Below are 461,373 nucleotides of genomic sequence, written 5' to 3' on the forward strand. Positions count from 1 at the left end.
TAAGGCCCATGTTGAATAAAGTCATAGCCTCAGTAGAGGAGGCCGTCGCGGATATCCCGGACGGTTCCTCCATCGCGGTGGGCGGATTCGGCCTTGTGGGTATTCCAGCGCAACTCATTGCCGCGCTGCGCTCCCAGGGTGCGAGCGAGCTCACCATCATTTCCAATAACCTTGGTACGGACGATTTTGGTCTGGGCCTGCTGCTCAAGGATCACCGCATCGCCCGCTCCATTGGTTCCTACCTGGGAACCAATAAGGAATACGCGCGCCAGTACCTCGAGGGCGAGCTTACCGTCGAATTTACCCCGCAGGGCACCCTGGCAGAGCGCATGCGCGCCGGTGGCGCGGGCATTCCAGCCTTCTACACCAAGGCTGGCGTGGGCACGCCGCTTGCCGATGGCGATATCCCCACCCGCTACAACCCCGACGGCACCATCGCGGAGACCTCCGCACCGAAGGAAACCCGCGAGTTCAACGGCGAGCTCTACGTCATGGAAGAAGCTCTTACCCCGGACTTCGCCTTCGTCCATGCCGCCCGCGCGGATCGCTTTGGCAACCTTGCCTTTAATAAAACCGCCCAGAACTTCAACCCCGATGCAGCCAAATCCGCCGATATCACCATCGTGCAAGCAGAACAGTTGGTAGAAGCCGTTCCGCCGGCAGAGGTGGATGTGCCCGGAATCTACGTGGACCGCGTAGTGGAAGTGGGCAAACAAGAAACCGGAATCGAATTCAGGACGGTGAGCAAGTAATGACCTGGTCACGCGAAGAAATGGCGGCACGCGCCGCACAAGAACTGGACAATGGTGACTACGTCAACCTGGGCATCGGCATGCCGACGCTCATCCCGGGCTACCTGCCAGAGGGCCGTGAGGTGGTCCTGCACTCTGAGAACGGAATCCTAGGCGTTGGTGCCTACCCTGAAGAAGACAAGGTGGATCCGGAGCTCATCAACGCCGGTAAAGAAACCATTACCGAAGCCCCCGGTGCATCCTTCTTCTCCTCGTCCGAGTCCTTTGCCATGATCCGCTCCCGCGCCATCGACGTCGCGGTGCTCGGTGCCATGGAGGTATCCCAATTCGGCGACCTAGCCAACTGGATGATCCCCGGCAAGATGGTCAAGGGCATGGGCGGTGCGATGGACCTAGTGCACGGCGCCAAGCGCATCGTGGTGATGATGCAGCACGTATCCAAGCACGGCGATTCCAAGATTCTGGCGGAGTGCCAGCTGCCGCTGACCGGCGCTCGCTGTGTGGATCTCATTATTACTGACCGCGCCGTATTCACCGTGGACGAGCTGGAGGGCCTGACGCTTATCGAGGTCGCCGAGGGCGAAACCGAGGAGTCCATCCGCGAGGTCACGGACGCACCCTTTAAGGTTGCGCTCGACTAATTAGTTGTGGACGTGAAAAATCGCCGCTTCCCGGGAAAGCCTGGGAAGCGGCGATTTAGTGTTTGGCGGGTGGATTAGACATCGCGCAGGTCCACGCCCTTGGTTTCAGGCAGGATGTACATGCTGACAAGCGTGAGTATGCACAGTGCGACGACGTAGAAGCCAGAAGCCCAAGTAAGGCCGTGGGCTACGAACCACTGGTAAATATACGGTGCGGTACCGCCAAAGACGGCGACGGACAGCGAGTAGGCCAGGCCGATGCTGCGGGTGCGCTGAGCGGTGGGGAAGACCTCGGACATGATGGAGGACAACAGGGCGCCGCCGGCGGCGACGATGACCACGCCGACGGTGGAGGCCACCAGCAGGGTCCAGGGGCGATCATCGATGAAGTTCATCAGTGGAATCTGCAGAACGGCTAGACCAATGGCGCAGATATAAATGACGGGCTTGCGGCCGATTTTATCGGACAGGCTGCCCCATAGCGGTAGGGCAATGAGACCGGCGGTCTGTGCGGCCACGGTGACCCAATATGCGCCCTGGGTGGACATGCCTTCGTGGCTAATGGCGTAGGTGGAAACATAGGAGGTCCATGTGTAGTGCGCGGCCGTAACACCGGAGACCATACCCACGACGAGCAAGATATTCTGCCATGCCGGGCGAACAACCGAGGCAGGCTTTTGCGAATTCACGGACTTCTTGGGGCGCTTCGGGGCCTCAACGGTGGGCTCGGCGCTATCGATTTCCTGGAAGTGATCGGATTCCTTCATGTGGCGGCGCAGGTACAACGCGATCAGCGCAGCTACGGCACCCAAGAGGAACGGAATGCGCCAGCCCCAAGCACCAATCTGCTCGTCCGTCAGGACCAGCGAAATGCCGCCGCCCAAGACGTAGGCGATGACCGAGCCGCCGAAGATGGAGACATAGACCATAGAACCCCAGCGGCCGCGGTGGGCGTTCGGGGCGATCTCGGGGATGTAGCTATTGGCGGCTGCGGATTCACCGCCGTGTGCAAAGCCTTGCAGCACGCGGATGAAGAGCAGGCCGACAGAAGCCCAGATGCCAATGGATTCGTAGGTGGGCAGCAAACCGATGAGGACCGAGGCGCTAGCCATCATGATGATGGTGGTCATCAAGACGGTTTTGCGGCCGCGCTGGTCGGCGATGCGGCCAAAGATGATGCCGCCCAGCGGGCGGACCAAGAAGCCGACGGCGAAGACACCGAAGGTGGCAAGCAGTGCGGAGGCGGTATCGCCCTTGTCGAACATCGCCGCGGCGATGAACGGGGCGAAGACCGCATAGGAGCTCCACTCGTACCATTCCAGGACCTGGCCGGTCAGGCTGGCTGCGAGGGATTTGCGGTCCGTTTTTGTCGCGCCCGATGACTTAGTGGGCGTGGGGCTCGGCGGGGCGGTAGAAGTCATTGTTCCTCCTAGGTATGGGTCCGAAATATTGAGGAAGATATTACGCACATCACACTTCACTTAGGCCGCGATGTAAGCCACGAGAAGCGCAGCGCGGCTGGGGCAGATTTAGTTACTGGCTAGAAACTGCATGTCGTCCACCACTTTTCGGGGGAAAGGTCCATAAAAATTCGCTGTTCGCTAGGTGAACTATAGTGCGCACTGTGACCCCGTATAGGGGTATTTGTATAAATTCTTTGCCGTAACGAGCTTGGAATTCGCAGGAAAAGGTCATTTTTGGCCAGAATTCCGGCGCTGAAAATTTAGGTGTGGTGTAGCGTGTGAGCCACGACACGGAAGGTTTTCGAAGAGTCTTGAACCACCAAAGTGACCCGTCACTGTGAACCAACCGAGTCTTTCCGGAGCCACACCCTAAGGAGGGATTTATGACTGCTCTTAGTCCCGAGGAACTAAGCACAGAAGGCCTCGCCGAAATCATGGCCGCGGGCGGACGCCCGGCCGATAGCGAGCGCAAGATCAACATCATCGATACCACCCTGCGTGATGCGCACCAGAGTATCTGGGCCACCCGCATGACCACGAGCCACATCCTGTCGCTGTTGGATGACATCACCAACGCTGGCTTCGAGCACGTGGACTTGGTCGCGCCCATCCAGTTCGACGTATCCGTGCGCTACCTCAAGGAAGACCCGTGGGAGCGCGTTCGCCTCGTCCACGAGAACGCCGCGCCGGGCACCAAGTTCCGCGCCCTGATTCGCTCCAAGAACCTGGCTTCCTTCGACTTCCTGCCGGATGATGCCATCTTGAACTGGACCGAGCGACTCTACGCCAATGGCTTCCGTGTGATCGGCTCCTTCGATGGCTTGAATGACATCGACAACATCGACCAGGGCCTCAAGCTGGCCAAGGAACTCGGAGCTGAAACCTTCGGCGCATTGTCCTACTGCTTGAGCCCGGTGCACACCGATGACTTGTACAAGCGGAAGGCCACGGAGCTGCTCGAGCGCACCGATGTGGACCGCATCATGCTAAAAGACGCCGGCGGCCTGCTTACTCCGGACCGTTTGAAGACCCTCATCCCGGCGATCCGCAGCTCCATCGGTGACGTACCGCTCGAGGTACACACCCACTCGCTGACCGGACTGTCCCCGCTGACCTACCTCTACGCAGCGGAATTGGGCGTGGATTCTATCCACACCTCCATCGCCCCGCTGGCCAATGGCCCGGGACAACCAGCCACCCAGGCCGTGGTGCGCGACCTTCGCGCACTGGGCTACACGGTGGACGTTGACGATGAGCGCATCGATTCCGCCAGCGAGCGCATTCAGGAAATCGCCGATACGGAAGATAAGCCGGTAGGCGTTCCGCGCGCATTCGATGGCCTGCACTACATGCACCAGCTGCCAGGCGGCATGCTTACCAACTTCGAATCCCAGCTGGAAACCGCTGGGTTGGGTGACCGCTTCGAAGAGCTGCTGTACGAGGTCGCACGCGTGCGCGAAGAGCTCGCATACCCCATCATGATTACGCCGTTCGCCCAGTTCGTGGGCACCCAGGCCGTCATGAACGTGATGACCGGTGACCGTTACTCCGTGGTCCCGAACGAGATTAAGAAGTACGCCTTGGGCTACTACGGCGAGCCACTCGCCCCGCTGGACCCAGACGTGCTGGAGAAGATCATGGCCAACGGTTCCTCTGAAATCACGGAGGAAATCCCAGAGCTCAAGCCGGTTCTGCCGGACCTGAAGAAGGCTCACCCGGACGAGGATATCGACACCCTGTTGCTGCGCGTGATGTTCGCCGGCAGCCAGGTCGATGAAATGAAGCGCTTCGTGGCTGAAGGCCGCGGCGGCGAGGGCGAAGGCGTCAAGGGTGGCGTCCTGACCTCCCTGGTACAGCAAATCTACGACTCTTCCGATACCACCGACTTCCACCTCAAGACTTCCGATTTGGAAATCAACCTCACCAAAGGAGAAAAGTAACCATGACTGATTCCACCAACTTGCACGACCTGAAGTCCCTGCTGAAGTGGGCTAACCTTTCTGATGACATCCAAGAGCTGCAGATTAAGTACGGCGACGTCGAGCTCGCGATGTCCCGCACCCCAGGCGGCTTGAACCGCCCGGCCCCGGCACCGGCCCAGGAAGCCGCTCCGGCCGCAGCACCAGCACAGGAGGCAGCCCCGGAGGCCGCACCCGCCCCGGCAGCTGAGCCAGAGTCCAAACCTGCTCCTGCCCAGGAGGAAGCTCCAAAGGAAGAGCCACAGACCTCCGGCGAGCCGTCTGCAGAGGGCGAGACCGTTAAGGCTCCCATGGTCGGTACCTTCTACGCTGCTCCGAAGCCGGGCGCAGATCCCTTCGTCAAGGTTGGTGACGAGGTTGAGGTTGGCCAGGTGCTGTGCATCGTTGAGGTTATGAAGCTGATGAACAACATCGAGTCCAAGGTTGCCGGCACCGTGAAGGAAATCCTCGTTGATAATGAGGACGCCGTGGAGCACGGCCAGCCCATCATGGTCATCCAGCCGAAGTAATCGATCTGGAGGAAAATATGTCAGATCTATTAGGTAGCGTGCTCATTGCTAACCGCGGTGAGATTGCGCTTCGCATCATTCGCGCCTGCAAGGAATTGGGTATCAAGTCCATCCTTACTTATTCCGAAGGCGATAAGGACTCCTTGCCAGTAAAGCTCGCCGATCAAGCAGTATGCATCGGCCCGGCGAATGTTTCCAAGAGCTACAACAGCCCCGAGCTGGTCATCTCCGCAGCCATGGCGTACAAGGCGGATGCCATTCACCCGGGCTACGGCTTCTTGTCCGAAAAGCCGGACTTTGTCCGCATGGTGGAAGAAGAAGAGATCGGCTTTGTTGGCCCTTCGGCCGAGCACATCGGCTTGATGGGTGACAAGATCGCGGCTAAGCGCATTGCCAAGTCCGCCGGTGTTCCCACCGTGCCGGGCTCCGACGGCGTGGTCACCGAGTTCGATGAGGCCCTCGAGGTTGCCCATAACACCGGCTTCCCGCTGCTGATTAAGGCTGCCGCCGGCGGTGGTGGTCGCGGTATGCGCGTCGTGGAATCCGAGGACACGCTGGAAAAGGATCTCAACGAGATCATGAACGAGGCAGAGTCCGCGTTCAATGACCCGTCGGTCTACATCGAGCGCTTTTTGACGGATATCCGCCACATTGAGATCCAGGTGCTGGCCGATGGCGAAAATGCCGTTGCCCTGGGAGAGCGCGACTGCACCTCGCAGCGCCGCAACCAGAAGCTCATTGAGGAAGGCCCTTCGCCGGTGCTGACTGATGAGCTGCGCCAGGAAATGCAGGAAGCCGCGATTAACCTGTGTAAAGAGGTGAAGTACAAGAACGCCGGAACCATCGAGTTCGTCTTCGATAACACCGAAGATAAGTTCTACTTCATCGAGATGAACACCCGCATCCAGGTGGAGCACCCGGTTACGGAGATGATCACCGGTGTGGACCTCATCAAGGAGCAGCTGCGCATTGCCTCCGGGCAGAAGCTATCTATTACCCAGGATGATGTGGAGATTCGTGGCCACGCCATCGAGTGCCGCATCAACGCCGAGGATCCGAACCAGAACTTCGCGCCGCGGCCGGGCAAGATCGAGCACTACCGCGTGCCAGGTGGCTTCGGGGTGCGCATGGATACCCACATCGAAACGGGCTACACCATCCCGCCGTTCTATGACTCCATGGTGGGCAAGCTCATCGTATGGGCAGAGGACCGTGACGAGGCCATTACTCGCATGCTGCGCGCCATCGACGAGCTGCAGGTAGAAGGCGTTGTCACCACGGCGCCATTCCAGGCCATGCTGCTTGATAGCGAAAAGTTCCGCAGCGGCGAGTTCAATACTGGTTATGTTGCCAAGCTGCTGGAAGGTGCCGATTCCATCCCTACGGATGACTAAACTCGGCTCCTTCTAGCGAGAGAGTGCAGGTTCCGCTTTTGCCGGCCTGCACTCTTTTGCATTTTAACGCTCTACAATTACATCTCTATGTCACGCCTGGTTCCAGGCTTTGCTTAGTCCCATACGTGTGGGGAAGGAAAAACAATGTTGGTTATTGCCGCCATGCTGGTCGGCGCCATCGTGCCGGCGCAAACGGCCATTAATACTCGTCTGCGCGAGTCCGTGGGCTCGCCCATCGCCGCCGGGTTCTTCTCCTTCATTATCGGCTTTGCTGTCTCCGCCATCCTCGCGCTGATAGTCACCGGTGACGCGATACCGGACCTGGCGCTGGCGGCCGCGCAACCGTGGTGGGTGTGGCTCGGCGGCTTTATGGGCGTGGCCTTCATCGTGGGAAATATCCTGCTCTTCCCGCGCATCGGCAGCGTAGAAACCGTCATCCTGCCCATCCTGGGACAGGTGACGATGGGCCTTATTTATGACCTGACCGGCCTCTTTGAATCCCCTTTGGTTCCCGTCGGCCCCCTGCGCATCCTCGGCGCCCTCATCGTGGTGGGCGGCATCGCCTTGGTGCTAGAAATTGGCCGGGGCGCTGCCACCACGCGCGCGCAAGCCACCGGGCTTTCGCTGTGGCTGTGGCGGGTTTTCGGCGTGCTCATCGGCATGGGCTCTGCCACCCAAACCGCCGTCAACGGCTACCTGGGAGGCGCGTTGCACAGCCCCATGCCCGCCAGCGTCATTTCCCTGGGCGTGGGCGTGATCCTGTTGGCCCTGCTCACCGTAGGCTGGAAGGCTCCCCGTCGTGCCCTTTTGAGCGGCATCGCCCCAGGTCCCTGGTGGATGTGGCTCGGCGGTGTGCTCGGCGCGCTCTTTGTGGTGGGCGGCGCGACGCTGTCGCCCATGATCGGCACTGGCACGACGGTCATCGGCTCGCTGGTGGGCTCAATCATTTGCGGCCAGGTCATTGAATCGCTGGGCTGGGGCAATGCCAAGCGCGGCCTGCCGCCGGTCCACCGTATCATCGGCCTGGTCTTGGTCATTATCGGCGTGATTATGGTGCGCGCCCTTTAGGGCTGTGCCGCGCTTGCCGATGCCCCTTTATTCCTCCTTCGCTCCCACTCCCGGCCAGGGTGGGAGGGAGCGGAGGGCTATTGCCGCCAGCGCTCCAAGGTGAGCTTGGGGCTTAGTGCGCGGGAGACGCACGGCGCGAAGGCGCCATCGGCATACATTTGCGCGTCATAGACGGAATCGCGGTGGTCTGGTTCGCCCTCGACCACGCGCATCAGGCAGGTGCTGCACGTGCCTTCCAAGCAGCGCGATTTTACGGGCAGATCGAGATCCTCGAGGACCTCTAGGACCGTTTTATTTTCTGGGATTTCTACCGTCTCGCCGCAAAATTCTACTTCGAACGGGCCGTCGCCGGCGCCAGCGTTTTTCTCACCAGATAGCGCTTGGAGATCGGGGTGGAAGTTCTCCCAGTGGAAGGCGTGCTCGGGCAAGTAGTCGAGCGCAATTTTTTTCGCAGAATCCATAAAGCCTTGTGGGCCGCAGACATAAAAGGCTGTCTCCTTTGGCGCCTGCCCCAGCAGGTGCCGGTAGATATCTGCCTGTTTGTCGCGCGGGCGGCCAAAGACCTCGATGAGCTTATCGCCGCAGGTCTCGCGCAATTGCTCGAGCAGCACCGCGTGGTGGCTATCGCGCGCAAAAAAGAGCACGATATACGGCTTGTTCTCGCGCTCGAGGGATTGGGCCATAGAGAGCATGGGGGTAATGCCCACGCCGGCACCAACTAGGACGTAGTAGCCGGCGTGTGCCACGAGCTCGAAGTTATTGAATGCCTGCGAAATCTTAAAGCTATCCCCGCGGCGCAGTTTGAGCATCGCAATCGAGCCACCCGTGGAGTTTTTCTCCCGCTTTACCGCGACTCCATACGTTGGCCGTTCCTGTTGGCCAGCAGCAGGGGAAGAGGCACCGGTCATCTCAAAAACCGAGTACTGGCGGGTAAGCATCTCACCGTTAGCTCCCGGGAGGGTGATATCGACGTGGCAGCCGGGGGAGTAATCCGTGAGCTGCGCATCACCGTCCAGTGAAAACTCGATGACCGCAAGGTCTTCCGCTACAGCGGTGATATTGTGCACCGTGGCGGTGGTGGAGGGGGCATCGGCAAGCTGGGGCGCGGGTTGAGAAGGAGAACTAGGCATAGGGGTGAATAGACCTCACTTTCGTGACTGTAGTTCAGTGCCAATCCACTGCATGTAATGCACGTCATGGTATAGCCTGAAGCGAGATATAGGTTACAAACGCGTTCGCATAGCGGACATATGTGCGCCCAGTACACCTATATGGGGTGAGCTGGTAGAAGGCTTGCAAAATCTGCCAAGATGGTCATTTTTGCTATTTGCGCAGGAGGGGATAGGTGCTGTGAAGGTGGGCGTAGTGGCGGCGTTGGGGGCCAGAAATTTTCCAGAAAATTGGATTCAAAATTCATTGCAGTTGCGAGCAAGGTCTCTATAGGCTTACGGGCACAGCTAAATGGTGAACTGCACCACATAAACAGGAAATGCGTGTGGTGCGGCACCAAGATTGGAAAGGTTGTTTACTCCCCATGACTGCTCCTACTGATACTCGGACGGAACCAAAGGTTCTGCCCATGTCCGATAATCCCTATGAGGATTTCCGTTACTTCTATCGCGATGGCATGGACCTGCGCCCGGCGCCGAAGCGCCGCGTGGACAAACCCGGCTGGTCCACCCTGCGCCACAATATTTTTGACCACTGGCACACCGTTCATGATGAGTGGGAAGGCTACGATACCCAGCAGACTCGTTTGCTCGATGATCACATGTGGCAAACCGATGAACTGGGTGCCGCGTTGGCAGAATCCTTCCGCCGCGATGGCGCGAAGGAATCGCGCGCAAAGTTCGAGCAGGCGCTGAATGAAGGAATCGAGACCGTCGAGGATCCTTCGCCTGAATTGGTTGCCTTCTTCGAGCAGGTCGATAACATCCCAGACTGGATCGACCTTGAAGCTGCCGAGCGTGGGCGTGTTGCCTACTACAACGCCACCCCGAGCGCGGACCTTCTTACCTTCAACTTTGGTTACTGGGCCACCACCATGGAAGACCGCACCTCTGCGGCCACCGGTGAGACGGGCATGTTTGAGTTCAAGGCCATGCAGCGCGCGCTGGAGACATCCAAGTTCTTTGTGGACCTGGGCAAGCAAGACGTCTTCGACCGCTTCGGAGAAGGCCGCAAGGCCGCAGTCCACGTCCGCTTGCTGCACGCCCAGGCCAACCGCGGGCTGGAAAAGCTTTGGGGCAAGGAGCACTACAACGAATTCGGTCGGCCGATTGGCTCCAGCTTCTTGGTCTCCGGTGAGGGTTGGTTCGCGCTCATGCCACTGGCCATCGACGAGCTTTTCGGGCGCCCGCATTCTGGCCAGGACTGGGACGATGTCGCCCAATACTGGGCATATGTGCTGTACATGATGGGCGGCGAAGAACGCATCATCCCCAAGACCGGCGATGAAATGCGCAAGATGACCGATTTCATTTACGCAAACGGCGGGCGTTCTTCCTCGTACCACCAGCGGGTGGCCACGGCACTGATGTCCATCGTGGAGCAGATGAACCCGGACCTTCCGCTGGAAATGTTGGGTTCGCTGGCCACGCTGGTGGGAGAAGAAGACACCAAGTTCATGGTGGAAGGAACCCGCTGGGCCGATATGGACTTTTCCCAAGCGGCCAAAGACTTCGAAGCCAAGGCGCGCGCGGAGGCAAAGGAAGCCCGCGAAGCCGATGAAAAACCTGGCGCGGAGGAGTACAAGAAGCACAACGCAGCGCAAGGTCGCCCCCTTTGGATCAATGCCTTAGAGGAAGTGCAAGAGCACATCAACAACCATGAGCCAGACGTCAAGGCCGAGTGGACCCTGCACGATGACTCCAAGGAAGCCCGCCGGAACTAGCCGCTGCGCCCACAGCTAGTTATCAAGGCCTAATAATAAGGAAGGGAATGAAATAATGACTGCTCCCACAGATACGTCTGAGGCTGCCAACACGTCGCAGGTGGAACCGCAGGTCCTGCCCATGTCCGATAATCCCTATGAGGATTTCCGCTACTTCTACCGCGATGGCATGGACCTGCGCCCGGCGCCGAAGCGCCGCACTGCGGCCCCAGGCTGGTCCGAGCTGCGACACAATATCTTCGATTCCTGGCACACCGTCGAAGATGAGTGGGCAGGCTACGATAGCCTGCAAACCAAGCTTCTTGATGACCACATGTGGCAGACCGATGAGACCGGTGAAAAGCTGGCGCAGGCCTTCCGCCGCGATGGTGCCAAGGAATCGCGCGCCAAGTTTGAGCAGGCGCTCAACCACGGCATCGAGACGGTAGAAGACCCCGCGCCGGAGCTGGTGGACTTCTTCAAAGAGGTAGACCGCATTCCGGAGTGGCTGGATCTTGAGGCCGCAGAGCGCGGCCGCGTGGCCTACTACAACGTCACGCGCACCTCAGAGGTTCTGGCCATCGCCTTTGCATACTGGGCCACCACGATGGAGGACCGCACATCGGCGGCCACGGGCGAGACCGGCATGTTCGAGTTCAAGGCCATGCAGCGCTCCATTGAAACGGCGCAATTCTTCACGGATTTGGGCAAGAAGGACGTCTTCGACCGCTTCGGTGAAGGCCGCAAGGCCGCCGTGCGCGTGCGCCTGTTGCATTCCCAAGCTAATCGCGGCTTGGAGAAGATGTGGGGCAAGGAGCACTACAACGAATTCGGCCGGCCAATTGGCTCCAGCTTCCTGGTCTCCGGTGAGGGCTGGTTCGGGATGATGCCACTGGCCATCGACGAGCGCTTTGGCCGCCCCCACTCCGGCCAGGACTGGGACGATGTGGCCCAGTACTGGGGATACATCCTTTATATGATGGGGGCCGAAGAGCGCCTCATCCCCAAGACTGGCGATGAAATGCGCAAGATGACGGATTTCATCTACGCCAATGGCGGGTATTCCTCCACCTATCACGAGCGCGTGGCCACTGCCTTGATGAGCATTCTAGAAACCATCCACCCGCTGGTTCCCAAGATGGCGCTTGGTGCGCTGACCACCATTTGCGGCGTGGAAGATACGAAATTCATGGTTAAGGGTACGCGCTGGGAAAAGGTGAACTATAAGCCGTGGGCCGTCCTGTATCGGGGTGCCGCGCGGGCAGAAGCCAAGGTTGCCCGCCTGCGGGACAAGCTGCCGGGTGCGCAAAAGGCAAAGATAAAGCGTGCCAATAAGAATAAGCCGCCATGGTCCGATGTCACCGCGGTGATCAAGGCACACATCGCGAAAAACGAGCCCGAGACCAAGTCCGATTACACGCTGCACGATGACTCTAAAGAAGCCCGCAGCTAACCCATCCCCCATAACATTCTCAGAGGAGAACACCATGACTAACACTATGTCCCTAGGCACCGTCGGCGAGTGGCCTGCCGGCCGCGGCGATAAGGATGAATTCATCGCCACCTTTGGCCAAGAGCGCGCCGACCGCTACCACGAAGCTTTTTGGAAGATGGACCCGGTGGCCGATGCGCTTTTTACCAGCGGCCACACGGTCAAGGAAATCATGCCTAACCTGCGCGATGCCCTTGCCCGCGGCACCGCCAACGAGGACACCTTCCCCGAGGTTGCCGCCCTTATTGAGGACATGACCAAGGCACTTGACGGCATCGACGCCGAAAAGCTGGAGCGCGGCCGCCGCGTCTACCTGTCCATCCCGCCGCTCAGCCACGGCCTGGCGTTGGGCCCGGGCTCGCTGGTCCACACCTATTCCACCCCGGCGATTGCGGACCTGCTGGTCAACACCGGTGAGCTTACCGATGGCGCCGTCAAGCGCCTTGCCTACACCACCAACTGGACCTATTCGCTCTACCTGCCGGATGCGCTGCAGCCCGGCGGCGAGGGCTTCATTCACACCGGCATGGTGCGCGCCATCCACGCCCACGTGCGGCGCGTGCACACCCGCAAGGAGCTGGACTACTCCCACTACGGCGCGCCGATCAGCGAGTTCGACATGCTGCGTACCTGGTTCGATTTCACCTACATTCCGTACGCTGGCCTGCGCAAAATGGGCTGGAAGCTCACCGCGGAAGAAGAAAAAGACGCGTTCTACCTGTGGAAGATTGCCGGGCGCATGCTGGGCATTTCCGCGGACCTTTTCGAAGGCGAAGATGGGGTAGAGGCCTCCCAGGAGACCATGGATGCTATCCACACCGTCGACGGCGAGATCAACGAATCGGCCCGCAAGCTTGTCGATGCCCTCATGGACGGCTTCGTCGTCAACGCCAAGGAACTCACGGGCATGCCCGATGACACCCTAGCGGACTGGACCGCCGCGCACGTGCGCATCATTCACGGCGATGAGATCGCCGATGCCTGCGGCGTGGCCGATTCCGTCATGCGCCCCATCCTGCAAATGGAGGCACCGCTGGTGCAGGAGCGCTTTGACCTCCTCCGCCAAGACTCGGAGGCGCTCGAGGCGGAAATCCAGAAGAACGAGGAGGCGGTGCGCCAGATGCTCACTCGCGATGCCACCTATATGAAGCAGGATGAGGGCATCAAGATGAAGGATGGCTCGGTCGTCGCGGCTTCCTAAACGAATTACCCACATTCGTGGGTGACGCAGTTAATAGAACTTAAGTACTCTTGTGGCAGGCGAACACAGAGTGTGCTCGCCGCCACATTAGTTCCAAGAATCCAATTAGAAAGGGAACAATAATGTCCAAGGATTATGCAGTAACTAACCCCGCTACCAATGAAGTAGTAGAGAAGTTCGACACCTTTAGCGATGAGCAGATTCAAGAGGTACTGGCTAAGTCCAACGAGGCTTTTCAGACCTGGCGCGAGACCTCCATTGAGGAGCGCGCAAAGATCGTTTCCCGCGCAGCCGAGCTGCTCAAGGAGCGCAAGGGCGAGCTGGCCAAGATTGCCGCAGAGGAGATGGGTAAGTCCACCCCAGAAGGCGAGTGGGAAATTAACTTCTCCGGCGATATCCTGCAGTTCTACGCAGACAACGCCCCAGAGCACAACAAGGATCAACCGGTTGACGTGCCAGGCGGTAAGGCCACCCTCCGCCGTCTGCCCATTGGTACCCTGCTGGGCATCATGCCGTGGAACTACCCCTTCTACCAGGTCGCCCGCTTCGCCGGACCGAACCTGATGAACGGCAACTGCATCATCTTGAAGCACGCCGAAATTACCCCGAAGTCCGCTGCAGTCATCGAGGAGATCTTCCGCGAGGCTGGCCTGCCAGAGGGCGTGTACATCAACGTATACGCCGACCACAAGCAGATTGAAGAGATCATCGGGGACAAGCGCGTCCAGGGCGTATCCCTGACCGGTTCCGAGCGCGCCGGTGCCGCTGTGGCTGAGATCGCCGGCCGCAACCTGAAGAAGGTTGTGCTGGAGCTTGGCAGCACCGACCCCTACATCATTCTGGACGCAGCCGATGTCACCAAGGCTGCCGAGGAAGCTTGGGTCAAGCGCATCGAGAACGTTGGCCAGGCTTGCACCTCCAACAAGCGCATCATCGTCATGGAAGACATCTACGATGAGTTCGTAGATGAAATGGTCCGCATTGCTGAGGGCATGAAGCAGGCTGACCCAACCCAGCCGGGTGAGAACCAGTACTACCCAATGTCCTCCCGCGAAGCAGCAGAGAACTTGGACAAGCAGGTCAAGAACGCTGTGGACAACGGCGCTAAGGTCCGCACCGGCGGCAATCTGCACGAGACCGCCGCATACTACGAGCCGACCGTGCTTACCGATGTCCCCGTTGGTTCCGACTCCTACTACGAAGAGTTCTTCGGCCCAGTAGCAGAGATCTACAAGGTTTCCTCCGAGAAGGAAGCCGTAGAGCTGGCCAACAACTCCAACTACGGCCTGGGCGGTGCCGTCTTCTCCGATGACACCGAGCGCGCCACCAAGGTTGCTGACCAGATCGAGACCGGCATGATTCACGTCAACCTGGGCCAGTACTTCTCCCCAGTATTGCCATTCGGTGGCGTTAAGAACTCCGGCTTCGGCCGCGAGCTCTCCGTCTTCGCACTGGACGAGTTCGTGAACAAGCAGTACCTCTACATCAACGACTAATTACTCGTTGACGCTCACTCAGCGCTCCCTGCGCCTGCAGCGAGCGCATAGAGTGCAGTAGGGAAGGGGCCTAGCCTAATTAAGGCTAGGCCCCTTTTGCTTGCTCACATCGCTGCTCAACCCGATATAGGCCCATATGCAAAGAGCGTCATGGTGCTACTTTCCAGGCTGCGCCTGCCACCAAAGCATGACAACATTTCGACGATGCGCTGGAAGGAAACCGCCTTAACCGATTGTCGTTGCAACGACCCCTAGAATCTAAGTAATAGGCGAAAACCAAAAACCCTCTCACCAGCATCATTGCTAGTGAGAGGGGTGTAATAAGCTCCTCCAACTGGGCTCGAACCAGTGACCTAAACCCCATTTAACCAGCGTAAACACCCTTTTTAAGCCCCTTCCCACGATAATTCCACTGCATTCGAAATCTTTTCCTCCACAGCACTACCCACCGCTTCCAAGTCCTCATCAAACAATTCAGCGTAAATATCAAGGGTCATCGCAGCCGAAGAATGCCCGAGTTGCCTTTGCACAACCTTCACATTCGCCTCGGCGGAAATCATCAACCCCGCCGCCACATGCCTAAGCCCATGCGGAAAATCCGGGCCTTTGCCCTCCATCACTGGCACCAGCATCCGCATCACGGACACGGGTACGGATACTTCTCGCACCTCATGGGTTTTAGGCGTTCCAATAATCACCTCACTGCCCACGGTGACCGCGTGACGCTCAATGCTGATGCGATTCCGCAGTACATTCACGTCTCGTACCCTGAGTGCTGCCGCTTCCCCCCACCGAAGCCCAACGGTGCCAAGTAACCACACAAGCTCCTGGTAGCGGGTATATTCACCCACAAGCAAGCCCAATTGCTCCGCTGTGAGATACACTTTCCGTGCTGCGCCCTTACGTGGTAGCTTCACGCCCCGCGCCGGGTTCTCACTCACAGCCTTATCCATCACCGCCAGGTCAAGAATCTGCGCCAACACCGCATGAGCCTGCCGCACCAACGACTCAGACCTATCCAGACTAGACACTCACGCCTGCACTTCCGAGGGCTTAATCCCAGCCACCTGCCGCCTTCCCCACTTCGGATCTACGTGGTTACGCCACACCGCAAATATGTCATGCCGCGTCTTAAGCTTCAGGTGAGTCAGATTCGCCTCCCTTGGCACGGCAACCTCACCAATAGTCACTTTGCCGGCGTTGGGGTTTATCCAGTCCTGCTCGTTCATGTGGACGGCGTTTTTATTCGCCCAAGCTTGAGCCTCTTTCTTCGTGCGAAAACCCTGCTTCGTACGATTCCGCCCATCAGGGCTGCGGTACTGAACACGCCAAGCTTTACCCTTGGCTGTCTTGTATTGCTTGATTGATGTCATAAGATAGGCCTGTCCTGTTTGTAGAGGATTGGATAATAGCCGCCTTAGTGCTCAAAATTTTGCGGTGGAGAACGCCAAGGCGGTTTCGTGGCTTATTGATATGGATCGTTTGCGCGGCAGTATTCTGCGGCGTTTTCCGCGATACATTCGCCCCACCATCCTTGAATTTCGGCGTTGCTCGGCCTCGGTTTTCCGTTTTCGTCGTGTCCGTACCCGCATAGGTACGCGGGGCAGGTTCCGCCTTCGGTGTAAGGGGGTGCGGTGTGATTTCGCCTGGGGCCTAGCTGGGACGCTTGGTCTTGTGGTAAGGCGCAGTCTGGCCATTCGACAACGCTCATGTCAGAAAGCTGGGCGTAGCCGTTTTCCCAACAAGACACAAAGGTAGGCTGTGTGGAACCTGAATTGTTCTCTTGTTTTGGTGCCCTTTCTTGCCTCCAAGCTGTATCTGGTGTCTCTGGGTCTTGTACTGAGGTTTCGCCTTCAGGCGACGGGTCAGCCGGGGCAGAGGTGTTACTAGATGTGGAGGTTACTGACGTTGAGGAAGCCGGGGTAGAAGACGCAGGGCTTGATGACGGCGCCGACGTAGTATCTTGGTTAGCTCCACAGGCAGTAAGGGCTAGGGGGAATGCTATGAGAATGGATGTCGCGCGTTTCATGGTGCTTGCCTTTCGTAGAGGGTTTGCCTAGTTTTAAGGACTTTGACCGTGACCCCCAGCTCGTTGGCGACTGTCGCTGGGTGTGGTCCGTAGATTGCTTCTGCGGTTGCGTATTCGGCAGGTGAGATGAGTAGTTGGGCGGCGAAGCGGTCGGCGCGTATTTCGTGGGCACCGTGGTGGCCGGGCGGGTCACCGTAGTGCGCGTGGCCTAGCTCGTGAGCTAGAGAACATAGGGTGGTGACGTCATCCATGCCTATCTGCACAGTGATTGCGTTCTGGCTTGGTACCCACGCCGCTTTTGGCCCGCCGCGGTGCCACCTGATGCGGTAGCCGCAGGACTCAGCTGCCTGAATAAGAGCTTCAATCATCAACGATTGCCTCTGATTTGTTCCAGTTTCTTCTGAAGCTCCGGAGAACTAGCGGCAAGCATATTCTGCATCATTTGATTGTTTATTTGCTTTTGCCGGTTTTTCTTAGCTTCGGTTCTAGCTTCGGACTGCCAAAATTTGGTGGTTTTCACTAGCTGGTTTGGGAAGCATCGAGAGTCTTTGTTTGGTGAGTTAGACCAGATAACTGAATTGTTTGTCGTTTGGCATAGTCGTGCGAGGCTTTGCCCCATGTCTACGGCCCAACCAAAGGCGGAAGTTTCTGCAAAATGATAGTCTGTTAGTCGGCCAAGTATCGCGCATATCCAGTCTGCCAATTGGATGGTTCCGTATAGTCTGCTATCGGCCTGAACAGGTATCTCAATGATGCTTCTGTTTTCCTTGTTCTGACGAGAATATATCGCTTTCCCTAAAGTGGCGACGGCCCGTTCACGGTTGTCTGTGTCGGTGGCATCCATGATTACCATGAGTGTTTGATTTGCTTTAGAGGCGAAGGTTCCGAGTCGGTTTATTGATTGAATGAGGCAATGCTCTTCGCGGGCTTGGGAAGTCTCGTTAGTCTCTTTGACTGTTCCGATGGGTTTTTGTTGACCGTAGAAGAAAATCCTTCCGTCTAGTTCTCCTAGTTTTCGGAATATGCGGTTCATGGCGGGGTTTATTTCCTCGCCATATTTTTCGATGTTTGATGTGGTGAGAAGTTTTGAGCCTTTCTTCTCCCATCGTTTTGGGTGAACCTGTGAGCGTTTGATTTCCCAGTCAAGTAGGTGCTCTTTTACATATTCGAAGTAGCCACCCATCTGGCGTACATTTTCGGCAGGGAGTATGTATCCGGCGTAACCGAATACCGGGTGTGTGTTGTATTTAGGGTGGTCGTGTCTGATGTAGGGGCCTTGGTGGCCGAATTCATCCAAGTAAGCAATAAGCATAAGGTCCTTGAAATGACTCAGCGGCTAGAACATTAAATGCTCTAGCCGCCGGAATTAGCGCGGTACATGTATTTCAATGCCGCCACTGTGTGTAATGATTCTATCTGGTTCCGGCGAATTTCGCTAGCTATATGTTAATCAATCAAATCTTCACCTCGTTTCAAGGTCTTTACCCTGGTTTGAACTGGTATTTTCAAAAGTTTTTTGAAAGTAGCTTCTTCTAACTCGCCGGAACGTGTGATGGCCTGAATGTGGTGTAGATGGCTACTTGGTCTGGGCTAGTCAATGGGGTCTTCTCCGCGTTTTTCGCGTTCTTCTTGTTCGTTGGGTGACGAGTCGGCGGCGTATTCGTCGGGGGAGTAGTTGAACTCACGGACGATTCCGTCATCGTCATCATGCAGTGAACCATGCGCATCGGACACAGGGGTGAGGTGCGGGGCTAAGCCGATGGCGTTGTCGTCGCCATCGTTCCCGAATAGGTATCGGGCCTGGGGGTCGGAGCGGCGCATAATCTCGTCTAGAAGCTGCTCGTTAGTAGCTTCGTGTAGGGCTATTTCTACGTCTGGGCCGTGAATTTCGTAGTCGTTGATGTAGCCAATCTCTATGAGACCCGCGACAGGGGAGTGGTCATAAGCGCGGCATAGGGCTATGACCATCTCAGGGCGTAAGTAGCCGCGAGATAGCTGACGGGAAATCGTCGTCTGGGCATATTTGCTTTTCTGGGCCGCTGTCCGCATGGAGTCGCTACCGATTAGCTCTAAGAGCCATTGTTCGTGGCTGTTTTCGTTCATGACGTTAACTATATTGCAATGTGCCGTCATGTGTAATATGTGCAGGCCAAATAGGGTGGAGGGGGAAGCTGTCGGGGGTATGTTCGCATCGCTAGCATCGCAAGAAATCGCCGTTTGCTGCAAACTGTAATCACCGGCGCAGAGAATGCCGTCCATAAGTAAAAGGACTATATGGAGGTAATTCATGGCAGTCGTGGCACCGCCCCGGTAGACCTTCCGCCCAGGCGCCCTGGACGCAATCATGCGCTCACGGAACCTGCAAACCGAAGAGCGGCTAGTACTTCTTATCGGGGTATATCCCGCTGATATTCCCAAGCTGCGTGCCGGGGCAAAAGTGACCACAGAGCTCGCACTACGCGTCTCCGCACTACAAGGCGACAAGAACTACATTGCAGGCTATTTCGACCGCGTAGACGACCCTCTGAACTCAAGCTTAAAGCAAAAGCAAGAAACCCCCTCCCACCAGTGTTTTACTGGTAGAAGGGGGTAAATTATTTGCTCCTCCAACTGGGCTCGAACCAGTGACCCTTCGATTAACAGTCGAATGCTCTGCCAACTGAGCTATGGAGGAATATCCATGTTGTACTTCGAACGTTCCGTTCTCTGTGCAACGAGAATTAACTATATAGGCTAACGCCGTTTTTGCACAAATTGGCTGGTTAGCCGGAAAAATTAGGGGCCCAACGCGGGGTGAGGCGGGAGGCATCGGAATGCGCATGGCCTGTGTATTCCGGTTTGGGAAGCGCCGCCTGGAGTCTGGTTGAGACTGGTCTATTTTTCTCTTTTCCTGAACACCGTTCAATACGTCCGGTACCCTCAGCCGGGTTTATAAGCAAAACGCTCGGTGAGTGCGTTCAAGAACGGGGTTCTCCTCGCTTAGACTGGCAGGCATTATGAGCAGCTTCATCATTGACTATTCTTGGATCCACGAGCTGGTGTTGTACGGGCGTGACGCCGAGCTATCCGCAGCAATTACTGGCAACTGGGACATTATTGAAGCCGTGTGGGACTTGGAGGAAAAGCACGCTATAGAAGATGGCTCCAGTTTCTTTGGCGGCGATAATTGGACCGCGCGCTTTGTGGCTGGCCTCGATGACGGCGGCCCGCTCGATGTGGGGCTACTGGACGAAGAAGATACCTCAGTGATACTCGAGCTCTCCGTTACCGGTGACGATGAAGAGACAATGGAGCAAGCCCTAGTTGATGCCACCGAGACCATCACCTGGCATTTCTCTGACTGGGGCTTCGAGGACATCGAGTGGACCGCGATGCAGTGAGAGATGGAGACGCCGCCGCAAGGTTTTACTAGTTGAGGGGCTCAACAGGCAATTTTACTCGCGTTCGTCTTGCTGCTGCGGAGAAAGAAGAATACGGTAACAACTATCAGAGGTGATAGTCCGATTCGGAGAAGACGGGTTGTTGCTACTAGAAAAGGCGTGGTCACACGCGGTTTGAGGGTTCCTGCCTGGTTGGCGGGGACCCTTAAATAATGTAGGTCGAGGATCTAGTTTGAGAGCGAGATCTCTAGAGATTCTAGGCTTGGCCGATGGGAGCGAGACCACAGGAACTGGGTTTGCAATAGGTTGCGTCCTCTGATGAGATTTCCCCAACGCTAGAACCTAGCGTTGAAACGTAGATTGAATCGCGTCGTTGGCATGCGCGAACGGAATCCGTTCTTGTTCAATTCGCAGCTTACCCTCGGTGAAGAGGAGGCGGTAGGCACGCTGTTCTTCGGTGGTGAGGTGGCTAAGTATGGCGGAGCCGTCACCGGGATCGGGGACCGCGAGGTGGCGGAACGCGGTGACGGTGGCGGTATCCATGAGGAGAGATTCCGTGTGGGGAAAGTGGGCGCGCACGCCGTTGAGGATGCTGAAGCCGGCGGCGTCGAGATCGCCCCAGTAGGTGATTTCGGTGTGGTGGAGCCAGGCGATGGCGTGAAGTTGGCGGGCGGCATTGCCGGAACCGAGGATGGCGATGGTAGGTGGGGCGGCATCGGAAAGCAGGGGTAGGGCTAGGAAGGTCTGTTTGTTTTCTACGATGAGAACGCGCGGAGGCGCGGTGGGAAAGAGCTGTGCCGCCTGGGAGAGGGGAACCTCGATATCGGACAACGCGGGGGCGTGATTGAGGTAGCGCAGGCGCAGGCGGGCGTCGGTGCGGCGCAGCCCCAAATCCGTGATGCCAAAAGGCGAAAGCAGGGCGAGCAGCAGGCGGCGGTGGGTGCCTATCCATTTGCCGTCTACTCCTTCGACCGGAACGGCGCGCTCCCACTCGCCGGAGTCCGGATGGGCGCGCAGCCAGATCAAGCATGGCTTTAAGCAGCGCAGATCGTATGCGCATAGGTCCTTCCACTGGGCATAGGTGCGGTACACGGCGTCGGCGAATGCAGGGGAGTCGGGGAAGATCGCGGCGATGTCGTGCGCGCGCTTGTGCGCGCGGGAGTATTCGGCGCTGAGGCCTGCAGCCGCGGCGATGCGGGGCGCACCGGTAAGGGCTGCGCGGGTAGGCACGGAATTGGTGCCGAGTCCCGTGCGGGACCAATTGCGCGGTTCGTAGTGGATCTCTTCTTGGTGCGGCCAGCGCTGCCAGGCGCGGATAAACTCCTGGGTGGCGGCGACATTGCGCGCAGCAGCGGCGGCCGTAGGCGGATGCAGCGGCCAGTCGATGCTCAGCGAATCCGGGGCGGCTAGTGCCTCAGCAAAGTGGTTGTGCAGGTATTTTGCCGCATGGGTGTGCAAGTCACTAGGCATCCGCATCGGTGGACTCCGGGGACTTGTGGGGGTAGGTGGTGGCATCGATAAGCGAATAGCCCGTACGCGCCTGCGGGCGTCCCTGGATAATGGGCTCGTCGTAGTTGACCACGATGGTGCCATCCACGTACGGCGATAGCGTCTGGATGAGCTTGAACGGCGTTGCCAAAATCATGTGGAAACCAAAGGACGCAAACACGGACATGGCGGTGCGCGTGAAGGCAGGGTCGGCGCGATCGAAGGCCTCATCCAAAATGATGGAACCGTAGGTGGGAACGTCCTGATCCGGCTCCGCCAGGCGGAAGCGCAGCGCCGCAGCCAAGCAGAAGAACACCAGCTTTTGGGCCTGGCCGCCGGAGAGGGATGCGGAATCTTGATAAGTATTGGCGGTCGTGCCATCGGGGTAGCACTCGCGGCCGATGAAGCTGACATGCTTGCGGGTATCCAGAACCAGGTTGCGCCACCGAATGTCCTCCGGCTCAGACGAGCCCAAGCGGCTGAGAATCTTGTTCAGGGCGTGGTAGCGCGCTACCGCAGCTTCGGGCTCATCGGCTCTAATCTCCGCCAAACTATGGGATGTTGCGGCATCGAGATCCCGCTGGAAATCTTGCACGACCTGGCCCCTGGCATCCTTCACATCAATGCGCAGGGTGCGGTCGCCATTGAAGGGCGTGCGCTCCAGGGATTTATTAATAAATTCCATGCGCTGTTCGATATCGCTACGGGCATGGCGAAGTGAGGAGGCGAGGTGCGATAGGTTTTGCACCGTCGTGCCATTGAGCAGCTCCAAGAACTGAGCGCGAAAATCCGCCAAGCGGTCCGCGCGCAGGAATTTCAACTTCTCCATGCCCTCGCCGGCGAAGCTCGCCTGTGGCTCCAAATCCGCCGCTTCCGCCGGCCACTGCGATAGGTACTTGTGCAGGACGGAGACGATCTTGGTATTCGTCTCCTCGATGCGGCGCGCGGCCGTGCGCGCGGTTTCTTGCAGGTTAGCCTGCACCTCATCGCGCCGGGCATCGATGTCATCGATGGTGAGTTTTCTTCTGCTCTTGTGCAGGGCCTCTTCGACCGCCTTGGCGATGCCCTGATCCGCCACCGTGGGCACCGTTCCGATGCTTTGGCGCCGCTGGGTGGAGCGGTTCAGTTCGCCCTCCACGTTGCCGAGGTGTTTTTGTGCTTCGTTCAGTTGAGCGCGGGCGGCGGTGAGCTTTTCCTTTGCCTGCTCGTGTGCCGTGGCTAAGGCCTGCGCCTCTGGGGAGGAAGCCAAAGAATCGTACTGTTCTTGCAAATCGCGTTTGCGCGCCTCAGCGGAAGCGGTATCAATATCCTGGAACTTAGTCCCCAGTACGCGCTGCGCTTTATCGCGCTGCGTGCGCAGGATATCCATCTTCCGGTTGAGTTCATGGACCTGTTTGGCCATGGCACGAGCAGTGGCTTTTGCTTCATTCAATTGGGAACGCAGGAGCTCAATCTTGGCGGTATTGGTAGAACCTACTCGGTACCACCGCGTGCCTTTAAAACGCGTGCGATCATCCTTGATAAAGCGCGTCGATCCATCCTTGTCCTTAGGCCGGCTTTCCAAGCCATCGCGCGTGACGGCTGGGGTCTTGGTTACCTGTTCGAGCGCGGCCACCGAGTTGACGCATTCGTAGTTAAAACGGCTCGAAATATGGTGGCGCACCCACTGCGCCATGGGGTGATCCTGGAACTCCAATTTGTGAATGAGCTGTTGCGGGCTGCGCGCGGGCGCGGGCGCCGGTGCAAACTCCGGGATAGTGCGGTACTCGAGCCGGGTACCCACGTTGCGAGAATTGACCCACTGGTTAATAGCTTCCCGCGCGGTTTCCGGAACGAGCAGGGTGGCGGCGAATCCGTGCAGCAATTTTTGGATCACCGGTTCCCACTCCGCCTGTTGCGGGGCAATATCTAGTAGCTCGCCAGCGAATGGAAGCTCCGATTCGGCATAGCCAGTATCCCGCGCGAGTTGGGTGCGCAGCTCTACGAGGGCCTTATCGATATTGGTGCGCCGCGAGCTAAATGAGTGCAGCTCACTTTCTAAGGACGCGGATGCTGTCGCGGCATCGCGGGCGGCTACGCCGGCTTCTTGCTGCTGCTCAGTAAGCTGGGCCGAGTCAGCCTCGAAGTCCGCTAGGCGCAGGCGGGCATTTGCTTGCAGCTCGGCGAAGCCGTGCGGACTGAGCTCAAAGTGATCGGTCCACTGGTCGGCGGCAGCGGCAAGGTGGTGGAACTCCTTGGAGCGGTGCTCAATTTCCTTCTCCGCGGTTTCAATTTTGGCTTCTAGGGCAGCGAGTTCGCCGGCACTGAGTTGGGAGACGGCTACAGCGGCGCGTCGCTCGGCATCGTCAAGGTGCGTGACCTCCGCTTCGAGCGCCTCGGCCGCAGAATGCGCCTCTGCCTGCTTGGCGGTCAGCGCGCGAATGCGATAGTCCAGTTCTTCTGCCACCAAGCGGGCGCGCACCGCCGGCAGCGCCTCATTCATCGCCTCGGCTTTGTGCTTATCCGCTTCTGCGGTGGTGCGTTGGGAGTGCAATTGGGGCAGGGGTGCCAGCGTCTCAATCTGGGCCTTGACGTCCTCTACCCGCAGGTATGCCTGGCGCAGATCCTCAAATTGCTCCACCGACTCCTCCGCCCGCTCGAAGGTAGACGGCGTATCCAGCATATAGTCCCGGAAGAGCTGGTCCAGGCTGGATAAAGACTTAGCGGACTGCGTGCGGTGAAGCAAGATCTGCCCCTGTTCGCTCTTGATGCCCAGGCGTTTGCGAAAGCGATCCGCAAACGTGGTGTACGTCGGCGTAAATGACGCACCAGGCCCCTTGTACATGGCTTTAATCTTGCGGGTATCCAGGCTTCGGGTGAGCAAGGGGCTGAGCTTATCGATGTCCTCATCTCCCTGCACCACCCCATAGAGCCGTTTAATTTGGCTCACCGAATTTTCACCGCCGTTGAGACGGAAGATGGCGATGAGGGTGTGCTGCGTGCCAGTGCCATTATCGTAGGTCAACGCCACCACCGAGTTAGTCGCGCCCTCACGCAAATACTCCGGGGCGATTTCACCCGTGTGCGCATTTTCTTGTTGCCGCCACGCCCCGCGAATATAGGAGACGAGGTTGCGCCCATTATGGCGCCCGAGGTCCTGCTGCGATGCCGCGTTAAACTTGAGGTCCTTCTGCGGCACCAATACCGCTGACATCGCATCAAGCAGCGTGGACTTGCCCGAACCGGATCCGCCGGTGATGAGGAAGCCCTTGCGGGCTACCGGGATGGAAAAGTAGCCGTGAAAAGTACCCCAGTTAATGAGCTGGATACGGCTGATGCGGAATTGGCCTGGATACAGGTTAGTCATCGGAAGCATCCTCCTGGTCGCTTTCGGCTTCTGCGAGGCGGGCGTATTCATCCCGGATGGCGGTGACCGTGGCGGCATCGAAAAGCTGGCGCAAGACGGGTGAAACCTCGTAGCGCCCCTCTGTCTCGGTGGCGCTGAGCAGCGAGTATTCATTGCGGATGCGTTTAATCGCCGCATTGAAGCGGTTATTGAACCCGGCTTCATCGCGGTTATCAACCGCGCGGACGTATCCAATGCCTTCCCGGAGATCTTCTACATCCACAATCACGCGTTCACCGGGCAACGCCAAACCAAGTTCCTGGCGCAGGTTCAACAGGATGGCGGTATCGATGTGCTTAAGCTTATCCGTGCGCAGCACCTGCGGGATAGGCAGCGTTTCCTCTTCTACCATCCGGGTAAACGCAAACCCTTCCGCTTCATCGACGACCAGCTCGAGGAATACCTCATGCAGGCGGGCGCGCAGGTTGTCTTCGTCCGAGATGATGGCGGACCATAAGACAGGTTCCTTGTACGCTCGCACGAGCGGCCCCTTCAACAGCTGCACCAAGGCGCGGCGCGAGTTATAGGTCAGCGATCCTTTATCGCTTTCCCACAGCGGGGGCTCATGCGCCGAATCGACGCGGTGATTATCAGTAGCGCTCACTATAACTCCTCAACGGTGGTGCTATCGAAATACATAGTAGGGATATACGCCGCGCGAATGGTCCCATCTTCTTCGGTCCAGGTGACCTTTTCATGATCATCGTGCAAAGCTGGAAGCGGGTGTTGGTCCGCAATGTGCACCAATCCCACGACGCTGGCCAGGCCCTGCGTGGGCGGGTACGCCTGCAATACCTGGCCAATCGTGCACGGACCCGCTTTGCCGACGGCCCCGCGAATCGCCCCATGCAATTCCTCAAAATCAATCTCTGATTCGCGTACCAGCTCATACAACGCCTCGGCGTTCTCCTGGCCTGGCTGGAAGGCTTCCGGTGCTTCTTCCACGACCTCGCGTCCTGGGTTGGCTAGTTGGATGCGCGAGACGGAGTGAATGGACATGCCGATGCGCTGTAGGGGAGTTTCCATGCGGTGAAAGGCTTTTAGCTCCGATGCCTGCGCTGCATCAATGGCCATGCCCCGCGCCTCGCGCAGTAGCTCAATCATGCGCCGGTCTTCTGCGAATTGTTCTGAGGAGACATAGTTGCGCAAGCTGCGTGCCAAGCCAGTCATAGTTTGATTGACCTCGAAGCTCGTTTCTTCCATATCGCGGAAGAGATTCCGCAGCTGCCGCCGGTTTTCTGGCGCTAGCTCTTGGCCAACGTCGCTTTCTAGAACCTGCTTAATCCACTGGTCCAGCCACGCGCTGCGTTCTCTATCCATGAGGTAGGAATAGAATCCGCGGAAGCTGCGCCCCGCGTCCGATTCCGCGATGTGGTCTACACCGCTAAAGATTTCCTCGAGCACTTCGCCGCGGTAACCTTCTGGATCCAAAAGCTGTCGGCGCAATCGGTGGTTGAGGGCTTCAAGTTCGTGGCGAACCCTGGCGAAATCGCTTGGCACTGCCATAGCCATGTTCAGCACGTCTTGGACGCGTTCCTGTGTCTCTGCCGCAGTCAGCCTTTCAAACTGCCCTAAATGTGCCTTTTCAATTTCGCGGTCAATGCGGTCTCGCTCCGCCTCTAAGCTGGCGACGCGGCTCGAAATATCCTCATTTGTATCTCGCGCCAAGCGTTGTAGCGCCGAGCCGATAGATTCCACGCGCGATGCGGTGACCGTAGTAACCGGCGTTTCCCAACGTTCAACAGCCTCGAGCGCGGACAGTGCTTCCTCGCTCGGTTCCAACGTTTCCCCGCGCGAGCTCTTGCCAGATTTACGGACTAGCCAACCAGCTTTTACCCAGTCATTGCAATAACTTTGCGGTGTGCGCGGCATTGAGAATTCACTGGCAAGCACCTCGAAATCGGTGACCATCAGCTCATATACTTCTGCCGCCGGCCGCGCCCGAGTGCCGCGGGGAAAATACTCAGCAATCAGCGCCAAAATCACCGGGGCATTATCGGCCGCCAGCAGCCGCACTGCCGCGGAATCATGTAATAACCGCCGCAGTGAAAGGGCGCGAGCTTCAACAGACATGATTCGATTTTGCCATCTACGCCGGACACGTGCAGCGTAGTTTGACTCACTTATTCGAATCGGTGGATTCGCCCGCGCATGGTGACCCTTGCGAGTCGAGGAATAAAAACTGTATTAGTCCTGCTTAGTCCTGCGCAACGGTGACGTTGACGTCGATATTGCCGCGGGTGGCATTGGAGTAGGGGCAGACCTGGTGGGCGGCATCGGCAAGAGCTTGTGCTTTGTCGTGCTCCTGGGCGGGGATAATGACCTCAAGCTCAACGGCGAGCTTGAAGCCTTCGCCCTCCTTGCCAATGGACACGCGGGCACCCACGGAGGAGTCGCCCACCTCGGCCTTCTCGCTGCGGGCTACTACCTGCAGGGCGGAGTGGAAGCAAGCGGCATAACCAGCGGCGAAGAGCTGCTCCGGGTTAGCGCCATTGCCATCGCCGCCCATTTCCTTTGGGGTGGCCATCTTGAAGTCAAGGTCCGAATTTTGGACCACGGCGCGGCCGTCGCGGCCTGCCCCGGTAGCGAGTGCTTCAGTGGTGTAGAGGGGATCCATGATTACTCCTTTTCTAAAGTGATTTTCGTACTAGCGGTGAGTACAGCCGCCGATTGTACTCAGAATTGCTAACGGCGTTTTTCGAGGTCAGCGACCTAAGAAGTGAAAGGACGCGCTAGGAAAAGGTGGTACGGCTCAAGTGAGCGTCGCGGGCCTACTCAACCCGCGCCGGGGGAGTGGGTGCTCCTTCTGGTGGAAGTACCTTTGGGTAGCGCTTGGATTGGCTGGATTTCCCAGCACTCTCGGCGGTACCGCCAGTGGTGGGCGCGGTGGCGCCGACTACTTCGGCTGTCTTTGCCGGAGAAGGTCGATGGGGTGCCGGATCCCAATGGGTATCGACAAGCTTGCGCTGGCATACCCAACCCACCGCGAGGATGACCAAGCCAATCACTGCGATGAAGATACCGCTCCATGCACCGCCGGCCTGGATGGACCAGCCGAGCAGCAGGCCAAGCCAGCCAAAATCGGCATCGCCAAAAGTGGTGTGGGCGTCGCCGAAAGATCCCAACACGCTAAGCAGGAAGGCGGGTAGGAAAGTAATGAGCAGGCCATTGGCAAAGGAACCCAAAGCCGCTCCACGGCGACCGCCGGTGGCATTGCCGTACACGCCGGCCGCGCCACCAGTGAAAAAGTGTGGCACGAGGCCCGGCAAAATGAGGGCGACGCCAAAAGCCGGGTTGAGCCATAGCGATAGCACAGCCAAGCCGACGAGCCCGCCGGTGAAGGAGAAAATGAACCCAATGAGCACGGCATTTTGAGCGTAAGGGAAGACAATCGGGGCATCGAGCGCTGGGATTGCGCCGGGAACTATCTTTGCCGCGATACCTTGGAAGGCGGGGACAAGCTCACCCAAAATGGTGCGGACACCGAAAAGAATGACAGCAACGGCCACGCCAAACTGTAGGCCCTGCGTAATGGATTGCATGAGGTAATTGCCTACATCGGTAGCGCCATCCGGGAAGGCCGTGAAAGCCTCATCGGAGCCTGCACGTGCAATAAATAATACGGCGAGCACGAGGTACATCAGCGCCATAGAAAGGGCCGTCGCCACCATCGAATCGCGCAGGAAGCGCAAGCCCTCCGGGAGTTTGAGATCCTCAGACGAAGGCGACATTTTCTCGCCTTTACCGCCTACAAGCTTGCCGACGCCGCCTGAAACCAGATACCCCACCGTGCCAAAGTGCCCAATGGCCACGGAATCGTCGCCGGTAATGCGGCGGGTAAAGGGGTGGGCTATAGCGGGCAAAGACACCATCAAAATGCCAAGCAGTCCCGCGCCAAAGGCAACGATGACCCACGAAGGATACCCCGTTGCGACGAGCACCATTGTGAGCAAGGTGGCCATGAAAAGAACATGGTGGCCGGTAAGAAAGACGTAGCTAAGCGGGGTGAAGCGGGCAAGAACAAGGGAAACCACGAAGCCTAAGATCATAATCCACGCGACTTGGCTGCCGAACTGGTCTTGCGCGATACCGACAATGGCTTCATTAGTCGGCACCACTCCCTGTGCACCCGTCGCGCCGGTGATCATGGCACCCAGTGGTTCTAGCGAATCGGATACTAGGCCAGCACCGGCGCCGATAAGGAGGAAACCCAGCGTGGCTTTAATCGCGCCGCCGATGGTCTTGCCGACGCCGCGCCCCATGGCACCTAGGCCGACAGCGGTAATAATGCCGATGAGGAAGGCGGGAACGGACAGGATCTCATTGACGAGAAAGTTTGCTAGGGCGAGAAGAAAATCCATCAGGCTATTCCTTAAATGTCATAGAGCTCGCGCAGAGCACCGTCGATTTCTGATGTGGAGGTGAAATCCTGGATGACGTAAACGGGAACGCCGACATCGCCCAGCGTGGCCGCAATTTCACCTGAGGTGAGCAAAAAGTCTGCTTCGTTCGCGCGACCTTTGGCAGAGATGGTGTCTGTGGCTTCCACCGTGAGATAGGGACCCCAGCCCCATTCATCCAAGACCTGTTCCAACGTATTCTTGAGGAAAAGGGAGGTGCCCAGGCCATTTCCACAAACCGTGAGTATCTTTCCTTTGGACGCTACGGAATCTTTAGCCGGTTCTGTTGGCTTCTGCGATGCTGGGCGCACCGGGGACGTGGCCGCTGTGGTTTTCTTCTCCGTGGTGCCGGTGATTACCTGCCGTAGTTGCTCTTCGGTCTCAGCGCGGTCGAGTTCTTCCCGCTTGGTAGCCAAAAGCCGTGCCAAGTGCTTCATCGCTTCTATGTGCTCGGATTTGTCTTTGGCCGCACACGCTACGACTAGGTCCACCGGATCGTTAGACTCATGGTGGAACTTCACCGGGGTTGAAAGCTTAACCCACGACAGGGAGGTTTCTTTCACTGCCTGAGACGGGCGTGCATGGGCGAATGCGAACCCCGGCGCGACCACAATATATGGTCCGTTGTCTTCTACAGAGCGGATCATGGCGTCCGTATAGTCCGCGGACACCGTGCCGGCGTGTTCCAAAAGCGCGCCAGCCTGCCGTATTGCCTCGCGCCAGTCGCTCGCGGTGCAGTGCAGATCCACTGCACCCGGCACCAGCAAGGAATCCACTGTGGCCATGTGTTTCTCCCGTCACACACTTAGCTCTTATGAAATAAAGTCACTCCAAAGCTTAGAGAGCGGGGATGAAAGGCACAAGGGTGTTACTACTTCTAGTCAGAGGAACCGTCCAGTGTGAACGTCTGGCGGCCAATTTCGTTCTGCCCAAAGTTGTACTTAGCTACCAACCCCACTGGAGTAGATTCATCGTCTAGCTCATAGGCAGCTACGCCGGAAATGGTGCCGCCCTTTTTGATCTGCTCGAGTTGTGAATCGGAGAGCTCTGGGTCGTACAACGGGGCCACCTCAAGTTCATTTACGGTGTCGGCGCTGTTGTCTTGGACAGCGGTGAAATACATAAAGAAGTCGATTGTTGTTAGCTTTTCATCGGTTTTATTGGTGATGTCGTAATAAAACGCAATGAGCGGTTTAGCGCCATCTTCATTGCCTGGATCGCCAACGGGGATTACCCGGTGATCCGTAATCTTAATGGTTGCGGCCGGTACCTCAAGGACGTTGTCCTTGAAACTGCGCTCAGAATCGGTGCTCTTTAAAGAATTGACCGTGGTGGGTTCGTCACTAATCTTTTTCAACTTCGCGGTGTGAGTGACATCTTGAATAGCTACGTCGAAAGTCAAAGTATCACCGTCCACCGTGAAGTCTTTTTCATCGTCGGAGGAGGCCATCAGCATCGCATCAGTAGGAACAATATCCCGCTTCGAGGTGACTGTTTCACCACCAGCGGCGGCCGCTGCGTCGAAGGAGCCGATCCAATAAATCGAGCGGTTTTCGCCATTGTCGAATGTCCACTCGACGGTAATGACGTCATCGGTGATGCTGGCTTCCATCCAACCATCTTCGGAGGCGCTGTCCTCCTGCTTCTAGGTGCCGACCACGGATTGCGAATTTTTTCCGGCGGATTCGGTCTGCTGCTCTGATTTGGGGGATTCAGAGTTGTCGCTGGAATCGGAACAGGCGGTGGCTACTAGGGCGGACGTTAGGTCGATAGAAGAAAGTAATCTGCGCATAAATTAAATATAAGCTAAGGGAATGAGGAGGGGTGGAGACGGGGGAGAGGGCGAGAAAATTGGTCTTTTCCGCGCCATTGGCTACTCTTTTGGGAGCGGATCGTTGTCTTTTGGGACACGGAATCCGCGTGGGGCTATAGCTCAGTCGGTTAGAGCTACGGACTCATAATCCGTTGGTCGCGGGTTCGAGCCCCGCTGGCCCCACGGTGATAGGGAGGCGTCGGCAAGCAGTGCCGGCGCCTTTTCTGTGCTTAGCTGCGCATATGGGTGTGTTAATTGCGCAGGCACGAGCGGGTGAAGTCTAATAACCATATGGTTGAAGTAGATCCGCTCATTGAATCCCTCTATCGCTGGTCCGATGTCAGCGGTGTATTGCTGATGGGAATTATCGGCGGCACCATTGCGCGCAAACGCGGGTATGACATCATTGGGTTTTTCTTTATCGCGATGTTTTCTTCCCTAGGCGGGGGCATGGTGCGCGATGTGCTTATTAATCGCGGCACCGTGGCGGCGATGAGCGAGCCGGAGTACCTGTACCTGGCGTTTACGGGTGCGTTGATTGCGCGCTTTGTCTACTTTAAGGGCAAGACCTGGGATTATATCCAGGCGCATGGCGATGCCGTCGTTTCCGGCCTATGGGCCGGTACCGGCGCCGTGAAGGCCATTACCTATGGGCTGCCGCCGATCCCGTGCATCATGATGGGTGTGTTTACCGCTACCGGCGGTTCCATGATTCGCGATATCGCCATGGGGCGCGAGCCCGCCGTCTTTGGCGATAATCAGCCCACGGTGATCCCGGCCATCGCCTGCGCCGTGATCGTGCTGGTGGGAAACCACTTCGATATGTTGGCCGTCGGCATGATTGTGGGGCCGTTGGTCTCCATTTTCTTGGCGCTGCTGGGCATTTGGGCCGGGTGGCGCGTGCCCGCGAATCAGGAGTGGGCACCGATTAATGATACGGCCGCGCAGGTCAAGGTGCTGGCGAAGAAGGCAGAAAACAAGAGCCGGGCGGTCGGGCGCAAGCTGGAGCCACACCGCGTGCGCTCCTGGCGCCACCGGCAGATGGAAGAGGCGCTGCAGCGGCGCATCGAAAAGGAAGTGCGTTCCGGCAAGCGCCGCCAGGATGCGGCGGAAGAAGCCAGCGAGTTTTTGCAGTCCTTCGAATCAGATGTCGATCAGTTCAGCACGGCGCCAGCGGAGTCTGAGGATATGGACTTTGGCATGGACTTTAGCGGCGATTCCTATGAGGAAGAGGAGCAGACCTCCAGCGAGGAATCCCAGCGGCTGCTCGATACGATTTTGGAAGATGACAAGCTTACTGATGAGCTAATTGATCGCCTGATGGACCGCTACCAATCGCGCGACTAGGCCCCGGGGCATCTGCTTGTCGATGTCCCCATCTTCCCACTCCTGCCTTCTTAATTCTGGCAGAAAACTGGCATCAATTTCTCAGCTAGGTGCCATATCCTTGAACCATGAACTTGAGGTATTTCTTTTTTGAGCTGTGGGGCCTCATCGTTGACCACGGCTTGCCGCTCATCGCATTCGTGATTATCGGCATTCTTTTGCCCCGCATGGGGCGCCTAGCCATCCGGATTATTGAACATAATTTGGATGAGCAAGAAGAATCTACGAAGGCGCGGCTGGCGCTGACCGGTGCATTGGTCTACATCGTCCAAGCGGTGGCGTACTTCCTATTGGTCGCGGCCGCGCTGACTAATCTCGGTGTTCCGGCGCTGGGCGCCGCGGTGCCTGCGACGATAGTGTCTGCCGCGGTTGGTTTTGGCGCCCAGTCCGTGATTTCGGATTTCCTCTCCGGATTTTTCATCCTTACGGAAAAGCAGTTCGGCGTGGGAGACTACGTCTCCTTTGCCGGCATCCCAGGGGTAGAAGGCGATGTGGTGACGCTGACCCTGCGCACCACGAAGGTGCGCACCCCAAGCGGCGAGTTGGTGACCATCCCCAATAGCTCCGCCGGCGTGGTGACCAACTATTCCAAGGAATGGTCCCGCGCGGTGGTCAATATCAACGTCCCAGTGCATGAAGGCGAAAGCCTGCCGGAGATTACGAGTCGCGTCAAAGAGATTTCGGGGCACGCTATTGAAGCCCCTGAGATCTCCGTCGACGTCGCCGGCGAGCTCACAGTCCTTCCCGCTACGCAATTGGTCAGCCCGCAGGTAGCCGGCCAGCCGTGGCAGGTGGGCTACCGCATCATGGTGACGGTGAATCCTGCCCGCCAGTGGTCCGTGGAGCGCGCCATCCGCTCGTCGCTGCTCTCGGAATTCTGGGATCACTACGGTTCCGCCATCGACTTTGATGAACTGCAGGAACAAAAAAAGAAGAAGCCGACGGACCCAAAGCATGCCGCGGCGCAGTCAGCCAAAGACGCCTTGGACGCCGGGGAAGGTTCTCGTCCCAATACGCCAGTGGATGACCCCACGGTGGAAGAGGAACTGGTCCCAGAGGAAGTCGAGCTTGCTGAGACTAAGCTCGATGAACAAGCGGTCACGGATGAAGCCAGCGAAGAGGCTGCGGAAGACGATGAGAAATCGCGCCGGAAGATCTGGCGCACCATCCAGACCAGTACCCAATTCCAAAAGGTCTCCACCATCGGCGGACGCGTACGCGCCTCCACCACCGGCCTCGTGGCGGCCCTGCTTGTCGTTGGCCTGCTCATCCTCGCGGCAAGCAACCCAGAGGAAGGGGAAGCCGGTTGGCTGTCGCCGGATTATTGGAAGGAGCGCGATACGCAATCCTCTTCTGAGGCACCAACGGAATCTGGGGAGAATGTGCCTTCGGAAGACCCTCTTACTACCGGTACCCCAACTGAACCGACGGATGCTGAGTCAACACCGACGACCACCAATACGCCGACCGTTCCTAGTTACCCCAGCCAGGACCCCAATTCGACTCCTAATTCCGGGGACGGGCACGGCAGCGGTCAGGATGGGCCCGCTGGCTCAAACGGCGATGCTGGCGATGGCCAGGGGAATGGAGATGGAGACTCCGGCGCAGACGGAAATAGCGGGGCGGCAAATAGCCAGCAGACCGCGATTCCTTCGGAACCCCACTAAACACTCTCTCTAGGAGTTCATGGGCGCCGCCTCATATTTCGAGGCGGCGTCTTTTTCTTTGGCTTTCTTTAACGGGGGTGACCTCAAGTTTCTCTACGGTTTTGGCTGCAGGTGGAGAAGCAACAGAATAAAAGGTGGATAAAAGGTGGAACAAATTTAAACCGCGGGCTGTTTCAGTAGACATGACATCATTATTTACACCTTTGGAACTTGGCCGTTATACGTTGAATAACCGCGTGACCATGGCGCCGCTGACGCGGCAGCGTGCAGGTCACAGCGGTGTGCCCAGCGAGTTGCACAAAAAGTATTATTCCCAGCGCGCTAGCGCTGGTCTCGTGGTGACGGAGGGAACCTTCCCCGCATGGACCAACCGCGCGTTCCCGGGTCAGGCGGGAATCGTCGATGATGAGCAGGCGGCCGGTTGGCGCGAGGTAGCCAACGAAGTGCATGACAAGGGCGGCGTCTTGTTCATGCAAATCATGCATGGCGGCCGCACCAGCCACCCGGATCTCATTGATGGTGCCCAAGCAGAGGCCCCCAGCGCACTCGATTGGGACGGCCAGGTTCGCGGCTTTGCCGGCAAGATGGATGCACCGGTACCGCGCGCACTAGAAGCCGATGAGCTCCCGCGCATCGTTGAGGAATTCCGGGCCGCCGCACGCCGAGCCGTCGACGCGGGCGTTGATGGTGTTGAGATCCACAATGCGAATGGCTATCTGCTGCACGAATTCATGGCACCGTCTGCTAACCAGCGCGACGATGAATTTGGTGGCAGCCCCGAAAACCGGTGGCGCCTGCCAGAGATGGTGATCCGTGCTGTCGTCGAGGAAATCGGTGCGGACCGCGTAGGTGTTCGTTTTTCTCCGGCCCACGTCGTACAGGGCATTGTCGAAGACGATGAGACAGACATGTTGGCCACCTACGGCGGCCTGCTGGACGCCATCGCCCCGCTGAACCTGGCTTATGTCTCCTTCTTGCACGCAGAGCCGGAAGGCGAGCTCATCTCGGCCTTGGCACAGAAGGCCCGCGCCAATGGCGAAACCAAGGTTTTGATGAATGACGGTTTTGGCACCGTGACCACTAAGGAAGATGCACAGCGCGAGCTGGACCTCGACTATGTGGATGCCATCGTGGTGGGCCGCCAGCTCATTGCTAACCCGGACTTGGTGCGCCGGTGGGAAGAGAACCTGGAGCTCAATGAGCCTGACCAGGCAACGTTCTACGTCGGCGGCGAGCGCGGCTACATTGATTACAAGACTGCCGCGGACCAGTAAATAGTCCGCGGCAGTTGTAGGGAGAGAGAAGGGGGAAGTAGAGAACGCGAGTGATAGGTAAGGTGCGAAATATCCTTGAAAAAGGACCTTTCACTTTTTATATCGATCGTGCAGGCATGGATCGTTAACAGTCACCCGCTAATTTTTTAAAAACTACTTCCTTCTTCTCCCACCGCAGCCATGCCCATGCTTGGTCCCAGTAGGCTAGTGGGCATGAGCGAGTTAGAACTTTTATGCCAGTGGCCCGTAGACAATGTCGCCGCCGCGTTATTGAAACGCGGCGATGTTCTCGATGAAATAGGAGATGTTTCCCGGGAGTTTCCGGTGGCATCAGTAACCAAGCTCGTCTCCGCCTACGCCATTATGTTGGCGGTTGAAGAAGGCGCGGTAGAACTAGAGCAACCTGCTGGTCCCGAAGGCGCGACGCTAGAGCACTTGCTCGCGCACGCTTCAGGTGTGAAATTCGATTCGCGCGAGCAACAAAAGCCGGTAGGCGAGCGGCGCATCTATTCCTCTGCCGGTTATGAATGGGCCGCAGAGATTGTTGAAAAGGCCACCGGCATCGAGTTTGCGGAGTACCTGCGCGAAGGCGTGTGCGAGCCGCTTGGCATGTCCTCCACGCGCTTAGAGGGTTCGGCAGGGCACGGGCTGGTTTCTACCGTGCAGGATCTCGCGGCATTTTCGGCCGAGGTCCAGGACCCGCAGCTCCTGCACCCCAACACCGTGGCCGATATGCGCCGCGTTCATTTCGGTGGCTTGCGCGGCATCGTGCCAGGCTACGGAAGCTTTAAGGATTGCACCTGGGGCCTTGGCTTTGAGATCCGCGGCGAGAAAGACCACTGGATGGGTGCCCTGCCTGCCGATGCCATCGGGCACTTCGGCATGTCCGGTACCTACCTCTGGCTGGCCGGCGACTACGCCATGGTCGCATTGACGGACCGAGAGTTTGGCGATTGGGCTAAACCGCTGTGGAATGAAACCAATTCGAAGATCTGGCAGGCGCTATAAGGCCTCCATCGCAAAATCCCTTTAACGGGAAAACGAGAAAAGCTCCCCATTCCAATGGAGTGGGGAGCTTAAGCTGTTCTATTTAGAACAGGGTCTGACCGGAGAGGCCCTCGAAGAACATCAGGAACTGGGAGAAGATGCCGTCAACGAGGGACAGGAGGTTGAAACCGAGGTTGGACAAAGAAGACAGACCAGACATGGTTGTACCTTTCTTTTTGGGGATGGGTTCAAACCGGATTGTTTGAATTTATTTCAGTATAGGCATGGCTCTGGGATCGTGTCAAACTATTCCTTACCCTAAATTAAATTTATATAAACCATCTGTCCACGGATGCTGATCTTCTCCTAGAGGGAGGGGTGTGTGGGGAGTATGGCGACCGATTACCCCCGCAGGGGTCTTTTCGAGCAGGATTTTTCGGAGCTCTTTGCCTCTAGGGGGCGAGACGCGGTTTTCTTTTGCGGGTGTGGAGTGTGAGCACTGTAGGTTACTGTTCCTACTGGTAGCTGCCCTGCGTCTGACTCTTGTCAAGAAGTTACTTCAGGGAAACAGTTCAAGCGCGAAAACCTCACAAATTTCACTGTTGTAACTCCAATTTCTTCGGACACTTTAATCACAGTCTGGACTTTGGGTTGAGGTTTAGAACTTGGGGGTTGAAGTGAAAGTTGAGGGTTGTAGAGGGTGGTGTGGCGCAGGAAAATTGGGTGCAGACGCAAAAGACAGTTCGTTGGGGAAGACGAAGCTCGTCTTGCACTGCGCCGCACGCCACGCGTGTGCATCGCAGTGGTGATTTGTCGAGGGAGATATCGGCTATGAATACTTGCGTCAATACAGTGCCGGTTGATCAACCGGCCTCCAACTACACGTGGCCCAGCCGCAATGGTGCGGCCATCGTGGTCACTGGTGTGCTGAAAATTTCTGGGATGCCGCGTGCGTTGCGCCCAGAAGTAGAGCATGCCATGGATCGGTGCATTCGCACCGAATCGGAGTTCATCGTCCCAGGCGATGACCCGCTGACCGCCCAGTGGTGCACTCGGTGGTACCGCGATGAGATCTCTATGGAGGCGCTCGTGCGCGGTGAGGCTACGGGCCCGGGAATGGATTCTGGCGTCGGTATCGGCTGCCACCAGGTGCTCACCGGAACCGAAGCGGAGCTTGCCGCGCTCGAAAGCGCGGTGTGCTACCTTGCGCAGCGCTATGGTTTTAGCGCCACGGTGCGCTTTAGCTAAGGCGCTCGAGCGAATCGGCTCGAGCACGGCCAAGTAAGCCGTGCCGCACGAGCTAGGTCGCGCGGCGGGGAACCGTTTAGGATACCTCCTCGGCGAAGGGATCCATGATCTTATCGGGAATATCTGCAACCGACTTAAACACGGCGGTCGGGCGGTAAGGGTAGCGGGAGATTTCGCGGTCATCGGAAATGCCGGAGCGCACCAAAATGGAGCGCATGCCGGCCTCGAGGCCCGCCTTGACATCGGTATCCATGCGGTCACCGATCATGACGGTGTTTTCAGAGTGTGCGCCGATGTGGTTAAGCGCCGAACGCATCATGACCGGGTTGGGCTTTCCCACGTAGTAGGGCTCGCGGTGGGTAGCGGCGGTGATCAATGCGGCCACCGCGCCGGTTGCAGGAAGCACGCCCTCGGGAGCGGGACCCGTAACATCAGGGTTGGTGGCGATGAAGCGGGCGCCATTGCGGATGAGGTTGATGGCGGTGGTAATCGCCTCAAAGGAGTAGGTGCGGGTTTCACCGAGGACCACGAAGTCTGCGTCATCATTTGTGAGGATCCAACCGGCCTCGTGCAGGGCGGTGGTGAGGCCGGACTCTCCCACAACGTAGGCCTTGCTGGAGCTGGCCTGGGTAGCCAGGAAGTTTGCCGTCGCCGTAGCGGAGGTCCAGATGCGCTCGGCCGGAATATCCAGACCGGTATTGCGCAGCCGCGCCGCCAAGTCGCGCGGGGTGGACATGGAGTTATTAGTGAGCACCATGTACTCAATGTCATTATCTTTTAGCGCCTGAATGAATTTATCGGCGCCGGGGATCATTTCCCCTTCCTTGATGAGCACGCCGTCCATATCGGATAGGTAAGAAATCATTGGTGGTCCTCCAAATAGTCAGCGATATCGCCGATGGTCTCGCAATTAAGCATTGTTTCCTCAGTAAGCCGCACCTTAAAGAGCTCTTCTGCACGCACGGTGAGCTCTATAAGCTCGAGGGATTCCACGCCGACATCGGAAAGCGCGGTGTCTCCGCCAAGTTCGGCCTCGGTTCCGGTGACTTTGATAATGAGGGCGATGAGCTCGCCCAGCGTATCCCGATCCGGGTCGTGGTCCTTATCTGGGTCAGAACCCTGAAACTTTGCCTGCAATTGGGCACTGAGGTCATTTGCCATAGTGCCCAGTGTAGTAGCGATTGGAGCGTGGCATTGGAGAAATAGGCGCACGCGGTACCGGGTAGGGGGGGGGAATAGGGCAAAAATAATAAAGGCGCTCCCAGCACAAAGCCGGAAGCGCCTGAATTAAATGCCCGTTGCGAAGGCAGGGGCGAAATTATTCGCCGCTATTAGGAGCAATTGGGTCATCCAACTTCAAATCGGCGGCTGCCTTTTCTACGACGGAGCGCTCAATCTTGCCGTCGCGGGCAAGGCCATCGAGCACTGCGACGACGATGGATTCCGCGTCGTTATTGAAGAAGCGGCGGGCACCCTCGCGCGTATCGGAGAAGCCGAAGCCGTCTGCGCCCAAGGTGATGTAGGTACCTGGGACGTAGGGGCGGATCTGCTCCTGCAGCTCGGTGGTGAAGTCCGAGACACCAACGAATGGGCCTTCGAAGTCCTTGAGCTGGGAGGTAGCGAATGCCTCGGAAGGCTCCTCGCCCTTGCGCAGCGCTTCCTTATTGCGGCGAGCACCATCGCGGGCCAGCTCGTTCCAGGAGGTCACGGAGAACAGCGATGCCTTGACATCGTAGTCCTCAGCCAGCATCTCCTGTGCGCGAAGAGCCTCGTGCACGCCAACACCCGAGGCCAGGATATTGGCCGGGGTGGAACCCTTCTCGGCGGTATTGAAGTGGTAGATGCCCTTGTGCAGGCCTTCCACATCCAAGTTCTCCGGCTCGGCCGGCTGGTGGACCGGCTCGTTGTACACGGTGAGGTAGTACATGACCGGCTCGTTGTCCTCGCCGTACATGCGCTCGATACCGCGGGCTACCAGGTGTGCAACCTCGAAGCCGAAGGCCGGGTCATAAGAAATGACCGCAGGGTTGGTGGCTGCCAAGACAGGGGAGTGGCCATCCATGTGCTGCAGGCCCTCACCGGTCAGGGTGGTGCGGCCTGCGGTAGCGCCGATGATGAAGCCGCGGCCCATCTGGTCGCCGGCGGCCCAGAAGGCATCGCCAGTGCGCTGGAAGCCGAACATCGAGTAGAAGATGTACAGCGGGATCATGGCCTCGCCCTGGGTGGCATACGAGGTAGCGGCGGCGGTAAAGGATGCTGCCGCACCGGCCTCAGAAATGCCCTCGTGCATGATTTGGCCATCGGTGGCCTCGCGGTAGGACAACATCAGGTCGTGGTCCACCGGCACGTAGTTCTGGCCGCGCGGGTTCCAGATCTTCATGGTGGGGAACCAGGAGTCCATGCCGAAGGTACGAGCCTCATCCGGGATGATGGGCACGATGCGCTTGCCCAGTTCCTTATTGCGCATGACCTCCTTGAAGGTGCGCACCAAGGCCATGGTGGTAGCCACTTCCTGCTTGCCAGAGCCCTTGCGCACGGAGCGCAGCTTGTCCAAGGAAGGTGCTTCCAATGGGGTGAAGTCCGTGCGACGCTCAGGCAGGAAGCCGCCGAGTTCTTTACGGCGCTCCAGCATGTACTTGATCTCCGGGGAGTCCTTGCCCGGGTGGTAGTACGGCGGCAGGTAGGGATCCTTTTCCAGCTCTTCATCGGAGAAGGGGATTTCCTGCTTATCGCGGAAGTTCTTGAGATCCTCCAGCGTCAGCTTCTTCATCTGGTGGGTAGCGTTGCGGCCCTCGAAGTTGTGGCCCAAGCCGTAGCCCTTAATGGTGTGGGCCAAGATGACGGTCGGCTTGCCGGAGCCCTTGTTCTCTAGGGCGCGGGCGTACGCTGCGTAGACCTTGCGGTAGTCGTGGCCGCCGCGGCGCAGTGCCCAGATTTCGTCATCGGAGAGGTCTTCTACCAGCTTTGCGGTGCGCTCATCGCGGCCGAAGAAGTGCTCGCGCACATAAGCGCCGTCATTGGCCTTGAAGGTTTGGTAGTCACCGTCAGAGGTGGTGTTCATGACGTTGACGAGGGCACCTTCGGTGTCCTTGTCCAGCAGCTTGTCCCAGCCGCGGCCCCAAATGACCTTGATGACGTCCCAGCCGGCACCGCGGAAGAAGGACTCCAGCTCCTGGATGATCTGGGTATTACCGCGCACTGGGCCGTCGAGGCGCTGCAGGTTGCAGTTAATCACGAAGGTGAGGTTATCCAGCTCGTACAGCGCAGCGGTTTGCAGCAGGCCGCGGGATTCTGGCTCGTCCATCTCGCCATCGCCCAAGAAGGCCCAGACGTGCTGCTTGGAGGTGTCCTTGATGCCGCGGGTTTCCAGGTACTTATTAAAGCGTGCCTGGTAAATGGCGTTCATCGGACCGATGCCCATGGACACGGTGGGGAACTCCCAGAACCATGGCATCAGGCGCGGGTGCGGGTAGGAGGGCAGACCCTTGCCTTCACCGAGGGAGACTTCCTGGCGGAAGCCGTCGAGGTCCTCCTCAGAGAGGCGACCTTCCATGTAGGCGCGGGCGTACATGCCCGGGGAGGCGTGACCTTGGAAGAAGACCTGGTCGCCGCCTGAAGGATCGTCCTTGCCCTTGAAGAAGTGGTTGAGTCCAACCTCGTACAGCGGGGCGGCACCCGCGTAGGTGGAGATGTGGCCGCCGACGCCGATGCCGGGGCGCTGCGCGCGGTGCACCATGATGGCAGCGTTCCAGCGGATCCAGCGGCGGTAGCGCTTTTCTAGTTCTTCATCGCCAGGAAATTCCGGCTCCATGTTGGTGGGGATGGTGTTGACGAAGTCCGTCGACGTCAACGAGGGAAGCTCCACGCGCTTGGCGGTGGCGCGCTCCAGAAGGCGCAGCATCAGGTAACGCGCGCGCTCTTGGTCAGAATGGTCCAGCAGACCATCGAGGGAATCCATCCACTCGCGAGTTTCTTCTGGGTCGCTGTCGTGAAGGTACGATGCAACACCATCGCGGATAAGCGGGAAGTTGGAATCGCCCTTGGCGGGGTCCTTCTCGGCCATGTAAACCTCCTAATTAAGGGTCTGCAGAGTTTATCTCCTACGATACGCGTTCCCAGATCGCGAGTGGGAGTCTATCCCGGATAAAACGCCGCGCTTGCCGATGCACCCCCTACCACCTGCGGTTTGCTTCCCTCACCCGGTGTGCAAACGTGGGTAGTAGGCCCCTAAACGGCGCTAGTTCTCCCACAAAACAGGCGCCGGTGTGAGCAGAAAAGGGCCTGCAAATTGGGGGAAAGGGGTGCTATAGCAAGTAAAAGGCGGCCTGGGACGTTAAACTACATGTAATAACACACGCCCTCTGTGCCAATCATGGGCCGGGCGTGAGTAAGAATTCACCGGATAAGGAAGGAAATGCATAGTGGCTGACGCTGCAGTCAAGCTCGGAATCAAGGAAGGGCAAATCGCTCTAGAGCTTGGTTGGGACGAGGATTGTGACAACACAATCTCTGAATCGATCGAAGCCGTACTCGGTGAGGATTTCCTCGAAGAGGAAAATGATGAGCTGTGCGATGTAGTCCTTCTCTGGTGGCGCGAGGAAGACGGCGACCTCGTGGACGGCCTGGTGGATGCCAGCCGCCCCCTCGCGGACAATGGCTCCGTCTGGTTGCTGACTCCGGGTGCCGGCAAGCCGGGCACCGTCGAGCCTGGTCTCATCTCCGAATCGGCGCAGCTAGCCGGTTTGGTGCAGACCAAAGCTGAGCGCTTTGGCGAGTGGCAGGGTTCCTGCCTGGTACAGCGGGGCTACACCAAAAAATAGCCTTCACCAGCTGATTTGTGTAGCTTCACAATCCTGCGCTACTGTACATAACAGCGCAAGGGCGCATGCGGCTTTAGCTCAGCTGGAAGAGCAATTGGTTTACACCCAATAGGTCGGGGGTTCGATCCCCTCAGGCCGCACCATTTTTCAAGTCTCGAGGCATCGTTTTTAAAACGGTGGCTCGAGATTTTTTGCATGCGTGGCCGAAAGCAGGCCCGAGACGGGCCCATAATCAGCCAACGAAGACGGCTAGTAGCGCTCGCGGCGGCGCTTTTTCAGCTTGGCGTAGTGGTCTGGCTTGGAATCGCCGTAGCGAGAGCGGTTGCGCAGCTCGGTGGCGAGAGGTGCGGGATCGGTGTTGGCATCGGTAGCGCCAGTGGCATCGGCATCGGCATCGGCAGCCGTGCCAGGTTCGCCGTTGGAGGCGGGGGCATCGGCAAGCGATTCTGCGTCCGCATTGAGGGCCTGCATGGCGGCTTCTTCTTCGCGCAGGCGGCGGCGCTCGCGAATCTCGGACCAAATAAAGTAGCCCAATCCCAGCGGGGCCATGATGCCAAAGGCAATCCACTGGTAGCCGTAAGAAAGGTGGTTGCCGCGGTCGAGCTGCGGGATGGGCATGGCGTTGAGGACGCCCGGCTGGTCCTCGGAGAGCTGGATATAGTCTTGGCCTAAGTCAGCACCGATAAGCGAGCCCACCTGCTCGGTGTGGATGGAATAGACCTGCTGGTAGCCCTCCTGCGTGATGGGGGCGGTTTTGTGCTCGGCCTCATTCGAGCGCACCATGCCAGTAATCGTTACCTCCTCGGAGGGGGCGGGCGGAATATCCGGCACCGCATTGCCCTCCTCGGCGCTGACCCAACCGCGGTTAATCAGCATGGTCAGGCCCGCATCGGTGCGGAAAGGAACCAAGGATTGATAGGACGGGCCGGAACCGGCGGGGCGCAGGCGAAGCAGCACCTCATCCTCGGGCAGGTAGTGGCCCTTCAGAGTGGTGCGGGACCATTCATCGCCAGAGATGGCCCCATCATCGTCTACGACCTGGTCAATCGGCTGCGGATCGGCCTCGTAGGCGTGGGTGATGTTTTCATTGCGCTCCACAATGTCATCGTCCTTTCCCAATTGCCACGGGGCAAGGACACTAAAGGCCAGGTAGGAAAATGCCACCACGAAAAGCAGCATGAGTACCCAGCCAGGCTTGAGGAACGTCTTTAGCATGCCCCCAAGTCTAGTCGTGGTTTTCGCGAATCCAATCCAGCAGGCCGGGGACGGCGGCTTCGATATTCTTGCGCGCGGTTTCGAAGTCTTCTTCGGTGCCGTAGTAGGGGTCTGCGACCTCGGCGCCCTCCGGGGAATTGGGATCGAAGCTGCGCATCAGGCGGACCTTGTCAGAGTCGATGCCCAGATCGATGAGCGAATCATAGTGCCCGGAATCCATCGCGATGAAGAGATCGGCGTCCATGTGCTCTTCGCCCAATTTGGATGCGCGGTGGGAGGCGCCATCGTGTCCGGCGCGGCGCAGCTCCGCCACGGCCCGCTCATCCGCGCCTTGCCCCACGTGCCAGCCGCCGAGCCCGCAGGAATCCACGGTGGCGAGGAGATCGAGCATGTCATCTTCCATTTCATCGCGAACGATGATTTCGGCCATGGGCGAGCGGCAAATATTGCCGGTACACACAAAGACGAGGTAGAGACCCGAGTGAGAAGAAGATTCAGTCATGCGAAAACCCTTTGCGCAGATAGTACTGTAGTGCGGGAGACAGGATATAGCACTAGCGTAATTTACAAGAATCGAGCATAAAGGAGTATCCCCATGTCTGCTGTGCGAGTGGGCGATGTGCGCCGTGTTTTGGACCAGGCCTATCCGCCCCATTTGGCCGAAAAGTGGGATGCCGTAGGCCTTATTTGCGGCGATCCCGCAGACGAGGTGCGCACCGTCGCCTTTGCTTTGGACTGCACCCAAGAGGTTGCGGACCGCGCGGTTGAGCTCGGCGCGGATATGTTGGTAGTCCACCACCCGCTGCTCCTGCGCGGCGTGGAATCAGTGGCGGCCGATACGCCCAAGGGCAAGGTCGTACACACCCTAATTAAAAATGGCGTGGCGCTTTTTGCCGCCCACACCAACGCCGATAAGGCCCGGCCAGGGGTTAACGATAAGCTCGCGGAGCTCGTGGGCATTACTCCGGGTCGGCCCATCGTGCCGGAAGCCCCAGAGACCATCGATAAGTGGGGAGTGCATATTCCTGTAGGCAGTGCTGAGCAGGTAAAGCAGGCGCTTTTCGATGCCGGCGCGGGCCACATCGGCGCCTATTCCCACTGCTCCTTCGATATCGCGGGCGCAGGCCAATTCCAGCCGGAAGAGGGGGCGGACCCGGTAGAAGGGGACATCGGCAAGCTGCACCGCGGCGACGAGGTACGGGTGGAGTTTGTGGCTCCCTCCTCGCTGCGGTCCACGCTGATTGCGGCGCTGCACGAGGCGCACCCGTATGAGGTGCCCGCCTATGACATCGTGGAAACGGCCGGAAACGGCGACCTTGATACCGCGCTGGGCCTGGGGCGTGTGGGCGAGCTGCCCCGCGAGATGACCCTGCGGGAGTTTACGCAGCAGGTGGCCAATGCCCTGCCGGAGACCGCATGGGGCATCCGGGCCGCCGGGGACCCAGAACAGACCGTGCGCACCGTGGCGGTATCGTCCGGCGCCGGGGATTCCTTCCTTGCGGCTGCGGCAAAGCTGGGAGTCGATGTCTATGTTACCTCTGATCTGCGCCATCACCCGGTGGACGAGCATTTGCGCGCTGGGGGACCAGCCGTCATCGATACAGCCCACTGGGCCAGCGAATTTCCCTGGACGGCGCAAGCAAGCGATATCGTAGAAGCAGCATTAGAACTAGATACGGAAATTATTAGCCTGCGTACTGATCCGTGGACTATCTCCGCGCACCCAAAGGAGTCATAAGTGAAACTATCGCAAGAACTACAGCCGGTACTGCTGGAATTGGCCAACCTGGAACGCTCGCAAGGCATTGGCGGGGAAAAAGAGCTGCCAGAAAAGGTTGAGTACGACAAGGCACAGCAGGAACACAAGCGCTTGCTCGATGCCTCCGGTTCCGCGCAGATGGCAGTCGATGACATGGAAAATGAAATCCTGCGCATCCAGGCCGATGAGCGCAAGCTGCGCCGGCGCGAGCGCGATGACAAGGGTCAGCTCGGGGCCGAATTGGATACCGAAAAGCGCAAGGACATCGAGCATGATCTCTACGCCACCAAGTCCCGCATCGCGGATCTAATGAGTGAGCTACAAGAAGCCCACAACGAGATCCACGCGCTGCGCTCCAACTTGGACGTCCACGGCGCGCGCGTCTCGGATTCCGAGCGCAAGCTAGAAATGCTGCGCCGTGCCGCCGACGCCGCCCAAGAGGCCGCGGATAACCAGACCGATCCCGCCGTGCGCATCGCGGATTTGCGCGAACAGCTGCCTTCCGATGTCCTCGAGGAATACGACGCGCAGCGGCAAGAAAACGGCGTCGGCGCCGCACAATTTAAGGCCAACCGGGCCTGCGGTGGCTGCTTTATCGTCTTACCACCCGCCGATAAAAACGCCGTGCGCAATGCGCCTGCCGATGAGCTGCCGCAATGCAGCGACTGTGGTTCCTACCTGGTGCGCCTGGCATCATGAAGGTCATCATCTACGCCGATGGCGGCTCGCGCGGAAATCCCGGAATCGCAGGTTCTGGCACCGTCGTCTACGCCGCCGATGGTGAGACGGTGTTGCGCGAAATCGTCTATGTCGTCGGCAAGAAAGCCAGCAACAACGTCGCCGAATATCACGGGCTGTTGCGCGGGCTGGAAGCTGCAGTCGAGCTGGGCGCGGATGACGTCGACTTTTATATGGACTCCCGGCTGGTCGTCGAGCAGATGAACGGCCGCTGGAAGATCAAACACCCAGACATGAAGCAGCTGGGTGTACAGGCGCAGAAGCTCATGCAGCAGCTCGGAAGGGTGAACCTGAGCTGGGTGCGGCGAAACGACAACAAAGTAGCCGATGCACTGTCGAATGAGGCTATGGATGCTGCTGCCGCCGGCCACGCGCCGGGTGTGGTGGACTGCGGCGATGATTCTGGCGATGATTCTGACACTGGTGATACTGCCGCTGGCGCTGATGAACAGGCCGTGTCCGATACTTTTTCGGATGCTGGCGCTGCGAAAATTAGCACCGGCTCGCATGCCTCGTGGACGGGCGCGACCTGCCAGCCGACCACGTTGATTCTGGTGCGGCACGGGCAAACGACCTACTCCGCTGAGCACCGGTACTGCGGGCACAGCGATATTGAGCTGACCGAGACCGGCATGCAGCAAGCAGAAGCTTCGGCTGCCGCCGTGGCCGAACGCGGCGAGATTGATCTGGTGGTGTCCTCGCCACTGCAGCGCTGCCAGGTGACGGCGAAAAAGATCGCGGAAAAAACCGGTGCCCAGGTAGAAACGCACGACGCGTTGATCGAGGCAGATTTTGGCGACTGGGAGGGGCTGACCTTCCAACAGGCCCAGGATGACGATGCCGCGCTGCACGATGCCTGGATTACCGATGCGTCGCTAGCACCGCCAGCTGGGGAATCACTCGCACAGGTGCACCGCCGCGTACGGGAATTCCGAAAAGAACTCGTCGCCAAGCACCCCGGTAAAACGATCGCTGTGGTCAGTCACGTTAATCCGATTAAATCGTTGACCCGCCAGGCGTTGAATGCTGGGCCAGCGACGTTTAGTCACCTGTTTTTGGATCTTGCCAGCATTGGCGTCGTCAAGTTTTATGACGAGAACTCGCCGGTGGCATCGGCGGTACTCAGCGTGAACGAAACCGCGCACCTGCGCTGACGGTGATGTGAGCTTAGTTTTTACGCAGCTAGTACCGGGAACTCGATAAGCAGCGGCTACAGTTTTTGCCGCTGCCTTTCTTTCGCTTACTGCCTCCACCGTGCGCACCGTGTTCGGCTTGTACTAACCCCTCGTTGGTGAGCCTTATAAGCCGCCGAGGGCGTTAGGTGCAGCCACTCTTGATGGCAGGACAGGTGCGCAGCGAAATGAAAACAATACCCAATAAGTGATTTGCTTCACATTTTATTATTTTGTTTCTATACTGAAATTCGGCAGTTTGCTCATTAACCAGAGCTCATTGCTTGAGCTCACCAACCAGAGGAGGAGAAGCAATGACTACACCAACCAGAACCGCACAGTCCACACAACCACCGAAGGAATTCACGGCAGCAGTCGTGGAAGAATTCGGCCCTAATGTCACCGTCCGTGCAGAAAAACTCCCAGAACCCGGCGAGCACCAAGCACTCGTGAAACTCGAGGCATCCGGGATTTGTCACACCGACCTGCACGCTGCAGAAGGTGACTGGCCCGTAAAACCAGAACCACCGTTTATCCCCGGACACGAGGGAGTAGGGCGCGTCGTCAAGCTTGGGCCGGGTGAACAGTTCGTGAACGAAGGCGACCTTGTCGGCAACGCCTGGCTCTGGTCGACGTGCGGCGAATGTGAATCCTGCTTAACTGGCTGGGAAACCCGCTGCGTGAAAGCAGAGTACGGCGGCTATACCGTCGACGGAAGCTTCGGCGAATATATGCTCGTTGACACACGCTACTGCGCACGCATCCCGGAAGGTAGCGACCCGGTAGAAGTCGCACCGATCCTATGTGCAGGCGTGACCGTATACAAAGGTCTGAAAATGACCGAGACCAAGCCCGGTCAATATGTCGTCATCTCCGGTATCGGCGGCCTGGGGCACCTGGCGGTGCAATACGCCGACGCGATGGGCATGCGGGTTATCGCCGTTGATATTTCCGATTCCAAGCTGGAGCTGGCCAAGCGCCACGGCGCAGAATTTACCGTGAACGCCAGCGAAGTTGACCCGGTACAGGCGGTGCAGGACTTTACTGACGGTGGCAGCCACGGAGTGCTGGTGACTGCGGTGCACCCGGATGCTTTCGGGCAAGCCATCGAGATGGCTAAACGCGGCGGAACCATCGTGTTCAATGGCCTGCCATCAGGGGAATTCCCGGCGTCCATCTTCGACATCGTGCTGAAGGGGCTGACAATTCGTGGCTCGCTCGTCGGCACGCGTCAAGACCTGGCCGAGGCCATTGATTTTTATGCGCGCGGCAAGGTGAAACCAGATGTCACCGAATGCAGCATTCACGATGTCAACGACGTGTTCAAACAGCTGCACGACGGCAGCATCGATGGACGAAAAGTCATCCGTTACGACTAAGCGCCTTGCAGAGTGTTCCAGCAGATTTGCACAGGTGCGCGGCTATCGACGAAGATGGAGCGGGTGAATGAGCCGGCCGGGCGATCGCGGCTGACAAACTGTGCTGACAGCTGGTGGGCGCAAGTGAAAGTCGAGGAAAGTCCGGACTCCACAGAGCACGGTGGTTGCTAACGGCAACCCGGGGTGACCCGCGGGCAAGTGCAACAGAAAGTAGACCGCCTTGTGCCTCCACTTGCGCTTCGGCCCAAGTTGGGGACACAAGGTAAGGGTGAAACGGTGCGTTAAGAGCGCACCAGCACCGTCAGCGATGGCGGTGGCTGGGTAAACCCCACCGGGAGCAAGGCATCACGGCCCTGCCACGTTGCAGGGCCCGATCAGGCGTTTTAAGGCTGCTCGCCCGAGCCTGAAGGTAGCTGCTGGAACCAACTGGCAACGGTTGGTCTAGATGGATGTTCGCCGCGCGGCGTTCCGCTTAATGGGGCGCTGCGGTTAGACAGAATCCGGCTTATAGGCCGGCTCATTCGCCCTTAATCTTCTACCTTGGCGGGCTCGCCAGCGGCCAGCTTCACCAGCAGGAAGCCATCATCTGCCAGATCTGCCGCGAAGTTTTCCGCGCGGTTGCTGGGGACATAGGCAATAACGGCGCTAGATAGCCCCGCGTGCGCCGAGCGCGCGGCCACCGCGCCGCGGACCGTGACCAGCTCCGCGAGCTTTTCTGCGGAATCGAAGCCATAGATATTGGTTAACGAGGCCTGCGACTGCAAGACAATGGGGAAAAGCTCGTTGCGGCGGTGCGAGCGCAGGTAGCGCACGAAGTGCTCCACGCGGGAGGTCTCTTCCTCATAAAATGCCATCCACTCAGTAGCCGCATTGATGCTGGGGCGGCCCTCCTCGCCGTAGACCTTGTGCACCGCCTTGAGCCACTCCACCACGCGCTGTTGAGCATCGGGCAATAAGCGCAGCGACTCTGTTCCGAAGGAATGGCAAGCATCATCGATAAACTGCTGGCGCTGGCGGATGGCGTCAATTGCCTGTGACTGTTCTTCCGCAGTGTTCCCGGGCACCGCCACGGTGAAGGCCACCACGTCGTGGTCCACGACGTGGGGCGCGTGGGTGACCGAGCCATCGGCATAGTCGATGATGCAGACACCGTCGCCACTGCTGCGCACCGCGGCGGTGTGGCGCGCGCGAAGGGCGGGCTTATGGGCAAAGGTGGTCACCGCCTGGGTGCAGACATCCGCAACGCGCACGCGCAAGGGCGCGTCGAGGTTATCTGTTGGGCCCATTAAAGCAAGCGCTGCGGCAACATCCGCCGCCGATGCGGCGCCTAAGCCGATATCGTTGGGGATATCGCTCACGATGGTGATATCCGCCCCAGCCGTCTCCCTGGACAGTAACTGGCGGTTGACCATGGTGTGCACGATGCCGCCGATGCGCGCGGCCAGCCCACCTTCTGGTGCGGGCGGGATGACCGGCTGCCCCTCTGAGTCCGTCGTGGGTTGTTGCGCCGCAGCGAGCGCAGCCACCTCCTGGAGGCCAATGGAATCGTGTGCAGAATCCCCAATTGCCGGCGCGTAGTGGACGGAAACGATGCCATCCTTGCGCGAACTGACGGCCGCCGCCGCGCGGAGATCCGACAAGCTTGCGGCGACGATGCCCCCATAATGATCGATATGCTCACCAATAAGTGGCCAGGTCGCGGGCGCGCTGGCGACATGGGTGGGCTCCGTTCCCACGATAGAGGCGTGTTGTTGTGCAACGCGCTCAGCGATAGGGGACTTAGGCGTCGACCACAGTGGCATGAAGGCAAAAGCTCCTTTTCCAATTCGGCGGATAAAAATCACGCGGCTACGTGGCGCGGGCTAGCGCCATGGACAAAGTAGCCGATAAAGCGGCTCCCTTGCTCTGCTTGACGGTGCAAGGGAGGCATGAAAAGAAATACTGCCCTCATATTCTAGCGGGCGCGTGTTTTCATGCATGGGTAGTGTGGGCACCAACCACAGGCGGGCGGCGCACACGTGCTGTCCAAAGTATATAGACGAAAGGGACTACCGTGGCGACTACAGCAGATGAGAAGTGGTATTACGACCCTTCCACCAAGGAAGTCAGCAAAGGTAAAGTATCCGGCTGGGAAAACCGCATGGGCCCCTATGACACCCGCGAGGAGGCCGAGCACGCCATAGAAATCGCGCGCGCTCGCACCAAAGCCGCCGATGCCGCAGATAAAGAAGACGATGGCTGGGACTAGTTTAATTCCCAACCATCACCTGACAGCGATTAATGCAGCCTAACGCGCCACAACTGGTGCCACGGCCCGCTACTTCTTCAGCTTTTGCGTAGCGGCTTAAATGCGGCCTTGATGTCCTTGAAAGACTCGTTGTAATCATCCAAGGCGGCCAGGCCGATGGCGCGTTCGCGCTGGTACAGCAGGCCGTAACCAAAGGTATCTTCCCCGCGGCGGTGCGCGTTCTGGGATAGCTCGAGCAATTTATCCCGGGAGGTAACCGAGTCTTGGAAATCCCCTAAGACCGATTGCATCTTTTTGCAGGCCTTGTACAGACGCTTGGTCTTTAACTTCGTTGCGGAACCGGCTGCCTCTGCTGCGTAACGCAGTTTCTTGGCCGCCTTGCGCATATCGTGGAAATAATCCTCGCGTTCGTGCAGTGAAAGCTCCGCGTTATCCCAGTTGTCTACTGCCTTCTTATGGCGCTTGACCAACTTTTTGTAGGCCTTTTCCAAGTGGCGTGCCATCACGGCATCGACGTCCTCGGCCTCCGCATCGCCAGCGTTGGGCGACTTTTCCGTCTTCTTTTCAGTGGTCGGTTCTTCCTCTGCGGGGTGCGTTTCCGCGGATTCTTCGGCAGAATTTTCGGCTGCATCCTCAGACGTATCCCCGTCAGCGTCCACGGTAGCGGAATCGTCTTCGCTGTCGGCATCTTCTGCAGACTGGGCACCGGCCGTCGGGGGATCCGCCAATAGGCGGTCAAGGGACTCGAGCAATTCGAGGTATTCCTCAGAATTTAGCGCGGCGATAACCCTGCGGTGCGCCCGCCGGTAGGCCGTTCCCATATCGCGGGAGATGTGTTCGCGGGTGGCGGCATCCAAGGTATCGGAGTCCTCGGACTCCAAGAGCTCTTGCCAGCGCTCTTCCACAACCTCTGCATCGCGGGCTACGCCCAAAATGCCGGCGAGTTCTTTGAGATCGGCTTCGATCTTCTCAATCTGTGGGCCGACGACAATGCCGTGAAAAGTCTGCAGGTGGCTGCGCAGCTCGCGGGTGGCCATGCGCATCTGGTGCACCGAGTCCCACTCATCGCGGCGAACGCGCGGATCGTAATCAATGAGCTTGTCCCGGTTGGCTTGCAGCGCTGTAATCACTGCGGCTGCTGGGGAATCCTCATCAACGTCTGGGGTAATGAGCGCGGGCGGTAGGGGAGCATTGTTGTAGGAATCTCCCAGGGCTGACTTCAACTTAGACGGGGACGAAGAAACGCGCGCCCCAGCGCCGATGAGAAGGGAAGTGGCGCGGCGAATGAAGTGGCTTCCCGCTTCGGTGCCTGGAAGCTCACCGGCAAGCTCTACCTCCCATTCGCGCCAGGATTGCTGCTGCCCGCCGGGCAGGAAGGAAAAGGCGGTGACGTGGTCATCGCAGAATTCCGCGACAGGATTATTGTGCTCATCCGCAAGCAGCATCTCGGTGCGGTTATTATCCACCTGCGCGATGGGGTTTAACTCGTTGTGGCGAACGATGGAACGCACCTGCCGTACCAGCTCTTGGGGTACCTCGTACTTGCCGTCTACCGGTTCTCCCAGCTCGGCATGGATCTCGGTCCGGCCGCCCTCGCTGGGGATCTTGATGTGCCAGCCATCGTCATTGCCGCCGGTGCGGCGGCGCAAGGTGATTTTGGCGTGCGTTAGGCGCAAATCCTCCGTGTCGTAATAAATGGCGGATAGAGCGTGGCGGCGCGTTTCTGCTATATGGTCAACGGATTCGAGTCGAGTGAGTTCAGGTAGTTGAGTCGATTCTGCTACGGCGAATTTCGCTTCTACTTCCAGGAAAGTCTGTGTTGACATTCGCATACCCTTAAGCTTTTACAACAATTAATTTCACCTGTGATTCTACCCGTGACGCGCAGCGACCGCCTGAAAAATTAAGCAGCGTTTGCTGTGCGCACAGGTAGAAATGCGCAGCCGACACCTTGGGCTGAAAGCGGGTAGAAGAAGCCGCGGGGTGAGGGGGCCGTCGGTATTAAGAATCGATGCCAGCGGCAGGCCCACCCAAGTGGGATTTATCCGCGGCCGTGATGCCATCGGTGATGCCATGCAGGCTATTCATGGATAGCGAGGATGTGGTCAGGTTGGGAAATAGGCGGTCTCGGGTTTCCTCAGCATGATCGGTGCGGGCTTGGAGTGCAGGTAGCGTCTGGGTGGCGATGAGCTCAGCGTGGTGGCTGCAATAGGGGGATTCATCGAGTTTCTCTTCGATCCCGTCTTCATTGGCTAGCTCCAGCAGTTCCCCGATCCGGGCGGCATAGGAAAGCCGGAAGCTCCGGCGATAGGACGCGGTGGTCTGTGTCGCGCGTGCAAACTCGGCCCCTTCGCTATTGCGCATGTACCAATCGCATTGGCGGTTCAGCGAGGAGAATAGATCGGCGCAGTGGGCGGCGTCTTCGGGAGCGCCGATGATGCAGGCAAGGCCCTTTTCATGGATGAGAAGGGTGGTACACCCATTGGCATTGGCGATGGTGCCTAACAAGGTGACCTGGTGCTTGATATATGGCGGGTGAACGTGCACGCGGTGGGAAATGAGGCGGGGCTGGTCCACAGTTAAGAGATCCTCGATGCGGTATTTCTGCTGCAGCGACTGGGCCTTAGAAATAAGCACCTCTGCCTCTTCTGCAAAGGATGTGGACTCGGCCTTGCGCAATAGTCCCAAGACCTTGTGGCGGATTTTATCCTGCTTGTCGCTAGAGCCATCGGCCTGGCTGAGCTCGCCGCCGGCCAAAAGCTCAGTATCGCGCAAACGCGGCAGGTGCACCAGCTCTTTCATGATGGCGCGCATCTTATCGCGGGGAATGAAATTTTCTTGCGGTGCTTCTAATTGCAGCCACGCTTTGCGCAGCGCGGGTGAGGTGATGCGGGCAGGTACGTGCGGACTAGCGCGGTAGATGAGGGGATAGGAATAAGCGCCCAGGACGTGGCACAAATCGTCCGGGGACCACCCGTATTGGGCGGCAGTAACTACGGCATCGATAGCGCTGGCAGAAAGTTCATCAACGTGGGAGGTCATACTAGTTTCTTCCTTTAGAAAGGTTGTACAGGTGTTCGCTTGCCCCACTAGCAAAGCACGTCCACGAAGCCGTACCTGCTGCATTAACCCCCGATCGTTACCCCCTGAATACTCTGCCGACCTGCGAATCTGACCATGTGGAAATTGACTAATGAACTGCACACTGGCTAGCGGTGAGCCGGTAAGGTTTAGGGCATGAATAGCCAACACGAATTCGTCTTACGCACCGTTGAGGAACGCGATATCCGCTTTATCCGATTGTGGTTTACGGATATCATGGGCGCCCTCAAATCCGTAGTGATGAGCCCCTCCGAACTCGAATCCGCCTTTGAGGAGGGGATTGGCTTTGATGGCTCGTCGGTAGAGGGGTTTTCCCGCATCTCGGAATCAGACACCATTGCGCTGCCGGATCCCTCCACCTTCCAAATCCTGCCCTTTGATGACAACGAGCCGGACCTGCAAACGGCGCGCATGTTCTGCGATATTGCGCAGCCAGACGGCCAGCCCTCTGTGGTGGATCCGCGCCATATCCTGCGCCGCCAGGTCACCGAGGCCGCCAATGATGGATTTACCTGCATGGCCTCACCAGAAATCGAGTTCTACCTGCTGGAACACAGCAAGGAACTGACAGACCTGGTCCCCACCGATAATGGCGGGTATTTCGACCAAGCGACACACGATACCGCGCCGCTATTTCGCCGCCGCGCCATGCTGGCGCTGGAATCACTCGGCATCGCCACCGAATTTAGCCACCACGAAACCGCGCCGGGCCAGCAGGAAATCGATCTTCGCCACGCCGATGTGCTGACCATGGCGGATAATATTATGACCTTCCGGCGCGTTATTAAGCAGGTGGCCACGGATTCCAATGTACGGGCAACGTTTATGCCCAAGCCCTTTGAGGATCTCCCGGGCTCCGGAATGCACACGCACTTTAGCCTGTTCGAAGGCCAGTCCAATGCTTTCCACGATCCGGACGATGAATTTTCGCTCTCGCGCACCGCTAAGCAATTCATCGCCGGGATTTTGGAGCACTCTACGGAGATGAGCCCCATTATCAACCAGTGGCCCAACTCCTATAAGCGGTTGATGTTTGGCAATGAGGCGCCGGGTTCGGCCACATGGGGCGTGCAGAACCGTTCGGCGCTGGTGCGCGTGCCAACGTACCGCCTGACCAAGGAGGAATCGCGCCGGGTGGAAATCCGCTCCATCGATGCTTCCATGAACCCATACTTGGGTTATGCGGTCATCCTCGCCGCCGGGCTGCGCGGCATCCGGGAAGGCTACGAATTAGACGAGCCCGCAGAAGACGATGTCCACCAGCTCACCCACCGGGAACGCCGCGCCATGGGGTATAAGGATCTTCCCTCCAGCATGGATCAGGCCCTGCGCGAGTTCGAAAAGTCCGAATTTATGGCAGAGGTCTTGGGCGAGCACGTCTTCGAGTTCTTCTTGCGCGCCAAATGGGAAGAATGGCGCGATTACCAGCGCCAAATTACGACAGTCGAGCTGCGCAACAACCTGAACTTCTAGGAGAATAATGCGTCCTGCCACGGTGCCGTCGCCGGCGTCGCTGGGCCTTAGCCGGTCCCATGCCGCACAAGACTTAGAACAACTGGGATGGAATAACCCGGAGTCCGTTGACCTTCTCTGGACGCTGGCTGCGGTCGGTGATCCAGATTTAGCGCTTAATAACCTCGTGCGCATTTACGAGCAGGCCCCGGAGCTCGATGCGGAAATCCGCAGCAATGAGCAGGTGCGGGTGCGCCTTCTTGCGCTCTTGGGTGCGTCGACGGCGTTTGGGGATCACCTCGCTGCCCACCCGGAGCTGTGGGAAGAGCTGAAAAAGCCCCTGCCGGAGCCAGAAGAGATGCTCACCAGCCTGCTTGAAACGGTCGGCGCGCAGCCGGCAACGTTTGCGGCAGAGCTCGATGCTCCCGATCCAGCGAGGGAGGATCTCAGCGCGCCGGGTACGTACCGCGCGAGCGAAGGTGAGCATAAAAAGGAGATGCGGACCCAGTACCGCACGCTGATGATGCGGCTTGCCGCGCACGATGTGGCGGGTACCTTCCACTCCCGCAAGGGGCAATCCCGCCCGCAGCCGGAGGTAAGCTTCCGGCAGGTTACCACGCTGACGACTGCGCTTGCCGATGCCGCCCTTACCGCCTCCCTTGCCGTTGCGGTGCGCAAGATCTACGGCGACGATCCGCTCGATGCGCAGCTTGCCGTCATGGCGATGGGTAAGTGCGGTGCCGGCGAGCTCAATTACATTTCCGATGTGGACGTTATCTTCGTCGGCAGCGAGGCAACGCCCAAAGCTACCCGGCTCGCCGCGGAGTTTAACCGGATTGGGTCGACGACATTTTTTGATGTCGATGCGAACCTGCGGCCAGAGGGTAAGTCTGGGGCGTTGGTGCGCACGCTGGATTCGCACGTGACCTACTACCGCCGGTGGGCAGAGACCTGGGAATTCCAGGCGCTGCTCAAGGCGCGGGCGATGACCGGCTACCTGCCGCTGGGGCAGGACTATCTGGAACAGATTCGGCCGATGGTGTGGACGGCCTCGCAACGCGATTCTTTCGTGGAAGACGTTCAAGCCATGCGCCGGCGCGTATTGGATAATGTGCCGGATGAGCTCAAACACCGCGAGCTCAAGTTGGGCGTCGGCGGGCTGCGCGATATCGAATTCGCGGTGCAATTACTGCAATTGGTGCACGGTCGCTCCGATGAATCCCTGCGCGCGTTGTCGACGGTGGATGCCCTCGACGCGCTTATCTCCGCCGGTTACGTGGGCCGCGAAGACGGCACGCAGCTCATTGAGGCCTATGAATTCTTGCGCCTTTTAGAACACCGCCTGCAATTGGAGCGCTTCCGCCGCACGCACACGCTGCCGGCAGACGATGATGAAGCGGGCCTGAACTGGCTCGCGGTGATTTCGGGATTCTCCCCGCAGGGCACTAAGTCTGCGGTGCAGGGCATGCTCGCGCATTTGCGACGCATCAGGATGCGCATTTCTGAGTTGCACTCGCGCCTGTTTTATCGCCCACTGCTCAATTCCGTGGTGACCATGTCCGCCGATGAGCTCAAACTCTCCCCAGAGGCGGCAAAGCTACAGCTTGCGGCGTTGGGCTATAGCTCGCCGGATCGCGCCTTCGAGCACCTGACCTCATTGGCATCCGGTACGTCCCGCAAGGCACGCATTCAAGCCATCTTACTGCCCACTTTGATGGAGTGGTTGGCAGACACCGCGGACCCGGATATGGGGTTGCTCAATTACCGCAAGCTATCTGAGGCCGCCCGGGATAAGTCGTGGTTCCTGCGCATCTTGCGGGATGAGGGGATCGTCGGCCAGCGCTTGATGCATATTTTGGGAACCTCGCCATTTACTGCGGACCTTATTATCAGCGCCCCGGATTCGGTAAAACAGCTTTCCGATGGTGCGACCGGCCCCAAGCTGCTTGAAACCAAGCCTGAGCAGGTATCGAAGGCGCTGGTCAATTCTAGCAAGCGCCATGCGCACCCGGATAAGGCGGTGGCGGTCGCGCGCTCGCTGCGCAGGGTAGAACTGGCGCGCATCGCCAGCGGCGATCTCTTAGGGATCATCCCCGTTGAGCAGGTATGCCAAGAACTATCGACTATCTGGAACGCGGTTCTGGAAGCCGCCCTGCGCGCAGAAGTGCGGGCATGGCGAAACGACCACGAGGATGCGGAACCGCCGGCGCGCATTGCGGTCATCGGCATGGGCCGGCTCGGCGGCCGTGAACTTGGATTCGGCTCCGATGCGGATGTCCTTTTCGTGGCAGAGCCTGACGCTGCGGACGATGAGGGTGAGGCCATGCGGTGGGCCATTGGGGTCGTCGATAAGCTGCGCCGCCGCCTTGCCAAGCCCTCCGGGGACCCGCCCTTGGACGTTGACCTGGGCCTGCGCCCAGAGGGGCGTTCGGGTGCTGTGGTGCGCAGCATTGCCTCCTACAAGCGCTATTACCGCGAGTGGGGCGAGGCCTGGGAAATGCAGGCGCTGCTGCGCGCGGCCTTCATCGCCGGAGACGAGGAAGTGGGCCAGCGCTTTATGGAGATGATCGATGAATACCGCTACCCGGATAGCGGTGCAAGCCAGTCCACCATTCGCGCCATCCGGCGCATGAAGGCTCGCGTGGATAATGAGCGCCTGCCGCGTGGGGCCGACCGCACCACCCACACGAAGCTGGGGCGCGGGGCGCTGACCGATATTGAGTGGACGGTGCAGCTGCTGATTATGATGCACGGGCACGAACACCCCGCGCTGCGGCAGCCGGGGACCTTGCCGGTACTGGATGCGCTGGAAGAAAGCGGTGTCTTAAGCTCTGCTCAAACCAGTGACCTGCGAAAAGCATGGTTGATGGCAACCGATGCACGCAATGCGTTAGTGCTGGTGCGCGGCAAGCGCGTGGACCAATTGCCTGGGCCGGGCCCACAACTGGCACAGGTGGCCGGTGCGGCAGGCTGGACGCCGGAGAATAACCAGGATTTCTTGGATACGTACCTGAAATTGACCCGGCACGCGCGCAAGGTGGTCGATGAAGTCTTCTGGGGAGAGGAGGAATCCTTCGAGCATTCTTAAAGTTGCCGCATAACTTGGTCTATACAGCGCTCATTCCCTTAAATTTTGAAGTATCGGACTCTAAAGTAGGAACAAGTTAGAGAAAGGATCTTTGGTATGTCATTTCAGCTGCAGCTCGATGTGGACTCCGCCACCGTGGGAGAATTGGCCGCCTTGCTTTCCGCCGCTCGCGCGGCAGGGGTCCGCGATGATGACGTTCTAAAATTAGATGGCTCCACCTTGACCATCGCGGTATCGGCCCCGCAGACGGGTGCGTCCCGCGCCGGGCAGAACCTCGATGCATCGCATCGCCAAGACGACCTTGATCGTGAGGGCGGTGCGGACTCCCGCTCGCGCGGGCGCGGCGACGGCATTGGGGAGGCCACGATTCGCTCGCTCATTGATATTTTGAATGAACGCGGCACTGGCAATTCCTCGCGCGGTAATGGTTATGGCTTCTTCGGAGGAAATTCGGATTAACATGGCTAAATCTTCGGGAGCCCACCGCAGGAAGCTTATCTACCTCTGGGGCTGTATCGCCGTGGCGACCATTATCGCCGTCGTCGTTGGCACGTGGGCAACCAGCCGCCATCACCCGCCTAAAGGGACGATGACCGTGGGTGATGCCGTAGCCGGGGGAGTGGTACAGGAAGAAGCGCCCGCTCAGGTTAATGGTGCAGTAGGAGGCGATGCGTCTTCGGAAGCCAATCGCGTGATGTCGCTGGCGAAGGCGTTGGGCATTCCCCTGGAATCGGTGCCGCGCGATATTACCCAGAATAAATCCGGAAAGTCTGATGTCCGGCAGTATCTCGAGCGTGAGTTAAAGAGCGCCGTGGCCTCTGGTGAGTTGGATGAAGACGATGAAAAGGCCATCATCGGTGCCTTCGAAAAGGGGATTGTCATCCCTGCCAGCGATGGCATCGTGGCCGAAAGCGCCCCAGCGAATTAGGCCAGTGCCATGGGCACTGGAATGCCTGCGAATGGTCCCTAAGAAGTTTCAGGAAACCGGCAGACTGACGGCATGGCCTTAACAGCTCGTCTCCCTAGAGTTATCCCATAACGAAACGGTAACGAATAAAGGTGTGCGTTACCGAGGGACTGGAGGAGACGATGACAATAAGCAATAGATTATCTACAACCTTGGCGGTGGCTGCAGCCATAGTATTTCCTATTAGCGGGGGATTGGCGATTGCCTTTGCGGTAAATACGGTTCCAGCAGAGACCATTGCCCAAGCCGCAACCGGGGATCCATTAATCCTGCACCTCAAGTCCGCACTCGAGGTAGCAACAGCACTAGCGAAGAGATAGCGTGCATACCCCAACTGTGCACCGCCGCTGCTGCTAAAGTTCCAGGCATGTTGGTTGATGCCATTCGCCTGAAATCCATGCCGCGGGATTATCGCCGCAGCCTGCCTGCCTTCGATTACCTAGCGGATTTAAGGCGCTTTTCCTTTACCCGCCCGGTGACGATTTTCGTCGGCGATAACGGCATAGGAAAATCCAGCCTCTTGGCCGCCATGGCAACGGATCTTGGGTGCTCTCCCAAGGGCGGCCGGATGGGGGATCCGGAAGCAATTTTGCCAGTAAGCCCGGTGGTCTGCGAGTGCACGGAGCTTATCCAGCGCGCCTATTTCCTGCGCGCGGAAACCCATGAATACCTGCTCTCGCGCGAGCAATCCCCCGAGGAAACCGGCGGGCGTTCCACCCTGCCCATCCAGGTGGATGTGCAGGCCCGCTCGCACGGCGAGTCCGTCTTCGACGTGCTCTATGAACGAGTTGACGGCGCTGGGGTCTATATTTTGGATGAACCAGAATCGGGCTTGTCCGTCGTCCGGCAATTGGCATTGATTGCGGAAATCGCCCAGGCCGTTGACCGCGGCGCGCAGGTATTTATCGCCACGCATTCACCCATCCTATTAGGCTGCCCCAATGCCGATATCGTGGAATTAAATGACACCGGCTTCCAGCGCATTTCCTTTGATGAGGCCGAAGCCGTGGCCGCCACTAGGGAGTTCCTCGAGGACCCTGAGGGAACCATCAGCTTTATCTTGGACCCAGACGCAGAAGATGCAGAGGCGGAGGATGCAGAGGCGGCCGACACCACGGTGGACGAGGCCGAAAGACCCGAATAGACCGCTAGGTTACTTCCACGATCCGCACGGATGGCCCCGCGTAGCCGCCGCGCCGGCGCAGGATGTGGGTGATGACGACACCAGCCATGCCGCACAGCCATACGGCGAGGACGGCGAGTGAGGCGGAGGTGAAATCGGGCATAGAGTAATTGGGGGCATCGGCAGAGTGGTCCAAGACCATGCCGAATAATTGCGCACCCAACATGCCGGAGGTAAACCCGCCCATATTACCCAAGCCGGTGGCGGTGGCGACGACGGAGCGGTCCATGTTCTCGCGGATGATGTCGAAGCCATAATTCGACGTCGGCGTGCACAGCGCCAAGATAAAGGAGACCACGGTGATGGCCGCCAGACCCCCGCCGGTGCCGAAGGCGAAGAATAGTACCCAGGTCAGCACGTGCAGGCACACAAACCCAAGCGCGACCCAGGGACGGATATTCTGCGCGCGGGAGGAAATCCGGCCGTGCAGTGGACCGACAAGAACCAAAAATACGGCCAAGAGGGTGAGCACAAGGCTGGCCTTGCCCTTGGACAGCTCCATGCCTTGGGTCATCATGGGCATGCCCCACAGCATGACAAAGACAATCAGCGGCAACATGCCGCTGTAGTGAATAAAGTATGCCTGCCAGGCGATGGGCGAGGTAAAGACCGCCTTTAAGCGGGCACCGATGCTGCTGCCCTGGGAATTGGGCGGTTCTTTTTCTAAAGGGATAACCCCGAGCTTTTCTGGGGAGTCAGCGACCGCGACGGCGGCGGCAATCGCGACGAGGATGCCCACCGCACCCAAGGTCACAAATGCCGCGGTCCATCCCGCAGTTCCTAGCAACCAGAGGAAGGGGACGGCGGAAATGAATTGGCCCATCTGGCCAATGGAGGAGGTCACCTGGGTAAACATCGGTGTGCGGTGCAGCGGGAACCAGTAGGGCAGGATGCGCATCACCGATAAGAAGCCCGTGGCATCGCCGGCGCCGATGAGCACGCGTGCGAAGATAGCTACCCCGTAATTGCTGGTAAAGCCGAGTATGACCTGGCCAACGCCCATAATGACCGCGCCCACCACGAGCAGGATGCGGGGGCCAAATTTATCGATCAGCATGCCGGTGGGGATCTGCGCGATGGCATAAACGCCCAATTGCACGGAGGTAAATACCGCGATGCGCCCGGCATCGACGTCGAAGCGCTCGATGGCATCAAGGCCGGCGACGCCGAAGGAAGACCGCCCGGTAATGGCTACGAGGTAGACCGCCATTGCCGCGATCCAAATCATTAACGCCTGGGTTGTGATAACTTCTCTGGGATTTGGCTGCGACATGGCTGATACCTTACGCGTTAACTACTAGGATTCATCTTGTGAAGTATATTTCGACCCGTGATACCACCGGCCAGCCCGCATCCTTTACGGATATCCTTTTAGGAGGGCTCGCGCCCGATGGTGGCCTTTACCTGCCTGAAACCTACCCGCAACTAGATTCCGCCACGTTGGATGCGTGGCGCGATGTGGTGAAAACCAACGGCTATGCCGCCCTTGCGGCCGAGGTCATCAAGCTGTTTATCGATGATATTCCAGACGGGGATCTGGATAAAATCGCAGCCCGGGCATATACCAGCCCGAAGTTTGCCTCCCCAGAGATCGTGCCGGTCACTGAGCTTGGCGATGCCCTCTTTATCGGCCACCTGTCCGAGGGCCCCACCGCTGCATTTAAAGATATGGCCATGCAGCTTTTGGGCGAGCTTTTTGAATACGAGCTTGCCCGCCGCGGGGAGACGCTGAATATTTTGGGCGCTACCTCCGGCGATACCGGCTCTTCCGCCGAGTACGCCATGCGCGGGCGCGACGGCATCCGCGTTTTCATGCTGACCCCGGCCGGGCGCATGACCGCCTTCCAACAGGCGCAGATGTTCGGCTTGGATGATCCGAATATCTTCAATATCGCCCTCGACGGTGTCTTTGATGATTGCCAGGACGTGGTAAAGGCCGTCTCCAGCGATGCGGAGTTTAAAGCCAACTACCGCATCGGCGCGGTCAACTCCATTAACTGGGCGCGCCTGCTAGCCCAGGTGGTTTACTATATTTCCTGCTGGATCAAGGTCACCGATACTAACGAGCAGAAGGTATCCTTTAGCGTTCCTACCGGTAACTTCGGCGATATTTGCGCCGGGCATATCACGCGCAGCATGGGTCTTCCCATCGATCGCCTCATCGTGGCGACGAATGAGAATGACGTATTGGATGAGTTCTTCCGCACGGGCAACTACCGCCCGCGTCCGGCCGCGGAAACCATGGCCACTTCATCGCCGTCTATGGATATTTCCCGGGCCTCCAACTTCGAGCGCTTCGCCTTCGATCTTTTAGGCCGCGATGCCGCCCGCGTTGCAGACCTTTTTGGAACCAAGGTCAAAGAAGGCGGGTTTAACCTTGAAGAAGAGCTCATCACGGCCGCGCGCGAAGACTACGGTTTCTTATCCGGTTCCTCCACCCACGATGACCGCCTCGCCACCATCAAGCACGTGCACGAGCGCTATGGTTACCTGGCGGATCCACACACGGCCGATGGCATCAAAGTGGCGCGTGTGGCCCAAAAAGAGGGCGTGACGACGCCCATTATCTGCCTGGAAACGGCACTGCCGGTAAAATTCAGCGAAACCATTACCGAGGCCATCGGGAGCGCGCCGCAGCCACCGGAGCGTTTCGCTGACATCCTGGACGCGGAGCGTCACGTGGCGGATCTGCCCAACGATGCCGCAGCGGTCAAGGACTTTATTACCTCGAGCATCAAGAACACGGAGGTGTAGAAACCACATGGCATTAGAAAACTTCGCCGGACCGGAGCACTATACCGAATTCGATCCGGAAAAATTCATCCGCGACTTAAAAGCACAAGCAGAGGCGGATAAGGAAGACCAGGACAAGGACTCTGCAGGTGACGCGGGTACGGATAGCCAGTAGCCTGCTGGCAGCGGCAGGGCTCTTCACGGTGGCATCGTGTAGCACCGATGCCACCCAGCAGCAGGATAGGGTGGTTGCGCAATCCACCGACACGCCACCGCCGGCGCCGCCGAATGAATTTTATGAGCCCGCGGTGGTGCCGGTACCCCCAGGCGCCGCGCTGAATTTAACCACGAGTGACCCGCAGCCGGGCGAGTACTTTAACTTCCAGTCCTGCACCGCAGCGTGGTCTTTCGCGCTTGCCGATGGCCGCACCATCGCCGTGACAGCCTCCCATTGCGGCAAACCTGGCGATAAGGTCTGGGCCGGAACCCAAGAGGGCGATTTCGCCTACCCAGCCGATCCAGTAGGCGAGGTGATCTATTCGGACTTCTTTGCCGAGGAGACCAATCACTTAGACGTTGCCTTCATCGAGCTGTACCGCGATGCGCAGTACTTCACCCCAGGCGAGGTAGCCACCACCGTAGCCACGCAGCTGAACAAGTTGCCGGATGCGGTATGCAAGCTGGGCAGTTCTACCATCGTGACCTGCGGGAACGTGAAAAACGCGGTGGATTCCACACAACTGAATTACCAGGGCCTAGAACACGATTCCAACGCCGCCCTGGCGGAGATGTGCAGCGCGGTCGGGGATTCCGGCGGGCCCGTTTACGGCGATGTGGATGGCCGGCAGACCATCGTGGGGCTGGTCTCTGGAATCACCGAGCCTTTGGACGAGGGGCATAGCTGCGAAGACACGCAACAAAACATCGACGTGGCCTTTACCACCGCACCGGATATCCAGGAATTGGCGCTGAAGGTCCTCGGCCCCGTGGCATAGGATCAGGCACAATTGGCTACGCTAGGTGGTATGCCAACGCCTGATTATATTGTGAAGCTGCGCGAATCCATCGGCCACGATCAGATCTTCGTCCCCGCGTGCAGCGCCATCATTCTCCGCGATGTACCAACCGGTGCGGCCCTGTGGGAGGTGCCGTCCGTACTGCTAGTCAAGCGTGCCGATAATGCCGTGTGGACCCCGGTCGAAGGTATCTGTGAGCCGGGCGAGGAGATCACGACCACCGCCTTGCGTGAGGTCAAGGAAGAGGTAGGCCTCGATGCCAAGGTGGAAGCACTCCTCGGTGTTGGCCAATCCGGTCCGGTGACCTATCCCAATGGCGATGAATGCATGTTCATGAGCACCGCGCTGCGCCTATCTGTCGCCGACGGCGCCGAGCCCGTCATCAGCGATGAAGAAAATACCGAAGTGCAGTGGTTCTCGGTGGCCCACCTCCCGGATAGCGTGTCGCGGCGCCATCGCCTGATGATCGCGGATGCCGTGGCGCACCTCAAGCACCCGCAAGGCTTTTCTCCCCGCATGGGCTGGATGAAGCGCAGCGAGCAGCCCGGGCTCTAGCGCGTTTCCTCCGCGCCTATGAGCAGTCGCTTTAACTCCTGCGCGCTGTTCGCTACGACCAGCTCTTGGGCGATGCACTCCCTGGCCTCTTCCACGTCTTCGTCGTAACCGCAGCAAATGACCGTGGCATCGATAGTCATCAGCAGCTTGCTGCGGCGCGCCAGCTCAAAAAATAGCTCGCTATCGTCTGGCCCCCATTCCCAGGCGGTGCCATAGAAATCCTGGGCGCCATCGCCAAGCCAGGAGGTTTCAAGCGCTAGGCTTGCTCGGAATAAAAAGACCCCGTCGCGCCGCAAGCCGGCGAGCACCTCCCGCACCCCGGCAAGGTCCGCAGCATCCCAGGCGATGAAGGTAATAGGCGAAGAGCTCATGGCCCGATGATAGACGAGGGAAGACATCACCTAGTGAGTCAGTTCTTTGCGTGTGCGGCCCTCCCAGAGCCAGCCTAAGAAGCGCGCTGAGCACAGGCACCAGTGAGCGATAAGCAGCAGGGGAATGCTCAGCGCGACAACATCAAGCCATTCTGAACCATTGACCAATGCGGTCTGGTGCCCGCCCATGCTCACGGTGCCAGGCGGGAAGGTACACGCCCACCACGCAGGGGAATAGGGAACCCAGCGGGCTGCTTGCGGATAAAAGGTCACCATCGCATACAGCGATAACGGGATGGCGATGGCGAGCGCGATAAGCCCGTAGTACACGGAGACACTGCCGGGGTAGAGGATCTGCATTGCGGTAGTAGATTGCCCAACCACGCCTAGCGGCACCCACGCGGTGGCGGATTTTCCACCGCTAAAATCCACCGTGCCGTGCCACGCCGCCCAGTAGACGTAGACAAATACCGGGACTGCCGTCAGCAAAGACATGACGAAGAGTGCGGTTCCCATGATGTGGTAAATCTGCCCGTAATCGCGGGCGAGCCACCCGGCTACCGATGCCGAAATCATTGGCCCAACCAAGGGGAGACCCCAGGTAAAGCGCGGCTGTCCATCGAAGCGGGTGAGCTGAATGCCCCACGTGATAACGGTGACGGGGCCGCCGATCCAAAAGCCTATGAGGCGGAATACTCCAATGTCCGTCAACCCGGATAGTGCCGCACCAAGCGCGAGGACGCCGATGAAAAACATGGACCATTCCGCCATGGTGGTCCGCTCAAATCGAGGACTGCGGTAGCGGGCGTAACCGGCAGTCAGCACGACGAAGATGGCGCACGCAAGTGCTGCAAATACTCCAGCGGCAACGAGCATGTCTTCTTCGACCAACATGCGCGAGACGATGGAGGTGCCCATGAGGCTGCCGGCCCATGCAGGCCCAGGAGGGGGAAGTTGGCGGATTTTATCAGTCACTACCCAGATTCTAATTTCATCCGAAGCCGCATACTAAGACCGAGCCGCTTTTTGCCTGGTGAAAACCCTCATGCGTGCAGCAGAGAGCGTCCATCCTCAAAGTGGGCAGCGATTATGGTGAAGCTCTCGGATATACCTAGCAGTGCCACCGCAAACACAAGAAAGCAGCCACCTAAGCATTGGTTAGGTGGCTGATTGTAACGGAAGCTAGCTGAGAACTAGCAGTGACGGCTTAGCAGTCGAAGTAGAGCTCGAACTCCTGCGGGGTGGGACGCAGGCGCGCGGGGTTGATCTCGTTTTCGTACTTGTAGTTGATGTAGGTCTCGAGGAGGTCCTCGGTAAAGACATCGCCCTCGGTCAGGAAGTCCATGTCTTCCTTCAGAGCCTCTAGGGAGGCCTCCAGGGAGGTCGGTGCCTGTGGGATGGACTCGGCCTCTGCTGGCGGCAGCTCGTAGAGGTCCTTATCCACTGGGGCGTGCGGCTCGATGCGGTTCTTCACGCCATCCACACCGGCCATCATCATGGCGGCAAAGGCCAGGTATGGGTTGCTGGATGGGTCCGGAGCGCGGAACTCGATGCGCTTAGCCTTCGGGTTGGAACCGGTGATCGGGATGCGGATCGCAGCCGAACGGTTGCGCTGGGAGTACACCAGGTTGATCGGTGCCTCGAAGCCAGGAACCAAGCGGTGGTAGGAGTTCAGCGTTGGGTTGGTAAAGGCGAGCACGGCGCCTGCGTGGTGGAGGATGCCGCCGATGAAGTAGCGGGCGATATCGGAAAGCCCGGCGTAGCCAGCCTCATCGTGGAAGAGGGGCTCGCCGTCCTTCCACAGGGACATGTGGGCGTGCATGCCGGAACCATTATCGCCGGCCAGCGGCTTAGGCATGAAGGTCGCGGTCTTGCCCCACTCCTGGGCGGTGCGTTTGACCACGTACTTGAAGGTCTGGATGTCATCGCCGGCGTGCAGCAGCGAGTTGAAGCGGTAGTTGATCTCGTTTTGGGCCGCGCCCACCTCGTGGTGGAAACGCTCGATCTCAAATCCGACCTCTTGCAGGTTGGCCACGATGTCATCGCGGACCTCGCTGTGCTTGTCGTACGGCGGGGTGGGGAAGTAGCCGCCCTTTACACGGGTCTTGTAACCGGTATTGGGGGTGCCGTCCAGGTTGGTCTCGTTATCGCGGTTCCACCAGCCTTCATCGGAGTCCACCTCATAGAAACCGTGCTGCATATCGGTGCCATAGCGCACGGAATCGAAGAGGTAGAACTCGGCCTCGGCGCCGAAGTTACAGGTATCGGCGATGCCCGTGGACTGCAAGTATTCCTCGGCCTTGCGGGCGATATTGCGCGAGTCACGGGTAAAGGGCTCAAAGGTAAAGGGATCGTGGACGAAGAACTTGATATTCAGGGTCTTCGCCGAACGGAAAGGATCGATATGCGCGGTGGCCGGATCCGGCAGCAGCGTCATATCGGATTCCTCAATGGTGGTAAACCCACGAATGGAAGAACCATCAAAGGCCAAGCCATTTTCGGCATCTTCTTCAGTAAATTCGCTGGCAGGGATGGAAAAGTGGTGCTCGGTGCCGGGGACGTCCGTAAAGCGGACATCCACGAACTTTACGTCCTCATCCTGAATATATTGGACGATGTCCTGCACTGTCTCGAAAGACAAGATTGCCTCCTGATTGTTGGCCGATGAATTATCTGCCTATAGCCTACTAGTTTTATCCACCCGGCATGGCCATTAGCCTCGTTTCACTTCTGGGTGAGGGGCAACTAAATTGGTGAGCATGGCAGACAAGCGCACGTGGCTCGATGGGCCCAATATTCCGGGCGAATATGACGATGCAGGAACCCCCGGACGGTGGCCCGGTGAAAACCTGGGCCTGCCGGAATCCGGGCCCGGCTCCATGGCGTCCGTCGGCCGCCGCGCAGGCGCCGTGGCCATTGACTGGATCATTTGCATGCTCTTGGCCAACGTCATCCACATGGTCACCACGCAGCTTGGCGGCGTGTCCTTTTTGGGCTATGCGCTCTGGGCATTAATGGGCATCGTATGTGGCTGGCTATTTGCACGCACCCCAGGCATGCTCATCCTCGGTATGGGCGTGGCTCGCCTGGACGTGCCGGGCGCGCAGGTGGGGCTCTGGCGCGCGGCAGTGCGCACGCTGTTGACCGGCGTCATCTTCCCAGCCGCCATGGTGGATGCGGACGGGCGCGGCATGCACGACCGGGCGACGGGCACCATCGTTATCAACTCTTAGCGGCGCGCGGGGATAAGTCCCGCGCACCGTATAGCCACGAAAACCACGACAGTCCCTGCAACCTTTCCCAATCGAGTGGTTGCAGGGACTGTTTGTGTTGTGAAACAAGGCGAGAGCTGAAAGCCCGGCCAAGGCGTGTGGCTAAAGCAGTGTTTAGCCCTTGCCCTTGCGCTGTTGCGCGCGGCGCATGCGGCGGTTCATGCCGGACATGTTCTGCGCCTGCTGCGGCATTGGGCCCTTGGGCATGCCCGGCATCGTCCCAGGCATGGAGTCCATGGCCTCAATGCGGCGGATATTGTCGTAGGTGGCGTTCTTATTGTAGTTGCGCGGCAGCTTCATGAGGTGGTTGCGCAGCTTGGATACCGGCACCTCGTCCTCGCCGGTGCCGACGTAGACTTCATAGACCGGCACGCCGCCGGCAATCTTGTCCACGCGCTTTTTCAGCTGGTTAAGGGTGGGGCGAAGGCGGTTCTTATTGCCCTCGCACACGAAGATGACGCCCGCATTGCCGATGACCCGGTGGATAAGGTCCTGCTGGCGGGTGGCGGCGATGCCAGACTTTACGGACCACACGATGCCGACGGTATTGCGCAGCTGCTGCTCCAAGGCCCAACCGGCGGCGCCGGGCTGGTCTTCGACGCGCTTGTACATATCGCGTTCCAAGCGGCGGGTAAACAGGAACATCGCCAAAAGCGCGCCCAAACCCAAGCCGATAATCAGCATGAACCACTGGCCATTAAAGAGCGTGCCAATGAGGAAGAATAATAGGCCGACGCCGAGGAAGGCGGCCAGCATGATAGGGATGAGCGCCTTATCCTGCTTGCGCTGCAAATTGAATGCCTGCCACAACTGTGACCAGGTTTGCTTACGCTTTTGGCGCTTGGCCGCGCGTTCTTGCTTCTTGGCAGCTTTCAGGGCTGCTTTGTCATCTTTCGCCATGGTTCCTACTTTAAAGGTCAGGTGGCATAAATGTTAAACGGCCCCCGCAGATGGCGAGGGCCGAGTAAGAATATTCCGGGCTTTAGCGCACGGTTGCCGCGACCGAATTGGCATTGGCCGGAGTCTTGGCCATGCGGGTGGTCACCGGGGTTTCCTTGGAAGGACCGTACTTATCCAGCAGGGTGGATGCCTCTTGGGCGGTAGCGCCCTGGGACGTTTCCTTCAGGTGCTGGAGGTTTTCCGGCAATTCCAGGCCGCGCTTTTCCATGGCCTGCACGTACAGGCGGCCGGCGCGGTAGGAGGAGCGAACCAGCGGACCGGACATGACGCCGCCGAAGCCCAGCTCCTTGGCCAGCTTGGAGTGGGCCACGAATTCCTCCGGGCGCACCCAGCGCTCGATGGGGTGGAAGCGCGGGCCGGGGCGCAAGTACTGGGTGATGGTGATGATGTCACAGCCAGCCTCGCGCAGGTCGCGCAATGCTTCCTCAACTTCGTCCTCGGTCTCGCCCATGCCCAAAATCAGGTTGGACTTGGTAATAAGGCCGTAGTCGTGGGCCTGGCGGATGACATCGAGGGAGCGCTCGTAGCGGAAGGCCGGGCGGATGCGCTTGAAGATGCGCGGCACGGTCTCCAGGTTGTGCGCGAAGACCTCCGGTTGTGCTTCAAAGACCTCTTCGAGCAGGTCCGGCTTGCCAGAGAAATCCGGGGTGAGGTTCTCCACGCCGGTGTGTGGGTTGAGCTCGTGGATCTTGCGCACGATCTCCGCATACAGCCACGCGCCCTCATCCGGGAGGTCATCGCGGGTCACACCGGTAATGGTGGTGTAGTTGAGGTCCATTTCCTGGATGTTTTCGGCCACGCGGCGCGGCTCGTCGCGGTCGAGCGGCTCCGGCTTGCCGGTAGCGATATCGCAGAAGTCGCAGCGGCGGGTGCACTTATCGCCGCCGATGAGGAAGGTTGCCTCGCGGGATTCCCAGCATTCGTGGATATTCGGACAACCGGCTTCTTGGCAGACGGTGTGCAGGGAAGCGCCGGCCACGCGGGACTTCATGTCCTCATAGCCCGGTCCGGTGCGTACCTGGTTGCGGATCCACCGCGGCTTTTGTTCGATGGGCGACTCCGCATTTTTCTTCTCAATGCGGAGCATCTTGCGTCCTTCAGGCTTTACAGTCACAAATACTCACTTTATCGATCAAAGATGGTGATGGCTAATAGCTCTTCTAGCTTCAAGGCGCGCGGGCGTACAACTATTCCACGCTAGCCCCAAACTAGGGCCACGGGGCTTAAGCCTGCGCTTGCCGACGTCGCTCCCGCGCCTTCTCATTCGCAATCTTCGTGGGATCGGGCGCGGAACCGAAACTGTGATCGGCGACGATGAGGCGGCCCGAGAGGGCATCATCAAGCGCCCGCAAAAGCGGCTTAGCGGCTTCCTCCATCGTGACCTCGCGGCCGAGTTCTAGCGACAGCGTGGTGATATCTGCATCATCGATGCCACAGGCCACGATGTGATCGTAGTACTCCAGCGTATTGCTGCAGTTGAGCGCTAGGCCGTGCATGGTCACCCCGCGGGTAATGCGGATCCCCAGCGCCGCAATCTTGCGATCGCGTTGCGAGGCGGAAGGATCCTTGGCCTGGGCGGTAGAGGGAACCCACACCCCAGAGCGGCCGTCGATGCGGCCTGCGGTAGTCACGCCCAGCTCGCGCACCGCCTGGATGGTGGCCTCCTCGAGGCGGCGGACATAATCGACAACATCGACAGGCTCCGCCAGCTTGATGATTGGGTAGAGCACCAACTGCCCTTCCCCGTGCCAGGTGATGCGCCCGCCGCGGTCCACGGTGATAACCGGCAAACCGTTATCCGGCATATCCTCAGGCTGCGTGCGCTTGCCCGCGGTGTAGATATTGGGGTGTTCGACCACTAAGACCACATCGTCCTGCGTGCCCTGCGCGCGCGCAGCCGCCACCTCCGCCTGGTAATCCCATGCCTCTTGGTAATCCATGCGGCCCAAGTGGCGTATTTCAAGAGGATTGTCCGAGGCGCGAATGGAGCGTTCAGCGGGAAAGAAAGGATCGCGTGGTGCAGTCATAATCTCTAGTGTCGTCTTCTTTGGCAGGGAAAAGCAAAGCGAGGAAAAGCAAAGCGGGAGAATGCCATGGCATCCTCCCGCCTATTGTTCTGTTCGAGTGGGTCGAACGAACCGCCTTTTAGTCCAGGCCGTTCGCGGAGGCGTACTCGTCAGCCTCCATGAGCTCGCCTGCTTCATCTACCTCGACCTCAAAGAGCCAGCCTTCACCGAAGGGATCGTTGTTGATGACGGCGTAGTCATCGTGCACGGCATCGTTGACGGCCTTCACGGTGCCGGTGACCGGGGAGAACAGGTCAGATACGGACTTGGTGGATTCGACCTCGCCACAGGAATCACCGGCGGTGACGGTATCGCCAACCTCTGGCAGTTCTGCGAAGACGACCTCGCCCAGGCGGTCTGCGGCCACGGAGGTGATACCGATGCGAACGGTCTTGCCTTCTACGGCGTCCTTGGTGGCGTTAACCCATTCGTGGTCTTCGGAGTAGGAAAAGTCTTGGGGCAGGTTAGACATGATATGGAGTCCTTTCGGGCTGAATATTTAGGGTGTGCGGGTGGCTTACTTATCGCGCTTGTAGAACGGCAACGCGGTTACCTCAAAAGGATAACGCTTGCCGCGGATTTCTACCTCGACTGCGGTGCCCGGTTCGAGCTCCGCGCTGGTATCGAGCAGCGCAATGGCCACCGGGTGGCCGAGCGTGGGGGAGGGCTGACCAGAGGTGACGGTGCCGACCTTGGTGTCATTGAGGAAGACCTCGGCGCCGGCGCGCGCGGCGCGGCGCTGATCCGAGGTGAGCCCGGAGATAACGACCTGCGGGCCTTCCTCGGCGCGCTTGCGGATGACCTCAGCGCCGACGAAGTCCGCTTCCTTTTTGGCAAAGGCGCGCGACATGCCAGCCTCTACCGGGGTGATATCGCGGGAGAGCTCGTTGCCGTAGAGCGGCATGCCGGCCTCCAAGCGCAGGGAATCGCGCGCGGCCAGGCCGCACGGCTTGATGTCATATTCCGCGCCCGCCTTGAGCAATTCTTCCCACAGCTGCGGGGCATCGGAGTTGTAGACGATGAGCTCGAAGCCATCCTCACCGGTATAACCGGTGCGCGCGATGATGGCGAAGGTGCGCGCCACCTTGCCCATCGTGGCGGCGTAGTAGCCCAGCTCGTAGACGGCCTCTTGCTTATTGTCCTCTACCAGCGGGACGAGGATCTCTGCGGCCTTGGGGCCCTGCACGGCGATCATGGCAACATCGCGGGACTCGTTCTTGAGCTCAACGTCAAAACCCTCGGCGCGCTTATTGAGCTCGTCCCAGACGATATCGGCATTGCCGGCATTGGGCACAACGAGGAACTTTTCTTCCTCGAAGCGATAGGAAATCAGGTCATCGATGATGCCGCCGTCTTCAGCGGTGATCATGGAGTACTTGGCCTTGCCCACCTTCAGCGAATCCAGGTTCGAGATGAAGGAGTAGGACAAGAACTTGCCGGCATCGGGCCCATTGACCCAGATTTCTCCCATGTGGGAGAGATCAAACAGGCCGGCGCTGGTGCGAACGGCGCGGTGTTCTTCCAGTTCGCTGTTGTACTTCAGCGGCATATTCCACGGCCCAAACGCCGTGAAGGTAGCGCCGAGTTCCTCGTGCTTGGCATTGAGCGGGGAGGTTAGAAGTTCGGACATTGTTACTCCTCGGAATTGTCGATCTCGAATGCTTCTGGCGGCGGGCAGCTGCACACCAGGTTACGGTCGCCGTAGGCCTCATCGAGGCGGCGAACCGGTGGGAAATACTTGTAGCTATGCAGTAGGGATTTGACCGGCCACGCGGCCTTGTCGCGGCCGAAGGAGTACTCCCAGTTATCGGTAGCCACCGACTCAGCCGTAAACGGTGCGTGGTGGATAACGGAGTCCTCGTAGGCCACCTCACCGTCGATGATCTCCTGGATTTCGGTGCGGATGGTGCGCATGGCTTCGATGAAGCGATCCAGCTCGCCCTTGTCTTCAGACTCGGTGGGCTCAATCATCAAGGTGCCGGCCACAGGGAAGGCCAGGGTGGGGGCGTGGAAGCCGAAGTCGATGAGGCGCTTGGCCACATCGGCGGCGGTGACCCCGGAGGCATCGGTAAGCTCGCGCAAATCGATGATGCACTCGTGCGCCACCAAGCCCTCGTTGCCGGTGTAGAGGACGGGGAAGTACTCGTTGAGCGAGGCTGCCAGGTAGTTAGCGCCCAATACGGCGTGGCCGGATGCGGCGGCAAGGCCCTCGGCGCCAGTCATGGCCAGGTAGGCCCACGAGATGGGCAGGACGCCGGCGGAGCCGTACTTGCTACCGGTAATGGGAACGCCCTGGCCCACCGGGGTTTCCGCGGTGGCGTCAAGCTCAGGGGACGCAGCATCGCTGGGCAGGAATGGAATGAGGTGTTCTGCCACCGCCACCGGGCCCACGCCCGGGCCGCCGCCACCGTGGGGAATGGTGAAAGTCTTGTGCAGGTTGAGGTGGGAGACATCGCCGCCGAAATCGCCCGGGCGAGCCCAGCCGGTCAGCGCGTTCATGTTGGCGCCATCGATGTAGACCTGGCCGCCGACCGCGTGCACCTTATCGCAGACATCGCGCACCTCGGGGTCGAAGACGCCGTGGGTGGAGGGGTAGGTGACCATGATGCCGGCGATGTGGTTGCCGTGCTTTTCGATCTTTTCTTCCAGGTCCGCGACGTCAATGGAGCCGTCCTCGGCGGTCTTGACTACGGCGACGCGCAGGTTTGCGAGGGTCGCAGAGGCAGCGTTGGTGCCGTGCGCGGAGGCCGGGATGAGCACGACATCGCGCTCATTATCGCCATTGGCCACGTGGTAGCGGCGGATGGCCAGCAAGCCCGCCAACTCGCCCTGGGAGCCGGCATTGGGCTGGATGGAGACCTTGGCATAGCCGGTAAGCTCGGCGAGCCAGCCTTCGATCTCTTCTACCAGCGCGCGCCAGCCTGTGGTGGTTTCTTCCGGGGCATATGGGTGGATGCCGGCGAATTCTGGCCAGGAGATGGGCTCCATGGCCGCGGTGGGGTTGAGCTTCATGGTGCACGAACCCAGCGGAATCATGGAGCGGTCCAGCGCCAAGTCCTTATCCGCGAGCTTGCGCAGGTAGCGCAGCATCTGGGTCTCGGAGTGGATGGAGTGGAAAATCTCGTGCTCCAGCGGCTCCTCGGCGCGCTGCAGATTCTCCGGTAGGTCAAAGTTCGCTTCCGCCGGGCTGGCACCGAAGGCCTCTGCCAAGTGCGCGACATCGCGCTCAGTAGCGGATTCACCGAAGGATACGGATACCTTGTCCGTGCCAATCGCGCGCACCAAGTAGCCCGCATCCTGCAGGTCGGCCTTGATCTTCTGCGCATCGACACCGGCGACGGTGACGGTATCGAAGAAGTCCCGTGCCGTAATCTCCAGTCCGGCATCCACGATGGACTGAGCGAAGGAGGAGGCCAAGCCGTGCACGCGCTCGGCGATGTCCTTTAGGCCCTTCGGCCCGTGGTAGACGGCGTACATCGAGGCCACATTGGCCAAAAGGGCCTGAGCGGTACAGATATTGGAGGTCGCGCGCTCGCGGCGGATGTGCTGCTCGCGGGTCTGCAGCGCCAAGCGGTAGGCCGGGCGGCCATCTGCATCCTTGGAGACGCCGACGATGCGGCCCGGCATCTGGCGCTTGAGCTTATCCGTTACCGCCATGTAGGCAGCGTGCGGGCCGCCGAAGAAGAGGGGAACGCCAAAGCGCTGGGACGAGCCCAAGACGATATCGGCACCCAAGTTTCCGGGGCCTTCCAGAAGCAGCAGGGACAGTGGGTCAGTGACCACGGAGGCCAACGCGCCGCGGGTGTGCAGCTCTTCAATCAGGGCAGAAGGATCGAAAATTTCGCCTTCGGTGCCGGTGTAGGCGATGACGGCACCGATGAGGTCTTCACCCACCAAGCCCTCGCGCACGTCCACGATCTCTACCTCGAGGTCAATGGCGCGGGCGCGCTCAGCGGCGACGGTGAGCACCTGCGGGTGGAGGCGGGAGTCCAGCACGACGCGGCGGCCCTTCTTTACCGCGCGCGACATCAGACCGACGGCCTCGGCGGTGGCGGAAGCCTCATCCAACAGGGAAGCATTCGCGATGGGCAGCCCTGTCAAAGACTCGATCATGGTCTGGAAGTTGAGCAAGGCCTCCAGGCGGCCCTGGGAAATCTCGGGCTGGTACGGGGTGTACGCGGTATACCAGCCGGCATCCTCAAGCAGGCCGCGACGGATGACGGCCGGGGTCAGGGTGTCTGAGTAGCCCTGGCCGTAGAAGGGCTTCAGCACCGTGTTTTGATTGGCGAACTCCCGCAAAGCGGCCTGTGCCCCGTCTTCAGAGAGCGCTTCTGGCAGGTGGGGAAGTTCCTTAGCGCGGATCTTGGGTGGAATGGCGGCATCGACAAGCGCTTGCACGCTGTCGTAGCCCACCGTCCCGAGCATGGCGGACTGCTCGGCAGAATCCGGCCCTAGGTGGCGGGAGATGTAATCCATCTGTGAGGTCTCCTTCATCGGGTGCAATGGTCTTAACCGCCCCTAAGTATATGTTTAATAACCGGTAAAAACAGCGCCCTTGACAAACTTTTATGCAGTAACTCACCGATGAAAATGTGTTGTAGCCCGCTTACCTCCCACTTAGTGAAATATGTCCTGTAGTGCCGGGATAAAACTCCTCTGATATTTGTGCCGGAAGTTCTCCCGCTACACCCCCGCGGAGTACCCCAGGCATGACAAAACCTCCCGTCCCCTTCGCGTTGAAGGAGCGGGAGGTATGCCAGTTAGCTAGCTGATTTTAGATATCGAGGTCAGCCTCGAAGTCTGCAGTCTCCAGGCGGTCCTTGATGGTGGTGATGAAGCGACCAGCGTCTGCACCATCGATGACCTGGTGGTCGTAGGTGAATGGCAGGAAGCACATCTGGCGGATGGCGATGGCGTCCTGGCCGTTCTCGTTGACCACGACGGCGCGCTTCTGGATAGCCGCGGTACCCAGGATTCCGGCCTGTGGCGGAACCAGGATCGGGGTATCGAGCAGGGCGCCCTCGGAACCGATATTGGTCACGGTGAAGGTCGCACCGGTCAGGTCATTCGGCTTCAGCTTGTTATTGCGGGCCTTATCAGCCAGCTCTGCAATCTGCTGCGCGATTTCCGGCAAGGACAGGTCCTGTGCCTTGTGGATGACCGGGGTGAGCAGACCCTTCGGGGTGTCTACGGCAATGGCGACGTTGACATCCTCGTGGTAGGTCATCTCCTTGGTCTCTGGGTCATAGGAGGCGTTCACGTTCGGGTGGGAAACCAGAGCCTCCGTGGTGGCCTTCACAATGAACGGCAGGAAGGACAGGTTGGCGCCGTACTTATCAATGAACGCCTGCTTGCTCTTCTTGCGCATATCCCAGATAGGAGTCATGTCGACTTCCTGCACGTGGGTAAGCTGTGCGGAAATCTGCAGCGCTTCCACCATCTTGGTAGCAGTGATTTCGCGGATACGGTTGACCTTCTTGGTGGTGCCGATAAGCTCCTGCTTTTCCGGATCCACAGACTTGGTGGACCAGCGAGCGCGTGGGGAGTCAGCAGACTTCTTATCGTCGCCTGCCGATGCCTTCGCATCGCCCTCACCAGCTGCGGCCAGGACGTCCTGCTTGCGGATGCGTCCGCCTACACCGGTGCCCTCAATGGAGTTGAGGTCCACGCCGTGCTTATCAGCCAGCTTGCGCACCAACGGGGTGACGTATGGAACGTTATCGCCGTTGTTGACCTTGGCGGAGGTGTTCAGGGAAGAATCCTGCTTCGGCTCTTCCTTCTTCTCCTCCTTGGCAGGCTCGGACTTGTCTTCCTTCTTGTCCTCGGACTTGGTTTCTTCCTTGTCTTCGGACTTGTCGTCGTCGGAGTCGGAGTCGTCAGAGTCGTCGGAGGATGGTGCGGCGTTTTCGTCGCCGACGCGGGCGATTGCTTCGCCGACCTCGATGGTTTCGTCTTCTTCTGCGAGGATTTCTACCAGGGTGCCGGCAACGGGGGAAGGAATTTCGGTGTCTACCTTGTCGGTGGAGACCTCGAGTAGTGGTTCGTCTACCTCGACGGTGTCGCCGACGGACTTGAGCCACTGGGTAATGGTGCCCTCGGTGACGGATTCGCCGAGTTCTGGCATTTCCACATCGGTGGTCTCGCCGGAGGACTTGGCGGAGGAATCAGACTTGGACTCTTCCTTCTTGTCCTCGGACTTGGTTTCTTCCTTGTCTTCGGACTTGTCGTCGTCGGAGTCGGAGTCGTCAGAGTCGTCGGAGGATGGTGCGGCGTTTTCGTCGCCGACGCGGGCGATTGCTTCGCCGACCTCGATGGTTTCGTCTTCTTCTGCGAGGATTTCTACCAGGGTGCCGGCAACGGGGGAAGGAATTTCGGTGTCGACCTTGTCGGTGGAGACCTCGAGTAGTGGTTCGTCTACCTCGACGGTGTCGCCGACGGACTTGAGCCACTGGGTAATGGTGCCCTCGGTGACGGATTCGCCGAGTTCTGGCATTTCCACATCGGTGGTCTCGCCGGAGGACTTGGCGGAGGAATCAGACTTGGACTCTTCCTTCTTGTCCTCGGACTTGGTTTCTTCCTTGTCTTCGGACTTGTCGTCGTCGGAGTCGGAGTCGTCAGAGTCGTCGGAGGATGGTGCGGCGTTTTCGTCGCCGACGCGGGCGATTGCTTCGCCGACCTCGATGGTTTCGTCTTCTTCTGCGAGGATTTCTACCAGGGTGCCGGCAACCGGGGAAGGAATTTCGGTGTCGACCTTGTCGGTGGAGACCTCGAGTAGTGGTTCGTCTACCTCGACGGTGTCGCCGACGGACTTGAGCCACTGGGTAATGGTGCCCTCGGTGACGGATTCGCCGAGTTCTGGCATTTCGACATCGGTGGTCTCACCGGAAGCCTTGGAGCTGGAGCCGGACTTCTTCTCGTCCTTGTCTTCCTTTTCCTCGGACGTGGATTCTTCCTTGTCCTCAGACTTGTCACCGTCGGAGTCATCAGAGTCATCGGACGAGGAGCCAGCCTCGTCTTCATCACCGATGAGCGCGATGACCTCGCCGACCTCGATGGTGTCGTCTTCTTCGGCCTTGATTTCTAGGATGGTGCCTGCAACGGGGGAGGGGATTTCGGTGTCGACCTTGTCGGTGGAGACCTCGAGCAAAGGTTCGTCCACCTCGACGGTGTCGCCGACGGACTTAAGCCACTGGGTAATGGTGCCTTCGGTTACGGACTCGCCCAGCTCGGGCATCTCAACGGAGTTCGCCATGAGTTTTAAGACTCCTCGAAAAGTTGGAAGTATTCTATCGCTACCGCACAATCTTACAGCGTGATGCCCGTCATCGTGCAGTAGTGGGGTTAGTAATACCCTCCATGCGGGTAAACTAGTGGGTTATGTTCAACCTCTTCCGCCGCAATAAGTCCCGATCGCCACTGCGACCGCCCCGCGGTCCGGGAGAAACTATCCGCCCAGAAGATGAACAAGAGCTCAAAATGTGGGCCGCCGATAAGGCATTTATTGAGGCATTTATCGAGCCAGAGACCGTGGTCAATGAAATGTCCGTGGTCGTTGTGGATGAAAAGGGTGAGTTTATTCGCCGGCGCATCGGCGGGCCGAAGGGGATTGACGCGGTAGGAAAACTGTTGCAATGCGACGTTTTTGATGTCGAAGAAACCGGGTACCCCCAACGCATGCGCGAGCGCATGGAACGCCAACGCATCTTGCGTAAAAGGGAAGAACAGCGCCTTCGCCGCGCCCGCTTTGAGCGCGGCGAAAACCCTGATTCGGGGCAGGACTTAAGTTAATCGGCCTAGACGATGGTGGCGCCGGACTTTTCTAACTTCGCCAAGGCTGCATCCCCGCGGTCCGGATCAACGGGAGAGCAATACTCGCTTAAGACGCGGACGGAAAAACCTTCCTTTAAAGCATCCGCAGCGGTTGCCTGCACGCAGTGATCCGTGGCGATGCCTACGATATCTACTGCGTCGATATCGTGCTCGCGCAGCCACTCCGCCAGCAATACGCCGTGTGCTGCGCCCTCAAAGCCGGAGTACGCGGCGGTGTATTCGCCCTTACGAAAATATGCTTGCGCAGGCCCGATGGCCTCGTGCATCTGAGCCCCATAGGAATCGGCGACGCAGTGCACCGGCCAGGAATCGACAAAATCCGGGTCCTCCGCAAAGTGGGAACCCGGATCGATGTGCCAGTCCTGCGTGGCAACGACGGTGTCGTACTCGGTCTGCAAAGAAGAGATCTTCTCTGCAACCTCGTTGCCGCGATCGGTGCCAAGCGCGCCGCCTGGGCAAAAATCGTGTTGGACATCAACGATGATTAAAGCAGTGTTCATAACTCCGCTATTTTATGCCCAGTCGGCGGCGAGGGGTATTACTTTGATTCAGCAATCTCGCGTAGGGCAGCGATGACGGTGCGGGTGGGAACGCCCGTACCCATCTTTGGCGTATAGCCATAAGCGCCGGTGGTATTGAAGGAAGGCCCGGCAACATCGATATGTGCCCATTCGATGCCCTCGCCCACGAACTGCTTCAAGTAAGTGCCGGCGTATTCCATGCCGCCCTCGCGCTTGGCGTTGATATTGCGGATATCGGCGCTGGCGGATTTCACGGATTCATCGTGCTCTTCCAATAGCGGCATGGCCCAGGCATTTTCGCCGACCTCGCGGCCGATGCCCGCCATGCGGTCGCGGAAGTCTTCCGAACCCATGACGCCGGCGGTGCGCTCGCCTAGGGCGACCATCTGGGCGCCGGTCAGCGTGGCGGTTTCGATGAGGAAGTCGGGGTTATCCTCGCTGGCGCGTGCGATGGCATCGGCAAGCACCAACCGGCCTTCTGCATCGGTATTGAGAACCTCAGAGGTAATGCCGCCGTAGTGGGTGATGACATCGCCCGGGCGGGTGGCGTTATCGCCCGGCATGTTTTCTGCCAGCGGCAGGGTAGCGGTGATCTTCACCGGCAGGTTGAGCTTGGCCGCAGCGATGATGGAGGCGGCCATGGCGGCGGAACCGCCCATATCGGAAATCATGTCCCACATGCCAGAACCCGGCTTCAAGGAAATGCCGCCGGTATCGAATGTGATGCCTTTGCCCACGAGCGCCACGTGCTTCTTCGCCTTCTTTGGGTTCCAGCTCAGGCGGACTAAGCGCGGCGGGCGAGCGGAACCGCGGCCAACGGCGGTAATGCCGCCAAAGCCCTGCTTTTGCAGCGCCTTTTCATCCAGGATTTCTACCTCGAGGCCAACTTCTTTAGCCTGGGCGGAGAGGAAGTCTGCATAAGACTCCGGGTACAGCAGGTTGGACGGGGTATTGACCAGGTCGCGGGCAATCACGACGGACTCCGCGGTGATCTTGGCCGCCTCGAATTCCTCGCGCGCGGACTTTTCTGCCACCACGGTAAAGGCAGCTGGCTGCTCGGAATCCTTGCCAGACTTAGAGCGCAGCCCCTTGAACTTGTAACCGCCTAAGGTAAGGCCCTCTACTGTGGGTGCGATGCCAAAATCGCCCAAGGAGGTGGCCACCTCTTCCACCTTGGAAATAGAGCGTGCGGCGCTGCCGGCGGCGCGGCGCAAGGTTTCTGCATCGAGGTCTTCGGCATCGCCAAGACCGACGGCGATGATGGAATCGACCTCGGCCTTCTTAGGCGCTGGGATGCGGGTGACCTCGTTGGCCTTGCCGGTTGCTCCCACGGCGATAAGGGACTCGTATGCTTCGCGCAGCGCGGCCGGCTTGAGTAGCGAGGTGCCCGGAAGTTCAATGCCCTCCTCGCCCTTAAATGCGGCGATGAGTAGGGCCTGCGCGTTCTTCGGGGCCTTCTTTTCTAGCTTAAGTTCCGGAAATTCCCCACGTGCGGGTCCAGTGTGCTGAGACATAAAGTCCTCCTTTTTAATTGGTGCTAATGAAACTTCTGCCCATGATACCGCGCTAGAGTGAACATATTCCTACCCGGCTATAGATAAAAGGAGTAGATTGTGGGCATGCTTGATTACACGATCACCCGTACGAATCAACCAACGGCGACAGCAGATTTAGATAAGATCCTGGCCAATCCCGGCTTTGGCCAGCACTTTACGGACCACATGGTCACTATTGATTGGTCCACGGACAAGGGCTGGCACGACGCGCAGGTCCGCCCCTACGGCCCGCTGACGATGGATCCAGCGAGCAACGTCTTCCACTACGGCCAGGCCGTCTTCGAGGGCATTAAGGCCTACCGCCAGCCCGATGACTCCATCGTTACCTTCCGTCCTGATCAAAACGCGCAACGCTTTATTAATTCGGCGCAGCGCTTGGCGATGCCCGAGCTACCGCAAGAAGAGTTCATCGAGGCGCTGCGCCAGCTGGTGGACATCGATAAGAGCTGGGTTCCAGAGGCAGGCGGGGAAGCATCGCTCTACCTGCGCCCCTTTATGATTTCGACCGAGGTATCGCTGGGCGTGCACCCGGCCAATGCGTATCGCTTCATCCTCTTGGCCTCGCCCGCCGGTGCGTATTTCAGCGGCGGCATTAAGCCGGTTTCGGTGTGGCTGTCTACGGATTATGTCCGCTCCGCGCCGGGCGGAACCGGTGCCGCGAAATTCGCCGGCAATTACGCCGGTTCCTTGTTAGCGCAAGCACAAGCCGAAGAAAAGGGCTGCGATCAAGTGGTCTGGCTGGATGCCATCGAACGCCGGTATATCGAGGAAATGGGTGGGATGAACCTCATGTTCGTCTACGGCACCGGCGACGACGCCGAGATCGTCACCCCGGCGCTGTCCGGCTCCCTTTTGCCCGGCATTACCCGCCAGTCCCTGCTGCAGGTCGCCGAAGACATGGGGTACAAGGTAACCGAGCGGCGCATCACTGCCGAAGAATGGCAGCGCGATGTGGAATCGGGTGAGATGACCGAGGCCTTTGCCTGCGGTACCGCCGCCGTCATCACGCCGGTGGGACGCGTGCTTGGTGAGGACACCGATTTCAGCGTCAATAATAATGAGGCCGGCGAAGTTTCCATGGCCTTGCGCGAGCGCCTAACCGGCATCCAGCGCGGCGCCGTGGAGGATGCCCACGGCTGGTTGCACACTTTGGTCTAGCGCACCGAAGTGTAACGCGGTGCGAGGCGGACCTGCGCCGCGCAGTTAGGCCTCTGGCTGCGTCGCGTCCGCGGTGATTTCCACGCCGAGCAAGACTAGGGGTAGGGCGGCCAGGGCGCCGAGCGCCGGCACCGGTTCCATCTGCAGATCCAGCAGGGGATCCAGCCGCAGCTTCTTTAAGGCCAGCCGGTGAGCCGGCTGCGGCGAGATATTGGTAGCTAGAAGCCAGTCATGGATCCGCGTGTCTGCAGCGGCGCATGCGGCGGCGGTGGCGGTCAAGGGGGCATCGACAAGCAGGGGCGTGCGACGCCTAGCCGCCTGGGACATAAATCCCACCAGCGCGGCCAATACGGGGGAGTCGCAGGCGTTGATGAGCTCCCGCCCAGTCAGGCCGCGCATTCGAAACATGGCATCGCGAATGGCCGCAACCTCGGCCTTCCAGTCCTCGACGCTCGGCTGCTTGCCGACGACCACCACCGGCTCCTCCTGCGCCATCACCCCCATGGCGGCCGCGGCAACCTGCGTGGTGTCGATGCCGCCCGGAATGAGCAGATCCGCACCGCCATCGATTTCCGCATCCGCCGCCTGCACGCCTAAGTCATAGGCCGTGGAGCAATCCGTCACCGTGACAAAAATAATGCTGGCCCCAACCCGCCGCGCCGCGGTCTCCGTGGCCTGGGGGATCCCTTCACCGTCCTCGGCGAAAATTACGGCCCGCACCCGCTTTGGCTCGGAAGCGGGGGATCGATCTTGGCAGGCGGCGAGCCACTGTGCGGCATCGCTTAGCCGGCCATAGGGATAAAGCTGCGGGGAATCAGCCATGAGCGTGCTTCCTTAAACGTCGGCACCGCGCTCGACGCGCGGGCGAGGAATACGCCACTTGCGGGGCTGGCTGGCGCGGGAAAATGCGTAGAAGCCCAGGCCGAAGCCGGTGGCGGTGGTGCCGGGGAACTTCTTGCGAACCGCATTATTAGCACGGCGGCCCAGCCAGATGCCGTCGATGGCGAAGATGAGGATGACCACCATGGCAATCGCATTGATGAGGCCGGCGATGCTGGGGGCGGCATAGGTCACAAAGACCACGACGATAAGGGCAAGCGCCATCGGCATGACCCATTCCGAAAGCGTGCGGCGGGCATCGATCCAATCGCGCACGTAGGCGCGCTCTTCGCCCTGATCGCGGGCAGGGAGGAAACGTGGATCGCCTTCGGCCATGCGCTCCTGGCTTTCGCGATTGCGCTGGTTGCGCTCCTTGCGCTCCTGCTTTTTATATTCTTTCCACTCGTCCTTGCTCATGGACTTTTTGAGTTCCTTGCGGCGCTTATAGCGCTGCGCATCGGATACCCCATGTGGATCGCGCTTCACGCCGCGCGCGATTTCTTGTTCCTGGCGCTTTGGCGTGGGACGACCCTTCGGCGGGGTATACCCCTTGCGGTGGGTTTCTTCCTGAACTTCTTCCTGCACGGGAGCGGGTTCAGGGGAGGTCTTGTCATCTTTTTGCCACGGAAGTTTCACGCTGATCAGACTACAAGGTTTCGACCCCAAGAGGGGAATAGGCCCGCCCACGGCGTTGTTATTACTATGGGCTACCTTTTCCCTCCTTGTAGATGCGGGTAGGGTAGTGGCTACGCAACCAAGACACATTTGAGGAGAAGTGATGACCGCTCCAGTTTCCGAAACCGGCGTCATTCTGACCGAGGCCGCAGCCGCAAAGGCAAAGGGCCTGCTTGATCAGGAAGGCCGCGACGATCTCTCCCTGCGCATCGCAGTACAGCCCGGCGGCTGCGCTGGCCTGCGCTACCAGCTCTACTTCGATGACCGCAGCCTTGATGGCGACAAGGTCGACGAGGTGGGTGGCATCAAGCTCGTCGTGGACAAGATGTCCGTGCCGTACCTTACCGGCGCCAAGATCGACTTTGCTGACACCATCGAGTCCCAGGGATTTACCATCGATAACCCGAATGCCACCGGCTCCTGCGCGTGTGGCGATTCCTTCAACTAAACAGAAGGAAAAAGAAAGAGGGTGAGTGCTTCTGGGCACTCACCCTCTTTTTATATCTTTAAAGCTCGGCGTGGAGCTTTACCCAGTGCGGCTTAAAGCTTGACCGGGTACTCGCGCTGCTCGATCTGCGGGTCGATGCGCTTTTCCACAAAGATGCCGTGCCAGATCATAAAGGACAGCACGGTCCACAGGCGGCGGGAGTGATCGGAGACGCCATCGCGGTGCTCCTTGAGCATCTCCAGAACTTCCTTCTTGTTGAAGATGTCCTCCGTCTGGGAATCGTTGATGGTGTCCTGTGCCCAGCCGTAGAGCTCGTCGCCGGCCAGCCAGTGGCGCATGGGAACCGGAAAGCCCAGCTTCTTGCGGTTGAGGACGTGGGCGGGAACGATCTGTTCCATGGCCTTGCGCAGGGCATACTTGGTGGTGCCGTGGGAAATCTTTAAATCGTGCGGGATGGATTCTGCGACCTTAAATACTTCCTTATCCAGGAATGGCACGCGCAGCTCCAAGGAGTTGGCCATGTTGATCTTATCGGCCTTGACCAAAATGTCACCGCGCATCCAGGTAAACAGATCAAGGTGCTGCATGCGGGCTACCGGGTCAAAGTCTTCCGACTGCGCATAGATGGGCGCGGTGACCTCGCGGTGATCCCATTCGCGCTTGGCCCATGGGATAACGCGCTGCATCTGCTCAAAGTTAAAGGACCGCGCATTGCCGTAGTAGCGCTCCTCCATAGTCATGGAGCCGCGGTTAAGTAGGGACTTGCCCTTCATGCCATCCGGCAGTACGCGGGAGAGCTTGCCCAGTCCCTGGCGCAGGGGAGAAGGGATCTTCTCAAATGGCGCGAGGGACAGCGGTTCCTTATAGATGGTGTAGCCGCCGAAGAGCTCGTCGGCGCCCTCACCGGACAAGACCACCTTGACGTGCTTGCGGGCCTCTTGGGCCACGAAGTACAGCGGCACGAGGGAAGGATCAGCCACCGGGTTATCCAGGTACCACATGATCTTAGGAATCGACTCGGCGTATTCTTCCGGCGAGACGATCTTGACGATGTGCTCCACGCCGATGGCTGCCGCCGATTCCGCGGCCACGTCCACCTCGGAATAACCTTCGCGCTCGAACCCAGTGGTAAACGTCAGCAGATCCGGGTTATGGCGCTTGGCCAGGGTAGCGATGGCGGTGGAGTCGATGCCGCCAGACAGGAAGGAACCCACGGTGACATCGGCACGCATGTGCTTAGCGACGGAATCCTCCAGCGCTTCTGCAATGCGGTCAAAGAGCTGTTGTTCTTCGCCTTCTGGAACCTGCTGGACTGGGAAACGTGGCTTGAAGTATCGCTCGGATACGACCTCCTCACCCGGCTTCAAGGTCACCGTGCAGCCGGATTCCACGCGGCGAATATTGGCGTGCAAAGATTCCGGTTCCGGCACGTATTGCAAATCCACGTAGTGTTCGATGGCGCGGCGGTCAAGGTTGAGTTCTAGACCAATGTCCTCGGCCATGTCCAGGATGCACTTCATCTCGGAGGCAAAGACCGTGCCGGCGTCCGTAGTGGCATAGTAAAGCGGCTTGATGCCAAACTGGTCGCGCGCGGCAAACATGGTCTTGGTCTTGGTATCCCAAATGACGATGCCAAACATGCCGCGGAGGTGCTCGACGACATCCTTGCCCCAGTGGTGGTAGCCCACCGCAATGGGTTCGCCATCGCCTTCCGTATAGAAGGTATAGCCCAAGGCCTTGAGTTCTTCGCGGAGCTCAACGTAGTTGTAGATCTCGCCGTTAAAGGTAAGGGCATACCGCTCTGGTTCATCCTCAGGACCCCAGCGCAGGGGCTGGTGAGAATGTTCCAGGTCGATAATGGACAGGCGGTTAAAGCCGAAGGCGGCGTCGCCATCATGCCAAGTACCGGCTGCGTCCGGTCCGCGGTGGTGCATGCAAGGAAGCGACCGCTCCAGCGCGTCGACATATTTGTCCACGTCACCGGTGGCCGCGAGCATGCCAAGAAGTCCGCACATGTAAAGATAGCTCCTTTTAATTAAGCGACTAGTGCTCGTTGTTCTACTTTACGGTGCGTGGGGGAGAAACCAGAAAGCGCCACGGCTTGGAAGAAGCTGCAGAAAAGCTTAAATTCAGCTTCCCCGTAAGGGTGCGAACTTTCGGATGATGGCCGGAATTGTTCCCTGTGAGTTAAGGCACATGGTGAAGGCGGCGACTGGGGGTACGGTTGGAACATTGTGCAGGTGGGGCGGTAACCTACTGGAACGTGGATATAAATTGAGCGCCCTGGGTCTCCTTTTAAGCTTCAAAAAGGCTGGGAACCAAGCATTTATCCATTATTCTGATTGGGTAAGGGTGCTCTGTGAGTATTCGAGAAGTTTGTGTGGACAGAAAGGCAGAACACACGTGGGACAGCGTAATAAGCGCACCTTCGCCCGTAAGGCGGGCGTAGCTGGCGCACTTGCCCTAGGCGGTCTCGCCCTGGCTGGTTGTGACGTTCAGGCGCCAACTGCTGTAGAGAACCTCCTGGGATTCGGTTGGCCAAAGGGTGTGACCCCTGAGGCTGAGGCAATGTACAACTTCTGGATCTGGGTCTGGGTAGCAGCTTGGATTGTCGGCTTCGTCATGTGGGGCCTCTTCCTTACTGCAATCTTCCGCTGGAGCGCGAAGAAGGCCAAGCGCGATGGCAAGGGTGAATTCCCGCGCCAAACGCAGTACAACGTGCCATTGGAGATGGTGCTGACCATCGTTCCGATCTTGATCATTATGACCTTGTTCTTCTTCACGGTGCAGACCCAGCAGAAGGTCACCGCATTGGATAAGGATCCAAAGGTCACCGTTGACGTCACGGCATTCCAGTGGAACTGGAAGTTCGGCTACGCCGAAAACCGCGTCAACGGTGAGAACTACAACGGTGCGGACGAAGCGCGTCAGGCTGAAGCGGAAAAGACCGCCCATGACCCTGAGGGTGTGGATAACCCCAACCCAATTCACGGTAAGTCCAAGGGCGACCTTTCCTACCTCAACTACAACAAGATTGAGACCGTAGGCTCCACCGAAGAGGTTCCGGTTCTGGTGCTTCCTTCCGATACCGCCATCGAGTTCCGTCTGGCTTCCGCTGACGTTTCTCACGCGTTCTGGGTACCGGAGTTCTTGTTCAAGCGCGACGTGTACGCACACCCTGAGGCCAACGCTCAGGAGCGCAGCTTCCAGATCGAGTCGATTGATAAGCAAGGCGCCTTTGTTGGCCGCTGTGCTGAGATGTGCGGTACCTACCACTCCATGATGAACTTCGAGATTCGCGTTGTGTCCCCAGAGGACTTCAATGCCTACATGGACTTCCGCGAGAAGAACCCGAACGCCACCAACGCCGAGGCGCTGAAGGAAATCGGCCAGGATCCGTACGCAGTTACCACCCACCCGTTCTCCGGCGAGCGTGACACCGCCGATGGTGACAACTACGTTAAGACCGCGGCATAAGAGATAAGGACATTACACAATGCGTGCTACATCGAAAGTCTTTTACTCAATCGCGACCTACCTTTTCGTCTCGCTGATTGTTTATATCTTTGGCGTCACCCTCGTGAAGGATGATGGTTACCTCTACGGTGCCGAGTGGGTTGGCATCGTGGGCATGTTCCTCTCCGTCGTGCTCTGCCTCATGCTGGGCGGCTACCTGCACTTCACCGATAACCGCAGCGACGTTCTGCCGGAAGACTGGGAAGAAGCAGAGACCGAAGACTCCGCTGGTATCTTGGGCTTCTTCTCCCCAAGCTCCATCTGGCCGCTGGCCATGGCCGGTGCCATCGGCTTCTTGGGCCTGGGCGTCATCTTCCTGTACTACTGGCTCATCGCCTTGGGTGCCGTGTGCTTGATTGCTGCCTGCACCGGCCTGTCCTTGCAATACGGTCTGCCTAAGGAAAAGCACTAGAAATTATCTAGTCGCAGCCACTGCCTAAACTTCTCAGCCCTCCTCACCATTCCTCGGTGGGGAGGGCTTTGGCGATCCGCGTCGGAAATCGACGGGTAAAGTTCCCGCGGTTTCTAAATTTTTTTGAGGAGGGGGAGAGGGGTTGCGCCCAGGTTTTAAGTGGGCAGCAAAAGTGCATCCCAGCACGTAAACGGCTATTTCTGCGGGGGTCAACCGAAAGTTGCAAATGGGCCATTTTCCCCGCAAACCACCGTGTGATTTATCTCTCTAAGAAACTTGCCGAAACCGGTTGCGGGCGAAGGGTAGATCATCGTGCATCGGCTAGGTCGAGTCGTAGGAATTGCGGCTATAGCCGGAGTTTAAGTGTGTCACCTGCGTTGATGTCTCGTCGGATAAGAATACAAAAAGTTCCCAGGTATTTATTGTTGACGGATCTCGTTCGTTTCCTTATTGGTAGCTGGCAATTTGGTGAAATCCGAATAGAGAAAGCGGGGGGAATTGAAGTGACTTTAGGATCCAGAACGGCCATAATTACCACTGTGACGAGCGTAGTTTCTAACCAAGGTATGACAGCACCACGTGTTGCCTCGCTGAACCGACCCAATATGGTCAGCGTGGGCACCATCGTGTTCCTGTCTCAGGAATTGATGTTCTTTGCCGGACTGTTCGCGATGTGGTTCACCTCGCGAGCGAACGGCCAGGAAGGCGATTGGGCAGAGCACACTGCCCATATCAACCTGCCAATGGGCTTTCTCATTACTGCAGTGTTGATTTCTTCCTCCGTGACCTCGCAGTTCGGCGTGTTTGCCGCAGAAAGGGGTGACGTTTACAAGCTTCGACTCTGGTACACCATCACGCTGGTATTGGGTGTTGTCTTCCTGGGCATCATGGCGTTTGAGTGGGCTGAGTTGATTCACGCAGGCGTGACGGTACAGTCCAGCGTCTTTGGTTCGGTGTTCTACATCATCACCGGCTTCCACGCTGCGCACGTAACCGCCGGTTTGATTTCCTTTGCAATCATCCTGGCGCGTATCGCTAAGTCTAAATTCACGCCGGCACAGGCTACCGCCGCGATGGCAGTGTCCTACTACTGGCACTTCGTTGACGTTGTGTGGATCGGTGTGTTCACCGTTATCTACTTGATTCAGTAGTGTCGGCGACCCTCTCCCCAAAACAGTCCTCCCGTGTTCGAGTTATCTAAAGGAAAATGATGGATAACAATTCGCAGTCCGCGGCAGTGGAGCAGACCACTGCCTCGGCTAAGAAGACCCGCCGTCGCCGCAAGGCGAAGCGCACCCTTGCAGGTGGCTTTGCTTTGGCCATCGGTTTGACCGGCGCTGGCGTCTTGGCCTCTGCCTTGACGCCTGACGCTCAGGTCGCTACGGCGGAAAAAGATGATCAAGCCCTCGTGCAAGAGGGTAAGGACATCTACGACACCGCTTGTATCACTTGCCACGGTGCCAATCTGCAAGGCATCGAAGGCCGTGGCCCCTCTCTCGTAGGTATCGGCGCCGGCTCTGTGTACTTCCAGGTTCACTCCGGCCGTATGCCGATGATGTCCAACGACGCACAGGCAGAGCGCAAGGCTCCTCGTTACACCGAACAGCAGACCTTGGCGCTGGCCGCTTATGTTGCTGCTAACGGCGGCGGCGCAGACATTGTCTACAACGACGATGGAAGCATCGCCCAAGAATCCCTTCGCGGCGCCAACTACAACGGCCAGATTCAGGCCGAAGACGTTGCCAAGGGCTCTGAGCTTTTCCGCATGAACTGCGCATCCTGCCACAACTTCACCGGTCAGGGTGGCGCGCTGTCCTCCGGTAAGTACGCCCCGGAGCTGGCACCTGCTAACGAGCAGGAAATCTACCAGGCAATGTTGACTGGTCCGCAGAACATGCCAAAGTTCTCTGACCGTCAGCTGACTGCAGATGAAAAGAAGGACATCATCGCCTACTTGAAGTCTGCAGAAGAGACTCCGTCTCCTGCCGGTTGGGACCTTGGCGGTCTCGGCCCAGTGGCTGAAGGCCTGGCAATGTGGATTATTGGTATCAGCGCACTGTGCGCCGCTGCTATGTGGATTGGATCGCGCTCATGAGCAATGTGAAAAAGAATTACACTGACGCAGAGCTCGATAAGATGAGCAATGATGAACTTGCTGCACTTGGTACCGAGCTCGATGATGTCACCGTAGCGTTCCGCAAGGAGCGTTTCCCAGTTGAAGGTGACCCCGCGGAAAAGCGTGCGGGTCGCAATGTCGCCATTTGGCTGGCACTCTCCGTTATCGGCGGATTGGCTTTCTTGGGCGTCTACCTCTTCTGGCCTTGGCAGTACAAGCAGCTAGGGGAGGACGGCCTCGTCTGGCACACTCTCTACACCCCGCTGCTTGGTATTACCGCTGCATTGTCCATCTTCGGACTCGGCTTTGCCATCGTTCAGTACGTGAAGAAGATCCTGCCGGAAGAAATCTCTGTGCAGCGTCGCCACGATGGTCCTTCCGAAGAAGTTGACCGCCGTACTCTTACCGCTCTCTTGAACGATTCTTGGAAGACCTCCACTCTCGGCCGCCGCAAGACCATCCAAGGTCTGCTCGGTGGTGCAGGCGTTCTCTTCGGCTTGACTGTTATCGCCCCGCTCAGCGGCGCAATCCGCAACCCATGGAAGGTTCGCCACGAGGTGAACTACGCCGGTGACGGCACGCTGTGGACCTCCGGCTGGACGATGCACGAGAAGGGCGTAAAGCTTTACCTCGCTCGTGACACCGGCACCATCGCTGAGAAGCACTCCGGCGAGTCCGGCGAACACTACACCACCGAAGGCGTTACCCGCCTAGTGCGCGTTCGCCCCGAGGACTTGGCTGCCGGCGGCATGGAGACCGTCTTCCCGCTTGCGGAAGAAGACGTCAACGACGGTGACCAGTACGACGCTAAGCGCGACGTATACGAGCACCACATGCACTCCATCCACGGCAACCGCAACGCGGTGATGTTGATTCGTCTGCGCCACTCCGATGCGCAGAAGGCGATCGAGCGTGAGGGTCAGGAAGACTTCCACCACGGCGATTACTACGCCTACTCCAAGATTTGTACTCACATTGGTTGCCCAACGTCGTTGTACGAGGCACAGACCAACCGAATCCTGTGCCCCTGCCACCAGTCGCAGTTCGACGCATTGCACTACGGTAAGCCGGTCTTCGGCCCAGCCGCCCGTGCTCTGCCACAGCTGCCCATCACGGTGGACGATGAGGGCTACCTTGTTGCAGAGGGCAACTTCATTGAGCCTGTCGGTCCGGCATTCTGGGAGCGTAAGTCATAATGAGCAATAAACTCGCCCAAATGGGCAACAACATGGACGAGCGCTACAGCGCCGCCGGCGTGCTAAGGACGCAGCTGAACAAGGTCTTTCCGACCCACTGGTCCTTCATGCTCGGTGAGATGGCGCTGTACAGCTTCATCATTCTTCTACTAACCGGTACATACCTGGCGCTATTCTTTGACCCTTCCATTACGAAGGTCATCTACGACGGCACCTACGCACCGCTGAACGGCGTTGAGATGTCGCGCGCCTATGCAACCGCACTCGATATTTCCTTTGAGGTCCGTGGCGGCCTCTTCGTTCGCCAGATGCACCACTGGGCAGCACTGCTGTTCATGATGTCGATGGTTGCGCACATGCTGCGCATCTTCTTCACCGGTGCATTCCGTCGTCCCCGCGAAGCTAACTGGATTATTGGTTGCACCCTTATCCTGTTGGGCATGATCGAGGGCTTCCTCGGTTACTCTCTGCCGGACGACCTGCTTTCTGGCGTCGGTCTGCGCATTATGTCCGCCATCATCCTGGGCCTGCCGATCATTGGTACCTGGCTGCACTGGGCCATCTTCAACGGCGACTTCCCGTCCGACTTGATGCTGGACCGCTTCTACATCCTGCACGTGCTGGTCATCCCTGGCATTATCCTGGGCCTCATTGCGGCCCACCTGATCATGGTGTGGTTCCAGAAGCACACCCAGTTCCCTGGACCGGGTCGCGCAGAGAACAACGTGGTTGGCGTCCGCATTATGCCGGTCTTCGCCACCAAGGCAATTGGTATGGGCATGATGGTCGCTGGCGTGCTGGCTTTGATGTCCGGTGTGCTGACCATCAACGCCATCTGGTTGCTTGGTCCGTACAACCCGTCACAGGTTTCTGCAGGTTCCCAGCCCGATATCTACATGCTCTGGACAGACGGTGTGGCTCGTGTCATGCCTGCTTGGGAGCTATACCTGGGTAACTACACGATTCCTTCCGCGTTCTGGGTTGCCCTGTTGTGTGGTCTGATGGTCGTGCTGCTTATCACCTACCCGTTCCTGGAGAAGAAGTTCACGGGCGACGACGCGCACCACAACCTTCTGCAGCGTCCGCGTGACGTTCCTACCCGTTCCGCAATCGGTGCAGCAGCAATCGTGTTCTTCCTGCTGGTCACCTTGTCCGGTGGTAACGACCACGTTGCGCACTTCTTCCAGATTTCGTTGAATGCGATGACCTGGGTCGGACGTATCGGCCTGATTGTCCTGCCACCGATTGCTTACTTCATGACCTACCGCATTTGCGTTGGTCTCCAGCGCTCTGACCGCGAGGTGCTCGAGCACGGTATTGCTACCGGTGTTATCAAGCAGCTGCCTAACGGTGCCTTCATTGAAGTTCACCAGCCGCTCGGCCCGGTTGATGAGCACGGCCACGCAGTACCGCTTGAGTACGCAGGCGCTCAGGTGCCGAAGCAACTTAACCACCTCGGTTACGCTGACTCCGAGATTCAGGGCACCTTCAGCCCGGACGATCCGGAACTCATGCGCCGCGTTCACGAGATTCACGAGGAGAATCACGAAGAGGAAGCGGAGATGTTCCGTCGCCTCAACGAAGCCAACCGCCGTGATGACGAGGAAAACGGTCGCATCTAACCTTTCCTTGGGTTAGCTCGATACACGCTCACTAAACGAGCCCGCTAAGCCACCAATACCTGGTGGTAGGCGGGCTCGTTTCAGTTTTGGGACCGTTGCTTTCTTAAGGAGTCCCGGGTTACTTTTGCTGGGCTATTGAGTGAGGAGTCGGCACATAATACAGGCAACCTGGGACCGTCTCTTTTAGGCGAAAATCGAATAATTGCCTAAGTCTTAGCAGAGCGCCTCGCACACGCCAGCGGTCTACCGAGGCAGTAAGAAGCTCGTCGCCCTCCGTATACAGGAATGGAAGTACCGACAAACGCCGGCTCACGCGGAAACGCCTTGTCTAGCGGTGGGGAAAAGTGCTAGCCCTGTTAGTTAGCAGTAGGGTAGCCGTCCTAGGAGCATGCATTTGCCACTGAACCTGGGATGAATGATTTCCGCGTATGGGCCTTTGAGCGAGCCCCATAGTCGGTATTTGTCTTTAAGCGTGGTTTACAGGGCTTCGGAATAGCTATTGCACACCCTCCAGCCCTAATATGTTCTTTTCCCTTTGCTTCACTTTCTTGGACACAGTTAGCACAGTTCTTAATTGCAGCTTTTCTGCTGTAGTCATCACCACTAGAAGCGTGAGCCTCATCTGGGGCCGTCGTCGCAGCTTTCCACTAATGCTAGAACTCTTCGAGTGTATCGTCTGCAAGAGCAGTCGCAGGATCCACGTTTGTATCGGCTTCGCCATTTCGCCTGGGTTAAATTCAGGGCGCTGTGCTTTGTACAGATATTTGGATTGGGAATCACCCAATCCAACAACGAGAGCGCTCCTCGAGGCGCGAGATATAGGCGTTATTCTCCGCCCTTAGATACTGCAGTGAGGTTTTCGTTCGGGCTAGGCCTTTAAGCAAGCATTGTCGGCCGCTGCAGAGACTAGGCGGACCAAGGCCTTTTTATGGGGACTGACGCCGTACAAGCGGGGGACTGGGCTGGACCAATCCTTACTCGCTCGGTGGGTAGTGGAAGCGGCATCACCTAACAGGGCTCGGAGCTATGTAACAAGCCGCGGGATGGGCCCCTGGGTTTCACGCGCAATAGGGTCACACGCTCAGCAAAACCCGGAGCGATAACGCTGGATAAGGCGGCCGGTTTTACGCGATCCGAAGGCGCTCAAGGACGAGGCTGATGGTACGAAAGTGATTGTCACACATAGTATGTGGTGAAAGTCACAAATAATAATTTTTGAACTTGTTGAAGCCCTTGTTTGTGGAAGAGCGAACTGCTGGAGGTGGGGTAAGCCTAGGCTATTGTCCCAGTGTAGACGCCTTAAAAATCAGTAATAGCTTTATTGAATCTTCGATATCCCCGGTTTGTCTCGGCTTGGTCAAAATAAGATAACGAACGTGTAACAAAGCTAGATCCGGGGTAGTGAATGGACATTGATTGTGATGATTTCGTAACCTATTCGAGACATTGAGTTACCGCCCGAAAAGGTGCTCAATACGAAATGAAAATTTATAGCGTCGCATCTGGCTCCTCCTAGTGAGGGGCCGAGTGGAGGAAGGCCTAAAGGAACGGCCCTCCAATGAACACTAGGCCCCAGGGTCAGAGCTTTTCTACAAGGGAAAGTAGACGCGTAGGAAGATTTGGAGTTTTTCTCGTGGCAAAGCACCGTCGTCAGGGCACTGTAAATACCCGTCGTATCGCATCTACTGCAGCTATCGCTGCAACCGCAGCTGTCGCCGCCCCAGGCGTCGCTCAGGCTGCTGAGGTCGTTGTTCCTAATACCGACTACCGTTTCGAGGTTGCCGGTCTGGAAAACGTTCCGAACATTGACCAGGTTCCGAACATCGACAAGTACGTCCCGTCCTTGGGTCAGGTTTCCAACCAGGGTGGCGACAATTTCGTTGCCGCTGCTGAGCAGCAGGCTGCTCCGGCACCGTCCACCGTTGGCCAGAAGGCTCTGGAAGCTGCACGCTCCGTACTCGGCTCGCCGTACGTTTACGGCGCTGCTGGCCCGAGCGCATTCGACTGCTCCGGCCTGACCAGCTGGGCATACTCCCAGGCTGGCGTTCAGATTCCGCGTACCTCCCAGGCTCAGGCCGCTGGCGGTACCCCGGTTTCCCTGGACCAGCTGCAGCCTGGTGACATCATTTCCTACTACGGTGGCGCTTCCCACGTCGGTATCTACACCGGCAACGGCACCATCATTGACGCGCTCAACTCCGGCACCCCTGTGCAGGAGCGCGACTTGAACTACATGCCGATCCACAACGCTGTGCGTTTCTAATTGGCAGTGAAATGACATGCCCTTCCCTTTGTAAAAAAGGGAAGGGTTTTGTTGTGCAACAGCGGCCAAAACCCGCTATAGTAAATTCGATTTTTGAAAATTTTGAGTTGAAGGTCTTCTCGTGTCTAAACGTGTGCTCCCAGCCGCTGCACTAACTGCAGTCCTCGCTGTCACTACTCTTTCTGGTCTCCCGCAAGTTATCGCGCAAGAGGCGGAACCGAACCAAGAATCTGCCACTGAAAATGTTGACGATCTGGTGGATCGCGTCGGCGAGGTCGCCCGCAAGGTCTCTGCTAAGAACGAGGAAGTCAAAGAGCTAGAAGATAAGCTCGCGGCCAAGGAAGAAGAGGTCGCTCAAGCAGAAGAGGACGCCGCTCAGGCACAAGAGCGCGTACGCGACGCGCAGGGCGATGTCTTCACGCAGCAGGGCCGGGTGGACGATCTGGCACAGTCTCGCTACCGGGGAGACTCCCGTTCCGCCGTCTCGGGCGCTTTGGCGGCAGAAGACCCCGCAGACGCCGTAGAGCGCATGGGCTACTTGGGTGCGCTCTCGCGTAAGGCGCAGCGCACCCTCGATGCCAAGGCTGATGCCGCCTCAACGGCCGAAGCGGTTCAGCAGGAAGCCGCTGAGGCTGCGAAAAAGGTCCGAAAGGAAAAGAAGGATCTCGAAAAGCAGCGCGATGAGCTGGTAAAGCAAAAGGAGGCGTTGGAAGAGCAGCAGGCCGATATCGAGGCGCAGGTGGATGCGCTCAGCGATGAGCAGCGTGAAGCCTGGGAGGGACAATTCGGCGGCACGGATAAGCTGGACATCGACTTGGGCGAGATCGCCGATGGTGCTAGCTCTGCGGCTCTGTCCAAGCTGGGCTCGCCCTATGGTTGGGGCTCTGCCGGCCCGAACCAGTTCGACTGCTCCGGCCTGATGTACTGGGCCTACCAGCAGATTGGAAAGACCATTCCGCGCACCTCGCAGGCGCAAATCGCTGGTGGCACGTCCGTGCCGGTTGACCAGCTGCAGCCTGGCGATATCGTGGGCTACTACCCAGGAGTTACCCACGTCGGAATGTACATTGGCAACGGCCAGGTAGTACACGCCTCGACCTATGGTGTGCCGGTTCAGGTCGTGCCGCTTAACTCGATGCCGATTTCGGGGACTGCACGGTTCTAAGTGGCCCGCATACTGCTGGTAACGAATGACTTTCCTCCCAAAGTCGGAGGAATCCAGTCCTACCTGCGGGACTATCTAGACGCGATCGACCCAGACGATGTCGTAGTATTCGCTTCGACCCAAGAGCCGCCGGAGGACTATGACGCCTCCGTCGCCTACAAAGTCATTCGGTGGCCACATCGCGTGATGCTGCCCACCCCGGCAACCACGCGCCGCATGCAGGAGATCATCCGGCAAGAAGCCATTGATGTCGTGTGGTTCGGCGCGGCCGCACCGCTGGCGCTAATGGGCAAGGCCGCGCGACAGGCGGGGGCGCGCCGCGTGGTGGCAACAACGCATGGCCACGAGGTGGGCTGGTCCATGGTTCCGCTGGCCCGGCAGTGCCTGCGGCTGATTGGCAATAACGCCGACGTCATTACATATATCTCGGACTATACGCTGCGGCGCCTGCGCGGGGCATTTGGCCCGCACCCGGAGTGGGCCCACCTGCCTTCTGGTGTCAGCCTGGATTCGCTTTCTCCCGCAACACCTGCACAGCACGCGGCAGCGAAGGCTGAATTCGGTGTGAGCGGGCCTACCATCGTGTGTATTTCCCGCTTAGTCCCACGCAAGGGGCAAGACCAATTATTGCGGGCGATGCCGCAGGTCAGGGAAGAATTTCCCGATGCGCAGTTGATGTTGATTGGGCGCGGGCGCTATCACGACGTACTGCAAGAACTGGCGGAGATGTATTGCCCCGATGCGGTGATTCAACCGGCCCCCAGCATCGAAACCGCGCTTCACGCTGCGGATATGTTTGCCATGCCGGCCCGCACCCGGGGCGGCGGCTTGGACGTGGAAGGCCTGGGCATCGTCTATCTGGAAGCACAAGCCTGCGGGCTGCCGGTCGTTGCCGGTGATTCTGGGGGAGCACCGGAGACCATTACGGGGGAGACGGGGATCGTCGTCAAGGGCGCGTCCGTCGATGAGCTCGTGGAGGCCTTGAAGGCGCTCTTGCGCTCGCCAGAAATGCGTGATCGTATGGGGCAGGCGGGGCGCAGGCATGTTGAACAGCACTGGAGCTGGGAGATCATGGGGCAGCGGCTGAGAAAGCTTATGGCTTGATGTGACCCTGGCCCGGTTGTCGGTATATTCTGATATCCATGCTTGAAAACAACTCCGCCGATCATACTATCGGCTTCGATGTCGGTGGCACCAATGTGCGCGGTGGAGTAATTACTCGAGACGGGGAAATCCTCGCGAGTCGCACCATGCCAACCTCGAGCGACCCGCGGCAACTTGATGATGACCTGGTAGCAATCGTCGAGGAGCTGCGCGCAGAGTATCCCGTGGGTGCGGTGGGCCTTGCCGTCGCAGGATTTTTGGATCCAGAGTGTGAGACCGTCCGCTTCGCCCCGCACCTGCCGTGGCGGAATGCGCCCGTCCGGAGAAACCTCTCGGAACGCTTGGGGCTGCATGTCCGGCTGGAGCACGATGCCAACTCCGCTGCCTGGGGTGAATGGCGCTTTGGCGCAGGGCGCGGCGCGAAGGATTGGGTATTTTTTGCCGTCGGCACCGGCATCGGCGCGACCTTGATGACCCATGACACCATCTACCGCGGCGCGTTTGGAACGGCCCCGGAATTCGGCCATATCGTGGTGGTGCCGAATGGCAGGCAGTGCTCGTGCGGCAAGCGAGGATGCCTAGAGCGCTACGCCTCTGGCACGGCGCTGCCGGACACCGCGCGAGAGCTGCGGCCAGACTATGAGACCACCTTGCCGCCTTACCCCACCGGCGAGCAGGTCGCACGCGCGGCCCGTGGGGGAGACCCACTCGGCATTGCGGTAATGGAGAACTTCGGTCAGTGGTTGGGCCAAGGCCTATCCATCGTCGCCGATGTGCTCGATCCGGAGCTCATCGTGATCGGCGGCGGGGTGTCCCAAGACGCGGATATGTACTTGGAGGAAGCCACCGCTGCCATGGGCCGGGACATCGTCGGCGCTGGGCATCGCCCCCTTGCTCGCGTTGCAACCGCGGAATTGGGCTCGGCAGCAGGTATGATTGGCGTAGCTGACTTGGCCCGCCGCGGCCACTAGAACGAGCGAAGGACGAGCTGGAGATGAAAAACAAGTGGTACTGGGCGTTTAAGCATATCTTTTTCGGTCCCGCCCTGCGTGTATGGAACCGCCCTTGGTCAGAAGGAATGGAAAAAATCCCTGCTGAGGGCCCCGCGATTTTGGCATCCAACCACCAAGCGGTGATGGATTCCTTCTTCTTCCCCTTGCTGTGCCCGCGCCAAATTACGTTCTTGGCCAAGGCCGAGTACTTCACCACCCCTGGGCTCGTGGGCGGCATGCAGAAGTGGTTCTTTAGCTCCGTCGGGCAGGTCCCCATTGAGCGCGATCATGAATCAGCCAGCCAAGCCATGCTCGAAACCGCGCGGAAGATTTTGGGGCGCGATGATCTCTTTGGCATCTATCCAGAGGGCACACGTTCCCCAGATGGGCGTGTGTATAAGGGTCGTACCGGAATGGGGCGCATCGCGATGGAGACCAATCAGCCGGTCTATCCCATCGCCATGATCAATTCCCGCAAGGCCAACCCGATCGGATCGTGGATTGTCCGCCCCGCCAAGGTGGGCGTGCGCGTGGGAGACCCCATTTACCCACACGATTGGGCGCGCGAACACGGCATGGATCCACAGGAGCACGAGACCATCCGTGCTTTTACGGATATGGTCATGAAGACCTTAGCCGAGCTCTCCGGCAATCCCTATGTGGATGTCTATGCGGCTGATGTGAAGGAATCATTAAAGGCCGGCCACGGGTACCCCGCCGGTGCGGAGATTAAAGGGAGGTAATTACAATTCCTCAGGCCCGCTTAGCGTGGCCGGATACCGCAAAAGGAATTTCTATCATCGGCGTGGTGCTCCTACACATCACGCTGAAGGTGCCAGGAGCCGAACAAACGTGGCTTGCAACTCTCAATACCTTTCTCGATCCCCTGCGCCTTCCCCTGTTCTTTCTGGTCTCCGGCTACTTCTCTTATAAAGTCTTTCGTTACAATTTCGCGGAGTTATTCACCCGCCGCCTCTGGTTCTTCCTCATCCCTTATCTGGTGTGGATGTCCGTAGAGCACTTGACCAAACAGCTGGAGTACCAGTGGGTTTTCGGTGACTCTTCCTGGGGCATGACCGACATGGTGTATAACCTCTTGCTCGGCCATACCATGGCGTGGTTTATCCATGCGCTCATTTTGTTCAACCTATTTCTGTGGTGCGTGCGCAAATTGCCTGCGTGGGCGGGCATCGGGCTGAGCTTTACCCCCGTTATTTTTATTGCATGGCAGGAACAGTTTCAGTTTATTAGCAAGGCCATCATGTTCCTGCCCATCTTCGTCGGTGCAGCCTACCTGCGGGAACCGATTACCCGTTTTGCCGCCGCGGCAGAAGAGGTATTCCACGGCTCGTGGACGGCGCGCAGCGTTGGGGCATATGCCGCGGCCATCGGCACGTACTGTGTTGGCCTGGCATTGCGCCACGCGTGGGACGGCAACGAAGAAGACATTGCTTTTAACTGGCCCCTATTGGGCGCGGACTTTTTGGAATGGGGAGATATCAACCTGTTAGTGCGCTTCGCGGAACAGGTGCTAGAGGTACCCGCGGGAATCGTTGGGGCCGTGCTCATTAGCCACATTCCGTGGATTGCAGAAGGCGTGAAGTTCGTCGGCCGGCACACGCTGCCGATTTATCTCTCGCACCCCATCGGCCTGACCGTGGGCTATGGGTACTACATGGCGCATCATGACTATGTCGTCTCTTTGGCCGGGTCGTGGCCGCTGGAAAACACGTGGTTCTGGATCGCTATTTGTTTTATCTTTACGGCCATTTCCTCCCTGGCGCTGTGGGCGCTAGGAAAGGTTCCTATCCTTGGCTGGACGCTGGTTCCGCCGCGGATCGATCGACGCCGCCCCGCCGTAGAGCCAATGGTAGCGAACAAACAACCAACAACACGGTGATGATGACGTAGTCATTGCCAACGATGTGCTGCCACCACGTCCAATCCAACTCCTGGTCCTCGGTGTGCGGAACCTGCCAGTGGCCGCGGGCGAAAAGCGCCAGCCAGGTGAGAGCGGCGAGGACCCAGCGGCGGCTGGCGACCAAATAGATGCCTGCTAATACCAGCCAGGTAAAGTGGTGCGACCACGATACGGGGGAGCACAGCAGCGATACGGAGGCTGCCAGCAGCATGAGCACAACCTGGTTACCGCGGGACAGGCGCTCCATGGCAAACCACACGATCGCGATGACGACGATGACGCCAACGAGCCACAAGGTTTCTGCGTTATTGGGGCTTAAGCGGGTAAATAGCCCGCGCAAGGATTGGTTGGCGCTATAGGCTAGGCCGCCGATGCGCTCGGAATCGCGCAGGGTAGAGGTCCAATACTCAATCGAGCTGTGCGGATTGGCGGCAAAGGCGATAAGGCCGGCAGCCACGAAGGAGCCTAGCGTGGTAAAGAAGGCCTTCCACTCGCGGCGGACGAAGAAGACAGCCAAAAAGACCGCCGGGGTGAGCTTGATGGCAATGGCGATGCCGGTCAGGATGCCGCGGGCCTTTTTCACCCACAGCAAATCAATGACCACGAGTGCGGTGAGCAGGATATTGATCTGGCCAAAGCTAAAGGTCTGCGTAATTGGCTCGGCCAGCATGGCGGCAAAAAGCCCCCAGGCCGCCCATTGTTGGCAATTGAGGGTGCGCAATACCAGCGCAATGCAGACCCACAAGGCGAGCACGGAGAGTACCGTGATTACCACGGCGGCGGCGGTGAGGGGGATCCACTGGAGTGGGGCGAAGAGCAGGGCCGCAAACGGTGGGTAGGTAAAAGGGAGAGACACGTTGCGGTCGGTGCCTACGAAATAGTCGCGGTTATAAAGGTCGCTGCCGAATCCGGCCCCGCCTTCGCGGTATACATCGAGGTCAATGTGGTAAAAGGCGCGGAAATCGCCGGCGAATAAGGCAGGAATATCGATAATCCACCACAGGGCGGCAAGCGCTGACAGGATTAGGGGGAGGGCGGTGGTCCATACGGGCTTATTCACGGTTCTGCTCACCCGCAGAATTTTACAGTGGCGCGATCGTGGGGCCAATTTCCCGCGCCCATTGCCGCAGCGCTAGGCTGGGAAAACGTGCGTTACTTCTATGACACCGAATTTATCGAGGATGGCAAGACCATTGAACTGGTCTCCATCGGCATCGTCGGTGAGAACGGAAGTGAATATTATGCCGTATCCACGGATTTTGATCCGTCCAGGGCCAATTCCTGGGTCAAGGAAAACGTCTTGGCCAAGCTGCCCAGCCCCCACGATTCCGCATGGAAGCCGGCGCGTACCATCCGCACGGAAGTGCTGGAGTTTCTCACGCGTAGTTCTACGCCCATTGAGCTGTGGGCCTGGGTTGGCGCGTATGACCACGTGGTATTGGCGCAGCTGTGGGGCGATATGGCGAGCTTGCCCAAGCGCCTGCCGCGCTATACCCGCGAGCTGAAGCAGTTGTGGGAGTTCGCTGGCCGCCCTAGCTTGCCGGCCGTGCCTAAGGGCAATCACGATGCGCTTGTCGATGCCCGCCATAACCTCGCCAAATTCCGCGCCTGCACCGAGGTCTTGCCCTTGTCCAAGGGTAATAGAATCAATTTCTAGCAGTTAACTACCAAGCGACAGGCATTAAATGGTTAAATGGAAGAGTGAGTTGGACAGTAGATATTCCCCAAAGTGTTCTGCCTGATCTTCCGCCCTTGCCTGAGGGCATCGAGGAGGTCTTCCAGGACGTCATCAAGCGCGATGCGAAGCAACAGCCCAGTTGGGATCCCACCCAAGCCGATAACGTGCGCAAGATTCTCGAGTCGGTGCCGCCTATTGTGGTTGCCCCAGAGATTGAGAAGCTCAAGCGGCAGCTTGCCGATGTCGCACTAGGCAACGCCTTCCTGCTGCAAGGCGGCGATTGCGCCGAGACCTTTGAATCGAATACCGAGCCGCATATTCGCGGCAACGTGAAGACCCTGCTGCAGATGGCCGTCGTTTTGACCTATGGCGCGTCTGTTCCAGTGGTGAAGCTGGGGCGCATTGCTGGGCAGTATGCCAAGCCGCGTTCCTCGGATACGGATGCGAATGGCCTATTAAATTACCGCGGGGACATCGTCAATGGCGTGGACCCCACCGATGAGGATCGCCGCCACGATCCTGCCCGCATGATCCGTGCTTACGCTAACTCTTCTGCCGCCATGAACTTGGTGCGCTCGCTGACCTCCTCCGGCACCGCGGATCTCTACCGCCTGCATGAATGGAACCGCGAGTTCGTCCGCAAATCGCGCGCGGGTGCCCGCTACCAGGACTTGGCCCGCGAAATTGAAAATGGCTTGAAGTTCATGAATGCGTGCGGCGTGCAGGATTCCACCCTGCACTCGGCGGATATTTACTGCTCGCACGAGGCGCTGCTCAAGGATTATGAGCGTTCCATGCTGCGCTTGGGCCAAGACGATAATGGCGATACCAAGCTCTATGACCTCTCCGCACACCAGGTGTGGATTGGTGAGCGCACCCGTGGTCTGGATGACTTCCACGTTAATTTCGCTGCCATGATCGGCAACCCGGTGGGCATCAAGCTCGGGCCTGGCGCTACTCCAGAGCAGGCCGTGGAATACGCCGAAAAGCTAGATCCCAACCGCGAGCCAGGCCGCCTGACCATCATCTCCCGCATGGGCCACGACAAGGTTCGCAGCGTCTTGCCGCCCATCATCAAGGCCGTCGAAGATTCTGGGCACACCGTGGTATGGCAGTCCGACCCCATGCACGGCAATACCTTTACCTCGTCCAACGGGTACAAGACCCGCCACTTCGACAAGATCGTCGACGAGGTGCAAGGCTTCTTCGAGGTACACCGCGATTTGGGCACCCACCCGGGCGGCGTGCACCTCGAGTTCACTGGGGAAGACGTGACGGAATGCTTGGGTGGAGCCGAGGACATCACCGATCTGGACCTGCCGGGCCGCTATGAATCCGCCGTGGATCCGCGCCTGAATACGCAGCAGTCCCTCGAGCTCTCGTTCCTCATCGCGGAGATGCTGCGGAACTAGGGCGCCACCTAGACCCAGAGGGACGGGGTTCCTTCGTAATAGGAGGAACCAAACCACCACCCGCTGATAGCGACCGCGCCGGTTGCCACCGCCACTGCGAGGAGAAAAACCAGCAGTGAGGCGGGATGGCGATTGGTCAGGGGCCGCTCGGCGGGTTCTTCTTCTGCCGCCTGTGCCGGCGGCTGCGCAGCAGACTGCGCTGCTGCTCCCACGCCCGCAGCGGGTGCTGGGTCGGGGACAGGAGCCGGGGCCGGGGACGGTGCTGGAGCAGGTGCCAGCGGCGGCTCGGGGGAATCGTCGACGGGCGCTTGGGGGACATCGAGGCGCGTTTCAAAGTCTGGCTGCGGCGGATCCGGCTCGGGCTCAGGGGGAATGACCTCGGTGGGCCCGCCGTCTAAATGCTCGGTAGCGCCTTGCGGGATGGTCCGCGTGGGCTCAAATACATCCGTAGCGCCGATGCCGGAATAATCCGTCGGCGTTTGTGCGGTGCGCGCGGCGGCCGCATTGCGGGGAACCGGGATGGTCACCGTGGGCAGATCCAATTCCCGGCAAATATCCTCGATGGCATCCAAAAACTCCCCGGCATCGGCAAAGCGCTCGCGGGGATCGCGGGCGGTGGCGGTGGCCACGAGGGCATCGACAAGCTTGGGCACGCCCTCAGCGCGCGTGGATGGGGCGGGAACATCATCGTAGAGGCGCGCGGTGGCGTGCGCGATCGGAGTATCCCCGGAAAATGGCACGGTTCCGGTCAGGAGCTCAAAGAGCACGATGCCGGCCGAATACACGTCGGTAGCGGGGGTTATATCCTCGCCGGTGACCTGTTCCGGTGCCAAGTACGAGACGGTGCCGACGATCATATTTGAGGTGGCTTGCGCATTCGTCGCACGTACCAAGCCGAAATCGCCCAATTTCACCCGGTGATGAGAGGTAATGAGCACGTTATCGGGCTTAATATCGCGGTGGATAAGCCCCGTGGAGTGCACCTCGGTCAAGCCCTGGAGCACGCTGCGCAGCGTCGATAAAGCGGCAGGGACGGTAAGGGGGCCGCCTTCGGCAAGCAGCTCGCGCAAGGTGCCGCCATCGATGAGCTCCATGATGAGGTAAATGGGCTCGCCGTCAGCGGAAAAATCATGAATGGCCACGAGGTTGGGGTGCTGCAACCGCGCCATCGCGCGGGCCTCGCGGGAAAAGCGCTTGATAAAAATCGGGTCATCGTCATAGCGCTCATCCATGACCTTTGCGGCCACTTGGCGGCCCAAGCGCATATCCACGCAGCGATAGACGGTAGACATACCGCCGCGGGCGATGGGGCGATCGATGCGGTAACGGTCTTCCAACACGTCACCAATTTCCAACCTAGTCATACCTCCCAGTATGGCCGATCCCCTAGGTCGCGTTAAAGTAGGTGGCGTGACTAACGCAGAAAACTCCCTGAATTCCTTATTGGCCGGCGAAGAGCTGCTCAGCATGCAGCAGGTGGCAGACAAGCTGGGCCTTCCCATCACCCGCGCCTATGACTTGCTCCAGGACCGCAAATTCATTGTCTGGGACTCGCCCGAAGGCAAGCGCGTGCCGCTGGCATTCTTCAATGACAAGGGGAGCATTGCCAAGCACGTCACGGGCGTTATCACCGTGCTTACCGATGGCGGCTATGACGACGAAGAGATCCTGCGCCACCTATTTACCGCAGATGACTCCCTGCCTGGCCGGCCCATCGACGCCCTGCACGGGCACCTGGCGCGCGAGGTTATTCGGCGGGCGCAGGCGTCTGCTTTTTAACCCAGCGCTTGGGGAGTTGAGGGCCTTTTTGGCTCACGCCATCGAACATCCATTGCGTTGCGGACCAGGACACAACGATGAGGCCAATGACCCAGAACCAGTTATAGAGCTGGTGGTTGCCGTCGCCGGAAAAGCTCAAGCTGATAAATAGCGCTACGCCGGAGGTAAACTTCAGCAGCCACAACGGCGGGCGGAAGGTGCCCATGAGCGTGAAGATGGAGGCGTAGTACCACGGCAGGGTCACCGAGTTGAAGACGAAGGCAACCTGGTAGGCCGCCGCGGTGCCCATAATGGCATCGCGGGCCGTGTGCCGGCTTAGCCACCACACGATGACCAACCCGATGAGCATGCACACCATCGCGATTGTGCGCAGGACGCCCAGGATGGCGTTATAGGATGCCTCCGGGTCAAAAATGTGGACCGCCGGGACGATGATGTCCGCGGCCAATGTCGGGCCCGCCAAGGGGTTAATCACCTTAGAATTGCCGCTGACCTGGGATAGCCAGCCCCATGAGGTGCCGGAGGCCCAGGTGATAAGCGCCACGGACGCGATGATTTCCACGGCAGCGATGAGCCCTGAGCAGACGAAAACCACCGCGGTGCGCGCCGCGGTAGAACCCTTGGGCGCGTAGCGGTGCAGCATCAGCCAGACGATGAAGGGGGCGGCAAAAATCGCGGTAGCCTTCATCGCCACCGCCGTGCCGACTAGCAGCAGCGCGGCGTGGAAGCGCTGGTGCAGCGCGGCCAAAAGCCCCAACGACACCAGGCCGACCATGAGGGATTCATTGTGCATGCCACCGATAAGGTGCAAGATGATGACTGGGTTGGCAACGCCGATCCACAGCGCGACCGCCGGATCCGCGCCGAGCTTTCGGGCGATCCGCGGGACCGTCCACGCAATAAGGACAAAGCCTGATAGCGAAAGCAGCTTATAGATGATGATGCCGACGGTGACATTATCGCCCACGACGGTGGTGACGATTTTGCCAATCCACAGGTGCAGCGGTCCATACGGGGTGGTGGTATTGCGCCAGTCTTGTGAGACCTCGAGCAGGAAGGGCCCGGGGTTGACGGCGGCGCCCTCGGTATAGGGGTCGAATCCATCGCGGACCATGGCGCCCTGCATGAGGTAGGAATACACGTCCCTGGAAGCCATAGGGCCGGCGAATAGCAGTGGGGTGACCCATGCGATAAGGATGCGTTGTAACTCGCGTACCCCTCCCTCCGGGCGCGGGTGTTTAAGCTGCTTGCGAATAATCATGCGCCCGGCAAGCACCCAGGCGGCGGCGAGGAGGAAAATGCCCACCCAATACAGCACCAACCCGAGGTTGCGCCCGTGACCATACGATAAGAATCCGATATTGAGCGCTTCGAGCACGCCGCCGCGGTTGCGGGTTGAGCCGCCAGAAAAAGACGAGAAAAGGAGCACGCACGAGGCCACGAGGCCCAGCGGGAGTGCGCGGGGGACTGGCAAGGAGTAGGTTTTGGCCACGGTGATACCTACTTTTGGCGCGTCGTCGCCTGAATGGCTAGGTGTTCTAGCGTTTCGGTGATCTGCGGATCCACATTCGCCGCACGCAGATGGGCCAACCCGGATTCCGTCAACGCGGTAATGCGGCGCTCAATCTCATCAGGGGCGCCGGAATCCGCAATGATTTGGGACAGGCGCAGCAAGTCCTGCGTATCGGAGGTGCGGCCGATGAATTTCCGCAGAGTAGCGGCGGCGCTGGGGTCGCGTTCATCGGCGCGCTGTAGCGCTAAGGCAAGAAGCTCCGTGCGCTTGCCCTCTCGCAGATCGTCGCCGGCGGGCTTGCCCGTAATTTCGGGATCCCCAAAGACCCCCAGTTGGTCATCGCGGAGCTGATACGCGATGCCGATATCGTGCCCATAGCCGCGGAAAGCCGAGATTAGTTCATCGCTTGCCCCCGCGATGGCAGCGCCCAAATGCAGGGGCCGTTCGATGGTATAGGCGGCGGTTTTATAGCGGTTGACGGAATTGCTCAGCGCCACCGATTCCGAACCGGCTGCCTCGAGGGAAATATCGAGCAATTGGCCGCCCAAGACCTCGGTGCGCATTCCCCGCCAGGGATCGCGCGCACGCTGCAAAGCCTCCGAGCTGAGCCCAGAATCCTGAAACATATCCTCGGCGTAGACCAGCGCAAAATCGCCCACCAAGATGGCCACGGACGTGCCAAAGAATTCCGGATCCCCTAAGAAATCGGATTCCCGGTGAAGGCGCTCTGCTTCCCGATGCACCGTCGGTTTCCCACGCCTCGTATTCGACGCGTCAATGATGTCATCGTGGATAAGCGCGCAGGCTTGGATGAACTCCAGCGAGGATGCCGCGCGCAGCATCGCCTCTGGGGATTCCGAACCACGGCCGGCGGCGAGGTAGCCCGCCCACGCATACATGGGGCGCACCCTTTTCCCGCCATCGAGGACGAATGATTCCAAAAAGCTCATAGCGGTACTGACCGGGGCGCCGATTTCTGCCACGTGATCCCGGCGCTGGTCCAAGAAGATGGCCAGTTTTTCGCGCACCGCGCCGGGGATATCCGCAAGCTCAGGAATATTCGTCATAGTCACACCTCCACACGATACCGCCTTGGGCCGAGAAGAAATAACACAGGTTTATAGCGGCAGGACCACTCCCAAAATGGCAAAGGGTCGGGGATCCGCGGGGTAGCGATGGTGGCGCACGACATCAAAGAAGCCCACAGACCGGTAGAGGCGAAAAGCCCCGTTGGCTTCCTGTGGTGCTTCCGGCGTTGACAATAAGGCAAATCGGGCAGGGATATTCCATAAGAGCCCTTCGAGTAGCTGCTTACCTAAACCGTGGCCTTGAAAAGACGGCAGCACGTGCACTTCAGCCACCTCAAAATAGCTGCGCAGCATGCCCCATTCGGACTCAGTTGGCCCGCCGTTGCGGCGCAGGGCGCGGCGCAGCTCGGAATCCCACCAAGTATCTGGTGAGCCCAAAAATCCATAGGCCACTCCCACGACGCCGTTGTCATGCGCAGCAATAAGCGCTGTAAACCCGGGCCGCATGGAATCCGCCCGCCAATTGTCCACGCTGCGCGAAAACGTGACCGGGTCATATCCCATGGCCTCGATGTAGATCTCCACGAGTTGGGGAGCCAGCATAGAGAACTCTTGCGGGGTTAAGCGGCGGATTTCGAAACTCACGGTATCTATCACACCAGATACGCATGTCCACCGGCGGACAAGGGTGGGGGCGGGGTTATTCCATCGAGCCCTAAGGGATTTCGAACTGTGTTCGATTTGTAGGCAGTTATGACTGGTAAAACTCTTGAGTAATTCGAACAGGTGAACTAGACTAGGGGGTGGATGTCCGGTTGGCTGCTTAAAGTGAGCGGCAATCGAACACGGTTAGTTATTAGCGCAGTACAGGAGAAAAACAATGGCACAGATTATTTCGGCAACGCAGTCCCGCTCTACCGGTCGCTTTGCTGGCAAGCAGGGCGCGAAGCGGGCCCACTTTCTTTTCCAGGCTCGCGAGCTTCTGGATCGGGCGAGGGGATATGCGGCGGATGGTCGCTTTGACCAGGCGCTGGAGGTGGCTTATCAGTCCGCATTGCGTACGGCGGGTGCGCGAGTAGCTGTATCGGTGGTCTCTCGCCGCCGGCGTCTGCCAACGAGCGCGTGGGACCGCTTGGCTTTGGTGGGGGCCGAGGAAAAGCAGTGGGCCGAGGCTTTTAAGTCCTACTCTCGTACCCGTGCCCGGGTGGCGTCTGGCTTGGATGCAACGCCGGATGAGGAATATGTCTACGGGTTAATGCAGCAGGCGGCGCAATTTTTAGATGAGAGTGAAGCCGAGACGATTCTGGGATCCTTTGCGGCATAGCAGCAGCATAGCGGCGCCATAATCACTGTTGAGGGGAATAACTACCTTTTGGGGAACATACTGGTTACTCTGGACGTTAGTATTGGTAGAAGATATATCGGCCGAAGCCCAGTCCCTAGTTGGAGGAATAGTGTCTCTTTCTGAGCAGGAGCAACGCACGCTCCGTGAAATAGAGGAATCGTTATTAGCGGACGATCCTAAATTTGGCGCTTCTGTGTCTGAATCTACCTCGATCGGCGGTTCCGGCGGCGCAGTTACGCTGCGTGGGATTGCGCTCATCGTGGTTGGTCTGTGCATGCTTGTTGGCGGCGTGGCCTTGGCGCAGCAAAGCTTGTGGTTTATTGCGTTGTCCATCGCCGGGTTCTTAGTCATGTTCGCTTCCGGCGTGTGGATGCTCCGGGGCGATCGGCCTGCTGGTGGCGGAAAGAAAAAGTCCACCAATGGGCGGTCAAAGAAGGCAGCCTCGTCTCGTAATAGTGGGGTAGGCAGCAAGCTGGAAGAAAACTTCCGTCGGCGCTTTGAAGAAAGCTAGCCGCGAACTTTCCATTTCCCCAGTCACCAGGAAGGGTGGCTGGGGATTTTTTACGCCTTACCAAAATTCCCCACTTTGCCCCACCTTCTGACCAAAACCGCGGCGCGGTGGGGGATTGTGGGTGGTAGAGGACAGTAGCAGGTCCAATATGCAGGCATTGCGCTGTAAGTGATGTATGAGGTGGGGCGATCTTGATGTTGTAAGTGGGGCTAAAGGGGTGGATTTTCGGGGTTGTCAAGGTGGGGCGCGGGATTTCTTCCCACCGGAAAAACACCCTTTTAACTGCGCATACTTTTTGTGTTGCTGAGAATATGGCGATTTAAGTGGGGCATGTGGGGGAAAGTGGGGTAGAGTGGGGCGCAGCGGAGGAATGGGGTTGAAAAACTCTCTTCTGACGTGAGGGAATCCGGAGTTGTCGAGTGAGGAAGGTGGACGCCGGGATGTTTCTCGGAACCTACACTCCGAAACTTGATGACAAAGGGCGCTTAACGCTTCCTGCAAAATTTCGCGACGAGCTCGCCGGTGGCCTGATGGTTACCAAGGGGCAGGACCATTCTTTGGCCGTGTACCCGCGCGAAGAGTTCGCCGAACGCGCACGGAAGGCTGCGGCGGTTTCTCGAACCAATCCGGAAGCGCGCGCTTTCATTCGTAACTTGGCTGCAAGTGCGGACGAACAGCGGCCCGACGGGCATGGTCGCATCACCTTGTCCGCAGGCCACCGTGAGTACGCGGGTTTGTCCAAAGAGTGCGTGGTGGTTGGCTCGGTAGATTTCCTCGAAATTTGGGATGCAGCCGCGTGGGCTGAGTATCAATCGCAAACTGAAGATGCTTATTCGGCAGCAGATGCCGATGACGTACTTGCGGGCTTGCTGTAAGCGCCCGCATCTCGAGTGCGTGTAAGGACTCTGTCCGAGGCGGATGATTCTGGTGTACTTCCCCGATATCAGAAACCTGCCTCGGACAGGGCCCTATATGCACTCGTCGTGCTTTCCACGATAGGAAGTCCTGCACAGCGGAAATCAGAAAGGGGGACGCGGGGAGACATGGCTACAACTAACCTTAATTACGATGTGGCGGATAACCACGGCCATGTGCCGGTCATGCGCGAGCGCATGGCGGAGCTCCTGCGCCCCGGGGTAGAGGCTGCGGGCTCGCAGGCTGTGCTTGTCGATGCCACCTTAGGTGCCGGCGGCCACAGCGAGTACTTCCTCCAGACCTTTCCGCAGGCACGCGTTATCGGTGTGGACCGCGATGAGCAGGCATTGCAGAATGCTTCGGCGAGGCTAGAGCCCTTCAGCCCGCGTTTTTGCGCGGTCAATGCACGCTTCGATGAGCTGGGTACCGCGATTGCCCAGGGCGAGGGCGATATCTTTGATGCTGCCCGCGCCCACGGTATTGCGGGAGCCCTCTTCGATTTGGGCGTTTCTTCCATGCAGCTGGATCAGGCAGAGCGCGGCTTTGCCTATAAGACGGACGCACCGCTGGATATGCGGATGGATCCGAGCCATGGACTTACCGCCGCTGATGTGCTCAATACGTATTCGCACGGGGACTTGGCGCGGATTCTCAAGACCTATGGTGACGAGCGTTTCGCGGGAAAGATTGCCTCCGCCGTGCTCAAGGAGCGCGAGAAGGAACCGTTTAGCACCTCGGGCCGCTTGGTTGAGCTTTTATACTCGACCATCCCGGCGGCAACGCGCCGCACGGGTGGGCACCCGGCAAAGCGTACGTTCCAGGCGCTGCGGGTAGAGGTCAACCGCGAGTTGGAGGCCATTGAAAATGTGCTTCCCGTCATCACCAGTGCGCTATCTATTGGGGCGCGCGCGGTCTTTATGAGCTACCAGTCCTTGGAAGACCGCCTCGTAAAGGCAGCATTCAAGGAGTTATCTACGTCCACCACGCCTGCCGGTCTACCGATGGATTTGCCGGGCACCGCACCGGAATTCGCCACGGTAACCCGTGGGGCCGAAAAGGCATCCGCGGCGGAGGTAGAAGAAAATTCCCGCGCCGCGTCGGTGCGCGTGCGCGCCCTTGAACGGCTTGAAGGCACGCCAGAATTTTTACCACCGGGAGGCAAGAAATGAGCACCATCCCACGCCGAAACCAGCACTTGACGGACAGCCGCGACAGAGAGGCCACTCGCAGCATGGGCGCCAGCCGAGACTTCACCACCGGAATCGACACCGGAGCGCCTACCGCTGTGCGCGAGCGCACCGCCACTAGGGCTACCGGGAAAACGGTGCGCCGGACGGCTCCTAGCCGTACCCGGGTTCCGCACCGCGGTGCGAAGCGGCTTGGTTCGAAGCAGGTCGTCAGCTTCCGCGGCCGGCGAGTGCAACAGCAGACGAAGCAGAATAATGCTTTTACCCGCGTTGCTGTCTTGGCCGTTACCTTGGTCATCGGCGGGGTAGCGCTGGCCATGTGGCTATCTGGTTTGTCCACCTCGCAGACGTTTAAAATCCAGCAGCTGACGGTGCAGGAATCGCAGTTGGATAACCAGATTGAGTCGCTGAACCGGGACGCAGAAAACTTAAGCTCCTCGGCGGATATTGCCCGCCGCGCGGATGAATTGGGCATGGCCGTGCCCAAGCAACCCGGCGTGACTGAGATCGGCGGGGATGGCGAGATCATCGCCAAGCGCGAAGGCACCCCGGATACGGAAAAGCTTATCGATGTCAACGGTGAACCCATCCGCCCGGGCCAAGCCTCGAGCGACCCGAAAGATACGGAGGGGATGTCTGATTCCCTGAACGCCGTGCCGCGCGGGCAGCAGCAACATGCCCGCGGCAACGATGCGGACGAAAACCGGGATGAGCACCGCGGAGGCGATGACGCCGACAATCGCGATAGCGCAGACGATAATCGCCCCAACCTTCCCGCCCGCGCGCCGTACACCAGCCAGGCTGATTAAACGGACAGAATAAGTGGTGAAATTCTCTGTGCTCGCGCGTGGTAGCGCGGGCATTGCCCATCTTGTAGGGCACAATCGATACACGCAAGAACCTGTGGCGGCGAAGGGAAGGTGACTGAGCACCGTGACTGCACCGAATAATGGTGGCAACCGTGGGTACCGTCCGCGGCCGCGCCGCGCTGCTAGCTCTGTTGTGCCCCAAAAAGCGATCATGCGCCAGCGCCTGCGCATCATTTTGACCTGTGTTGTCGTCGCCACCGTCGCCTTGGGCGGGCGCCTTGCGTGGGTCCAATTAGTCTGGGGCCCGGACCTTGCGGCGAAGGCCGTCACCCAGCGCGAACGCGTCTATATTGACCCGGCCCGCAGGGGAGAGATCCTGGACCGGGATGGCCAGCGTTTGGCCTATACAATGAAGTCTCGTTCCTTGACTGTCTCTCCCACGCGCCTGCGCGATGAGCTCAAAGAGCAGGCCAAGATGGAAGCCACCTCCGAGGGAAAACTCGAGGGCATGGATGAGGGCAAGAAGGATGAGTACCTCACCAAACAAATGGAGGACAAGCTCAAGGAGATGGCTGAGGGCATCCCGAAGATGATTGAGGATTCGGGTGCCTCTGCCTCCAAGGTCGATGCGGACGACATTAAAAACAAGCTCAAGGCCGATACGCAGTACGAGGTCCTGGTCCGCAATGTGGACCCGGATGTCGCCGTAGAGATTTCCAATAAGTACCACGGTGTGGCGGCTGACCGGCAAGACATCCGCCAGTACCCGAACGGGGCGATTGCAGAAAACGTCGTGGGCAAGGTCTCTATGGATGGCCACGGCCAATTCGGCTTTGAGGCGGCCCGCGATACCGAATTGACCGGCATCGATGGGCAGTCCACGGAGGATGTGTCCACCGATGGGCAGGTCATTCCCGGCACCCTGCGCGATGTCGTGGATGCCGTCGATGGCCGCGATGTCACCCTCACCCTGGATTTGGATCTGCAGACCTACGTCCAGCAAAAGCTGGAAAAGGCCAAGGCCAATTCCCAGGCGGAGGGTGCCGAGGCCGTGGTGCTTGATGCCGCGACCGGCCAGGTGCTCGCCATGGCTAATACCGATACGGTGGATCCGAATAAGAATATCGAAGACCAGCTCAAGGAGGGCAAGGACTTCGAGAACCGCAGCATCTCCCACCCCTATGAGCCGGGTTCCGTTGCCAAGATAGTGACGGCGGCGGCAGCTCTGCAGGAGGGTATTACCACTCCGGATGAGGTGCACCAGGTTCCAGGCTCCATCGACATGGCCGGCGTGACCGTGAACGATGCCTGGCCTCACGGCACCGAGCCGTATACCACCACCGGCATCTTTGGTAAGTCCTCCAACGTGGGCACCTTGATGATCGCGGATAAGCTTGGGCCCGAGAAGTATGCGGAGTACTTGAAGAAGTTCGGCTTGGGCGCGACCACGGGCGTTGAGTTGCCCAATGAATCCGCCGGCACGGTGCCAGATCAAGAGCAGTGGTCGGGTGGTACCTTTGCCAACCTGCCCATCGGCCAGGGCCAGGCGTGGACGACGCTACAGATGGCGAGTGTGTACCAAGCATTGGCCAACGGCGGCGAGCGCATCGAACCGCGCATCATTGACGAGATCAAAGACCCTGACGGCGAGACGGAAAAGCTACCCGAGCCAAAAAAGACCCAGGTAGTGGACAAGGAAACCGCCAAGACTGCGGTGGATATGTTCCGCGCCGTCTTCCAAGATGACGATGCTGGCGTGCAAAACGGTACGGCTGCGAATGCCCAATTGGACGGCTACCAGCTCTCCGGCAAGACCGGCACCGCCCAAAAGGTGGATCCCAATTCCGGGGCGTATTCTAATTCCGCCTACTGGATCACCTTTGCGGGCATTGCGCCTGCCGATGACCCACGATTCGTCGTCGCAGTCATGCTCGATGAGCCCAAGTCCGGCGTGGAAGACAATGGCGGCGGCGGCCAGTCCGCGGCGCCTATCTTCCGGGATATCTCTTCCTGGCTGCTCAATCGCGATAATATTCCCACCTCGAAACCAGCGCCGCGGATGACCCTGCGGGAACAATAGGAGCTTGAAATGTCTGTTTCCTTAGAAAAACTTGCGCAGCTTTCGCACGGACGCGTCATCGGTGATGGCACCGTAGAGGTCAGCGCGTGCGGCTTAGATTCCGCGAGCCTTCCCGAAGGCGCGTTATTTGCGGCCCTTCCCGGCACGCGGGTGCACGGCGCGCAGTTCGCCGGGGATACCAAGGCGGGCGCGGTGCTTACCGATGCCCCCGGTCTCGACCACCTCCGCCAAGCTAACGAAACCCGCCCGATCATCGTGGTAGACGATATCCGCGTCGTCCTAGGCCCGATTGCGGCAGAAATTTATGGACACCCCACCCGCGATCTCACGGTCTTGGGGATTACCGGAACCTCCGGCAAGACCACGACTAGCTACCTCCTCGAAGCCGGTCTATTGCAGGCCGGCCACTCCGTGGGCCTAATCGGCACCACCGGTACCCGCATCAATCGCACGCCGGTGCCCACCTCTTTGACCACGCCGGAAGCGCCACGGCTGCAAGAGCTTTTCGCTCGCATGAGGGATGAGGGCGTGACCCACGTGGTCATGGAGGTCTCCTCCCACGCTTTGGAGCTCGGCCGCGTGCGCGGAACCAACTTTGCCGTGGCTGGCTTCAGCAACCTTAGCCAGGACCACTTGGATTTCCATCCCACGATGGAGGAGTACTTTTCGGCCAAGTCCCGGCTATTTCTGGGAGAGCAGGCCGCCGAGCGCGCGGTCATCTGCGTTGATGATGAGTGGGGCGAGCGCCTCCGCGGAATGATAGAAGACGCCGGTTCCCCGGTAACGACGGTGGCAACGCGTACAGGCGATGCCACGATCTCCGCCCGGCAGACGGCTACCGAGGCGACCGGTGCGCAGGAGGTTGACCTCAACCTAGACGGCACCGACTATTCCTTCCGGCTGCCGCTGCCCGGCGAATTCAATATCGCCAATGCCGCGCTCGCCCTAGGGATGTCTACTGCGGTGGGCGAAGACCCACAGGTCTTTTTGACCGGCGTGGAAAACGTCGCCGTTCCGGGGCGTATGGAAAGGATCGACCGCGGGCAGGACTTTGTGGCCGTGGTGGATTATGCCCACAAGCCCGCGGCCATCGCTGCGGTGCTCGATACCCTACGCTTGCAATTGGAGGGCACTTCCGGTCGCGTCGGCGTCGTCGTGGGCGCCGGCGGTGACCGCGATAGCACCAAGCGCCCGATTATGGGAGAGGCTGCGGCCACCCGGGCGGATCTTACGGTGGTGACCGATGATAATCCGCGCACCGAGGACCCAGCCGCAATCCGCGCGGCGGTCATTGAAGGCGCTCGCCGGGCTGCGCCGGATGCCGATATTCGGGAGCAGGGCTCGCGCGCACGCGCCATCGATGAAGTGGTGGATTGGGCGCAGCCGGGCGATGCCATCATCGTCGTCGGCAAGGGCCATGAGGTAGGCCAGCTCGTGGGCGAGCGCACCCTGCACTTTGATGACCGAGAGGAAATGGCGCGCGCCATTGAGGAAAAGCTGGCGGGAACGGCGCATCGCGATACTCTTAGGGATACGAAGGAGTAGTAATGATTCCACTTTCTATTGGAGATATCGCCGCGATAACCGGCGGTAGCCTGGATAGCGTTGATGATCCCGATGAGCGCGTGACCGGCTTCGTGGAGTTTGATTCGCGCAAGGTCACCAGCGGCAGCTTGTTCGTAGCCCTACCCGGTGCCCGCGTCGATGGCCATGATTTTGCCGAAAAAGCCATAGAGCAGGGCGCCGTAGCCGTGCTGGCCGCTCGGCCGGTGGGGGTACCGGCGATCATCGTCAAGCCCCAAGGCCGCGTGACCGGTAACGCCGCCAATGCCGATATTTATGCCAACGATGAGGATGGCTCCGCCGCCGCTGTGATTGGGGCATTATCCGATCTCGCGCGCGAGGTGACCTCCCGCCTCGCCGCGGAACAGGGCCTGGATATCGTCGGCGTTACCGGCTCCGCGGGCAAGACCTCTACCAAGGATTTGCTGGCTACCATCTTCCGCGCCGAGGGCGAAACCGTCGCCCCGCCCGGCTCTTTTAACAACGAGGTGGGCCTTCCCTATACCGCCCTGCGCTGCGATGAGCATACGCGTTTCCTCGTGGCGGAGATGTCCGCGCGCGGCATCGGCCATATTCGCCACCTGACCGAGATCACGGCCCCGACGGTGGGCGTGGTGCTCAACGTGGGCACCGCCCACCTGGGTGAGTTTGGTTCGCGTGAAAATATCGCCCAGGCCAAGGGCGAGCTCATTGAGGCCCTGCCAGCCGCGGCAGACGGCGGGGTAGCGGTCCTGAATGCGGACGATCCCTTCGTCGCCTCGATGGCACCGCGCACGCAGGCCAAGGTGGTCTATTATTCCGCCAATCGCCCGCAGGCCGCGGATGCGCAGTACTATGCCACAGACATTGAGCTTGACGATGTCGCCCGCCCGTCCTTTACCTTCCACGCCCCCGGCGTCGAGCCGATGAGCATTAAGCTGCAGGTCTTTGGCAAGCACCAGGTCTCTAATGCCCTGGCCGCGGCCGCGGCAGCCATCGAATCGGGCGTGGAACCCGCCGTTGCCGCGCGTGCGCTCAGCGGACATCAGACGAGCTCGGCGCACCGCATGGACGTGCGCACCCGCCGCGATGGCGTCACCGTCATCGATGACTCCTATAATGCCAACCCGGATTCGATGCACGCGGCGATTGCCGCTTTGGCCTATACCTCCGCGGCCCGCCCGGATGCCCGCTCCATCGCGGTGCTGGGGGAGATGGGCGAGCTCGGCGGCGAGGCCGTCGAAGCCCACCGCATCCTAGGATCGGTGCTCTCTAAGTACCACGTGGATCACCTCGTTGCGGTAGGAGAGGGAGCGCATACCGTAGCCATGGTGGAGGCCGCGCACGGGCACGGCATCCAGACCGAACTCTGCCCCGATATTGAGGCCGCGACGGCGGCCGTAGAAAATATCCTGCGGGTAGCCCCTGCCGGGGTGGAGGACTGGTCCGCGCGCGCGGCCAAGGACGTCGTCCTCGTGAAATCTTCGAATGCCCAGCGCCTGTGGCGCGTGGCAGAACAGCTCAATCGCCGTTAGTCCCTATCTCAAGGAGAAAGATCTCTAGCAATGACTCAGATCATTATCGCGGGCGTCGTTAGTTTCCTCGTCGCGATTTTTACCACCCCAGTTTTGGTTCGGTATTTTTCTGGCGTCGGAAAAGGCCAAGAAATCCGCGAAGACGGCCCGCAGCTCCACCTGCGCAAGCGGGGCACCCCGACGATGGGCGGTCTGGCGATCTTGCTGGCCATCACGGTGGCCTACCTCATCGTGGGAATCTATGCCCGCGCAACCGGCAACGGTGGATTTAGTCCCTCGGGGTTATTGGTCTACTTCTTGACCATGGGACTCGGCGGCCTGGGTTTTGCCGATGACTTCATCAAGCTATTTAAAAAACGCAACCTCGGCCTCAATAAAACCGCGAAGCTCGTAGGCCAGCTGGCCATCGCGCTCATCTTCGGCATCCTCGCCCTACAATTCCCGGATGCCAATGGGCTAACCCCTGCCTCGACCAACCTGTCCTTCGTCCGCGACTTCGATACCTTCGATATCGCCGTCGGCGGCGCCGTTATTGGCACCATCATTTTCTTGGTCTTTTTGTACCTGCTCATCGCCGCGTGGTCGAATGCGGTCAACCTGACCGATGGGCTGGACGGCCTCGCCGCCGGTACCACTGCCATGGTGATGGGTGCCTATACGCTGATTAGCTTCTGGCAGTTCCGCAACTCGTGCTCGATTTCCCCGGCCGCCGGCTGCTACGAGGTCCGCGATCCTCTTGACCTCGCGGTTCTCGCGGCCGCGGGCCTAGGCGGTTGCCTCGGCTTCCTGTGGTGGAATGCCGCACCGGCGAAAATCTTCATGGGCGATACCGGTTCGCTCGCGCTCGGCGGCCTCGTCGCCGGCCTTTCTGTGACCACCCGCACCGAGCTGCTGATGATCATCATCGGCGCCATCTTCGTCATCGAGACGGTCTCCGTGGTCATCCAGATCGTGGTCTTCCGTACGACAGGCAAGCGCTTTTTCCGCATGGCGCCCATCCACCATCACTTTGAAAATGGTGGCTGGGCAGAGACTGCGGTTGTCACGCGTTTCTGGCTATTAAGCGCGATGGCCGCGATGGCGGGCATCTGCATCTTCTACGGCGATTGGCTCTCTGCAGTCAGCTTCGGAAACCTGCAATAAAGTTTTGGCACTAGATACTTAAGGATTGAGGCACTCATCATGGCTGAGCTACCACCTTTTCTGCGCGGGCGTGTCCTCGTCGCAGGAGCCGGCGTCTCTGGCCGCGGGTGCGTGGCGATGCTCGCGCGCCTCGGCGTGGATACCACCGTCGCCGATTCCAATGCCGCTGCCCTAGCGGCCCTGGCGGAAGAGTTCGGCGTAGCGACGGTATCAACCGACGTCCCGGCACCGGGCGACTATGACCTGGTGGTGACCTCGCCGGGATGGCGGCCCGATTCCACCCTCTTAGATTCCTTCCAGGCCACCGGCGTGGAGGTCATCGGCGATGTCGAGCTGGCCTACCGACTCGACCGCGCCGAGGTCTTCGGACCGCAGCGAACCTGGCTCGTTGTCACCGGCACGAACGGCAAGACCACCACCACGGGAATGCTGACCAAAATCATGCAGGCCGATACCGCTCGCACCGGGCTGCGCGCGCAAGCCGTGGGCAATATTGGCGTCTCGCTTTTTGATGCCCTGACCGCCTCCCCGCGGGTCGACATCCTGTGCGCCGAGCTTTCGTCCTTCCAATTGCACTGGTCCAGCGAGCTTCGCCCCGATGTCGGCGTGCTGCTCAACGTGGCCGAAGACCACCTAGATTGGCACGGTTCCTTTGATGCCTATGCGAGCGCCAAAGCCAAGGCCCTGCACGGCACCCGCGCCGTGGTGGGCAAAGACGATGCTGCGGCGGGCCGCTATGCCGCTGGAATCGACGGCGTATACGGCTTTACCGCCGGCGAACCGGCCACTGGTGAGGTAGGGGTGAGCGCCGGGCGCTTGGTCTCCAGGCTGGAAGGCGAGGACGCCTTAGATCTTGCCTCCGCCGAGGGCATCGAGCCGGCGGGCCTTGCGGGTGTCCTCGACGCGGCGGCGGCCGCGAGCGTGGCCCGCTTGGCAGGCGCTAGCCCCGCCGCCATCCAGGAGGGCCTGGCCGCCTATGCGGTGGTCGGCCACCGCGGCGCCGTGGTCCACGAGCACGGCGGGGTGGCCTATATCGATAACTCCAAGGCCACCAACCCGCACGCGGCCGATGCCGCCCTAGAAGGCTTCGATTCGGTGGTCTGGGTCGCCGGCGGCCAGCTCAAGGGCGCGGACGTGGATGAGCTCATCGCCACCCACGCCGCGCGGTTGAAGGCGGCGGTGCTGGTGGGCATCGACAAGAGCATCATCGCCGAAACCCTGGCCCGCCGCGCCCCGCAAACCCCGGTTGAGCTCATCGAGGATACCGACCCGCAGGCGGCAATGAATGCTGCCGTGGGCGCCGCCGCGCAACACGCCGAGCCGGGCGATACCGTCCTCTTGGCGCCGGCTGCGGCATCGTTGGATATGTACACCGGAATGGCCCAACGCGGCGACCTTTTTGCCGCGGCGGCGCGGGATATTGCCCGCGCGCATTAGACCTTTTTCAAAATTAGGAGACTTCATGACGGCCACCTCCCCGCAGCGCCCCCGCGCAAAGAGCACGCGCGAGCGGATTAATGAAGTGCGCGAACAAGCCCGCCAGCATCCCGGCCTGGATTATCTGCTTTTGCGCCTGATTATCTTCTCGCTCATTGGCATCGGCGTGGTCATGGTCTTTTCCTCGTCCATGGCCACGTCGCTGACAGAAGATGGCGGCGTGTGGAACCAGGCGCTGCGCCAAACCGCCATGGTCATCATCGGCTTGGGCGCGTTCTGGCTCGGCCTGAAGGTTTCCCCGCATACGCTGCGTAAATTTATCCCGTGGCTATTGGCCCTTTCCATTCTGCTGCTCATCGCGGTGCTCATCCCCGGCATCGGTACCGGCCGTGAGGAGGTGGGCTCCCAGTCGTGGATCTACATTGGCCCGATTTCCCTGCAGCCTTCCGAGTTGGCGCGCATCACGGTGGGCATGTTTGGCGCCTCGGTGCTCGCGGATAAGGAACACCATTCCCTCAAGCTCTCGGACCCGTTCATGATGTACTCGCTCATCGCGGGCCTCATGTTCCTGCTCATCGTGGGGCAGGGCGACTTGGGCATGGCCTTGTCCTTCGCCCTCGTTGTGGTCTTCACGCTCTTTTTCGCCGGCGTCAACAGGCGGGTGCCCATCATCATCGGCATCCTCTGTGTGCTGGGCCTGGTCGCCGTCTTCCTCATCGGCGGCTTCCGCTCCCACCGTTTCCACACCTATTTCGATGCCCTCTTTGGCAATATCTCCGATACCCAGGGCACGGGTTTCCAGTCTTACCAGGGCTTTCTCTCGCTTGCCGATGGCGGCTTCTGGGGCGTTGGCCTCGGCCAATCCCGCGCCAAGTGGTTCTACCTGCCAGAAGCCAAGAATGACTTCATCTTCGCCATCGTGGGCGAGGAGCTCGGCCTGTGGGGCGGCGCGCTGGTGATCCTCCTCTTCGCCGCTTTGGGATACGTGGGGCTGCGCACCGCCACCCGCGCGCAGAACCAATACCAATCCCTGCTGGCTGCGACGCTGACCATCGGCGTGGTGACCCAGGCGTTTATCAATATCGCCTATGTCGTCGGCTTGCTGCCGGTGACCGGTATTCAGCTGCCGATGATTTCCGCGGGTGGTACGGCCGCGATTATTACGATCGGCTCGATGGGCATCTTGTGCAACGTGGCCCGCCATGAGCCGATGCAGATTTCTGCCATGCAGAACTTCGGGCGCCCGCTATTTGATCGCCTCTTTTTCATCGGCGAGCCGGAGCCGCCGGCGGCGAAGAAGAAATCGCGGGGCCGTCACTCCCAGCCGCAGGGTCCCCGTCCGCGGGTGCGCGACGAGCGCTACGGCCGGCCGGTGACCGGAAGCGGGCGGAGGTATCCGCGCGCCGAGCACCGCCCGAGGCGGTAGGCGCTGGTAGCCTTTAGGCTATGAATTCCACGCCAATTTCCGTCGTCCTTGCAGGTGGCGGCACTGCAGGACATATTGAGCCCGCCCTTGCCGTCGGTGAAGCTTTGCGCGAGCGCTACGGCGCCCGGATTACGGCATTAGGGACCGAAAAGGGGCTGGAAAGCGATATTATTCCCGCCCGCGGCGTGGACCTGCGCCTGATTACCCCCGTGCCGATTCCCCGCAAGGTGAGCACCAACCTGGCCAAGCTCCCCGTCAAGCTTGCGCGGTCCGTCCGCCAGGCGCGCAAGGTCTTAAAGGACGTCGAGGCCGATGTCGTCTTTGGTACCGGTGGTTATGTCTCCGGGCCGGCCTATATCGCTGCAAAGACCTTAGGCATTCCCTTCTATGTCCTCGAGACCAACGCCCTGGCAGGCATGGCCAATAAGCTGGGCGTCAAGCTCGGCGGCATTGGCCTTAATGCCCACGCCAATTCGGGCATGGAGGGCGAGGTCATCGGCATCCCGGTGCGCCCCAGCCTGGCCGCGTCTGCCGCGGATAAGGACGGGAATACCGCCGCGGATGCCCGCACGAAGTGGGACTTGGCGCAGTTGCCCACCATCCTCATTACCGGCGGTTCCCAGGGTGCGGCCAGCATCAATGGCGCCGTGGCGGGCGCAGCAGAGGACCTCACCAAGGACTTCCAGCTGCTGCACGCCTATGGCAAGAAAAACGATCCGCCTAAGCCGCACCCGAACTACGCCGCATTGCCGTACATCGATGACATGGCCGGTGCGCTCGCTGCGGCGGACCTTGTGGTGTGCCGTTCGGGCGCGATGACGGTGGCAGAGGTCTCTGCCGCGGGCCTTCCCGCCATCTACGTCCCGCTGCCACACGGCAATGGCGAGCAAGCGCTGAACTCGCGCGAATTGGTAGAAGCCGGCGCTGCGGTGCAGATTGCCGATGCCGAATTGGGCGCCGATCGCCTCATCGAAGAGGTCCGCGCCATCCTCGATGATCCAGAGCGCCTGAAATCCATGACGCAGGCCGCCGCCCAGTCTAAGGCGGGGGATGCGGCGAATATCATCGCTGACCGCATCGCCACCCGCGTGCAGGACGCAGAACTGCAGGCAGGAAAGAAGGATAAGTAAATGACCGATCCCGCACAGTACGATCTCAGCCGCGTCCACCTCATCGGCATTGGTGGTTCCGGCATGTCGGGTCTTGCCCGCATCCTCGCCGCCCGCGGCGCCGTCGTGACCGGCTCCGATGTGAAGGACTCCACCCCGGTGGAGGTATTGCGCTCGATGGGCGCCAAGGTAGCCATCGGCCACGCTGCGGACAACCTCAAGCTTTCTGGCGAGCTGCCCACCACCGTCGTTACCTCCTTCGCGGCGATTCCGCAGGATAACCCGGAGCTCGTCGCAGCGCGGGGTAATAATATCCCGCTCATTCGCCGCTCGGATCTGCTCGCCGCACTGATGGAGGGCCACACCCAGGTGCTATTGGCCGGCACGCACGGCAAGACCTCGACAACCTCGATGGCCGTCAGCGCCATGCAGCACGCGGGCCTGGATCCCTCATTTGCCATCGGCGGCCAGCTCAACCGCGCCGGCACCAACGCGCACGGCGGCACCGGCGAGGCCTTCGTTGCCGAGGCCGATGAGTCCGATGCCTCGCTCTTGCGCTATAGCCCCGATATCGCCGTCATCACCAACGCGGAGCCGGACCACCTCGATTACTTCCACTCCGCGGACGCCTACTTCAAGGTCTTTGCGGACTTCGCGGACCTGGTCACCCCGGATACCGGTTACCTCGTCGTCTGCGCGGAGGACGAGCATGCCGCCGAGATAGGTGAGCAGGCACTTAGCCGCGGCATCAACGTCATCGGCTATGGCGGCGCGGAAAAGGCCCGCACCACCTCCGTTCCGCTTGCCGCGACGCTGACCGCGGAGGAGACCACCGCCGCCGGCATGGCGTGCACCGTGCAGCTTTCCCTGCCCGGCGTGGAGCAATCCGTGAGCTACCAGCTGCAGATCCCCGGCCACCACATGGTGCTCAACTCCATGGCGGCGCTGATCGCCGGCGTGCTATCCGGTGGCGAGCCCAGCACCATCGCGGAGGGGCTTGCGGATTTCAGCGGCGTGCGCCGCCGCTTTGAATACCGGGGCAGCGTGGATTGGCAGGGCGGCAGCGTCCGCGTCTTTGACGATTATGCCCACCATCCCACCGAGGTCGCCGCGGTGCTGCGGGCCGCGCGCGCCAAGGTCGCGGCCGAGGGCAATGGCGGGCGCGTCATCGCCTGCTTCCAGCCTCACCTGTACTCGCGCACCATGGAATTCGACGCTGAGTTTGCCCAGGCGCTTGCGCTTGCCGATGCCGCCGTTGTACTCGACATCTACGGCGCCCGCGAGCAACCCGTGGAAGGCATTACCTCGCGCATTATCACCAATAAGATGCCAGAAGAGATGGAGGTTATCTTCGAGCCAGACTTTTCCGCCGCAGCCAAGGACGTGGTCTCCATCGCGCAGCCGGGCGATATCATCTTGACTATTGGCGCCGGTTCCATCACCCTCGTGGCCGCGGAAATCCTCGATGAATTGCGAGCCCACTAGTGCGGGTGTCGAAGAAACTCATTTTCGGCATCATCGGCGGCCTGCTCGCCCTCGTGCTGGTGGTGGGCGCCGCGGTATGGGCACTGCCCATCTTCAAGGTGAAAAACTTTGAGGTGGAGGGCGTGCACCAGCTCGATGCCGCCCAGGTACAGGAGGCCGCGGGCGTGCCCGAGGGCGAAAACCTCTTGCGGGTGGACGCGCACGAGGCCGCCAGTGGCGTTGCGAGCCTGGACTGGGCGGATTCGGTGACGGTCTCGCGCGATCTGCCCTCGACCTTGACCATTTCCGTGCAGGAACATAAACCCGTCGCCTTCGTGAAGCGAGACGACACCACCTACCTCATCGATGACAAGGGCGAGGAATTTACTTCCGCAGAGCCGCCTGAAGGTGCGGTAGAACTTACCGGGGACATCGACAGTGGCTCCTCCGAGGCCCAAGACGCGGTGGCTGCCATTGCCGCACTGTCTGATGACGTGCGCCACCAAGTCGCCACCCTCGAGGTCACCGATTCCTACTCCTTGCAGTTCACTACCAAGGATGATCGCCGCATTTTCTGGGGTGCGAGCGATAAAAATAACGATGATAAGGCCCGCGCCTTCGCCACCGTGCTGAAGATGGAGGGCCGAGAATGGAATATTTCTAACCCCGAATTGGTCACTACCCGCGGATAGGGTAGATACCTCGGTGGAGGCCTCGATAGACCCGAAAGTTTCCCTGCCGCGCCGCGCCCGAAGCGTATGCGCTGCAGGGTCTTTTATTTTCTCTTTTAGGTGGTGTCAATGGTGCGGAAGTGGCGGACAAAACCGCAGGCCAGCAACCCTAAAGTGGTACTTGAGAGTCCCGACACGCGTAAAATGAGCATGAAAATTACAGGTGTGTCGTTAAAGATGGAGGGGAACGCGATTCACGCTCGTGAAGCGCATACAATCCTCGTTTAATGCACGTGCAGACTTAAAGTAGCGAAAGGTGAGACCTGCTCACATGATCTCTTCCAACAACAATCTCGCGGATATCAAGGTCGTCGGCGTCGGCGGCGGCGGCGTCAACGCCGTGAACCGCATGATCGAAGAAGGCTTAAAGGGCGTCCAATTCGTCGCCATCAACACCGACTCCCAGGCGCTGATTTTCTCTGATGCCGATACCAAGCTCGACATCGGCCGCGAGGCCACCCGCGGGTTGGGCGCAGGCGCTAACCCTGAGGTGGGCAAGACCTCCGCGGAAGACCACAAGTCCGAAATCGAGGACGCCCTGCAGGGCTCCGATATGGTCTTCGTTACCGCCGGCGAGGGCGGCGGCACCGGTACGGGTGCCGCACCTGTAGTCGCTTCCATCGCGAAGAAGATGGGTGCGCTGACCGTGGGCGTTGTCACCCGCCCCTTCAAGTTCGAGGGTGCGCGGCGTACCCGCCAGGCCATGGCCGGCATCGAGGAGCTGCGCGAGGTCTGCGATACCCTCATCGTTATTCCGAATGACCGCCTGATGCAGCTCGGTGGGGAAGAGCTTTCCATCGTGGAAGCCTTCCGCGCGGCCGATGAGGTTCTGCACAATGGTGTCCAGGGTATTACCAACCTGATCACCATCCCGGGCATGATCAACGTCGACTTTGCTGACGTTCGCTCCGTCATGTCTGATGCCGGCTCCGCGCTGATGGGCATCGGCTCCGCACGGGGCGATAACCGCGCCATGACCGCCGCCGAGCAGGCCATCAACTCGCCGCTATTGGAATCCACGATGGAAGGCGCCAAGGGCGTGCTCCTGTCCATCGCCGGCGGCTCCGACCTGGGCCTGCACGAGGTTAACTCCGCGGCCTCCATGGTCGAAGAGCGCGCCGATGAAGACGTCAACCTCATCTTCGGCACCATCATCGATGACACCTTGGGCGATGAAATCCGCATCACTATCATCGCTACCGGTTTCGACGCCGAGGCCAATGCCGCCCAGGCCGCATCCGCCCAGCGCGCCCCCGAGCAGCGCAAGCCCGGCTCGCTCTTTGATAACCGCGACCGCGAGTCCGGCAACTCCGCCACCCCGGCACCTGCCCAGCCCGCTGCCGATGCCTACGCACCGCGCCACTCCTATGAGCCGCGCGCCGGCCAGGGTGGCGTGGAGGACCGCCGCGCTGATGAGCGCCGCGTAGACGATCGCCGGTACGACGACCGCCGCGTGGAAGAACGCCGCCCCGAGGAGCGCCGCAGCGAGTCCACCGGCCTGTTTACCAACTCCGATCGCTTCCGCGAGGAGCGCCGCGAAGACTACCGCCTGTCCCGGCCAAGCCAGCGCCGCGATGATGATGGCGATGATGATCTCGATGTGCCGTCCTTCATGCGTTAAGCGCAAACCGCTACGCTGGTGTGCATGCCAGTAAACGAGGAACATCGCACCAGCCGCCCCGTCCGCATGGTTTTTACTAGCCGTGCAGGCGGGGCGTCTGCATATCCCTATGAGTCTTTCAATCTTGGCGGCCACGTCGGCGACGAGCCAGCCAACGTCGCGGCCAACCGCGAGCGCCTCTTGCGCGTTACCGGGCTCGAGAACATCGTATGGATGGAACAGCTCCACACCAATACGGTCACCGTCATCGACGGCCCGCACGAGTCACCGGTTCCAGCCACGGATGCGGTGGTGACCATGCAACGCCGGCTTGGCCTTGGCGTCCTCGTCGCCGATTGCACTCCCGTGCTGCTTGTCGATGTCCCCGCCGGCGTCATCGCCGCCGCCCACGCCGGCCGGCTCGGTGCCCGCAACGGCATCGTGGTCAATACCGTGCGCGAGATGCAGAAACTTGGCGCTCAGCCGGAGCGAATCCAGGTGGTCATGGGACCCGCCGCATCCGGGAAAAACTACGAGGTGCCAGAAGAAATGGCCAACGATGTCGAACGGCGCCTTCCCGGCTCGAAGTGTAGGACCGCGAAAGGGACGTGGGGCATCGACGTGCGCGCTGGGCTTATCCGCCAATTGATGGGCCTGGGCATTACCAATATCGATTCGGATCCGCGCTGCACCATTGAGGACACGGATTTCTTTTCTTATCGCCGCGAAGGAACCACCGGCCGCCAGGCCGGTGTGATTTGGTTGGAGGCTAATCATGAGTAACCGGAAACAAGAACTGGCAGATAATCTTGCCGCAACGAAGGAACACATCAGCGCCATTGCCGCCGAGCACGACCGCCCATTACCGCAGCTATTGGTCGTGACCAAGTTCCACCCCGCAGAGGATATCGCCCTTCTAGCGGAGCTCGGGGTGGAAGATGTAGCGGAAAACCGCGAGCAAGAAGCCCGGGCAAAGGCGCAGGAGCTAGACCAGCTGCGTTTTCACATGATTGGCCAGATTCAAACCAAGAAGGCCAACCACGTCGCGCGGTGGGCTACTAGTGTGCATTCGGTGGATTCGGTGAAGCTGGCCAACGCGCTGGACCGCGGCGTGAGCCTGGCAAAAGAACGCGGCCAGCGAGAGAACAACCTCCCAATATTCATTCAGGTTTCTGCCGATGGCGATACCTCCCGCGGTGGAGTAGTCCGCGAGGAACTGGATGAGGTCATCGAGGCCGTCGAGGCGGCGGAGCACCTAGAATTCGCCGGGCTCATGGTGGTTCCTCCCCTCGATGCCGATGCGCAGGAGGTATTTTCTACGGTGCGCGCAGACGTGGATCGCTTGTCCGAGCGCCTTGGCCGGCAGCTCAAACTATCGGCTGGGATGAGCGCGGATATGGATGCGGCGATTGCCGCGGGGACGGATATTGTGCGTGTCGGAACCAGCATCATGGGAAAGCGCCCAGTAGGTTAAAAATATCGCAAAAGCGCATTTCACAGCGTAAATCACATGAGTCACATCATTCACATTTGCGCGCTTGAACTTGAACAAATTTAGGTCAGAGGGAGACCCAAAAATGTCATTCATTGATAGGACGAAGAATTTCTTCGGGCTTGGTCCGATGGATTTCGAAGAAGACGACGCCTACTACAACGACGAGCCGCGCTACGCGGGCAACGGAGCTGCCACTTCTGCGGCCTACGCCCCGCGCCGCGCCCTGCAGGCTTACGAGCCGGCCCCAGCGCCAGCGCCCGTCGAGGAGAAGTTCGTTCCGACTATCGTGGCAATCTCCCTGACCTCGTTCAACGATGCCGCCAAGGTGGGCGAGCCCTTCCGCGATGGCGATGCAGTGGTCTTTGAGCTTACCGATGCCGAGCGCGGCACCGCCAAGCGCTTCATCGACTTCGCCGCAGGCCTCTGCTTCGGCCTGGAAGGCCGCATGCTCAACCTGTCGAAGGGCATGGACACCCAGCGCAAGGTATTCGCCGTCGTGCCTAAGTCCGCTGATATTGCCAAGCCTGAACTAGAGCGCGCCGCCGGTCTGCGCTAGGTTCGCGGGCTAGGTAAAACGACGCACATCCCATTAACCCCCGTACGGTGCGCAATGCGCACGTGCGGGGGACTATTCGATAGGCTGAGTAATCGTGACTGAAATTGGAATTATTCTCATCTTCTTGGTGAGGGTTTATACATGGGTATTGATCGCCCGGATTATTATTGAGATGATTCAATCTTTCTCGCGGCAATTCAACCCGCCGCGCTGGTTTATGATCATCGCTGAGCCCCTTTTCGCCATCACGGATCCGCCGGTCAAGGCGCTGCGCCGGGTCATTCCTCCGCTGCAGATGGGTGGAATCGCGCTAGATGTTTCCGTCTTAGTGCTGTTTTTCATCCTGTCGTTCCTGACGCTTTTCCTGCAGGTAATTTTCTTGTAGGACGACCCCGCATCACCCCGTAACCTGTGGTAGACATTGAGAGTCAGCGTTACGTCCATTATTGTGGACTTTCGGTTACAATAAAATGCGATAATCCGTATCATGAACCACATATAACTTTGTGGGGAAGGTTTAGATAAACTGGAACCGCAGCTCCTAAGGCCCTGGAACCTCCGGGGTTCTATCAACTCGAAGGGGAAGACAAGTCATGCCACTGTCACCAGCTGATGTACACAACGTCGCGTTCAGCAAGCCGCCGATTGGCAAGCGTGGCTACAACGAGGATGAGGTAGATCAGTTCCTCGACCTCGTTGAGGACGCCCTTGCCCAACTGCAGGATGAGAACGAAGACCTGCAGGCGCAGGTGAGCGATCTTAGCTCAGGCGCCAAGGCCGGCGGAGCAGGGGCTGGTGCCGCAGCCGCCGCAACCTCTGGTGCAGATGAAGAAGCTCTGCGCAAGGAGATTGAGGCCAAGCTGCGTGCTGAGTATGAAACCAAGTTGGCAGATTCCAAGTCCGAGGTCTCTCGCGCTAAGGAAGAAACCAAGAAGGCCCAGGAGCAGGTAAAGGCCGCCCAGGCCGAGGCCGCAAAGGTCAAGGAAAGCGGTGCCGATGCCACCGCAGCGGGTGCTACCGCCGCCGCTAATACTGCCGAGCTTAAGGCTGCTCGCGACGAGGCAGCAAAGGCCAAGAAGGAAGCCGAGGAGGCTCGCGCAGAGGCCAAGCAGGCCAAGGAGAAGCTGGAGTCTTCCCAGCGCGAGAACGAGAACCTGAAGAAGTCCGCTTCCGCCGCTGGTTCCTCCAACTCGGCCGCCTCCAGCGCCGCAGCGGCCGCCGCAGGTGCTGGTGTAGCACAGGGCGCAGATGGCTTGGCTACCCCGGATACGCACATGCAGGCAGCCCGCGTGCTGGGCTTGGCCCAGGAGATGGCGGACCGCCTGACCTCTGAGGCACGCGCAGAGTCTGAATCCATGCTGACCGAGGCCCGCACCGCCGCCGAGAAGCAGCTTTCCGATGCCGACTCTCGTTCCAAGGCACAGCTTGCCGAGGCGCAGAAGAAGTACGACGCTCAGGTGCAGGATGCAGAAGCCCGCTCCAAGAAGCTGGTTTCTGAGGCAGAGTCCAAGGCTCAGCAGACCGAGTCCGATGCTTCCTCTCGCGCCGAGGCCCAGATTCGTCAGGCAGAGGAGAAGGCCGCATCGCTGCAGGCCGATGCCGAGAAGAAGCACACCGAGGTCATGAATACGGTCAAGCAGCAGCAGACCGCCCTGGAGGCGCGCATCTCCGAGCTGCGCACTTTCGAGCGCGAGTACCGCACCCGCTTGAAGACCCTCCTCGAGTCCCAGCTGGAAGAGCTCGAGACCCGCGGAACCGCCGCACCAAACGGCGATGCCGGCAAGAACTAAGTAGCCGGTTGGCAGTAACTAAGCCAAAATAGTTACCCGTAGCGCCCACGCCTCTAGGGAGTGGGCGCTATTGTGGTTTTATCCACCTCGCTATGATTGTTCCCATAGCTACTTTTACCCCCTCTGAGAGGAACTGACATGCTCGTTGCTGCCCTCGTCCTTGCCCTTGTGGCTTTCGTGGCTTTGGTGATGTATGTCTTAAACACCGCCGATTGGGCGTTGTACCTCGTCTTTATCGCAGCGGGCTCCGGCATCGTGTTGTTTATTATCGATTGGGCGCGCAAGTACCGTGCGGATAATAACGCCCTTGAAGAAGACCTGTCCCAAGGCTGGAAACAGAACTAGGCCCAGAGCCGTCCAGGATCGCTCAGCCTTGATCCGGCTGGGTCAGGCTGGGGTAGATTCGGCCATGTTCCGTCAGAAGTATTAGCTCCCGCCATTGCGGCATGCCAAAGTAGGCGCACGGCGGCGCCTCGTCTAGCCGGTGGGGTCCAACGCCAGTGCCAGCCGCACTAACCGCACCACCCCAACTGCCCGCACCGCCCGCAATCATTCGCACCATCTGCGGTTTACCGGATCGCGGTTTCCTAGGATCCCTCGGAACCCGCGTCCGGTTCCTGAATCCCGTTCCTGCGGCGGTCCCCTCCGAGGACCCGCCACGAACCCCCGTATAAGATCTAACTAATCTGGGGGCTCCCACCTGATCGTCCCATTCCGGCGAACGAGGTGCCCGCGCAGTGGCGGGGCATTGGGGTCATCGTCGTTGACCCCGTTGTGGTAGGCGCAGGCTGTGGATAAGTTACCTATGTTGGTCAACCCACCGTGCAACCACGGCTCCAAATGATGAATCTGACATTCGTCTGCGGGCTTGTTGCACCGCGGCCATGGGCAGATTGGGTTTTCTGCAGTGGCCATCAGGCGTTGTTTCGCATTGGCAAAGCGCTCCGTGCGGTACAGGTTGACCGCTCCCTCATAGGGACTAATAAGCGTAATCAGCCCGCGTTCCTTAAGCGCGCGCTCGAGGTACTCGGCGCCGGTAAGCGTAGCGCCATTGGTCATTTGGAGCTGGATTTCCTCGCCATCGCCGTTGATGATGCGCACGTAGTCATCCAGGTTGACCAGGACATTGGTCATCACCGTGGTCTTTTCGGCGGAGCCGCCGCCGAAAAAGGTCTGTTCCACTGCCTCGAGCGGCTCCTTGCCGCTCTCTTTTAGCGCGGCATGAAGATCCGCAATAAGCGAGGAACGCGCATCGATGGCCAGGGTCCACGGCGCATTCTTGCGGCGAATGATGCGCACCCCAGGCTTAACCTTCTTCTTTTTCGCAGGTAGCTTGGATTTTGCCAGTTTTTCTAGATCCGCCGTGCCGGCGTTGGTGGTGCAGAGCTGCTCGCGGAGGAGCCAGGCATCGAAAAGCGTGGGCATCTTGCGGGCATACTTTTCGATGATGGACAACGCCACGATGGAATGACCATTGCGCCGGGCACCGTCCATGGCTCGCCGGCGTCGGCCGGTGAATTTGGTGTTTCCGCAATAAGCCTCTTTGAGCAGGATAAGCTCCCGCGCCGTGTGCTCCGGCGCACCATGCGCCCGCAGATCGTCCTCAGACAGGCCAGCGCACCCGGCGACGATATCCATCCCCGGGGCCATAGCTGCTAAGTAATTCTCGAGCGCGGTCATGCTTCATAATCTATGGCCGCGTGCAACCACGTACAACAGGAAAATTTCTACCTGTGGATAACTTTTGTGCACAGCGTTCTTGTGGCGCTATACTGGCGGGCACATGCGATGATCCGGCCATCACCGGGGGAGCAATTCAGAAGAACGGCCATAAGGCTCAGTAGAACTGAACGGGTGGGACCGTTATCTCCTTCACCGAAACGAAGCGGAGCTTTTAGCTCAAGCAGGGTGGTACCGCGAGCCATTGGCCCGTCCCTGCATCAAGTTACAGCGTGAAGGAAGATAATGGTGAAAAAGATTTACCCCAAGGTCGATATGACCGGCGGCTCGAGCCGTTTCCCGGATATGGAAGAAGAAGTCCAGAAGTACTGGAAGCAGGACGATACGTTCCAGGCTTCTTTGGAAAAGACCAAGGACTGCCCCGAATACATCTTTTATGATGGCCCTCCCTTTGCCAACGGCCTACCGCACTACGGCCACCTGCTGACCGGTTACGTCAAGGACATCGTGCCGCGCTACCGCACGATGGCCGGAAATTACGTCCCCCGCGTCTTCGGCTGGGACACCCACGGCCTGCCGGCGGAGTTGGAAGCGGAAAAGCAGCTGGGAATCACCGATAAAGCCCAGATCGAGGACATGGGCCTGGACAAGTTCAACGAGTACTGCGCTAAGTCGGTGCTGGAATACACCGATGAGTGGGAAGATTACGTCAACCGCCAGGCGCGTTGGGTGGACTTTGATAATGGCTACAAGACCATGGATATCAACTTCATGGAATCGGTCATGTGGGCCTTCAAGGAGCTCTATGACAAGGGCCTAATCTACAAGGGCTTCCGCGTGCTGCCGTATTCCTGGGCGGAGCATACCTCCTTGTCCAACCAGGAAACGCGCTTGGATGATTCCTATAAGATGCGCCAGGATCCCACCTTGACGGTGACCTTCCCGGTCGCGGGCGCTCGCGAGGGCACCGCGGCGGAGAAGACGCTGGCGGATTACCCCGCGCTTGCCGATGCCTCCTTCCTCGCCTGGACCACTACCCCCTGGACCTTGCCGTCCAATGAGGCACTGGCGGTGCACCCGGAGGTCTCCTATGCACTGTTTAAGGCCACCGACGGCGAATTCGCCGGCCGCACGTTCATCATGGCCGAAAACCTCCTGGGCACCCTGGAAAAGGAGCTGGGTGAGGCGGAGGTGCTGGGCACCTTCACCGGCGCGCAGCTCGAGGGCTTTAAGTACGAACCGATCTTCGGCTTCTTCCCAGACCTGCGCAACGCATACCAGGTGCTCCTCGCGGACTACGTGACCACTGAAGACGGTACGGGTGTTGTCCACCAGGCGCCGGCCTTTGGTGAAGACGATATGAATACCACCAACGAGTACGACATCGAGCTGGTGGTCCCGGTGAATGAGGACGGCAAGTTCACCTCCCAGGTCCCGCCATACGAGGGCCAGCTGGTCTTCGACGCAAACAAGTCCATCATCAAGGACCTCAAGGCCGCTGGGCGAGTGGTGCGCCACGTCACCATCGAGCACTCCTACCCGCACTCTTGGCGCTCGGGCGAGCCGCTTATCTACATGGCGCTGCCCGCATGGTTTGTGAAGGTCACCGAATTCCGCGACCGCATGGTGGAGCTTAATCACAACGAGATCGAGTGGCTGCCGGAGCACATCCGCGATGGCCAATTTGGCAAGTGGCTGGAAGGCGCGCGCGACTGGAATATCTCCCGCACCCGCTACTGGGGCGCGCCCATCCCGGTGTGGATGTCCGATAATGACGAGTACCCGCGCATGGATGTCTACGGCTCATTGGACGAGTTGGAGCGCGATTTCGGCACTCGCCCGGAATCGCTGCACCGCCCGCACATCGATGAGCTGATCCGCCCCAACCCAGACGATCCTACGGGTAAGTCCACGATGCGCCGCGTACCGGACGTGCTGGATTGCTGGTTCGAGTCGGGCTCCATGCCGTTTGCGCAAAAGCACTACCCGTTTGAGAATAAAGAGTGGTTTGAAACCCACTCGCCGGCGGACTTCATCGTGGAGTACTCCGGGCAAACCCGCGGCTGGTTCTACCTGCTGCACGTGCTGTCCACCGCGCTCTTTGACCGCCCGGCGTTCAAGAAAGTCGTGGCCCACGGCATTGTCTTGGGCAATGACGGGCTCAAGATGTCCAAGTCCAAGGGCAACTACCCGGACGTCAACGAGGTCTTTGACCGCGATGGTTCCGATGCCATGCGTTGGTTCCTGATGTCCTCGCCCATCCTGCGCGGCGGCAACCTTATCGTTACCGAGCAGGGCATCCGCGAGGGCGTGCGCCAGGCGCTGCTTCCCATCTGGAATGCGTATACCTTCCTGCAGCTCTACGCCGAGCAGGAAGCGAAGTTCGATACGAGCTCCACACACGTGCTCGACCGCTACATCCTGGCCAAGACCCACGACCTTGTGGCCAACGTCGATGCCGCGCTGGCGGGGACCGATATCGCCACCGCCACCGAAGAGGTCCGCCTTTTCGCCGACGTGCTGACCAACTGGTACGTCCGCCGCTCCCGCGATCGCTTCTGGGGTGGCGAGGATGCCAACCCGGAGGCCTTCAATACCCTCTACACCGTGCTGGAGACCACCACGCGCGTGGTTGCCCCGCTGCTGCCGCACGTCGCCGAGGTCATCTACCGCGGCCTGACCGGTGAGCGCTCCGTCCACCTGGCGGATTTTCCCAAGGCCGAGGACTACCCCGCGGATGCGGACCTGGTTTCTGCCATGGACGCTACCCGCGCGGTGGCATCGGCTGCGTCTTCGGTGCGCAAGGCTAATAAGCTGCGCAACCGCCTGCCGCTGCCGAAGCTCACCGTTGCTTTCGCGGGCTCGCAGAGCCTGGCGGACTTCGCGGACATCATCCGCGATGAGGTCAATGTCAAAGAGGTTGAGCTTACTGATGATGTCGATTCCGTCGGCACCTTCCAGGTGGTTTGCAACGCCAAGGTTGCTGGCCCGCGCTTGGGCAAAGATGTCCAGCGCGCCATCAAGAACCTCAAGGCGGGCAACTACGAGCGCCGCGGCGATGAGGTCGTGGTTGACGGGGACATCGTCTTGAGCCCCGAGGAATACACCGAGCGTTTGCAGGCTGCGAACCCGGATTCCACGGCCCGCATCGAGGGCTTGGATGGCCTCGTCGTTCTGGATACCGAGGTCACCGAAGAACTCGAGGCCGAAGGCTGGGCCGCCGACGTCATCCGTGGCCTGCAGGATGCCCGCAAGAACTCCGGCTTCGACGTATCTGACCGCATCTCCGTGGTCCTTTCCGTTGCCGAAGATAAGAAGGAGTGGGCGCAGCGTCACGCTGACACCATCGCAGGCGAGGTGCTGGCTACGGAGTTCTCCGTGGTCACCGAACCGCTTGCGGGTGCCCACGATATCCTCACCGGAGTCACCGCTACCGTAGCGAAGAACTAAGAGCGCACAGCGCGTGCTCTAAACGGCCCGGCCGGATGCTTTCTACAGCGTTCGGCCGGGCCGCTTTGTGCACTTGCGAATCAGTGCGTCCAATAGGCGGGGAACGAATACAAAACACGGGAGATGGAAATGCGGACTGTGATGTGGAGCGTGCCATCGAAGCCGACGCAATCGTTGGAACATGTTTAACTAGGACACCATTGGCAACCGTTACATTGTCCACTAGACCCGCGTCTTTTTAGTGATCGCACACACTTTTTCAGTATGGTTCTTTTAGATGGGAAAACAATATGGTTTACTAATCTTGCGTTCAAAAACGTAAATGGCACGACGCGGGTCGTGTTATCCCACTTTCTGCGGTGTACGCTCATGTTTTCCCTTCCTTGAAGGTAAACCGTGACGTATGGAATCCGTAGCTTGTAGTTCCCCTTGGAAGGTTCGTATGAAACTCAATAAGCGCGTTCTCGCTTCTGCAGCATTGTCTGTATCCCTCGCTACTACCGCTGTTGCTCCCGGCGCATGGGCTGATGATGATGCGCCGCATCTACGGTGCAAACAGAACTTCCGCGTGGGAAGTGATTTTGACGCCGATGCAAACGGCAATGTGGCGGAACACTTGATGCGGAACTGCAAAATGACCGCCGAGCAGATTTCCAAGCTCAATATTGAAGACTTGAAGTCGGTGGCTAAAGAGTTGAAGAAAGCGGACGGTTCTTTCGCTATCAGTCCCGAGGAGATTGACCAGTTAACGACCGCGGAGGTCAACTATGAGGCAGAAATTAATGAAGCTGCCGATAAGGCAGAAGAACCGGGCGACAATCCGGGTGCCGGTGACAAAATGCCAAAGCCGCCGGTGCCGGGCAATGAATCTGGAGAGGGCAGCTCTAACTTCGGCAATATTTTTGGCGTAATTTCTGGTCTTGCTGGTTTGGCCACTGTGGTGGCAGGCATTGCTAAAATCTTCAACCAGAACGCAGGCCTGGCCCGTATCTTGCAGCCACTGCGTGACTTCTTGGCACAGTTCAACATCAAGTTCTAATTCCATCTGAGACTGTGCTTCAGATGGGAACTTAACCGGAGCCCTCCTTGCGGAGGTGCTCCGGTTCTTTTTGGTTAAAGGAGGGCAGGGAAGCGGCCTCTGATTGTTTAGCTTTAGGCTCGCGCTACTTGATGTACCGAGTGGACATCCCCATTTAACGGGGTCCACTATCGATAAGCGTTATGCTGCGCTACAGGCATGGCTATTGAGTGATGTCGCACACTTTTTAGCGGGGGAACTATTGAACGGGAAACCAATATGATTTACTAATTCTGCGTTTAAAAACGTCAATGGCACGACATGGGTCGTGTTATCCCACTTTCTGCGGTGTCCGCTCATGCTTTTACATTGAGGCGTTTAGGGCCCGTAGCTTGTAGTACCCCTTGGAAGGTTCGTATGAAACTTAATAAGCGTGTTCTCGCTTCTGTGGCGCTCTCTGTGTCCCTCGTAACTACCGCTGTTACTCCAGTCGCTTGGGCTGCTGATGAGCACCTTACCTGTGCGCAGAACTTCCAGGCAGGTATCGATATTGATGCTGCAATCAATGTCAACATTGCGAAATATCTGCAGCGTAACTGCAATTGGAGTGGGGGCCAGATCTCTCTGCTAAATGTTGAGGAATTGAGAGAAGTGGCTAAGCAGCTCTTGAGTGCAGACGGTACTCGTCTCCATTCTGAAGAAGCGCTGAATCATGTGCTACCTTCTTGGGTCGCCGGGGTGGTGGACTATAACAACAAATTTTCCGGCGATGGTCGCAAGGGACCTGTGGGTGATGAACAGCAGCCTGGACCTCCCCTAATGGTAAACGATGTCAAAGCGGGGGATAAGGAAGTCACTGGCTCCCTTTTTGTGCTTCCGGGTCAAATTAAAAAAATTTGGATTGCTTTCCCACACTTCAAAATTTTAGAGCTCCAACTTCAGGGAAATTCCTCTAAAGGTGAAGTTATCCCCTTTAAATTCGACGTTCCACAAGGGGTTGAGCTAAAGACCAACGATGAAATATCCGTTTTCCCAATTTACTACGATTATGGCGTAGATGAACCCGTTAAGGTTACTGTGAAGTCTGCTGGTAACGGTAATGATGAGGCTCCGGGCGATGGTGAGAATCCGCCGATACCTCCAGGCGATGGTGGGAATCCGCCGATGCCTCCAGGCGATGGTGGGAATTCGCCAAAGCCGCCAGCTGATGATGAGAATCCGCCAAAGCCGCCATTCCCAGGTGGTGGCGCTGGAGAGAGTGGCTCTGACTTGGGTAGTATCTTTGGTGTAATTGCTGGTCTTGCTGGTTTGGCTGCTGTGGTGGCAAGCATTGCGAAAATTTTCAACCATGGCTTAGGCATACTTCGTATTTTGCAGCCCCTGCGTGACTTCTTGGCGCAGTTCAACATCAAGTTCTAAGTTCATCCGTATTGGTGGACTAGTGCGGGGTCGATGTTCTGACTACGCTTCAATCAGCAGTTAAACCGGAGCCCTCCGTATGGAGGTGCTCCGGTTTCTTTTTTGATGGATGGGCTGGGAAATCGAACCTTGGTCATTTAGTTTTAGCCTCGCGTTGGCTGAGATACTTGGTGATCTGTGATGGTTGTGTCGACCTAACTGCGTGTTGGTCCGGTGGATGCTGTACGGGGTTGAAGTAATCGCTGCATGTGCCTGTTTGATGGAACCGACTACCGAAAATGGTTACTCCATGCCACAGGTGCGGCATTTAGGTGATCTCGGGCACTTTTCCGGTTTGGAACTTTTAGGCGGGAAACCAATATGGTTTACTAATCCTGCGTTTAAAAACGTAAATGGCACGATAAGGTTCGTGTTATCCCACTTTCCGCGGTGTTTGCTCATGCTTTCCGTTCCTTGAAAGCATTTCCTGGCATATAGAACCCGTGGTTCGTAGTACCCCTTGGAAGGTTCGTATGAAACTCAATAAGCGTGTTCTCGCTTCTGCAGCCCTCTCTGTATCTCTCGTAGGTACCGCTGTTGCCCCAGTTGCTTGGGCCTCTGATGAGCATGTCAACGGCACACAGGAATTCGGGAATAGTAGCGATGCTGATTCTGGATTAAATATCAACGATGCGGATAATCTGCAGCCAAACTACGAATTGAGTGAGGAGCAGACTTCTCAGCTAGGCTCGGAAGAATTGACGCCGGTTGCTATGGAGCTCCCAGAGAAGGACAATAATCCCGTTCCTGCTGAAGGAGAGTCGCAGCAGTTATTGCCTTCCGCGGCTGTCAGTGATGTAAGAGCCGACGACATTTCTTCCGGCGGTGATAGCAAGGTTGTTGCTAATGACGAACAGCAATCTGGTTCGCCCCTAAGAGTGGGCGAGGTTAAAGCGGGGGCTAGGAAAATCACGGGCTCTGTCTTTTTACTCCCAGGCCAAAAGAAGACAATTCAGGTTACTTTCCCAAACGGAAGAGTTTTAACTGAAGACCTAGAGCTCGAGCAAAGCTCTGTTGAAGAGGGTAAAACCTCTAATGGTAAAGTTTTCACCTTTGAATTCGATGTTCCTGAAGGACTTGAATTAAAGGTTGGCCAACAAATACCCGTTATTCCAATTTACGATTCCTTAGGTCCGGGTGCAAAGAAGGATGCTCCCGTTTTAGTCACTGTTAAGCCAGCTGATAAGAGTAGTGAGTCGCAACCTGAGCAGAGCCCTGACAGCGGTAGTGGTCAGGCTCCGGGCAAGGGTGCCGAAGGGGATTCGGTAATGCCGCCGGCTTCGGGCAATGATGGTGGTGAAAGCCAGGAGAAGCCGCAGGGTCCGAGCGATGGTGCTGGTAAAGAGCCGGAGAATCCAAAGGCTCCGGGCAAGGGTACTGACGAGGATTCGGTAATGCCGCCGGCTTCGGGCAATGATGGTGGTGAAAACCAGGAGCAGCCACAGGCGCCGGGCAATGGTGCTGGTAAAGAGTCGGAGAAGCCAAAGGGCCCGGGCAAGGGTACTGGTGAGGATTCGGTGAAGCCGCCGGCTTCGGATAAAGATGGTGGTGAAAACCAGAAGAAGCCGCAGGGCCCAGGCAATGGTGCTGGTAAAGAGTCGGAGAAGCCAAAGGCTCCGGGCAACGGTGCCGGTGAAAAGCCGGGCAAGCCGCAGATTCCAGGCAATGGCGGTGAAAAGGGCGGCTCTAACTTCGGCGCTGCCTTTGGTGTAGTTGCTGGGGTGGTTGCTTTTGTGGCGGGCGTTGTTAAATTCTTCAACCAGTTCTCTGGCATCGCGCGCTTCTTGCAGCCACTGCGCAACTTCTTCTCACTGTTCAAGTTCTAATCCCGCCTGAATTAGCGGATTAACGCGGTCTCGATGTCACCGCTGCGCTTTAGGTAGTAACTAAACCGGGGCCCTCCATGAGGAGGTGCTCCGGTTTCTGCGTTTTCTGGCTAACTTTTGTGGCGCTTGGCCTAGCCCTAGCGCACGGGGCCGGGCAGGTGGGCGCGCCAGCCGTGGATCACGTTGATAAGGCAGCATGCGGCGAGCAGGGAACCGATGAGGAATAGCGCCGTGAAGCCGATGTAGGGCGCAAGGGCACTAAAGGCCATGGGGATAAAGAAGCCGGTGTAGGACACGGAATAGAACACGGCGGTAAGGCCGGCGAGGTCATCTTTTCCGGCGATGCGCTGGACCTCGGAAAGGCCGGCGACAAGTGCTAGGCCGTAGCCGGCGCCCATGACGGCGGCGCTGGTGATGCCGAGCGGGAGCGATAGCGTGCGCGCGGCGATGGCACCGAAGATGGTGCCGACGGTAATAACGGCCATGGCAACGGCGGAAGCGCGGGCGGAGCGGTGGGTGTCAATGACCTTGCCAAACATTTGGATGCCGACGCCGCAGCCCAGCGTAATGACGGTCATGAGGCCGGAAAAGGCGATGGGGGCATCGCCGGCGGAATCAGAAAGCAGCTGCGGCAAGAGGGCATAGGCCGCGCCCGCGCAGCCGAATACCCAGGGGGCTACGGGCAGGACGATGCGGGAAAAGCGGCGGTGGGCGGCTGATGGGATGTGCAGCATGTGCAGCATATTGCGGATGCTTAGATCTAAAAACGTGTCTTTGACGGTTTCGCCGCGGGGCGGGCGGGTCTCAGGGGTCTTCAGCAGCCACACTGCGGTAATAACAGTGAGCAGGATGTGCAGGACATAGGCCAGGTGGGTGGGCCACGGGCCCCATTGCGCCAGCACCGAGGCTAGGGCGGCGCCGATGAGGAAGCCCACGGTAAGGCACATCGATGCCTTTCGGGGGCCTGCGGCGGGGTCGCCGCCGGAGCGGGTGATGAGCTCGGAAATCCAGGTGGAGCCGACCGCCATGACGATGCCCAGCGCCAGGCCGCACAGCACGCGGCCGGCGGCGATGATGAGGGGTTCTTCGGGAGCGATGGACAGCAGGAAGGACCCGGCCAGGGAGAGCGGTGCCGCGGGCAGCATCGTGGGGCGCCGGCCGATATAGTCCGACAGCGGCCCGGAGATGAGCAGCGCGGGCACGATGCCAATGACGTAGGCCGCCAGGAGGCCGTTGACGGTGACCTGTGAGAAATGGGATTGCTCGCGGTACATCACGAGTAGGGGAGTAAATTCATTGCCGCCCCAGGCAACGGCCACCATGCTGCCTGCGACGGGTAACCAGTCGCGATTGGCGGGGTCCTGACTCATAGTTGATCCTTCGAATTTTTCAGGTGTGAACGGAGTGCGGCAAGGTAGGCGGGCAGGTTGGCGGTGAGGAGGGCATCGGCAAGCACGCGGTGCTGATCGACGAACGCGCGGGCCCGCGCCACATTGCGCCCAATGGCGGTGGCGGTAAAACGTTGCTGACGCTCGCGCAGCTGGTGGCCCACGTTGGCCAGCAGGCTATTGCCGGCGCTATCCATGATGATTTGGTGGAATTGGGCATCCAGGCGCGTGTATTCGCGGAGATCCCCGGCATCCAGGGCGGCGTCTTGGGCCGCAATGTTTTCTTGCAGGCGCTTGGCGATGCCCCCACGTTCCGCCTCACCCAGCTCGCAGATCTTTTCGGCACTGTGGGCATCGACAAGCAGGCGCGCCTCGTAGACCTCGCGGATTTCTTGGGGGCTAATCGGCACGACCAGCGCGCCGCGCTTGGGATAAAGCTGCAAAAAGCCCTCGAGCTCCAGGCGCAGGAAAGCCTCGTGGGCCGGGGTCCGGCTGACCCCTACCTCGGCCGCGAGTGCGGCTTCTGACAGCATCTGCGAGGAATCGATGGTGCCGTCGATGATCCTTTCTTTGACCAATTCATAAACCCGCTCCGCGGCAGGCTGCATGCTTGTATCGCTCATGCATACATCTTGCATACAAGTTAGTTTAAGCGTCAACCTATTCCCAATTCCGGGGTTGGCGTGACTTAGACTGGAGGGTATGCAACGTTGGGTCTTACACATCGATATGGATGCGTTTTTCGCCTCCGTCGAGCAATTGACCCGACCGACTTTGCAAGGCCGGCCGGTGCTCGTCGGTGGAGTTGGCGGCCGCGGGGTTGTTGCCGGTGCGTCCTATGAGGCGCGCGAATACGGCGCGCACTCGGCGATGCCGATGTATCGCGCCCAGCAATTGGTCGGCCTGCGCGCGGTGGTGGTCAGCCCGCGCCGGGCGGTCTATTCGGCGGCCTCGCGCCGGGTATTTGAGATCATTTCTCAGCACGTCGAGGTCATCGAGCAGCTATCTATCGATGAGGCCTTTATGGAGCCAGAGGCGCTGGTGGGTGCGACGGCGGACGAGGTGCACCAGTGGGCGGATGGCCTGCGCGCGCTCATCCGGGAGGAAACGGGCCTGCCGTGTTCCATCGGCGCGGGCTCCGGCAAGCAATTTGCCAAGATCGGCTCCGGCGAAGCCAAGCCCGATGGCACCTATGTCATCCCAGCGGATAAGCAGCTGGAGATGCTGCATCCGCTCCCGGTGGGAAAGCTGTGGGGCGTCGGTCCGGTTACGGAGGCCAAGCTCAAGGGCATCGGGGTGGAGACCATTGGCGCGCTGGCCGCCATGACCCAAAAGGAGGTGGAAATCTCCATCGGCAGCGTCGTTGGGCTGCAGTTGTGGCAGCTGGCGCAGGGCATCGACGATAGGGAAGTTGCCCCGCGCGCGATTTCCAAGCAGATTTCCACGGAGCATACCTATCCCAAGGACCTGCTGACGGTACCGGATGTGGACGCGGCGATTACCCGCGCGGCCGAGGGCGCGCACCGCCGCCTGCTTAAAGATGGCCGCGGCGCGCGCACCGTGACGGTCAAGCTGCGGATGGCGGATTTTCACATCGAATCGCGCTCGACCACCCTTGCTTATGCCACCGATGACCTAGAGATATTGACCGCCGCCGCCTTCAAGCTGGCGCGCTACCCGGATGAACTGGGCCCCATCCGCTTGGTGGGGGTGAGCTATTCCGGGCTGGAAGCCGCGCGCCAAGACGTGTTATTTCCTGAGCTCGACCGCGAAATCGTGCGGCCTGTGCTGCCGGATACCGATTATGAAACGGGCGTGAGCGATGACTCCCAGCCACCGGCGCCGACCACCGTGGTCGTCGAAGACGATGTGGAGGATCAGTGGCACGCCACCCAAGACGTCTATCACCCGGAGTTCGGCCACGGATGGATCCAGGGCACCGGGCACGGGGTGGTCAGCGTGCGTTTTGAAACCCGCGCCACCGGACCCGGCCGCACGAAATCCTTTGCCGCCAGCGACCCAGATTTGGTGCCGGCGGATCCGCTCGAGTCCTTAGACTGGCAGGACTGGTTGGAAACCCAAGACTAGGCTTCGCGGTAGCGCTTGGGGTCAGGGCTTTGCCGGAATACCTCGGCAGGATCCGTGCCGGTGGCCAGCGCCGCGGCCAAAAGAATACGCGCCTGGCTGGGGCGGAAGGCACCTGCGTTGATCGCGCCCAGGCTGCGCAGGCTCGCCCCGCCGCCATCGCCGCCATAGGACAACGCGGTCGCGCCGTACGGGGTGCGGGTGGAAATGACGACGGGGAGGCCGTCGCGCAGGGCATCGGCAAGCGCGCGGCCCATATCCCCACTCATATTGCCCGCGCCCATGGCCTCGATGACGAGGCCGGCGGCGGAAGTGCGGGCGGCATCGACAAGCACGCGCCCCGCGCCGGGGTAGGCAGGGATGATTTCTACCGGGTGCGGTGCCAAGGGCTGCGGGTGCAGCCGCGGGGTGGCATCCGGGACCCGCAGGGACTCAAAAGCGCGCAGGTCAGAGGTGTGCTGCTTGCGGGCCCCGCGCGCAGGGATGGTCATGCCGCCAAAGCGGATGAAGACGCCGGGCTGCCCGCTAAGAGCGAGCTCGCGCGCATCGCGGAGATTGCGCGGGCCGTCCGGGTGCGGGTGATCGTAGGAGCGCTGCGCGCCGGTGAGCACAATGGGCGTATCGCCGGCGCAAAAAATCTCCAGCGCCATCGCCGTCTCTTCCATCGAATCGGTGCCATGGGTGATGATGACGCCGTCGATGTCCGCGCGGGCGGTTTGCTCATTGACCACCCCAATGAGCTCGTCGAGGTCCGCGAGCGTAATAGAAGAGGAATCGAGCTGGCGAAATTCCACCACTTCGGCGTCGATATCGGCCGCGAGCTGCGCGCCGGTGACGGTAGGGACGAGGGAACCATCCCGTACAGTGGTGCAGGCAATCGTGCCGCCGGTGGCGATGAGGGCGAGGTTAGTCATGCCTTCCAGAATAAAAGAAGACGCGCCGAGGCGGCAGGCGCGGACCAGAAAAGCTGGTGCAAATGTAAACTGATGGGAGTTTATAACCCAGACGTGAGGAGTGAGAAGTGAAATTCCGCAAATTTGGTGCCGCGTGCCTCGCATTGAGCGCGGCGGCCGCCCTGTCCGCCTGCTCTTCTGATGACGAGCAAGAAGACACCACCAAGAACAGCGAATCCAGCGAATCCGCGTCCGCCGACGGCGACTCCGCGGCCCCCGCACTGCCAACCGCCGCCGATTTGAACGCCATCCTGGCAAAGGCCACGGATCCGGAGGCATCGCAGGAAGAAAAGACCGCCACCGTGGAAGGCGGCGAATCCGCCCCAGAGATCTTTGACACCATGGCGCGCTCCAAGGAAGAATCCGGTGCGGAGTTCGCGGTCGTGGATCCGGTTTTGCCTGGCTATGATCCGCAATCCGTGCTGACCACGGTCAATTTCTCCACGGCCGATGGCCAAGAGCAGACCGCGGACCAGGTGGAGTTTATTTATGAGGACGGCACCTGGAAACTATCGAAGACTTGGGCCTGCACGCTGATTCAAAACACTGTGCCGCCTGAGCAGGTACCGGAGATGTGTGCCGATACCGGTGCGGGTGCGCTGCCGGCCGATGAGGGCAACGGAGCACCTGCGCAGGGCGATGCCCCCGCAGAAGGCGCAGAGCAGGCGCCTGCCGAGGCCCCCGTAGAAGCCCCCGCTGAGTAACTCGCCTCCCCGCTACTCGGAAAACGCTAGCTCCGTCAGGCTTGATTGCACGACGCGCAGATCTGAATCGGCGGTGCCGTAGGTTACCTTCGTATCGAAGGACACGTCACCGTCCACGGGGAGCGGTTTCGTCAGGTCTACCGTGATGCTTCCCGAGGAGTTGGTGGAAGAATCCAGCACGTCGAGTTCCTTATCCTTTAACTCCGTGCCCTCGGCTTGGCCCTCGAAGGATAAAGCACCCAGGGTGGGGCGTTGTTCCACCTCGACGGATAGCGTGACGCGGTCACCATCGATGGACTCGACCTTATAGCGGGTCGTCTGCAAGAGCGTGGATTCGCCGGTCACGCGCGAATCTACCGTCCACGTCGCGCCGGTGCCGACCTCTTCTTCCGGGAAGACGATGGGCAGCGCGGTCAGCTTCATGATCGCCTGTTCGACGGTGCCGCGCGCCTCATCGCTCGCATCCTGCGGGGCGGCCAAGCGCAGGGAATTCATCTGGCCGTTGTCTTGGCCGCGCCAGCCAAATTGGAACCCGGACGCAGAAGAGACATCGGTATCGCCGGAGTATTCCGGATCCCCTGCGGTGACAAACGCGTTGCGCGAGGCCGGCAATTGATCCTCGACGTCCTCGGTGGCCTTATCCACCGATGCCGAAAGCGGCAGGGTAGTGGTCACCTTATCTACGTCCGCGGCTTGGAAGTCGGCGGCGGCGGATTTATTCAGCAGGTCCTGCGAAAATCCCTCCGTGGCGCGGTAGGTTACCTCCTGCGAGGAGTCGATGTCGTGATATTCCAGCAGTTTCTTCTCCCCGGTTCCGGCCTCTTCGACGGTCAGGCGCGGGGCATCGATAGTCAGGCCGACTGGCTGCTCCACGGCGGGGCCGGGGGTCTCATAAGAACAGGCGCTTAGCGCTACGGCGACGGCGGAAAGGGCTGTAAAAACTTTGACTCGAAACACGCTTACCAAAATACCGGACGCTCCTGATTAGAATGGTGTGGGTGAGCCAAAAACGAAGGAGTCAGACAGGTCTTATCGCCGCGGTGGTCATCGCCGTGGCGGTTGTGGATCAAGCCGTAAAACAACTCATGCTTACCGTCCTGACGGAGGGTGTGCCGCACTATGTCATCGGGGACTGGTTCAGGTTTACCCTGCTCTTTAACCCGGGCGCGGCGTTTTCCATCGGTGGCGAGGGATCGACCTGGCTGTTTACCACCATTCAATTGGCGTTCGTCTTAGGCGTTGCCATCGCCGCCCCGCGCATCCACAACACCGGCCAGGCGCTGGGGCTGGCGCTCATTGCCGGTGGGGCATTGGGCAATTTTGCAGATCGCATCTTCCGCGACCCGGGCTTCTGGTTCGGGCACGTCGTGGACTATATCTCGGTCGGCTCGTTCGCGGTCTTTAATATCGCAGATGCGACCATTACCTGCGGCGTTGTCATCTTTATCGGCGCCATGCTGCTCGCGGAACGGAGGGCGGAAAATGAATAGGCAATTGCGCAGTTTTCCCATTCCAGAAGGCTTGGAGGGCATGCGTGCCGATGCCGCGCTTGCCAAGCTCCTCGGCCTCTCCCGCTCGGCCACTGCCCAGCTGTGCGCAGAAGGCGGGGTCACCGTGGATTCGCAGGAACTCGGTAAATCCGAGCGCCTGGCGTCCGGCCAGGTGGTCTCGGTGCTGCTCCCAGAGCCGGAAAAGCCCCTGCTGCCGCGCGAAGAGCTGGTAGAGGGCATGGACGTTTTATATAGCGACGCCGATATCATCTGCGTGCACAAACCCGTGGGCGTCGCCGCGCACCCGAGCGTGGGCTGGGATGGGCCGACGGTCATCGGCGGGCTGCGCGCGGCGGGGTATAACGTGGCCTCGCTTGGCCCCACCGAGCGCCAGGGCATCGTCCACCGCCTGGACGTGGGCACCTCCGGGGTCATGGTCGTGGCCTCCTCCGGGCGCGCCTATTCCGCACTCAAGCATGCGTTTAAGCACCGGACCGTGAAAAAGACCTATCACGCGGTGGTCCAGGGCCTGCCCGATCCGATTGAAGGCACCATCGATGCGCCCATCGGCAGGCACCCGAAGTCGGGCTGGAAATTCGCCGTGCTTGACGATGGCAAGGCCGCTGTCACCCATTACCGCCTCATCGAGGCCTTTCGCGAGGCCAGCCTCATCGAGGTGCACCTGGAAACCGGCCGCACCCACCAAATCCGCGTCCACATGTCCGCCACCGGGCATCCCTGCGTCGGCGATCCCATGTACGGCTCGAACCCGCAGCTTTCCGCCCGCCTAGGACTCGAGCGCCAGTGGCTGCATGCGGTGCAGCTGGGCTTTACCCACCCCGGCACCGGGAAGTGGTTCGAGGCCCGCGCGCCGTACCCCGATGACCTGCAACAGGCCCTGGAGCGCCTGCAGGGATGAGGAAGTTTTATTGGCGGCGTCGGCTAGCGGCACTGGCCCTGGTGCTGGTGGCGGTCGTGGTGGTCCTGGTGCTTTTTGGCACGCTGGGCACGCAAGCATCCACGCGCGTGCAAGGCGATCAGCTAGGCCCGGATGGGGAGTCCCGCGCGGAGTATATTGAGCGCGTTAATTCCATGGACATCGACCCGGATGCCGCCACGTATGCGCTGGTTACCTTCGATACCGAGCTGCCGCCCGTCGCCGTCGCCGCCGCGCTGACTGATATTCCGCGCATGGACGCCATCCTCATGGGCTCGACCGCGCCTATCGCGGTGCCGGAGCCCGTCGCCGGCGAGGATCGCGCCGCGGTGATTAACCGCACCTTCGATCGCATCGGCGCCTCCTACGGCCAGCGCCCCAGCGAGGTGAGCGCCGCCGTGGTGTGGGGCACGGGCACCCAGCTTGCCGATGTCGCCTCCCTCCCCGCCGTCGCCGCCGTCGAGCCCGCGCCTGCCGATGCCGCCTGGGGCAGCTTCGCCGTGCGCCCACCCAGCTAAAATTGCCATCCTGAACGCTTCGCCGCGCGGGGTGTGGGGGTGGCGGCTTAGCATCGGGGACATGGAACACATTCGGGCATATATTGCGGCTTTAAACTCGGCGATGGATATCCTCGCCGAGGCCGCCGATATGCCCGCCTCCGAGCTGACCGCCGCCGGAATGCCGGATGCCGCCGCCGCGTCGATAGCCCACCTTTCCCAGATCTATTTCGGGCCGACCAGCTTTACGCGCCGCCAGCGCCGGGCGGTCGAGGGGGCGCGCCGCAATGGGCATTCGCTGCCGACGCTGGAGGTCATCGAAAAGCACGCCCGCCGCGCGCCCACCCAAGCCCGGGCCTGGGCCCTGCGCGCGGAGCTTGCCCAGGTATCGGCCGATACCCAGGCGATGGACAAGCTCGCCCGCAAGAAAGTGCGCGCGCTGCGCCCGCCGCGCGAGCCCAAACCCGGGGTGCGGCTGCGCCGCCGAGCCGCCGGCAAACCATGGACGCTGACGATTACGGGCAGCTCCAGCCTCGTCGCGGAGCTGCATAACCAGGCAGGCACGCTTGCCGATGTCGCCGCCCTCTTCCACTCCGGCGCCTCCACCTCCACCGTGCGCACCAACGTGGTAATCCCGCTGGATAAGCTAAGCGCCGTTGTGCAGGGTGATAAAGATGTGACGGTCACCATGACCAACGGCGCGCAGATAAGCGGCGCTGAGCTGGCCCAGCGCGCGATGGCGGAGGAAGGCTTTATCACCCTTATCCACCCCGTGGAGGGGCCGGTGAACCTGTACCGCATGCGGCGCGGGGCAACGTGGAAGCAATTTATGATGGCCGCCGCCGAAAACCCCATCTGCCCGGCGCGCGGGTGCCACCGCCCAGCCGATGAGTGCCAGGTGCACCACATCTATAGCTGGGCCGGCGGCGGCTGGACCAATGCCAAGAACCTCACCGTAGCGTTCCCGCATCACAACGGCCGCAATGACGACGACCGCGCCGCCCGCCCCCGCAATGGCCGCTTCGAGCGCGTACACGGCGGCGTGCGGTGGATTAAACCCTGGCAGCCGCCACCGCCGGACCTCGTTGATACCGGGCCCAGATAGCCACAGCTTTGAGCCCAAGGCCCGCCCCTCAGCGGCGACCATTACGCGCCGTTTTCCCGTGCCGCGCACTCCTGTGGGCCGCCTACCCGCGCCGCGCACTCTTGCGCGGCGCGCTTTGGCGAACGCGTATGAGATCCGCAATGTAGATGCTGACCGCCACGCCGATGATGGCGAAGCCAATCCACCGGTGCGTGGAGAAGTGCTCTTGGGTGACAAAGAGCGCCCACAGCATCTGCATGATGGGGGTGAGGTATTGGAGCATGCCGATCGTCGACAAGCGCAGCGTCCGCGCGCCTTGGGCGAAGCACAATAGTGGCAACGCGGTAATTAGGCCGGCGCTGATTAATAGCAGCATGTGTGGCGTGCCATCCGAACTGAACGTGCCGCGGCCGGCCTGCTCGATCCACACGATATAGGCAATGGCAATGGGGGAGACCACCAAAGACTCCGCCGCGACCGAGACCGCTGCCGATACCCGCACCTGCTTCTTGATGAGCCCGTAGATGCCAAACGATGCCGCCAACAGCAGCGAGATATACGGCGCTTGGCCGGTAAAGAAGGTCAGATACAGCACCGCGATCGCCGCCACGGCGACGGCGGTCGCCTGCCATGGGCGCAGCTGCTCCTTTAAGAAGATCATGCCGAGCGCCACCGATACCAGGGGATTGATGAAATAGCCTAAAGCGGCATCGGCCACGTGATCGGTATTAATCGCCAGCACATAGGTGCCCCAGTTGACCGTGATAAATAAGCCCCCGGCGGCAAGCCAGCCCCACGTGCGCTTGTCCATGCGCACCAATTCGCGCCAGCCGCCGCTGAATATTAAAAACGCCGTGACGATAACCGCGGTCCACAACACGCGGTGGGCGAGGATTTCCAGCGGCGTGGCCGGCAGCAGGAGCGGGAAGAACGCGGGGAAGAACCCCCACATGATGTATGCGGCGAGCGTGTAGATCATCACCGCATAATATCGTCATCTTGACCGCCCCGCTAAGATGACCGCATGGCCAAAAACTCCTCCTTCGTCCACCTGCATAACCATACCGAGTTCTCCATGCTGGACGGCATGGCCAAGGTCGATATGTTGGCTGATGAGGTGGTCAAGCAAAACATGCCCGCCGTGGGCATGACAGACCACGGCAATATGTATGGATCCGACGCCTTTTACAAGCGCATGACCAGCGCCGGGGTCAAACCCATCATCGGCATCGAGGCCTACATGGCCCCGGAATCGCGCTTTAATAAAAAGCGTGTGTTGTGGGGCACCCCGGACCAAAAGCGCGACGATGTCTCCGCCTCGGGCGCGTATTTGCACCAGACGATGATCGCGGAAAACGCGACCGGGCTGCGCAACCTGTTCACCTTGTCTTCGCTCGCCTCCTACGAAGGCCAGCTGGGCAAGTGGCCGCGCATGGATGCAGAGCTCATCGCCGAGCATGCCGATGGCATCATCGCCACGACCGGCTGCCCATCCGGCGATGTGCAGACCCGCCTGCGCCTCGGCCAATTCAACGAGGCCCTCGAGGCTGCGGCGATGTGGCAAGACATCTATGGCAAGGACAACTTCTTCTTGGAGTTGATGGACCATGGGCTGGACATCGAAAAGCGCACGCGCGATGGGCTGCTCGAAATCGGCCGGAAGCTGGACCTGCCGCCGCTGGTGACCAATGACTGCCACTACGTGCTGGAATCCCAGGCGCCGGCGCACGAGGCCATGCTGTGCGTGCAGACCGGCAAGACGTTCATGGACCCGGACCGCTTCAAGTTCGGCGGTACCGGCTACTACATCAAGTCCGCCGCGCAGATGCGCGATACCTGGGATGACCTGATTCCGGATGGCTGCGATAACACCCTGTGGATTGCCGAGCGCGTGCAAGACTACAGCGAGGTGTGGGAGGAACACCCCCACGACCGCATGCCCATTGCCGATGTCCCCGAGGGCCACACCCCCACCTCCTGGCTGACCCACGAGGTGATGGAGGGGCTGCAGCAGCGGTTCCCCGGGCGCGATGTGCCGGAGGAGTATATCGAGCGCGCCAAGTACGAGATTTCCGTGATTGAGATGAAGGGCTACCCGTCCTACTTCCTCATCGTGGCGGAGCTTATTAAGTATGCGCGTTCGGTGGGCATCCGCGTGGGGCCCGGCCGTGGTTCTGCGGCGGGTGCGCTCGTGGCCTACGCGCTGACCATTACCAATATTGATCCGCTGGAACACGACCTGCTCTTCGAGCGCTTTTTGAACCCCGAGCGCCCGTCCGCGCCCGATATCGATATCGACTTCGACGATCGCCGCCGCGGCGAGATGATTACCTATGCCGCCGAGCGCTGGGGCGAGGATAAGGTTGCCCAGGTCATTACCTTCGGCACGGTGAAAACCAAGCAGGCCATTAAGGACTCCGCCAAGGTGCACTTTGGCCAGCCCGGCTTCCAGATGGCCGACCGCATCAACGGCGCGCTGCCCCCGGCGATTATGGCGAAGGATATTCCGCTGCGGGGCATTACCGACCCCGACCACGAGCGCTATTCCGAGGCCGCCGAGGTCCGCCAGATGGTGGAATCTGACCCGGATGTGAAAAAGATTTATGACACCGCGCGCGGCTTGGAGGGTGTTGTTCGCCAGGCTGGTGTGCACGCCTGTGCGGTGATTATGGCCTCCGTACGGTTGATGGACCACATCCCGATGTGGAAGCGGCCTGCCGATGGCGCCTATATCACCGGCTGGGATTACCCCGCCTGCGAGGCCATTGGCCTGTTGAAGATGGACTTTCTGGGCCTGCGCAACCTCACCGTTATTGGCGATGCCATCGAAAACATCAAGCGCAACCGCGGCGAAGAGGTGCAGCTCGAGCAGCTGCATGCCGATGACCCCAAGGTCTCCAAGGTCTATGACCTGCTCTCGCGCGGGGATACCTTGGGCGTGTTCCAGCTGGACTCCGGCGGAATGCAGGAGTTGCTCAAGCGCATGAAGCCTACCGGTTTCAAAGACATCGTGGCCTCCTTGGCGCTGTACCGCCCTGGCCCGATGGGCGTTAACGCCCACTGGGATTATGCCGATCGCAAGAATGGGCGCAAGGAAATCACCCCGATCCACCCTGAGCTCGAGGAGCCGCTGAAGGAAATCCTGGATGAGACGTATGGCCTTATCGTCTACCAGGAGCAGATCATGCGTATCTCGCAGAAGGTGGCGAACTACACCGCCGGCGAGGCAGATGGCTTCCGTAAGGCGATGGGTAAGAAAAAGCCCGAGGTCCTGGCCCAGCAATACGATAAATTCTGGGGCGGCATGCAAGAAAATGGCTACTCAAAATCCGCCATGGATGCCCTGTGGGGGACCATCGAGCCCTTCGCGTCGTACGCGTTTAACAAGTCCCACGCCGCAGGCTACGGGTTGGTCTCGTTCTGGACGGCCTACCTCAAGGCCTACTACGCGCCGGAATACATGGCAGCGCTGTTGACCTCTGTGGGCGATAAGAAGGATAAGTCCGCCATCTACTTGTCGGACTGCCGCCACTTGGGCATTAACGTCTTGCCGCCTTCGGTCAATGAGTCCGAGGAGGACTTCCAAGCTGTGGGCGAGGATATTCGCTTCGGCATGGGCGCTATCCGCAACGTGGGCTCTGAAGTGGTCGAATCCATCATTGCCTCGCGCAAGGCAAAGGGGGCGTTTACGTCCTTTAGCGATTACCTCGACAAGATCGACCTTGCGGCGTGTTCCAAGCGCGTGACCGAGGCGCTGATTAAGGCCGGCGCTTTTGATGATTTCCAGCAGCCGCGCAAGGGGCTGATGCTTATTCACGAGGACGCCGTCGATGCCGTGCAGACCACCAAGAAGGCGGCGGATAAGGGGCAATTCGACCTCTTTGCCGGCTTCGGCGGTGGTGACGATGCCTCTTCGGAGGGCGCCTTTGCCATTGATGTTCCGGACGACTCGTGGGATCGCAAGCACGAGTTGGCACTTGAGCGAGAGATGCTGGGCCTCTACGTTTCTGGCCACCCACTCGATGGTTTCGAAGAGGCCCTAGCTGCGCAGACCAATACTCCGCTGACCAAGATCCTCAACGATGAGGTACACAATGGCCAAGAACTCATCATCGGCGGCATCATTTCCGGCGTGGACCGGCGCTTTTCTAAGCGCGATGGTTCCCCGTGGGCGATTGTCACGGTAGAAGATCACAACGGCGCGCAGGTAGAGATCTTGGTGTTCAATAAGGTCTACTCGCTGGCAGCGCCGCATATTGTGGAGGACAACATTATCTTGGCGCGCGTCAACGTCAAGGTGCGCGATGAGCGCCGGTCGCTGTTTTGTTCCGATATTCGCGTTCCCGAGCTGGGACCCGGCGGTGGCGCGAGCCTGCCGCTGCGCCTGACCATGCGCACGGACCAGTGCACGATGGAAAATATCGCCCGGCTCAAGCAAGTCTTGGTCAAAAACCACGGTGATTCCGATGTCTATCTCGAGCTTGTCGAAGGCGATCAAACCACCACGATGGTCCTAGGCGAGCACCTCCGCGTGCAACGATCCGGCAACCTCATGGGGGATCTGAAGGCCACCATGGGCGCTGGCATTTTGGGGTAGTAGAATTTGCCCGCCTCGTCCCTGCGCTCCCTCTTTCTGAGGCGAACAGGGATTGAGGTGGCGACGGGCCTGGGGTGAAGCCGCTAGGACACCTCCGCGAAAGGCTGGGCATAAAGAAATGGCCGCCGTGCACATGCAACGGCGGCCATTTTTTAAGAAATCGGGGATTAGTACTTAATTCCCAAGCGGTCAAGCGCAGCCTTCAGCGGTTCGAGGACTGCCGGGTTGAACTTGGCGATGGCGGCGTAGGTCTGCAGAATCGCAGCGACGGCGCCGGCGATGACGGCGGTCCACTGCGAGACCTTCAGGAACTTTTCTGCAGTTTCCTCGGAGGAGCCAAGCTTGGTCAAGCTATCGAGCTGCTGTTGCTGTGCCTCTTTAGTCACGCAATCTGGCTGCTTCGGCATGCCGGCGGTGCCGTAGCCATTGAGCAAGCCCTCGAGGAACTTATTTGGGTTGGACAGGTTGACTCCGCCCTTGCCCTCTTCGATGTTCTTGAGGTGCTCTTGCTTGGCAGCTTCTACTTGGGCCAGGCATTCAGCGCTGAGCCCCTTGCCGGGCTCATCTGCGGAAGCAACAGCCGGGGTGACAAGGCCCGCCGCCACAGCGGTGGCAGCGACGAGAGAGGTGCTGAGTCGTTTACGCATAGGGAAAGGCTCCTTAAAGTTCAGATTTTAGCTTGTTAAAACGTAGCAGCTTTAAGGCTAAAAATCTATGGAAGTAATTGCCGGATGGGTTCAGGAAGCATCTTATAAAATTGATCCGCCACCTGCGGCATGAAGTGCAACACCCCGCTCAACATGGCACCGAGGGCAATGACACCGGCGATAATCCCGATACCTTTCCCGATGAAGCTGCTGCCGGAACCGTCATCAGGCAGCGACGCCCCGGGAGTATCGTCGCCATTTTCATCGGAGTCGGCGTCGTCGCCTTCAGCCTGGGCGCCGCCCACGAGATCGGCGACGGAGAAGACCGTGGTAGTGCCGGATACCTCGTTGCCGGCGATAAGGAGGGCATCGGCAGTAGGCGAGTCTTCCTTGCTAATGAACGCCAATCCCTCTGGGCCCAAGTCGCCGGCCAAGCTGGTGGCGGCGACATTGTCTTCGTCGTAGTCCACGGTGAAATCGCGGTTATTGGTGTAGGTGACGAACTCGGCTTGAGCGGGGTCGGTGACGTCATAGACAAAGATGCCGCCCACGCGCTCCATTCCGATGAAGGCATAGGTGCGATCGCCAACCGTTCCAATCGTCAGGGCTTCCGGTTCGGGGCCTTTATTATTGGAGCGATCGTCGAAGTCGGGGTCTTCGTTATCGGCGTTGAAGTTGAGGCCTTCGATGTCCTTGGTGATTTCCTCAAAGTCGGAACCGGAATCGAAGACGACGTTGCCCTCGGCATCGTAAATGCTAAAGGAACGGGACCCGAAGGAATACAGGCCATCGAAGCAGCCTTTTTCCTCATTCCACCCAGAGGCATTGCTTAACTTGAGGTTACCGGCGTATTTCTTGTCCTCGATGCCTTCTGGAAGGTCGACGGAATCACAAACCTGGCCCTCTTCAACGAGCTCTTTCAGTTTGACCTCATCGGTGTAGCCGCCCCAGTCGCGGGCATCGCCCTCATTGGCGGTGGCGAAGTAGGTCTGGCCGTTGGTCTGGAAGGCGCCGATCGAATCCGGCATGGATAGCCCGTGCACAGGGATCGTGCGCAGTTTTGCCTCGCCGTCCTTATTGGAGGGATCGAGGGGGATAACCGAGTGATCCGCGATGTGGGCGGGCAGCACCTTTTCTACGGTGGCGGAGGCGATATCGACCACGGCGATGGCGTTGTTTTCTTGCAAGGTGACATACGCCTTGCCATCAGCGGAGGAAATATACTCCGGCTCGAAGTCGAGCGAAGGTTTGTTGTGGTGGTTTTCTGGGCCGAAGACGCGAATGGACGGGTCAAGTTCTGCATCAGGCCCGTCGAAAGCGCGGAAATCGGCGGTGCGAACATCCGCAGCGGAGGGGGCCTGGACGCCGTCTGGCAGGGAGATGACGGATACGGTGCCTTCTGGATCTTTTGCGTATTCGGTGCCATCGGCGGTGAGCTCATCGGAGGGCTCGCCCTCGTTAGCGGTCAAGGCATAGGCGCCGTCTTTAGTGATGTGCACGTTATCTGGCAATGCGCCGAGCGGCACGCGGCCGAGCTCGTTGCCGGAGGCGGCATCGAAAATCAAGGCTTCGCCGTTTTCGGTCTTGTCTGCCTGCTGCACGGCGGCCACAGCGAGGCCATCGGGGCGCACGGCCACGGAGTTGATTTCCTTATCGCCGTCGGCGGAGACCTCGGCAACCTTGGTGGGGTTGGTGGGATCGGAGGCATCCAGGATATCCACCTTGCCCGATTGCGCGTTCACCGTGAGAATGCGCTGGGAGGCGGCGTGGTAGGCCACGATTTCCGCTGCTGATTTGCCCATGACCCCGGCTTCATACGAGCCAATGGGGCTGAGCTTTACCGCAGCATCGTCGGCGGAGCGTTCCAAAACATTATCGACGATATGCGCGTTGGCGGCCGGGGCGCAGCTGAGCGCAAGGCAGGCAGCCACGCCGATGGAGGTGCGCTTAAACATAGAGAGAGTCCTTTCTTGTGGAGCACTCCATTGTTTCCAAACCACGTAACAGTCACGCTAAACCGGAATGAAATCTAGGTGAATCGGTCGAGCACTAGGTAGGGCGAGTAGACTCTGCAATCATGACTGAATCGACCATCCACGCATCCGATATCCAGCAGGCACAGGCACGCATCAGCTCCGAGATCGCGCCGACGCCGCTGCAGTATTGCCCCCGGCTTTCTGCGGAAACGGGCTGTGAGGTCTATTTAAAGCGCGAGGATCTCCAGGACGTGCGCTCGTATAAGATACGCGGCGCGCTCAATAGCATCTCCAGCCTGTCGCAGGAGGAGCGGGAGCGGGGCATCGTGACGGCATCGGCAGGCAACCATGCCCAGGGCGTGGCCTATGCGTGCCGCACCATGGGGATTCCGGGCAAGATATTCGTCCCGGAGCCCACGCCCATGCAAAAGCGCGACCGCATTCACGTGCACGGCGGCGACCAGGTGGAACTCGTAATAGTGGGTGCCAACTTTGACGAGGCCGCGGCCGCCGCGCATGCCGATGCCGCCGAGCGCCACGCCACCTTCATCGAGCCCTTCGATGCCCGCGATACGATCATTGGCCAGGGCACCGTGGCGGCGGAGGTCTTGGCGCAGCTTTCGGCAAAGGGCGCCTCGGCCGATACCATCGTCGTTCCCGTCGGCGGCGGCGGGCTGATTTCTGGCATCACTTCCTATATGGCGGATATGGCACCGCACGCGAAGGTGATGGGGGTGGAGCCGGAAGGGGCGGCATCGCTAAGAGCCGCCTTCCGCAACGGCGGGCCGGTGGCACTTGAGAGCGTGGATCCGTTCGTCGATGGCGCGGCGGTCAAGCGCCTGGGTGCGCTGCCGTATGAGATTTTGGAGGCCAACCAACAGCGCCTGCACTGGGACACGGTCTCTGAGGGGGCGGTGTGCACGGACCTGCTCAACCTGTACCAGAATGAGGGCATTATCGCCGAGCCCGCCGGTGCGCTGTCCGTGGCTGGGCTGCAGCGGGTGCCGCTGGAGCCGGGTTCGACGGTGGTCTGCGTGATTTCTGGGGGAAATAATGACGTGTTGCGCTACGCCGAAATCATGGAGCGCTCGCTGGTGCACCGCGGCCTGAAGCACTACTTCTTGGTCAATTTCCCGCAGGAACCAGGCCAGCTGCGCCACTTCCTGTCTGAAATCCTGGGGCCTAGCGATGACATCACTCTATTCGAGTACCTCAAGCGCAATAACCGCGAAACCGGTGCCGCGCTGGTGGGCATCCAGCTAAGCCGCGCCGAGGACCTGGCGGGGCTGAAAGAGCGGATGGCCGAGTCCAAGATCTTGGTGCAGCACCTGCAGCCGAATACCCCCGAGTACGATTTCCTGGTGGCCTAATGCGCGATATGTATCGGCGCCCCACCGGCCAGGTAGAACACGAAATTGAGATCAAGCGCTCGCGGTTTATCACCCTGATCGGCCGGGTGACGAATGAGGAAGAAGCACGGGCGTTTATCGATGCCGCCCGCCAGCGCTTTCCCGATGCCCGCCACCATTGCTCCGCCTATGTCTACCACGTCGACGACGCGAACCCAGTGGAGCGTTCCTCCGATGATGGCGAGCCTTCCGGGACCGCTGGAAAGCCCATGTTGGATGTGGTAAAGGGCTCTGGAATGCTTGATATTTGCGCGGTGGTCGTGCGCTACTTCGGTGGCATCAAGCTGGGTGCGGGCGGGCTTGTGCATGCCTATGGCGGGGCGGTCAGCGAGGCCATGGAAAAGGTCGAGGCGGTCACCCGGGCGCGCCGGGAGCTTTATACCGTGGAATGCCCGCACGCCACGGCCGGGCGCCTCGAGGCGGATTTGCGCGGGCGCGGCATCGATATTACCGACACCGAATACGGCGCAGCCGTGACTTTTACGGTCGCCGTGCGCCCGGGTGGGCTCGATGAGCTCCAGGCGATGCTCGCCGCGCTTTCCCAAGGCGAAATCAGCGCGCGCGAAGCAGGCTCTGCCTGGGTTGAGGTAGGATCTGGGTCATGACTATGCAGCAGCGACCGAATAACCCCATTGCGCAGCGCAAGCAGCAGGTGCGCAAGCACTCCCGCAACGCCGTTATTTCCGTTGCCGGTGGCCTCGGCGCAGGAGTTGTTTTAGGTGTGCTTTCTGCTAATTTGGCCGCTTGGATGGTTTTGGGCCTTATCATCGCCGTGGTGGGCGGCGGATATAACTGGTTGAAGATTCGCAAAATCGTCAACGAGAACCACAATAATTATTAATGCCTACCCCGCAGCCAAGCGGCCGCCCCGTCCGCATTGATGCTTGGGTATGGGCGGTGCGCATGTTCAAAACCCGATCCGCCGCGGCCACCGCGGTGCGCGCTGGACACGTGAAAATCAACGGTGAAGCGGTCAAACCCGCGCAACAAGTCGTGCCAGGCGATAGGGTGCGCGTGTGGCGCAACCACCACGAGCACGATTTGGAAGTGCTGGCTACCGTCGCCAAGCGCGTGGGCGCGCCGGTGGCGCGCACCTGCTATACCGATCACGCGCCCCCGCCGCCGCCCAAGGAGTTCATGCCATCCGTACCGGTGCGCCCCCGCGGCGCGGGCCGGCCGACGAAGAAGGAGCGCCGTGATATGGAAAAATTCCGCGGCGGGTTCCGCTAGGAGTTGGCGCGCAGCGCCTTAAGGCGCGCGTTCAGGCGGCGCCGGCGGCCGGCGCGGTCGCCGGATTCAGCGGTTGCCTCGATGTGCTGCTTGCCAAACTTATTGAGCAGCAGATCATCGATAAGGCGCACTTGGCCGGGCCGAAAGCGGTAGCGCATGGTGTCGTGGACGTGGGCAATGGCGTCATCGTCAAGCAGCTGCTCGAGCTGGTCCAAGGACCGGATATCGTTTTCCTCCAAGATTTCCGCGAGGAAGCGGTAGTGCTCCGAACGCGAAAGTGGGAAGCGGTTGCCCAAAATGATGGCTAGGACGCCAGGCAGGGTTTCCGGAGTAAGCTCCACATCCGTGTCCGCCTCCGTGCGCGGGGCCTTGAGCGCGGCGATTTCATCGAATTGCTGATCGGCAAGTTCGATGAGGCCGGCGGCCAGCGTAAACAGGCGGTCGACCTCGGGCGAGGGCGGGGTAGGGCCCTGCTTATAGCGGATATCGTGCTCGAATTCCGCCCACGCGTGCTGCAGCACGGTGCGGATTTGCACCTCAAAGGTCCAACCCACAAAATCGGCGAGCTCCTCCATGGCCGCCGCGCTATCATCCGTCACGGTGAGCACCAGGTGGTGGGAACCGTAGCCAAAGCCACCGGAAATGCGGGTCTCGGCCGCCTTATCCACAGAGCGCACGACCTTGAAAGATTCGCCCAGCACGTCTAGCGCATTGGGAATGGTGGTGGAGTGGTACAAGGTGACGCGTACGCCCATGACATCGTGGATATCGTCCCACGGGGTGGGGTAGATGAAATCGCCGCCCTCGCCCCGCTTCTTGGCCTTGCGCTTGAGTGAAGACCAGGCCTTGACGCGCGTCGATACCCGGTCAAAGATGATGCCGGCGTCATTGAGCAGATCCTCGATGGCGGTGCGAAAATCCTCCGCCGCCGTGGGGTGGCTGCGGGTCCAGGCGTGGTACTGATTGCTCAGCCGCGACATCCTGCTTTCCGCCATGGTGCTCCTCTCATAATTCGCGGGGAAATCCGTTAGACCATACTAGCGGTCGCGAATGTAAAACGGTGCGATGGCTTGGAAGTTGTTCGGCGGCGGCGCGGGCGAGGCCGCGAGCATATTCATCGGGTAAGTGGGCGAAGACAAAAACCGTCGCGGAATCCGGCACCAGGTAGGTCAAAGAATGCGAACGCATGAGGCGGCGCATGTGCTTATCCAGCACGGTAAAGGTTTCCGGGTGAGCCAACCAAGAGGAAATCGGGGCACCGTGGGAGCGGACCTGTAGGCCGCCATAAGGCGCTGCGGCAGGCAGGGCGCAGCGAGCTGGGCGCGTCCAAAAGCGCAGGCCCTGCGAGTCGAGCGCGGCGCGCTGCAGGTTCAGCGAGGCACAATTCCACGCCTGACGGGTCGAGACATCCAGGTCCGCGAGGCCGCGGTGGCTGAGCCGGCGAAAGGTGCGCTGCCCGGGAAAGACTAGCGCCATCGACAGGTTGGGGGAGAGCTGGATGGTGGCGGGGGAGTCGCAAAAGCCGTCATCGGAAAGCCGCTGGTGCTTAATCCACGACCGCGCGAATAGCGCCGGCAGCAAATTAGTGGTGGTGGGGCGGGGTGCATCGAGCGTCAAGGTCATGGCGATTTCTCCAGGGTCGTGAGTATCCGCCCTTATTGGACTGGAGAAATAGCCGGGTGGTTCCCTGCGGGTTTAAAAAGGCGGCTCGGCGTCGAGCTCGAGTTCAGAAAAGAGCTGGGCACCGGACCACATGGTGATGTCCTGGCCCTTTTCCTGCAGCTCTTCGGCGCGCTTTTCCTTGGAGGTCTTCTTTGCCCATTCGCCGACGACAAGCAGCGTGGTCTTTTTGGTGACGTTTTTGCCCACTTGCCCGCCGCGCTTGGCGATGCCCTGCCACAGCAGCCCCTTATCGTACGGCTCGAAATCACCGGTCAGGGTAACGTGCTGGCCGTAGAGCGCGCCCTTTGGATCGGCATTGGGATTGGGATCTGGGATGGTATCCGGGGTGGCCACGGCCTGCCACGGCGCCCGGCCGGAAGACGCGGGCTTTTTGCTGGTTCCCGCGGAACGGGTGGAATCGCGGAAATCGGTGCCGGCGCCCAGATCGTCGCCGGAGGTGGGCGCGGTATGCGCGCGCAGAACCGGCAGGATGGCCGAGGATTCGAGCCGGCCGAGGCTAAACTCGCGGGTGGTAAAGAGATCGGTGATGCTTCCGGTATGCCCGAAGCGCTGGGCCAGCCCCGTGATGATGGTGCCGGCGGCGCGGGCGTCCTCGGTGGCATCGTGGTGGGTAAAAGAGGCACCGCCGAGGTGCTTCACGACGGTAGGAAGCTTGTGGTTGGCCACCGAGATAACACCTTGCTTGGAAGCGTCCCGGGACAAAGCGAGCGAGCAGGCCAGCGGGACGGTGGGGACATCGGCGCCGGCGGCCAGCAATCCGGAGCGCAGCGCGGAAGAATCGAACTGGACATTGTGCGCGACGACGACATCGCTGCCGATGAAATCAAAGAGCTCTGCGGCCGCTGTGGCAAAGGGCATGGCACCTTCGACATCGGCTGCGGTAATCCCGTGGATGGAGATATTGATTTCGGCAAAGTGCTCCAAGCCTGGGGGAGGGGTGCACAGCCACGACTGGGACGCGGTTTCCCCGCCATCGCGGTAACGCACGGCACCGATCTGGCAGATGGAACCCCAATTATCATTGGCGGTTTCCACATCAACCGCGACGAAATCAAGCCCCGGGTTGCCCACGGAGGATTCTTCGCTAGAGGATGGGGCTGCGGCTTCCGCGGGTGCATCGCCCTGTTGCGCCGCCTCGATGGCGCGCGCCACGCTGTGGGGGTCTTGGTGCGGGGCGAAGGCAATGCTGCCGGCGCTGCCTAAGGACAGCGAACCAAAACCGGTGGCGGTGGGTTCGTGGGCGCGCAGGTCATCGATGGCATCAAGGGCGATTTCTGCGGTGGCAGGCGCGCCCAAGCTGCGCGAGAGCAAGCTGCGGTGAAGCACGACTTTTTCCGCAGTGACATCGATGAATACGCCATGCGCGGGATACGACACGAAAATGGCCTTTCTTCTGGGGTGAGAATCTAAGGGGAGGTGCTGCACAGAGATCGTACTCGCTTGTGCTTGGCGAAAATCCGCCGCGGGGGTGAAGCGTTTTAATCCGCCTCGCTGTGCTGCAGTCCGGCATTGATAATCCGCACGCCACGCACCAAATCGGCGCGGTAGTCCGCCGGGGTAGCACCGCCGGTGGTTTCTAAAAGCTGGCGCTGGGATTGCTCGAGCAGCGTGGCGCCCAAGACGAGGTGCACGGCGGAAAGGGCAGCGGCCTTGCGTGCGGCGGCATCGAAATCGGGGCAGGTGGCGGAGCTAAACTGCGCGACGAGGTGATCCCAGGCCTGGGAATCCGGCTGCGAGAGTCCGGCAATGGCGACCTCCGCGCCATCGCGCCGGGCTAGGAGCAATTCGCGCAGGTGCAGGCTAATCTCTTCCAGCGTGGAACCGGCGACGGGGGCGATAATATCTTCGGCAAGAGCAGCGATGAGCGCCTGCTTATTGGCGATGTGCCAATACAGCGCCCCCGGGGCAACGCCGAGGGAGGAGGCGACGCGGCGCATGGTGACATCGGCAAGCCCATACGTATTCAATAGGGTCGTTGCGGCGTCGATGATGGCCTCGCGATGTAGTTGCACAGTGGAAATTGTACGTGTTTCGCCGCGCTAAGGAATAGCTCACAGGTACTTTTCAGACTGTAATAATGTCCCTTGCAAACTTGCATTGTTAGGATTGCGAGGACATAAGAACCCGTCGTGAGGCGGCTTCGCATTCGAAAGATTGATTCAGGAGCTCTCCCTTGTCCTTTTTGACCCCTGCTAAGAAGTCCCTTTTTGCGGTCGCTATGGTTGCCCCGCTTGCCTTAGCTGCATGCAGCTCAGATGACGAGGACGATTCGACGAAGACCGCGTCGTCTTCGTCTGCCTCCTCGTCTACTGAGACCTCCGCAAAGGAATCGGCGAAGAAGTCTGAGGACAAAGACGCCGACAAGGATAAGAAGGAAAAGGAAGAAAAGGATAAGAAGAAGGCCGCCGAGGACCCTAAGGACAAGGGCGAAGAAGGCGGCAATGAGGGCGCTAATACGAACCCCATGCACAACGGGGACGATCCCTTCGCCAACGCCCAGGACATTAAGCCCATTGAAGGCGGACAAGAAGCCAACGATGGCGATAAGCAGGCCATTGAGCAGTTGGTGCGCGGGCAGCATGAGATTGACAACGTCAAGGAATACTTTGGCTACATGCCAGCACATGCCTGCAAGGCCGTGCGTGAAGGCGAGTCTGGGGATTTCCAGCAGTACCTCAACTACGTCGATAGCCTGCCCAACCAGTCCTTTTCCGAATACGCAAACTCCATGCGCCAGCAAGGCCAGGGCAATCCCCAGATCAACGAATTTGCCAACCAGCTAGAGGCCATTCCTACCTCCACCAAGCTGGAATCGGTCAATGACGTTGTGGTCAACGGTGATGACGCCTCTGCCACCGTGAGCGTATCGAACTCGGAAGGTACCGATACCTCCACCGTTCGTTTCCGCCGCGAGGACGGCAACTGGACCTTCTGTAACTAAAGTGTCTTCCCGCCAAGCTCGCTTGCCCCGCACTCTCGGTTTTGGTGCGGGGCTCCTCGCGTGTTCCCTGCTCGTTTTCGGCATCTGCGGCGCGCTCTGGGGTTTTATGCGCCCCACGATGACCGGCCGCGCTGTCGACGGTGGCGGCTATGCCATTGAAGCGGTGGGCAACGCGCAATTCGTCGCTTTTATGACCTTTGCGCTCGCTACGGGTTTCCTGGGGCTGTGCCTGGGGCTAGCCGCATTTGTCCAGCGCCGCGGGCGCGGTCTCGCGATGTTGCTGTGGGTGGGGGCATGCGCCTTCGCCGGTGCCGTGTCCTTCTACGTCTTTGGCGGCATCACCGCGACGCACCCGCCGGAGAACCCAGGCGATGTCGTGGAGTTTGCGCCGAACTTTTCTCCCGCCGTGGCCTGGGCGGTAGCGCCATTTTTGGCCATGTTTTCCTACTGGTGTACCGCGTTTATTAGCTCCGACGCGGACTGGGAAGTTGTGGGGCGAGAGGCTGCGGATGAGCCGCAACGGGAAGTTACGCCCACTTAACCGGGGAGCTGCCGCAAAATTCCCGCGCGATTTCATCGATAGCGTGCAGGATCGCATCGAGGCTCTGGCTTAAAACCCGCTGCAACTGGTCTTGGCTTAGACCCGCCCCAATAAGCGTCGGCACATCGACGTGGACGTGGAGGCCGTCGTCGGTGGAGCGGCAGTAGGCCGTGGCGCTGTGGCTCGCTAGGTTCCAGTCATTGCAGATTAAAAACAGGCGGGTGAACTCGTTCTCATTCGCATTCAGGTCCCACCGGCCAGTGATGATGAGGCTTGGTCCAGAATCGAGGGTAAAGGTGCAGGCGATGGAATTGACTAGGGCGAACAGCCAGATGTCACCATCGCTATGGAAGCGGTCGATGCCTATCTGTGGCAGAGCAGCGGCGAGGAAATCCAACGTGAACGCGGGTGGCGCGCTGGCGTCGTCTGGCGCCAGCAGAAGCTCTGGTTCTTGGGCTAGGGCCGGAAATTCGCGCGTCGCCACGCTAATGAGCACCTCTGCGCCGCGGAGCGCGGCGGGCACAAACGCGGCTAGTTGATCGTGCGTTGGTGCAGCCCCAGTGGTGAAATGGCTCTGCCCACACAGCACCAGCGAGCCCGCCTCGTCATAGTCCAGCAGGGCGGTGGGGTAGAGGCAATCGGCATTCCACGTGGTGATGAAGCGGGACAGCTCGGCGGCATCGCCCAGCGCAACCGCACCCCGCGGAGTGGTGTGCAGGTGGATTACCACACCGTCGGCCTGCGACACAGACACCAAGGTGGAGCCCTCCTGCCCATGGGAGATGACGAGTTCTCCAGTGGGCAAGGCCCAATAGGAAAAGTCATTCTCGCGGACGATGGCGCGCAGGTGCCGCTCAAGACTGGTGGATTCAAATTCGATCATCATGCACCGCACACTCGCCTTCGCTGGAATTTGCTTTGAGTCTATCGCCCAAGAGGGTGTTCCCGCGGCGCTTTGGGCGATAGTATATTGGTTTGTCTACAGATATAGCCCACGGTGATCAACCAGAAAGTGAGCCAGGAATGCTTCGAACCATCGATCTCCGCGGTCAACAGCTCCGCCCCGCTACGCTGCGCCGCGTCCTTCCGCGCGGCGGCACCGATGTGAATTCCGTCATGGGGACCGTCGTGCCGATGGTCAATAAGGTGCGCGATGAGGGCGCCCAGGCGGCGCTGGATTATGGGGAGCAATTCGATGGAGTGCGCCCGCCGTCCCTGCGCGTGCCTGAGGCGGAACTGCAGCGGGCCGCCGACGAGCTTGATCCCCTGGTGCGCGCGGCCATCGAGGCCTCCATCGAGCGGGTGCGCCGCGTGCATGCGGACCAAAAGCCGGAGTCGCACACCACGCAGCTGGCCCCCGGCGCCACCGTGACCGAGGTATTCCGCCCCATCGAGCGCGTTGGCCTCTATGTTCCCGGCGGCAAGGCGGTCTACCCGTCCTCTGTCATCATGAATACCGTGCCCGCGCAAGAGGCTGGTGCCTCCAGCCTGGTGGTTGCCTCCCCGCCACAAAAGGAGCACGGCGGCCTGCCGCACCCCACGGTCTTGGCCACGTGCCACATGCTGGGCGTGGAGGAAGTATGGGCCGTCGGCGGGGGCCAGGCGGTAGCTCTTTTGGCCTACGGCGATGCGGACGAAGACGTAGAGCCCGTGGACATGATTACCGGGCCGGGCAATATCTTTGTCGCCGCGGCCAAAAGGGCGGTGCGCGGGGTGGTAGGCACCGACGCGGAGGCCGGCCCGACCGAAATCGCCATCTTGGCGGATGAGACCGCGAACCCCGTCTACGTGGCCTACGATCTCATCTCCCAGGCAGAGCATGATCCGATGGCGGCAAGCGTGCTGATTACGGCATCGGAAAGCGTGGCCCAGCAAGTAAAACAGGAGGTAGAGCGCCGCTATACGGCAACGGAGAACTCCGGCCGCGCCGCCGAGGCCTTAACCGGCGAGCAATCCGGCATCGTGCTGGTGGATTCCATGGACGCGGGCATCGCTGTGGCGAATGCGTATGCCGCCGAGCACCTAGAAATCCACACTGAGCAGCCGCACGCGGTGGCAGAGCGCATCAACCACGCTGGCGCCGTCTTCATCGGCGCGTATTCCCCGGTGCCCTTGGGGGATTATTCGGCCGGTTCCAACCACGTGCTGCCCACCTCCGGCACGGCGCGGTTTTCCGCCGGGCTTTCCACTCACACCTTCCTCCGGCCGGTCAACCTCATCGATTATGACCGCGGTGCTCTGGAAGAAATCGCCCCCAACGTCATCGCCTTTGCCAATGCCGAGCGCCTTCCCGCTCATGGGGAGGCCATTCGCGCCCGATTCGAGGAGAAATAAATGGCCCAGCTACATGACCTACCGCTGCGCGAGGAATTGCGCGGCGAGACCGCCTATGGCGCCCCGCAGCTGCGGGTGGTCTACCAGCTCAATACCAACGAAAATCCTTTCCCGCCTTCGCCCGCGCTTGTCGATGCCCTCGTGGACGAGGTCCGCCGCTGCGCCAGCTCGCTCAACCGCTACCCAGAGCGCGATGCGGTCGAACTGCGCACCGAGCTAGCCCGCTACGTTTCGCAGCAAACCGGCGTGGATGTCACCTACGAGCAGGTCTGGGCCGCCAACGGCTCCAATGAGATCCTGCAGCAGCTGTTGCAGGCCTTCGGCGGGCCGGGGCGCAGCGTGCTGGGATTTACGCCGTCGTATTCCATGCACCCGATCCTGTCTGCCGGTACCTACACGCGTTTTATCGAGTGCCCGCGCGATGAGAACTTCGCCATCGATATGGACCGCGCCCTGGCGGCGGTGGCCGAGCACCAGCCTGACGTCATTTTTGTCACCACTCCGAATAACCCCACCGGTGGGATAACCAGCCTGGAGGATATTGCCGCGCTTATCGATGCCGCCCCCGGCATCGTCATCGTCGACGAAGCCTACGCCGAGTTTTCTGACTCGCCGTCCGCGACGAGCTTGTTGGAAAAATACCCCACCAAGCTCGTGGTGTCGCGCACGATGTCGAAGGCCTTCGACTTTGCTGGCGGGCGCCTGGGTTACTTCGTGGCGGATCCGGCCTTCGTGGAGGCCATCATGCTGGTGCGCCTGCCATATCACCTCTCCGTCTTATCCCAGGCCGCGGCCACTGTGGCCCTGCGCCACAGCGCAGACACCCTCGCCACCGTGGAAACCATCGCCGCCGAACGCGACATGGTGGCCGGGCGCCTGCGCGAGATGGGCTATACCATCATGTCGAGCGAATCGAATTTCCTTTTCTTTGGCAATTTTGCGGATCAACACCGCGTGTGGGAGCAGTTCTTGGATGAAGAGGTACTCATCCGCGATGTAGGGATCGACGGGTACTTGCGCGTGACCATCGGCCTGCCAGAAGAAAATGCGGCCTTTCTGGCTGCGGCGGAAAAACTAGCGACTACAGTAGGAGCGGATACTTCAAAGGAGTGATTTATGACAAACCGTGTGGGGCGTGCCCAAAGAGCAACATCGGAATCGGACATCACCGTTTCCATCGACCTTGACGGCACTGGGAAAAGCGACATTTCCACTGGGCTGCCGTTCTTTGACCATATGCTTACCGCATTTGCCACACACGGGCTCTTTGACCTGCAGGTTAAGGCCACCGGTGACGTGGAGGTAGACGCCCACCACACCGTGGAAGATACCGCCATCGTATTAGGCCAGGCCCTGCGCGAAGCAGTGGGGGATAAGGCCGGGATCCGCCGCTTCGGCTCCCAATTACTACCCATGGATGAGGCGCTGGTAGAGGCGGTCGTGGATTTTTCGGGCCGCGCCTACTTCGTGATGAATGGCGAGCCGGACCACCTGCAGTGGCAGGTCATCGGCGGGCACTATGCCACGGTGATTAACCGCCACTTCTTCGAATCCTTGGCCACCCACGCAGCTATTACCCTGCACGTCAACGTGCGCTACGGCCGCGATCCGCACCACGTGACCGAGGCGGAATACAAGGCGGTAGCCCGCGCGCTGCGCGCTGCCGTGGGCCACGATCCGCGCCAGACCGGCATCCCTTCGACGAAGGGAGCCCTGTAGCCCGTGCAGTTTATGATCCTCATCCTGTTTCTGGTGGCAGGCCTCTTGGTAGGAGGGGCCTGGTCCGCGTATCAGCAGGGCTCGAAGTTTTTTACGGTTGTCGCCGCGCTTTTAGCCGTTATCACCGCGGCCGCGGCCATTGCCTGGATGGTTGGAGGCTTTAGTAAATGAGCGAATCTCAAGAGACCAATATTTGGAAGGTGCCCGGCTATACGCCGACGATGGTAGCCATCGCCGCCGCCTTTGGCGCTTGGTCCATCCTGCTTCCCGTGGTGCCGTTGGCCGTCATTGACTCCGGCGGTTCCGCGACCCTGGCGGGCGGATCTACAGGTATCTTCATGGCCTTTACGGTTGCCACGCAGATCATATCGCCGTGGCTGTTGCGCCGCTGGGGCTACAGGCGCGTGATGGCGCTGTCCGCCTTTACCTTGGGCGTGCCGGCCTTCGGCCACCTGTTGGGTACCGACGCCTGGATCGTCTTGCTATTTTCCGCCATGCGCGGGGTGGGCTTCGGCGCCCTCACCGTGTCCGAATCCGCGCTGATTGCAGAGCTCTCCCCGGTGCGTCTGCTGGGCAAGGCCACCGGCATGATTGGTGTATTTACAGGCTTGGGGCAGATGATCTTCTTGCCGCTCGGCCTGTTCATGGCGGATTCCCTAGGCTATGCGTCCACCTATATCACCGCCGGCCTCATTGGCTTCTTGGGCTTTGCCATGTGCCTGCGCATCCCCAAGATCAAGGTCACCTTGGCCGAGGATAATGATGAAGAAGTCAATATCATCCGGGTTCCTACCTGGAAGCTGGTTGCGGTTCCGGCCTTGGCCTTGACCACCTTCTCCATGAGCTACGGTGCCATTTCCTCGTTCTTGTCCCCCGCGATGCAGGAGCTCGATGCCGCAAGGGGCGCCAGCCTCGCCGGTATCATGCTGTCCATCGTGGGCGGCGCGGCGATGATCTTCCGGTACTTCGCCGGCGTGGTGGCAGACCGCACAGGGGCCCCAGGCAGCCTGTACATCCCAAGCCAGATCATGGCGATCATCGGCGTCGGGACGATTTCGCTGACCCTATTTATGGAAAGCTCCATCTGGTGGCTAGTGCTCGGCGCCGTTCTATTCGGTGGCGCCTTCGGTATCGCGCAAAACGAGGCCTTGCTATCCATGTTTGACCGGCTGCCCCGCGAGCGGGTCTCGGAGGCCTCGGCGATTTGGAATATTTTCTACGATAGCGGCACCGGTCTAGGCTCGACCTTGCTCGGTGCCATGGTGGCGGGCTACGGCTACGACGGCGCCTTCGGAGCGGGAGTTGCGATCCTTATCGCCGGTTTGCTGCTCACCACGGCGGACTTCATCCTGGGCCGGACTCGCGTGAGCGAGACCAACGATATCCGCACCCGTTTGCGTCGAATGCGTAAGGTATAGCCCATGACAAAATCGGTGGTGTTATTGGACTACGGCGCGGGCAATATTCGCTCCGCCCAGCGTGCCCTCGAGCGCGTCGGAGCGGAGGTCACCGTCACGGCGGATCCTTATCAGGCCCTCGAGGCAGACGGGCTGCTGGTTCCCGGCGTGGGCGCGTTCGATGCCTGCATGACAGGGCTTAAGGCGGTGAATGGGCCGAGGGTCATCGGCCAGCGCCTGGCAGGAGAGCGGCCGGTCATGGGCATTTGTGTGGGAATGCAGGTGCTTTTCGATGCCGGCGTCGAGCACGGCATCCACTCCACAGGCTGCGGCGAATGGCCGGGGACGGTCGAGCGCCTGCAATCCGACGTGTTGCCGCATATGGGCTGGAATACCATCGAGATGCCAGATGGCAGCGCCATGTTTGCCGGGCTTAATGCCGATGAGCGATTTTATTTCGTGCATTCCTACGGCGTTCGCCGCTGGGAATTGGAAACCGTCATTACCCGCCCGCCGCTGGTGAGCTGGTCCACGCACGCTGGCGATTCTTTCGTGGCGGCGGTGGAAAATGGCGCGCTCTGGGCCACGCAATTCCACCCCGAAAAATCCGGGGATGCGGGCGCGCAGCTATTGGAAAACTGGATGCACACGCTCTAGGTAGGATGAAACCATGACTTTTACGCTTTTGCCCGCAGTCGATGTCGCCGGCGGCAAGGCCGTGCGCTTGGATCAGGGAGAGGCCGGCACCGAAAAGGTCTACGGCGCCCCGCGGGATGCCGCCCTTGAATGGCAGCGCCAAGGCGCCCAGTGGCTGCACTTTGTTGACCTCGATGCCGCCTTTAATCGCGGTTCCAACCACGAGCAGATGGCGGGGATTACCCAAGAACTCGGCATTAATGTCGAGCTTACCGGTGGCATCCGCGATGATGCCGGGGTAGAGCGCGCGCTGGCTACCGGCGCGAACCGCATCAATATTGGCACCGCCGCCTTAGAAAACCCAGAGTGGATAGAAAAAATCCTTGGGCGCTACGGCGAGAAAGTCGCCGTGGATTTGGCGGTGCGCTTAGAAGATGGCGAATGGCGCACGAAGGGCAATGGCTGGGTCTCCGATGGCGGGGATCTCTGGGAGGTGCTCGAGCGCCTCGATGCCGCAGGATGCCAACGCTTCGTGGTCACGGATGTGTCCAAGGACGGGACGCTTTCTGGGCCCAATGTGGAATTATTGCGCGAGGTAGCAATGGCAACCGATGCCAAGGTCACCGCCTCCGGTGGCATTTCCTCCCTGGCGGATGTTAGCGAGCTGGCCCGGTATGAAAATGAGGGCATCGATTCGGCGATCATCGGCAAGGCGCTGTATGAGGGAAACTTCAGCCTGGAGGAGGCGCTAGCGGCGGTGGCAGAGGTAGAGCCGCTGCCCGCAGAGGTGCCCATCGATCCTTATGACCCCGAGGAAGGGTAATCAATGATGGATCCGCGCGAGTTGGTGGCCTTCGCGGAGGCGGCCGTTGACCAGGTTGAGCCCATCTTTCGATCCGGCATCGGGGCGCCACCGGCCCACTTTAAAAGCCGGGGCGATTTCGCCACAGAGGTGGACTTGGCCATCGAAAAGCAGCTGCGCGACATACTGCAGCAGATGACCGGCATCCCGGTGTACGGGGAGGAATCCGGCGGTAGCATCCACGACACCGTGTGGGTTGTCGATCCGATTGATGGGACCGCAAATTATTCCGCGGGCAATCCCATGGCCGGTATCTTGGTGGCTTTGGTTCACGAGGGCCAGCCTGTCGCGGCCATCTCGGATTTTCCCCTCTTGGGCAGGCGCTTGGTTGCCAGCGACGGCTCGCCGCTGCGTTCTGCCGGTGGGCCGTCCGGCGGTTTCGGTGGCGGGGAAGAGTCCCCAGAATTCGATGATGCCCGTGGGCACGTGGGATGTTTTTCCAACCTTCCCACTGCGGCATTCCACGAGCTGCGCGAATCCGGCTTGCGGCCGCGCATTACGGGCTCGGTGGGACTAGATAATGCCTTCGTGGCCCAGGGCGTATTTGACGGTGCCGTGAATTTCTCGCCGCACCCGTGGGATAACGCGGCGGGAGCGCTCCTTATCAAGGCCGCTGGGGGCATCATCACGGATCCGGAGGGCAATCCGTGGACCGTGCAGTCGCGGGGTATGGTCTCCGGTACGCCGCAGGTGCACGAGACAATCCTAGAAATCCTATCTCATCACTTAGATTAAACCTGTGAAGGAGTAAGCCCCGCATGGCTGTAGCCGTACGCATTATCCCGTGCCTTGATGTGGATCAAGGCCGCGTAGTCAAGGGCGTAAATTTTGCCCACCTGCGCGATGCAGGAGACCCCGTGGAATTAGCCGCGCGCTATGAGGAATTGGGCGCGGACGAACTGACATTTCTCGATGTCTCCGCGTCCAAGCACGGCCGGTCCACCATGCTCGATGTGGTACGCCGCACCGCCGATCAGGTCTTTATCCCTCTCACCGTGGGCGGGGGAGTGCGCAGCGTTGACAATGTCCGCGAGCTCCTGCGCACCGGTGCGGATAAGGTATCGGTCAATACCGCGGCGATTGGCAATCCAGACCTGCTGCGCGAATTGGCAGAGGTCTTTGGCTCGCAGTGCATCGTCTTATCCGTGGACGCGCGGCGCACCGATGCGGCGCACGCACCGTCGGGGTTTGAAGTCACGACTCACGGCGGGACGACATCGGCTGGCATCGATGCAGTGGAATGGGCCCGCACCGGCGCCGAGCTAGGTGTGGGGGAGATCCTTTTAAACTCCATGGACGCAGATGGCACGAAGGCCGGATTCGACCTCGAGCTTCTGCACGCGGTGCGGGAAACGGTAAACATTCCCGTCATCGCCTCCGGCGGAGCGGGCGCGGCAGCGGATTTTCCACCCGCTGTCGAAGCAGGTGCCGATGCCGTCCTGGCAGCGAGCATTTTCCACTTTGGAGAGGTAGAAATTGGCGAGGTCAAAAAGGCCCTCGCAGACTCCGGATACGAGGTGCGCCGGTGAACACTCCCGCAGATTATGAGCTAGACCCGCAGATAGCTGCGCTGCTCAAGCGCAATGAGCAAGGGCTCGTGCCGGCGGTTGCCCAATCCGATTCCGGCGAAGTGCTTATGCTTGCCTGGATGGATGACCACGCGCTGGCCCACACGCTGGCAACGCGAAAGGGCACCTACTTCTCGCGCTCGCGCGGCGAGTATTGGATTAAGGGCGAGACCTCCGGACATACGCAGGACGTGCTCGGTGTGCGCCTTGATTGCGATGGCGATACCATCTTGCTGACCGTGCGGCAGCGCGGCGCGGCGTGCCACACTGGAGACCGGACCTGCTTCGATGCGAGAGTTCTTTTAGGGGATGATTCCTGATGACGAGGCGACTTGGCCCGCTCCTTATCGCGGTGGGCACGGCGGTGCTGTGGTTTTCTTCCCGCAGCACCTGGGTAAAAGCGGTAAGCGAGGACGATAAATCGGGCTCGGCAACCAATGAGATCGTGGGCTCGTCGTGGTCCTTAGAGCTTATGGCATTGACACTGGTTCTCCTCGCCGGGGTGCTCGCGGGCCTCGCGCTGCGCCGAACGGGACGACGTATCGTGGCCATTGTGTGCGCCCTCGCCGCCGCAGCCGCTGCGTGGAGCCCCATTAACCTGCTGACCAGCGGTGCTGACGCCCAGCGCGCGCAAAAAATATTGCAGGGCGCGTCCGCGAATGAGAACGCGGTGGATTCTGCCGCAATCTCCGAGTGGGCCACCGTCATCTCGGTGGAGGTCACCAAACTTGGCCCCATCGTGGCCATTATTGGTGCAGCCCTAGCGTTCTTTGGCGCCGTCCTGCTCGCCCAGAACCCAGGCAAGGACAAGGCCAAGGCGTCGAGCAAGTACGAAACCCCCGCCGCCCGCCAAGAAAAGCTGGCGGAAGATTTGGAGACCTCATCCGATTCCGGCCGCGTAATGTGGGACGCGCTCGATAGCGATATCGACCCGACCGATGTGGGCCGCAAATAGCCCCGTTCGCGCAGCGCAATTTCCGGAAACACTTCCCATAGCGTTAATCTAAGTGTGATCTTAATCGCGCTTGGAGGGAGGTGCTCATGCCCACACCCATAGCCGTCGATCACCTGGTCGCTGGGGTGCTTGAGGATGTCGCCGCGCGCGAAGCACGCGTTTCCTTCCAAGACATCAAGGCGCGCTCGCGGGACATGGAGCCTCCCCGCGATGCCCGCGCGGCCCTCTTAAAGCCCGGTTGCTCAGTCATTACTGAGCTTAAGCGCGCCGTTCCTTATACCGGGGAAATTGCCCACGTGGGCTCGGCCGAGCAGATGGCCGAATGGGCGCGCACCTTTGAAAACTGCGGCGTGCATCTGATGGCCTGCCAAACGGATACGCGGCGCTTTAACGGTTCGCTTGAGGATATGGCGGCCGCGCGCGCTGCTATCGATATCCCGATGATGGCGCGCGACCTCATCGTGGATCCGTACCAGATTCATGAGGCTCGCTGTTTTGGCGCCGATGCGATCCCGCTGCAGGTCGAGCTTTTAGAACAAGCCCGATTGGAAGCCCTCTTGGATCGGGCGGAATCGTTAGGGATGACCGCCATCGTGGAGGTGCGAACCTGCGGGGAGGTCAACCGCGCGATTAAGGCCGGCAGCAGTGTCATCGCGATCAATGCGTGGTCGCTTGCCTCCGATGAGATCAACCGGGAGGCCTTCAATGATATTGCCCCGGGTCTGCCGGAATCTCTCCTGCGCATCGCCGTGGGTGGGGTGAATAATGCCCGCAACCTCTTCCACTATGCCTCCCGCGGGGCGGATGCGGTATTGGTCGGTGAATCCGTGATGGCGGCCCAGGATCCCACCGCCTTGGCACGCTCTCTGGTGGCCGCGGGCCAGCACCCGGCGTGCCCCTCTCGTAAAAGTTCCTAGGAAAGTGACCCCAAACTAGCTCAAGGGCACGCCGATAAGGCACACTATCTACGTGCATACTCAGAATCTTGCAAATATCCCCTCCCCGCCGCAAGGCGTGGTGTGGCATCTTGGCTCCATTCCAATCCATGCGTATGCGCTGTGTATCATCGCCGGCATCCTCGTGGGCATGTGGATGACGCTGCGGCGATACACGGCTCGGGGCGGCAATCCCGATACCGTGTGGGATGCGACCATCGTCGTCATCCCCGCTGGCATCGTGGGCGGGCGGCTCTACCACGTCATCACGGATAATCAGAAGTACTTCTGTGAGACCTGCAACCCAGTCGACGCCCTCAAGGTCACCAATGGCGGCCTTGGCATCTGGGGCGCGGTGGCCTTAAGCGCCGTAGCACTGTGGGTGATGTTTCGAATCAAAAAGATCCCGCTTGCACCATTCGCGGACGCGGTAGCGCCTGGCCTCATCCTTGCCCAGGGCATAGGCCGGTTGGGCAACTGGTTCAATCAGGAGCTCTACGGCCGGCCGACCGACGTTCCGTGGGCGCTGGATATTTACTACCGCGTCGATGAAGCGGGGGAATACGCCCCAGTTTCCGGGCATTCTACCGGCGAGGTCATCGCTTCGGTGCACCCGACGTTTTTGTATGAGCTCATTTGGAACGTGCTGGTGTGCCTGTTCCTTCTGTGGGCGCACAAGGCATGGAAGCTGGGCCGCGGACGAGTATTCGCCCTCTACGTCGTGGGCTACACTCTGGGCCGCTTCTTTATCGAAGGCATGCGCTCTGATGAGGCCACCGAAATCTTCGGCGTCCGCGTAAACCTCATCGTCTCCGCCGTTGTCTTTATCGCAGGTCTCATCGTCTTTTTCTTGCTGGACAGGCAGCGCAAGGGCCCCGAAACGCCAGAGGAAGTTGACCCGCGGTACTACCGCGAGCAGGCGGAAAACGGCGGCGAGGGCGACGAGAAACGCGTGGCAGCCACGCATGCTAACGGCACCTCGGGCACTGCTACCGGCCGGAAATGACCGGTTATGTGTGATCGTGTCCGATTGCCGTAGTTAAGGCGCCAAAAAATTGTGGCCTAGCCGCGCGCGAGGGAGTAGGTTGGGGGTTGTTCAATTTCCCCGATGGAATAGGCCAATAATGCTGGATAGAAGAACCAAAATTGTCTGTACTCTCGGCCCCGCGGTAGCTAGTGGGGACGGAATTTTGCGCCTTGTAGAAGACGGCATGAACGTCGCGCGCCTCAATATGTCGCACGGCGAGCATGCGGACCACGAGGCCAATTACAAGTGGGTCCGCGAAGCCACCGAAAAGACCGGCCGGAACGTAGGTATCTTGGCCGATCTTCAGGGCCCCAAGATCCGCCTTGGCCGGTTTAAGAACGGCGAAGAGCAGTGGGATAACGGCGAGATCGTCCGCATCACCGTGGACGATGTTGAAGGCACCCACGACCGCGTATCCACCACCTACAAGGGCTTGGCCCAAGACGCGAAGCCGGGCGATCGCTTGCTTATCGATGACGGCAAGGTCGCCGTCGTCTGCAAGGAAGTAGACGGCAATGACGTGGTGTGCGAGGTTACCGAGGGCGGCCCCGTATCCAATAACAAGGGCGTGTCCCTGCCCGGCATGAGCATTTCAGTGCCGGCCCTGTCTGAAAAGGACATCGAGGACCTGCGCTTTGCCCTGCAGCTCGGCGTGGACTACATCGCGCTGTCCTTCGTGCGTTCGCCTGCCGATGTCGACAAGGTCCACGAGATCATGGACGAGGAAGGCCGCCGCGTGCCGGTCATCGCCAAGCTGGAAAAGCCCGAGGCTGTCGATGCCCTCGAGTCCATCATCTTGGCCTTCGACGCCGTGATGATTGCCCGCGGTGACTTGGGCGTTGAGGTTCCGCTGGAAGAGGTGCCACTCTTCCAGAAGCGCGCTATCCAGATTTCCCGCGAGAACGCCAAGCCGGTCATCGTGGCCACCCAGATGCTGGATTCCATGATCGAGAACTCCCGCCCCACCCGCGCGGAGGCTTCCGACGTGGCCAACGCCGTGCTCGACGGCGCCGATGCGGTGATGCTCTCTGGCGAGACCTCCGTGGGCGCGGATCCGCACAACGTGGTGCGGACCATGTCGCGCATCGTCAAGCGCTCCGAGACTGATGGCCAGGTCCCGCCGCTGGCGCACGTCCCGCGCACCAAGCGCGGCGTGATGTCCTATTCCGCCCGCGATATTGCAGAGCGCCTGAACGCGAAGGCTATCGTTGCCTTCACCTCCTCTGGTGATACCGCAAAGCGCGTCGCCCGCCTGCACTCTGACCTGCCGCTTTTGGTATTTACCCCGGACCAGGACGTGCGCGCCCAGCTGGCGCTGACCTGGGGTGCAGAGACCTTCTTGAGCCCCGACGTCAAGTCCACGGATGAGATGATGGAGGCCATCGATAAGTACCTGCTGGACTTGGACGAGTACGACGAGAATGACTTGGTCGTCGTTGTTGCAGGTACCCCTCCGGGAATCTCCGGCAATACCAACATGATTCAGTGCCACATTTTGGGAGAGACCATCAAGGACTAGCGCACTGAAAAATCCGCCGCGCCCCACACTCCATTGAGAGAGTGGACGCGGCGGATTTTTTATGGTGAGTTAAGCGCCCAGGTACGCCAGCACCGCCGCATGGGTGGCTTGGGTGGAGGCCTTGACCGTCGGCTCATAATCCGGCAGGAAGTTGGCCTGGTGGTTGACCGGGGGATCGGCTAGCTCAGATTCCGGGGTGCACCCTACGTGCCAAAAGACGTACGGTACGCCCCACGCCTGCGGCAGATAGCAAAAGTCTTCGGAAGCGGTCGAGGGGGAGGCGGTAACGGATGCTTCACCGAAGGTGGCCGTAAAGACCTCGTCGATGGGCGAATACGCGGCGGCATCATTATCGGTGACCTCGCCGTGCGCGTAGTACTCAAAGGTGGGGTCTTTTTCGCAGCCGGAGGCCACGCATTCTGCCTTCACCATGCGCTCTAAGGAGGCATAGACCTTCTCCGCCAGGGCTGGATCATAAAAGCGCGTATTGAGCACGAGCTCGGCGGAATCCGGGATGATGTTGTTTTTATCGCCGGAGTGCAGCTCGCCCACGGAGATGACGAAGAACTCGTGCGGGGCTACCTCGCGGCCGACGATGGCCTGGAGCCGGGTGACGATCATCGCCGCGGTATAGGTCGGGTCGATTGAATTATGCGGCATGGAGGCGTGGGCGGATTTACCAAAGATGCGGATGCGCAGGGAATCGCAGCCGGCCATGATGGGGCCGGCGGTGTGGCGGACGGTGCCGGCGCGGCCGGGCATGATGTGCTGGCCTAAGCAAATATCGGGGCGTGGCACGCGCTCGGTGAGGTTATCGGCGATCATGTATTTCGCGCCCATGGATGATTCCTCCGCCGGCTGGAACAGGGCGAGAAAAGTGCCGGACCAGGTATCGCGGGAGGCATCGAGAAGCGCACAGGCACCGAGTAGGGCCGTGGTGTGCATGTCGTGCCCGCAGGCGTGCATGTAGTCATTGGTCGAGGAATACTCCACGCCGGTGGCCTCCTTGACCGGCAGGGCATCGAAATCGGCGCGCATGAGGGCGGTGGGGCCATCGCCATTGCGGAAAATGGCGACCATGCCGTGCCCGCCAATGTTTTCTTCTACTTCGCAGTCGAATTCGGCCAACTTGGCGCGGATGCGCGCCGCGGTGCGTTCCTCCTCGTGGGAAAGCTCGGGGTGGCGGTGCAGATCTTCGTAAAAATCCCGCTGCCACGTCAGGTCAGTATCCGCAGAGTGGACCACGGAAGCGATGTTTGTGGAATAAGACATAGTTTTCATCCCTTTGGTTAGGGTAGGGTCAGCTATATGCCGACTATTCAATTCGATGTATTGGTTCCAGATGAGCAAGCGGACCGCGTGGAGGAGATTTTTACCACTGCCACCGATAAGCTGGTAGCGGGCGGATCGCTTACCTCCGCCGAGGTTACTCGCCCGGCAGATCCCCAGTTCCCTGAGGGCTTGGAGGAACAACTGCAGCAAAATTACCGCGATGAACACGAAGAGCGCGATTTAGAAGGCGCGCACGCCCACCGCTATAACATCGCGGTGGCGGGAGCGACCGGCTCCGTGAACCAGCTGGCCATGGTGCTGTCGCGTTTGCTCACGCCGCATGCCGTATTGCCCAAGGATCACGTGCTGCTGGAAGATGAATTGGCACATGAGCGCCCGGCCATCTTTCCGTGGACGGTCGAGATTCGCCCTTAGCCCAGCTGCTTGACGATGTCCCTGGCAGCCCTAGCCAGCTGCTCCGGCATCCCACCTTCTTGATCTAGCTCCGCGGTGACGTGCTTGGTGTCCTGGTTGATGGCCCCGGCAACGATGCCGACGGGGGTAGAGGACTCCGCCGCAAGGTCCGCGACGGTGCCGACGACCTTGCCGGTCAAGGATTGCTCATCAAAGGCGCCTTCGCCGGTGATGACGAGGTCCGCCTGAGAAATGGCTTCCGCGAGGCCGAGGGCCTTGGCCACATGTGCCCCGCCAGAGACGACGCGGGCGTGCTCATCGGTGCCCCACAGGGTGCGCGAAAGCCAGGTAAGGCCGATGGGAATGCCACCGGCGGCACCGGTAAATTCCGTTTCCGGATCCGTGCCGGTGACCTTGCACAATTGGAGCAGTGCCCCGGCAAGCAGGGCTATTTGTTCGCCCTCTGCGCCTTTTTGTGGCCCGTACATGGTGGCAGCCTGCATGGCCTTAGCCCGGGTATCGGCCAGGAGTGTGAAATCAACCATGCCCGCTTTGATGTTTAATTGCGCGGTATCGATGGAATCGAGCTGCACTAGCGGGGCGCCGCCCTTGGGCAGGGCATAGCCGCGTGCATCGTGGGCGGCAGCGCCGAGGGCAGCAAGGATTCCCATGCCACCGTCGATGCTGGCCGTGCCACCGAGGCCGAGTACGATGGAGGTGGCGCCGCGGGATTGGGCATCGGCAAGCAGCACGCCCGTGCCATAAGAATCCGCGTGAAGGGGATTGAGTGCGTCGCGGACCGCGGGCAGCCCCGTGGCGGCGGCGACGTCGATGAAGGCCGTGCGTCCAGCGAGGAAATACTGGGCCTCGGTCAAACGCCCCACCGCATCAGTTGTGGGAAGGGTAATGGTCTGGGTTTCTTGCCCGCCCGCTGCGGCGGCCTGGGCCAGCACCTGGGCGGTGCCTTCCCCGCCATCGGCCATCGGCAAGGTGGTGACGGTGGCGTTGGGGTAGTGCTGGCGGATTCCGTTGGCGATTCCGGCTGCGGCTTCCGTGGCAGAAGCGGTACCTTTAAAAGAGTCAGGCGCGACAACAATATGCATGTCCGCGATTATAAAGCCCGCGACCCGTTCGGCGGCTTTTTGCTAGGAATCCGAACGTTCTACAGAAAATATTTAACTTTATTGTCCCAGGTAAAAGCTGGTAAGCGGGGGAGTGAGAAATAACTGTACTTGCATTATCGGTAGATTGATAGGAAACTGGTTTCTGCTAGTCAAACTCCACGAGAATGGGATTTATACACTATGTCTGTTGATAGCCAGATTTCTGAGTACTACGACAAGCTACTCAAGCGCAACGCCGGTGAACCGGAATTCCACCAGGCAGTGTCCGAGGTGCTGGATTCGCTCAAGATCGTCCTGGATAAGGACCCACACTACGCAGACTACGGTCTGGTTGAGCGCCTGTGTGAGCCGGAGCGCCAGCTCATCTTCCGTGTCCCATGGGTTGATGACAACGGCGAGGTGCAGGTCAACCGCGGTTTCCGTGTGCAGTTCAACTCCGCACTCGGCCCATATAAGGGCGGCCTGCGTTTCCACCCCTCGGTGAACTTGGGCATTATTAAGTTCTTGGGCTTCGAGCAGATCTTCAAAAACTCCCTGACCGGCCTGCCCATCGGTGGCGGTAAGGGTGGTTCCGACTTTGACCCGAAGGGCAAGTCCGAACAGGAAGTTATGCGCTTCTGCCAGTCCTTTATGACTGAGCTGCACCGCCACATTGGCGAGTACCGCGACGTTCCTGCCGGCGATATCGGCGTCGGCGGCCGCGAAATCGGCTTCCTCTTCGGCCAATTCCGCCGCCTGACCACCCAGCACGAGTCCGGCGTCCTGACCGGTAAGGGCTTGACCTGGGGCGGTTCCTTGGTGCGTACCGAGGCCACCGGTTTCGGTGCCGTCTACATCACCGAAGAAATGATGAAGACCCACGGCGAGTCCTTCGATGGCGCCAAGGTCATCGTCTCCGGCTCCGGTAACGTGGCCATCTACGCCGCCGCAAAGGCACAGGAACTGGGTGCTACCGTCGTCGCAATGTCTGACTCCTCCGGCTACATCACCACCCCGAATGGCGTGGACGTTGACCTGCTTCGCGATGTCAAGGAAGTCCGCCGTGAGCGCATCTCCACCTACGCCAAGGAAGCTGGCAACGGCGTGGAGTTCCACGAGGGTGGCAATATCTGGGATGTCCAGGCTGATGTTGCACTGCCGTGTGCAACCCAGAACGAGCTCGACGGTGAGTCCGCTAAGAAGCTCGTCGAGGGCGGCGTGCGCTACGTTGCAGAGGGCGCTAACATGCCGTCTACCCCGGATGCGGTGCACGTATTCCAGGACTCCAAGATCAACTTCGCACCCGGCAAGGCTGCCAACGCCGGTGGCGTGGCAACCTCCGCACTGGAGATGCAGCAGAACGCATCCCGCGACTCCTGGTCCTTCGAATACACCGATGACCGCCTGCGCGGCATCATGAGCAACATCTTCAAGAACATCGACAACACGGCCAAGGAATACGACCGTGAAGGCGACTACGTGGCTGGCTCCAATATCGCCGGCTTCAAGAAGGTGGCTGACGCCATGCTGGCACAGGGCGTTATCTAAACTCCCATAACCAACGGCTCCCCATTTCTCCGCACCCGCGGGGAGGTGGGGAGTTTCTGCATTGCTGCGAAAGCACCGCGGCCGCATGCACCTGTGCCGCGGGTATCTGGAGGAAAAATGGGTTAATCGCACACGGGGTGCGAATCGAACTCGGAGAGCATTAGCCCTCGTTGCACCGGCCTGAGGATTCAAGGCGCGCCCTCCACACAATGCGGGGTGCTGCGTTGTAGAATTCCCAGCATGTACCGTGTCTTTGAATCCCTTGATGAATTAGTTCAGCATTTGGAGCAGGCTTCTGGCTTTCCCATGACCTCCAATTGCTTGGTCCCCCGCCATGAGATGCTGGCGCTTCTCGATGACCTGCGCAATGCGCTGCCCGTAGAAATCGACGATGCGCAGGACGTTTTAGACAAGCAAGACGAGATTATCCGCGGCGCCGAAGAGCGTGCGGATAACACCATTAATGAGGCGAATGCGCAGGCCACCGATATGGTGAACCAGGCGCGTCAAGAGGCCGATACCACGGTCGCGCAGGCAGAAGAACATGCCCAGCGGCTGATGGCTGATGCCGAGGCGCGCGCCCAGTCCACCGTTGAGCAAGCCCGCGCAGATGCAGACCGCACCATTGCTCAGGCCAACGAGGAATACGAGCGCTCGGTGGCTGAGGGCCGCCAGGAACAAGAGCGTTTGGTTTCCGAATCTGAAGTTGTCCGCCGCGCCAACGAAGAAGCCAACCGGATCGTGGAGACCGCATACACCGAATCCAACCGGCTGCGCACGGAGTGCGACGACTTTGTAGATAGCAAGCTCAGCGAATTTGAAAGCTCCCTCAGCGGCCTGCTGCGCACCGTAAACTCCGATCGTTCCGCCCTGCGCGGTGGGGCCGGCGTGCGCTCTCGCGGCGGCGACTACCTGCCGTCCACCAACGCTGGTTCCTCTCGCGGTGGTGCTAGCGCCCCGCGCTATGGCGACGATGACGGTTACGAGCGCCGTTATACCGAGCGCTAAACGCTTAAACTACAAGGCACGACGCTTAAAAAGTCCTGCTGCACGGGGTACATCGCGAAAATCGCGGCACCGTGTAGCAGGACTTATTGTGCCTGTGGGAGTCTAGACCGAGCTGCGCGAGTTGGAGTGGTGCGGCGTGGGGGAGGAGGGGGCATCGGCAAGCGTGGCCTCAACAGCATGTGCAGTGGGGTGAGGGCGCTGGCTCTGGACCGCCACGAAGGCCACGATTCCCGCGCTGACTAGGCCGGGGAAGAGGAAGGTGACCAAGGCCGTGGTGAAGTAGGACGAGAGCGAGGTCATCGAGCCGCTCATAAAGTCTTGAGGGAAGAACATCGCGCTGAGGCTAATGACCGCGCCTGCGGTAAGGAACATGGTGCCGACGCTAAGCAGCGCGCAGGCAAGGGCTTCGCGCGAAAGCCACGTGATGGCGGCGGCGCTGGCGGAAAACACTAGGGCGCCGGTAAGTACTGTGAGGTCGAGTCCGGAAGGGATGACCAAAATCGCGCCGGCGATAAGCCCCGCGCACAAGCTGAGGATGAGGGCGGAGGAAAGGCGCAGGCCCCTGTCGCCGTAGATGCCAGAGTGGTCGGCCTTGGGTAGGCGATGGAGGACTGTCCCAGAGATGACCAAGAAGGTGGCGGGAAGGCAGCACAACACTCCGAATCTAGGAGCGATAGCGCTCAAATCTCCTGAGGTCGCGGCCAAGTGGTAAGTCATGCCTTTAGGCTAAGGCGGCTGCGGCCTGCAGGAAAGGGAAAACCGGCAAGCCATAGCGCTTTATGCCCAAACCTTCAGTTTCTTGCCAGAAAAAGCGGCCGTGTCAGCAACTACGCGGAGTTTGCGAGGCAGGGTAGACTACCAACTGTTATGACATCTCCATTGAAGTTCGATGTGGGCGAATTATTAAACGCCCAAGGCGCTGACGCAATGCCGGAACAACGCACCCAGACGGGGCCTGCACCGGAAAGGATTGGCGTGGAAATGATCGCCATCCCTAAGGGTGAAGATCTCACCGTTGCCGCGACCCTGACCCCGCTGGGGTCAGGCGTTCTGGTTGATGCGGATATCTCGGGCGTTCTCACGGGCGAGTGTGCGCGCTGCTTAAAAGAGCTCCACCCACAGCTGGATTTGCACGTGACCCAGGTCTTTGCCGCCGATGAATCTTTTGTCAGCGGCGATGACGCCGATTCTGATGATGCCGGTTCGGGCGATGAAATCCCGGAAATCGAAGACGATGAGCTGGATCTGCTCCAGGCGGTCATCGATGAAGCAGGCCTGAACCTCCCGTTCGCCCCCGTCTGCGAAGACGGTTGCGATATTCAGACCCCAGAGGGTGTGACCACCGGAATTTCTGGGGAAGAAGAGGAAGAGGAGAAGGTAGACCCGCGCTGGGCAGGTCTGGAGAAGTTCCTATGAGCCGCAAGAAGAAGCTAACCGGGCACGAGGCATGGGAGGCCGCCTTTGCGGCGGTGGACCACAGCCCGCTCTTGGAATCGCTCGGCGTTGCCTTGGAGCCGGAAAACCTGCGCTTGGCGCTTACGCACCGTTCCTTTGCCAATGAAAACGGGCACCTGCCCAATAATGAGCGCCTCGAGTTCTTGGGCGATGCCGTCTTGGGGCTCTCGGTGGCCGCGAAGCTATACGTGACGTATCCATCGCGCCCGGAATCCGATATCTCTAAGATGCGCGCGTCCATTGTCTCGCGCTATGGGCTTTCCGATATCGCGCGTGAGATTAACCTGGGCCCGCATATCTTATTGGGCAAGGGCGAGCAGTCCACCGGTGGGCGCGATAAGGATTCCATCCTTGCGGATACCACCGAGGCGATTTTCGGCGCCATTTACCGCGAGCACGGCTTTGAAACCGCCCGCGATGTCATCCTGCGCCTCTTCGCGGAAAAGATCGATAATGCCTCTGTCAGCGGGCGCCACTTGGACTGGAAGACCACCTTGCAAGAGCTGTGCGCTGAGCTAAAGGCACCGATGCCGGTCTATTCGGCTACCGCCACCGGCCCAGAACACGATCAAACCTTCAGCGCGGTTGCCACCGTCGCTGGGCTGAGCGTGGGAAATGGGCAGGGGCACAATAAGAAATTAGCGGAGCAGCAGGCCGCGCAAGAAGCATGCCAAACCCTGCGCGAAACCCCGTTGCTGGTGCAAGGGACCGCTCATAAAGAAGGCTAAATAATGCCAGAACTGCCCGAAGTGGAATCGGTGCGCCGCGGGGTGGAAACCTACGTCGTGGGTAAAGAAATTACATCGGTAGACATTGCGCACCCGCGGGCGAACCGCGGCCAAGATGAACCGCTGGCGGGCCTTGTCGTGGGCAAGGAAATCGCCGCGGTGGCCCGCCGCGGCAAATTCATGTGGCTGGAATTCGTGGGGGAGGACCCGATGGATAGCCACCGCGACGTGCTTTTTATTCACTTAGGCATGTCGGGGCAGCTGCGCATCGGCCACACTGATTCCCCGCACCGCCGCATCACGGTAGTACTTAGCGATGCCACCGAGCTGCACTTCGTGGATCAGCGCACCTTTGGATACTGGCTATATGCGCCGTGGTCCACGATCTCGCATATCGGTTTAGATCCCCTGGAACCCGATTTTGATATCGCCAGCGCTGCGCGCCGCCTGCGGCAGAAGAAAACCGCGGTAAAGACGGCGCTGTTGGATCAAACGCTGGTATCTGGCATTGGCAATATCTACGCCGATGAAGCGCTGTGGGCGGCGTGCATTTCGCCGCGCAAGAAGGCTTCAGCCCTGCGGCAAAAAGACGCCGTGGCGCTATTGGCCGCGGCGCAGACCGTGATGTCTGCCGCCCTCAAAGCGGGGGGAACGAGCTTTGATTCTTTGTACGTCAACGTCAATGGTGAATCGGGCTATTTTGCGCGCTCGCTTGCGGCCTATGGCCGCGCTGGCCAGCCATGTTCCCGCTGCGGCACGCCCATTGCGCGCTCCATCATCGGGGGCCGCTCGAGCCATTATTGCCCCCATTGCCAATAGTGCTTTACCTGTGAGGTTCACGTTGTAGACCTTCAGGCAGTAAATTAATCCGCATGGAATTTCTCGAAAATGTCGTCACGACATTTAACGATGGCGTGTGGACATACATCCTGCCCTGGCTACTCATTGGAGCGGGCCTTCTATTCGGTGCGCGCACCGCAGTGGTGCAGATTCGCAAGGTGCCCGATATGCTGCGCGCCGTGGTCGAGCGCCCCAAAACCGACGATGAGGATGAGGGCGCAGGAAGCGGGGGAATCTCCGCATTTAAGGCATTTACCATCTCTGCTGCCTCGCGCGTGGGCACCGGCAACGTGGCCGGCGTCGCGGTGGCCATTTCGCTGGGTGGTCCTGGCGCCGTCTTCTGGATGTGGATCATCGCCCTCCTCGGCGGCGCTACCGCCTTTGTGGAATCCACCCTGGCGCAGCTGTGGAAGGTCCGCAATGGCGATACGTACCGCGGCGGGCCGGCCTACTACATGAAGCGCGGGCTGGGCTGGGGCCCGCTCGGCGTTCTTTTCTCTATCGCCATCGTCTTTACCTTCGGCTTGGTCTATAACTCCTTCCAGACCAACGCCATCGCAGAGGCCGTGGCCTTTTCCTTCGGCCGCGAAGACGATGCCACCTTTGGCTCCATCATTGGCATCATCATCGCGATTGCCGCGGGCCTCATCATTTTTGGCGGCGTAAAGCGCATTGCCAATATCACCCAGGTGGTCGTTCCGTTTATGGCCCTGGCGTACCTGCTCATCGGCGGCTTCGTGGTCATTACGAACTTTGACAAGGTCCCGGGCATGCTGGGCGATATCATCGGCCACGCGCTCGGCTTTAAGGAAATCGCCGGCGCGGGCATCGGCGCCGCGATGATGAAGGGCATCCAGCGCGGCCTGTTTTCCAATGAGGCCGGCGAGGGTTCTGCTCCTAACGCGGCGGCGACGGCCACCGTTTCCCACCCGGTCAAGCAGGGTCTGGTGCAGACCTTGGGCGTGTACTTCGACACCATCGTGGTCTGTACCATTACCGCCTTCCTGATCTTGCTCGGCCCGGAGGTGGCCTACGGCGAAGAGGCCGAGGGCGTTTCCCTTACCCAGGCGGCCTTGTCCGCCGAGGTTGGCCACTGGGGCATTCACTTCGTCAGCTTCATCTTGTTCTTCCTGGCCTTTTCTTCCATCTTGGGCAATTACTACTTGGCAGAGGCCAACCTGGAATACCTCACCACCAATAAAACGGTGCTCAATACCTTCCGCCTTGTGGTGCTGTTCTTCGTCTGGTTCGGCGCAGTAGGCTCCCTGCCATTGGTCTTCGCCCTGGCGGATACCGGTGCGGCGACGATGGTGATCCTGAATATCATCGCCATTGTTCCGCTATCCGGCGTGGCCATTCAATTGTTAAAGAACTTCAACGAGCAGCGCAGTAAGGGCATCGATCCGGTCTTCCACCGCGATATGCTTCCCGATGTCCCCGGTGTGGAGTGCTGGGACGGTTCTGACCCCGTGACCCGCCGCAGCGATGCGGACCGCAAAATCTTGCGCGATCGCGGCGAGGCCGATCGCTACTAATAAGGAAGGTGCAGTGACATGGAAAGAATGACGGCTTTTGTGCACGGTACCGTGCAGGGTGTGGGCTTTCGCTGGTGGACGCGGTCGCGCGCACTGGAATTAGGCCTTTCTGGGCATGCGACCAACCTGGCAGACGGCCGCGTGCAAGTTGTTGCAGAGGGTCCACGCACGCAGTGCGAGAAGCTCTTGGAATTGTTGAAAGAGGAACCGAGTACCACCCGCCGTCCTGGCAGCGTCGAAGTTGTGGTCGAGCAGTGGGCGGACGCAAAGGGCGAAAGCGGCTTTGTTGAGCGCTAATAGCCAACCCAATGCTTGCTGCAGCTCGTGTCTTAAAGGCTTGCTACACTATCCCAAATGCACCTGAAATCGCTGACGCTCAAAGGCTTTAAGTCATTCGCGTCGGCGACGTCTCTCAAATTTGAGCCTGGGATTTGCGCTGTTGTCGGCCCGAACGGTTCCGGCAAATCCAACGTTGTCGATGCCCTTGCCTGGGTCATGGGAGAGGCCAGCGCGAAGACCCTGCGCGGCGGCAAGATGCAAGACGTCATCTTCGCCGGGGCAGGCGACCGCAAGCAATTGGGCAGGGCCGAGGTCACGCTCACCATCGATAATGCCGATGGTGCGCTGCCCATCGAGTACTCCGAGGTATCCGTTACCCGCCGTATGTTCCGCGATGGCGCGAGCGAATACGAAATCAACGGGGCAAAGGCCCGGTTGATGGATATCCAGGAGCTGCTTTCTGATTCCGGCATTGGCCGGGAAATGCACATCATCGTGGGGCAGGGCAAGCTTTCTGAAATCCTGGAATCGCGCCCCGAGGATCGCCGCTCCTATATCGAGGAGGCTGCAGGCGTCCTCAAACACCGCCGCCGCAAAGAAAAGGCCCAGCGCAAGCTGACGGGCATGCAGGCCAATTTGGACCGCCTGCAGGATTTGACCGATGAGCTGGGAAAACAGCTCAAGCCCTTGGCGCGGCAGGCAGAAGCCGCCCAGCGCGCGGCAACAGTGCAGGCGGATGTGCGCGATGCGCGCCTGCGCCTGGCCGGAGATCGCATCGTCGGCCTGCGGCAAAAGCTTTCCGCTGCCGGGCAGACCGCGACGGCCCTATCCACCCAGGTGGAAGAGACCACGGCGCAGCTCGAAGAGGCGACCGAGCACCAAATGGAGCTGGAAACCCAGCTAGAGGAGGTCAATCCGCAGGCAGAATCCGCCCAGAAGTTGTGGTTTGATCTCTCCACCTTGTCCGAGCGCATTGCGGCGACCCAGCGCATCGCAGAGGAGCGGGCGGATAACGCCGGGTCCCAGGTCGCCTATGCCGGCCAGGATCCGGATGATTTAGAGGCCAAGGCGGCGCGCGCGGACGAGGAGCACGAGGAGCTCGTGGTAGCGGCGGAAGAAGCCGCGGAGCGGTTAGAAAGCATCCGGGAGGAAGTGGCGGAGCGTCGGCAAGCATTCGAGGCCGCCGAGCACGAACATATGGCACAGGTGCGTGCCATTGCGGATCGCCGCGAGGGCGTGGTGCGCCTTTTTGCCGCCGAGGAAAAGGCGGCGGGGCAGGTAGCCAGCGCGGAAGAGGAGTTGGCGCGGCAGGAAGAGGCCGTGGCTTCGCTGCAGCGGCGCACCCAGAATGCGCAGGCAGAAGCTGCTGAGGTAGCGCAGAAGCTGGATAATTATGCCGCGGAGCGCCAGCCTTTGGAGGAGGCGCATACGCGGGCTGCCAGCGAGTCCGGTGCTGCCGATAAGCGCTTGGATCAGCTCCGCGATGCCCAGCGCGAGCGCGAGCGCAGTGTCTATACGCTGCGGTCCCGCATCGATACGCTATCCCAGACCATCCCCGAGTCGGTCGAGGTGGGCGAAGAATTCCAGCCATTGGCCGCGTATATTTCCACCACCTATGAATCGGCGGTTGCGGCCGCGTTGGGCACCTTTGCGGAGGCGCAGGCGGGGCAGTTGACCGAGGGCTTGATTGCGGATTTGGAGAAGGGCCCGCGCTCAGCGCTGCTGGATGCGGCGGCGGCAGCGCCTGCAAGCTCGTGGCGCGTCGATGCCGATCTGCCGCCGCAGACCTCCTGGTTGCTGGATCACGTCACGGTACAGCCTGAGGTTTCGGCGGCATTGCACAGGCTGCTTGCCGATGTCGTCCTCGTCCCCGATATTGCCCACGGCCGGCGCCTCGTATCCGACGATCCGCGCCTGCGCGCCGTGACCGTGTCCGGCGTAGTCATCGGCGAAGGCTGGGTCGAGGTCGGCACCGGCTCCTCGTCCACGGTGGAGGTCACCGCCCGCATCGCGGAGGCTGAAGAAGAACTAGAGCAGGCAAATCAAGCCCTGCATGAGCTTTCCGGCACCCTGGAGGGGGCAAAGATTGCCGCCGAGGATGCCCGCGTGACGGCCGCGTCCGCCAAGGCCGCGTTGCGGGAGCACGATACCGAAGCCGATGCCTGGAAGCGCGATCACCGCCGCTTGGAAAAGCAGTACGAGGCAAATAAGGCGGAGCTGGAAAAGTCCGCGCAGCGCGCCACCGAGATCGAGATCCGGCTGCAGAAAGCCAACCAGGAGCTTGCCGATGCCCGCGATAGGCTCGCCCGCGTCGACGCCGACGATCAACCAGACGAGCCCTCGTCCGCCGATAGGGACGCCGCCTCGGCCGCGCTGGAAGAGGTAAAGTCCATGGAAATGGAGGCCCAAGTCGCGGCCCGATCGGCGCAAGAGCGCGTGGGCCAAGTTGCCGGCAAGGCCGATAGCTTGCGGCGCCAGGCCCAACACGAGCGCCAAGCAAAGGCCCGCCATGAACAGGCGATGGCCCGCCGCAAGGCGCAGGGGCAATTGGCATCGGCAGTGGCACGGCATGCACAGGATTTGGCCGCGCGGGCGAACCAGCTTTTAAGTCGCGCCACCTCCGAGCGCGATGAGTTTTTGCAGGAGCGCAACTCCTTAAATTCCCAATTGCAGCAAGCCAAGCAGGCGGTATCGGCCGCACGCCAAAATAGCGACCGGCTAACCGCGCGGGCGCATGAAGCAGAACTGGCGCGCTCGCAGGCGCAGGTGCGCCTGGATGAAGCGGAGAAAAAGATTGCCGAACAGCTGGGCATCGCCATCGCTGACCTGCTGCGCGATTTCACCCCGGGCGAAGACTTTGACCGCAGCGCGGAAAAGTCGCGGCTGCAGCAGGCTGAAAAGGATCTGAACTCGCTGGGCAAGGTCAACCCCTTGGCCTTGGAGGAATATAAGGCGCTGGAAGAGCGATACAGCTACCTGTCCACGCAGCTCGATGACGTCATCCAAGCCCGTCAGGACCTCGCCGGGGTAATTTCGGATGTGGATAAGCAAATCCTGCAGCTATTTACCGATGCCTGGCGGGATGTGGAAGCGGAATTTCCCAAGGTATTCAACACCCTCTTCCCGGGTGGGGAGGGCCGGTTAATCCTTACCGAGCCCGAAGACATGCTCACCACCGGCATCGAGGTCGAAGCCCGGCCGCCAGGCAAGAAGGTCAAGCGCCTATCGCTGCTTTCCGGCGGCGAAAAATCCCTTACCGCACTGGCCATGCTCGTGGCGATCTTCCGCGCGCGCCCCAGCCCGTTCTACGTCATGGATGAGGTCGAGGCAGCGCTTGATGATGTCAACCTGCGCCGGCTCATCGCCCTATTTGAGGAATTGCGGAAGGATTCCCAGCTCATCGTCATCACGCACCAAAAGCCCACCATGGATGTGGCCAATGTCCTCTATGGCGTGACCATGCGCGGCGATGGCATCACCCGGGTCATCTCCCAGCGCATGAATCCAGCCGGGCTCGCGCCGGGAGCCGAGCAAGCAAGCCGGGATGCGACGCGGCTTGGGGTTGATGCGCCGCACTCAGGTGGTACGCCGCAGTCAACGGAATAGAAGTTTTCGCCTCCCTTTTGTGCCGCAAGCCCGAAAGGCTGGCACTATAGAGGCATGAATTCTTTATGGTTATGGATCGGCATAGCAATCGTTGTCATTGTGCTGATTGTCGTCTTTATTGCAATTGGCAAAAAGCGCGGTGAATCCAAGAAGGTTTCTTTCGAGAAACCCAAGGAAGAAGAGCCTAAGCAGCTAACGCAGGAGCAAAAGTCCGGCAATTACCAGGCCAAGTCTGGCTTCAACTTTGCCCCAGCGGGCTCAAAAGAACCCGAAAAGGTAGCGCAGGAGAAGCCGCAGCAGGCCCAGCCACAGCAGGCTAAGCAGGAGCAGCAGCCGGAGTCCTCGGAGAAATCGGAGCAATCGGAGCCGAGCGCCACCGATATCGCCAATGCGCAGCTCAACGGCGAAGAGCCACCGGCGGCCAAGCGACCTGAACCGGCTAAGGATAAGGACGCTGCCTCCACAAAGGAGGCCAAGCAGGAAGAACCGCAGCGCCAAGAACCTGCAGCTGACGAGCAGCCGAAGAAGTCCGCAGAGCCCGCGGAATCCAAGAAACCTGCAGAAGACGGCGACGTACCCAAGCAGGATAAGGACACAGGAAAAGCCGACGTCGCTGGCGATGAGGCTAAGTCCGAGTCCAAATCCGAGTCTGCTTCCACTTCGGAAGCGGAGTCCAAGCCTGCCGCGGATAAGCCTGCGGCGGATAAGACTGAAGGTAAGGGCACTGCCGGTACGGCCGCTGCCGCTGCGGCCGCAGCTGGGGGAGTCGGCTCCGCCGCTTCTGCAGCCTCTGGTGACCGCCAGGAATCCGCCGCAGATGAGGCAAAGGATCATTCTGACAAGCCGGATTCCGCGCAAGCTTCCGCACCTGCTTCCGGAAAGGCGGAAGTAGAGGATAAAGAAGTAAAGGACAGCGAGCAATCCGCCCCAGCTGCGGCTGAGAAGCCCGCGGCAGAAAGTACGGACGACCACCACCGCGGCGAGCCGGACCATGAAGAAAAAGACCCAGAAGACGTTGTATCCGTCGAGGCCGCCGAGGTAGAGGATGAATCCCCGGTCTTTGACGAGGTGGTGGATGATAAAGACGCTGACCACATCGAAGAACGCGTCGATAACCACGAGGAAGCCGAAGAGGCTGCGGCTGCAGCCGATGCACAAACGGATGCTGCAGAAGCCGCCAAGGAACAAACCCCTGTGCCTGATGGCGAACCTGCTGCGGCGGGCCAGCCCACCGAAGACATCGCTCCGGCAGGAGGCCGTCTCGGCCGGCTGCGCGGTCGCCTCTCTCGTTCCCAGAACGCCATCGGCCAAGGCCTGATGGGAATCCTCTCCGCCGGCGATCTGGACGAAGACGCTTGGGAAGAAATCGAAGATACCCTCATCATGGCGGATCTGGGCACCAAGTCCACGATGAAGGTCACCGATTCTTTGCGTGACAAGATCGCTGAGCGTGGCGTGTCGAGCGAGGAAGAGGCGCGTGCGATGCTGCGTGAATGCCTCATCGAGGCCTGCCACCCAGAAATGGATCGCTCGATTCGCGCGATGCCCAATGACGGAAAGCCCGCCATTGTCATGGTCGTAGGCGTCAACGGCACCGGTAAGACCACCACCACCGGTAAGCTTGCCCGCGTCCTCGTATCGATGGATCACAGCGTCCTGTTGGGTGCGGCAGATACGTTCCGTGCTGCGGCCGCAGACCAGCTAGAAACGTGGGGACGCCGCGTGGGCGCCGAAACCGTGCGCGGCAAGGAAGGCGCAGACCCAGCCTCCGTGGCCTTTGATGCCGTGGCCACCGGCGTGGAACAGCAGGTCGATGTCGTCTTGGTCGATACGGCCGGCCGCCTGCACACCTCGACGGACCTGATGGATCAGCTGGGCAAGGTCAAGCGCGTCGTAGAAAAGAAGACCGAGGTTGATGAGGTCCTCTTGGTTCTCGATGCCACGGTGGGCCAAAACGGCCTGGCACAGGCTCGCATTTTCCGCGAGGTCGTGGATATTTCCGGCGTGGTGCTCACCAAGCTGGATGGCACGGCGAAGGGTGGCATCGTCTTCCAAGTGCAAGAGGAATTGGGCGTTCCAGTCAAGCTTGTGGGCTTGGGTGAGGGCGCCGATGACCTTGCGCCATTCGAAGTTGAAGGATTCGTCGATGCCTTGTTAGGTGAGAAATAGGGTCTTCTCCCTCAACCGTTTTAGATAACTCCCCAGTACCTGGCTGCTCATAAAATGAAGTAGTCGCGGGTGCTGGGGAGTTTTCGCGCCTATGTGCCTTGCAGGTATGTCCTGCGAGCATGGGGAGCCGTGGATTGCTGTGATCTGCATTGAGCTGGTGAGCAATGGTAATCTGGTAGGGCTGTATTTAGTGATTCGGTGCGAAATTCGCACCATTCCAAGACCAAGGTTCGTGAGGCAAGTATTTCGTGACGCTACTTTTTGCTGTCCTCCTCGCAGCATTGGCAGTGATCTTGGCACCGGTGACCGTAAAGGTCATGGACCGACAGGCGGGCTATCCATTAGCCGTCCTCTTTCTCATCGCAGCGGTGCTCATTGCTAAGGATTTTTCTGCCATTGCAGCGGGGGAGGAACTCAGTTTCCAAGCCACCTGGGCACGCGATTTTATTGCACCGGGGGTTGATGTAAGTTTCGCTCTGCGTGGAGATGCATTGAGCATCTTCTTCGCCATGTTGGCTCTTGTCATTGGCGCTGTCGTGCTGACGTACTCGGCAGCGTATCTCCCGAAAAATGAGGGAAATACGAGCTTTTATACATTGATGACGGCGTTCACGCTGTCCATCTTGTTGCTGGTTCTGGCCAATGACGTTGTTGTCCTATTCCTCGCCTGGGAGCTTGTCTCCTTGGCTTCCTTCATGCTCATTGCGCGTTCTGGCTCCGGGGGAGAGGCAGGTTCGCAGCGCACCTTAATCCTGACCTTTATCGGTGGCCTTACGCTATTGACGGCATTGGGCATCGCCGCAGTGACCACCGGTTCGACCACCATTTCTGAGATTCTCGCATCCTCGGTATGGGATGAACGCCCTGGTGTGACCGCGAGCGTTGCCGTGCTCATCGCGGCTTCTGCTTTTACCAAGTCCGCTCAATTCCCATTCCACTTCTGGCTGCCAGAAGCCATGGCCGCCGCTACGCCTGTCTCGGCGTTCCTGCACGCCGCGGCCGTGGTCAAGGCGGGTATTTACCTGCTCATTCGCTTCTCCACGGTCTTCTACGATGTCGCGGTGTGGAACTGGGTGCTCATCGTCGTCGGTATGGGCACGGCGGTTATGTCCGCGGTATTCGCGGTGCAAAAGACGGACCTGAAGAAGCTGACCGCATATTCCACCGTGTCTCACCTGGGTTGGATTGTGGCCACCATCGGTGTCGGTACCCCGTTCGCTATTGGGGCAGCACTGGTGCACACCTTGGCCCACGCGCTCTTTAAGTCCTCGCTGTTCATGCTCATCGGCGTCATTGACCATGAAGCGGGTTCGCGCGATATCCGTCGCCTTGGCCCGCTGTGGAATAAGATGCCGTGGACGTTTGGCTCTGTCGTCATCGGCGCCGCCTCCATGGCTGCGGTTCCTCCGCTGTTGGGCTTCGTGTCCAAGGAAGGAATGCTCACCGCCTTTGAGGACGCCCCCATTGGCGGCGCAGGCCAAGCAATCCTGCTTGCCGTGGCAGGTATCGGTGCCTTCTTTACCTTCACCTACTCGGCAAAGATCGTCTTCGGTGCATTCTTCGATGGGCCGCGCTCTATGGACGATGTCCACGAAGCCCCAGTTGCCCTGTGGCTTCCCGCGGCGCTGCCGGGCTTTATGTCCCTGCCGCTCGTCTTCGTCCTGGGTATTTTCGATGAGCCTTTGGAACATGCCGTTGGCGCCGTGGGCATGGAAACGCATTCTCACCTTGCGGTATGGCATGGAATCAACGTTCCATTCATCATTTCGATTCTCGTGCTGGTGGCCGGTATTGCCGGTCTCTTTGCCCGCAAGAAGATGTGGCCGGCCTTCGAGGGACGCAACTTCATGCCGCGCAGCGGCAACGAGCTCCTGCAAAGCCTGCAAGATGGCTGCGCCAAGCTCGGCCAGGTATTGGGCAAGATGTCCGATTCCCACAACCCGTCCCGTCACATCCTGCCGATCGTCATCGTGATTATCGTCCTGGCGGGGACTACCTTGTTTGGTGAGGGAGTCGACGGCGTACCGCTACAACCGCGCGTCGATGGCCTCGATAACCCATGGGACCTGCTGCCGTTGGGCATCATTGCCTTGTCCGTATTCGGGCTGGTACGCACCAAGAACCGCCTCACCGGTGCCGTCATGATCGGCATCGCAGGTACGGGCGTTACCTTGCAGATGTTCCTCTTGGGCGCACCGGACGTTGCGCTGACCCAGTTCATGGTGGAAGCCCTGTCCGTGGTCGTCATGATGATGGTGCTGCGTTACCTGCCGGAGACCTTCCAGCCGGTTACTGATAAATCCCGCAGGGTAGGCTCCATCGTTATCGCCGTATTGGCCGGTATCGCTGCCTTCCTCGGCGTGTGGGGCCTGATGGGCCGCCACGAACGCTCGGACTTGGCGCTGTGGTACCTAGACGAGGCACCGGATATCACGGGTGGCGATAACGTCGTGGCCACCATCATCGTGGAATTCCGTGCACTCGATACCTTGGGCGAGCTGTCCGTGCTGGGCATGGCCGCCGTCGTTATTGCAGCCATTACTACGACGCTGCCGCGCTTCCCGTTCAGCTCGGGTACGCGCCCGGCGCCATTCGGTCAATCGCAGCTGAACTCCGTGCCGCTGCGCAAGGGGATCAATATTGTCATTCCTTTGCTCATCATCATGTCCGTCATCGTCTTCTTCCGCGGACACAATGCCTCCGGCGGCGGATTCCCCGCGGCGCTGATTATGGGTGCGGCCATTGGCCTGACTTATCTGTCCCGCGGTTCCGATGAAATCGTCTTTGGCCGGATGACCCCAGTGCATCTGACCGGCATTGGCATCATTACGGCGCTATTGGCAGGCTTTATTGGTTACTGGCACGACGGCTTTGGCAATGGTGGTTTCCTCACCGCCCTGCACGGCGAAGCCTTTGGCCAGCACTGGACGACGTCCCTCATCTTCGACCTCGGTATTTACCTGGCCGTGTTGGGCATGCTCACGATGGCCATCAACGCCTTGGGCGGCTACCTCAGGCCGGGTACTGAGCGGGACTTCCTGCCGTGGATTCATGACGATGACTCGGCCCTGCCGGCCACGCCGCGCATTGCCGTTGAGGATGCGGACGATCCGTATCCTGACCCAATCAACCCGTCGACGGATCCGCTCGCTTTGCTCAGCCCCAAAGAGGCAAAGACAAAGACAAAGCAACGTCGCCGTTCTAACGCCAACCGAGGAGGGGAGAAGTAATGATTCTCGCGTTAACTATCGCCATCCTCATCGGTGGCGCCGTCTACCTCATTCAGCAACGTGGCCTGGTCCGCATTGTGTTGGGCATGATGGCATTCGGCCACGGTGCCAACCTGACCTTGTTGGCCACTGGCGTGTACTCCTACCGAGGCGAAGCATTTCCCTCAGAGGTGCCCCACGATCAGATGGCCGACCCGCTACCGCAGGCATTCGTGCTGACGGCCGTTGTTATCTCCATGGCAACCTCGACCATCCTGTTGACCATGGCTGCGATGGGCAAAAACGATGACACCGATGTTGTAGAACCCGTCGATGACAACACCATTGACCACGCATTTTCTACCTTGGGCCGCGATGCCCAGAACCGTGCGATCTTGGAAGAATCCGCGAATGAGCTCGATCGCATTGGCCGGGTAGACCACGACACCCCCGTGGCTGAGCGCGGGGTAAATAGGAAGAAGGAGGATGAAAAATAATGGCTGATGTTGTAGCCCAACTTCTTCCGCTTTTCCCGGGCATTCCGCTCATTGCCGCGGCTCTTGCCTTGCTGGCGCCGTGGCGCGCCGTCCGCGATGCGATCATGCTCATCATCCCCGGAGTCGGTGTCTTCGCCGGCCTGGGACTGTTGATCTACACCATGAACAATGGGGTAGTGGCGCATACCGTGGGCCTCTACGTAGGCAATGTGGGTATTCCGCTCGTTGCGGATGCCTTCTCCGCGCTGATGATCATCACCACGATGATCGTGGCCTTTGGTGCTAACTGGTTCGCCATCGTGGGCGGGGAGACGAAATCCCGTTATTACCCTTCGCTCACGCTGATTCTTATCACCGGTGTATGCGGTGCGCTGCTGACCGCTGACCTCTTTAACTTCTTCGTGTTCATTGAGGTCATGCTGTTGCCGTCCTACGGCCTTATCACCATGTCGGGCACGTGGTCGCGCCTGGCGGCAGGACGCGCGTTCGTCCTCGTTAACCTTTTTGCCTCCACGCTGCTGGTGGTTGGTGTCGGCTATATCTATTCTGTCACCGGCTCGGTCAACCTGGCTGCCTTGCAGGGAGCCGCCGCCGGCAACGGCCCGGTGACCGTCGCCGCGGGCATTATCCTTATTGCGATTACCGCCAAGGCCGGTGTCTTCCCGGTGCAGTCTTGGCTGCCGCGCACCTATCCAGGCACGTCGGCCGCGGTGATGGGCCTTTTCTCCGGCCTGCACACGAAGGTCGCCGTCTACATGCTCTACCGGCTGTACGTGCAGCTTTTCGATCTCGAGCAGCGGTGGAACGTACTCATCATCGTCCTCATGCTGATCTCGATGATGATCGGCGCCTTTGGTGGTCTGACCGAAAAGACCATTCGCCGCGTGCTGGGTTACCAGATGCTCAACGGTATGCCGTTCATCTTGGTGATGCTGGCCTTTACCTCGGAAGACCCAAGCCGCGCTCTGGCCGCCGGTATCATGTACACGATTCACCACATGGTGACCGTTGGCTCGTTGATCCTGGCGTCCGGTGCTATCGAGGAAACCTACGGTACGGGTGATTTGACCAAGCTATCCGGCCTCGCGCGCCGCGATACCATTATCGCCTGGATTTTTGCCGCCGGTGCCTTCTCTGTGGTGGGCTTCCCGCCATTCTCCGGCATGTGGGGCAAGCTCATGATCGTCTTCGAGGTTGCCCGCAATGGCGGCGCTTGGGCCTGGATTGCGATTGCCGCCATCATCATCGCCTCCTTCGCGGCATTCTTGGCGATGTTGCGCGTCTGGCGCGAAGCCTTCTGGGGACACGATCTGCCCTCGGACAAGGTTCCCGATGAGCTCATCATCCGCAAGAAGCTGATGGCGCCTTCCGCAGCGCTCATCTTGGTCTCGCTGGGCATGTTCATTTTCTCCGGCGTGGTTATTGATGCGGTGGAAACCGCAGCCGAACAACTGCTGGACACGACGGCTTATACTGACACCATCTTGGGCGATGACTCAGCCGCACTACCTAATATCAATGACATTCAGGAGGGCCGATAAATGCATGCCGTAGCTTATGCACTCTGGCTCATCAAGGAGATTTTCGTTGCTGGGTTCACCCTGGCGATGTCAGCATTTAAGCCCGATAACGAATACCACCCGGTGATCATCCGGTACCCACTGCGCGTTACCAGCGCCTGGGAGATTTTCTGGTTCACCTCTTCCATTACCGCTACCCCAGGCACGCTGTCTTTGGGACTGCGCGAACCACCGCGCAAGGGCTTGCCCCGCATCGTGCTAGTACAAGCGGTACAGGGTTCCGATCCTGCGGCGATCGTGGCTGACTTGGCCGATATGGAAGAGCACTTGGCACCGCGCGTTAAGAGCATCGACTATGGCGTTCCTGGGCAAGGGGATACGACGGAGCTCGATGAGGCTTTCTACGAATTCCCCTTGGATACCCTGGGCCGCTATATGCGCTCGCCGGATCTCGCGCGGGCGGAGGACACTCCGCTTTCGGAGAGCCAGGCGGACGTCGAAAAGCCCAAGCACCTCGCCCGGAAAATTCAACGCAGGAAGGAGACCGACCGATGATTGATTTTGCAACATTGTCCCCATTCGGTTGGGTTGTACTGGTGTGCGTGTTCATCATGGGCGGGGCCGCCTGGTGCGGGGTGCTATTGGCGCTGCGCACTCGCGATGAGCTCACCCGCGCGGTGATGTCAGACATCGTCTTTTACGGCATGATCTGCATGTACCTCGGTTGGTCAATGATCAACAATGCCCCACTGGCCTATGACATTGCCCTGATTGGCGCCATCGCGGCCGGTATTTTGCCGACCTTGTCTATGGCCCGCATTATTTCGAAAGGTCGGCGATAAGTCATGGCTGTTTACGAGAGTATTGCTTCGATCTTGCTCATTGTGGCCACCATCCTGGTGGTGGCAACCGTGGTCTCTTTGTGGCGCGCGCCGGATGCCTTGACCCGTGCCAACCTGATGGGCCCGACCGTGGGTTTGGCGGTACCGCTTATTATCGTCGCCAAGCTCGTGGTGGATTTTGGCCAAGATGGCTTTTCTTTGGGCCTTCTTATCAAGGGCCTCATCGCTTGCTTTGGCGTGTGGATTATTGGCTCGGTGGGCTCGTTCTACCTGGGCCGTTCCATCTATGGCGTTGCGGTTACTGACGTCAAGCACGCCAAACACAATAATGAGAAAATCCAGACCGTCTATGCAGATGAAGACGAAATCTAGGGTTATTCTTTCCTCATGAGTAGCGCGGGTGCGTACCTTCTTCAAGGAGGGGGTGCAGCCCGCGCTTCTTTTGCGCTGCCGCGGTGCTTAACGCAGCGGGGAGCCAGCCGTAATTTGCCGATTGCCACCGTAATTCGGGCACATTCGGAAGTTGGGCGGGGTTAGACTAGAACGCAGCATATCCGCGCCAGGTTTGGCCGCTGAACTCTACTTTTCTTCAGGAGGATTAAATGAAACTTATTACCGCCATTGTGAAGCCGTTTACTCTGCCGGATATCCGGGAGGCATTAAAACAGCAGGATGTGCACGGCCTGACCGTGACCGAAAGCCAGGGCTTTGGGCAGCAGAGCGGGCATAGCGAGGTCTACCGCGGCGCCGAATACGCCACGGACTTCGTACCCAAGGTGAAGTTGGAGGTTTTGACCGCTGATGATCAGGTGGAAGACCTCATTGACACCATCGTGGATGCCGCTTATACCGGCAAGATTGGCGATGGCAAGATTTGGATTACCCCGGTAGAAGACGTCATCCGCATCCGCACCGGGGAGCGCGGCGAGACCGCTCTGTAATTACAGATGGTGGCAGCATCCGCTCTTCGCAGCGAGGCTTATGCAGCGGCGGTGCGCATACTCCAGGGTTTGGACCTGCCGCCGCACACGGCGCTAGCAGCAACCGGCTCTGTGGCCCGGCAGGAGATGACTCCCTATTCCGATATTGATGTCATCCTGATTTTCCCGGAGGACCACGAGCCAGACCCCAGCCAGGTAGAAAAATTGTGGTACCCGGTGTGGGATGCCAAGTATCGGTTGGACTTTGCCCTGCGTACCCCGCAGGAGTGCGCGGAGATTGCCCTGCAGGATGCCTCGGCTGGCTTCGCTCAATTGGATCTGACGTATATCGCAGGCGATAAGCCGCTTGTCGATGACGCCCGTCAGCGCCTCCTGCACGCGTGGCGGCGGCAGCTGCAGCGGGGCTTTGATAGCTTCGTCGATATCGCCATTGCCCGGTGGAACCGCTCCGGCGCCGTCGCCACCATGACCAACCCAGACTTAAAAAACGGGCGTGGGGGATTGCGCGATATTCAGCTCCTGCGCGCTTTAGCCCTGGGCAACCTATGTGATCTGCCCGCGCTGGAGGAAGAGCGGCGGCTGCTACTCGATGCCCGGACCTTGCTGCACGTGAAGGCTCGCCGCCACCGCGATATTTTGGATCCGGACTTTGCCGCAGATGTTGCTGATGAATTGGGCTTTAGCAGCCGCTATGAGCTCACCGCGGCGTTGGTTACTGCGGCCTCTGCGGTCGACGAGGCGGTAGAGCGTAGCTTGGCCACAGCCCGCGGCGTTTTGGGTAGCCGCAGCGCTGGTCCGGCGCAGGGGCGAGACCGCGTGCGACGTCCCCTCGATGTGGACGTCGTGGCCGATGGCGCCGTTATCTCCCTGGCTCGCACGCCCAATTGTGAAGATCCATGGTTATTGACCCGCGTTGCGGCGGCCGCGGCGCGCACGGGCTATTCCGTATCGCTAGCGACGTGGCGAGCGCTGCAGGAATTACCGCCCCCACCGCAGCGGTGGCCGCGGGCGGCCGTGGATGACTTTTTCGCCATTTTGTCTTCACCGTCTCATACCCCACGGGTAATTGCGGAGCTGGATCGCTATGGGCTGTGGGAGCGTTTAGTCCCAGAATGGGGTCATGTGCGTGGATTGCTGCCAAGAGAGCGCAGTCACATGCATTCTGTTGACTACCACCTCGTTGCCACCGTCACGCGCTGCGCTGAGGTGCGCACATCGGTGGCGCGCCCGGATCTTCTCCTCTTGGCCGCGTTGTACCACGATTTAGGCAAGGGGCATGATCGCCCGCACGAGCAAGTAGGAACAGAGATGGTGGCGCGGCAGGCCGCGCGCATGCGGTTTAACCTTGCAGATATTTCCCGCGTGCAAACCGTGGTGGCAGAGCATACGAGCCTGGCGCGATTGGCGGCCACGATGGATCCGCGCTCGGATGCCGCGCGCGATGCCCTATTAAACGCCTGCCATTATGACCAATTGACCATTTCGCTGCTTGCGACCTTGTCCAAGGCGGATGCCTTATCGACGGGCCCTGGGGTCTGGTCCGCCCGCACCGCGCAGGCGCAGGGCCTTATCGTGGCCCGCGCTTTGGAAGCGAATAAGCCTCGCATAGTCACCCGCCCTTTAGTTCGCGTTCCCCAGGACGATTACGGGGTAGGCCTGGCGGTCGATTGGCAAGAGGAAGTGGTCACCGTAACTTGGTCCGGCGCAAATAAGGCAGAGTTTAAGCGCATTTTTGCGCTGATTTCCGCCTTGGGGTGGACGATTGTGCGGGCCAATTTCGTACAAGGTGATGCTGGTAGCTATCAGGCGGAGTTTGTCATCCGTACCGTGCAAAAGACGCTCACAGAGGCCGCGGAACCGGATAGGTTTATCCAGTCCTATAATTCGCGTACGTACACAGAGCTTCCCGATATCGTAGGTGAGCCCACGACGGCGGCGTTTAACGTGGGCGGAATCTTAGAGATTCGCACCGTGGAGAGAATAGGTGCATTGGGTTATTTGGTGGAGTCATTGCCGGAGTTTATGTGGCTGCGCCATGAGATCCTGGGTGCCACGATGATTGTGCACGTTTTCTTTGGCGCTTCGGTTTCTCGCGCCCAGGTGGTGGGGAATGTGACCAGGGCCCTGGCTAGGGACTAAGATTGAATAATTGAACTTTAGATCGATCTAATTTAAGGGAGCGCATCCGTAGTGTTTGACTCACTATCAGACCGCCTACAGTCAGCCCTGGCGGGCCTGCGCGGCAAGGGCAAATTAACTGAGGCGGATATCAACGCCACGACTCGTGAGATTCGTTTGGCATTGCTGGAAGCTGACGTTTCTCTGACGGTGGTGCGCGGGTTTATCAAGCGCATCAAGGAACGCGCCCGCGGCGCGGAAGTCTCTGAGGCGCTCAACCCCGCCCAACAGGTGGTCAAGATCGTCAATGAGGAACTCATTGAGATCCTTGGCGGCGAAACCCGCCGGTTGAACTTGGCCAAGAATCCTCCGACCGTCATCATGCTGGCCGGTCTGCAGGGTGCTGGTAAAACCACCCTGGCCGGTAAATTGGCCAAGCACCTCACGAAGCAGGGGCACACCCCCATGCTCGTGGCCTGTGACTTGCAGCGCCCAGGCGCTGTGCAGCAGCTGCAGATCGTCGGCGAGCGCGCGGAGGTACCAACCTTCGCCCCGGACCCAGGTACCTCCCTGGATTCCAATGACCACGAGATGGGTACCTCGCACGGGGACCCGGTGGACGTCGCCAAGCGCGGTATTGCTGAGGCAAAGCAGAAGCAGCACGATGTGGTCATCATCGATACCGCCGGCCGCTTGGGTATTGATGAAACCTTGATGACGCAGGCGCGCAATATCCGCGATGCCGTCAACCCAGATGAAGTTCTCTTCGTCATCGATTCCATGATTGGTCAAGACGCCGTGCAAACGGCGGAGGCCTTCCGCGATGGCGTGGACTTTACCGGCGTGGTTCTCACGAAGCTGGATGGTGACGCCCGCGGTGGTGCAGCGCTGTCCATTCGTGAGGTGACCGGCAAACCAATTTTGTATGCCTCTACCGGCGAGAAGCTCGATGATTTCGATGTCTTCCACCCAGAGCGCATGTCCAGCCGCATCCTGGGCATGGGTGACCTGCTCTCCCTGATTGAGCAGGCGGAAGCCACCTTGGACCACCAGAAGGCCGAGGAAGCAGCCTCCAAGCTGGGCTCCGGCGAGCTCACGCTGAATGACTTCCTTGATCAGATGCTGATGATCCGCAAGATGGGTCCGATTGGCAACCTGCTGAAGATGATGCCTGGCGGCAAGCAGATGAATGAGATGGCCGCCATGGTGGATGAAAAGCAGCTGGATCGCATCCAGGCGATCATCCGCGGTATGACCCCAGAAGAACGCGAGAACCCAAAGATTCTGAACGCGTCGCGCCGCAAGCGCATCGCCAATGGTTCCGGTGTGAGCGTGTCCGAGGTCAACCAGCTCATCGAGCGCTTCAACCAGGCCAAGAAGATGATGTCCAAGATGGCCGGGCAATTTGGCATGGGCGGTGGCGGTCGCTCTGCCACCAAGAAGAAGCCCAAGGGCCGCAAGGGCAAAAACGGCAAGCGCAAGAAGGGCAAGGGCGGCGGTGGCAACCGCGGCCCCAAGATGCCGGGCGGTATGCCGGGCATGGGCGGCGGTATGCCGTCGATGGAAGAGCTACAGCAGCTGCAGCAGCAAATGGGCGGCGCCGGCGGTGCCGGTGGCCTTGGCGGTGGAAAGATCCCCGGCATGCCCAAGATGCCCAAAGGCATGGAGAATATCGACCTCGATAACCTCAACTTTGGTAAGGGCAAGAAGTAGCCGCGCAGAGTCATAAATAAAAGGTGGCCCATTACTTCGCAGGTAATGGGCCACCTTTGTGCGTGCCATCGCGGGGGAGCGTTTACACCGGATCGTTTTCCGGGGTATTGGGATACGGCACTGGGTTGGCGCGCCGCGTGCCACCGGTGGTGGGGGCAGCTGGCGATTCCTCCAGTGCTGCCTCCGCCTCTTCGGGGGAGATTTCCGGTGCCTCTTGCTGGACCTTTTCGCCGTTCAAGAAGGGCGTGAGGGCTTCTCGGATCATCGGTATCGCGGAATCCGCGAAGGCATTGGTGATGTGGTGCATATCGCGGTAGACCATGGTGTTGCCAATGACCACCGGGCAATCGCCGTTAGCATCGCAGAACCACGGCGCGGTATCGAGGGACAGCATGTTCTCGTACTGCGATAGGACTACAGCGCCTGGATCATAAGGTTGATAGACCTGCTCGAATCGCATGCCACAGCCCACAGCATCCTCGTTGGCAACGTAGCACTCATCGAATTCGCGCGGTTCCCCGTCTTCGTCGAATCCCCACGGATTATCGCGGAAGCCCAGGAAGGGGATATCGCGCTTGGATAGTTCTTCCCAGAAGGCTTGGTAGCCGGCGGGGACCGCATCGGGGCCATGCCCATATTCGTTTTGCGGGCGGGTGGTATTGGAGATAACCAGCGCTGGGTGGGCCTCGGCAATGCGGTCCATGACCAGCTCGCCCCACTCGGCGCACTCGGGGCTGACCGTGACGTCATCGCCAAGCTCGATGGGGCAGCCTTGGCGCAGGAGGGGGACCAGCTTGAAGCCCATCTCGCGGCCCAAGTGGTCGAGGGCAGAGGAGTATTGCTCCGCGTGGGAACCTCCCACCAAATAGACTTCTTTTTCGGAATTGGTATCGCCGAAAATGCACGGCGTCTTGCCGTCCCTGCGCGTTTCAAAGAAGAAATCGGCGGGCTGGCTATCGGGAACAAAGCACCAGTTTGCGGCGACCGGCGGCTGGATGCCCCCGGCCACGATGGGATCAGGTTTGATCTCTACGCCATCTGGTGGGGTGATGTCATTAATGAACGTGGTGGCGCCCGGATATTGCTTGGGGTTGAGAATCTCCGCATCGGCGATATTCAGCGTGCGCAGCCACAGCGGCTGAATGAGAAGCAGTGCGGTGACACAGCTGGCGACCACGACACCGCCGATGGCCCGACCGGCCCCGGCACGGGTGGACAGGCCGGAGATTGCCTTGTGGGCTGGAAGGTCCTCTGCCAAGGGGCGCTTGCGGTGCTGGCGCAAGGGGCGCTCGATGAAGCGGTGCGTGGCATCGGCAAGCAGCAGGGAGATGGCAATGATAATGATGCCCAGCCACCACGGCGGGGTTTGCTGACCCAAGTACGAGGTGGACAAAATGAGCAGCGGCCAGTGCCAGAGGTATAGCGGATAGGCGACATCGCCTAGCCAACGCGCCTTTCCAGAAGCCATGGCCTTGGAGATCTTGCCGCCACCGCCCAAGATGATGAGCACGGCGCCGCCCAGAGGCAACAGCGATAGCGGACCTGGATAGGCGGTGGTCTCTGCGATGATGGCGCCGGTAAAGACCAACATGAAAAGGCCGAGGCCGGTAAATAGGTCATAAAAACGGGCCGGAATCTTCCAGGCGGAGCCGTAAATAGCAAGTACCGCGCCGAGGGTCAGCTCCCAGGCGCGCGACCACGTGGAGTAGTAGTTTTCCGGCGTTCCGTGCAGCCCATGGCGCGAGGCATAGGCAAAGGAAGCGATGGTCACCACGATGAGAATGGGACCGGCAATCTGGTTGACCGTGGGGAAGCGGCTGGTACGCAGCGAGGACTCCTGCGGGCGCAGCTTCATTATCGCGGCCAGAATGAGGGCGAAGGCGATGCCCATCAGGTAGAACTGGCCCTGCACGGACATCGACCACATATGCTGCAGCGGGGAAGTATCGGCGGCGGCCGCCGTGTAGTCGGCGTTTTGGCGCGCCAACTCCCAGTTCTGGTAGTACAGCATGGTTGCCGTAATTTGCTGGGTAAATTCGGTGCGCATGAGCTGCGGCGTGAAAAGGCGTACCAAGATGTACGTCACACCGATGACCAAAACGAGGCTTGGCACCAAGCGGCGCAACGTGCGCCAGATTGGCCACCACGGGTTCAAAGATGCGTTGGGCTTGCCGGCATAGCGCAGCTGCGAGCCTAAGAAGAAGTAACCGGAAAGCAGTAAGAAGACATCCACGCCGCCAGAGACACGACCGACAAAGACGTGGTAGATAACTACGAGGCCAATTGCGATACCGCGCAGACCGTCGAGGTCATAGCGATATCGAAAGTTGCGTGGGGAATCTGTTGTCATAAAACGTCATTTCGTGCGCTTGTCCGTGGGAGGCACAAACGCGGCGTACTTTTAAGCCTTCAGGGTCAAAGGATTGCATTCGGCTCATAAGGGTACTCTTTAAAGGTCTCGGAAGCATAACGAGCCCAGGCTAAGCGTAGGGAAGCGGAGATTTTAAAATACTGCCTGCACACGCTAAAATGGTTCAGGTTATCGCAGCGGTGCGAATTGCTGCTGATAATGAGACGTTTCATTCTGCGTAACACCGTTCCCGTCTACGGTCGGCCGGTACGTCACGCGCAGATAAAATCCAAGGGTTGAACCGGCGCGCTAAAAGGCGCGTGTCTGAACTGCCCAGTGACTAGAAAAGGAGCCATCATGGCTGTCAAAATTAAACTGCAGCGCGTAGGTAAGATCCGCGCCGCTGAATACCGCGTAGTTATCGCTGATGCTCGTACCCGCCGCAGCGGCAAGGTCATCGAGAACATCGGCATCTACCACCCGAAGGAAGAGCCTTCCCTCATCAAGATCGACTCCGAGCGCGCACAGCACTGGTTGTCCGTTGGTGCACAGCCCACCGAGCCGGTCTTGGCACTGCTGAAGGTCACCGGTGACTGGCAGAAGCACAAGGGCCTGCCGGGCGCAGAGGGCACCCTGAAGGTTGCTGAGGAGAAGAAGTCCAAGCTGGACCTCTTCAACGAGGCATTGGCTGAGGCTAATAACGGCCCAACCATCGAGGCCATCACCGAAAAGAAGAAGGCCAAGGAAGAAGCAAAGAAGAAGAAGGAAGCTGAAGAGGCTGCTGCAGCTGAGGCTGCCGCTGCTGCTGCCGGCGAAGCAGACGCTGAAGCAGAAGCTTCTGAGGAGTCCGCAGAGTAATCTGCTCGGGTTTCTAGCGCCCTCTACCAATAAGAGGGCGCTTGCATAAACTTCATCCCCCACCTGCCATCGTTGCATTGACATACGGTGGCGAGTGGGGGATTTTGCGCGCTTGGCCGGCGCGCGGCCGCCACAGGCTAGTGCCTAATGCTCCCCATCGTGTGGGCGCAGTTCGGGGTAATTGCCATATACATCGTTCGGATCTTCAAAATCCATCCCGCGCAGGCTACCTGCGACGACGGGCTTGAAAAGTTTATAGATTTCTTCCCGCGGCAGCTTGGACAGGGGGCCGTCAATGGCAAGCACGGTAAAACCGTGGACGGCGGACCAGGACAGCAAGCTATTGTGCAGGAAATATTCTTTCTCGGGCGTTTGGCCTAGGGCCTGCGCATGGCGCGCCAAGAGATCGAAGTAGCGCTGAATCAGGTTCAGGTGTTCGCTTTTTGGATCATCGGGGGTTGACGGATCCACGCCGAGCATAAAGCGCAGCGCCTTCCACTCCAGCATGCAGCGGAAGAAATTCGTTTCATCCAGGGCGAAGTCGAGGTAGGCAAAACCTATCTGCACGAGGTGATCGGGGAAGGCAAGGTCACCAGCTTCATTGGTGGTGCGGTGCAGGCGGCGCACAAGCTCATCGGTGGCGAGTTCGGCCACCTTATCGTGTAGCTCTTCCTGGTCCTTAAAATGCCGGTAAGCGGACGTAGGGGACACTCCTGCCGCGCGGGTGACGGCGCGGATGGTAATAGCCTCAGGACCTTTTTCTTTGCCTAATTGCACGGCGATGCGCAGCAGCTCGTCGTGGAGGTTTCCGTGGTGATAAGGCTTGTTACGAGACTGCGTTGTATCCAAAATCTGTCCTAACCGTGTGTGTATTTCAATTAGCCCGTAAGCATCGTTAAAAGCATCAGTGCAGGCTGCGCGTCCGCCTGTTGTGCGGGCGAATCCGAATCCATCTCCGGCAGGGGCGCGGCAACGCTATGTACTGTATAAGCCGGCAAGTGCACCATATTACCCGGGGATAGGGTGACCGTTTTCTCCCCGCAGGTGAACTTCACCTCGCCGCGTATGGCCTGCACGGTAATCGGGTGGGCGGCTTTGTGGTCCGGCAAGGTTTGCCCCGGTGCGAAGCTAAAAAGGATGAGGTTGGCGCGCTCACCGTTCAAGACCCGCTTGACCCCAGGGCGCTTGCGCTCAGGATCGGTGGCAGGCGCCAAGGCTACGAGGTCAAGGTCAATCAAGGGCGAGTGCGGTGCCTCCTGATGTGCACCGCGTGGCTCGGAAGCAGGGTTGGGTGAGTCGTTCATGCCACAAGCCTAATCCTTGGCGGCGGGATTGTGGGGAACGCGGCAGGAGATAAACGCAACGGGGTGCATGCGGTAAACTTTGCGCCATGGAATTGATGATTGGGCGCGTCATTAAGTCGCACGGTATCAAGGGAGAAGTGGTGGTAGAACCCACCACCGATGAGCCTGAGGTGCGCTTTGCAGTGGGAGAAAAACTGCAGGGAAGGCAGGGCCGCAAGGAACACGAGTTGACCATCTCTGCGGTGCGCAGCCACAAGGGCAGGCTTTTGGTGACGTGCAAGGAAATTGCCGATCGCACCCAAGCGGATAGCCTGCGCGGCACCCAATTTTTCGCCGCCCCATTAGAAGATGATGACGAGGGCTTTTATGATCACGAGCTCGAAGGCCTGCGCGTTATCCGCGACGGGGAAGACATCGGCGCTGTGGTTTCCGTCGTGCACGGGCCTAGCCAAGACCTCTTAGAGGTTGAACTGTCTACGGGTAGTTCCGCCTTGGTGCCCTTTGTCCATGCCATCGTCCCAGAGGTCGATGTGGAAGCCGGCACGTGCACCATCCAACCCCCAGAAGGGTTGTTGGATCTATGAGGCTCGATGTGGTGACCATCTTTCCGGAATACCTGCAGCCGCTGCGCCATGCCCTTTTGGGCAAGGCCATCGAGCAGGGCCGCCTTGAGGTGGGCGTGCACGATCTGCGGCAGTGGGCCACGGATGCGCATAAATCGGTCGATGACTCGCCCTTTGGCGGCGGCCCAGGAATGGTCATGAAGCCTGAGGTATGGGGCCCTGCGCTTGACGATGTCGCCCTCGGAACCACCGCCCCCACACTCGACTCCTCCCTGCCGCACCTCAACCGGCCTCGACACGACGAACTAGAGGGCGTCGAAGCTCGGGCCTATGGCGCCGATGCGGCGCACGAGGAGCGAGAGAGCAACAGTGAAGATAGCGATCTCCCGCTGCTCTTGGTTCCCACCCCGGCTGGCGCGCCTTTTACCCAGGCGGATGCGCGGGCATGGTCTACCGAGGAGCATATTGTTTTTGCCTGTGGGCGTTACGAGGGCATCGACCAGCGCGTGGTTGAAGATGCAAAGAAGCGCTACCGCGTTCGGGAGGTATCCATCGGGGATTATGTGCTCATTGGCGGGGAGGTCGCCGTATTGGTGATTGCAGAAGCCGTCGTCCGCCTTATCCCCGGGGTATTGGGCAATAAGCGCTCGCATGAGGAGGATTCCTTTTCTGATGGCCTGTTAGAGGGACCGAGCTATACCAAGCCGCGGGAGTGGCGCGGGCTTGCGGTGCCGGAGGTCCTGACCTCTGGAAACCATGGGCTGGTGGACCGGTGGCGCAGGGAACAAGCATTGGAGCGCACCTGGCAGCGCCGCCCCGAGTTATTGGAACACGTGGAATTGAGCAAGGCGGACAAGGCATATCTAGCGCACGTGCGCGAGCGTGAATCTGAAGGAGAGTCACAGTAGTGCAGGTCAGCGTGGATCTTTCTGTGCTGATGACCCAGGAAGAATGGGAAGGATGCCAGGAAGATATGCCGCAGAAATTACGCGATGCAGGTTTTACGCCGGTAAATATTTTTGCCACCGTGGTTGCCCCATCGGCGCCGAAAGATAGCCCATTGGCTCAAGAATATGCCTTCAGCAATGGAACCGCGGCAGAAGGAACGCCGCTGTGGCGGGTCATCGTCAATGGCGATACCGCAGCAGCCCTGCCTTCCGTCGCGCCGGTGGTTGCTGAGTGCCTACCGCCCACCGCGGCGTGGTTGGGGAGCACGGAAATTGGCCATACCGAATTCGCGTGGTCGGCCGAGCCCGTATGGAGCGCAGAATCCTCCGAAGAAATTTAAGAAAAGCTCTCTAGAAAAACGTGTATCGATGCTGGGTAGTGCTACTGTAAGTGCAGCATTTACTCGCATTTTTTACTTGCTCTCCAAGGATCTCTCGCATGACTTCTCCCAATGGAAATGACTTTGGCGGATACAACCAACAGCCGCAGTACAACCAGTACCCCGCGTATTCCCAGCCGCAACAGAGCCGCGGCGGGAATGGGGCCATGATTGCGGCGATCATTTTGGGAGTTGTGGCGCTATTGGCCGTTGCTGCTGCCGCATTCTTTTTCGTGCAGGGAAATGGCAATAAGTCCAGCGCCACCGCGCAGGAAAGCCAATTCCAGCAAAAGGTTGACTCCACCAAGGTCGATGCCAAGGAAGACGGGAAGTCTGGCAGTGAAGCTACCGTGACCAAGACCGAACAGGCTCCCGCGCCCGCACCAGCACAGGCGGCTGCAAGCAGCGGCAATGGGCACTCGTGGGGCGATTACACGAGCTATTACGCGGCCACGAGCAAAACCTCAGAGGCCTTTGCCAAAAACGTCTACAACACCTTCATGAATAACTGGGTGGCCGGTGGCGGAACGAATGCCACCTTGAGCGTTTATTCTCCTACTACCGGTGGTACCTACACGATGTACTGCTCCGGCAGCTCCTCGCGGGTAAGCTGCACCGGCGGCGATCGGGCCGAGGTAGTCATCCACTAAATCGGGGCGTCTTTTACTCCTCTTCTTCCTGCTTGTAGCGTGCGGGAGGGAGAGGATTTTGTGTGTCCGGCGGTGGCAGGCCGGGGCGGTGGACAAGGCATGCGGTAGATTGGGTGGGTCCCGTACCAAGCTTTGAAATAGAAGTGTGAGGAATCTACGTGAATATTGCGGCCACCATCGCGGCGGAGATCGGCGCTCAAGAAACCCAGGTTTCGACGGCGCTGAAACTCCTTGCGGAGGGAAATACCGTGCCTTTCATTGCGCGCTATCGCAAGGAGGTCACGGGTGGTTTGGATGACGCGCAGCTGCGCACCATCGAAGAGCAGGCCACCTACCTGCGCGAGCTAGAAGAGCGTAAAGAGACGGTCCTTGCCGCCATTGATGAGCAGGGCAAGCTTAGCGATGACCTGCGCGGCCAGATCCTTGCCTGCGATACCAAGGCGCGGCTTGAGGATTTGTACCTGCCGTATAAAAAGCGGCGTAAGACTAAGGCTGATATCGCGCGCGAAGCCGGCTTGGAAGAGCTGACCGACACATTGATCGCGCAGCCGCAGGCCCAGCCGGAGGAATTAGCGCAGGGCTATCTCACGGAAGGTTTTCCCGATACCAAGAAGGCGCTGGAGGGTGCGCGCTCCATCCTCATTGATCGCTTCGCACTCGATGCAGACTTGGTCGGTGGCGTGCGCGAGCGCATGTTTAACCAGGGTGCCATGCAAGCGCAGGTGGTGGAAGGAAAGGAAGCCGAGGGCGTGAAGTTCAAGGATTACTTCGACTTCAACGAGCCTTTTTCTTCGCTTCCTTCCCACCGCATTCTGGCGCTCCTGCGCGGGGAGAACGAGGGAGTGCTGCAGCTGCACCTGGATGCCGGTGACGATGCCGACTACGAGGACCTCATTGCGGATCGCTTCGGTCTGGATCGCAGCTCCGCGTGGCTGGATAACGCTGTGCACTGGGGATGGCGCACCAAATTGTATGTTTCCTCCAGCCTGGATGTGCGCATGCGCTTGAAAGAAGTAGCAGAAGAAGGCGCCCTCAAGGTCTTTGCCACGAACCTGCGCGACGTGCTGCTTGCTGCCCCTGCGGGCCAGCGCGCGACGATCGGCCTCGATCCGGGCTACCGCAACGGCACCAAGTGTGCCGTGGTGGATAAAACGGGCAAGGTGCTCGATACCACCATTGTCTATCCTCACCAGCCGCAAAACCAGTGGTCGCAGGCGGTGCAGACCCTGTCCACGCTGTGCGCGCAGCACTCGGTTGACCTTATGGCCATCGGCAATGGCACTGCGTCTAGGGAAACGGAAAAACTTGCACACGAGATTGCTGACCTGCTCAAGCAGGCTGGCGGCCAGCGTCCGACGCCCGTCGTGGTCTCCGAATCCGGGGCATCGGTCTACTCCGCATCGCAGTTGGCGGCGGAGGAATTTCCCGATATGGATGTCTCGCTGCGCGGGGCGGTCTCCATCGCCCGGCGCCTGCAGGATCCGCTGGCAGAGCTGGTAAAAATCGATCCTAAGGCCATCGGCGTGGGCCAGTATCAGCACGATGTGAACCAAACGTCGCTGGCGCGCACGCTGGACGGCGTGGTGGAAAGCGCCGTCAACGGCGTTGGAGTTGACCTCAATACGGCCTCGGCGCCGCTCTTGGAGCGCGTGGCGGGTATTAACCCCACCATCGCCGCCAATATCGTGGCCTACCGCAATGACAATGGCTCTTTTGCCACCCGGAAGGAGCTGAAGAAGGTGCCGCGCCTGGGGCCGAAGGCCTTTGAACAGTCCGCCGGCTTCCTGCGCATTAATGGGGGAGCGGACCCGCTCGATGCGTCTGCGGTTCACCCCGAGGCCTATCCCATTGTGACGCGGATTGCGGAGCAGACGGGGCTGGGCATCGGCGAGCTCATTGGCAATACCCGCGTGCTGGACAAGCTGGATCCCGCCAATTTCGCCGATGAAACCTTCGGTATCCCAACTGTGAGCGATATCATCGCCGAGCTGGATAAGCCCGGCCGCGATCCGCGCCCTGAGTTTAAGACCGCCACCTTTAAAGAAGGCGTGCATAAGGTCTCTGACCTTACCCCAGGCATGGTGCTGGAGGGCACGGTCACCAACGTCGCGGCCTTCGGCGCGTTTGTGGATGTCGGCGTGCACCAAGACGGACTCGTCCATGTCTCTGCAATGAGCCATCAGTTTGTTTCTGATCCCCATGAGGTCGTGCGCTCCGGCCAGGTGGTCAAGGTCAAGGTGATGGAGGTCGACGTCGATCGCCAGCGCATCGGCCTATCGCTGCGGCTGGATGATGAGCCGGGACAGCCCGCGCCGAAGCGCCGCGGCGGCGACTCGCAGCGCGGATCCGGCAAGCGCGGCGGTCAAAAGCCTTCGCGAGCAGCGGGGAAGAAGGGCGGACGCAACTCCGATCGTGGAGGCTCCCGCGGGCGCCCGGCAGCCAAGGGGACCATGGCCGATGCCCTGAAGAAGGCCGGCTTCTAGCTTCTCTGTGCAGCGGCCTACCAGCACCGCAGGGTGGGCCGCTGCTTGGGGCCGCGGTGGGGAAAATATCCCCGCCAACCGCGGACGACCCGAAAAATATGACCGCCACATTACAATCGATGCGGACTCCCACATCCAATAATGGTAAGTTTGACAAAACTAAGTAAATGGCGTCCTTCTTCTCCTGCTTCAGCGAGGTGCTCCTGGGCAGATGGGGGCAAGGGGGACGCTGAACTACTGCCATAAGGAGACAACTATGAGTCGTGCGGCCGATAGCGGTCACGGTGCCGAGGACACTGCAGCGATGGCCTCGATAAGCGGCGAGGAACACAAGAGCCGGGGAGTGCTGGGCTGGCACCGCCTCCTGGACTGGCGCCCACGCAGCGCTTTGTCGCGGGTGCTTATCGTATTCTTCCTCGTTGCGCCCATCATCGTGGCCGGAACCATGATGTGGGCCATGTGGGATCCATCCAAGTACATGCGCAATATTGACCTCGCAGTGGTCAATGAAGACGCCGGCGTGGACAAGCAGGGCAAGCACACCAACTATGGCGACCAAGTGGTCGAGGGCCTGCTGGAGACTGACTACCTCAAATTCTCTGAGGTCAACAAGGACGAAGGCGAAGAGGGTCTGGTCAAGGGCAAGTACTTGATGGTGGTGACTATCCCGAAGAACTTTTCCGAACAAGCCGTCACCATCATCAGCGATAAGCCCGAAAAGCCTGAGATCAACTTCGCCACGAATGACTACTACGGCACGAATGGCTCGGTGATTTCCTCCAGCCTTATTCCGCAGGTACAAACGAGCGTGGAAAACGCCATTTCCAAAAAGTACGCCGACCAGGTTATTGAGGGGCTTACTAAGCTGAGCGACGGCCTGGGCAATGCCGCGGACGGCGCGGGGCGCCTCGATGAGGGCGCTGGAAAGCTGCAAGAGGGCGGCGGGCGCGCGGTTGAGGGCATCAACAAGCTCGACAACGGTGCGGGCACGCTCAATAACGGCACAGCCGAGCTCCTCAACGGAACGACGCGGCTCAATGACGGCGTCGGGCGGTTGAATGATGGTGCAGGCAAGCTGAGTGATGGCGCGGCGCGCCTCGATGACGGTGCCTCCCGGCTTGCCGATGGCTCCGATAAGCTCCTTGCCGGTACCGGCCGCCTTGCCGATGGTGCGGGCCAGATCGACGCCGGGGTCAATCAGCTCACCGGCATGCTCATCCCCGTGCTGAAGCAAGCCCAAGCCGTGGTTCCTGGCCTTACCCAGCTGGTAGACATCCTGCGCGGGCTCGGCATGACCCAGCAAGCGGATCAGCTCTACTCGTTGGTATCCAGGCTCGATCCTGCCTCTAGTGGAAATATGGTGGGGCAGCTGGAGAAGCTTTCCGCAGGTACCGGGCAGCTGCACTACAACCTGTCCGATCCGCAATCGGAATACCTCGGCGGGCTGACTTCACTGAATGGCGGTGCGCACCGCCTATCCGATGGCATCAAGGAGCTGCGCGGCGGAGTTGGCAGGCTTAGCGACGGTACCTCGCAGCTGCAGGACGGTGCGACCCGCTTGCAGGATGGTGCCTCCCGCCTCCACGATGGCACGGGCGCGCTCAAGGAGGGCACCGGCCGCCTGGCTGAAGGCGGAACCGAGCTCAAGGGCGGCTTGGACCGCCTCAAGGAAGGCTCTGGCGAGCTATCTACGAAGCTTGCCGAAGGCGCCGCCAAGGCCCCTACCATTTCCCGCCCAGAGGATTCCGCACAAAATATAGCGGTTCCCATTAACTTCACCGCATCCAATGTCCATCCCGTGCAGACGGTGGTCAACCCAGCGGACCCGACCGAAAAGAGTATTACCGGCGGTGCCTCCATGCTCTTCGTGCTCGTATTCGGCTTCCTCGTCATGCTGCTCTTGGCGATGACGCTGCCGTACTACATGGTGCGCCGGGGAGCCCGCGTCGCCAGCCCGGCCCGCAGCGTATTCGGCGCCTTTGCCGCGCTGACCGGCCTAAACTTCCTCATACTGGCGTTTATGGCCCTGATGTCTTCCACCTTGGGGTGGCAGCCGGCAAGCTGGTCCATGATCGCGCTCGTGCTCGCCGCGATTTCCGCCGTGGGTGCGGCGACCTATCAGTTCTTCCTGATTACCTTCGGGCGCAAGATCGGTTCGATCTTTGCAGCCGGCGCGTTCGCCCTGGGCGTGATGGTCTTTGGCGGGGTCTGGCCGGTCCTGGCGATTCCGCGCGCGCTCAGCCTGCTGCACCCTTTCCATCCGATGTCCTACGCCAAGGACGCGTTTACCCGCGCTACCGACGGTATTCATGATGGCACATTCTGGAGCAGCATCATTATCCTCTTTAGCATCACGGTGGGTGCCGTGGTGGCGTCGTACTTGGTCTTCCGGGCGCGATACCTGGGCACGGCAAAGATCCTCGATGAGCACCACTCCATCCTCCGCTCGCCCATGCCTGCCTAAGGCGTGCTGAGTGTCCGGCTCGCCCCAGGTAGGGTAGTAAATCCGCGAAGTTGAGGAATTTGGAATTGGCCGGTTCCTATGGAAAGATAATCCATCGTTCTATGTAACGGGCACGAACCGGTCAGGCCTCCTGGCCGCCAGGGTCCTCTGTCCCAAACTGAAAAGGAATATTGGTATGACCAACATTATCGACAAGGTCGATGCAGCGCAGCTGCGCGACGACATCCCCTCCTTCCGCCCCGGCGATACCCTTGACGTCAACGTCAAGGTTATTGAGGGTAACAACGAGCGTGCACAGCTCTTCAAGGGCATCTGCATCCGCCGCCAGGGCTCCGGTATCCGCGAGACCTTCACCGTGCGTAAGGTTTCCTTCGGTATCGGCGTAGAGCGTACCTTCCCGGTTCACTCCCCGAACCTCGAGTCCATCAAGGTCTCCCGTCGTGGCCGCGTTCGCCGTGCGAAGCTGTACTACCTGCGCGATCTGCGCGGCAAGAAGGCTCGCATCAAGGAGCGTCGCTAGTTCTAGCGCCCGCCCTGGGCAGCGCATATCTCCCTTCCTTTCCTGCATGCACAGTGCCGGAAAGGGAGGGAGATTTTTATTGTGCACTCCTCGAATCATTTCGATTTCCTGTGAATCGCCCTGCAGTCACGGGAGCCAATCCAGATTGCGGGCATGCAGTTGCTAGGATCTGACGGGTGAATAACGAAAGCATCTCGCAGGGCAAAGAAGCGGCCGCGGAGGAAAAACAAATGCCGTGGTGGCTGGAGACTCTCGTAGTCGTCGTCTCCGTGCTGGTGGTCGTGGGGCTATTCCAAAACTTCATCGGCCGCCAATACGTGATTCCCTCAGGATCCATGGAGCCGACGCTGCATGGCTGTGAGGGATGCACGAATGACCGCATCTTTACAGAAAAGGTCTCTTACTACGGCGATAAGGGGCCAGAGCCAGGCGATGTCGTGGTCTTTAAGGGCACCGACGATTGGAACGGGAGTTACGTCTCCCCGCGCTCATCAAATGCTGTCATTCACGGCATTCAGGATGCGCTGAGCTTTATCTCCTTAGCACCGCCAGATGAAAATACCCTGGTCAAACGCGTTATCGCCACCGGCGGGCAGACGGTGTCCTGCCAAGAAGGCGATCCCGCCGTCATGGTGGATGGCAAGCCCATCAAGCAGGATTACGTGCAGGATCCGCCGACCTACCCGGTGGATGAATCGACTGGATCGGAAGCCTGCGGTGGCCCGTATTTCGGCCCGGTGAAGGTGCCTGAGGATAATATCTGGGTCATGGGGGATAACCGCACCGCATCTGCCGATTCGCGCTACCACATGGGCGATAACTTCCACGGCACGATCCCAGTAGATAACGTGCGCGGAAAGGTGCAGTTCGTATTCTGGCCATTCAACCGCATTGGTGGGGTCGATGACCCAGACATCCAAAGCTAAACCACAGCAACAGCGCCTGCGCACCCGCGATTTCCTTGCGCCGGTCATAGGCGGCTTCGTGCTCCTAGTCTTATTGCAGGCATTCGTTGGCCGGATGTATGTCATTCCCTCCGCGTCGATGGAGCCCACGCTGCATGGCTGTACTGGCTGCGATAATGACCGCATTGCGGTGCAGAAGATGAGCTATTACTTCCACGACCCGGACCCAGGCGATGTCGTGGTATTTGAAGGACCTGAGTCCTGGAATACGGAATTTGAGGTGCAGCGCTCCGATAACGTGCTGGTGCGCGGTGCCCAAAACGCCTTGGCGTCGGTGGGGCTTTTGCCCAATGGGGAAAATATCCTGGTCAAGCGCGTTATCGCCACCGAGGGCCAGACGGTCAAGTGTGAGGAGGGCGATTCCGCGGTGATGGTGGATGGTGTACCGATAGACCAGAGCTTCACGTTGGATCCGCCCGAGATCCCGGTTGATCCCGGCTCCGGCTCGCAGGCCTGCGGCGGCCAATACTTCGGTCCCGTGACCGTTCCAGAAGGCAATATGTGGGTCATGGGGGATAACCGCACCAATTCCCTGGATTCTCGTGCGCACATCGGCGATCACCTGCAAGGCACCGTGCCGGTGGACAACGTGCGCGGCAAGGTAGAGGCCGTGGTCCTGCCCGTATCGCGCTTTGGCGGCATTGACGATCCGGATATCCAGGATGCGGCGGCTTAAACAGCAACGCACCTTTGAAGTGGCGTTGGCCAAGGCAGGGCTCGGCCCCGTCGCCGGGGTGGATGAGGCCGGCCGCGGTGCGTGCTGCGGCCCCATCACCATCGCCGCCTGCATCCTGCCCGAGCGCATCGTGGGCGAGTTGGATACCTTAACCGATTCCAAAAAGCTCACTCCCCGTCAGCGCGAAAAACTCTTTCCCATCATCAAAGACAAGGCTGTGGACTGGTCTGTGGTGCATATTGGTGCGGGGGACATCGACAAGCGTGGCATCCAGCACGCCAATACCTCGGGCATGCGCCGGGCAGTAGCGCGCCTGGAACAGCGCCCAGGCTATGTGCTTTCCGATGCCCTCTTTATCCCCGGCCTCACCCAACCCCACCTGCCCATCGTTGGTGGGGACGCGGCGGCGCGGTGCATTGCGGCGGCGAGCGTGCTGGCCAAGGTAAGCCGAGATCGCCTCATGCGGGATCTAGACGAGCGCTTTCCGGGTTATGGATTGGCTGGGCATAAGGGCTATGGAACCAAGGCACACGAGGCCGCGATTGCCGCTTTGGGGGCGAGTCCAGAACACCGCATGAGCTACAGCAATGTGCAGCGCGCGCATGCCCAATTCACTGCGCGTGCCTAGCGAAAATTGTCGTTTCTGCGCGCTAAGCTAGGGCGAGCTATCCCATATTTTGGAGGTCCACAGTGAGTGCAGAGGAACTCGAAAACTACGAGGCAGAGGTAGAGCTGTCCCTTTACCGCGAATATCGTGATGTCGTCAGCCAGTTTTCTTATGTCGTAGAAACCGAACGACGTTTCTACCTGGCCAATGCCGTAGAACTGATTCCCCATACCGCCGGGCCCGATGTGTACTACGAGGTGCGCATGTCCGATGCCTGGGTGTGGGATATGTACCGTTCCGCCCGATTCGTGCGCTATGTCCGCGTCATTACCTACAAGGACGTCAATATCGAGGAACTGGACAAGCCGGATTTCATCATGCCGGACTAGGGCACTGGGCGCCTGTCAACCCGGCGCCCGCTCCATCCCGCCGCAGCTGTGGATAACCCTTCGTGATGCCGAAGTTATTCACATCCGCGGCGGTTTTCTGGTTTTCGGGCTTGTATCCGGCCCGCATCCTGCGGTGTTCTGTGCGTGCAGCACAAACAGCACGAAAGAAAAGGACGCCGCACATGCAATTTGCATCCGATAAACACCTCGCTACGAAGCACCCCCGGCACAGGCAAGAACTGGGAAAGCGGGGAGAATCATTCGCCGCGCGCTACCTCCGCGAGCGCGGTTCCGACATCATTGCCGCCAACGTCTCCTACCGAGTGGGAGAAATCGACCTTATTGCCCGCGAGCCCGATGGCACGATCGTCTTCGTAGAGGTAAAAACCCGCTCTACCGCGAGCTTTGGCACAGCCGAGGCGGTGACCCCACACAAGCTTGCCCGCATGCGCAGGGCCGCCGTCCAGTGGCTAGACGGCAAGCCGCTGGCTACCGTACGCTTCGATGTCATTGCTCTCGTGGTCAATGGCGAGGGTTTTGAACTAGAGCACTTTACGGGGGTCGACGATGGCCCTCGGTAAATGCTTAGCAGTCTCCCTGCACGGCGTGCTCGCCCGCGTCATCAACGTCGAAGCCAACGTAGGGCATGGCCTGCCCGGAATCCATGTGGTGGGGCATGCGGATACCGCGATATCTGAATCCCGCGACCGCATCAAGACCGCCGCCGCGAATTCCCGCCTGCCATGGCCGAAAACCAAGGTCATCGTCTCCATGTCGCCGGCCTCTCTACCAAAATCAGGCTCCCACTTTGACCTGCCCATGGCCCTTGCGATTCTCGCCGCCCACGTAGAACAGCACGGCGCTGATTACGCGCGCTCTGTGCAGTCACCCAACCGGGTCCTTGAAGAAACCCTGGTGCTCGGGGAACTGGGCCTGGACGGCACGGTTAGAGCAGTCCCTGGCATCATCCCAGCGCTTCTCGCCGCCCGCGAGGAGGGCATTTCTACGCTGGTTATTCCGCCAGGAAATGCGGCCGAGGCCACCCTCGTTCCCGATTTGAATGTGCTGGTTGCAGCCACGCTCTTTGATGCCTTTGCGTGGGCGCTAGGAGAGCGCGACCTGCCCCGCGCGGCCGAGTGCTGCTCTGATCAACCCGCACCGGCGCCCGCACAGGAGCGGCTAGATTTCTGCGATATAGCCGGACAACACCATGCCAAGTGGGCGGCGGAAGTCGCTGCCGCCGGTGGGCACCACCTGTTGATGATTGGCCCACCAGGCTCGGGAAAATCCATGATCGCCTCGCGCCTGCCCAGCATTCTTCCGGCGCTAAGCCCAGACCAGATGGTAGAAACCACCGCGGTCCACTCGCTCACGGGGACCCCCGGTGAAGTGGTCTCCCACGCGCCCTTCATCGCCCCGCACTCTTCGGTTACCCGTGCGGCGCTCCTTGGTGGTGGAAGCGGCCATCCTCGCCCAGGGGCGGTGAGCCTGGCCCATAATGGGGTGCTCTTCCTCGATGAGGTCAGCGAGGTAAGCGCCCCAGTCCTCGACGGCATGCGCGCGCCTTTAGAAGAAGGTCATGTACGCCTGGCACGCGCGCAGCAGGAGATTGACTACCCGGCGCGATTCCAACTGATTATGGCCGCTAACCCCTGTCGGTGCGCCGCCGAGGATCCCTCTCAATGCACGTGCAATCCGCATGACCGGCTTCATTATCTATCGAATCTCTCCGGGCCGTTGCGCGACCGCTTGGACATGGTGGTCACCCTCTCCGGACAGTCAGCCACCATCAATGCTGAGGGCGAAGAATCCTCTGCCGCCATTGCCGAGCGGGTCGCCGAAGCCCGCGACCGTGCCCGGGCGCGCTGGGCGGCCGACGGCATTCCCGCCCGCGTCAACGGCGCCGTGCCCTCGTCCTATTTGCGCCGGCACCGCCCCGCATCTGAGTCCGCGATGATCATGTTGTCTGCCTACCTTGCCGAGGGCGAGATTTCGCAGCGCGGCATCGACCGCGTCCTGCGCGTGTCGTGGACCTTGGCCGACTTGCACGGCAGTTCCACACCCGATCTTGCGGAAGTGGGTCAAGCCCTCGACCTTCGTTCGAGCCAAACGGTAGGGAGGATTTCGGCATGAGCGATCTTGATTTATCGACTCCACTTGCCACATGGGTATATCTCAATCGCGTGGTGGAAGGCCCGTCCGCCTCCTTGCAGGCCTTGCTGGAACATCATTCGGCCGAAGAGATTGCCCACGGGATTTATCACCGAGCCGATTGGATCGGGCCTCTCTTAGCGCGCACCGCCTCACGGTTTGATTGGGTGCGGCAAAAAGAAGACCTCGCCGCCGCAGAGCGCGTGGGGGCGCGATTGATCACTGCCGATAGCCCCGAGTGGCCAGCCGAGGCGTTTTCTTCTGCCTTTGGTTTTTACCAGAATGGCGCGGACGCGCCGGCCACATTCGATGAGCAAGCAGTACCGCCGCATAGCTTGTGGGTACGCGGCTCAGCGCTTAAACCCGAGGTAGGGCAGGCCGTGGGAATCGTGGGCACGCGCGCCATTTCGCGCTACGGGTGGCAGGCAACCCAAAGTGTGGTCTCAGGCCTAGTGAACCATCAGTGGACTATCGTCTCCGGCGGGGCTTTGGGAGTAGATACCGTGGCGCATGAGACCGCCTTGCACAATGCGGGGCGCACCGTCGCGGTCGCCGCGTGCGGAATCGACAAGAATTACCCGGCCCGCAATGGTGGACTCTTTGACCAGATAGCCGATAATGGCTGCATCGTCTCCGAATTCGCTCCCGAGACAGCACCCAAGCGGCATCGCTTCCTCATTCGCAACCGCCTTGTTGCGGCGCTAAGCCAAGGAATCGTGGTCATGGAAGCGGCATATCGCTCGGGTGCGCTTAATACCCTCAACTGGGCAGAAGCCTTGGGGCGCGTTGCCATGGCGGTGCCGGGGCCAATTACGACGAGTGGCTCACTCGGGTGCCACCAGCGCATCCAGGACGGGCGGGCCCAGTTGGTCGCCAGCGCCGACGAAGTCCGCGCCCTGGTGGGCCGCGCCGGGACGGTTGATCCGGAGGCGCAGTATGAAATGAATTTTGCGGCGTCTTTAACGCAGCGATTATCGCGGAATGAGCTGCGGGTCTTTGACGCGACCCCGCCGCCAGGAAGCCCTCCGGCTACTGCTGAAGATATTGCGCGGGACGCGGGATTCCGCCTGCCCCTTACTATCCACTTATTGCTTGCCCTAGAGAAAATGTGTGTGATCGTGCGGGAGGGAAATAACTGGGTTCGCTTAGAGATGGGCTGAAAAACAAGTAAACTCGTGGGGTATGAGTGACAAACGGAAGGCCGCAGAAAGCCATGGCCCGGTCGGGCAAATGGACGAGGCCATCAAGGACTTTGCGGACTTCCAACTCTGCGTCAAGGGCCGTGCGGAGGCCACGGTGCGTGGCTACCGCGCGGACTTAAAAAACCTGGCTCAAGACATCGATACCTTTGAGGACTTTAACCTCAATAACCTGCGGCAGTGGCTGGGCAACGCGGTCGCAGAAGGAAAGGCGCGCGCAACGCTGGCGCGCAGGACTGCCTCAGTTAAAGCCTTTTCTACCTGGGCGGAAAGGGAAGGCTACCTAAGCCGCGATGTCGCGGCGCGTTTGGTAACACCGAAGGTGGGCCAGCATCTTCCAACAGTGATGGCACCGCAGCAGGCGGGCGAACTTGTGGGCAACGCCGTTTCTGTCGATGAAGCGCATTTTCAGCGCGATAGCGCGATTTTGGAGTTGCTCTATGCCACCGGAATGCGCGTGGCGGAATTGGTCCGCCTCGATATAGAAGACGTGGACTTTAAGCGGTCCACCGCACGTGTTACCGGTAAGGGAAATAAGCAACGGGTCGTGCCCTTTGGTGCCGCCGCAACCGATGCCCTGCAGCAGTGGATAGACGGCGGGCGCAAAGAGATGGCGCGGGGAGATACCCAGGCCGTCTTTGTAGGCAGCAGGGGAGCGCGCATTGACCAGCGCCAGGTGCGGCGCATCGTGGACAAAGCCGCCACGGTCACCGGCACAAGTGGCCTAACCCCGCACGGGGTGCGCCACCTTGCGGCTACACATCTCTTAGAAGGCGGCGCGGACCTGCGCGTGGTCCAAGAGTTACTGGGGCACTCGTCTTTGAGTACCACGCAAATCTATACACATGTCTCCGCAAAGCGGCTAAAGCAGGTTTATTCCCAGGCCCACCCGCGGGCCTGAGTGATTCTTATAAAGGCTTGAGGCGGATAACCGGCATATCCAGCAGACTTAAGGGGTCAATGTAGCTGTCCTTGGCAATCCGCGCGCCCCAATGCAGCCCTGGTGTGCCGTCTACTGGGTGGGCGAGCTTGCCTATAGTTTGACCTTCGCGTACCGCTTGGCCTTGGGTGACGCTCGCGTGCACGGGTTGATACGTGGTGCGAATGCCATCTGCATGGTCGATCGAGATGACCGGGGTTCCGGCAACGGTACCGACAAAAGCGACGGTGCCGGATTCGGCGGCGACGACTGGGCCGCCAATTCTTAGGGCCATATCGACGCCGCGGTGGCCCGCGCTCCACTTATGCTCGGGCTTATCAAAGCCGCGCAGCACCCGAACCGGGCGCGGTTTACCCGAGGCGGGATCGACGTATGCGGCAGCGGGCGCGGCGCACAGTAGTACTAGCGCACCAGAGAGGATGGTGGCGAGGGTGGGGATAAGGGGGCATCGGCAAGCGGCGGTGTTTCGTGGTCGTGGCAATAGGTTCATGGGGCACAGTGTGGAGCGCTGCGGTCAATAATGCCCGGCGAAAGGTGGACCGGCTGTGGATAAACCAGCAGCGGTGGGGCGGAAGAAACTCAAGTGGCAATCGAGGCAAAGCGCTCAAAGAAACTTGTGGAAAAGTGCTTGTTCGGTTTGGAAAATCTAGCTGGCTGGGATTATTGTCTTTCATAGCAGTGTGTCCGCTGGGAGTTAACCCTCACGGAGGCATTGACTACGCGCGACGAAGTTGTTGCATCCTGCGTTAAGGGTGTGGCGGCCCGGCAGCTGACGTGGTCCTTGGAAACAAGGTGTTGGCAGGGCCTTCGTTGCTAGGGTGCGGAATAAAACACCGCACATTTGGAAAACCGAAAGACAATTAAAAGAAAGCGAGCGAATCATGGCAGTTGTAACCATGCGCGAGCTCCTCGACGCTGGTGTGCACTTTGGCCACCAGACCCGTCGCTGGAACCCGAAGATGCGTCGTTTCATCTTCACCGACCGTAACGGCATCTACATCATCGACCTGCAGCAGACGCTGACCTACATCGATGAGGCATACGAGTTCGTTAAGGAAACCGTCGCTCACGGTGGCACCATCCTTTTCGTTGGCACCAAGAAGCAGGCGCAGGAAGCAGTTGCTGAAGAAGCAACCCGCGTCGGCATGCCTTATGTCAACCACCGCTGGTTGGGCGGCATGCTCACCAACTTCCAGACCGTGTCCAAGCGTCTGAAGCGCATGAAGGAACTTCAGGCTATGGATGAGCGCGAGGACGGCTACAAGGGCCGCACCAAGAAGGAAGTTCTGATGCTCAACCGCGAGCGCGCCAAGCTTGAGCGCGTTCTGGGCGGCATCTCTGAGATGGCCAAGACCCCGTCCGCACTGTGGATTGTTGACACCAACAAGGAGCACATCGCGGTTAAGGAAGCTCACAAGCTGAACATCCCGGTTGTTGCCATCCTGGACACCAACTGCGACCCGGATGACGTTGACTTCCCGATCCCGGGCAACGATGACGCAATCCGTTCCACCAAGCTGCTGTCCGGCATCGTGGCTTCCGCCGTCGAAGAGGGCAAGAAGGCTCGCGAGGAGCGCCAGCTTGCAGCCGCTAAGGAAGCTGCCGGCGATTCCGCAGAGAAGGAACAGCGCGATGCTGAGGCTGCTGCAGCCGCATCCGATCCTGCTTCTGCAGAAAAGGCTGAGGAAGCCCCCGCAGACAAGCCTGCACAGTAGGCCTGCCTCTTGTGAGGATTCTTTCTTAACTGCACTTAATTGAATACCCCACGCACATCTTGGTGTGGGGCAGCTAGGGAATAATTCCTGTACAAGGCTGTTTACCTAACCCCTACCACCGTGTGCTACGGCGGTGGGGGTTACTTTTATCTATGCTGGAGGCGGCTAAAACTAGCCTCCGTACAATCGCATTGATGAAGGAAACTGGGGTAGATACCCCCACCCAAAGACGGCGCGAGACCGTTTCTTCGGCTACGCTGTTTCAACGAACACTGACTGATTTTCAAGGAGGATCGCCCTAACTATGGCGAACTACACTGCTGCAGACGTGAAGGCACTGCGCGAAGCAACTGGCTCCGGCATGCTCGATTGCAAGAAGGCCCTGGAAGAAAACGGCGGCGACTACGACAAGGCCGTTGAATTCCTGCGCATCAAGGGTGCGAAGAACGTGTCCAAGCGCGCTGACCGCGAGGCTACCGAGGGCCTCGTTGCCGTATCCGGCAACACCATGGTTGAGATCAATTGCGAGACCGACTTCGTGGCAAAGAACGAGGGCTTCCAGTCCTTCGCCAAGAAGATTGTTGAAGCTGCAGCCGCAGCCAAGGCTAACTCCCCGGAAGAACTCAACAACGTAGAGATCGAGGGCCAGAAGGTCTCCGAGTTCGTTGACCAGGAGTCCGCAAAGACCGGTGAGAAGCTGCAGGCACGTCGTGCAGTCACCGTTGATGGCGACAATGTTGCCGTCTACCTGCACCAGCGCTCCGCTGACCTGCCTCCTGCAGTTGGTGTCTTGGTTTCCTACGAGGGCAACAAGGAAGGCGCACACGCTGCCGCTCTGCAGATTGCAGCAATGAATGCTGAGTACCTGAAGCGCGAAGACGTTCCTGCAGAGATCGTCGAGAAGGAGCGCTCCATCGCTGAGGCCACCACTCGCGAGGAGGGCAAGCCTGAGGCTGCGCTTCCAAAGATCGTGGAAGGCCGCCTGAACGGCTTCTACAAGTCCGTTGTTCTGCTGGAGCAGGCTTCCTTGTCCGATAACAAGAAGACCGTTAAGCAGGTTGCAGAAGAGGCCGGCACCACCATCACTGGCTTCGTCCGCTACGAGGTTGGCGCTTAAGCCTCAGCCGCTTTTTAGCCTTTAAAGCCCACGGGAGGTACACCCTCTCGGTGGGCTTTTCTGCTGTCTAGGGGCGATGGGGAAGGGGCGGCTGCCAGGCTGCGGTGCGGTGTGGGGAAGCGGGGACAGTGTAGGTAAGATGGAAAAGAAATAAATCAGCCCGCGCAAAAGGAGACGATGAAGGCGTGACTTCTGCAGACGAGAAGCGAACCGGATACAAACGAGTAATGCTGAAACTCGGCGGCGAAATGTTTGGCGGCGGCAAGGTTGGCATCGACCCAGACGTTGTCGATAACGTTGCTCGCCAAATCGCTGAAGTGGCCGAGCAGGGCATCGAAATCGCCGTGGTGATCGGCGGCGGCAACTTCTTCCGCGGTGCAGAGCTTTCACAGCGCGGCATGGACCGCGCCCGCTCTGACTACATGGGCATGCTGGGTACGGTCATGAACTCGTTGGCCCTGCAGGACTTCTTGAAGCAAAAGGGCGTTGATTGCCGCGTGCAAACCTCTATCAACATGGCGCAAATCGCCGAGCCGTACTTGCCACTGCGCGCTAACCGCCACCTTGAGAAGGGCCGCGTCGTTATCTTCGGTGCCGGCATGGGCATGCCGTACTTTTCCACGGATACCACCGCCGCGCAGCGCGCCCTGGAAATCGGCGCCGATGTCCTCTTCCTGGCCAAGGGTGTTGATGGCGTGTACTCCGACGACCCACGCACGAACCCCGATGCGGAGCTCTACACCCGAATCACTCCGCGCGAGGTTATTGAAAAGGGACTCAAGGTAGCCGATGCAACCGCCTTTAGCCTGTGCATGGACAATGACATGCCGATCTTGGTCTTCAACCTCTTGGAAGAGGGGAATATTGCCCGCGCCGCAAGCGGCCAGGTTATCGGCACGCTGGTGCAGTCCTAATTCTAAAACGGCACAGAACCTGCTACCTTTTATACAGCTACCCCTCAACGTTGAAGGATGATTCAGCCTCATGATCGATGACATTCAGCTCGAAGCCGAAGAACACATGACCGCTTCCGTCGAGCACACCCGAGAGCAGCTGGTGACCATTCGCACCGGCCGCGCGAACCCGGCGATGTTCAACGGACTCATCGCGGAATACTACGGTGCGCCGACCCCGATTACTCAGATGGCTACCATCTCCGTGCCAGAGCCGCGCATGTTGCTCATCAAGCCCTACGAGCAGTCCATGATCCAAGAGATTGAAAACTCCATCCGCAACTCGGATTTGGGTGTTAACCCCACCAACGATGGCCACGTTTTGCGCGTGACCGTTCCGCAGTTGACCGAGGAACGCCGTAAGGAAATGGTCAAGCTTGCCAAGAGCAAGGGTGAGGACGGCAAGATTGCCATCCGCAATATCCGCCGCAAGGCCATGGAGCAGCTGAAGAAGCTTCAAAAGGATGGCGAAGAGGGCGAGGATGAGGTCCTTGCCGCAGAAAAGGAAATGGAAAAGATTACCGCTGGCTATGTCGAGCAGGTTGACAAGCTGGTGGAAAACAAGGAATCCGAATTGATGGAGGTCTAGGTCTTTTCCGCTGCCGCCGCGCCCACCTCGGCCGGCGGCGCTTTTCTGTACGTAGTATTTTTGTATAGGAAATAGATAAGCCCCGCGACGTGCATACAACGCCCAGTGAAAGGAGCCGGTCACGGTGAGTGACGCCTTGAACCGCCGATTGCCGCAGCCGAAAAATAGCCCCGGCCGTGACTTACCGGCGGCTATTGGAGTAGGCGTGGGGCTCGGCGCCCTCGTTGTCCTCGCCGTGTGGGCTGGCCCCTTGGCCTGGTATGCAGTGGTTGCCGTCGCCGTCGGCGGGGCCATGTGGGAAGTTCTTACCCGCTTGCGGGAGAATTCATACTATATCCCGCGCACGCTGTTAATCATTTTGGGCCAGGCCATGGTGTGGATTTCCTGGCCGCTTGGCGCGCCCGGCCTCGTGGCCGTCTACGTCACCGCCGTACTCATTTTGATGTTCGGCAGGCTTTTCCATAACGGGCGGCATCGCCCACCCATCAATTATCTGCGGGACATGTCCGTCGGCATTTTCGTGCTGACGTGGATTCCGCTTTTCGCCACCTTTGCTGCGATGCTATCGCTGATTTCTACCCCGATGGCCAGCGGTGCCGCTTCCATCGTGGTCTTTATGCTGTGCGTTGTCGCCTCCGATACGGGCGGCTATATCGTCGGCGTGATGTTTGGCTCCCACCCCATGGCACCGGCCGTGAGCCCGAAGAAATCCTGGGAGGGCTTTTGCGGCTCCATTGGCTTCGGCGTCATCGTTGGTGCGGTGTCCGTCCATTTCCTCTTGCACCATTCGGCGTGGATCGGCGCCTTGATGGGGCTCGGCCTTGTTATTTGCGCCTCATTGGGTGACTTGGTGGAATCGCAATTTAAGCGAGAGCTGGGCATTAAAGATATGTCCCACATCCTCCCCGGACATGGTGGCTTGATGGACCGCCTTGATGGCATGCTTCCCTCTGCCATGGTGACCTGGGTGGCCATGAGCCTCATGGCAAACTTCGCGGTCTAAACCGAGTCGCAGCCACCGCGTATAAGGGTGCTGCGCATAAACCGCCCGCTTCCCGCTGTGCCACCGAAAAATCTCGAGGGCAAGGAGGAGGGCGGCAGTAGAGCTCTTTTAGCCTTCGGCCTGCTTGCGCAATTGGCGGCGCAATTCAAGCATGCGCCACACACCTACTAGCGCCATGATGAGCGCGCCGCCGATGGTAAACATGAGGTAGGCAATGCCCGCTGGGAACTGCCCCGACCAGCCCAGGAAGTTCATCGGCACTTCTTGCTGGTTTTGCATGATGAAGATGATCAACACGATTAGCAAGAGGAAACCGACAATGAGCGCTGCCCAGGTGCTAGCGGCGAACGAGCCTTGGGCTTTTTGTGGTGCGGCAGCGGGCTCGGTGGTGCCGGCGCCGGCATCGGTGGAGACTTCCTTGCTTTCGGTTTCGGCCAAAGCGGCATTATCGCCTGCCGCGGTGGCCTCATCATCGGAAGCGGAAAAGTCATCTTCGGGGTATTTCGGAGTGGTCATATGTCCATTATTTCTGTAAACCCTTCCAAAATTCCCCTTGGCTATAAATTGAGACCTTCCCAATTGGAAAAGTACCGGTAAACCGTGGAAAGATGGGCGTTATTATGGCTCAACCAGTAAAACTTAACTTTTCCGCGCCGCGGCGCGGTCTGCCACCCAAGCACTTTGCGGATCTCTCTGAAAGCGAGCGCATCGATAAGCTCGCAGAAATTGGCCTACCTAAATTCCGTGCTAAGCAAATTGCCAAGCACTACTATGAGCATCTCACCGACGACGTCGAAGAGATGACGGATATCCCCGCCGGCAAGCGCGAGGAGGTCAAGGAGGCCTTCTTCCCTGAGCTCATGAAGCCTATTCGTACGACTTCTACCGACGATGGGGAAACCACCAAGTCCCTGTGGCGCTTGCACGACGGCACCCTATTGGAGTCCGTCCTGATGCGCTATCCCGGCCGCGCTACCTTGTGCATTTCTTCCCAGGCCGGCTGCGGAATGGCCTGCCCGTTCTGTGCTACCGGCCAGGGCGGACTAGACCGCAACCTTTCTACCGGCGAAATCGTCGAGCAGTTCCGCCACGCAGCCGCGGCGATGGCGGCCGAAGGCGGGCGCTTGTCCAATGTGGTCTTCATGGGCATGGGCGAGCCGCTGGCAAACTACAAGCGCGTGGTCCAGGCGGTGCACCAGATTACCGGCCAAGATGGAACGGGCTTTGGGCTCTCGCAGCGCAACGTGACCGTATCCACCGTGGGCTTGGCACCTGCCATCCGCAAGCTCGCGGACGAAGACCTTGCCTGCACGCTTGCGGTGTCGCTGCACACCCCGGATGATGAGCTGCGCGATAGCCTGGTTCCGGTAAATAACCGCTGGTCCGTCGATGAGGTCCTCGATGCTGCGCGTTACTACGCCGATAAATCCGCCCGCCGCGTGTCTATCGAGTACGCCCTTATCCGGGATAAGAATGACCAGGATTTCCGCGCCGATATGCTGGGCCGCAAGCTGCACCAGAAGCTCGGCTCCAAGGTGCACGTCAACGTGATCCCGCTCAACCCGACGCCGGGCTCGGAATGGGATGCAGCTCCCAAGGCGCGGCTTAATGAATTCGTGCGCCGCGTCCAGGCGCAGGGAGTGCCGTGCACCGTGCGCGATACCAAGGGCGATGAAATCGCGGCAGCATGTGGCCAGCTTGCCGCCGATGAACGAGAAGACATGTCGGCCTAAGAGCCCGTTGTCACAGCCACCTAAGCATTTTTGAATAAGTGCTTAGGTGGTTTTCTCGTTGGTGCATGCCGCGTTTACACACGCGGCCCAGCCAAACGCAGTACAGTTATGCACCCAGTAAAACCACGAAACCGCCGAGCCCCTCGCAATAAGGAGGCTCGGCGGTTTTCCGTAGCTAGGATTACAGCGCGTGCTTGCCGGAGCTTACCTCGGCAGCGTCGGACGCGGAGTCAACGCGCAGGTGGGCTACGCGGGAAGGCTCGATATTCAACGCGCGCAGCTGGGAGTCGGTCAACTCGGTGTAGGCGCCAGAAACGGTCTTCTGGTCATAAATCCAGTCGCGCTCCTGGTGGTCGGCCGGCTTGTTATTAGAGGTGATGGTGCGCACCTGGTTGAGCTTCGGCTCGAAGGTGAAGATGAGCAGGCCCACAACCAACAGGACGGTCAGGGCGACGAGCCAGACGGTCTCCACGTGGCCCTTGTGGTTACCAAAGTTGAAACCAATCATGAAGATCACGGAGATCCAACCCGCGATTTGCACACCAGAGCGGCTGATGCGGGACCAACCGAAGCCTGCGGATGGAACATCTTCGGTAGAAACACCGTCATAAACCTGCGGTACCGGCTTGTGGGAAGACACTTGCTCTCCTTCGCTATCGCGTGTGTCCATTAATCGAGGGGGCACACCAATGCCATTTGACTGACACCTATTTTAAAACATCGTGGCTGCAAAGGCGATTAAACACCCCCGCCTGCTTGACCGGCTCCACCCCATAGCAGGGCGCGGTAAATGACCGCTAGGGTAGAGGGGTGACTACTCAGCGAATCCTTATCCTTGGCTCCACCGGCTCTATTGGCACGCAAGCATTAGAAGTAATTGCGGATAACCCCGATAAATTCGAGGTCGTGGGCATTGCCGCGGGCGGCTCTAACCCGCAGCAGATCATTGACCAGGCCCGTAGCTTCCACCTTTCGTTTGACCACATCGCCGTTGCCCAGCCTGCGGCGGCTGCGGAGGTTTCTGCGGCTTTAGGCGGCACGGTACTTTCTGGTGAAGGTGCTGCAGAAGAGCTGGTGCGCTCGGTTCCCGCCGATACCGTGCTCAATGCCCTAGTGGGCTCCCTCGGGCTTAAGGCCACTTTAGCCACGCTGGACATGGGCGAGTACCTCGCACTAGCGAATAAGGAGTCCTTGGTTGCCGGCGGCACTTTGGTCACGAAATCCGCGCGGCCAGGCCAGATCATCCCCGTGGATTCGGAGCACTCTGCGATGGCGCAATGCCTGCGCGCGGGCGAAGAAGGCGAGCTGGCCAAGCTCGTCCTCACGGCCTCGGGCGGTCCCTTCCGCGGCCAAACGCGTGAGCAGATGTGGGACGTTACCCCGCAGCAAGCCGCGCAGCACCCTACATGGTCCATGGGGCAGATGAATACGCTGAATTCCGCCACCTTAATTAATAAGGGGCTCGAGCTCATTGAGGCCACGCTGCTTTTTGATATTGAGCCAGAGCGCATCGATGTCACGGTTCACCCGCAGTCGGTCATTCACTCGATGGCCACTTTTAAGGACGGCTGCACCATCGCCCAGGCCTCGCCGCCGTCGATGAAGCTGCCCATCTCCCTAGCGCTGAATTGGCCCCAGCGTGTGCCAGGCGCGCAGCCAGCACTTGATTTTTCCCAAGCGCATGCGTGGAATTTTGAGCCGCTTGACGATGTCTCTTTTCCCGCCATATCCCTCGCCCGCGAGGCCGCGGCACAGGGCACCGGCGTGATTTATAACGCGGCCAATGAAGAGGCCGCCGCGGCCTTTTTATCCGGTCGCATCCACTTCCCAGAGATTGTTGATGTTGTAGGCGAGATCCTCGGGGAGTCTTCCCAGTTTGCTGGTGTAGTCTCTACCCTCGATGAAATCCTCGCCGTAGAAGGCGAGGCTCGCAGGCGTGCGAATGCGCGCATTGACCGTTTAGCTGACTAGAAAGCTTTCTTTAATGGCAAATTTGCTGGGCATAGTGTTTTTCGCCCTTGGCATCGGGCTGACCGTGGCACTCCATGAGGCGGGGCATATGTTTACTGCCCGCGCCTTTGGCATGCGGGTGCGCCGGTATTTCATTGGCTTTGGCCCGCGCGTTTTCTCCTTCCGCAAGGGGCATACCGAATACGGCCTTGCCGCGTTCCCGGTGGGTGGATTTTGCGATATCGCCGGAATGACCGCGCAGGATGAATTCCTCACGGAGGAAGAAAAGCCCTATGCAATGTATAAAAAGCCATGGTGGCAGCGCATCATCGTCCTTGCAGGCGGTATTGGCGTCAACCTGATCCTCGGCTTTGTCATCTTGTATTTCGTGGCGATGACTGCGGGACTTCCCAACCCAGATGCCGATGTGCGCCCGCGGGTGGGGGAGGTAACCTGCACCGCTGACCAAACAGAAAACCAGGAGCTGGAATCGTGCACCGGGAACGGGCCCGCTGGTAAGGCCGGTGTCCAGGAAGGCGATATCATTCTCGCGCTCGATGGCGAGCACCTAGATTCCTTTACGCAATTGCGCGATGAGGTTATGCAGCGCCCTGGCGAGACCGTGACGCTTACCGTAGAGCGCGGTGGTGAGGAAAAAGATTTCTCCATCGAACTGGAAACGGTCAAGCGCCTGAATCAACAGGGCGAATTGGTCGATGCCGGTTCGATCGGGCTGAGCAATGAGGTCCTCGACATCGTCGAGAAGTATTCAGCAACGGAAGCGTTGCCTGCAACCTGGCATTTCACCACGTATTCGCTCGAGGCCACGGTGGAAGGAATCAAACAATTCCCCGCTAAGGTACCGGGAGTGGTGGCCTCCATCTTTGGCCACGAGCGGGATGTCAATGGGCCGATGTCCGTCGTCGGTGCATCGCGGGTTGGCGGCGAACTCGTGGAGCGCTCCCTGTGGGCATCGTTCTTCATGATGCTGGCAACGCTGAACTTCTTCCTCGCCCTGTTTAACCTCATTCCGCTGCCGCCCTTTGACGGCGGCCATATCGCGGTCATCTTGTATGAGAAGATCCGCGATGGCATCCGCAAGCTGATGGGCAAGCAGCCGCTGGGTCCTGCCGATTACACCAGGCTAATGCCCATCACCTATGTCATGGCGGCCCTGCTCATGGGGCTTGGCGTCGTGATCATCATCGCGGATGTGGTTAACCCGATCAGGCTATTTGGCTAGGTTTGCCCTTCCCGCGCCCGCCGCGGGGAGTGGGTGGAGAGCTCAGCGTATAGTGCACATTTGCAGCGCGAGCGGGAACTTTAGCGCTTAACCATCTAGTGCTAGAGTGGGGACGTTCAACACTTATTGTGCAATAACGTTTAGCAACGAGCCACGAGCTAGAAATAAGGAGCATTCATGTCTAGTCCTATCGGTCTAGGAATTCCTGACGGGCCTCCGCCAGTATTGCACCCGCGCCGGAAGACGCGGCAATTGCACGTAGGCCCGGTGGGCGTTGGTTCTGACTACCCAATTTCGGTGCAGTCGATGACTAATACCAAGACCCACGACATCAACGGCACCCTGCAGCAAATCGCACAGCTTACTGCCTCTGGCTGCGATATCGTGCGCGTGGCCTGCCCTAAGCCGGTGGATGCGGAGGCTCTGCCGACCATCGCCAAGAAATCCCCGATCCCGGTCATCGCGGATATCCACTTCCAGCCCAAGTACATCTTCCAAGCCATCGATGCCGGCTGCGCGGCGATTCGCGTCAACCCAGGCAATATCCGTGAGTTCGATGGTCGCGTTAAGGAAGTAGCGAAGGCCGCGGGCGATGCGGGGATCCCCATCCGCATCGGCGTCAATGGCGGTTCACTGGATAAGCGCCTGCTGGAAAAGTACGGCAAGGCCACCCCAGAGGCACTCGTCGAGTCCGCTATGTGGGAAGCTAGCCTGTTTGAGGAGCACGGCTTTGGCGATATCGCCATTTCCGTCAAGCACTCTGACCCCGTACTCATGGTGGAGGCCTACCGCCAGCTGGCCGCGCAGACCGATTACCCGCTGCACTTGGGCGTGACGGAAGCCGGCCCGAAGTTCATGGGCACCATTAAGTCCTCCGTTGCCTTTGGCGCCCTTTTGGCAGAAGGCATCGGCGATACGATTCGCGTTTCGCTCTCCGCCCCGCCGGAAGAAGAGGTCAAGGTGGGAGACCAGATTCTGCAGTCCTTCAACTTGCGCCCGCGCAAGCTGGAAATCGTCTCCTGCCCGTCGTGTGGCCGCGCGCAGGTGGACGTGTACAAGCTGGCGGAAGAAGTTACCGCCGGCCTCGAGGGCATGGAATTTCCCATCCGCGTTGCCGTCATGGGTTGCGTCGTTAACGGGCCGGGCGAGGCCCGCGACGCAGACTTGGGCGTGGCATCCGGTAACGGAAAGGGTCAGATCTTCGTCAAGGGCGAAGTGGTGCGCACCGTGCCGGAGGACAAAATCGTGGAAACCCTCATCGAAGAGGCAATGCGCATTGCGGATGAGGAAGGCCTCGAAGCCGTGGACGGCGCTAAGGCCGATGTCCGCGTGACGCAGTAAGCCGCGCGCCTCTACGCTAATTATTAATAGACTGCCCTGCACCTCGGTGTGGGGCAGTCTTTTTTGCTGCGTGCGCTGCTAATGTGCCAAAGCATGAAGAAGTTATTCGCACTGGTTGCTACGGTCTCGCTTAGCGCAACTGGTGTGGTTGCTTGCACCCCTAAGCCCGTATCCGCCGAGCCGGTGGCAGAAGAGTTCATTGAAGGCATGGAGAGCCGAAATAACGAGGGCTTGGCAGAGCTTACGGATTCCCCCGATGATGCCACGCAGGCCCTCGATGCTACTTATTCCGGCTTGCAGGCAGAGGGCCTCGACATTGAGCTCGAGGGGGTAAAACAGGACGAAACCGTGGCCACAGCAGATTATAAGGTCACCTGGGATTTGCCCAAGGATCGCAGCCTGAGCTATACCACGCAGATGACCTTGACCAAGGCCGAAGATGAGTGGACAGTGCGGTGGAAGCCCAGCATTATTCACCCGGACCTGGGTGCGCACCAGCATTTGGAGCTGCGCGCCTTGGAAGCCACGCGCGCTAGCGTCGTCTCCTCCAACGGGGTGGAGCTGATGAGCCCCGGGCTGAACTACCGCGTCATCGTGGATACGAGCTCGCTTTCCGATGTCCGCCCCACGGCCTCCAAGGTCAGCAGCGCCCTAGCTGCGGCGCACCGCGAGGACTCTTCGATCGCGGAGGTAGACGCCAAGGAGCTCGCCGAAAAGCTTGAAAAGGCAGAGTCTGCCTATTCGGTGGGGCTTTATACAGAAGAGCAGGAGTCCGTCATCCGCGCCAAGCTGGAGGGGATGGACGGCGTCCGCATTAATGAAGAGCCCGCGTTGGTGACCCGGGACCGTGGTCTTGCGCCCGATCTCTTATCGCGCGTGCGCTCGGCCGTCAATGACGAGCTCGACGGCGAGACCGGCTGGTCCATCGCCGTCGTCAATGAGAACGGTGCAGCGCTTTCCGATGTCGAAAAGCATGCCCCCGAGGCCGCCCCCTCAATCAAGGTGGGCTTGGATTATGACGTCCAACGCGCGGCCCAAGAAGCGGTGAATCAGCGCTCGGACGCCCAGGCCATGCTGGTTGCCATCCGGCCTTCCAACGGTGATATCTTGGCCGTAGCACAGACCGAAAAGGCGGACGAGGACGGCGACGTCGCCTTGCAAGGCCAATACCCACCCGGCTCGGTTTTCAAGATCCTTACCGCCGCTGCGGGTGTAGAAAAACAAAACCTGACCACGGATACCATCGTTCCGTGCCCTGGTACGATGGATATTTATGGCCGGGTGGTGACCAACTACAACGCGTTTTCGCTCGGCAATGTGCCGCTAAGCCAGGCCTTCGCGCAATCGTGCAACACCACCTTCGCCGATATTTCCACCAAGCTGGCACCCGGTGAATTGAAGGAAACTGGCAAAAAGTTTGGCTTCGGGGTGGATTATGAAATCCCTGGGCTGACCACCACGACCGGCTCGATTCCGGAGGGCAAGGAAGTTTTGGAGCGCACCGAGGCCGGCTACGGTCAGGGCTACGACCTCGCCAGCCCGTTCGGCATGGCTATGGTTTCGGCCTCTGTGGCGGCGGGAAAGACTCCAACGCCCACCCTTATTGAGGGCCGCGAAACCAAAGCCTCGGATAAGTCGGAGCCGATCCCAGAAGACGTGCTGAATAACGTGCGCGGCATGATGCGCCAGGTGGTCACCAGCGGTACCGCCCGTGGGATGCAGGCGGGCGGAACGATTTACGGCAAGACTGGTGAGGCCGAGATCAATGAAGGCTCGCACGCGTGGTTTACCGGCTACCGGGAAGAAGACGATATCGCCTTTGCCACGCTCATCGTATTGGGCGGCGGCTCCGAATCCTCGGTAGCTATTACCGATAACTTCCTGCGGAAGCTGGATGATTACCGCTCGCGCCCCAATGATGGCCCGGCCCCCAAGGTCGAGTAAGCAGCGGACACTGACTGGCCACCCCGATACTGCGTGAGCCGGTATGAGGACTACCATGGGCAATTATGAGTACTCGTGGAAAATTGAAGCCAGGTAAACCAACCCCCATCCGGCCGGTACCAGAAGATATCGAACGCCCGGAATATGTGTGGAAAGACGAGGTACAAGAGGCCATCGGTGAGCCTTTTGTGCAGTCCCCCGAAGTGATTGAGAAGATGCGGGAGGCCTGCAAGATCGCGGCCAACGCGCTGAAGGAAGCCGGCAAGGCCGTAAAGCCTGGCGTGACGACGGATGAGGTCGACCGCGTGGCGCACGAGTATATGTGTGACCACGGTGCGTACCCATCTACCTTGGGATACCGGGGATTTCCCAAGGGCAGCTGTGTTTCGCTGAATGAAATTGTCTGCCACGGCATTCCGGATACCACCGTGATTGAAGAAGGCGACATCGTCAATATCGATGTCACCGCTTATAAAAACGGCGTGCACGGCGATAATAACGCCACCTTCTTGGCAGGTGACGTATCAGAGGAGCACCGCCTTTTAGTAGAGCGCACCAAAGAAGCCACGATGCGCGGCATTAAGGCCGCAAAGCCTGGCCGCGAGATCAACGTTATCGGCCGCGTCATCGAGTCATATGCCAAGCGCTTTGGTTATAACGTCGTGCGCGATTTCACCGGCCACGGCGTAGGACCCACCTTCCACAATGGGCTGGTGGTCTTGCATCACGATTCCACCACGTACCGCGATATCTTGGAACCAGGCATGACCTTGACGGTGGAGCCGATGATCAATCTTGGTTCGCTGGATTACGATATTTGGGACGATGACTGGACCGTGCAAAACCGTGATGGCAAGTTCACCGCCCAGTTCGAGCACACCTTGGTCATCACCGAGGATGGCAATGAAATCCTGACCATCCCAGATGAGGATTAATCGCTAGGGCCTTTCTTCAAGGCCTAGACACGGCGAAAGCCGCCTCCTTAACCGCCGCGCATGAATCTTAGCGCGTGGCCAGGGAGGCGGCTTTTGCTATGGAGCCTTAGCTACGGTGCCTTAGTCCCACTCGAGGCCCAAGAGGGCGTTTTCTACGACCTCTGGCAGGGCTGGGTGGATCCAGTACTGCTTGCGGGCAAAGTCGCGCAGGTCGATCTCGTAGGCCATTACGGTAATCAGCTGCTGGATCAGGGTGGAGGCCTGCGGGCCCATTAGGTGGGCGCCCAAGAGCTGGCCCGTCTTGCGGTCCGCAATCAGCTTGCAAATACCGGTGGTATCTTCCATGGCCCAGCCGTAGGCCACGTCGCCGAAGTTTTGAATCTTCACGGTGATATCGAAGCCCTGCTCCCGCGCTTCTTCTTCCTTCAAGCCCACAGATGCAATCTGCGGGTGGGTGAAGATGGCGGCAGGAACGTTGTCGTGCGGAAGCTCCTGCAGATCCTCCGGGTGGAGCAGGTTGTGCTGGATGGTGCGAGCTTCAGCGTTGGCGACGTGCTTGAGCATGTAGGGCGAAGAGACATCGCCAAGCGCCCAGACGCCTTCTGCATCGGTAAGGCCATGCGCATCGGTGGAAATGCGGCCATTGTCCAGCAGCTTGATGCCGGCCTTGTCCACATCCATGAGATCGCCATTCGGTTTGCGGCCGGTGGCTACCAGGATGGCGTCTGCTTCGAGGCTCTCGCCATTATCGAGCTCCAGCTTTACGCCCTTGTCGGTTTCTTCCAGCTTGGTGCCGTTAGCAATTCGCACCTCGAAACGCTCGCGGGCAATTTCGTTGAAGCGCGAGGAGATATCGGAATCGAGGTGGCGCAGCAGGGTCTCGCTGCGGTTGACCACGGTGACCTTGGTGCCGAGGCCATCGAAGACGTGGGCAAATTCCATGGCGATATAGCCGCCGCCGACGATGATCAGGCTTTCTGGTTGGCGGTCCATCCGCATGATGTCTTCGTTGGTGTAGTACTTCACACCGGAATTGGCGTAGACCTCAGGGATTACCGGGCGGGAGCCGGTAGCAACAACGATCTGATCGGCGCTGATGACGTGATCGCCGGTCTGGATGGTCTTAGGGCCGACGAAGCGAGCGTGCTCGTCGTAGACGGTGATATTCGGGGTCTTGTCGCCGCGACGGTAGTCCTCGCCGCTTTGGGCGATCTGGTCAATGCGGTTGTGGAAGACGCGCTCCACAATGGAGTTCCACTCCACGTCGTTGACCTGGGCATCAATGCCAAGGCGCTCGCCTTCGCGGGCGGCGAGGGCGACATCGGCTGCGTAGACGTACATCTTGGTGGGGATGCAGCCAACATTCAGGCAGGTGCCACCGAAGCGGCCCTTTTCAATAATGGCAATTTTCTTATCGTGAAAATCGCGGTTGGCAATGGAGTTGCCGGAACCGGTGCCGATGATGATGAGGTCGTAGTGTTCCTCAGCGGCCGGAGTATTTGCTGTATCAATTGTGGTCATATCAATACCTTAATCCATGTGTCCAATTCGGGTATTTATGCTGGTGTGGGCGCTTCCACGATGGTGGGAAGCCAGGCATCGCACGCTGCGAACGCCTCCGCTAGGGGGCCGGAGAGGGATAAAAAGACATCGTGGCGCGCACCTTCGATGGAACGCAGCGTGTAGTGCGCATTGAGCTCTTTTGCCCACCGTCGGGTCTGTGCGACATCGATGATGCAATCGGCATGATTGACCGCATCGCAGTAGGGCGTTCCCAATAGCGAGCGGGTAGATTGCAGCGTCAATACGGGGACCCCGGCATTAATGTGGCCGCTGTGAATGGCGTCGAAACCGTGGAAGACGGCGGCCAGCCAGCCTATATATTTCTTATGCCCGGCTAATGGTTTCAGGCTGAGGTTGTAGTCCCACTCGCCGTAGAAGTCACTGTGCACCGATTCGCCATAGGCGGTCAGGTTGCCGCCAGGCAAGGCGATCTTGGGTGCGATCTTGGCGGTGGAATATATCGCCGGCTTCAGCGCTGATACGGCCCAGCCGGGAACGCCCATCATGTCCAGCCAGGGGCTATTGAGGATGAGGCCTTTCAGGCGGGAGAAGCGCTCCGCGTCATGGCGGCGTAGAAAGTCCATCCACAGCGGCGCAATCAGGCCACCGGTGGAGTGGGCGATAACGATTACTTCGTCGTTTGTAATGGCATCGAGGGCTGCGGAAAGATCCACGTTATATAAGGACAAGTCCGAAACGTAGTGCCAGGCTTGGCCCGGGCGGTGCGAGCGGCCGCATTTGCGGAGATCGACCGCGTAAAAGTCATAGCCTTGTGCCGCGAAGTGCTGTGCGACGTGCGTGTGGAAGAAGTAGTCAGTCATCCCGTGCAGCCATACCAAGGCCGGGCGGGAAGTGGCAGAAGGTGAAGAAGAATCGGCGGGGCCCGAATCCGTGGAGCCTGCAGCCGAGCCTGGTGCATAGCGGACGAGGGTGGTGACAACGTCGCCCTCGCCATCAGGATCGGGGCCGAGGTTGAGGGTGGCTGATTGAAAATCGGGGCCGAGGATATCGGGCCCCCATGACGGAGTTGCTGTAGCCATGACACGAGTCTAGTCAACAGTTGGTCGTCGCTACGGTAGCTGCGTGACCTGCCATTATTTCGGCGAAATATGAAGTGTATAACAGGTCGCCCCATATTGTGGTGACCAGGGTGGGGGAGAAAAACCAATCGAGGAAAGAAAAGCGTAAGGTAAGGCGTTAATGCGTGACACATCGGCAGGTTGGCTGTGCACAACAGTCGCGGTGTGGGGCGCAAAGCGCTTAAAATATATGGTGCAGAATGCGCCGATGTATATAAATTTTCAATTCGAAGAGGTTATAACACAGTGTCCTCAGCAAAGAAGACAGCACAAGTTGTAGATGAGGTCGATGTCGCACTGGTCGGTGCCGGCATCATGAGCGCCACCCTGGGCGCTATGCTCCGCGAGTTGGAGCCGAGCTGGACCCAGATGATCTTTGAGCGCCTTGATGGCCCCGCCCTGGAATCCTCCTCTCCGTGGAATAACGCCGGTACCGGTCACTCCGCCCTGTGCGAGCTCAACTACACGCCAGAAAAGAACGGCCGCATCGATATCTCTAAGGCGATTGCAACTAACGAGAAGTTCCAGAAGTCGCGCCAGTTCTGGTCCCACCAGCTCAACAACGGCATCCTGACTGAACCTAGTGAGTTCATCAACCCAGTCCCGCACGTCTCCTTCGCCCAAGGCGAAATCCAGGCGGACTACCTGAAGCGCCGCTACGAGGTACTGAGCGAAAAGCACATGTTCCCCGGCATGCAGTTCTCTGATGATGAATCCACCTTTGCGGAGAAGCTGCCGCTCATGGCGGACGGCCGCGACTTTTCCAATAAGGTCGCTATCTCTTGGACCGAAGTCGGCACCGACGTGAACTTCGGCGCCCTGGCCAAGCAGTTCCTGACCGCGGCGCGCGCATCTGGAACGGAGATCCGCTACGGCCACGAGGTCTTCGATATCGACCGCGACGGAAATGACTGGAAGGTCTATTCCAAAAATAAGCACACCGGCGATATCACCGTGGTGAAGGCGAAGTTCGTCTTCGTCGGTGCCGGCGGCTACGCCCTGGATCTGCTCCGCAAGGCAAAGGTGAAGGAAGTAGCTGGCTACGCCGGATTCCCCATTTCCGGTCTGTGGCTGCGCGCCAAGAACCCGGAGCTCATTGAGCAGCACCAGGCCAAGGTTTACGGTAAGGCAGCAGTCGGTGCTCCTCCGATGTCCGTGCCGCACCTGGATACCCGCGTTATCGACGGCGAGAAAGGCCTGCTGTTTGGCCCGTACGGCGGCTGGAGCCCGAAGTTCTTGAAGAAGGGTTCCTACCTGGATCTTTTCAAGTCCATCCGCCCGGATAATATCACCTCCTACCTGGGCGTTGCGGTACAGGAATTCGGCCTGACCAAGTACCTCATCGATGAGGTGCGCAAGGACTTCTCCGACCGCGTTGATTCCCTCCGCGAATACGTACCAAATGCGAAGGAAAGCGACTGGGAGACCGTGATTGCCGGCCAGCGCGTACAGGTCATCAAGCCTGCTGGTGCACCGCGCTTTGGCTCCCTCGAGTTTGGTACCGCACTGGTCAATAACCAGGAAGGCAATATTGCCGGCCTGCTCGGTGCCTCCCCGGGTGCTTCCATTGCCCCAGCCGTCATGCTGGAGCTACTGGAGCGTTGCTTTGGCGAGCGCATGATTGACTGGAGCGATAAGATTCGCGAGATGGTCCCGTCCTACGGCATGAAGCTGGCCAATGATGAGGACTTCTACAACGAGATGTGGGAATACACCCAGAAGACGCTGAAGCTGGAGCGCTAAAACGCCTTCGGCTTGGGGCTAAGTCCTCGGCTGCAAGCCCTCCGTGCAGAACCTACTGTGTGGAGGGCTTTGTGCTGCGCAATCCCTGAATTCGGGGTCGCAAGCAATTTAGGTACCGCAGTAGGTGAGAAAACCTGCAAGCCCATTCGGATCGGGCTGTTCGTAGGACGGATGCGGCTGCCACGGGTGGGTCACGGCGTGGAGCAGCTCAGTAAAGGGCTTAATATCGCCGGCCTCGGCGGCGCGCAGCGCGGCTTCGACGGCCATGTTGCGGGGAATGACCCGGGGCATGGCAGCATCCACGGCAGCCGGGGCGGGGTGAGTGGCTAGGTAGCTATCTAGGAAGTTTGAATCTGGGAAGAGCTCTCGGGCAGGAAGGGTGTGGCCGCGGGCGGCATTGGCAAGCGCGCGGTGCGCCAGCGTAATATCCGGGCGGGATAGCTGCATCGCAGTAAGATAGGCGGAGGTGACCTCGGTAGAGGTATCGAGGGCCGCGGCTATATCGCTGCGGCGCTGGGTGGCGAATTTCTCCTGGAACCCATTGATGGTCTCTTGCGCGAAGTCGACCCCGGCATTGATATCGGCATCGAAAAGCGGCACCAGCGATTCCGCGAGCCGGGCGAGGTTCCAGCCCAGGATAGCTGGTTGATTGCCAAAGGCATAGCGTCCCTGCTGGTCAATGCTGGAAAACACCGTATCGGGAGAGTAGGACTCCATAAAGGCGCACGGGCCATAATCAATGGTTTCGCCGGAGATGGTGGTGTTATCCGTATTCATCACCCCGTGGATAAAGCCCAAGCGCATCCATGAAGACACGGTGGCTATCTGGCGGTCCATAACGCCCTGGAAGAACTCCCGGTAGTCTGCCCCAGGATAGTGGCGCGCGATGGCGTAGTCCGCGAGAGCCTGGAGGTGCCCGGACTGCGCGGCATAGTGAAAAGTACCGACCCGGATGTGGCTGGCCGCCACGCGGACCAGGACGCCCGCCGGCTGCACGTGGCCGCGCTGGATGGGCCGGCCGGTGGAAATCACGGCGAGGGAGCGCGTGGTGGGCACGCCGAGGGCATGCATGGCCTCAGAAACCAAGTATTCGCGCAGCATGGATGAAAGGGTGCCGCGGCCATCAGCACCCAGGCGGGAATAGGGGGTAAGCCCCGTGCCCTTGGCGTGGAGATCCCACAGTTTTCCGTCTTTTTCCACCTCGCCCAAGAGCATGGCCCGGCCATCGCCCATCTGTGGGTTGAAGGAACCGAATTGGAAGCCGGAATAGGCCATGGCATGCCCGCCGTCGCGGCCCAAGAGGAAATCCAGGCCCTCTGCGGAGCGCAGCCAGTCAGTATCCAGGCCCAGCTGCACTGCTAGCTCCTCATTGAGGACCACGAGCTGTGGATCCGGCTGCTCTTCGCCGTGCGTTGCCGACACTAAGTCCGGCAGGTGCTTTGCATAGTCGTGGTGTAGGTGCATTTTAGACCTCCAATTGTCCTTGCACGCGGATGTGGACGCGGCCGCCGACCCAAATATCGGTGCCGTCATCGTGAATAAAGACCTCGCCGTCTCTTCCCAGTTGGCTGCCCTGGCAGGCGGTGTAGCGGGCGGGGACGAGGCCTCGCGAGCGCATGAATTGCGCGGCACCGCCGTTGAAGGAACCGGTGACAGGATCCTCGAATTCTGCGGTAAATGCGCGCACTTCATAGGCAGCGGAATCCCTACCCGCGGTGGTATCCAGCATGCCCACCACGCCCACCTTGGGGCGAGTGGCGGCGGGTTGAATCGCGCGCACGGCCGCGGCATCGCGCAGCTGTATAAGCCGCCAGCCGGGCCCATTATCCACCCAGGCGGAATCTATGACATCTGCTACCGAAATATTCAATCCCGCGCAGGCCTCCGCAATCTCAGCACTGCTTAGCGGCCCGCTAGCGCGCAGGGGCGGGGTGGCAAAAGAATAAATGCCCTCGCTTTCGCGCACAGAGACCGATCCCACCCCGCATTCTTGCACTATGGTGCCTTCCTTCTGCGGTTCATTGCCGAGCGCCCGCCAGACGGCGGCGCTGCCCAGGGTGGGGTGGCCGGCGAAATCAAATTCCTCGTGCGGGGTAAAAATGCGCAGGCGATAGTCCGCCGCGGGATCGGTGGGCTCGAGCAAGAACGTGGTTTCAGAAAAATTGGTCCAGTGCGCGATGGCCTGCATCTGCTGTCTCGAGAGCCCATCGGCATGGGCCACGACGGCGAGCGGGTTACCGGAAAACGCCGAGGTGGCAAAGACATCGACTTCAAAGAACTGGAGGTACATGCCCGCCAGTGTAGTCAGCCCTGGGGATGAGGCCGGCCGGCTGGCTTCTGCGCTAGCCTTGCCCTTATGTCTAAGCTTTGGCCGGATCGTCTGCGCGACTGGATTGGCCCGCCGTGGCGAATTATCATCCCCGTGTTCTTCGGCGTGCTCTTGCCCAATGCCGCGAACTTTTTGCACACCGATTCACCCTTCCAGGCCATCGTAGCGGTCTTGTACACCGTCGGCATCCCGCTGGCGCTGTGGCTGCATCCCAAGCTGCAAGAAAAGTCCATTTTCTTCATCGCCGGCACCATGACGCTGTGCATTTTCACGCCCTTGGCCTCCCTGGAGAACTTCCACGCCCCGATTTTCGCCTACACGGCTTTTCTCATCGGCACGCACTCGCGCAAGCGCTTGCGCTATATCTGGCTTGCCTGGATTGCCCTGGGCTCGCTGGCGGGAACCACCGCAAGCCTATTTGGGGAAAAGGTCTTCGCGGGCAGCGATATCGGCTTGGGCGATGCGACCATGAGCCCGCTGCTTGTCTATGCTGGCACGGTCCTGCTCGGCTGGCCGGTCCTCGGCTTTTTCTACCTGCTCGGCACCAATAACCGGAAGCGCCGGGAGGGCCAACAGCTGCTCATCGAGCGCGCGGAGATGGCCGGCGCCGTGGAGCGCAATCGCATCGCCCGCGAGATGCACGATATTGTCGCCCACAATCTCGCCGGGGTCATTGCGCTTGCCGATGGCGCCCGATTCGCCGCCGCCAAAGACCCCACCGTAGCCACGGAGGCGCTCGAAACCATCGCCTCTACCTCACGCGAGTCCTTAAAACAGATGCGCAGCCTGCTCTCCGTCTTGCGCGAAGAGGACGCGCGCGGGGAAACCAAGGCCCCAGGCACCTCAGACATCGCCGGTCTATTTTCGGAAGCCCGGCGCGCCGGCTTCGATATCACCGTCTACGGCATGGAAAAGCTACCCGCCGATAGCGATGAGCTCTACCAATTCACCATCTACCGCATCGTGCAGGAGATGCTGACCAATATGCTCAAATACTCCAGCCAAAATAGGGGAACCCTGCGCTTTCGCAGCGATAGGTCGGCGCTTGTTATCGAGGGACACAACCCCATGGCACAGCCTGACGAGGACCACAGTCCAGGCTATGGGCTCATTGGGATGAAAGAGCGCGTAAAGGCCTATGGTGGCAGTGTGTCCACCAAGGCCGAGGATGGAACGTTTGCAATCACCGTGGAGGTACCGCATGTCTAATCCGGAACAGGAACCTGAGCCCATTCGCATTGCGCTTGTCGATGACCAACCGCTCCTGCGCGTCGGGTTCGCCATGCTGATCGGCTCGCAGGAGGATATGAGCGTGGCCTGGCAGGCCTCCGATGGCGATGAGGTACTGGACCTAGCCCGGCAAGAGCCCGTCGATATCATCCTCATGGACGTGCAAATGGCGCGGGTTAACGGCATTGCGGCCACGGAGGAAGTTCTCCCTGAATTCCCGGAGACCAAGGTCATCATGCTGACTACCTTTGATGATCACAACTTTGTCCACGGTGCAATCTCTGCAGGAGCATCCGGATTTTTGCTCAAAGACGTCGAGCCTGAGGAGCTGCTCTCAGCCATTCGCACCGTGCACTCGGGTGAGGCCGTGCTTTCGCCGCGCATTACCGCCCAGGTGCTCCAACAAGTCCGCAGCGAGGAGGGTGGGGACAGTAGGAAGGCGCACTCGGCTTCGCACACCGCCGCGGCTGCACAGCCAGGCGCCACCACCGCTACGGCCCCGCCGTCCGCGGAACTTACCCCGCGCGAGATGGATATTTTAAGGCTCATGGCGCTGGGGTATTCGAATACCGAAATATCCGAAGAGGAGTTTGTCTCCATGGCAACGGTCAAGACCCACGTGCGCCACGTGCTGACCAAGACTGGGTCCCGCGACCGCGTCCAGGCCGTGCTGTATGCCTATACCCATGGCGTGGTCACCGTGGAAGAACTGCTTTCTCATCCCCAGGGATGAACGGCTAAATCCGCCTCGAGGATGGTTACTTCGCGCCGGGAAAGCGACACGATAAAACCATGCTCACAGTCACACAGCTTTCCAAGAAGTACGGTTCCTTTACAGCAGTAGACAACCTTTCCTTCGAGGTTCCCGATGGCCAAGTCACCGGGTTCTTAGGGCCCAATGGTTCCGGTAAATCCACCACGATGCGCATGTGCGTCGGTCTAGAAAATCCCACCTCCGGCACCGCCACATTCGATGGCACCCCATTCCGCGAACTACCCGATCCCGCCTCCACGGTGGGCACCTTGCTTGATGCCAATTGGTTCCACCCCGGCCGCAGCGCCCGCGCGCACTTGGGCTATATGGCAGTACTCCAGGGAGTATCGATGGACCACGTTGATGACACCCTGGAGCGCGTCGGGCTCGGCAAAGTGGCGAAAAAGCGCATTGGGAGCTATTCCCTTGGCATGAAGCAGCGCCTCGGCCTCGCCTGCGCCATGATGGGACAACCGAAGCACTTGCTTCTCGATGAACCCGTCAACGGCCTGGACCCTGAAGGCGTGCACTGGATGCGCGACCGCATCCGGGAATTCGCCGCTGGGGGATGCGCCGTGCTGGTGTCGTCCCACCTGCTCTCAGAAATGCAGCTCACGGCGGACCGCCTGGTGGTCATCGGCAAGGGCAAGCTCGTTGGTGAAGGAACGGTAGAAGAATTCGTCAATGCCTCCGGTGCTACCACCGTGGAGGTCGTGGTGGACCAGCCAGAAAAGCTGGCCCGCCTGCTGCACGATTCGCAGGCGGAGACCTCCTTTGATGGGGAAGTGCTGCGCATTACCGGCTTAGACCGCGACGAGGTCGGCCAATTGTGCTTTGACCACCGCATCCGCATCAGCAGCCTTGAGGTCAAGCACCCCTCCTTGGAAGACGCCTTCCTCGGTGCTACCGCAGACCACCTGGATTACCGCTCCGCATAACCCCCCGTTATCCGTTATCGAAAGGCAGAGTACGAGCCATGAACACCATCGTTTCTGAATCCCGCAAGATATTTTCCCTGCGCTCAACGTGGGTCTACCTCGCTATCATCACCGTTGGCCTAACAGCCGCCAACGTGCTGATGAGAGCTATCCGCACTGACGACAGCGCCCTCCAATCCTCCGACCTAGCCATCGGCGCCATCTTCGCCGTGGTCATCATGATCTTTTATTCGGCCACGCTCGTCGGCGGAGACCTACAAAAAGGCACCGTCGCCTGGAGCTACCTATCTACCAACCGGCGTTTACAGGTGCTCTCGAGCCAAATACTCGTCATCACCGTGGCCAACGTCGCCGCGGCGGCCCTGGCGGGCATACTCGGAATGTTATTTAACGCTGCGCTCGGCAGCTCGTATGACTTCTCTAGCTTCGTGCACTACCCGGATAATGCGGTGTTCCTTTTCACCTTCGTGGAATACATCGTCTATACCCTGCTGGCTACAGGCCTGGCATATATCCTGCGCAGCGGCACCTTTGCAGCCATGCTGCTCATTATTGAGTACTTCGTCATCGAAAGCGTGCTGACTTCAATGGATATGGGCTGGGCCAAATACATCCTGCAGATTTTGCCCGATGCCAACCTGCGCACCTTCTTCCAAGGCCAAGACACCTTCGGCCTTATGGCCCCGCAATGGGCATCCGGCGTCATTGTCTTGGCCATGGTGGTAGCGGTCCTCGGCGGGGCCGCAGCCGTCCAGCGCCGCCGCGCCGTGGTCTAGGCTCCCCGCAGGCGCTCGCGCGTTACGGGGATACGACGAGGGTAAGTTCCCGTGAGCCGTGCGGTGGTTCCTCTACCGTCATGCCGGCCGCGCGGGCGATAGCGGCGACATCGGCGGCGCTGAAGGCATCGGCAGGCGAAAGCGCCAGCTCCCGGACCAGCAGGCCCTTGTAGTGCTTGTTAAAGTGGCTGACCACCTTGCGCGAGCCATCTGGTTGCACGCTTTCTACCCGCACCGTCACCGCCGAAGGCAGCCGGCCCAATTGCTGGTAGGTGCCCGAGCGGAGATCCACAACCAGCTCGTCGATGTTTTCTAGCGCCTGCGTTATCTGCTTGCCCCAAAAAGACTTCATGGTGCGACCTCCCAGCTTGGAACCGCCCGATAAGCGGTAATGAGGGATGGGGTCGTCCGCGCGCAGGAGGCCGAAGAGGGCATCGCCAATAGCAAGGCGGCTCCACGAGGGAAGGGTGGACGCCGAAAGTGCATCAAAAAGCACACCAGTATAGCGCTCCACCGCTGGCATGGTGGGGGTGGTAAAAAGCTGACTATTGGATTCGGCCTCACCGCGCAGCTTCTCCGAGAGCTTCAGCGCCACCATCGCCTCATCAATGGGAAGAGACTGCAGCTCAGCGGCTATTTCGCGCCGCGTATCGGTAAGTTCTGGAAAAGATAGGTTGGCAAAATCAAGCGGCTTTCCGGTGCCGCCATGGGCCTTGGTTTCTGAAGGAGGGAGGACAATGAGCATATAGCTAGGGTAGCGATGTATATTTTGACCATGATTACCCGCCTTTCTGAACTATTTCTCCGCACCCTTCGTGAGGACCCAGCCGATGCCGAGGTCCCCAGCCACAAGCTGCTGGTGCGTGCCGGTTATGTGCGCCGCGTCGCGCCGGGCATCTACACCTGGCTGCCGTTGGGTCTGCGCACCCTGCGCAAGATCGAAGACGTAGTACGCCAAGAAATGGATGCCATTGGCGGGCAAGAAATGCTTTTCCCGGCCCTGCTGCCGCGCGAGCCCTATGAAAAGACCAACCGGTGGGTGGAATACGGCCCCAACCTATTCCGCCTGCAGGACCGCAAGAATGCCGACTTGCTGCTCGGGCCAACACACGAGGAAATGTTCGCCAACGCCGTAAAGGACATGTACTCCTCGTACAAGGATTTCCCAGTCACCTTGTATCAGATTCAGACGAAGTACCGCGATGAGGAACGACCCCGCGCCGGGGTGCTGCGCGGGCGCGAGTTCGTGATGAAGGATTCCTACTCCTTCGATATGAACGATGAGGGGCTTGATTCCTCCTATGCCCGCCACCGCAAGGCATATCAGAATGTTTTTGACCGCTTGGAAATCGATTACGCCATTTGTAAGGCCACCTCTGGCGCGATGGGCGGGTCCGCCTCCGAGGAGTTCTTGGCGCTTTCTGAGGTGGGCGAAGACCTCTTCGTGCGCTCCACCGAGGGCGATTATGCGGCCAATGTAGAGGCGGTCGTGACCCAAGCGCCCCCAGAAAAAGATATTGCGGGCCAGCCCGCGGCGAAGGAGTACCGTACCCCGGATGCCGCCACCATTGAAGCGCTTGTGCACTGGGCGAAGACCGAGGACATCGCCGTCGACGGCCATGAGGTCCGGGCCGCCGATATCCTTAAATGCGTCATGGTGGAGGTAACCCACCCGGCGCTAGAGGAATCTGCAGAGAAGAAGGAATTGGCGGCCGTGTTGATTCCGGGCGACCGCGAATTGGATCCCAAGCGCCTCGAGGTGGCCTTGGAACCGGCAGAGTTCACCCTGGCCAGCGATAAGATTTTTGCGCAATACGATTTCTTGGAGCAGGGCTTTGTGGGCCCGCGCGCGCTGAACTCCAATGGCGTGAAGGTCTTTGCCGATCCCCGCGTGGTCAAGGGCTCTTCCTGGATCACCGGCGCGGATGCGCAAAACTGCTACGTCGTGGGCTGCGTGGCCGGCCGCGATTTCCACGTCGATGAGTTCGTGGAAGCAGCAGAGGTGAAAGAGGGCGATCCCGCACCGGATAACCAGGGCACCTTGGCCTTGCAGCGCGGCATCGAACTGGGTCATATCTTCCAGTTGGGCCGCAAGTACACCGAGGCCTTTGACGTGCAAATCCTCGATGAAAACGGCAAGCGCGCCATCCCCACGATGGGCTCTTATGGCATCGGCATCTCCCGCATGCTGGCCGTGCTGGCAGAACAACGCCATGATGATAAGGGCCTGAATTGGCCGGTGGCGGTGGCGCCGTATCAGGTGCACGTCGCGGTGGCGAATAAGGATGCCGCGGCCATGGAGGCCGGCGATAAGCTGGTAGAAGAGCTATCCCAGGCGGGCCTTGAGGTGCTTTTCGATGACCGCCCCAAGGTCTCCCCGGGCGTGAAGTTCAAGGACGCAGAGCTACTCGGCATGCCGTTTGTGGCCATCGTGGGCCGCGCCTTCAAAGACGGCATCATCGAGCTGCGCATCCGCGGCCAAGAAACGCTGGAGGTACCTGCGGATGAGATCGTGGACAAACTCCTCGAGTTGGTGCGGGCCTAGCTTAAATCACCGCGCTAAAGCCCGGCGCCTATAAGCACCGGCAGGGTAGCGTGGGAAGCATGAGACTTAATAAAAACGTGCTCCCCACAGCCCTTATCACGATGGGCACGCTGCATTTCCTGCGCGCCAAAACCTTCGAATCCATTGTGCCGCCGCAGCTGCCGGGCTCGCCGAGGTTGTATAACTTCGCCTCCGGCGCCTGGGAGATAGCTACCGGTTATTTGCTCACCGATCGCGCCACCCGTGAATCCGGCGGCGCGTCCGCCGCGGCGCTATTTCTTGCGGTGTGGCCGGCGAATATGTATCACGCCTGGATCGAGCGCGATGCGCGATGGCCGAAGAAGCTGTATCACATCATTCGCCTGCCGCTGCAGATTCCGTTGATTCGCTACGCATGGAAGATCGCGCAGGGTAGGGCATAAAACCTAAAAACCGACTCCCCATTTTTCCCGGGAAATAGATCCCAAGTGGAAAATGGGGGAGTCGGTTGCTTGCGTGATGCCGCGCTCAAGGCGGCATCACGCTACCGCTGTATCAGGAAGCCTATTAGCCGGCCACGGGGCCGCCGCAATTAGGCCATGCGCCAGCTCCCTGGGTGGCAAGGACGTTTTCAGCGATTTCAATCTGCTGTTCCTTGGTAGCTTGATCAGCGGTGGGCGCGTACTGGGTGCCGCCGCTACCGGCCCAGGTTTGCTGCGAGAACTGCAGTCCGCCGTGGTAGCCGTTGCCGGTGTTGATGTGCCAGTCACCGCCGGATTCGCACGCGGCGACCTGGTCCCACGCGCCTTCCGGGGCGGCGTTGGCGGCAGGGGCGGCAATGCCCGCGATGCCCAACGTAGCTGCAGCCATAGTGAGCAAGGTCTTCTTAGTACGCATTGAGAAAGCACTCCTTCTCATTGTTTTGGCTCGTGGAATCTCCAACAAGCACGTAATCCACCAAATTACGTAGGGTCCGGAGGCATTAGCAATGAATATCGGCCTATAACTCGCTGATTTTTCACTGCCCGCCGGCCAGTGAATCTTCAGGCTGGGGGTATCAGGCAACGCTGGGCGCTATGCTGCCTGGGATTCGGCGGCGATGCCGATAAGCCAGTTCAGCCACTCCTGGTTTGGGCTTTCCTCTTGCGCCGCGGCCACTGCGGCAGCGTGCCACATATCCGCGTCCTGCTCCATCAAGGTATCCAGGAATGCGGCAGCGGAATCCGCATCGCTGGGAAGCGTTGTTCCACCGGAGGAATAGGCAGGCTCTGGCTGTGGAACCTCGCCGTTTTGGCTAATCGCCTCCTGCAGCTGGTCGATGCGGTGGTGATGGAGGCTTAAGAGCTTATCGATGCGCCCCTCGGCAGCAGGGGCGCTATAGGCCCGCGCGAAATCCAGGCCAAAGACCTGCTCGTATTCCCACTTCAGTAAATCAGTAGCGCTCTCGTGTTCGGGCTGGGAAAGGGTGGGGATATCGGGGGCATCGCCAGGCAGCCAGGCATTGAGCGTGATGGCCTGTTGGGTAACTATCGGCCGTGACTCAGAGCTGACCTCATCAGCGGCTTCCGTGGTGGCAGAGGCCGCCTCCTCTAGCACCTGGGAGGAATCTGTGGCAGGAGGTGCCTGCGTGGGCCGTTCCACCTCACAGCTGTGCGGGACATTGCCTTGGTCATCGGTGCCGCAGAGGCGCGCAATTTCCGCATACAGCGCATCGGCCTGGGAGCTGCGCATATCCGCGGCTTCATCGTCGACCCCTTGGAGGGCGAGTCCATCGCTCGCGGCGGCCACGGCGAGGCGCTCGAGTGCGTCTTCTGGGCGCGGGCCAAAATAGTCGACGACGGAATCGACTGCGGAACAACCCGCGAGCGCGGGCAGGGTGGCAGTCGAGGCTACACAGGTTAAAGCAATACGTCGGCGGTTCACCCAAAAGACTGTACCTCGAAGGACGTAGGCTAGTGGGCATGGCTTTCCCAGATGCACAACAATTAACTGATTTGCTCCAACCTCGCCTTGCAGCCCGCGGGCTCGATGTGGAGGATATTAAAACCACCAAGGCGGGAAAGAAATCACAGGTCATCATCCGCATCGATGGTGATAAGCGGCCTAGCTCCGATGTCTTGGAAGAGGTCTCCGACGATATTTCGGCCTTCTTCGATGAGAAAGAGGAAACGGGTGAGCTGAATTTTGGCGCCGGATATACCTTGGAGGTCTCCACCCCAGGCGTGGATCTGCCGCTGACCGCACCGCGCCACTGGCGCCGCAATCAGGGGCGGAAGGTGACCTTTAATCGCGGCGATGACAAGAGCCACACCGCGCGCATCGGTGCGCTCAACGCGGCCGAAGATGCCGTTGTCCTTATCACCTCTGAGAAAAACGAGGTGCATACAGAAGTGGAGCGATTGGAAAACATTGCCCACGCAGTGGTAGAAATTGAATTTGCACAGCCATCACAGCGTGAGCTAGACGCCGTGCACCAGCCATTTGCAGAAGCCGAGAGCTAACCGGCAATCGAGAGGACAGACAAGTGAATATTGATCTTGAGGCACTTCGCACTATCGAATCCGAACGACAGGTCCCCGTCAATGATCTGTTGGAGGCGATTGCGAGTGCCTTGTTGTATTCCTACCTGGATTACCGCGAATCCACCGCGGAGGGTAAGGCCGAAGGCACCAAGTCCCGGGTAGACATCGATACCACCACCGGTGCCGTCAGCGTCATCGTTACTGAGCGTGACCCCGAAACCGGGGAAGTAACCAGTGAATACGATGACACCCCGGATAACTTTGGCCGCGTGGGTGCACGCGCCGTACGCGAAGCCATTTTGCGCAAGCTGCGCGAGGCCGAAGCCGAGCGCACCTTTGATTCCTATTCGGAGCTTAGCGGGCGCGTTGTCAGTGGCATCGTCCAGCGCGATGCGCATGCCAATGCCCACGGCATCGTCGTGGTCCAGCTCGGCTCTGAACTGGAATCGCAGGACGGCATCCTGCTTCCCGCAGAACAAATCCCCGGGGAAAAGCTGCAGCACGGTGACCGCATCAAGGCTTATGTGGTGGGGGTAAACCGCAATGGCGCCAATGTGCAGATCAACTTGTCCAGGACCCACCCGGAGCTGGTGCGCGGTCTTTTTGAACTGGAAGTTCCGGAAGTTGCGGATGGCAGCGTGGAAATGATCGCCATTGCCCGCGAAGCTGGGCACCGCTCGAAGGTCGCCGTCATCGGTCACGCGAAGGGCCTGAACGCCAAGGGTGCGTGCATCGGCCCGCGCGGCCAGCGCGTGAATAACATCATGCGCCAGCTGGGTGGGGAAAAGATCGACATCATCGATTACAGCGAGGATCCCACCGTGTATGTGGGCAATGCTTTGGCCCCCTCGAAGGTGATCAAGGTGACCGTGCTCGATAGCGAGGAGCAGGTGGCGCGCGTCATCGTCCCTGACTACCAGCTGTCCCTTGCCATTGGTAAGGAAGGCCAGAACGCGCGGCTCGCCGCCCGTTTGACCGGATGGAAGATCGATATTCATTCAGACGCGGACGCGAATTAAGGAATTGCGGATATATAGCGTAGGCTAGTAAACGGCCCAGATGCAGAAAGGGACATGAAGACGCAGCGAAAGTTAAGGAGTTCGATGTCGCAGACTCAACGGCTTCGTACTTGCATCGCTACGCGTCAACGCATGCCCGATACGGAGTTGCTGCGGGTGGTCATTGATGCCAATGATCCCCATGGCAGCCGTGCGGTGGCGGATCCATTCCGGCGGCTTCCCGGCCGCGGCGCATGGATTAGCCCCACGCTTTCTGCACTCGAGCTAGCTGAGCGCAAACATGCTTTCAAGCGCGCGCTCCGCACGTCCGCATCCGTGGACACAGGTCAGGTACGTAGGTACTTGGAAGCACAGTGCGAAAATGTACAGGGCGAAAAAGTACCGTGTGCGGAACAACCTGCACAAGATTCGTACACACCAGAGTTAAAAAGGAAGACCGAACACTGATGAGCGCACAACGATGAAGCATCAGCGATGAAAGTCCAGAACGTTTAACTAGGAGTCAGGCCAGTTTTTCGCGGCCTTGGCTCCTAGGCGATACCAAGAGGAGACAAGTGCCCGGAAAGCTACGTGTTCACGAGTTGGCAAAACAGCTCGGAGTAACCAGCAAGGAACTGCTCGCCACCCTGAAGGAACAAGGCGAGTTCGTTAAAACCGCATCCTCGACCATCGAACCACCGGTGGTCAAGAAGATGCGTGCTCACTATGAAGCACAGTCCGGTGGCGATGCCACCGAAGGCAAGGCAGACAAAGCTGAGAAGGCTGCCAAGCCCGCTAAGCCCGGCCAGGGCAACGCCAAGAAGCCGGCATCGTCTGCGCCGAAGCCAGGTCAAGGTGCACAGGGCGGCGCGAAATCCGCTGCGCCGAAGCCCGGCGCCCCTAAGCCAGGTGCACAGGCACCGAAGCCATCCGACGCTGCGCCGAAGCCCGGCGCAGGGTCCGCTAAGGCTGCCCCCAAGCCAGGTCAGGCAGCACCAAAGCCAGGCGCTGCCGCTGGAAAGACAGCGCCAAAGCCTGGCCAAGGTGCACCGAAGCCAGGCCAGAACGCGGGTCAAGGCGATGCCAAGAAGTCGGGCGAGCGCCCGACCCCAGGCAACGCCATGCCGCGACCGATGCCTAAGCCCGGCGGATCCCGCCGCGTGGCCAATAACCCATTTTCCACGGGTGGCGGAGACAACCGCCCAGGCCCACGCCCCGGTGGCTCTAAGGGCCAGCGCGGCAACCGCCCCGGCGATAACCGTGGTGGAAAGCGCGGCGGCCGCAACGAAGGCGGTAATAACCGTCAGGGCCAGGATCAGAACCAAGGCCAGGGTGGCGGCGGTGGACGTCGTCCATCGCCTGCCATGATGCCTTCGCATCCGAACCCAGCCTCGATGCCGTCCAAGGCACCGAGCGGTGGCGGACGCGGTGGCCGCGGTCGCGGTGGCCACGGCGGACCTGGTGGTCCAGGTGGCCCAGGTGGCGGTCGTCCCGGCGGCTTCCGCGGTGGACGCGGTGGGCGTCGCGGCGGTACCGCCGGTGCATTCGGCCGTCCAGGTGGCGCACCACGCAAGGGCAAGAAGTCGAAGCGGCAAAAGCGCCATGAGTTTGAAGAGCAGCAGAAGCACGTCGTAGGCGGCGTCCGCTTGCCAGATGGCAAGGGGCAGACCGTCCGCCTGCGCCGCGGCGCTTCGCTGTCTGACTTCGCGGAGAAGATCGGTGCCGATCCAGCAGCATTGGTGCAGGCACTGTTCAACCTGGGTGAGATGGTCACCGCAACCGCATCCGTATCGGAAGATACGCTGCAGCTGCTCGGTGACGAGATCAACTACAAGGTAGAGGTCGTCTCCCCAGAAGACGAGGACCGCGAGCTGCTCGAGTCCTTCGACCTGCAATTCGGCGAGGACGAAGGCGGCGAAGAGGCCCTCGAACATCGCCCTCCAGTCGTCTCCGTCATGGGCCACGTTGACCACGGTAAGACCCGCCTGTTGGATACCATCCGTAAGACCAATGAGGCAGCCGGCGAGGCCGGCGGTATTACCCAGGGAATCGGTGCTTACCAGACCACGGTTGACGTGGATGGCGAGCGCACCATTACCTTCCTGGATACCCCTGGTCACGAGGCCTTTACCGCCATGCGTGCCCGCGGTGCGAAGTCCACCGACTTGGCCATCTTGGTTGTCGCCGCCGATGACGGCGTCATGCCACAGACGGTTGAGGCCATCAACCACGCCAAGGCTGCCGATATCCCGGTTGTCGTGGCCGTGAACAAGGTGGATAAGCCGGAGGCCCAGCCGGAAAAGATCCGTGGCCAGCTCACGGAGTATGGCTTGGTGCCTGAAGAGTACGGCGGCGACACGATGTTCGTGGATATCTCTGCTAAGCAGGGCCAGAACATCGACCAGCTGCTGGAGTCTGTCATCCTGACTGCCGATGCCGCCCTCGAGCTCACGGCTAACCCAGAGATGGATGCCCAGGGCGTGGCCATCGAGGCCCACTTGGACCGCGGTCGCGGCCCGGTGGCTACGGTCATCGTCCAGCGCGGTACGCTGCACGTCGGCGATTCCATCGTGGTAGGCGATGCGCATGGTCGCGTGCGCCGCATGCTCGATGAGTTTGGCGAGGACGTTAAGGAAGCCGGTCCTTCCCGCCCGGTACAGGTACAAGGCCTGTCCGGCGTGCCGGGTGCTGGCGATAACCTGCTCGTGGTCGATGATGACCGCGTGGCCCGCCAGATTGCCAACCAGCGCGATGCTCGTAAGCGTTCTGCTTTGCAGGCAAAGCAGCGCAAGCGCGTGTCCCTGGAGGATCTGGACAAGGTATTGCAGGAGACTTCGACCCTCAACCTCATCCTCAAGGGCGACAATGCCGGCTCCGTCGAGGCGCTGGAAGATGCCCTGTTGGATATCAAGACCGAGGACGAAGTCGAGCTCAACATCATCGACCGCGGTGTTGGCGCCGTAACGGAGACCAATATTTCCTTGGCCGCCGCTTCCGATGCCGTCATCATTGCCTTCAACGTTCGCGCGGAAGGCAAGGCTACGGAGATCGCCACCCAAGAGGGCGTGGATATCCGTTACTACACGGTTATCTACAAGGCCATCGAGGAAGTCGAGGCCGCTCTCAAGGGTATGCTCAAGCCGATTTACGAGGAACGCGACACCGGTGCGGCCGAAATCCGCGCCCTGTTCAAGTCCTCCTCGGTGGGTACCATCGCAGGCTGTATGGTCACCGATGGCAAGGTTGTCCGCAACGGCAAGGTTCGCTTGCTCCGCGATAACAACGTCATTACTACCGATGCCAAGATTGAGTCCCTGCGTCACGAGAAGGACGACGCGACCGAGATCAAGGCCGGCTATGAGTGCGGTATGGTGCTGTCCTACCCGGATATCCAGGTAGGCGATGTCATCCAGGCTTATGAAGAAGTCGAGGTACCGCGCGACTAGTCGCTGCTAGTTTCGGCCCGCTGTGCGTGCCCGCCTTGAGGGCCTTTCTCCACGGAGTTTGGCCATTAGGTGCGGCAGGTAGAACGGGCCGTTTCGCGTTTTCGCATGCGGGGTTTTCAAGCGGTTTCCATTGGGTGCGGTGAGTTACTAAACTGGTAGTTTCTGATACCGCGACACGGTAATTTAGGAATAAATTTTTCCCCTTTAGCTTGGAGGTTCTCATGGTCGATCACGCACGTGCGGCGCGGCTAGCAAAACGAATTCAGGAAATCGTGGCTAGCGCGATTGAGCTGCAGATTAAGGATCGCCGCCTGGAGATGGTCACCGTGACCGATGCCCGCGTCACCGGTGATTTGCACGACGCTACCGTCTTTTACACGGTGCGCGGCCACGATATCGAGGCAGAACCCGATTATGACCAGGCTGAGGAAGCACTCAAGCGCGCGAAGGGGCAGTTGCGCAAGATCGTTGGCGATCAGCTCTCCGTGCGCTTTACCCCAACCCTGACGTTTGAGCTCGATACCGTCCCAGAGGCCTCCGCGCACATGGAAGAGCTTTTGGCGCGCGCTCGGGCCCGCGATGAAGAGCTAGCGAAGCTGAAGGAAAATGCCCAGCCCGCGGGTGAGGCCAACCCATATAAGACCTCCGATGAAGACGAGGCTTAAGTGACCCGCAAGGAATATCAGGACGCAGTCGATGCCATCTCCGGCGCGCAAAGCATCTGTATTATCACCCACTTGCGCCCGGATGCCGATGCCATTGGTTCGGCCACGGCACTGCTCTTAGCCATGCAGCAAAGCGGGAAGGATGCCTGCGCGGTCATCGGCCAGGATAAGGACTTTGCGCCCAACCTTTACTCCATTCCAGGAGCGGATCAGGTCAAGGTCACCCGAGAGCTACCGCAGGGCTATGACGTTTATGTCACCGTGGATTGCGGGTCGATCGACCGCACCGGCCTATTTTCCGCAGACATCGCCGAGCTGGCGGCGGCAGGGCGCGTGTTGTGCATCGATCACCACTCATCCAATCCTGGATTTGGCTCCGTGAACTTGGTTGATTCAGAGTGCGAGTCCACCACGGTGGCCATCTTGACCATCCTGGACATGCTGTCGGTGCAGATAGAAAACACCATCGCGCATTGCCTGTACGCCGGCCTTTTGACCGATACGGGTAGTTTCCGGTGGGGCAGGCCCGCCATGCACGATGTGGCCACCCGTTTGATGCACTATGGCCTGGACACCAAGCAGATCGCCACGGATTTACTCGATGCCACGACCCCTGATGATCTGCAGATGGTCGGCCGCGTGCTCGCGGGACTGCGCATTGAACATGCCGGTGAGCTGGGCATAGGTATCCTCATCGCGGGCCTGGCCGATATCGAAGGTCATTCGGACTCCGCAGTGGAATCCCTGGTGGATTTCGTGCGCGCCCTTGAGGGCACGCAGTTGGGCGTGGTCTTTAAGGAGCAGTCGGCCGGGATTTGGGCGGTATCGCTGCGTTCGACGGCGATCAATTGCGCAGAACTTGCAGCTCAATTTGGCGGCGGCGGGCATGTTCCGGCTGCCGGGTACATGACACAGGGAAGCGAAGAAGCCATCGTTGCGGAGCTGGTGAGTGCCATCGATGAGCACTAGGCAGTCAACCCCCACGACAGTAAGCGCACGCGAGGTCTTTGGCCTCGCGTTTCCTGCGCTTGGCGTCCTGGCCGCGATGCCGCTCTACCTCCTGCTCGATACCGCAGTGGTGGGGCGCTTGGGTGCCCAGGAACTGGCTTCGCTCGCCGCGGCAACCACGATCCATACCGTGGTGACCACGCAGCTGACCTTCTTGTCCTACGGCACCACGGCCCGCTCGTCCCGCCTGTTTGGCGCTGGAAAGCGCGCCGAGGCTGTAGCGGAAGGCGTGCAAGCTACCTATGTGGCTTTAGGCGTCGGCGGGCTTTTGGCCATTATTATGTGGATCTTCGGCGGCGTATTTGCCCAGTGGCTTACCGGAGATCCCACTACGGCGGCCGGCACCGCGCTGTGGCTGCGGATCGCCGCGCTGGCCATTCCCGTAACACTGGTGGAAATGGCCGGAAATGGCTGGATGCGCGGCGTACAAAATACCAAGAAGCCGCTCTATTTCACCCTCGCCGGAATGATTCCCGGTGCCATTGCCGTGCCTGCATTCGTGTACTGGTGGGGCCTTGCCGGTTCTGCCATCGCCACCGTAATGGGAATGAGCATTATCGCGAGCCTCTTCGTGCGCGAGCTGTATAAACAGCACGAAGGCTCGTGGGCATTTCGTTGGCACATCGTGCGCGAACAGCTCATCTTGGGCCGCGATCTGATCTTGCGCTCCGCCAGCTTCCAGGTGGCCTTCCTTACCGCCACGGCCGTGGTGTCCCGCGTGGGCACGGCGGCCTTGGGCGGCCACCAAATCATGATGCAGCTGTGGAATTTCATGTCGCTGATTTTGGACTCCCTGGCCATTGCCGCCCAGGCCTTGACCGGCGCTGCCCTGGGCGCTGGTTCGGCGCGCCACGCACGCAGCGTGGGAAGCAAGGTAGTGATGTATTCCACCATCTTTTCCGCCTTCCTCGCCCTGGTTTTCGCCGCCGGGGCCGGGGTCATTCCGCGCGTGTTTACCTCCTCGCAGGAGGTCATCGATGCCATGAGCCAACCGTGGTGGATCCTGGTTGGCATGGTTATCGTCGGCGGCGTGGTCTTTGCCCTCGACGGTGTTTTGCTGGGTGCAGGGGACGCGGCATTCCTGCGCAGCCTGACTATCGCCTCGGTTCTTCTGGGATTTTTGCCCGGCGTGCTCCTCGCTCATGCCATGGGCACGGGCCTTACCGGTGTGTGGTGCGGCTTGGCAGCGTTCATTTCCTTCCGCCTGATTGGCGTGGTCTACCGCTTCTATTCCATGAAATGGGCTGTAATAGCAGAGTAGTACCTGCGCTACAGTGGCTGTAGCGAGTAATAACAGCACTTTAGAATATGAATGAGGAAGGCGGGTGGGAGCGGCAATGCCAACGTTATGGGTAGTAGCAGACCTGCACGGCGCAATCAGTGATAACTTTGCGCGCATTGCAGAGCTAGCCCCACCAGATCCCGCAGATTGGCTCATCGTGGCAGGTGATGTTGCAGAGCGCAGCGAGCTCATCGTGCGCATCTTGCGGGACTTGGCCGCGCGCTATGACACCGTTATTTGGGCGCCGGGCAATCACGAGTTATTTTCCCGTTCCCAAGACCAGTACAAGGGGCGCGAAAAATACGATCACCTGGTTGCCGCCTGCCGGGAGATCGGCGTTATCACCCCGGAGGACCCTTACCCGGTCTTTAACGGAATAACGATCGTGCCACTTTTTACCCTGTATGACTACAGTTTCCGCCCACCGGGGACCTCGGTGGAAGAAGCGGTGCAGCAGGCGCGTGCCAAAAAGCTCGTCATGACCGATGAGGTAGCTATCGCGCCCTTCGTAGATGTGCGCGCGTGGTGTTGGGACCGCTTGGCGTATTCCATTAAGCGTTTATCCCGAGTGCAGGGCCCCACCATCTTGGTCAACCACTGGCCATTGGTGCAGGAGCCCACGATGGTGCTGCGCTTCCCGGAAATCGCCCTGTGGAGCGGCTCGCGCCATACGCGTTCGTGGCCGCGACGATACAAGGCAGAGGCAGTCATTTACGGCCACCTGCACATGCCCTCAAAGATGAATGTGGATGGGGTAGACCATATCGAAGTCTCCCTAGGTTACCCGCGCGAATGGCGTAACCAGCCGCACCGTATTGCCTGGCCATACCCAGTTACCTCAACCTTTGGGGAGGTGAATTAATGCTTTATCCCGACCTATTCCCAGAAACTACCCGTTATTGCTATGTGCGTACGGATGCCCGCGAGTCCGATCTGCTCAACTATGAGCATCTTGACCCTAAAGAACAGTCCATAGTCTCGCACGCGGTTGATATCCGGAAATCCGAATTTGGCGATGCCCGCTGGTGTGCGCACCAGGCCCTGCGCGAGCTGGGCTTTACAGGCTCGAACCCGATCCTGCGCGGGGAGCGGGGCATGCCGCTGTGGCCCGAAGGATTCATTGGATCCATGACGCATACGGAGGGCCTACGCGCAGCGGTGGTGGCCTCCACCACGGATTTTCGCTCCATTGGCCTTGATGCGGAGCCGGCGCAGCGCCTGCCCGATCACGTCTTGACCATGATTGCTCGGGCCGGGGAAATGCCGCAGCTGCCCCGCCTAGAAAAGGCTGGGGTGCACTGCCCAGACCGCCTGCTGTTTTGCGCCAAGGAGGCCACCTATAAGGCGTGGTTTCCCATGACGCATCGGTGGCTGGATTTCGATCAAGCAGAGATCGATATCCGCGAGGATGGCACCTTCATTTCCTATATCCTAGCCCGCCCCACGCCAGTGCCGTTTATCACCGGGAAGTGGATTCTAGAGGGCGGTTATGCCGTGGTTTCTACGCTGGTTCCGGCCCTTGATTTTTCAGCCTGAACAGAAACCCGCTCAGATCTCCTCGAGCAATGCCCTCAGCCACTGACTTAGAGGGTAGACGGCCGCGCCACAAAGACCGTGGCCAGCCTTTTGCCCTTCTCCTTAATGAGCGCGATGGCCTGGCCATTGGGGGCTACCGCCGCATGAACCCCGGACAGCCCGCGCGGCTCTAACCATTTGCCCATCGCTAAAGCGGCGGCCTCGTCCTCGGTGACGGGCAGGACGGGGAAACTGCGCTTGAGCGCCTCATCGAGGCTCAAGGATAGGCTGGGGTTTTCGGCAAGATCGTCGAGCATGTGGGCATCGGCAAGCGCAAAGGGCCCCACCGTAGTGCGGCGCAGGGCGGTTAAATGCCCGCCGACGCCCAGGGCCTCGCCCATATCGCGCGCCAAGGAGCGGATATAGGTGCCGGAGGAACACTCCACGGATACATCGAGGTCAATAAAATCGCCCTCGGTGCGCAGGTCATGAATGTCAAAGCTGTGCACGGTGACCGGGCGGGCGGGGATATCTACCTCTTTGCCCTCGCGCACCAACTCGTGTGCCCTCTTGCCCTTGATCTTGATGGCGGACACCGCGGCGGGCTTTTGCATAATCTCGCCGGTCAATGCGGCAACTTCGGCCTCGATGGCGGAACGGTGCAGTGCGGCCGCAGGCTTGCCCCAGCGAAATTCGCCCTCGGCATCATCGGTGGTGGTAGAAGCGCCGAGGCGGATGGTAGCTGAATAAGACTTGGTGGAGGCGACCATGTGCGCGAGGAATTTGGTGCCGCGTTCGATGCCGAGGACCAGCACCCCTGTCGCCATGGGATCCAGGGTGCCGGCATGGCCGACCTTTTTAGTGTGAAAATACCTGCGTAGGCGGTTAACAACATCGTGAGAGGTCATGCCGGCAGGCTTATCAATAATGACAAGTCCGGAATGTGCGAGCGCATCAGTCATAGGGTACAAGTCTATGCTCTACGATGGATTTCGTGGATATTTGTTACGGAATCGATGACATCCCCGCGGATGTGGGGCCGACCTCGGTAACCATTGGCGTCTTCGATGGCTTGCACCGCGGCCACCAACAGCTCGTTTCTGCCTGCGTGGAGCATGCGCGGGCGAATAATCAGGTCCCCGTCATGGTGACCTTTGACCCGCACCCGGTCTCGGTTTTCTTGCCGGAGCGCGCCCCGGTGTCCGTGGTGAGCTTCGAGCGCAGGCTGGAGCTCGCGGAAGAAATGGGCATCGAGATGGTGCTTGTCATTGACTTCACCAAGGAGCTTGAGGGCGTGGAGCCGCGGCCCTATGTGCGCGACCTCTTGGTGGGAAAACTCCATGCGCAGCACGTGGTGGTGGGGGAGAACTTTACCTTCGGCGCTGGTGCCAGCGGCACCGCGGAAGCCATGCGGCAGCTGGGCGAGGAGTTTGGATTCAGCGTCGATATCATCCCGCTGCTGGATGAAGACGGCGTTCAGATTTGTTCCACCTATATTCGCCAGAGCCTGTCCCGGGGCGCAATAGAATCGGCGAATTGGGCGCTTGGCCGGCACTTTACGGTGACCGGACCCGTGGTGCGCGGTGCGGGGCGCGGCGGCAAGGAGCTGGGCTTTCCTACGGCCAACCAGTATTTCCCGGATACCGTTGCCATTCCCGCGGACGGTGTCTATGCCGGTTGGTTCATTGTGCATTCTGATTCGCCCCTCGATGGGGACATGCAGCCCGAAGTAGCCTATGCTGCGGCGATTTCCGTCGGTACGAATCCCACTTTTGGTGATGAACAGCGGTCCGTGGAGTCTTTTGTCTTGGACCGCGATGCCGATCTTTATGGCTATGAGGCAACTGTGAAATTCGTGGGCCACCTGCGCGATATGGTGAAGTTCCATTCCGTCGATGAGCTTTTGGAAGCCATGGCCCAAGACGTCGCAGCCGCCCGCACGGTGCTGGCTGCCGATGCCCGCGCGCAAGGCTGCAAGAGCGAAGACTATTTCTTAAAGGAGAAGTAAATGAAGGCCATCCTCGATCTTGATACCGGCATTGATGATGCTTTGGCCTTGGCTTATGCCCTGGCCCACCCCGATCTTGAGCTCATTGGAGTGACCTGCACTTATGGCAACGTCACGGTGCCGCTGGCGGTGCGCAATACCCTGGCGCTGCTGGAATTGCTGGATAGGCCTGATATCCCGGTCTTTGCGGGCCCCAGCCCGGACGGTTTCCAGCCCAGCGAGATTTCCTCCTTCATCCACGGCCAGAATGGCGTGGGCGAGGTCGCGCTTACCCCGCCCGAAAAGACCGAGGACACGCAGCCGGCCACGGATTTCCTCTTGCAGGCCGTGCGCGATTACGGTGATGACCTGGTCATTATTCCCACAGGTCCGTCGACGACCATCGCCCAGGCTATGCTTGCCGATGCCACCTTTGCCGCCAACGCCCACATCGTCATGATGGGCGGGGCGCTGACCGTTCCTGGCAACGTCTCCGCGTGGGCAGAGGCCAATATTTCCCAAGACCCGGATGCCACCGATTACCTCTTCCGCCACAGCCAAGATGTCACCATGGTGGGCCTTGATGTCACCCTGCGCACCCTCTTGACGGAAAAAGAAACCGCGCGCTGGCGGGCAACCGGTACGGCCGCGGGCGAGATTTTCGCCGATATGGTGGATTACTATATCCGCGCTTATGCCACCACGGCGCCTCACTTGGGCGGCTGCGGCCTGCACGATCCGCTGGCCGTGGCGGTAGCCGCCGATCCGTCGTTGGTGGAGGTCGTCGAGACCAATATGAAAACCGATACCGAAGGCCCCACCCGCGGGCGCACCATCGCGGACGAAACTAGGCTGAGCCAGGAACCGACCGCGAAGGTCGCCGTGGGCGTGGACAACGAGCGGTTTGTCAGTGAATTTGTAGACCGCCTCGAAGAACTTTTCCGCACGGTGGGCGCCAAGTAGTGCAGCGTTTTGATTTGCCACGCTAATTGGCTGTAAGATGACCAGTTGGCTTAGCGACTGTGGTTCACGACAGTTGCGGCACGCGGAGCTCGCCACGGCGGCGCTGCGCGTTGAAGAATAGTGTGGACTGAAATAAAGGAGAAATACTCATGGCATTGACCACTGAGAAGAAGGCCGAAATCCTCAAGGAGTACGGCCTGCACGAGACCGACACCGGTTCCCCCGAGGCACAGGTTGCCCTGCTGACCTCCCGCATCAACACTTTGACGGAGCACCTGAAGTTCCACAAGCACGATCACCACTCCCGTCGTGGTCTGCTGCTGATGGTTGGTCGTCGTCGTGGCCTGCTGAAGTACTTGGCAGAAAACAACGTGGATCGTTACCGTGATCTGATTTCCCGCCTGGGCCTGCGCCGCTAATTGCGACGCGGCTGCGGCCGAATTTTTCCCCTTGCCCTGCGGCAAGGGGAATTAGTGGTTTTATACCCTCTTAATCCTTGTAGGGAGCAGGGGCGTTTGTAATTGCCGTAGCTCAAAAGTGCGGAATCTCTGTTAGAATTTTCACCGTTGTCAAAAACAATGTGGAAAAGGCGGCACCGACGATCGCCTAAAACATTCAAGGAGAATTACTAGATGAGCGTTCAGAACTCCGTAGAGTTCAATATCGATGAAGAATTCGGTATTACCGAAGCTATCGCTGTCCTCGACAACGGGGACTTTGGCACCCGCACGGTACGTTTCGAAACCGGCCAGTTGGCCCGCCAGGCAGATGGTTCCGTAACTACGTACCTCGATGATGACACGATGCTGCTGGCCACCACGACTGCCTCGAACCAGCCGCGCGAGAACTTTAACTTCTTCCCACTTACCGTGGACGTGGAAGAGCGCATGTACGCAGCTGGCAAGATCCCCGGCTCCTTCTTCCGCCGCGAGGGGCGTCCCTCCACCGAGGCCATCTTGGCCTGCCGCCTCATTGACCGCCCGCTGCGCCCCACCTTTGTCAAGGGCCTGCGCAACGAAGTGCAGGTGGTCATCACCGTCCTGTCGCAGGACCCAGAAGAGTACTACGACGTCGTAGCCATCAACGGCGCGTCCGCAGCAACCCAGCTTTCCGGCCTGCCGGTCTCCGGCGCCGTCGGCGGCGTGCGCATGGCGCTTATCGCTGATGACAAGCACCCAGAAGGCCAGTGGGTGGCGTTCCCGAACCACGAGCAGCACGAGCGCGCGCTCTTTGAAATGGTGGTTGCAGGCCGCATCGTTACTAAGGGCCGTAAAGAAGACGTCGCCATCATGATGGTGGAAGCTGGCGCCGGCACCAACGTTGCTGAGCGCATTGCCGATGGCGCCCCGGCACCGCAAGAAGCCGCCGTCGCCGAGGGCCTCGAGGCAGCTAAGCCGTTCATCAAGACCCTGTGTGAGGCCCAGAACGGCCTTGCAGAGCGCACCGCCAAGGAGACCCAGGAGTTCCCGCTCTTCCCGGCTTATGAAGACGATGTCTTCGCCGCCGTGGAAAAGGCTGCTTCCAAGAAGCTGGAGAGTTTGCTGACGATCCCGGGCAAGCAGGAGCGCGACGAGGCTACGAATGCACACATGGAGCAGGTCGAACAAGACCTGCTGCCGCAGTTTGCTGACCTGGAAGAGGCAGTGGCCTCCAAGCAGATTCGCGCTGCTTATAACGAGGTCATGAAGAAGATCGTGCGCCGCAAGATCTTGACCGATGGCTTCCGCATCGATGGCCGCGGGCTGACCGATATCCGCGACCTGTCCGTTGAAGTTGACTTGGTACCACGCGCGCACGGTTCTTCCTTGTTCGAGCGCGGTGAGACGCAGATCCTCGGTGTCACCACCCTGGATATGTTGAAGATGGAGCAGCAGATCGACTCGCTTACTCCTATCGAGTCCAAGCGTTACATGCACCACTACAACTTCCCGCCATTTTCTACCGGTGAGACCGGCCGCGTGGGCTCGCCCAAGCGCCGCGAAATCGGCCACGGTGCGCTCGCCGAGCGCGCCCTGCTTCCGGTCATCCCGTCCCGCGAGGATTTCCCGTATGCCATCCGCCAGGTCTCTGAGGCACTCGGCTCCAATGGTTCCACCTCCATGGGCTCTGTCTGTGCGTCCACCCTGTCCCTCTACAACGCGGGTGTTCCGCTCAAGGCGCCGGTAGCCGGCATCGCCATGGGCTTGGTCTCCGGTGAGGTCAAGGGCAAGGAAAAGTTCGTGGCACTGACCGATATCCTCGGCGCCGAAGATGCCTTCGGCGACATGGACTTCAAGGTTGCAGGTACCTCCGAATTCATCACTGCGTTGCAGCTGGACACGAAGCTGGACGGCATTCCTTCTAAGGTCTTGGCCCAGGCGCTCGAACAGGCCCGCGATGCCCGCGCGACCATTCTGGAAACCATGGCTGAGGTCATTGATTCCCCAGATGAGATGTCTGGCCTAGCCCCGAAGATCACCTCGGTGAAGATTCCGGTCAACAAGATCGGTGAGCTCATCGGCCCTAAGGGCAAGACCATCAACCAGATCACCGAAGATACCGGTGCTGATGTCTCGATTGAGGACGACGGCACGGTCTACATCTCTGCAGTTACCGGCGAGGCCGCAGACGCTGCGATCGAAAAGGTTAACTCCATTGCCAACCCGCAGTTGCCCAAGGTGGGCGAGCGTTTCCTCGGCACGGTAGTCAAGACCGTTCCATTCGGCGCTTTCGTATCCTTGACCCCAGGCCGCGATGGATTGATCCACATCTCCAACCTGGGTGGGGACGAGCGCATCGAGAAGGTCGAAGATGTAGTCAATGTTGGCGATAAGGTACAGGTAGAAATCGCGGATATTGATAACCGCGGCAAGATCTCCTTGGTGCCAGTAGAGGACTAATCTCTCAGACGCTCTTTAGAGCAGTGGCCCTGTTTCCCGGATATGGTGGGAAACAGGGCCATTTTCTATGCCTGCGCCGTGATCACTTAGTTTTGGAAATCAAGCACGAGGCGTTTGGGGTTCTGCAAGAAGGTCACGGAATAAGGCGTTTGCTTCTTTAGCCCGATGACCAACTGCGTTTGCGCCTCGAAGGTGGTGGTGTAGTTGATCTCTTGCACAACACCGGCACCTGGGGTGATGCCAGAATCCATGAACCTTTGCTCTAACTCTGGTGTTGATGGCCACGGGGTGCCCTCGATACCAAGATTGAGGAATGTAGCGCCTTTGACCTCGACCGGAAGTCCCGAGGCCTGGTGGGCGGGCTGATCAGTATAAGTGGTAAACCACCCGGCTTCGCCGTCACCTTCGAGGTCAATCACCACGCGGGTAAAAGAATCATGCGCGGCTACCCGAATCCCAGTGGGAACGAGGCCACCCAGGCCAGGAGGAAGGTGGCGCTGATCCTCGAGGGAGGGCGTGCCCATGCCGCCAAAAGCAGGTTTTGGATCATTGCCCTGCGCGTGTTGCTGATGGTGGCTTAACGGGCCGGTGTCTTCTACCGTTTTGGTTGGGTCATCGGCAGTGGTTGTGGTAGAAGGCTCCGATTTCTTTGCCGAAGACGTGGTCGATTCCGCCGTGGAGCTGGTGGATTCCTGCTGCGTAGCGAATGAGGCATCGGCGGCCTCGTCATCGCTGGGGTTAGCGCAAGCAGCCAGCGAGAGCATGCAGCTCATGCCGGCGCCAGCAGCGATAACGCGGGTGAGAGTAGATCGAGACATTGTGACCACTTCCTAGGTTGTCTACCTTGTTGTCTCTTTCAATTCTACCGGTACACAAGTGGCCCAACTGGGGAAGTGATGCAATTGTTGTACAAGGGAAACTAGCGAAGGCGTGGGCCTAACGCTTCAATTGGACGAGCTGGATGAGGTTACCCACGGTATCGTCAAAGACTGCGATAATGGAGGGGCCAACGTCGGTGGGCTCCATGGTAAAGTCCACGCCCTTGTCCTTTAGCTCAGCGTATTCTTTTTCCACATCCTGCGATAAGAATTGGGTGACCGGGATATTATCCGCCTTCAGTGCCTCGGTGTACGTCTTAGCGGCAGGGTGGCCCTTGGGCTCAAGGAGCAGTTCAACGCTGCCATCGCCGTCCGCGTTGGTGACCGTAAGCCACCGGAAATCGCCGTGTGTGACGTCATCTTTTACCCGGAAACCTAGGACATCGACATAAAAATCGTGGGCGCGAGCAACGTCATCTACTGGAACGGACGCAATATAAATCTGCATGACGCCCAGTCTAGCAGTGGTATTTTTGCCGTTCGGACGCCCGCCCGCCCCGGATGGGCGAGCGCGATAGGATGGGAAAGAAACAAAGGATTTACTCAAAGTCGTTAAGAAAGTGAGGCCCGCAATGGCGATCAAAGTAGGAGTCTTGGGAGCGCAAGGGCGCGTCGGCAAGGCGATTGTTGAAGGCGTTAATGCCGAAGATGACTTAGAGCTCGTAGCGGAAATTAGCCGCGGGGATGAACTGCAGCAATTGGTTGATAATCACGCAGAGGTCATCGTAGATTTCACCCAGCCTGATTCAGTGATGGGGAACCTGGAATTTTGCATCGCGAACGGCATTCACTGCGTGGTGGGCACCACTGGCTTTGATAAAGAGCGCTTGGACCAGGTGGAGCAGTGGACCCGCCAAGAGGGCGCTGGAAACGTGCTGATCGCACCGAATTTCGCCATCTCTGCCGTGATGACCATGGTGCTTGCCAAGCAGGCGGCGAAGTTCTTCGAGACCGCAGAGGTCGTGGAATTTCACCACCCCACCAAGCTGGATGCGCCTTCCGGTACCGCCATCCACACCGCAGAGGCCATTGCTCAGGCGCGCCGCGATGCCGAATTGGGCGAGATGCCGGATGCGACGGAAAAGTCCCTCGAGGGCGCGCGTGGTGCGAATGTAGACGGAATCCCAGTACATGCCGTGCGTACCCGCGGCATGGTGGCCCACGAAGAGGTTATTTTCGGTGCGCAGGGGCAATCCCTGACCATCCGCCAGGATTCTTATGACCGTTCCTCCTTTACTCCTGGCGTTTTGGTCGGTGTGCGCGAGATTGCGCAGCACCCGGGATTGGTCGTCGGGCTAGACAAGTACCTGGGGCTGTAACGGTATGGCCACTGCGAGTGAGCTAAATATCCAGCTCATTGCCGCCACCGAGTTTCACCCGCCACAGGGAACGCAGTGGCGTGCCGATGAGACGGCGACCGATGGCGAGGCCCTCGTCGAATTCGCGGGACGGGCGTGTTATGAGTCTTTTGACAAACCCAACCCGCGGACCGCGACGAACTCCGCCTACCTGCACCACATCATGGAGGTAGGCCATACGGCGCTTCTGGAACACGCTACGGCCACGATGTACATTACGGGGCTCTCGCGCTCAGCCAGCCATGAATTGGTGCGCCACCGGCACTTTTCCTTTTCGCAGCTATCCCAGCGCTTTGTGCATCCCAATGAGATGCACGTAGCGCTGCCCAAGCTGGTGGAAGAAGATGAACAATTGCGCCGGTTGGTCATGCAGGCCGTGGATGACACCCGTTTTGTCTACGATGAGCTGCTCGAGGCCTTGGAAGAAAAGCTGGATGAGCCGAATGCGCTGCTGCGAAAGAAGCAGGCGCGGCAGGCGGCGCGCGCGGTATTGCCCAATGCCACGGAAACGAGGCTCGTCGTTACCGGCAATTACCGCGCGTGGCGTCACTTCATTGGGGCGCGGGCGGCTGAGCACGCTGATACGGAATTGCGCGAAGTGGCGGTGGAGTGCTTGAAGCATTTGCAGGAGCAAGCACCAGCGCTTTTCGATGACTTCCATATCACCACGTTGGCCGATGGAACGCAGATGGCCGCAAGCCCTTACGCTTAACACGCGCCACCCCGATGCGGCCAAAAGGTGCCCTAGCGGGTAACCTTGACGGCTATGAGCACAGGTATGACAGCAAAGACTGGCGTTGACACCTTCGGTCGCATTGGCGTTGCCATGGTCACTCCGTTTGATCGTGACGGTGCGCTGGACGTAGAAGCGGGTCGCCGCCTGGCAGCTCATCTCGTAGACAACGGCGTGGATTCACTCATCTTGGGTGGAACGACGGGCGAGTCTCCTACCACGTCCTTGGACGAAAAATTGGAGCTGCTCAAGGCCGTAAAAGAGGAAGTAGGAGACCGCGTTCGGATCTGTGCGGGCGCCGGAACGAATAACACCGCAACCTCGATCGAGGTTGCCCAAGCTTCCGCCGCCGCAGGAGCCGATAGCTTGCTCGTGGTAACTCCGTATTACTCCAAGCCCTCCCAAAAGGGCGTCTACGAGCATTTTGCCGCAGTTGCTGATTCTACGGATCTGCCGATTTGCGTCTATGACATCCCTGGCCGCTCGGGCATCCCGGTGGCGTCGGATACGCTCCGCCGCCTTGCGGAATTGCCGACTATCCAAGCCGTGAAAGACGCCAAGGGCGATCTTTCCGCGGCCGCAGAACTCATCCAAGAAACCGACTTGGCGTGGTACTCCGGTGATGATCCGATTAACCTGCCGTGGCTATCCCTCGGCGCTTCGGGTTTCATCTCCGTCATCGGCCACGCTGCACCGCGTGCCTTGGTAGAACTCTATGAAGCTTTCGATGCGGGCGATTTGGCCCGCGCGCAAGAAATAAATTACTCAACGCTTCTTCCACTGACCCGCGCTCAGGCGCGGTTGGGCGGAGCGACATTTGCAAAGGAAGCTCTGCGCCTGCAGGGCTTTGAAGTTGGCGATCCCCGCCTTCCTGTTACCGCCGCGAGCGAGGAGGAACGCGAGGTACTTCGCCGTGATTTGGAACAATCTGGAGTCCTTTAAGAATGACTGAACCCCGTAACCGTTCCCGCAAGGTCACCCGCAAGGCGGGTCCACCTTCGGAAACTGAGACCGCCTCCAATGAGGCGGCTTCGCCCGTATTTCAGGCCCCTGCCAATAACGCCGGCACTGCCGGAAATGAGGAGCAGGGCAACTCTGGCAAGAATAACTCTGCCGATAATAAGAACGACGGCGATAACAACGGCCGCCGCTCGCGTTCCCGTGGCGGCCGCGGCCGTGGTCGTGGCGGAAACGGCAATAATGGCAATAACCACGGCGGCAATAACAAGAACAACAACGGTGGCAACGGAAAGAACGGCAATGGCAAGGGCCGTGGCCGCAATAACAATAACCGCGGCCGCCGCAACGTGCCGAAGTCCATGCAGGGTGCTGATTTGACCAAGCGCCTGCCGGAACCGCCAAAGCAGGCGAAGGATACCCTGCGCATCTACGCCTTGGGCGGTATCTCCGAAATCGGCCGCAACATGACCGTCTTTGAATACGGCGATGAGCTGCTCATCATTGACTGCGGCGTGCTCTTCCCATCGTCTGGCGAGCCTGGCGTGGACCTCATCCTGCCGGACTTCGGGCCGATTGAAAAAAAGATCGACAAGGTCAAGGCCCTCGTGGTCACCCACGCCCACGAAGACCACATCGGTGCCATCCCGTGGCTGCTGAAGCTGCGCCCGGATATCCCCATCGTGGCCTCCCGTTTCACCATCGCGCTCATTGCGGCCAAGTGTAAGGAACACCGCCAGAAGCCGAAGTTCGTTGAGGTCAACGAAAAGTCTGACGTGACCTACGGCTGCTTCCGCGTTCGCTTCTGGGCGGTTAACCACTCCGTGCCGGATGCGCTCGGCATCATGCTAGGCACCCCGGCCGGGAATATCATCCACACCGGTGATATCAAGCTGGACCAAACCCCGTTGGATAACCGTCCGACCGACCTTCCGGCGCTGTCTCGTTACGGCGACGAGGGCGTTGACCTCATGCTGTGCGATTCCACCAACGCCACCGTGCCGGGCGTATCCGCCTCCGAGGGCGATATCCCAGCCAACTTCAAGCGCTTGGTGGCTAATGCGAAGCAGCGCGTCATCTTGGCCTCCTTCGCCTCGAACGTCTACCGCGTGCAGGCTGCCATCGATGCTGCCGTGGCCAATGGCCGCAAGGTGGCCTTCAATGGCCGTTCGATGATGCGCAATATGGAGATCGCGGAAAAGATGGGCTTTTTGAAGGTCCCGCGCGGCACCATCATCCCCATCGATGAGGCCGCGAAGATGGCCCCGCACAAGACCATGCTCATTACCACCGGTACGCAGGGTGAGCCGATGGCTGCGCTGTCCCGCATGGCCCGCCGCGAGCACCGCCAGATTACGGTGCGCGATGGCGATACCATCATCTTCTCTTCCTCGCTCATCCCGGGCAACGAAGAGGCCGTCTTCGGCGTTATCAATATGCTGTCCCAGATTGGTGCCAACGTCATCACCAATCAGGACGTCAAGGTCCACGCATCTGGCCACGGCTACTCCGGCGAGCTGCTCTTCCTGTACAACGCGGCGCGCCCGCGCAATGCCATGCCGGTCCACGGCGAGTGGCGCCACCTGCGCGCCAATAAGGAATTGGCGATTTCCACCGGCGTGGCCCGCGACCGGACGGTCTTGGCGCAAAACGGCGTTGTGGTGGATCTGCGTAAGGGCCGCGCGGAGGTCGTCGGCCAGCTGCAGGTTGGCCACCTCTACGTCGATGGCGTGTCCATGGGCGATGTCGATGCCGATACCTTGGCAGACCGCACCAACTTGGGCGCCGGCGGCGTGGTATCCATTACCTGCGTGATTGATAACCGCACCTCCCGCCTGCTCGAGCACCCAACCGTGGCAACCACCGGTTTCTCCGATGATGACCGCGGTGTTGTGCCCGAGGTTGCGGAGATGGTGGAAAACACCATGAATGATCTCGCCGCAGAGGGCGAGAATGACACCTACCGGATGGTGCAAAAGCTGCGCCGCAAGGTCTCCAAGCTCATGGATTCCAAGTACAAGCGCGAGCCGGTCATTTTGCCCACCATCGTGCCGACGAATTCAGGCACGCTGCTTGCTGATGACGCCGATGTCGACGCCAGCCGCGAGTCCCTGTAAGTTCTCCTACAAAAGGATTTAATTCCGGCATAGTTTCTGTGCCCCAGTATTTCGATGACCTCGGTATGCTGGGGCACATGTCGTTTTCATCTTCCGAACGCGCCAAGATGGTCGCGCTTCTGCATCAGCTAGGTCCAGACGCCCCCACGCTGTGTGAGGGCTGGACCACGCGCGACTTAGTTGCCCACCTGTGGGTGCGCGAAAACCGTCCCGATGCCGCAGCGGGCATGTTCCTTTCGGTCCTGCAGCCCCACCTAGAAAAGGAATCCGCTAAGGTCGCCCGCCGCGATTTCGATGAGCTTGTCGATGCCTGGGGGAGGGGGCCGGCAAAGTTTAACCCCGCACGTTTTCTCGATGCCCAGCAAAATTTGGGCGAACATTTCATCCACCACGAGGATATCCGCCGCGCCAATGGCCAGACCGAACCCCGTGATTTTTCTGTGGCCGTGCAGAAGAAGCTGCACCGTTTTTTGAAGATCTGGGCCAAATTGAGCCTGCGTAAATCCACCCAGCCGGTGATCCTGCAGCCGGACGGGATGCAGCGCATCGTCGTGGCAGATAAGCACGGGGTAGCCGATCGCGGCGATCGCGTGGTCCGCGTAAGCGGGGAGGTTGGAGAACTCCTCCTGTGGGCATACGGGCGCGATGTCGTACAAGTCACCATCAATGGCGACGAGTCAGCCATCAAGATGTCAACCCTGTAGGCTAGAAAAAGCCGCTTTTGTGGCCCGTGCTGCACCTTTTTAGCCCGAACTCGGGACATTTCTCGGTTAACTAGCTCTGCCACGCGTGTGGCGTATGTGATTTGTGGGGTTTTCCGGTTAAGGTAAATGACATGTCTGTCAAAAATGCCTCCTCTCGCGGATCGCGCCGGAACCAGACGCGAGCATCGAAAAGCGCGCCTGGCCGGAAAGCGAACCGGTCGCGGCCGTCTGGCCGCAGCCAGTCCAGCGCCGGTGTGCCAGAGACGCTGGAGATGACCTCGTCTGGGCGCGCGGCAGGAACGACGCAAGAGCGTACGGGGAGCGCATTTCGGGCCGTCGGCAAGGGGCTTGGCTCTGCATTTGGTGCCACCGCGCGCGGAATGGGCAATGTTGCCCGCGGCCTAGGCAATGGCCTTGCAGGCCTGAAGCCGAGCCAGGATGTAACTGCTGACGGCACGGAGGATTTCGAGAGAACAAGGGAGCCACAGGAAATTTCTGATAGCGCCGGGAAAAAGAAGAAAAGTAAGGTAACTCGCGCGCGCGATATCGCAGCAGAGGAGGAAGCACAGGCTGCCGAGGAGGCAGCGGCTTCCTCGCAGGGCGGGTTGCGAGTCAAGAATCCGGATGCGGTTGCCCTGGTGCTCATCGGCGTAGCCATCGTCCTCGCCGCCACCGTATGGTTTGGGGTCGCCGGCCAGGTGGGCGTCTGGGTAGGAAACCTGGTGCGCTACGTCATCGGCGCCGGCGCGTGGGTGCTTCCCATTGCACTCGTCGCGCTAGCCATTTCACTCATGATGGAAATGGATGGTCCATCCGGTCGCATCAATCCGCGCATTGCGGGTGGCACGTCGATCATCGTGCTGGCGATGCTGAGCCTCATCCACATCTTTGCCGGTAATCCGCCGCTCGGCTTTACCACCGATACAGCGGGCGGGGCCGGCGGTGTCGTCGGCTTTGCAATCGGCGGGATTCTGGATGCCGCGTTTACCTCGTATGTTGCGGTGCCGCTGCTTTTCCTCGTCATCATTTACGGCGCGCTGCTGGTTACGGGAATCACCATCCGCGAGGCCTACGAGCTCGTGGCGGATTCGCTGCGCTCGGCCTTCTCCCGCTTTGGCGGCAGCGATGAGGACTACGACGAGGCTGACGATGATGATCTTTACGGCCACGTGTCTGGCGATATCGACGATATTGCACATGGCCGCGAGCGCTCCGAGCGTCCTGCGCCGAAGCGTCGCGGCACGTCCGCCCTGCGCAAGACCGGCAGCTCCTATCCGGTGCAGTCGCTTGACGATGCCCCCGCAGACGACCACACCGTCGCCTTCAACACCCCGGTCCGTGCGGGTTATGAGCCGGTGGATCGCAGCGACGACGAGCTGGGCTACGGCGCGGACTCCCAGGTGGGGGATACCGATGCTTTCCCGGCAGTAGACGACGCTGACTATGCAGAGGACTCCGAATCCACCCAACCGGCCCTGCCAGAAAGCGAGCCCACCCGCGTCTTGGGTTCTGCCACTGGCGGGTCTTCTACCGGCCGCAAGTCGCGGGCTGGCCGAGCGGCTGGTGCTGGGGCCGCTGGAGTCGCTGGGCCTGCTGGCGCCGGTGCTGCCGCTGCTTCTGGTGTGGCTGGTGCCGCAGGTGCAGCCGCCAAGGCCAAGGGCGCTGCTGCTGGAGCTGCCGCTGGTGCAGCTGCCGCTGGTGCTGCCAAGGCCGGTTCCGATGCTGTGTCTTCGGCGCACGAGGAAGCCCGGCGCCTATTCCGCGAGCGCTCTGGGCGCGATGCGGCCACCGGCGCACAGGTGGAATCCACCGCGGCGGCGGAACAGCCTGCCACACAGCCCCAAGCGCCCGCGCCTGCGCAATTTGGCAACGACAACTATGCGGTGCCCTCTACCGATCTGCTGACCCCAGGCACGCCTGCGAAGGAACGCACCGAGATCAATGACCGCATCATTGAGGCCATTACCGATGTCTTCGAAGAGTTCAATGTCAATGCTCAGGTGACTGGCTTTAGCCGTGGCCCCACGGTGACCCGCTATGAGATTGAGCTTGGACCAGGCGTTAAGGTTTCGAAGATTACGAACCTGCAATCCAACCTGGCCTATGCCGTGGCTACCGATAACCTGCGCTTGCTCACCCCGATTCCGGGCAAGTCCGCAGTGGGTATTGAGGTTCCTAACCCAGACCGCGAAATGGTCCACCTGCGCGAGGTCTTGGACGCGCCCAGCATGACGTCTTCCCCGGACCCAATGTTGATTGGCCTGGGCAAGGATATTGAGGGCGAATACACGTCCTTTTCCGTGCAGAAGATGCCGCACCTGCTGGTTGCCGGCGCTACCGGTTCCGGTAAGTCCGCGTTCGTGAACTCCATGCTGGTCTCGCTGCTTACCCGCGCCACCCCGGAGCAGGTACGCCTGATCCTCGTCGATCCAAAGATGGTGGAGCTCACGCCGTATGAGGGCATTCCGCACCTGATTACGCCCATCATTACCCAGCCGAAGAAGGCCGCCGCGGCCCTCCAATGGCTGGTGGAGGAGATGGAGCAGCGGTACATGGATATGAAGGCCGCGCGCGTGCGCAAGATCGAGGACTATAACCGCAAGGTAGTCTCCGGCGAATACCAGGCCCCGGCAGGTTCCGAGCGCGAGGTTCGGCCGTACCCTTATATCGTCTGCGTGGTAGACGAGCTGGCGGACTTGATGATGACCGCCCCGAAGGAGATCGAGGACTCCATCGTCCGCATCACCCAGAAGGCCCGCGCTGCCGGCATTCACTTGGTGCTGGCCACCCAGCGCCCGTCCGTCGATGTGGTCACCGGCCTCATCAAGACCAACGTGCCTTCCCGCTTGGCCTTTGCCACCTCGTCCTTGACCGACTCCCGTGTCATCTTGGACCAAGGCGGTGCGGAAAAGCTCATCGGCATGGGCGATGGTCTATTTATCCCGCAGGGCAAGCGCCCAGTGCGCATGCAGGGTGCATTCGTTTCCGATGACGAGGTCATGGATGTCGTCGAGGCCGCTAAATCCCAGGCCGCCCCGAACTACACCGAGGGCGTGACCGAGGAAAAGCAGTCTGAGGCGAAGAAGGAGATCGACGATGACATCGGCAAGGACATGGATGACCTCCTCGAGGCCGTCGAGCTTGTGGTGACGGCCCAGCTGGGTTCCACCTCGATGCTGCAGCGCAAGCTACGCATCGGCTTTGCCAAGGCCGGCCGCCTGATGGACCTGATGGAATCGCGCGGCGTTGTCGGGCCATCGGAAGGCTCCAAGGCGCGCGAGGTGCTGGTCAAGCCCGAAGAACTCGACACCATCCTGTGGATGATTAAGGGCGCCGACCCTGCCGATGCCCCCAAGGAAATCCAGGACGAGTTGAACCAGGAAGAAGACGATGATGCCGGTGATTCCGCAGATTCCGCTCTTTCCGATGCCCCCGATGCGCCCGATTCCGATACGCGGACGGTGCAAGCGACCTATAACCCATCGTCCGGGGCCTTCTAAGTAGTGTAAGATGGTCACGGTCTTGGAGGGGAGTACCCCACATTCGGCATAGATCGTCAACACGGTAGCTGTGCGCTCCCGGTCGTGTCGGCCCAGCGAGGAATATCCGCTGGGCGGGGGAGACCTCCGGTCACTTTCTTAAAGTAAATTCGACCGGAGGGATCTCGCGATGAACGTCCCATTGTGGGTGTGGCTGGTCACCGGTGCGGTGATTTTAGCCTTTTTTATATTCGACTTTTATTCTCACGTGCGCAGTCCACATGAGCCTACCCTGAAAGAGTCGGGCCTGTGGACCTTGTTCTACATTGCCGTCGCCCTAGTTTTTGGCGGCGTCGTGTGGGCCGTGTGGGGCCACGAGCACGGCATCCAGTTCTTTACCGGTTATGTCACAGAGCAGGCGCTTTCCGTGGATAACCTCTTCGTATTTGCGCTTATCATGGGATCCTTTAAAATCCCGCGCAAGTACCAGCAAAAGGTGCTGCTCATCGGCATCATCATCGCCCTCGTCTTCCGCCTCGTATTCATCCTGTTGGGCGCGGCGGTTATCGCGGCGTGGTCCGATATCTTCTACCTCTTCGCCATCTTCCTGCTCTACACCGCCATCAAGTTGGTCATTGATGAGATTCGGGACGCGCCGGAGACCAACCCGAACGATATGGCCATCATCAAGCTCGTGCGCAAGGCGGTAGATGTTACCCCGCAGTACCACGGGGATAAGCTCACCCACCGCGTGGACGATGGCTCTAAGAAGGGCAAGTTCGCCTTCACGCCGCTATTCGTCGCGCTGGTATCCATTGGGCTTATCGATGTCATGTTTGCCTTCGACTCCATCCCGGCAATCTACGGCATTACCTCAGAGGCGTTTTTGGTCTTTACCACCAACGCATTCGCGCTGATGGGCCTGCGTCAAATGTACTTTCTTATCGATGGCCTCTTGGACCGCCTCGTCTACCTGCCTTACGGTTTGGGCATCATCTTGGGCTTCATCGGCGTCAAGCTGCTCTTCCACGCGTTGCACGAGAATAACCTGCCGTTTATCAATGGCGGCGACAACATTGAATCCGTGCCAGAAATCTCCACGATCGGCTCGCTGGTGGTTATCGTTGGAGTCTTGGTCATCACGGTTCTTGCATCGGTTATCAAGAACATGCGCGATAAAACCCAAGGCGTAGTGGCTGTATCCCACAACCACTACGACTGGGACGAGGAAGGAAATAAGATCGTGCGCAATACGCGCGGCGATTACCTGGGCAGGGCCGAGGATCTGTCCAAGGAAGACCTACCCAACTAGGGGAGAGAGTCTAGAAGCGGGCTTTAACCGGATTCCACTCGCGGAAGCTGCGGCCCTGGAGGCAGCCTTCTTGATAGAAGGGATCATCGTTCATCAGCTGGATGACATCGGCTACCTCGGTGTCATCATCGTTAAAGCGCACAATGATGAGCGCGCCTCCTTGGGAATCCGTGAACGGTCCCGAGGCCACGATGGTGCCCTTATCAAATAGTTTCCCGGTGAACTCGCGGTGGGCCGGGCGGACCTTCGCTATCTCTGGGTTGGCCGGGTTGTATTCATAATTGACTGCAAAATATTTCATACCGGACAGTATAAATTCTCGGGGGAGTGTGCCGCGAGACCATAACCCAAGCGGGTAGTATGTATAGGGTGAATCAACCCGGAGCACAGTCAGCGCAGTCCTCGGAAGTGAATCCGCAGGTCTCTAATTGGAATCTGCCAAATTTCCTCACCTGCCTGCGTATCGTTTTCATTCCGGTCTTTGCATGGCTGGTCATCGGCGGCCATCAGTGGTGGTCTTTTGGCGTCTTCGCCGCCTTAATGCTCACGGATAAGCTCGATGGCGATATTGCCCGCGCCCGCGGGTTGATTACCGATTTTGGCAAGATTGCCGACCCCATTGCTGATAAAGCGCTCATGACCACAGCGCTTGTCTGCCTCAATATCGTCGATCAGCTTTCGGTCTGGGTCACCGTCATTATTTTGATTCGCGAATTCGGCATCACCATCTGGCGCATGGCCCTGTTGCGCCGCGGAAAGGTCGTCCCAGCCTCTAAAGGCGGCAAGCTAAAGACCGTCCTGCAGTCCTTCGCCGTGGGTCTATATTTGTGGCCGCTTCCCTCGTGGATGGATATTCCTACCTCCTTCATCATGTGGATGGCCGTCGTGGTAACGGTCATTACCGGCGTGCAGTATCTCATCGATGGACAGAAGCAAAATAGCTAAACGCAATGACCTTTACAGAATCTGACCTCGTTGCCTTATTAACAGAGCGCCACGAGACCGTGGCCTTGTGCGAATCGCTGACTGCCGGCTTAGCCAGCGCTACTATCGCTTCGGTGCCAGGCGCGTCTGCCGTCTTGCGCGGTGGCCTTATCACCTATGCCACCGAGGTGAAATCTCACTTTCTGGACAAACCAGTCTCAGAGATCGAGCGCGTAGGCGTCGTCTCTGGCGAAACTGCAGTTGATATGGCTCGCGCCGCTGCTGCGGAAACCGGGGCGGATTGGGGTTTAGGGCTTACCGGCGTCGCTGGGCCCGATAAACAAGAAGGAAAAGAACCCGGCACGGTATTTTTAGGAATCTATTCCGCCGGGCGCATAGCGCAGTCTTTTTGCTTGCGTGACTTGGGCACTGAACGAAACCAAATTAGAAAGGCCACGGTAGGAGTTGCGATCGCCCAACTTGGTGCGATCATCAAAAATTTTCCTACCAGTGGGGAACAAATTTCATCGAAGGAGCGTTAAAACTTACGATGAACATTTCTACAGCAGTCCTCGACCACTCGGCGCAGACTGCCGCGGAACCTGCGGCAGCGGCACCATCGGCGCCACAACCTGCCCGTGCCCCCGAGCCACTATTGCGTGAAGCATTGGGCTTGACTCTGCGCGCATTCCGCGCGGATAAGTCAGTTACCCTGCGTGAATTGGCTAGCGTTGCCCGCGTGTCACCGGGCTACTTGTCGGAGCTCGAGCGAGGCCGCAAGGAAGTTTCTTCTGAGCTATTGGCCTCCGTGTGCCATGCGCTCGACGCGTCTGTGTCTGACGTCTTGATCGAGGCTGCCGGTTATATGGCGCTGCCGTCGATGGATGAAGAGCTCGCGCATACCGCGCCGGCTGCTTCTGAGCTTTAACGCGTGCGGGATTCTGAAAAGAATAGCCGCGGTGGATACCTGCGATTAGTAGCGGCAGAGCCCTAGGCGTTGGGTTACTATGAACACGACAACGCGACGCATTACCACATTCCCTAGAAAGGTCTAGAGCATAATGGCGAATCCATTTGTTAAGGGTTGGAAGTACCTCATGGCACTGTTCGATAATAAAATCGAAGAGAATGCCGATCCGAAAATCCAGATTGAGCAGGCCATCGAAGATGCCCAACGTCAGCATCAAGAGCTATCGCAGCAAGCCGCGGCGGTTATTGGCAATCAACGCCAGCTGGAGATGCAACTTAACCGACGCCTCGCCGAGGTCGAAAAGCTGCAGGGCAATACCCGCCAAGCGCTCGAGCTTGCCGATAAGGCACGCGCCAACGGCGATGAGAGCAAGGCCGTGGAGTATGAGAACGCCGCCGAGGCCTTTGCCGCTCAGCTGGTGACCGCAGAAGAGTCTGTCGAGGACACGAAGAAGCTCCATGACCAGGCATTGCAACAGGCTGAGCAGGCCAAGCGCGCCGTAGAACGCAATAATGCCGCCCTGCGCCAGAAGGTTGATGAGCGTTCGAAGCTGCTATCGCAGCTGGAGCAGGCAAAGATGCAGGAGAAGGTTTCCGAGTCTTTGAACTCCATGAACGAGCTCTCGGCCGGCGGCAACACGCCTTCGCTCGATGCCGTGCGCGATAAGATTGAGCGCCGTTACTCTAAGGCTCTGGGGCAGGCGGAGCTGGCGGAAAATTCCGTCGAAAACCGTATGGCCGAGGTGCAGCAGGCGGGTATCCAGATGGCCGGCCACTCCCGCTTGGAGCAGATCCGTAGCGAGATGAACTCCACGAAGTCCGTAGAAGCTAACCGCACTCAGGCCATCGAGGGCAATAAGGCCTCTGGTTCCGCTGCGGATCAGGCAGCGCAGCCGACCGCGAATGATGACGCCGTCCAGGCTCGCCTGCGCGAGCTGCGCGGAGAGTAACTTCGTCATCCCGGGCTTGCCATAGCGCAAACTGCACACTAGCCTCCGATCTTTCCTTTCCCGTTTCGAGCGGTGAGGGAAGGCGGAGGCATTTTGGTGCTAGTTGGGCATGTGCCTAAGTTTCCTTAGTCACCGACGCCGCGGGCCTGGAGGGCTTCGCCGATGGCTCGAGCGCGCCGAATGGAGCGAATGATGACGGGCGTGACAAAGGCCGAGGGGGAAAAGCCAGCGCCGCGTGCCTTGCGGGCATCGAGAACCTCGTAGACCGTTTCGAACATGAGGGGGATGAGGCGGATTGTCAGGGACATCGCCAAGCTGATGTTTTCTACTGGGACGCCGAAACGATTCAGCGGCTGGAGGGATTCTTCCAGGGATTCCATGATCGCGTCGACCGTCGAGGTAAGCGTTAATAAGAAGGCCAAAATCATGGCGGCCAAGATGTTAAGGAACATCACGGCGGCGTAGTCAAAATCCTTCGCCCACCACTGGAATCCAGCTAGGGGAATGAGGATGACCAAAGGCGGCCAGAGCTGGCTCCAGGCAATCCGTGGGGGAATGCGGGCGATGAAATACGTCAATGCTGCAGCGATCACCGCGCCGCCGGCCCACGGCAAAGAGTTGAAAAAGATGCTGGTAACCAGGATAAATACCAGCAAAATGAGTATCTTCCAGCTGGGCTTCATCCGGTGGATTACCGTCGTGCCCGGAACATATACGGATAGCGGAATATTGGTTCTGCGTCGGGTCATTGGAGGTGGCTTTCTAGAGTGGCCGCTGCGCCATGAGATCTCTGTAAAAATCGATGACCTCCTGGGGAGCGCCATCGGCAGCAACCTTGTGGTCATCGATGCAGATGACACGGTCGAAATCCGTGAGGAATTCCAGATCGTGAGTAACGACGATGAGCTGCTGGTCAAGCTGCGCGAACTCGCGCTTGATGCGGTCGCGATTGCGGAGATCAAGCAGCGTCGTTGGTTCATCGGCGATGATGAGAACCGGGTCGATGACCAACACTGCGGCTAAGGCGAGCAATTGCTTTTGTCCACCAGAAAGCGTGTGCGGGGAGCGCTCGGCAAATTCTAAGAGCCCGAACCGTTCCAGGGCGGCATCGACTCGCGCAGTACGCTCGGCCTTAGGCAGCTTGAAGCGGCGCAGGGAAAAAGCGATGTCATCGCGCACATTGGGCATAACGATCTGATTTTCGGCATCGGAAAAGACGAACCCCACCTTTTCGCGCACCTTCTTGCCCTGCTCGCTGGGATTTATGCCGTCGACGGTGACGGTACCCGCGGTGGGCTCACCCAGGCCATTGATAAGCCGAGTCAGCGTGGACTTTCCGCCGCCATTTTGACCGATGACGCCGATCCGTTGCTCGCTTAAAGTGAGGTTGATGTCATCGAGGACCACCGTCTCATCGAAGGCTACCGTGACCGAGGAAAAGTCGATGGTGGGCACTAGGAGGCCTTCCTACCCATCAGGTCGGGGAATGCGGAGTGAACACCAACGGCGATGATAACGGCCACGATGAGCTTTGCGGTGTCAACGAGGACGAATGGGCCTTGCGCCGCGATGGCCGGGCCTACCTCCAACCCGGAGCGAAGCATCAAGCCGATCGCGCCACAGGTGTATTGCACCAGAAGGCCTACGATGGCGGCGATAGCGAAAACCACGGTCATGCCGCCCTTTCCGCGCGGGGCGCGATAAGCGATGGCGCCGGCGGCGATGGGGGAGAGTACGTAACCGATGATGTATCCCACGGTGGGGCCGGCAAGCGCGCGGAGCGTGGTGCCGCCGCCTGCCAATACGGGCAATGCCAAACCGATAAAGAGGAATAGCAAGCCAACGTAGCCGCCGCGTTTTCCGCCCAAGATGAGGCCGGACAAAATGAGCGCGGCGTTTTGCAAGACGATGGGCACGCCGGCGGTGCCTACGGGGATAGAAACGAAGGCTAAAACGATAACGAGGGCGGTAAATACCGCTACATAGGCAATGGTGGTTGCTACGGAGTTCTTCTGCATGGGAAAAGATTAGCACCTTGGAGAAAAACGCTGTAGACACACCAATTTGAACCTCGTTCAAGAAAGCTAATTCTGGGGTCCTGGTAAAAGTTTTGGAAATATTTCCGTGGTGGTGGGTAGGATTGCGCGCATGCGATTGACGGAGTACCACCAATTGGTTGTGGATGAATTTGGCGAATCAAAAGGGGCGTGGATTAGCCATTCGCATGTTTTATCAGAGCTTAATGGAACGCCGGATGAGCTTATCGAACGTGGCGTCGATCCCCGCCGTGTCTGGATAGGGCTGTGCAATGACTTCGATGTTCCCCAAGAGCGCCGTCTCGGCGTAGATTACCCAACCTTATAGGGTCTCAGAAAAGCCGAAAAGGTGTGTCTATTTTCTATATTCGAACAGATGTATGTACTCTAGTTGGGGTGTCGGTGTGGGCGACTACAGTGGGATTGCGTTGAGGGCGGAACCATTTAGGGTTCTGCAGCAGTCTAATTAAGTGTTCACGCAGCGTCGTACGAGATAAGGATTTATAACAATGGCAACGAAAAAGAAATCATCCTCCGCCGCAACCAAGGGAGATGACCGCCAGAAGGCGCTAGATGCAGCGATGGCCATGATCGAAAAGGATTATGGCAAGGGCGCCGTTATGCGCTTGGGTGATGATGACCGCCCTCCCATCAAGGCCATTTCTTCCGGCAACACGGCAATCGACGTGGCGCTGGGCATCGGTGGCTTCCCGCGCGGGCGAATTGTGGAAATCTATGGCCCAGAGTCTTCCGGTAAGACGACGGTGGCGTTGCATGCCATTGCCTCGGCACAAAAAGACGGCGGCATTGCAGCGTTTATCGATGCCGAGCACGCCCTCGACCCCCAATATGCACGCCTGCTAGGCGTCGACACCGATAACCTCCTCGTGTCCCAGCCAGATACCGGTGAGCAGGCCCTGGAAATCGCGGACATGCTGGTGCGCTCCGGTGCCATCGACATTATCGTCGTGGACTCCGTGGCAGCTCTGACCCCTAAGGCGGAAATCGAAGGCGAGATGGGCGATAGCCACGTCGGCCTGCAGGCCCGCCTTATGTCCCAGGCCTTGCGCAAGATGACCGGTGCGCTATATAACTCCGGCACCACCGCAATCTTCATCAACCAGCTGCGCGAAAAGATCGGTGTGATGTTCGGTTCCCCGGAGACCACCACCGGTGGTAAAGCGCTGAAGTTCTACTCCTCCGTGCGCTGCGATATCCGCCGTATCCAGACGCTGAAGGATGGCCAGGATGCCATTGGTAACCGCACGAAGCTCAAGGTGGTAAAGAATAAGGTTTCCCCGCCGTTCAAGATCGCCGAGTTCGACATCATGTACGGCGAGGGCATTTCTCGCGAGTCCTCCATCATCGATCTCGGCGTAGAAAACGGTTTCATCCGCAAGTCCGGCTCCTGGTTTACCTATGAGGGCGACCAGCTGGGTCAAGGTAAGGAGAAGGCTCGTTCCTTCTTGAAGGATAACCCTGACCTTGCCAATGAGATCGAAAAGAAGATCTTCCAAAAACTCGGCATTGGGGAAGAGGCGGCAAATGGTGAAGAAGCTACCGCCATGGATGTCCCCGGTTCCGATGACCCATTGACGGATGAATCCGTAGATTTGGTCCCGAACGTCGACTTCGATGACGATTAAGCCTGTCCACCAACACTCCCACCGCTTAACACCCGCGCTATGAATCAACCCGCCCCTGAAAAGCTAGAGCAACTCCGCCAGGCCCTTGAAGCCTATGAAAAAGGAGAAGCCGGGGGCGGGCTTTTTGATCGGGAGGCCGAAGAGGCAAAGTCAAAGGTTCGGTCCCGCGCATTGGGCTTGCTTGACCAGCGTTCGCGGTCCCGCCAGGAATTGTATGACCGTTTGGTTCAGGCCGAATTCGCCCCTGAGGTGGTTGATGAGGTCCTCGATGACTTGGCCCATGCGGGCCTCATTGACGACGCCGCCTTCGCCGCCGAATGGGTGCGGCAGCGGCATAAGCGGCGAGGAAAATCGCGCAGCGTCCTCGACCGCGAGCTTCGGGAAAAGGGCGTAAGCCAAGAAGACATAGACGAAGCCCTTGCCCAAATTGACTCCGCCGATGAAGAGGCGATGGCCCGCGCCTTGGCGGAAAAGAAGGCGCGCAGCGTGAAATCCGTTCCTGCGGATAGGAAGGAACGGGAAAAGGCCTTGCGCAGGATCGTGGGAGTATTGGCGCGCCGTGGATTCAACGAGGGGATGTCTTTGAACATTGCCATTAGCGCCCTCGAGGAACGGTGCGAGGAGCTGTCTTCTCCTTAAATCCGGCGGATGGGGCTTAGTGCCTTGTTGGCTCCAACCTTGTGACTCGCACACGCGCCCCACCCACCGCGGGCCCGCGCCCCGACGCGCCGCACTATGCGCCCATTCTGGCCCACTTGTTGTCACGGGCGCCGAGCAGCGACGGTTATGAGTTGTTCTGGGTGATGGCTAGACTATGCCGACGTGGAGCAGACAATTCCTGAAACCCGTACCTATGAAGTCCGAACCTTCGGCTGCCAGATGAATGTGCACGATTCCGAGCGCATTTCCGGCCTGCTGGAGGAAGCTGGCTACGCGGCCGCAGACGAGGCCACGGAGCCGGATCTCATCGTCTTTAACACGTGCGCAGTCCGCGAAAACGCCGACAAGCGCCTCTACGGCACGCTGGGCGCATTGAAGAAGACGAAGGAGAACCATCCCGGCATGCAAATCGCTGTGGGCGGTTGCCTTGCACAAAAGGATAAGGACACCGTCCTCGACAATGCGCCGTGGGTTGATGCCGTCTTCGGAACCCACAATATGGCAGCGTTGCCCACCCTCCTCGAGCGCGCCCGCCATAACGAGGAAGCTCAGGTAGAAATCGTCGATTCGCTAGAGGCATTCCCCTCGGTATTGCCCGCTAAGCGCGAATCCGCCTACGCGGGTTGGGTATCGGTGTCCGTGGGCTGCAATAACACCTGCACCTTCTGCATCGTTCCCTCCCTGCGCGGTAAGGAAGAGGACCGCCGGCCGGGCGATATTCTGGCCGAGGTACAGGCGCTGGTGGATCAGGGAGTTTCTGAGGTCACTCTCTTGGGCCAAAACGTCAACGCCTATGGCGTGAATTTCGCCGATCCAGAAATGCCGCGCGATCGCTTTGCTTTCTCGAAGCTGCTGCGCGAAGTGGGCAAGATCGACGGCCTCGAGCGCCTGCGGTTTACCTCCCCGCACCCGGCGGAATTTACCTCGGATGTCATCGACGCCATGGCGGAAACCCCGGCGGTGTGCCCGCAGTTGCACATGCCGCTGCAGTCCGGCTCGGATAAGGTCTTGAAGGACATGCGCCGTTCCTACCGCACGAAGAAGTTCCTGCGCATCCTCGATGAGGTCCGCGAGAAGATTCCGAATGCTGCGATTACCACCGATATTATCGTCGGTTTCCCGGGCGAGACCGAAGAGGATTTCCAGGACACCATGGACTTGGTCCGCCGCGCCCGCTTTGCCTCGGCATTTACCTTCCAGTATTCCCCGCGCCCGGGCACCCCTGCGGCGGAGATGGAAAACCAGGTCCCCAAGGAAGTCGTCCAGGACCGCTTCGAGCGGCTCGTTGCGCTGCAAGATAGCATCCAGGCAGAAGAGAACCAGAAGCTCGTGGGCACTGAGGTGGAGCTCTTGGTCCAGGCTGAGGGCGGACGCAAGAACGATGAGACCCACCGCATGTCGGGTCGAGCTCGGGATGGGCGCCTCGTGCACTTTAGCCCCATTGATGCCAACGGCGCGGATATCTCGGCCGAGATTCGCCCCGGCGACGTCGTGCGCACCAAGGTCACGGGTGCAGGCTCGTTCTTCTTGCTTGCCGATGCCGCAGTAGCCACCCACACCCGCACCAAGGCCGGCGACATGTCGGCTTCGGGCCAAACCCCCACTACCGCTCCGATTGGGGTGGGCTTGGGGCTGCCGGGCATCGGCAAGCCTGCTGGCGCTGCCGCAGCGGATTCTTGCGGCTGCTAACCGGGGAGTAGGCTAGGGTGCCATGAGAGAGCGAAATACCACCACCGCCGCCCAGGAGGCGGCACAGGCGGAGCGCCGAGCAGCACAAACCATGGATCTGCGTGGGCAGAAAGTGACGCTGTGGATCGCTGTGGCGGCCTATATTGTCTACCTCATCGTTCCTTATGCCGGCTCTGCCCACGGGTGGCAGGCCTTAAGCTTTGGCACCACCGAGGATGGGGTGAAGATCTCGCTGATGGAGACCGTCTCCGCGTGGCTCGCGCTACTTGGCGTGGGCGTGCTGACGACGGCAACCCTGCTGACCCGCCGCGCCACGCTCGGTCTGATTGCGTGGATGATGGTGACGGTTTCTTTCTTCGTTAACCTGTGGGGCTTTTGGTACCGCGGCTCCACCGCGGACGGCCCGGCCATTGGCATGTGGGTGGGCATGCTGGCGACCTTCCTGGCCTTCTTGGGCTTTAGTCTCGTCGCCCTGCGCCGCAGCCCGGAACAACGCGCGGCAGAAGAAAAGGTTCGCGCCTCGGCGGGCCAGCTGGATGAGGTAGGCAAATTCCAGTCCGATATTGCGTCCCCGCAGCCGCAGGAGATGCTTGTCGATGACCGCCGCAAGCAGGCCGCTGAGCGCCACCGCCACCAGCAGGAGGGCTAAAGGTGCAGCTCCCAGGCAGAAGACTGGGAGATTTCCCGCGCCCCGAGCCGCGCATACAGCGCGTTCATGGCGGCGTCGCCGGCTGCGACGGAACAATAGCAGCGGCGCACCTGCGGCCACGCTTGGTTGACCTCGTGCAGGGCGGTGAGTTTTGCTAATTGCGCCAGGCCTTGCCGGCGATGGTCGCGGTCGGTGACGGTGAGGGTCCATTCGCAGACCTCCGGATCCGCCGCCTCGTGGCGCGCCAGCTCGGTTAGCGCTAGGATGCCGTCGACGTCATCGATGAGCGCTACGAGGAGCGTATGCGCGCGCCGCGAGCGCAGGCGTTGGTGCGCTTCTTCCAACCGCTGCCGGGACCACACGATGGGCTCGGTGGATAAAGTGCCGGTATCGGCATCCGCGGAGGCGACCGTTAAAAGGCGCATGACATCGTCGATATGTTCTTCCGGAATGGCATAGTCCTGCCAAACCGCGGCCGAAAGCCCGGGCGGAAAGAGGGCGGCAGCCGGGTGCTCTGGAATATCGATGGCCAATTGCCGCTCGCTATGGCGCCGCGTAAAGCCCAGGGATTGGTAGACCGCCGCCATCGCGTCGTACTCCGGCGAAGTCTCCGGCGGGTGCAGCAGGCCTACGTGCGCGACGCTGCGTCCGAGCTGTTGGGTGATTTTTAAGGCGGTATCTCCCATCCAGGTAGCCACCTTGTGCCCCTCGGCATCAAGGGGGTCACCGGGCAGCGGGAGATCGCACAGGACGCACTCGATTTCCGCGGCATTGCGCTCTTCTAAAAGTGGCAGGCTGATGTGGATAAATCCCACGTAGTCCAGCTCGGGGCTCGGTGCGGTAGCGGGAATTTGGGGCAGACCGAGCTCGGAGACGGGCCCGAGCGTCGCCGGGCCATCGACCACCGCGAAAAGGTAAGTCTGCGATTCGCCCGAACCCTGCAGGCGGTGCACCACGCGGCTAGGCGAGGTCGAGGCCGCCGCATCCCCGCTTGCTTCCTGCGCCGCCAGGTTTGCCCAGAAAACAAAGGAACGGATACAATCCGCCGGTTCAGCCTCGGCTACCTGGGTCGGGCGCGCAATCTGAACGAGGTGCACTATTTATCGTTGACGGCATTGGCAGCGGCATCGGCAAATTCCTGCCATTGCTCCGCCTGCGCGCGCAGCTCCGCGGCCTTCTTCTCCTTGCCCTTAGCCTCCGCAGCCGCGGACTGGGCCTTGAAGTCTTCCACCTTGGCCTGGAATTGGGCCACGCGAGCCTGCGCTTCAGGGTCGGTGCGCCGCCATTCGGATTCCTCAGCTTGGTTGACGCGCTTTTCTAGCTGCTCAATCTTGGATTCATACTCGCGCACCTGATTGCGGGGCACAAAGCCGATTTCCTCCCACTTTTCCTGCAGTTCGCGCAGCTTAGCCTTGGCCTTGTCCATGCTTTGCGATGGGTCAATCAGGCTATCGTATTCCGCAAGCAGCGCGTCCTTCGCCTTGGCGTTTTCGGCGAACTCGCGGTCCCGCTCGTCGTTGACCGCATTGCGGGCATCAAAGAAGCGGTCCTGCGCCGCGCGGAACTTCGCCCACAGCTGGTCATCGACCTCGCGCGGGGCGCGGCCGGCAGCCTTCCACTCCGCCATTAGATCGCGGTAGGCGCGGGCGGTGGGGCCCCAATCGGTGGAGTCCTGGATGGCCTCGGCGCGCTCGACGAGTTCTTCTTTCTTCTTTCGCGCGGCCGCGCGGGCGCGATCGAGATCCGCAAAGTGCGAACCGCGGCGCCGATTAAAGGAATCGCGGGCGCGCGAATAGCGCTTCCACAGGCCGTCATCGGTCTTCTTATCGATGCCCTTAATCTGCTTCCACTCTTCCAAAATGGCGCGGATGCGGTCGCCGGCGGCCTTCCATTCCGTAGAGTTTTCGGCAATCTCTTCGGCCTCGGCGGCGAGCTTTTCCTTCGCCGCAATCGCATCCTGCCGGCGCTTTTCCCGCTCCGCCTGCGCCTGTTCCCCGGCCACAACGGAGTGATCAATAACCGCCGCGAGGCGGCGATCCAGCGCCGCGATATCGCCAATGACCGCAGCGGTAGGCAGGGTCTCGCGGAGTTCGGCGGCGGTCTGCTTGATTCCTGCGGCCTCGCTGGGGTTGGCGCGCAGGCGAGCCCCTAGGAGCTCGATCTCGGTGGCTAGGTCATCATACCGGGCGCCGAAGTGCTCGAGGCCCTCTTGCGCAGAGCCTGCCTGCCATTCCCCAATTTTGCGCTCGCCCTCGGGGGCGGCCACGAAGACGGACCCATCGGCATCGACGCGCCCCCACTTGGCCGGGTCGTTCTTGCTCGGTGATTGCACGGGCACGGGCTTGGCTGTGGGGCGGGGGCCCTTCTTGGGCATGGAACCTGGGGTAGGGGTGGGAGACATGGAAAGCCCTCCTAGACATATATCGCCGCGCGTCACGGCTGCCGGATGAAATCACTGGTTACATTACCGCGAAAAATCGCCGTGTGCCTAGAATCTATTTAATTACCTCCTCTTGGGTAGATAGTATGGAGGAATAATGTTCAATCTCATGGTTATGCCCGCCTCGCCGGCGCTGGCAGTCGAGCTAGCTCCCAACGATGCCGCCTCGCGGGCGCTGCTGGCAGCGGCGCGCACGCTGGCGGTTGAAGCCGCTGCCGCCGGCATGGAGGAGGCAGAAATTATCGGATCCCGCTCCTCGCGGTGGCGTACCCGCCACACGGGAAGCCTGCGCGCCTGGGGAGCCCACCAGGTACACGTGGGCGCGGGAGACTACCTGCCAGAAATCATGGCCCACTACGTCCTGTCCACGGCCCCACAGATAACGGTGCGCGATAGCCGCGACCGCCTAGGCACGCCAGACCCAAAGGTACTTAGCATCGTGGTTGCGGACGGCAGCGCGGGGCTTACCGAGAGGGCACCGCTGGCCCTTATCCCCGGCGCGCAGGAGGCACATCGGTGGTGCGAGGAGGTGTTGATGGGGGCATCGGCAAGCAGCGAGGCTGAGTGGCTGAAGCAACGCGGCGTGGAAGAGCCGGCGCTCTGGCTCGAGCTTGCCGGCTGCACGCCCAAGCGCGCGCAGGTCCGGGCGACGGACGCCACCCTCGGGGTAGGCCGCTACGTGGCAGGTTGGGAGGTAGCATGCGACCCATCGCAGTAGTTGGCCCCACCGCATCCGGCAAATCCGCGCTCGGGCTGGCCCTTGCCCATGAACTAGATGGGGAAGTGGTCAATGTCGATTCCATGCAGCTATACCGCGGCATGGATATCGGGACCGCGAAGCTTTCCCCCGCAGAGCGCGAGGGCATTCCGCACCACCAGCTCGATGTCTGGGACGTGACGGAGACTGCTTCCGTGGCGCGCTATCAGCAGGCGGCCTTGCGCGATATCGAGGACATCATGTCCCGCGGCAAGACTCCGATCCTCGTCGGCGGATCCATGCTCTATGCCCAGGCGTTGGTGGATGATTGGCAATTCCCGCCGACCGATCCGCAGGTACGGGCCAAATACGAGGCCCGCCGCGCCGATATCGGAACCGACGCGCTCCACGCGGAGCTCGCGCGCGTCGATCCGGCAGCCGCCGCTATCATCGAGGATAAAGACCCCCGCCGCACCGTCCGGGCGCTCGAGGTCATCGAGCTGACCGGCAAGCCCTTTAAGGCCAGCCAGCCGCCGAAGAACGGCCCGCCCCGGTGGGGGACCAAGCTGCTGGGGCTGCGGACTGATAGCGAGTGGTTGAACCCGCGCATCGAAAAGCGCACGCGCCTCATGTTTGAGCAAGGCCTCGTCGAGGAAGTCGAGCGCCTGCAGGATAAGGGGCTTGTGGCCGATTCCACCGCGGGCCGCGCGATTGGCTATGCGCAGGTTCTACAAGCCCAGCGCGGCGAACTGACCTGGGAGGATGCCGTGGAGCGCACGATTACTGGCACCCGCCGGTACGTGCGCCGCCAGCGCTCCTGGTTTAACCGCGATAAGCGCATTACCTGGCTCGATGCCGCGGGCGATACCACCGCCCGAGCTTTGTACGTGCTTGGGCGCTAGGGTAGAGGCTATGAAATTTGCCAAAGGCCATGGAACCGAAAATGACTTCGTCATCGTAGAAGACTTCGACGCCGAGGCGCCGCTCTCACCAGAGCGCGTGGCGGCGCTGTGTGACCGCCGGGCGGGCATCGGCGGCGATGGCCTGTTGCGCGTTGTGCGCGCCGGCGCCCTCGTGGACGCGGGCGAGTTGGCGGCACTTCCGGACGGGGTGGATTCCGCCGACTGGTTTATGGATTACCGCAACGCCGATGGGTCCGTGGCGGAAATGTGCGGCAATGGCACCCGCGTCTTTGCCCACTGGCTGCGCTCGCACGACTTGGTGGGCGAGGACGCATTCACCATCGGCACTCGGGCGGGTGCCAAGCAGGTGACGGTGCATTCCTGCGATGCCACCGACGCGAGCGTCACCGTGGAGATGGGCCCCGCGCGCGTGACCGGGGTATCTACCGCGTCCGTGGGCGGTGAGTCCTACGCCGGCCTCGGGGTGGATATGGGTAACCCGCACCTCGCGGCCGTCATCCCAGGCCTGGAACCGGAAGCATTGGCCGCCAAGGACCTCACGGCGCCTGTCTACGACGAGTCCTTCTTTCCCGGCGGGGTCAATTTTGAGCTGGTGACCCCGCTGCGGGAGGGGCACCTGCACATGCGCGTCTTCGAGCGCGGGGTTGGGGAGACACAGTCGTGCGGTACAGGCACGGTCGCGGCAGCTACCGCCGCGCTTGCCGATGCCGCCCAAGCCCTCGGCACCGTCCACGTCCACGTTCCCGGCGGCGAGGTCACCGTCGAGGTCTATGACGGCGGCACGCGCTTGACGGGCCCGTCCGCCATCGTCGCGACGGGTGAAACGAGCCTGTAAGGGCCTTAGTTTTCGTCGTCGATCTGCCGCGTGCGGTAATCCGGGCCGAGCCGGAAGGCCGCGCGGCGGGCCGCGAGCCACGATTCTTTCAGCTCGCGGGCGCGTTCATCGGTGACGCGGAGGAGGGCTTCCAAGTCCTGTGTGCGCATGCCGTGGGCGTGGATGCGGATATTGAGGCGGCGGAGGAAGCGGCGCGCCCCAGCCAATTCGTAGTGGAACGCATCGATGGCGGGGTGGGAGCAGTCGAGGTCCAGCAGTGCTGGCCGGTACAGCGTTCGATCCGCCAGCGACTCGGCCTCCGTGGAGGTTTCGAATTCTTCGAATTCGGCGATGACGTCCTGGATATCGTCCGCCGAAAGCGAAATGGAGCTGCGCAGGGCCTTTCTTTCCGCGGTATCGGGGCGCGTGCGCAGCATGAACCAGCCCGCGCCCACCAGCATGGCGGCGATGATGAGTCCGGGCAGTTTTAGCGTTACAACGATCGCGATCGCGCAAAGGACCAGGAGGATAAAGACAAGTGTCCTCCGGTTTTGTGGATCGCTAAGGAAAGGCATGGCCTAAAAAATCTAGTGCCCGCCGCAGCCGCAACCGCCGGATCCACAACCGCATCCGCCATCGCCGCAGCCGCCGGACGGCATGTCAATAGCGGCGGTGAGCAGGGCCGTACCGGAGATCACGGAATCCTTGGCCGGCAATTCGCCACGGTCCGCAGGCAGGCAGAGATCGAAGGGGAATAGCCCGTCCATGACGAGGTGCGCGAATTTCTCGCCGGTGAGTTCATTGGTGCGCCACTCGGCTTCCATCACCCGGGCGGCAAAGGTAGCCGCCGGCGTGGGGGCCTGTGCGCCGGAGCCAGAGGCGATGACGCGGGCGCCCTCGGATTCAAAGAGGGCGGGGTATTCGCCGTGTTCGGCCTCGTAGGCAGCCGGGGACTCGTAGGTAGTGATATCAAGGCCCATGGCGGTCAGCGATACCTGCTGCCATTCCTGCCGCGGTTCTTCTGCCAACAGTGGCCCCTGCGCGAGGTTCGCCGTGACCTGGGCCATCGGCGTGCCGAACGGATCGATGATGTCCATGATCGCTAGAACGTCATTGAACATCTCCACGTGGGCAAAACCCTGCGTGACCGCATCGAAGCCGATAAAGGTGGCGTAGGGCTCTACCGCCAAGATATTAAGCTGGGCGCCCGAGGGGTCGCCGTATTGAATGAGCTGGCCACCGCGGACCTCGCCGGTAACGGCAAGGCGGTCCGTGGCGATGGCTGCCTCGACCGCGTCCTGCCAGCGTTCGAAATCCAGGCCGATCGCCTGCATTTCGGTATTCTTCTTCTGGGTAGTAGTCGTTGGCCTAGGCTGCGTCGTTTCCATAGTCACCATTGTATCGCTTTGTCCAGTAAGCCCGGAAACCGCAATTCCCGTTTTGCGGCCTAACGTGCCAAAATAGATAGCAATATGAACAAATTTTCCCCGCAGAATTCTGATAGCTCGGCGAGCAAGGACGAACTTCTCGCCCAGGCCTTCCGCGACCACGCGGACACCCCGCAGGAAACCACGCCCACCAGCGGCGATCTAGATTTGGCCGAGCGCAACGCCTTCCGCCGCGTTACCCGCGAGACCTCCATCCGCGCCGAGGACACCACCGATGGCTACGAGGTGGAATACCGAAAACTGCGCCTCGAGCGCGTCATCCTCGTGGGCGTGTGGACCGAAGGCACCGTAGCGGAGGTTGAGGCCACGATGGATGAGCTGGCCGCCCTGACCGAGACCGCCGGTGCCGACGTAGTCGAAATGATTTACCAAAAGCGCGATAAACCGGATCCTGGTACTTTCATCGGCTCGGGCAAGGTAAAAGAGCTCCACGATATCGTCGAAGCCACCGGGGCCGATACCGTCGTGTGCGATGGTGAGCTGAACCCCGGCCAGCTCACAGCATTAGAGCGCGCGCTCAATACCAAGGTCATCGACCGCACCATGCTCATCTTGGACATCTTTGCCCAACACGCAAAGTCCAAGGAGGGCAAGGCGCAGGTCTCGCTGGCGCAGCTGGAATACCTCTATACCCACACCCGCGGTTGGGGCGGCAACCTTTCGCGCCAGGCCGGCGGCCGCGCCGGTTCCAATGGCGGCGTCGGCCTGCGCGGTCCCGGTGAAACCAAGATCGAGACCGACCGCCGGCGCATCCGCACCGAAATGGCGCGCCTGCGCAAGGAACTGCGCGGGATGAAAACCGCCCGCGAGGTCAAGCGCTCCAGGCGCCAGTCCTCCACGATCGCCCAGATCGCCATCGCCGGCTACACCAACGCCGGCAAATCTTCGCTCATTAATGCCATGACGAACGCGGGCGTGCTTGTGGAAGACGCACTTTTTGCCACCTTGGATCCCACCACGCGCCGCGCCTCGCTTGCCGATGGCCGCCTGGTCGTCTTCACCGATACCGTCGGCTTCGTTCGCCACCTGCCTACCCAGCTGGTGGAGGCCTTCAAGTCCACCCTGGAAGAGGTGCTCGCCGCCGATATCATGCTGCATGTCGTGGACGGATCGGACCCGTTCCCGCTCAAGCAAATCGAGGCGGTCAATAAGGTCATCTACGATATCGTCAGCGAGACTGGTGAGCAGGCCCCGCCGGAAATCATCGTGATCAATAAGATCGACCAGGCCGATCCGCTTGTGCTCGCGGAGCTGCGCCACGTCCTGGATCATGAGGACGTCGTCTATGTTTCGGCGCGCACGGGGGAGGGCATCGACGAGCTGAGCGCGCGCGTGGAGCTCTTCCTCAACTCCCGCGATAGCCACGTTAAGCTGCAGGTTCCCTTCACCCGCGGCGATGTCGTCTCGCGCGTGCACGCCGAGGGCACGGTGCGCAGCGAGGAATACACCGAGGACGGCACGCTTGTCGATGTCCGCCTGCCCGCCACCACCGCCCGCGAGCTCGCCGAATTCATCGTGGAGGAAGATTCCTAAAATTCGTGCTCCATGGGCCATAATGGTGGTTCGTGAGCATACTAGGTTGGACCGTCCACGGCGACGGTAAGAAGATTGCACCAGGCGCCGTGGTCGCGCCCGAGGAACGACTAAGTTGGGGCCGAACCATTGGCATCGGCATGCAGCACGTGGTGGCGATGTTCGGTGCTACGCTGCTGGTGCCCACCCTGACCGGATTTCCGGTCAATACCACGCTGCTGTTTTCCGGCCTCGGCACCATCCTCTTCCTGCTGATTACGCGCAATCGCCTGGGGTCGTCGTTTGCCTTCATCGCCCCGCTGACCGCCTCGCAGCAATACGGGATTGCGGCGCAGGCCGGATCCATTCTGGTGACCGGTTTGGTGCTGGTGGCGGTCGGATTCGTGGTCAACGCTGCCGGCAGGCGGGTGCTCGATGCGGTGATGCCGCCGGCGGTTACCGGCGCCATCGTCGCGCTCATCGGGCTTAATTTGGCGCCGAATGCGGCCGAGAACTTCGCCAGCCAGCCCTTGGTCGCAGGCATCACGCTGCTGGTTATTCTCCTAGCCACCGTCGCCGGGAGCGGCATGGTTTCGCGCCTGTCCATCCTCATCGGCGTGGTCGTCGGCTGGGTTTTCGCTGCCCTGACCGGTAATTTGGGCGAGGATGCCAAGGCTGCCATCGATGCCGCACCGTGGGTAGGCCTGCCCGAATTCCACGCCCCAGAGTTCCATCTTTCCGCGATCGCCGTGGCCTTGCCGGTGCTCGTGGTGCTGATTGCGGAAAACGTCGGCCACGTCAAAGCCGTCTCCGAGATGACCAACCGCGACTTGGACGACCTCGCCGGCGATGCCCTGATTGCCGATGGCCTCGCCTCCTCCCTCGCCGGTGGCTTCGGCGGCTCCGGTACCACGACCTACGCTGAGAATATCGGCGTTATGGCCGCCACGCGCGTCTATTCCACCGCCGCGTATTGGGTTGCGGCCCTAACCGCCATCCTATTGGCCTTCGTCCCGAAGTTCGGCGCGCTGATTTTCACCATCCCCACCGGCGTGCTCGGCGGGGCCACCCTCGTGCTCTATGGTCTTATCGGCATGCTGGGCGTGTGCATCTGGATGGATAATGAGGTCAACTTCAATAACCCGGTGAACCTGACGGCGGCTGCGGTGGCTTTGATCGCGGGCATCGGCAACCTGACCCTGACCGTGGGTGGGGTGAGCCTGGAGGGCATCGCCTGGGGCTCTGTCGGCATCATCGTTGCCTATCCCATCATGCGGCGCCTGTACGAAACCGTGGGCGAAGGCCACGATGCTAAATACTAAATTCTGTGGATAACTTTGTTGACCCTGCCGCGAAATAGCGGCGTGGCGGCAAGGTTCGCCGCGTAATCCACAGGCCTTCGTGCGTGCGGTCGCGGCCGCGCGCGGTTGTGCGTTGTACTAGGCGGCATGAACGCACTCGACCGTTATTTGACCGCGCTGGGCCAAGGGATGGACATCATCGCCGCCGCCCAGGGCTTAAGCGAGCGCGATTTGGTGCAGCGCGGCGCCAGCGACGTCGCCGCGCGCGAGGTGGTGCATCTTTGCGATGTCTACTTTGGCCGCTGTGCCTTTAGCGCCAAGCAACGCACGGCCCGCTCGACGACGCACCCGCTCGACGTGCTCAGCCTCATCGAAAAGTTCGCGCTGCGCGCTCGCACCCAGCGCGATGCCTGGGCCGTACGCTCCGAGTTATGCCAGTTCCGCGGAAGCGCCACTGCCTTGCGCAAGCGGGCGCGCGCCCTCTTGCGTGAGCTGCAACCGCCCCGCACTCCCAAGAAAGGCGTGCGGCTCACCCGCCGGCCGCGCGGACCGTGGTCGTTGACCATTACCGGGGAATCCGCCGACGTCGCCGATATGCACTCTGCTCTTGATAACGAGCGCCCACTGGAGTCCGTTAAATCCATCTTCTTCGGCGGGAAGTCCGGAGCGCGCACCACTGCGACTACGCAGGTGGTTATCACCTTGGACGAGCTCGACCGCATCGTCGATGGCGATGGTGAGGAAATAACCCTGCAGCTCACCAATGGCTCGCGCATCAGCGGCGCTGACCTCGCGAGTCGCGTCTTAAGCGATCACGGATACATCACGCTTGTGCATCCCGTTGAGGGGCCGGTCAACTTATACCGCACGTCCCGGTTTGCCAATGCGAAGCAGCGCTTGATGGCGGCCGCCGTCAATCCTGTATGCCCCTGGGAAAAGTGCAATTATCCTGCCGATGAGTGCCAGATCCACCACCTAGACAGCTGGCAGCACGGTGGCAATACCAATGCCGCTAACCTCGCGACCTGCTGCCCGTACCATAACGGCGTCAACGATGATGACCCGCAGGCCCCGCCGCGGCGCGGGCGATTGGCCCGAATACAAGGAAAGGTCCGCTGGCTTCCGCCGTGGGCCACGAACCCCGGCAGCCCGAACGAAAACGACCGGCCGCCATCCTAAGAATCCGGGCCAAGAGAATTAGCGCAAAAGGATTCGCGCGCCCGCACCGATCCACAGGTTCAGGGTCAAAAACCCTAGCGACTGCGCTAATGCGCCGCACGAGCGAGCTGAATAGCTGGCGCAATGGGCACTGGGAAACGGCCTATGGATCGCAAAAGCTCCCCGCCAACAAGGCGAGGAGCCTACTAGTCGTGTTTAAACGCTAGTTATGAGCAGCAGCGCTTAGGAAGCGTCGAGATCCTGCTCGATGAGGCCGGCGATCTTCTCAACGGCTTCTTCGTTATCAGAGGTAACGGTGACCTCGTCGCCCTGCTCGGCACCGAGGGCCATGATCATCAGGGAAGAAGCGGCGTCGGTCTCGTTATCGTCATCTTCTTCACCAACGAGGCTCAGGAAGATGTCCTCGTCGTATTCGCCAGCGGCGTCAGCGATGATGGAGGCAGGACGTGCGTGCAGTCCTACAGAGGAGCCAACCTTTACAGTCTTGGAAGCCATGGAAATTATCCTTTCTGTAGTTAATTTATCGTGATCCAGTGTACGAGCGTTTGGTTTATGCCGCCACGTTCTGGGAAGCGGTTTTGGACCCTGGAGCGGCCTTTTGGGCAGCTTCCTGGACGGTCTTATTAGGCCAGAATTGCTTCATGGCCAAGACCGCGACGGTAGATACCGCCACGCCGGCAAGGATGGCTACCAGGTAGGCCCAGAACGGGTCGATAGCAAAGGCAACGAAGATACCACCGTGCGGGGCGCGCGACTCGACCGACAGCGCCATGGAGATAGCACCCGTCACGGCGCCACCGGCCATCATGGAAGGGATGACGCGGAACGGATCGGCTGCGGCGAAGGGGATGGCGCCTTCGGAGACGAAGGACAAGCCGAGTAACCAAGCGGACTTACCGTTTTCCTGCTCGGCAGGGGTAAATAGCGACTTGCGGATGAAGGTTGCCAAGGACAGTGCGATAGGCGGCACCATGCCGGCGGCCATAACAGCGGCCATGATTTGCATGGAGGCTGCGTCGCCGGTGGACAACCCGGCGGTGGCAAAGAGGTATGCGGCCTTGTTGACCGGGCCACCCAAGTCGACACACATCATCAGGCCCAAGATGATGCCGAGCACTACGGCAGAAGAGCCAGACATGGAAGACAGCCAATCTTGCAGGCCCTCCATCAGCGCGGCCAGCGGGGCGCCCAGTAGCAGGTACACCGACAGGCCAACGACGAGGGAGGTCAGCAGCGGAATGATGACCACCGGCATGAGGGAACCGAGCCAGCGCGGGACCTTCCAATTGCCAATCCACAGGGCGATAAAGCCGGCCAACAAACCGGTGACCAGGCCACCGATAAAGCCCGCGTCGAGGGTCACGGCGATAGCACCGCCGACAAAGCCCGGCGCAATACCAGGGCGCCCGGCCAGGGCGTAGGCGATGTAGCCAGATAACGCGGCAACAATAAAGCCCATCGCGGCCTGGCCGATGGCAAAGAGCACTGCGCCTATATAGAGCCCGAACCCGGAGTTCTCGAACGACATGGTCTCGCCGTCGACGGTAATCTCATTTCCCGGCAGGTTGGACAGGGAATAATCCGTGGAAAGCGCCTGCCAGCCATTGGCCATATCGGCGCCGCCGAAGAGGAATCCGAGGGCCAAGAGAAGGCCGCCGGCGGCAACGAACGGCACCATGTAGGACACACCGGTCATAATCGCCTGCTGGATGCGCTTGCCCCAACCCAGCGATTTTCCTTCTTCTTTGGCGGAGGAGGATGAGGCCGTGCCAGAGACCTTTCGGGCATTCGGGTTCTTCGCCGCCGCGATGGCTTCATCGAGCATCTTGCCGGGCTCGTTGATGGCCCGCTTGACGCCGGATTCGATGACGGGTTTGCCCGCGAAGCGCTCGCGGTCGCGCACTCCGACGTCCGTGGCGAAGATGACCGCATCGGCAGCGTCGATGGTGGACTGCGAGACCGATTCATTATTGGACGAGCCCTGGGTTTCGACGGTGAGATCGACGTCGTCGCGCTCGCCGGCGGTTTGGGTGAGGGCATCGGCAGCCATGTAGGTGTGTGCGATGCCGGTTGGGCAGGCGGTGATGGCAACGATGCGGGTAGCTTGCGCCGAAGCACCCGCGCTTGCCGATGCCCCTTCCGCAGCTCCAGCTGCAGCCTCCGCGGTGTCCTGCTTTTTCTTCTTCGTTTTTTCCGCGTTGACGACAGCGAGGATTTCCTTGACAATTTCTTCCTTCGTCGACGCGGTGCGCAGGGCCTCTAAAAAGTCCTTGCGCACGAGGGCGCGGGCAAGCTTGGAAAGAATCTGCAGGTGGGCCTTGCCACCGCCGGCGGGGGCGGCGATGAGGAAGACCAACTGGGCATCGCCGTCGGGACCGGAAAAATCCACGCCGCGGGTAAGGCGGGCGAAAGCTAGGGTCGGTTCGGTGACGGCCTCGGAACGGCAGTGGGGGATGGCCACGCCGCCTGGCACGCCGGTGCCGGCCTTGGCTTCGCGGTCGATGGCGGGCTGGGCGAGGCCTGCGACCTCGGTTGCGCGTCCGGTGTCGTGCACCAAGGTGGCGAGGTTGGTGATAACGGAGTCGACGCTATCGCCAAAGTCGGCGTCAAGCGCGACGAGGTCTGTGGTGATGAGATCGGATGCCATGATGGAAGGCTCCTTTAGCTATAGAGCGGAGATGGAGGTGTGGGCGGTATCGAGTTCTTCGGGGCGGGGGAATTGGGTGCCGGGCTTTGCGGCCGCAGCGGTGCCATAAGCCACCGAGAGCGCGAGGGAGTCTGCTGGTCCGTGCCCCTGCGTGCGTCCCAGTAGGTATCCGGCCAATGCGGCATCACCTGCGCCAACCGTGGATTTCACCGTGGCGGGAGGCGGGGTGGCGGCCCATGCGCCGTCTGCGTTTACTAGCACGGCACCGGCGCCGCCGAGGGTGACAAGGACTTCCTTGATGCCGCGACCCACGACATCCCTTGCAGCCTCCACGACCGGGCTATAATCCCCGGCCGCAGCGGCGCGCTCGAGGGCGAGGCCGTCCTGGCCGGTCAGCTGCCCCAGTTCGAAACCGTTGGGTTTGATGAGATCCGGGGCGGCGGTAGCGAGCTGCTTGGCGATGGCCTTCATCGGAGCATCAGAGGTATCCACGGCGATGCGCGCCTGCGGGGCGGCAGTGCGGATCTCCTTGATGAGGTCGGTATACCAGCCGGCGTCAACACCCTTGGGCAGCGATCCGGCAAGGGCTACCCAATCGGCGGATTGGGCGTGGTGAGTAAGGGTGGAAATGAGGTGGTTTTGGGTGGCATCGGAAAGCAGCGGGCCAGGGCCGTTGACCTTGGTGGTTGTGCCATCTGGCTCGGTGATGGTGGTATTGACGCGGACGCCACCGTCCATGTCCACGTGGGCGTAGGGGAGGTGGACCTCCTGGATGAGGTTCATGAACGGATCGGCCGCGCGGGAGGGGAAGAGGGCCAGGGTTTCTTTCCCGGCGAGGTGCACGGCGCGGGCGACGTTGACGCCTTTGCCGCCGGCGACCTGGGTAACACTGGCGGCGCGGTGGACATCGCCTGAGGTCAGTTGCTGATTGAGCGCCAGGGTGGCGTCAATGCTTGGGTTTGGGGTGAGCGTGAGGATCATCGAGAACTTATCCCTTTCGCAGAGTGCGTATATTGGGGGCCACACGCAGTCGGTCCGGTTGAAACTCGCGCTTAAGCCCGCCGTAAATGTTTATTCTTGCCCGATTGTGTTGGAAAGTCAATAGAAACCGTGTGGCATACATTGCATTTCTGTTGGATTTGTGATGATCTGGAAATAAATAAGCCGCTATCTTCGAAGGAAGTATCGCCATGGAAAATACGCTTCAGTCCACTGTTAAAGGAACCGGCGTTGTCGCTGGAGTTGCCTATGCAGAAGCCGTATGGGTGCGCCCCCGCCCGGACCTGCCCACTGAAGGAAGTATTGACCAAGAGGCCAGCAGCGAAGCCGAATACGATCGCTTCCTCGAGGCAGTCGATGTCGTCGCCAGCCGCTTGGAAAACCGCGCCGCAGCCGCCGAGGGCCAAGCCTCGGAAGTGCTGACCGCAACCGCCGGCATGGTCAAGGACCGCGGGTGGCACAAGGCCGTGCGCAAGAATATTCGCTCGGGCAAGAATGCCGAGTTCGCCACGGTGGGAGCCACGGATAAGTTCGTCACCATGTTTGAGGCGGCCGGCGGCGTCATGGCCGAGCGCACCACCGATCTGAAGGACGTGCGCGACCGCGTCATCGCCCAGCTGCGCGGCGAGCAGGAGCCTGGTTTGCCCATGGTGGAGGGCCAAGCGGTGCTTTTTGCCGATGACCTCGCGCCCGCCGATACCGCCACCCTGGATACCGCGCATATTCGCGCGCTCGTTACCGAGCTGGGCGGGCCCACCAGCCACACCGCGATCATCGCCCGCCAGCTCGATATTCCGTGCATCGTCGCCGTGGGAAATAAGCTGCGGGAGATTGAAAGCGGCACGCTGGTCTTCGTCGACGGTGCGCTTGGAACCGTGACGCTGGGTGCGGACGAGGAAGAATCCACCAAGGCGGTCGCGGAATACCGCGAGCGCGCCGCCCGCGTTGCCGAATGGACTGGACCAGCGCAAACCAAGGACGGCCACCGCGTGCAGCTTTTGGCCAACGTGGCCGACGGCAACGCCGCCCGCATTGCCTCCGACTCGCAGGCAGAGGGGATTGGCCTCTACCGCACGGAGTTGTCGTTCCTGTCCGCGAGCGAGGAGCCTTCCGTTGACGAGCAGGCAAAAATCTACAAGAAGGTCTTTAACGCCTACCCCAATTCCAAGGTCGTGGTGCGCACCTTGGATGCTGGCTCCGATAAGCCGATTTCTTATGCCACGTTGTCATCTGAAGAGAACCCGGCGTTGGGTGTGCGCGGTCTGCGCATTGCCCGCGATAACGAGTCCCTGTTGACGCGCCAGTTGGACGCCATCGCCCAGGCCGCGGAGTCCCGCGGCGACGATGCCGAAACCTGGGTCATGGCACCGATGGTGGCGACGTCGAAGGAAGCCCAGTGGTTTGCGGAGCTGTGCCGGGAGCGCGGCCTGACCGCGGGCGCGATGATTGAGGTGCCCGCAGCAGCGCTGATGGCAGATAAGATTATGCCGCATCTGGACTTCGTATCCATCGGCACCAATGACCTCACCCAGTACACGATGGCCGCTGACCGCCTGTCACCGCAGCTTGCGTACCTCACCGACCCCTGGCAGCCGGCCGTGCTGCGGCTTATCCAGCACACCTGCATTGCGGGGCACGAATACAACGTACCGGTTGGCGTGTGCGGCGAGGCCGCGGCCGATCCGCTATTGGCCTGCGTATTGACCGGCCTAGGCGTCAACTCCTTGTCTGCTGCATCGACCGCAGTCGCCGGCGTTGGTGCCCAATTGGCCGAGCTGACCTTTGACCAGTGCCAGCAGCTTGCCGATGCCGCCCTCAACTCCGAAGGCCCCTCCGCCGCCCGCGCCGCAGCGATGGAGCAGATAGAAAAGTTCAACTAACGGCAAAAGGTCTCGCCCTCCCTGCCTCGGTGAGAAATGGCACCGGGGTAGGGAGGGCGAAGTCGTGCGCATGCTGGAGCTATTCGCTGGCGAGCACGACATCGATCTCTCGCTCGCGCAGGGCATCGACGAAGGATTCCGGCGCGCCGGAATCGGTGATGACGACATCGATATCTGCAATGGAGGCGAAGCTCACCAGGTAGTCGTTGCCCAATTTGCTGGAATCACACATGACCACGACCTTGTGGGCATTCGTGACGAAGGCGGATTTGATGGCTGCTTCTTGGGAATCGGCTGTCGACAAGCCGTGATCGAGGGTCAACGCATTGGTACCGATGAAGGCGACATCGGCGCGCATGAGCGCCATGGTGCGCAGGGCGGTATCGCCGACGACGGCCTGGGTGATAGCGCGTACGGTCCCGCCGAGGAGCTGGACATCGGGAACGCCGCTATTGGCTAGCGACAGTGCGATGGGCAGGCTATTGGAGACGATATTGAACTGCGCCTGCGGGTATTGCTGGCTAATGAGCTCGGCAAAGGTATTAATCGTGGTGCCGGCGTCCAGGAATATGCTGCCGCCGCCAGGGGGAAGGAAGTCGAGCGCGGCGTGCGCGATGGCGGCCTTGGCCCCAGATGCGGAACGCTGGCGGGTATCGAGGGTGAGCTCCGCGGTCTGGAAGGCTTGCGAAGCCACGGCGCCGCCGTGAACGCGGTGGACAACGCCCTCACGATCCAGTACGGCTAGGTCGCGCCGAATGGTTTCAGCAGTCACCTCGAAACGCTCTGATAAATCGGTTACGTTAACGCGACCCTCAACTGCAGTTTGGGATGCGATCTGGCGGCGTCGCTCCTCTGCGTACACGGACCCTCCTTGCTCCTCGCCTTCGGCCGGGCGGTTACTCCATCTGCGAATGCAGGCGCTCGGTGAAAGCTAACTGATGTGGGATTTCTCCCTCCATTGTGTCAAAATTCGGCGGTAATCGGACGAAAACAAAAATTAAGATGTGCGCTGTTGTCTGGTTTGGGATAAAAGCGCAGGTCAGTCAGCTTTATTTGCCCTAGTTGAAAGCCAACCCTAGTAGCGCTTAACTTACGGATCCGTTATTTCGGGGGTGCTTTTTCAATAAGTCCCGCGCGCTTAAGTTGGCTTTTAGGGCGTGGTTGCGAGGGAGAACAGGCGTGGAATGCGTTAAAACTCGTATGCCCCTGCTCCCTACGCGGGGAACAGGGCAGCGTACGAAGTGCAAAGAGCGGGTTTCAAGAAAGCGGGCGCAGAGTGCCGGTGGCGACAACAACCGCAGGCGAAAACTCGCGTGCGGCTTGATTAAAGTAGCTTGCTGGGGCCTAGAGTTTGCGGAAGACGGATACTACCTTGCCCATAATTTCCGCATCATCGCCGTTGATGGGCGGATAGGCATCGTTGTGCGGAAGGAGCCATACGCCAGAGGAATCGCGGTGGAATTCCTTGACGGTGGCCTCGGAGCCATCGAGAAGCGCGGCGACAAACTCGCCTTCCTCAGCCACCGATTGCGACCGGATGATGACCCAGTCGCCGTTGAGGATGCCGGCATCCTGCATGGAATCGCCCACGACCTGCAGCATATAAAGCTCTCCTCCGCCGACGACCTCGTCTGGCATGGGGAAATACGTGTCGATATTTTCCTCTGCAGTGATTGGTGCACCGGCGGCGATGCGGCCAACGACGGGAATATAAGCTACGGCGGCAGACTCTTCAGGGCCGCGGGCAGAGGTATCGGGGACGTCCTTAGCCTTGCGGCCCGGCTTCTTTTCGGCGTCGTCAGTGTTGAGGTGGCGTACGTCGACCGCGCGGGGTTTATTGGGATCGCGGCGCAAGAAGCCCTTTTCCTCCAGTTGCTTGAGCTGATAGGCCACGGACGAGGTGGATTGCAGGCCGGCGGCGTCACCAATTTCGCGGATGCTGGGCGGGTAACCGCGGAGCATCACTGCATCGCTGATGACGTTAAGGATGCGGCGTTGCCTTTCGGAAAGGGAGGCGTAATCGTTCTTTGCGGTGCTTGCTTTCTTGCGGCCCATGTGCGGCTCCTAGCTAAGGGGTCTGAGGTTCTGCGTTCATAGCTTGAAAAGGGACTGGGTGACACCTGCGTGCCATAACTCATTTGTAGCACGAAAAGTACAAGCGTTCGAGATTTACGCGAAAAACTGGACAGGTTTTCGAAGTGGTGCTATAAATCGAACATAGAAACAATCTCGAACACAGGAGCGACATTGAGCTCTTGTTGTGTCAAGGGGCCGCTTTAGACTTACGGCGGTCGTCGAAAGGAAAGCAATGTCTCAACTACTTCACTCTCGCAATAACATGGTCAAACAGCGCGCGGCACGTCCACAGATCGTCCCTTCAGCCGCTATTTGGGATATTGATGATCAAAGCTGGGGCGTGCAGCATTCTCCTTCCGAAAAGGGGGAAATCAGGACTTTAAATTCCGTATATCGAACGAACCGTGAAGGTTATTCGAATACGTGGACTGATGAACGTTCCTTACCTGATTTCGCGAACAGGCCGATGGAAGAAGACGATGCGCATAGTTCGCGCAAGAATTACCTCCTCGGTGCAGTATTTGGTGCTGCCGTATTTTTCGGCACGGTTGCCGGCGGGCTGATGGGTACGAGCGCTGAAACGCCGACTGATCCTGGCGCTTCGGTACAGCAAGTAGAAGCAGCGATCGGACAGTAGTGCTGCGTGTACTAAAGCAGGCCACTAAAGCAGGCACTTCAGGGTTATATGCTACGGGCCTTGTTAGACAGCAGCTCGTCTTCCCGGCCGGATATAGGCCCGCTTGCTTCACGGAGACAGGCACGCGAGTAGGAGGAGTCTGGCGCAATGGTGTCAGGTTTTTGGCTTGGGCGTGGGAGGTAAACTAAACCGAGAAGCTAAATTAGCGAAAGGACTAGTGTGTACTGCCCGTTTTGCCATAACGAACAATCCCGCGTTATTGACTCGCGCGTGGTTGATGCCGGCGCATCGATACGGCGCCGGCGGGAGTGTGCTTCCTGTAAGGGACGCTTCACCACTGTGGAAAAGGCCGTACTGCTGGTTGTTAAGAGAAATGGACTCGCTGAGCCATTTAGTCGGGATAAACTCATTCGGGGCGTTAGGCGCGCATGCCAGGGTCGCGACGTTAGCGATGATGCCTTAAAAAAGCTGGCCCAAGAGGTTGAGGAAACGGTGCGGGGGCACGGGTCCTCGCAGGTAAACGCCAACGAAATCGGGCTAGCGATTCTCGAGCCACTGCGTGACCTAGACGAGGTCGCATATCTGCGCTTTGCCTCGGTGTATAAATCATTCGAGAGCGCGGATGACTTTGAATCGGAGATTCGTTTGATGCGGCGGCGCGATCGCGGGGACCTTTAAACTGCGCAGTGTAGGACGATTTCTCAGCAGTTATACAGCCGTTCCTGCGCAGGATCGAAGCAGTCTTAACTGGCCTTTTGGGTGCATCGTTTCGTTAGGGCCTGCCCAATGTTTACGCCGCCGGCGGCCGAGTAAGCAGATTTTTAGCTTAGGTATGGCCGGCCGGGCGGCGGGAACGTGAGGTTGGGGTGACTAGCGCAATTTATCCACTGCCTTTTGGATCCTCCGCAGGGACACCGCGTGCGCCGTGCCGAGGCGCTGGGCAAATAGCGAGACCCGCAATTCCTCGATCATCCAGTGGATGTCCTTGACCTCGCGTGTCTTTTCGCGACCCGCGGGAAGGTTGCGCAGCCGGTTTGCCAGGTAGGCCTTGGCATTATCGACCTCGGCCTGGCGGTCGGCATCGCGATCCGGATCGAGCGACATGTCCTCCAGACGGATGCGCATTGCCTGGATGTAGCGGGGAAGGTGGCGCAGGTGCGTGGCTCCGTGCACGGTGATGGCATTCGGTGGAAGAAGGAAATTAAGTTGCTTTTCCATATCGTCGATGGCGGGACCGTCCCACTGGGAAAGTTCGGCGCGGAGGTTGGAGTACTCAGCCAAGCCAGGCGCGATCGAGACTATTGATTGCCGCACGCGGCCGGGAACCTGCGGTTTCACGGTATCTTTGAGCTCGGAAAATGCCTCTGGCGAGCGCACGGGGCCGCCGGCCTCGAGCATGAGGTCGCGGATTGCCGCTACGCGGGCGTCATTGACCAGGCCGTCGGCGCCGCCATGCGGATAAGAATCCACGGCGACGCGCTGCTGCAGGGGAAGCCCCTTGACCATTTGCGCGGTCGAGACGGAAATCTCGCGCATCAAAAGCGTGAGGGTGGTGGTGACCATGGCGGCATCGGCAGCCGCCTTGGTGGGATGAACCTTAAGCTCAACGCCTTCCTTGGTGGCCACCAGCGCTGGGTAGGCGGTGACCTCGTGGCCATCGACGGTGGTGGTGACGGTCTCGTCAACGGTGCCGAGGGTATCGTCGGTCCACTCGCTGACCGCGGTGGATTCGGCGGTGCGGCTTACCCGCGAGACGGACGATTTAATGTGGCCGGCCTGGCGCTCGCGCAGGGCGGCAAGGTCCCTATCGGAATCGATGATGGTGCCACTCTTGTCGATGGCCGCGTAGTTCATCCGCAAATGTTCCGGCAGCTTGTCCGGTTGGAAGTCGGAGGCGTTGATGCCGTGGCCGCCGAGCTCGCGCAGGACATCGGCAAGCTGCTGGGTAAGGGGGCCTTCGAAGGGAATGAGGCGTTCCATGGCGCGCTCGGCAAATTCCGGGGCGGGCACGACGGTGCGCCGCAGGGCCTTGGGAAGGGAACGAATAAGCTCGTTGACGAGCTCGAATCGCAGGCCGGGAACGAGCCAATCGAAGCCTTCGGTATCGAGGCCGGCAAGCATGGGAACGGGAACCATGACGGTGACGCCATCAAGGGGATCGCCGGGTTCGAATTTATAAGTCAGCTCGTAATCGATGGAGCCTTTGCGCCAGTGATCGGGGAAGGAGACTTCGGTGACGTCGTGGGAGTCATCGACAAGCGTGGCTGGATCGAAATTCAGCAGATCGGGTTCCTGGCGGCGCTTTTTCTTCCACCAGGAATCGAAATGGCGGCCCGTGGTGACCTCGGCGGGAATGCGCTGGTCATAGAAATCAAAGAGGGTATCCTCATCCACGATGAGGCCGCGGCGGCGGGCCTTTTCCTCGTATTCGGCCGCCTCATCAAGGGCCTGCGCGTTTGCCTTGAGGAATTCGTGGTGCGCATTCCACTCGCCGGCGATAAGCGCATTGCGGATGAACATATCGCGCGCAGCGACGGGATCCACGCGGTGATAGGGCACGGTGCGATCCGCGACGATGGGCACGCCGTAGAGCGTGGACTTCTGGTGCGCGATGGCGGCCGCGCGCTTGCGGGACCACGTGGGATCGGAATAGTTGTGTTTGAGCAGGTCCGCGCCGAGCTTTTCCACCCAGGCCGGATCGATGGTGGCAACGTCGCGTGCCCAAAGCCGAGAGGTTTCGACGAGCTCTGCCGCCATGACGAACTCGGGTGGCTTTTTGGCCAAGGCGGAGCCTGGAAAGACGAGGAAGCGGGTATTGCGCGCGCCGTGGAACTCCTTGGAATTGCCGTCGCGGGCGCCAATATTGGATAACAGCCCGGATAGCAGCGCAATATGAATATCGTCGGCGCGGCGTTCGGTGCCTTCTTGGTAATCCCACCCCAGCTGCTTGGAGACGTCTTTGAGCTGGCGGACCAGGTCGAACCACTCGCGGATGCGCATGTAGTGGAGGAACTCCTGCTTCATGCGCTTGCGGAACCTATTGCCCGATTGCTCATTGCGGGTCTGTTTGATGTAATCCCACAACTTCAGCATGGACAAAAAGTCAGAGGTCTTGTCCTTAAAGCGCGCGTGCGCCTGATCGGCTTGCGCTTGGTACTCCAGCGGGCGTTCGCGCACGTCTTGGATGGTCATGGCGGCAACGATGACGATGACATCGTGGAGGCAGCCGTTGGTATGGGCCTCGATAAGCATGCGCGCCATGCGCGGATCGAGTGGGATGCGGGCCAAGTTGCGGCCGGTTTCGGTCAGCGCCGGTTTCTTGTGCTTGTCCTGGAGCGCACCGAGCTCGTGGAGGAGGTTGAGGCCATCGCGAATGGCCTTGAACTCGGGTGGCTGGAGGAAGGGGAATTGCTCGATATCGCCGAGCTTGAGCGAGACCATCTGCAAAATGACGCTGGCCAGGTTGGTGCGCAGGATTTCTGGGTCAGTAAATTCTGGGCGGCTCTGAAAGTCTTGCTCACTATAGAGGCGGATGGCGATGCCATCGGCGACGCGACCGCACCTACCGGAGCGCTGATTGGCAGAGGCCTGTGAAATAGGCTCGATGGGTAGGCGCTGCACCTTGGTCCGCGTGGAATAGCGCGATATGCGCGCGGTGCCGGTATCCACGACGTATCGGATTCCGGGCACGGTTAGCGAGGTTTCGGCGATATTAGTGGCTAAAACGATGCGCCGCCCGCGGTGATTGCTAAATACGCGGTGCTGTTCCTGGTTAGACAGGCGCCCGAAGAGGGGAGCGACCTCCACGTTTTTCCATTTCTTGGCCTCGATGACTTCCATGGCATCGCGGATATCGCGCTCACCGGGGAAAAAGCAGAGGATATCGCCGTCGCCTTCTGCCATGAGCTCCTCGATGGCCTCGGTTAAACCATCGAGTGGGTCTTGATCCACCAGCTTTCCACCCGCCTCGAATTCGAGGGGGCGGTAACGAATCTCCACCGGGTAGGTGCGTCCGGATACCTCGATGATGGGGGCAGGAGTGCCATCGGGTTGGGCGAAGTGCTCGGCAAAACTTTCCGGATCAATCGTCGCGGAGGTGATAATCACCTTGAGATCGGGCCGCTTGGGAAGAATCCGCTTGAGATACCCCAAGAGGAAGTCAATATTCAGTGAGCGCTCGTGCGCCTCATCGATGATGATGGTGTCGTATTTATTAAGGAAGCGATCGCGCTGCATTTCTGCTAGCAGAATGCCGTCCGTCATAAGTTTCACCGCGGTGGTATCAGAGACTTTGTCATCGAAGCGGATGGCGTAGCCTACAGATTCCCCGATGTCTTGGTCGAGCTCGGAGGCGATGCGCTCGGCGACGGTCCGTGCGGCAATGCGGCGCGGTTGGGTGTGGCCGATAAGTCCCCGGCGACCCCGGCCGATGTCGAGGCAGATCTTGGGGATCTGCGTGGTCTTACCAGAACCAGTTTCGCCGGCAATGATGACGACCTGGTTTTCTTCAATTGCTGCGGCGATATCGTCCTTGCGGGCGCTGACCGGCAGGGAATCGGGGTAGGTGAGTGGGGGAACGGCGGCATCGACAAGCGCTAGGCGATCTGCGGCTGCCTGGATATCCTGGCCGATTTCGCGCAGGGCCTTGGGGGCGCGTGCCTTCGATAGGCGGCGGCGGAAGCTGCGAGCCTCGGCGATGGTGACGTTGTCTAATGCTGCAAAAAGTTCATCGCGGCTAGGGGCCTGCGAAGTAGTGGTTTCATGCTTTGTCATGGCTAATTGATGAGCTTACCCCGGTTACGTGAAGTGGAAAAAGTTGCTAGTATGAAAATACTTATCTCAACGATACTTTTCTCGTTGCGCCCAACCCGAATGCAGAAGGAAGGCACCGCTGATGAACGACGATAAATCCGGTGGAAATGACGATTTTCCGCGCTATGAACCGACTGATCACCCGGAGGATCAGCCGAGCTACGGAAGCCTGCCGTCCTATGGCGGCAGCCACGAGAGCGGCAGCTACGAAAGCTCCGGCAATCAAGGATATGCGGGCTACCAAGCACAGGACAATACCGTAAATTCCGGCGGGTTTACCGGAAAGCCCTCGGCCATTGATTCGATTTCGTGGGCCTTTCGCACGGTGTTTAAGAACTGGAAACTGTGGATACTCGGTGCCTTGCTCGTTGGCGTCATTGTCATAGCAGTCTCCGGAGTGAGCCTGGCCGTTGCTCCCGCAGAGGGCGCGGATGCCTCCGGTGCGGGATCCATTGTGCAAATCGTGTCTTATGTGATCATGGCCGTAGTCAGCCTAATGGCGATGCGACTGGCGCTCTTCCAGATCGATGATCCGCGCACTGGGTGGAGCTACGTGGGTAAAGACGTGCGGTGGTGGCAGCCACTGGTGATCATGATCATCATCGGTATTATTTCCTCGGTAGTAATGTTCATCTTCGTTGGTGGCTCGATCTTCCTCGGCCCAGACGCGGGCGCCGACGCCACAGAGGAAGAGGCGTTGGAATCCATGGCAGGCCTTTTCGGAGTTGTGGCTTTATTGACTCTCATCGGCCTGTTTATTCAGCCGCTTTATATGTTGATGCAGTGGTTTGCGGCCGATGGCGACGGAGTTGGCCAAGCCATCAAGAAAGGTTTTAAGGCCGGTAAAGGAAACTACGGCCAGCTTTTGCTGCTAACGGTGCTTAACATGCTGATTATAATTGGCGGCTTTATCCTACTCCTTGTTGGGTTGATTGTTGCTGTACCGGTTACCTTACTGTCTACGGCTTATTTGTTCCGCCAGTGTGCAGGCCGCGCAGTCGGTCAAGCTGGGTAATCGCTTTGCCATTGTTTAAGGCCACCGAGGCACTGCTTCGGTGGCCTTAAACGTGCGTGGCGGTTTTAACCCTCCAGCGAGCGGACGAGGGCATTTTCATAAGCGGCGGTTATCAGGGTGCCGAATTCGCGGAATTCTTCACTGCGTGCGGCAGAGGAGCGGAAGACGAGGCCGATTTCGCGCTCTGCGGTGACATCGGGGGCAAAGTAGGCCACACCGAGGTTCTTACCGTGGCATTCGGTGGCCAACGCGGACTTGGGGATAAGGGTGCAGCCGAGCCCGCCCATCACCAGCTGCATAATGGTGGTCAGTGATGAGGCGCGCGTGACGGAATTGGTTGCCTCTGCCGGGTTGACGTGGGCGTGCCGGCAGAGATCGACGACTTGGTCGCGGAGACAGTGGCCATCGTCAAGCAGCAGCAAGTCTAGGTCCCGCAGCTCCGCCACCTGGACGTCCGTACGTCCGGCGATGGTGTGATCGGGCGGGCTGACGATGGCGAAGTCCTCGGTGTACAGCGGGCTGTCGACCATGCCCGTGGCCTCTGAAGGCAAGGCGAGGACGGCTAAATCGAGGTTGCCGTTGCGCAGGCGCGCGATGAGGTGCTGGGTTTGCTCCTCCACAAAGCGCGGCTCGAGCTCCGGGTAGGTCTCCGTAATCTTCGCCAGCAAGTCCGGGAGGATATACGGGGCGATGGTCGGGATGACGCCAATGGTCAACGGGCCGGACAGGGTGCCGTGGGCGCCGCGGGCGTGCGCGAGGAAGGTATCGGCGGCCTCAAGGGTGGATTTGGCATAGGGCAGAAGGGTTTCGCCGGCCGATGTCACGATGACCTTGCGGGTGGAGCGCTCGATGAGCTGGACGCCGAGCCCCTGCTCGAGCGCCACGAGGCCCTGGGAGAGGGAAGGCTGAGAGATCTCCAGCTTGGCGGCAGCGGTGCCGAAGTGCTTGTTTTCCGCCACGGTGACAAACGTACGCAGCTGGGCAAGTGTTGGTCGATACTCTTTATTATGCATGCCTATCACTCTAACATTTATCTATAGGATTAGCTATTGACGTGACCGGAATTAATGGTATTGTCTTTGGTGTTGGGCCGGAGAGGGTCCGGCCCGTGGTCCTCGGCACAGGACTGTCGGAAACTTGAAAAAGATTACCCTTTTAAGAAGGAGTTGAAGAACATGCCTATCATGACCGTTGGCGAAAAGTTCCCAGAATTCGACCTCACCGCCCTGACCGGCGGCGACCTGCACAACGTTAACGCTAGCCAGCCAGAGGACTACTTCGAGCAGGTTTCCTTGGACAAATACGAGGGCAAGTGGAAGGTCGTCTTCTTCTACCCCAAGGACTTCACATTCGTGTGCCCGACCGAGATCGCTGCCTTTGGCAAGCTGGACGAAGAGTTCCAGGACCGCGACACCCAGGTGCTGGGCGGCTCCACCGATAACGAGTTCGCTCACTTCAACTGGCGCGCAACCCACCCGGACCTGAAGGATGTTCCGTTCCCGATGTTCTCCGACGTGCGCCACGACCTGATCCGCGCACTGGGCGTAGAAAACGCCGACGGCGTTGCTGACCGCGCAACCTTCATCATCGACCCAGATGGTGTTATCCAGTTCGTTTCCGTTACCCCGGACGCTGTGGGCCGCAACGTTGACGAGGTCCTGCGTGTCCTCGACGCCCTGCAGTCCGAAGAGGTCTGCGCCTGCAACTGGGAGAAGAACGACCCAACCAAGAACATCGACAAGATGGACGTCGTCCAGTCCCAGCTTTAAGCATTAGTTACGTGTGAGCGCTGTCCCCGCCCCATGAGGCGGGGGAGGGCCGGCACCCAACTTGCAATTTAAGTTACTGAGAAAATATTTAGAAGGAGAAAAACTGTGTCTATCGAGAACTTGAAGTCAGCACTGCCTGAGTACGCCAAGGATCAGAAGCTCAACCTCGGCGCGTTGACCCGCACCACCGAGCTGGATGAAGAGCAGCTGTGGGGCACCCTGTTGGCTTCGGCGGCAGCTACCCGCAATGACACCGTGATTTCTGAAATCGCGGAAGAGGCGCAAGAGCACCTCTCTGAGGAAGCCATCAACGCCGCTTACGGCGCTGCCACCGTCATGGCGATGAACAACGTTGCCTACCGCGCCAAGAGCTGGTTGGGCGATGACTACGCACAGGTTAAGTTTGGCCTGCGGATGAACTTCATCTCCAAGCCTGGCGTGGAAGACGCTAACTTCGAGCTGTGGAATATCGCCGTGTCCGCTATCAACGGCTGCGAGCACTGCTTGGGCGCACACACCCAGAAGCTCAACGATACTGGCGCGACCAAGGAGCAGGTCTGGGAGGCCATCAAGGTTGCTTCTGTCATTCAGGCAGTCGCACAGGCCGTCCAGATTGAGGCTGCACGCTAAAAGCGCTGCTTAATTAGCCTTTGGAATAAGCCACCCCGCGCGCTGCTTCCCTCGGTGTCCCCCATAGGACGCCGGGTACAGCGCAGGGGGTGGCTTTTATCGTTTTAGCTAACCCGCGTGTGATTAATACTCGACGCGCAACTCTGACAGGCGGACTTCGCCGGCTTCATCGGAGGCGTCCAGATCAACCGTGGCGACAAATTGATAGGCGCGATCTCCTGCTGGGTCCTTGATAATTTGCCGCACGGGCCAGCTGCGGGAGCTGGATTCTTCCAACCGGAAGTACTCGGGTCCGCGCGCCTCAGGGCCGGTATCAATGTCGTCGTATTCGTCAAAGTAGTCATCCAAGACGGCGCCAAAATCGGGGACCTCGTCCAGATAATCCAATACCTCGGCCAGGCAGTCTTCTTCCTCCAGCGCGAAGAGCTGCGCGAGGCGGAACATGTAATTGCGTACCATGATGCCAAAGGCGCGTCGGTTAGCGGTAAGCGCAGTAGGATCTTCGACGCCGAAGGCCAGCTCGCGGTCGAGCGTATCTTGATCGATGGGGGAGTCTTCGCCGGCCATCTGCGCCCATTCATCGACAAGCGAAGAATCCACCTGGCGGATGAGCTCGCCTAACCAGACGATGATGTCTTCAATTTGGGGCGTCGTGTATTCATCGGGGATGGACTGTTTAAGGGTGCGCCAGGCATCGGTGAGATAGCGGAGGATAACGCCCTCAGAGCGGGCTAAGCCGTAAGTGGCCACCAAGTCCGAGAAGGTCATGGCGTTTTCCACCATGTCGCGCACCACGGATTTCGGCCGCAGCTCGAATTCCTTTACCCACGCATTGGTCTCCGCGAAGGTATCGTAGGCCTGCTCGAGTAGCTCCTCTAGAGGCTTGGGCCAGGTAATATCCTCCACGATATTCATGCGGTCGGTGTAGTCCACCCCGTCCGCCTTGAGCGCGGCAATTTCTTCCCCGCGCCGCTTCTTCTGCTGGGCCTGTAGCACCTGCCGGGGATCATCGAGGATCGCCTCAAAGATAGAGATTACGTCAAGGTGATAGCTGTCTGCCTCTGGGTCCAACAGGGAGAGCGCGGCCAAGGCAAAGGGCCCGAGAGGCTGGTTCAGGGCAAAGTCGCGCGGCAATTCCCGCACGAGGTGGTAGGGGCGGCCGTAGATATCCAGCCCCTTGGTGGATTTTTGGACCACGCCGGAATCCACCAATCCGCGGAAGAGGTCGAGGGCGGTGAGGATATCCTTGTTTTGCTTGCTGCGGGGATCGTGATTATCGCGCAAGAGGTGGCGCATATGCGCATAGCCGTCGCCGTGGCGGGCTAAGACATTCAGCAGCATCGAATTCGACACCCGGAATTGCGAGGTCAACTGCTCCGGTTCTGCTTCTGTGAGCCGCGCAAAGGTCTTCTCGGACCAAGAGACTTCGCCCTCGCGTGCGGATTTCTTCTTCAGCTTTTTCAGCCGCTTCGGGTCATCGCCAATGCGCCTGCGGGCCTTTGCATTTTCAATCTCGTGCTCGGGGGCCTCGACGACGACGGTGCCTTCCGTGTCATAGCCCGCGCGCCCAGCGCGTCCTGCGATCTGGTGGAATTCGCGGGATTTCAAGATGCGCTGGCGTTGCCCATCAAACTTGGCCAGGCCGGTCATCAATACGGTGCGGATGGGCACGTTGATGCCCACGCCCAAGGTATCGGTGCCGCAAATAACCTTGAGGAGGCCGCGCTGCGCGAGGCGCTCCACAAGTCGTCGGTACTTGGGCAGCATTCCCGCATGGTGAATGCCAATGCCCTTGCGAAGCAACTTTGAGAGGTCCTTACCAAAGGCAGTGGTAAAGCGGAAGCCGCCGATTTCTTCAGCGATGTCCTCTTTTTCCTCTTTGTTAATGATGCCAGACAGCGAGGTCAGGGCTTGGGCCCGCTCGGCGGCCTCGCGCTGGGAAAAGTGCACGACATAAATGGGCGCCTTATTATCGGCAAGCAGTTCTTCGATGGTTTCGTGCACCGCGCTAAAAACATACGAGAAATCCAGCGGCACCGGGCGGGTGGACCCGGCCACGAGGCAGGTCTCTCGCCCCGTGCGGCGGGTGAGATCCTCCTGCAGCCAGTCGGTATCACCGAGCGTGGCGGACATTAAGAGGAATTGCGCCTTGGACAGCTCCAAGAGCGGCACCTGCCAGGCCCAGCCGCGATCTGGATCGGAGTAGTAGTGGAATTCGTCCATGACCACTTGGTCGATATTGGCCTCGGCGCCATCGCGAAGCGCGATATTGGCAACGATCTCAGCGGTGGCGGCGATGATGGGGGCATTGCCGTTTACGGTGGCATCGCCAGTCATCATGCCCACGTTCTCTGCGCCGAAGATTTCACACAGCGCAAAGAACTTCTCGCTTACCAGCGCCTTAATGGGCGCGGTATAAAAACTCCGCTGCCCGCGGGCGAGGGCGATGAAATGTGCGGCGTTGGCCACCATGGACTTGCCCGAACCCGTAGGGGTCGCGAGGATGACATTATCTCCGGCCAAGATGCCGAGCGAGGCCTCTTCCTGCGCGGGATATAGATTGATTCCCTTGCTGGTGGTCCACGAGTTAAAAGTATCCCAAATGGCCTCATCAATGAGGGACTCGGGGACTTCCGTTAAATCTGGCAGCTGTTGAGATAAGTTCACCCCCACCACCTTAGCGGCGATGGGGGCGGGTTCGTTAGATATCGTCGCCTAAGTCTCTGTCATCATCGGCCGAGTCTTCGCGGTCATCAATATCAGTATGGATAATCTCCTCGCTATCGGACTCATCGAGCGAGGCGAGGAAGGCCTCGAATTCTTCGCTGATTTCCTCAGCGCTGGGCACGGCTTCCTCGCCCGGCATGATGGCCTGCGGGTGCTCTTCGCGGTAGCGGTCCATGAAGGCATCGTATTGCTGCTCCAATTGCTGGACCACGCCCTCAATCTCTTCCGAGCCATTGACCTGCTCATCCAGCTGGCCCTCGACGCGGGAAATATCCGCCTCGATGCTGCCCAGCGGAATATTCAGTTGAGCAGCCTTAGCCACGGAATCGAGGAGCTCCAGCGTTGCCTGCGGGTACGGGGACGCAGCCAAGTAGTGCGGCACGTGCGCGGTATAGCCCGCCACCGTCCGGCCCTTATCCGCTAGGGCCTTTTCTATATAGAGCGCCGCGGCGCCAGGAACCATCATGGTCGAATCCATCTTGACCATGCTGTCCGTCAGGCGGGAGGCGGTACCGTGCGCGGTGACCACGGTGGGGCGGGTGTGCGGCACGGGCATCGGCGCAGCGTAGAGCATGATGGTGTCTTCAATATCGAATTTCTCCACCAGCTTGACCACCGCCGTGGTAAATGCTTCCCAGCGCATATCCGGCTCAGGACCGGAGAGAAGGAGGAAGGACTTGCCGGAATTATCCCGGAGCACCTTCAAGCCCAAATCCATGGGTTCAACCTCGAGGGCCCGGTCATTATCGATGGTGACGGCGGGGCGGCGGGAGCGATAATCGATGAGCTCATCAGAGTTAAAGGAGGCTAGCTGGCGGTTTTCCAGCGCGGCCTTGAGGTGATCGGCGCTCGACTCAACGGCCTGGCCTGCATCGGCATAGCCGTGCATGGCAACAATCATGGTGGGGCCTTTTCCTTCACCGGAATTGTCCTTGACCACCGGAGCGGGGTACTCCAATTCGTACATGCTGCGCTCTTCTTCGTGCATGATGTGTTACCTCCTTGGTCTCTTAATCTAGATCAACGACCGCCAGGACCGCACTATTCCCACACGCACTCAGGTCAGTGTTCGCGGAGTAGTTAAATAACCCATTATGCCCTAACGAAGCAACCTGCGCTAGGCCCGGTGCGGTGGGCCTGTGCATAACTGCTTGCCGATGCCCCCTTCCACCCACCTTATCCACAGATTTCGGACCTCTGCCTGTTGTGGGCTTTCGGTACTTGCCGCAGGCCCCGAAGCTAGGAGTCATGAAGATCACAACACCACAACAGCCCATCCGTACACCCGGCGATATCCTTGCCAATATTCCAGGAATCCTTGGATTCTTCCCAGCAGAATCCATTGTCCTCATCTCCATCGAACCAACCCCAGCAGGCCGCACCATGGGGCCAGTTGCACGCATAGACCTGTCCGATGTCCCCGACGCCCTCCCAGAGATCATGAGCGCCTTTCATTGCGGTAATCCGGAAGTCGTCCTCGGCTTTATCATCTCCCAGCGCGAGGAAGTAGAGCTCTGGGAGATGATCGAGGCGCTCTACCACTTCGAAGATGACAAGGGCACCGGAATCGATGCCTGCTGGCTTGTGGAAGAAATCGCTACGTCCACTGCCTACGACCTCGTATTCGGCTTTAGCACCGGCAATGGCAAGGGCCCTATGCACGCTTGGACCGAAGGAACCATTCCCGCTATTTCCACCAGCTCTTCCATGCGCGCCTGCGTAGAAAACGGTACCTTGCCGGAGCTTTCCCGCGATGAGCTGGTCCAGCAATTTGCCCCGCACAACCCGTACTTTGGGCAAGAAGAAATCGTGTCCATGCAGCGCTGCGCCGAGGAATTGTCCCGGCAAATGCGTGCCGGCCACGGGTATGGCACGACGGATCCAACCCGGGTGGTCCAGCACCTCATTGCAGATGTGCAGTATGTATTAAGCGAGTTAGAAACCTTGGAAGAGACCCTGGATAACGAAGAATTACTCTGCGTGGGGGCAATGTGGATGTCAACGACGTGGATGCGCGACTTGGTCATCCGAGACCTCGTCGAATCCCCGCACGCGGCCGGTACCTTGCTCCTAGCCACGGCGCGCACCTTTGGCGGCACCATCCGCTATAACGCCTTGGCGCTGTTTGCAGCGACCCAGGTGGCGCAGAAATTCGGGCTTTACGCCGGTCCGGCGCTGACCGTCGCCATCGATGAGGCACCGGGCCACAATTTAAGCCAGCTCATCGCTCAGGCCTATCGCAGCGGAATGGGGGAACGCCTCATTACCAGCCTAAGCCGTGGTTGCGACGCGGCGCGGGAAGCAGCGGGGATTGATGCCGATGGCTTTGTGTAGCCCCGCGCTTTAGCGCCGCGCCGAATGCGCCCGGTCGCCCAGCTGGCGCGTGAAATTCCACGCGTCGGTCACGATGGTTTCCAAGTCAGTGCGCTGGGGATTCCAGTCCAGCTCCCGCTTGATCTTGTCTGAGGATGCAATCAGCGTGGCTGGGTCTCCGGCACGACGCGGGGCGATCTCCGCCGGAATCTCGTGGCCGGTGACTTTCCGGCACATCTCGATGACTTGCTTGACGGAGTATCCCTCGCCGGAACCCAAGTTATAGATCCGGTGGGTGCCGGGAGCATTGCTGTGGAGGGCAAGCACGTGGGCATCGGCAAGATCGCGGATGTGGATGTAGTCGCGCACCGGCGTGCCATCCGGGGTATCCCAATCCGTGCCAAACATGAAAATCTTATCGCGGTGCCCCAGAGCAACCTGCAGGACAATGGGGATGAGGTGGGTTTCAACCTCGCGGTTTTCGCCGATGGAGCCGCAGGCACCGGCGACGTTGAAATAGCGCAGGGACGTTGCCGCGAGCCCAAAGGCCTGTGCAAAAGAGGTAATCATGTAGTCGATAGCTAATTTGCTAGCGCCATAGGGGTTCGTGGGCTGGGTCGGCATGTCCTCAGTAATAGGGACCTGCTCCGGCTCGCCATAGGTGGCCGCGGTGGAAGAAAAGACGAGGCTTTTGACATCGTTATCCCGCATGGCGTTGAGCAAGCGCAGCGTGGTCACGACGTTGTGCTGCCAATATTCGTCCGGCTTTTCCACGGATTCACCGACCAGCGAGCGGGCGGCGAAGTGGAGGACTCCCTCAAAGCCGCCTTCGCCCAGTACCTCTGCGGCCTTGTCGGCCACATCGCCTTCTACCACGCGGGCTGCGGGCGGCACGGCATCCCTATTACCCGTGGAAAAGTTATCGATGATGGTGACATCGTGGCCCTGCTCTACGAGGACTGCGGAACACACGCTGCCGACATAGCCGGCACCGCCAGTAACCAAAAGCTTCATGGCCTAGACCTCCACGCGCACGGCGTGTGCGAGATCATCTGCCAAGGTGATGACCTTACCCGAGGGAGTGGTAAGCGAAATCGTGCCGCCATTATTGACCACGGTGACCTCGGTACCGATGCGGATGCCAGCCTCTGCGAGTTCCCTGAATGTGGCCTCATCCACCTGCAGGATCTCGTTAATCTGGATAATCTTTGCGGACTTCTCTTCGCCATCGGGGAGATCGATAGCCCTCGTCCCAATCGATGGCTCGGGGACCTGGAAGCCCAGTTCTGCCAGCGCCGGAATGGGGTTGCCAAAAGGAGAGCGGCTAGGGTCATCGAGGACCGATACCATGCGCTTTTCCACCTCTTCGCTCATCACGTGCTCCCAGCGGCAGGCCTCATCGTGGACCTTGCTGATATCGAGTCCGAGGACATCAGTAAGCAAACGCTCCGCGAGTCGGTGCTTGCGCATCACTGCCGTAGCCAATTCGCGTCCCTTTTCGGTTAGATCCAAGCTCCTGTCCGAACGAACGTGGAGGAGGCCATCGCGTTCCATGCGAGCAACGGTTTGGGATACGGTAGGTCCGGACTGCTCTAGGCGTTCCGCAATCCGGGCGCGCAGGGGAGTGATGCCTTCTTCTTCCAATTCATAAATGGTCCGAAGGTACATCTCAGTAGTATCAACGAGGTCCCTCACGTGGGCATACCTTTCTTTGAAAACAGTAATGCGTGCCGTGCGCAAAGCAGACAGCGCTTTTTACATTCTGTATCCAGACTAGCTTAAGTTGCCCTAAGTTTGCTGGAGAGATTTTAAGGAGACGAGTTCGTACTCGCCGCTTGCATAGAGAATGCGACCTCGAAAGTACACTGGAAAAATTCTCGGCGGCACAGTCGAGGTCGCGATTAAATAAGGTTCAGGAGGCGAAAAGTTTTACAGTGCGTACTCGCGCAGGCGGTCGGCGCGGTTGCCATCGCGCAACTTTGCCATGACCTCACGCTCGATTTGGCGTACGCGTTCGCGGGAGAGCCCGAACCGGCGACCAATCTGGTCGAGGGTGCGTGGCACGCCGTCATCCAAGCCGTAGCGCAGGCGAATGACGTCCTGCTCGCGCTTTTCTAGCGTATCGATGACACCGCGAATATCGGAGTGGCGCATGGAGGCCACGACGGCGGTCTCAGCATCGGTGGCCTCAGCATCCTCGATGAAGTCACCCAATGGGGCTTCCTCGTCGGTGCCGACGGGCATATCGAGCGAGACGGGATCGCGGGACTGGCGCAGCAGCATCTCGATCTTGTTCTCATCAATGCCGGATTCCTCAGACAGTTCCTCATTGGTCGCCTCGCGGCCCAAGGACTGATACATCTCACGCTTGATGCGGGAAAGCTTATTGACCTGTTCCACCAGGTGGACCGGCAGGCGGATGGTGCGCGATTGGTCGGCCATGCCGCGGGTAATGGCCTGGCGGATCCACCACGTCGCGTAGGTGGAGAACTTAAAGCCCTTGGCGTAATCGAACTTTTCCATGGCGCGGATAAGGCCCAAGTTGCCCTCCTGGATGAGGTCCAATAGTGGCATTCCGCGGCCGGTGTAGCGCTTGGCCAGGGAGACTACGAGTCGAAGGTTCGCCTCCAGCAGGTGGGAGCGGGCCTTCTTGCCTTCGCGAGCCAAGATCTTCAGGTCTCGCTTTTCTGCGCGCGTCAGCTTCTCTGCATTATTGAGCTTGTATTCTGCATACAGGCCTACCTCGATGGTTTGCGCGAGTTCAACCTCGTCCTCGGCGCTGAGCAGGTCGGTCTTACCGATTCCGTTGAGGTAGACGCGTACCAAGTCCGCGGAGGGATTGTCATTGGTTTGATTGCGGCGAGACCCGCGGTCTACTTCCTGTTCCTCATCAGTAGTGGCAGTCGAAGTGCCATTGGCGGTGTTGGCAGATGGATTCGTCATCTTTTCAGCCTCCTGAAATTGTCGCCTGTTTCAAAAAGTACAACGGTGTGAGGACGCATTTAGTTCCCGCCCATCCCGAAATGTTTAAAACAGCGACGTGCCGGCCGCTTTGGTCCACCTTTTTGGGGGCGTCGGCAAGCACAGGCGCCACGTGGATGCAGTAAAACAGCTACATCCACGTGGCGGGGTGGTCTTAGCCGCGGACCTGTACGAGGTAGCGATAGACCGTGGGCTCAGATACGCCGAGCCGGGTGGCCGCCGCGGCGATGCCGCCTTTGAGGAGGAAGAAGCCAGCATCCTCGAGGGAAGCGATGACCTCTAGCCGTTCGTGGCGCTGCATCGACTCGACCGGGGTGGAGTGCGTGGAAATCGCGGAATCCAGCATGGAGTCCAAGAGGTGCTCGACGTTGGAGCGCAGCGATTCGCTGTAGGGCGCTTCCGGCTTTTTCTGCGCGGACGCTTCCGGGGCGGGAGTGCGCTGCGGTGCGGTGGTGCCGGGGTAGCCGCCGAAGGCCTTTGCCTTATCGATGGCCGGCTCGGTACCGCCTATCAACGCGTTAGCGGCATCGCGGATCTGGATAAGCTCGGATAATTCCACATTGATACAAAGCATGCCGCGCATATGGCCGGTGGTATCGCGCAGGAAATAGCTCGAGGAGCGGCAGACTTTTCCCTCGCTATTGACCGCGCGGTACCCGGTCATCATAGGAACGGCCGCGGCGTCGCCCTGTTTCATGAACCAGAGCGCAAAGTCTGTGACCGGGCCGCCTAGTTCGCGGCCGGAGATGTGTCCATTGGCAATGGCGATGATGGATTTATCGGGTACATCGAGATCATGGAGCACGATTTCGGTGTTGGGGCCCATGGCCTGACCGAGGAAATCGACGAGTGGTATGTACTGCTCGAGGAAGTTTTCTTCGGGGGCATGGCTGCTAGAAAGATTCATCAGCTGAAGCATGTCCTTATAATTCCTGTCAGATTATTGATAAGGTACCACAAAGTAACGACAAAGAAGGCGAGTACCCGGCCGTGCCCAAGTACTCGCCTCCTTTTAAGGCGCTCTTTCCGGAGCCTAGGTTGCCGGCATTAACCACATACCGGAATGGGCGGGTGCACCGCTAGGGCTAGGCCGCCCTGTGAGGTCTCCCGGTATTTGGCGTTGATGTCCTTACCGGTGTTGTACATGGTCCAGATGACCTCATCGAGGCTGACACACGGCTTGCTTTCGCGGTCCAGGGCCATGCGTGCGCTGGTAATGGCGTCTACCGCAGCTACGGCGTTGCGCTCGATGCAGGGGACTTGCACCTGGCCTAGGACTGGGTCACACGTCAGGCCCAATTTGTGTTCCATACCGATTTCGGCAGCCACGCACACCTGTTCCGGTGTCGCCCCCATCAGTTGGGCCAGCCCGGCTGCTGCCATGGAGCAGGCGACGCCAATTTCTCCTTGGCAGCCAACTTCCGCACCGGAAATGGAGGCGTTCATCTTGTACAGCGCGGCAATGTGGTTGCAGGCGAAGATATAGTCCGCGAACATGCTCGGGGTGACTGGCTCGACGAATTCATCGAAATAGGCCAGGACCGCAGGCACGACGCCGCATGCGCCATTAGTCGGCGCGGTGACGACGCGGCCACAGGCGGCATTTTCCTCCGAAATGGCCAGGGCAAACATGTTTACCCAGCTCAAGATGTTGAGGCCATCGTGTGGGTCGGATTGTTCCAGCCTGCGCTTCAGGGCGGCGGCGCGGCGCGGTACGAGCAGGGCACCGGGGAGCGGGCCATCGGTGGTGGAGCCGCGCTTGATGCCGGTGTACATGACATCGCGGACCTTGCGCAGGTGCTCGTCGATGTCCTCATCGCTGTGCAGCGCCCTTTCATTGGCCCGACCGAGCTCAGGCAGCGTCATATTATTGGTTTCGCACAGCGCCAGTAGTTCTTCCGCGCTGGAATAAGCGAATGGGACCTCGACGGAATCCTGGGTGCGCATGGCGAAGTCTTCTTGCTTGACGATGAACCCGCCGCCCACCGAGTAGTAGGTCTTGTGCAGGATGTCTTCCTCGCCGGCAAAGGCGATAAGGCACATGCCGTTTTCGTGCATGGGCAGGTATTCATCGTGGAAGTAGAATCCGCCGTCTTTGGGGAAGCCCACCTTGTGCGTGCCACCGAGAAGCAGCGTCTCGGTCTGGTTGACCTCTTTCATGAAGGCGGAGATGCCGTCGATATCGACGGTTTCTGGTTCTTCGCCGGCCAGGCCCAACAGGATGGCCTTATCGGTGGAGTGGCCCACACCGGTCAAGGATAGGGAGCCGTAGACGTTGGCCTGGACGCGGGTGACCTTATCCATGAGGCCTTTTTCTTTGAGTTCGTCGACGAAGGCCTTGCCGGCTTTCATTGGCCCAAGCGTGTGTGAGCTTGAGGGGCCGATACCGATCTTGAACATATCGAAGATGCTGATGAACATGGTTTTCTCCTGGAAAATCCTGAGAGGCAAGTGCTGCTTAGAAAGCCTGCACGATGGAGTAGATGATGGTGGCCAGGGCAACAAGGCCCATGATGAAGACGAAGTAGTTGGAGGCTTTGCCCTTGAAGCGGGCGAGTGCTGGGACCTTGTGGATGGCAATCATCGGGATAAGGAACAGCATGATGGCGATGGTCGGGCCGCAGAGGGTCTCGATCATGCCGAGGATGGAAGGATCCGCCCAGGCGACGAGCCATGCGGTTACCAGCATGAAGACGAGCGTGATGGTGTCGAGCTTGTGGCTGGATTCTGCATCATCTTTATTGGCATTTTTGCTGCCTTTGACTAGGAGGCCTTCGAAGCCTTCTGCAGCGCCGAGGTAGTGGCCCAAGAAAGACTTGGCTACGGCAATCATGGCGATGATGGGGGCAATCCACTGGATGAGGGGGTTGTCAAAGTGGTTGGCCAGGTAAGACAAGATGGTGATGTTTTGTTCCTTAGCCTCGGCCATATCTGCAGGAGAAAGGCTGAGCGCGCAGGAGAAGACGAAGAACATCACGACGACGACCATGAGGATTTCCGCGCGGAGCAAGATCTTGCGGGACTTGTATTCCGCGTACTTGCCGTAGGTTTGGCGGCGGTCGACGGCGAAGGAAGAAATCATGGGCGAATGGTTAAAGGAGAAGACCATGACCGGGACCAAGAGCATCAAGGTAATGCCCATGCTGTGGCCGGAGGCTTCGCGCGCGACGCTGAGGTCGAAGCTGTCAAAGAGTGCGGTATTCCACTTGGGGATGAGGTATAGCGAGAGTAGTACCAGGATGCCGATGAATGGGTAGACCAAGTAGGACATGACGTGGACGACCACGTTTTTACCCATGCGCACGACGAGGATGAGGCCGCCGACGAGAACCAGCGAGGTAAGCCAGCGATCTGGAGGGGTGATACCTAGCTGGTGATCCAGGAAGGAGTTCACCGTGTTGGTGATGGTTACCGAGTACACCAAGAGGATGGGGTAGACGGAGAGGAAGTAGAGGATATTCATCAACACGCCGGCTTTAACGCCGAAGTGTTCTTCCACGACGTCGGTGAGATCGCCGTCTGGCTTTGAGCTGGAGAGGACCAAGCGGGTCATGCCGCGGTGGGCCCAGTAGGTCATCGGCAAGGCGACGACGGTCATGATAAGAAGCGGGATGATGCCGCCGATGCCCGCGTTGATGGGAAGGAAGAGCACGCCGGCACCAATGGCGGTGCCGAACAGGGAGAGCATCCATACGGTGTCTTCCTTATTCCACGCTGGAGCACCTTCTTGGCCCGCAAATGGGGTCTCTATGCCGTCAGCGGGTGGCTTTTCTTCTGCGGGTAGTTGTTCCGGAATCTGCGCGTCGTGTTCCGGGTGTTCGACTTGTCCGTGGCGCAAGAGCTTGTGGGACATTTTCTTTCCTCCTCTGCATGGGGTTGACCGAAGCTTGAGGGCTCCTGTCACCCTGGAGTGAGAAAAGATTTTCTCTCACCAGCGTGCGCGGGAAAGGGACTGAAATTATTTTTTCAGCTTGTATCCAGCCCATTCGCTTCGTTACACGTTAAGTATAAGCCCGCGATGATGCCACGTGATAATAATTTATTGTATTCCGGGTAGGTTAATTATCACTCTGAAAAAGCTTGCGCGGCACCCAGAGATATGCATTGTTGAACAAAGTTGCCCATTGTGCGATCTAGCTCATAGATAATTCTGGGTGTGAGTGGGCGCTCGCGCAGGTAGACGCCGGATGAAGAGAAAATGCAGGAGAGGAAATTAGGTCTCGACCAAAACCGTAAATGGGCCTTCGTTGACGGAAGACACGCGCATCATAGCCCCGAATTGGCCTGATTCGACCGCGATAGCGCGCTCGCGGAGGCGCTCGATGATGTACTCGATGACCGGCTCGGCCTCTTCTCCCGGGGCAGCATCGGCCCACGATGGGCGCCGCCCCTTGGCGGTGCGGCCATACAGCGTGAACTGGCTGACCACCAAGACTGGGGCTCCGGCATCTGCAACCGATACTTCACCGTCTAGGATGCGCAGCTCCGCTATCTTGCGGGCCATCTTTTCTGCACGCGGTTTCCAATCGGCTAAATCCTCCCGGGAGACACCGACGAGGGCTAAAAGCCCGCCCGTCTCCGGGCAGTCGATGGCGCCGACGGTCTCGCCCGCAACGGTGACAGCTGCTTCGGATACGCGGGTTAGTACTGCGCGCATACCTGTATCTTCCTTCCTGGGTGTTCGGTGCTATTCGGTGTGGGCAGTCGGGGAAGCGTCATCCTCGAGCAGCAGATCGGCGGGGATGAGCAGGCCGTGGCGAACCATATCGATGATGGCGGGAAGCGCGGCCGCGGTCAGTTCTGCCTCATCGAAGCCGTGCGCCACCGCATACAGGCCAACGGTCTCTCCAAGGTTGAGCCCATGGGGAGATAAGCCAGCTACGATTGCTGCCAAGTGTTCATCAACTTCGTGGCTCCACCGGGGCCCATCGGTACGCGTCAAGCGGATAACCGCCCGGCTAAATCCTTGTTTATTATCGGTATCGGCCACGCTGACTTCTTCCTTCGCCACCTGTGGGCGCACCTGGAAGTGCTTTCCCTCCAGCTCGCCAGGAACCAAGTCGCGCAGCCATGCCACGCGGGCGAAGTATTCCTCCACCTCGGGTCCCAATGGGTCACTAAAGTGCTGTGGCATTTCTTCGGCCAAGATATCGGAGGGCGCGTCTTCGGCGATCTTTTGGATGGCGACGAATCCAAACCCGATTCCCGTGACATCGTGGTGGTGGAAATGATCCAGCCAGGCCTTTGAGCGCGCCTTGCCCTCATCGCTGCGCACATCAAGCGATTCGTCCTTGAGCCAGGTGGATACGTAGAGGGAAGGATCGGCGACATCCCGCTGAATGATCCAGGCAGCCACGCCCTTATCCGGCAGCCACGAGGCCACGCGCTGCTGCCAAGTCTGCCCACCGGTATGCACCCAGGCGGCGAGCAAATGCGCGGTTCCGCCCGGGGTGAGGTGATCCACTGCCTGGGATACCACCAATTCGCTAGCCCCATCCAAGTTCAGGCCAGAATCGCGGTAGACATGGCCCACCTCAGGAAGGCCAACGACGAATGGGGGATTGGCAACGATGCGGTCAAAGGTGCGCCCCGCAACGGGCTCGAACCACGAGCCCTCAACTAGCTCTACCTCTGTACTAGTCCCTGAGGCAGCGACGGTGGCACCGGCCAAATCAAGCGCGCGCCGGTGGACATCCGTCGCCGTAATGCTGCGCGCGCACTCGAGCTGACCCAACAATTGCACTCCCGAACCGGTGCCCAGATCGAGCACCGTTGATACCGGGCTTACCGGCGTCGATTGCAAGAGTGAGAGGCTTGCCGCCCCGACGCCCAAGACGTGATCCGCGCCGGGGACGTGGTCCACCAGCGAGGCATCGACATCGGAAAAGACGAGGCGGTTGGAGCCGACGATGATATGGGGCCGGATATCGAGGGCCATGTAGATGCTGCCGCGATCATCGGAAAGCGCCACGCCGGCATCCAGGAGCTTGGCGGCAAGGCGGGCCCCGAGGGCATCGGCAAGCAGCGTGGCCGGCTGATGCTCATGCAGCAGGAAGAAGCGGATGAGCGTATCCAGCTGGGAATTACCGGCGGTGCCGCGCGCCACCGCGGCAGGCTCACCGCGGTAGAGGGCCTCCGTAAGCTCCGGACCCAAATGCCCAGCTAAACCATCGGTAGTAAAACTGGCCTGCGAAAAAGCCTCCGCTAGCTCCGGGGCAAGATCGCGCAGCGCGGCGGCATCGAAATGAGGGCCAAAGGACGTCATGCTGGGAGAAGATCCTTTCCAGTCGTGCTATTCATGCGGGTTATGCGCCTAATCGGAGGCAGTATCGTCATGGTCAATAACGGAATGCTGAGATTCGATTGCTTTGGAGCCACCGCGGGAAATCTGTTGGTTCTGATACTGCGAATATAGCTGACGATTCATCGCGGGTTTATAGACATTTTTATCCCGCTTGTCCTTCTTCTCACCGCGGCTATTGCCAATGACCACGGCAATCCACGGCAAAGGAAAAGTCACGCCCACGATGATCGCCGCGAGCAACCACCAATGCAGGTACAAAAAGACCCCGGCAATGAGCAGCGATGGCACGCGCAGGAATTGGAAAAATCCGTACCACAATTCCCGGCGCCTGCGATCTTGTGCGGGCGAGAGCTTGGCATCCGTGATGAGAAAACGTTCCTTTTTGCCAAACACTTAAATTACGCACCTCCCTGGAGCGCGGCGCGTAACCCTACAACAGGGGACGGGAAAGCCGGCGTTGGAGTGCGTAGAGTGTGCATGTTCTCCAAGGGTAGACGCATGACTCGCAAAGTTCGATGCTGATGCGGCAAAATGGGGTGCGTGACTACGACTACGAAGACAATTGAACGGCCAGATATTCGTGAAGACACTTCGACGACGGATAATGACACGCCGAAGTTCTTCCACTACGTCAAAAAGGATCAGATTCTCGATTCCGCGGTCAACGGCAAGTACGTCGTTGCCCTGTGCGGTGAGTCCTTCCCGGTAACCAAACAGGCAAAGCCGGGCTCGCCGGTCTGCCCCGATTGCGAACGCGTTTTTAAGGGTCTTCGCCGCAAGTGAGGACGTTTAAGAAGACGAACCTCCGCGCGTGGCAGCAATCAGCCCTCGATAAATTCCTCGCCACCAAGCCACAAGATTTTATGGCCGTGGCGACCCCAGGTGCGGGTAAAACCACCTTTGCTCTGCGCATCGCGACGGAGCTTATGGAAGACCGCACGGTAGAACGCGTCATCGTCGTGGTGCCTACCGAGCACCTGAAGACGCAGTGGTCTGCCGCCGCCGCGCGGGTGGGCTTGGCCTTGGATCCTGCCTTCACGAACTCCTCTGCGGTCAACCCCAGCATGGACGGCATCGTGGTGACCTATGCCCAAGTGGGCATGCACCCCTTCAAGCACCGCGCCGTTGCCTCCGCGCGGCGCACCTTGGTGATCTTGGACGAGATCCACCACGCCGGCGATGCCAAAAGCTGGGGCGATGGCGTCAAGGAAGCCTACGACGACGTCAACCACCGCCTCGCGCTGACCGGTACTCCGTTTCGCTCCGATGAATCGCCTATCCCCTTTGTGCGCTATGAGGACGACGGCGAAGGCCATAAGGTCTCGCGCGCCGACCACACTTACGATTACGGCGATGCGCTTGCCGATGGCGTCGTGCGCCCCGTCGTCTTCCTGTCCTACTCCGGCGAGGCGCGCTGGCGGGACTCCGCCGGGGAAGAGCACTCCGCGCGACTGGGTGACATCATGAACGTGGAACAAACCGCGCGCGCCTGGCGCACCGCGCTCGACCCCAAGGGCGAATGGATCCCCGCCGTGCTGCAGGCGGCGCATACCCGCTTGATGCAGATGCGGCGCAATATGCCGGATGCCGGCGGGCTCGTGCTCGCTTCCGATACGACCACCGCCCGCGCCTACGCGAAAATCCTCAAGCAACTCTCCAATACCCCAGTCTCGGTTATTTTGTCCGATGACCCAGGTTCCTCGGACCGCATTCAAGAATTTGCGGACTCCACCGATGAATGGATGGTTGCCGTACGCATGGTGTCTGAGGGCGTCGACGTGCCCCGCCTCGCGGTCGGAGTCTACGCCACGTCCGCGTCGACCCCCTTGTTCTTCGCCCAGGCAATCGGCCGCTTTGTGCGCTCCCGCATGCCTGGCGAAACCGCCTCGGTCTTCCTTCCCTCTGTCCCCGTGCTACTCGGCCTTGCCGAGCACATGGAAAAATCCCGCGACCACGTCTTAGGCAAAGAGAAGACGGAGAAAGAAGGCTGGGACGACGAGCTACTCGAGCAAGCAAACCAGAAAAAGACTGAACCGGACATGCTGGAAAAGTCCTACGAGTCTTTAGGCGCCGAAGCCGAATTTTCTGGCCTGCTCTATAACGGCTCGCAGTTTAATACCGGCGATATGACCTCTGATGAGGAAGCCGATTTCCTCGGCATCCCCGGGCTCCTCGATGCCGACCAGGTCAAAGACCTACTGCGCAAGAAGCAATCCGAGGAAATGGACCGCCGTGAGGCCGAGGAAAAGGCGCGCCGGGCCGCTGAGGCAGAAGAGGCCCACCGCCGCAAGATCTACGGCATGGGTCATGCGCCTGCCGCGAAGCAGCAAGAGTCCGATGCCGCAGCGGATACCGGCGTGGTGGATGAGCTCGGCGCGCTGCGCAAGGAGCTCAACACGGTGGTCTCCATTGCCGCGCAGAGCTCCGGCCGGCCGCACGGTGCCATCCACACCGAGGTCCGCAAGGCCTGCGGCGGACCGCCCACCGCGTTGTGTAGCGCGGACCAATTGCGCGAGCGCATCAACTACTTGCGCAAGTGGTAGCAAGCCTCCTTATCGCCGGTTGGCTGTCGGCCGGCTTGCTGGCGCTGCGCTTCTTTCGCGACGCCAGCCCCGCAGGAGGGAAAGGCACATAAAAGGCCGCACCACCGTGGTGCGGCCTTAATGCTGTGCGAGGCGGGCGAGTTATCTAGTCGAGGTAATCGCGCAATACCTGCGAACGAGAGGGGTGGCGCAGCTTCGACATCGTCTTGGACTCGATCTGACGGATGCGCTCGCGGGTAACGCCGTAGACCTGGCCGATCTCGTCTAAAGTGCGCGGCATGCCATCGGTAAGCCCGAAGCGCAGGCGCACGACGCCAGCTTCGCGCTCGGACAACGTGGTCAGCACGTCCTGGAGCTGGTCCTGCAGCAAGGTGAAGGACACGGCATCGACGGCGATGACGGCCTCAGAGTCCTCGATGAAGTCACCCAACTGAGAATCGCCCTCATCACCGATGGTCTGGTCCAGCGAGATGGGCTCACGCGCATACTGCTGAATCTCCATCACCTTTTCTTCGGTGATGTCCATTTCCTTCGCGAGCTCCTGTGGGGTGGGCTCGCGGCCCAAGTCCTGGAGCAGCTCGCGCTGGATGCGGCCCAGCTTGTTGATGACCTCCACCATGTGTACCGGGATGCGGATGGTGCGGGCCTGGTCTGCCATGGCGCGGGTAATGGCCTGGCGGATCCACCACGTGGCATAGGTAGAGAACTTGTAGCCCTTGGTGTAGTCGAACTTTTCTACCGCACGGATAAGGCCCAAGTTGCCTTCCTGGATAAGGTCCAAGAACGCCATGCCGCGGCCGGTGTAGCGCTTGGCCAAGGAGACCACAAGGCGAAGGTTGGCCTCCAACAGGTGGTTCTTAGCCTTTCGTCCGTCCCTAGCGATGCTGCGCAGATCGCGCTTTTCCATGGGGGAGAGCTTGGCAGCCTTATCGCCCTCCGCGCGAGCCTTTTCCATCTCGTCCATGCGGTGCTGTGCGTATAGGCCGGCCTCAATGCGCTTTGCCAAAGAGACCTCCTGCTCAGCATTCAGCAAGGCAACCTTACCGATCTGCTTGAGGTACGCGCGCACGGAGTCGGCGGAGGCGGTCAGCTGTGCATCCTTGCGCGCCTGGCGCAGGGCGACGGATTCTTCCTCATCCCAGACAGAGGACGTATCTTCTACTTCGTCCTCGTCTTCTTCTTCGCCCAACTCTTCCTGAATATCGTCTTCATCGAGGTCAGTGGGGGCATCGAATTCGTCCTCTTCGATGTCCTCATGAGTTGGGTCGAAGTCGACGTCATCCGCAGGGGCATCTTGCTCAACGGAATCGAGCTGATCCTCTGCGTCCTCTGCCTCCTCCGACGGCGCTTTCTCCGCGGAGTTTGCAGGGGAGTCTTGCGGTTCCGTCGCAGAGGCTCGCACGGTCTTCTTGACAGCTTTCTTGGCTGATTTCTTCGCCGACTTCTTGGCGGTTTTCTTCGCCGTTTTCTTGGCAGTCTTTTTCGCCGTCTTTTTAGCTGTCTTCTTGGCGGTTTTCTTCGCCGTTTTCTTTGCCGTCTTTTTGGCGGTCTTCTTTGCAGGAGTAGATGCCTCGACAGACTTATCGTCCTCGCCGAGTGCCTGGTCTGAAGAATCAGTGGCTGCCACGTACGCCCTTTCGACTTACTACTTGATGGGAATAGCTCACCGCACCCGCACAGGGTGGCTATAGCATTAAGAAATGCTAGCGGGTGTAGGCCTTATGCAGGTCAGACACGCCCGAGAGCCATGCAATTTTGGATCGACCGCCCAGTATAGGCGATTTTTGCACAATGCCGGTAGATAGGGTTAATGCAACGGCGATTTTATGGCTCTAGGCCTTCTAATACCGCCATCGCTGCACCTACAATACCCGCACGATTTTGCAACTGTGCAGGCATAACGGGGGTATCAATGGTTAAGTGGGGTCCCCATTTGTGGAATTTGCGAGATATGCCACCCCCGATCAGGAATGCTTGCGGGTTAAATAATTTCTCGTATTCTTGCAGCACTCGATTGAGCCGAGGCGCCCACTCCTTGTATTTCAGTCCTTCGCGTTCTTTGGCGGCGGAGGACGCGATCGCCTCGGCTTCGTTAGTTTCCACCGTGAGGTGGCCAAGCTCGGTATTGGGGAAGAGCTGCCCGTTGAGGAAGAAAGCCGATCCGATGCCGGTTCCCAGCGTCAAAAAGATGACTGGCCCGGTTTTGGCCAACTCGTTTCCATACGCGACTTCCGCAAGTCCTGCGGCATCGGCATCATTTAAGACCACAAAATCAACGTCTAAATAACGCGAAAACAACTCGGTGGTATCCACGCCTATCCACTCAGGTGAGATATTGGCAGCGGAGTGCACCGTGTGGTTCGACACTACCGAGGGCAAGGTGATGCCGACGGGCTTGTCCCACTCTTTTTCGCGCACAATTTGGGCCACTACCGTGGCTACCTCATGTGGCGTAGCCGGCTGTGGGGTAGGGATCTTTAGCCGCGGACCCACGAATTCACCGTTTTTGAGGTCGACTTCTGCGCCCTTAATGCCGGAGCCGCCGATATCGATGCCAAATGAGTGGCCAGTATGAGTAGTCATGCTCGCAAGTGTAGAAGAAGGCACAATGGTTGGCATGGATCATGACATAGATTTTCTGCAGTTGCGAGATTTTGCGAAATCTACCGCACTGCGTGTGGCTGAACTTATTCGCGCGCGCCGTGCGGACTTGGTTGCTGGCGACGGTATTGCGGCACATACTCAGACGAAATCGAGCGCCGTCGACCCGGTGACGGAGGTCGACACCGCCACTGAGGAATTCATTACGCGCACGATTAAGGAAAGCCGCCCTGGCGATGGCTTATTAGGTGAGGAAGGTGCGAGCTTCGACGGGACGACCGGGGTCAGGTGGATCGTGGACCCCATCGACGGCACGGTCAATTTCCTTTACGGCATTCCGGACTACGCGGTCTCCATCGGTGCGGAATACGATGGCCGCCTGGTAGCGGGTGCAGTGGTCAATGTGGCGCGGAGGCAGGTGTATTCCGCAGCGGCAGGCGAGGGTGCCACGGTTACCACTGCGGATGGCACGCGGTCCTCGCTACGGTGCGGTGAACAAGATGACCCCGCCCTTTCCTTGGTTGCGACGGGATTTGGCTATGGCGCACAGCGGCGCAAGCAACAGGCGGAACTGCTGACCAAGTTGCTGCCGCAGGTCCGCGATATCCGCCGCATCGGCGCAGCCGCCCTTGATTTGTGCCGCGTGGCCGAGGGGAGCGTAGATGCCTATTTCGAGCACGGCATTAACGCTTGGGATTTTGCCGCCGGTGCTCTCATCGCCCGCGAGGCAGGAGCTAAAGTCCACCATCCAGGGCTGGACAAGGGGTCCGCCGATGGTGAATTAACCTGGGCTGCGGGGGTGAATTTGGCACCCGCATTTGAGGAACTTTTGGCAGCACATGGCGCTAAGGAAGCGATGTGGGGGTGAAGGATCTAAGAATTTCTTAGCAGCGGGATGACATATCGGTGTTTGTCCTTTACTATGCGCGATCGATAAACAACTATTCCTAAAGCAACTCGACTTATAGGGGCGTGCAGTATGGCCACCGATTATGACGCACCGCGCCGCGGTGCAGAAGACGAACTTGAAACTGACTCTTTAGAGGGACTGAAAGCAGCTGAACCCGAAAGCAACGGCATGGATGACGATGGCGAAATCGTCGAAGCATTCCAACCGCCATCAGTTGACCTCACTGGCGAGGAGCTCAACGTACAGGTTGTTCCCCGTCAAGAAGACGAATTTACCTGCGGATCCTGCTTTTTGGTCCAGTCTAATAAGCGTTATTCGCACGAAGAAGATGGCATGCCCATCTGTAAGGATTGTGCCTAAACAGCCAGTATTGGCCTAGCTAGCCGTTACTGCGCACAACCCAAATAAAGATTCACCCCGCCGCAGTTTGCACAGGCAAACGTGGCGGGGTGTGAAGTTTTCCTTGTTTAGCAGACACCTAATGTGCGCGGGAGCTAACTCCCCGGGGCCTCTACTTTCGGGGGGGCAGGCCCCCTCAGTTATCCAGCTATATCTAAGGCTGTTCGTCTTTGCCCTTTTCATCCGGTTCGCTTCCTTGCTTTTGCCGTTTCTCCCATAGGTATCGACGAACCAAGAAGATGGGCAGTACTAGAACGAGGTAAAAAGCCATGTACCCCACTACGTGAAGGACGATGCCGTCAGAGCTCACTGCGCTCCAAGAGACTCCTTCCACGTTGGATGAGGACACTCCCCGCCAACCGGTTACTTGGCTGACATAAAATTCAGCGATGACCATTAGCGGCAGTAGCACAAAGGAAAACCACCAAGGAGGTATCCAGGGTTTCCCATCTTTTTGAGTTCTGCCTAAAGCTCCTCCGAAACCCATTGTGATCTCTTCCTAGTCCAACTTTTCACTGACGGTACAAGAACCCGCGTAAGGTGCGACCGAAAGTCTGCTTTAATGCTGTCATGCGGGCTTGCTCGGGGGATGCAGTAGCACGGAAAACACCAACGGCACTCTCACAGGTGATGCCTTCTAAAAAGCAGCGACCCCTAGAATCTACGAATTTTACGCGTGCTGCTCTGGCAGGAAGGCGCGGAGCAGTTGGTCTGGATCTTTCGAGGCAATGAGCCAATATGGGGTGTCATCTTCCGGATCATTGAGGACCATCATGGCGTGCTCGTCAATCCAGGCATGAGAGACCAAGAATGCGGCCGGATCGAATTGCGGGCCCAGTGCGTTATGGCGCGCAGACTTTGGAACGGTAATCGAACGAGAGACAACCTCATTGGGTAGCTGTGCGTCTTTGACGAGCAGCCACCGCGTGCCATCTTCATCTTGCTCTACTTGAACAACGGTCCCAGACCACGTGATGAGCACCCAGATAGCGATGGCTCCGAGCAGGACCGCGGGAATGATGGTCCACCACACAGAGCGGTTGAGTCCGGCCGTAGCTGAGGTTAAAGCCACAACGATTGCTGCAAAAATCCAGAAGTACCACGGCACCCATTGGCGTTCGCGATACAACACTTTCGGGTCAGCGGGTTGAGGAGCAGAAATATCAGACACGTCTAGGCAGTCTAGTCCACTCCAGTCGCAGAATGAACCGGCTGAGGCAGGTAGGATTGGCTAAGTGACTGATTCGAATTCGCTACCGCAGGAACTAACGCCAGTAGGACACGTCAAAATTAAGCGCCTCGATAAAGGGCTGCCGATGCCATTTCGGGCCCATCGGGGTGACGCCGGCGCCGATCTTTATGCTGCCGAGGCGCTTACCCTCCAACCTGGCGAACGCGCCCTCGTTGGCACCGGTATAGCCATGGCCTTGCCGCTGGGCACCGTGGGCTTAATCCATCCGAGGTCTGGCCTAGCAGCTAAACACGGGCTGTCTATTGTCAATACGCCGGGTACCGTGGATGCTGACTACCGCGGGGAGATCAAGGTGTGCCTGATCAACCACGATTCCCACACCCCGATCGAGATCGAGCGCGGCATGCGCATCGCTCAACTCGTGGTACAGCGTGTAGAACTAATGGATTTTAGCGAAGTAGAAGACTTGGATGAGACCGACCGCGGTACCGACGGCTACGGATCAACCGGGGTATAGAAAGGTTTAAACACATGGGTATTTGGCCATTTGGCAAAAAGAAAAACGATGACAACCGGAAGGAAGAGCCGGAGGCCTCACGGCAGTCGCAGCCGCAAGAGCCTGCCGCAGATTCCGCAGGATCGGCTTCGGCTGACTCGAATTCTTTTGCATCCGTAAAAGATACAGCTGCCGATGCCGCCGCAGCCTCGGGACAGGTGCCAAGGGAGTTTGCCCACGATGCCGTAAATGGCGAAACCGGCCCCTTCGATGGCGATTCCGTCAATATCGAAGACTTTGACTTTTCTGATTCTTCCATCGGCATCCTTGACCTTGGCTCGATGCGCATTCCGCTGCCCAAGGATTCCCAGGTCCAGGTAGAAATGGGCGAACAAGGCCCGAAGATGCTGCACATTGTCACCAAGGCGGGCCGTATTACTCCCGTTGCCTTCGCAGCTCCACGCAAGCCTGGCCAGTGGGCTGAATCCGTGGACGAAATCAAGGAAGGCATGAGCCGCGATGGGCTATCCGTCACCACGGAGCAAGGCCCTTGGGGGCTGGAAATCGTTGGCAAAAATGACAACGGCCAACTGCGCGTCATTGGCGCCGAGGGCCCGCGGTGGATGCTGCGCTTAACTCTTGCAGCACCTACCGGCCTTGAAGAAGATTTAGCGCAGATCGCGCGCGACGTAGCATCGCGAACCTTTGTCTACCGCGGTGAAGATCCCATTTTGGCGGGCAATGCACTGCCGGTCATCATGCCCAAGCAGCTGGTGGAGCAGGTTAAACAAGCCATGGAAAAGCGTCAGCAGGACCAATCAGGCGCAAATTCCCAGGGACAGGCGGCCCAAGATCACCCAGAAAACGGGGTAGGCGGCCCCGATCCCGCAGCTGAGGCGGAAGCCGAACAGCAACTGCGCGATTTGGGCGCGCAGCCACCCAAGGGGGACAATGAATCTCCCGCACATGACAAAGACAAGGGGTCTAACCCCGATACCGATAAGTAAGTAAAGCAGAACGCTACGTGAGTAACTCTTTGCCGGAGCCGCAGGCTCCTCAGCTAAGCGACGACCAGGACCGCGATACTGAGCCAACTTTGTTGGAACAAATGGGAGGCCTTCCCGGCCTCGTCGCGGCCACGTTGCCCATTGTCGTCCTTATTCCAGTTAATAGCCTTTATGGCCTCACCCCAGCGCTGATCTCCGCGCTGGGTGTGGCGGTAGTGATCGCCATATGGCGCATCGTTCGCAAACAGACCATTCAGCCGGCCATCTCTGGCCTTATCGGGGTGGCCATTTGCGCCGCCATCGCCTGGTTTACCGGCGATGCCAAAGGCTACTTCCTATACGGCATTTGGATGTCACTGGCCCTGTTTATCGCCGCGTCGCTATCAATTCTCTTCCGGTGGCCGGCCGTTGGCGTTATCTGGAAGGGCTTGAACGGCGATGATATGGCCTGGCAGAAGGTAAAGCTTGCGCGCAGGGCCTATTCCATTGCCACCGCCGGGTGGGCCGTTATCTTCTTAGCGCGGTTTATCATCCAGCGGGCGATTTATGATGCCGGGGAGACGACCGCCTTGGGCATTACCAGGATCGTCATGGGCTGGCCCTTGACGCTATTGGTGACCGCATTGACCGTGTGGATGGTGCGCCGCGCAGATGCCGCGGTAGAAGCGGCAGAAAATGCCGGGCTTGTCACAAGTTCAGATCGCAGTACACAAGAGTTTGAGGCAGAAAATGAATGAGTCCGCTCTATCTCGCGGAGACACCCTGGAGGTCACCATTGACCGCATGGCCCATGGTGGACTTGGCATCGGCCACGCCTCAGACGGGCGCGTCGTCTTCGTTCCCCGGGCTTTTCCGGGGGACACGGTTCGCGCAACCGCCGGTAAGGTGAAAAAGTCCTTTATCAAGGGCGAACTCGATAGCATCGTGACTGCGGGTGAGCTGCGCGTACCCAGTAGTTGCCCCGCCGCGGAGCTTGGTGCTGGGTGCTGCGATTTTGCAGAGTTGGATCCCGCAGCGGAACTAGACATCAAGATGGACGTTCTCCGCGAACAGCTGCGCCGTAGCGGCATAGAAGGGCTCGAGTCCCTCACTATTGAACAACACGACCTGCCGCCGGTACGGGGCTGGCGGACGAGGGTCAGGTTGGGCATCGACAAGCAAGGCCGCGCCGGATTGCGGAAGTACCGCTCGAATGAGCTGGTGACTTCTGTCGGTTGTACCCAACTAGCAGATGGCCTTATTGATGGTTTGGTAGGCGACGGCGCGCAGCGTTTTACCCCGGGGGCCGAAATCGTCGCGGTTCTCGATGGCGCGGGTAACCGGCATGTGGTGGAAACGCGCAAGGCACCGCGGGGCAGGCGCGTGGAGACCATTCGCGAGGTCATCGAGGGCTCTGGCACCGTGGTCGAATACGTCAATGGCCGCGAGTTTTCCTTCCCTGCCACGGCCTTTTGGCAAGCGCATGTGGCGGCGCCGGAACTTTATAGCGCTGTGGCGGGGCAGTGGCTGGCCGGCCGGAATTACCAGCAGAAGATTGCCTGGGATTTGTACGGCGGCGTCGGACTATTCGCGCCCGCGCTATCAGAAGCCACCGGTGGAAAAGTCATTTCCGTGGACTATTCGCCCGCGGCAACGGCGTCTACGCAGCCGGGGCTGCGCGATATCGATATTGCAGTCAAATCCGCGAAGGTAGAACAGGTTGCTGCGCAATTGCCCCAACCTGGTGCCGTGGTGCTCGATCCGCCGCGAACCGGGGCGGGCGAGCAGGTTATCCGCGCCGTGGCGGAGGCAAAGCCGCAGGCCGTGGTTCATGTGGGCTGCGATCCCGCAACCTTTGCCCGCGATCTATCCCTGTGGCACAGCGCTGGGTACAAGCCTGAGAAAATGGCGCTAATCAATGCCTTTCCTGGCACCCATCACTTTGAGATTATCGCTCTTATTACCCCAGATAAGGAAGCAGATAAGCCGGCGCAGAGTTCCGTTTAACGCGAAAATACCTCGCCTGAAGTAATGAGCCGATATAAAAGAAAATACGGACCACGGGTACGGTGGATAGGAAGAACTAAGCACAGAAGGAGTTGAAGGCCGCTCCATGACTATCTTGGATACCATAAACTCGCCGCAAGACCTGAAGGCACTGCCTGCAGATAAGTTGGAGGAACTTGCGGCGGATATTCGCCAGCGCCTCATCGATAAGGTATCGGTGACTGGTGGGCACTTGGGGCCCAATTTGGGCGTGGTGGAATTGACCATTGCGCTGCACCGGGTCTTTGATTCCCCGCGCGAGCCCATCATCTTCGATACCTCCCACCAGTCTTATGTGCACAAAATGTTGACTGGCCGCACGGCCCAATTCGATACCCTGCGCCAAAAGGGTGGCCTGTCCGGTTATACGGACCGCGGTGAGTCCGAGCATGACTGGACGGAATCCTCGCATGCTTCCGCCTCGCTATCGACTGTGGATGGACTCTCTAAGGCCTTCAAGATTCGCGGGGAAGGCCACCGCAATGTCATCGGCATCGTCGGCGATGGCGCCTTGACCGGCGGCATGTGCTGGGAAGCGCTCAATAATATCTCTGAAGATAAAAAGCGCAATGCGGTCATCGTGGTCAATGACAACGGCCGCAGCTATTCGCCCACGATCGGCGGCATTTCTGAAAACCTGGGGCGCATTCGTTCCCAGCATGGCTACGACGAGCTCATGGAGCAGGGCAAGCGCCGCTTAAAATCCATGGGGTGGGTAGGCGAGCGCGCCTTTGATGCGCTCCATGCCATGAAAGAAGGCGTCAAGTCCACGGTCTTGCCCACGGAGATTTTCCCGGAGCTGGGCATTAAATATATTGGCCCCATCTACGGCCATGACATCGATGGTTTGGTGCATGCGCTTTCCTATGCCCGCGATTATGAGGGCCCCATTATCGTGCATGTGGTCACGGAAAAGGGCCACGGGTTTGCGCCTGCGGTCAATGAGCCGAAGGACCAGATGCACTCGACCGGTGCCATCGACCCAGTAACCGGCGTTGCCAAGGGCACCAAGCAGCCGGGGTGGACGGCCGCATTTTCTGAAGAATTGATCGCGGCGGCGGAAAAGCGCGATGACATCGTTGCAATCACCGCAGCCATGGCGGGTCCTACGGGGCTGGCTCCCTTCCAGGAGCGTTTCCCAGAGCGGTTCTTTGATGTGGGCATCGCCGAGCAGCACGCGATGGCCTCTGCCTCTGGTTTGGCTTTGGGCGGCATGCACCCCGTGGTGGCTGTGTATTCCACGTTCCTGAATAGGGCTGTGGATCAGGTGATCATGGATATTGCCTTGCTCAAGCTGCCGGTGACCATCGTGCTGGACCGCGCGGGCGTGACGGGATCTGATGGCGCCTCCCACAACGGAATTTGGGATATGTCCTTAATGAGCATTGTCCCTGGCATGCACATCGCTGCCCCGCGCGATGGTGCGCGCCTGCGCGAGCTCTTCCACGAATCTCTGGACATTGATTCTGGGCCTTCAGTCGTCCGGTTCCCCAAGGGAAACTTGCTGCCCGATATGGAAGCCGTGGATACGCTTGCCGATGGCGTCGATATCCTCTACTACGGCGAGGCCGACGCCGGTGAGGATACCCCCGAGGTCCTCATCGTTTCTATCGGTGCGATGTCCGCACGGAGCATTAAGGCCGCGCAAGAGCTGGAGAAGCAGGGGCTCAACGTCACGGTCATTGACCCGCGATGGGTCGCGCCAGTGGCAAGCTCCGTCATCGCTATGGCGGCAGATCACGATCTGGTGGTGACGGCAGAAGACGGCCTCATTCGCGGCGGCATCGGGTCCATGATTGCTGAGGCTCTCGGAGCCGCAGAGGTGGATACCCCGGTGCGGCGCCTTGGCGTTCCTGGTTACTTCCCCAAGCACGGTTCCCGCGGCGAGGTTTTGGAAGAATTTGGCCTAAGCCCAGAGCTCATTGCCGCATCGATTACCGAGTGGGTAGAAAACCTCACCGCTTAATCTGGTTGGGAAAATAGGCTCGCGATCAATGCTGGGGCAACGAGGTTGACCTGCCATGGCCGCGCGCCCTCGCGCTCTAGGAAAGCTGGTACGTCGTCCGGTTGGCTGATGGTTCCGCTCCCACCAATGGCTGCCCACACGGCAGCGCGGAGGGTAGCGGGTCGCAGTAGTAGCTCCGATGGTAGCCCGAGCTCTTCGGCGATGTCCCCAACGGCGGCGCGGATTTGCTGATACTCCTCCCACAGTTCTGGATACTCCCTGGACCACACCGATTTGGAGGGAACGGTTCTTTCCTCACGGAGCGCACCCGGGCGCCCCCGCGGTGGAATTTTCTGGGACTGCTGCACCGCCCGCAACCAGCGCTGCGCGGCGCCTTTGCGCCGGCGCGGAAACCCCTTGATGCGGGTGAGCTGCGGCTGCGTGCTGGGCAATACCCGGGCAATCTCTACCAGGACCTTATTGGGCAGTACCCGCCCAGGCGCGGTATCGGTTCGCCGGCTAATATCATCGCGCAGGTTCCACAGTGATTGCGCCGCGGCGCGCTGCTTCCCATTCTTTAAGCTCGATACTCCCTTGATATCGCGCCAGGAGCCCGGCTGTGGGGAGGCGTCATGTGCATGCTTGGCGACGATTGCCGCGCACTCCTCCAGCATCCACTCCAGCTTTTCTTGTTCGGCCAAGATATCGCGCAGCGTCGTAGCTAGTTCCAGCAGGAGCTCGACATCGAGCGCGGCATAAGCGCGCATTTCTTCACTCAACTGCGGGATGGACCAGTCATCGTCGCCGTGGCCCTTTTCTAACTGGACATCGAAAAGCTCCGCGATAATGGCGCCCAAATTGGTGCGGTGAAAGCCAGCAAACCGGGCGGCTAATTCCGTATCGAAAAGGGTGCCGGGGAAAAGCCCGAGCCACCCAAGAGAGGGGAGATCCGAGGGGGCGGCGTGAATGATCCAGTGCTGACCATTGAGCACCGGGGCCAGCACCTGGGTTAACTCCGCGCGGTGGCCTTCTGGAGCAAAAAGCATCGTCCCGGCGCCGTTACGGCGAATCTGGATGAGAAAGGCGCGGTCATCGTACCGGTAACCTGAGGCGCGTTCGGTATCGATGGCAAAGGGCCCAGTACCCGCTTGCAACCGCGCGGCCGCCTCGGCAAATTCCGCCGGGGTGGATAAGACCTTCGGAATACCCTCTTTCGGACGCTTCCGAAATTCCACCATCTTAGCGGCCGAGCTCAGTAACGCCTTCAGGCGGCAGGCCCGCGACGTTGGCTAATACTTGTGCAAAGGCCTGCACGTGCGGCGCTAAATCTAGTCCCTCCGCGGTCCACGATGCGCGCATTTCAATCTGATAAGCGCGCGGGGGACCGCCGATCTCTCCGAAGCGGACCGAGGCGGTGGAGGTGACGGTGCCGCCGAGGTTGGTAAGCTCCGCGCCCTCTTTTTCTAAGCCTTCATTGAGCCACTGCCAGGCGACGTCGGGCAGCAACGGATCTCCTGCTACCGAATCATCCATATCGGCCTGGATATACGCCACTAGGCGCATCGCGCCCTCCCAGGCTTCTTCCGCGCCTGGGTCATGGAGGAGGATGAGGCGTCCGAAGGCATCGCCATCTGAATCGGTGGCGATAATATCGGGCTCCTCTTCCGTGCCCACCTCAAGGCCAATGGCGTGGCTAAAGGGGGCTAGCCGCTGCGGTGGGCGAATGGACCCGAGGCTAATCTCAGGGCGAAGAGTGGCCGCGTGCATGGACTCTACCGCCTGAGTAAAAGCCGGTGGCGTCGTCGGCTCTTGTGCCTCGTCGTTGCGGTGTAAGGAGGTAAAGGCTGCACCATCTCCGGAGTTGCCTCCGGCATTCTTACCGGCGCTGGGCGTGGTCGATTCGGAATTACTCACCTTGATAAAGCTATAGTTTCGCTACCTTGAGCTGGCGGAGGCGCGCCGATAGTGGGAGGCACACAGGGGAGCGGGATGACAATCGGTGTAACTCCAACTTATGATGGATATGTCCGAATATTCGAATAAGCTTCTGCAAAGGAGAAGGCAATGGCGAAGCTCGATTTCAAGGAACTCAACGAGGTACAGCAGTACTCCCAACACGCCGTTTTTAAGGTGATCCCAGGCGGCCTGGGCACCGAGCGCGAGGAGATCATCTCCCAAGCCCAAGAATTCTTTGCGGAGCTAGAAAAGGACAATAAGGTCACCGTTCGCGGCGTCTACGATCTGACCGCGATGCGCGATTCTGCAGACTTCATGATCTGGTGGCACGCTGAGGAATTTTCCGATATCCAAAAAGCCTTTGGCGATTTCCGCCGGGAGACCACCTTGGGCCAGGTAAGCGAGGTGACCTGGATTGGAAACGCCTTGCACCGGCCGGCCGAGTTCAATAAATCCCACTTGCCTTCCTTCATCATGGGGGAAGAGCCCAAGGAGTGGATTGCCGTCTATCCATTCGTGCGTTCGTATGACTGGTACACGATGGACGAACAAAAGCGCCGCCGCATTTTGATGGAACACGGCATGCAGGCACGCGACTACCCCGACGTGCGCGCCAATACTGTGCCGGCATTCGCGCTTGGGGATTATGAGTGGGTGCTAGCCTTTGAGGCCGACGAGCTGCACCGCATCGTGGACCTGATGTATAAGATGCGCTATACCGAAGCCCGCCACCACGTCCGCGAGGAAATTCCTTTCCACACCGGACGCCGCGTGAAGGACATCGCAGAACTCATTAAGGTTTTGCCTTAAGATGTGAAACAAAAACAGCGCTGGGAGCACCCTTTACTGGAGCGAGCTCCCAGCGCTGTCATTTGATCTCACTGCGCGTGGTAGTGAAATCCTAGTTTTCCTCGATGGGCTTTTCTTCCAGGTTCAAGGAAATAGAGTTGATGCAGTAGCGCAGGTCAGTCGGGGTATCGTAGCCTTCGCCTTCAAAAACGTGGCCCAAGTGGGACTCGCAGTTGGCGCATAGTACCTCGATGCGGCGCATGCCCAAGGAGTTATCTTCTCGCTCGATAATTTTGTCACCGGCTAGCGGGGAGAAGAAGGAAGGCCAACCACAGTGGGAATCGAACTTCTCGGTGGAACGGAATAGCTCCTCGCCGCAGGCCTTGCAGGAGTAGACACCTTCTGTGGTGGTATCGGTGTATTTGCCCACGTGCGGAGGCTCCGTACCAGCTTCGCGCAATACGTAATATTCTTCGGGGCTAAGGCGCTTTTGCCAGTCGGCATCAGCAATGAGCTTAAAATCAGTCATGACTTTAAGTTTAATCCTTTATTTGCGTTGCACGCCACCATCCGGCAACGCAGGCGAAGATGATGACGATGAGCAGGCTCCATCCCACGGTGCCGGAGAAGAAGTTCATCCACCGCCCAGCATCCGGGTGCGCGTGCGATGTCCACGACACAGGCGCCAAGAACAGGAACGCGGCCACCCATGCGCCCACTGAGTGAAAGACCGAGCGCGGCAGGACCACGGTGAATATCAGCGGGAATAGCCACATTGAATAATATTGCTGTCCTAGCGAGGACAAGAAGAAGATCCCCACCATAATCGCGCCACTCGTCGTCAGCGCCCAAAACACCGGTTCGGATTGTCGCCACCGCAATAGCCCAAGCACCGCGCAGCCGATCAAGGCAGCGAAGATTACCCACACCACCCAGTAGAGGACTGGTCCAAATTCCACATAGGCGCGTAATCCCGCCCAGGAGGAATTGGCATAATCGCGGGTCGTGGACAGATAGGGCACAAGCTTGTCCAGGTAACCGCTTGCACCGGGCACCAGGGGCCACGCGAGGAGGTTAAGCACCACTGGAATCCCCAGCCCCGCGAGGAGGTTGCGCCACTGCAGCTTGACTAGGGGCAAGAAGAGGAGGGGCGCGAATTGGGGCTTAATCAAAATGGCTAGCCCAATGGCTATGCCGGAAACCCACGCGAGCTGCGGGGTGCGCTCAGCCTCTAAGAAAGCCCACAGGAAAAGCACCATGCAGAATAAGAGCACACCGTTGATATTGGTAAACGCCAAAGTATTGGTGACAGATTCGGTGGCGAAGGCTAAAGCGATAGAGACCGGAAACACCGGCGAGGTGAGCTTTCTTCCCACCACGTGGGGCAGCAGTGCTAATGCGGCAATGATGGCAAGGGCATTGACCACGATGAAAAGCCCGCGCGCTGGGCCAAAATCGAGCCACGCTAAAGGCGATAGGAATAGCGTTGCACCCGGGGTGTAGAGATACAACGGATCCACATGGTTATAGGCCTGCTCATACACCGGAATACCGTCGACCATGCGCCTTAGCGCGCTATAGACCGTGGTGAAATCATCAGTCAGCGTCCCATTGCGCGCGACGATGAAAACGCGCTGAATGACAAGGAGTACGGCAATAGGCCATGCGGCGGCGTTTATTCGAGCAGACACGACCTTTTAGTCTACGGGTTCAGACGCGCGCGAGTATCGCAGAAACACCGTGCTATCAGTATCTGCGGCAATATTTTCTAGGTGCATTCGGCGGTGGGAGTGCGTGCCATGAAAGGTAGCCACGGGCTTTTCCACGCCGGTGGACAGGTGGGGATCCAAGGTGAGATACATCTGGTCGATGGCATCGATATGCACCAGCTGGCCGAGCATTCCTGGCCCACCCTCGCAAAGGATGCGCTGAAATCCCCGCTCCCGCAATACGCGGAGGTAGTCCTGCATGGTGCCTTCACCTGCATCGATTACCTCTGCGCCTGCCGCCTCAAGAGGACCTTTCCTCGCGGACACCTCCGGGTTCTGCAGCGCCGCGTGGGGGACAAGGAAGAGCGGGGCGGTGGTGAAGTGGGTTAAGAATTTCGAGTCCGGCTCAAACTTCAAGCTTTGCGTGGGTACGGCAATGGGAGCGGGAGGCGAATCGGGAGAGTGTTGCTCTACTCCCGAATAATCTTCTGACCTGACCGTTTGCCCACCCACAAAAACAACGTCCGCCCAGCCACGCAGGGCCTGGAAAAGCTTTCCGTCGGTGTCATTGCCCATGGCCTCAGAAAGGTCGTTGATGGTGGCAGACCCGGTGAGGGTAGAAACCATATTGGCCCGGAGGGCGGGTAGGTGAGTGGGCTCGGGCCCTAAAAGCGAAGCTATGTCCATGTTCTGCCAGTGTAATGGTTGTGCGAGCCTGAAGGGCCCCCGTTAACTACACCAGCCGAATGAGCACAACACCGGTTAAGAGCAGGGCAATGCCAAGGACCTGGCGGGACTTAATGGGGGCGCCGCTTACGCGGTCAATGATGAGCGAGCCCAGCATCGAGCCAAGCAGGCCGGCGACGACGGTGAGGCCAGTACCAATCTGCGGAACGAGGGCGGCGTTGCCGAAGATGAAAAGCGCGCCCAATACACCGCCTATCCACATCCACCACGGGTTAGGTTTTCCTTCCGGGCGCTCGATGCGGGGGCGCCAGCGCAACACGATATTGACGATGACCAGGGCGGTAACGCCGACGGCGAAAGATACCAGCGCAGCACTGACTGGGGAGCCCGTGACTTGGCCCAGATGTCCGTTGATAGCGGATTGGCTAGCGGTAAAACAGCCAAAGATAAACCCGGCGAGCCGCCAGAGCCACAGGGCGGTCGCGGAATCCTCACTACTTGTTGCAGCGCTCGGGGTAGCTACCACCGCAATCACGCCGATAAGCACGATAATGGCACCGATGGCACGCACTGCTGTGAGAGAAGATTGAGGGGACTCGAAGAGCCCGAAGTGGTCAACAATGAGACCCATGATGACTTGCCCGGCAATGGGTAAGACCACAGTCTGTACCGCGCCTAGGTGCGGATAGAGAAGAATATTTCCGGTCAAAGCGACAACGCCCAGCAAACCGCCGAACCAAATCCAGAGTGGCTCGTTAAAAGCCTGGGCAATGCCGTAGTTACCGCCGGTCACGGCGGTGGCCACGATGAGCAGGGTTACCGTTCCTACGGCGAAGGAAATCATCGAGGAGGAAAACGGGGTACCGGTGGAGGCGCGAAGGCGAGTATTAACCAGCGTTTGTATCGGTAAAACCAGACCAGCAAGAATTCCCAAAAGTATCCACAACACGGGTGGACACTTTACTCAGATAAGCCAAAAAGCCTACTTGAATGGGAAAAGCCCATCTAAGCAAACGAAATTAAGCTTAGGTGGGCGGTGGTGGTCCTAACTGGGATTGAACCAGTGACCTTTCCGGTGTGAACGGAACGCTCTCCCACTGAGCTATAGGACCTTGCGGGGGATAAATCTACACCCGGTGCATTCCATTTTCCTAATTGGCTGGATGGAGGGCGCGGAAGGTGGGGTTAAAGCGGATATGTCTGGGAAGGTGAGCGCGCGGGTTAAATGACAACCCTGCAATTCACACCGTCGATAAGTGAGTGATTTACGCCGCGCAATAGGTGTGCTGGGCTGGGGATTTGGAAACTAGCAGGGAGCACGATAATGTTTGTTCACGCACCGCAAAGCATTAAGCACTGCGGCGCGATGCGGATGTAGCGCAGTTGGTAGCGCATCACCTTGCCAAGGTGAGGGTCGCGAGTTCGAGTCTCGTCATCCGCTCCACGCTTTTCTAGAGGGTATTATGCCACCAAGGAAAGTGGAACTAAATGAATAGCGCGCGATTAGCTCAGTGGGAGAGCGCTTCCCTGACACGGAAGAGGTCACTGGTTCAATCCCAGTATCGCGCACAAGGACTTTGTCCTAGAAACCGGGCCTGGTTTCGCATGCGGATGTAGCGCAGTTGGTAGCGCATCACCTTGCCAAGGTGAGGGTCGCGAGTTCGAGTCTCGTCATCCGCTCCAGCACTGTATTGTGTGAGGCGGTATCGCCACGGTGGAATGGCCGAGTGGTGAGGCAACGGTCTGCAAAACCGTGCACACGGGTTCGATTCCCGTTTCCACCTCAACGTCTTAATGCCTTCGGGCATTAGGCGCGATTAGCTCAGTGGGAGAGCGCTTCCCTGACACGGAAGAGGTCACTGGTTCAATCCCAGTATCGCGCACGAGGGTCATCTTGTTGCCCTTGGTGAATCTTTTGATTTACCTGCGGATGTAGCGCAGTTGGTAGCGCATCACCTTGCCAAGGTGAGGGTCGCGAGTTCGAGTCTCGTCATCCGCTCCATTCAAGCCGCCTTGTTAGCAAGGCGGCTTTTTGCATGCGGCAATCTCAAAGCTTCTGTAGTGATAGAGATCGCAGACTTTTTCGCTTCGGTGCGGAACTATGGGGATATGGTTCCCGACTATTGATAGAGACACCCTGATGACCACGATTGTCACCAAGGCATTCGGTGGGATTAGGATGTCTTTGCATGTACACGCAAAATTCAGAACTGAAGGAGCTGAAAATGAGCCATCGCGTACCTTGGTTGCGCCGCACGGCAGTGGCAGTGGGAGCTACCGCGCTTATCGCGGGCGGATCCGCACCCGTAGCACTGGCGCACGATTCCGTCGTGGGCGGAACCGTAAAGGAGGGCGACCAGCTCGAGGAGTTTCCTGAGGAAATTACCCTGGAGTTCTCCGGCATCCCTAAAGACCAGTTCAACACCTTTGCGGTAACCAATAAGGACACTGGGGAACAGATCTTTAGCCAGGAGCCGGAGCTCGATGAACGCGATCTGACGATCACAACTCCAGATGATGTCGATCCCGGCCCAGGTAACTACCAGGTGGGCTACAACATCACCTCCTCGGATGGACACGCAACGCGCGGTGGGGTCTCATTTACGGTCACAGGTGGGGATAGCGATGATGCTTCCTCCACCGACGCTGCAGATGCAGATTCTTCAAGCGATATGCCCACGTCGGTGAAAATCATCCTGGCAGTGGGCGGTGTGCTGGCCATAGCGGCCGTTCTGGCTTTGCTGATTGCTAAAACCCGTCGAAACGACTCGAAAGGTCACAAATAATGACTAAGAAAATTTCCCACCTGATTGCCGGCGTATCCCTCAGCGCCCTGGTTCTTGCTGGTTGCTCCCCGGATAACGAGAGCGATTCCAGCAACTCGGAGTCGACTTCGGCCGCTTCTTCCACCGCAGAAACCAGTAAATCTACCGCTGCAGCGGATAAGGACCTGACCTTCGAGGACGCCGTCGTCCGCGCCAACGAAGACAAGGACATGACCGCCATCTTCGGTACGTTGGTCAACCACTCGGATAAAGACATCGAGATCACCGGTTTCTCCACGAGCCTGGACGCAGAGATGAACCAGATTCACGAGACCGTCGATGGCCAGATGCGCGAAAAGTCCAGCCCCTTGGTTGTCAAGGCCGGCGAGAGCCACGAGCTTGCTCCTGGCGGTGACCACTTCATGCTGATGGGCATGAAGGAAGGCATCATGCCTGGTGATTCGCTCGAGATGACGGTCACCCTGTCTGACGGCGAGGAGCTTGACCTGGGCACCATCCAGGCCCGCACCATGGGTGCTGGCGATGAGGACTACGGCGACATGGAGGGCATGGACCACGGTCACGCAGGCCATGATCACTCCGATCACGCCGGCCATGACCACTCCGGTCACGATCACTCTGGCCACGACCACTCCGGTCACGACCACTCCAGCAAGGACGACGAGAAAGAAAACCACAAGCACTAATCATGACGGGATTCAGCAGAAGGGGATTTCTCACCGGCGCTGCAGTGTCTACCAGCGCCATTGCGCTGGTGGGATGCAACTCGGATAAATCAACACCACACGCTGAAGCGGAGGAGCAGCCCCCGCTTGCCGATGCCACCGTGGCTTTCGACGGGCCACACCAGGCCGGGATTGACACGCCGGAGCAAGCGCACCTGAACTTGGTGGGCTTTGATCTTAAAAGGGGCATCGGCAAGCAGGGCTTTGCCCGGCTCATGAAGCTGTGGACTGAGGACGCGCGAGCGCTGTGCACGGGCCAGCCGCCGTTGGGGACCTTGGAACCGGAAATGGTGCGCCAGCCTGCGAACCTCACCATTACGTGTGGGCTGGGCGAGCGCATTTTCTCCCTGCTGGGCGTGGATAAGCCGAAGTGGCTTGGCGATGTCCGCGCCTATTCCCGCGACCAATTAGATGACAAGTGGGGCCAAACTGACATCGTCCTGCAGATTTGCAGCGATGACCCGCTGATGAATACCTATGCGCTGCGGCACATGGTGCGCTCTGGCGAGCACTATGCCGAAGTTAGCTGGCTGCAGCAGGGCTTTATCAACGCCTACGGCAGCCACGAAAAGGGCGCGACCGCGCGCAATATGTTTGGCCAAAAAGATGGCACCGTGAACCCGCGCGGCGATGAACAATTCGCTGACCAAGTCTGGATCGAGGATGGCCCGAAGTGGCAGCAGGGTGGTGCGGCCATGGTGGTGCGCCGCATCCGCATGAACCTCGATACCTGGGAAAAGCTGGACCGCTCCTCCCGTGAAAATGCGGTGGGCCGCAAGCTGGAAAACGGGGCACCGCTTACGGGTGATAAGGAATTCGATGAGGCGGACTTTAAGGCCACGGATGAGTATGGCCTGCCGGTCATCGATAAGAACTCCCACATGGCGCGGGCGACTGCGCCGAAGGACCACCCGGAGCAAAAGATCTTGCGCCGGCCCTATAACTACGAATTGCCGCCGGATGGCAAGGATGGCCAACTATCCAATATTGGCCAGATTTTCATCTGTTACCAGCAGGATCCCACCAAGCAATTCGAGCCCATTCAGGCGCGCCTTGATGAGGCGGACCTGCTGAATGAGTGGCTGACCCATATTGGCTCGGCAATGTATTTCTGCCCGCCGGGAACCAAAGGCAGCGATGGCAAAGAAACGTGGTGGGCGGAATCGCTTTGCACGCATGCTGGCCTGTAGAATGACGATCCGTAAATTTAACTAGTGGATGCGGCCAGGTATGCCGTATCTGCGCGAGCGCAAAAAGGAGCGCGAATATGGCGGAACTTATTCCCGCAGCACCGGTAAATTACGAATCCTTCACCGTGCCGGCCGGGCAAGCGGTTGGTGCGGCCCTCCGCGAGCTGAACCTTCCCAATAAGGGTCCAGAGGCAGTCGTGGTAGTCCGCGGCGTGGACGGTACCCTGTATGACCTTTCGCACACCCCGGATGAGGAATCGACATTTGTCCCGGTAGCCGCCTGTGAGGAAGATGGCCGCGCCGTCATTCGCCACTCCTGCGCCCACGTCATGGCCCAGGCCGTACAGGCCGAGTTCCCCGGCACCAAGCTGGGCATTGGCCCGTCCATTGAAAACGGCTTCTATTTCGATTTCCAGACCGCTGAGCCCTTCACCCCGGAGGATCTCAAGAACCTGGAAAAGCGGATGAAGAAGATCATCAAGGGAGGCCAGCGCTTCGAGCGTCACACCTATGCGTCTACGGCAGAGGCGGAACAGGCCTTGCAGGATGAGCCCTTCAAGCTGGAGCTTATCCAGGACAAGGGCAACGTGGACCCGGATTCCGATGAGGCCGCTGAGGTGGGTGCCGGCGATCTGACGCACTATGACAACGTGAACCCGCGCACCAACGAGGTGGAATGGTTCGACTTGTGCCGCGGCCCGCACGTTCCCACCACGAAATATATCCCAGCCTTTGCCCTGACTCGGTCGTCCGCCGCCTACTGGCGCGGTGACCAGGCCAACGCCGGCCTGCAGCGCATCTACGGCACCGCCTTTGAGTCCAAGGACGCATTGGCTGCCTACCAGACCATGGTGGAAGAGGCAGAAAAGCGCGACCACCGCCGCTTGGGCCAGGAACTAGATCTCTTCTCCTTCCCGGATGAGATTGGTTCCGGTTTCCCCGTATTCCACCCCAATGGCGCGACCGTGCGCATGGAGATGGAAAACCACTCCCGCAACCGCCACGTGCAGGCGGGATACTCCTTTGTCAATACCCCGCACATCACCAAGGGCGACCTCTTCCGTAAATCCGGCCACCTTGATTTCTACTCAGATGGCATGTTCCCGCCGATGCAGCTCGATGGCGAGTATGACGCCGAGGGAAATACGGTCAAGGAACCGCAGGACTACTACGCCAAGCCGATGAACTGCCCGATGCACAACCTGATCTTCGCATCCCGCGGCCGTTCCTACCGTGAGTTGCCGCTGCGCCTTTTCGAATTCGGTACGGTCTACCGCTACGAAAAGTCCGGCGTGGTGCATGGCTTGACGCGTGCGCGCGGTTTTACCCAGGACGATGCCCACATTTACTGCACCGAAGAGCAGCTGGAAGAAGAACTCACCCAGGTTCTAGACTTCATTATCTCGCTGCTTGAGGATTACGGCCTCTCCGATTTCTACTTGGAGCTTTCCACCAAGGATCCCAATAAGTTCGTCGGCTCCGATGAGATTTGGGAGCGCTCGACCGCCATCTTGCAGTCCGTGGCAGAAAAATCCGGGCTCGAGCTCGTTCCTGATCCTGAGGGCGCCGCGTTCTACGGGCCAAAGATTTCCGTCCAGGCCCGCGATGCCATTGGACGTACCTGGCAGATGTCCACGGTGCAGCTGGACTTCAACCTGCCGGAGCGCTTCGAGCTGGAATACACCGCATCCGATGGCACGAAGAAGCGCCCGATCATGATCCACCGTGCTCTCTTCGGCTCCATCGAGCGCTTCTTCGGTGTGCTTCTTGAGCACTACGCGGGCGCATTCCCAGCGTGGTTGGCACCGCACCAGGTCATGGGCATCCCAGTCGCGGATGACTTCGTGCCGCATCTGGAGGGCGTCGCCGCAAAGCTGCGCCGCAAGGGCATTCGCGCGGATGTAGATACCTCCGATGACCGCATGCAGAAGAAGATCCGCAATCACACGACGGGCAAAGTGCCCTTCATGCTGGTCGCCGGCGCCCGCGACGTGGAAGCCGGTGCGGTCTCCTTCCGTTTCCTGGATGGCACGCAGGTCAACGGCGTGCCGGTCGATGAAGCCGTTGAGCTCATCTCCACGTGGGTAGCAGAGCGCACCAACGAGCAGCCGACAGAAGAGCTCATTCGTGCCCGGCGCTAATCCGCAGAAGGGGCAAAGCGAGGAAACATTCGTCGATACCGGTGCCGGTGAGCCGGACCGGTTGGAGCGACTGTGGGCACCGTACCGGATGGCCTATATCGCGCAGCGGTCCGAGGATCCCTTCGTGGAAGCGCCCAAGGGCAGCGATGAGGACGGGCTCATCATCGCGCGGGGTGAAACGGTATATGCGCTGCTCAACCTGTTTCCCTATAACGCCGGCCACCTCATGGTGGTGCCGTACCGCAAGGAATCCGAGCTGGAAAACCTCACCGAGGAAGAATCCCACGAGCTCATGGCCTTTGCCCAAAAGGCGGTGCGGGTGCTCAAGCGCGTGTCACGCCCAGAGGCCATTAACGTGGGCTTTAATCTGGGGCGCGCGTCCGGCGGCTCGGTGGGAGACCACCTGCATTTGCATGTGGTGCCAAGGTGGCCCGGGGATAGTAACTTTATGACTGTCCTCGATGGGACTAAGGTATTACCGCAACTACTGCAAGACACCCGTCGTGTCTTGGCAGAGGGTTGGCGTGACATGGAAGAGGAGGACTCGCGTGCTTAGCGTGCATGGGCGAAAGCCCGCCGCCGTGGTGGTGGAACCTATAGCCAAGACCTTTTTAAAGTTGGGATTGACTCCCAACGTGGTCACGGTTGTAGGCACTATTGTGACCATCGCCATTTCGGTGATCCTCATTCCTACCGGTCACCTGTTTATCGCCGCCGTATTATCCGGCCTCTTTGCCGCCTTTGACATGCTCGATGGCACCATGGCGCGCCTGACCGGTAAATCGAGCGCTTTCGGTGCCACGCTGGATGCCAGTTGCGACCGCATTACCGATGGCGCGTTATTCTGCGCCATCGCCTGGTGGCTGGTGTATACCGCAGACGCGTCAAAATGGACCGTGGCGGCCTGCCTCATTACGTTGGTCTGCTCCCAGGTCATTTCCTATATCAAGGCTAGGGGAGAGGCCTCCGGTTTCACCATGGTGGGCGGCCTGATTGAGCGCCCGGAGCGCCTCATCTTGGCGCTGGGCGGAATCGGCCTTGAGGGCCTGGGCGTAGAGTACGCCGCGGCGGTATCGCTGTGGATCTTGGCGGTTGGCTCAATCTTTACCGTGTACCAGCGCATTGCCATTGCAGCGCGCCAAGATGCCGGAGTATAACTTAAGCGACCTTGGGCGCAGCGGGGGACTATCGTTCCGGCTAGTTCGTGGATTGCGCACACACTTTTCTGGAGGATCCGGCCACCATGTGGGATAAAGAAGACGTAGCAGCCGCTGGGTATTTGGCGGGCTGGAAGGTAGTTCGCCGGTTGCCCCAGCCGGTAGCGCGCACCATCTTCCGGTGGGTCGCGGATTTCGCGAGCGATAACGGGCGCGGCATGGATGGACTGCGACGAAACCTCACCCGCGTGGTGGGGGCAGAAAACGTCACGCGTGAATTGGTGCGCGATTCCATGCGCTCGTATATGCGCTATTGGATGGAGGCGTTTCGCCTTCCCGCGATTCATTCCGATCCCCAGCTGCACGAGCGCCTCATGGGCGGCCTGGAGGGCCTTGAGCACTTTGATGCCTCCGCGCAATCTGGCCGCGGCGTGATCCTGGCGCTGCCACACTCCGGCAATTGGGATATGGCCGGGGTTTTCCTGGTGGGCCATTACGGGCAATTTACCACCGTGGCAGAGCGGTTAAGGCCGGAGGTGCTTTTTGATGCCTTCGTAGATTACCGCGAGGAATTAGGCTTTGAAGTCCTGCCGCTTACCGGTGGGCCGGCTACGCCCTTTGCGCGGCTGAAGGAGGCCCTTGAGGAGGGTCGAGTGGTCTGCCTATTGGCAGAGCGCGATATCACCCGCAGCGGCGTCACGGTAGATTTCATGGGCGAGGAAGCCAATATGGCGGCAGGTCCTGCGCAGCTAGCCATCGAAACCGGCGCGGCGCTCCACGTAGTGCACTCCTGGTTTGAAGGCGACGGCTGGGGATTATCGGTGTCTCCGGAAGTAGAGGTCACCGATGTGCAGGAGACCACCCAGCGCATGGCGGATGGGTTTGCGGCCAATATCCGGCGCCACCCCGCAGACTGGCACATGTTGCAGCCGCAATGGAATGAGGATGTGGAACGGCGCCGGCAAGCGCGAAAGGAACGTTCCCGTTAATGCGCATCGGTATCATTTGCCCGTATTCTTTTGACGAACCCGGTGGCGTGCAGGCCCATATCCTTGACCTAGCCACCGTTTTCATAGAACAGGGCCACTTTGTCCAGGTCCTTGGGCCCGCCGCGGAGTCCACGCCGCTGCCGGATTTCGTGGTCAAGGGCGGCCCAGCCTTCCCGATTGCGTATAACGGCTCGGTCGCGCGCTTGTCGGTGGGGCCAAAGGTAACCCGCAAGGTCAAGCGCTTCATCCAGGACGGGGATTTCGATGTCCTGCATATCCACGAGCCCAATTCCCCGAGTTTTTCCATGACCGCCTTGGCCGTGGCACACGGCCCGATGGTGGCGACGTACCACGCCTCGGCGGCCAATTCCCTCATCCTCACCTTGGCAAAGCCGCTGCTTATGCCCTTTTTGGAAAAGATTCGCGGCGGCATTGCGGTATCGGACATGGCCCGGCGTTGGCAGGTGGAGCAATTGGGCGGCGATCCCGTCCTGATCCCCAACGGCGTCGATACCTCCGTCTATGCGCTTGCGCGCAAGAAAAGCCAGCCCGCGCTTGCCGATGCCCCACTCGAGGTCGTCTTCCTCGGCCGCCTCGACGAGCCACGGAAGGGGCTGGATATCCTGTTAGCCGCATTGCGCCAGGTCAACAAGAATATTCGCGTCACCATTATGGGCGGCGGCCGCGCCCGCGAGGTCGAAGGCGTGGACTTTGTCGGGCGCGTCAGCGATGCAGAAAAGGCACAGGTTTTAGGCCGGGCCGATGTTTACGTGGCGCCGAATACGGGCGGGGAGAGCTTTGGCATCGTGTTGGTAGAGGCCATGGCCGCCGGTGCCGCCGTCGTGGCTTCCGATTTGGAGGCCTTTCGCGCGGTGTGCAACGCGGAATCTGATGAACCCGCGGGAGCGCTTTTCCGCACCGGCGATGCCTCCGATTTGGCGCGCGTGCTGAACCAGGTCTTGGATGATGGCGATTACCGGCGGCGCTTGGTGCGCAATGGCGTCCAACGCGCCCAGATGTATGACTGGGACCATGTTGCCGCGGCGGTCATGCAGGTTTATGAAACGGTGCAAGATGGCACGAAGGTAAGGGAGAAGCGATGATGGGGATTGAGATTACCATTGCGCTCGTCATCCTCATACTTTTAGGATCGTGGGCCATTTTTACCGCGCAGCGGCTAAACTTCCTGCACATTCGCACCGATGCCGCACTGGCGCAGCTGCAGGCGGCACTAGACCGGCGCGCGGCGGTAACGGCGGCGGTCTCCCCGGATCTTGCCGCCTTGGCGCAAAAGGCCGAATCCACGGAGCTTTCGCAAGGGCATTTTCAAGCCCGCACCATGGTAGAGCGCGAGCTTTCGGCCGCCATTGTGCGCGATTTTCCGGTAGGCCAGCGCCCGGCCGCCTTGGCGGATGCAGAAGGCCGCATCCAGTTGGCGCATCGCTTTTATAACGAGGCGGTCAGCGATACGCGCGCGCTGCGCCTGCGCCCAGCGGTGCGCTTTTTCCACCTCGGCGGAACCGCTAAATTACCCGAGTACTTCGACTACATGCTGGCAGATTGAAAATCTAGCCGCGCGGCACCTGCGTGGTGACATCGGTGCTCGCGTCAGGATCGGCGTCGGCATCGGCATCGGCGGTGTCGGAGCCCGGAACGTTGATTCGCCCGGTATCTGGTGAGGGCGCGGGCTCTGCGGCGGCTTCCTGGGCTTGCTCCAGGCCGCTTGCTGCCACGATGGCCTTTTCTATGCGGCGCGACAGGCTTATCTCAAGGATGAACCAAATGAGCGCGATGAGGACCATGAGGAGGATGAGCACGTTGCGGGCCACGATTACGTAGACCGGAGTAAGGTCTGCGCCCACGTACTTCCACAGGTAGTCATAGTGGAACGGGTAGACGTAGGTGCCCAGCGCAGCGGCGGCGACCGCGCATACAGCGAGAAGGCCCTGGCAGATCTTGATGGGGACGAACCCGGCGGGGAGCTGTTGGCGTACGACCACCGCGAATAGCGGGCCGAGCCAGATGATGTACTGGGGCGAAAATACCTTATTGGTGGCAATGAGCAGCAGCACCATAAGGGTGAAGAAGGCGACGGTGGTGCGCGAGGTCCACCCTCCGGCGAAGAAACGGTATAGAGCCCAGCCCAAGGCGAATACCAGCATCCCGGCTGTAGCGACGGTGCTCCACATGATGGCGGTATCCACGCCCGGGCCGGAAATCTCGAAGCTCTTGGACGGTGCATAACCTAAATGCCATTTACCTGGGTTGAGGTGCGCCTGCAAGAGCAAGTATGTCGCCGGAATGGATTCGAGTTGGAGCCCGCGCACCCCCTGATAATCCAGCGGGGAAAGGAGCCGGTCCATGCCGGAGGTGACAACCGTTAGCGCTGATAGGGCTGCGACGGAGCCGAAAAAGGACACCAGGCGGAGCCAGGAATTAGCGCTATTAAACCGCCCCACCAGCCCGGCGGCGAGGACGCCTGGCCAGAGCTTCATGGTGGTGGCGAAGCCCAAAAGGGCGGCACCGGTCTTGGGATGAAAAATAAGGAGCGCGGCGGCACCGGCGACGGCGACCGCGGGGAAGATATCGAGGCGCCATACAAAGACGTGACCTGCGGACGTGCCGAAGAAGACCCAGAACCAGCCTGCGAGGAAAACGCGCTTATTGCGCTGGTGGTGGCGCAGCAGGAGGGCGAGGAAGGTGGCATCGACAAGCAGCGTCATGATGGTAAAGCCGATGTAAAACACGCCGCGGTCCCCGCCGGTAAACCAACTTAAGATGATGGTGGGCCACGTTCCCGCATGGGGGTATTCGGTCATTAGCGTGGGATCGTCGCCATAAAGCCCAGCGAAATAATAGGCGACATCGCCGCGTGCACTGTGGTCGAGCTTCAAGAAATAGACCAATACCAAGCGGGCGAGAACCCAGCCCACCCATACTGCAGGAACTGACGCGATTCTTTTCACCCAAAAGATTCTAGGAAAAAATTTGGGCAGTGGGTAGTTCGAATCAGGTTGCTAGCCACTGGGGTTGGACCGGCTAGGGAGTAGGGTGGCAAGGCAGATAAGAAGTTACGTGATATAGCGCATAGTAGGCGCATAAGGAAGGATGACTGTGGGCACCATTTCTGAGGTTTTGGCATTAGAAGGCACCCAAGAAGCGGATGTCTTTTCTGGCCCGGCGATTCCCTCGCAGATTGAGCGCACCTTTGGCGGGCAGGTGGCAGCGCAAGCGCTAGCCGCGGCGCAAAGGACTGTAGATAATAAGCAGGTGCATTCCCTCCACGGCTATTTCGTTGGACCGGGTGATACGAAAAAGCCGCTGGAGCTGCGGGTGGAAAGGCTGCGCGATGGCCGTTCCTTTGCCAGCCGGCAGGTTCGAGTCATCCAAGATGGCCGCCTCGTCTTTATCATGCTCGCTAGTTTCCACCGCGATGGTGATACAGGGCCCGAGCATCAGGATATGGCACCGCAGGTACTAAGCCCTGATGAAGCCGCGCGCCGCGGTGGCGGGGCGCCCTATTCCACCCGAATCATCTTGAAGGAGTGGACCGATTGGGATATCCGTTTGGTCCCCGATGAAGGCCGCGATGATGCCGCCGCGGAGGTAACCGGTGCCGGATACCGCCATATTTGGTTCCGCAATACCGGCGAGCTTGGAAGCGACCCCGACTTTCACCGCGCCGCCCTAACGTATATGTCCGATATGACCCTCATACGGTCGGCGCTTATTCCGCACCAGGGGGAGAAGATCCAGTTGGCAAGCCTTGACCATGCGGTGTGGTTTCTCCGCCCCTTCCGTGTGGATGAGTGGTTGCTCTATGAGCAGGTATCGCCCACAGCGTCGCAAGGCACGGCTATCGCGCGCGGTAAATTATTCACTGAACAGGGCGATCTCGTTGCGCTGGTCAATCAGGAGGGCTTGACGCGGTTCCTCGATGAGAACCTAGGCAGCGGTTCCGCCCACGGTAATTGGCATAACGTCTAGAAACGCTTGCGTATCCTGGGGGCGCTTTTCCCAGTTCGTGCAGGGCACGTATAATTGTAAACAGATTTAGAACCCAATTAGAAAGGGACTTAATGTCAGGCCACTCAAAATGGGCAACTACCAAGCACAAGAAGGCTGCCAATGACGCCAAGCGCGGCAAGGAATTTGCCAAGCTCATTAAGAACATTGAAGTGGCGGCGCGAACCGGCGGTGGTGATCCTGCGGCCAACCCAACGCTCGATGACATGATTAAGAAGGCCAAAAAGGCCTCCGTCCCCAATGACAACATCGAACGCGCCCGCAAGCGCGGTTCTGGTGAAGAAGCCGGTGGTGCCGACTGGGAGACCATCATGTACGAGGGCTATGGCCCCAACGGTGTCGCAATGCTGATTGAATGCTTGACCGATAACCGCAACCGCGCGGCTACCGATGTCCGCACCGCGATGAGCAAGAATGGCGGCAACCTGGGCGAATCCGGCTCGGTTGCGTATATGTTCTCCCGCACCGGTTATGTCTTGGTGGAAAAGGGCGAGCTGAGCGAGGACGACGTCTTGATGGCGGTCCTCGATGCCGGCGCCGAAGAGGTTAAAGACCAGGGCGAGAAATTCGAGATCGTCTGCGCCCCCACGGATGTGCAGGCCGTCAAGGAGGCTCTCAAGGAAGCTGACATCGAGGTCGATGACTCCGATAATGATTTCCGTGCTTCCGTTGAGGTTCCCCTCGAGGCTAATGACGCGAAGAAGATCTTCCGCCTCATCGATGTCTTGGAAGACTCCGACGACGTCCAGAACGTATATACCAATATGGACCTATCCGATGAGGTCCTAGCGGAGCTCAACGCAGAGTAAGGATACTGCTCTTATTAGGCACTAGCTCGGTGGCGGCTCTTCGCGGATGCGGAGATGTCGGCGCCGGGCTTTTTATTGTGCTCTATTAGGGTCCTAAGTTCTCGCCGTGTTGTAGAACATGTGTGTGTAAGACATAATAGGGAAGCAAGATTGGTAACGACGAGGCCGCGGAACGGGAGTGGGCGGATGTGAGTATCGAAGGCATGCGCGTGATGGGTATCGATCCCGGGCTCACCCGCTGTGGCCTGTCCGTAGTTCAAGCCGGGCGCGGGCGCGCGATCCTTCCCGTCTCCGTGGGAGTGGTGCGGACTCCCAGCGATAAGGATCTGACCGAACGGCTTTTGCGGCTATCCGTGGCGGCCAAGGAATGGATGGACGATTATTCGCCGGATGTGGTGGCCATAGAGCGCGTCTTCGAACGCGGCCAGGTCTCAACCGTCATGCAGACCGCGCACGTCGTAGGGGTTCTGGTACTCGCGGCCGCCGAGCGGGATATTCCGGTGTACATGTACACCCCATCCGAAGTGAAAAAGGCTATTTCTGGCAATGGGCGCGCGGATAAGAAGCAAATGACGACCATGATCACCCGTATCCTGGGGCTTACGGAGCCGCCCAAGCCGGCGGATGCGGCGGATGCATTGGCGCTGGCCGTCTGCCACTGCTGGCGGGCGCCAGCGATCGTGAGAATGGATAGTACCGGTTTAGGGCTCGGCGCAAAGACCAGCGGCGTCCGCGGGCGGGGGAAGGGTGTTCAGCCTTAGCTCGCCACACCCCCACAGGTTAAGTTTGTTCATTATTAGGTCATGTTGAAAGCGCACACAGGTAGGAAGGCACGGTAGAAAATGATTGCGGCATTGCGGGGAGAAGTCCTCCACATTGGTTTAGACCACGGCGTTATTGAATGCGGCGGGGTGGGCTATAAGTTCTTAGCCACCGCAAAGACGTTGGGAACCTTGCGCCGCGGAGAAACCGCTTTTGTGCTCACGACCTTGGTAGTCAAGGAAGACGCATTGACCTTATACGGTTTTACCAGCGACGATGACCGCGAAATGTTCCAAGTGCTGCAATCTGTGTCTGGCTTGGGGCCCAAACTCGCCTTGGCCGCGTTATCCGTCATGGGGGCAGAAGAACTGGCCGCAGCGATTGGCGGGGAGGATGTGAAGGCGCTGCAGTCTATCCCGGGCGTCGGCAAGCGCATGGCCCAACGCCTGACCCTGGAGCTCAAGGATAAGGTAAAGCGCTTTGCTGGAACTCCCGTGCCCGATGCTGCGTCGGAGGCAACAGGTGCCGGTGGCCCAGTTGTCGATAGTGTCACTGAAGCCCTCTTGGGCCTAGGGTTTACTGAGAAGGCGGCTCGCCCCGTGGTGGAGGCGGCATACGCCGAAGCCCCTGCGGCGGATACCTCAACCTTGCTGCGTGCGGCCCTGGCCCAGTTGGGTAAGCAGGGCTAAAAGAATACGACGTCAAGAAGACACAAAGGCTACAGCATGTCCGATATTGAGCGCACCGAGTTCAACCTCCCAGAGGGGATGAGTAAGGCGCACGAATCCCAGCACAATAGTGATGTGGAAGCCACCGCTCACGCCGAAGAACACGATATCGAGCGCTCCCTGCGCCCCAAGTCTCTGACGGAATTCATTGGGCAACCCAAGGTAAGGGAGCAGCTCTCCCTCGTGCTTACCGGCGCGAAGAACCGCGGGGTCACCCCGGATCACGTCCTGTTATCGGGGCCGCCCGGTCTGGGTAAGACCACGATGGCGATGATCATTTCGCAGGAACTCGGCACCTCGTTGCGCATGACCTCTGGGCCGGCGCTGGAGAGGGCGGGCGACCTGGCGGCGATGCTCTCGAACCTCATGGAAGGCGACGTGCTTTTTATCGATGAGATCCACCGCATTGCTCGGCCCGCCGAAGAGATGCTTTATATGGCCATGGAGGATTTCCGCATCGATGTCATCGTGGGCAAGGGGCCGGGTGCTACCTCGATTCCCTTGGAGATCCCGCCGTTTACGTTGGTCGGTGCGACAACGCGAGCGGGGATGCTCACCGGTCCGCTGCGGGATCGCTTCGGTTTTACCGCCCAGATGGAGTACTACAGCACCGAGGATCTCAACCGCGTGATCAAGCGTGCGGCGCATATCTTGGACGTTGCCATCGATGACGATGCCGCCGTGGAAATCGGCTCCCGCTCGCGCGGCACCCCGCGCATTGCCAACCGCCTGCTGCGCCGCGTGCGCGATTATGCAGAGGTCAACGGCACCGGACGCATCGATCTGTCCGCAGCACAAGGGGCGCTGGAGGTATTCGACGTCGATGAAATGGGTCTGGACCGACTAGACCGCGCCGTCCTCAATGCCCTGATTAACGGCCACGGCGGCGGGCCGGTGGGTGTGAATACCTTGGCCATCGCCGTGGGCGAGGAACCCTCCACCGTGGAGGAGGTATGTGAGCCGTACTTGGTTCGCGCCGGCATGATTTCGCGCACTGGGCGGGGCAGGGTCGCCACCGCCGCCGCCTGGCAACACCTCGGCCTGACGCCTCCCGATGGCGCGATTGGGCTGTTTTAGGCAAGCGTGGGCACCGCGCTAGCGCGGCCGCAGAGGTGGAACCGACTCATGGTTTTTGTGAACGAAACGGTCTGGCATACTGGAAAGTTATGGAAATCATCTTTCTCATCATCATTGTCATTTTGTTCATCATTCCTTCTTTTATGGCGATGCGTAAGCAACGCCAGCGCCAGAACGATATGCAATCGCTGCAAAACTCCCTGCAGAATGGGGATCGCATCGTCACCGCCGGCGGTGTCCACGGCGTGGTGCGCGGAACCACGGATACCAGCGTGGACCTCGAGGTTTCCCCGGGCGTTACCCTCACCTTTGACAAGATGGCGGTGGTGCGCACCGAAAGCGAGGCCCAGAAGCTTGACCGCGGTGGCGCAGACAACGCTGAAAACAATAATGATGATGGATTCAACGGCGGGGAAGGCGAGCAGCCCTCTAGCCGTTAAGTCCTTGTTACCGCCCGCGCCCTTTTCCGAGTAGGCCGCGGGCGTATTCTGTGCATAAGCTGGGGGTTCTCTGAACCTGCACTCGGCTTATGAGAAACGTAGAACCTGACACATTTTCGCTAAATCGCGGACCCCGTTAAGGAAAATGTTGTTCCATGACGTACGATTGTGCGTTGTTAACGTGCCCGCGCCGAATCGGGCGGGCCGTATTTATTGTTTAATCACCCTGGTTTGCAGTGCACAGGAGAATATCGTTGTCCGCATCATCTAGAGGCGCTATGAAAAATAGCAACCGCCAATGGCCCAAGCGCGCCCTCGCGCTCTTTGGGCTTATCGTGGTTGTTATCTATGCGCTGGTCTTTTTTACCGGAAATCGCCAAGCCGCCCCGAAGCTAGGCATTGACCTGCAGGGCGGCACTCGCGTTACCTTGGCACCACAAGGTGAAGACCCCACCCAGGATCAGCTACGGCAGGCGCGCAATATTTTGGAACAGCGCGTCAACGGTATGGGTGTTTCAGGTTCCGAGGTTGTCATTAACGGCAATACCCTCGTCATCACCGTGCCGGGCGAGGATGCGTCCCAAGCCCAGGCGGTGGGGCAGACCTCCCAGCTGTACTTCCGCCCAGTGGCACAACCCTCCGCGCCGGATCTGGACAAGCTCGACAAAGAGCTGGAGGATATGGCTAACCGGTGGGTCAAATACGGCGTCCTAGACAAGGACGAGGCGAATAAGAAGCTGGAAGACGTCACCAACGCCGTGGCCCAGCAAGAAGCGCAGGCGGAAGGCAAGGAGCCGAAGGACGTCAAGGCGCCGAAGGTCTCCGCCAAGCCCTTGGACGAGCCTTCAAACTCCATTGAGCAGACCGAGCGCCGCGACGAAGTCACTGAGATGTTGTTGAAGGACCGCCAATCGGACGATCCGACAACGCAGGCAGCGGCCTCGTCGCTTTTAACCTGCCAAGGCTCCGCCGACCCACTGGCTGGTGCGGACGATCCGTCCAAGCCTTTTGTGACCTGTGATTACGACAGCGGCACCCCCTATGTCTTGGAGCCAGCGCCGTTGCTCAACGGCGTTGAGGATGAAGACGGCACCCGCCTGACGGGTAATGAGATTGATACCAATTCCCCGATTAATGGCGGCCTGAACCCGCAGTCCGGCCAGATGGAGATTAGCTTCTCCTTCAAGACCGGCAATGGCCCGAACGGTTCCCAGACCTGGGCTGACCTCACGCGGGAGCATCTGAACGACCAGATTGCCATCACCCTTGACTCGGCCGTCATTTCGGCGCCGGTTATCCAGGGCGCTACCCCGTACGGCTCTGCTACCTCCATTAACGGTGACTTTAGCCAGGAAGAAGCCAATAACCTGGCCAATAACCTGCGTTATGGTGCACTGCCGCTGTCCTTTGCCGGCGAAAACGGCGAGCCCGGCGGCACGGTAGAGTCCATTCCGCCGACACTGGGTAAGGCAGCGCTCGAGGCCGGCCTGTGGGCAGGCTTGGCAGGTTTGATTTTGGTCATCCTGTACTCGCTGTACTACTTCCGCGCGCTCAGCGGTGTGTCCGTCATCTTCTTGCTTGGCTCCGGCCTGCTGACCTACGGCGCCATCGTCCTGCTGGGGCGTTGGATCGGGTACTCGCTCGACCTGTCCGGTGTCGCCGGTCTAGTCATCGGTGTCGGTGCGACCGCGGACTCGTTCGTGGTCTACTACGAACGCATCAAGGATGAGCTCCTAGAGGGTAGAACCTTCAGGTCAGCAACGCAGAAGGCGTGGGAGCGTTCGCGTAGCACCATCGTGACCGGTAACGCGGTGACGTTGATTGGTTCTGTCATTGTCTACTTCCTCGCCATCGGTGAGGTGAAGGGCTTCGCGTTCACCTTGGGCTTGACCACGATCTTCGACCTCGTCGTGTCCTTCTTGGTCATGGCGCCGTTGATGCAGATCATCGGCCGCCGCCCAGCGGCAGCCAAACCATCGATGAACGGTTTGGGCGGAATTTACGCGCTGATTGAAGAGCGGCGCGAGCGCGGCTACTACGGAGAATCCCGCGCGGCCGCCACTGCGCAGCAGGAGCGCGCCACTGAAAATTCGGCATCCGTTGGCGCCGATTCGTCTGAGAGCTCTGCGCGCTCAGCAGCTGCGGAAGATGAGGAGAAATAATCATGGCCGTATCTACTAAACACAAGATTTCGCGTTTGGATCGTCTCTATGAAGACGAGCGTGGCTATGACTTCATTGGCCACACCAAACGGTGGTACGCGATTACCGCCGCGCTCCTCGTCGGCGCCATCGCCGCCATTTTGATTCGCGGGTTCACGCTCTCCCTCGATTTTGAGGGAGGTACCACCTTGTCCATGCCCGCTGGGGACTTGAAAGAGGACGAGGTAGCTACCGTCTTTGAGGACTCCACCGGCGTTGAACCCGAGCAGGTGCGCATCGTCGGCGCCGGCGATTCTGAGACGCTCGAAATCACCTCTGAGCGATTGAGCCAAGAAGAGGTAGACAGCGCCCGCTCCGCAATCTACGAGGAATTCCAGCCGAAGGATGAAAACGGGGAGGCCACCCCGGACGCCATTGGTTCCTCCACCGTGTCCGAGTCCTGGGGTTCTTCCATTACCCAGCGCATGATTCTGGCCATGGTCGTATTCCTTGTTGCAGCGACCATCTATGTGGCGGTGCGCTTGCAAAAGATCATGGCGTTTGCGGCCATCTCGGCGCTTATTATCGATGGCATCGTCATCGCCGGCATCTACGCCCTCTTTGGGTTTGAAGTTTCTCCCGCCGTCATCATCGGTTTGCTCACCGTCTTGACCTTCTCTATCTATGACTCCGTCATCGTCTTTGACAAGGTCAATGAGAATACTGCGGGTTTGGAAGGCCAACGATCAAAGACCTATGGGGAGCTTGCCAATCTGGCGATTAACCAGACGGTCATGCGCTCTATTTCTACGTCCATCATTTCCGCGCTGCCTATTATCGCCCTGTTCGTCATCGCTGTATGGCTCATGGGCATCGGTACGCTGCGCGATCTGGCGCTGATCCAGCTCATCGGCGTTATCGAGGGCATTTTCTCTTCGATCTTCTTGGCCACCCCGTTGGTGGTGACGTTTGCTAATTGGACCAAGCGCGTCAAGCAGCACACCCAGCGCGTCATGGATTACCGCGCGGGCAAGACTGAGGATGGTGAACCGGCGCAAGAGGGTTCTGCGAAGCGCAAGGTGGTAACGCCTTCTGATGCGGGCGCCAAGACGCACAAGGAAGTAGCAGAAGAGCAATCTGATCACGGCAGCAGCGCCTCCGGTCATACCGGTGCTACCTGGCGCCCAGGCCGCTAAGTGCTCTGAAACACGTCATAATCAGACGGGGTAAGGCTCGGTCTTTGAAGGAGAAAAGGGGGTTGTGCGTACCGTGGAACGCAGACTAGGCACCACACGGTGGTGGGGTAGCCGTCCCAAAATTACGGCTATTGCGGCGGGGTTTTCCGCCCTCGCGCTGGTAGCGGCCTCGTGCAGCAGCGAGGAATCCGATAGCGGTGACCAGGCAGCGCCCAGCGATCCGGAGTCCTATAACTACACCGGTTATATGGTCAACTCCCAGCTGGCAACGACGAATGCCGGTACCGCCTTCGGCAGCACCACCTCCGCGGCGCAGCTTTCGACGCGCCTTTATCCCGGCCTTTTCGTGCCAGGTCCCTCCGGACAGCTCATTCCCAACGCGGATTTGGTCGAGACCGAAAAGCTTCCGCCCGCAGCAGATAGCGACCAGGAAAGCGTGCGTTTGACGCTTGCCGATGACGCCACATTCTCCGACGGCGCCCCCGTCACCTGCGATGATTACCTGCTTGCCTATACGGCCGGTACGCACCCGGTGGAGTTTGCCTCGCATATGCCGTTGATGAATGACATCGCGGACATCGAGTGCGCACCGCACAGCAAAGCCTTTACTCTGACCTTCTATAAAGACCAGGGCCACCGCTGGCGCCAGATGTTTGGCCCTGGCACGGTCATGCCTGCGCACGCGCTTGCACAGAAGACGGACATGAGCATGGAGGATCTCAACGCGGCCCTGCATGCAGAAGACATGGCGGCGCTGCAGCCAGTGGCTGAGTTGTGGCGTTATGGGTTTTCCACTGCCAAGGATGATTTTGATCCCGAGCTGCAAGTGTCTTACGGCCCCTTCACGGCAGAAAAGGTCGGCGATTCTGGCGAGGTTTTCTTAAAGGCCAATGAGCAGTATCGCGGCGATAAGCCTGCCTTGGACAGGCTCGTCGTGTGGCCGAGTAGCGCCGACGCGCAGGAGCTTGCGGATAAGGGCGTACTCAAGGTGGCAGACTCCGCCACCGCGGCGCCCGACTGGCTGTCCGGGAACGCGGGTGAGGACGCAGAATCCGCGGAAGGCAAAGATCCAGACCACGACTCCGCTGGGGAGGACTCCGCGGGCGCAGGCAATAACGAGTTTGAGACGACCACCAAGGTGGGCCTGCAAACCGATACGCTGACGCTGTCACAGGCCGGGATCTTCGCAGAGCCTTCTGCAAGGAAGGCATTTGCTGCCTGCGTGGACCAAGCCTCGATGGCACACAAGAGCTCCGAAATATCTGGCGTCGACGTCCCGCCGGCGTATGTCCGCACCGTGTCCGTACAGGATCCGGTGGCCCAAACGCTTGGATCGGTGGCGAAGGACCACGAAGGAACGGACATGGCTGCGGCCGGCCAGTTGAACGGCACCACCATCAAGGTGGGCTACGTTGGCCCGGATAAGCGCTACCAGGCGATGGTCGAGGCGCTGCGCGCCTCGTGCGAACCGGCGGGCATTACCATTGAGGACGCTGCGGACGAACAGCTATCGCAGTTTTATCTCAACCCCAATCCGGAAACAGGTGAGCCCACCATTGATGCCTTCTTGGGCCCGGTCGACCCGCTGACCGAGTACTCTGCGGCAGATTCCAGCATCAAAAACTCCGTGCAGCTCAAGGAACAGGAAGAGCAGCTGTGGGACAGCGTTCCCTCCATTCCTGTTGCTGCGCAGCCGCGCGTGTTCATCGTTCACCGCGACGTGGAGGGTGTCCTGCCGTACACTGGCATCTCGGGCATCGGCTGGAACATGGACCGTTGGCACGTGTCGGCACAAGAACCTGTGGAAAAGGCTTAGCCCCTTTTTCCTCTCAAATTATTTCTCGCTATTTATTTCTCAAGGAAGATGATGAGTTCCCAGTACGAATCAGCAGCACAAGCTTTGCACGACAAGGTGCGCCTCGTTCAGGATTTTCCAGAGGAAGGAATCCTCTTTGAAGATCTCACCCCGGTATTGGCCGATCCTGAGGCATTTCAGGCCGTCGTTGATGGCCTAGCGGCCGCCTGCGAGGAGTTGGGCGCGGATCTTATCGGCGGCCTGGATGCCCGCGGATTCCTGCTGGGCTCAGCCGTGGCATACAAGTTGGGCTTGGGCATTTTGGCCATTCGTAAAAAGGGCAAGCTTCCGCCGCCGGTTTATACCGAAGAATACGAGCTGGAGTACGGCTCGGCCGCGTTGGAGATCCCCGCCAGCGGCGTTGATGTGAAGGGCAAGCGCGTGGTGCTTGTCGATGACGTCCTGGCCACCGGTGGCACCCTCCACGGCGCCAAGCTGCTGCTTGAGTCCGCCGGCGCCGAGGTTGCGGGCAACGTCGTGGTGCTAGAGGTAAAGGGCCTGAACGGCCGGGAGCGCTTATCGGGCCCGCCGCTCATTGTGCTGGATGACGCTGACTAAGATGGTGCGTCTAAGCTAGATCACACGATCTGGAAAGGCGCCGCAGCTAGCACTATAGGCTGTGGCATTGTGAAGGGCGGTAGAGATGGCCACTGATAAGTCAGCAAAACGCCAGGCTAATAACGGGATGCGGAGCATGTCTGCCCGCCTTGCCCGGTCACTGACCGGCGGGCGGGTCAAGATTAACCCGGTGCTCGATCCCCTCATGTCCATTCACCGGAAATTCCACCCCAAAGCGGATGCGGAATTACTCAACGCTGCCTATAACACCGCAGAAAGGCTGCATGAGGGAGTATTCCGTAAGTCGGGCGAGCCGTATATTACCCACCCGCTAGCCGTGGCTACGATCGCCGCGGAAATCGGCATGGATACCACCACCATCGTTGCAGCGCTCCTGCACGATACGGTGGAGGATACCGATTACACGCTGGAGGATCTGACCCGCGACTTCGGGCCCGAAGTGGCCCGGCTTGTTGATGGCGTGACCAAGCTGGACAAGGTGGCCCTGGGGGCTGCGGCGGAAGCCGAGACCATCCGGAAGATGATCGTCGCCATGGCCAACGATCCGCGCGTGCTTGTCATCAAGGTCAGCGACCGTCTGCACAATATGCGCACCATGCGCTTTTTGCCGCCGGAAAAGCAAGCAAAGAAGGCGCGCCAAACACTAGAGGTCATCGCCCCCTTGGCCCACCGGTTGGGCATGGCCAGCGTGAAATGGGAGTTAGAGGATCTGTCTTTTGCCATCCTCTATCCCAAAAAGTACGACGAAATCGTGCGCATGGTGGCAGAGCGCGCGCCCTCGCGCGATCGCGCCTTGAAGGAAATCATCAACCAAGTAGGTGCCGCCTTAAAGGAAAACGGCATCGAGGCTGAGGTGATGGGCCGGCCGAAGCACTACTGGTCCATCTATCAAAAGATGGTCGTGCGCGGCCGCGAGTTCGCGGAGATCTTTGACCTTGTGGGCATCCGCGTACTGGTGGATGACATCAATAGCTGTTACGCCGCCATTGGCGTCGTGCACTCCATTTACCAGGCCTTGCCTGGGCGTTTTAAGGATTATATTTCCTCCCCGCGCTTCGGCGTCTACCAGTCTCTGCACACCACGGTGCTAGCAGACGGCGGAGCAACACTGGAGGTACAGGTCCGCACGCACGAGATGCACTACAACGCCGAATTCGGCGTCGCCGCGCACTGGCGCTATAAGGAAACGAAGGGCAAGAATTCTGGGCACCAAGAAGAGGTGGACCAGATGGCTTGGATGCGTCAGCTGCTGGATTGGCAGAAGGAAGCGGCAGACCCCAATGAGTTCCTCGATTCATTGCGCTATGACCTGACGGCGCGCCAGATCTTCGCCTTTACCCCAAAGGGCGATGTGGTGGATTTGCCGGCGGGTTCCACCCCGGTGGATTTTGCCTACGCCGTGCATACGGAGGTTGGCCACCGCTGCATTGGCGCCAAGGTTAACGGCAAATTGGTGGCGCTAGAATCGCCGCTGAAATCCGGCGACAAGGTAGAAATCTTTACTTCCAAGGATCCCAACGCCGGCCCATCGCGCGATTGGCAGGAATTCTTGGTCTCGCCGCGGGCCAAGGCGAAGGTGCGCCAGTGGTTTGCCAAGGAAAGGCGCGAGGAGCACCTCGAAGCCGGGCGCGATGCCTTGGCCTCTGAGGTGCAGCGCGGCGGCTTGCCGATGCACCGCCTGTTTACCGCCAGCTCCATGAAGCAGGTCGCAGAACAGCTGCACTATTCCGATGTCGATGCCCTGTACACGGCCATCGGCGCAGGCCACGTCTCCGCACAGCACGTGGCCAACCAATTGGTGGCCATGTTCGGCGACCGCGATGATGCCGTAGATGCCCTTGCTTCCCGCACCCCACTCTCGGAGCTCGAGCAGTCCCGCGCGCAGCATACTAAGGACTCCGCCTCCGGCACCGGCATCTTGGTGGAGGGAAGCCCCGATGTCATGGCTAAGCTTGCGAAGTGCTGCCAGCCGGTGCCTGGGGACGCCATTTTTGGCTTTGTCACCCGTGGCGGGGGAGTATCCGTACACCGCGCGGACTGCGCCAACGCGGAAAAGCTCAAATCTGAGCCGGAGCGCATGCTGAAGGTGGAGTGGTCCTCTGGCACCTCTTCTACCGGCGCCTTTTCCGCCACGCTGCAGCTTGAGGCGTTGGACCGCCAGGGCCTGCTGTCTGAGCTAACGCGGGTATTAAGCGATCAGAACATCAATGTGTTGACGATGAATTCGAACCGCGGCGAGGACCAAATTGCCACGATGCGGTTTACCTTCTCTGTATCGGATACCAAACAGCTGGGTTCCTTGATGACGACGTTGCGCAATACCGAAGGCGTCTTTGACGTCTACCGCGTGACCGCCTGACCCCCTTCCCGCGCGGCTACCTCCCTGTGCGGTTGCTTGATAGAGCAACGCGCGGACTACGCGCACGTGACGATTGCGTGAACTCTTGGCGGAGGAAAGGTAAAAGCCCAGTTCACGGTGGTTGTGCTTCCTGCGAGTTGGTTAAGAAAGCGGTATACATTATCTGAATGCTTTCTACGACACAGGAGTAATTATGCACTTCCGCCGCATCGGCCAGTTGGTGGCCGCTACCACCGTTACCGCCGTCGCGCTTTCTGGCACACACGCCCTAGCGCAGGAGGATACGACCACCATCTCGGTTACTAATATCACTGACCTGCACGGTCACTTGGAAGATGGGTTGAGCGATCCCGCTAAGGCTGGCGATGAGATTGGCGTGGCCCGCCTGCAATCGCTTATCAAGCAGGTCAACGAGGGCCAAGAGTTCAACCTCACCTCTTCGGGCGATAACGTGGGCGGTTCTGCATTCGTCTCGGCCATCTCGGATGACAAGTACACCCTGGAGGCGCTCAATGCCATGGGTATGAAGGTTACCGCAGTGGGCAACCACGAATTCGACAAGGGCACCGAGGACCTAACGGACCGTATCGAGCCAGCTTCTGACTATCCCATCCTCGGCGCCAATGTATTAAAAGACGGCAAGCCGCTCTTGGATGCCTCTCATGTGGAAGAAATCGATGGCGTGAAGGTCGGTTATGTCGGCACCGTTACCCAAAACACCAAGTTCAAGGTATCTGCGGCGAAGATTCCGGGCGTTACCTTCACCGATCCTGTTGAGGCAACGAATAAGGAGGCCACCCGCTTGAAGGAAAGCGGCGAGGCGGATGTCGTGGTCTCGCTCTTCCACGAAGACGCGGAGGAATACGCACAGGGCTTTAATAAGGACGTCGATATTCTCTTTGGTGGCGATACCCACCAGACCACCCAGGGAACGCAAGAGCGCGACGGCGCGCTGCCACTGCAGTGGGCGCAAGGCTACGAGTATGGCAAGCTGCTTAACGATGCCGATATTACCTACGACAAGGCCGCGGGCAAGGTAAAGAAGATTGAGCTCAAGCAGTACGATGCGACTGATGCCGCGCAGGTAGAGCCGGATGCTGAGATTGCGGGCATCGTTAAGAAGGCACAGGATGAGGCCGAGGTAGAAGGCTCGAAGACCGCTGGCACAATCGAAACCGACTTATTCCGCGGCTCCGATGAGGGGCAAAAGCCAGGCTCTAATCGCGGCGTCGAGTCCACTCTGAATAACTTCATTGCTGACGGGCAACGTTATGCCATGAGCAAGCAGGTGGGCGAGGACATTGACCTCGGCGTCATGAACGCCGGCGGCGTGCGCGCCGATTTGCAGGGTGGCGACGTAACCTACAAGGACATTTTTGAGGTTCAGCCGTTTGGTAACTCCGTTATTACCGCGAAGGTCTCCGGCAAGGACTTCATCACCGCTTTAGAAAACCAGTGGCAAGAGGGCAGCAGCCGACCGCGTCTAGCCATGGGCCTGTCCAATAACGTGCAGGTGGTCTATGACTACAAGGCAGCCCAGGGTGAGCGCGTCAAGTCCGTCACCATCAACGGCGAGCCCCTTGACCCGAACAAAGACTATTCCATCGCGCTTTCTTCCTTCCTCGCGTCCAGCGACAGCGAAAAAGGCGGCGATGGCTATTTTGAGGCAGGCTCCATCAAGGACAAGAACGATGTGGGATACATGGACGCCCAAGCCATGATCGATTACATCGCGTCCGGCGAGTCCGAAGTCCGCAAGGGACAGGGCCAAATTGGCGCCCACATCGATGGTGAAATTGTCCCTGGCAAAGAAATCACCGTCGATCTGTCCAGCTTGAACTACACCAGCGAGGGCGAGCCCATGGCCAAGACCGTCACGGTGAAGCTAGGAGATGAGGAAGCAACCGCCGATATCGATAATTCCAAGCAGGAAGGCGATGACCAATTTGGCGAGCGTGGCCGTGCGCAGGTAAAACTGACCGTTCCAGACGGCCTGACCGGCTCCCAGAACCTGAAAATCACCACCGACGCCGGCACTCAAGCCATCCTGCCCGTGGAAGTGGGCGAAGCTGGCGGAGACGAGTCTGGTTCCCACGAGGACGGTTCCCAAGGAAATGGTTCCGATGGGGAGGATTCTCCTAAGCTTCCGCAAGGCTCCTCCTTTGGTGGCGCAGCCCTTACCATCGTTGCGGCGCTAGCGGCAGGTATCGCCTTTATTGGTCTGAACCCTCAGGTGCTCCCAGCACCACTGCGGGTCATCTTTGATGACCTGCGCAAGACCTTTCACATCTAAATAGGAATCCAAATCCTGCGGATACACTAAAAGCGCTTTTCCTCGCTTACAGGGGGAAAAGCGCTTATTTTTCTGTGCTGTGTCTTTTAGCCTAGTAATCTCAAAAGCCGTGGATATCTTTGAACGGTTTTTACGCGAGGCTACTTTTCAACTAGGAATCGAGCTGCATCGAGTCCCAGTGGTCATGTTGTCTACCTTAGGCATCTACCTTGCCTTCATGGTCTTGGTAAAGCTCTTTGGTTCCCGCGTATTGACCTCCATGACGGCCTCTGACGCGATCATCATCATTATGTTCGGCGCCGTCGCAGGCCGCGTGATCATCGGCGTTCCGCCCACATTGGCGGCGGGTGTTATTGGCCTGACAACGCTCATGGCCCTGGAAGCCGCGTTCGGTACCATCCGCAAAGTGGTGAAGTGGACGCGATTTTTGGATCGGCGTCCGGTTCTCATCGTCTTTCAGGGCGAGATGATTGACGATAATCTCACCGTTTCCCACATCACTCGCTCGGACGTATATTCCGCAGTGCGCAAGTCTGGCCTCGGCCGCATGGAAGACGTCCAGGTCATGGTCTTAGAGCCCACCGGCCACATCTCCGTAATTAAGAATGGCCAAGAAATCGACCCCGAGATCTTCAATGACCTCGTTGGCTCTGGCTACATTAAGCGGGCAAAGGAATCTTAAAGGGGGCTGAGCAAGGGGACTCAGAACCGGTGCGAAGGCCCATCAATATGCGAAACCGCTGTACCCAGATTTAGGGCACAGCGGTTAAAAGCGCTTAAGAAGCGTGAAAGCTTAGAAAGGAAGCTTGAAGTTCTTCATGAAGTCGTCGATGTTGAGGTACTTGTTAGCGAAAGCGAAGAGAGTACCCAATGCGCCGACTGCAGCGGTGAAGACGCCGATCCATGCCTGGACTTCTTCAGCCTTCTCCTGAGAGGTCTTTTCAGTCTGAGGCTTCTCCTTAGCACCATCATCAGCGTTGTTAGAACCCTTGTCGTTTGCGTACGGCTTTGCTGGTGCATCCGTCTTGGAGGACAGGGTGGTGGGCTCCTCAGCGGCGGTGGCCACTGCGGTGCCAGCGAAGGTGACGGACAGGGCGGTTGCGCCGGCGACGAGAGCCTTGCGGGAGATAAGCTTCATATCTTGCTTCCTAACGAGCTTGTGGTGTTCAAAGACTCCTTAGATATTAGACAGCCGTATTACGGTCTGCAACAGATCGTGCAAACTTTTATTAAAAAAGATTGTCAAAACGTATCGGGCTGTGTGGTAGTTGACGCTTAATGTTGATGGTGTGAATGGCTAGGGGAGATATTAGATCCTTAAGCGCAGGTAGAGGGTTATATTGAGCGGAGAAATGGGCCTGAAAAATCCCCAACGTTGAGCACTGAAATGATCCGTGCACGACGCTGGGGAGTTCCCACTAACCCCTAAATGGGGTTAGTAAGTGAAGGAGGCGGGAGGCAGTAGGGGGGGGCATCGGCAAGCGCCGATGCCACAGACTAAGCCTTTACCGTAGCCTTTTTAATCTTTACCTCTTCAGCAGGCTTGCCGTCTTCTTGGCCTGGGTGACCGCCCTGCTCGCCGGTGTCTACGCCGGCCTCAGCAATCTTGTCTAGGGTCTTCAGGCCTTCTTCGGAGATGGTGCCGAAGTAGGTGTAGTTAGGGGCAAGCTCCGAGTCATCGTAGTTAAGGAAGAACTGGGAACCGTTGGTATCCGGGCCGCTATTGGCCATAGCGACGGAACCGCGTGGGTAGACAACGGGGTTCTGTGCGTCCTTGGCATCGGTTTCATCGGCGGGGTATTCATCGGCAAACTTGAAGCCTGGGCCGCCGGAACCGGAACCGGTGGGGTCGCCGCACTGGAGCACGTTCAACACGCCAGAGGTCATGCGGTGGCAGACGGTGTCATCGTAGAAGCCGGATTCAGCCAGTTCCGAGATGGCGTGGGTGGTGCACGGCGCAGCGGCGCGGTCCAGGTCCATCTCAATCGGTCCCTGGGTGGTATCGAAGGAGACGGTGACGGTGCCCTCGGTGGAAATATCCTTGCCGTCGGGCTTCTTCGCGCCGTGGCCATCCTGGCCATTGTCCTCGTAGTTGCACTGGACGGTGGCTGGCAGGGCTTCCGCGCGCTTGCCGCTCAAAGGCTCTGCCTTGGGGGCTTCCTGCGTGGTCTGTGCCTCAGAGGTATCTTCTGCCTGGATGTCGCCCTCAGAGCCATCGCGGGTGGACAGGAAGTAGATTCCTCCGGCGATGCCAAGGATGACGACGAGCGAGGCTGCGGCGACACCAAAAGGACGAGTCTTTTGCTTGCGGTCACGGGACTTTAGCTCACGATCGAGCTTGTGCAGCGCGTCTTCTCCGCGCTTTTTATTATCTGGCACCGTGGGACAACCTTTCTAGCGATTATCGGTGACGTGTCTCAACTTGGACGATTTTAGCGGCTTTGCGGACACGGGGCTGACTTGGCTCGGGGATTGGGTTGAGCAATAAACGGTGAGCTATAGCGGCGAAGCAAAAGTATCAGTACGCTCGGGGCCATGGCTGAAGTTAAATTTTCTGACGAACCTACCCAAACCGCTGGTGAACTTCCCGCAGTAGGGGAGTCCATCCCAGAGTTCACCCTTGTTGGCACCGACCTTTCTGAGGTCACGACTAAGGATTTCGAGGGCAAGCGCCTCGTTATCTCGATTTTCCCTTCCATCGATACCGGCGTGTGCCAGCAGCAGCTGCGCACCTTTAATGAAAAGGCTGCGGGCTTGGACAACACCGTTGTCTTGTCTGTCTCCCGCGACCTGCCCTTCGCGCTGGATCGTTTCTGCGCCGCAGAGGGCATTGAGAACGTGGAAACCGCATCCGATTTCCGCTCCGATTTTGGCGAGAAGTTCGGCGTGACCTTGCAAGGCTCCCCACTTAAGGGCCTACTGGCACGCTCCGTTGTGGTCACCGACGCTGACCACAAGGTCATCTACAACGAATTGGTGCCAGAGGTAACCACCGAGCCGGACTACGAGAAGGCTCTTGCCGCCCTGCAATAAAGCTTGAAGCTGGCAGGTTAAATAAAACCAGCACCCAGCCTTTCCCCATAACCCACCGTGGGTGTGGGCGCCAAGGCTGGGTGCTTTTTGCATGGTTATGTGGCTTGAATCCAGAGACCACTGCGTTCAAGGGCGCGATGGGGGCGAGCCTCGTTAGACTTAAATCATGGATATTCAAGGATTTACCGCGGGACCATTTCGCACGAATACCTATATCGTGGCGGAGGGAAAGCGCGCCTTCATCGTGGATCCGGGCATGGATTCCATGTCGAAGGTTCTATCGCACGACTATGACTATGAAGCCATCGTGCTCACGCACGGCCACATCGACCACACCCGCGAGGCCGGGGACTTGGCACAGGAGCTTGGTATTCCCGTTTATATTCATCCCGCAGATAAGTTCATGTTGGATTCTGGGGAGGGTGTTTCCGCCCAGGCGCAGGAGCTATTCCAGGCTTCGCGCATGGTGCCCATTTCCGATCTCCGCGAACTCCACGGTGGGGAGGAACTGGAGCTAATCGGGCATACATTTACCCTCCAGCACGCCCCTGGGCATTCGCCGGGGTGCGTTCTGATCATTTCGGATACTTTTGCCCTTACCGGTGATGTCCTTTTTGCCGGGGGAATGGGGCGGGTCGATCTGCCGGATTCTAATCCGCAGGCCATGCTGGATTCATTGGCGGGCCCGGTGTGGGATTTGGACGATGAGCTGGACATTCTTCCCGGCCACGGCCCAAGCTCAACCATGCGTCAGGAGAGGGCGACCAACCCATTCCTGCGAAAATCCCATGGGGTAGTCTAGTGACCATGAGTGAAGAGAAGCGGTTCCAGGCACTGTCCGCACCGAAGGGTGTGCCAGATTATTACCCACCAGAGTCTGCGACTTTTTATAAGGTCCGCCAGACCATGGTGGAACAGGCGCATCTTTCCGGCTTTCAGCACATTGAATTGCCCATTTTTGAAGATACCGCGCTCTTTGCCCGCGGCGTGGGCGAATCTACCGACGTGGTCTCCAAAGAGATGTACACCTTCGCAGATCGCGGTGAGCGCTCCGTGACCCTGCGCCCGGAGGGAACTGCGGGTGTGATGCGCTCGGTCATTCAACACAATTTGGATCGCGGCCAGCTGCCGGTAAAGCTAAACTACAGCGGCCCGTTCTTCCGCTATGAGCGCCCGCAGGCAGGGCGCTACCGCCAGCTTCAGCAGGTCGGTGTGGAAGCCATCGGCGTCGGCGATCCAGCATTGGATGCTGAGGTCATCGCCTTGGCGGATCGCTCCTATAGGACCCTGGGGCTTTCCGGGTTCCGCCTGGAATTGACCAGCTTGGGCGACCGCAATTGCCGGCCCGCCTACCGCGAAAAGCTGCAGGAATTCTTGTTTAAGCTGGACTTGGATGAGGAGACCCGCCGCCGCGCGGAGATCAATCCTTTGCGCGTCTTGGATGATAAGCGCCCGGAAATGCAGGAGCAGCTTGCCGATGCCCCCTTGATGCTCGACTACCTCAACGCCGAGTGCCGCGAGCACTTTGAGACCGTGACGGGCATGCTGGATGATATGGGCGTTGCCTACGAAATTAACCCGCGCATGGTGCGCGGCTTGGACTACTACACCAAGACCTGCTTCGAATTCGTCCACGATGGCCTGGGTGCGCAATCCGGCATTGGCGGCGGTGGCCGCTACGACGGCCTGATGGCGCAGCTGGGCGGACAGGATCTTTCGGGCATCGGCTATGGCTTAGGCGTTGACCGCGCCATCCTCGCCCTAGAGGCGGAGGGAATCACCCTAGAAGGCAGTGATTCTCGCGTGGATGTCTACGGCATTGCCTTAGGTACTGCGGCCAAGCGCCGCATGACCGGGATCATCAATGACCTGCGGAAGGCGGGAATCGCAGCGGACATGTCCTTTGGTGATCGCGGCCTTAAGGGCGCGATGAAGGGTGCCGACCGCGCGGGCGCGCGCTTTGCTTTGGTCTTGGGAGATCAAGAACTAGAAACGGGCACCGTTGCCGTGAAGGACTTGGCCGCCCACGAGCAGCGCGACGTAGAGCTATCGCAGCTGGTTGCCATTCTGGCACGGGATCTAGAAGGCTAGGCACAGGCTCAAAGAAGGGGGCACCGAAGTAATCTCGGTGCCCCTTTTTTGTGTGCTTTTAACTGGCTAGCACTCCACCTGGGAAACGCTAAAGCCCATCGTCTTGGCCAAGCCGCCGAGGGAGGTCTCCTTGTACTTGGAATGCATATCGCGGCCGGTATCCGCCATGGTTTGCACGGCGTTATCCAGGGTGACGTGGTGGGTGCCTTCACCCATCATCGCCATGCGGGCGGCGTTAATGGATTTCACCGCGCCAATGGCATTGCGCTCAATACACGGGATTTGCACGAGGCCGCCGACCGGATCGCAGGTGAGGCCGAGGTTGTGCTCAAGGGCGATTTCGGCCGCATTTTCCACCTGGGCTGGGGTAGCACCGAGGAGTGCCGCCATTCCCGCAGCGGACATGGACGAGGCGGAGCCGACCTCGCCCTGGCAGCCCACCTCGGCGCCGGAAATGGAGGCATTCTGTTTGATGATCATGCCGATGGCGCCGGCGGTGAGCAGGTAGCGGCGTGCTGATTCGCGGCAGAAGCCACCGTGGAAATCGCGTGCATAGTGCAAGACCGCGGGGATGATTCCGCAGGCGCCGTTGGTGGGCGCGGTGATAACGCGGCCGCCCGCGGCGTTTTGCTCGTTGACCGCTAAGGCGAAGAGGTTGACCCATTCCATAGCGGAAAAGCCAGAGTGTGGGTCATTTTTCTGCTCGAGCAGCTGCGCATACATCTTGGGGGCGCGCCGCGGCACGCGGAGGCCACCGGGCAGCAGGCCCTTGGTGGAAATGCCATCGGTCACGCATTCGCGCATGATGTCCCATACAAGATCCAAGTGGCGTAGGACATAATCCGCGCCGCCGTCCTCTTTGTGAAGCACTTCCTCATTGGCAAGGACGATTTCCCAAATATCTTTGTCGTTGGCCTCGCACAGATTGAGTAGTTCTTCGCCGGTGGTGAATTCATAGGGCACGGTATCTTCTACGGTTGCTGCGGCAACGCCGGCGGGTACTTCGTGGCTATCGGCCATCTCTGCGTCGAGCTCTTTGCGGGAGAGGATGAAGCCACCGCCGACAGAGAAGTACTGTTCGTCTTCAGCCAGGATATTGCCCTCTGCGTCCCAGGCCTTAAAGATCATGCCATTGGGGTGCTGGGGTAGTGGCTCGTTATCAAAGGTGATTTCGTAGTCGACGGTGCCAGACGGGCCAGAGATGGTGCCTTCGCTGGGGATTGTGCCGCCGGCTTGCGGCTCGGCATCGATGGGAACGGTCAGCGGCTCCCAGCCGGCGAGTCCTAGGATGACGGCGCGGTCGGAGGCGTGGCCGCGCCCAGTGGCGGACAGCGAACCGCGCAGCTCAGCGGACACGCGGGCCGGATGGGTATCAAGGGAATCGAGGAATTGCTTCGCGGCGCGCATCGGCCCAACCGTGTGAGAGGAGGATGGACCAATGCCGATGGCGAAAATGTCAGTAACGCTAATAGTCATGGTGAAAGCCTTAAGAAACCTTTCTTCGTAGCAAGAGAGTTATCGGTCCAAGAGCGTGAAAAAGAGATTTTCTCAGGCGCGGGGATTCGGGTCGAACATTCTAAAATTCAAGCGTAGAGAAATATGTGACATGTATCAATTTTAGAATATGCGATAGGTATTGCGGCGCTAGTGCTTTCCGTCGTATTGGGACAAAATTTCCTCGAAAGGCAGAAATTCCTCGTCCACTCCGATTCCGGTAGGGCGGGAATGGGGGCTGGGTTTGGGGGCATCGGCAAGCCCGGCGACCCGATCCGTGGGGCGGATCATCTGATCAGCAAGTTGCGTTGCGGCGCGCTCGATACGGCTGCGAATGCGCGCGCCCTCGGCGGTGCCCAGATCCTCGGTTGCCTGGAATATGCCGGTCGGAACGACGTGGGCGTGCAGGTAATTCAACAGGGGGCGCAGCGCATAGTCCAAGATGAGCGCGTGGCGCGGGGAACCGCCCGTAGCGGCAACGATGGTAGGCAGTTCCTCCAAGGCGTGGGCATCCAGGACGTCAAAAAACATCTTGAACAGCCCGGAGTAGCTTCCTTGGAATGCGGGCGTGACGGCAATAAAGCCATCGGCCGTAGACAGCAGCTCTTTTGCTTCATCCAATTGGGGCGTCGGGGCCGCCCAATTAGTCATGGCCGTGGCCAATTCAGAAGCAAGGGTGCGCACCTCAATGATGTGGGTGTTTACGCCCTCTCCGCGCGCGGAAATCTTCGCCTCGGTGGCTTCTGCAATAGTCTCAGCTAACCGCCGGGTAGATGATGGCTCCGATAGCCCGGCCGTGAGGACAACCAAAGATCGCATTGTTTAGTCCTCCTTTCCAGGGCTTACGCGAAAGTGCGGGGAATCTGGGTGCTGCTTGAGCGTGGCATGCGTTGGCGGATCCGAGGGTACATGCTCTGGTCGACGCTGCTCAAAGCGTCGACGAAGCTCCGGTACTACTTGTGTGCCAAGAATTTCTATCTGCTTGAGCACCACTTCTTGTGGCAGCCCGGCGTGATCGATGAGGAAGAGCTGGCGTTGGTAATCGCCCACGTAGTCCGCAAATTTCAGGGTGCGCTCAATAACCTGCTCTGCGGTACCCACGGTCAGCGGGGTGTAGTCAGTAAATTCCTCCAGGCTAGGCCCGTGCCCGTACACGGGTGCGTTATCGAAGTACGGGCGGAAGAACCTCTTGGCCTCCTCTTCAGTATCGCCGATGAATACCTGGCCGCCGAGCCCCACGATGGCTTGGTCTGCTTGGCCGTGGCCATAGGAGGCAAAGCGACGCCGGTACATGTTGACCATTTTGGCCGTGTGTTCTTGATTCCAGAAGATATTATTGTGAAAGAACCCGTCGCCGTAATAGGCCGCTTGTTCTGCAATCTGGGTAGAACGAATGGAGCCGTGCCATACAAACGGCGGGATGCCATCGAGGGGCGCCGGGGTAGAGGTAAACGCCTGCAACGGGGTGCGGAATTTGCCCTCCCAGTTGACGCTGTTTTCCCGCCACAGGCGGCGCAGCAAGTGGTAATTTTCCACGGCCAACGGGATGCCTTGGCGGATATCTTTGCCAAACCACGGGTAGACGGGGCCGGTATTGCCGCGCCCCATCATCAGATCCACCCGGCCGCCGGAAAGGTGTTGCAAAAAGGCGTAATCTTCGGCGATCTTTACCGGGTCATTGGTGGTAATCAGCGTCGTGGAGGTAGAAAGCTGCAAGCGCTCGGTCTGCGCTGCGATATAGGCTAGGTGGGTCGTCGGGGAGGACGGAACGAAGGGCGGGTTGTGGTGCTCGCCTGTGGCGAAGACATCGAGGCCCACTTCTTCTGCCTTGAGCGCGATTTCCGTAATATTGCGGATTCGCTCCGCCTCTGATGGGGTTTCGCCCGTCGTTGGATCGGTGGTCACATCTCCGACCGTGAAAATGCCAAATTGCATGGTGTCCCTTTCTGCCCTTGCTGCGTACCTGTAATCATTGTACGTGACATGTCAACAATACGGGCAGGGAGATTATTTCCAGCGGGGTAAAGAGGGGCCGGGAGTTAGCTGTAGACCCCGCGCCCCAAGGTGTCGCACTCAGCCATCCGGCCGGAATTATAACCAGCAAGGAAAGCTCGCTGGCGTTGCACGGAAGAACCGTGCGTCCACGCATCGGGTTGGACCTGCCCAGTGGAACGGCGCTGAATATTATCGTCACCCACAGCCTGCGCCGCGGTGACTGCGTCAGCCACCTGCTGTTGGGAAATCGGCTCCAGCAGAGCATCCTCGCCCTTATCCGCGTGGGAAGCCCAAATACCGGCGTAGCAATCTGCCTGGAGCTCGATCTTTACCGCATTGGAATCCGCGCCGGGGTCGTTATAGTCAGATAGCTGCAGCGTGCCCTCGAGCTGCTGAATGTGGTGACCAAACTCGTGGGCAACGATGTACATCTGCGCGAACGGGGCATTGTGCGCGCCGTAGTTGCTCAGCGAATTGAAAAACGTGGTGTCAAAATACGCCGACTGGTCGGCGGGGCAATAAAACGGCCCCGTGGCTGAAGAGGCGGTGCCGCAACCGGAATTAGTAGAGCTATTAAAAATCACCCGGCCAGGGTTGGTGTATTCGATGCCGGCTTGCTCGGGTAGCTCGGCGGTCCAGACATTATCCACGCTCATGGCGGTAAACATGACCCGGCAGTCATCGTATTTATTGCCGTCTTCTGCCGTTTGGCAGTGATCGAAGGCGGAATCATCGGCACCGGTGTGGGTGCCGGATTGGGACTGTTCATTGCCCAACAGGGCACCAATATCGGAGGGGTTTCCTCCTAATAAGAAGTAGAGCCCGACGAGCACGACGGAGCCGATGCCGCCGCCTATAGCGAGGCCGCCGCCACCGCCGGAGGTTGCGCGCTGGCCATCGAAATCGGCACCAGATTTAAAGGTCATGTCTAGATAGTGCCACACCTTGTCGGCCGCGGCAGTGCGCAGCAGCCCATTTATTTCCGGCAGGGTTAGCGGTGCCGGGGCCGCGTGCCTGCGCGGTGGCTTAAGTGGGCTTAATAGGGGCGAAAGTGGCGGTGGGATGTAGAATTGGCCAAGTTCCTAGTCTTGTGCTTGGTTGGGCGCGCGCTGTTTACGCGTGGCTGGACCCGCAAGTAACACCATTTCAGAAGGGATTGAATTATAGTGCTGCGTACCCATTTGGCCGGTGAGCTCCGCAAAGAACTGGCAGAAGAGACCGTAACCCTAACCGGTTGGGTCTCTCGTCGCCGTGACCACGGCGGCGTCATCTTCATCGACTTGCGCGATCGTTCCGGCATCGCCCAGGTGGTCTTCCGCGAATCCGATGTGGCAGAGCGTGCCCACGACCTGCGTTCGGAATACTGCGTCAAGGTAACCGGCGTGGTGGAGCCGCGCCCAGAAGGCTCCGAAAACCCGAACCTGCCTTCCGGCGACATCGAGGTCAACGTCACCGACCTGGAGGTGCTCAACAAATCCGCAGCGCTGCCCTTCCAGGTAGATGATCCTTCCGCCTCTGGCGAGGTAGGCGAGGAGACCCGCCTGAAGTACCGCTACTTGGATCTGCGCCGCGAGCGCCAAGCAAAGGCCCTGCGCCTGCGCTCCGCTGCCAACCGCGCGGCCCGTAACGTGCTGGATAAGCACGATTTCGCCGAAATTGAAACCCCTACCTTGACCCGCTCCACCCCAGAGGGCGCGCGCGACTTTTTGGTCCCTGCCCGCCTGAAGCCGGGTTCTTGGTACGCGCTGCCGCAGTCGCCGCAGCTATTCAAGCAGCTGCTGATGGTGGCCGGCATGGAGCGCTACTACCAGATCGCGCGCTGCTACCGCGATGAGGACTTCCGCGCCGACCGCCAGCCGGAATTTACCCAGTTGGACGTGGAGATGTCCTTCGTGGATCAAGACGATGTCATTGCGCTTGGTGAAGAGATTGTCAAGGAGCTGTGGAAGCTCATCGGCTACGACATTCAGACCCCAATCCCGCGCATGACCTATGCCGATGCCATGAAGTACTACGGCTCCGATAAGCCGGACCTGCGCTTTGACATCAAGATTGTCGAGTGCACGGAGTTCTTCAAGGACACCACCTTCCGGGTCTTCCAGAACGAATACGTCGGTGCCGTAGTCATGGACGGCGGTGCTTCGCAGCCGCGCCGCCAGTTCGATGCATGGCAGGACTGGGCCAAGCAGCGCGGCGCCAAGGGCCTTGCCTACATCACCGTCGCAGAAGACGGCACCCTGGGCGGGCCTGTGGCCAAGAACATCACCGACGCGGAGCGCGAGGGCATCGCCGAGCACGTTGGCGCAAAGCCCGGTGACGCCATCTTCTTTGCCGCCGGCGATACTAAGTCTTCCCGCGCGCTGCTGGGTGCGGCCCGCGGCGAAATTGCCAAGAAGCTCGACCTCATCAAGGAAGGCGACTGGGCCTTTACCTGGGTCGTTGACGCCCCGCTCTTCGAGCCTTCTGCCGATGCCACCGCGTCCGGCGACGTGGCCTTGGGCCACTCCAAGTGGACCGCGGTGCACCACGCCTTTACCTCGCCGAAGCCGGAGTGGATCGATTCCTTCGACGAGAACCCGGGCGAGGCCACGGCCTATGCCTACGACATCGTTTGCAACGGCAACGAGATCGGCGGCGGTTCCATCCGTATTCACCAAGAAGATGTGCAAAAGCGCGTCTTTGAGGTCATGGGCATCGGCGATGAGGAAGCACAAGAGAAGTTCGGCTTCTTGCTCGACGCCTTCTCCTACGGCGCACCGCCACACGGCGGCATCGCGTTTGGCTGGGACCGCATCGTGTCCCTCTTGGGCGGCTTTGACTCCATCCGCGACGTGATTGCCTTCCCGAAGTCCGGTGGCGGCGTGGATCCGCTTACCGATGCCCCCGCGCCCATCCCCGCCGCACAGCGCAAGGAGACCGGCGTGGACTTCAAGCCGGAGAAGAAAAAGAACGGCGAAGAGGCTAAGGCCGCGAAATCAGAGCAGGAGAACTAGCTCTTAGGCTCGCTATCACGACACCATTTTTAGGGTAAGCGGGGCGCGCGCCCTCGCCGCAGCGGACACTTGTGCGGCGAGGGTGTAGCCCCCGCTTTGTGTTGGCGGGCATACTGGATAGAACTATGGTTGATACACAGACAGTGCTTTCGGCCGATGAGGTCATTGGTGCCGCATCGGAAATGTTGTCGCGCCGCTTTGGTGGCACGCCGGAAATGTCAGACATTGAGGATTTAGGCGGATCCGGCAATGCCTTAGTCCTGCGCGCGAAGGTTGCCCCTAGCGCCTTTTTGCCGCATCGCTCTGTGGTCATCAAATACAATCCGGTCACCGGCTACGGCGTGGATGACGCAGCGATGCTGCGCGAGGTCGTGGCCTATCAATTCACCACCGCCTTAGCAGAAGACGTGCGCCCAGGGCCGGTGCTGCTCGCGCACGATTTAGACCGGCGCATCATTGTCCTGACGGATTTGGGTGAAGCCGAGACCCTTGCGGATGTGCTCTTAGAATCCGGCGATGAGGATCGCATTCGGATCCTGCGTTCCTTGGGTACGGCATTGGGGCATATCCACGTGGGCACCGCAGATCACGAGCAGGATTTCGAGACCCTGCTCAACCGCACCTTGCGGCATAACCCGGAATACGCCGATCACCAATCCGTGCGCGATCAATCCTTGTATCGCTCCATCGGCATTGGGCTCAATCTGCTGGATGAGGCGGGGCTTGAAGCCCCCGAAAGTTTCCGCAGCTTGGCCAATCAAGCCGCCGAATCCCTCGCCTCTGGCAAGGATAGGGCCTTTACTCCCTTCGATCTTTCGCCGGATAACATCATCGTTTCCAAGCGCTTGCACTTCTTGGATTACGAATGGGCAGGCTTTAGGAACGTGGGCTTCGATGTCGCCTGCGTTATCGCGGGCTTTCCGCAATTCTTGTTTTCTAAGCCAATTACGGATAAGGAAGCAGATACATTCCTCGCCGCATGGTCGCGCGAAGTATCCGAGGTATGGCCGCGCTTTGCCGATGAAGAAGAGCTGCACGGACTTATCGTCGCCTCCCTCATCGGCTGGGCTCTGTCCAGCGTGACCACCATGCACGCTGGGGGAATTGAGGGATTGGTTGCTCTTGCTAGCGGGGAAGCGGAGGTTGTCCACGACCCGCAGCGCTCGATCCTGCGCCCACCAGAGAGCGGACCTTTTAATGAGGACGAACTATTGGTGCGCCAAGACCTCTATGAAACCTTTGACGCGCTCGCGCGCTACGCCGCCCAATGCGGGACCGCACCGTGTACGGCCATCGCGGAGTTTGGCAACTTGGTTGCCCGCCGCGTCCACGACGACTAATCACTACACCTTTTTGGGGAGCTAAAACCACATGAGCCAGGATTCTCTCTTCGGCGCCTCTCCCAATGCCGGCGGCAGCATGGGAGGCGATGGCTCGGCATCGTCTTTTCCCACGGCCAATCTCTTTGCCACGCACTCCGGTTCGCCCTTGGCCGCGCGCATGCGCCCGCAGACTTTGGAAGAGGTCGTGGGCCAGGACCACCTCCTTGGCCCCGGCAAGCCGCTGCGCCGCTTGGTCGAAGGATCCGGCGAGGCTTCGGTCATTTTGTATGGGCCGCCCGGTACTGGCAAGACGACGATTGCCTCGCTGATAGCCAGCCAGATGGGCCAAAACTTCGTTGGTCTCTCCGCCCTTGATTCAGGGGTGAAGCAGGTGCGCGAAGTCATTACCCACGCCCGCCAAGAGCTTATCCATGGCCGCCGAACGGTCCTTTTCATCGATGAGGTGCACCGCTTCTCCAAAACTCAGCAGGACGCCTTGCTGGCGGCGGTGGAAAACCGGACGGTTCTGCTCGTTGCAGCGACGACCGAAAACCCGTCATTCTCGGTCGTTTCGCCGTTGCTTTCCCGCTCGCTCCTGCTGCAGCTGCACTCGCTGAGCGAGGAGGATCTCAAAGGCGTAGCGCGCCGCGCGCTAGACAGCGACCGGGGGCTAGGGGAGCGCGACTTAACCATTACTGATGAGGCATTAAACCAGCTCGTCGTGCTTTCTGGTGGTGATGCCCGGCGCAGCCTGACCTACCTTGAAGCGGCCGCGGAAGCAGTTGACGATGGCGGCGAGATCACCGCAACCACGATTACCGATAACGTGAATCGCGCGGTGGTGCGCTATGACCGCGATGGCGACCAGCACTACGACGTGACTTCTGCGTTCATCAAGTCCATCCGCGGCTCCGATGTCGATGCCGCGCTGCACTACCTAGCGCGCATGGTGGAAGCCGGCGAAGATCCCCGGTTTATCGCCCGCCGCCTGATGGTTCACGCCTCAGAAGATATTGGCATGGCTGATCCCACCGCCTTGCAAGTCGCCGTCGCCGCCGCCGAGGCCGCGCAAATGATCGGCTTGCCGGAAGCGCGCATCCCACTGGCGCAGGCAACGATTCACTTGGCGACGGCGCCGAAATCGCCGTCCGTCATCGCTGCCATTACTAAGGCGCAGGCCGATGTCGCGGCCGGCAAGGTGGGCCACGTGCCGCCGCACCTGCGCGATGGGCACTATGAGGGCGCCAAGCGGCTGGGAAATGCGACAGGGTATTCCTATCCCCACGATGACCCGCGCGGGGTAGTGGAGCAGCAATACCTGCCCGATGAGCTCGAGGGCGCCGTATATTATGAGCCCACCGAACACGGCGCTGAGAAGCGAATCTTTGACTATATTGGCCGTTTGCGCAGGATACTTCGTGGCAAGCGCCGCTAAGTGTGAACCGGCATGGCCGGTTTTGGCCCCACCGATGGGCACAGCCTGCCCACCAGTAGGTAAAGTTGGGTGGGTTAGAAAGCTTCTTGATGGAAGATAAAAGCTTAGACAGTTAGGATTATTGCTCGTGAAGACTCATGAGATCCGGGAACGGTTTACCCAGCACTTCGTCAATTCTGGTCACGAGGTTGTCCCCAGCGCCTCTTTGATCCTGGATGACCCTAACCTGCTTTTCGTTAACGCGGGCATGGTGCCCTTCAAGCCCTATTTCTTGGGCCAGCAGACCCCACCATTTTCGCAAGGCCTTGCCACCTCTATCCAGAAGTGCGTGCGCACCTTGGATATCGAGGAAGTGGGCATTACCACCCGCCACAACACCTTCTTCCAAATGGCGGGTAACTTCTCCTTTGGCCAGTACTTCAAGGAAGGCGCCATTTCCAATGCATGGAACCTGCTGACCAAAGACGTAGAAGACGGAGGGTTTGGCCTAGACCCGGAGCGCCTGTGGGTCACCGTGTACCTCGATGATGATGAGGCAGCGGAAATCTGGCGGGATAAGATCGGCGTGACAGAAGAGCGCATCCAGCGCCTGGGCATGGAAGATAACTACTGGTCCATGGGCGTGCCGGGTCCGTGTGGGCCCTGCTCGGAAATCTATTACGATCGCGGGCCCGAATACGGCAAGGATGGCGGCCCGATTGCGGATGATAACCGCTACATGGAGATCTGGAACCTCGTGTTCATGCAAAATGAGCGCGGTGAGGGAACCGGAAAGGGCGATTTTGAGATCGTCGGCGAGCTGCCGAAGAAAAACATTGATACCGGCTTGGGCATCGAGCGCGTCGCCTGCCTCTTGCAGGGTGTAGACAACGTGTACGAGACCGACCTGCTGCGCCCAGTCATTGACGTCGCCGAGGAGCTTACCGGCGCCACCTACGGTGAGAAGGCAACGGAGCAAGATAATATCCGCTTCCGCGTGGTGGCTGACCACTCCCGCACCGGCATGATGCTCATCTTGGATGGCGTTACCCCAGGTAATGAGGGCAGGGGCTATATCCTGCGCCGCCTGCTGCGCCGCATCATTCGCTCAGCAAAGCTGCTCGGCGCCGAGGGTCCCACCATGGAGCGCTTCATGAATACGGTCATGGACACCATGACCCCGTCCTATCCCGAGATCGCGGACAACCGCGAGCGCATCCTCCGCGTAGCCATCAATGAGGAAAAGGCGTTTTTGAAGACGCTGGAGTCTGGCACCAAGCTTTTCGATGAAGCCGTGGAGGACCTGCGCTCCACCCACCGCGCCAAGACCCAAAAGGTGCTCTCCGGTGACAAGGCCTTCGAGCTGCACGATACCTACGGTTTCCCCATCGACCTCACCCTGGAAATGGCGCAAGAGGCCGGCCTCGACGTGGACATGGACGGCTTTAATGCCGCCATGGGCGAGCAGCGCCGCCGCGCCAAGGCCGATAACCAGGCCAAGAAGCACGGTCACACCGACCTCTCCTTGTACCGCGACTGGGTGGATAATAACCCCACCGTATTCACCGGCTATGAGGAACTGGTCTCGGGCGCGAACGTCATCGGCCTGGTCAAAGATGGCCAGAAGGTCAACGAGGTGCGCGAGGGCGATGAGGTTGAGGTCATTTTGGACCACTCGCCGCTCTACGCTGAGTCTGGCGGACAGATGGCTGACCGCGGCCGCATTTCCGCGGGCGAATCCCTCTTGGAGGTCAATGACGTCCAAAAGATTGGCAAGAAGCTGTGGGTACACAAGGCTTCCGTTACCGCCGGCGGGCTCGATCTCGGCATGTCCGTTGAGGCTTCCGTCGATGAGAAGTGGCGCCACGGTGCAACCCAGGCCCACTCGGCCACCCACCTCATCCACGCGGCTCTGCGGCAGGTGCTGGGACCCACCGCAGTGCAGGCGGGCTCCCTTAACCGCCCGGGCTACCTGCGCTTCGACTTCAACTACACCGAGCAGTTGAGCCAGGAGCAAATGGAAGAAATCGCCCTGATTACTAACCAGGCGATTGACTCCAATATGGCCGTCAACACCATCGAGACCTCGCTGGAAGAGGCCAAGGCGATGGGTGCCATGGCCCTGTTCGGTGAAAACTACGGCAACCAGGTGCGCGTGGTGGAAATCGGCGGACCATTTTCCATCGAGCTCTGCGGCGGCACCCACGTGGGTTCCTCGGCAGAAATTGGACCCGTGTCCGTGCTTGGCGAATCCTCAGTGGGCTCCGGCGCCCGCCGCATCGAGGCCTACTCCGGCATGGATGCCTTCCGGTACTACTCCAAGGAAACCGCGCTGGTAGAGGGCGTTTCCCGCGAGCTGAAGGTGCAGTCTGAGGAACTCCCGGAGCGCATTTCTCAGCTTTCGGAGCGCCTCAAGGCCGCCGAGAAGGAAATCGAGGTCCTGCGCAAGGCGCAACTGACCGCGCGGGCCTCTGAATTCATCGACTCGGCTACCGATGTCAATGGCATCAAGATCATTACGCTCCAGCTTCCCGATGGCACTTCTGGCGGCGACCTGCGCACCGTGGCCATCGATATCCGTAACCGGATGAAGGATACGGCCGCGGTCATCGTGCTCGGCGCGGTGGATAAGGGTAAGTTCCCGTTCATTGCTGCCGCTACGGGCAAGGCGGTGGACGAGGGCGTGAAAGCAGGGGACATCGTCAAGCGCCTCGGCGAATACGTCAACGGCCGCGGCGGCGGCAAGCCAGACATGGCGCAGGGCTCTGGTACCGCGCCGGAAGGTGCGCAGCGCGGCTTTGAGGCCGTCAAGGATCTGTTGCAGTCGCGATAGGGATTCATTGTGGCAAAGGTTGAACCAGATTCCCCCGGAGTGGATGACCCAGGCGAGGGCCGCCGGTTAGCACTCGACGTGGGCACAGTGCGAATTGGCGTCGCGGTATCCAACCGCGAGGCCACCCTCGCTACCCCTGTGGAAACCGTTCCCAGGAAGACCGGCTTCAAAGACCGCGATCAAGAAGACATTGATCGAATTCTCGAGCTTATTGAGGCATATTCCGCGGTAGAAGTCATTGTTGGTTTGCCGCGTGATTTACACGGAAATGGGTCAAAAAGTGTAAAACACGCGAAAGAAATTGCGTTTCGGATTCGACGCCGCTTGAATCAAGATGAAAATATAGATAAAGTTCCACCACCAGTACGCTTGGCTGATGAACGTTTGACGACGGTAGCGGCAACCACCGCGCTGCGCGCGTCCGGCGTGTCCGAAAAGAAGGGCAGAAAAATCATTGACCAAGCTGCAGCGGTGGAAATACTACAGTCCTGGCTGGATGGGCGTGCTAACGCGCTCCGCTCGGATGATGCAGTAGCCCAGCCTTCAAACTCAGGAGACTAAACACGTGAGCCGTAACCAACAACGCCTCGGGCGATCGATGGATGATAAGTACGTCAAGCGGCGCCAGCGCGGCATCGCCGTGGTGGTCGCATCCGTCATCGTTATTCTAGGAGCTCTGATCTACATCGGAGTACGCATCGGCACTTCTTCGGCCGACTACGAAGGGGCCGGTAACGGCACCACGCAATTGGTGGAGGTCCCAGAAGGGTCCTCCATGTCCGAGCTGGGTCCCACGCTCGTGGAAAAGAATGTGGTCAAGACCCAAGAGGCATTCGACTCTGCGGCATCGATGAACCACAGCGCCAGCCAGATTCAACCTGGCTTCTACCGCCTGCAAGAAGAAATGAGTGCGGCGAATGCGGTAGAGGCATTGCTGGATGAAAACAACCGCGTGGACATGCTCGAGGTTCAAGGTGGTGCGACCCTGGAGGATGTCAAGGTCGTCGGTGGTGACGTGCGCTTTGGCATCTACTCTTTGATCTCACAGGTCAGCTGCGATGACGGCAACTGCCTGGAGAAGGAAGAGCTGGAGAAGGCAGCAGCGGAAACCGATCCTAAGGAGCTCGGCGCGCCCGATTGGGCACTGGATGCCATTAAGAAGCGCGGCAATGACCCGAAGCGTATTGAGGGCCTGATTGCCCCTGGTCAGTACGTGCTCGACCCGAATATGAGCGCCAAGGATATCTTGAAGGACCTCATTACCCGCTCTGCCAAGCGCTATGAAGAAACCGACATTGAAAACCGTGCCAAGGCCATTGGTCTTTCGCCGTACGAGCTTTTGACCTCTGCCTCCTTGGTGGAGCGCGAGGCACCTGCCGGCGAATTCGACAAGGTCGCCCGCGTTATCCTGAACCGCTTGGACGAGCCCATGCGCCTCGAGTTCGACTCCACCGTGAACTACGGTCTGGAGGATGTTGAGCTTGCCACCACCGATGAGGCACGTGCGGAGAAGACGCCGTGGAATACCTACGCCAAGGAAGGCCTGCCGGATACGCCGATTTCCTCGCCTTCTGATGAGGCAATCCGCGCCATGGAAGAACCGGCCGAAGGTAACTGGAAGTTCTTCGTCACCGTGGATAAGGACGGCACCACCGTGTTCTCTGATACCTACGATGAGCACCTGGACCGCGTGGATGATGCCATCCGCTCCGGCGTCCTCGACTCGCAGCGCGAGGGCGAAGGGGCAGGTGCCGGCAACGGCGATGCCGCCTCGGACCAACCGGCTGAGTAGGCACTAGGCCGCAGCCAGAAAGGTAGTTGCTCTCCCATGCCGCGCGCCGCAGTACTCGGTAGCCCCATCGCACACTCGCTCTCGCCTATCCTGCACAACGCGGGGTATGCCGCAGTGGGGCTCAAGGAGTGGTCCTATACCCGCTTTGAGGTCACGGCCGATACCCTTGTCCCATTCTTGGAAGAATGCGGCCCCGAGTACCGCGGCTTTTCCGTCACCATGCCCGGTAAGTTCGCCGCGCTCGAGGTTGCGGAAGAACAAAGCGATAGGGCGCAGCTTATCGGGTCCGCCAATACCTTGGTGCGCACCGAACATGGGTGGCGCGCGGATAATACCGATACCGAGGGCGTGCGCGGCGCCCTGCAAGAACTCATTGGGCTTCGGCCAGTCTCCCAGGCGCTTATCATCGGTGCGGGCGGAACCTCCCGTCCAGCGCTGTGGGCCTTGGCAGAACGCGGAATCGACCAGGTCACCATCTTGAACCGCTCGAACCGCCAAGCAGAACTCCAGCCCTTGGCCGAGCGGCTCGGGCTCAATTTGCAGTATGCAACCTTTGACGATGACCTCGAGGACCTTTCCCGCTCCGCGGATTTGATTATTTCCACCGTGCCTTCGGCTGCGTTAGAGGATTATCGCTTCCAGCTTGCCCACGCCCCAGTGCTCGATGTGATCTATCACCCGTGGCCTACGACGCTCGCCGCCTGCGCCGCCGCGAATGGCTACTTCACCGTGGGAGGGCATGTCATGTTGGCGCATCAAGCATTTAGCCAATTCGAGCAATTCACCGGGCTTACTGCACCGCGCGAAGAGATGGTCGCGGCCCTGCAGGAAGAGCTTCGCCTGCGCAACCTCTAACCACGCTGGAAATACGCCCATGTGCGCCGCCTTGCCATGAAGAGTGGCAAGGCGGGCGCTTAGCCTTATGCCATGGGTATTTTCGGGGGAATAATTTATGGCCTGTGGGCAGCCGCCTTGAGCTGGTGGGATATTCGCGAGCGGCGCTTGCCCGATGCGCTGACCATCCCAGCAGGGGTTCTATCGGTCACTGTTGTTAATTGGGGCGGGTTATTCTGGCCGGTGCTGTACCTCCTAGTAGCACTGCGGGGCGCTGGCATCGGCGGGGGAGATATTAAATTGGCCCTGCCGCTGGGCATGCTCGTTGGTGCTGCGGCAGGGCCCTTGGCCGTCCTCATCGCTTGTGGTAGCGCTGCTGTGTTCACGTTGCTTGCAAGCGGTGTCGTACGTGCCAAGGGCGGCGTGCCCCACGGGCCCTCGATGCTCGTGGCCGCCGGGCTGGTCATCGCCGTGCATACCCTCTTTGAGGGGGAGGCGAATATATTGGGGTGCCTAGTTATTCCCTGTGGATAGGTGGCGTGCGATAATACCCGCATGCTTCGTTGGACTACCGCTGGTGAATCCCACGGCCAGGCACTGATCTCCATGCTGGAGCACATGCCGGCCGGAGTGCCCATTACCCGTGCTGATATTTCCCATCAGCTTGCGCGGCGCCGCCTTGGATATGGCCGCGGTGCGCGCATGAAGTTTGAAGTGGATGAGGTCACGCTGCTGGGCGGCGTACGCCATGGGCTGACCATTGGTAGCCCCATTGCCATCATGATTGGCAATACCGAGTGGCCGAAGTGGACTACCGTCATGTCCGCAGATCCCATCGATATGGAGGATGAGGACGTAGCCAAGGCGATGAATTCGGGCCGTGGTGCGCCCTTGCAGCGCCCGCGCCCAGGCCACGCCGATTTCGCCGGCATGGTGAAATATAACCACAGCGAGGCCCGCCCCATCTTAGAGCGCTCTTCTGCCCGGGAAACCGCCGCACGTGTCGCCGCCGCGACGGTAGCGCGGAACTTCCTGCGGGAAACGCTAGGCGTTGAAGTCTTCTCCCACGTGATTTCCATCGGTGCATCGCAGCCCTATGCGGGTGCTTCCCCGAGCTTTGCGGATATCGAGGACATCGATAATTCTCCGGTGCGCGCCTTTGACAAGGATGCCGAGTCCGCGATGATTTCAGAGATCGAAGCCGCAAAAAAGCAGGGCGATACCTTAGGCGGTATCGTCGAGGTCATAGTCGATGGCCTCCCCATTGGGCTCGGCTCACACATCTCGGGCGATGACCGTTTGGACGCACAGCTGGCCGGAGCATTGATGGGCATTCAGGCGATTAAGGGCGTTGAAATCGGTGATGGCTTCGAAGAGGCGCGTCGGCGCGGCTCTGAAGCCCACGATGAGATGGTCCGCACCGAGGATGGCGTGACGCGCCTGAGCAACCGGGCCGGCGGCTTGGAAGGCGGCATGACTAACGGGCAGCAATTGCGGGTCCGGGCCGCCATGAAACCGATTTCCACGGTGCCGCGCGCTTTGCAGACGATCGATATGGAATCGGGTGCCGATGCCACCGCAATTCACCAGCGTTCAGATGTTTGCGCCGTGCCGGCAGCAGGAGTTGTGGCGGAGGCCATGGTCTCCCTCGTGCTAGCGCGCGCAGTTTTAGATAAATTTGGCGGGGATAGCTTGAGCGAGACTTCCCGCGCCATTGCTGCGTATGAAGAATACGTTTCGCAGCGCCTCGCCTTTAACCAGGAGTAAATGATGACAACGCCCACCGATGTAACGGGACAACCGCATCCTTGCGTCGTATTGATTGGCCCGCCCGGGGCGGGAAAGTCCACGATTGGCCGCCGGCTTTCGCACGCGCTGAATTGCGATCTGGTGGATTCGGATCACCTGATCGAAATGGCCGAGGGAAAACCCTGCGGCGAGGTCTTTAGTGAGAAAGGCGAACCGGCGTTTCGCGAGCTCGAGGCCGAACATGTCGCTGAAGCCCTGCAGAAGGGCGGGGTAGTAAGCCTGGGCGGCGGGGCGGTGATGACGGCCTCCACGCGCGAGCTTCTAGAGCGCCACACCGTCGTATTTCTCGATATTTCCGCAGAAGAAGGCGCGCGCCGCACGGCCGGCGATCGCAACCGTCCGGTATTAGCGGCGGATAATCCGGTTGAACATTATCGTTCCATCGTGGAAACGCGCAGGCCCTTCTACCTGGAGGTAGCCGATTTTCGCGTGCGCACGGATGCTCGCTCCCCGCAGCAGGTCGTGGGCGATATCCTGGGCTTTTTAGAAACCCTCTAGGCGGGGCAGTTACACCTATCCGCGCAATCCTGCAGGCTGAAGCTCCGTAGAAAGGACACCATCATGCCTACCATCGCCGTTAACGGACCGAGCCCGTATGAGGTCCGCATTGGAGCGGGTCTTAGCGAAGATATCGCGCGGCGCTGCGCGGACACGGGGGCTGATAAGGCAGCAATCATCTTCCAGCCTGCCCTGCGCACCGCCGCAGAAGAACTCGCGAAATCCGTAGAACTACAGGGCGTCGCCCCCGTCTTGTGCGAGGTGCCGGATGCTGAGGCGGCCAAGCAACTGAGCGTGGTGGGAGGCGTATGGGACCGCCTTGGTGAGGCCGGCTTTAGCCGCAGCGATATCGTCATTGGTGTAGGCGGCGGGGCAACCACGGACATGGCAGGCTTTGTCGCCGCCGGATGGATGCGCGGCATTAAGGTCATTCAGGTTCCTACGACCCTTCTCGCCATGGTTGATGCCGCGGTGGGCGGGAAAACCGGAATCAATACTAAGGCCGGGAAGAACCTCGTCGGCGCCTTCCACGAGCCGGATTCTGTATTCGTCGATCTGGAGCGCCTAGAGACCCTCCCGCAGGCGGAGATCGTGGCTGGTTCCGCTGAGATCATCAAGACCGGGTTCATTCATGATCCGGTCATCGTGCAGCGCTACGTGGAGAATCCAGCGGCTTGCCTTGACCCAGGCGGTGTCCTGCCCGAATTGATTGAGCATTCCATCGCGGTGAAGGCAGCTGTGGTGGGAGAGGATCTTAAGGAAGCCGGGCTGCGCGAGACCCTCAATTATGGGCATACCTTTGGCCACGCCATAGAAAGGCAGGAAAACTATGCGTGGCGCCACGGCAATGCGGTAGCCGTAGGCATGATGTTCATTGCCCATCTTTCCCATCAGCGGGGCCTGATAGATGCGGAACTCGTGGAATTGCACCGCAGCATCCTGACCAATATCGGCCTGCCTACGACGTATCAATTCGGGAAATTCGCGGAACTATATGAGGCGATGACCCACGATAAGAAAAACCGCGACGGCAAGATCCGCTTCGTGGCGCTAACCGGAATCGGCGCGACGACGCGGATAGAGGGTCCGACGCGCGAAGAACTAGAAGCGGCATATGCCGCTATCACGGAGTAGATATGAAAATCGTTGTTCTCAATGGCCCGAACCTCAATAGGTTGGGCAAGCGCCAACCAGACGTATACGGTTCTACGACGTTAAGCGATGTTGAAAAGCTCGTGTCCGAGCGTGCGGCGAAGCACGGGGCAGAGGTCGAGTTTTTCCAGTCTAGTTTTGAAGGCGAGCTCATTGAGAAGGTCCACGAGGCCGCCGATGCCGGAAGTGCAGTCATCATTAACCCAGGTGGGCTGACACATACCTCCGTCGCCCTGCGCGACGCCCTGGCAGAGATTGCCGATGGCGCCGGTTTCGTGGAGGTGCATATCTCCAACGTGCATGCCCGGGAAGAATTCCGCCATCATTCTTATCTAAGCCCCATTGCCCGCGGTGTCATCGCCGGCTTGGGGGTCTTTGGATACTGCGCCGCGGTGGACTATCTGTGCCAATAAGCACCGGCCAGATCCATGCCCCTCGGGCGCGGATGGAAAGAAGGCTTCGAACCTAGCCACCTGCGCCGCGGAAATAGTTATAGTGGAAGAATAAATTTTTTTAAGCTTCACTACGTTCCCCGCAAAGGATGATTTTATGGCACTTGCAGATACCCGTTTCAGCGATCGCCGCCGGAAGCTAGCCGCGGAATTAGCCGGTCAGCGCATTGATGCGGTATTGGTAACCCACTTGATCCACGTCCGGTACCTGTCCGGATTCTCAGGCTCCAATGGTGGGCTTTTGCTGCGCAAGGATCTCTCCGCGCTGATGGCTACCGATGGCCGCTATACCACCCAGATTGCGCAGGAAGTTCCGGATCTTGAGGCGGTCGAAGGCCGTTCTGTGGGCAAGGTGCTCCTGCAGCAATTCGACAAGGATGAGACCCCGGTTCGCGTCGGCTTCGAAGCCGACTACATGTCCGTATCGGAACTAGAAGATCTGAAGGATTCCGCACCGGAAGGGGTCACCTTGGTGCCGGTTTCCGGAATCATCGAGGATATCCGCCTTACCAAGGATCCTGTCGAGCTAGAAAAGCTCGAGGAGATCGCGGCGCTTGCTAACCAGGCATTGGAAGATCTTCTTGCCGCCGGCGAGTTGCGGGCGGGCCGCACGGAGCGCGAAGTTGCCGCAGACTTGGAATTCCGCATGCGCATCCTGGGTTCCGAGCGAGTGAGCTTCGATACCATCGTGGCCTCTGGCCCGAACTCCGCCATGCCGCACCACGGCGCGGATGACCGCGTGATCGAGGACGGGGACTTGGTCACCATCGACTTCGGCGCTCACCTGCGCGGATTTAACTCCGACTGCACCCGCACCTATGTCGTGGGCACGGCAAATGACTTTGCCAAGGAGATCTACGATCTGGTGCTGCGCGCCCAGCAGGCTGGCGTGGAGGCTGCGGTAGCGGGCACGTCGCTTTCCGATGTCGACGCCGCCTGCCGCAACGTTATCGCCGACGCCGGATACGGCGACTACTTCGTCCACTCCACCGGGCACGGCGTGGGCTTGGACGTGCACGAAGCACCCTTTGCCGCCACGACCGGTAAGGGTGAGCTGGCGCCAGGGATGACGCTGACCATCGAGCCGGGCGTGTATGTGCCGGGCAAGGGCGGCGTGCGCATCGAAGACACGCTGATTATCACCGATGGTGCCCCGAAGATCATTACCGCCGCCTCCAAGGACTTTACTGAGCTGCCCGCATAGGTAGGCTTGGCCCCTGCGACTCCTCCCTTTCCGGGGAGGAGATTTTAGGGGGTACCGGTGGGCCAGCGGGTGCGGGCTATCCGGTAGGCTTATGCTTTGCTTTCAACCTTTCAACCACAATATTCGGGAGTTTAACCGCAATGGCTGATACTACTGATTTCAAGAACGGACTCGTTCTCAAGATTGACAACAAGCTGATGCAGATTACCGAGTTTCAGCATGTGAAGCCGGGCAAGGGCCCAGCATTCGTGCGCACCAAGCTCAAGGACGTTGTCTCCGGAAAGACCGTGGACAAGACCTGGAACTCGGGCGTCAAGGTAGAAACCGCTACGGTGGACCGTCGCGATATGACCTACCTGTACAACGACGGCACCAGCTACGTCGTCATGGATGAAAAGACCTTCGAGCAGTTTGAGCTTTCGCCAGATAAGTTTGGCGATGCCGCACGTTTCCTGCTGGAAAACATGCGCGTGCAGGTCTCCTTCTACGAGGATGAGGCATTGTTCGCGGAACTTCCTATCTCCGTCGACCTCAAGGTAGAGCACACCGAGCCAGGCCTGCAGGGTGACCGTTCCTCCGGCGGCACCAAGCCCGCCACGCTGGAGACCGGCGCCGAGATCCAGGTGCCGCTGTTCATTGAAATCGGCAATGTACTAAAGATCGATACCCGCACCGGCGAGTACCTGTCCCGCGTCAACAACTAGGGCCTTATTTTGTCTGATAACACTGCTAAGCGGGATATCAATCATAAACGGCATACCGCGCGCTACCGGGCGCGCCGGCGCGCAGCGGATATCCTCTATGAAGCGGAGAACCGGGACGTTGATCCCGTTGCCATCGTTGAGGACCGCGTTGCCTTGGCGCGCGAGGATCGCCACGCGGTAGCGCCGATCGCGGATTACACCAAGGTCATCGTCCAAGGTGTCGCAGAAGAGCTAGACGCTATCGATGACACGATCTCGCGGTACCTTTCCCAGAACTGGGAGCTGCACCGGATCCCCGCCGTCGATCGCGCAATCTTGCGCCTTTCGGTCTGGGAGCTGTTGTTTAATCCGGACGTTCCCACCGCGACGGCCGTCGTCGAAGGCGTGGAGCTGGCCTCGCAGTATTCCCACGATCAAGCCGCACCGTATATCCACGCGGTCTTGGATGACGTCGCGCAATCTCGTTCTGAGCTAAGCCCGATGAATAACGACGGCGATGAGGAAGAAAGCGACGCCGCGGAATCCGAAGACTCCCAAGAGGACTCTGCAGTCTCGATGCCCGCAGAGGCGCCAGGGGAGTCCGAGGACAAAGGGGAGTCAGCCCCGGCTGCGGAAGCGGAAGCAGACGCGGAAGAGGAAAACTCTTAGCCCGTTCCCCGTCTCCCGCTGCGCTGTGCCGCGGGAGACAACCGGTTCGCACGGCCCATACCGTGGCGTTTGTACACTGTTTGTCATGGGTAAATTTAAGATCAAAGATGCGCTCGATCTCCGCGCCGGAAAAACCTTCAAGCTTGCCGATGTCGATCCCACGGCGACTCCAGGTTTCGATGGCTCAAAGTCTGACTTAGAAGACCGCTTCAAACGCTATGACAATGAGCTCTATGATTTGCAGGAGCGCCTTTTTGCCAATGGCAGGGCGCATAGCGATGACGCACCTTCGCTCTTAGTGGTCCTGCAAGGCATGGATACCTCCGGCAAAGGCGGGGCGATTCGTCACGTCTTTTCCGTCTTTGATCCGCAGGGCACCAAGACCGTGGGTTTTGGTAAGCCCACGGAAGAGGAAATGGAACACGATTTCCTGTGGCGCATCCGCAAACACGATCCGGTTCCTGGCCAAGTAGTGGCCTTTGATCGTTCCCACTATGAAGACGTCTTGATCCAACGCGTGCACGAGTGGGTAGATGAGGAAGAGATCGATCGCCGCTTCGAGGCGATTCGTGAGTATGAGCAAGAGCTCGCCGGAAAGCGGGTAAAGATCTTGAAGGTCTTTTTGCACATCTCGCCGGAGTTCCAAAAGAAAAACCTCATCGAGCGGACCGAGCGCGAGGACAAGTACTGGAAGTACGACCCTTCAGATCTTGAAGAGCGCGGCTATTGGGATAAATACATGGCCGCCTATGAAGATGCCATCCGCCGGACGGATGAGCTCTGGGCACCGTGGTTTGTTATCCCCACGGATAATAAGAAGTACGCGCGCATGGCCTTGAAATATCTCATCGTCGATGCACTGCGGCACCTGAACCTGTCGTGGCCCGCGCCCGAATTCGATCCGGAGGCAGAAAAGCAGCGCATTCTAGATGCGGACTAGGCACTAGCCGCCCAAAAACCCGCACCGTCGCCGCGCCATAGCACGCGAGTGCGCGAGGCGGGCGAAACAAGTGCGGGGAGGCGCTTAGAGAAAAGGCAGGCTAGGCGTTTCCGGACGGCGTGGAGTTGTCCTCGCCGTTATTGCCAGCCTTCGCCGCGGTTTCAGAACCGAGCTTGGCCATTTCTTCGGCGGCAGAAACCATGGCGTCCTGGCCGTTGATGACGGCATCGACGGCCTTCTTCAAAGCGGTGGTGAGTTGCTCATCGGTCATTCCGGCGGCGGCGGGAATATCGCGCTCGGTGCGGACGACGAGCATATCGTCGTGCTCAGAAATAACTGCTCGCGCGCCGAATGCTACAGAGTTGATCTGGTTGGCGGCGAGGAAGAGTCCGGCATCGGCCTTGGAGAAGGAGGCATCGGTTGGCACATCGCAGCGCACGATGACAACGGAATCCAGGACCGCAAACATGGTGGGCAGGCCATTGAGGTTGGCGGTGGCGGCGTCAATTTCGCCTTCCACCTTGGTCAGCTCAATGTCGAAGGTGCCCATGGCAGCTACGACGCGGTCTAGATCGACCTCGGGCAAATTGTTTTCGGTAGATGCGGTGGATGCATTAGTCATGGTTATGCTCCTCCCAGGTGACAAGCTGTGGGTAGTGCTCTTCAACAAAAGCCATGGACTGCAGCATGGAGTCCAAGGTGGACATCACGAAGGCACCGATCTGGTTGCGGGACAGGCCATGGGAAATGTTGATTTCGCGCACGCCGGAGACAGCCAGATTATTTTCGGCCGATTCAAAAAAGCGCAGGGTGGGCGCGAAGTGCTGCTGGTTCCACTTATTGAGGACCATGAGCAGTTGCGGGCCTTCCGAGGCTGGGGCGTTGCCGCGCCAGACGGAGTCTGCCACGAGGACATCGTCACGCACTTGCAGGGCAATGGCGATATTGGAAAAGCCGGTGCGCAGGATCTTTACCGTCTCGCCTTCGCCGACGGTCTGTTCTTCTACGCGGTACTCGAGCTTTTCGGAGTCAAAAATTTCACCGATGCGCTCTAGGGTGACATCCTCAATGGGCGTATCGGGATACAGGGTTGGTTCTTCAGACACGTAAGTAGTCTCAATCCATGTACTAATCGGGGATAATGGTCAACCCTGCCTAGTTTACCTAACTCATAGCGCTCCTACGGCGACTCCCACAGGCTTTCGCCGCCGAGTTCGTGCGCCAAGGCGGCGTCGATGGTGGGGTAGCGGAAGGTATGGCCTATGTCTTCCAGCACTTGTGGTGTCACCCGCTGGTCGGCCAAGGCGAGTTCTTGCGCGCCTTGCTTGCCCAGGAGCAAAGCGGGTCCGAATTGGGGGATCGGCAGGATGGTGGGTCGGTGCAATTCGGATCCCAAGGCGGATACGAAGTCCTTATTGAGCACCGGGTTTGGTGATACCCCATTGACCGGACCCTTAAGGTTCTCATCCACGATGGCGCGTATATAGGAGTCGGTGAGATCGTCTAAGGCGACCCAGCTGTACCAAAAGTTGCCGTCACCAAAGGCGCCGCCAAGCCCTGTGGAAAACAGCGCGCGCAACAGCGGTAGCAGGCCGGAATTGCCGGACATCACGATGCCGGTGCGGATATTGACCACGCGCTTCCCGGCCTCGCGGGCGGGGTCGCAGGCTTTCTCCCAGTCCGCTGCGACATCGGCAAGAAAGCCCTCGCCGCGCTCGGCGTCCTCGGTTAGCAGCTCATCGCCGCGCTCAGACCCGTAGAAGCCGATGGCAGAGGCACACACCATGGCCTGCACGGAATCGGTGGCGGCCACTAGGCGGGCGAGGTTTTCGGTGGGGCCCACGCGGGAGTCGCGGATATCGGATTTGTGGCTGTCATTAAAGCGCCCAAAGATGGGCTCGCCGGCTAGGTGTACGAGCACGTCGACGCCCTCGAGGAGATCGGGCCGCGGGTGGTGCGGGCGCCACTCGCGCTGGCCGGATTGCGCGGTGCCGCGCACGAGCTGGATCACGGTGTGGCCCAGGGTCTGTAGCTGTGCGGTCAGGGCGCTGCCCACGCTGCCGCGTGAGCCGGTCATCGCGATGGTTAACGGCTTTTGGCCGAGCTGGGCTTCGCGCAGGCGGTTTTCAAAGGCAATATCCTGGATGAGCTGGTGCTGCCGGTAGGCGAATACCGAGGTGAGGGCCGCAGCGGGAATGCGGGTATCTACCTCGTCCGTAATCAGCGTCCCGTCTGGGTGATCGGCAAAGCGATGCGTATGACGCCACTTGGCAAATTTGCGGATCGGCGCGTTGATGCAGACATCGCTGAAGCTATAGCCGGCCTGGTAGCGCGATAGATCGTGCTGGGCCGTCCACTGCAAACCGCCCGGCAGGGAAAGCAGGGAGGTGCCATCGCCCAGATCGGTGGCCTGTTGCACGGGCTTCATGAATGCGAAAGGTGGGTTTAGGCGTGCGAGCGACCCTGGCCGGGAATGCCACTGCCAGACGCGTTCGCGGGAAGCTGGGACTACGTGTTGCGCGGAGAAACTCACTGCGTGATGCACCTCTTTCGGCTAAGCCTCACCCACGGGTGGGTAAGGTGCTAAGGTAATACGTGTCTATCAGCATAGACGTCTACAAGTTCATTGACAGGCATCCTTTAATGACCGCACCGTGAGGCGGGGAAGGAGGTCACGATGAGTGGAACTGACGTGAACGCGAACGAATTGGAGCTTTTAAGCGCCGATGATGTCTCGCGTACCGTTGCACGCATCGCGCACCAGATTATTGAAAAGACGGCGCTCGATTCCGCGGAGGCCCCGCGGGTCATTTTGCTGGGCATCCCCTCAGGCGGAGTGCCCCTAGCGCAGCGCCTCGCGCAGAAAATACACGAGTTTTCCGGGGTCCCCGTTCCATGGGGCTCGCTCGACATCACGTTGTACAGGGACGATTTGCGCAATTTCCCGCACCGCGCCCTGCAACCGACCTCCATCCCAGATGGCGGCATCGATAATGCCACGGTCATCTTGGTCGATGATGTCCTTTATTCCGGCCGCACCATTCGCGCCGCCCTCGATGCGGTGGGTGATGTTGGCCGGCCTTCGATTATCCAGTTGGCCGTATTGGTCGACCGCGGGCACCGCGAAGTCCCCATCCGCGCCGATTATGTGGGCAAGAACCTGCCCACGGCGCGGGAAGAAGATGTCTCCGTATATATCCAAGACATTGATGGCCGCGATGCCGTTGTTCTCACCCGCTCTACGTCCGCGGGCGATCCCGCGCAGATAAGGGGAACGCACTCATGAAACACCTCATTGATAGCGCGGAACTATCCCGCGCAGAAATCATCGGCCTGCTGGATGAGGCCGATCGCTTCCGCGAGGCGCTCGATGGCCGCGAGGTCAAAAAACTGCCGACGCTGCGCGGGCGCACGATTTATACGCTCTTTTATGAAAACTCCACGCGCACGCGCTCGTCCTTTGAAACCGCCGGCAAGTGGATGTCCGCTGACGTTATCAACCTCTCGGCGTCGACCTCGTCCGTGAAAAAGGGCGAGTCCCTCAAAGATACGGGCCTGACCCTGGCGGCCATCGGTGCCGATGCCATCATCATGCGCCACCCGTCCTCCGGTGCGCCGCAACAGCTGGCCCAGTGGGTGGACCCGGATGGGCATGGTCCCGCCGTTATCAACGCCGGTGACGGTGCGCACCAGCACCCGACGCAGGCGCTGCTCGATGCCGTCACGATGCGCCAACGCCTCGGCCTGCGCGGCGATAATGGCTTCGAAGGCCTGAAGGTGAAAATCGTCGGCGATTGCCTGCACTCGCGCGTCGTGCGCTCCAACGTGGATCTCCTGCACACCTTGGGCGCGGAGGTCACCCTCGTGGGCCCTGCGACCTTGATGCCGTGGGGCGTGGACAAGTGGCCGGTGCGCGTGTCTTATGACTTTGATGCAGAGCTTGCAGATGCCGATGTCGTGATGATGCTGCGCGTGCAGCAAGAGCGCATGGACGGCGGCTTCTTCCCGTCTCACCGCGAGTATGCGCAGCTATTCGGGCTATCGCAGCAGCGAGCCGCGGCGCTGCACAAGGATGCCATCGTCATGCACCCAGGTCCCATGCTGCGCGGCATGGAGATCAACTACGCCGTGGCCGATATGGATAAAACCACGGTATTGCAGCAGGTCAATAACGGTGTCCACATGCGCATGGCAGTGCTTTTTACGCTGCTGACCAATGGCGATAACGCCGGGATTTAATTCGGGCAGAGCATAAGCCACGTAAAAGGGAGAGAAAATGACTACGTACCCAGCTACCGGCCGGCTGTCCGCCCCGGCCGAAAACCCACTACTGATTAAAAATATTCGCCTGTACGGGGAAGGCGAACCCACCAACGTTCTCATTCGCGGTGGGGTTATTGACTCCATCGGGCCCGAGGTGCAGGCAGAGGGTGCCGAGACCATCGAGGGCGACGGCAACGTGCTGTTGCCTGGCCTGGTTGACATGCACGTGCACCTCCGCGAGCCAGGCCGCGAGGATACCGAGACCATCGAGTCCGGTTCCAAGGCCGCGGCCAAGGGCGGGTTTACCGCGGTGTTTACCATGGCCAATACCACGCCTGTGACGGATCAGCCCATCATCGCCGAATCCGTATGGGCAAAGTCCCAGGCGCTGGGGCTGTGCGATGTCCACCCGGTCGGCTCCATCACCAAGGGCCTAGAAGGCAAATCCTTAACGGAGTTCGGCATGATGGCGCGCAGCGATGCCAAGGTGCGCATGTTCTCTGATGATGGCAAGTGCGTGCAGAACCCACAGCTGATGCGCCGCGCGCTGGAATACGCCAAGGGCATGGACGTGCTACTGGCCCAGCACGCCGAGGATGACCGCATGACCGGTGGATCGTCTGCCCACGAGGGCGAAAACGCCGCACGGTTGGGCCTGCGCGGCTGGCCGCGCGTGGCGGAGGAATCCATCGTTGCCCGCGACGCCTTGCTGGCCCGCGATTACGGCAACCGCGTTCACATCTGCCACGCCTCCACGCAGGGCACGGTGGAACTGCTGCAGTGGGCGAAGGAACACGATATTCCGCTTACCGCAGAGGTCACCCCGCACCACCTGCTGATGACCGATGACAAACTGCGCACCTATGACGGCCTCTTCCGCGTGAACCCGCCGCTGCGCGAACAGCGCGATACGGAGGCGCTGCGCCAGGCGCTTCTTGATGGCACCATTGACTGCGTCGCCACCGACCACGCGCCGCATGGCTCCGAAGACAAGTGCGTGGAATTCGAAAACGCGCGCCCCGGCATGCTGGGGCTGGAGTCCTCGCTGGCGGTCATCACCAAGCTCTTTGTGGAAACTGGCCTGGCGGACTGGCGCTTTATCGCCCGCGTCATGTCCGAGCGCCCCGCCGAAATCACGCGCCTGCCAGGCCACGGTCGCCCCTTGGAAGTGGGGGAGCCTGCCAACCTGACCATCGTTGACCCACAACACCACTGGGTATCCGATTCCGCGCAGCTCGCATCCAAGTCCCAAAACAACCCCTATGCGGGCGAGGAATTCGGCGCGCGAGTTACCCACACCATCTTGCGCGGCTCGGTAACGTTCGATCTGAACGCCGCTACCCATGACTAACCTTGCACACAGCACCCAATCAAGGCACAGAAAGGCCACGACGTGACTGATAAAACCCCAGCAATCCTCGTCCTTGCAGATGGGCGTACCTTCCGTGGCTACGGCTTCGGCGCTACCGGCACCACCCTCGGTGAGGCCGTATTTACCACCGCGATGACCGGTTACCAGGAAACGATGACGGATCCGTCCTACCACCGCCAGATCGTCGTCTCCGCCGCCCCGCACATTGGCAATACCGGCTGGAACGATGAGGACAACGAGTCCCACGGCAATAATATTTGGGTCGCAGGCCTGGTTATCCGCGATCTGTCCCGCCGCGTATCCAGCTGGCGTGCAGAACGCAGCTTGAGCGAAGAAATGCAGGCCCAAGGCGTCATCGGCATCCGCGGGATCGATACCCGCACCTTGGTGCGCCACCTGCGCAACTACGGTTCCATCTCTGCGGGCCTCTTCTCCGGAGAGGCCGCCACCCGGCCCGTCGAGGAACTCCTCGAGGAGGTAAAGAGCCAATCCTCCATGGAGGGCGCGGATCTTGCCGCCGAGGTATCCACCGATAAGCCCTATGTTGTTGAGGCCCAAGGAGAAAAGAAGCACACCATCGTCGCCTTTGACATGGGCGTGAAATCCGCAACGCCGCGCTACCTTTCCCAGCGCGGCATCGAGACCATCGTGGTGCCGTCTACCACCACCTTTGCAGAAGTCCAGTCCTATAACCCGGACGGCGTCTTCGTCTCCAACGGCCCGGGCGACCCGGCTACTGCCGATGACACAGTTGCCACCATCAAAAAGGTGCTCGCGGCGGACATCCCGTTCTTTGGCATCTGCTTTGGCAACCAGCTGCTCGGGCGCGCGCTGGGCCTAGATACCTACAAGATGAAGTTCGGACACCGCGGCATCAACGTCCCGGTGCGCAACCTGCTGACCGGCAAGATCGATATCACCTCCCAAAACCACGGCTTCGCGCTGCAGGCGCCAGATAACTACGACCTGGCCAATGAGGACGCCGAATTCGCCTCGGACTTCGGCCCGGCCCACATCACGCATATCTGCTTGAACGATGACACGGTCGAGGGCGTCGCCCTGCGCAATGGCATGGCCTTTTCGGTGCAGTACCACCCGGAATCCGCCGCCGGCCCGCACGATGCCAACCCGCTCTTTGATCAATTCTTAGAGCTCATGGCCAACCACACCCCGAATAAGTAGTCACCCAGGAAAAGGAAGAAATATTATGCCAAAGCGCACTGACATTAATCACGTCCTGGTCATCGGCTCCGGGCCCATCGTCATCGGCCAGGCCTGCGAGTTCGACTACTCCGGAACCCAGGCCTGCCGCGTCCTCAAGGATGAGGGCCTGCGCGTGACCCTGGTGAACTCGAACCCGGCCACGATCATGACCGACCCAGAGTTCGCCGACCACACCTACGTCGAGCCCATCGAGCCGGAATACATTGAAAAGATCCTGGTCAAGGAGAGCGAGGAAGGCCACCCCATCGACGCCGTGCTGGCTACCTTGGGTGGACAGACCGCGCTGAACGCCGCGGTGCAGCTGGACCGCCAGGGCATTTTGGATAAGTACGATATCGAGCTCATCGGTGCCGATATCGATGCCATCGAGCGCGGCGAGGACCGCCAGAAGTTTAAAGACATCGTGGCCTCGGTAGGCGGGGAATCCGCCCGCTCGGCGGTGTGCCACAACATGGATGAGGTCCACGAGACCGTCGACAAGCTCGGCCTGCCCGTCGTGGTGCGCCCGTCCTTTACCATGGGTGGCCTGGGTTCCGGCCTGGCCTTTAATAACGAGGACCTAGATCGCATCGCCGGCGGCGGGCTTGCGGCCTCGCCTGAGGCTAATGTGCTCATCGAGGAATCCATCCTCGGCTGGAAAGAATTCGAGCTCGAGCTCATGCGCGATGGCGATGACAACGTGGTCGTCGTCGCCTCCATCGAAAACGTCGATGCCCTGGGCGTGCACACCGGTGACTCCGTGACGGTGGCACCGGCGCTGACGCTGACGGACCGCGAGTTCCAGAAGATGCGCGATCTGGGCATCGACATCATCCGCGAGGTGGGCGTCGATACCGGCGGCTGCAATATCCAGTTCGCCTTGAACCCGGATGATGGCCGCATCATCGTCATCGAGATGAACCCGCGCGTATCCCGCTCCTCGGCGCTGGCCTCCAAGGCCACGGGTTTCCCCATTGCCAAGCTGGCCGCGAAATTGGCCATCGGCTACACCTTGGATGAGGTGCAAAATGACATCACCGGCGAAACCCAGGCGGCGTTCGAGCCGACCTTGGACTATGTCATCGTCAAGGCGCCCCGCTTTGCCTTCGAGAAATTCCCCGGCGCCGATGACACCTTGACCACCACGATGAAATCTGTGGGTGAGGCCATGGGCATCGGCCGCAACTACATCTCTGGCCTGAATAAGGTCATGCGTTCGCTGGAAAACAAGCCCAACGGGTTCTGGACCAAGCCGGATGAGTATTTTGCGGGCGAGCGCGCCACCGACGTGCAGGCGGTGCTCAAGGATCTCGAGCGCCCCACCGAGGGCCGCATGTACGATATCGAGCTGGCCCTGCGCCTCGGCGCTACGGTGGATGAGGTCCACGAAGCCTCCGGCGTGGACCCATGGTTCATCGCGGAGCTCGAGGGCCTGGTGGAATTCCGCCAGGAGCTTGTCGATGCCCCCGTGCTCACCGAGCAGCTCCTGCGCGAGGCCAAAGTCTTTGGGCTTTCCGATGCCCAAATTGCCGCCCTGCGCCCCGAGTTCAACGGCGAAGACGGCGTGCGCAGCCTGCGCTGGCGCATGGGCATTCGCCCCGTCTTCAAGACCGTCGATACGTGCGCCGGCGAGTTCGAGGCGCAAACGCCGTACCACTACAGCTCTTATGAGTTGGACCCCGATGCCGAAACCGAGGTGCACCCAGCACCGGAAGGCTCGAAGGGCAAGGTCATCATCTTGGGCTCTGGCCCGAACCGCATTGGCCAGGGCATCGAATTCGACTACTCCTGCGTGCACGCCGCCCTTGAGCTTTCCCGCAAGGGATATGAGACCGTGATGGTCAACTGCAACCCAGAGACGGTATCGACCGACTATGACACCGCTGACCGCCTGTACTTCGAGCCGCTGACCTTCGAAGACGTCATGGAGGTCTACCACGCAGAGGCAGCCTCCGGCGAGGTTGCCGGCGTGCTGGTGCAGCTGGGCGGCCAAACCCCGCTGGGCCTGGCAGAGCGCCTCGACGCCGCCGGCGTACCGGTGGTGGGCACCAGCCCTGCGGCCATTGACTCCGCCGAGGACCGCGGCGAATTCGGCAAGGTCCTCGATGAGGCAGAGCTGGCAGCGCCATCGTATGGCACCGCAACCTCCTTCGAGGAGGCTCGGAAGGTCGCGGCCTCCATCGGCTACCCGGTTCTGGTTCGCCCTTCCTACGTATTGGGCGGCAGCGGCATGGAAATCGTCTACGATGAGCAGTCGCTGGAGAACTATATCGAGCGCGCCACCGAGCTCTCCCCAGACCACCCGGTCTTGGTGGACCGCTTCTTGGACTCGGCCATCGAGATCGATGTCGACGCCCTGTGCGACGGCAACGAGGTCTACTTGGGCGGCGTGATGGAGCACATCGAGGAAGCCGGCGTTCACTCCGGCGACTCCTCGTGCGCCCTGCCGCCGATGACGCTGGGGCCAGAGGACATCGACAAGGTGCGCGAATCCACGCGCCGCTTGGCCGAGGGCATCGGTGTGAAGGGGCTGATGAACGTCCAGTTCGCCTTGAAGGATGACATCCTTTATGTCATCGAGGCCAACCCGCGCGCCTCGCGCACCGTGCCGTTCGTGTCCAAGGCGACCGGCGTCCCGCTAGCCAAGGCCGCCGCCCGCATCATGATGGGATCCACCATCGCGGAACTGCGGGAAGAAGGCCTAATCCCATCGGTCTACGATGGTGGTTCCTTGCCGCTCGATCACCCGATTGCGGTCAAGGAAGCGGTCTTGCCATTCGAGCGCTTCCGCCGGCCAGACGGCAGCCTTCTCGATACCCTGTTGTCGCCGGAGATGAAGTCCACCGGTGAGGTGATGGGCCTGGCCACCAACTTCGGTGCAGCCTACGCCAAGGGCGAAATCGCCGCCTTCGCCGTGCCGCCCACGGAAGGAACCATCTTTGTCTCCGTGGCCAACCGGGATAAGCGCACCCTGATTTTCCCCATCCAGCGCTTGGCGCGCATGGGATACAACATCGTCGCCACCGCTGGTACCGCGCAGATGCTGCGCCGCAACGGCATCGAGTGCGAGGTTGCCGTCAAGGTCTCTGAGGCCAAGGAGGGCGAAGAGTCCATCGTGGACAAGATTTTCAACGGCGAGATTGACTGGATTCTCAATACGCCGGCCGGCTCTGCCGGTGCGCGCCACGATGGCTACGATATCCGCGCCGCAGCGGTGCACATGGGCCTACCGCTCGTCACGGTGGTCCAGGGCATTACGGCGGCGGTGCAGGGCATCGAGGCGCTGCGCCAGGGTGATTTGCAGGTCCGCGCACTTCAGGAGCTTGAGCATGGCCCACGCAACTAAATCCTTTGGCCAGCGCTTGGAAGACGCCGGCCGCGAGCGCGGGCGGCTTTGCGTAGGCATCGACCCGCACCCGTACCTCTTAGAGCACTGGGGGCTGGATAATACCGCGGAGGGCCTGCGCACCTTCAGCCTGCGCTGCGTCGAGGCGTTTGCAGATACCGCTGCCTTGGTAAAGCCGCAGGTGGCCTTCTTCGAACGCTTCGGTGCCGCAGGCTTTGCGGTCTTGGAAGAAACGCTGGCCGGCCTGCGCGAGGCAGGGTGCTTGACGGTGGCAGATGCCAAGCGCGGCGATATCGGCTCCACCATGGAAGGCTATGGCGATGCCTGGCTAGGGGAGACCTCGCCCCTGCGGGCCGACTCGGTGACCTTATCGCCGTATCTCGGCGTAGGGGCGCTGGGCGCGGCCATTGCCACGGCGCAAGAAAACAACCGGGGCGTCTTCGTCTTGGCGGCAACCTCTAATCCAGAAGCGCGCGCCATTCAGGCGGTGCCCGCGGGGACTGCGGACTCGATTGCCCAGGCGGTTATCGATGAGTGCGCCGCCTTTAATGCCTCTGCGCGTGAGGCTGGTGTTGCTGGAAGCGTCGGCGTTGTGGTGGGTGCGACCGTCGAGGACCCACCCCGCTTGGACGCGCTTAATGGGCCGGTGCTGCTTCCCGGCGTCGGCGCCCAAGGGGCAGGTCCCGCGCAGGTGCACTCCATTGTGTCTGCGTGCCCGCAGCTTGGGTTCGCCAACGTCTCCCGTGCCGTCTTGCAACGCGGCCCCCAGGTCGATGACCTGCGCAAAGCGGTGATCGATACCGCGGACCAATTCCGGGATTAGAACACGCGGCGGGGCCAATTAACGGCCGCGCCGTTTACCTGGTATTTTGGTCTAGGCATGTGCGTTGACGTGCTAAAATGAGTGACCCATCTGGGTCGCCTATCGTCATCGTGTCACTAGCGGTGCTAGGATAATCAGAAGTCGGTGTGCTCGAAGGTTCAGGGTAACTTTCCGCGGTATTTCCATCGCGTTTGGCAACCGGAATCTGGTACCAAGTATCAGAAGTAATAGAAGCAATCTAATGAATCGGAGGAAACTCGTGGCCCTTCCAAAGTTGACTGATGAGCAGCGTAAGGAAGCTCTCGCAAAGGCCGCTGAGGCCCGCAAGGCTCGCGCTGAGCTCAAGGCTGCGCTTAAGCGCGGCGAGACCGACCTGAAGGACGTGCTGGAAAAGGCTGAGACCGATGAGATCATCGGCAAGACCAAGGTTTCCGCACTCCTCGAGGCTCTGCCTAAGGTTGGCAAGGTCAAGGCCAAGGAAATCATGGAAGATCTGGAGATTGCGCAGACCCGTCGCCTGCGCGGTCTGGGTGAGCGCCAGCGTCGTGCTCTGCTTGAGCGCTTCGGTTACGACGACGAATAATCACGTCTATGGCTGACGCAACTGCTCGCGGTCGCCTCGTCGTGTTGGCGGGTCCTTCCGCAGTGGGGAAATCCACCGTAGTCTCGCGTCTACGGCATGACGTCGAGGGGCTGTATTTCAGCGTGTCTATGACAACGCGCCAGCCCCGCCCCGGGGAGCAAGATGGCGTGGATTATTTCTTCGTCACCCCTGAGGCCTTTCAGGAACGCATTGATGCCGGTGAGATGCTCGAATGGGCAGATATTCACGGCGGATTGCAGCGTTCCGGAACACCCGCCCGGCCCGTAGAAGAGGCCTTGGACGCCGGTCGCCCGGTTCTCGTCGAGGTCGATTTGGCCGGTGCGCGCAGCGTTCGCAAGGCCTTGCCGGAAGCGGATTTGGTCTTCTTGGCACCGCCTTCGTGGGAGGTGTTGGTAGAGCGCCTGACCGGTCGCGGTACCGAACCGCAAGACGTCATTGATCGTAGGTTGCACACTGCGTACGAGGAACTAGCTGCACAGGATGAGTTTGATCACGTTGTGGTCAATGAAAACCTAGATGAGGCAGTGGCCGCCATTAGTGATATCCTGCGTGGATAGACTCTTCTTTTGACCATCTTCAACCAATGTAAAGGTGCATGTGACTAACGTGACCACCCCTTCTAACACTGAATCCGCGAAGTCGGAACCGGTATTTGATGACCCGATTGGCATTACGGACCCGCCAATCGATGAGCTGTTGGACAAGGTTTCTTCCAAGTACGCCTTGGTAATTTTCGCTGCCAAGCGTGCGCGCCAGATCAATAGCTACTACCAAGAGCAAGATGAAGGCGTCTTTGAGTTCGTCGGCCCACTGGTTAACCCAGAGCCCGGCGAGAAGCCACTGTCCATCGCGCTGCGCGAAATCGACGCAGGTCTGTTGGACCACGAGGAAGGCAAGTAAGTAGCGCTCACTTTCGCGTGCGCACCTTGTGCCTCATTTCAGCCCCGTCCGGCCAAGCCCACTTGGTTTCACTTCTGTGGAACTAACGTGGTGGCCGGGCGGGGCTCTTGTCATGCCTGCACGGTACGATTGTGCGATGTGACTGTTTCAAAATCTCCTCGCAATATCGTGCTTGGCGTTGCCGGTGGCATCGCCGCGTATAAGGCCTGCCACTTGGTGCGCAATTTCAAAGAACATGGCGATAATGTCCGCGTCGTTCCTACAGAAAGCGCATTGAACTTCGTAGGTGCCGCCACTTTTGAGGCATTATCCGGAAATCCCGTTTCCACCAGTGTTTTTGAGGCCGTAGAGGACGTTCAACACGTAGCGGTAGGGCAGGAGGCCGATGCCGTGGTCATCGCCCCTGCCACGGCTGACCTCATTGCGCGCTTGGCTGCGGGACGCGCCGATGACTTGTTGACCGCGACCGTGCTGGTGGCAACGTGTCCCATCATCGTGGCGCCCGCCATGCACACCGAAATGTGGAATAACCCAGCGACACAAGACAACGTAAAGACCCTGCGCCGGCGCGGAATTACCGTCATGGAACCGGCGCACGGGCGCCTTACGGGTAAGGATACGGGCGCAGGCAGGCTGCCGGATCCAGAACAGATTGCGGCCATCGCGCGCACCGAGCTCGCGGGTTTTCATATCGATCACAGCTGGGCGGGGCTGAAGGTCGTGATCTCTGCCGGTGGCACTCAAGAGGAATTGGATCCGGTTCGCTATTTAGGAAACCGTTCCTCCGGCAGGCAGGGGTTTGCGCTGGCTGAGGTCGCCGCACACAAGGGCGCGGATGTCACGGTTGTGGCAGGCAATACGGCGGAGCTGCCCGTACCGAGCGGGGCTACGATCCGGAATATCGTTTCCGCCCAAGACTTGGAGGCCGCGATGCGCGAGGAATCCCGCGATGCCGATATCGTCATCATGGCCGCGGCGGTCGCGGATTACCGGCCCGCGAACGTGGCTGAGTCCAAAATGAAAAAGGGCAAGGCGGATGATGCGCTCGCGACGCTAGAGATGGTGGAAAACCCAGATATCTTGAAGTCTCTCGTGGCAGCGCGCGAGGAGGGCGAGGTGCCGCAAAAGTGCGTCATCGTCGGTTTCGCGGCCGAGACGGGGGATGGCGATTCTTCGGCGCTGGATTATGCGAAAGAAAAGTTTGCGCGCAAGGGGTGCGATGTATTGATGGCTAATGAGGTCGGCCGCGGCGTGACCTTTGGCCAGGAAAGTAGCGAGGGGTGGATCCTGAGGCGGAATGAGGAACCACAGCGCGTAGAGCATGGATCCAAGCAGGTCGTCGCGGCGCAGATTCTGGACGCCGTGAATGAAATGATTGAACCGGGAAATTAAATATTGCGTTTATAGACCGCTTGGTCTAGGGTTGCCTTGTAATGGGTTGGGGCAGAATGCCTCGGTATCGAATACGTAATAATCAAAGGAAGTTTTTGTGACTGATAACGCTGCAGTGGAAGCTCGTCTTTTTACAAGCGAGTCCGTTACTGAGGGGCACCCGGATAAAATCTGTGACGCCATCTCGGATGCCATCTTGGATGCACTTTTAGAAAAGGATCCGGAGTCTCGCGTCGCCGTGGAAACGCTGGTTACCACCGGCCAGGTACACGTTGTGGGCGAGGTCCGCACCAACGCCTACGTGGAAATTCCGGCCCTTGTGCGCGAGACCCTGAAGTCCATCGGCTTTACCTCTTCCGATGTGGGCTTTGATGGCAATACCTGTGGCGTCAATATCGCCATCGGCGAGCAGTCGCAAGAAATCGGTGCCGGCGTGGATACCTCCACTGAGGCGCGCGACCAGGGCGCGGATTATGACGAGGAAAATGACACCGCCGGCGCCGGCGACCAGGGCCTGATGTTTGGTTACGCGTCGAATGAAACCGCGGAGTACATGCCGTTGCCCATCGCCTTGGCGCACCGCCTGTCCCGCCGCCTGACCCAGGTGCGCAAAGAGGGCATTGTGGACCACCTGCGCCCGGATGGTAAGACCCAGGTGACCTTCGCTTATAACGATAATAATGAGCCGTCTCACCTGGATACGGTCGTTATTTCTACCCAGCACGATCCTGAGGTTGATAGCCAGTGGCTAGAAACCCACCTGCGCAGCGAGGTGCTGGACTGGGTCATTAAGGATGCCGGGCTCGATAAGTACTACACCGAGGACACCAACCTCTTGGTCAATCCTTCCGGTTCCTTCATCTTGGGCGGCCCAATGGGCGATGCAGGCCTTACCGGCCGCAAGATCATCGTGGATACCTACGGTGGCATGGCCCGCCACGGCGGCGGTGCCTTCTCCGGCAAGGACCCCAGCAAGGTGGACCGCTCTGCGGCCTACGCCATGCGCTGGGTGGCCAAGAATATCGTCGCCGCGGGCCTGGCGGATCGCGCAGAGGTGCAGGTGGCCTACGCCATCGGTCGCGCCAAGCCGGTTGGCCTCTACGTCGAGACCTTCGGCACCGCGAAGCAGAACTTGACCGATGAGCAGATCCAGGCTGCCGTCAATAAGGTCTTTGACCTTCGCCCGGCCGCCATCATCCGCGAATTGGATCTGCTGCGTCCTATCTACGGCCAGACCGCCGCCTACGGCCACTTCGGCCGCACCGACGTTGACCTGCCGTGGGAGCAGTTGGACCGAGTGGAGGAATTGCGCGCTGCCGCTGGTCTGTAGAATGTGGGCTTATGCCTAAGAAAACACCCGCCGCCCGGAAACCGGTCGCGCGGGTGTTGCCTCTTCTAGGGGTTGCCCACCTCGATCGGGGCTTTGATTACCTGGTAGATGAGGCCGAATCTGATAGCGCCCAAGCCGGGGTGAAGGTGCGCATTCGGTTTAATGGGCGCTTGGTGGATGCGATCATCGTCGAGCGCAAGCATGAGTCCGATTTTGGCGGGCAGCTGCGCTTTATCGAGCGGGTCATCTCCCCATTCCAGGTTTATCCACCGCAGCTGTCCCGGCTGGTGGAAGCCCTTGCGGATCGCTATGGCGGAATTTGCTCCGATATCATTCGCTCCGCCATTCCGCCGCGGCACGCAAAGGCAGAAGAAGCGGATTTGGATACGCCGTGGGAAGAACTCGGCGCCGCCAGCGAGCCCGATTTATCCGGGTGGTCTGCCTATCAACATGGGGAAACCTTTGTTGATTCCATCCTGGGCGGGAAATTAGCACGTGCCGCGTGGCAAATCGCTCCCGGCGATGAATGGGAAGATGCACTCGCGGCCTTAGCGGTCAAGGTTGCCCTGGGTGGGGGAGGCGTCCTTATCGTGGTCCCAGACCAAAAGGTAGTGGACGCCCTTGAAAACGCCCTGCGCGGTGTTGTGGGGCCGAAACAAATCACGGTGCTCACCAATAGCATGGGCCCGCAAGCGCGCTATCGCCGCTATCTTTCGGCCTTGGTGGGGCAGGCGCGAATCGTCATTGGTACGCGCTCGGCGGCTTTTACCCCCGTGGACAACCTGCAGCTGGCCGTCATTTTTGATGATGGTAACGATAACTTGGTGGATAATATTAAGCCCTACGTACACGCCCGGGAGGTGCTTACCACCCGCTCTGCCTTTGAAAATTGCAGCTTCATTGCGGCGAACCACTCGCGCACGGCGGAAACCCAATTATTGGTGGATTCAGGGTGGGCACACGACCTTATACCGAGCGCCTCAACCATAGAGGCACGCCGGCCGGATATTTTGGCCATTGGCGCCTACGGGCTGTCCATTTCCAGGGAGTTAGAGGGCGGTACGACCTCTGTGCAAGCCCCAGCCTTTCAAGCGGCGCAGCACGCCCTCGACCGCGGCGAACCAGTGCTAGTGCAGGTCCCGCGCAAGGGGTATGCGCCTATTTTGGCCTGTGGAAAGTGCCATTCTCCCGCGCGGTGCCGCCACTGCAATGGCCCCTTGGGCTTGCCCCCAAGCTCCGAGCGCTCAAGCGAGGAAGCCGTCATGCCTACCTGCCGTTGGTGCGGGCGCATTGCCACCAACCACCGCTGTACCGAGTGCGGCTCGCCGCGCCTGCGCGCCATCGTTTTAGGCTCCGAACGCACCGCCGAGGAATTGGGGCGCGCCTTTCCCAATACATCCGTTGTGGTCTCTGGCGGCAATAAGGTTGTGGGCTCAATTGAAAATGCCCCGGCATTAGTGATTGCTACCCCTGGCGCCGAGCCGCGGGTGAATGGCGGCGCCTATGGCGCGGCGCTGCTATTGGACGCGGGCACCTTATTAAACCGGCAAGACTTGCGCGCCACCGAGGACTGCCTGGCCAAATGGGCGCAGGCGGCCACCATGGTCAGGCCGCATTTTAAGGGCGGGCGCGTCATCATTGCCGCGGATCCGGAACTTCCCGTCGTCCGCCACTTCATGAGCTGGGACATGGTCGCGGCCGCGGTAGAGGAATTGCGGGCCCGGCGCGAGGTGCGCTTTCCGCCGGCCGTGCACTTCGCCGCCATCGATGGGGCGGACGCGGCTCTGGATTCCTTCGAACAGTTGGTGGACCTGCCAGAGCACGCCGAGGTCTTAGGCCCGGTTCCGCTCCCGCCAGGGGACAGCCTCCCCGGGGAATACGATGCGGACCGCTTTGGCCCACCCCAACGCCTAGTGGTGCGCGCCCCGCTGGGGCCGCGATCGCAGCTCGGGCGCGCCTTGCGCAAGGCAAATGCGGCGCGCAGCGCGCGCAAGGATGAATTGCCACTACGCATCATGGTCGATCCCATTCACGTGGGTTAGAAGTGCGCATAAACTTAGGCGAATAGGCAGTACATGAGAAAGGGAAGATTCAGTGGCGGAATTAGACATCAGGCTCTACGGGGATCCCGTACTGAGTACGCGGGCAGAAGAGATTACTACCTTTGACTCCAGCCTGCGCACGCTGGCGCAGAACATGCTGGAGACCATGGATGCCGCCGGCGGGGTGGGGCTCGCGGCGAATCAGGTGGGCATACTCAAGCGCATCTTTGTCTATGACTGTTCGCCTATCCAGGCCGGATTGCGCGGGGTTCTCATCAACCCCGTGTGGACGCCGCTGGGAGAAGACATGCAGGTTGGCCCGGAAGGATGCCTATCCATCCCGGGGATTAGCGCCGATACCCCGCGGCACAACCGGGTATTTGTCTCTGGGCGCGATGTAGAAGGCAGGCCGGTGGGAATGGTGGCCTCCGGCCTTTTGGCCCGCTGCATTCAGCATGAAACCGATCACCTTGATGGAGTGTTATTCCTGCGCCGGCTTGGCGATGCCGACCGCAAGGCCGCCATGCGTACCATCCGCGAAGCCGATTGGTTTAATAGCGCGGGGTAGGCGAGCTTCGGCAACGCAGGCAGGCTCGTTGTACCCTAGAATTTTCACCCGAGACCTCGAGGAGACTCATCCAGTATGCGGATTATTTTTGCCGGCACCCCAGAGCCGGCGGTGGTGGCATTGGAGAAATTGCTTGCCTCCAGCCACGAAGTGGTAGCGGTCATTACCCGGCCCGATGCGAAGAAGGGCAGGGGCCGCAGCCTTCACCCGAGCCCGGTAAAGGCGCTGGCGCAAGAACACGGCATCGAGGTGTTGACCCCGACCACGCTGCGGCCTGGCACGGAGGATGGCGATAACCTGCGTGAGCGCCTGGCGGAGCTGCAGCCCGAGGCCATTCCGGTGGTGGCCTATGGCAATCTCATTAGCAAGGATCTCTTGGATGTCGCGCGCCATGGCTGGGTCAACCTGCACTTTTCCCTTCTTCCCGCCTGGCGCGGCGCGGCGCCGGTGCAGGCGGCTATCGCGGCGGGCGATGATATTACCGGTGCGTCCACCTTCCGGATTGAAGAAGGCCTGGATACGGGCCCGGTATTCGGCACGGTTACAGAAGGCATCACCGGAACCGATACCGCGGACGATCTGCTCACACGGCTGGCGTATTCCGGGGCGGATCTCCTGGTCGCCACCATGGATGGGCTGGAGGCCGGCACGCTGGAGCCGCAGGCCCAAAGCGGCGAAGCCACCTATGCGCCGAAGATCTCTACCGCGGCAGCCCGCATTGACTGGGCGCAGCCTGCCTTCGCCATCGACCGGCATATCCGCGCCTACACCCCAGGCCCGGGCGCGTGGACGCTGCTTGACGATGCCCGCCTCAAGCTCGGCCCGGTGAGTCTCACCGAGGGCATCGGCAAGCAACTGCAGCCGGGAGAGGCGCTGATTAGCAAGGATGCGGTGTACATCGGGACCGCGACGCAACCGGTGCAGCTGGATAGGATTCAGCCGCCGGGCAAAAAGATGATGAATGCGGCCGATTGGGCGCGTGGATTAGGAAAGAACGCAGAGGTGAGGTTCCAGTGACTGGTGGATTCCGCTCCCGCAGTAAGTCCGGCGACAAGGCGCCGGAGGCTACACAACACGGCAAGAACGGCGCGCCCCAGCGCGGCGGTGGGCAGCGAGGCAATGCGCAGCGTGGCCAAGACAATCGCGGCCAAGCTCAGCGTGGATCCGCACAGCGTGGTCGCGGCATGCAGGATCAGCGTAACCGCGACCACCGGGATAACCGAGGTAACCGGAATGCGGGCGCAAAGAACACGGGCGCGGGGAAAACACTGGTGCAGGCCGCCATCGACCAGGGCGTGGATCCGGCCCGCGCCGTTGCCTTCGATGTGGTGCGCCGGGTAAGCGAAGAAGATGCGTTTGCCAACCTCGTCCTGCCCAAGGCGCTGCGCAAGCAGAAACTTTCTGGCCGCGATGCCGCATTCGCCACGGAGATTACCTATGGCACCCTGCGCACCTTAGGCGTGCTCGATGCGGTGATCGCGCAGTGCTCCTCGCGCGAGTTGGAGGCAATCTCGCCGGTGGTCATCGATGCCCTGCGCCTGGGCACCTACCAGGTGCTCTACACGCGCGTGGAACCCCACGCGGCGGTAGATACCTCCGTCCGGCTCGTCGTGGCGGGCGGGGAAGAAAAAGCCAAAGGGTTTGCCAATGGCATCTTGCGCACCATTACCCGGACCCCGCCGAATGAGTGGCTCAAGCGCCTTGCCCCAGAAGGTGAGGTTGCGGGCCTGGCCTTTAGGCATGCGCACCCAACGTGGATCGCGGAGTCTTTTGCCCGCGTTGTCGACCCCGAGGAATTGCCGGCTGCCTTAGCGGCGGATTCCGAGCGACCGAGCGTGCACCTGGTGGCGCGGCCGGGCGAAATTTCCGCCGAGGAACTGGCGCTTATTACCGGAAACGAAGAAGGTACCTACTCGCCCTACGCGGTGTATATGGATTCTGGGGACCCAGGCCAATTGGAACCGGTCCAGCAGGGCATGGCCGCGGTACAAGATGAAGGCTCGCAGCTTATCGCCCGCGCGGTGTGCGAGGTTCCTGTCAGCGGTACCGACCAGGGACGCTGGCTCGACCTGTGTGCGGGCCCAGGTGGCAAGGCGGCCTTGATGGGGGCCTTGGCGCGCATCGAGTCCGCGCAGGTCGATGCCGTGGAAGTATCACCGCACCGCGCGAAACTGATTGAAAAGACCGTGCAAGGGCTGCCGGTGACCGTTCATGTGGCCGATGGCCGCAACCCGCAGGTCGGCTCGGGATTCGATCGCATCTTGGTGGACGCGCCGTGTTCGGGCCTGGGCGCATTGCGGCGCCGACCAGAGGCGCGGTGGCGGAAATCGGAGGACGATATTGCCGAGCTTTCGATACTCCAATTCGAGCTCTTGTCCTCTGCTTTAAAGCTCGTGCGCCCGGGCGGGGTCGTGGTGTATTCCACCTGTTCGCCGGACCTGCGCGAAACCCGTGACATCGTCGACCAAGCGGTAGAAAAGCTGGGCGCGCAGGAGCTGGATGCGCGGGATTTTATCCCGGATATGGGCAATGTAGGAAAAGAAAAATCCGTCCAAATGTGGCCGCACCGCCACGGCACCGATGCCATGTTCATGGCGGTATTGCGGCGCGGCGATGAGGAAGGGCGCTAGGATTAACGGTATGCCTGCACCACTTATTTCTCCGTCAATTTTGGCTGCTGACTTCGCGCGGCTAGGTGAACAACTAGAGGCCATCTCGAATGCCGATTGGATCCATGTAGACATCATGGACGGGCACTTTGTCCCCAACCTTTCCTTCGGTCCGGATATTACGGCCACGGTGAAAAGGTCCACGGATAAGCCGCTTGACGTGCACCTGATGATTGAGTCACCGGCGAAATGGGTGGAGACCTATATCAAAGCCGGTGCTACCACGATCATTTTTCACGTGGAAGCGGTTGAGGGTGAAGCAGCCGCGGTGGAATTGGCAGAAAAGATTCGGGACTTGGGCGCGCGTGCCGCCTTTTCCATCAAGCCGGATACGCCCATTGAGCCGTGGCTGGATAAGCTGCGCCATTTTGATGAGGTGCTGGTCATGTCCGTAGAACCAGGTTTTGGCGGGCAGAAATTCATGCCCGCCATGCTGGATAAAGTCCGCGCCCTGCGCGAAAGCATTGACCAGCAGAACCTCGATACCGTCATCGAAATCGATGGCGGCATCGACCCGGATACGATTGCCTTGGCCGCGGAGGCCGGGTGCGATTCCTTCGTGGCAGGATCGGCCGTATTCAAAAGCGACGATCCAGCGCAGGCGGTGGAAGAACTGCGCGCGCTTGCGGCGCGGTCATAATGGCCGGCGCGATGGATGAAACCAATATTCCCGGAGCATTGCTTCAGGCCATGCAGGCCGGCGCGGCGGTGCGCGGTACCACAAGCCCCAATCCTCCTGTAGGCGCGGTGATTTTGTCTGCTACCGGCGCCGTTGTGGGCATTGGTGCGACCCAGCCGGTGGGCGGTGCCCACGCGGAAGTCATGGCGCTGCGCGCGGCCGGCGAGAAGGCCCGCGGCGGCACGGCCGTGGTTACCCTGGAGCCCTGCGCGCATACGGGCAGGACGGGTCCCTGCGCCACGGCGCTTATCGATGCCGGAATTGCCCGCGTGTTCTACCTGCATCCCGATCCCACGCCCCAAGCGGGCGGGGGTGCGCAGGCCCTGGCCGCCGCCGGGGTTGAGGTGGGCCAGCTCACCGCACCGGATGGCGTCGAAGACGCGGTGCGTGCCTGGTTGCGCGCGGTAAAGCTGCAGCGCCCGCACGTCACCCTGAAATTTGCGCAGACCTTAGATGGGTTTACCGCTGCCGCCGATGGCACGAGCCAGTGGATCACTGGGCCTAAGGCCCGCGAGTGGGTCCACGCCGATAGAGCGCGGCGCGATGCCATCATTATCGGCACCGGCACCGCGCTTGCCGATAACCCCTCGCTTACCGCGCGCTTTAGCGATGGGAGTCTGCGGGAGCACCAGCCGCGCCGCGTGGTCATCGGCAAGCGCGATCTTCGTGTCGCGGGTGAGAAGGCCTCTCACCTGCAGCGGCTGGGGTTTGAGCAATATGACAGCATCGAGGGCGCGCTGAAGGAGCTATATGCTAGCGGCGCCCGCGACGTCTTGGTGGAAGGCGGGGCTGGCCTGGCCCAGGGCTTTATCGAGGCTGGCGCCGTGGATGCGCTGGCGGCGTATATTGCCCCCATCCTGCTCGGCCAGGGGCGCGGGGTTCTGGCGAATACGGTGGCGCACACGCTTGCCGATGCCCCACGTTTTACCACCGTGCGCACCACCAGCCTCGGGCCCGATGTCCTCGTAGAATACGAGGCGCGGAACGAGCGTTAAGAGATTAGATACTTAAGAGATAAACACAAGGGGATTAATTGTTTACAGGGCTAGTACAAGAACTCGGCACGGTAGCCGCGCTCGAGCAACAGGCGGATGCGCTGCGGCTGAGCATTCGCGCGCCGCAGACGGTGAGTGACGCGCGCCTAGGGGATTCCATCGCCATCAATGGCGTGTGCCTTACCATCGCGGAATTGGATGGGGATATTTTCTGCGCTGATGTGATGCAAGAGTCATTGGACCGGACGGGACTCGGTCAGCTGAAAGAGGGCGCGCGGGTGAACGTTGAGCCGGCATTGCTGCCGACCACGCGGCTGGGTGGACACATGATGCAGGGCCATGTCGATGGCACGGCGCGCTTGGTCTCGCGCGAGCACTCGGAGCACTGGGACGTGCTGCGCTTTAGCTTGCCCCGCGATCTTGCTCGGTACGTCGTGGAAAAGGGCTCCATCGCGGTCAACGGCACGTCCTTGACCGTCAGCGCCGTAGGCGAAGATTGGTTCGAGGTCTCCCTCATCCCAACCACCTTGCGGGAGACGACGCACGGTGAATCCAAGGTTGGCGATATCGTAAACCTCGAGGTGGATGTGCTGGCGAAGTATGTAGAAAAGATGCTTCACCCCGAATCCGGGATTGCTTAAGCAAAGGACTAGACTGCTAGGTTATGTTCGCGACTGAAGAGAGCATCCATTTTGATGCCATCGACCACGCCATTGCGGAGATTGCCGCCGGCAAGCCGGTCATCGTCATGGATGATGAAGGACGGGAAAACGAAGGGGATCTGATCTTTGCCGCGGAGCTGGCAACCCCGGAACTGGTCGCGTTTATGGTGCGGTATTCCTCCGGATACGTGTGCGCCTCGCTATTGCCGGAAGATTGCCAGCGGCTCGATTTGCCGCCGATGATGGCGCAGAACCAGGATGTGCGCCAGACCGCCTATACGGTCACCGTGGATGCGGCGACAGGCTCTACCGGAATTTCTGCGGCCTCCCGCGCGGAAACCATCCGCCGCTTGGCGGATCCTTCGACCCGGTCCAGCGACTTTACTCGGCCAGGACACGTCGTTCCCCTGCGCGCACGGCCCGGTGGGGTGCTGGAGCGCGATGGGCACACGGAAGCCGCCGTCGATTTGGCGCGCCTTGCTGGCCTTCGTCCTGCGGGCGTGCTGTGTGAAGTCGTATCAGAAGAAGACCCGACGGATATGGCCCGCGGGCCGGAGCTGCGCCGCTTTGCCGATAAGCACGGCCTCGCCCTGATTTCTATCGCGCAGCTCATCGAGTGGCGCCGCCACCACGAGGTGCAAACCCAGCGGGCGGTGGAAACCCGCCTGCCCACCGAGTATGGCGAATTCACCGCGATTGGTTACCGCCACGACCTTGACGGTCAAGAACACATTGCTTTAATCGCCGGCGATCCGGCGCAGCTTCGCGGTGCCCGCGATGTCGTGGTGCGCGTGCACTCCGAGTGCCTTACTGGGGATGTTTTTGGCTCGCGCCGGTGCGATTGTGGCCCCCAATTGCAGGAATCCCTGCGCAAGGTGCAAGAAGCCGGCAGCGGGGTAGTAATTTACCTGCGCGGCCACGAAGGCCGCGGGATCGGATTGGTGCACAAGCTCCAGGCGTACCGGCTCCAGGACGAGGGCTGGGATACGGTCGACGCGAACTTGGAACAAGGGCTGCCAGAAGATGCCCGGGAGTATTCCGTGGCCGGCCAGATCCTGAAGGACCTTGGGGTGGAATCGGCACAACTGTTGACCAATAACCCGCACAAGGGAGAAGGGCTCGCCGGATTCGGCATTGAAGTCAGCCAACATACCCCGCTTACCATCGCCGCCAACGCCGATAATATTCGGTATCTGCGGACCAAACGCGACCGCATGGGCCACGATCTTCCGCAGGTGGCACAGTGGGACGCGCAGCACGAAGGAGAATTAGGCAAATGAGTAAAGAAGGATTACCCGCTATCGCGCAGGTAGATGCGCGCGGCCTCCGCGTCGCGGTGGTGACCGCGACCTGGAATGAGGAGGTCTGCGATCAGCTGCATCAGCAGGCGGTGGAGACTGCCCGGGCAAATGGGGCAGAGGTCGCAGAATTCCGCGTCGTTGGTTCCTTGGAATTGGGTGTGGTTGTCCAAGCAGCAGCGCGGAAATTCGATGCCGTCGTTGCCTTGGGCTGCGTCATCCGCGGCGGCACTCCGCACTTCGATTACGTCTGCGATTCCGTCACCCAAGCCCTAACGCGCATCTCCTTGGATGAATCGACGCCGATTGGCAATGGTGTCTTGACGGTTAATGACCAGCAGCAGGCCATCGATCGCGCAGGTTTTCCTGACTCGGCGGAAAACAAGGGCGCAGAATCCATGATTGCGGCTTTAGATACCGCGCTGCAATTGCGTAGACTAAACGCAGATTAAAGGCAGGCAGGACTTCCGGAGGAGTAAAGCACATGAATGAGGCCGCAGCCTCGAATGAATCCCACCCGCGCCGCTCTCTCAGCGATGCAGAGGTATTGGCCTATACCAGCGCGGATCCCTTCGCACGGACCACGTCGAAGCCGTGGGAGTATACCGCCAAGTCCCCGTTTTTGCGCAAGATTGCCATCGGCTGGGTCATCCTAGTCATGGCCATCCATATTTTCATGGGTGTCACTCTCGATATCTCTTTTACCGGCGCGCACGTGACCACCATCGATAAATTCGCTTTCCCCGGTGTGGGCGTAGTCATTTCCATCTTGTCCTGGATTGCGCTGAACCGGCCGCGGCTGCAGGCCAATGAGGATGGGGTAGAGGTCCGCAATATCATCGGCACGCGCTTTTACCCGTGGCAGGTGGTCTACGGGCTATCCTTCCCCGTCGGCCAGCGCATGGCCCGCCTCGAGCTACCCGAATTTGAGGCCGTGCCCGTGTGGGCGCTGCAGTCCGGCGATAAAGAAACCGTGATCACAAAAGTCCGTGACTTCCGCGATCTGGAAGCCAAATACATGCCGCAGGATTAAGCATTGGCAGATCCAACCACCTATCGCCCCGCCCCAGGAACCATTCCGACGGAGCCGGGCGTTTATAAGTTCCGCGATGAAAACAAGCGCGTCATCTACGTAGGCAAGGCCAAAAACCTGCGGGCGCGCCTGTCCAACTATTTCCAAGACATCACGCAGCTGCACCCGCGCACGCGGCAAATGGTGTTGACCGCCAGCTCCGTGGAATGGACGGTTGTTGCCAGCGAAGTTGAAGCCCTGCAGCTGGAATATACCTGGATTAAGCGGTTCGACCCGCACTTCAACGTCATGTACCGCGATGACAAGACGTATCCCATGCTTGCCGTCTCGGTGGGAGAGGTTGTCCCGCGCGCCTTTTTCTACCGCGGCCCCCGCCGCAAGGGGGTTCGCTACTTCGGGCCCTATTCCCATGCATGGGCGGTGCGCGAAAGCCTGGATCTGCTCACTCGCGTCTTTCCCATGCGCACCTGTTCAAAGGGTGTATATAACCGGCATGAGCGGCTGGGGCGGCCGTGCCTTTTGGGCTACATCGGCAAGTGCGATGCGCCCTGTATCGGGCGGGTAAGCAAGGAAGAACACCGCGAGACCGTCAATGAGTTGGTATCGTTCATGAACGGCAACACGGCGGGAGTTAGGCGCAAGCTGGTCAAGGACATGGAGGCTGCCGCCGAAAACCTGGAATTTGAGCGCGCGGCGCGGCTGCGCGATGACCTTGGGGCCATCGATAAGATTATGGAGCAACAAGCGGTTGTCTTCGCCGATGGCACCGATGCCGATCTGATTGCGTTTAATTCCGATGAATTGGAAGCCGCCGTCCAAATCTTTCACGTGCGCGGCGGCAGGATCCGCGGCCAGCGCGGCTGGGTCGTTGAACGCGCCGGCGACCAGGCAACCTCTGAACCCATTGAGAAGGGACAACCCGATCCCGCCTTGCCCGCCCTGGTGCAAAACTTCCTCATCCAATTTTACTCGGATGCCGTGGAGCGCGAAGAACAAGAAGCTCGTGAGGACGCGGCTTTAGCTGCGGATGTGCCGCGGCGCGGGGTGGACCAGGAATCGCACATGGAACAGCGCCACGTCCACGTCATCCCGCGCGAGATTCTGGTCCAGGCCATGCCGGAGGAGTCCGAACAAGTGGTGTCCCTCTTGGAAGACCTGCGTGGTGCGCGCGTCGATCTCCGCGTGCCCCAACGCGGCGATAAACGCTCCCTTATGGATACCGTGGAGAAGAACGCCAAGGAGCAGCTGCGCCAGCACAAGTTGAAGCGCGTCGGCGACCTCACCGCGCGGTCTGCGGCGCTGCAGGATATCCAGGATGCCTTGGGCATGGACCAAGCACCGCTGCGCATTGAGTGCACCGATATTTCGCATATCCAAGGCACCGATGTCGTCGCCTCGTTGGTGGTTTTTGAAGACGGTATCCCGAAGAAATCCGATTACCGGCGCTACCGCATCAAGGAAGCCGCCGGCGACGGGCATTCCAATGACGTCGGCTCCATTGCAGAAATCACGCGGCGCCGGTTTAAGCGCCACAACCAAGATAAGTTGGCGAACCCGGACGAGGAAAAGGAAGAGTCTTCGTTCGCGGAAGAAAAGGTGGCGGAAGAATCCGCCGAGGCAGGCCGCCGCTTTGCCTATCCTCCTCAGTTGTTCATCGTGGATGGCGGCGCGCCCCAGGTGGCCGCGGCGCAAGAGGTATTTGATGAACTGGGCATTGTCGATGTCACCCTCGTGGGGCTGGCCAAGCGCTTGGAAGAAATTTGGGTTCCAGGCGATAATGAACCGGTGATTTTGCCGCGCAATTCCCAGGCCCTGTTCTTGCTGCAGCAGATTCGCGATGAGGCGCACCGCTTTGCCATTACCTACCACCGGCAACAACGGTCTAAGCGCATGCGCTCTTCGGCGCTTGATGCAATTCCTGGTCTCGGTCCGCAGCGCCGGACGGATTTGGTCAAGCACTTTGGCTCCGTCAAAAAGCTCAAGGCTGCTTCGGTGGATGAGATCTGCGAGGTCAACGGCTTCGGCCCGAAACTGGCCCAGACCGTTTACGATAAGTTGCACGACGCACAGTAAATAAGCAGCCTTCCGACAGAAGTCCGGAGCGTGAAAACGCTAGACTGGTGTGCATGACGCACTTCGAGACTCCGCCCATCTTGATTACCGGCATGTCCGGCGGCGGGTTGAGTTCCGCCGCCAAGGTCTTTGAGGATAAGGGCTACTACGTGGCGCATAATATCCCGCCGCGCGCCATCGTGGACCTGTGGAAATTGTGCAACCAGGAAGAAACGCCCGTAGAAAAGGTTGCGGCGGTAACGGACGTGCGCTCCCGCATGTTTCCGGGTTCCCTCATGGAAACCATCGATGAGTTAACGGCGCTGGGCATGAAGCCCACCGTGCTCTTCCTCGATGCCCGCGATGATGTGCTCATTCGCCGCTTCGACTCTGTGCGGCGCACCCACCCCTTGCAAGGCGACGATACCTTGAAGGTGGGCATTCAACGCGAACGCCAAGCGGTGGCGGAGATTCGGGATCGCTCCGATATCATCATCGATTCTACGAACCTCTCGATTCATGACTTGCGCCGGGCTATCGAAGCTGCGTTTGGCGAGTTTCAGAATACGAACCAGCACGTCACGGTGGAATCCTTCGGTTTTAAGAATGGTTCCCCGCGCGATGCCGACATCGTTGTCGACGTACGCTTTTTGCCCAATCCCTACTGGATTCCGGAGCTGCGCGGATGCCGCGGTACCGATGCGCCGGTGGCCGATTATGTTCTGTCGCAACCGGCCGCCCAGAAATTCGTGGATAATTTTGTCGCCATGTTTTCCACCATGCTGGAGGGATACCGGCACGAGGGCAAGAACTTCATCACCGTGGGCGTCGGCTGTACGGGCGGGCATCACCGCTCGGTTGCGGTAGCTGAGGACATCGCCAAGCGCCTGCGCGCCAATGACACCCTTGACGTCAGCATTTTGCACCGGGATATCGCCCGCAATTAGGGCTGAGGAGCATTAAAAACTGTATGGAACACCCTTCTCATATGGTCTGCCTTGGCGGCGGCCATGGTCTTTATCAAACCCTTTTATCCGCGCGGCGCAGCAATGCAGCGGATATTTCTGCCATCGTGACGGTTGCCGATGATGGCGGATCTTCGGGGCGCCTGCGCCGGGAATTGGATATCATTCCACCCGGTGACCTGCGCATGGCTTTGGCGGCGCTAGCCGATGACAATCGGATAGGCGAGCTGTGGGGCAAGACCCTCCAGCATCGCTTTGGCGGCAATGGCGCTATGGCAGGCCATGCCGTGGGCAACCTCATGATCGCCGGTTTGACCGGGGTTTTGGGCGATTACCAGGCCGCCTTGGACGCGGTGGCGGAGCTTACCCACTCGCACGGGCGGGTCATCCCCGTGGTCCCGCATCCCCTAGAAATTGAGGCCGATGTCTCAGGGCTTGACGATGACCCCCGGGTCATGCGCCAGGTCCGCGGCCAGGTCGCGGTGGCATCGACGCCGGGGCATGTGCGGCGGGTGCGCATCCTGCCTGAAGCACCCCAAGCGAGCCCGGCTGCGCTGGAGGCTATTCGGCAGGCTGATCTTATTACCATCGGTCCGGGATCCTGGTTTAGCTCCGTGCTGCCACATACGTTGGTGCCAGAAATCGTCCAGGCCATTTCTGAATCCAATGCTTTGCGCGTCGTCATGCTCAACCTGTCGGCCGAACCGGGAGAAACCCAAGGCTTTTCTGCGGAGCGCCACGTGCACGTTCTTGCCCGTCACGCACCGAATTTGCGCATCGATCGCATCGTGGTGGATGCGGCAGCGCTGCCGAATGAGAGCGAACGGGTTTATGTGCAGCGCGCCGCGCAAGCCTTGGGGGCCCGCGCGGTATTTGCGGATGTCAGCATTCAGGATGACAATGGACAGCGATTGATGAAACACGATCCAGACAAACTTTCTTCTGTCATCGTGGATCTTTATAACGAGTACCGGCGGGCCTAGCTAAGGTCAGGCCAGCCAGTCCTCAATGCGCGGGGCACGGTAAAATAAGAAAATTCAGTTTCCCACGCAGTAGTTGGTGTGCGTGGGGCCGTGCATTGCACAAGCGTCATTCGTGACTGTGACAGAGAAATGGGGCGAACTAGGTGACCACACCGTTGACCGAACAGGTCAAAGAAGAACTAGCGGCGGTAGGCGTAACCCGTCAGTCCGCGCGCGCAGCGGAGCTCGCATCGATTCTGCGCTTTGCCGGAGAGGTAGACGTCTCTGGGGACAGCATGGCCTATGAGCTCGAGCTCGATAACCAGGCTATTGCGCAGCGCATCCTCGTGGCTTTAGACGAGCTCTATGGGATCGAAGCGGAAAGCCATGTTGTTGGCCCTGCGGGGACGGCGAAGAAATCCCGCGTCATCGTGCGCATCACCAAAGGAGCGAAGGAGCTAACCCGCCGCCTGGGCCTGATCACCCGTTCCGGTCACGCCGTGGTGGGGCTTCCCCCGCAGGTCATTTCCGGCACGGTGGCAGATAGCGAGGCCGCGTGGAGGGGTGCCTTCCTTGCCCACGGCAGCCTGACGGAGCCAGGGCGTTCTTCGGCACTGGAAGTAACTTGCCCCTGTCAAGAGGCCGCATTGGCACTCGTGGGCTGCGCGCGGCGCCTGGGGATTTCCGCGAAGACAAAAGAGACCCGCGGCGAGGATCGGGTCGTTGTTCGCGACGGCGATGCCATTGGCGCGCTGCTGACCCGCATGGGCGCTCAGGTGACCCGCTTGTCTTGGGAAAAGAAGCGGGTAAAGCGCGAAGCGCACGATACATCGCGCCGGTTGGATAACTTTGATGATGCCAACCTGCGCCGTTCCGCACGGGCCGCCGTGACCGCCGCGGCGCGCGTGGATAGGGCGATGGAGATTCTGGGTGATGACGTTCCCGAGCACCTAGCCGATGCCGGTCGCCTGCGCGTGCAGCACCGCGAGGCCTCGTTGGAGGAGCTCGGCCGGCTGGCGGATCCGCCCATGACCAAGGATGCGGTAGCCGGGCGCATTCGGCGCCTATTGTCCATGGCGGATAAGCGGGCCGAAGAACTGGATATCCCCGATACTAACGAGTCCATCTCGGACGATCTTTTTGGTGACTCATAGGCGCAGGGCACGATTGACTGCGACCCATTGATCCACGAAAGGCGGGAAGGAGACAGCACTGAGGTGCTTGTCCTTCCCGCCTTGTGTTGTGCCGCGGCCCAGCACCGAGGATGATTTGGTGCTAGGCGGGGGCAGGGGCTTAAAGCCGGTGGCGGCCTAAGCTTTATGGGACCGCCTTATGGGACCAAGAAGCCCAAGACGTTGGTCATCAAGAAGACGATGACACAGACAACGGCCAAGAACGCGATGGAGTAGCCCACGACGTTCTTCAAGATGACGGATTCCTTGCCCTCCATGGATACGGCGGTTGCCGCAATGGCCAGGGACTGTGGCGAAATCATCTTACCCACAACACCACCGGCGGTATTGGCGGCCAGCATGAGGTCAGGGTTGACGCCAATGCGGTCAGCGGCGGCGACCTGGAGGTTGCCAAAGAGCGCGTTCGCGGAGGTATCGGAGCCGGTCACCGCGGTACCGATCCAGCCCAGCACGGGAGCGAAGAGAGCGAAGATGGAACCGGCGGAAGATACGAATTCACCGATGGCGATGGTCTGACCCGAGTAGTTCATCGTGTAGGCCAAAGCGAGGACCAAGACAATGGTCAGTCCGGAGAACTTCATGCGGTTGGCAACTTCACCAAAAGCTTGCACGGGTTGGGCGAAGCTGAGCTTGTAGCGGCCGTTTTCGTTGCAGAAGTGATAAACAATGGCCACGATAATGCCGGAGAGCAAGAGCAAGGTACCGGGGTTGCCAAAGACATTGAAGCTAAAGCTGGTGTCCATGGCCTCGCCGTTGGTGCCGATGACGGTGCCATCCAGCAGCGGCCACGCGAACTTCAGCTTCCAGAAGCCGAAGATCGCTGGGGCTGCGGTCGCGATGGCAAATACTGCGGTAACGACGGCGTAGGGCAGCAGGGCCATCCAGATGCGGCGGCCATTGAGGTCGGTCGACGTTTCTGCGGCGGGCAGCTCCATGCGCTCGCGCAGCTGCGCGACGCCGCGTGGCTTCCAGACGCGGAGGAAGATGAAGGCGGCACCCAGGGAGACGATGCAGGCAATAACGTTGGTGAGCTGGTAAGCAAAGAAGGTGGCGGTCAGCCACTGTGCGGCGGCAAAGGAAATGCCGATGACCGCGGCGGCGGGCGCCGTTTCCTTCACGCCGCGCATGCCGTCCAGGATGAATGCGATGAGGAACGGAACAATCGCGGCAATGACCAAGACCTGCAGGGCGATAAGGCCGGCGATATCTTGGGTTTGCTCGGCGGTACGTCCGCCAACCTCACCGGCGGTGGTGACCGGAATACCAACCGCGCCGAATGCCACCGGAGCGGTATTGGCAATAAGAACGACCGTCGCAGCGCGCAGCGGCTTGACGCCGAGCGCCATAATCATGGTGGCGGTGATGGCCACCGGGGCGCCGAAACCCGCAAGGGCTTCAAGGAGGCCACCGAAACAGAAGGCGATGAGCATCGACTGGATGCGGATATCGCCATCGCCTAAGAGGTCGAAGGTCTTACGCAAATCTTCGAAGCGGCCCGAGGCGACCGTGATTTCGTAAAACCAAATCGCCGTAATAATGACCCAAACAATGGGCAGGAGGCCGAAGAGCCCACCGCGGACCGCGGAGGACAGTGCCATATCCACGGGCATCGAAAAGGCAACTATGGCCAGGATGATGGAGGTCGCAAGGGCAACGGCTCCTGAAGTATGTGCACGGGCTTTAAAGCCCATCAACATAATGAAGAAAGCCACGAGGGGGAGAATTGCCACGAGCGCGGTGAGCCCAAGACTGTCTCCCACAACAGAGGTATTTATCTCAAACATTGAGTATCCTCGATTCTAACGGGGGTACTATCGCAGGCGCATTCGGTCTGCGGGGGACTTAAATTAGTTGCCCACGCGTTTCAGGCGAGAGCTAGCGCCGAGCGAATGCCCGAGTGCTACCTGGAACACAGTGAGTTAGCGTAAGCATATCGCGTCATAAACGCGGTCGTGTGATTTGGCCCAAGTTAATTTATGTCACCGTCTCTGTGGGGAGTCAGTGTGCGAGCAGGCAGCGGAATACTCCGTACAGTGATATATCACACATTAACGGTGTAAAGTCCACAAGAACCAACTTAAACGGGCTTGAACTGCCGGATAATTCGGGAGAAACAAAAATGCTCGGGAAGATTGTACGCCTAGATCGGAAAACTTTCAGATACTTTTCTGGCAGCCTTGCAGCCCACTGCACGCGCTATAAAGGCTCTGTAGTATTGCGGTTGTTGGGCAAAGCCTCGGGCACCTTACTCACCCAGAGCAGTAAAGTACTCGAAGGACCCGCGGTAGGCCCATAGAAATTATTACTCGACTTTTTGAGGAGATTTACAGTGACTACCCGCGTAGGCATTAACGGCTTTGGCCGCATTGGTCGTAACTTCTTCCACGCAGTTAACCGGACCGACAACGACCTTGAGATCGTTGCCGTCAACGACCTGACCGATAACCAGACTCTCTCTAACCTGTTGAAGTACGACTCTGTACTGGGTCGCTTCGACGGCGAGATTACCTACGATGATGACTCCATCACCGTCAACGGCAACCGCATCCAGGTCTTCAACGAGAAGGACCCGAAGAACCTGAAGTGGGGCGAGCTGGACGTGGACCTCGTTATCGAGTCCACCGGCCTGTTCACCAACGGCAACGACGCAAAGGCTCACATTGAGGCCGGCGCCAAGAAGGTCATCATCTCTGCTCCTGGCAAGGAAGTTGACGCAACTTTCGTCTACGGTGTTAACTCCGACACTTACGACCCAGCTAACCACGACGTTATTTCCGCAGCTTCCTGCACCACCAACTGCCTGGCTCCTATGGCCAAGGTCTTGAATGATAAGTTCGGTGTGGAAAAGGGCCTGATGACCACCGTTCACGCTTATACCGGTGACCAGCGCCTGCAGGACGCTCCTCACAAGGACCTGCGCCGCGCCCGCGCCGCAGCGGTCAACCTGGTTCCTACCTCCACCGGTGCAGCAAAGGCCGTCTCCTTGGTCCTGCCTGAGCTGGAGGGCAAGCTGGATGGCTACGCAATGCGCGTTCCAGTTATCACCGGTTCCGCAACGGACCTGACCTTCACCGCTTCCCGCGACGTCACCGTTGAGGAAATCAACGCCGCACTTAAGGAAGCAGCTGAAGGCGAGCTGAAGGACACCCTCGCATACACCGAGGATCCCCTGGTTTCCACTGACATCGTGACCTCCCCGCACGGCTGCATCTTCGATGCCGGCATGACCAAGGTTTCCAACGGCAATCTGGTCAAGGTGCTGGGTTGGTACGACAACGAGTGGGGCTACACCTCCCAGCTCGTCCGTATGACCAACCTGGTTGCAGAAAAGCTCTAAAGTTCTAATACAGAGCAGCCCTTAATGCGATACCGGCCACAACGAACGCCCCTGACGGCACGACGTTGTGGCCGGTATCCTTTTATGTAGGAACCTCAACTGCAGAGTTCACTTTAAAAGGAGTAACACATGGCTTTTAAGACCCTAGATAACCTGCTAGAAGAAGGCGTAGAGGACCGCCACATTCTGGTTCGGTCTGACTTCAACGTGCCGCTGGATGATGACGGAAATATCACCGACCCCGGCCGCATTACCGCATCTCTTCCCACCATCAAGGCTCTTGTCGATGGCGGCGCGAAGGTCATCCTTTCCGCACACCTCGGCCGCCCCAAGGGTGAGGTAAATTCCAAGTACTCCCTGGCTCCGGTCGCAGAAGCGCTGTCTGAGGCCCTAGGCCAGTACGTTGCCTTGGCCAACGACGTCACCGGCGAAGACGCCCACGAGCGCGCCAACGGACTAAACAGCGGCGATGTCATGCTGGTAGAAAATGTCCGCTTTGACCCACGCGAGACCTCTAAGGATGAGGCAGAGCGTGGCGAATTCGCCGACGAGCTCGTCGCCCTGGCTGCCGATAACGGCGCCTTCGTCTCCGACGGCTTCGGCGTTGTTCACCGCGCACAGACGTCTGTGTATGACGTCGCCAAGCGCCTGCCCGCCTACGCCGGCAAGCTGGTGGAAAAGGAATTGGACGTATTGTCCACCGTGGCCAAGGATCCAGCGCACCCTTACGTCGTCGTTCTGGGCGGCGCAAAGGTTTCCGACAAGCTCGGCGTTATCGAAGCCCTTGCCGGAAAGGCCGACAAGATCATCATCGGCGGTGGCATGTGCTACACCCTTCTGGCCGCTAAGGGCTACAACGTTCAGGAGTCTTTGCTGCAAGAGGACCAGATCGAAAACTGCAAGAGCCTGCTGGAGCGCTTCGGCGACAAGATCGTCCTTCCGGTAGACCTCACCGCCGCCAGCGAGTTCGCCGCAGACGCTGAGACCAAGGTTGTTGAGTTGGGTGGCATCCCTGAGGGCTGGATGTCCCTGGACATCGGACCCAAGTCCATCGAGGAATTCGCCGACGTACTGGCAGATTCCAAGACTGTATTCTGGAACGGCCCCATGGGCGTATTCGAAATGGAAGCCTTCTCCAAGGGCACCGCTGGGGTGGCGCAGGCGATTATCGATGCCACCTCCTCCAACGGTTCCTTCTCCGTCGTCGGCGGCGGCGACTCCGCAGCCTCCGTGCGCACCTTGGGCCTCGACGAGGATGGCTTCAGCCACATCTCCACCGGCGGCGGCGCATCCCTTGAATATCTCGAGGGCAAGGAGCTGCCGGGCGTTTCCGTGCTCGAGGCATAAACCGCCTAAAACAGCTAAATACAGGCGTACACAGAAAGGATTAATTATGGCACGTACACCACTTATTGCTGGCAACTGGAAGATGAACCTCGATCACATCGAGGCCATCGGTTCCGTTCAAAAGTTTGCCTTCTCCCTGCCGGAGGATTACTACGACAAGGTCGATGTAGCCTACATGGTTCCATTTACCGATATCCGCACCATTCAGACCCTCGTTGAGGGCGATAAGCTGAAGATCACCTACGGTGCGCAGGATATCTCCAAGCACGAATCCGGCGCCTACACCGGTGAGGTATCCGGTCAGATGCTGAGCAAACTGGGCTGCAGCTGGGCAGTCGTCGGCCACTCCGAGCGCCGCGAATACCACGGCGAAACTGACCAGCTGGTCGCTGAGAAGGCCGCAGCGGCCCTGGAGAATGGCATCAGCCCCATCGTCTGCGTGGGCGAGCCACTCGACGTGCGCGAGGTCGGCACCCACGTTGACTACGTGGTGAACCAAACCCGCGATTCCCTGCAGGGACTTAGCGCCGAGCAGCTATCCAAGACGGTTATCGCCTACGAGCCCGTGTGGGCCATCGGCACCGGCAAGGTTGCCTCCGCCGATGACGCGCAGGAAGTGTGCGCCGCCATCCGCGGCCTGGTCAAGGAACTCGCGGGCGACGAGGTCGCCGAGGGCATCCGCATCCTGTACGGCGGTTCCGTGAAGGTCGATTCCGTTGCTGATATCGTCAGCAAGCCCGACGTAGACGGCGGCCTTATCGGTGGTGCTTCCTTGGTAGGAGAGGACTTTGCCAAGTTGGCTGCCAATGCCGCTAATGCCGTTAGTTAACATGCGTTAACAACCATCACAAGGTGACTTGTGTGCCGCGGGTTGGGGTGAGCCCCGCCCGCGGCATCGTGTACAGTAGGCCCTTGTGATTGCTTTGCGTAGGCAAAGCAGGTAAGTACTTCGCGCCGGTGGCTAGCGTGACTTTCGGTAGTTCATCGAAGGTGCCACTGGGCGCACGTTGAGAAAAGGAAGAACCTCATGGTCTTAGCACTGGAAATCATTTTGCTAATTTCAGCTATTTTGATGTCCATCTTTGTGCTTTTACACAAGGGCAAAGGCGGCGGCCTGTCTAGCCTTTTCGGCGGCGGTGTGCAATCGAACCTGTCCGGTTCGACCGTGGTGGAAAAGAACCTAGACCGCTATACCGTCGTCATGGTGATTATCTGGTTGGCCTGCATCGTTGGCCTTAACCTTATCCAGGCCTACGCTTCTTAGGAAGCACGCGGCAGGCCACCGCTAACCACTAGCGGCGGCCAACCGCGCAAAACAGCGCCGGTACTTCAGTCACATAACCCTTCGTAGAGAAGGGAAAGGACCGAGGTACCGGCGCTTATGCGTTAAGTGGCGGTGCCGGCGTTGCTGACTTTACAACTCCTGGGCGGCATCGTCTGCAAGGAAGAGGATCGTTTCCTTCGTCCCTTGTGCACCAGCGGCCGGGCACTCTTCAGCGTCGACGCCGTCCACGATGCTTTTTGCGGCAGCGGCCTTTTCCTCCCCGGCGACCAAGAGCCAGACGCGCTCAGACCTATTGACCGCAGGTAACGTCAGGGTGATGCGCTCGCTGGGTGGCTTCGGCGAATCGTGTACCGGTACCGCTAGTTCTTTCTGCTCACGGACGGCAGGAGAGTGGGGGAACATGGAGTTAATGTGGCCTTCTGCGCCCATACCCAAAAGGTGTAGGTCGAAGCCTAAAGGCGCGAAGTCCTTTAACTCTGGCTCGTAGGCATTGGCGGCCGCCTCCATGGAGACCGCACCGAGGTCGAAACCGTGGATATTCTGATCTGGGATATCCACGTGATCGAGCAGCGCGGAACGCGCTTGGCCTTCATTGGAATCTGGGTCGCTGACCGGAACATTGCGCTCATCGCCAAAGAAGATGTGCACGCGGGACCAATCGATGCGCAAGGCGGGGTAGTTCTCGCCTTGCTGCTGTGCGGCGAAGTCCAAGCGCGCGAGCTCGTGCAGCAGCCCAATTCCTGCGCCCCCGCCAGTTAGTACGACTCTTGCCACGCCGTCACCATGGAGGCCACCGTTGCCGGCCTGAATACCGGCGATGGTCTCAATGAATTTGAGTGCGGCTTGGGAAATAAGGTCATCTACATCGCTGACGCGGTGAAGCGTTACCATTCGGTATCAGAATCCTTTGCAAAGAATCGGTATGAGCAAGTGCGCTATTAAAGCTTACTGTAGTCTACTTCTCCCAGAGCACGCAGCGCCTGAGCATAAGTTTTATCGGCGTCGAGGTGCCGCAATTCCTCGGAGAGGATTTCGGTTTGCGTGCGCGGGCTTAAGCTGACCAGTGAGTCTGGCGTGCCAGGCACGCGCACCCGCACGGTGCGCTCGTCCACGACATCCACATCCACGTGGGTCGTTTCCCGGTTAAAGCGCAGGTGGGTAACCGGGAAATAGTCACTATTGGTTTCCTCGGCCATGCGCTGTACTGGGACGCTCAGGCGGTCAAGCAGCCACCCCGCAGCGAAGTTAGGTGCCGGATGCCCAGCGGGGCCGGCGACCTCTACCGATTGCACCTTTTCATGGGGATGATGGTCGAGCGCCGATGCGACGACGCCGCGCCACAAGGTGATGGAGGCCCAGGACATATCGGAATCGCCGGGGGAGTAGCCATGAGAAAGCGCGCGCAGATCCTGCTCGCCCACGGTGCCTTTATGCGCCACATTCGTGATGCGGCGCTGCGCCAACTTGCCCACGGGGCTTTCGGAGGGAACCTGCGGGCACAGGTTTGGCCACCACGCGACCAGCGGGGTATCCGGCAGCAAGAGCGGTGTGAGCACGGACTCGGCTTGATCCGCGAGCGCACCGTGCAATTGCATGACGACGGTCTCGGAGGCACCGGCCTCGCCACCGACGCGGAGCTGGGCATCGAGCTGGGTATCAGAATTTGGATCTCCGGGGACCACGACGAGCACGCGGGAGGGGTGCTCATGAGAGGCATCGCGCACAGAGGAAAGGATCTGTTCCAGATCGTCGCCTTCTTGTGCCTCCACGATCAGGGTGAGCACCCGGCCGGTGGTGCGGGTGTAGTGCTCCTGGGCATCGACAAGCTTCTTGGCAATTTCACCGGTGGTGGTATTAGGCAATGGAATAATCATTGACTACGTCCCTTCTACGGGCGACGCCAGGAATGACCCCGGCGGCGCAGCATCTTATCGGCTGTGGTGGGCCCCCATGTGCCCGCCTTATAATCTTCGGGCTCACCATGCTTGGACCAGTAATCGATGATCGGATCCAAAATCGACCACGAAAGTTCGACTTCTTCATTGGTGGGGAACAGCGATGATTCATCGAGGAGGGCATCCAAGATAAGGCGCTCATAGGCCTCGGGAGATTCCTCGGTGAATGCCTCGGCGTAGGCGAAGTCCATGTTTACATCGCGGACTTCCATGGTGGAACCAGGCACCTTTGAGCCAAAGCGCATGGTCACGCCCTCATCGGGCTGAACGCGGATAACCACAGCGTTTTGGCCAAGGGCATCGGTTTCGCCATCGACAAAAGGCTGGTTCGGCGCGGCCTTGAAGACTAAGGCGATCTCGGTGACGCGACGCCCCAGCCGCTTGCCCGTGCGCAGGTAGAAAGGCACGCCTCCCCAACGCCGGGAGTTGACCTCCAACGTGCACGCCGCATAGGTCTCAGTAGTAGAGGCGGGATCGAAGCCCTCCTCCTCGCGCAAGCCCTTCACGTATTCCGAGCCCTGCCAGCCGGCGGTGTACTGGCCACGGGCGGTGGTTTTATTGAGCGGATGGACCGGCTGCGTAGCGCGCAGCACCTTGACCTTTTCAGCGCGCAGCGCCTCCGGTTCAAAGGAGGAAGGCTCCTCCATTGCCACGAGGGCGAGCAGCTGCAGCAGGTGGTTTTGAATGACGTCTCGGGCCGCACCGATTCCGTCATAATAGCCAGCGCGCCCGCCAAGGCCGATATCTTCGGCCATGGTGATTTGCACGTGATCGATATAGTGCGCGTTCCACATCGGCTCAAAAATCTGGTTGGCAAACCGCAGCGCCATGATGTTTTGCACGGTCTCTTTGCCCAGGTAGTGATCGATGCGGAAGACGGCCGATTCTGGGAAGACCGCGTTGACGATCTCATTGAGCTCGCGCGCGGATTCCTGGTCGTGGCCAAAGGGCTTTTCGATGATCACTCGGCGCCACGAGTCCTCCATGGAATTGGCCATGCCCACGCGTTCCAACTGGTGGCAGATATCGGAGAAGAACTCTGGCGGCACCGAAAGGTAGTATGCCCAATTGCTTCCCGTACCGCGGGCCTTATCCAGCTCGGCCAACCGCGCAGAAAGCCTGTCAAAGCCCTCATCATCAAAGGAACCTTGCACGAACTCGATTCCTTGGGATAAGTGCTCCCACACGTCGTGGTTAAAGTCAGTGCGGGCGCCGACTTCTACCGCGCTGCGGAAATAATCGCAGAAGTCCGCGTTATCCCAGTCCCTGCGGCCATAGCCGACGAGCGTGAAGCCAGCGGGCAAGAGACCGCGGCTGGCAAGGTCATAGATGGCCGGCAGGAGCTTTTTGAAAGCTAAATCGCCGGTCACACCAAAGATGACCATGCCCGCGGGGCCCGCGATGCGTGGCAATCGTTTATCGGCGGCATTACGCAAGGGATTGACCCAAGCGGCTGAGTCCGTCACGGATTATCCTTCCTGGAGGGAAAAGCTAAGTAGTCTTTCAACTAGTGGCGGCATAATGCCCCGCCGGCTATCCGGCGGGGCTAGGACCACGGTCGTAGTTTACGCGAGTCGTTGTTTGAGGGAATCAAGGAGGTCATTCCACGCGGCGACGAACTTATCGACGCCCTCGCGTTCAAGGACCACGAAGACATCTTCTAGGTCAATGCCTACCGATTCGAGCTGGGAGAAGACCTTCTCGGCTTCTTCGGCGGCGGTGGAGAGGGTATCGCCGTGGAAACCACCCTCCTGCAGGACCGCATCAATGGTCTTTTCCGGCATGGTATTTACCGTGTGCGGGCCAGCCAGCTCGGTCACATATAGCGTTGCTGGGTAGTCGGGGTTCTTCACGCCGGTGGAAGCCCACAGCGGGCGCTGAATGGGCGCGCCTTCTGGGAGGCCGTTGTTGTCACCGAGCAATTCTTCCTGGAAGAGGGCGTAGGCACGCTGCGCGTTAGCGACACCGGCCTTGCCTCGCAAGGACAGGGCCTCATCGGAACCGATAGCTTCCAAGCGCTTATCCACTTCCGTATCCAGGCGGGAGACGAAGAACGATGCGACCGAGTGAATCTTGGTAACGTCCTTGCCACCCTCGGCTGCGCGCTTGAGCCCAGCCTGGAATGCGGCGATGACCTCGCGGTAGCGGGCGACCGAGAAGATCAGGGTGACGTTGACGCTGATTCCCTCTGCCAAGGCATCCTCGATAGCGGGGAGGGAGCCCTTGGTAGCCGGGACCTTGATCATCGCATTGGGGCGGTCCACCTGGTCCCACAGTTCGCGGGCCTGCTTGAGGGTTGCCGCGGCATCGTCGGAGATGCGCGGATCCACCTCGATGGATACGCGGCCATCCTGGCCGTCGGACTCGGCATAAATATCGGCAAAAAGGTCACAGGCGTTTTGTACGTCCGTAATTGCCAGGGAGTAGACGGCTTCATCGGCCGAAGCGTTCTTCTCCTTCAAGGCTGCCAGGTCTTCGTCATAGGCCGTGCCGCTGGTCATGGCGGTGGCAAAGATAGCCGGGTTGGTGGTCACACCCACGATGGACTTGGAGGAAATAATCTCCTTCAAGTTTCCAGATTCCAAGCGCTGGCGCGAGAGATCATCGAGCCACGTGGAGGTGCCCAATTGGGCAAGTTCAGAAATGTTGTTCATAGTCATTCCTTTTAGCGTCGGTGAGGTGGGCTTAGCTTTGGGCTTCGGCGATGCTTTCGCGTGCAGCATCGGCAACCGCAGCAGAGGTAAAGCCAAACTTTTCGAAGAGCTCGTCGCCGGGAGCGGAGGCCCCGTAGTGCTCTAGGGAGACGTTGCGGCCGAAAGTACCGGTGTACTTGTGCCAGGACTGAGCGAGGCCGGCTTCGACGGAAACGCGGGCCCTCACGCTGCTGGGCAGAACCGATTCGCGGTACTCTGCGTCCTGCTCGTCGAACCACTCCAGGCACGGCGCGGATACCACGCGAGCGGCCGTGCCCTCGCTTTCGAGCTGCTGGGCGGCCTCCACGGCGAGCTGTACCTCCGAGCCGGTGGCCAGCAAGATGACATCGGGCTCGTCCTTGGAGCCTGCGACCAAGGTGTAGGCGCCGCGGCGAACGCCATCGCGTGCCTTTTCCTTGGTGCCTTCCAAGATGGGGAGGTTCTGGCGGCTGAGCGCAAGGCCCTTCGGGGCTGCCTTGTATTCCATCGCTGCGGCCCAAGCCTGCGCGGTTTCATTGGCATCGGCAGGCCGGATGACGGACAGGTTTGGAATAGCGCGCAAGGCCGACAGGGTCTCCACCGGCTGGTGGGTAGGGCCGTCTTCGCCCAAACCAATGGAATCGTGCGTCCACACGTAGTAGGTATCGGTAGACATCAGCGAGCCGAGGCGCACCGCCGGGTACTGATACTCGGAGAAGATCAGGAATGTACCGCCATATACGCGGGTATTTCCGTGGAGGGCGATGCCGTTCATGATGGCGGACATCGCGTGCTCGCGGATGCCAAAGTGAAGGTTGCGGCCATAAGGCTGCGCGGACCACTTATTGGTGGTGATGTTTTCAGGGCCGAAGGAATCCGCGCCCTTAATCACGGTGTTATTGGACCCCGCCAGGTCGGCCGATCCGCCCCACATTTCCGGCAAGGCGGCGGCCAGCGCCTGGATGGTCGCCTCAGAGGCCTTACGGGTGGCGATCGCATCCCCTGGCTCCCATACGGGGAGCTCGGCATCGAAGTTCTCCGGCAATTCGCGGGCGCTCATGCGGTCAAACAGCGCCTTATTCTCGGCGTTGTCCGCCGCCCACGCGTCGAACTCTTCTTGCCACTGCGCGTGCTTTTTGGCGCCGCGCTCGCGCAGCTTGCGGGTGTGCGCCAAGACCTCATCATCGATGTGGAAGGTCTTTTCCGGGTCGAAGCCGAGCACTTCCTTGGTGGCGGCAACTTCGTCATCGCCAAGCGCTGCGCCGTGCACGCCGCCGGTGTTCATCTTGGTGGGGGCAGGGTAGCCAATGACCGTCTTCACGCGGATGAAGGAGGGGCGCTCGCTTTCCTGCTGGGCATTGCGCACTGCCTCTTCAATGGCAACGACGTCCTCGCCGGATTCAACGGTCTGGACGTGCCAGCCGTATGCCTCATAGCGCGCAGCGACGTCCTCATTGAAGGCGATATTGGTGTCATCCTCGATGGAAATGCGGTTGTCATCCCAGAAGACAATCAGGTTGCCCAGCTTCTGGGTGCCAGCCAAAGACGATGCCTCAGCGGTAACGCCTTCCTGCAGGTCGCCGTCGGAGGCAATGGTGTAGACGTAGTGATCAAAGGGGGATTGGCCGACCGGTGCCTCAGGATCGAAGAGGCCGCGCTCCTTGCGGGCAGCCATCGCCATACCTACCGAAGATGCCAGACCCTGGCCGAGCGGGCCGGTGGTGATCTCCACGCCATCGGTGTGGTGCACCTCAGGGTGGCCCGGGGTGAGAGAGCCCCAGGTGCGCAGCTGCTGGAGATCTTTCATCTCCAAGCCGAACCCACCCAAGAAAAGCTGGATGTACAGGGTCAGGGAAGAGTGGCCGACAGACAACACGAAGCGGTCGCGGCCGGCCCAATTCACGTCATTGGGGTCGTGATTGATAACGCGCTGGTAGAGCGTATAGGCGAGGGGAGCCAGTGACATCGCCGTGCCGGGGTGCCCGGAGCCGCAGTTTTGGACGGCATCGGCAGCAAGCACGCGCACAGTGTCGACCGCGCGAGTATCGGTGTCTGTCCAGTCGTCCGGATAACGGCGCTCGACCATAGCTTGCAGGTCTGGGGACAAATTATCTTTCGACACGGTATAAGGCCTCGCTTAAATCTAGGCGTTAATTACTGAACTCCACACAGTCTAGTTACTTTTTTGACGGCGGTGCGGAATTATTGAAAGCCGCGGGGAACCGGTAAGCTGGCATGGCTAAGCGGTGTACGGCACAGCATTAGTTACTCTCTGCGTTTCCGCTGCATTGCTACGATCCATGTGTAGCGCATTTTATATGTAAGCCATAGTGTGAATTAATTCTCCGGAACTTTTGCGCCGGAGTGTGCGACCACTACACCGTGGGCATAGCGCACTGTGTAGCGTGTGTGCTGTAGATCAACGTCTGTTCAGATAGTGGAGGAATTCCTTGGAGACCATCAAGGCCTATTTTGCGCTAACGAAGCCGAGGATTATTGAACTCCTCCTCGTGGCCGCAATTCCGGCGATGCTCCAAGCGCAACGGGGCGTTGAGGCGGTTTCTGAGAATATCTGGCTCATCATTTCCACCATTTTCGGCGGATGGATGGGCGCTGCGGCCGCCCATACCTTTAATAACGTGGTCGATTATGAAATTGACCAGAAGATGCAACGCACCCGCGCGCGCCCACTTGTGCGCGCCACGATTTCGAAGCGGAACGCGGCGATCTTTGCCTGGATCATGCTCGTGGTGTCGGTGCTCTGGCTGGGAATCCTGGCCAATTCTTGGTTGGCCGCGTTCTTCGTCATCCTCACGAACTTTTTCTACGTCTTCGTCTACACCAAGTTTTTGAAGATGCGCAATGCCCAAAACATCGTGTGGGGCGGTTTAGCAGGGTGCATGCCGGCCATGGTGGGCTGGGCAGTCATCCGCGATAACGCGCCAGCGGGCGAGCCCGACCGCTGGTGGCAGGCAATAGTCCTATTCCTCATTATCTTTTTCTGGACCCCGCCACATACCTGGGCCTTGGCCATGAAATACAAGGAAGATTACCGCAAGGCCGGGGTGCCGATGCTGCCGGTCGTGGCGACGGAACAAGAAGTAACCCGCCAAATCGTGTGGTATTCCGTTGGCACGGTCATCGTCACGCTGCTGATCGTCCCCGCGGCATCGTGGATTTACCTCATTGCCGCCGTAACTTCTGGCGCGGTCTTCTTATGGCTAGCCATCCGCCTGCACCAAGGCGTAAAGAAAGGCGCAAAGGTAAAACCCATGCGCCTGTTTATCTATTCAAATAACTACCTGTCGGTACTCTTTATTGGCCTGTCCATCGATGCCGTCATAGGTTGGGAGCCAATCGGCCGGATGCTTGGTTGGTCCGCCACCCTGTTTTAGAACCCAGTAGCACGCTGCAGCGCGAGCCCGTGTGGCTCGCGCTTTATTCTTCCTTAGTCCTGCTTTACCCGCAGAACAATAGAACCGGTGGTGCTACGCGATTGTAGGTCGCGGTGGGCCTGCTCTGCTTCTTCCAAGGGATAGGAGGCCGATACGTTGAACTTGAGGTCCCCGTCCATCACGGCCTGGACGACAGCTTGCGCACGCATCTGGAATTCGCCCTCTTGCGCCGTCCACGCGCCGAGCGAAGGCCGGGTCAAGAAGATGGAGCCATGCTTATTGAGCAGCTGCGGATCGATGGGCTCAACCGGGCCAGAAGCGGCACCAAAGAGCGCGACGGTGCCGCGCGGGCGAACGGCCTCGAGCGATTCGAAGAAGGTGGCTTGCCCCACGCCGTCATAGACCACATCGACGCCGCGGCCGCCATTAAACCGACGAACCTGCTCGCCCAAACCATCGCTGTAGCGAAAGACATGGTCGGCGCCGCACTTATACGAGATCTCTTCCTTTTCATCGGTGGAGACAACCGTATAGACCGTTGCCCCCAAAGAGGATGCCATTTGGGTCAACAGCTGGCCCACACCGCCCGCACCAGCGGTAATGAGGCAGGTAGCGCCTTCGCCAAGCTCATACACGCCGTGGGAAAGGAAGTGGGCGGTCATGCCCTGTAGCAGCATGGAGGCAGCGATCTCGGTGGGGAAATCATCCGGTACAGCGACAAGGCCGTTCCGGGGGACGCAGACCTGCTCGGCATAGGAACCAAAGGCGTGGTGCCATGCCACTAGGGAGCCTTCCGCAATTTCCCCCTTGGGATCGTGGACAACGCGCCCCGTTCCCTCAAAGCCAGGGATAAAAGGCGTCTGGGCGTTATAGATACCCTCGCGGTAGTAGGTATCGATATAGTTCACGCCCGCCACGGTGACATCAACTAAGACTTCGTCCTCACTAGGCGTGGGCGCAGGAACCTCGGCGTAGCGCAGGACTTCCGGCCCGCCCGTTTCTGTGATCTGGATAGCATGCATAAGGCCATGCTATCCCACAAAGCGCAGTAGCTGCAGAAAAATTGTGCTGTCTAAATCCTAGACGGCGGCGCGTTCCTCATTTAATGATTGCTGGCGAACGGCGTATTTATCGTCGCCGGCGGGAGAGCCCGAGATGAGGTCTGGCGTGCCACCGACGCGGTGGCGCCCGTGTGCCCAGAGCAGGGCGGTAAAGCCGGTGACCACGGCGGACATACCTATGTGGAAGGGGACCGTCCACCGCGGCACGCCCAGGTAGAACTGCAAGACGCCCACGGCCCACTGGATGAGGATGCAGACGATAAGGACCCACCCTGCCTTCTTGGTCTCCTGCGGGGTGCGGTGCTTGTACAGCAGGAAGACGGCAATGGCGGTAAAGATGAGGTAGACGTACATGCACATGGCGTGGGCGATGGCCATGGACTCGGTATCCACATCCAAGCGGCCGTCCATTCCCACGCCGGAGTCGCCGGAGTGGACGCCGGAACCGGTCACCATCGTCCCGGTGATCAGGACGATCGAGAGGGCGATGGTCGCGATGACGGCGAGGATGCGAATCGCTTGCGGGAACCGCGGCTGGGCGGTGCCATCATCGGGTTCTTTGATGCGGGCATACAGCATGCAGGCAAGCCACACCAGCACCATGGAAGGCAGGAAGTGAAGAGCCACGGACCACCAGCGCAGATCCAAGTGCACGGAGATGCCGCCGATGACGGCCTGCAGGACGATGCCGGCCACGTTGAGCCATGCATAGACCCTGAGCTCAGGCCGGCGGCACGCCATATACATGGCGATGACTGCCGCGCCTGCTGCGGCGGAATCGACGAAGGTGAGTAGGCGGTTACCAAATTCAATGATTTGGTGGATTGCCGGCGCGGCGCCTTCTACCGGCACCAAGGAACCAGGCTGGCATTGGGGCCAGGTGGGGCAACCCAGGCCGGAACCGGTGACGCGGACGATGGAACCAGATACGGTGATGCCGCCTTGGCAGAAGATCAGGATCAGCGCGATGAGGCGCTGTTGCTCCACGGTAGGGACGGCTTCTTTAAAAAAGCGTTTAGTTCTGGTCCAGTAATTCACAAGGTGCATCTTACTAGGGGGTGTGTAGCGAGCCGAAACCTTTGGCTCTGTTTCGCGGGGAACTGGGTATAACTCACATTTAGCCGTCGAAACGGAACCAACGAACGGCCGCATACGACGCCACCGCTAGCCACGCGGTCAAGGAAATGAGTTCGATGCCAGGAAAGGTGGAATTGGAGGCATCGGCAAGCGCGCCCGCTAGTGCCACGGTGGGCACGATGTTGAGCAGGCCATTATCGCCCAAGCCCTGGGAGTACAGGGCCCAGCCGACGATCGCCAGCAGGATAAACCAAATGAGGTTCGCCAGCGCGAGTACGGCCTCAGAGCTAAGGGTGCCGCCAAGCACCAAACCCATGGCGGTAAAGGCGGCGACGCCGAAAATGAGCGAGACGATCATGAGCAGGATGCCGGGCGCACTGATGCGCAGGCCCAAGGCAAAGGCCGTGGCACCGAGCACGAGAATCTGGAATACCACCATCGTCAGCACGCCGATAATCTTGCCGCCGATGATCGCCCACGCCGGTACGCCGGAGGCGCCGGTGCGCTTTAAGGCCCCGTAGCGGCGGTCAAAGGCGAGGGAGATGGCTTGCCCGGTAAAACCAGCCGAGGTTGCCGCCACCGCGAGCACCATGGGAAAGACCTCGTGCAGCCCATGCCCGGTGGATGATTCCAGGCGGGCGGTCCCAATCAGGATGGCGAGCGGGATAATGATGCTGAGCAATTGTTGCTCCCCGTGGCGCAGCATGAGCTTGGCCTCCATGCCGCCTTGGGCAAAGATGATGGCGCCCGCACTCGCTCGTTTGGGTGCCGGGCTGAAGGTGCCGGGGGAAAACGTTGCGCTCATAATCGGGGGCCTATTCCTTGAAAAATTTGAAGTGGCGATTGTAGGTACTGGTGATTTTAGGATGAAGACAGGACACAGGGTTTTATCAACTGCGCAAGTGCCTGCCTGTGAGGTCGAGGAATACTTCCTCGAGGTTCCGGTGGTGGGATTCCAGGCTTCGCAAAAGCACGCCTTGGCGGGCGAGCTCGGCGGCGAGGGCGGAAATTAGTTCCGGCGAACTGGGCTGGCTCACCCTGTAGTGCAGCGGCCGCGAGGCGGTCGTGGGGATGTCAATTCGCTGCAAGGCGTCCAGGTCAACTGCGGAATTTGCGCTAAAACTAAAACCGGCGCCCTCGCCCTGGGAGGTAAGTTCTGCTGGGGTTCCCTGCGCCACGAGCGCGCCGTGATCCATGATGGCGATGTGATCTGCCAGCGATTCGGCCTCATCCATCAGGTGGGTGGTCAATATCACGGTGACCCCGTCGCGCTTCAGGGCGCGGATCAAATCCCATACGGCGAGCCGGGATTGGGCGTCCATGCCCGCGGTGGGTTCATCGAGGAAAACTAGCTCGGGCCTGCCGATGACCGCGAGCGCGAGCGATAGCCGCTGCTGCTGCCCGCCGGAAAGCCGCCGATAAGGCGTGCGCGCAACGCCTTGCAGGCCCAACGTTTCGAGCAGCCATTCCGGCGGTAGAGGATTGGCGTTATAGCGCGCGGTCAATTCCAACATCTCTAGCACGCGGATGCCGGAATAAGAACCGCCGCCTTGCAGCATGATTCCCACCTTTTCGCGCACCCTATCGGGCTCGGTGCTGGGATCAAGGCCTAAGACCTTAATGGAACCGGTGGTGGGGTGGATAAAGCCTTCAGACATTTCGATGGTGGTGGATTTACCAGCACCATTGGGGCCGAGCAGGCAAAATATTTCGCCGTGTGCAACGCTCAGGCTGAGCCCATTGACGGCTGCCGTGGGGCCAAATTTCTTTACCACACCATCCAAGGACAGGGCGGGGCTTTCAGCTGGAATTGCATTCACGGGTGCCTAGTTTAAGACACGGATTCCGTTTCGGCGCATTGCAACCCACCACACTCCGGCTACCACGGCGAAAGCGCAGGCAGCGGCGATATAGATGGAAAGCACCGTTCCAGCGGGCAGGCCCAAGCCGCGCGGAAGGACGAAAAAGCTCATCGCGCCGGTATAGGCAACGACGCTAAACCGGAAGATGTGCCGGTTCGCCCACGCCGCCAACGGCAAAACGGCCCAGAGGATGTACCACGGGTGAACCACCGGGAAGAAGATGACGAGCACGAGGGTAGAGATTCCCAGCCCGCCCACGGGGTGGATATATCCGCGCAGCGTGGCAAAGAGCATGCGGGACATGAAGGCGACGGCGACCAAGACGCCGAAACTGCGCGTGATGGTCAATATGGCATCGGTGTGGTCCCCAAGGCCTAAAAACATGCCGAGGAAACCGGCGCCCACTCCCGTGGCCGTGGACAGGGAAAGCCAGGAGCGAATCGTGGCGGCTCCGCCTTGCCCGGTAATCCACCCGAGGTTAATGCCCGTGATGAGGCTGATGACCGCAATGGTGACTACGAGCACCGCGCCCTGCACGGCAATGGCTATAAATAAAGCCCGCCAGCGCGGTACGCGCGCCTGAACGTGCAGGTGGCGGGCATACGCCATGCCGATAAAGCCGAGCCCAATAAAGCCGGTGACCTTGACCATGCCGGCGCAGGATAGGAAAAAGCCAGAGGCTATTAGCGCAACGTAGGCTCCTCTTTTATCCTGCCCCAGCTTATCGATGCCCCTTAATCCAAGCTCCATGCCCAGTAACGACAATCCAAGCATGATGGATTCATTATGGATACCGCCGACGAGGTGAAGGATGGTCAGCGGGTTCAAGATGCCGAGCCATAGTGCGGAGGCAGGGGAGACGCGGCATCGCTGAGCAAGCTGTGTGATGGCCCAGCCGGCCACGATGATGCCCACGATGGAAAGTAGGCGGTGGGCGATGACGCCTAAGACAATGGAATTTCCGGTGATGATGCTGACGATGGCCGCCAGCCCCAAGGCAACGGGCCCATATGGTGACGGTGAATTCGCCCAGATAAACGGAACGGAGCGCGCGAGCTCGTTGCCAGCGCCCAAGAGCTGAACTGGGCCGGCGGAATAGGGATCCATCCCTTGGGCCACGATGGAGCCATTGGCCAAATAAGAATAGATGTCTTGGGTAAATAAGGGTGCGGTAAAGATGAGGGGGATGATCCACCCAGCCCACGTGATCCACAGCTGGCGCGGGGAGACCAGCCGGCGGGAGCGATCGCTGGCGGGCTCACCGGGTCGCGCCTGGCGCAGCGGGGTGCCCACGAAGGGGGCGAGGAAAATCCAGGCCGTAACTAAAAGCCCCACGCCCACCATGACGAGCGCAGACGAGGTCTGCAGCATGCGCGACATGAGGGAGCCGAAGGGCACATTGTCATAGGGGTTGCCCACTACAGGCAGTGCGCCTGCTCCCAAAGCGCCAAAGGCAATGAGGAGGGAACCGACGGTTCCGGCCCACCGCAAGATGAAAAAGGTGCGCTTTTGGGAGACCGTGGTGTGCTGCAGTTCCTCTGGCGCCTGGGTGATGAAATCGTAGCGAGTATCCCCGGCTTGCGCGCCGGTGCCTTCGGCGTGCAGCTGCGCGGAACGAGAACCTGCGGTGCCTAAGCGTGGCAATTCCGCCTTTACGCTCTCGAGCACTCCCCGTAGTTTCCCTTTCATGGCTTAAGACCTTACGCGAGGACCGTGGGGTGGGAAATTCACCCCCGCCGCCACGCCCGGTGACTGCAATGGTGGCATTCCGGAATGAATTAAGGAACACTAGTGTTGTCTAATGATGAAAGCGCAGTTATGGCGCTTGCGTAGCGACGGCATTTCCGGCGCGACGGAGCACGGTGACTGCAGGCAACTGACCTAAGGAAGGGAGGTTTTAGGGCATGGCTAACTCACAGCGCGCGGCAGCGGCGCATGTGGCGGTGAAAGAATCACGGTCCACGGATGGTGATACCCGCCGCCAGGTACTGCTGCTATTGCTTAAGGACGGCCCTGTAACCGCCTCTTACCTGGGTGAGCGCCTTGGTCTTTCGACCGCCGGGATCCGCCGGCATTTAGACATTCTGGTGGAAGAAGAACTAACGGAAGTTGTCGAGCGCCGTCCAGCTTCTCGTTCGCGGATGCACTCCGGAGCGGGTCGTGGGCGACCGGCAAAACACTTCCGCCTGACGGATCGTGGGCGTGCGCAATTTGGCCACGCCTATGATGAATTGGCTTCTGAAGCGTTGACCGCGCTGCGCTCTGCGGGCGGTTCAGAGGCTGTGAAGAACTTCGCTAAGGCTCGATTTGAGCGCATCATCGCCGATGTGCGTCCCCTCGTGGACGCGGAAGAATCGGTCGAGGAAGTAGCGCGCAAACTGGCTGAAACCCTGGATAAGCACGGGTACGCCGCAACCGTGGACCGTGCCGGCCAGGGCGTGCAAATCTGTCAACACCACTGCCCGGTTGCCCATGTGGCGGCCAAGCACCCTGAACTGTGCGAGGCAGAGCAGGAAGTCTTTTCCGCCCTCTTAGGCAAACACGTACAACCTTTGGCTTCTATCGCAGATGGCCACGGAATTTGTACCACGAATATCCCCTTGACACCTGTCAAAACTAATACTGAAAGGAGCGAGTCATGACCCAGGCACAATCGGCACCTGATAACAAGATGACCGATGATGAGATCATCGATTCTATTGGTGCGTATGAGTACGGCTGGCACGACTCTGACTCGGCCGGCGCTTCTGCCGCCCGTGGCCTGAACGAGGACGTTGTCCGCGATATTTCCGCAAAGAAGGGCGAGCCCGAGTGGATGCTGAACCAGCGTCTCAAGGCCCTGGATATCTTTGATAAGAAGCCCATTCCCACTTGGGGCGCGGATCTCTCCGGCATCGACTTTGACCAGATCAAGTACTACGTCAAGTCCACCGAAGAGCAGGCGCAGACCTGGGACGACCTCCCGGATGATATTAAGGCCACCTACGATAAGCTGGGCATCCCTGAGGCAGAAAAGCAGCGCTTGGTTGCCGGCGTGGCCGCACAGTACGAGTCTGAGGTTGTCTACCACCAGATTCGCGAAGACCTGGAAAGCCAGGGCGTTATCTTCGTCGATACCGATACCGCGCTGCGCGATTACCCAGAGCTTTTTAAGGAACACTTCGGCACCGTTATTCCTGCCGGTGACAATAAGTTCTCCGCGCTTAACTCCGCAGTGTGGTCCGGCGGCTCCTTCATTTACGTCCCGAAGGGCGTACACGTTGATATCCCGCTGCAGGCCTACTTCCGTATTAATACCGAGAACATGGGCCAGTTCGAGCGCACCCTTATCATCGTGGATGAGGATGCCTACGTTCACTACGTGGAAGGCTGCACCGCGCCCATCTACAAGTCGGACTCCCTGCACTCCGCGGTGGTGGAGATCATCGTGAAGAAGGGCGGCCGCTGCCGCTATACGACGATTCAGAACTGGTCCAGCAACGTCTACAACCTGGTGACCAAGCGCACCAAGGTGGAAGAGGGCGGCACCATGGAATGGGTCGATGGCAATATCGGCTCCAAGGTCACCATGAAGTACCCGGCCGTGTGGATGACCGGTCCGCACGCTAAGGGTGAGGTGCTTTCCGTCGCCTTCGCTGGCGAAGGACAGTTCCAGGACACTGGTGCAAAGATGACGCACATGGCGCCCTACACCTCCTCCAATATCGTCTCCAAGTCCGTTGCCCGCGCCGGTGGCCGCGCTGCTTACCGCGGCTTGGTGCAGGTCAACCAGAATGCGCACCACTCCACGTCCAACGTGGAATGCGACGCCCTGCTCGTGGACAATATCTCGCGTTCGGACACATACCCGTATAACGACATCCGCAACGAGTACGTCACGTTGGGCCACGAGGCAACCGTGTCGCAGGTCTCTGAAGAGCAGCTGTTCTACCTCATGTCCCGCGGCATTGCGGAAGAAGAAGCAATGGCAATGATCGTGCGTGGCTTCGTTGAGCCGATTGCTAAGGAGCTGCCGATGGAGTACGCCCTCGAGCTCAACCGCCTCATCGAACTGCAAATGGAAGGATCGGTCGGCTAAAGAAATGGTCGCTTCGAACGAATTCAATCCGGATAAGATCACCAAGGGTGACGTCTTTACCTCTACCAACGTGGAGGATTTCCCGGTACCGCACGGCCGCGATGAGGTCTGGCGCTTTGTTTCCCTGCGCAAGCTGCGGGGCCTGCACAACGGGGAATTTGCTCAAGCGGTTGCCCAGGACGTCAAGGTAAGCAAGCACCCAGGCGTTTCTGCGGAGACTGTAGACCGCGACGATGAGTGCCTTGGCCGCGTGGGCAAGCCTTCTGACCGCGTGGCCGCCCAGGCATGGACCTCCATGCCGGAAGGTCAAGTGGTAACCGTTGACCCTGAGGTGCAGGTGGAAGATCCCATCACCATTACCTTTACGGGCAAGGGCGAAGACGTGACCTCATTCGGCGCCACCTCCATCGAGGTTGGCCACCATGCGGAGGCCACCGTTGTGCTGAAGTACGTCGGCTCTGGCACCCACGCGGATAACGTGGAATTCATCCTTGGCGATGGCGCACACCTGACCGTCATCGTGGACGTCGACTGGGAAAACGACGCGGTGCACCTGTCTAACCAGGTGGCCCAGGTGGGACGCGATGCCGTGCTGCGCCACAACTCCGCCATCTTCGGCGGCGAGGTCGTGCGCATCGTCCCGCGCGTGAACTTCACCGCTCCCGGCGGCGACGCCGAGTTGCTGGGCGTGTATTTCGCGGACTCTGGTCAGTACTTCGAAAACCGCATGCTCGTGGATCATTCGGTTCCTAATTGCCGCTCCAATGTCCTGTACAAGGGCGCCTTGCAGGGTGAGAAGAAGAACGAGGCTCGTACCTGCTGGGTAGGAGACGTGCTTATCCGCTCCAACGCACAGGGCACCGATACCTATGAGACGAATAATAACCTCATCCTCACCGACGGTGCGCGCGCAGACGCCATCCCGAACCTGGAGATTGAGACCGGTGAAATCACCGGCGCCGGCCACGCCGCAACGGTTGGCCGCTTTGACGATATCGAGCTGTTCTACCTGATGTCGCGCGGTATTCCGGAGGCAGAGGCTCGTCGCCTCATCATTCGTGGCTTCTTCAATGAGGTCATCCACCGCATTCCGGTGCAATCCCTCTCCGAGGAACTGGAAAACCGCATTTCTGAAGAACTGGAAAAGATCTCCGCTTAACGCACTTACAGAAGGAAACCCACAAAACTATGTCTACTCTGGAAATTAAGAATCTCCACGCCCAGGTTCTGCCGAATGAAGAAAACGGCGAGCCCAAGGAAATCCTCAAGGGCGTCAACCTCACCATCAACTCCGGCGAGATCCACGCCATCATGGGCCCGAACGGCTCCGGCAAGTCCACCTTGTCCTACACCATTGCTGGTCACCCGAAGTACGAGGTCACCGAGGGCGAGGTGCTTCTCGATGGCGAGAACCTCCTCGACATGCCCGTTGACGAGCGCGCTCGCGCCGGCCTGTTTTTGGCCATGCAGTACCCCACCGAGGTGCCGGGCGTAAAGGTATCGCAGTTCATGCGCTCCGCCGTGACCTCTATCCGCGGCGAGGCCCCCAAGCTGCGCGAGTGGAATAAGGAACTTACTGAGGCTCGCGAGAACCTGAAGATTGATAAGTCCTTCATCTCCCGCTCCGTCAACGAGGGCTTTTCCGGTGGCGAGAAGAAGCGCCACGAGGTCATGCAGTTGGACATCCTAAAGCCCAAGTTCGCGGTCATGGATGAGACCGACTCCGGCTTGGACGTTGACGCGCTGCGCATTGTCTCTGATGGCATCAACCGCTACCAGGATGACACCAATGGCGGCATCTTGATGATTACCCACTACAAGCGCATCCTGAACTACGTTCAGCCTGATTTCGTGCACGTATTCGCTAACGGCCAGGTTGTAAAGACCGGCGGGGCCGAGCTGGCAGACCAGCTCGAGTCTGACGGCTACGACCAGTTCCTGCAGTAAAGACCAGCCCAGCGCTGGTTCATCCTCGATGAATCGAAGAAGTTTTATGTCTGGATTTGATGTAAACGCAATTAGGGAGCAGTTCCCGATCCTGCAGCGCACCGTGCGCGGCGATAAGCCGCTGGTGTACCTGGATTCGGGGGCTACCTCCCAGCGCCCACTGCCGGTGTGGAAGGCAGAGGAGGAGTTCGTTCTCCATACCAACGCCCCCGTCCACCGCGGCTCCTACCAGTTGGCCGAGGAGGCGGATAACGCCTATGAATCGGCCCGGCAGGCCATCGCGGCCTTCGTTGGCGCGGACCGCGATGAGATTGCCTTTGCCAAAAACGCCACCGAGGCGCTCAATGAGGTTGCCTATACGCTTTCCGATGAGCGCGCGGGCGAGCTGTACGTAGGAGAGGGCGATACCGTCGTCATCACGGAGCTTGAGCACCACGCCAACCTCGTGCCGTGGCAGGAGCTCTGTGAGCGCACCGGTGCCACCTTGAAGTGGTACTCGTTGACTGACGATGGTCGCATCGACCTGGATTCGCTCGAGCTCGATGAATCCGTCAAGGTCGTTGCGTTTACCCATCAGTCCAACGTCACTGGCGCGGTTTCCGAGGTCGAGGAAATGGTGCGCCGCGCCCGCGCGGTGGATGCCATGGTGGTGCTCGATGCCTGCCAGTCCGTCCCGCACATGCCGGTAGATTTCCATGCCTTGGATGTGGATTTTGCCGCCTTCTCGGGCCACAAGATGTGTGGCCCCAATGGTGTGGGAGTGCTCTACGGCAAGGACGAATTGCTGCGCAAGCTTCCCCCGTTCCTCACGGGTGGCTCCATGATCGAGGTAGTGAAGATGGAAGGAACCACCTTCGCGGAACCGCCAACGCGCTTTGAAGCCGGCACGCAGATGACCAGCCAGGTCGTCGGCCTCGGCGCCGCGGTGAAGTTCCTCGAGGAGGTGGGGATGGATAATATCCATGCCCACGAGCAGAAGCTCACCGCCTATGCCCTGGAACAGCTTCGTGAGATTCCGGGGCTGCGCATCATCGGCCCAGAAACGGCTGAGAACCGCGGCGCGGCCATCTCCTTTACCGTGGAAGGCGTTCACCCGCACGATCTGGGTCAGGTTCTGGATGACCAAGGCGTATCCATTCGCGTAGGCCACCACTGCGCGTGGCCGCTGCACCGCGCCTGCGGTGCGCAATCGACCGCGCGCGCTAGCTTTTACCTGTACAACACGGAAGCCGAAGTAGATAAGCTGGTAGAAGCCATTAAGGCCGCCCGCGATTTCTTTGGAGTTGCCTAATGAATCTAGATTCGATGTACCAAGACGTGATCTTGGATCACTATAAAAACCCGCAACACGCGGGGTTGCGCGAGCCGTTCCAAGCAGAGGTTCACCACGTGAACCCCTCGTGCGGCGATGAGCTCACGTTGCGCGTCAACCTTTCCGCGGACGGCAAGACCGTTGAAGATGTGTCCTACGACGCCGAAGGTTGTTCCATTTCGCAGGCATCGACGTCCGTCATGGCGGAAGAGATCGTCGGCTTGCCCTTGGAGGAAGCCAATAAAAAGCTTGCCGAGTTTGAAAAGATGGTCACCTCGCGTGGCCAGGATGAAGGCGATGAGGACATCATCGGCGATGGTGTTGCCTTTGCAGGTGTTTCTCAATACCCGGCACGAGTTAAATGCGCGCTGCTAGGGTGGAAGGCTTTTCAGGCCGCCACCGCAGATGCGCTCAATGAAGTGGAGAAGTAAATGACCGATCCCGTAGATCCTTACCAGAACGAGAATTCGTCCTTCAGCGCAGGCGGTGAGCGGCCAGAGCAGACGGAAGAACAGCTGTCGAAGGCCTTTGATATCACCGAGTTCATGCGCGATGTCATCGACCCAGAGCTCGGCATCAACGTCGTTGACTTGGGCTTGGTCTATGACCTGTGGCTGGAAGAAGAGGACGGCAAAGAGCTCGCCATGATCAACATGACGTTGACCTCGCCGGCCTGCCCTTTGACCGACGTCATTGCGGAACAGGTTGAGGACATCGTTACCGGCAAGAAGCTTGCCGATGGCGTGCGTATCAACTGGGTCTGGATGCCACCCTGGGGCCCACACATGATTTCCGAAGAAGGCCGTGAGCAGCTCCAAGCTCTGGGCTTCGCGGTTTAATCACCACGGAATATTTAAAAGGCGGCGGTAGTTTTACCGCCGCTTTTTTGCGTGAATTAGTGCCTTGGCCTTTGGTTGCTAGACTGGCTTGTCGTGATTGTGACCAATGATTTTGAGGTACGCGTAGGCGCCCGCACGCTTCTCGATGCCCCCGGACAGCACCTCCGCGTCCAGCCCGGCGACCGCATCGGGCTAGTAGGCCGCAATGGTGCGGGAAAGACCACGACCATGCGCATCCTGGCAGGCGAGACCGAGCCTTATGGCGGTACTGTCTCTCGTTCGGGTCCGATTGGTTACCTTCCGCAAGATTCGCGCGAAGGCAATATCGAGCAAACCGCGCGCGAGCGCGTGCTTTCCGCCCGTGGGCTCGACGATATTAAGCGGCGGATGGCTAAGCAACAAGAGCTGATGGAAACGGCCACGGATGAGAAGTTCCGCGATAAGGCCATCCGCAAATACTCCCGCTTGGAAGAACAATTCGACTCCTTGGGCGGCTATGAGGCCGACTCCGAGTGCGCCCAAATCTGCGATAACCTAGGCCTGCCACAGCGCGTTTTAGACCAAAAGCTCAAGACACTATCGGGCGGCCAACGCCGCCGCGTGGAGCTGGCGCAGATCCTTTTTGCAGCCAGCGAAGGCTCGGGTAAATCCCAGACCACGTTGCTCCTGGATGAGCCCACTAACCACCTGGATGCGGACTCCATCGTCTGGCTCCGCCAGTTCCTGTCCAAGCACGAGGGCGGACTGGTCATGATTTCCCACGATGTCGAGTTGCTCGAGGCCGTGTGCAATAAGGTCTGGTTCCTCGACGCGGTGCGCGGCGAGGCGGATGTCTACAACATGGGCTATAAGAAATACCTCGATGCCCGCGCCACTGATGAGGCGCGCCGGCGCCGCGAGCGCGCGAATGCGGAAAAGAAGGCCTCCGCGTTGCAAAAGCAGGCCGCCAAATTGGGTGCTAAAGCCACCAAGGCTGC

The 461,373-nt window shown here is 59.7% G+C and carries 421 protein-coding genes, 10 tRNA genes and 1 other RNA gene (1 of these 432 cut by a window edge); 295 read left to right on the top strand and 137 right to left on the bottom strand.

Annotated features, from left to right (window positions below):
• Positions 1 to 8: 8 nt before the first annotated feature.
• Positions 9 to 752, top strand: coding sequence for a CoA transferase subunit A (locus tag ACP8KU_RS03210; RefSeq protein ID WP_005278125.1), 744 nt, complete (start codon positions 9 to 11; stop codon positions 750 to 752).
• Positions 752 to 1,393 carry a 3-oxoacid CoA-transferase subunit B gene (locus ACP8KU_RS03215; RefSeq protein ID WP_005278126.1) on the top strand — a complete coding sequence of 214 codons (642 nt, stop codon included), beginning with the start codon at positions 752 to 754 and terminating at the stop codon, positions 1,391 to 1,393. The genes ACP8KU_RS03210 and ACP8KU_RS03215 overlap by 1 nt, the downstream gene beginning before the upstream one ends.
• Positions 1,394 to 1,467: 74 nt before the next feature.
• On the opposite strand, the gene ACP8KU_RS03220 is transcribed toward ACP8KU_RS03215, so the two are convergent.
• Positions 1,468 to 2,814 carry an MFS transporter gene (locus ACP8KU_RS03220; RefSeq protein WP_284609745.1) on the bottom strand — a complete coding sequence of 449 codons (1,347 nt, stop codon included), beginning with the start codon at positions 2,812 to 2,814 and terminating at the stop codon, positions 1,468 to 1,470.
• Between the two features lie 425 nt (positions 2,815 to 3,239).
• Here ACP8KU_RS03220 and ACP8KU_RS03225 point away from each other — a divergent pair, with 425 nt between their 5' ends.
• The 4 genes from ACP8KU_RS03225 (at position 3,240) to ACP8KU_RS03240 (ending at position 7,806) form a co-directional block, all read left to right on the top strand.
• Positions 3,240 to 4,796: a pyruvate carboxylase gene (locus ACP8KU_RS03225; RefSeq protein WP_005278129.1), complete on the top strand. Its 1,557-nt coding sequence runs from the start codon at positions 3,240 to 3,242 to the stop codon at positions 4,794 to 4,796.
• A 2-nt stretch (positions 4,797 to 4,798) separates the two neighbouring features.
• On the top strand, positions 4,799 to 5,344 hold the full coding sequence (accB, locus tag ACP8KU_RS03230; RefSeq protein ID WP_284644039.1) for an acetyl-CoA carboxylase biotin carboxyl carrier protein: 546 nt from the start codon (positions 4,799 to 4,801) through the stop codon (positions 5,342 to 5,344).
• 17 nt (positions 5,345 to 5,361) lie between these two features.
• Positions 5,362 to 6,738 carry an acetyl-CoA carboxylase biotin carboxylase subunit gene (gene accC, locus ACP8KU_RS03235; protein WP_284610457.1) on the top strand — a complete coding sequence of 459 codons (1,377 nt, stop codon included), beginning with the start codon at positions 5,362 to 5,364 and terminating at the stop codon, positions 6,736 to 6,738.
• 144 nt (positions 6,739 to 6,882) lie between these two features.
• Positions 6,883 to 7,806 (top strand): DMT family transporter, encoded by a 924-nt coding sequence (locus ACP8KU_RS03240; protein ID WP_023017154.1) that lies wholly within the window; start codon positions 6,883 to 6,885, stop codon positions 7,804 to 7,806.
• A 77-nt stretch (positions 7,807 to 7,883) separates the two neighbouring features.
• On the opposite strand, the gene ACP8KU_RS03245 is transcribed toward ACP8KU_RS03240, so the two are convergent.
• Positions 7,884 to 8,936: a PDR/VanB family oxidoreductase gene (locus ACP8KU_RS03245; protein ID WP_484483971.1), complete on the bottom strand. Its 1,053-nt coding sequence runs from the start codon at positions 8,934 to 8,936 to the stop codon at positions 7,884 to 7,886.
• A 404-nt stretch (positions 8,937 to 9,340) separates the two neighbouring features.
• Here ACP8KU_RS03245 and ACP8KU_RS03250 point away from each other — a divergent pair, with 404 nt between their 5' ends.
• The 4 genes from ACP8KU_RS03250 to ACP8KU_RS03265 all read left to right on the top strand — a co-directional run bounded on the left by ACP8KU_RS03250 (position 9,341) and on the right by ACP8KU_RS03265 (position 14,867).
• Positions 9,341 to 10,699, top strand: coding sequence for an oxygenase MpaB family protein (locus ACP8KU_RS03250; RefSeq protein WP_232018247.1), 1,359 nt, complete (start codon positions 9,341 to 9,343; stop codon positions 10,697 to 10,699).
• A 55-nt stretch (positions 10,700 to 10,754) separates the two neighbouring features.
• The gene (locus ACP8KU_RS03255) at positions 10,755 to 12,131 is read left to right on the top strand and encodes an oxygenase MpaB family protein (RefSeq protein ID WP_484483972.1); all 1,377 of its coding nucleotides are present in this window, start codon (positions 10,755 to 10,757) and stop codon (positions 12,129 to 12,131) included.
• Positions 12,132 to 12,165: 34 nt separating this feature from the next.
• Complete coding sequence (locus tag ACP8KU_RS03260; protein WP_005278135.1) at positions 12,166 to 13,371, top strand: oxygenase MpaB family protein; 1,206 nt, start codon at positions 12,166 to 12,168, stop codon at positions 13,369 to 13,371.
• 122 nt (positions 13,372 to 13,493) lie between these two features.
• Positions 13,494 to 14,867 carry an NAD-dependent succinate-semialdehyde dehydrogenase gene (locus ACP8KU_RS03265; RefSeq protein ID WP_284902027.1) on the top strand — a complete coding sequence of 458 codons (1,374 nt, stop codon included), beginning with the start codon at positions 13,494 to 13,496 and terminating at the stop codon, positions 14,865 to 14,867.
• Between the two features lie 386 nt (positions 14,868 to 15,253).
• Here ACP8KU_RS03265 and ACP8KU_RS03270 read toward each other — a convergent pair whose 3' ends face one another.
• The 6 genes from ACP8KU_RS03270 to ACP8KU_RS03295 form a co-directional block, all read right to left on the bottom strand.
• Entirely contained in the window at positions 15,254 to 15,850 is a 597-nt protein-coding gene (locus tag ACP8KU_RS03270; protein WP_484483973.1) for a site-specific integrase, read from the bottom strand.
• A gap of 48 nt (positions 15,851 to 15,898) precedes the next feature.
• Entirely contained in the window at positions 15,899 to 16,240 is a 342-nt protein-coding gene (locus ACP8KU_RS03275; protein WP_484483974.1) for an Arm DNA-binding domain-containing protein, read from the bottom strand.
• Between the two features lie 652 nt (positions 16,241 to 16,892).
• Complete coding sequence (locus ACP8KU_RS03280) at positions 16,893 to 17,264, bottom strand: ImmA/IrrE family metallo-endopeptidase (RefSeq protein ID WP_484483975.1); 372 nt, start codon at positions 17,262 to 17,264, stop codon at positions 16,893 to 16,895.
• Positions 17,264 to 18,208, bottom strand: coding sequence for a DUF3800 domain-containing protein (locus tag ACP8KU_RS03285; protein WP_484483976.1), 945 nt, complete (start codon positions 18,206 to 18,208; stop codon positions 17,264 to 17,266). Before ACP8KU_RS03285 ends, ACP8KU_RS03280 begins: the two co-directional genes overlap by 1 nt.
• Before the next feature lie 278 nt (positions 18,209 to 18,486).
• Entirely contained in the window at positions 18,487 to 18,999 is a 513-nt protein-coding gene (locus tag ACP8KU_RS03290; protein WP_484483977.1) for a hypothetical protein, read from the bottom strand.
• A gap of 498 nt (positions 19,000 to 19,497) precedes the next feature.
• Positions 19,498 to 19,570 (bottom strand) — tRNA-Asn (locus ACP8KU_RS03295).
• 322 nt (positions 19,571 to 19,892) lie between these two features.
• On the opposite strand from ACP8KU_RS03295, the gene ACP8KU_RS03300 reads away from it, so the two are divergent.
• Positions 19,893 to 20,276, top strand: a complete 384-nt coding sequence (locus ACP8KU_RS03300; RefSeq protein WP_484483978.1) for a hypothetical protein — start codon at positions 19,893 to 19,895, stop codon at positions 20,274 to 20,276.
• 342 nt (positions 20,277 to 20,618) lie between these two features.
• Here ACP8KU_RS03300 and ACP8KU_RS03305 read toward each other — a convergent pair whose 3' ends face one another.
• The 9 genes from ACP8KU_RS03305 to ACP8KU_RS03345 all read right to left on the bottom strand — a co-directional run bounded on the left by ACP8KU_RS03305 (position 20,619) and on the right by ACP8KU_RS03345 (position 31,341).
• On the bottom strand, positions 20,619 to 21,746 hold the full coding sequence (locus tag ACP8KU_RS03305; protein ID WP_484483979.1) for a Wadjet anti-phage system protein JetD domain-containing protein: 1,128 nt from the start codon (positions 21,744 to 21,746) through the stop codon (positions 20,619 to 20,621).
• Complete coding sequence (locus ACP8KU_RS03310) at positions 21,739 to 25,110, bottom strand: ATP-binding protein (RefSeq protein ID WP_484483980.1); 3,372 nt, start codon at positions 25,108 to 25,110, stop codon at positions 21,739 to 21,741. Before ACP8KU_RS03310 ends, ACP8KU_RS03305 begins: the two co-directional genes overlap by 8 nt.
• Positions 25,103 to 25,753 (bottom strand): DUF4194 domain-containing protein, encoded by a 651-nt coding sequence (locus tag ACP8KU_RS03315; protein WP_005284094.1) that lies wholly within the window; start codon positions 25,751 to 25,753, stop codon positions 25,103 to 25,105. Before ACP8KU_RS03315 ends, ACP8KU_RS03310 begins: the two co-directional genes overlap by 8 nt.
• Positions 25,753 to 27,222, bottom strand: coding sequence for a DUF3375 domain-containing protein (locus ACP8KU_RS03320; protein ID WP_284897619.1), 1,470 nt, complete (start codon positions 27,220 to 27,222; stop codon positions 25,753 to 25,755). The genes ACP8KU_RS03315 and ACP8KU_RS03320 overlap by 1 nt, the downstream gene beginning before the upstream one ends.
• A 124-nt stretch (positions 27,223 to 27,346) precedes the next feature.
• Complete coding sequence (locus ACP8KU_RS03325; protein ID WP_023029064.1) at positions 27,347 to 27,766, bottom strand: organic hydroperoxide resistance protein; 420 nt, start codon at positions 27,764 to 27,766, stop codon at positions 27,347 to 27,349.
• Between the two features lie 154 nt (positions 27,767 to 27,920).
• A complete protein-coding gene (gene ulaA, locus ACP8KU_RS03330; RefSeq protein ID WP_023029063.1) occupies positions 27,921 to 29,510 on the bottom strand; it encodes a PTS ascorbate transporter subunit IIC in 1,590 nt (529 codons plus the stop codon).
• 11 nt (positions 29,511 to 29,521) lie between these two features.
• Positions 29,522 to 30,334, bottom strand: coding sequence for a PTS sugar transporter subunit IIAB (locus ACP8KU_RS03335; RefSeq protein WP_284611531.1), 813 nt, complete (start codon positions 30,332 to 30,334; stop codon positions 29,522 to 29,524).
• 92 nt (positions 30,335 to 30,426) lie between these two features.
• A complete protein-coding gene (locus tag ACP8KU_RS03340; RefSeq protein WP_023029061.1) occupies positions 30,427 to 31,161 on the bottom strand; it encodes a DUF5067 domain-containing protein in 735 nt (244 codons plus the stop codon).
• A 33-nt stretch (positions 31,162 to 31,194) separates the two neighbouring features.
• On the bottom strand, positions 31,195 to 31,341 hold the full coding sequence (locus ACP8KU_RS03345; protein WP_023029060.1) for a hypothetical protein: 147 nt from the start codon (positions 31,339 to 31,341) through the stop codon (positions 31,195 to 31,197).
• 130 nt (positions 31,342 to 31,471) lie between these two features.
• On the opposite strand from ACP8KU_RS03345, the gene ACP8KU_RS03350 reads away from it, so the two are divergent.
• The 3 genes from ACP8KU_RS03350 to ACP8KU_RS03360 all read left to right on the top strand — a co-directional run bounded on the left by ACP8KU_RS03350 (position 31,472) and on the right by ACP8KU_RS03360 (position 34,415).
• Positions 31,472 to 31,545 (top strand) — tRNA-Ile (locus ACP8KU_RS03350).
• A gap of 108 nt (positions 31,546 to 31,653) precedes the next feature.
• Entirely contained in the window at positions 31,654 to 32,709 is a 1,056-nt protein-coding gene (locus ACP8KU_RS03355; RefSeq protein ID WP_034667369.1) for a trimeric intracellular cation channel family protein, read from the top strand.
• Positions 32,710 to 32,816: 107 nt separating this feature from the next.
• Positions 32,817 to 34,415 (top strand): mechanosensitive ion channel family protein, encoded by a 1,599-nt coding sequence (locus tag ACP8KU_RS03360; protein ID WP_284832109.1) that lies wholly within the window; start codon positions 32,817 to 32,819, stop codon positions 34,413 to 34,415.
• A gap of 31 nt (positions 34,416 to 34,446) precedes the next feature.
• On the opposite strand, the gene ACP8KU_RS03365 is transcribed toward ACP8KU_RS03360, so the two are convergent.
• Positions 34,447 to 34,599 (bottom strand): hypothetical protein, encoded by a 153-nt coding sequence (locus tag ACP8KU_RS03365; protein WP_284624759.1) that lies wholly within the window; start codon positions 34,597 to 34,599, stop codon positions 34,447 to 34,449.
• Between ACP8KU_RS03365 and ACP8KU_RS03370 the strand changes: the two genes are divergently transcribed.
• The 3 genes from ACP8KU_RS03370 to ACP8KU_RS03380 all read left to right on the top strand — a co-directional run bounded on the left by ACP8KU_RS03370 (position 34,598) and on the right by ACP8KU_RS03380 (position 37,924).
• Complete coding sequence (locus ACP8KU_RS03370) at positions 34,598 to 35,689, top strand: alkene reductase (protein WP_284624758.1); 1,092 nt, start codon at positions 34,598 to 34,600, stop codon at positions 35,687 to 35,689. The two genes, ACP8KU_RS03365 and ACP8KU_RS03370, sit on opposite strands and share 2 nt — an antisense overlap.
• A 213-nt stretch (positions 35,690 to 35,902) precedes the next feature.
• Positions 35,903 to 36,697 carry a serine hydrolase domain-containing protein gene (locus ACP8KU_RS03375; RefSeq protein WP_284624757.1) on the top strand — a complete coding sequence of 265 codons (795 nt, stop codon included), beginning with the start codon at positions 35,903 to 35,905 and terminating at the stop codon, positions 36,695 to 36,697.
• A gap of 810 nt (positions 36,698 to 37,507) precedes the next feature.
• Positions 37,508 to 37,924, top strand: coding sequence for a hypothetical protein (locus tag ACP8KU_RS03380; protein ID WP_126319483.1), 417 nt, complete (start codon positions 37,508 to 37,510; stop codon positions 37,922 to 37,924).
• A 76-nt stretch (positions 37,925 to 38,000) separates the two neighbouring features.
• Here the strand turns inward: ACP8KU_RS03380 and ACP8KU_RS03385 are convergent, their stop codons facing one another.
• From ACP8KU_RS03385 to aceE, 3 genes are all read right to left on the bottom strand, one after another.
• Complete coding sequence (locus ACP8KU_RS03385; RefSeq protein WP_023017178.1) at positions 38,001 to 38,789, bottom strand: HAD-IIA family hydrolase; 789 nt, start codon at positions 38,787 to 38,789, stop codon at positions 38,001 to 38,003.
• A complete protein-coding gene (locus ACP8KU_RS03390; RefSeq protein WP_284631915.1) occupies positions 38,786 to 39,085 on the bottom strand; it encodes an acyl carrier protein in 300 nt (99 codons plus the stop codon). The genes ACP8KU_RS03385 and ACP8KU_RS03390 overlap by 4 nt, the downstream gene beginning before the upstream one ends.
• A gap of 157 nt (positions 39,086 to 39,242) precedes the next feature.
• The gene (gene aceE, locus ACP8KU_RS03395) at positions 39,243 to 41,987 is read right to left on the bottom strand and encodes a pyruvate dehydrogenase (acetyl-transferring), homodimeric type (RefSeq protein WP_484483981.1); all 2,745 of its coding nucleotides are present in this window, start codon (positions 41,985 to 41,987) and stop codon (positions 39,243 to 39,245) included.
• 358 nt (positions 41,988 to 42,345) lie between these two features.
• Here aceE and ACP8KU_RS03400 point away from each other — a divergent pair, with 358 nt between their 5' ends.
• Both ACP8KU_RS03400 and ACP8KU_RS03405 read left to right on the top strand, forming a co-directional pair.
• A complete protein-coding gene (locus tag ACP8KU_RS03400; protein ID WP_005278208.1) occupies positions 42,346 to 42,744 on the top strand; it encodes a DUF3052 domain-containing protein in 399 nt (132 codons plus the stop codon).
• A gap of 67 nt (positions 42,745 to 42,811) precedes the next feature.
• Positions 42,812 to 42,887, top strand: a tRNA-Val gene (locus ACP8KU_RS03405).
• Between the two features lie 106 nt (positions 42,888 to 42,993).
• On the opposite strand, the gene ACP8KU_RS03410 is transcribed toward ACP8KU_RS03405, so the two are convergent.
• Entirely contained in the window at positions 42,994 to 43,959 is a 966-nt protein-coding gene (locus ACP8KU_RS03410) for an SURF1 family cytochrome oxidase biogenesis protein (RefSeq protein ID WP_484483982.1), read from the bottom strand.
• Between the two features lie 10 nt (positions 43,960 to 43,969).
• Entirely contained in the window at positions 43,970 to 44,461 is a 492-nt protein-coding gene (locus tag ACP8KU_RS03415; protein ID WP_023029032.1) for a low molecular weight protein-tyrosine-phosphatase, read from the bottom strand.
• A 93-nt stretch (positions 44,462 to 44,554) separates the two neighbouring features.
• Between ACP8KU_RS03415 and ACP8KU_RS03420 the strand changes: the two genes are divergently transcribed.
• The 5 genes from ACP8KU_RS03420 (at position 44,555) to rnpB (ending at position 49,531) form a co-directional block, all read left to right on the top strand.
• Positions 44,555 to 45,697, top strand: a complete 1,143-nt coding sequence (locus tag ACP8KU_RS03420) for a Nif3-like dinuclear metal center hexameric protein (protein WP_284641387.1) — start codon at positions 44,555 to 44,557, stop codon at positions 45,695 to 45,697.
• Positions 45,698 to 46,417 carry a zinc ribbon domain-containing protein gene (locus ACP8KU_RS03425; RefSeq protein ID WP_278723353.1) on the top strand — a complete coding sequence of 240 codons (720 nt, stop codon included), beginning with the start codon at positions 45,698 to 45,700 and terminating at the stop codon, positions 46,415 to 46,417.
• The gene (locus tag ACP8KU_RS03430; protein WP_237791680.1) at positions 46,414 to 47,610 is read left to right on the top strand and encodes a bifunctional RNase H/acid phosphatase; all 1,197 of its coding nucleotides are present in this window, start codon (positions 46,414 to 46,416) and stop codon (positions 47,608 to 47,610) included. The genes ACP8KU_RS03425 and ACP8KU_RS03430 overlap by 4 nt, the downstream gene beginning before the upstream one ends.
• 332 nt (positions 47,611 to 47,942) lie before the next feature.
• Entirely contained in the window at positions 47,943 to 49,007 is a 1,065-nt protein-coding gene (gene adhP, locus ACP8KU_RS03435) for an alcohol dehydrogenase AdhP (RefSeq protein ID WP_005278221.1), read from the top strand.
• Positions 49,008 to 49,075: 68 nt separating this feature from the next.
• Positions 49,076 to 49,531, top strand: an RNA gene (gene rnpB, locus ACP8KU_RS03440) — RNase P RNA component class A.
• 3 nt (positions 49,532 to 49,534) lie between these two features.
• Here rnpB and ACP8KU_RS03445 read toward each other — a convergent pair.
• Positions 49,535 to 50,809 (bottom strand): galactokinase family protein, encoded by a 1,275-nt coding sequence (locus tag ACP8KU_RS03445; protein ID WP_484483983.1) that lies wholly within the window; start codon positions 50,807 to 50,809, stop codon positions 49,535 to 49,537.
• A 251-nt stretch (positions 50,810 to 51,060) separates the two neighbouring features.
• Between ACP8KU_RS03445 and ACP8KU_RS03450 the strand changes: the two genes are divergently transcribed.
• The gene (locus ACP8KU_RS03450) at positions 51,061 to 51,255 is read left to right on the top strand and encodes a hypothetical protein (RefSeq protein ID WP_023023202.1); all 195 of its coding nucleotides are present in this window, start codon (positions 51,061 to 51,063) and stop codon (positions 51,253 to 51,255) included.
• 77 nt (positions 51,256 to 51,332) lie between these two features.
• Here the strand turns inward: ACP8KU_RS03450 and ACP8KU_RS03455 are convergent, their stop codons facing one another.
• Together ACP8KU_RS03455 and ACP8KU_RS03460 are read right to left on the bottom strand one after the other, a co-directional pair.
• Positions 51,333 to 53,081: a CYTH and CHAD domain-containing protein gene (locus ACP8KU_RS03455; protein WP_484483984.1), complete on the bottom strand. Its 1,749-nt coding sequence runs from the start codon at positions 53,079 to 53,081 to the stop codon at positions 51,333 to 51,335.
• Positions 53,082 to 53,256: 175 nt separating this feature from the next.
• Positions 53,257 to 54,297 carry a DUF2786 domain-containing protein gene (locus ACP8KU_RS03460; RefSeq protein ID WP_278723357.1) on the bottom strand — a complete coding sequence of 347 codons (1,041 nt, stop codon included), beginning with the start codon at positions 54,295 to 54,297 and terminating at the stop codon, positions 53,257 to 53,259.
• Between the two features lie 195 nt (positions 54,298 to 54,492).
• On the opposite strand from ACP8KU_RS03460, the gene ACP8KU_RS03465 reads away from it, so the two are divergent.
• The 5 genes from ACP8KU_RS03465 to ACP8KU_RS03485 all read left to right on the top strand — a co-directional run bounded on the left by ACP8KU_RS03465 (position 54,493) and on the right by ACP8KU_RS03485 (position 61,008).
• Positions 54,493 to 55,830 carry a glutamine synthetase family protein gene (locus tag ACP8KU_RS03465; RefSeq protein ID WP_005278236.1) on the top strand — a complete coding sequence of 446 codons (1,338 nt, stop codon included), beginning with the start codon at positions 54,493 to 54,495 and terminating at the stop codon, positions 55,828 to 55,830.
• A gap of 7 nt (positions 55,831 to 55,837) precedes the next feature.
• A complete protein-coding gene (locus tag ACP8KU_RS03470) occupies positions 55,838 to 58,897 on the top strand; it encodes a bifunctional [glutamine synthetase] adenylyltransferase/[glutamine synthetase]-adenylyl-L-tyrosine phosphorylase (RefSeq protein WP_484483985.1) in 3,060 nt (1,019 codons plus the stop codon).
• 96 nt (positions 58,898 to 58,993) lie between these two features.
• Positions 58,994 to 59,356, top strand: coding sequence for a hypothetical protein (locus ACP8KU_RS03475; RefSeq protein ID WP_284631923.1), 363 nt, complete (start codon positions 58,994 to 58,996; stop codon positions 59,354 to 59,356).
• A 1-nt stretch (position 59,357) separates the two neighbouring features.
• On the top strand, positions 59,358 to 59,825 hold the full coding sequence (locus tag ACP8KU_RS03480) for a hypothetical protein (protein WP_126319458.1): 468 nt from the start codon (positions 59,358 to 59,360) through the stop codon (positions 59,823 to 59,825).
• A 406-nt stretch (positions 59,826 to 60,231) separates the two neighbouring features.
• On the top strand, positions 60,232 to 61,008 hold the full coding sequence (locus ACP8KU_RS03485; RefSeq protein WP_284641376.1) for an AAA family ATPase: 777 nt from the start codon (positions 60,232 to 60,234) through the stop codon (positions 61,006 to 61,008).
• A gap of 4 nt (positions 61,009 to 61,012) precedes the next feature.
• Here ACP8KU_RS03485 and ACP8KU_RS03490 read toward each other — a convergent pair whose 3' ends face one another.
• Positions 61,013 to 62,320 (bottom strand): MFS transporter, encoded by a 1,308-nt coding sequence (locus ACP8KU_RS03490; protein WP_278723362.1) that lies wholly within the window; start codon positions 62,318 to 62,320, stop codon positions 61,013 to 61,015.
• Between the two features lie 38 nt (positions 62,321 to 62,358).
• Between ACP8KU_RS03490 and thrC the strand changes: the two genes are divergently transcribed.
• From thrC to ACP8KU_RS03510, 4 genes are read left to right on the top strand one after another with little or no spacing between them, the layout of a single operon-like run.
• On the top strand, positions 62,359 to 63,801 hold the full coding sequence (gene thrC, locus ACP8KU_RS03495) for a threonine synthase (RefSeq protein ID WP_284641374.1): 1,443 nt from the start codon (positions 62,359 to 62,361) through the stop codon (positions 63,799 to 63,801).
• Positions 63,802 to 63,808: 7 nt separating this feature from the next.
• Positions 63,809 to 63,955, top strand: a complete 147-nt coding sequence (locus tag ACP8KU_RS03500) for a hypothetical protein (RefSeq protein WP_484483986.1) — start codon at positions 63,809 to 63,811, stop codon at positions 63,953 to 63,955.
• On the top strand, positions 63,930 to 64,775 hold the full coding sequence (locus tag ACP8KU_RS03505; RefSeq protein WP_484483987.1) for a trypsin-like serine protease: 846 nt from the start codon (positions 63,930 to 63,932) through the stop codon (positions 64,773 to 64,775). Before ACP8KU_RS03500 ends, ACP8KU_RS03505 begins: the two co-directional genes overlap by 26 nt.
• Before the next feature lie 30 nt (positions 64,776 to 64,805).
• Entirely contained in the window at positions 64,806 to 65,351 is a 546-nt protein-coding gene (locus tag ACP8KU_RS03510; RefSeq protein WP_484483988.1) for an NUDIX hydrolase, read from the top strand.
• On the opposite strand, the gene ACP8KU_RS03515 is transcribed toward ACP8KU_RS03510, so the two are convergent.
• The 3 genes from ACP8KU_RS03515 to glnA form a co-directional block, all read right to left on the bottom strand.
• On the bottom strand, positions 65,348 to 65,722 hold the full coding sequence (locus ACP8KU_RS03515) for a hypothetical protein (protein ID WP_126319450.1): 375 nt from the start codon (positions 65,720 to 65,722) through the stop codon (positions 65,348 to 65,350). The genes ACP8KU_RS03510 and ACP8KU_RS03515 overlap by 4 nt on opposite strands.
• Before the next feature lie 30 nt (positions 65,723 to 65,752).
• Positions 65,753 to 66,697, bottom strand: coding sequence for a TDT family transporter (locus tag ACP8KU_RS03520; protein WP_284641370.1), 945 nt, complete (start codon positions 66,695 to 66,697; stop codon positions 65,753 to 65,755).
• 232 nt (positions 66,698 to 66,929) lie between these two features.
• Positions 66,930 to 68,363, bottom strand: coding sequence for a type I glutamate--ammonia ligase (glnA, locus tag ACP8KU_RS03525; protein ID WP_284641368.1), 1,434 nt, complete (start codon positions 68,361 to 68,363; stop codon positions 66,930 to 66,932).
• Between the two features lie 118 nt (positions 68,364 to 68,481).
• On the opposite strand from glnA, the gene ACP8KU_RS03530 reads away from it, so the two are divergent.
• A complete protein-coding gene (locus tag ACP8KU_RS03530; protein WP_005278294.1) occupies positions 68,482 to 68,955 on the top strand; it encodes an RDD family protein in 474 nt (157 codons plus the stop codon).
• A gap of 153 nt (positions 68,956 to 69,108) precedes the next feature.
• On the opposite strand, the gene ACP8KU_RS03535 is transcribed toward ACP8KU_RS03530, so the two are convergent.
• From ACP8KU_RS03535 to sucB, 7 genes are all read right to left on the bottom strand, one after another.
• A complete protein-coding gene (locus tag ACP8KU_RS03535; RefSeq protein WP_005283977.1) occupies positions 69,109 to 69,894 on the bottom strand; it encodes a DUF4191 domain-containing protein in 786 nt (261 codons plus the stop codon).
• A gap of 82 nt (positions 69,895 to 69,976) precedes the next feature.
• Positions 69,977 to 71,041 (bottom strand): lipoyl synthase, encoded by a 1,065-nt coding sequence (gene lipA, locus ACP8KU_RS03540; RefSeq protein WP_005278301.1) that lies wholly within the window; start codon positions 71,039 to 71,041, stop codon positions 69,977 to 69,979.
• A gap of 136 nt (positions 71,042 to 71,177) precedes the next feature.
• Positions 71,178 to 71,981, bottom strand: coding sequence for a lipoyl(octanoyl) transferase LipB (gene lipB, locus ACP8KU_RS03545; protein WP_484483989.1), 804 nt, complete (start codon positions 71,979 to 71,981; stop codon positions 71,178 to 71,180).
• Between the two features lie 118 nt (positions 71,982 to 72,099).
• Entirely contained in the window at positions 72,100 to 72,492 is a 393-nt protein-coding gene (gcvH, locus tag ACP8KU_RS03550) for a glycine cleavage system protein GcvH (RefSeq protein ID WP_484483990.1), read from the bottom strand.
• Positions 72,493 to 72,537: 45 nt separating this feature from the next.
• Positions 72,538 to 73,650, bottom strand: a complete 1,113-nt coding sequence (gcvT, locus tag ACP8KU_RS03555) for a glycine cleavage system aminomethyltransferase GcvT (RefSeq protein WP_284629278.1) — start codon at positions 73,648 to 73,650, stop codon at positions 72,538 to 72,540.
• 2 nt (positions 73,651 to 73,652) lie between these two features.
• On the bottom strand, positions 73,653 to 76,496 hold the full coding sequence (gene gcvP / locus ACP8KU_RS03560; protein WP_284641365.1) for an aminomethyl-transferring glycine dehydrogenase: 2,844 nt from the start codon (positions 76,494 to 76,496) through the stop codon (positions 73,653 to 73,655).
• A 298-nt stretch (positions 76,497 to 76,794) separates the two neighbouring features.
• Positions 76,795 to 79,272, bottom strand: a complete 2,478-nt coding sequence (sucB, locus tag ACP8KU_RS03565) for a 2-oxoglutarate dehydrogenase, E2 component, dihydrolipoamide succinyltransferase (protein WP_484483991.1) — start codon at positions 79,270 to 79,272, stop codon at positions 76,795 to 76,797.
• Positions 79,273 to 79,397: 125 nt separating this feature from the next.
• On the opposite strand from sucB, the gene ACP8KU_RS03570 reads away from it, so the two are divergent.
• The gene (locus ACP8KU_RS03570) at positions 79,398 to 79,808 is read left to right on the top strand and encodes a hypothetical protein (RefSeq protein ID WP_005283964.1); all 411 of its coding nucleotides are present in this window, start codon (positions 79,398 to 79,400) and stop codon (positions 79,806 to 79,808) included.
• A 5-nt stretch (positions 79,809 to 79,813) separates the two neighbouring features.
• Here the strand turns inward: ACP8KU_RS03570 and ACP8KU_RS03575 are convergent, their stop codons facing one another.
• Positions 79,814 to 80,350 carry an isochorismatase family protein gene (locus ACP8KU_RS03575; RefSeq protein ID WP_284610067.1) on the bottom strand — a complete coding sequence of 179 codons (537 nt, stop codon included), beginning with the start codon at positions 80,348 to 80,350 and terminating at the stop codon, positions 79,814 to 79,816.
• A 38-nt stretch (positions 80,351 to 80,388) separates the two neighbouring features.
• Entirely contained in the window at positions 80,389 to 81,885 is a 1,497-nt protein-coding gene (locus tag ACP8KU_RS03580) for a leucyl aminopeptidase (RefSeq protein WP_284610068.1), read from the bottom strand.
• Positions 81,886 to 81,990: 105 nt separating this feature from the next.
• On the opposite strand from ACP8KU_RS03580, the gene ACP8KU_RS03585 reads away from it, so the two are divergent.
• Positions 81,991 to 83,085, top strand: coding sequence for a branched-chain amino acid aminotransferase (locus ACP8KU_RS03585; RefSeq protein WP_284642622.1), 1,095 nt, complete (start codon positions 81,991 to 81,993; stop codon positions 83,083 to 83,085).
• A gap of 45 nt (positions 83,086 to 83,130) precedes the next feature.
• On the opposite strand, the gene ACP8KU_RS03590 is transcribed toward ACP8KU_RS03585, so the two are convergent.
• On the bottom strand, positions 83,131 to 83,907 hold the full coding sequence (locus tag ACP8KU_RS03590; RefSeq protein ID WP_284610070.1) for a nicotinate-nucleotide--dimethylbenzimidazole phosphoribosyltransferase: 777 nt from the start codon (positions 83,905 to 83,907) through the stop codon (positions 83,131 to 83,133).
• A 12-nt stretch (positions 83,908 to 83,919) separates the two neighbouring features.
• Entirely contained in the window at positions 83,920 to 84,600 is a 681-nt protein-coding gene (locus ACP8KU_RS03595) for a DUF3043 domain-containing protein (RefSeq protein ID WP_005278343.1), read from the bottom strand.
• 142 nt (positions 84,601 to 84,742) lie between these two features.
• Here ACP8KU_RS03595 and ACP8KU_RS03600 point away from each other — a divergent pair, with 142 nt between their 5' ends.
• Positions 84,743 to 85,087, top strand: a complete 345-nt coding sequence (locus ACP8KU_RS03600; protein ID WP_005283948.1) for a HesB/IscA family protein — start codon at positions 84,743 to 84,745, stop codon at positions 85,085 to 85,087.
• Positions 85,088 to 85,179: 92 nt separating this feature from the next.
• On the opposite strand, the gene asnB is transcribed toward ACP8KU_RS03600, so the two are convergent.
• A complete protein-coding gene (asnB, locus tag ACP8KU_RS03605; protein ID WP_284610071.1) occupies positions 85,180 to 87,102 on the bottom strand; it encodes an asparagine synthase (glutamine-hydrolyzing) in 1,923 nt (640 codons plus the stop codon).
• Positions 87,103 to 87,490: 388 nt separating this feature from the next.
• Between asnB and ctaC the strand changes: the two genes are divergently transcribed.
• The 12 genes from ctaC (at position 87,491) to ACP8KU_RS03665 (ending at position 101,373) form a co-directional block, all read left to right on the top strand.
• Complete coding sequence (gene ctaC / locus ACP8KU_RS03610; RefSeq protein WP_005278347.1) at positions 87,491 to 88,564, top strand: aa3-type cytochrome oxidase subunit II; 1,074 nt, start codon at positions 87,491 to 87,493, stop codon at positions 88,562 to 88,564.
• Positions 88,565 to 88,583: 19 nt separating this feature from the next.
• Positions 88,584 to 89,015 carry an aa3-type cytochrome oxidase subunit IV gene (ctaF, locus tag ACP8KU_RS03615; RefSeq protein WP_005278348.1) on the top strand — a complete coding sequence of 144 codons (432 nt, stop codon included), beginning with the start codon at positions 88,584 to 88,586 and terminating at the stop codon, positions 89,013 to 89,015.
• A 539-nt stretch (positions 89,016 to 89,554) separates the two neighbouring features.
• Positions 89,555 to 90,166, top strand: a complete 612-nt coding sequence (ctaE, locus tag ACP8KU_RS03620) for an aa3-type cytochrome oxidase subunit III (protein WP_369707792.1) — start codon at positions 89,555 to 89,557, stop codon at positions 90,164 to 90,166.
• A 56-nt stretch (positions 90,167 to 90,222) separates the two neighbouring features.
• The gene (gene qcrC, locus ACP8KU_RS03625; protein WP_005283937.1) at positions 90,223 to 91,110 is read left to right on the top strand and encodes a cytochrome bc1 complex diheme cytochrome c subunit; all 888 of its coding nucleotides are present in this window, start codon (positions 90,223 to 90,225) and stop codon (positions 91,108 to 91,110) included.
• Positions 91,107 to 92,327 (top strand): cytochrome bc1 complex Rieske iron-sulfur subunit, encoded by a 1,221-nt coding sequence (gene qcrA, locus ACP8KU_RS03630; protein ID WP_284900095.1) that lies wholly within the window; start codon positions 91,107 to 91,109, stop codon positions 92,325 to 92,327. The genes qcrC and qcrA overlap by 4 nt, the downstream gene beginning before the upstream one ends.
• The gene (gene qcrB / locus ACP8KU_RS03635; protein WP_005278357.1) at positions 92,327 to 93,949 is read left to right on the top strand and encodes a cytochrome bc1 complex cytochrome b subunit; all 1,623 of its coding nucleotides are present in this window, start codon (positions 92,327 to 92,329) and stop codon (positions 93,947 to 93,949) included. The genes qcrA and qcrB overlap by 1 nt, the downstream gene beginning before the upstream one ends.
• A gap of 1,633 nt (positions 93,950 to 95,582) precedes the next feature.
• The gene (locus ACP8KU_RS03640; protein ID WP_005278362.1) at positions 95,583 to 96,212 is read left to right on the top strand and encodes a C40 family peptidase; all 630 of its coding nucleotides are present in this window, start codon (positions 95,583 to 95,585) and stop codon (positions 96,210 to 96,212) included.
• A gap of 121 nt (positions 96,213 to 96,333) precedes the next feature.
• Positions 96,334 to 97,377 (top strand): C40 family peptidase, encoded by a 1,044-nt coding sequence (locus ACP8KU_RS03645; RefSeq protein WP_284630912.1) that lies wholly within the window; start codon positions 96,334 to 96,336, stop codon positions 97,375 to 97,377.
• Positions 97,378 to 98,481 (top strand): glycosyltransferase family 4 protein, encoded by a 1,104-nt coding sequence (locus ACP8KU_RS03650; protein ID WP_484483992.1) that lies wholly within the window; start codon positions 97,378 to 97,380, stop codon positions 98,479 to 98,481. It abuts the gene before it with no gap.
• Positions 98,482 to 98,519: 38 nt separating this feature from the next.
• Positions 98,520 to 99,452: an ROK family protein gene (locus tag ACP8KU_RS03655; RefSeq protein WP_237801625.1), complete on the top strand. Its 933-nt coding sequence runs from the start codon at positions 98,520 to 98,522 to the stop codon at positions 99,450 to 99,452.
• A gap of 23 nt (positions 99,453 to 99,475) precedes the next feature.
• Complete coding sequence (locus ACP8KU_RS03660) at positions 99,476 to 100,216, top strand: lysophospholipid acyltransferase family protein (protein ID WP_005278376.1); 741 nt, start codon at positions 99,476 to 99,478, stop codon at positions 100,214 to 100,216.
• A 62-nt stretch (positions 100,217 to 100,278) separates the two neighbouring features.
• On the top strand, positions 100,279 to 101,373 hold the full coding sequence (locus ACP8KU_RS03665) for an acyltransferase family protein (RefSeq protein ID WP_284643036.1): 1,095 nt from the start codon (positions 100,279 to 100,281) through the stop codon (positions 101,371 to 101,373).
• Here the strand turns inward: ACP8KU_RS03665 and ACP8KU_RS03670 are convergent.
• The gene (locus tag ACP8KU_RS03670) at positions 101,279 to 102,466 is read right to left on the bottom strand and encodes a glycosyltransferase 87 family protein (protein WP_484483993.1); all 1,188 of its coding nucleotides are present in this window, start codon (positions 102,464 to 102,466) and stop codon (positions 101,279 to 101,281) included. The genes ACP8KU_RS03665 and ACP8KU_RS03670 overlap by 95 nt on opposite strands.
• 75 nt (positions 102,467 to 102,541) lie before the next feature.
• Here ACP8KU_RS03670 and ACP8KU_RS03675 point away from each other — a divergent pair, with 75 nt between their 5' ends.
• A complete protein-coding gene (locus tag ACP8KU_RS03675) occupies positions 102,542 to 103,051 on the top strand; it encodes a polyadenylate-specific 3'-exoribonuclease AS (protein ID WP_484484150.1) in 510 nt (169 codons plus the stop codon).
• Between the two features lie 44 nt (positions 103,052 to 103,095).
• A complete protein-coding gene (locus ACP8KU_RS03680) occupies positions 103,096 to 104,484 on the top strand; it encodes a class II 3-deoxy-7-phosphoheptulonate synthase (RefSeq protein ID WP_005283913.1) in 1,389 nt (462 codons plus the stop codon).
• A gap of 8 nt (positions 104,485 to 104,492) precedes the next feature.
• Here ACP8KU_RS03680 and ACP8KU_RS03685 read toward each other — a convergent pair whose 3' ends face one another.
• Positions 104,493 to 105,848 (bottom strand): protein kinase domain-containing protein, encoded by a 1,356-nt coding sequence (locus ACP8KU_RS03685; protein WP_005278389.1) that lies wholly within the window; start codon positions 105,846 to 105,848, stop codon positions 104,493 to 104,495.
• 10 nt (positions 105,849 to 105,858) lie between these two features.
• On the opposite strand from ACP8KU_RS03685, the gene ACP8KU_RS03690 reads away from it, so the two are divergent.
• Entirely contained in the window at positions 105,859 to 106,263 is a 405-nt protein-coding gene (locus ACP8KU_RS03690) for an Rv2175c family DNA-binding protein (protein WP_005278391.1), read from the top strand.
• Here the strand turns inward: ACP8KU_RS03690 and ACP8KU_RS03695 are convergent.
• Genes ACP8KU_RS03695 through ACP8KU_RS03705 form a run of 3 tightly spaced genes read right to left on the bottom strand, consistent with a single transcriptional unit; the run spans position 106,232 to position 109,449 of the window.
• Positions 106,232 to 107,755, bottom strand: coding sequence for an alpha-(1->6)-mannopyranosyltransferase A (locus ACP8KU_RS03695; RefSeq protein ID WP_005278393.1), 1,524 nt, complete (start codon positions 107,753 to 107,755; stop codon positions 106,232 to 106,234). The two genes, ACP8KU_RS03690 and ACP8KU_RS03695, sit on opposite strands and share 32 nt — an antisense overlap.
• An 8-nt stretch (positions 107,756 to 107,763) precedes the next feature.
• On the bottom strand, positions 107,764 to 108,843 hold the full coding sequence (locus tag ACP8KU_RS03700) for a polyprenyl synthetase family protein (RefSeq protein ID WP_023030480.1): 1,080 nt from the start codon (positions 108,841 to 108,843) through the stop codon (positions 107,764 to 107,766).
• Positions 108,844 to 108,894: 51 nt separating this feature from the next.
• Positions 108,895 to 109,449 (bottom strand): GNAT family N-acetyltransferase, encoded by a 555-nt coding sequence (locus tag ACP8KU_RS03705; protein ID WP_034658166.1) that lies wholly within the window; start codon positions 109,447 to 109,449, stop codon positions 108,895 to 108,897.
• A 235-nt stretch (positions 109,450 to 109,684) separates the two neighbouring features.
• On the opposite strand from ACP8KU_RS03705, the gene ACP8KU_RS03710 reads away from it, so the two are divergent.
• The 21 genes from ACP8KU_RS03710 to ACP8KU_RS03810 all read left to right on the top strand — a co-directional run bounded on the left by ACP8KU_RS03710 (position 109,685) and on the right by ACP8KU_RS03810 (position 131,824).
• Positions 109,685 to 110,128 (top strand): SAV_6107 family HEPN domain-containing protein, encoded by a 444-nt coding sequence (locus tag ACP8KU_RS03710; protein ID WP_005278401.1) that lies wholly within the window; start codon positions 109,685 to 109,687, stop codon positions 110,126 to 110,128.
• Between the two features lie 130 nt (positions 110,129 to 110,258).
• Positions 110,259 to 110,660: a DUF3040 domain-containing protein gene (locus ACP8KU_RS03715; protein WP_023030482.1), complete on the top strand. Its 402-nt coding sequence runs from the start codon at positions 110,259 to 110,261 to the stop codon at positions 110,658 to 110,660.
• A gap of 440 nt (positions 110,661 to 111,100) precedes the next feature.
• The gene (gene mraZ / locus ACP8KU_RS03720) at positions 111,101 to 111,535 is read left to right on the top strand and encodes a division/cell wall cluster transcriptional repressor MraZ (RefSeq protein WP_034654127.1); all 435 of its coding nucleotides are present in this window, start codon (positions 111,101 to 111,103) and stop codon (positions 111,533 to 111,535) included.
• Positions 111,536 to 111,703: 168 nt separating this feature from the next.
• Complete coding sequence (gene rsmH / locus ACP8KU_RS03725; RefSeq protein WP_023030483.1) at positions 111,704 to 112,744, top strand: 16S rRNA (cytosine(1402)-N(4))-methyltransferase RsmH; 1,041 nt, start codon at positions 111,704 to 111,706, stop codon at positions 112,742 to 112,744.
• Between the two features lie 62 nt (positions 112,745 to 112,806).
• Entirely contained in the window at positions 112,807 to 113,571 is a 765-nt protein-coding gene (gene ftsL / locus ACP8KU_RS03730) for a cell division protein FtsL (RefSeq protein ID WP_484483994.1), read from the top strand.
• A 211-nt stretch (positions 113,572 to 113,782) separates the two neighbouring features.
• Positions 113,783 to 115,651 carry a peptidoglycan D,D-transpeptidase FtsI family protein gene (locus tag ACP8KU_RS03735; RefSeq protein WP_484484151.1) on the top strand — a complete coding sequence of 623 codons (1,869 nt, stop codon included), beginning with the start codon at positions 113,783 to 113,785 and terminating at the stop codon, positions 115,649 to 115,651.
• Positions 115,652 to 115,660: 9 nt separating this feature from the next.
• Positions 115,661 to 117,196, top strand: a complete 1,536-nt coding sequence (locus ACP8KU_RS03740) for a UDP-N-acetylmuramoyl-L-alanyl-D-glutamate--2,6-diaminopimelate ligase (RefSeq protein ID WP_023030486.1) — start codon at positions 115,661 to 115,663, stop codon at positions 117,194 to 117,196.
• Positions 117,197 to 117,198: 2 nt separating this feature from the next.
• On the top strand, positions 117,199 to 118,728 hold the full coding sequence (locus tag ACP8KU_RS03745) for a UDP-N-acetylmuramoyl-tripeptide--D-alanyl-D-alanine ligase (protein ID WP_284640516.1): 1,530 nt from the start codon (positions 117,199 to 117,201) through the stop codon (positions 118,726 to 118,728).
• A 30-nt stretch (positions 118,729 to 118,758) separates the two neighbouring features.
• The gene (gene mraY, locus ACP8KU_RS03750) at positions 118,759 to 119,871 is read left to right on the top strand and encodes a phospho-N-acetylmuramoyl-pentapeptide-transferase (protein ID WP_005278411.1); all 1,113 of its coding nucleotides are present in this window, start codon (positions 118,759 to 118,761) and stop codon (positions 119,869 to 119,871) included.
• Between the two features lie 39 nt (positions 119,872 to 119,910).
• Positions 119,911 to 121,308, top strand: a complete 1,398-nt coding sequence (gene murD / locus ACP8KU_RS03755; protein WP_484483995.1) for a UDP-N-acetylmuramoyl-L-alanine--D-glutamate ligase — start codon at positions 119,911 to 119,913, stop codon at positions 121,306 to 121,308.
• Positions 121,309 to 121,333: 25 nt separating this feature from the next.
• Entirely contained in the window at positions 121,334 to 122,734 is a 1,401-nt protein-coding gene (locus ACP8KU_RS03760) for an FtsW/RodA/SpoVE family cell cycle protein (protein WP_484483996.1), read from the top strand.
• Positions 122,735 to 122,754: 20 nt separating this feature from the next.
• Positions 122,755 to 123,864 carry an undecaprenyldiphospho-muramoylpentapeptide beta-N-acetylglucosaminyltransferase gene (gene murG / locus ACP8KU_RS03765; RefSeq protein ID WP_005278426.1) on the top strand — a complete coding sequence of 370 codons (1,110 nt, stop codon included), beginning with the start codon at positions 122,755 to 122,757 and terminating at the stop codon, positions 123,862 to 123,864.
• Complete coding sequence (gene murC, locus ACP8KU_RS03770) at positions 123,865 to 125,328, top strand: UDP-N-acetylmuramate--L-alanine ligase (RefSeq protein ID WP_005278427.1); 1,464 nt, start codon at positions 123,865 to 123,867, stop codon at positions 125,326 to 125,328. It abuts the gene before it with no gap.
• Positions 125,328 to 125,999 (top strand): cell division protein FtsQ/DivIB, encoded by a 672-nt coding sequence (locus ACP8KU_RS03775; RefSeq protein WP_005278429.1) that lies wholly within the window; start codon positions 125,328 to 125,330, stop codon positions 125,997 to 125,999. Before murC ends, ACP8KU_RS03775 begins: the two co-directional genes overlap by 1 nt.
• Positions 126,000 to 126,309: 310 nt before the next feature.
• On the top strand, positions 126,310 to 127,659 hold the full coding sequence (gene ftsZ / locus ACP8KU_RS03780; RefSeq protein ID WP_484483997.1) for a cell division protein FtsZ: 1,350 nt from the start codon (positions 126,310 to 126,312) through the stop codon (positions 127,657 to 127,659).
• Between the two features lie 24 nt (positions 127,660 to 127,683).
• Positions 127,684 to 128,421: a peptidoglycan editing factor PgeF gene (gene pgeF / locus ACP8KU_RS03785; protein WP_284643052.1), complete on the top strand. Its 738-nt coding sequence runs from the start codon at positions 127,684 to 127,686 to the stop codon at positions 128,419 to 128,421.
• Positions 128,414 to 129,112, top strand: coding sequence for a YggS family pyridoxal phosphate-dependent enzyme (locus ACP8KU_RS03790; protein ID WP_484483998.1), 699 nt, complete (start codon positions 128,414 to 128,416; stop codon positions 129,110 to 129,112). Before pgeF ends, ACP8KU_RS03790 begins: the two co-directional genes overlap by 8 nt.
• A gap of 103 nt (positions 129,113 to 129,215) precedes the next feature.
• Positions 129,216 to 129,689, top strand: a complete 474-nt coding sequence (locus ACP8KU_RS03795; RefSeq protein WP_005278442.1) for a cell division protein SepF — start codon at positions 129,216 to 129,218, stop codon at positions 129,687 to 129,689.
• Positions 129,690 to 129,783: 94 nt separating this feature from the next.
• Positions 129,784 to 130,074 carry a YggT family protein gene (locus tag ACP8KU_RS03800; protein WP_005278444.1) on the top strand — a complete coding sequence of 97 codons (291 nt, stop codon included), beginning with the start codon at positions 129,784 to 129,786 and terminating at the stop codon, positions 130,072 to 130,074.
• A gap of 208 nt (positions 130,075 to 130,282) precedes the next feature.
• The gene (locus tag ACP8KU_RS03805; RefSeq protein ID WP_005278446.1) at positions 130,283 to 131,479 is read left to right on the top strand and encodes a DivIVA domain-containing protein; all 1,197 of its coding nucleotides are present in this window, start codon (positions 130,283 to 130,285) and stop codon (positions 131,477 to 131,479) included.
• 138 nt (positions 131,480 to 131,617) lie between these two features.
• Positions 131,618 to 131,824, top strand: coding sequence for a hypothetical protein (locus ACP8KU_RS03810; protein ID WP_005278448.1), 207 nt, complete (start codon positions 131,618 to 131,620; stop codon positions 131,822 to 131,824).
• 336 nt (positions 131,825 to 132,160) lie between these two features.
• Here the strand turns inward: ACP8KU_RS03810 and ACP8KU_RS03815 are convergent, their stop codons facing one another.
• On the bottom strand, positions 132,161 to 133,159 hold the full coding sequence (locus ACP8KU_RS03815) for an HNH endonuclease signature motif containing protein (RefSeq protein WP_284901995.1): 999 nt from the start codon (positions 133,157 to 133,159) through the stop codon (positions 132,161 to 132,163).
• A gap of 285 nt (positions 133,160 to 133,444) precedes the next feature.
• On the opposite strand from ACP8KU_RS03815, the gene ileS reads away from it, so the two are divergent.
• From ileS to ACP8KU_RS03835, 4 genes are all read left to right on the top strand, one after another.
• Complete coding sequence (gene ileS / locus ACP8KU_RS03820; RefSeq protein WP_484483999.1) at positions 133,445 to 136,609, top strand: isoleucine--tRNA ligase; 3,165 nt, start codon at positions 133,445 to 133,447, stop codon at positions 136,607 to 136,609.
• Positions 136,610 to 137,051: 442 nt separating this feature from the next.
• Positions 137,052 to 137,648, top strand: coding sequence for a hypothetical protein (locus tag ACP8KU_RS03825; RefSeq protein ID WP_023017243.1), 597 nt, complete (start codon positions 137,052 to 137,054; stop codon positions 137,646 to 137,648).
• A gap of 396 nt (positions 137,649 to 138,044) precedes the next feature.
• Positions 138,045 to 139,046, top strand: a complete 1,002-nt coding sequence (locus tag ACP8KU_RS03830) for a hypothetical protein (RefSeq protein WP_484484000.1) — start codon at positions 138,045 to 138,047, stop codon at positions 139,044 to 139,046.
• Between the two features lie 512 nt (positions 139,047 to 139,558).
• Positions 139,559 to 140,911 carry an ICP22 family protein gene (locus tag ACP8KU_RS03835; protein ID WP_284901992.1) on the top strand — a complete coding sequence of 451 codons (1,353 nt, stop codon included), beginning with the start codon at positions 139,559 to 139,561 and terminating at the stop codon, positions 140,909 to 140,911.
• A 137-nt stretch (positions 140,912 to 141,048) separates the two neighbouring features.
• Here the strand turns inward: ACP8KU_RS03835 and ACP8KU_RS03840 are convergent, their stop codons facing one another.
• Positions 141,049 to 142,281, bottom strand: a complete 1,233-nt coding sequence (locus ACP8KU_RS03840; protein WP_484484001.1) for an MFS transporter — start codon at positions 142,279 to 142,281, stop codon at positions 141,049 to 141,051.
• Positions 142,278 to 142,922, bottom strand: coding sequence for a GntR family transcriptional regulator (locus tag ACP8KU_RS03845; RefSeq protein ID WP_484484002.1), 645 nt, complete (start codon positions 142,920 to 142,922; stop codon positions 142,278 to 142,280). The genes ACP8KU_RS03840 and ACP8KU_RS03845 overlap by 4 nt, the downstream gene beginning before the upstream one ends.
• Positions 142,923 to 143,001: 79 nt before the next feature.
• Here ACP8KU_RS03845 and ACP8KU_RS03850 point away from each other — a divergent pair, with 79 nt between their 5' ends.
• A complete protein-coding gene (locus ACP8KU_RS03850; RefSeq protein ID WP_484484003.1) occupies positions 143,002 to 144,387 on the top strand; it encodes a DNA polymerase IV in 1,386 nt (461 codons plus the stop codon).
• On the opposite strand, the gene ACP8KU_RS03855 is transcribed toward ACP8KU_RS03850, so the two are convergent.
• Positions 144,384 to 145,298, bottom strand: coding sequence for an asparaginase (locus tag ACP8KU_RS03855; RefSeq protein ID WP_484484004.1), 915 nt, complete (start codon positions 145,296 to 145,298; stop codon positions 144,384 to 144,386). The genes ACP8KU_RS03850 and ACP8KU_RS03855 overlap by 4 nt on opposite strands.
• A 107-nt stretch (positions 145,299 to 145,405) precedes the next feature.
• On the opposite strand from ACP8KU_RS03855, the gene ACP8KU_RS03860 reads away from it, so the two are divergent.
• Positions 145,406 to 146,041: a WKL family lipoprotein gene (locus tag ACP8KU_RS03860; protein ID WP_005283813.1), complete on the top strand. Its 636-nt coding sequence runs from the start codon at positions 145,406 to 145,408 to the stop codon at positions 146,039 to 146,041.
• A gap of 12 nt (positions 146,042 to 146,053) precedes the next feature.
• Here ACP8KU_RS03860 and ACP8KU_RS03865 read toward each other — a convergent pair whose 3' ends face one another.
• Entirely contained in the window at positions 146,054 to 146,998 is a 945-nt protein-coding gene (locus ACP8KU_RS03865; protein ID WP_023017258.1) for a hypothetical protein, read from the bottom strand.
• Between the two features lie 32 nt (positions 146,999 to 147,030).
• Here ACP8KU_RS03865 and lspA point away from each other — a divergent pair, with 32 nt between their 5' ends.
• The 4 genes from lspA to ACP8KU_RS03885 all read left to right on the top strand — a co-directional run bounded on the left by lspA (position 147,031) and on the right by ACP8KU_RS03885 (position 150,070).
• Positions 147,031 to 147,531 (top strand): signal peptidase II, encoded by a 501-nt coding sequence (gene lspA, locus ACP8KU_RS03870; protein ID WP_484484005.1) that lies wholly within the window; start codon positions 147,031 to 147,033, stop codon positions 147,529 to 147,531.
• Complete coding sequence (locus tag ACP8KU_RS03875; RefSeq protein ID WP_005278479.1) at positions 147,524 to 148,450, top strand: RluA family pseudouridine synthase; 927 nt, start codon at positions 147,524 to 147,526, stop codon at positions 148,448 to 148,450. The genes lspA and ACP8KU_RS03875 overlap by 8 nt, the downstream gene beginning before the upstream one ends.
• A complete protein-coding gene (locus tag ACP8KU_RS03880) occupies positions 148,447 to 148,986 on the top strand; it encodes a hypothetical protein (protein WP_484484006.1) in 540 nt (179 codons plus the stop codon). The genes ACP8KU_RS03875 and ACP8KU_RS03880 overlap by 4 nt, the downstream gene beginning before the upstream one ends.
• A gap of 61 nt (positions 148,987 to 149,047) precedes the next feature.
• The gene (locus tag ACP8KU_RS03885) at positions 149,048 to 150,070 is read left to right on the top strand and encodes an HNH endonuclease signature motif containing protein (protein WP_484484007.1); all 1,023 of its coding nucleotides are present in this window, start codon (positions 149,048 to 149,050) and stop codon (positions 150,068 to 150,070) included.
• An 82-nt stretch (positions 150,071 to 150,152) separates the two neighbouring features.
• Here the strand turns inward: ACP8KU_RS03885 and rarD are convergent, their stop codons facing one another.
• Entirely contained in the window at positions 150,153 to 151,028 is an 876-nt protein-coding gene (rarD, locus tag ACP8KU_RS03890; RefSeq protein ID WP_484484008.1) for an EamA family transporter RarD, read from the bottom strand.
• A gap of 45 nt (positions 151,029 to 151,073) precedes the next feature.
• On the opposite strand from rarD, the gene dnaE reads away from it, so the two are divergent.
• Positions 151,074 to 154,646: a DNA polymerase III subunit alpha gene (gene dnaE, locus ACP8KU_RS03895; protein ID WP_284609094.1), complete on the top strand. Its 3,573-nt coding sequence runs from the start codon at positions 151,074 to 151,076 to the stop codon at positions 154,644 to 154,646.
• A gap of 167 nt (positions 154,647 to 154,813) precedes the next feature.
• Here the strand turns inward: dnaE and ACP8KU_RS03900 are convergent, their stop codons facing one another.
• Together ACP8KU_RS03900 and ACP8KU_RS03905 are read right to left on the bottom strand one after the other, a co-directional pair.
• A complete protein-coding gene (locus ACP8KU_RS03900; protein ID WP_484484009.1) occupies positions 154,814 to 155,293 on the bottom strand; it encodes a hypothetical protein in 480 nt (159 codons plus the stop codon).
• A gap of 65 nt (positions 155,294 to 155,358) precedes the next feature.
• A complete protein-coding gene (locus ACP8KU_RS03905; protein WP_484484010.1) occupies positions 155,359 to 157,248 on the bottom strand; it encodes a choice-of-anchor I family protein in 1,890 nt (629 codons plus the stop codon).
• Between the two features lie 122 nt (positions 157,249 to 157,370).
• On the opposite strand from ACP8KU_RS03905, the gene ilvA reads away from it, so the two are divergent.
• From ilvA to ACP8KU_RS03925, 4 genes are read left to right on the top strand one after another with little or no spacing between them, the layout of a single operon-like run.
• Entirely contained in the window at positions 157,371 to 158,639 is a 1,269-nt protein-coding gene (gene ilvA / locus ACP8KU_RS03910) for a threonine ammonia-lyase IlvA (RefSeq protein WP_484484011.1), read from the top strand.
• A complete protein-coding gene (locus ACP8KU_RS03915) occupies positions 158,639 to 159,283 on the top strand; it encodes a YigZ family protein (RefSeq protein WP_284897759.1) in 645 nt (214 codons plus the stop codon). Before ilvA ends, ACP8KU_RS03915 begins: the two co-directional genes overlap by 1 nt.
• The gene (locus ACP8KU_RS03920; protein ID WP_005278507.1) at positions 159,280 to 159,519 is read left to right on the top strand and encodes a hypothetical protein; all 240 of its coding nucleotides are present in this window, start codon (positions 159,280 to 159,282) and stop codon (positions 159,517 to 159,519) included. The genes ACP8KU_RS03915 and ACP8KU_RS03920 overlap by 4 nt, the downstream gene beginning before the upstream one ends.
• The gene (locus tag ACP8KU_RS03925; RefSeq protein WP_005283779.1) at positions 159,519 to 159,908 is read left to right on the top strand and encodes an RNA-binding S4 domain-containing protein; all 390 of its coding nucleotides are present in this window, start codon (positions 159,519 to 159,521) and stop codon (positions 159,906 to 159,908) included. The genes ACP8KU_RS03920 and ACP8KU_RS03925 overlap by 1 nt, the downstream gene beginning before the upstream one ends.
• On the opposite strand, the gene ACP8KU_RS03930 is transcribed toward ACP8KU_RS03925, so the two are convergent.
• From ACP8KU_RS03930 to ACP8KU_RS03945, 4 genes are all read right to left on the bottom strand, one after another.
• Positions 159,905 to 160,903, bottom strand: a complete 999-nt coding sequence (locus ACP8KU_RS03930) for a GTP pyrophosphokinase (RefSeq protein WP_023017266.1) — start codon at positions 160,901 to 160,903, stop codon at positions 159,905 to 159,907. The two genes, ACP8KU_RS03925 and ACP8KU_RS03930, sit on opposite strands and share 4 nt — an antisense overlap.
• A 10-nt stretch (positions 160,904 to 160,913) precedes the next feature.
• Positions 160,914 to 161,531 carry a hypothetical protein gene (locus ACP8KU_RS03935; protein ID WP_284622839.1) on the bottom strand — a complete coding sequence of 206 codons (618 nt, stop codon included), beginning with the start codon at positions 161,529 to 161,531 and terminating at the stop codon, positions 160,914 to 160,916.
• A gap of 72 nt (positions 161,532 to 161,603) precedes the next feature.
• Positions 161,604 to 162,968, bottom strand: coding sequence for an exonuclease domain-containing protein (locus tag ACP8KU_RS03940; RefSeq protein WP_484484012.1), 1,365 nt, complete (start codon positions 162,966 to 162,968; stop codon positions 161,604 to 161,606).
• A 101-nt stretch (positions 162,969 to 163,069) separates the two neighbouring features.
• Positions 163,070 to 163,603: a TetR family transcriptional regulator gene (locus ACP8KU_RS03945; RefSeq protein ID WP_005283769.1), complete on the bottom strand. Its 534-nt coding sequence runs from the start codon at positions 163,601 to 163,603 to the stop codon at positions 163,070 to 163,072.
• Between the two features lie 161 nt (positions 163,604 to 163,764).
• On the opposite strand from ACP8KU_RS03945, the gene ACP8KU_RS03950 reads away from it, so the two are divergent.
• Entirely contained in the window at positions 163,765 to 164,532 is a 768-nt protein-coding gene (locus tag ACP8KU_RS03950; protein WP_284808500.1) for a hypothetical protein, read from the top strand.
• Position 164,533: 1 nt separating this feature from the next.
• A complete protein-coding gene (locus tag ACP8KU_RS03955) occupies positions 164,534 to 165,073 on the top strand; it encodes a hypothetical protein (RefSeq protein WP_284808502.1) in 540 nt (179 codons plus the stop codon).
• Here ACP8KU_RS03955 and ACP8KU_RS03960 read toward each other — a convergent pair.
• On the bottom strand, positions 165,060 to 165,959 hold the full coding sequence (locus ACP8KU_RS03960) for a YbjN domain-containing protein (protein ID WP_484484013.1): 900 nt from the start codon (positions 165,957 to 165,959) through the stop codon (positions 165,060 to 165,062). The genes ACP8KU_RS03955 and ACP8KU_RS03960 overlap by 14 nt on opposite strands.
• Positions 165,960 to 166,096: 137 nt before the next feature.
• On the opposite strand from ACP8KU_RS03960, the gene hisD reads away from it, so the two are divergent.
• From hisD to pyk, 14 genes are all read left to right on the top strand, one after another.
• Entirely contained in the window at positions 166,097 to 167,407 is a 1,311-nt protein-coding gene (hisD, locus tag ACP8KU_RS03965; RefSeq protein ID WP_484484014.1) for a histidinol dehydrogenase, read from the top strand.
• On the top strand, positions 167,408 to 168,520 hold the full coding sequence (locus ACP8KU_RS03970; RefSeq protein WP_484484015.1) for a histidinol-phosphate transaminase: 1,113 nt from the start codon (positions 167,408 to 167,410) through the stop codon (positions 168,518 to 168,520). It abuts the gene before it with no gap.
• 3 nt (positions 168,521 to 168,523) lie between these two features.
• Positions 168,524 to 169,126, top strand: coding sequence for an imidazoleglycerol-phosphate dehydratase HisB (hisB, locus tag ACP8KU_RS03975; protein WP_484484016.1), 603 nt, complete (start codon positions 168,524 to 168,526; stop codon positions 169,124 to 169,126).
• Positions 169,127 to 169,129: 3 nt separating this feature from the next.
• A complete protein-coding gene (locus ACP8KU_RS03980; protein ID WP_023017276.1) occupies positions 169,130 to 169,297 on the top strand; it encodes a hypothetical protein in 168 nt (55 codons plus the stop codon).
• Positions 169,294 to 170,544 carry an MFS transporter gene (locus tag ACP8KU_RS03985; protein WP_005283747.1) on the top strand — a complete coding sequence of 417 codons (1,251 nt, stop codon included), beginning with the start codon at positions 169,294 to 169,296 and terminating at the stop codon, positions 170,542 to 170,544. The genes ACP8KU_RS03980 and ACP8KU_RS03985 overlap by 4 nt, the downstream gene beginning before the upstream one ends.
• A gap of 3 nt (positions 170,545 to 170,547) precedes the next feature.
• A complete protein-coding gene (hisH, locus tag ACP8KU_RS03990; protein WP_484484017.1) occupies positions 170,548 to 171,180 on the top strand; it encodes an imidazole glycerol phosphate synthase subunit HisH in 633 nt (210 codons plus the stop codon).
• Between the two features lie 13 nt (positions 171,181 to 171,193).
• Entirely contained in the window at positions 171,194 to 171,982 is a 789-nt protein-coding gene (priA, locus tag ACP8KU_RS03995) for a bifunctional 1-(5-phosphoribosyl)-5-((5-phosphoribosylamino)methylideneamino)imidazole-4-carboxamide isomerase/phosphoribosylanthranilate isomerase PriA (protein WP_284808511.1), read from the top strand.
• A 3-nt stretch (positions 171,983 to 171,985) separates the two neighbouring features.
• Entirely contained in the window at positions 171,986 to 172,756 is a 771-nt protein-coding gene (locus ACP8KU_RS04000) for an inositol monophosphatase family protein (protein ID WP_484484018.1), read from the top strand.
• 23 nt (positions 172,757 to 172,779) lie between these two features.
• On the top strand, positions 172,780 to 173,550 hold the full coding sequence (gene hisF, locus ACP8KU_RS04005; protein WP_284808516.1) for an imidazole glycerol phosphate synthase subunit HisF: 771 nt from the start codon (positions 172,780 to 172,782) through the stop codon (positions 173,548 to 173,550).
• Positions 173,547 to 173,909 (top strand): phosphoribosyl-AMP cyclohydrolase, encoded by a 363-nt coding sequence (gene hisI, locus ACP8KU_RS04010; RefSeq protein ID WP_005278556.1) that lies wholly within the window; start codon positions 173,547 to 173,549, stop codon positions 173,907 to 173,909. The genes hisF and hisI overlap by 4 nt, the downstream gene beginning before the upstream one ends.
• Complete coding sequence (locus ACP8KU_RS04015) at positions 173,909 to 174,544, top strand: TIGR02234 family membrane protein (RefSeq protein WP_005278559.1); 636 nt, start codon at positions 173,909 to 173,911, stop codon at positions 174,542 to 174,544. The genes hisI and ACP8KU_RS04015 overlap by 1 nt, the downstream gene beginning before the upstream one ends.
• Before the next feature lie 86 nt (positions 174,545 to 174,630).
• A complete protein-coding gene (locus ACP8KU_RS04020; protein WP_005278561.1) occupies positions 174,631 to 175,461 on the top strand; it encodes an indole-3-glycerol phosphate synthase TrpC in 831 nt (276 codons plus the stop codon).
• 52 nt (positions 175,462 to 175,513) lie between these two features.
• Positions 175,514 to 176,485: a prolipoprotein diacylglyceryl transferase gene (lgt, locus tag ACP8KU_RS04025; protein WP_284808522.1), complete on the top strand. Its 972-nt coding sequence runs from the start codon at positions 175,514 to 175,516 to the stop codon at positions 176,483 to 176,485.
• Positions 176,486 to 176,606: 121 nt separating this feature from the next.
• A complete protein-coding gene (gene pyk, locus ACP8KU_RS04030; protein WP_175279200.1) occupies positions 176,607 to 178,025 on the top strand; it encodes a pyruvate kinase in 1,419 nt (472 codons plus the stop codon).
• Positions 178,026 to 178,094: 69 nt separating this feature from the next.
• Here the strand turns inward: pyk and ACP8KU_RS04035 are convergent, their stop codons facing one another.
• Complete coding sequence (locus ACP8KU_RS04035) at positions 178,095 to 179,306, bottom strand: amidohydrolase (RefSeq protein ID WP_484484019.1); 1,212 nt, start codon at positions 179,304 to 179,306, stop codon at positions 178,095 to 178,097.
• Positions 179,307 to 179,333: 27 nt separating this feature from the next.
• Between ACP8KU_RS04035 and ACP8KU_RS04040 the strand changes: the two genes are divergently transcribed.
• Positions 179,334 to 179,732 (top strand): hypothetical protein, encoded by a 399-nt coding sequence (locus ACP8KU_RS04040; protein ID WP_005278570.1) that lies wholly within the window; start codon positions 179,334 to 179,336, stop codon positions 179,730 to 179,732.
• Here ACP8KU_RS04040 and ACP8KU_RS04045 read toward each other — a convergent pair.
• Positions 179,729 to 180,814, bottom strand: coding sequence for a glycerate kinase family protein (locus tag ACP8KU_RS04045; RefSeq protein ID WP_302520379.1), 1,086 nt, complete (start codon positions 180,812 to 180,814; stop codon positions 179,729 to 179,731). The two genes, ACP8KU_RS04040 and ACP8KU_RS04045, sit on opposite strands and share 4 nt — an antisense overlap.
• Positions 180,815 to 181,015: 201 nt before the next feature.
• Between ACP8KU_RS04045 and gdhA the strand changes: the two genes are divergently transcribed.
• Entirely contained in the window at positions 181,016 to 182,362 is a 1,347-nt protein-coding gene (gene gdhA / locus ACP8KU_RS04050; protein WP_023022958.1) for an NADP-specific glutamate dehydrogenase, read from the top strand.
• A gap of 240 nt (positions 182,363 to 182,602) precedes the next feature.
• Positions 182,603 to 183,370: an SPFH domain-containing protein gene (locus ACP8KU_RS04055; protein WP_284630957.1), complete on the top strand. Its 768-nt coding sequence runs from the start codon at positions 182,603 to 182,605 to the stop codon at positions 183,368 to 183,370.
• A 102-nt stretch (positions 183,371 to 183,472) separates the two neighbouring features.
• Here the strand turns inward: ACP8KU_RS04055 and ACP8KU_RS04060 are convergent, their stop codons facing one another.
• Positions 183,473 to 184,087 (bottom strand): hypothetical protein, encoded by a 615-nt coding sequence (locus ACP8KU_RS04060; protein ID WP_284622827.1) that lies wholly within the window; start codon positions 184,085 to 184,087, stop codon positions 183,473 to 183,475.
• A 150-nt stretch (positions 184,088 to 184,237) separates the two neighbouring features.
• Here ACP8KU_RS04060 and ACP8KU_RS04065 point away from each other — a divergent pair, with 150 nt between their 5' ends.
• The 16 genes from ACP8KU_RS04065 (at position 184,238) to ffh (ending at position 204,822) form a co-directional block, all read left to right on the top strand.
• A complete protein-coding gene (locus ACP8KU_RS04065; protein ID WP_126319333.1) occupies positions 184,238 to 184,786 on the top strand; it encodes a YceD family protein in 549 nt (182 codons plus the stop codon).
• The gene (gene rnc / locus ACP8KU_RS04070; protein ID WP_005283703.1) at positions 184,783 to 185,553 is read left to right on the top strand and encodes a ribonuclease III; all 771 of its coding nucleotides are present in this window, start codon (positions 184,783 to 184,785) and stop codon (positions 185,551 to 185,553) included. Before ACP8KU_RS04065 ends, rnc begins: the two co-directional genes overlap by 4 nt.
• A 3-nt stretch (positions 185,554 to 185,556) precedes the next feature.
• Complete coding sequence (gene mutM, locus ACP8KU_RS04075) at positions 185,557 to 186,372, top strand: bifunctional DNA-formamidopyrimidine glycosylase/DNA-(apurinic or apyrimidinic site) lyase (RefSeq protein WP_484484020.1); 816 nt, start codon at positions 185,557 to 185,559, stop codon at positions 186,370 to 186,372.
• Between the two features lie 53 nt (positions 186,373 to 186,425).
• The gene (locus ACP8KU_RS04080) at positions 186,426 to 187,928 is read left to right on the top strand and encodes an alanine/glycine:cation symporter family protein (RefSeq protein WP_484484021.1); all 1,503 of its coding nucleotides are present in this window, start codon (positions 186,426 to 186,428) and stop codon (positions 187,926 to 187,928) included.
• An 18-nt stretch (positions 187,929 to 187,946) separates the two neighbouring features.
• Positions 187,947 to 188,225: an acylphosphatase gene (locus ACP8KU_RS04085; RefSeq protein WP_484484022.1), complete on the top strand. Its 279-nt coding sequence runs from the start codon at positions 187,947 to 187,949 to the stop codon at positions 188,223 to 188,225.
• A gap of 57 nt (positions 188,226 to 188,282) precedes the next feature.
• Positions 188,283 to 191,813, top strand: a complete 3,531-nt coding sequence (smc, locus tag ACP8KU_RS04090) for a chromosome segregation protein SMC (protein ID WP_484484023.1) — start codon at positions 188,283 to 188,285, stop codon at positions 191,811 to 191,813.
• 54 nt (positions 191,814 to 191,867) lie between these two features.
• A complete protein-coding gene (gene ftsY / locus ACP8KU_RS04095; RefSeq protein ID WP_284643122.1) occupies positions 191,868 to 193,982 on the top strand; it encodes a signal recognition particle-docking protein FtsY in 2,115 nt (704 codons plus the stop codon).
• A 248-nt stretch (positions 193,983 to 194,230) separates the two neighbouring features.
• A complete protein-coding gene (locus ACP8KU_RS04100; RefSeq protein WP_484484024.1) occupies positions 194,231 to 197,212 on the top strand; it encodes a DUF4040 family protein in 2,982 nt (993 codons plus the stop codon).
• Positions 197,212 to 197,688: a sodium:proton antiporter gene (locus ACP8KU_RS04105; protein ID WP_005278605.1), complete on the top strand. Its 477-nt coding sequence runs from the start codon at positions 197,212 to 197,214 to the stop codon at positions 197,686 to 197,688. The genes ACP8KU_RS04100 and ACP8KU_RS04105 overlap by 1 nt, the downstream gene beginning before the upstream one ends.
• The gene (locus ACP8KU_RS04110) at positions 197,688 to 199,229 is read left to right on the top strand and encodes a monovalent cation/H+ antiporter subunit D family protein (RefSeq protein WP_284830870.1); all 1,542 of its coding nucleotides are present in this window, start codon (positions 197,688 to 197,690) and stop codon (positions 199,227 to 199,229) included. The genes ACP8KU_RS04105 and ACP8KU_RS04110 overlap by 1 nt, the downstream gene beginning before the upstream one ends.
• Positions 199,230 to 199,763 (top strand): monovalent cation/H+ antiporter subunit E, encoded by a 534-nt coding sequence (locus ACP8KU_RS04115; RefSeq protein WP_005278609.1) that lies wholly within the window; start codon positions 199,230 to 199,232, stop codon positions 199,761 to 199,763. It begins immediately after the preceding gene.
• A complete protein-coding gene (locus ACP8KU_RS04120) occupies positions 199,760 to 200,050 on the top strand; it encodes a cation:proton antiporter (protein ID WP_005278611.1) in 291 nt (96 codons plus the stop codon). The genes ACP8KU_RS04115 and ACP8KU_RS04120 overlap by 4 nt, the downstream gene beginning before the upstream one ends.
• Positions 200,051 to 200,053: 3 nt before the next feature.
• Entirely contained in the window at positions 200,054 to 200,422 is a 369-nt protein-coding gene (locus tag ACP8KU_RS04125; protein ID WP_484484025.1) for a Na+/H+ antiporter subunit G, read from the top strand.
• A 230-nt stretch (positions 200,423 to 200,652) separates the two neighbouring features.
• The gene (locus ACP8KU_RS04130; RefSeq protein ID WP_278722854.1) at positions 200,653 to 200,991 is read left to right on the top strand and encodes a P-II family nitrogen regulator; all 339 of its coding nucleotides are present in this window, start codon (positions 200,653 to 200,655) and stop codon (positions 200,989 to 200,991) included.
• A 6-nt stretch (positions 200,992 to 200,997) separates the two neighbouring features.
• The gene (locus tag ACP8KU_RS04135; RefSeq protein ID WP_484484026.1) at positions 200,998 to 203,130 is read left to right on the top strand and encodes a [protein-PII] uridylyltransferase; all 2,133 of its coding nucleotides are present in this window, start codon (positions 200,998 to 201,000) and stop codon (positions 203,128 to 203,130) included.
• Positions 203,131 to 203,181: 51 nt separating this feature from the next.
• Complete coding sequence (ffh, locus tag ACP8KU_RS04140) at positions 203,182 to 204,822, top strand: signal recognition particle protein (RefSeq protein ID WP_005278622.1); 1,641 nt, start codon at positions 203,182 to 203,184, stop codon at positions 204,820 to 204,822.
• An 82-nt stretch (positions 204,823 to 204,904) separates the two neighbouring features.
• Here ffh and ACP8KU_RS04145 read toward each other — a convergent pair whose 3' ends face one another.
• Positions 204,905 to 207,172 carry an acyltransferase family protein gene (locus tag ACP8KU_RS04145; protein ID WP_484484027.1) on the bottom strand — a complete coding sequence of 756 codons (2,268 nt, stop codon included), beginning with the start codon at positions 207,170 to 207,172 and terminating at the stop codon, positions 204,905 to 204,907.
• Between the two features lie 357 nt (positions 207,173 to 207,529).
• On the opposite strand from ACP8KU_RS04145, the gene rpsP reads away from it, so the two are divergent.
• Positions 207,530 to 208,030, top strand: a complete 501-nt coding sequence (gene rpsP, locus ACP8KU_RS04150; protein WP_005283672.1) for a 30S ribosomal protein S16 — start codon at positions 207,530 to 207,532, stop codon at positions 208,028 to 208,030.
• A 144-nt stretch (positions 208,031 to 208,174) separates the two neighbouring features.
• On the opposite strand, the gene ACP8KU_RS04155 is transcribed toward rpsP, so the two are convergent.
• Complete coding sequence (locus tag ACP8KU_RS04155; RefSeq protein ID WP_484484028.1) at positions 208,175 to 208,879, bottom strand: TetR/AcrR family transcriptional regulator; 705 nt, start codon at positions 208,877 to 208,879, stop codon at positions 208,175 to 208,177.
• Between the two features lie 29 nt (positions 208,880 to 208,908).
• Positions 208,909 to 209,334, bottom strand: coding sequence for a cupin domain-containing protein (locus tag ACP8KU_RS04160; RefSeq protein WP_005278635.1), 426 nt, complete (start codon positions 209,332 to 209,334; stop codon positions 208,909 to 208,911).
• An 86-nt stretch (positions 209,335 to 209,420) separates the two neighbouring features.
• Between ACP8KU_RS04160 and rimM the strand changes: the two genes are divergently transcribed.
• The 15 genes from rimM to ACP8KU_RS04235 all read left to right on the top strand — a co-directional run bounded on the left by rimM (position 209,421) and on the right by ACP8KU_RS04235 (position 224,229).
• Positions 209,421 to 209,918: a ribosome maturation factor RimM gene (rimM, locus tag ACP8KU_RS04165; RefSeq protein ID WP_484484029.1), complete on the top strand. Its 498-nt coding sequence runs from the start codon at positions 209,421 to 209,423 to the stop codon at positions 209,916 to 209,918.
• Positions 209,915 to 210,805, top strand: coding sequence for a tRNA (guanosine(37)-N1)-methyltransferase TrmD (trmD, locus tag ACP8KU_RS04170; protein ID WP_484484030.1), 891 nt, complete (start codon positions 209,915 to 209,917; stop codon positions 210,803 to 210,805). The genes rimM and trmD overlap by 4 nt, the downstream gene beginning before the upstream one ends.
• Complete coding sequence (locus ACP8KU_RS04175; protein ID WP_237799440.1) at positions 210,805 to 211,185, top strand: hypothetical protein; 381 nt, start codon at positions 210,805 to 210,807, stop codon at positions 211,183 to 211,185. The genes trmD and ACP8KU_RS04175 overlap by 1 nt, the downstream gene beginning before the upstream one ends.
• Positions 211,186 to 211,283: 98 nt before the next feature.
• Complete coding sequence (locus ACP8KU_RS04180; protein WP_484484031.1) at positions 211,284 to 211,874, top strand: hypothetical protein; 591 nt, start codon at positions 211,284 to 211,286, stop codon at positions 211,872 to 211,874.
• A 158-nt stretch (positions 211,875 to 212,032) separates the two neighbouring features.
• Positions 212,033 to 214,357 carry a Tex family protein gene (locus tag ACP8KU_RS04185; protein ID WP_484484032.1) on the top strand — a complete coding sequence of 775 codons (2,325 nt, stop codon included), beginning with the start codon at positions 212,033 to 212,035 and terminating at the stop codon, positions 214,355 to 214,357.
• A 256-nt stretch (positions 214,358 to 214,613) separates the two neighbouring features.
• Positions 214,614 to 216,821, top strand: a complete 2,208-nt coding sequence (locus ACP8KU_RS04190; RefSeq protein ID WP_484484033.1) for a YhgE/Pip family protein — start codon at positions 214,614 to 214,616, stop codon at positions 216,819 to 216,821.
• A 175-nt stretch (positions 216,822 to 216,996) separates the two neighbouring features.
• Entirely contained in the window at positions 216,997 to 217,341 is a 345-nt protein-coding gene (rplS, locus tag ACP8KU_RS04195) for a 50S ribosomal protein L19 (RefSeq protein ID WP_005278655.1), read from the top strand.
• Between the two features lie 230 nt (positions 217,342 to 217,571).
• Positions 217,572 to 218,267 (top strand): signal peptidase I, encoded by a 696-nt coding sequence (lepB, locus tag ACP8KU_RS04200; RefSeq protein WP_239269541.1) that lies wholly within the window; start codon positions 217,572 to 217,574, stop codon positions 218,265 to 218,267.
• Entirely contained in the window at positions 218,245 to 218,982 is a 738-nt protein-coding gene (gene lepB / locus ACP8KU_RS04205; RefSeq protein ID WP_237800503.1) for a signal peptidase I, read from the top strand. Before lepB (ACP8KU_RS04200) ends, lepB (ACP8KU_RS04205) begins: the two co-directional genes overlap by 23 nt.
• Positions 218,960 to 219,610, top strand: a complete 651-nt coding sequence (locus ACP8KU_RS04210) for a ribonuclease HII (RefSeq protein ID WP_198010383.1) — start codon at positions 218,960 to 218,962, stop codon at positions 219,608 to 219,610. The genes lepB (ACP8KU_RS04205) and ACP8KU_RS04210 overlap by 23 nt, the downstream gene beginning before the upstream one ends.
• Positions 219,611 to 219,672: 62 nt before the next feature.
• The gene (locus ACP8KU_RS04215; RefSeq protein ID WP_005278666.1) at positions 219,673 to 219,978 is read left to right on the top strand and encodes a DUF2469 domain-containing protein; all 306 of its coding nucleotides are present in this window, start codon (positions 219,673 to 219,675) and stop codon (positions 219,976 to 219,978) included.
• A 182-nt stretch (positions 219,979 to 220,160) separates the two neighbouring features.
• Entirely contained in the window at positions 220,161 to 220,559 is a 399-nt protein-coding gene (locus tag ACP8KU_RS04220; protein ID WP_278722863.1) for a YraN family protein, read from the top strand.
• Complete coding sequence (locus ACP8KU_RS04225) at positions 220,546 to 222,111, top strand: YifB family Mg chelatase-like AAA ATPase (protein ID WP_484484035.1); 1,566 nt, start codon at positions 220,546 to 220,548, stop codon at positions 222,109 to 222,111. The genes ACP8KU_RS04220 and ACP8KU_RS04225 overlap by 14 nt, the downstream gene beginning before the upstream one ends.
• Entirely contained in the window at positions 222,108 to 223,289 is a 1,182-nt protein-coding gene (gene dprA / locus ACP8KU_RS04230) for a DNA-processing protein DprA (RefSeq protein WP_284897824.1), read from the top strand. Before ACP8KU_RS04225 ends, dprA begins: the two co-directional genes overlap by 4 nt.
• Before the next feature lie 22 nt (positions 223,290 to 223,311).
• The gene (locus ACP8KU_RS04235; RefSeq protein ID WP_284609130.1) at positions 223,312 to 224,229 is read left to right on the top strand and encodes a tyrosine recombinase XerC; all 918 of its coding nucleotides are present in this window, start codon (positions 223,312 to 223,314) and stop codon (positions 224,227 to 224,229) included.
• Positions 224,230 to 224,236: 7 nt separating this feature from the next.
• On the opposite strand, the gene ACP8KU_RS04240 is transcribed toward ACP8KU_RS04235, so the two are convergent.
• Positions 224,237 to 224,758, bottom strand: a complete 522-nt coding sequence (locus ACP8KU_RS04240; protein ID WP_284609131.1) for a M23 family metallopeptidase — start codon at positions 224,756 to 224,758, stop codon at positions 224,237 to 224,239.
• Between the two features lie 391 nt (positions 224,759 to 225,149).
• Between ACP8KU_RS04240 and rpsB the strand changes: the two genes are divergently transcribed.
• The 5 genes from rpsB to ACP8KU_RS04265 all read left to right on the top strand — a co-directional run bounded on the left by rpsB (position 225,150) and on the right by ACP8KU_RS04265 (position 229,645).
• On the top strand, positions 225,150 to 225,983 hold the full coding sequence (rpsB, locus tag ACP8KU_RS04245; protein WP_005278684.1) for a 30S ribosomal protein S2: 834 nt from the start codon (positions 225,150 to 225,152) through the stop codon (positions 225,981 to 225,983).
• A 304-nt stretch (positions 225,984 to 226,287) separates the two neighbouring features.
• Entirely contained in the window at positions 226,288 to 227,100 is an 813-nt protein-coding gene (gene tsf, locus ACP8KU_RS04250; RefSeq protein ID WP_005283623.1) for a translation elongation factor Ts, read from the top strand.
• Positions 227,101 to 227,327: 227 nt separating this feature from the next.
• On the top strand, positions 227,328 to 228,014 hold the full coding sequence (gene pyrH / locus ACP8KU_RS04255) for a UMP kinase (RefSeq protein WP_284609189.1): 687 nt from the start codon (positions 227,328 to 227,330) through the stop codon (positions 228,012 to 228,014).
• 70 nt (positions 228,015 to 228,084) lie between these two features.
• Complete coding sequence (gene frr / locus ACP8KU_RS04260; RefSeq protein ID WP_005278690.1) at positions 228,085 to 228,642, top strand: ribosome recycling factor; 558 nt, start codon at positions 228,085 to 228,087, stop codon at positions 228,640 to 228,642.
• 124 nt (positions 228,643 to 228,766) lie between these two features.
• Entirely contained in the window at positions 228,767 to 229,645 is an 879-nt protein-coding gene (locus ACP8KU_RS04265; protein WP_484484036.1) for a phosphatidate cytidylyltransferase, read from the top strand.
• Positions 229,646 to 229,753: 108 nt separating this feature from the next.
• Here the strand turns inward: ACP8KU_RS04265 and ACP8KU_RS04270 are convergent, their stop codons facing one another.
• Positions 229,754 to 230,161: a LapA family protein gene (locus ACP8KU_RS04270; protein ID WP_284609132.1), complete on the bottom strand. Its 408-nt coding sequence runs from the start codon at positions 230,159 to 230,161 to the stop codon at positions 229,754 to 229,756.
• 104 nt (positions 230,162 to 230,265) lie between these two features.
• On the opposite strand from ACP8KU_RS04270, the gene rlmN reads away from it, so the two are divergent.
• Positions 230,266 to 231,378 carry a dual-specificity RNA methyltransferase RlmN gene (gene rlmN / locus ACP8KU_RS04275; RefSeq protein ID WP_284609133.1) on the top strand — a complete coding sequence of 371 codons (1,113 nt, stop codon included), beginning with the start codon at positions 230,266 to 230,268 and terminating at the stop codon, positions 231,376 to 231,378.
• Between the two features lie 181 nt (positions 231,379 to 231,559).
• Here rlmN and ACP8KU_RS04280 read toward each other — a convergent pair whose 3' ends face one another.
• Complete coding sequence (locus ACP8KU_RS04280) at positions 231,560 to 232,048, bottom strand: DUF2631 domain-containing protein (protein WP_005283611.1); 489 nt, start codon at positions 232,046 to 232,048, stop codon at positions 231,560 to 231,562.
• A 140-nt stretch (positions 232,049 to 232,188) separates the two neighbouring features.
• On the opposite strand from ACP8KU_RS04280, the gene dxr reads away from it, so the two are divergent.
• The 5 genes from dxr (at position 232,189) to map (ending at position 238,791) form a co-directional block, all read left to right on the top strand.
• Complete coding sequence (dxr, locus tag ACP8KU_RS04285) at positions 232,189 to 233,349, top strand: 1-deoxy-D-xylulose-5-phosphate reductoisomerase (RefSeq protein ID WP_484484037.1); 1,161 nt, start codon at positions 232,189 to 232,191, stop codon at positions 233,347 to 233,349.
• Between the two features lie 13 nt (positions 233,350 to 233,362).
• Complete coding sequence (locus tag ACP8KU_RS04290) at positions 233,363 to 234,571, top strand: M50 family metallopeptidase (protein ID WP_284609135.1); 1,209 nt, start codon at positions 233,363 to 233,365, stop codon at positions 234,569 to 234,571.
• A 177-nt stretch (positions 234,572 to 234,748) separates the two neighbouring features.
• Entirely contained in the window at positions 234,749 to 235,912 is a 1,164-nt protein-coding gene (gene ispG / locus ACP8KU_RS04295; protein WP_023017313.1) for a flavodoxin-dependent (E)-4-hydroxy-3-methylbut-2-enyl-diphosphate synthase, read from the top strand.
• Positions 235,913 to 236,005: 93 nt separating this feature from the next.
• Positions 236,006 to 237,856 (top strand): penicillin-binding transpeptidase domain-containing protein, encoded by a 1,851-nt coding sequence (locus tag ACP8KU_RS04300; protein ID WP_484484038.1) that lies wholly within the window; start codon positions 236,006 to 236,008, stop codon positions 237,854 to 237,856.
• Positions 237,857 to 237,921: 65 nt separating this feature from the next.
• Positions 237,922 to 238,791, top strand: coding sequence for a type I methionyl aminopeptidase (gene map / locus ACP8KU_RS04305; protein ID WP_126319280.1), 870 nt, complete (start codon positions 237,922 to 237,924; stop codon positions 238,789 to 238,791).
• Positions 238,792 to 238,911: 120 nt separating this feature from the next.
• On the opposite strand, the gene mtr is transcribed toward map, so the two are convergent.
• Positions 238,912 to 240,312, bottom strand: coding sequence for a mycothione reductase (gene mtr / locus ACP8KU_RS04310; protein ID WP_284636221.1), 1,401 nt, complete (start codon positions 240,310 to 240,312; stop codon positions 238,912 to 238,914).
• Positions 240,313 to 240,347: 35 nt separating this feature from the next.
• Positions 240,348 to 241,394, bottom strand: a complete 1,047-nt coding sequence (locus ACP8KU_RS04315) for an alpha/beta hydrolase (protein ID WP_484484039.1) — start codon at positions 241,392 to 241,394, stop codon at positions 240,348 to 240,350.
• Between the two features lie 285 nt (positions 241,395 to 241,679).
• Here ACP8KU_RS04315 and mqo point away from each other — a divergent pair, with 285 nt between their 5' ends.
• Positions 241,680 to 243,176 carry a malate dehydrogenase (quinone) gene (mqo, locus tag ACP8KU_RS04320; protein WP_005278731.1) on the top strand — a complete coding sequence of 499 codons (1,497 nt, stop codon included), beginning with the start codon at positions 241,680 to 241,682 and terminating at the stop codon, positions 243,174 to 243,176.
• A gap of 108 nt (positions 243,177 to 243,284) precedes the next feature.
• Here mqo and ACP8KU_RS04325 read toward each other — a convergent pair whose 3' ends face one another.
• Positions 243,285 to 244,640, bottom strand: coding sequence for a protein adenylyltransferase SelO (locus ACP8KU_RS04325; protein WP_484484040.1), 1,356 nt, complete (start codon positions 244,638 to 244,640; stop codon positions 243,285 to 243,287).
• Position 244,641: 1 nt separating this feature from the next.
• Entirely contained in the window at positions 244,642 to 245,466 is an 825-nt protein-coding gene (locus ACP8KU_RS04330) for a PhzF family phenazine biosynthesis protein (protein WP_484484041.1), read from the bottom strand.
• Between the two features lie 66 nt (positions 245,467 to 245,532).
• Here ACP8KU_RS04330 and ACP8KU_RS04335 point away from each other — a divergent pair, with 66 nt between their 5' ends.
• Genes ACP8KU_RS04335 through ACP8KU_RS04350 form a run of 4 tightly spaced genes read left to right on the top strand, consistent with a single transcriptional unit; the run spans position 245,533 to position 249,203 of the window.
• Positions 245,533 to 246,714, top strand: coding sequence for a sensor histidine kinase (locus tag ACP8KU_RS04335; protein WP_484484042.1), 1,182 nt, complete (start codon positions 245,533 to 245,535; stop codon positions 246,712 to 246,714).
• Positions 246,707 to 247,468 (top strand): response regulator, encoded by a 762-nt coding sequence (locus ACP8KU_RS04340; protein ID WP_484484043.1) that lies wholly within the window; start codon positions 246,707 to 246,709, stop codon positions 247,466 to 247,468. The genes ACP8KU_RS04335 and ACP8KU_RS04340 overlap by 8 nt, the downstream gene beginning before the upstream one ends.
• Before the next feature lie 59 nt (positions 247,469 to 247,527).
• Positions 247,528 to 248,427 (top strand): ABC transporter ATP-binding protein, encoded by a 900-nt coding sequence (locus tag ACP8KU_RS04345; protein WP_484484044.1) that lies wholly within the window; start codon positions 247,528 to 247,530, stop codon positions 248,425 to 248,427.
• 38 nt (positions 248,428 to 248,465) lie between these two features.
• Positions 248,466 to 249,203 carry an ABC transporter permease gene (locus ACP8KU_RS04350; protein WP_484484045.1) on the top strand — a complete coding sequence of 246 codons (738 nt, stop codon included), beginning with the start codon at positions 248,466 to 248,468 and terminating at the stop codon, positions 249,201 to 249,203.
• A 22-nt stretch (positions 249,204 to 249,225) separates the two neighbouring features.
• Here the strand turns inward: ACP8KU_RS04350 and yaaA are convergent, their stop codons facing one another.
• Positions 249,226 to 249,948: a peroxide stress protein YaaA gene (gene yaaA, locus ACP8KU_RS04355; protein WP_484484046.1), complete on the bottom strand. Its 723-nt coding sequence runs from the start codon at positions 249,946 to 249,948 to the stop codon at positions 249,226 to 249,228.
• A 30-nt stretch (positions 249,949 to 249,978) separates the two neighbouring features.
• Here yaaA and ACP8KU_RS04360 point away from each other — a divergent pair, with 30 nt between their 5' ends.
• Both ACP8KU_RS04360 and ACP8KU_RS04365 read left to right on the top strand, forming a co-directional pair.
• Positions 249,979 to 251,748 (top strand): proline--tRNA ligase, encoded by a 1,770-nt coding sequence (locus ACP8KU_RS04360; protein WP_484484047.1) that lies wholly within the window; start codon positions 249,979 to 249,981, stop codon positions 251,746 to 251,748.
• 59 nt (positions 251,749 to 251,807) lie between these two features.
• Positions 251,808 to 252,170, top strand: coding sequence for a DoxX family protein (locus ACP8KU_RS04365; RefSeq protein WP_005283569.1), 363 nt, complete (start codon positions 251,808 to 251,810; stop codon positions 252,168 to 252,170).
• A gap of 124 nt (positions 252,171 to 252,294) precedes the next feature.
• Here ACP8KU_RS04365 and ACP8KU_RS04370 read toward each other — a convergent pair whose 3' ends face one another.
• Together ACP8KU_RS04370 and ACP8KU_RS04375 are read right to left on the bottom strand one after the other, a co-directional pair.
• The gene (locus ACP8KU_RS04370; RefSeq protein WP_436969110.1) at positions 252,295 to 252,624 is read right to left on the bottom strand and encodes a transglycosylase family protein; all 330 of its coding nucleotides are present in this window, start codon (positions 252,622 to 252,624) and stop codon (positions 252,295 to 252,297) included.
• Positions 252,625 to 252,801: 177 nt separating this feature from the next.
• Positions 252,802 to 253,650, bottom strand: coding sequence for a DUF4439 domain-containing protein (locus ACP8KU_RS04375; protein WP_484484048.1), 849 nt, complete (start codon positions 253,648 to 253,650; stop codon positions 252,802 to 252,804).
• A 38-nt stretch (positions 253,651 to 253,688) separates the two neighbouring features.
• On the opposite strand from ACP8KU_RS04375, the gene rimP reads away from it, so the two are divergent.
• From rimP to ACP8KU_RS04420, 9 genes are all read left to right on the top strand, one after another.
• Entirely contained in the window at positions 253,689 to 254,228 is a 540-nt protein-coding gene (gene rimP, locus ACP8KU_RS04380) for a ribosome maturation factor RimP (RefSeq protein WP_034658273.1), read from the top strand.
• Positions 254,229 to 254,251: 23 nt separating this feature from the next.
• Entirely contained in the window at positions 254,252 to 255,268 is a 1,017-nt protein-coding gene (nusA, locus tag ACP8KU_RS04385) for a transcription termination factor NusA (protein WP_284808591.1), read from the top strand.
• Between the two features lie 84 nt (positions 255,269 to 255,352).
• Positions 255,353 to 255,715: a YlxR family protein gene (locus ACP8KU_RS04390; RefSeq protein ID WP_005278765.1), complete on the top strand. Its 363-nt coding sequence runs from the start codon at positions 255,353 to 255,355 to the stop codon at positions 255,713 to 255,715.
• 107 nt (positions 255,716 to 255,822) lie between these two features.
• Positions 255,823 to 258,693, top strand: coding sequence for a translation initiation factor IF-2 (infB, locus tag ACP8KU_RS04395; RefSeq protein WP_484484049.1), 2,871 nt, complete (start codon positions 255,823 to 255,825; stop codon positions 258,691 to 258,693).
• A 221-nt stretch (positions 258,694 to 258,914) separates the two neighbouring features.
• Positions 258,915 to 259,358, top strand: coding sequence for a 30S ribosome-binding factor RbfA (rbfA, locus tag ACP8KU_RS04400; protein ID WP_005278773.1), 444 nt, complete (start codon positions 258,915 to 258,917; stop codon positions 259,356 to 259,358).
• The gene (locus ACP8KU_RS04405) at positions 259,359 to 260,327 is read left to right on the top strand and encodes a DHH family phosphoesterase (RefSeq protein WP_005283546.1); all 969 of its coding nucleotides are present in this window, start codon (positions 259,359 to 259,361) and stop codon (positions 260,325 to 260,327) included.
• Positions 260,317 to 261,627: an MATE family efflux transporter gene (locus ACP8KU_RS04410; RefSeq protein WP_284610122.1), complete on the top strand. Its 1,311-nt coding sequence runs from the start codon at positions 260,317 to 260,319 to the stop codon at positions 261,625 to 261,627. The genes ACP8KU_RS04405 and ACP8KU_RS04410 overlap by 11 nt, the downstream gene beginning before the upstream one ends.
• 76 nt (positions 261,628 to 261,703) lie before the next feature.
• Positions 261,704 to 262,510 (top strand): metallophosphoesterase family protein, encoded by an 807-nt coding sequence (locus ACP8KU_RS04415; RefSeq protein ID WP_484484050.1) that lies wholly within the window; start codon positions 261,704 to 261,706, stop codon positions 262,508 to 262,510.
• On the top strand, positions 262,510 to 263,184 hold the full coding sequence (locus ACP8KU_RS04420; protein WP_484484051.1) for a 4'-phosphopantetheinyl transferase family protein: 675 nt from the start codon (positions 262,510 to 262,512) through the stop codon (positions 263,182 to 263,184). The genes ACP8KU_RS04415 and ACP8KU_RS04420 overlap by 1 nt, the downstream gene beginning before the upstream one ends.
• Before the next feature lie 47 nt (positions 263,185 to 263,231).
• Here ACP8KU_RS04420 and truB read toward each other — a convergent pair whose 3' ends face one another.
• Positions 263,232 to 264,125 (bottom strand): tRNA pseudouridine(55) synthase TruB, encoded by an 894-nt coding sequence (gene truB / locus ACP8KU_RS04425; protein WP_484484052.1) that lies wholly within the window; start codon positions 264,123 to 264,125, stop codon positions 263,232 to 263,234.
• Positions 264,126 to 264,148: 23 nt separating this feature from the next.
• Here truB and ACP8KU_RS04430 point away from each other — a divergent pair, with 23 nt between their 5' ends.
• The 4 genes from ACP8KU_RS04430 to ACP8KU_RS04445 all read left to right on the top strand — a co-directional run bounded on the left by ACP8KU_RS04430 (position 264,149) and on the right by ACP8KU_RS04445 (position 268,992).
• Positions 264,149 to 265,171 (top strand): bifunctional riboflavin kinase/FAD synthetase, encoded by a 1,023-nt coding sequence (locus tag ACP8KU_RS04430; protein WP_484484053.1) that lies wholly within the window; start codon positions 264,149 to 264,151, stop codon positions 265,169 to 265,171.
• Entirely contained in the window at positions 265,172 to 266,113 is a 942-nt protein-coding gene (locus tag ACP8KU_RS04435; RefSeq protein ID WP_484484054.1) for a nucleoside hydrolase, read from the top strand. It begins immediately after the preceding gene.
• A gap of 149 nt (positions 266,114 to 266,262) precedes the next feature.
• Complete coding sequence (gene rpsO, locus ACP8KU_RS04440) at positions 266,263 to 266,532, top strand: 30S ribosomal protein S15 (RefSeq protein ID WP_005278802.1); 270 nt, start codon at positions 266,263 to 266,265, stop codon at positions 266,530 to 266,532.
• A 213-nt stretch (positions 266,533 to 266,745) separates the two neighbouring features.
• Positions 266,746 to 268,992 (top strand): polyribonucleotide nucleotidyltransferase, encoded by a 2,247-nt coding sequence (locus ACP8KU_RS04445; RefSeq protein ID WP_349819765.1) that lies wholly within the window; start codon positions 266,746 to 266,748, stop codon positions 268,990 to 268,992.
• Between the two features lie 86 nt (positions 268,993 to 269,078).
• Here ACP8KU_RS04445 and ACP8KU_RS04450 read toward each other — a convergent pair whose 3' ends face one another.
• The gene (locus ACP8KU_RS04450; RefSeq protein WP_349819764.1) at positions 269,079 to 269,810 is read right to left on the bottom strand and encodes an AMIN-like domain-containing (lipo)protein; all 732 of its coding nucleotides are present in this window, start codon (positions 269,808 to 269,810) and stop codon (positions 269,079 to 269,081) included.
• A 118-nt stretch (positions 269,811 to 269,928) separates the two neighbouring features.
• The gene (locus tag ACP8KU_RS04455; protein ID WP_005278808.1) at positions 269,929 to 270,318 is read right to left on the bottom strand and encodes a VOC family protein; all 390 of its coding nucleotides are present in this window, start codon (positions 270,316 to 270,318) and stop codon (positions 269,929 to 269,931) included.
• A 124-nt stretch (positions 270,319 to 270,442) separates the two neighbouring features.
• On the opposite strand from ACP8KU_RS04455, the gene dapB reads away from it, so the two are divergent.
• From dapB to ACP8KU_RS04490, 7 genes are all read left to right on the top strand, one after another.
• Positions 270,443 to 271,189: a 4-hydroxy-tetrahydrodipicolinate reductase gene (gene dapB / locus ACP8KU_RS04460; RefSeq protein WP_023028897.1), complete on the top strand. Its 747-nt coding sequence runs from the start codon at positions 270,443 to 270,445 to the stop codon at positions 271,187 to 271,189.
• Between the two features lie 4 nt (positions 271,190 to 271,193).
• Complete coding sequence (thyX, locus tag ACP8KU_RS04465; protein ID WP_023028896.1) at positions 271,194 to 271,940, top strand: FAD-dependent thymidylate synthase; 747 nt, start codon at positions 271,194 to 271,196, stop codon at positions 271,938 to 271,940.
• A gap of 54 nt (positions 271,941 to 271,994) precedes the next feature.
• On the top strand, positions 271,995 to 272,903 hold the full coding sequence (dapA, locus tag ACP8KU_RS04470) for a 4-hydroxy-tetrahydrodipicolinate synthase (protein WP_034654087.1): 909 nt from the start codon (positions 271,995 to 271,997) through the stop codon (positions 272,901 to 272,903).
• Positions 272,904 to 272,905: 2 nt separating this feature from the next.
• Positions 272,906 to 275,035 (top strand): ribonuclease J, encoded by a 2,130-nt coding sequence (locus ACP8KU_RS04475; RefSeq protein WP_349819762.1) that lies wholly within the window; start codon positions 272,906 to 272,908, stop codon positions 275,033 to 275,035.
• 65 nt (positions 275,036 to 275,100) lie between these two features.
• Positions 275,101 to 275,739: a TIGR03085 family metal-binding protein gene (locus tag ACP8KU_RS04480; RefSeq protein ID WP_005283505.1), complete on the top strand. Its 639-nt coding sequence runs from the start codon at positions 275,101 to 275,103 to the stop codon at positions 275,737 to 275,739.
• Positions 275,740 to 276,011: 272 nt separating this feature from the next.
• Positions 276,012 to 279,239 carry an FtsK/SpoIIIE family DNA translocase gene (locus ACP8KU_RS04485; RefSeq protein ID WP_484484152.1) on the top strand — a complete coding sequence of 1,076 codons (3,228 nt, stop codon included), beginning with the start codon at positions 276,012 to 276,014 and terminating at the stop codon, positions 279,237 to 279,239.
• 169 nt (positions 279,240 to 279,408) lie between these two features.
• Positions 279,409 to 280,530, top strand: a complete 1,122-nt coding sequence (locus ACP8KU_RS04490; protein ID WP_023017338.1) for a TerC family protein — start codon at positions 279,409 to 279,411, stop codon at positions 280,528 to 280,530.
• 10 nt (positions 280,531 to 280,540) lie between these two features.
• Here the strand turns inward: ACP8KU_RS04490 and ACP8KU_RS04495 are convergent, their stop codons facing one another.
• The gene (locus ACP8KU_RS04495) at positions 280,541 to 280,831 is read right to left on the bottom strand and encodes a YciI family protein (RefSeq protein WP_023017339.1); all 291 of its coding nucleotides are present in this window, start codon (positions 280,829 to 280,831) and stop codon (positions 280,541 to 280,543) included.
• Positions 280,832 to 280,890: 59 nt separating this feature from the next.
• Here ACP8KU_RS04495 and pgsA (ACP8KU_RS04500) point away from each other — a divergent pair, with 59 nt between their 5' ends.
• From pgsA (ACP8KU_RS04500) to ACP8KU_RS04515, 4 genes are all read left to right on the top strand, one after another.
• Positions 280,891 to 281,475, top strand: a complete 585-nt coding sequence (gene pgsA / locus ACP8KU_RS04500; RefSeq protein WP_023017340.1) for a CDP-diacylglycerol--glycerol-3-phosphate 3-phosphatidyltransferase — start codon at positions 280,891 to 280,893, stop codon at positions 281,473 to 281,475.
• 5 nt (positions 281,476 to 281,480) lie between these two features.
• A complete protein-coding gene (locus tag ACP8KU_RS04505; protein ID WP_484484055.1) occupies positions 281,481 to 281,996 on the top strand; it encodes a nicotinamide-nucleotide amidohydrolase family protein in 516 nt (171 codons plus the stop codon).
• Between the two features lie 8 nt (positions 281,997 to 282,004).
• Positions 282,005 to 282,382, top strand: a complete 378-nt coding sequence (locus ACP8KU_RS04510; RefSeq protein WP_005278839.1) for a helix-turn-helix domain-containing protein — start codon at positions 282,005 to 282,007, stop codon at positions 282,380 to 282,382.
• A 133-nt stretch (positions 282,383 to 282,515) separates the two neighbouring features.
• Positions 282,516 to 283,373 (top strand): PspA/IM30 family protein, encoded by an 858-nt coding sequence (locus ACP8KU_RS04515; protein WP_023017343.1) that lies wholly within the window; start codon positions 282,516 to 282,518, stop codon positions 283,371 to 283,373.
• A 125-nt stretch (positions 283,374 to 283,498) separates the two neighbouring features.
• Here the strand turns inward: ACP8KU_RS04515 and ACP8KU_RS04520 are convergent, their stop codons facing one another.
• The 3 genes from ACP8KU_RS04520 to ACP8KU_RS04530 are packed head-to-tail and all read right to left on the bottom strand — an operon-like array spanning position 283,499 to position 285,391.
• Positions 283,499 to 284,122 (bottom strand): energy-coupling factor transporter transmembrane component T family protein, encoded by a 624-nt coding sequence (locus tag ACP8KU_RS04520; protein WP_278723638.1) that lies wholly within the window; start codon positions 284,120 to 284,122, stop codon positions 283,499 to 283,501.
• Positions 284,123 to 284,135: 13 nt separating this feature from the next.
• Positions 284,136 to 284,828 carry an energy-coupling factor ABC transporter ATP-binding protein gene (locus ACP8KU_RS04525; RefSeq protein ID WP_023028889.1) on the bottom strand — a complete coding sequence of 231 codons (693 nt, stop codon included), beginning with the start codon at positions 284,826 to 284,828 and terminating at the stop codon, positions 284,136 to 284,138.
• Positions 284,828 to 285,391 carry a biotin transporter BioY gene (locus ACP8KU_RS04530; protein WP_023017346.1) on the bottom strand — a complete coding sequence of 188 codons (564 nt, stop codon included), beginning with the start codon at positions 285,389 to 285,391 and terminating at the stop codon, positions 284,828 to 284,830. Before ACP8KU_RS04530 ends, ACP8KU_RS04525 begins: the two co-directional genes overlap by 1 nt.
• 130 nt (positions 285,392 to 285,521) lie before the next feature.
• Between ACP8KU_RS04530 and ACP8KU_RS04535 the strand changes: the two genes are divergently transcribed.
• The 5 genes from ACP8KU_RS04535 (at position 285,522) to ACP8KU_RS04555 (ending at position 290,053) form a co-directional block, all read left to right on the top strand.
• Entirely contained in the window at positions 285,522 to 285,737 is a 216-nt protein-coding gene (locus ACP8KU_RS04535; protein ID WP_023028888.1) for a DUF3046 domain-containing protein, read from the top strand.
• Positions 285,738 to 285,918: 181 nt separating this feature from the next.
• Positions 285,919 to 287,055 (top strand): recombinase RecA, encoded by a 1,137-nt coding sequence (gene recA / locus ACP8KU_RS04540; protein WP_005283473.1) that lies wholly within the window; start codon positions 285,919 to 285,921, stop codon positions 287,053 to 287,055.
• A 39-nt stretch (positions 287,056 to 287,094) separates the two neighbouring features.
• On the top strand, positions 287,095 to 287,694 hold the full coding sequence (gene recX / locus ACP8KU_RS04545; protein WP_237800512.1) for a recombination regulator RecX: 600 nt from the start codon (positions 287,095 to 287,097) through the stop codon (positions 287,692 to 287,694).
• A 183-nt stretch (positions 287,695 to 287,877) separates the two neighbouring features.
• A complete protein-coding gene (gene miaB / locus ACP8KU_RS04550; RefSeq protein WP_023017349.1) occupies positions 287,878 to 289,404 on the top strand; it encodes a tRNA (N6-isopentenyl adenosine(37)-C2)-methylthiotransferase MiaB in 1,527 nt (508 codons plus the stop codon).
• Between the two features lie 22 nt (positions 289,405 to 289,426).
• Complete coding sequence (locus ACP8KU_RS04555) at positions 289,427 to 290,053, top strand: Rv2732c family membrane protein (protein WP_005278861.1); 627 nt, start codon at positions 289,427 to 289,429, stop codon at positions 290,051 to 290,053.
• On the opposite strand, the gene ACP8KU_RS04560 is transcribed toward ACP8KU_RS04555, so the two are convergent.
• Positions 290,050 to 291,150 (bottom strand): GNAT family N-acetyltransferase, encoded by a 1,101-nt coding sequence (locus tag ACP8KU_RS04560; RefSeq protein WP_484484056.1) that lies wholly within the window; start codon positions 291,148 to 291,150, stop codon positions 290,050 to 290,052. The genes ACP8KU_RS04555 and ACP8KU_RS04560 overlap by 4 nt on opposite strands.
• A complete protein-coding gene (locus ACP8KU_RS04565; protein WP_484484057.1) occupies positions 291,150 to 292,454 on the bottom strand; it encodes a DUF349 domain-containing protein in 1,305 nt (434 codons plus the stop codon). The genes ACP8KU_RS04560 and ACP8KU_RS04565 overlap by 1 nt, the downstream gene beginning before the upstream one ends.
• Positions 292,455 to 292,590: 136 nt before the next feature.
• Between ACP8KU_RS04565 and ACP8KU_RS04570 the strand changes: the two genes are divergently transcribed.
• The 3 genes from ACP8KU_RS04570 to dapF are packed head-to-tail and all read left to right on the top strand — an operon-like array spanning position 292,591 to position 294,948.
• Positions 292,591 to 293,211 carry a protein-L-isoaspartate O-methyltransferase family protein gene (locus ACP8KU_RS04570; protein ID WP_284642175.1) on the top strand — a complete coding sequence of 207 codons (621 nt, stop codon included), beginning with the start codon at positions 292,591 to 292,593 and terminating at the stop codon, positions 293,209 to 293,211.
• Positions 293,193 to 294,092 (top strand): tRNA (adenosine(37)-N6)-dimethylallyltransferase MiaA, encoded by a 900-nt coding sequence (gene miaA, locus ACP8KU_RS04575; RefSeq protein ID WP_484484058.1) that lies wholly within the window; start codon positions 293,193 to 293,195, stop codon positions 294,090 to 294,092. Before ACP8KU_RS04570 ends, miaA begins: the two co-directional genes overlap by 19 nt.
• A gap of 10 nt (positions 294,093 to 294,102) precedes the next feature.
• A complete protein-coding gene (gene dapF, locus ACP8KU_RS04580) occupies positions 294,103 to 294,948 on the top strand; it encodes a diaminopimelate epimerase (RefSeq protein ID WP_484484059.1) in 846 nt (281 codons plus the stop codon).
• A gap of 5 nt (positions 294,949 to 294,953) precedes the next feature.
• Here the strand turns inward: dapF and ACP8KU_RS04585 are convergent, their stop codons facing one another.
• The gene (locus tag ACP8KU_RS04585) at positions 294,954 to 295,502 is read right to left on the bottom strand and encodes a hypothetical protein (RefSeq protein WP_023017356.1); all 549 of its coding nucleotides are present in this window, start codon (positions 295,500 to 295,502) and stop codon (positions 294,954 to 294,956) included.
• 12 nt (positions 295,503 to 295,514) lie between these two features.
• Entirely contained in the window at positions 295,515 to 296,324 is an 810-nt protein-coding gene (locus tag ACP8KU_RS04590; RefSeq protein ID WP_484484060.1) for a hypothetical protein, read from the bottom strand.
• 75 nt (positions 296,325 to 296,399) lie between these two features.
• On the opposite strand from ACP8KU_RS04590, the gene hflX reads away from it, so the two are divergent.
• The 3 genes from hflX (at position 296,400) to ACP8KU_RS04605 (ending at position 300,367) form a co-directional block, all read left to right on the top strand.
• Positions 296,400 to 297,908 carry a GTPase HflX gene (hflX, locus tag ACP8KU_RS04595; protein WP_284636194.1) on the top strand — a complete coding sequence of 503 codons (1,509 nt, stop codon included), beginning with the start codon at positions 296,400 to 296,402 and terminating at the stop codon, positions 297,906 to 297,908.
• A 32-nt stretch (positions 297,909 to 297,940) separates the two neighbouring features.
• Positions 297,941 to 299,209: a uracil-xanthine permease family protein gene (locus ACP8KU_RS04600; protein ID WP_484484061.1), complete on the top strand. Its 1,269-nt coding sequence runs from the start codon at positions 297,941 to 297,943 to the stop codon at positions 299,207 to 299,209.
• 126 nt (positions 299,210 to 299,335) lie between these two features.
• Positions 299,336 to 300,367, top strand: coding sequence for an HNH endonuclease signature motif containing protein (locus ACP8KU_RS04605; protein WP_284609168.1), 1,032 nt, complete (start codon positions 299,336 to 299,338; stop codon positions 300,365 to 300,367).
• Positions 300,368 to 300,589: 222 nt separating this feature from the next.
• Here the strand turns inward: ACP8KU_RS04605 and ACP8KU_RS04610 are convergent, their stop codons facing one another.
• The 3 genes from ACP8KU_RS04610 to ACP8KU_RS04620 are packed head-to-tail and all read right to left on the bottom strand — an operon-like array spanning position 300,590 to position 303,995.
• Complete coding sequence (locus tag ACP8KU_RS04610) at positions 300,590 to 300,862, bottom strand: HPr family phosphocarrier protein (RefSeq protein WP_005278890.1); 273 nt, start codon at positions 300,860 to 300,862, stop codon at positions 300,590 to 300,592.
• A gap of 55 nt (positions 300,863 to 300,917) precedes the next feature.
• Positions 300,918 to 303,014, bottom strand: a complete 2,097-nt coding sequence (locus tag ACP8KU_RS04615; RefSeq protein WP_484484062.1) for a PTS fructose transporter subunit IIABC — start codon at positions 303,012 to 303,014, stop codon at positions 300,918 to 300,920.
• An 18-nt stretch (positions 303,015 to 303,032) separates the two neighbouring features.
• Positions 303,033 to 303,995, bottom strand: coding sequence for a 1-phosphofructokinase family hexose kinase (locus ACP8KU_RS04620; protein WP_484484063.1), 963 nt, complete (start codon positions 303,993 to 303,995; stop codon positions 303,033 to 303,035).
• Positions 303,996 to 304,204: 209 nt separating this feature from the next.
• Here ACP8KU_RS04620 and ptsP point away from each other — a divergent pair, with 209 nt between their 5' ends.
• Complete coding sequence (gene ptsP, locus ACP8KU_RS04625; protein ID WP_023017361.1) at positions 304,205 to 305,893, top strand: phosphoenolpyruvate--protein phosphotransferase; 1,689 nt, start codon at positions 304,205 to 304,207, stop codon at positions 305,891 to 305,893.
• A 79-nt stretch (positions 305,894 to 305,972) separates the two neighbouring features.
• Here ptsP and ACP8KU_RS04630 read toward each other — a convergent pair whose 3' ends face one another.
• Together ACP8KU_RS04630 and lexA are read right to left on the bottom strand one after the other, a co-directional pair.
• Positions 305,973 to 306,755, bottom strand: a complete 783-nt coding sequence (locus ACP8KU_RS04630) for a DeoR/GlpR family DNA-binding transcription regulator (protein ID WP_005278900.1) — start codon at positions 306,753 to 306,755, stop codon at positions 305,973 to 305,975.
• Between the two features lie 482 nt (positions 306,756 to 307,237).
• Entirely contained in the window at positions 307,238 to 307,948 is a 711-nt protein-coding gene (gene lexA / locus ACP8KU_RS04635; protein WP_005278903.1) for a transcriptional repressor LexA, read from the bottom strand.
• Positions 307,949 to 308,201: 253 nt separating this feature from the next.
• On the opposite strand from lexA, the gene ACP8KU_RS04640 reads away from it, so the two are divergent.
• A complete protein-coding gene (locus ACP8KU_RS04640) occupies positions 308,202 to 308,606 on the top strand; it encodes a hypothetical protein (protein WP_023017362.1) in 405 nt (134 codons plus the stop codon).
• 219 nt (positions 308,607 to 308,825) lie between these two features.
• Positions 308,826 to 309,284 (top strand): transcriptional regulator NrdR, encoded by a 459-nt coding sequence (nrdR, locus tag ACP8KU_RS04645; RefSeq protein ID WP_023017363.1) that lies wholly within the window; start codon positions 308,826 to 308,828, stop codon positions 309,282 to 309,284.
• Positions 309,285 to 309,476: 192 nt separating this feature from the next.
• Here the strand turns inward: nrdR and hrpA are convergent, their stop codons facing one another.
• Positions 309,477 to 313,379, bottom strand: a complete 3,903-nt coding sequence (gene hrpA, locus ACP8KU_RS04650; protein WP_484484064.1) for an ATP-dependent RNA helicase HrpA — start codon at positions 313,377 to 313,379, stop codon at positions 309,477 to 309,479.
• A gap of 121 nt (positions 313,380 to 313,500) precedes the next feature.
• Between hrpA and ACP8KU_RS04655 the strand changes: the two genes are divergently transcribed.
• A complete protein-coding gene (locus ACP8KU_RS04655) occupies positions 313,501 to 314,433 on the top strand; it encodes a hypothetical protein (protein ID WP_284631009.1) in 933 nt (310 codons plus the stop codon).
• A 65-nt stretch (positions 314,434 to 314,498) separates the two neighbouring features.
• On the opposite strand, the gene ACP8KU_RS04660 is transcribed toward ACP8KU_RS04655, so the two are convergent.
• Entirely contained in the window at positions 314,499 to 315,446 is a 948-nt protein-coding gene (locus tag ACP8KU_RS04660) for a LysR substrate-binding domain-containing protein (RefSeq protein WP_484484065.1), read from the bottom strand.
• A gap of 162 nt (positions 315,447 to 315,608) precedes the next feature.
• Here ACP8KU_RS04660 and ACP8KU_RS04665 point away from each other — a divergent pair, with 162 nt between their 5' ends.
• Positions 315,609 to 316,202, top strand: coding sequence for a peroxiredoxin (locus tag ACP8KU_RS04665; RefSeq protein ID WP_023017366.1), 594 nt, complete (start codon positions 315,609 to 315,611; stop codon positions 316,200 to 316,202).
• A gap of 105 nt (positions 316,203 to 316,307) precedes the next feature.
• Positions 316,308 to 316,832 (top strand): alkylhydroperoxidase, AhpD family, encoded by a 525-nt coding sequence (gene ahpD / locus ACP8KU_RS04670; RefSeq protein WP_126319209.1) that lies wholly within the window; start codon positions 316,308 to 316,310, stop codon positions 316,830 to 316,832.
• Positions 316,833 to 316,955: 123 nt separating this feature from the next.
• On the opposite strand, the gene ACP8KU_RS04675 is transcribed toward ahpD, so the two are convergent.
• Both ACP8KU_RS04675 and ACP8KU_RS04680 read right to left on the bottom strand, forming a co-directional pair.
• Complete coding sequence (locus ACP8KU_RS04675) at positions 316,956 to 319,499, bottom strand: DEAD/DEAH box helicase (RefSeq protein ID WP_484484066.1); 2,544 nt, start codon at positions 319,497 to 319,499, stop codon at positions 316,956 to 316,958.
• Between the two features lie 34 nt (positions 319,500 to 319,533).
• A complete protein-coding gene (locus tag ACP8KU_RS04680) occupies positions 319,534 to 320,547 on the bottom strand; it encodes a PAC2 family protein (RefSeq protein ID WP_484484067.1) in 1,014 nt (337 codons plus the stop codon).
• Positions 320,548 to 320,807: 260 nt separating this feature from the next.
• On the opposite strand from ACP8KU_RS04680, the gene ACP8KU_RS04685 reads away from it, so the two are divergent.
• Positions 320,808 to 321,893 (top strand): DUF4192 domain-containing protein, encoded by a 1,086-nt coding sequence (locus ACP8KU_RS04685; protein WP_484484068.1) that lies wholly within the window; start codon positions 320,808 to 320,810, stop codon positions 321,891 to 321,893.
• 9 nt (positions 321,894 to 321,902) lie between these two features.
• Here the strand turns inward: ACP8KU_RS04685 and galE are convergent, their stop codons facing one another.
• From galE to ACP8KU_RS04730, 9 genes are all read right to left on the bottom strand, one after another.
• Positions 321,903 to 322,886, bottom strand: coding sequence for a UDP-glucose 4-epimerase GalE (gene galE / locus ACP8KU_RS04690; protein WP_484484069.1), 984 nt, complete (start codon positions 322,884 to 322,886; stop codon positions 321,903 to 321,905).
• Between the two features lie 3 nt (positions 322,887 to 322,889).
• Positions 322,890 to 323,567 carry a metal-dependent transcriptional regulator gene (locus tag ACP8KU_RS04695; RefSeq protein ID WP_023017369.1) on the bottom strand — a complete coding sequence of 226 codons (678 nt, stop codon included), beginning with the start codon at positions 323,565 to 323,567 and terminating at the stop codon, positions 322,890 to 322,892.
• 234 nt (positions 323,568 to 323,801) lie between these two features.
• The gene (locus tag ACP8KU_RS04700) at positions 323,802 to 324,815 is read right to left on the bottom strand and encodes a sigma-70 family RNA polymerase sigma factor (RefSeq protein ID WP_005278926.1); all 1,014 of its coding nucleotides are present in this window, start codon (positions 324,813 to 324,815) and stop codon (positions 323,802 to 323,804) included.
• A gap of 193 nt (positions 324,816 to 325,008) precedes the next feature.
• Positions 325,009 to 325,773: a helix-turn-helix transcriptional regulator gene (locus ACP8KU_RS04705; protein ID WP_431831871.1), complete on the bottom strand. Its 765-nt coding sequence runs from the start codon at positions 325,771 to 325,773 to the stop codon at positions 325,009 to 325,011.
• 128 nt (positions 325,774 to 325,901) lie between these two features.
• Complete coding sequence (locus ACP8KU_RS04710; protein WP_484484070.1) at positions 325,902 to 327,275, bottom strand: L-serine ammonia-lyase; 1,374 nt, start codon at positions 327,273 to 327,275, stop codon at positions 325,902 to 325,904.
• A 37-nt stretch (positions 327,276 to 327,312) separates the two neighbouring features.
• On the bottom strand, positions 327,313 to 328,707 hold the full coding sequence (locus ACP8KU_RS04715; RefSeq protein WP_005278931.1) for an SLC5/6 family protein: 1,395 nt from the start codon (positions 328,705 to 328,707) through the stop codon (positions 327,313 to 327,315).
• A gap of 360 nt (positions 328,708 to 329,067) precedes the next feature.
• Complete coding sequence (dtd, locus tag ACP8KU_RS04720; protein WP_023028870.1) at positions 329,068 to 329,511, bottom strand: D-aminoacyl-tRNA deacylase; 444 nt, start codon at positions 329,509 to 329,511, stop codon at positions 329,068 to 329,070.
• Between the two features lie 30 nt (positions 329,512 to 329,541).
• On the bottom strand, positions 329,542 to 331,119 hold the full coding sequence (locus ACP8KU_RS04725) for a DUF7782 domain-containing protein (RefSeq protein ID WP_484484071.1): 1,578 nt from the start codon (positions 331,117 to 331,119) through the stop codon (positions 329,542 to 329,544).
• A 48-nt stretch (positions 331,120 to 331,167) separates the two neighbouring features.
• The gene (locus tag ACP8KU_RS04730; RefSeq protein WP_023028868.1) at positions 331,168 to 331,551 is read right to left on the bottom strand and encodes a DUF3099 domain-containing protein; all 384 of its coding nucleotides are present in this window, start codon (positions 331,549 to 331,551) and stop codon (positions 331,168 to 331,170) included.
• A gap of 138 nt (positions 331,552 to 331,689) precedes the next feature.
• Between ACP8KU_RS04730 and ACP8KU_RS04735 the strand changes: the two genes are divergently transcribed.
• Together ACP8KU_RS04735 and ACP8KU_RS04740 are read left to right on the top strand one after the other, a co-directional pair.
• Positions 331,690 to 331,941 (top strand): DUF3039 domain-containing protein, encoded by a 252-nt coding sequence (locus ACP8KU_RS04735; RefSeq protein ID WP_484484072.1) that lies wholly within the window; start codon positions 331,690 to 331,692, stop codon positions 331,939 to 331,941.
• Positions 331,938 to 333,701, top strand: a complete 1,764-nt coding sequence (locus ACP8KU_RS04740; RefSeq protein ID WP_005278941.1) for a DEAD/DEAH box helicase — start codon at positions 331,938 to 331,940, stop codon at positions 333,699 to 333,701. Before ACP8KU_RS04735 ends, ACP8KU_RS04740 begins: the two co-directional genes overlap by 4 nt.
• A gap of 145 nt (positions 333,702 to 333,846) precedes the next feature.
• Here the strand turns inward: ACP8KU_RS04740 and ACP8KU_RS04745 are convergent, their stop codons facing one another.
• Entirely contained in the window at positions 333,847 to 335,328 is a 1,482-nt protein-coding gene (locus ACP8KU_RS04745; protein WP_023030627.1) for an RNA polymerase sigma factor, read from the bottom strand.
• A gap of 197 nt (positions 335,329 to 335,525) precedes the next feature.
• Positions 335,526 to 336,284 carry a polyphosphate--glucose phosphotransferase gene (gene ppgK / locus ACP8KU_RS04750; protein WP_484484073.1) on the bottom strand — a complete coding sequence of 253 codons (759 nt, stop codon included), beginning with the start codon at positions 336,282 to 336,284 and terminating at the stop codon, positions 335,526 to 335,528.
• Here ppgK and ACP8KU_RS04755 point away from each other — a divergent pair.
• On the top strand, positions 336,283 to 337,170 hold the full coding sequence (locus ACP8KU_RS04755) for an inositol monophosphatase family protein (RefSeq protein WP_484484074.1): 888 nt from the start codon (positions 336,283 to 336,285) through the stop codon (positions 337,168 to 337,170). The genes ppgK and ACP8KU_RS04755 overlap by 2 nt on opposite strands.
• Before the next feature lie 111 nt (positions 337,171 to 337,281).
• On the top strand, positions 337,282 to 337,572 hold the full coding sequence (locus ACP8KU_RS04760) for a DUF4193 domain-containing protein (protein ID WP_005278945.1): 291 nt from the start codon (positions 337,282 to 337,284) through the stop codon (positions 337,570 to 337,572).
• A gap of 193 nt (positions 337,573 to 337,765) precedes the next feature.
• Here the strand turns inward: ACP8KU_RS04760 and ACP8KU_RS04765 are convergent, their stop codons facing one another.
• On the bottom strand, positions 337,766 to 338,008 hold the full coding sequence (locus ACP8KU_RS04765) for a cell division protein FtsW (protein ID WP_126319186.1): 243 nt from the start codon (positions 338,006 to 338,008) through the stop codon (positions 337,766 to 337,768).
• 273 nt (positions 338,009 to 338,281) lie between these two features.
• Positions 338,282 to 338,743, bottom strand: coding sequence for a DUF3093 domain-containing protein (locus tag ACP8KU_RS04770; RefSeq protein WP_005278947.1), 462 nt, complete (start codon positions 338,741 to 338,743; stop codon positions 338,282 to 338,284).
• A 103-nt stretch (positions 338,744 to 338,846) separates the two neighbouring features.
• Here ACP8KU_RS04770 and dut point away from each other — a divergent pair, with 103 nt between their 5' ends.
• The 5 genes from dut (at position 338,847) to dxs (ending at position 344,297) form a co-directional block, all read left to right on the top strand.
• The gene (dut, locus tag ACP8KU_RS04775; RefSeq protein ID WP_484484075.1) at positions 338,847 to 339,320 is read left to right on the top strand and encodes a dUTP diphosphatase; all 474 of its coding nucleotides are present in this window, start codon (positions 338,847 to 338,849) and stop codon (positions 339,318 to 339,320) included.
• A 14-nt stretch (positions 339,321 to 339,334) separates the two neighbouring features.
• On the top strand, positions 339,335 to 340,306 hold the full coding sequence (locus ACP8KU_RS04780) for a DUF3710 domain-containing protein (RefSeq protein ID WP_484484076.1): 972 nt from the start codon (positions 339,335 to 339,337) through the stop codon (positions 340,304 to 340,306).
• 29 nt (positions 340,307 to 340,335) lie between these two features.
• Positions 340,336 to 341,043 (top strand): DUF3159 domain-containing protein, encoded by a 708-nt coding sequence (locus tag ACP8KU_RS04785; RefSeq protein ID WP_484484153.1) that lies wholly within the window; start codon positions 340,336 to 340,338, stop codon positions 341,041 to 341,043.
• Positions 341,036 to 342,292: a class I SAM-dependent RNA methyltransferase gene (locus tag ACP8KU_RS04790; protein WP_484484077.1), complete on the top strand. Its 1,257-nt coding sequence runs from the start codon at positions 341,036 to 341,038 to the stop codon at positions 342,290 to 342,292. The genes ACP8KU_RS04785 and ACP8KU_RS04790 overlap by 8 nt, the downstream gene beginning before the upstream one ends.
• A gap of 106 nt (positions 342,293 to 342,398) precedes the next feature.
• Complete coding sequence (gene dxs / locus ACP8KU_RS04795) at positions 342,399 to 344,297, top strand: 1-deoxy-D-xylulose-5-phosphate synthase (RefSeq protein WP_484484078.1); 1,899 nt, start codon at positions 342,399 to 342,401, stop codon at positions 344,295 to 344,297.
• On the opposite strand, the gene ACP8KU_RS04800 is transcribed toward dxs, so the two are convergent.
• Positions 344,294 to 345,514: an HRDC domain-containing protein gene (locus tag ACP8KU_RS04800; RefSeq protein ID WP_484484079.1), complete on the bottom strand. Its 1,221-nt coding sequence runs from the start codon at positions 345,512 to 345,514 to the stop codon at positions 344,294 to 344,296. The genes dxs and ACP8KU_RS04800 overlap by 4 nt on opposite strands.
• A gap of 1 nt (position 345,515) precedes the next feature.
• Positions 345,516 to 346,190, bottom strand: a complete 675-nt coding sequence (locus ACP8KU_RS04805; protein ID WP_284642690.1) for a DUF3000 domain-containing protein — start codon at positions 346,188 to 346,190, stop codon at positions 345,516 to 345,518.
• A gap of 150 nt (positions 346,191 to 346,340) precedes the next feature.
• Here ACP8KU_RS04805 and hemQ point away from each other — a divergent pair, with 150 nt between their 5' ends.
• Complete coding sequence (gene hemQ / locus ACP8KU_RS04810; protein WP_023017388.1) at positions 346,341 to 347,042, top strand: hydrogen peroxide-dependent heme synthase; 702 nt, start codon at positions 346,341 to 346,343, stop codon at positions 347,040 to 347,042.
• A gap of 91 nt (positions 347,043 to 347,133) precedes the next feature.
• Here the strand turns inward: hemQ and msrB are convergent, their stop codons facing one another.
• The 5 genes from msrB to ACP8KU_RS04835 form a co-directional block, all read right to left on the bottom strand.
• The gene (gene msrB / locus ACP8KU_RS04815) at positions 347,134 to 347,550 is read right to left on the bottom strand and encodes a peptide-methionine (R)-S-oxide reductase MsrB (protein ID WP_005283348.1); all 417 of its coding nucleotides are present in this window, start codon (positions 347,548 to 347,550) and stop codon (positions 347,134 to 347,136) included.
• A gap of 10 nt (positions 347,551 to 347,560) precedes the next feature.
• On the bottom strand, positions 347,561 to 348,712 hold the full coding sequence (locus tag ACP8KU_RS04820; RefSeq protein ID WP_484484080.1) for a glycosyltransferase family 87 protein: 1,152 nt from the start codon (positions 348,710 to 348,712) through the stop codon (positions 347,561 to 347,563).
• Positions 348,713 to 348,718: 6 nt separating this feature from the next.
• A complete protein-coding gene (locus tag ACP8KU_RS04825; RefSeq protein ID WP_284905757.1) occupies positions 348,719 to 349,417 on the bottom strand; it encodes a pyrimidine reductase family protein in 699 nt (232 codons plus the stop codon).
• Between the two features lie 46 nt (positions 349,418 to 349,463).
• Entirely contained in the window at positions 349,464 to 350,366 is a 903-nt protein-coding gene (locus ACP8KU_RS04830; protein WP_237800534.1) for a DMT family transporter, read from the bottom strand.
• 88 nt (positions 350,367 to 350,454) lie between these two features.
• Positions 350,455 to 350,529, bottom strand: a tRNA-Val gene (locus ACP8KU_RS04835).
• 256 nt (positions 350,530 to 350,785) lie between these two features.
• On the opposite strand from ACP8KU_RS04835, the gene ACP8KU_RS04840 reads away from it, so the two are divergent.
• From ACP8KU_RS04840 to ACP8KU_RS04910, 15 genes are all read left to right on the top strand, one after another.
• A tRNA-Gly gene (locus ACP8KU_RS04840) sits at positions 350,786 to 350,861 on the top strand.
• A gap of 53 nt (positions 350,862 to 350,914) precedes the next feature.
• A tRNA-Val gene (locus ACP8KU_RS04845) sits at positions 350,915 to 350,986 on the top strand.
• Between the two features lie 38 nt (positions 350,987 to 351,024).
• A tRNA-Gly gene (locus tag ACP8KU_RS04850) sits at positions 351,025 to 351,100 on the top strand.
• Positions 351,101 to 351,130: 30 nt separating this feature from the next.
• Positions 351,131 to 351,201, top strand: a tRNA-Cys gene (locus tag ACP8KU_RS04855).
• A 27-nt stretch (positions 351,202 to 351,228) separates the two neighbouring features.
• Positions 351,229 to 351,300: transfer RNA gene (locus ACP8KU_RS04860), tRNA-Val, on the top strand.
• Positions 351,301 to 351,343: 43 nt separating this feature from the next.
• Positions 351,344 to 351,419 (top strand) — tRNA-Gly (locus tag ACP8KU_RS04865).
• 223 nt (positions 351,420 to 351,642) lie between these two features.
• A complete protein-coding gene (locus ACP8KU_RS04870) occupies positions 351,643 to 352,203 on the top strand; it encodes a copper resistance CopC family protein (protein WP_484484081.1) in 561 nt (186 codons plus the stop codon).
• Entirely contained in the window at positions 352,203 to 352,889 is a 687-nt protein-coding gene (locus ACP8KU_RS04875) for a copper chaperone PCu(A)C (RefSeq protein WP_023017393.1), read from the top strand. The genes ACP8KU_RS04870 and ACP8KU_RS04875 overlap by 1 nt, the downstream gene beginning before the upstream one ends.
• Positions 352,890 to 352,891: 2 nt before the next feature.
• Complete coding sequence (locus tag ACP8KU_RS04880) at positions 352,892 to 354,118, top strand: Dyp-type peroxidase (RefSeq protein WP_126319173.1); 1,227 nt, start codon at positions 352,892 to 352,894, stop codon at positions 354,116 to 354,118.
• A 77-nt stretch (positions 354,119 to 354,195) separates the two neighbouring features.
• Positions 354,196 to 356,259, top strand: a complete 2,064-nt coding sequence (gene thrS, locus ACP8KU_RS04885) for a threonine--tRNA ligase (RefSeq protein ID WP_005278975.1) — start codon at positions 354,196 to 354,198, stop codon at positions 356,257 to 356,259.
• Positions 356,246 to 356,815, top strand: coding sequence for an HIT family protein (locus tag ACP8KU_RS04890; protein ID WP_005283324.1), 570 nt, complete (start codon positions 356,246 to 356,248; stop codon positions 356,813 to 356,815). Before thrS ends, ACP8KU_RS04890 begins: the two co-directional genes overlap by 14 nt.
• On the top strand, positions 356,808 to 357,416 hold the full coding sequence (pgsA, locus tag ACP8KU_RS04895) for a phosphatidylinositol phosphate synthase (RefSeq protein WP_005278979.1): 609 nt from the start codon (positions 356,808 to 356,810) through the stop codon (positions 357,414 to 357,416). The genes ACP8KU_RS04890 and pgsA (ACP8KU_RS04895) overlap by 8 nt, the downstream gene beginning before the upstream one ends.
• An 86-nt stretch (positions 357,417 to 357,502) precedes the next feature.
• Positions 357,503 to 358,405 (top strand): phosphatidylinositol mannoside acyltransferase, encoded by a 903-nt coding sequence (locus ACP8KU_RS04900; RefSeq protein ID WP_484484082.1) that lies wholly within the window; start codon positions 357,503 to 357,505, stop codon positions 358,403 to 358,405.
• Positions 358,405 to 359,508, top strand: a complete 1,104-nt coding sequence (locus ACP8KU_RS04905) for a glycosyltransferase family 4 protein (RefSeq protein ID WP_484484083.1) — start codon at positions 358,405 to 358,407, stop codon at positions 359,506 to 359,508. The genes ACP8KU_RS04900 and ACP8KU_RS04905 overlap by 1 nt, the downstream gene beginning before the upstream one ends.
• On the top strand, positions 359,508 to 359,969 hold the full coding sequence (locus tag ACP8KU_RS04910; protein ID WP_284610260.1) for a hypothetical protein: 462 nt from the start codon (positions 359,508 to 359,510) through the stop codon (positions 359,967 to 359,969). The genes ACP8KU_RS04905 and ACP8KU_RS04910 overlap by 1 nt, the downstream gene beginning before the upstream one ends.
• A gap of 4 nt (positions 359,970 to 359,973) precedes the next feature.
• Here ACP8KU_RS04910 and ACP8KU_RS04915 read toward each other — a convergent pair whose 3' ends face one another.
• Positions 359,974 to 361,371, bottom strand: a complete 1,398-nt coding sequence (locus ACP8KU_RS04915) for a DUF2029 domain-containing protein (protein WP_484484084.1) — start codon at positions 361,369 to 361,371, stop codon at positions 359,974 to 359,976.
• Between the two features lie 142 nt (positions 361,372 to 361,513).
• Between ACP8KU_RS04915 and ACP8KU_RS04920 the strand changes: the two genes are divergently transcribed.
• The 13 genes from ACP8KU_RS04920 to ACP8KU_RS04980 all read left to right on the top strand — a co-directional run bounded on the left by ACP8KU_RS04920 (position 361,514) and on the right by ACP8KU_RS04980 (position 377,352).
• Positions 361,514 to 362,392 (top strand): acyl-CoA thioesterase, encoded by an 879-nt coding sequence (locus ACP8KU_RS04920; RefSeq protein ID WP_484484085.1) that lies wholly within the window; start codon positions 361,514 to 361,516, stop codon positions 362,390 to 362,392.
• Positions 362,393 to 362,484: 92 nt separating this feature from the next.
• A complete protein-coding gene (locus tag ACP8KU_RS04925) occupies positions 362,485 to 363,240 on the top strand; it encodes a YebC/PmpR family DNA-binding transcriptional regulator (RefSeq protein WP_023030649.1) in 756 nt (251 codons plus the stop codon).
• Between the two features lie 188 nt (positions 363,241 to 363,428).
• A complete protein-coding gene (ruvC, locus tag ACP8KU_RS04930; RefSeq protein WP_284610172.1) occupies positions 363,429 to 364,001 on the top strand; it encodes a crossover junction endodeoxyribonuclease RuvC in 573 nt (190 codons plus the stop codon).
• An 81-nt stretch (positions 364,002 to 364,082) separates the two neighbouring features.
• Positions 364,083 to 364,691 carry a Holliday junction branch migration protein RuvA gene (gene ruvA / locus ACP8KU_RS04935; protein ID WP_023017402.1) on the top strand — a complete coding sequence of 203 codons (609 nt, stop codon included), beginning with the start codon at positions 364,083 to 364,085 and terminating at the stop codon, positions 364,689 to 364,691.
• 36 nt (positions 364,692 to 364,727) lie between these two features.
• Positions 364,728 to 365,807 (top strand): Holliday junction branch migration DNA helicase RuvB, encoded by a 1,080-nt coding sequence (gene ruvB / locus ACP8KU_RS04940; protein ID WP_484484086.1) that lies wholly within the window; start codon positions 364,728 to 364,730, stop codon positions 365,805 to 365,807.
• Positions 365,808 to 365,896: 89 nt separating this feature from the next.
• Complete coding sequence (gene yajC / locus ACP8KU_RS04945; protein ID WP_005278996.1) at positions 365,897 to 366,247, top strand: preprotein translocase subunit YajC; 351 nt, start codon at positions 365,897 to 365,899, stop codon at positions 366,245 to 366,247.
• A 278-nt stretch (positions 366,248 to 366,525) separates the two neighbouring features.
• Positions 366,526 to 368,409 (top strand): protein translocase subunit SecD, encoded by a 1,884-nt coding sequence (gene secD / locus ACP8KU_RS04950; protein ID WP_484484087.1) that lies wholly within the window; start codon positions 366,526 to 366,528, stop codon positions 368,407 to 368,409.
• A gap of 2 nt (positions 368,410 to 368,411) precedes the next feature.
• Complete coding sequence (gene secF, locus ACP8KU_RS04955; protein WP_484484088.1) at positions 368,412 to 369,584, top strand: protein translocase subunit SecF; 1,173 nt, start codon at positions 368,412 to 368,414, stop codon at positions 369,582 to 369,584.
• Positions 369,585 to 369,648: 64 nt separating this feature from the next.
• Positions 369,649 to 371,400, top strand: coding sequence for an ABC transporter substrate-binding protein (locus tag ACP8KU_RS04960; RefSeq protein WP_484484089.1), 1,752 nt, complete (start codon positions 369,649 to 369,651; stop codon positions 371,398 to 371,400).
• A gap of 51 nt (positions 371,401 to 371,451) precedes the next feature.
• Positions 371,452 to 371,997: an adenine phosphoribosyltransferase gene (locus ACP8KU_RS04965; RefSeq protein WP_023017406.1), complete on the top strand. Its 546-nt coding sequence runs from the start codon at positions 371,452 to 371,454 to the stop codon at positions 371,995 to 371,997.
• Positions 371,998 to 372,082: 85 nt separating this feature from the next.
• Entirely contained in the window at positions 372,083 to 374,377 is a 2,295-nt protein-coding gene (locus ACP8KU_RS04970; protein ID WP_034658193.1) for a RelA/SpoT family protein, read from the top strand.
• Between the two features lie 193 nt (positions 374,378 to 374,570).
• Positions 374,571 to 376,670, top strand: a complete 2,100-nt coding sequence (locus ACP8KU_RS04975) for a bifunctional metallophosphatase/5'-nucleotidase (RefSeq protein WP_484484090.1) — start codon at positions 374,571 to 374,573, stop codon at positions 376,668 to 376,670.
• A 109-nt stretch (positions 376,671 to 376,779) separates the two neighbouring features.
• Complete coding sequence (locus ACP8KU_RS04980) at positions 376,780 to 377,352, top strand: DUF421 domain-containing protein (RefSeq protein ID WP_414017566.1); 573 nt, start codon at positions 376,780 to 376,782, stop codon at positions 377,350 to 377,352.
• 111 nt (positions 377,353 to 377,463) lie between these two features.
• Here the strand turns inward: ACP8KU_RS04980 and ACP8KU_RS04985 are convergent, their stop codons facing one another.
• Both ACP8KU_RS04985 and ACP8KU_RS04990 read right to left on the bottom strand, forming a co-directional pair.
• On the bottom strand, positions 377,464 to 377,808 hold the full coding sequence (locus ACP8KU_RS04985) for a hypothetical protein (protein WP_484484091.1): 345 nt from the start codon (positions 377,806 to 377,808) through the stop codon (positions 377,464 to 377,466).
• A gap of 359 nt (positions 377,809 to 378,167) precedes the next feature.
• The gene (locus ACP8KU_RS04990) at positions 378,168 to 379,049 is read right to left on the bottom strand and encodes a peptidylprolyl isomerase (protein WP_484484092.1); all 882 of its coding nucleotides are present in this window, start codon (positions 379,047 to 379,049) and stop codon (positions 378,168 to 378,170) included.
• Positions 379,050 to 379,205: 156 nt separating this feature from the next.
• Here ACP8KU_RS04990 and tpx point away from each other — a divergent pair, with 156 nt between their 5' ends.
• The 3 genes from tpx (at position 379,206) to hisS (ending at position 381,794) form a co-directional block, all read left to right on the top strand.
• Positions 379,206 to 379,703, top strand: a complete 498-nt coding sequence (gene tpx, locus ACP8KU_RS04995) for a thiol peroxidase (protein WP_237800550.1) — start codon at positions 379,206 to 379,208, stop codon at positions 379,701 to 379,703.
• Positions 379,704 to 379,869: 166 nt separating this feature from the next.
• Positions 379,870 to 380,505 carry an MBL fold metallo-hydrolase gene (locus tag ACP8KU_RS05000; protein ID WP_484484093.1) on the top strand — a complete coding sequence of 212 codons (636 nt, stop codon included), beginning with the start codon at positions 379,870 to 379,872 and terminating at the stop codon, positions 380,503 to 380,505.
• 5 nt (positions 380,506 to 380,510) lie between these two features.
• Positions 380,511 to 381,794: a histidine--tRNA ligase gene (gene hisS, locus ACP8KU_RS05005; RefSeq protein WP_484484094.1), complete on the top strand. Its 1,284-nt coding sequence runs from the start codon at positions 380,511 to 380,513 to the stop codon at positions 381,792 to 381,794.
• A 66-nt stretch (positions 381,795 to 381,860) separates the two neighbouring features.
• On the opposite strand, the gene ACP8KU_RS05010 is transcribed toward hisS, so the two are convergent.
• The 4 genes from ACP8KU_RS05010 to ypfJ all read right to left on the bottom strand — a co-directional run bounded on the left by ACP8KU_RS05010 (position 381,861) and on the right by ypfJ (position 386,209).
• Complete coding sequence (locus ACP8KU_RS05010; RefSeq protein ID WP_126319147.1) at positions 381,861 to 383,270, bottom strand: L-serine ammonia-lyase; 1,410 nt, start codon at positions 383,268 to 383,270, stop codon at positions 381,861 to 381,863.
• Between the two features lie 168 nt (positions 383,271 to 383,438).
• Entirely contained in the window at positions 383,439 to 384,107 is a 669-nt protein-coding gene (locus ACP8KU_RS05015) for an FMN reductase (protein ID WP_484484095.1), read from the bottom strand.
• A 3-nt stretch (positions 384,108 to 384,110) separates the two neighbouring features.
• The gene (locus tag ACP8KU_RS05020) at positions 384,111 to 385,223 is read right to left on the bottom strand and encodes an LLM class flavin-dependent oxidoreductase (RefSeq protein ID WP_237791859.1); all 1,113 of its coding nucleotides are present in this window, start codon (positions 385,221 to 385,223) and stop codon (positions 384,111 to 384,113) included.
• 104 nt (positions 385,224 to 385,327) lie between these two features.
• Positions 385,328 to 386,209 (bottom strand): KPN_02809 family neutral zinc metallopeptidase, encoded by an 882-nt coding sequence (gene ypfJ / locus ACP8KU_RS05025; RefSeq protein WP_484484096.1) that lies wholly within the window; start codon positions 386,207 to 386,209, stop codon positions 385,328 to 385,330.
• Between the two features lie 240 nt (positions 386,210 to 386,449).
• Between ypfJ and aspS the strand changes: the two genes are divergently transcribed.
• From aspS to ACP8KU_RS05105, 16 genes are all read left to right on the top strand, one after another.
• A complete protein-coding gene (aspS, locus tag ACP8KU_RS05030; RefSeq protein ID WP_023030669.1) occupies positions 386,450 to 388,276 on the top strand; it encodes an aspartate--tRNA ligase in 1,827 nt (608 codons plus the stop codon).
• A gap of 125 nt (positions 388,277 to 388,401) precedes the next feature.
• Positions 388,402 to 389,616, top strand: a complete 1,215-nt coding sequence (locus ACP8KU_RS05035) for a phosphotransferase family protein (protein ID WP_237800554.1) — start codon at positions 388,402 to 388,404, stop codon at positions 389,614 to 389,616.
• 31 nt (positions 389,617 to 389,647) lie between these two features.
• Positions 389,648 to 391,033, top strand: coding sequence for a replication-associated recombination protein A (locus ACP8KU_RS05040; RefSeq protein WP_484484097.1), 1,386 nt, complete (start codon positions 389,648 to 389,650; stop codon positions 391,031 to 391,033).
• A 127-nt stretch (positions 391,034 to 391,160) separates the two neighbouring features.
• Positions 391,161 to 393,845, top strand: a complete 2,685-nt coding sequence (gene alaS, locus ACP8KU_RS05045) for an alanine--tRNA ligase (RefSeq protein ID WP_484484098.1) — start codon at positions 391,161 to 391,163, stop codon at positions 393,843 to 393,845.
• Positions 393,846 to 393,854: 9 nt separating this feature from the next.
• The gene (gene ruvX / locus ACP8KU_RS05050) at positions 393,855 to 394,406 is read left to right on the top strand and encodes a Holliday junction resolvase RuvX (RefSeq protein WP_023022545.1); all 552 of its coding nucleotides are present in this window, start codon (positions 393,855 to 393,857) and stop codon (positions 394,404 to 394,406) included.
• Positions 394,407 to 394,443: 37 nt separating this feature from the next.
• Positions 394,444 to 395,637 carry an endolytic transglycosylase MltG gene (gene mltG, locus ACP8KU_RS05055; RefSeq protein WP_005283219.1) on the top strand — a complete coding sequence of 398 codons (1,194 nt, stop codon included), beginning with the start codon at positions 394,444 to 394,446 and terminating at the stop codon, positions 395,635 to 395,637.
• 36 nt (positions 395,638 to 395,673) lie between these two features.
• A complete protein-coding gene (locus tag ACP8KU_RS05060) occupies positions 395,674 to 396,492 on the top strand; it encodes a shikimate dehydrogenase (RefSeq protein ID WP_239275221.1) in 819 nt (272 codons plus the stop codon).
• Positions 396,493 to 396,564: 72 nt separating this feature from the next.
• Positions 396,565 to 397,005, top strand: coding sequence for a prepilin peptidase (locus ACP8KU_RS05065; protein WP_239268238.1), 441 nt, complete (start codon positions 396,565 to 396,567; stop codon positions 397,003 to 397,005).
• A 21-nt stretch (positions 397,006 to 397,026) separates the two neighbouring features.
• A complete protein-coding gene (gene aroC / locus ACP8KU_RS05070; RefSeq protein WP_484484099.1) occupies positions 397,027 to 398,238 on the top strand; it encodes a chorismate synthase in 1,212 nt (403 codons plus the stop codon).
• Positions 398,239 to 398,778 carry a shikimate kinase gene (locus ACP8KU_RS05075; RefSeq protein ID WP_237799516.1) on the top strand — a complete coding sequence of 180 codons (540 nt, stop codon included), beginning with the start codon at positions 398,239 to 398,241 and terminating at the stop codon, positions 398,776 to 398,778.
• A gap of 63 nt (positions 398,779 to 398,841) precedes the next feature.
• Complete coding sequence (aroB, locus tag ACP8KU_RS05080; RefSeq protein WP_239268234.1) at positions 398,842 to 399,912, top strand: 3-dehydroquinate synthase; 1,071 nt, start codon at positions 398,842 to 398,844, stop codon at positions 399,910 to 399,912.
• Between the two features lie 2 nt (positions 399,913 to 399,914).
• The gene (aroQ, locus tag ACP8KU_RS05085; protein ID WP_284609428.1) at positions 399,915 to 400,343 is read left to right on the top strand and encodes a type II 3-dehydroquinate dehydratase; all 429 of its coding nucleotides are present in this window, start codon (positions 399,915 to 399,917) and stop codon (positions 400,341 to 400,343) included.
• Positions 400,344 to 400,479: 136 nt separating this feature from the next.
• Positions 400,480 to 401,586 carry a M24 family metallopeptidase gene (locus ACP8KU_RS05090; protein ID WP_284636416.1) on the top strand — a complete coding sequence of 369 codons (1,107 nt, stop codon included), beginning with the start codon at positions 400,480 to 400,482 and terminating at the stop codon, positions 401,584 to 401,586.
• Between the two features lie 140 nt (positions 401,587 to 401,726).
• Positions 401,727 to 402,290: an elongation factor P gene (efp, locus tag ACP8KU_RS05095; protein WP_023017433.1), complete on the top strand. Its 564-nt coding sequence runs from the start codon at positions 401,727 to 401,729 to the stop codon at positions 402,288 to 402,290.
• A gap of 9 nt (positions 402,291 to 402,299) precedes the next feature.
• Positions 402,300 to 402,938: a transcription antitermination factor NusB gene (gene nusB / locus ACP8KU_RS05100; protein ID WP_484484100.1), complete on the top strand. Its 639-nt coding sequence runs from the start codon at positions 402,300 to 402,302 to the stop codon at positions 402,936 to 402,938.
• 85 nt (positions 402,939 to 403,023) lie between these two features.
• On the top strand, positions 403,024 to 403,878 hold the full coding sequence (locus ACP8KU_RS05105) for a PPK2 family polyphosphate kinase (protein WP_284631526.1): 855 nt from the start codon (positions 403,024 to 403,026) through the stop codon (positions 403,876 to 403,878).
• Between the two features lie 100 nt (positions 403,879 to 403,978).
• Here ACP8KU_RS05105 and ACP8KU_RS05110 read toward each other — a convergent pair whose 3' ends face one another.
• The 3 genes from ACP8KU_RS05110 to ACP8KU_RS05120 form a co-directional block, all read right to left on the bottom strand.
• Positions 403,979 to 404,500, bottom strand: coding sequence for a YbjN domain-containing protein (locus ACP8KU_RS05110; RefSeq protein WP_005283188.1), 522 nt, complete (start codon positions 404,498 to 404,500; stop codon positions 403,979 to 403,981).
• Complete coding sequence (locus ACP8KU_RS05115) at positions 404,493 to 404,984, bottom strand: YbjN domain-containing protein (protein WP_005279056.1); 492 nt, start codon at positions 404,982 to 404,984, stop codon at positions 404,493 to 404,495. Before ACP8KU_RS05115 ends, ACP8KU_RS05110 begins: the two co-directional genes overlap by 8 nt.
• Before the next feature lie 74 nt (positions 404,985 to 405,058).
• Positions 405,059 to 406,411 carry a TIGR01777 family oxidoreductase gene (locus tag ACP8KU_RS05120; RefSeq protein WP_484484101.1) on the bottom strand — a complete coding sequence of 451 codons (1,353 nt, stop codon included), beginning with the start codon at positions 406,409 to 406,411 and terminating at the stop codon, positions 405,059 to 405,061.
• 144 nt (positions 406,412 to 406,555) lie between these two features.
• Between ACP8KU_RS05120 and pyrR the strand changes: the two genes are divergently transcribed.
• The 25 genes from pyrR to whiA all read left to right on the top strand — a co-directional run bounded on the left by pyrR (position 406,556) and on the right by whiA (position 434,190).
• The gene (pyrR, locus tag ACP8KU_RS05125; protein WP_239268224.1) at positions 406,556 to 407,164 is read left to right on the top strand and encodes a bifunctional pyr operon transcriptional regulator/uracil phosphoribosyltransferase PyrR; all 609 of its coding nucleotides are present in this window, start codon (positions 406,556 to 406,558) and stop codon (positions 407,162 to 407,164) included.
• Entirely contained in the window at positions 407,161 to 408,117 is a 957-nt protein-coding gene (locus ACP8KU_RS05130) for an aspartate carbamoyltransferase catalytic subunit (protein ID WP_237800886.1), read from the top strand. The genes pyrR and ACP8KU_RS05130 overlap by 4 nt, the downstream gene beginning before the upstream one ends.
• Before the next feature lie 37 nt (positions 408,118 to 408,154).
• Positions 408,155 to 409,492: a dihydroorotase gene (locus tag ACP8KU_RS05135; protein WP_284610195.1), complete on the top strand. Its 1,338-nt coding sequence runs from the start codon at positions 408,155 to 408,157 to the stop codon at positions 409,490 to 409,492.
• 42 nt (positions 409,493 to 409,534) lie between these two features.
• Complete coding sequence (gene carA / locus ACP8KU_RS05140) at positions 409,535 to 410,695, top strand: glutamine-hydrolyzing carbamoyl-phosphate synthase small subunit (protein ID WP_284610196.1); 1,161 nt, start codon at positions 409,535 to 409,537, stop codon at positions 410,693 to 410,695.
• Positions 410,696 to 410,720: 25 nt separating this feature from the next.
• Entirely contained in the window at positions 410,721 to 414,062 is a 3,342-nt protein-coding gene (gene carB, locus ACP8KU_RS05145; protein ID WP_284609434.1) for a carbamoyl-phosphate synthase large subunit, read from the top strand.
• Positions 414,046 to 414,885, top strand: coding sequence for an orotidine-5'-phosphate decarboxylase (gene pyrF, locus ACP8KU_RS05150; protein WP_484484102.1), 840 nt, complete (start codon positions 414,046 to 414,048; stop codon positions 414,883 to 414,885). Before carB ends, pyrF begins: the two co-directional genes overlap by 17 nt.
• A gap of 259 nt (positions 414,886 to 415,144) precedes the next feature.
• Positions 415,145 to 415,468: an integration host factor, actinobacterial type gene (mihF, locus tag ACP8KU_RS05155; protein ID WP_023017443.1), complete on the top strand. Its 324-nt coding sequence runs from the start codon at positions 415,145 to 415,147 to the stop codon at positions 415,466 to 415,468.
• Positions 415,469 to 415,476: 8 nt separating this feature from the next.
• A complete protein-coding gene (gene gmk / locus ACP8KU_RS05160; protein WP_005283138.1) occupies positions 415,477 to 416,046 on the top strand; it encodes a guanylate kinase in 570 nt (189 codons plus the stop codon).
• Between the two features lie 40 nt (positions 416,047 to 416,086).
• Complete coding sequence (gene rpoZ, locus ACP8KU_RS05165) at positions 416,087 to 416,389, top strand: DNA-directed RNA polymerase subunit omega (protein WP_005279075.1); 303 nt, start codon at positions 416,087 to 416,089, stop codon at positions 416,387 to 416,389.
• Positions 416,390 to 416,527: 138 nt separating this feature from the next.
• Positions 416,528 to 417,781, top strand: coding sequence for a bifunctional phosphopantothenoylcysteine decarboxylase/phosphopantothenate--cysteine ligase CoaBC (gene coaBC / locus ACP8KU_RS05170; RefSeq protein ID WP_035108465.1), 1,254 nt, complete (start codon positions 416,528 to 416,530; stop codon positions 417,779 to 417,781).
• Positions 417,782 to 417,878: 97 nt separating this feature from the next.
• Entirely contained in the window at positions 417,879 to 419,111 is a 1,233-nt protein-coding gene (gene metK, locus ACP8KU_RS05175; RefSeq protein WP_484484103.1) for a methionine adenosyltransferase, read from the top strand.
• A gap of 11 nt (positions 419,112 to 419,122) precedes the next feature.
• Entirely contained in the window at positions 419,123 to 421,153 is a 2,031-nt protein-coding gene (locus tag ACP8KU_RS05180; protein ID WP_484484104.1) for a primosomal protein N', read from the top strand.
• 52 nt (positions 421,154 to 421,205) lie between these two features.
• The gene (gene def, locus ACP8KU_RS05185) at positions 421,206 to 421,721 is read left to right on the top strand and encodes a peptide deformylase (protein WP_023017447.1); all 516 of its coding nucleotides are present in this window, start codon (positions 421,206 to 421,208) and stop codon (positions 421,719 to 421,721) included.
• 75 nt (positions 421,722 to 421,796) lie between these two features.
• The gene (fmt, locus tag ACP8KU_RS05190; protein ID WP_484484105.1) at positions 421,797 to 422,738 is read left to right on the top strand and encodes a methionyl-tRNA formyltransferase; all 942 of its coding nucleotides are present in this window, start codon (positions 421,797 to 421,799) and stop codon (positions 422,736 to 422,738) included.
• Between the two features lie 167 nt (positions 422,739 to 422,905).
• Positions 422,906 to 424,351 carry an RsmB/NOP family class I SAM-dependent RNA methyltransferase gene (locus ACP8KU_RS05195; protein ID WP_484484154.1) on the top strand — a complete coding sequence of 482 codons (1,446 nt, stop codon included), beginning with the start codon at positions 422,906 to 422,908 and terminating at the stop codon, positions 424,349 to 424,351.
• A gap of 10 nt (positions 424,352 to 424,361) precedes the next feature.
• Complete coding sequence (rpe, locus tag ACP8KU_RS05200; protein ID WP_023017450.1) at positions 424,362 to 425,030, top strand: ribulose-phosphate 3-epimerase; 669 nt, start codon at positions 424,362 to 424,364, stop codon at positions 425,028 to 425,030.
• 11 nt (positions 425,031 to 425,041) lie between these two features.
• Positions 425,042 to 426,064: a bifunctional diaminohydroxyphosphoribosylaminopyrimidine deaminase/5-amino-6-(5-phosphoribosylamino)uracil reductase RibD gene (gene ribD / locus ACP8KU_RS05205; protein ID WP_369707512.1), complete on the top strand. Its 1,023-nt coding sequence runs from the start codon at positions 425,042 to 425,044 to the stop codon at positions 426,062 to 426,064.
• A 38-nt stretch (positions 426,065 to 426,102) separates the two neighbouring features.
• The gene (locus ACP8KU_RS05210; RefSeq protein ID WP_023017452.1) at positions 426,103 to 426,705 is read left to right on the top strand and encodes a riboflavin synthase; all 603 of its coding nucleotides are present in this window, start codon (positions 426,103 to 426,105) and stop codon (positions 426,703 to 426,705) included.
• 23 nt (positions 426,706 to 426,728) lie between these two features.
• Positions 426,729 to 428,006 (top strand): bifunctional 3,4-dihydroxy-2-butanone-4-phosphate synthase/GTP cyclohydrolase II, encoded by a 1,278-nt coding sequence (locus tag ACP8KU_RS05215; protein WP_023017453.1) that lies wholly within the window; start codon positions 426,729 to 426,731, stop codon positions 428,004 to 428,006.
• Positions 428,003 to 428,476 (top strand): 6,7-dimethyl-8-ribityllumazine synthase, encoded by a 474-nt coding sequence (gene ribH, locus ACP8KU_RS05220; RefSeq protein WP_284609441.1) that lies wholly within the window; start codon positions 428,003 to 428,005, stop codon positions 428,474 to 428,476. The genes ACP8KU_RS05215 and ribH overlap by 4 nt, the downstream gene beginning before the upstream one ends.
• A 32-nt stretch (positions 428,477 to 428,508) precedes the next feature.
• Complete coding sequence (locus ACP8KU_RS05225; protein ID WP_284609442.1) at positions 428,509 to 429,057, top strand: PH domain-containing protein; 549 nt, start codon at positions 428,509 to 428,511, stop codon at positions 429,055 to 429,057.
• A gap of 3 nt (positions 429,058 to 429,060) precedes the next feature.
• Positions 429,061 to 431,130, top strand: coding sequence for an excinuclease ABC subunit UvrC (gene uvrC / locus ACP8KU_RS05230; protein ID WP_023028840.1), 2,070 nt, complete (start codon positions 429,061 to 429,063; stop codon positions 431,128 to 431,130).
• 44 nt (positions 431,131 to 431,174) lie between these two features.
• A complete protein-coding gene (gene rapZ, locus ACP8KU_RS05235) occupies positions 431,175 to 432,056 on the top strand; it encodes an RNase adapter RapZ (protein ID WP_198010380.1) in 882 nt (293 codons plus the stop codon).
• Between the two features lie 23 nt (positions 432,057 to 432,079).
• Complete coding sequence (locus tag ACP8KU_RS05240) at positions 432,080 to 433,057, top strand: gluconeogenesis factor YvcK family protein (protein ID WP_023030703.1); 978 nt, start codon at positions 432,080 to 432,082, stop codon at positions 433,055 to 433,057.
• 155 nt (positions 433,058 to 433,212) lie between these two features.
• Positions 433,213 to 434,190, top strand: coding sequence for a DNA-binding protein WhiA (whiA, locus tag ACP8KU_RS05245; protein WP_084538544.1), 978 nt, complete (start codon positions 433,213 to 433,215; stop codon positions 434,188 to 434,190).
• 176 nt (positions 434,191 to 434,366) lie between these two features.
• Here whiA and ACP8KU_RS05250 read toward each other — a convergent pair whose 3' ends face one another.
• A complete protein-coding gene (locus tag ACP8KU_RS05250; protein WP_005279111.1) occupies positions 434,367 to 436,013 on the bottom strand; it encodes an L-lactate permease in 1,647 nt (548 codons plus the stop codon).
• Positions 436,014 to 436,558: 545 nt separating this feature from the next.
• On the opposite strand from ACP8KU_RS05250, the gene gap reads away from it, so the two are divergent.
• The 4 genes from gap (at position 436,559) to secG (ending at position 440,177) form a co-directional block, all read left to right on the top strand.
• On the top strand, positions 436,559 to 437,566 hold the full coding sequence (gene gap / locus ACP8KU_RS05255; RefSeq protein ID WP_023028837.1) for a type I glyceraldehyde-3-phosphate dehydrogenase: 1,008 nt from the start codon (positions 436,559 to 436,561) through the stop codon (positions 437,564 to 437,566).
• 129 nt (positions 437,567 to 437,695) lie between these two features.
• The gene (locus ACP8KU_RS05260; RefSeq protein ID WP_484484106.1) at positions 437,696 to 438,913 is read left to right on the top strand and encodes a phosphoglycerate kinase; all 1,218 of its coding nucleotides are present in this window, start codon (positions 437,696 to 437,698) and stop codon (positions 438,911 to 438,913) included.
• A gap of 46 nt (positions 438,914 to 438,959) precedes the next feature.
• Positions 438,960 to 439,742, top strand: coding sequence for a triose-phosphate isomerase (gene tpiA / locus ACP8KU_RS05265; protein WP_484484107.1), 783 nt, complete (start codon positions 438,960 to 438,962; stop codon positions 439,740 to 439,742).
• 198 nt (positions 439,743 to 439,940) lie between these two features.
• Positions 439,941 to 440,177: a preprotein translocase subunit SecG gene (gene secG / locus ACP8KU_RS05270; protein WP_005279116.1), complete on the top strand. Its 237-nt coding sequence runs from the start codon at positions 439,941 to 439,943 to the stop codon at positions 440,175 to 440,177.
• A 150-nt stretch (positions 440,178 to 440,327) separates the two neighbouring features.
• On the opposite strand, the gene pgl is transcribed toward secG, so the two are convergent.
• The 5 genes from pgl to tkt form a co-directional block, all read right to left on the bottom strand.
• Positions 440,328 to 441,089: a 6-phosphogluconolactonase gene (pgl, locus tag ACP8KU_RS05275; protein ID WP_126319087.1), complete on the bottom strand. Its 762-nt coding sequence runs from the start codon at positions 441,087 to 441,089 to the stop codon at positions 440,328 to 440,330.
• Between the two features lie 47 nt (positions 441,090 to 441,136).
• Positions 441,137 to 442,072: a glucose-6-phosphate dehydrogenase assembly protein OpcA gene (locus ACP8KU_RS05280; RefSeq protein WP_005279118.1), complete on the bottom strand. Its 936-nt coding sequence runs from the start codon at positions 442,070 to 442,072 to the stop codon at positions 441,137 to 441,139.
• A gap of 14 nt (positions 442,073 to 442,086) precedes the next feature.
• Positions 442,087 to 443,619 (bottom strand): glucose-6-phosphate dehydrogenase, encoded by a 1,533-nt coding sequence (gene zwf / locus ACP8KU_RS05285; protein ID WP_284622913.1) that lies wholly within the window; start codon positions 443,617 to 443,619, stop codon positions 442,087 to 442,089.
• A 99-nt stretch (positions 443,620 to 443,718) separates the two neighbouring features.
• Positions 443,719 to 444,807: a transaldolase gene (gene tal, locus ACP8KU_RS05290; RefSeq protein WP_284636439.1), complete on the bottom strand. Its 1,089-nt coding sequence runs from the start codon at positions 444,805 to 444,807 to the stop codon at positions 443,719 to 443,721.
• A gap of 31 nt (positions 444,808 to 444,838) precedes the next feature.
• Entirely contained in the window at positions 444,839 to 446,911 is a 2,073-nt protein-coding gene (gene tkt, locus ACP8KU_RS05295; protein ID WP_484484155.1) for a transketolase, read from the bottom strand.
• A 364-nt stretch (positions 446,912 to 447,275) separates the two neighbouring features.
• Between tkt and ACP8KU_RS05300 the strand changes: the two genes are divergently transcribed.
• Positions 447,276 to 448,220 (top strand): heme o synthase, encoded by a 945-nt coding sequence (locus ACP8KU_RS05300; protein ID WP_005279123.1) that lies wholly within the window; start codon positions 447,276 to 447,278, stop codon positions 448,218 to 448,220.
• Positions 448,221 to 448,273: 53 nt separating this feature from the next.
• Here ACP8KU_RS05300 and ACP8KU_RS05305 read toward each other — a convergent pair whose 3' ends face one another.
• From ACP8KU_RS05305 to mptB, 5 genes are all read right to left on the bottom strand, one after another.
• Complete coding sequence (locus ACP8KU_RS05305; RefSeq protein ID WP_023022432.1) at positions 448,274 to 449,242, bottom strand: quinone oxidoreductase family protein; 969 nt, start codon at positions 449,240 to 449,242, stop codon at positions 448,274 to 448,276.
• A 57-nt stretch (positions 449,243 to 449,299) separates the two neighbouring features.
• Positions 449,300 to 450,328, bottom strand: coding sequence for a COX15/CtaA family protein (locus ACP8KU_RS05310; protein WP_484484108.1), 1,029 nt, complete (start codon positions 450,326 to 450,328; stop codon positions 449,300 to 449,302).
• 70 nt (positions 450,329 to 450,398) lie between these two features.
• A complete protein-coding gene (locus tag ACP8KU_RS05315) occupies positions 450,399 to 451,163 on the bottom strand; it encodes an ABC transporter permease (RefSeq protein WP_005279129.1) in 765 nt (254 codons plus the stop codon).
• An 85-nt stretch (positions 451,164 to 451,248) separates the two neighbouring features.
• A complete protein-coding gene (locus tag ACP8KU_RS05320) occupies positions 451,249 to 452,178 on the bottom strand; it encodes an ABC transporter ATP-binding protein (protein ID WP_484484109.1) in 930 nt (309 codons plus the stop codon).
• Positions 452,179 to 452,184: 6 nt separating this feature from the next.
• On the bottom strand, positions 452,185 to 453,909 hold the full coding sequence (gene mptB / locus ACP8KU_RS05325) for a polyprenol phosphomannose-dependent alpha 1,6 mannosyltransferase MptB (protein ID WP_284901933.1): 1,725 nt from the start codon (positions 453,907 to 453,909) through the stop codon (positions 452,185 to 452,187).
• 215 nt (positions 453,910 to 454,124) lie between these two features.
• Here mptB and ACP8KU_RS05330 point away from each other — a divergent pair, with 215 nt between their 5' ends.
• The 8 genes from ACP8KU_RS05330 to ACP8KU_RS05365 all read left to right on the top strand — a co-directional run.
• On the top strand, positions 454,125 to 454,862 hold the full coding sequence (locus tag ACP8KU_RS05330) for a helix-turn-helix transcriptional regulator (protein ID WP_284901932.1): 738 nt from the start codon (positions 454,125 to 454,127) through the stop codon (positions 454,860 to 454,862).
• The gene (gene sufB / locus ACP8KU_RS05335; RefSeq protein ID WP_023022420.1) at positions 454,859 to 456,298 is read left to right on the top strand and encodes a Fe-S cluster assembly protein SufB; all 1,440 of its coding nucleotides are present in this window, start codon (positions 454,859 to 454,861) and stop codon (positions 456,296 to 456,298) included. Before ACP8KU_RS05330 ends, sufB begins: the two co-directional genes overlap by 4 nt.
• A gap of 4 nt (positions 456,299 to 456,302) precedes the next feature.
• A complete protein-coding gene (gene sufD / locus ACP8KU_RS05340; protein ID WP_484484110.1) occupies positions 456,303 to 457,457 on the top strand; it encodes a Fe-S cluster assembly protein SufD in 1,155 nt (384 codons plus the stop codon).
• 29 nt (positions 457,458 to 457,486) lie between these two features.
• A complete protein-coding gene (sufC, locus tag ACP8KU_RS05345) occupies positions 457,487 to 458,245 on the top strand; it encodes a Fe-S cluster assembly ATPase SufC (RefSeq protein ID WP_005279139.1) in 759 nt (252 codons plus the stop codon).
• Between the two features lie 46 nt (positions 458,246 to 458,291).
• Positions 458,292 to 459,536, top strand: coding sequence for a cysteine desulfurase (locus tag ACP8KU_RS05350; RefSeq protein ID WP_484484111.1), 1,245 nt, complete (start codon positions 458,292 to 458,294; stop codon positions 459,534 to 459,536).
• On the top strand, positions 459,536 to 459,988 hold the full coding sequence (sufU, locus tag ACP8KU_RS05355) for a Fe-S cluster assembly sulfur transfer protein SufU (protein ID WP_005279143.1): 453 nt from the start codon (positions 459,536 to 459,538) through the stop codon (positions 459,986 to 459,988). The genes ACP8KU_RS05350 and sufU overlap by 1 nt, the downstream gene beginning before the upstream one ends.
• Positions 459,989 to 460,396, top strand: a complete 408-nt coding sequence (locus ACP8KU_RS05360; RefSeq protein ID WP_005279145.1) for a metal-sulfur cluster assembly factor — start codon at positions 459,989 to 459,991, stop codon at positions 460,394 to 460,396.
• Positions 460,397 to 460,489: 93 nt separating this feature from the next.
• A protein-coding gene (locus tag ACP8KU_RS05365) for an ABC-F family ATP-binding cassette domain-containing protein (protein ID WP_284610212.1) crosses the window boundary here: on the top strand, positions 460,490 to 461,373 show its 5' portion. 748 nt of this gene lie beyond the right edge of the window; only the first 884 of its 1,632 coding nucleotides appear in the window; it begins with the start codon at positions 460,490 to 460,492; its stop codon lies off the right edge, out of view.

This window comes from Corynebacterium sp. LaCa_282 (assembly GCF_057198125.1).

Bases quoted from the DNA above. Each gene is read 5' to 3' on its own strand.
- lepB (WP_237800503.1), top strand. From the start codon at position 218,245: ATGACCCAGACATCCAAAGCTAAACCACAGCAACAGCGCCTGCGCACC.
- hisS (WP_484484094.1), top strand. From the start codon at position 380,511: ATGAGTGAAGAGAAGCGGTTCCAGGCACTGTCCGCACCGAAGGGTGTG.
- ACP8KU_RS03580 (WP_284610068.1), bottom strand. From the start codon at position 81,885: ATGTCTCAGCACACTGGACCCGCACGTGGGGAATTTCCGGAACTTAAG.
- ACP8KU_RS03475 (WP_284631923.1), top strand. From the start codon at position 58,994: ATGTCATTTCAGCTGCAGCTCGATGTGGACTCCGCCACCGTGGGAGAA.
- ptsP (WP_023017361.1), top strand. From the start codon at position 304,205: ATGGAAAATACGCTTCAGTCCACTGTTAAAGGAACCGGCGTTGTCGCT.
- ypfJ (WP_484484096.1), bottom strand. From the start codon at position 386,209: ATGACCTTTAAATCTGGTGCCGATTTCGATGGCCAGCGCGCAACCTCC.
- ACP8KU_RS03210 (WP_005278125.1), top strand. From the start codon at position 9: ATGTTGAATAAAGTCATAGCCTCAGTAGAGGAGGCCGTCGCGGATATC.
- ACP8KU_RS03810 (WP_005278448.1), top strand. From the start codon at position 131,618: ATGCTCGTTGCTGCCCTCGTCCTTGCCCTTGTGGCTTTCGTGGCTTTG.
- aroC (WP_484484099.1), top strand. From the start codon at position 397,027: ATGCTTCGTTGGACTACCGCTGGTGAATCCCACGGCCAGGCACTGATC.
- lexA (WP_005278903.1), bottom strand. From the start codon at position 307,948: ATGGGCCGCAAGAAAGCAAGCACCGCAAAGAACGATTACGCCTCCCTT.
- pgl (WP_126319087.1), bottom strand. From the start codon at position 441,089: ATGGTAACGCTTCACCGCGTCAGCGATGTAGATGACCTTATTTCCCAA.
- ACP8KU_RS03260 (WP_005278135.1), top strand. From the start codon at position 12,166: ATGACTAACACTATGTCCCTAGGCACCGTCGGCGAGTGGCCTGCCGGC.
- ACP8KU_RS04045 (WP_302520379.1), bottom strand. From the start codon at position 180,814: ATGCATATTGTTGTCGCGCCTGACTCTTTTAAAGGTACCGCTTCTGCC.
- ACP8KU_RS04450 (WP_349819764.1), bottom strand. From the start codon at position 269,810: ATGTCTCGATCTACTCTCACCCGCGTTATCGCTGCTGGCGCCGGCATG.
- secD (WP_484484087.1), top strand. From the start codon at position 366,526: ATGAAAAATAGCAACCGCCAATGGCCCAAGCGCGCCCTCGCGCTCTTT.
- murG (WP_005278426.1), top strand. From the start codon at position 122,755: ATGAATTCCACGCCAATTTCCGTCGTCCTTGCAGGTGGCGGCACTGCA.
- dtd (WP_023028870.1), bottom strand. From the start codon at position 329,511: ATGCGCGCAGTACTAACCCGCGTATCCGAAGCAGCTGTCACCGTTGCG.
- yajC (WP_005278996.1), top strand. From the start codon at position 365,897: ATGGAAATCATCTTTCTCATCATCATTGTCATTTTGTTCATCATTCCT.
- ACP8KU_RS04565 (WP_484484057.1), bottom strand. From the start codon at position 292,454: ATGTCTCCCACCCCTACCCCAGGTTCCATGCCCAAGAAGGGCCCCCGC.
- recX (WP_237800512.1), top strand. From the start codon at position 287,095: ATGAATCAACCCGCCCCTGAAAAGCTAGAGCAACTCCGCCAGGCCCTT.
- ACP8KU_RS03530 (WP_005278294.1), top strand. From the start codon at position 68,482: ATGGCAGACAAGCGCACGTGGCTCGATGGGCCCAATATTCCGGGCGAA.
- ACP8KU_RS04825 (WP_284905757.1), bottom strand. From the start codon at position 349,417: ATGGACATAGCTTCGCTTTTAGGGCCCGAGCCCACTCACCTACCCGCC.
- pgsA (WP_023017340.1), top strand. From the start codon at position 280,891: ATGTATAGGGTGAATCAACCCGGAGCACAGTCAGCGCAGTCCTCGGAA.
- ACP8KU_RS04065 (WP_126319333.1), top strand. From the start codon at position 184,238: ATGACATCTCCATTGAAGTTCGATGTGGGCGAATTATTAAACGCCCAA.
- ACP8KU_RS05110 (WP_005283188.1), bottom strand. From the start codon at position 404,500: ATGACTAATGCATCCACCGCATCTACCGAAAACAATTTGCCCGAGGTC.
- ACP8KU_RS03370 (WP_284624758.1), top strand. From the start codon at position 34,598: ATGACATCATTATTTACACCTTTGGAACTTGGCCGTTATACGTTGAAT.
- ACP8KU_RS03265 (WP_284902027.1), top strand. From the start codon at position 13,494: ATGTCCAAGGATTATGCAGTAACTAACCCCGCTACCAATGAAGTAGTA.
- gdhA (WP_023022958.1), top strand. From the start codon at position 181,016: ATGTCTGTTGATAGCCAGATTTCTGAGTACTACGACAAGCTACTCAAG.
- mraY (WP_005278411.1), top strand. From the start codon at position 118,759: ATGACTCAGATCATTATCGCGGGCGTCGTTAGTTTCCTCGTCGCGATT.
- ACP8KU_RS05075 (WP_237799516.1), top strand. From the start codon at position 398,239: ATGATGACAACGCCCACCGATGTAACGGGACAACCGCATCCTTGCGTC.
- ACP8KU_RS03335 (WP_284611531.1), bottom strand. From the start codon at position 30,334: ATGGCCACAGTGGATTCCTTGCTGGTGCCGGGTGCAGTGGATCTGCAC.
- rarD (WP_484484008.1), bottom strand. From the start codon at position 151,028: ATGATCTACACGCTCGCCGCATACATCATGTGGGGGTTCTTCCCCGCG.
- thrS (WP_005278975.1), top strand. From the start codon at position 354,196: ATGGCGGAACTTATTCCCGCAGCACCGGTAAATTACGAATCCTTCACC.
- ulaA (WP_023029063.1), bottom strand. From the start codon at position 29,510: ATGGATTTTCTTCTCGCCCTAGCAAACTTTCTCGTCAATGAGATCCTG.
- ACP8KU_RS05035 (WP_237800554.1), top strand. From the start codon at position 388,402: ATGGTTGATACACAGACAGTGCTTTCGGCCGATGAGGTCATTGGTGCC.
- ACP8KU_RS04925 (WP_023030649.1), top strand. From the start codon at position 362,485: ATGTCAGGCCACTCAAAATGGGCAACTACCAAGCACAAGAAGGCTGCC.
- ACP8KU_RS03815 (WP_284901995.1), bottom strand. From the start codon at position 133,159: ATGACCGCGCTCGAGAATTACTTAGCAGCTATGGCCCCGGGGATGGAT.
- qcrC (WP_005283937.1), top strand. From the start codon at position 90,223: ATGATGGATAACAATTCGCAGTCCGCGGCAGTGGAGCAGACCACTGCC.
- galE (WP_484484069.1), bottom strand. From the start codon at position 322,886: ATGAAGCTTTTGGTTACTGGCGGTGCCGGCTATGTCGGCAGCGTGTGT.
- ACP8KU_RS04035 (WP_484484019.1), bottom strand. From the start codon at position 179,306: ATGAAAACTATGTCTTATTCCACAAACATCGCTTCCGTGGTCCACTCT.
- ACP8KU_RS03255 (WP_484483972.1), top strand. From the start codon at position 10,755: ATGACTGCTCCCACAGATACGTCTGAGGCTGCCAACACGTCGCAGGTG.
- ACP8KU_RS03515 (WP_126319450.1), bottom strand. From the start codon at position 65,722: ATGAGCTCTTCGCCTATTACCTTCATCGCCTGGGATGCTGCGGACCTT.
- lipA (WP_005278301.1), bottom strand. From the start codon at position 71,041: ATGCTCCGCATTGAGAAGAAAAATGCGGAGTCGCCCATCGAACAAAAG.
- ACP8KU_RS03535 (WP_005283977.1), bottom strand. From the start codon at position 69,894: ATGGCGAAAGATGACAAAGCAGCCCTGAAAGCTGCCAAGAAGCAAGAA.
- murC (WP_005278427.1), top strand. From the start codon at position 123,865: ATGACCGATCCCGCACAGTACGATCTCAGCCGCGTCCACCTCATCGGC.
- ACP8KU_RS04765 (WP_126319186.1), bottom strand. From the start codon at position 338,008: ATGGTCATCGCTGAATTTTATGTCAGCCAAGTAACCGGTTGGCGGGGA.
- ACP8KU_RS03655 (WP_237801625.1), top strand. From the start codon at position 98,520: ATGCTTGAAAACAACTCCGCCGATCATACTATCGGCTTCGATGTCGGT.
- trmD (WP_484484030.1), top strand. From the start codon at position 209,915: ATGAGGCTCGATGTGGTGACCATCTTTCCGGAATACCTGCAGCCGCTG.
- hrpA (WP_484484064.1), bottom strand. From the start codon at position 313,379: ATGACAAAGCATGAAACCACTACTTCGCAGGCCCCTAGCCGCGATGAA.
- ACP8KU_RS05360 (WP_005279145.1), top strand. From the start codon at position 459,989: ATGACCGATCCCGTAGATCCTTACCAGAACGAGAATTCGTCCTTCAGC.
- rpe (WP_023017450.1), top strand. From the start codon at position 424,362: ATGCCTGCACCACTTATTTCTCCGTCAATTTTGGCTGCTGACTTCGCG.
- aceE (WP_484483981.1), bottom strand. From the start codon at position 41,987: ATGGCCGAGAAGGACCCCGCCAAGGGCGATTCCAACTTCCCGCTTATC.
- ACP8KU_RS03835 (WP_284901992.1), top strand. From the start codon at position 139,559: ATGAAACTCAATAAGCGTGTTCTCGCTTCTGCAGCCCTCTCTGTATCT.
- tal (WP_284636439.1), bottom strand. From the start codon at position 444,807: ATGAACAACATTTCTGAACTTGCCCAATTGGGCACCTCCACGTGGCTC.
- ACP8KU_RS03415 (WP_023029032.1), bottom strand. From the start codon at position 44,461: ATGACTGAATCTTCTTCTCACTCGGGTCTCTACCTCGTCTTTGTGTGT.
- ACP8KU_RS04705 (WP_431831871.1), bottom strand. From the start codon at position 325,773: ATGCTTCAGCTGATGAATCTTTCTAGCAGCCATGCCCCCGAAGAAAAC.
- ACP8KU_RS04110 (WP_284830870.1), top strand. From the start codon at position 197,688: ATGGCTGATGTTGTAGCCCAACTTCTTCCGCTTTTCCCGGGCATTCCG.
- accC (WP_284610457.1), top strand. From the start codon at position 5,362: ATGTCAGATCTATTAGGTAGCGTGCTCATTGCTAACCGCGGTGAGATT.
- rsmH (WP_023030483.1), top strand. From the start codon at position 111,704: ATGGCTACAACTAACCTTAATTACGATGTGGCGGATAACCACGGCCAT.
- ACP8KU_RS04120 (WP_005278611.1), top strand. From the start codon at position 199,760: ATGATTGATTTTGCAACATTGTCCCCATTCGGTTGGGTTGTACTGGTG.
- ACP8KU_RS04715 (WP_005278931.1), bottom strand. From the start codon at position 328,707: ATGTCCCACAAGCTCTTGCGCCACGGACAAGTCGAACACCCGGAACAC.
- ACP8KU_RS03325 (WP_023029064.1), bottom strand. From the start codon at position 27,766: ATGGATCCCCTCTACACCACTGAAGCACTCGCTACCGGGGCAGGCCGC.
- ACP8KU_RS04455 (WP_005278808.1), bottom strand. From the start codon at position 270,318: ATGCAGATTTATATTGCGTCCGTTCCAGTAGATGACGTTGCTCGCGCC.
- ACP8KU_RS03310 (WP_484483980.1), bottom strand. From the start codon at position 25,110: ATGACTAACCTGTATCCAGGCCAATTCCGCATCAGCCGTATCCAGCTC.
- ACP8KU_RS04390 (WP_005278765.1), top strand. From the start codon at position 255,353: ATGTCGCAGACTCAACGGCTTCGTACTTGCATCGCTACGCGTCAACGC.
- ACP8KU_RS05105 (WP_284631526.1), top strand. From the start codon at position 403,024: ATGGGTAAATTTAAGATCAAAGATGCGCTCGATCTCCGCGCCGGAAAA.
- dprA (WP_284897824.1), top strand. From the start codon at position 222,108: ATGAGCGATCTTGATTTATCGACTCCACTTGCCACATGGGTATATCTC.
- ACP8KU_RS05240 (WP_023030703.1), top strand. From the start codon at position 432,080: ATGGAACACCCTTCTCATATGGTCTGCCTTGGCGGCGGCCATGGTCTT.
- ACP8KU_RS03915 (WP_284897759.1), top strand. From the start codon at position 158,639: ATGCGCGATATGTATCGGCGCCCCACCGGCCAGGTAGAACACGAAATT.
- ACP8KU_RS03845 (WP_484484002.1), bottom strand. From the start codon at position 142,922: ATGAGCGATACAAGCATGCAGCCTGCCGCGGAGCGGGTTTATGAATTG.
- ACP8KU_RS04615 (WP_484484062.1), bottom strand. From the start codon at position 303,014: ATGGCATCCGATCTCATCACCACAGACCTCGTCGCGCTTGACGCCGAC.
- ACP8KU_RS04590 (WP_484484060.1), bottom strand. From the start codon at position 296,324: ATGGTGACTATGGAAACGACGCAGCCTAGGCCAACGACTACTACCCAG.
- ACP8KU_RS04225 (WP_484484035.1), top strand. From the start codon at position 220,546: ATGGCCCTCGGTAAATGCTTAGCAGTCTCCCTGCACGGCGTGCTCGCC.
- ACP8KU_RS04515 (WP_023017343.1), top strand. From the start codon at position 282,516: ATGGCGAATCCATTTGTTAAGGGTTGGAAGTACCTCATGGCACTGTTC.
- ACP8KU_RS04800 (WP_484484079.1), bottom strand. From the start codon at position 345,514: ATGGTGGAATTTCGGAAGCGTCCGAAAGAGGGTATTCCGAAGGTCTTA.
- secF (WP_484484088.1), top strand. From the start codon at position 368,412: ATGGCCGTATCTACTAAACACAAGATTTCGCGTTTGGATCGTCTCTAT.
- ACP8KU_RS03850 (WP_484484003.1), top strand. From the start codon at position 143,002: ATGCAACGTTGGGTCTTACACATCGATATGGATGCGTTTTTCGCCTCC.
- fmt (WP_484484105.1), top strand. From the start codon at position 421,797: ATGCGGATTATTTTTGCCGGCACCCCAGAGCCGGCGGTGGTGGCATTG.
- ACP8KU_RS03660 (WP_005278376.1), top strand. From the start codon at position 99,476: ATGAAAAACAAGTGGTACTGGGCGTTTAAGCATATCTTTTTCGGTCCC.
- ACP8KU_RS03710 (WP_005278401.1), top strand. From the start codon at position 109,685: ATGGCACAGATTATTTCGGCAACGCAGTCCCGCTCTACCGGTCGCTTT.
- ACP8KU_RS03735 (WP_484484151.1), top strand. From the start codon at position 113,783: ATGCGCCAGCGCCTGCGCATCATTTTGACCTGTGTTGTCGTCGCCACC.
- ACP8KU_RS04520 (WP_278723638.1), bottom strand. From the start codon at position 284,122: ATGACCCGACGCAGAACCAATATTCCGCTATCCGTATATGTTCCGGGC.
- ACP8KU_RS03340 (WP_023029061.1), bottom strand. From the start codon at position 31,161: ATGGAAGCCAGCATCACCGATGACGTCATTACCGTCGAGTGGACATTC.
- ACP8KU_RS03575 (WP_284610067.1), bottom strand. From the start codon at position 80,350: ATGAACACTGCTTTAATCATCGTTGATGTCCAACACGATTTTTGCCCA.
- ACP8KU_RS03410 (WP_484483982.1), bottom strand. From the start codon at position 43,959: ATGCTAAAGACGTTCCTCAAGCCTGGCTGGGTACTCATGCTGCTTTTC.
- ACP8KU_RS03275 (WP_484483974.1), bottom strand. From the start codon at position 16,240: ATGACATCAATCAAGCAATACAAGACAGCCAAGGGTAAAGCTTGGCGT.
- hisH (WP_484484017.1), top strand. From the start codon at position 170,548: ATGACAAAATCGGTGGTGTTATTGGACTACGGCGCGGGCAATATTCGC.
- ACP8KU_RS04570 (WP_284642175.1), top strand. From the start codon at position 292,591: ATGTTCAATCTCATGGTTATGCCCGCCTCGCCGGCGCTGGCAGTCGAG.
- ACP8KU_RS05215 (WP_023017453.1), top strand. From the start codon at position 426,729: ATGTTCGCGACTGAAGAGAGCATCCATTTTGATGCCATCGACCACGCC.
- ilvA (WP_484484011.1), top strand. From the start codon at position 157,371: ATGACTGAATCGACCATCCACGCATCCGATATCCAGCAGGCACAGGCA.
- thyX (WP_023028896.1), top strand. From the start codon at position 271,194: ATGGCCACTGCGAGTGAGCTAAATATCCAGCTCATTGCCGCCACCGAG.
- lepB (WP_239269541.1), top strand. From the start codon at position 217,572: ATGCCGTGGTGGCTGGAGACTCTCGTAGTCGTCGTCTCCGTGCTGGTG.
- ACP8KU_RS03300 (WP_484483978.1), top strand. From the start codon at position 19,893: ATGAGCAGCTTCATCATTGACTATTCTTGGATCCACGAGCTGGTGTTG.
- ACP8KU_RS04420 (WP_484484051.1), top strand. From the start codon at position 262,510: ATGCTTTATCCCGACCTATTCCCAGAAACTACCCGTTATTGCTATGTG.
- ACP8KU_RS03805 (WP_005278446.1), top strand. From the start codon at position 130,283: ATGCCACTGTCACCAGCTGATGTACACAACGTCGCGTTCAGCAAGCCG.
- ACP8KU_RS03900 (WP_484484009.1), bottom strand. From the start codon at position 155,293: ATGCGTAAACGACTCAGCACCTCTCTCGTCGCTGCCACCGCTGTGGCG.
- ACP8KU_RS04430 (WP_484484053.1), top strand. From the start codon at position 264,149: ATGGATTTCGTGGATATTTGTTACGGAATCGATGACATCCCCGCGGAT.
- ACP8KU_RS03875 (WP_005278479.1), top strand. From the start codon at position 147,524: ATGAATAGGCAATTGCGCAGTTTTCCCATTCCAGAAGGCTTGGAGGGC.
- sufC (WP_005279139.1), top strand. From the start codon at position 457,487: ATGTCTACTCTGGAAATTAAGAATCTCCACGCCCAGGTTCTGCCGAAT.
- ACP8KU_RS05090 (WP_284636416.1), top strand. From the start codon at position 400,480: ATGGCACTTGCAGATACCCGTTTCAGCGATCGCCGCCGGAAGCTAGCC.
- dapA (WP_034654087.1), top strand. From the start codon at position 271,995: ATGAGCACAGGTATGACAGCAAAGACTGGCGTTGACACCTTCGGTCGC.
- ACP8KU_RS04290 (WP_284609135.1), top strand. From the start codon at position 233,363: ATGGCAAATTTGCTGGGCATAGTGTTTTTCGCCCTTGGCATCGGGCTG.
- ACP8KU_RS03430 (WP_237791680.1), top strand. From the start codon at position 46,414: ATGAAGGTCATCATCTACGCCGATGGCGGCTCGCGCGGAAATCCCGGA.
- aroB (WP_239268234.1), top strand. From the start codon at position 398,842: ATGCCTACCATCGCCGTTAACGGACCGAGCCCGTATGAGGTCCGCATT.
- ACP8KU_RS03485 (WP_284641376.1), top strand. From the start codon at position 60,232: ATGTTGGTTGATGCCATTCGCCTGAAATCCATGCCGCGGGATTATCGC.
- ACP8KU_RS04060 (WP_284622827.1), bottom strand. From the start codon at position 184,087: ATGACTTACCACTTGGCCGCGACCTCAGGAGATTTGAGCGCTATCGCT.
- ACP8KU_RS04875 (WP_023017393.1), top strand. From the start codon at position 352,203: ATGACTAAGAAAATTTCCCACCTGATTGCCGGCGTATCCCTCAGCGCC.
- ACP8KU_RS05040 (WP_484484097.1), top strand. From the start codon at position 389,648: ATGAGCCAGGATTCTCTCTTCGGCGCCTCTCCCAATGCCGGCGGCAGC.
- ACP8KU_RS03925 (WP_005283779.1), top strand. From the start codon at position 159,519: ATGCCTACCCCGCAGCCAAGCGGCCGCCCCGTCCGCATTGATGCTTGG.
- rlmN (WP_284609133.1), top strand. From the start codon at position 230,266: ATGGCTCAACCAGTAAAACTTAACTTTTCCGCGCCGCGGCGCGGTCTG.
- ACP8KU_RS03320 (WP_284897619.1), bottom strand. From the start codon at position 27,222: ATGTCTGTTGAAGCTCGCGCCCTTTCACTGCGGCGGTTATTACATGAT.
- ACP8KU_RS05260 (WP_484484106.1), top strand. From the start codon at position 437,696: ATGGCTTTTAAGACCCTAGATAACCTGCTAGAAGAAGGCGTAGAGGAC.
- ACP8KU_RS05225 (WP_284609442.1), top strand. From the start codon at position 428,509: ATGAATGAGGCCGCAGCCTCGAATGAATCCCACCCGCGCCGCTCTCTC.
- ACP8KU_RS04340 (WP_484484043.1), top strand. From the start codon at position 246,707: ATGTCTAATCCGGAACAGGAACCTGAGCCCATTCGCATTGCGCTTGTC.
- ACP8KU_RS04490 (WP_023017338.1), top strand. From the start codon at position 279,409: ATGAACGTCCCATTGTGGGTGTGGCTGGTCACCGGTGCGGTGATTTTA.
- ACP8KU_RS03220 (WP_284609745.1), bottom strand. From the start codon at position 2,814: ATGACTTCTACCGCCCCGCCGAGCCCCACGCCCACTAAGTCATCGGGC.
- msrB (WP_005283348.1), bottom strand. From the start codon at position 347,550: ATGACTGATTTTAAGCTCATTGCTGATGCCGACTGGCAAAAGCGCCTT.
- ACP8KU_RS03760 (WP_484483996.1), top strand. From the start codon at position 121,334: ATGACGGCCACCTCCCCGCAGCGCCCCCGCGCAAAGAGCACGCGCGAG.
- ACP8KU_RS05130 (WP_237800886.1), top strand. From the start codon at position 407,161: ATGAAACACCTCATTGATAGCGCGGAACTATCCCGCGCAGAAATCATC.
- ACP8KU_RS04180 (WP_484484031.1), top strand. From the start codon at position 211,284: ATGACTTCTCCCAATGGAAATGACTTTGGCGGATACAACCAACAGCCG.
- ACP8KU_RS04660 (WP_484484065.1), bottom strand. From the start codon at position 315,446: ATGCATAATAAAGAGTATCGACCAACACTTGCCCAGCTGCGTACGTTT.
- ACP8KU_RS03355 (WP_034667369.1), top strand. From the start codon at position 31,654: ATGGTTGAAGTAGATCCGCTCATTGAATCCCTCTATCGCTGGTCCGAT.
- ACP8KU_RS03305 (WP_484483979.1), bottom strand. From the start codon at position 21,746: ATGCCTAGTGACTTGCACACCCATGCGGCAAAATACCTGCACAACCAC.
- pyrF (WP_484484102.1), top strand. From the start codon at position 414,046: ATGGCCCACGCAACTAAATCCTTTGGCCAGCGCTTGGAAGACGCCGGC.
- mptB (WP_284901933.1), bottom strand. From the start codon at position 453,909: ATGAAAGGGAAACTACGGGGAGTGCTCGAGAGCGTAAAGGCGGAATTG.
- ACP8KU_RS04665 (WP_023017366.1), top strand. From the start codon at position 315,609: ATGCCTATCATGACCGTTGGCGAAAAGTTCCCAGAATTCGACCTCACC.
- ACP8KU_RS03250 (WP_232018247.1), top strand. From the start codon at position 9,341: ATGACTGCTCCTACTGATACTCGGACGGAACCAAAGGTTCTGCCCATG.
- ACP8KU_RS04495 (WP_023017339.1), bottom strand. From the start codon at position 280,831: ATGAAATATTTTGCAGTCAATTATGAATACAACCCGGCCAACCCAGAG.
- carB (WP_284609434.1), top strand. From the start codon at position 410,721: ATGCCAAAGCGCACTGACATTAATCACGTCCTGGTCATCGGCTCCGGG.
- ACP8KU_RS03480 (WP_126319458.1), top strand. From the start codon at position 59,358: ATGGCTAAATCTTCGGGAGCCCACCGCAGGAAGCTTATCTACCTCTGG.
- ACP8KU_RS04080 (WP_484484021.1), top strand. From the start codon at position 186,426: ATGGAATTTCTCGAAAATGTCGTCACGACATTTAACGATGGCGTGTGG.
- ACP8KU_RS04315 (WP_484484039.1), bottom strand. From the start codon at position 241,394: ATGGCTACAGCAACTCCGTCATGGGGGCCCGATATCCTCGGCCCCGAT.
- pgeF (WP_284643052.1), top strand. From the start codon at position 127,684: ATGCCAGTAAACGAGGAACATCGCACCAGCCGCCCCGTCCGCATGGTT.
- ACP8KU_RS03745 (WP_284640516.1), top strand. From the start codon at position 117,199: ATGATTCCACTTTCTATTGGAGATATCGCCGCGATAACCGGCGGTAGC.
- ACP8KU_RS04360 (WP_484484047.1), top strand. From the start codon at position 249,979: ATGATTACCCGCCTTTCTGAACTATTTCTCCGCACCCTTCGTGAGGAC.
- gcvP (WP_284641365.1), bottom strand. From the start codon at position 76,496: ATGGATTACATCTCCCGCCACCTAGGGCCGGATTCTGCCGAGCAGTCC.
- rplS (WP_005278655.1), top strand. From the start codon at position 216,997: ATGACCAACATTATCGACAAGGTCGATGCAGCGCAGCTGCGCGACGAC.
- ACP8KU_RS04910 (WP_284610260.1), top strand. From the start codon at position 359,508: ATGGGGATTGAGATTACCATTGCGCTCGTCATCCTCATACTTTTAGGA.
- adhP (WP_005278221.1), top strand. From the start codon at position 47,943: ATGACTACACCAACCAGAACCGCACAGTCCACACAACCACCGAAGGAA.
- ribH (WP_284609441.1), top strand. From the start codon at position 428,003: ATGAGTAAAGAAGGATTACCCGCTATCGCGCAGGTAGATGCGCGCGGC.
- ACP8KU_RS04555 (WP_005278861.1), top strand. From the start codon at position 289,427: ATGAGAGAGCGAAATACCACCACCGCCGCCCAGGAGGCGGCACAGGCG.
- yaaA (WP_484484046.1), bottom strand. From the start codon at position 249,948: ATGCTCATTGTCCTCCCTCCTTCAGAAACCAAGGCCCATGGCGGCACC.
- ACP8KU_RS03470 (WP_484483985.1), top strand. From the start codon at position 55,838: ATGCGTCCTGCCACGGTGCCGTCGCCGGCGTCGCTGGGCCTTAGCCGG.
- rpsB (WP_005278684.1), top strand. From the start codon at position 225,150: ATGGCAGTTGTAACCATGCGCGAGCTCCTCGACGCTGGTGTGCACTTT.
- qcrB (WP_005278357.1), top strand. From the start codon at position 92,327: ATGAGCAATAAACTCGCCCAAATGGGCAACAACATGGACGAGCGCTAC.
- ACP8KU_RS03285 (WP_484483976.1), bottom strand. From the start codon at position 18,208: ATGCTTATTGCTTACTTGGATGAATTCGGCCACCAAGGCCCCTACATC.
- ACP8KU_RS04325 (WP_484484040.1), bottom strand. From the start codon at position 244,640: ATGCACCTACACCACGACTATGCAAAGCACCTGCCGGACTTAGTGTCG.
- ACP8KU_RS04510 (WP_005278839.1), top strand. From the start codon at position 282,005: ATGAACATTTCTACAGCAGTCCTCGACCACTCGGCGCAGACTGCCGCG.
- ACP8KU_RS04350 (WP_484484045.1), top strand. From the start codon at position 248,466: ATGAACACCATCGTTTCTGAATCCCGCAAGATATTTTCCCTGCGCTCA.
- ACP8KU_RS04870 (WP_484484081.1), top strand. From the start codon at position 351,643: ATGAGCCATCGCGTACCTTGGTTGCGCCGCACGGCAGTGGCAGTGGGA.
- ACP8KU_RS04235 (WP_284609130.1), top strand. From the start codon at position 223,312: ATGAGTGACAAACGGAAGGCCGCAGAAAGCCATGGCCCGGTCGGGCAA.
- ACP8KU_RS03930 (WP_023017266.1), bottom strand. From the start codon at position 160,903: ATGGCGGAAAGCAGGATGTCGCGGCTGAGCAATCAGTACCACGCCTGG.
- ACP8KU_RS04880 (WP_126319173.1), top strand. From the start codon at position 352,892: ATGACGGGATTCAGCAGAAGGGGATTTCTCACCGGCGCTGCAGTGTCT.
- ACP8KU_RS04610 (WP_005278890.1), bottom strand. From the start codon at position 300,862: ATGGCTTCCAAGACTGTAAAGGTTGGCTCCTCTGTAGGACTGCACGCA.
- ribD (WP_369707512.1), top strand. From the start codon at position 425,042: ATGGATGAAACCAATATTCCCGGAGCATTGCTTCAGGCCATGCAGGCC.
- ACP8KU_RS04415 (WP_484484050.1), top strand. From the start codon at position 261,704: ATGCCAACGTTATGGGTAGTAGCAGACCTGCACGGCGCAATCAGTGAT.
- ACP8KU_RS04620 (WP_484484063.1), bottom strand. From the start codon at position 303,995: ATGATCCTCACGCTCACCCCAAACCCAAGCATTGACGCCACCCTGGCG.
- ruvB (WP_484484086.1), top strand. From the start codon at position 364,728: ATGTCCGATATTGAGCGCACCGAGTTCAACCTCCCAGAGGGGATGAGT.
- dapF (WP_484484059.1), top strand. From the start codon at position 294,103: ATGAAATTTGCCAAAGGCCATGGAACCGAAAATGACTTCGTCATCGTA.
- ACP8KU_RS05330 (WP_284901932.1), top strand. From the start codon at position 454,125: ATGGCTAACTCACAGCGCGCGGCAGCGGCGCATGTGGCGGTGAAAGAA.
- ACP8KU_RS04725 (WP_484484071.1), bottom strand. From the start codon at position 331,119: ATGACGTCCTTTGGCCCTCATTTCGATGCCGCCGCGCTGCGCGATCTT.
- ftsL (WP_484483994.1), top strand. From the start codon at position 112,807: ATGGGCGCCAGCCGAGACTTCACCACCGGAATCGACACCGGAGCGCCT.
- truB (WP_484484052.1), bottom strand. From the start codon at position 264,125: ATGACTGATGCGCTCGCACATTCCGGACTTGTCATTATTGATAAGCCT.
- ACP8KU_RS03795 (WP_005278442.1), top strand. From the start codon at position 129,216: ATGTCATTCATTGATAGGACGAAGAATTTCTTCGGGCTTGGTCCGATG.
- ACP8KU_RS04345 (WP_484484044.1), top strand. From the start codon at position 247,528: ATGCTCACAGTCACACAGCTTTCCAAGAAGTACGGTTCCTTTACAGCA.
- mraZ (WP_034654127.1), top strand. From the start codon at position 111,101: ATGTTTCTCGGAACCTACACTCCGAAACTTGATGACAAAGGGCGCTTA.
- ACP8KU_RS05250 (WP_005279111.1), bottom strand. From the start codon at position 436,013: ATGTTTGAGATAAATACCTCTGTTGTGGGAGACAGTCTTGGGCTCACC.
- ACP8KU_RS03880 (WP_484484006.1), top strand. From the start codon at position 148,447: ATGAGGAAGTTTTATTGGCGGCGTCGGCTAGCGGCACTGGCCCTGGTG.
- ACP8KU_RS03215 (WP_005278126.1), top strand. From the start codon at position 752: ATGACCTGGTCACGCGAAGAAATGGCGGCACGCGCCGCACAAGAACTG.
- ACP8KU_RS04330 (WP_484484041.1), bottom strand. From the start codon at position 245,466: ATGTACCTCCAGTTCTTTGAAGTCGATGTCTTTGCCACCTCGGCGTTT.
- tpx (WP_237800550.1), top strand. From the start codon at position 379,206: ATGGCTGAAGTTAAATTTTCTGACGAACCTACCCAAACCGCTGGTGAA.
- ACP8KU_RS05180 (WP_484484104.1), top strand. From the start codon at position 419,123: ATGCCTAAGAAAACACCCGCCGCCCGGAAACCGGTCGCGCGGGTGTTG.
- ACP8KU_RS04160 (WP_005278635.1), bottom strand. From the start codon at position 209,334: ATGAACGACTCACCCAACCCTGCTTCCGAGCCACGCGGTGCACATCAG.
- priA (WP_284808511.1), top strand. From the start codon at position 171,194: ATGACTTTTACGCTTTTGCCCGCAGTCGATGTCGCCGGCGGCAAGGCC.
- ACP8KU_RS04280 (WP_005283611.1), bottom strand. From the start codon at position 232,048: ATGGACACACGCGATAGCGAAGGAGAGCAAGTGTCTTCCCACAAGCCG.
- hflX (WP_284636194.1), top strand. From the start codon at position 296,400: ATGAACAAATTTTCCCCGCAGAATTCTGATAGCTCGGCGAGCAAGGAC.
- ACP8KU_RS03740 (WP_023030486.1), top strand. From the start codon at position 115,661: ATGTCTGTTTCCTTAGAAAAACTTGCGCAGCTTTCGCACGGACGCGTC.
- ACP8KU_RS03380 (WP_126319483.1), top strand. From the start codon at position 37,508: ATGAATACTTGCGTCAATACAGTGCCGGTTGATCAACCGGCCTCCAAC.
- ACP8KU_RS03290 (WP_484483977.1), bottom strand. From the start codon at position 18,999: ATGAACGAAAACAGCCACGAACAATGGCTCTTAGAGCTAATCGGTAGC.
- qcrA (WP_284900095.1), top strand. From the start codon at position 91,107: ATGAGCAATGTGAAAAAGAATTACACTGACGCAGAGCTCGATAAGATG.
- gcvT (WP_284629278.1), bottom strand. From the start codon at position 73,650: ATGTCCGAACTTCTAACCTCCCCGCTCAATGCCAAGCACGAGGAACTC.
- recA (WP_005283473.1), top strand. From the start codon at position 285,919: ATGGCAACGAAAAAGAAATCATCCTCCGCCGCAACCAAGGGAGATGAC.
- sucB (WP_484483991.1), bottom strand. From the start codon at position 79,272: ATGGCGAACTCCGTTGAGATGCCCGAGCTGGGCGAGTCCGTAACCGAA.
- ACP8KU_RS04760 (WP_005278945.1), top strand. From the start codon at position 337,282: ATGGCCACCGATTATGACGCACCGCGCCGCGGTGCAGAAGACGAACTT.
- ACP8KU_RS03375 (WP_284624757.1), top strand. From the start codon at position 35,903: ATGAGCGAGTTAGAACTTTTATGCCAGTGGCCCGTAGACAATGTCGCC.
- ACP8KU_RS03365 (WP_284624759.1), bottom strand. From the start codon at position 34,599: ATGTCTACTGAAACAGCCCGCGGTTTAAATTTGTTCCACCTTTTATCC.
- ACP8KU_RS04685 (WP_484484068.1), top strand. From the start codon at position 320,808: ATGAAGATCACAACACCACAACAGCCCATCCGTACACCCGGCGATATC.
- ACP8KU_RS03500 (WP_484483986.1), top strand. From the start codon at position 63,809: ATGGCATTAGAAAACTTCGCCGGACCGGAGCACTATACCGAATTCGAT.
- ACP8KU_RS05015 (WP_484484095.1), bottom strand. From the start codon at position 384,107: ATGCGATCTTTGGTTGTCCTCACGGCCGGGCTATCGGAGCCATCATCT.
- ACP8KU_RS04710 (WP_484484070.1), bottom strand. From the start codon at position 327,275: ATGTTCATCAGCATCTTCGATATGTTCAAGATCGGTATCGGCCCCTCA.
- ACP8KU_RS03830 (WP_484484000.1), top strand. From the start codon at position 138,045: ATGAAACTTAATAAGCGTGTTCTCGCTTCTGTGGCGCTCTCTGTGTCC.
- ACP8KU_RS04655 (WP_284631009.1), top strand. From the start codon at position 313,501: ATGAACGACGATAAATCCGGTGGAAATGACGATTTTCCGCGCTATGAA.
- ACP8KU_RS03920 (WP_005278507.1), top strand. From the start codon at position 159,280: ATGACTATGCAGCAGCGACCGAATAACCCCATTGCGCAGCGCAAGCAG.
- hisD (WP_484484014.1), top strand. From the start codon at position 166,097: ATGCTTCGAACCATCGATCTCCGCGGTCAACAGCTCCGCCCCGCTACG.
- ACP8KU_RS04900 (WP_484484082.1), top strand. From the start codon at position 357,503: ATGTGGGATAAAGAAGACGTAGCAGCCGCTGGGTATTTGGCGGGCTGG.
- accB (WP_284644039.1), top strand. From the start codon at position 4,799: ATGACTGATTCCACCAACTTGCACGACCTGAAGTCCCTGCTGAAGTGG.
- ACP8KU_RS04680 (WP_484484067.1), bottom strand. From the start codon at position 320,547: ATGCACGAAGAAGAGCGCAGCATGTACGAATTGGAGTACCCCGCTCCG.
- ileS (WP_484483999.1), top strand. From the start codon at position 133,445: ATGGTGAAAAAGATTTACCCCAAGGTCGATATGACCGGCGGCTCGAGC.
- ACP8KU_RS05135 (WP_284610195.1), top strand. From the start codon at position 408,155: ATGACTACGTACCCAGCTACCGGCCGGCTGTCCGCCCCGGCCGAAAAC.
- sufU (WP_005279143.1), top strand. From the start codon at position 459,536: ATGAATCTAGATTCGATGTACCAAGACGTGATCTTGGATCACTATAAA.
- miaA (WP_484484058.1), top strand. From the start codon at position 293,193: ATGCGACCCATCGCAGTAGTTGGCCCCACCGCATCCGGCAAATCCGCG.
- map (WP_126319280.1), top strand. From the start codon at position 237,922: ATGAGTACTCGTGGAAAATTGAAGCCAGGTAAACCAACCCCCATCCGG.
- ACP8KU_RS04970 (WP_034658193.1), top strand. From the start codon at position 372,083: ATGGCCACTGATAAGTCAGCAAAACGCCAGGCTAATAACGGGATGCGG.
- ACP8KU_RS04445 (WP_349819765.1), top strand. From the start codon at position 266,746: ATGAGCGTTCAGAACTCCGTAGAGTTCAATATCGATGAAGAATTCGGT.
- ACP8KU_RS04475 (WP_349819762.1), top strand. From the start codon at position 272,906: ATGACTGAACCCCGTAACCGTTCCCGCAAGGTCACCCGCAAGGCGGGT.
- ppgK (WP_484484073.1), bottom strand. From the start codon at position 336,284: ATGACTACTCATACTGGCCACTCATTTGGCATCGATATCGGCGGCTCC.
- ACP8KU_RS03985 (WP_005283747.1), top strand. From the start codon at position 169,294: ATGAGCGAATCTCAAGAGACCAATATTTGGAAGGTGCCCGGCTATACG.
- ACP8KU_RS03225 (WP_005278129.1), top strand. From the start codon at position 3,240: ATGACTGCTCTTAGTCCCGAGGAACTAAGCACAGAAGGCCTCGCCGAA.
- ACP8KU_RS04985 (WP_484484091.1), bottom strand. From the start codon at position 377,808: ATGAAGCTTATCTCCCGCAAGGCTCTCGTCGCCGGCGCAACCGCCCTG.
- tpiA (WP_484484107.1), top strand. From the start codon at position 438,960: ATGGCACGTACACCACTTATTGCTGGCAACTGGAAGATGAACCTCGAT.
- ACP8KU_RS04640 (WP_023017362.1), top strand. From the start codon at position 308,202: ATGTCTCAACTACTTCACTCTCGCAATAACATGGTCAAACAGCGCGCG.
- ACP8KU_RS04220 (WP_278722863.1), top strand. From the start codon at position 220,161: ATGCAATTTGCATCCGATAAACACCTCGCTACGAAGCACCCCCGGCAC.
- ctaF (WP_005278348.1), top strand. From the start codon at position 88,584: ATGCGTGCTACATCGAAAGTCTTTTACTCAATCGCGACCTACCTTTTC.
- sufB (WP_023022420.1), top strand. From the start codon at position 454,859: ATGACCCAGGCACAATCGGCACCTGATAACAAGATGACCGATGATGAG.
- gmk (WP_005283138.1), top strand. From the start codon at position 415,477: ATGGCTGACGCAACTGCTCGCGGTCGCCTCGTCGTGTTGGCGGGTCCT.
- ACP8KU_RS05310 (WP_484484108.1), bottom strand. From the start codon at position 450,328: ATGCACCTTGTGAATTACTGGACCAGAACTAAACGCTTTTTTAAAGAA.
- ACP8KU_RS03700 (WP_023030480.1), bottom strand. From the start codon at position 108,843: ATGACGAATATTCCTGAGCTTGCGGATATCCCCGGCGCGGTGCGCGAA.
- asnB (WP_284610071.1), bottom strand. From the start codon at position 87,102: ATGTGCGGACTTCTTGGCATGCTCGCGGCCACCGGTGACGTGGACAAA.
- ACP8KU_RS04370 (WP_436969110.1), bottom strand. From the start codon at position 252,624: ATGCGTACTAAGAAGACCTTGCTCACTATGGCTGCAGCTACGTTGGGC.
- hisF (WP_284808516.1), top strand. From the start codon at position 172,780: ATGGCTGTAGCCGTACGCATTATCCCGTGCCTTGATGTGGATCAAGGC.
- ACP8KU_RS05195 (WP_484484154.1), top strand. From the start codon at position 422,906: ATGCAGGATCAGCGTAACCGCGACCACCGGGATAACCGAGGTAACCGG.
- ACP8KU_RS04530 (WP_023017346.1), bottom strand. From the start codon at position 285,391: ATGCAGAAGAACTCCGTAGCAACCACCATTGCCTATGTAGCGGTATTT.
- ACP8KU_RS04975 (WP_484484090.1), top strand. From the start codon at position 374,571: ATGCACTTCCGCCGCATCGGCCAGTTGGTGGCCGCTACCACCGTTACC.
- rnc (WP_005283703.1), top strand. From the start codon at position 184,783: ATGAGCCGCAAGAAGAAGCTAACCGGGCACGAGGCATGGGAGGCCGCC.
- ACP8KU_RS05060 (WP_239275221.1), top strand. From the start codon at position 395,674: ATGCCGCGCGCCGCAGTACTCGGTAGCCCCATCGCACACTCGCTCTCG.
- ACP8KU_RS03455 (WP_484483984.1), bottom strand. From the start codon at position 53,081: ATGTCAACACAGACTTTCCTGGAAGTAGAAGCGAAATTCGCCGTAGCA.
- ACP8KU_RS04000 (WP_484484018.1), top strand. From the start codon at position 171,986: ATGATGGATCCGCGCGAGTTGGTGGCCTTCGCGGAGGCGGCCGTTGAC.
- tkt (WP_484484155.1), bottom strand. From the start codon at position 446,911: ATGGTCGAGCGCCGTTATCCGGACGACTGGACAGACACCGATACTCGC.
- ACP8KU_RS03790 (WP_484483998.1), top strand. From the start codon at position 128,414: ATGAGTAACCGGAAACAAGAACTGGCAGATAATCTTGCCGCAACGAAG.
- ACP8KU_RS03885 (WP_484484007.1), top strand. From the start codon at position 149,048: ATGGAACACATTCGGGCATATATTGCGGCTTTAAACTCGGCGATGGAT.
- ACP8KU_RS03385 (WP_023017178.1), bottom strand. From the start codon at position 38,789: ATGATTTCTTACCTATCCGATATGGACGGCGTGCTCATCAAGGAAGGG.
- tsf (WP_005283623.1), top strand. From the start codon at position 226,288: ATGGCGAACTACACTGCTGCAGACGTGAAGGCACTGCGCGAAGCAACT.
- ftsY (WP_284643122.1), top strand. From the start codon at position 191,868: ATGAATTCTTTATGGTTATGGATCGGCATAGCAATCGTTGTCATTGTG.
- ACP8KU_RS04920 (WP_484484085.1), top strand. From the start codon at position 361,514: ATGACTGTGGGCACCATTTCTGAGGTTTTGGCATTAGAAGGCACCCAA.
- ACP8KU_RS05065 (WP_239268238.1), top strand. From the start codon at position 396,565: ATGGGTATTTTCGGGGGAATAATTTATGGCCTGTGGGCAGCCGCCTTG.
- ACP8KU_RS04015 (WP_005278559.1), top strand. From the start codon at position 173,909: ATGACGAGGCGACTTGGCCCGCTCCTTATCGCGGTGGGCACGGCGGTG.
- gcvH (WP_484483990.1), bottom strand. From the start codon at position 72,492: ATGTCTAACCTGCCCCAAGACTTTTCCTACTCCGAAGACCACGAATGG.
- ACP8KU_RS03490 (WP_278723362.1), bottom strand. From the start codon at position 62,320: ATGTCGCAGCCAAATCCCAGAGAAGTTATCACAACCCAGGCGTTAATG.
- ACP8KU_RS03960 (WP_484484013.1), bottom strand. From the start codon at position 165,959: ATGATGATCGAATTTGAATCCACCAGTCTTGAGCGGCACCTGCGCGCC.
- ACP8KU_RS04605 (WP_284609168.1), top strand. From the start codon at position 299,336: ATGAACGCACTCGACCGTTATTTGACCGCGCTGGGCCAAGGGATGGAC.
- ACP8KU_RS03600 (WP_005283948.1), top strand. From the start codon at position 84,743: ATGACCGCTCCAGTTTCCGAAACCGGCGTCATTCTGACCGAGGCCGCA.
- ACP8KU_RS03825 (WP_023017243.1), top strand. From the start codon at position 137,052: ATGAAACTCAATAAGCGCGTTCTCGCTTCTGCAGCATTGTCTGTATCC.
- ACP8KU_RS03855 (WP_484484004.1), bottom strand. From the start codon at position 145,298: ATGACTAACCTCGCCCTCATCGCCACCGGCGGCACGATTGCCTGCACC.
- ACP8KU_RS04755 (WP_484484074.1), top strand. From the start codon at position 336,283: ATGCTCGCAAGTGTAGAAGAAGGCACAATGGTTGGCATGGATCATGAC.
- ACP8KU_RS05280 (WP_005279118.1), bottom strand. From the start codon at position 442,072: ATGATTATTCCATTGCCTAATACCACCACCGGTGAAATTGCCAAGAAG.
- ACP8KU_RS04300 (WP_484484038.1), top strand. From the start codon at position 236,006: ATGAAGAAGTTATTCGCACTGGTTGCTACGGTCTCGCTTAGCGCAACT.
- rbfA (WP_005278773.1), top strand. From the start codon at position 258,915: ATGGTCGATCACGCACGTGCGGCGCGGCTAGCAAAACGAATTCAGGAA.
- ACP8KU_RS03445 (WP_484483983.1), bottom strand. From the start codon at position 50,809: ATGCCACTGTGGTCGACGCCTAAGTCCCCTATCGCTGAGCGCGTTGCA.
- ACP8KU_RS03240 (WP_023017154.1), top strand. From the start codon at position 6,883: ATGTTGGTTATTGCCGCCATGCTGGTCGGCGCCATCGTGCCGGCGCAA.
- ACP8KU_RS04485 (WP_484484152.1), top strand. From the start codon at position 276,012: ATGACCTCGTCTGGGCGCGCGGCAGGAACGACGCAAGAGCGTACGGGG.
- ACP8KU_RS04270 (WP_284609132.1), bottom strand. From the start codon at position 230,161: ATGACCACTCCGAAATACCCCGAAGATGACTTTTCCGCTTCCGATGAT.
- dapB (WP_023028897.1), top strand. From the start codon at position 270,443: ATGGCGATCAAAGTAGGAGTCTTGGGAGCGCAAGGGCGCGTCGGCAAG.
- ACP8KU_RS05010 (WP_126319147.1), bottom strand. From the start codon at position 383,270: ATGACTATTAGCGTTACTGACATTTTCGCCATCGGCATTGGTCCATCC.
- mltG (WP_005283219.1), top strand. From the start codon at position 394,444: ATGGATGATAAGTACGTCAAGCGGCGCCAGCGCGGCATCGCCGTGGTG.
- ACP8KU_RS04790 (WP_484484077.1), top strand. From the start codon at position 341,036: ATGAATGAGTCCGCTCTATCTCGCGGAGACACCCTGGAGGTCACCATT.
- ACP8KU_RS04505 (WP_484484055.1), top strand. From the start codon at position 281,481: ATGACCTTTACAGAATCTGACCTCGTTGCCTTATTAACAGAGCGCCAC.
- dxs (WP_484484078.1), top strand. From the start codon at position 342,399: ATGACTATCTTGGATACCATAAACTCGCCGCAAGACCTGAAGGCACTG.
- ACP8KU_RS04130 (WP_278722854.1), top strand. From the start codon at position 200,653: ATGAAACTTATTACCGCCATTGTGAAGCCGTTTACTCTGCCGGATATC.
- ACP8KU_RS03685 (WP_005278389.1), bottom strand. From the start codon at position 105,848: ATGACTAGGTTGGAAATTGGTGACGTGTTGGAAGACCGTTACCGCATC.
- ACP8KU_RS04965 (WP_023017406.1), top strand. From the start codon at position 371,452: ATGAGTTCCCAGTACGAATCAGCAGCACAAGCTTTGCACGACAAGGTG.
- ACP8KU_RS04535 (WP_023028888.1), top strand. From the start codon at position 285,522: ATGCGATTGACGGAGTACCACCAATTGGTTGTGGATGAATTTGGCGAA.
- ACP8KU_RS03690 (WP_005278391.1), top strand. From the start codon at position 105,859: ATGGCCGATCCCCTAGGTCGCGTTAAAGTAGGTGGCGTGACTAACGCA.
- secG (WP_005279116.1), top strand. From the start codon at position 439,941: ATGGTCTTAGCACTGGAAATCATTTTGCTAATTTCAGCTATTTTGATG.
- rimP (WP_034658273.1), top strand. From the start codon at position 253,689: ATGGCTTTCCCAGATGCACAACAATTAACTGATTTGCTCCAACCTCGC.
- ACP8KU_RS05315 (WP_005279129.1), bottom strand. From the start codon at position 451,163: ATGAGCGCAACGTTTTCCCCCGGCACCTTCAGCCCGGCACCCAAACGA.
- rpsP (WP_005283672.1), top strand. From the start codon at position 207,530: ATGGCTGTCAAAATTAAACTGCAGCGCGTAGGTAAGATCCGCGCCGCT.
- ACP8KU_RS04125 (WP_484484025.1), top strand. From the start codon at position 200,054: ATGGCTGTTTACGAGAGTATTGCTTCGATCTTGCTCATTGTGGCCACC.
- ACP8KU_RS04145 (WP_484484027.1), bottom strand. From the start codon at position 207,172: ATGACAACAGATTCCCCACGCAACTTTCGATATCGCTATGACCTCGAC.
- mutM (WP_484484020.1), top strand. From the start codon at position 185,557: ATGCCAGAACTGCCCGAAGTGGAATCGGTGCGCCGCGGGGTGGAAACC.
- ACP8KU_RS03510 (WP_484483988.1), top strand. From the start codon at position 64,806: ATGCCAACGCCTGATTATATTGTGAAGCTGCGCGAATCCATCGGCCAC.
- ruvA (WP_023017402.1), top strand. From the start codon at position 364,083: ATGATTGCGGCATTGCGGGGAGAAGTCCTCCACATTGGTTTAGACCAC.
- ACP8KU_RS03420 (WP_284641387.1), top strand. From the start codon at position 44,555: ATGTCTGCTGTGCGAGTGGGCGATGTGCGCCGTGTTTTGGACCAGGCC.
- ispG (WP_023017313.1), top strand. From the start codon at position 234,749: ATGTCTAGTCCTATCGGTCTAGGAATTCCTGACGGGCCTCCGCCAGTA.
- ACP8KU_RS03360 (WP_284832109.1), top strand. From the start codon at position 32,817: ATGAACTTGAGGTATTTCTTTTTTGAGCTGTGGGGCCTCATCGTTGAC.
- mtr (WP_284636221.1), bottom strand. From the start codon at position 240,312: ATGACCACAATTGATACAGCAAATACTCCGGCCGCTGAGGAACACTAC.
- ACP8KU_RS03935 (WP_284622839.1), bottom strand. From the start codon at position 161,531: ATGACCTTGACGCTCGATGCACCCCGCCCCACCACCACTAATTTGCTG.
- ACP8KU_RS03245 (WP_484483971.1), bottom strand. From the start codon at position 8,936: ATGCCTAGTTCTCCTTCTCAACCCGCGCCCCAGCTTGCCGATGCCCCC.
- dnaE (WP_284609094.1), top strand. From the start codon at position 151,074: ATGGCCAAAAACTCCTCCTTCGTCCACCTGCATAACCATACCGAGTTC.
- rpsO (WP_005278802.1), top strand. From the start codon at position 266,263: ATGGCATTGACCACTGAGAAGAAGGCCGAAATCCTCAAGGAGTACGGC.
- ACP8KU_RS03345 (WP_023029060.1), bottom strand. From the start codon at position 31,341: ATGCGCAGATTACTTTCTTCTATCGACCTAACGTCCGCCCTAGTAGCC.
- murD (WP_484483995.1), top strand. From the start codon at position 119,911: ATGGCTGAGCTACCACCTTTTCTGCGCGGGCGTGTCCTCGTCGCAGGA.
- ACP8KU_RS04585 (WP_023017356.1), bottom strand. From the start codon at position 295,502: ATGCCTTTCCTTAGCGATCCACAAAACCGGAGGACACTTGTCTTTATC.
- ACP8KU_RS03585 (WP_284642622.1), top strand. From the start codon at position 81,991: ATGCTTGATTACACGATCACCCGTACGAATCAACCAACGGCGACAGCA.
- efp (WP_023017433.1), top strand. From the start codon at position 401,727: ATGGCTGATACTACTGATTTCAAGAACGGACTCGTTCTCAAGATTGAC.
- ACP8KU_RS03465 (WP_005278236.1), top strand. From the start codon at position 54,493: ATGAATAGCCAACACGAATTCGTCTTACGCACCGTTGAGGAACGCGAT.
- ACP8KU_RS05000 (WP_484484093.1), top strand. From the start codon at position 379,870: ATGGATATTCAAGGATTTACCGCGGGACCATTTCGCACGAATACCTAT.
- ACP8KU_RS04435 (WP_484484054.1), top strand. From the start codon at position 265,172: ATGAAGGCCATCCTCGATCTTGATACCGGCATTGATGATGCTTTGGCC.
- ACP8KU_RS04135 (WP_484484026.1), top strand. From the start codon at position 200,998: ATGGTGGCAGCATCCGCTCTTCGCAGCGAGGCTTATGCAGCGGCGGTG.
- ACP8KU_RS03390 (WP_284631915.1), bottom strand. From the start codon at position 39,085: ATGGCAAATGACCTCAGTGCCCAATTGCAGGCAAAGTTTCAGGGTTCT.
- ACP8KU_RS03840 (WP_484484001.1), bottom strand. From the start codon at position 142,281: ATGAGTCAGGACCCCGCCAATCGCGACTGGTTACCCGTCGCAGGCAGC.
- smc (WP_484484023.1), top strand. From the start codon at position 188,283: ATGCACCTGAAATCGCTGACGCTCAAAGGCTTTAAGTCATTCGCGTCG.
- ACP8KU_RS04700 (WP_005278926.1), bottom strand. From the start codon at position 324,815: ATGACGAATCCATCTGCCAACACCGCCAATGGCACTTCGACTGCCACT.
- ACP8KU_RS03590 (WP_284610070.1), bottom strand. From the start codon at position 83,907: ATGGCTGATTCCCCGCAGCTTTATCCCTATGGCCGGCTAAGCGATGCC.
- hisB (WP_484484016.1), top strand. From the start codon at position 168,524: ATGACAAACCGTGTGGGGCGTGCCCAAAGAGCAACATCGGAATCGGAC.
- ACP8KU_RS04055 (WP_284630957.1), top strand. From the start codon at position 182,603: ATGTACCGTGTCTTTGAATCCCTTGATGAATTAGTTCAGCATTTGGAG.
- ACP8KU_RS05305 (WP_023022432.1), bottom strand. From the start codon at position 449,242: ATGCATGCTATCCAGATCACAGAAACGGGCGGGCCGGAAGTCCTGCGC.
- lipB (WP_484483989.1), bottom strand. From the start codon at position 71,981: ATGACTGCACCACGCGATCCTTTCTTTCCCGCTGAACGCTCCATTCGC.
- lspA (WP_484484005.1), top strand. From the start codon at position 147,031: ATGGTGTGGGTGAGCCAAAAACGAAGGAGTCAGACAGGTCTTATCGCC.
- hemQ (WP_023017388.1), top strand. From the start codon at position 346,341: ATGGCGAAGCTCGATTTCAAGGAACTCAACGAGGTACAGCAGTACTCC.
- rimM (WP_484484029.1), top strand. From the start codon at position 209,421: ATGGAATTGATGATTGGGCGCGTCATTAAGTCGCACGGTATCAAGGGA.
- ACP8KU_RS04480 (WP_005283505.1), top strand. From the start codon at position 275,101: ATGCTGGGGCACATGTCGTTTTCATCTTCCGAACGCGCCAAGATGGTC.
- ACP8KU_RS04105 (WP_005278605.1), top strand. From the start codon at position 197,212: ATGATTCTCGCGTTAACTATCGCCATCCTCATCGGTGGCGCCGTCTAC.
- ACP8KU_RS04410 (WP_284610122.1), top strand. From the start codon at position 260,317: ATGAGCACTAGGCAGTCAACCCCCACGACAGTAAGCGCACGCGAGGTC.
- ACP8KU_RS03570 (WP_005283964.1), top strand. From the start codon at position 79,398: ATGTTCAACCTCTTCCGCCGCAATAAGTCCCGATCGCCACTGCGACCG.
- ACP8KU_RS04335 (WP_484484042.1), top strand. From the start codon at position 245,533: ATGTCTAAGCTTTGGCCGGATCGTCTGCGCGACTGGATTGGCCCGCCG.
- ACP8KU_RS05020 (WP_237791859.1), bottom strand. From the start codon at position 385,223: ATGCAATTTGGCATTTTCACGGTCGGAGATGTGACCACCGATCCAACG.
- ACP8KU_RS04085 (WP_484484022.1), top strand. From the start codon at position 187,947: ATGGAAAGAATGACGGCTTTTGTGCACGGTACCGTGCAGGGTGTGGGC.
- sufD (WP_484484110.1), top strand. From the start codon at position 456,303: ATGGTCGCTTCGAACGAATTCAATCCGGATAAGATCACCAAGGGTGAC.
- ACP8KU_RS03280 (WP_484483975.1), bottom strand. From the start codon at position 17,264: ATGATTGAAGCTCTTATTCAGGCAGCTGAGTCCTGCGGCTACCGCATC.
- ACP8KU_RS04780 (WP_484484076.1), top strand. From the start codon at position 339,335: ATGGGTATTTGGCCATTTGGCAAAAAGAAAAACGATGACAACCGGAAG.
- ACP8KU_RS03970 (WP_484484015.1), top strand. From the start codon at position 167,408: ATGGCCCAGCTACATGACCTACCGCTGCGCGAGGAATTGCGCGGCGAG.
- ACP8KU_RS04190 (WP_484484033.1), top strand. From the start codon at position 214,614: ATGAGTCGTGCGGCCGATAGCGGTCACGGTGCCGAGGACACTGCAGCG.
- ACP8KU_RS03460 (WP_278723357.1), bottom strand. From the start codon at position 54,297: ATGACCTCCCACGTTGATGAACTTTCTGCCAGCGCTATCGATGCCGTA.
- pyrR (WP_239268224.1), top strand. From the start codon at position 406,556: ATGAGTGGAACTGACGTGAACGCGAACGAATTGGAGCTTTTAAGCGCC.
- pyrH (WP_284609189.1), top strand. From the start codon at position 227,328: ATGCTGAAACTCGGCGGCGAAATGTTTGGCGGCGGCAAGGTTGGCATC.
- ftsZ (WP_484483997.1), top strand. From the start codon at position 126,310: ATGATCTCTTCCAACAACAATCTCGCGGATATCAAGGTCGTCGGCGTC.
- aroQ (WP_284609428.1), top strand. From the start codon at position 399,915: ATGAAAATCGTTGTTCTCAATGGCCCGAACCTCAATAGGTTGGGCAAG.
- ACP8KU_RS04040 (WP_005278570.1), top strand. From the start codon at position 179,334: ATGCCGACTATTCAATTCGATGTATTGGTTCCAGATGAGCAAGCGGAC.
- ACP8KU_RS04735 (WP_484484072.1), top strand. From the start codon at position 331,690: ATGGGGTGCGTGACTACGACTACGAAGACAATTGAACGGCCAGATATT.
- ACP8KU_RS04365 (WP_005283569.1), top strand. From the start codon at position 251,808: ATGAGACTTAATAAAAACGTGCTCCCCACAGCCCTTATCACGATGGGC.
- frr (WP_005278690.1), top strand. From the start codon at position 228,085: ATGATCGATGACATTCAGCTCGAAGCCGAAGAACACATGACCGCTTCC.
- ACP8KU_RS03905 (WP_484484010.1), bottom strand. From the start codon at position 157,248: ATGTTTAAGCGCACCTCCATCGGCGTGGCTGCCTGCCTTGCGCTCAGC.
- ACP8KU_RS05350 (WP_484484111.1), top strand. From the start codon at position 458,292: ATGTCTGGATTTGATGTAAACGCAATTAGGGAGCAGTTCCCGATCCTG.
- ACP8KU_RS04905 (WP_484484083.1), top strand. From the start codon at position 358,405: ATGCGCATCGGTATCATTTGCCCGTATTCTTTTGACGAACCCGGTGGC.
- ACP8KU_RS04115 (WP_005278609.1), top strand. From the start codon at position 199,230: ATGCATGCCGTAGCTTATGCACTCTGGCTCATCAAGGAGATTTTCGTT.
- ACP8KU_RS04020 (WP_005278561.1), top strand. From the start codon at position 174,631: ATGCCCACACCCATAGCCGTCGATCACCTGGTCGCTGGGGTGCTTGAG.
- ACP8KU_RS04240 (WP_284609131.1), bottom strand. From the start codon at position 224,758: ATGAACCTATTGCCACGACCACGAAACACCGCCGCTTGCCGATGCCCC.